Below are 461,373 nucleotides of genomic sequence, written 5' to 3'. Positions count from 1 at the left end.
ACGCGCCGGTGTTCGACGGCCTGGAGGCCGCGGTGGGCAGGCCCTTCGTCGACCTCCTGCCGGAGAGGGACGTACCGACGGTCACCCGACGGCTGCGGCAGGTGGTGGACAGCGGTGAGGCGCACGTCGCCCGCATCCAGCGGCTGCGGCGCGGTGACGGGTCCGAGCTGGTGGTCTCGATGAGCATCCTGCCCGCCGCGGCGTCCGAGGAGGGCCTGACCGTCTCCGTGATCGCCATGGCCAGGAGGCTGCACCTGTACGCCGCCGAGACCGCGATCGGCACCTCGCTGGACATCGGCGAGACCGCGCAGTCACTGGCGCAGTCCCTGCTGGCCTGGGGAGACGTCGCCGCCGTCGACCTCGACTTCGCGGTCTGGACGGGCGAGGGGGTCGCCGGGCAGCCGCAGGGGCGCATCCGGCTGCGGCGGGCGGCCCTGGTGCCCGACCGGGCGTGGCCCGAGGGGTACGTGACCCCGGGCGAGGACCTGCCCGGTGACGCCAGTCGCCTGCTGGCGCAGGCGGTGCTGCGGGACGACACCCCGCAGACCGTCGTCATCCCCGACCGGGAGGCGGTCGAGCGGGTCCTCGGCAGTCCCCGGACCGTGCGCGCCCTGGTGCCCGGGGACCGGTCGGCCGGTGTCGCCTGCATCCCGCTGGTCCTGGACGGCGCGCCGCCCGTGGTCCTGGGCGTGGCGGAGGTCTGGCGGCGCTCGGACCACCCGTTCCGCGACAGCGAGCTGTTCGACCTCCAGGAGCTGGTAGCGCGGACCGCCCACCACGTCGACCTGGCGCGGCAGCACCAGCGCGAGCACACCCAGGTGCTGGCCCTGCAGCGCCGGCTGCTGCCCCGCGCGGGCGGCGACACCATCGAGATCGCCAGCGTCTACCAGCCCGCGACCCCCGACAGCGCGGGTGTCGGCGGCGACTGGGTGAACAGCTTCCCGCTGCCGGACGGCCGCACCGCGCTGGTCGTCGGTGACGTCGTCGGGCACGGCCTGGGAGCCGCGGCGACCATGGGGCAGCTCAGCATGGAGGCCCGCGCCCTGCTGTCCGCGGGGCTGGCGCCCGACGAAGTGCTGGAGCACCTGGACGAGACCGTGACGCTGCTGGACGACACCGAGTCCGGGCTGACGGCCGGCTACAGCGCCCTCGGGTCGACCTGCTGCATCGCCCTCTACGACCCGGTCAGCCACCAGGTGACCCTGTCCAGCGCCGGCCACCTCCCGCCGGTCCTGGTCACCCCGGACGGGCACGCGGGCCCGCTCTCCGTCCGCCCGCACCCCGGCCTGGGCGCCGAGTTCGCGCTGCGCGAACCGTACGACGTGCTCACGTTCAGCGCACCCCCGGGGTCGGTGCTCGCCCTGTACACGGACGGCCTGGTGGAGGACCCCGCCGTGCCGATCGACGAGGGCATCGCCGGGCTGGCGGGCGCCGTGTCCACGGTGCACCCCTGGGACGCCCTGCAGCAGGCCGCACGGCACGTCGTGTCCGCCGTGGCCCCCGTGCCCCAGCGCGACGACGTGACCCTGCTGCTGGCCCGCATGATCGGCTACCGGAAGGGGGACACCGCGACCTGGCGGCTGCCCGCCCGCTACGACGCCCCGGCCCGGGCGCGTGTCCAGGTGTCGGCGCTGCTGCGGCGGTGGCAGATCAGGGACGACACCCGGGACAATGTGCTGCTGCTGGTCAGCGAGCTGGTCACGAACGCGGTGCGCTTCGCGTCGGGGCCCATCACGGTACGGCTGATCAGGACCGGGCGCGGCCTGCTGTGCGAGGTCGGCGACGCCGGCAACGGCAGGCCGCGTCTGCGGCGCGGGCACCTCTTCGACGACGGCGGGCGTGGCCTGCGCATCCTGCACAAGCTCACCACCCGGTGGGGGGTGCGGTGGACGGACACCGGGAAGGTGGTCTGGGCGGAGGTCGCGAGGTGACCGGCGCCGCCGTGTCCTAGAGCCACTCCCCGTCCAGGGCGGTGGCGGTGAGGCCCGGCGCCGCCGCGTACAGCACGGCCCGGTTCCCGGCCTTCTGCTGCCCGGCGTCGTGCGCCCGCCGCAGGATGTCGAACACGGCGGCGCCGCCGCGGTTGCCGCTGGTGTAGCTGTCCCGGCTGTAGTCCAGCAGCCCGGACGGCCACTCCTCGGGCATCGTCTGCTCCATGTACTCCAGCACCCGCGTCCCGCCGGGGTGCGCGAGCAGCACGTCGGGGTGCCACGCACCGGGGTGGTCCTGGTAACGGACGCGCAGCCACTCCCACATCGCGGTGACGGTCTCCTGCACGGCACGCGGCCCCCGCCGGTCCATCACGAAGTGGGTGCCGTCCGCCCGCGTCTCCAGCCGGTGCAGGTCCTGGGTCCCGGGCAGGGTGTGGTGCCAGGCGGCGTCCAGTCGCAGCACGGACTCGCGCCGCTGGCGGCCGGTGACCACGGCGGCCACCGCGGTGTCCGCGAACAGCAGCCGGACGATCAGGGACTCGAGGGTGTCGTCGGCGGGCTGGTAGGTCGTGCTCAGCGCCTCGGCGATGACGACCAGGACCACCCGGTCGGGGTCCGCGGCCACCAGATCCGCCGCCAGCGCCAGGGAGCGGGTACCCGCGATGCAGGCCCACTGCGTGGCCGGCAGCAGCAGCACGTCGCTTCGGAGCGGGAGCCTGTTGGCCAGGGCCACGTCCAGACCGGGCAGCGCCGGGGTGGTGGAGTGACTGGTGATCAGGCAGTCGACGTCCGAGGCGTCGAGGCCGGCCGCCTGGAGGGCCCCGCGGGCCGCGCGCTCCCCGTACGACTGCACGGCCTCCCAGGCCGGCGCGGTGCGCTCTTGCACGGTCTGCGGGGCGGGCACGGTCTCCAGGGCGGCGATCACGCGGTCCACGTCCTGCCGGCTGAACCCCTCGCGGGCCAGCGCCTCTTGGGCGGGCTCGACGCCGACGTCCCGCAGTCCGTTGCCGCTGCCGGGGGCGACGGCCGTCTCCAGGGGCAGCATCCAGCCACGGCTGTCGATGCCCGTGCTGGCCGCGATGCCGTCGATCCGCGGCGCCCAGGCCGCATGCGGGTGGCGGTCGCGCACCTCCGCCACGATCTGACTGGTCTTCACGGTGTGCTCGCCGTGTATGACGGCAGGGGCAGATAGGTAAGCGGCCATTGTGCGGCACCTTCCCGGAGGGATCGGGGCGAACGGAGGAACGGGGGACGGGGAGCGTCATGGATGCTGTGCCATGGGTCACTGTCGGACCGGGTGCCCAAAAGAAGGCCCACAGGCTCCACTTCGGGAGCGGGCAACCACATCGAGAATGACCCATAAAGGGACATTCACGCTGTGATGCACACAACTCCATTGCAAATTGATGCGCGTGACACGGCACACACCGCCCCGGACTCGGCCCTTGGGGACGCGGACACCGCGGGGAGCGGCTGACACGCCGTCAGCAGGAAGACCGCGCATCGACGGCGTGCGAACGCGGGCGGGCGGGCCGGCCCGGTCAGTGTGTCTGGCCGGGCCGGCCCGGCCAGACACACTGACCGGGCCGACACCCGGGCCAAGGTCAGTCAGCGCCTCGATCGCGCCCTTGCCGGCGGCGTACGCGGCGTAGCTCGGGAAGGCCGGCCCCGCCGCGGGCGGGGAGAAACGTCACGAGCGCAGCACCGGGGCGCACCCGACGGGCGGCCCGCCGGCGACGACGGACGTGCCACGGATGTTGGTGCGGTGCAGGCCGTCCAGGACGGCCAGGTCCAGCTCGGCGACCGGAGTCAGGTGCATTGCGGTCGGCGATCCGGTAGCGCAACGTGGGTGCGTACATCGACACCGCCGAGTCCGGCAGCACCGCCTACGACAAGCTGACCGTGACCGCCGGCTCGAAGACCTGGCGACGTACTCGAATGCCGACGCCGCCTCGGTTACAGCCAACAGTCAATCGACCTGTCCTCGCGACGGGCCAGACGGTCACCCTGACGTTCACCGGCGTCGAGGACGACTACCTCGCAACCGACTTCGTCGTGGACGACACCGCCCTGACAACCGGCTGAGCACCCCCACCACCTCGGTCCCGCACCCCGTTCCCCGGGTGCGGGACCACGCCGTTTCAGGACTGCTCCCCAGCGCGGCCGCCACCACCCCTTCGCCGGCGGTTACCGGATCCCCGACCGCCTGCCCCGCGACCAGGGTGCTCATCCTCGACATGCCAGCCGGCACCCCCTCCGCCGCGATGATCCACTCGCACCAGCACGGACGAGGGCGAGGCTGGCCCACACGGCATAATGATCACCTCATCGCCAGCTTCCAGGGGGGACCATGGGTTTCATCAACAACGCCAAGGCCAACGAGGCAACAAGAGCAGCCGAACAGGCATACACCGAAGGCCGACAGGTACTGACTTTCAAGATCATCGAAGCGAACTCCTCGAGCCGCCACACCGGCGTCATGACCGGCGTCGGCGAGCAGATCGAAGCCATCGAAGCCCAAGGCTGGGCACTGACCAACATGGCCGCAGCAGAAAGCAAGGCACTGAGCGGCGAACGCACCGCCCTCATCTGCCTGTTCCGCCGACGTTGACCCGTCTCCCACCCGTATGGACAGCGCTCCTGGAGCACGCCGCCGGGTGGGCGTGCGCCCCGGACGTTGGTGGGACATCTCGTCAGCAGCTCTCGCCCACCAACACCGCCCCGAAGCGGACGACATGACCATTGAGCAGGAAGCCGGGCGAGGGCTGCTGGGTGCAAATCTTCCAATCGCCCTCGTCGTCAATGCTGCGGTCCTGCCCGCTGCTGTCGGTGACTCTCACGTCAGCCTCCGGACCGAGTTGCATGAGTGCTCCCTTGACGTTCCCGCCCACGAAGTCGGGCATGGGCCCGATGCCCGCGTCCGTCTGCGGAGTGGCCCGCGAGTGTGCGGTGGGTGGCGAGGGGGCGCTGTCCGTGGGCTTCGTCTGCTCGGGTGAAGTCCCGCAGGCGGTGAGCCCGGTGAGCAGCACGAGGGCAAGTACGGACATGCTGGTATAACGGCGCATGTTCTCCCCAGAAAGATGTGAGTGATGATCATCATCCGCGGAGCGACGGAGTAACGGAACACTTGGAGGTCTGCGCGCAGGCGCTCAGTTCTCATCGATACATAGCGGGGTACAGCAACCACTTCATCTGGGCGGAGCGTCCACGCCAACGCCGGCGTCCGCCCCTTGCTCGCTCACTCCAGTCCGCCGAGGCGGAGGGCATCCTTCATCTCGCTGAGCTTCGCGGCTGCCGTCGCGGTCCATTCCTGTGGCTGTCCAGCAAGGCGGAGGGCGTCCTCGATCTCCCTGAGCTTCGCGGAGGACAGCACGCCAGCCCGCTCGACCAGGTCGTCCCGGGACACGGTGGTCAGCCAGGTGCAAGGGGTGAAGTTCGGACGCGGGAACGCGAGCCGTAGCACGCCGTCGAAGGGCAGTCCTTCCGTGGCGCCCACGGCCACTTCGATGCCCAGACCGCTGATGTCGACGCCCGCCGGAGCGACGACCTGCATCGCCCGAAGCCCGGACGCCTCGTCTCCCGGCAGCAGCACGACCGGCCGTCGCTCATCGAATTCGACCCACCAGACTTCGCCGTGTTGCATGTGTCCTCCTGGCACGATCTGTGGTGAGGGGCTGTGAGAACGGGTGCGCCCACCGTTGAACGTCGGTGGGTGAAGACCGAAGAGCGCTGCGGTGGGGGCGGGTCACAGAGTAGACCGCGCTGCTCTCGGACCTGCTGCGCAGGAACTTCTGGACCATGGCCGAGCACATCGGGGACACCACCCCCTCACCTACACCTCCCGGCCCGAAGGTCGGCGTTTCGGCCATCAGGCCGCCGGGCGTGTGCCCCCGTACGACAAGGGCCGGCGCATACGCATGCTCGGAATCGCCCCAAGCCCCAGGGTCCGCAATCCGTCCGAAAGCGCAGGTGTTCGAAACCGTTGCGGCGTCGTTGAGCACGGTGACACCACGGTCACGCCGTCCCGCCCACGGGGAGGAACTGGTCAACGATCGACGTGGAAGCCTCGGTTGGCCCCAGTGGCACCCAGCAGCTACCACCACAGAACAACAAGATGACCAGCGCGAGTTCCACAGTCCGGCCCTCAAAAACCTCCCCTGCCGAAGGCGAGGCGACGCCCGTGCCCCCCAACTCTTCCGCGATCCGCGAGGCCGTCGAGGCATACCTCGGCCGTCATCCTGAAAAGAACGACGCCTTAGCCGGACTGCTCGCCTCGATCGAGGACTCAGCTGACGCGACCGCCTGTACGACGCTACCCGGTCACATCACCTGCAGCGCGGTGGTCACCGACCGCGACCGGCGGGTGCTCCACATCGGTCATCGGAAGGCCTGGCGATCGGCGCACCCGGCTGCGGATGCTGGATGCGCGCGGGGCCGGAGGACCACCAGCGCTGGAAGTCACTGTCCGAGGGCCGCGGGACATCTGGTGAGAGACCCAAGACCTCGCCGCACGGTGGCGGGCCGCCTCCTCCCCCGACCGTTGCCGCCTCCACTTCGACGCGGACGGCGGACAGCGCGCCGCCTCCAAATGCAGACGCTTGTCCTGGCGACTACCCCCCCAGATGAGGGAGCCGGGGCGGTGATGGGCGTCCGCAGCCGTCGACAGACCTGCCCTGACACCGCCTTCCACGCACCAGGAGCGACTTGTGGCATACACCCCGACTGACTGGTCCGAGCACTACAACGCCGGGCGGGGCTTCCGGCGGCTCGGAAGCCAAGAGAAGGGCCTGCTCGTCGAGCACGTCCCGGCTCCCCAGGGCGGCCGCGCGCTGGACATCGGCTGTGGTACGGGCGAGTTGTCCGTCTACCTCGCCTCGCTCGGCTACACCGTCGACGGCGCGGACTTCGCCGCGGGCGCGCTTGAGCGGGCCCGTGCGGAGCACGCCGAGGTGGAGGCGGTGCGCTGGCTCTACCTGGATGTGGAGAGCGACGACCTGGCCCGACTCGCCGAGGACGGCTACGACCTGATCGTCCTGCGGCTGTCCATCGCCTTCATCCGCGACCGAGCCCGTGTCCTTCGCGCTATGGGCGCACGGCTGCGCGAGGGTGGAGCGCTCGTCATCATCACACCGACCGTGGACAACACCCCGGAGAAACGGCGCCACATCGCCCTGGACGAGGGCGAACTCGGCGCGCTCACCGACGGGTTCGCGCACGTCGAGCAGTACGACGCGGCAGGCCTGGCGATGCTGGTCCTGCGTGGAACGGCCGGATCGTTCAGCGCGGAGGAGAAGGGGCGGCCCGAGCCGCAGGCCGTCTTCGGCGCTGCGGTGGTGGTCACCGACGCCTTGGGCCGGGTCCTGCTGGGCCGCTCCACGCAGGGCATGTGGGAGCTGCCCGGCGGCCGCATCGAAACAGGCGAGGCCGCACCAGCGGCCGCCGTGCGGGAGCTGGAAGAGGAGACCGGGCTGACCGCGCACGTGGACGATGCTCACGTCATCACCGTGCTGCACGACGACCGCCTCGACGTACGCCGCGTCACTGCTGTGGTCCGCGTCTCCCGCTGGGACGGTGAACTCGCCCTGCCCGAGCCGCACCACTTCGTACGCTGGGAGTTCCATGACGTGAACACCTTGGCAACCCTCGGGAAGATCTTCGCGCCCAGCGCCGCCGCCCTGACCGCGATGTGGCCCGGGGTACTGGCGGGCCTGCCGCCGATCCACTCCTACCCCTGCTCGGTCACTTGCCCGGCCCGGAACCGGCCGACCGCATGACGGAGATCTTCATCCGCGGTCGCCCGCCAACGGCAACTGGCCGGCATGCCCGCCAATCCCTACGGCCGGGCGTAAGGCCGCGTCATGATCTCCATGTTGTGGCCGTCCGGGTCGTCGAAGTAGGCGCCGCGACCACCGAACAGGTCGTTCACCCGGCCGGGGTCGGTGTGGGCGGGGTCCGCGTAGTAGGTGACCCCGACCGCCTCCAGACGAGCGATCACGGCGTCGAACTGGCCGTCGGGCACGAGGAAGGCGTAGTGCTGCGACTGGATCGGCTCGTCCCGCTTCTCGCAGTAGTCGAGCGTCACGCCGTTGCCGAGGTCGACCGGCAGGAACGGCCCGAACGGCGCGCCGACCCGCAGGCCCAGGATCGCGGCGATGAACTCGGCGGACAGGTAGCGGTCGCTCGCGTGGACAGCCGTGTGGTTCAGCTGGACGCCGGCAGGTGAGTACGGCTGGTGGGAGGACATCAGTGGTGGGTCTCCGGTCTTGGGATCCGTGCGGAAGACGCCCTGTGCGGGCGCCGAGGGCAAAGACGCGGAGAAGGGGCGGGCCTCTGGCCCGCCTCGGGCTCACGCCGAGGCCGGGGAACCCACTCGTGCGTGGCCCAAGGCCGACCCGGCAGTCACGCGACCGACCTTAGTGATCACCGCGGGCGAGGGCAACACCGCACATCGAGCTCCAGGCGCTGCCCGCGCTCGCCGCTACTGCGCGCTGGCGGCCGGGCGCACCACGAGTTCGTTCACGTCGACCTCGGCGGGCTGGGAGATGGCGAAGGCGATGGCGTCGGCGATCGCGGACGCCGGGACGGCCACCGAGCGGTAGGTCTTCATGTCCTCGCGCGCACGCGGGTCGGAGATGGAGTCGGCGAGCTCGGACTCGGTGACGCCCGGGGAGACCACGGTGACCCGGATGTCCCCGGCCGACTCCTGGCGCAGCCCCTCGGACAGGGCGCGCACGGCGAACTTGGTGGCGCAGTAGACGGCGGCGGTCGGCACCACCTCGTACGCGCCGACCGAAGCGACGTTGACGATGTGGCCGCCGCCCTGTTCCCGCATGACCGGCAGGGCGGCCGCGATGCCGTGCAGCACCCCGCGGACGTTCACGTCGAGCATCCGGTCCCACTCGTCCACCCTCAGTTCCGACAGGGGCGAGAGCGGCATCACTCCGGCGTTGTTGACCATCACGTCCACGCGTCCCCAGCGCTCGATCGCGGCCGACACGAAGGCCCGTACGTCGGCCGCGTCGGTGACGTCGAGCCGCCGGAAGCCGGCCGTGCCCCCGTCGGCGGCGATCCGCCCGGCCAGCTTCTCCAGGCGCTCGGTGCGGCGGGCGCCCAGGAACACCCGGTGGCCGTCGGCGGCCAGGCGCAGGGCCGTCGCCTCACCGATGCCGCTGCTCGCGCCGGTCACCAGGACGACCTTGGTGGTCTGCGTCATGACGATGTCCTTCCGGTGGATGGAGTTCCGCAGTCGGCTGACTGCGCCACCGAGTCTGTGCGGGGCGGCCGGCCCCGGACCAGGACGCTCGTTGCCTGGGTACGGCACACCCAGGCAACACGACGGACGGCCGCCTAGCCTGGACCGCATGGACGAGAACCACTTGGGGGCCTTCCTGCGCGCCCGCCGGGCCGGCCTCACGCCACGGGACGTGGACATGGTCAGCCACGGGACGCGCCGGGTCGCCGGGCTGCGCCGGGAGGAGGTCGCGGTCCTCGCCGGGGTGAACGCCGACTACTACACCCGCCTGGAACAGGGCCGCGAACGCAACCCCTCCCCCCAGGTCCTGGACGCCCTCGCCCGCGCCCTGCGGCTGGACGGCGACGCGCGCACGCACCTGTTCCGCCTGGCCGGCGGCGCACCCGGGCCGGAACGCTCCGTCCACACGGCGGCCGGGGTGAGTCCGGCGCTGCGCCAGTTGATGGACGGCTACCCGCACACCCCGGCGTTCGTCCTGGGCCGTACCCTGGACGTCCTCGCGACCAACGCCCTGGCTGACGCGCTCTTCACCCCGTTCGACCCGGCGGACAACCTGGCCCGCATGATCTTCCTCGACCCCGCGGGCCGGCACTTCTACGCGGACTGGGAGCGGGCGGCCCAGGCCGCCGTGGCCAATCTGCGGGAGGGCGCCGGCCTCGACCCGGACAGCCCGCAACTGCGTCGGCTGGTCGCCGAACTCACCGCGGGCAGCCCGGAGTTCGACCGCCTGCGGAACGCCCACGGCGTGCGCGGCAAGAGCCGGGACGCCAAAGACCTGAACCACCCCGAGGTGGGTCCGCTCGCCCTCACCTACCAGGCCTTCGACGTGCGCGACGCCCCAGGTCAGCAACTCGTCATCTACCACGCCGAACCGGGCGGCCCGAGCGCCCGGGCCCTCGGCCTCCTCGGCTCCCTGCACGCCACCCGACGCCGCGCGGACGCCGGACCGCCCACCCACGCGTAGTCCGTCGGCTCCGGCGGAGGCGTTGCCGCACCGCGAGGGGCGCCCGGATGTGCAGTCCGTCAGGAAGACCCCGGCACCGCGCGGGAGTCGGCGGGCCGGGGTGGTGGTGTCCTGGTCAGACCGTGCACGGGGTGCCGTTCAGGGTGAACGACGTGGGGGCCGAGGTGGTGCCGGTGTGGGTGGCCTGGAAGCCGATGCCGACGGACGCGCCGGGGGCCAGGAGCGCGTTGTGCGGGGCGTTGCGGGCCGTCACCCGGCCGGAGGCGGGTGCGTAGGTGGCGTTCCAACCGGAGGTGATGGTCTGGCCGCCGGGGAGGTCGAAGACCAGGGACCAGCCGTCGACGGGAGTGGTGCCGGTGTTGGTGACGGTGATGTTCGAGGTCAGGCCGGTGTTCCAGGCACTGATGGTGTCGGAGACCCGGCAGGTCGACGTCTGCGGCGGCGGGTCGGAGGTCTGGAACTGCGTGAAGAACGTCCACACCACCTGCGGCACCCAGGTCCTGCCGCTGTCACCCGGGGCTCCGTCCTGGGGGGCGGCGATGTGCCCCTCGTCGAACGCGGCCCAGGCGACCGGGTGCCCCGCCGAGCAGCCCGAGTAGGAGGTGACCCGGTGGGTCAGGCTGCCCTGCGCCGGTTCCGGCGGGTTCTGGGGCGTGCAGCCGTTGTTCCTGACGAACCTGTCGCGCATCGCCCGTCCGCCGGAGATGCCGAGGACGTTGTCCCGCAGGCCGTGCACCCCGAGGTAGGCGATGGGCTGGCTGCCGCCGCTGCAGCCGCTGAGCTCGCCGCCGCTCTGGACGGCGACCGCGCGGAACACGGTCGCGCGGGAGCAGGCCAGCGCGTACGACATGGCGGCGCCGTAGCTGAAGCCGAGGGCGAAGCGCTGGGTGGTGTCGACGCACAGGTCGGCCTCGATGCGCCGGAGCAGGTCGTCGACGAAGGTGAGGTCCTCGCCGCCGGTGTTGGCCCAGCCGTTGTCGAGGCCCTGGGGCGCCACGAAGATCGTGCTGTTGCCGGCCAGCCGCTGGAGGCCGTAGTAGGCCCAGGTGCCGGTCTCCACGGTGCGGCCGGTGGCGACGTCGGTGGAGGTGCCGCCCCACCAGTGGAACCCGAGGACCAGCCGGTGGGCGTGATCGCGGTCGTAACCGTCCGGGATCCGCAGGATGAAGGTGCGGTTCTTGCCGCTGCTCTGGATGGTCTGCGTGCCGCTCGTCAGCGTGGGGGCCTTGCCGCACCCGGAACTCGCGGCCGCGAGGGAGGCGGGCGCCGCCGTGGTGGAGGCGGGCGCGAGCGCCGCCGTGGTGCGGGCGGCGGTCGGGGGCGGGCTGGCAGTCCGGTCTTGGCCCAGCGCCGTGCCGCCCATGCTCAGGACGACCAGCACCGCGACCAGGGCGGGCCATAAGAGGCGTCGTGGCCTTGTCATCGCACGTCCCTTCGGAAGGGTGGGGGGTCAGGTGGTGGCGCGGGTGAACTGCCACCAGTCGATGTTGAGCAGGTAGCCGCTGCCGCCGGCGAACCGCAGGTACAGGTCCTGGGTGCCGGTCGCCCCGCTGACCGGGCAGGTCACCGTCGTCCAGCTCTGCCACCCGCCGGTGCCCGGCACGGTGCAACGGCCCACGAGCGTCCCGGTCGGGGAGCCCAGGCGCAGTTCCACGGTGCCGCCGGCGCTGCCCGAGGCCACGCGCGCGGTGAAGGAGGAGGCGCCCGTGCCGAAGGCGACGCCCTTGACCTTGACGTGGTCGCCGTTGTCGATCCAGCCGACGTCCCTGCCGCCTTCGCTCGCCGGTTCGGTCTCGATCCCGGACTCCCAGGCCATCGTCTCGGCCTCCTGGCGGACGTACGGGTCGAGCGTGCCGACCTGGGGGGCGCCGCTGCTCGTCATGGTGATCAGCGGGAGCGTGCCGTCGGCGTTGTAGGAGAACCTCTCCACCGCCACCGAGCGGGTGAAGCCGCCGCCGCCCGGCAGGGCGCCGTTGTGGTAGAAGAAGTAGGAACCGCCCTTGAAGTCGACGACTCCGGGGTGGTTGGTGAAGCTGCTGCCCTGGGTGGGCATGACGGTGCCGCGGTAGGTCCAGGGGCCGGTCGGTCCGGGTGCCGTGGAGTAGGCGATGAACTCCGAGCAGCACTTGGCCGCGAACTCCATGTAGTAGAGGCCGTTGCGCTTGTGGACCCAGGGGCCTTCCTCGTACAGCGTGGGGCGGTTGGGGTCGCCGGTGCGGGTGCCGAACCCCGCCGTGGTGAGCGGGATCCGGTTGACGCCGCCCGAGTAGGAGGTCATGTCGGTGTTCAGCCGGACGTACGACAGGTTCGGGTTGCCCCAGTACAGGTAGGCCTGCCCGTCGTCGTCGATGAAGACCGTCGGGTCGATCTCGCCGTTCTCCACCAGCGGGTGGCCGAGGGCGTCACGGAACGGGCCGGTGGGGCTGTCCGACACGGCCACGCCGATGGCCATCCGGCCGGTGGCGCGGTTCTTCACCGGCACGTACCAGTAGAACCGGCCGCCGCGCTGCACGGCCTGTCCGGCCCAGGCGTCGGCGGACGCCCAGCTGAAGGTGGCCAGGCTCAACGGTGAGCCGTGGTCGGTCCAGTTGACCATGTCGGCGGACGACCAGACCCGCCAGTCCTTCATGGTGAAGTAGGTGGAGCCGTCCTCGTCGTGCCCGGTGTAGAGGTAGACCCGTCCGTCGTACACCAGCGGGGCGGGGTCGGCGGTGTAGACGTGCTGCACGACGGGGTTGTCCGCCCGGGCCGCGGTGGGGTGCAGCGCGGCGGGCACCACGGCGAACGCCAGCAGCAGGCCGAGGGTCCAGGCGAGCGTGCGGCGCGCGCGCCTCATGCCCGGGTCCACTTCTGGCTCGTCTGGCCGGTGCAGGACCACAGGACCAGCGGGGTGCCGTTCGCGGTGCCGGCGCCGTCGACGTCCAGGCACAGGCCGGCGTGGACGTTGCGCACCGACCCGTCGGAGCCGATGGTCCACTTCTGGTTGGCCTGGCCGTTGCAGGGCCAGGTGATGACGCGGGTGCCGTTGGTGGTCCCCTGGTTGTAGGCGTCCAGGCACTTGTCGCCGAACACGCGGATCTCACCGCCGGCCCAGGTGGTCCACAGCTGGTTGGCGGCCGTGTGGCAGTCCCAGAGCAGGACGGTGGCCCCGGCCGCGGTGGAGGCCTTGTCCACGTCCGTGCAGCGGCCGGACGCGGTGCCGCGCAGCCGTGACGTGGTCGCGGCCAGCGGGCTGCCGCCGCTCATCCGGAACACGGCCACGCCGTGTGCGGGCACGCTCGCCGAGACCTGCCCGGACGTGCTCGACGTGGCGCCGGACCACAGGTCGGTGAGGGTGAAGGGCCCGCCGGACAGGCCGACCTGGGCGGCCGTGGCGGTGACCGTGGCGGTACTCCCCCCGCGGTTGAACAGGCCCACCGCGACCGAGCCGTCGGACAGCGGCTTGGCGAACACCTCGGTGCTGCCGTCGTCGCGGACCCTGCGCCCGCCCGCCCCGAGGGAGTCCTGGTCCACCGCCAGCAGGCGCGGGTTGCGCAGGATGGCGCTGACGTCGGCGGACATGGTGCGGATGTCGTTGCCGGCCATGAGCGGCGCGCCCAGCAGCGCCCACAGGGCGAAGTGGGAGCGGGACTCGGTGAGCGTCAGGCCGGGGCGGCCGACGACCAGCATGTCGGGGTCGTTCCAGTGTCCGGGGCCCGACTGGGCGGCCAGGGGGGCGGTGACGTCCAGGACGTTGCCGACGCCCATCGGGTAGCTGTTGGTGTTGCCGTTCTGCCAGATGTCGAGCAGGTCCTCGGTCGTCCGCCACAGGTCGGCGACCTCGCCCCAGTTGTAGTCGGCGCCGGTGATGGCGTGGAAGCTGTTGGGGTTGATGCTGTAGACGATGGGCCGGCCGGTGGCGCGCAGGGCGTCGCGCATCAGCGTGAACCGCGCGACCTGCTCGTCACGGGTGCCGCTGGAGGAACACCAGTCGTACTTCAGGTAGTCGACGCCCCAGGAGGCGAACGTGGCGGCGTCCTGGGCCTCGTGGCCCCTGCTGCCCGTCGAGCCGGGGTAGGCGCCGCTGCCCTGCGCGCAGGTGCGGTCGCCCGGCACCTGGTAGATGCCGAACTTCAGGCCCTTGCCGTGGATGTAGTCGCCGAGCGCCTTCATCCCGCTCGGGAACTTGGTCGCGTTGGCCCGCAGGGCGCCGGACGCGTCGCGCTGCGGGTCGAACCAGCAGTCGTCGACCACCACGTACCGGTAGCCGGCGTCCCGCATCCCCGAGGACACCATCGCGTCGGCGGCCGCCCGCACCTGCGCCTCGGTGACCCCGCAGCCGAAGCTGTTCCAGCTGTTCCAGCCGAGCGGCGGGGTGAGGGCCGGGCTGCCGGGGGCGGCGGTCGCGGTGGAGTGGACGGCGGCCGTGAGCGACGCGGCGACCGTCAGCGCGGCGGTCGCCAGGACGTGGAGGAGTCGTCTGCCTGATCGTCGGTGCACCGGGGCTCCTAGGGCTGCTCGAAAGTTTCGTTCGTGATACCGAACACTGTTCGCATTGCCGGGCCCCACGGATGATTGGGGAGGAGGATGAACATGTCAACACTGTCGTCCGGACGCGTTCCCCAACGCGTGGCCGGAGACCGGCTCGCCGCTCAGCGGGCGATCGAGATCGCGAACGGCACGAAGCCGCTCGCCCGGATCACGTGCGGCACGAACAGGATCGCGGCCTCCGTGGCGCGCGCGGTCCGGATGCCGCCGAGGTCGGTGATCCACTCGTCCCGCCACCCGAGGCCGACCAGCAGGTCGCGGACGGTCCGCTTGGCCTGCGGGTCGTCGCCGGACAGGAAGGCGTCGGGCGCGCGGGTGAGCGCGGCCGGGGCGGTCATCACCGGGAAGAGCATGGTGTTGAGCGTCTTGACCACGGCCGTGCCGGGCAGCGCCTCCTGCAGGTGCTCGGCGAGGCTGGAGCCCGGGTAGACGAGGTCGGCGGGCAGGCCGTCCGGTCCGTCGACGGTGGCGTTGGAGACGTCGACGAGGATCTTGCCGCGCAGGTCCTCGCGCAGGGCGGTGAGCCGGATCAGCGAGTCGGCGCCCGGGGTGGCGTTGATGACGATCCGCGCGGTGCGGGCGGCCTCCGCGGCGGCGCCCGGCGTGCGGTCGGCCACCCGCACCTCGTGGCCCGCCCGGGTGAGGGCGGCGGCGAGGTTGCCGCCGACGCGGCCGTTTCCGAGTACGGCGATCGTGGTCATGGTGTTCTGGTCCCTCCGGGGGTGCGGGTCGTGGTGCGGGGTCAGCGGGAAAGGGTGGCGACGGCCTGGGCGTGGACGCCGGGCGCGGCGGCCAGGAAGCCCTCGCTCAGGGGCGTCCAGGGGCGGCCCTCGGCGTCGGAGATCCGTCCGCCGGCCTCCGTGACGAGCAGCGCCCCGGGCAGCAGGTCGGCGCGGGCGCCGGCGAACTGCCAGAAGGCGTCGATCCGCCCGGCGGCGACGTCGACCAGGTGCAGGGTCGCGGGCACGGCGGTGCGGACGACGAGTGCGTCGAAGAGCATCGCGGTGATCGAGGAGCCGACGCGCCGTACGACGTCCTGGTCCTCGTCCGGTCGGGCCTGGCTGGTGGCCACGATGGCCAGGGCCAGGTCGGCGGTCGGGGCGACGTGCAACGGGCGGCCGTCGAGGTGGGCGCCGGCGCCGCTGACCGCCGTGTAGGTCTCGCCGGTCAGCGGCACGTGGACCGCGGTGAGGACCGGCTGGTTGTCCCGCACGAGGGTGGCGGTCACCGCCCACTCCGGCAGGCCGTGCAGGTGGTTGACGTTGCCCTCGGCCGGGTCCACGACCCACCACTCGCCGGGCGGGAGCGCCCCGCCGTCCAGCTCGTCCTCCACCCAGCGGGCGTCGGGGCGCAGCCGCGTGAGGCGGGGGCGCAGGATGTCGAGGGCCGTGTCGTCGTTGGCGGCGAGGGCGCGCATCAGCTCGTCGCGGGTCCCGTGGCTGACCACCTCGCCGAAGCGCTCGCGCAGTGCCGCGCCGGCCTCGCGCACGGCGCTCACCGTCCCGTCGAGCAGGGCGGTGTCCCCGGCGGCGACGTCAGGGGTGTGCAGTGTTCCGGGCATGGCGAACTCCCGCTCGTGTAGGGGGTGGTGTGGCCGTTCCGGCCGGTCCGAGGGCTCCGTCCGGCGCCTCGTGAACGACGCTACCGAGCCCCTTGATTGACTTCAAATGCATGTCAGGCACGTCTAGGATGACTCTCGTGCAACTGGATCTGAACCTGCTGGCCGCGCTCGACGCGCTCCTGGAGGAGGGCAGCGTGGCGGGAGCGGCCGCACGGCTGCACGTCACCGCGCCGGCCATGAGCCGCAGCCTGGGCCGCATCCGGCGCACCACCGGGGACCAGATCCTCGTGCGCACCGGCCGCACGATGACGCCGACGCCGTACGCGCTCGCCGTCCGCGAGCAGGTGCACGAGCTGCTGCAGCAGGTCCAGGGGGTGCTGGCGCCGAGCCGTGAGCTGGACCTGGCCACGCTGGAGCGCACCTTCACGCTCCGCTGGCACGACTCCCTGGTCGCCCTGAGCGGCCCCGCCCTGCTCGCGGCGGTCCGGGAACGGGCGCCGGGCGTGCGCCTGCGCTTCGTCGCGGAAGCGAGCGTCGACACGCCGGAGCTGCGGCGCGGCGAGGTGGACCTGGAGGCGAACGCCAACCACCCGGGAGCCCGGGACGTGCGCGCCGAGCAGGTCGGCGCGTCCCCCCTCGTCGTCGTCGTACGGCAGGGGCACCCCCTCACCCGCGGCTCGACCGTCACCGCGGAGCAGTACGCCGCCGCCGAGCACGTCACCGTCTCGCGACGGGGCAACGTCGGCAACGCCCTCGACGAGGTCCTGGCCCGCCTCGGACTGACCCGCCGCGTGGTGGCCACCGTGCCCACGCAGGCGGCCGCGCTGGAGTTCGTGCGCGGCTCCGACCTCCTGATCAGCGTCCCCGAGGCGACGGCGCGCGCCGCGGCCGCGGACCTCGGGCTGGCCGTGCTGCCCCTGCCGCTCGACCTCCCCCTGGCCCCGGTGTACCTGTCGTGGCACCAGCGCTACGACACCGACCCGGCGCACCGGTGGCTGCGGGGACTGGCGCGCAGCGCACTGGCCCTGGGCGGGGACACCTGATCGGAATCAGATGTCGAATCGGGGGAATGGGATGCGTAGGACGGGGTAAGCGCGCTTCGTCGGCTCGTGAGAGTCGGCACCGCTCAAAGGGAGGGACGCATCATGGTGGCACTGACGGCAGCCAAGACGGACACGGGGATATCCGCACTGCCGGAGGTCACGGACCCGTCCCGTCTCGCGCCGAAGGACGCGCGCGAACTGTCGCGCCTGTTCTTCGACCAGCTCGCAGTGCTGGAGGAGGGCACGCCCGAGTACGCGTACGCCCGCAACACGCTGATCGAGATGAACATGTCCCTCGTCCGCTACGCGGCCGGCCGCTTCCGCAGCCGTGGCCCGGAGGAGATGGAGGACATCGTCCAGGTCGGCATGATCGGCCTGATCAAGGCGATCGACCGGTTCGAGCTGACCCGCGAAGTGGAGTTCACCTCCTTCGCCATCCCCTACATCGTCGGTGAGATCAAGCGGTTCTTCCGTGACACCACCTGGGCCGTGCACGTGCCCCGGCGCCTCCAGGAGGCCCGCGTCCAGCTGGCCCGCGCCACCGAGGAACTCCGCAGCCGCCTGGGCCGCACCCCGACGGTCAAGGAACTGTCGGAGCTGATGAGCCTGCCCGAGGACGAGGTGCGCGAGGCGCGCCTGGCCGCCAACGGCTACAACTCCTCGTCCCTGGACGCCACGATCAACAACAGCGAGGACGGCGAGGCCGCGCTCCAGGACTTCATCGGCACCGAGGACGCGGCGCTGCAGCTCGTGGAGGACTTCCACTCGCTGGCCCCGCTGATCGCCGACCTGGACGAGCGTGACCGCCAGATCATCCACATGCGCTTCGTGGAGGAGCTGACCCAGGCCCAGATCGGCGAGCGCCTCGGCGTCTCGCAGATGCACGTCTCCCGCCTGCTGTCGCGCACCCTGGCCCGTCTGCGGGCCGGCCTGCTGACCAACGACTGACGGCTGCGTCGTCACCCCGGTTCCACGGACGGGCGCCTGCTCCGGCAGGCGCCCGTTTCTCATGTCGCCGCGCTGCTCGGTGCCCCCTCGGGCGTGACGGCGCGCTGGAGGGTGAAGGCGTGGGGCGCGGTGCCGTGGGTGTGCAGGTGCTCCAGCCGGCGCACCCCGTCCTTCCAGATGGGGACCGTGCCGTCGGTGACCCACCAGCACACGTGGGTCGGGTGTCCGGCCCGCTCGAACCAGTCGTGGCGCCTGGCGAGGGCCGCGCGGTGGTGGCCGGTGTAGACGCCGTCGACGGCGGACCGCAGGTCGGTCCAGAGGGACAGGGTCGCGGCCAAGGCGGCGGTCTGCGGGGTGCGGCCCCGGTCGTACCAGGCCGGCACCACGAACTCCCCCCACGCACCCCAGTCGAGGTCGAAGAGTGTGGTGCCGGCCCGCCCCGCGTCCGTGGGTTCGGCGCGGGCGAGATAGCCCGGGTGCCGGGCGATCTGCGGGTAGACGTCCGCCCCGGTGGCGTGGAACGCGCGCACCAGCGGGGCGGGGTCGGTGAGGGGTGCCTTCAGGACGCCGAAGGTGTACAGGGCGAGGTGGGCCATGCGTCTCCCGGGTCGGGGCGGGGAGCCGGGGCGCTCCCGGCTCGGCCGGCGCAAGCCCTCCACGAGGGTGGGGCGCCGCCGGACGTCAGGGGACGATAGCCGTCTGCGCCGACCCTGTCGACGTTGCGTTTTCCCTGCTCATGTGGCTTCCAAGGCGGGGCTCGGTGGCTTCCGGGGGGTGCTCAGGTGGCTTCCGGGGCGGTGTACTCCTCGTCGGTGACGGGCCGCAGCCAGTGCACGACGGCGTGGTCGGCGTCGCCCTCGTTGATGGCCACGTGGACCATCAGGCGGTTCGGCGCGGCGCCGTGCCAGTGCTCCTCGTCGGCCTCGAACAGGACGCGGTCGCCGGGCCGGATGACCTCCACCGGTCCGCCGCGCCGCTGGCACAGGCCGACGCCCTCGGTGACGAAGACGGTCTGGCCGAGCGGGTGGCGGTGCCAGTGGGTGCGGGCGCCCGGCATGAAGTGGACCAGGTTCGCGGTGACGCGGGACGGGGCGAGGGCCGCGGCGACGGCGTCGATGTAGACGTCGCCGGTGAACCAGTCGGCCGGTCCCTTGACGGTGTCGACCGAGCTGCGGGTGATCTGCACGGGGGTGCTCCTTGTGGCGGGAAGAGGGCAGGGTCAGGGGGTGAGCAGGGCCTTGATGGCGCGGCGCTCGTCCATCGCCCGGTAGCCCTCCGCGACCTGGTCGAGGGGCAGGGTGAGGTCGAAGACCTTGCCGGGGTCGATCCGGCCGTCGAGGACGCGGTCGATCAGGTCGGGCAGGTAGCGGCGCACGGGGGCGGGCCCGCCCCGGAGGCCGACGTGGGAGAAGAACAGCTCCTGCCCGTCGACGGCGACGTCGTGCGGGACACCGACGAAGCCGACGTTGCCGCCGGGGCGGGCGCAGTGCAGGGCCTGCCGCATGGCCTCGGCGGTGCCGACGCACTCCAGCACGCTGTCGGCCCCGATGCCACCGGTCAGTTCCCTGATCCGGGCGACGCCCTCGTCGCCGCGTTCGGTGACGATGTCGGTGGCGCCGAACTCGCGGGCGAGCCGCTGGCGGGACGCGTGCCGGGACATGGCGATGATCCGCTCCGCGCCCAGCTCCTTGGCGGCGATGACCGCGCACAGGCCGACCGCCCCGTCACCGACGACCACGGCGGTGGAGCCGGGCCTGACCTGGGCGGCGTCCGCGGCCCACCAGCCGGTGCCCATGACGTCGGAGACGGCCAGCAGGCTCGGCCACAGCTCCTCGGCCGGGTGCTCCTCGGTGGCGACCAGGGTGCCCTGGGCGTTGGGGATGCGGACGTGGTCGGCCTGGCAGGTGGACATGAACTCACGGTGCAGGCAGTTCGACTGGAAGCCGTTCCGGCAGTTCGCGCAGGTGTTGTCCGAGGTGGCGAAGGAACCGACGACGAACTGGCCCGGCCGGACCGAGGTGACCTCGGAGCCGACCTCCTCGACGAAGCCGACGTACTCGTGGCCCATCGGGTGCGGGTCGCCGATCGGCTCCGCGCCGCGGTAGGGCCACAGGTCGGAGCCGCACACGCAGGTCACGGCCGTACGGATGATCGCGTCGGTCGGGTGGAGGAGCCGGGGGTCGTCGAGGGTCTCGAAGCGGATGTCGCCGGGGGCGTGGATCACTGCGCCGCGCATGGGGGGTTTCCTTCGGTGCCGTGGCGTGCGGCTGCCGGGGGTCCGGGGCCGTCGCCGGGTGCAGGGCCGGGTGCCGGCCCGCCGCGCCGGGCGGGTGGCACCACACCCTCCAGGTAACCCCTTGTCGGCCCGGGGAACGAGGCACCGTCGAGAGGTGTACTGCCAGTACATCCCTTTGGACGCGGGCGGGACGTACCGTCGGAGGGGTGGACAACCAGGCAGAGGTCCGCGAGTTCCTCACCTCGCGGCGCGCGAAGATCACCCCCGAGCGGGCGGGCCTGCCCGCCGGCAGCCGCCGGCGTGTGCCCGGCCTGCGCCGCAGCGAGGTCGCCGCGCTGGCGGACGTGAGCGTGGAGTACTACGCCAAGCTGGAGCGCGGCAACCTCGCCGGCGCCTCACCGGCCGTCCTGGAGTCCGTCGCCCGCGCCCTCCAGCTGGACGACGCCGAACGGGCGCACCTGCTGAACCTGGCGCAGGCCGCGGACGGCTCCGACGTCCTGACCCGGCCCCGTCGGCGCACCGCCCGGTCCTGGACGCCGCACCGGAGCCTGCAGTGGGTCCTGGACGCCGTCACGGCCGGGCCCGCGTTCGTCCGCAACGGCCGCATGGACGTCCTCGCCGCCAACCGGCTCGCCCGGGCCTTCTACGCGGACCTGTACGCCACGGCCGGGAACCAGGCCAACCTGGCCCGCTTCCAGTTCCTCGACCCCGCCTCCCGTCGCTTCTACCCCGACTGGGACCAGGCCGCCGACATGGCCGTGGCCATCCTGCGCACCGAGGCCGGCCGCAGCCCCCACGACAAGGACCTGCACGACCTGGTGGGCGAGCTGTCCACCCGCAGCGACGCGTTCCGCACCCGCTGGGGCGCGCACAACGTCCGCCACCACGGCACCGGCACCAAGCGCTTCCACCACCACGGCGTCGGCGACCTCACGCTCGCCTACGAAGGGCTGGAGATGGCAGCCGAACCGGGTCTCACCGTGACCGTCTACACGGCTGAACCGGGCTCCCCCTCCGAGGAGGGCCTGCGGCTGCTCGCCTCGTGGGCGGCCACCCAGGAGGCCGGCCCACCCGTGTCGGTGCGGCGGGGAGCCGGCTGAGGGGCGCACCGGACCGGTCAGGCCTGGGTCAGGCGGACCTGGTCGACCACCCAGTACCAGTTGTTGCCGCCGGTGTAGCGGAAGCGGATCCGGGCGGTGCGGGCGCCGGCCGGGACCTGGAGGGTGAGGGTCTCGGTGCGGGAGGGGACGTCGGCGGTGTAGGTCTTCACGGTCAGGGGCGTGCCGTCGTCGTAGGCGACCAGGACCTCGCCCTTCTGCGGGGCCTCGTGGCGGTAGTAGGTGGTGTAGGTGAGGGTGGCGGTCCTGCCCCCGGTGACCGTCCGGGCGGGGCTGACGAGGGTGGAGTCGAAGGTGCCGGTGAAGCCCTTGTCCTGCCACTCGTCGCCGTCGGCCACGGCGAAGACGCCCCGGGCGCGGACGTTGGACTCGCGGGACTGGTCGCGCTGGGCCTGGGTCCAGAACTCGTCGGTGGTGAAGGTCCAGCCGCGCCATTCGGTGACCCCGCCGGTGCCCATCGCGGAGTTGTCGACCGTCCACCCGGTGGGCGGGGTGTGGGTGTAGCCGAGGACGGCGGCCGGGATGCCGGTCTCGTCGGTGCGGGCGGTGAGCTGCGGGCGCAGGGCGTCGAAGTCGTCGGGTGCGGGCTGCTGGACGGGGCGGCCGTCCAGGCCCCAGGCCGGGTCGAGGGGAATGCCGAGGTGGGCGAGGGCGGAGGCGGCGACGTCCGGCATCTTCACGTCGTGGCGGACGGAGCCGGGGGTGAGCGTGGGGCCGGTGGCGATGAGGAAGGTGGAGCGTTCGGCGAGGGTGGAGCCGCCGTGGCCGCCGGCGTCGGTGTGGCCGTGGTCGGCGGTGACCATGATCAGCCAGTCCTCGGAGGCGTAGGTGGGGCGGCCCCGCACCGCGGCGACGAGCCGGCCGACCTGGGTGTCGGCGGTGTGGATGGCGTCGGTGTACTGGGTGCTGGCCGCGCCGTAGGTGTGTCCGGCGTGGTCGATGTTGTCGAGCTGGACGAAGACCGCGGCCGGGTCGCCGTCGCGGAGCCGGGCGACGGCCCGGGAGGTGGTGCCGGTGTCGTACTCGGCGCTCGGGGTGGAGATCCGGGTGTCGACCTTCGGTGAGAAGACGGTGTCGGTGATCGGGGCCCAGGAGGAGACGGCGCAGGTGGTGAGGGCCGGCTTCGCCGTCTCGACGCGGGTGAGGAAGTCGGGGTACTGGGCGAACCTGTGCCCGGTGAAGGCGTTGTCCTTCACGTTGTGCTTGTCGGGCCAGACGCCGGTGATCAGGGTGGACCAGCCGGGGCCGGACATGGTCGGCGCGAGCGGGTCGGCGTAGATGCTGCTCGGCGCGGTCAGGCCGGCCGCCATCAGGGCGTCGAGGTGCGGCGCGTCGGCGTCCTTGATCCAGGTGAGCAGGGCGCCGTCGAGGCCGATGACCAGGGCCTTGGGGGTCCTGGCGGCGGCCCGGGCGAGGCCGGCGAGGGGGCCGGCGGTGGCCGTGAGGGCGGCGGCGGACAGCAGCAGGGAGCGGCGGGACATGCGGTACGACACGTGGTCCTCCGGGAGGGACGGGTGAGGGCGTGCGGGCATGGCACCGCCCCCGGGTGGTGCCAGGGGGCGGTGCGGGGGTGGGGCGCGGTCAGCTGCCGGTGGCTTCCTTCCAGGCGTCGACGTACGAGGCCAGGTTCTCCTCGACGTCGGCCCAGTCGGGTGCGAAGACCTCGACGCCGTCCATCAGGCGTGCCAGGGCGCGGGCGTTGTCGTCGGTGGCGTGGACGTCCTTGCGGACGGTGAAGCCGCCGCCGATCGCGCTGACCTGTTCCTGGGCCCTGCGGTCCAGCAGGAAGTCGAGGAGTTTCCGGCCGTTCTCGGTGTGCGGGGCCTGGGTGACCAGACCGGCGGCGTACGGCAGGGCGAAGGTGGTGGGCCTGCCGCCCTCGGGTGCCGGGAACCAGATGCCGAGGTTCGGCATCGTCTTCGCCTGGGCGTGATTCATCTGGACGTCGCCGTTGGCGACGAGAAGTTCGCCCTTGTCGACCTTGGGGGCGAGCTTGCCGGTCGAGGCGGACGGGCCGACGTTGTTGGCCTGGAGCTCCTTCAGGTAGGCCATGGCCGGCTGCTCGCCGCCGAAGTCGTGCACGGCCTTGATCACGACGGCGGTGCCGTCGCCGGCGACGCCGGGGGTGGAGTACTGGAGCTTGTCGTCGTACCGGTCGTCGAGGAGTTCCTGCCAGGTGGTGGGGGCCTGCTCCAGTTCCTTCTTGTTGTGGACGAACCCGAAGTAGTTGTTGACGACGGCGGTCCAGGTGCCGTCCGCCGCCTTGTCGGCGCCGCCGATCTGGTCGGAGCCCTTCGGGGTGTACTTCTGCAACAGTCCCTCGGCGTCGGCCTGCTGGATGAACGGCGGGAGGGTGACGACGACGTCGGCCTGCGGGTTGTTCTTCTCGCGGACCGCGCGCTGCACCATCTCGCCGGAACCTCCCTCGACGTACTCGACCTTGATCCCGGTCTCCTTCCGGAAGTCCGCGAAGACCTGGTCGTACCAGCCGTCGCCGTTCTCGCCCTTGAGGCCGTCGGCGCTGTAGACGGTGACCACCTTCTCGTCGGCGGCGTCCGAGGTGCCGCCGCAGGCGGTGAGCGGCAGGACGAGCAGGCAGAGGGCGGTGACCGGGAGGAAGGGCTTTCTGGGCATGGCGAGGTGAACTCCTTGCGTGCGTTGGGGGTTTGAAGGTGGATGGGCAGGTGCGCCCTAGCGGTACGAGGCCCTGGTGCGGAGCCGCGACACGGCGAGCAGGACCAGCAGGGTGGCCGTCATCAGGACCACGGCGACCGCCGAGCCGGCGAACAGGGCGCCCCGGTCGGTGGAGGCGTGGACGAGGACCGGCAGCGGGGTCCAGTCGGGCGGGTAGAGCATCATCGTGGCGCTCAATTCGCCCATGGACAGGGCGAAACAGAGGCCGGCCGCGGCGGTCAGGGAGGGCAGCAGCAGCGGCAGTCGCACCGTCCACAGCACACGGGCGGGACGTGCGCCGAGGGAGGCGGCGGCCTGTTCGTACGCCGGGTCCAGGCGGGCGGCCGCCGCGGAAACGGACTGGTGGGCGAAGGCGGTGACCAGGACGGTGTGGGCGGTGATCACGATCCAGCGGGTGCCGTTGAGCAGGAACGGCGGCTGGGAGAAGGCGACCAGGGTGGCGAGGCCGACGACCACCGAGGGCACGGCGACGGGCAGGACGAACAGCGCGTCCAGCACCCTGCGGCAGCGGCCCTTCAGCGCCGCGGCGGCGAGCGCGGCCCAGGTGCCGGCGGCCAGCGCGAGGACGCTGGCGGTCAGCGCCGTGACCAGACTGGTGGTGAGGGCCTGGAGGGCTTCGCCGCGGGTCGCGGCCCGGTAGTGGGCGACGGTGGGGCCGGATGGCAGGACGCCGGACCAGTGGGTGGCGAAGGAGGCGGCGAGGACGACGAGGAGGGGCAGGGCGAACAGGGGCAGGAAGAGGACGAGGAAGACGGCCCACACGGCCCGTCCGGCCCCGCGGCTATGCACCAGCACGGCGGCTCACCACCCGGTACAGACCGTACAGGCCCACGCTGATCAGGACGTTGACGACGGCCACCACACAGGCTCCGGGGTAGTCGGACTCCAGGATCGCCTTGCCGTAGACGAGCATCGGCAGCGTGGTGACGTCCTTGGCGCCGGTGAACAGGACGATGCCGAACTCGTTCAGGCAGAGGACCAGGACCAGGCTGCCGCCGGCCGCGAGGGCGGGCAGCGCCTCGGGCAGGATGATCCGCCGCACGATCATCGGGGCGCGGGCACCCAGCGAACCGGCCACCTCGACCTGGGCGGTGTCGAGTTGCGAGAACGCGGCGAGCAGGGGGCGCATCACGAACGGCGTGAAGTAGGTGATCTCCGCGAGCAGGACGCCCCAGGGGGTGGTGAGGAACCGGAAGGGTCCCTCGGCGGCGCCGGTCAGGTCCGTCCACAGTCCGTTGGCCAGGCCGGCCGTGCCGTAGACGAACACCAGGGCCAGCGTGATCAGGAAGGACGGGAAGGAGAGGAAGACGTCGACGAACCGGGAGACAGCGCGGGCGCCGGGGAACGGCACGAACGCGATGACCAGCGCCAGCAGGAACCCGAGAACCAGGCACCCGGCGGTCGACGCCAGCGCCAGCCACACGGTCGTCCACAGCGCCTGCCGGAACGCCTCCGACGCGAGGACGTCGGCGTACGGCTGGAGGGAGGTGCCCCCGGTGTCGGGGTGGACGGACTGCCGGACGACGAGGGCGAGGGGGTAGAGGAAGACGACCGCGAGCAGGGCCGTGGGCGGCAGCGCCCACAGCAGCGCCGTGCGGGGGCGCGGGAGGCCGCGGGGCCGGCCGCGGCGGGGCCGCACGGCGGCGACCGCCTCACTCATCCCCCACCCCCGCGGGCAGCAGTACGGCGTCCTCGGGCGCGAAGTGCAGGGTCACGGCGTCCCCGAGGTGCGGTGGCTCCCGCAGTTCGCGCACGTCGGCCATCACCTGGTGGCCGCCCACGTCGACGTACAGCCGGTGGGTGGCGCCGCGCCACTGGATCTCCGCCAGGGTGCCGGTGAGCCGGTTGGGGCCGTCGCCGACGCCGACCAGGTGCGGCCGGACGCAGAGGGTGGCCCGCGCGCCGGCAGCCGCGGCGGCGGTGTCCAGCTCGACGTGGGTCCCGGCGAACCGGGCGCCCTTGCCGTCGACCGTGACCGGCAGCAGGTTGGCCCCGCCCACGAACGACGCGGTGAACGCGTCGCCCGGCGCCCGGTACAGCTCCCGCGGTGTCCCGCACGCCTGGAGGCGGGCCCGGTCCATCACCGCGATGCGGTCGGCGAGGGTCAGCGCCTCCACCTGGTCGTGGGTGACGTACAGCATGGTCACGTCGGGCAGTCCGCGGTGCAGCCGGGCGAGTTCCGTGAGCATCCCGGAGCGCAGCCGGGCGTCGAGCGCGGAGAGCGGTTCGTCGAGGAGGAGGACGTCGGGGCGGACGGCCAGTGCGCGGGCGATGGCGACGCGCTGCTGCTGGCCGCCGGACAGCTCGCGCGGGTACCGGCGGGCGTGGGCGGCCATGCCGGTGAGGTCCAGGGCCTCGGCGACCCGGGTGCGGATCCGGTCCCGGGGGACCTTGCGGGCCTTCAGGCCGAAGGCGACGTTGTCCTCGACCCGCAGGTGCGGGAAGAGGGCGTAGCTCTGCACGACCATGCCGATCCCCCGTCGGTGCGGGGGCAGATCGGTGACGTCGCGGTCGCCGAGGAAGACGCGCCCGGAGGCGGGCCGGACGAACCCGGCGACCGCCCGCAGCGCGGTGGTCTTGCCGGATCCGGACGGCCCGAGCAGCGCCATGACCTCGCCCGCGGCGACGGTGAGGTCGAGGGCGTCCAGGACGACGGTCCCGTCGTAGGCGACGGTGACGCCGTCGAAGCGGATCCCCATCAGTCCGCTCCCCGCAGCAGGGCCGGCAGGTCGGCGACCGAGTCCAGGACGTGCCCGGCACCGGCCGCGCGCAGGGTCTCGGCGTCGTGCGCCCCGGTGCGGACACCGGCCACTAGGCCGACGCCGGCCCGCAGGCCGCTGAGCACGTCGTAGGAGGTGTCGCCGACGACGGCCACCTGGGCCGTGCCGTCCGCGGCCTTGGTGCGCAGGAACGCCTCCAGCACCATGTCCGGGTACGGCCGGCCGCGGCCGCCCGCGTCCGCGGGGCACAGGGTGACGGGCGCAAGGTCGCGCCAGCCGAGGGCGTCCAGCAGGGCGTCCTGCGTCACGCGGGCGAACCCGGTGGTCAGGACGACGGTCCGGCCGTCGGCGTGAAGTGCCTCGACGGCTTCGCGGGCGCCGGGGACGGGGGCGACCAGGCCGTCGGCGACGAGTGCGCCGTACGCCTCCTCGAAGGCGGTGTTGGCGCGCCGGGCGCGGTCCTCCTCGCCGAACAGGTGCCGGAAGACGGAGATCTTGGACTCGCCCATGGTGGCGCGGACGTGGGCGAGCTTGTCGGCGTGGTCCGGGCTGCCGGGCTCGACGCCGAGTGCGCGGGCGGCGCTGTCGAAGGCTCGCTCGACCAGGCCGCCGTCGGCGACGGTGGTGCCGGCCATGTCGAGGACGACGAGGCGGATGGCGGGGGTGGGGCGGAGGTCGGGGGTGGGGCGGAGGTCGGGGGTGGGGCGGAGGTCGGGGGCGGGGGTCGTCATGGTGTTCACCAACCCAGTTCGTTCGCGGTGGTCTCGGCTATCGCGGGTGAGCAGGTCATGCCGCGCCCGCCGGGCCCGGTGACGAGCCAGACGCCCTCGCGCACGCGCTGCCGGTGCACCACGCGGGTGGTGTCCGTGCACTGCGCGTACACGCCCGCCCAGCGACGGCGGACCGCGGGCAGCGGGCGGCCCAGGAGGGACTCGACGACGCCGGTGAGGTGCTCGTAGGGCTCCTCGACGGTGTCGAAGGCGAAGGGGTGCTCGTACTCGTGGGTGTCGCCGATGGTCAGGCCGCCGTCGGCGCGCTGGACCATCAGCAGCTGCATGCGGTGGTCCGCGGCCGTGGCGGGCTGCGGCCGGCGGGCGTTCAGATCGTCCAGTGCGGCCGAGGCGTACGCCGGGTAGTAGCGGAAGCTGTCGGCGTCTGCGACCGAGGTGGTCAGCGTCTCGCCGAGCGGCGCGGTCTGCATCATCTGCAGGCGCACCCTGCGCACCGGCAGGTCGGGGCCGGCGAGTTCGCGGACCAGGCCGCCCAGCCAGGCGCCGGTGCACAGGACCACGGCGTCGCCGGTGTGCGTCTCGCCGTGGTCGTCGCGCACGGCGTGCTCGCCGACCACGTCGCGCACCTCGCGGCCGGGCAGAAAGGTGTAGCGCGGGGACTTGGCCAGCCCGGCCCGCAGGGCGAGTTGCGCGGTGCGGGGCTCGACGGCCGCGTCCCGCTCGCAGTACAGGGCGGCGTCGAACTCCCCCCGCAGCGCCGGGTTGACGGCCCGGGCCGCGGCGGGGGTGAGCAGCTCGTACCCGCGGGCGGCGGCGTCCGGGCGGGCGACCGCGGCCTCGGCGACGGCCAGCTCCAGCTCGCCGCGGACGGGGGTCAGCGAGCCGTTGGGCCGGAAGCCCAGGGCGGGGATCCGGGCACCGATCTCCTCCCACAGCTCCCGTGCGCGCAGCGCGGTGTCCAGTTCCTCGCCCCCCGCGCGGCCGCTCACCCAGATCTGGCCGAAGTTGCGCAGCGAGGCGCCGCGGGCCTCCGTCTCGCGCTCGATCTGTACGACCTCGTGGCCGCGATTCATTGCGTGCCAGGCGTGCATGGTTCCCACCACGCCGGCTCCGACGACTATCACTCTCACGTCCGTCACACTCTTCGCCCTCGGGGAACCGGAGGAATCCGGTCTTCAACGAGAGCGTGAACTGGCCATCACTTTTGGGCTAGACCCGTTATCTTTTCGTGATCAAGCCGGCCCGGTGAAAGGTGCCGAATCGGCGCTTTTCAGCCGTCGAGGCGGACGGTGAACGAGAAGCGGTCACCCCGGTACAGCGTCCGCACCCGCTCCAGCGGACGGCCCTCCGTGTCCCGCGAGACGCGGTGGATGAGCAGCATCGGCAGGGCCGGCGGGGTCCCGACGAGCAGCGCCTCGCGCGGGGTGGCGAGCACGGTCTCGATGCGTTCGTCGGCGGAGCCGAAGGCGATGCCCTGCCGGGCCAGGTAGGCGTAGAACGACGAGTCCGGGTCGAACTCCCCGTCCAGGCGCGGCACTCGGTCCACCGCGACGTACGTGCTCTCCAGGCCGACCCGCTCGTCGTCGGCGAGCAGTACGCGCTCCAGGTGCCAGACGGGCTCGCCGCGCCCCAGGCCCGTCTCGGCGGCCAGCGCCTCGGGGCAGGGGAAGCGGTCGAGGGTGACGAGGGTACGGCCGGGGGTGCGGCCCTGGCGGCGCACGCCCTCGGTGTAGCTGGCCAGGGACAGCGGCTGCTCCAGCTTGGGGCCGGCGACCACCGTGCCCCGGCCCTGCCGGCGCAGCTTGCCCTCAAGGACCAGTTCGCGCAGGGCCTGCCGCACGGTCTCGCGGGCCACCTCGTAGCGCTCGGACAGGTCGCGTTCGGTCGGGATCGGCGTTCCTTCGCCCAGCTCGTCCACGAGTCGGTCGATCCGCGCCTTCACCGCGTAGTACTTGGGCACGCGGCCGTGCTCCGGGATGCCGGAGCGGACGGGCGCGCCGGGGGCCTGGTCGTTCGGGTAGTCCACACCCGGGATGGTCGCAGACCCGGCCGGCGCCCTCGGTACCGCGTCCGGTGTGCGGCGCCGTAGACCGCGGCCATGACGACCTTGCCCGGCTCCAGGTCGTGCGCCGCGGACGGTCGCAGCGGTCCGCCGACGGTGGCCGCCGGCCCGTTTGGGCGGCCCCCGGCGCGGGACTCGGTGTGACGTCCGAGGCGGCGCCGCACGCGAGGTGCCACGCGCGGCGACCGTGAGCGCATCCGGTGGAGCTCCTGCGCCACCGCCTGGGACAACTCGAGCACGGGGCACAGCCGTCGGGGGGCTCCCCGCTGGCACCCGCGCCGGAGCAGGCACCCGCGCCCGACGCCACACCGGCGGTCTCCCCCGCCACGTCGGGTCCGGCGATGAACCCGCCGTCCCACGGCACACCGGAGAACCCGGCCCAGCCCCGGACCACGGGCTGACCCGGACCGCACCCGCACCGGAAGGGCACCGACATGGCCGACCAGGAAGAGCAGCGCGACGACCACGGCGCGGACCACGCCCGGGCCCGGGACCCCGAGGAGCCCGGTGCGCACTCGGGAGCGGAGAGCCAGGCCCAGGACCGGTCCGTGCCGGGCACAGCGAGCAGCAAGGAGGGGTACCAGCCGGACCACGGCACCACGGCGGGCCGCCCGCTCGAGGGCGTCGAGGTGCCGGAGGGCACCGCCGGCGCGGCCGCGGAGGCGCCCGACGGCGAGGACGACGGCGGGTCCACGGGCCGCGGTTGACCCGCCGACGGGGCACGCCGTCCCGTACCCCGCAAAAACACCGTCGCCGATCCGCGCATCGAGGTGTAAAGGCCGCATAAGGAGTTACCCGGCCCAGCGAGGACACCACAACGGCTTGGGGCCGCAGTGAGAGGTGAGCAGTTCACCGGCGGCGCGGGCCAGAGAGAAAGAAGCAAGAGCCATGTCCACTTCCGCTTCACGGCCTTCCATGGAGACCCACCCGGACATCATCGACATGCGTCAGCGCCACGAGGTGGCCGAGCGCGCGACCAGCACGCCCCAGGGACAGGCCCTCGGGACACTGGCCTTCCTCACCGGCATCTACCTGGCGGCTTCTCCGTGGATCGCCGGGTTCAACGGACTGTCACGGCTCGCCGTCACCAATCTGCTCGTGGGGCTGGCCTATGCGCTGCTCATGAGCGGAGGGTTCGGCCGGGCCTACGAGCGCACCCACAGCATGGCGTGGGGCGCGTGCGCCCTGGGTCTGTGGACGATCGTCGCGCCGTGGGTGGTGGCGGGCGACGTCAGCACCACCAGGACCATCGTCAACAACGTCATCACCGGGGCGCTCGCCGCCCTGCTGGCCATGGCCGCGAGCGCCGCGACCCGCGCCGCCGAGTCCGGCAAGGCGCCCGCCGGCATGGGGGCGGGGCACCCGGAGCGCTGACCGTCACCACGGGCGAGGGCCGGCCGGACATCGGTGTCCGGCCGGCCCTCGCGCGTGCTCCCGCTGGGCGCTTCAGTGCGCGGCGGCGATCAGTGCCTGGGGGGCGGCCTGCTTGATCCGGGTGTTGAGCCACTTCAGCTGGCGCTGGGTGTCGGTCTTGCAGGACTCCACCACGTCCAGCAGCTCGTGGTCACGCGTTCCCTGGGCGGCCTGGCCGAGGACGGTCCAGGTGATGTCCACGAAGGAGGCCAGGGTGTACAGGTCCTGGAGGTCGCGCAGCAGGCCGACGCCGCCGGAACGGGTGTCGGACAGCCCGTCGGCGTGCAGGCGCTCGGGCTCCTCCTCGTCCTGTTCGCCGTACCGCTCGGCGACGGGCGCGAGCCGTTCGACGTGGGCGTCGCACATCCGGGCGAGGGTGTGGCAGAGGCTGTGCACGTCCGGTTCGTCCGCGTGGCCGTCGGCGACCTGGCGGAAGGAGTCGGCGAGCGTGCGGGACGCGGTGTGCTGCAGACCGACGTAGGTGGAGAGGTGCATGCGGGTCAGTCCTTCGGGCCGGTGGCGGACGTCGTGGTCCCTCCGGAGCCGGGCTGCTCGCCCGAGGTCTCCGGCTGCCGCGCGGGCTGCGGGGGTTCGGCGGCGTACGGCTGTTCCCGTACGTCGGCCTCCGGGCCGCCGACGGTGGGCGGGACGCCCTCCGGGTCGGCGGGGGCGGACGCGGCGGTGGTGGGCGCGGGTGAGGGACCGGTGCCGTCGGCGATCTTGGTGACCTTCACCGCCGCGGTCTTGAACATCGGCTGCTTGGACACCGGGTCCCATTCGGTGAGCGTCAGCTCGTTCGCCGCACCCGGGGCGTCGCCGGGTGCCGCCCCGTCGGTGCCGGGCTGGTCCCAGTAGCCGTAGTGGAACGGGACGAACACCACGCCGTCCCGGCCGCGGCCGATCCGCACGGGCCCCTGCATGGCTCCCCGGCGCGACTCCACCCGTACGACGTCGCCCTCCCCCACGGCGAGCCGTGCCGCGTCACCGGCCGACAGCTCCACCCACACGCCGGGGGCCGCGCGGCGCAGCGGGCGGGAGCGGCCCGTCTTGGTGCGGGTGTGGAAGTGGTAGACGGTACGGCCGGTGGAGAGGACGAACGGGTACTCCTCCCCGGGTCCCTCCGGCGGCGGGACGTAGGCGGCCGCCTTGAGGAACGCCCGCCCGTCGGGGCGCAGGGCGCGGTACTCCTGCTCGCTCAGCGCGCCCCCGGTGAGCAGGTCGTGGCCGTAGGTCTCGCACACGTCGGGGTGGGTGGCGAACTGCGCGTCGGAGTAGAGGCGGTCGGTGCCCTCGGGGGCCTTCTCGTTCACGGGCCAGGGGATGCCGGTGCCGCCGCGCAGCTTGTCGTACGACAGGCCGGTGTAGTCCACGAGGCGGCCGCGGGTGCACTCCTTCCACGCCTCGAACGCCCCTTCCGGGTCCGACCACTTGATCAGCGGGGCGCCGTCACGGTCGCGGAAGTCCATGCGGCGGGCGTAGTCCAGCCAGATGTCCAGGTCGCTGCGGGCCTCGCCGGGCGGTTCGATCGCCTGGTCCGACAGGTGCACGGTGCGGTTGACGTTGGTGAACGTGCCCTGCTTCTCGCCCCACAGGGCGGCCGGCAGGACGACGTCGGCGTAGCGGGCGGTCTCGGTGAGGAAGCCGTCCTGGACGACCGTGAAGAGGGAGTCCTGCTGGAGGATCCGGCGGATGCGGGGCAGGTCGGGCATGGACACCGCGGGGTTGGTGCCGGAGATCCACAGCAGTCCGATCGAGCCCTGTTCGCAGTAGCGCCAGATCTGCAGGGCGTGGGTGGGCGGCGACCAGTGCGGGATGGTCAGCGGGTCGACGTTCCACAGCTCGGCCAGTTCCCGCACGTGGTCGGGGTTGTCCCAGTTGCGGAAGGCCGGGAGGTCCCCGTCGGCGCCGCACTCGCGGTTGTTCTGGGCGGTGGGCTGGCCGTTCATCTGCAGGATGCCGCAGCCGGGGCGGCCCAGCATCCCGCGCAGCAGGTGCAGGTTGTTCACCGCGCAGGAGGCGGCGGTCGCCTGGTGCGACTGGTAGAAGCCCTGCAGCACCGTGGACAGCACCCGCTCGCTGGTGCCGAAGATCTCCGCGGCGCGGCGGATGTCGTCGGCGGGGACCCGGCAGATCCCGGCGGCGTGCTCCGGGGTGTACGGCTCGACGGTGCTCCTGAGGTCGTCGAAGCCGAGGGTGTGCGCGTCGACGTACTCCTCGTCCAGCCAGCCCTGGTGGATCACCTCCCGGACCAGCGCGTTCATCAGCGCCTGGTTGGTGCCCGGGAGCGGCGCCAGGTGCACCCCGCCGGTGGCCCGCGCCGCCTCGGCCACGGGCGTGTCGCGCGGGTCGACCGCGACGATCCTCGGCGGGTTCGGTCCGTGGACGCGGTCCAGGACGCGCATCCACAGGACGGTCTGGGTCTCGGCCATGTTGTGCCCGTACAGGAACACCGCGTCGGTGGCCTCGATGTCGCTGTAGCTGCCCGGCTGTCCGTCCGAGCCGAAGCTCTCCTTCATCGCGGCGGCGGCGGTCGCGGTGCACAGCCGGGTGTTGCCGTCCATGTGCGGCGTGCCCAGCCCGGCCTTCCCGATCACGCCGAGGGTGTAGTACTCCTCCAGGAAGAGCTGCCCCGAGGTGTAGAAGCCGTGGCTGAGCGCTCCCGCGTCGGTGGCCAGCAGCCGGCGCGACCGCTCGACGATGCGGCTCATCGCCGTGTCCCAGTCGGTCTCGACCAGGTTCCCGCCGGCGTCGCGGACCAGGGGGCGGGTCAGCCGGTCGGTGCGGCTCCACTGCCAGGAGCCGTAGAGTCCCTTGGGACCCAGGCGGCCGTGGCTGACGGTGTCCGCCGCGCGGCCGCGGACGCCGACCATGCGCCCGTCCTTGACGGCGATGTCGCAGCCGCAGCCGTTGCTGCACAGCACGCACGCCGACTGCACCCACCGGTCCACGTCCTGCTCGGTCACGGAGGGGTCGAGGTGGCTGTCGACGCGCACCGGCCAGGGCGTGTCCTTCTCGTGCGGGGTACGGGTGCCCCAGATGTCGGCGATCCGGTCGGACACGGCAGCCTCTTCCCAGGGGGTGAACACTTTGGCTGACCACCAGTACCCGCCCGGTGGCGACCGTTATCCCTCGGGGACGCAAAGCCACCGCGGGTGGCTCACCGAGTTGTGGGTACCGTCGGTTCGGGACCGTCACCGGAGGGTGACGACGGGACCACCCGGTAGGGCGCCGACCAGCCGTGGTCTACCGTGGCCCGCATGGTTCCACCGTCGCCGAGCGCGGCACACAGCACGGCGCCCCGGGGCGCGCGGTTCGACGTGTCCGCCTTCGACCTCGCCGAAGCCGCCACCGCCGGCACGCACCTGCGGCAGGCCGTCGTGGGCGCCGGGTCGGCGCATGCCGCGGCCCAGCGTCTCGCGGACTTCTTCCGCACCGGCCTGGTCGACCGGCACGGTCACCGTGCGTGCGCTGAGGTGCGCGTGTTCCTCGCCCGCTCGACAGCCGGGCTCGGCGACCGTACGGATCCCGATGCGTCGACGGACGGCGGGCGGCTCGTGGTGCGGGAGTTCACCGCCGGCGACGACGGTTCCCGGGCTGCCGAGGTGGACGCACCGGCAGCCGTCCGTCGCTCCGAACCGGTCGCCGGCCCGTCCGGCTCCTCGTCCCTGCTGCGGCTGCTGCGGGGTGCGGGACTGTGGCCCGCTGACGGTGACGACGCCCTGCCCGGCGAGATCGACGTCGTCCTGCTCGACCACCCGGCCGGGAAGCCGGCCGAACAGCCGGACCAGGCGTCCGCACCGTCCGCGGCGTCCGCGCCGTCCGCGGCGTCCGCGCCGGAGGGGGCGGGACGCCTCCTGGCCTTCGGCGGCCCCGTGCGCGCCGGCCAGTGGTTCGCGGTGACCCTCCTCGTCGACCAGGAACTGCCGCCCGGCATCACCGAGTTCTTCCGCCCCGTCGCCCACAGCGCGCGCCTCGCGCTGCTGTCGGCCGACGAGCCGTCCGCCGAGGCCCGGCTGGAGGCGTCCGGTGCGCTGACCGCCAGCATGGAGGCCCTGGTGGCGTGGCGCGCCGCCCAGCTCCAGTCGGCCGTCGAGGACCTGCGTTCCACCAGCGCGCGGTTGCGGCGCTCCGAGGACGAGCTGCGGCGACGCGAGAGCGAACTGCGGGAGGAGGCGGCGGTCGTCGAGCTGCTGCAGGAGGTCGGCAGCGCGCTGGCCGCCGAGCTCGACCTCGACGCCCTGGTCCAGCACGCCTCCGATGCCGCCACCCGCCTGTCGGGAGCCGCCTTCGGCGCCTTCTTCTACAACGTCCTCGGGGACACCGGCGAGTCGTACCTGCTGTACGTCATCTCGGGGGTGGACCGCTCGGAGTTCGACAAGTTCCCCATGCCGCGCAACACCCAGGTGTTCGAGTACACGTTCCGCGGGCTGGGGGTGGTGCGCTCGGACGACATCACCGCCGACCCGCGCTACGGGCACAACGCCCCGCACCACGGGATGCCGGCAGGGCACCTGCCCGTGCGCAGCTACCTCGCCGTACCGGTGATCTCCCACGGCACCGTGCTCGGCGGGTTCTTCTTCGGCCACCCGGAGCCCGGCCGGTTCACGGAGCGGCACGAGCGGCTGGTCACCGGGGTCGCCTCGCAGACCGCCGTCGCCCTGCAGAACGCCCAGACGTACCGCCGGGAGCGGGAAGCCGCCATGGAGCTGCAGCGGCGGCTGCTGCCGAGGCTGCCCAAGGTCGACGGGATCGTCACCACCTCGCGCTACCTGCCCGCGGCCCGCAGCCGCGGCGCCGGCGGCGACTGGATGGACCTCATACCGCTGCGCGACGGCGAGGTCGCCCTCGTCGTCGGTGACGTCATGGGCAAGGGCGTCCGGGCGGCGGCGATCATGGGCCAGATCCGTACCGCGTGCCGGGCCTACGCCCAGCTGGGCCTCGCCCCGTCGGAGGTGCTGGAGCAGCTGAGCGTCATCGTCGACGACATCGCACCGGGCTGCATCACCACCTGCGCCTACGCGGTGCTGGACAGGCACCGCGCCCGGCTGCGCCTCGCGGTGGCGGGCCACCTGCCGCCGGTCCTGCGCGACGAGCAGGGCGGCGTGCGCTTCCTGGACGAGGAGATCGGGCCGCCCCTCGGGGTGGGGCGCCGCGCCTACCCGGAGCAGGAGGCGCAGCTGGCGCCGGGGGCTCGGCTGCTGTTGTACACCGACGGCCTGGTCGAGCGCCGGTCCCGGCCCATCGACGAGGGCCTGCACCAGCTGCGGAAGCTGCTGGCCGGCCCGGTCGGCGAGATCGAGGCCGACTGCGACTCCTGGCTGGACGCCCTGGCCGGCGGGCAGCACGACGACGACATCGCGATGCTGTACGTGTACCGGCCCGAGGACTCCGCCCGCCGGACGCTCGCCGTGACCCGCGAGTACCCGCCGGTCTCCGGTGCCGTCCCCGACGCCCGTGACCTCGTCTCGCGCACCCTGCGCGCATGGGGGCTGGCCCACCTGGCGAACGACCTCATGCTGGTGACCGACGAGATAGTGGCCAACGCCGTGCGCCACGCCCGGACGCCCCTGCGCGTCGAGCTGCGGCGCAGCGCGGACCGTGTGGTCCTGGAGGTCACCGACAGCAGTACGCGCCGGCCCCGCCTCATCGTCTCGCGGCCCGAGGAGTTCGGGCACCGGGGCATCTTCCTCGTCGACGCGATCGCGACGCGGTGGGGCACCCGCATGATCGACGGCGGGAAGGTCGTGTGGGCGGAGGTCAGCACCTCATGAGGGCCCGCACCGAGCGGCCCCCGGCCGCACGACACCGCACACCCCGCCCCCCTCGGACCCACGGGAGCTGAGCCCTCATGACCCTGCCCCACGACCACGAGGCCGCGCAGCCCCAGGGCAGCGCCCCGGCCGACGGCGCCCTCCTGCCCACTCCCACCGGTCCGACGCTCTCCCTCGTCTCGCGCCGCGGCGCGCGCCACGCCGTCGTCGTCGTGGAGGGACCCATCGACTACCACACCACCCCGCAGCTCCTGGGACACCTGACCAGCAAGGAGATGCAGGAGGTCCCGCTGCTCGTGCTCGACCTGAGCAAGGTCGACTTCTGCGACTCCAGCGCCCTCGGGGCCTTCGTGGACCTCCACCGCCGCCGTACGCAGGCGGGGCGCGGCTTCGGGCTAGCCGGGACGCAGCCGGAGGTGCACCGCATCCTGGAGCTCACCCGGCTGACCACCGTCCTGCCCCTGTACGCCACCACGCAGCAGGCGCTCGCCGAGTCGTCGTAGTTCCAGCCGGCGCCGTGACCGGAGCCGTCGAGGCCGGTTCAGGCCGGGGCGGCGAAGTAGTAGCGGCGGTAGCCGCGCAGCATGCTGTCGTCGGTCAGGGTGAACCAGTCCACGAACTCCAGGTCACGGACCGTACCGTCAGGGCGGGAGGCGCTCACGGGGGTCAGGCGTCCCGTCACCACCACGCTGTGGCCCTGCGCGACGATCTCCTCGATGTGGTGGGTGCCGGGTGGCACCAGGGCGTCCTGGTGGAGGCTCAGCACCTCGTCCCGGCCGGCCCGCAGCGGGGCGTCGGGGCGCACCACCCGGATGTCGTCGGCGAGGAGCGAGCCGTAGCCGTCGATGTCGCCGGTGTCCAGGTAGTGGTAGGAGAGCCGCACGTGGTCGATGCCGGCCGCCGTCACGGCGCCGCTGACCGAACCAGCGGCCATGTCGCGCGTGGTCATGTGCACACTTCCTTTCCCGGGCCCGGCCGCGAGCCCTGGGCCACCCTCCCGCACCAGCGCATCGGGAAGCTATCGCGTCACTATCACGCACTGTCACCGCTTCACCGGATCTCCTCCGTCCCCGCTCATGCACCATGCAGTCCCCGCTCATGCACCATGCAACAAGTTGCTGTTGAGGGAGGCCCGGGCTCCATGGACAAGCCGCTGTCCGGTCAGTGACACTGTGGTCCGTCGCGGTGACCCGTCGAAGTCGGACATGGGTGCCATGACTGACGTCTGCACACGGCTGCATCCCGCGCGGGCCGCATCTGAGCTGGGAGACACATGATCGATGCGTTGGACGCGGACCGGTCCGGACTCCAGCGGACGGTGTTCAACATCCTGGGCCCGGTCGAGGTGCGGGGACCCGGTGGTCACGTGCGGATCCCCCCCGGCCGCCAGGAGATCGTCCTGGCCGCGCTGCTGCTGGAGTCCAACCGCGTCGTCGGGACGGACCAGCTGGTCGACCTGATCTGGGGGGACGACCCGCCGGGCACGGCCCGCACCCAGGTGCAGATCTGCGTGTCGCGGCTGCGCCGGACCATCACCGACGCCGGGGTGGAGGCGCCCATCACGACCCGTGCGCCCGGCTACGTCCTGAACGCGCCGGACGAGCTCCTGGACGTACGCCTCTTCGGGTCCCGGGTCACCGAGGCGCGCGGCATGGTGCGTACGGGCCGCTGCGCCGAGGCCGCCGACCTGCTGCGCTCGGCGGTGTCCCTGTGGCGCGGCCCCTGTCTGGACGGGGTGCTCAGCGAGGCGCTGCGCGGCCGCGCGCTGCAGCTGGACGAAGAGCGCCTGACCGCTGTGGAAACGTATCTGCAACTGGAGCTGGACCTCGGCCGCCACCATCAACTGGTGGGCGAGATCAGCCGCCTGGTCCATGAGAACCCGCTGCGCGAGCGGCTGCGCGGGCACCTGATGCTCGCCCTGTACCGGTCGGGGCGGCAGGCCGAGGCGCTGGAGGCCTACCGCACGGCGCGGGCCCTGCTGCTGGAGGAGCTGGGTCTCGAGCCCGGCGAGGAGCTGAAGCGGCTGGAGTCGGCGATCCTCACCGGCGACGCGTCGCTCAGCGCGGGCGCCGAGACCGCCGAGGCCGCGCGAAGACCCGCCGGTCCGTCCCGGCCGGAGGGCCGGGAACCCCAGGAGGAGGCGGAGTCCGGCGCGGACGCCGCCTCCGCCGCTCCGTCCCGCGACCGCGTGCCGCACCAACTTCCGGCCGACACCGCCGACTTCGTCGGCGACGAGGGGCTGATCGGGACCGTCACCTCGCTGCTCGCCGAGGGCGGCACGCGCAGCGCGGTCGGGATCGCGGTGATCATCGGCAAGCCCGGCATCGGCAAGAGCACCTTCGCCACGCACGTGGCGCACCGGCTCAGCGCGGAACACTTCCCCGACGGCCAGCTCTACTGCGACCTGCGGGGCACCGGCCTGGTCCCGGTCTCGGCGCAGGACGTGCTCGGCCGCTTCCTGCGCGCGCTCGGCATCCCCGGCCCGGTGCTGCCCGACTCCCTCGACGAGCGGGCGGAGATGTACCGGACCCTCCTCGCCACCCGCCGGGTGCTGGTGGTCCTCGACGACGCGGCGAGCGAGAGCCAGATCCGCCCGCTGCTGCCCGGCACCAGCACCTGCGCGGTGATCGTCACGAGCCGCACCCGGATCACCGGGGTGCCCGGGGCCCGCCGTATCGAACTCGACGTCCTCGACGCCGGCCAGGCACAGGACCTCCTCGGGCGGATCATCGGGCCCGAGCGGGTCGCGGCCGAGGGCGAGGCGGCCCAGGCGCTGGTGCGCACGGTGGGCGGACTGCCGCTGGCCCTGCGGATCGTCGCCGCCCGGCTGGCGGCGCGCCCGCACTGGTCGCTGGCCTCGATGGTGCACCGGCTGGCCAACGAGCGGAACCGGCTGGACGAGCTCACGCACGGTGAGATGACCATGCGCGCCAGCCTGTCCCTCACCCACGACGGGCTCGGCGCCACCGAACAGCGCCTGCTGCGCCTGCTGTCCCTCGCCCACGGCCCGGCGCTGCCCGGGTGGCTGGCGGGCGCGCTGCTCGACGACCGCCGTCCCTACCCGTCGGACCTGCTGGAACCCCTCGTCGACGTGCAGATGCTCGACGTGGTGGGCGTGGAGCACACCGGGGAGTTCCGCTACCGCTTCCACGAGATCATCCGGGTCTTCGCCCGGGACCTGCTCGTCGCGCACGGCGACGAGCAGGAGCGCACGGCAGCCGTCGAACGCATGCTGGGCGGCTGGCTGGCGCTGGCGGAACTGGCGCACAGCAAGGTCTACGGCGGTGACTACACGGTGCTGCACGGCCGCGCGCGCCGCTGGCACCCGCCCGCCGCGTACGTCGACGCGCTGCTCGCGGACCCGCTGGAGTGGATGGACCAGGAGCAGGCCAACCTGTGCCACGCCGTGGAGCACGCCGCCCAGGAGGGGCTGGACGAGCTGGCCTGGGACCTGGCGACCACACTGGTGACCCTGTTCGAGGCCCGCGGCTACCTCGACCAGTGGGAGCGCACGCACACCCTGGCGCTGGAGGCGGTGCGCCGCGCGGGGAACCTGCGCGGCACCGCGGCGCTGCTCACCTCGATGGGCACCCTCTACCTGAGCCGCCGTCAGGCCACGCAGAGCCGCGCCTCGTTGACGTCGGCGCTGGACCTCTTCGACCGGCTGGGGGACGCGAGCGGCCGGGCGCTGTGCCGCCGGGACCTGGCGCTGCTCGCCCGCTTCCAGGGCGACGACGACCAGGCCCTCGACCTGTACGCGCACGCGCTGCGTGACTTCGAGCGCGGCGGCGACGTGGTGGGGCGGGCCATCGTCCTGACCCAGCGCGCCCACATCTGGATGCGCCGGGGCCGCACCGCGGAGGCACACGTCCAACTGGAGGAGGCACTGGAGGTGTTCCGCTCGGTCGGCTACACCGGCGGCCAGGCCCGCGCCTTACGCCGGGTCGGCCAGGTGCTGGTCCAGCGGGGCGAGCACGAGCGGGCCGCGCAGACCTTCAGCGAGGTCCTGCACATGGTGCGGGAGAGTGGGGACGTCATCGGCGAGGGGCACCTGCTGCGGGACCTCGGCGACGCACACGTACGGATGGGCCGTCTGGGCCAGGCGCGGGAGCTGCTGCAACGGGCCCTCGCGGTGCGGGAGCAGATCATGGACGCCGGCGGCGCGGCCGTCGTCCGGCTGGACCTGGCGCGCCTCGGCGACGGCTCGGACGGCCCGGGCGCCATCGCGGAACTGCTGGAGGCAGCCGTGGCGACCTTCCGGGACCGGGGGATGTCCCGCGAACTGCGGGAGGCGGAAGCGCTGTTGGCTCCGGGCGAGCGGGGGGTGAGTGGGGTGCCGGCCCCGCGGCACCGGGCGGACCTCGCGACCAGCACACCGGCCGCGCGCCTCACGCCCCAGGACTTCACCACGCCCGCACCGGCGTTGCCGCTGCCGGCCGGACCGTACGGTCAGGGGTCTTCGCTGCTTCCGGGGGACGGGGCAGTGTGACGAGGGGGCCGGAGTCGTCGCGCTCCGGGAGAGGGTAGGACGCCGGGCGCCGCTCTGACGGTGGCCCAGGTAGATGGCGGCCGCAAAACCGGTAGTTGGCGGGCGTCGGCCTGACGGTGACCGGAGGTCGGTCGGAGCCGGCTGGCTCCTGGCCCGACAGCGGGCCGCGGCAACGGCGGCCGGGGGGCGGTCGGTCGGTGGGTGCCGGTCCGGTGGCCGGGTCAGTCCCAGGGGTTGTTGCCCGTGGTGGCCGTGGGCGAGGGGGTGGCGACGGAGTCGGCGGTGCCGCCGGTGCCCGGGGTGGTGACCGAGACGCCCGTGTGTGTCGGCGTGGCCGGGTCGTCGGCGTGGGCGATCTGCGCGCCCAGCAGCAGCGTGCCGGCCAGGGCGGTGGTGGCGACGGTGATCCGGAGAGCCTGGGCGATGCGCATGGGAGGTGTCCCTTCATCGGTCCTCGGGGGGCTTCGCAGTTCCGTTCGCTGCGATGACTTCAACTTAGGAACCAGCGGAATTCCGGCACCGTCCCCGCTCCTATCCCGGCGCTATCACCGGCCGCTATCACGGCCCCCCGCGCTAACTCCGGCCCGTCCGCACGGTGATGTCGGCTGGATAGCGCCCCCCGAATGATTAGTGAGGAGACCGAACGGCCACCGGCACGGCGGTCGTCCGCCGGCCTCGCACGACGAACCAGAGGGGACAGGGACCGAGACATGACCACGAGCGCCGCACCCGGAACCGCCGACGTTCCGCCGCAGTTCGGAAGCCTCATGCGCCGCCACCGCCTGCGGATCGGTCTGACCCAGCGCGAGCTGGCCGACCTGTCGACGATCAGCGTCCGGGCGATCCGGGACCTGGAGCAGGGGCGCGCCACCCGGCCGCGCACCGACACCGTACGGCTGATAGCCGACGGTCTGCGGCTGGGGCCCAGGGCCCGGGCGGACCTGGAGTCGGCGGCGCACCAGGGCCGCCGCTCGGCCGCTTTGCACGAGCGGTTCGTGACCGCGCCGCCCGCTCCCCCGGTCGCGACGCACCCGCTGTTCGGACGGGACGCCGAGGCGCGGGTGCTCACCGACGAACTGGCCTCCGGTACCGAACGCCTCGTCACGATGGTCGGGTTGAGCGGTGTGGGCAAGACGCGGCTGGCCCTGGAGGTCGCGGCCCGGCTGCACCGGGAGGCGCAGCTGCCCGTGCTCTGGCACGCCGTGCCCGGAACCGGCGGCGAGTACCGGTCCGACCCGGACGGGGAGGAGTTCGCCGGGGCCGTGCGCGCGCTCGTGGAGCACCTGCCGGCCACCGGGGACACCGATCCCGCGCCCTTCCTGGAGCTGGTCGGCGACCACCCGACGGTGCTGGTGATCGACGGCGCGCCCGACCGGCCCCACGCGGACCGGCTGACCCGCCTGCTGCGGGAATGCCCGCAGCTGCGGGTGCTGATCACCTCGGACCACCCGTCGGACGTCCCGGGCGAGCGGGTGTTCCTGCTGGCCCCGCTCAGCACGCCGGACGACGTCGGCGAGAGCGCGTCGGCCGGCGCCGAGGAACTGACGGGGATGACCGCCGTGCAACTCTTCCTGTCCCAAGTGCGCCGGGTGCAGCCGGAATTCGTCCTGGACGGGCGTACCGCGGGCGCGGTCGCCGACATCTGCCGCCGCCTCGACGGGCTGCCGCTGGCGCTGCGCGCGGCCGCCGACTGGCTGGTCGTCTACGACATGGAGACCCTGCGCGAGTGCCTGGCGAGCGATCCCGGCGCCCTGCTCGACCACCTCACGGACGCCCGGGAGGGCGCCCGGCTGCGCGCCTGCCTGGAACGGGGCCTGCGCGGGCTGGACCCCGGCCGGCACGACCTGCTGGACGCGGTGTGCGCCGGGGACGGCGAGTTCGGCCTCGAGGACGTGATGGCGCTCACCGGGCGCACGCTGCCCGAGTGCGGCCGGCTGGTGCGCGACCTGCTGCTGCGGGGCGTCGTGCGGCCCAGTCACCGGCCGGGCCGGTCCCGCTTCCAGGTCCTCCAGCTGGTGCGGGCGGTGTGGCGGGACGGGGTGGCGCGGCCCGCCGCCACAGCTGCTGCCGGAGTGCCGGAAGAACTGCCGCTGGGGGCGGCGGCGCCGGTATTCGATGGGCTTCCTCGGTCTTCGGCCCACTGACGGCAACGCGTCGGGCCCGGCCGCAAGAACGCCTCAGGCCCAAGGAGGACCCTTGTCCCAAGACATGCGCTCCGGCACGGGCGGCGTCACGGCCGTCATCGCCGGCATCGGAGCCGTCACGGCCGACCGCCTGGTCAAGAACGACGAACTGGCCCGGCGCCTGGACGTCACCCCCGACTGGATCCGCGTCCGCACCGGGATCGAGCAGCGGTACGTGCTGGCGCCCGGCGAAGCCACCTCCGACCTGGCCGTCCGGGCCGGGCGGCGGGCACTGGCCGCGTACGGCGACCCGGCCGTCGACTTCGTCATCCTGTCGACCTGCACCCCCGACCACACGTTCCCCTCCACCGCCCCGTCGGTGGCGACCCGGCTGGGCCTCGGCACCGTCACCGCCTTCGACCTCAACGCGGCGTGCTCGGGCTTCGTCTACGGTCTGTCGGCGGGCACCGGGCTCATCGCCTCGGGCGCCTTCCGCACCGGCCTGGTCATCGGCGCCGACGCCATCTCCACCATCGTCGACCACGACGACCCGGTCACGGCCCCGATCTTCGGCGACGGCGCCGGCGCGGTCGTGCTGCGCGCCGGGTCACCGGACGAACCCGGCGGGCTGCTCGCGCAGACCACCGGCAGCGACGGGTCGCTCCTCGACACCCTGATCACCCCGTCCGGCGGCTCGCGCCAGCGGGCCGCGGGGGTGGCGCCGGACCCGGTCGCGAGCTACCTGCACATGGAGGGCCGGCTCGTCTTCCGGCACGCGGTGCAGCGGATGGCGCAGGCCGCCCGGGACGTCGTCGCTCGCACCGGCTGGACCGTGGACGACGTGGACCTGCTGGTGGCGCACCAGGCCAACGAGCGGATTCTCACCGCGACCGCGAACGAGGTGGGCCTGCCGCCCGAGAAGGCGTTCAGCAACGTCGACCGGGTCGCCAACACCTCGGCCGCGTCCATTCCCCTCGCACTCGTCGACGCACTGCAGTCCGGTGCGCTGCGGCCCGGCGCCAAGGTGGTCCTGGCCGGCTTCGGCGGCGGGGCGACCTGGGGCGCGACGACCCTGGTCTGGCCCGACATCGCGGTGGGCACGGAGACCGCTGCCTGAACCGGCGCCCACACCCAAGCCCGCCCGGTGTCCGCCCGTACGGCTGTCGGACACCCCTGCCCGCCGACCGGGCCCTTCTGACCCCGCTCCTCCCTTCTGACCTCGTCCCTCCCGGCCGCCGCACGCACCGCACCCGCAGCGCGCCGACGCCCCTCCCGCTCGACCCCGTCCACGCACCCCTCCCCCGCCGGGCGACCCGCCCGGCGACCGATGACAGGAGAACCCCATGACCACCGCCGAAGCCCCCGCCCCCGGCACCTCCGCCGTCCTCGAGCAGATCAGCGCGACGATCCGGGACGCGGTCGCCGAGACCGACGCCCCCATCACCCTGGACGCCGCCCTCGGCGCCGACCTCGGCATCGACTCGATGTCCGTCGTGGAGATCCTCGTCCAGATCGAGAAGCGCTTCGGCTTCCAGCTCCAGGACGCCGAGGTCACCGGCATCACCACGGTGCGGGACATCCTCGACGCCGTCCTGCGGCGGCAGTGACCCGGGCCCATCCACCGAAGCACAGGGAGAACTCCTATGTCCGCTCCGGCAGCCGGAGTACGACGGCCGCTCAGTCCCGCCCAGGCGGGCGTGTGGTACGCCCAGCGCCTCGATCCGGCCAACCCCGTGTTCCACATGGGCGGTTACCTGGACATCCTGGGTCCCGCCGACCCGGACCTGCTCCGGGCGACGGTCGCGGCCCTGGTCGCGGAGGACGAGACCACCCGGCTGCGGTTCACCGAGGCCGACGGCGTTCCGCAGCAGTACTTCGCCGCCGAGGCGGACTTCACCCCGCACCTGTACGACGTCAGCGGTGACCCCGATCCCGCGGCGGCGGCGATGCGCGCCATGCGGGCCGACCTCGAATCCCCGCCGGACCTCGAACACGGCCCGCTCTTCACCCACTTGCTCTTCCGCCTCGGCGACGAGCACTTCATCTGGTACCACCGCGTGCACCACCTGGTGCACGACGGGTACAGCGCCTCGATCCAGCGCCGGCGGGCCGCCGAGATCTACACGGCCCTGGTCACCGGCGGCGATCCGGGCACGCCGTACGGGTCGTACGCCGTGCTGCTCGACGAACAGGCGGCGTACGCGGGTTCGGCGGCCCAGCGGCGCGACCGCGCCTACTGGGCCCGCCTCATGGAGGGCGCCGAACCGCCCGTCGGACCGGCGGGGTCCGCGACCCCGGCGGACGCCGCAGCGCACGGTTCGACGCCGGACGGGACCGCCCCGCGGGGCCCGGCCGCCGGGATCGTGCGTGACGTCTCGGAGGTGGACCGCAGTCTGCGGGACGCCCTCGACGGCTTCGCGGAACGGTCCCGAGTGACCTGGCAACAGGCCCTACTGGCGGTGGCGGTGCTGCACCGCGGCCTCTGGGCGGGCGGCTCCGACGTGCTGCTGGGGCTCCCGGTACCGGGCCGGGTCACGCCGGGGTCGCACCGCACCCCGGGCATGGCGGCCAACACCGTGCCACTGCGCTGCGGGATCGACCCACGGGAGTCGTGCGAGGACCTGGCCGCCCGCGTGGCGGCCCAGAGCCTGCGCGCGCAGTGGCACCAGCGGTACGCCGACACCGACCTGCTGCGTGACCTCGGCTGGCCGGTGCGGGGCCGCAGCCGGTTCGGCCCGGTGGTCAACATCGTGCCGTTGGACGAACGGACCACGTTCGCCGGCCTGCCCGCGGTGAGCCACCTGCTGTCCACCGGGGGCACGGCGGACGACCTGACGCTGTCCGTGACCATCGGCGACGGCGGAGGACTGCGCTTCGACGTCACGCTGGACGCCGCACAGGCCGGGTCCGTGGACCTGGCCGCCTACAGCAGGTCGTTCGCGCAGCTGCTCTCCTCCGTGGTGACGGGACCTGCGGGACGGACGGTGGCGGAGCTGGACGTGTGCGATCCGCAGGATCGGGCGCGGGTGGTGGAGCGGTGGAACGACACCGCGGCCCCTCCCGAACACCGTTCTGTACCTACCGTGTTCACCGCCCAGGTGGCCCGCACGCCCGACGCCACCGCGGTCATCGACGGCGACGAACACCTCACCTACCAAGACCTCGACACCCGCGCCAACCAACTCGCCCACCACCTGACGGCCACCGGCACCCGCCGCGGCGACATCGTCGGCGTCCTCCTCGAACGCGGCACCCACCTCGCCACCGCCCTCCTCGCCACCCTCAAAGCCGGCGCCGCCTACGCCGTCCTCGACCCCGACTTCCCCGACGAACGCCTCACCACCACCACGAGCGACGCCGCCATCACCACCGTCATCACCACCACCCAGCACCGGGACCGGCTCCGTGAGCACATCACCGCTCACACCCTCGACACCCTCAACCTCGCTCACCAGCGCGCCACTTCACCGGCCGTCACCACTACCGGTCTAGACGCCGCCTGCCTCATGTTCACCAGCGGCTCCACCGGCCGACCCAAAGCCATCCTCACCCCCCACCACGCCATCACCGGCACCCTCCACCACCAGACCTACACCCCCCTAGGACCCACCCACACCACCCTGCAGTGCTCCCCCACCAGCTGGGACGCCTTCAGCCTCGAATTCTGGGGAGCCCTCCTCCACGGCGCCACCACCGTCCTGCACCCCGGACAACGCCCCGAACCCGACACCATCCACCACCTCACCCACACCCACCCCATCACCACCCTCCAGACCAGCTCCACCCTCTTCAACTACCTCGTCGACCACCACCCCACCACCTTCCAGCACCTCCACACCGCATTCACCGGCGGCGAGCCCGCCTCCAGCACCCACATCGCGCGCATCCAGGAGCGCTGTCCCGCGCTGCGGGTCGTGAACGGCTACGGTCCGGCGGAGTCGATGGGCTTCACCACCACGTACGAGATCCCGCGCGGCGGGACGACCGGTTCCAGCGTGCCCATCGGGCGGCCGATCGTGAACAAGCAGGCCTACGTCCTGGACACCGCCCTGCGCCCCGTACCCCCCGGCGTCACCGGCGAGCTCTACCTCACCGGCACCGGCCTCGCCCACGGCTACCACAACCAACCCACCCTCACCGCAACCCGCTTCGTCCCCAACCCCTACGGACCACCCGGCACCCGCCTCTACCGCACCGGCGACCTCGCCCACTGGACCACCCACGGACACCTGAACTACGACGGCCGCACCGACACCCAGATCAAGATCCGCGGCTTCCGCATCGAACCCACCGACATCGAACACACCCTCCTGAAACACCCCCACATCACCCAAGCCGCCCTCACCCCCACCACCAACCCCACCGGCGAACCCTGCCTCGCCGCCTACCTCACCACCCCACCCGGAACCGACCTCGACGCCTCCGACGTCAAGCGGTGGCTGCGCGAGCGGATGCCCGACCACATGGTCCCGGCCGCGGTCACGGTCCTGGACCAGTTGCCGTTCACGCCGAACGGCAAGCTCGACCACCGGGCGCTCCCCGCACCGGCGTTCGCGGTGAAGGAGCAGGGCCGTCCGCCACGGACGCCCGAGGAGGTCGCTCTGTGCGAGCTGTTCGGGGAGGTGCTCAACAGCGGCCGGCCCGTCACCCTCGACGACGACTTCTTCGACCTCGGCGGCCACTCCCTCCTCGCCGCCCGCCTCACCCACCGCGCCAACCACACCCTCGGCACCCACCTCACCATCCGCGACGTCTTCCAGGCACCCACCGTCGCCGACCTCACCACCCGCATCACCGGTCAGGAGACCGGGGGGCGGACCGGACCCACCTTCGTCGGCGGGTCCGGCCGGCCCGCGCGGGTCCCGCTGTCGGAGGCACAGCGACGGCTGTGGCTCCAGGCGTCGGTGGACGGTCCGGGGACCGCGTACAACGTGCCGCTGTTCGTGCGGCTGGACGGTGCAGTAAACCAGGAGGCGCTGCGTGCCGCCGTCCGGGACGTGGTGCGGCGCCACGAGGTGCTGCGTACGGTGATCGCCCAGGAGGAGGGGGACGCGGAGCCCTGGCAGCGGGTCCTGGACGCCGACGGACCGGACGCGCTCGCGTTCGAGGTGGCGGTCTCCTCCGAGGAGCGGATCGAGGAGGACCTGCGGGCCGCCGCGGCCCACGTCTTCGAGCTGACCCGCCGGCCGCCAATGCGGGTGACGCTGTTCGAACTGGCCGCCGGGGAGCGGTACGTGCTGTCGCTGGTCCTGCACCACATCGCGACCGACGGTCAGTCCGTACGGCCCCTCTTCGACGACCTCACCGAGGCCTACCGGGCCCGCCGTGCGGGCGAGGCCCCGGCGTGGCGTCCGCTGCCCGCGCAGTACGCGGACTGGGCGCACTGGCAGCGGCACACCCTGGCGGAGTCGGGCGTGCTGGAGGACGACCTGGCGTACTGGAAGGAGGCCCTGGCCGACCTGCCGGAGGAGTTGGGGCTCCAGCTGGACCGGCCACGACCGGCCCGGGCGGGTCACCTCGGTGGTGCGGTGCCGGTGGAGTTCGGGCGTGACCTCATGGACGGCGTGCGGGAGTTGGCGCGCCGGGAGCGCTGCACGCCCTTCATGGTGCTGCACGCGGCGCTGGTCGCGACGCTCACCCGGATGGGTGCGGGCACGGACCTGCCCATCGGCTCACCGGTGGCCGGCCGCTCGGCGGAGGAACTGCGCGGCCTGGTCGGCTTCTTCGTGAACACGCTCGTCCTGCGCGTCGACGCGTCGGGCGACCCGTCGTTCCGGGAGCTGCTCGGCCGGGTGCGCGGAGCCGACCTGGACGCCTTCGCCCACCAGGACGCGCCGTTCGACCGGGTCCTGGAGGCGGTCAACCCGGTGCGGTCGCTCTCGCGGCACCCGCTGTTCCAGGTGTGCCTGGCGCTGGAGGACGGCACGGACTGCGCCGTCGAACTGCCGGGCACCGCACGGACGTACGCGCGGGTGGTGGACACCCCGACAGCCAAGTACGACTGGGAGTTCCTGCTGCGGGACGACCCGGTGGCCGGTCTGGCGGGTGCGGTCCTGTTCAGCGCGGAGATCTTCGAGCCGGCGACGGCACAGCGGATGGTCCGGGCGTTCCGGACGGTCCTGGAGCGCGTACTCGCCGAGCCGGACGGGGCGTTGAGCGCGGTGGACGTGCTCGACGCGGAGGAGCGGGTGCGGGTGGTGGAGCGGTGGAACGACACCGCGGCCCCTCCCGAACACCGTTCCGTGCCCGCCGTGTTCGCCGCCCAGGTGGCCCGCACGCCCGACGCCACCGCGGTCATCGACGGCGACGAACACCTCACCTACCAAGACCTCGACACCCGCGCCAACCAACTCGCCCACCACCTGACGGCCACCGGCACCCGCCGCGGCGACATCGTCGGCGTCCTCCTCGAACGCGGCACCCACCTCGCCACCGCCCTCCTCGCCACCCTCAAAGCCGGCGCCGCCTACGCCGTCCTCGACCCCGACTTCCCCGACGAACGCCTCACCACGACCACAACCGACGCCGCCATCACCACCGTCATCACCACCACCCAGCACCGGGACCGGCTCCGTGAGCACATCACCGCTCACACCCTCGACACCCTCAACCTCACCCACCAGCGCGCCACTTCACCGGCCGTCACCACCACCGGTCTAGACGCCGCCTGCCTCATGTTCACCAGCGGCTCCACCGGCCGGCCCAAAGCCATCCTCACCCCCCACCACGCCATCACCGGCACCCTCCACCAGCAGACCTACACCCCCCTCGGACCCACCCACACCACCCTCCAATGCTCCCCCACCAGCTGGGATGCCTTCAGCCTCGAATTCTGGGGAGCCCTCCTCCACGGCGCCACCACCGTCCTGCACCCCGGACAACGCCCCGAACCCGACACCATCCACCACCTCACCCACACCCACCCCATCACCACCCTCCAGACCAGCTCCACCCTCTTCAACTACCTCGTCGACCACCACCCCACCACCTTCCAGCACCTCCACACCGCATTCACCGGCGGGGAACCGGCGTCGCCCTCGCACGTGGCGCGCATCATGCGGCGCTATCCGGACCTGCGGGTGGTCAACGGGTACGGTCCCGCCGAGTCCATGGGCTTCACGACGGTGCACCCGGTGACGAGCCCGGAGGAGGCCGCGGGCAGTGCCCTGCCGATCGGGCGGCCGATCGTGAACAAGCAGGCCTACGTCCTGGACACCGCCCTGCGCCCCGTACCCCCCGGCGTCACCGGCGAGCTCTACCTCACCGGCACCGGCCTCGCCCACGGCTACCACAACCAACCCACCCTCACCGCAACCCGCTTCGTCCCCAACCCCTACGGACCACCCGGCACCCGCCTCTACCGCACCGGCGACCTCGCCCACTGGACCACCCACGGACACCTGAACTACGACGGCCGCACCGACACCCAGATCAAGATCCGCGGCTTCCGCATCGAACCCACCGACATCGAACACACCCTCCTGAAACACCCCCACATCACCCAAGCCGCCCTCACCCCTACCACCAACCCCACCGGCGAACCCTGCCTCGCCGCCTACCTCACCACCCCACCCGGCACCGAGCTGGACACACGGGAGGTGCGGTCGTGGCTGCGGGACCGGCTGCCGCACTACATGGTCCCGGCCGCCTTCACGGTGCTGGAGCGGCTGCCGTTCACGCCGAACGGCAAGCTCGACGTGCGGGCGCTGCCGGCACCGCGGTTCGCGGTCGGTGAGCAGGGCCGGGCGCCGCGCACCGACCATGAGCGGCTGTTGTGCGAGCTGTTCGGGGAGGTGCTCAACACCGGCCGGCCCGTCACCCTCGACGACGACTTCTTCGACCTCGGCGGCCACTCCCTCCTCGCCGCCCGCCTCACCCACCGCGCCAACCACACCCTCGGCACCCACCTCACCATCCGCGACGTCTTTCAGGCACCCACCGTCGCCGACCTCACCACCCGCATCGACGCGATGCGGGCCGGTCCGGACGGCGGACCGGGCGGCCGGCGTGCCCGGCCGACCTTGCGCCGGCGGACGTCGGCGGGCGCGCTGCTCCCGCAGTCCTGACACCCCGCCCGTCCCGCTCGTCCCTGCTTGCGCTTCCCTCCCCCGCTCATCCCTGCGTACCCCCCGTCCGTCCCCGTGTTCCACCGTGTCCATCCCCTGTGTGAACGGAGTCCGAGATGAGTCATGCCCTGCCCGCGCCGTGCCCGGACGAGGACGTCGTCTGGCGCCTGCCCGAGACGGGCTCCGGGCACCGGCTGTCCCTGCTGGTCCTGCCCCACGCCGGCGGCAACGCCCACGCCTACGCCCCGTGGCGGGACGCCCTGTCGGCCGAGGTGCGGCTGCTGATCGGCCAGTACCCGGGACGCGGCGCGCGGTTCGCCGAGCCGCTGCCCACCACCATGGCGGACCTCGCCGGGCCCGTCGTGCACGCCCTGCCGGCGGACGCCGACGACCTGGTGATCCTCGGGCACAGCATGGGGTCGCTGGTGGCGTTCGAGGTGGCCCGGGCGCTGACGGCGGCCGGCCGGCCGCCGCGGGCCCTCGTCGTGTCCGCCTGCCGGGCGCCGTTCCTGCCCAACCCGGCGAAGGTGTACCCGGACCGACTCACCGACGACGAACTGGTCGCCGCGATCAAGGAGCGCGGCGGCACCGAGGACGGCGTCCTGGACGAGCCCGAGCTGCGGGAGATCGTCCTGCCGTCCCTGCGGGCGGACTTCGCCCTGGACGACGACTACCGCCACGAGGGACCCGCCCGGTCCCTGTCCTGCCCGGTGACGGTGATCGGCGGCCGGGAGGACCCGATCGTGCCGGTGTCCGCGCTCGGCCGCTGGTCCGAGGTGACCGACGGGCCCTGCTCGACCGCGACGCTGCCCGGCGGCCACTTCTACTTCCAGCAGCAGGGCGAGCGCTTCTTCGCGCTCCTGGAGGACGTCCTCGACCGGGCGTCCGCCGCCGACCGGGGCGCACTGGTCTGACACCGCGCCGTCCCCCACCCGCCCCGTACACCACACCCGCGTCACCGCTCCGACACCTGAGGAGATGTCATGCCCACCGCCCCCACCGGCTCCGTAGTGGACCTCGACCTGGTTCGCACCCCCGGCGCGCCCGTCGTCCTGCGTGCGCCCGAGCTGTCCGACCTGGACGGCGCCCTCGACTGGCTGCGCGCCCACCGGACGGCCGTCAAGGAGGAACTGCTGCGCTCCGGAGCCCTGTTGGTGCGCGGCCTGCCGGTCCGGTCGGCCGCCGACTTCGCCGCGGCCCGCGACGTGCTGATCGAGCAGCGGGCCGGTTACAAGGAGAAGGCCACCCCCCGGACCGACTTCGGCGAGGGGGTCTTCTCCTCGACCGACCTCCCTGCCGTGCAGCCGATCCGGCTGCACAACGAGAACAGCTACACGCTCGACTTCCCCGGCACCCTCCTGTTCTGCTGCCTCACCGCGCCCGAGGAGGGCGGCGCCACGACCGTGGGCGACATGCGGGAGGCGCTGCGGCAGCTGCCGCCGGAGCTCAGGGAGCGCTTCGAGGCGGCCGGCTGGCTGCTGGTGCGCAACTTCTCCGAGCTGGCCGGACTGCCCTGGCACAAGAGCTTCGCGACCGACGACGAGGCGGAGGTCGAGGAGTACTGCCGCCAGAACACGATCGGGCACGAGTGGCTGGAGGACGGCGCGCTGCGCACCCGTCAGGTCCGCTCGGCGGTCGTCACGCACCCGGTGACGGGCGAGCGCGTCTGGTTCAACCACTTCGCCTTCTGGAACCAGTGGACGCTCGACGAGGACATCCGCGAGGTGCTCACCGAGACGTACGGCCCGGACGGCCTGCCGTTCGCCACCTACCTGGGGGACGGCTCGCCGCTGACCCGTGAGGAGGTGGACGCGGTGAACGCGGTGTACGACCGCGTCACGGTCCGCGAGACCTGGCAGCCGGGCGATCTGATGCTGGTGGACAACATCCTGTGCGCGCACGGCCGGGAGGCCTTCCGGGGCGACCGCAAGATCCTCGTCGCGATGGGCGACCCGGTGTCGCTGGACGCGTGCCGCCCGACGGTGTCCCCGGCGACGGGCACGCCGGCCGGTTCCCGCACGACGAGCGGGCGGTGACGGCGATGACGGTCATGACCGCCGTGCGGCCCCGGCAGGCCCTCGCCGACGACGACCTGATCGCGCGCCTGGCGCGCGTCCCCGCGGACCGGATCGCCGTCGTGGCGGCCGACCGCACCCTCACCTTCGGCGCGCTGCGTGCCGAGGCCGGCCGGATCGCCCGCCGCCTGGCGGCGCGGGGCGTCGGCCGGGAGAGCGTGGTGGCGCTGGGCCTGCCGCGCGGCGCGGACCTGGTGAGCGCGCTGATCGGCACGCTCACCGCGGGCGCGGCCTACCTGCCGGTCGACCCCCGGCTCCCGGCCGAGCGCCGCCGGCAACTCGTGGCGGACGCGGCCGCCGACCTGGTCGTCGGCGGGTCCGGCGAGGGGGCGGCCGCGCAGGTGTCGTTCGCCGAACTGGCCGCGGCGGACGGCCTCGACGAGGACCCCACGGGTCCAGGTCCGGTGCCGGTGCCCGGTGACACGCTCGCGTACGTCATCTTCACCTCCGGCTCGACCGGCCGTCCCAAGGGCGTGGAGATCACCCGGGCCGCCGCGGCGGCCCTGCTCACGGAGCTGGAGTCGCCGGCCACGGGCGTCGTGCGGCCCGGTCCGGGGCGGGTGGGCTGGAACGCCTCGCCGTCCTTCGACGCCTCGGTGCAGCAGTGGGTGCGGCTGTGCCGCGGCGACACCCTGGTGATGATCGACGAGGAGACCCGCGCCGATCCCGACCTGCTCGTGCGCTGCGTCGGGGAGCAGCGGCTGACGGACCTCGACATCACCCCCTCGCACGCGGACCCGGTGATCGACCGGCTGGCGGCGTCCACCGCACAGGCCGCAGAAGGCGAGGGCGGGCCGCTGACGCTGCTCATCGGCGGCGAGGCGATCAGTCCCGCCCTGTGGCGCCGCATCGCCGGGCACGCCGACGCGGGCCGGCTGCGCGCCGTGAACCTGTACGGCCCGACGGAGTGCACGGTCGACGCCACGGCCGGCTGGATCGGCACGGACGCGGCGCCGCACATCGGCCGCCCGCTGCCCGGACTGCGCGCCCGCCTGCTGGACGAGCGGCTGCGGCCGGTCCCCGACGGCACCCCCGGCGAGCTGTACCTGGCGGGTCCGCGGGTGGGCCGCGGCTACCGGAACCGCCCCGGGCTGACCGCCGAGCGCTTCATCGCGGACCCGGCGGGCGGGGCCGGGGAGCGGATGTACCGCACGGGCGACCGGTGCGTGCGGCGGCCCGACGGGCGGCTGGAGTACCTGGGCCGCGGTGACGGGCAGGTCAAGCTGCGCGGCCACCGGATCGAGCTCGACGAGATCCGCGCCCAGCTCGCCGCCCACCCGGCGGTGGCGGAGGCCGTGGTGGTCCTCGTGGACGACCTGCACGGCGCCCCGGGCCTGGTGGCGTACTACCGGGCCGGCGCACCGCTCACCGCCGACGCGCTGCGCGAGCACCTGGCCGCGCGCCTGCCCGCGTACATGGTGCCGTCCGCGCTGGTCGCCCTGGACCGCTTCCCGACCACCCCCAACGGCAAGCTGGACCGGGCCGCCCTGCCGCTGCCGGAGCCGCCCGAGGAGACCCGCGAGTCCGCCGCCGACCTGCCCGCCGGGCAGGCCGAGGAGCTGATCGCGCGGGTGTGGTCGTCCGTGCTGGGCGTGCGCACGCTCACCGCCGACAGCAACTTCTTCAAGCTGGGCGGCCATTCGCTCCTCGCGATCAAACTGGTGTCCCGCGTGAAAGCCGAACTCGGCGTGAGCCTGCCCGTGAAGACGGTCTACGCCCACCCCCGGCTGCGGGACCTGGCCGCGCGGATCGAGGGCGCGCTGGCCGAGGGCGCGGCCGAAGGAGCGGGGGTGCGCACATGATCCCACTGTCGTACGCGCAGCGGCGGCTGTGGTTCCTGAACCGCCTCCAGGGACCGTCGGCGGCGTACAACGCGCCGGTGGTGCTCCGCCTGGACGGCGTGCCGGACCCGGTGGTCCTGGAGGCGGCCGTCCGGGACGTGGTGGCGCGCCACGAGACCCTGCGCACCACCCTGCCGGCCGGCCCGGACGGCGAGCCGTACCAGCGGATCGCGCCCGCCGGCGACCCTGTCGACGTCGCCGTGGTGGACTGCGGCGGCGACGGTGTGGACGCGGCGGTGCGGGCCTTCGTGCACGAGCCGTTCGACATCTCCCGCGACCTCCCGCTGCGGGTACGGCTGTTCACCGATCCGGATGCCCACGGGTCGACGCTGGTGCTGCTGGTGCACCACGTCGCCACCGACGGCTGGTCCGTGCGCCCGCTCCTGCGCGACCTGACGGAGGCCTGCGCCGCCCGTACGGCGGGACGCGCACCCGGCTGGGAGCCCCTGCCGGTCCAGTACGCCGACTACTCGCTGTGGCAGCACGACATGCTCGGCGACCCCCAGGACCCGACGAGCGTGGCCGCCGAACAACTCGTGCACTGGAAGGACGCGTTGGCGGGGGCGCCCGCGGTGCTGGACCTGCCGTGCGACCGTCCGCGCCCGGCCGAGCCCAGCGGGCGGGGCGCGACGGTCACCGCACGGCTGGACCGGGACACGCACCGGCGGCTCGCCGCCGTGGCCCGCGGCCGGGGCGCGAGCCCGTTCATGGCGGTGCAGGCGGCGCTGGCGGTCGCGCTCGGCGCGGCGGCCGGCACCGAGGACGTCGCCGTCGGCACCGCCGTCGCGGGACGGCCCGAGGAGGACCTGGCCGACCTGGTCGGCTTCTTCGTCAACACCCTCGTCCTGCGCACCGACCTGTCCGGCGCCCCCTCCTTCACCGACCTCCTCACCCGGGTCCGCGACACCGACCTCGCCGCCTACGCCCACGACGACCTGCCCTTCGACCTCCTCGTCGAACACCTCAACCCCGAACGCTCCCTCGCCCACCACCCCTTCTTCCAGGTGATGCTCACCCTCCAGACGGCCCCCGAGGAGGGGCCGGAGCCGTCGCTGGGCGGTCTCACAGCGCGCGTCGAACCGGTGGAGCTGCGGACCACCAAGTTCGACCTGACGTTCTTCTGCGCGGAGCTGCCGTCCGCCGAAGGGCAGCAGGGCGGCCTCGACATCTGGCTGCAGTACGCGACGGACCTGTTCGAGGAGTCCACGGCCCGGCTGCTGCTCGACCTGTTCGTGCGCACGCTCACGGCCCTGGCCGACGACCCCTCGGCCCCGGCCGCCGCGCCCCTGGGCCCGCGGGAGCAGCGCGCCCTGCGGGAGCTGCCCGCCCGTACGGGGAGCGCGCCCGCCGGTACGGCGGCACCGGGGACGGACGGCGCGGCCGGGGCGGGGGACCCGGTGGATCCCCGGGTGGAGATCCTGTGCGGGCTCTTCGCCGACCTGCTGGGCCGCGACCGGGTCGGTCCGCACGACAACTTCTTCCGCAGCGGCGGCCATTCGCTGCTGGGCATCCGCCTCACCCACCGCATCCGCACCGTGCTCGGCGTGTCCCTGACGATCCGCGACCTGTTCCTCGCGCCCACCCCGCACGCCCTCGGCCGGCGGCTGTCCGGGCCCGACGGTGCCACGGTCCCGCCGCTGACGCCGTACCGGCCGCGCCCGGCGGTGCTGCCGCTGTCGCACGCCCAGCGCCGCCTGTGGCTCGTCGACCAGCTCCAGGGCTCGGGGCCCGCCTACAACGTGCCGGTGGTGCTCACCCTGCGCCGGCCGCTGGACCCCGATGCGCTGCACGCCGCACTGGGGGACGTGGTGGGCCGCCACGAGATCCTGCGGACCACCTACGCGGCGTCCGGCGGACGCCCGCAACAGACCGTGCACGCGGACCCGGTCGTCGTCCGGCACCGTCATGTGCGCACCACCGCCGAAGAGTTGACGGAGCAGATCCACCTCGACACCCGGCACACCTTCGACCTGGCCGCCGAACCGCCGCTGCTCTCCCGCCTCTACACGGACGAGCACGGCTCCCAGACGCTGGTGCTGGTGCTGCACCACATCGCCGCCGACGGCTGGTCCCTGGACCGGCTCCTCGACGACCTCGACACCGCCTACCGGGCGCGGGCCGAGGGCCACGCCCCGGGGTGGGCGCCGCTGCCGGTGCAGTACGCCGACTACGCCCTCTGGCAGCACGAGATCCTCGGCGACGGCGCCGACCCCGACAGCCTCCTGTCCCGCGAGACCGCCCACTGGAAGCAGGAGCTCGACGGCGCGCCCCAGCTGCTCGACCTGCCCACCGACCGGCCCCGGCCGGCCCGGCCGACGCAGCGCGGAGCCCTCGCCCCGGTGGCCCTCGGGCCGTCGGCGCACGAGGCACTGGTCCGCGTCAGCACGCAGAACGACGCCACGCTGTTCATGACGGTGCACGCCCTGCTGGCGGTCACCCTCACCCGGCTCGGCGCCGGGCACGACCTGCCCATCGGCACCGTGACGGCCGGGCGGAGCGATCCCCAGCTGGACCGATTGGTCGGCTTCTTCGTCAACACCTCGGTGCTGCGCACCCGTACGGACGGTGATCCGACCTTCCGTGACCTCCTCGCCCGGGTCCGCACCACCGACCTCACGGCCTACGCGCACGACACCCTGCCCTTCGACCTGCTGGTCGAGCACCTCAACCCGCACCGCACCACCAGCCACCACCCCCTCACCCAGGTCGTCCTCCAGCTGCACCCCGCCCCGGCGGGCGCCACCGCCGGGCCGAGGCCGCTGGACGGCACCCCCGTTCCCGTGGACACCGGCCGGGCCAAGCTCGACCTGACGCTGGCCCTGCACGACCGGCGCGACGCCGACGGCAGTCCGGCCGGCCTGGACGGCGTACTGGAGTACGCCACCGACCTCTTCGACGCCGGCACCGCCCGCCTGATCGTCGAGCGGTTCGTGAGCATCGCCGAGGAGGTCGCGGCCGATCCCGACCGGCGCGTGGCGGACCTGGGGCTCACCGGCCCCGGGACGGACAGGGGCGACACGAGCACCGGGGGCGGCAGGGCGTACGACCGCCCCGTGCCGTCGCTGACCGACCTGTTCGACGCCCGCGCGGCCGCCGGGCCGGACGAGGTCGCCTTCCCCGCCGGTCATGACGGGGCGCCGGTGACCCGTGGCGAACTGGCCGCCCGCTCCGTCCGGTTGGCCGAACGGCTGCGGCGGCGCGGAGTGCGGCCCGGCGCGCTGGTGGGCCTGCGCATGGCTCCCGGGGAGCCGCTGGCCGTGGCCGTGCTCGCGGTGCTGCGCTGCGGGGCCGGGTACGTCCTCGGCGACGCGGCCGTGGCGCGGGACGCCGGGGCCCGCCCGGTGCTGACCGAGACCGACGTCGTGACGGAGTCCGGGATACCGGTCCTGGAGGATTTCGCCTCGCACGCCGGACGGGCGCGCGGTGACGACGTCGCCTGCGTCCACCACGTCACCGGGCCCGACGGCGCCCCGGCACCCGTGCTCGTCACGCACCGGGCGCTGGCCGCCGCCGTGGGCCGGGGCGGGAGCGGAGCGGCCGACGCACCCGTCACCTCGGCCGCCTTCTCCCTCGCCCTGTGGTCCGCGCTGCTCGGCGGCCCCGCCGGGACGGCGGACGGCGACGAGCGGGCGGACCGGGTGACCCGTACGACGGACGGCGACGGCCCGGTGCGGCTGCTCGACACCCGTCTGCGGCCCGTGCCCGACGGGGTGCCGGGAGAGGTGTACGTACCGGCGTCGGGGAGCGTGTACGGCGTTCCGGGCCGAGCCGGCACCACCGCCGTCACCGTCGTGGCCGATCCGCTGGGCGCGCCCGGTGCGACCTTGCTGCGGACCGGGCGGTGGGCGCGGCGCACCGCCGACGGGACACTGCGGTTCCTCGGCTGTCCCGGTGAGCGGGTCCGGGTCTCCGGGCTGCCCGTGGACACCGACGCGGTGCGGGCGGCCCTGCTCGGTCTACCGGGCGTGGCGGACGCCGTGGTGACCGTCCGTCCGGGCGGGTCCGGCGTGACGGCGTACGTCGTCGGCGTCCGGGCCGCGCAGCCGGGGGCGGGCGTGGACGAGGCCACCGTACGGGCGACCCTGGCGCGCGAGGTGCCGGAGTACGCGGTGCCGTCGGCGGTCGTCACGATGCCCGCGCTGCCGCGCGCACCGGACGGCCGGGTGGACCTCTCGGCGCTGCCCGCCCCCGGGTCCGCCGCGCGGTCCTCGGACGGTGCCGGTGACGATCCGCGGACCGAGGTGCTGCGCGGGCTGTTCTCCGAGGTGCTGGGTGGCCGGCCGGTGGCGGCCGGGGACAACTTCTTCCGCGTCGGCGGCCAGTCCCTGCTCGCGGTACGGCTGGTCAACCGGGTCAGCTCGGTGCTGGGGGTCCGGCTGAGCCTGCGCGACGTGTTCCAGGCCCCGACTCCCGCCCGGCTGGCGGAACACCTCCGCACGGCCGGCGCCACCGAGGCCGCTCCGCCGCCGCTGCGGCGACGCGCCCGCGCCGGTGCCGGCCGGTAGGCGGCGTCACGCACCACGCCGACGGGGAGGCGGACCCATTGCCGGGTCCGCCTCCCCGCGCGTGGGGGCGCCGGGGCGGCACCGGTGGGCCGACTGCCGCCCCTGTACCTGCCGCTGCTCCTGCCGTTCCGGGTCCGCCGCCGTACCTAGCCTCGTCACAGCGGCAGCCGTCGCCCGTCGAACCGTCAGGAGGAAGCGCGATGCCCCCATCCGGCACCACGGTGACCACGACCGCCGGCGCGCCCGGCCGGGCCGCGCCGCGGCCGTCCGCCGTCGTGGACGGCGGCGCCCCGGCCGTGCGGCCCCGCCCCGTGCTCGACCTGATCGCGGCGCACGCCGAGGCCATGCCGGACCGCACCGCCGTGGTCGACGCCTCTCGCCCCGGGGTGCGGCTGACGTACGGCGAACTCGCCGACGCGGTCGCCCGCAAGGCGGAGCGGCTGCGGGAGCAGGGGGCAGGACCCGGCCGGCTGGTGGCCGTCCGCCGGCCGCGGGGCATCGAAGCCGTCACCGCGATCCTCGCGACCCTGCACACCGGCGCCGCGTACCTGCCGCTCGACGTGAACGCCCCCGCGGCCCGCACCGCCGCGATCCTCGCCGACGTGTGCGCGGCCGGGGCCGACGGGCTCCCGGACCCGTGCGACACCCTGACCGGCGAGCCGACCGAGCCGGTGGTCGCCCGTCCCGGCGAGACCGTGCTCCCCGGCCACCCGGTGCCCCCCGGTACCGCCTACGTCATGTACACCTCGGGCTCGACCGGGACGCCGAACGGGGTGCCGGTGGGCCGCACCGCCCTCGACCACTTCGCCACGGTCGCGGCGCGGGCCTACAGCATCGGCGCCGACGACCGGGTCCTGCAGTTCGCCCCGCTGCACTTCGACGCCAGCGTCGAGGAGATCTTCGTGACGCTGTGCGCCGGCGGCACCCTGGTGCTGCGCGGCGAGGACATGCTGGACGTGCCGGCCCTGACCGCCGGGTGCGCCGCGCACGGCATCACCGTGCTGGACCTGCCCACCGCGTACTGGCGGCAGCTGACCGAGGTGCTGGCGGACGGCACGGCCGCGCTGCCGGAGTCGGTGCGCACCGTCCTGATCGGCGGCGAGGCCGCCCTGCCCCAGCACGTCACCCGCTGGTGCCGTGCCGTGGGCGACGGGGTCCGGCTGCTGAACACGTACGGGCCGACGGAGACCACGGTGGTCGCCACGGTCGCCGACCTGACGGGCCACCCGGGCGGCCCGGTGCCGATCGGGCGGCCGCTGCCGGGCGTCCGGGCCGCCGTCGTCGAAGGCGAACTCTGGCTCCAGGGGCCCACGTTGGCCGACGGCTACCTCGGGCGTCCCGCGCTCACCGCCGAGCGCTTCACCACGCTCGACGGCGCGCCCGCCTACCGCACCGGGGACCTCGCCGGGCTGGCCGCGGACGGGCAGCTGCTGCACCGCGGACGCCGGGACGACGAGGTGAAGATCAGCGGGCACCGCATCGACCCGGCGGCCGTGGAGACGGTGCTGTCCGAGCACCCGGCGGTGCGGGAGGCGGCCGTGGTCGCCCCGCTGCTGCCGGGCGGGGACCGCGCCCTGGTCGCCTTCGTCGTGCCGTCGACCCGCGCGGCCTGCGTCCCGGCCCCCACGGCGACCCCGGCGCCGCTGCCCGCGGACCTGACCGAGGACCTCCGCGCCCACCTGGCCGACCGGCTGCCGCCGCAGGCCGTGCCCGGCACGCTGCACGGGATCGCCGCGCTGCCGCGCACCAGCACCGGCAAGACCGACCGCGCGCTGCTGCGCCAGGTGCGGGTGAACGCCACTCCCCCGGCACCGGGCCCGTCCGCCGACGAACTCTCCCCGGCGGACACCGACCTGGACTCCGACGACGAGCGCGTCCCGCTGTCGTACGCCCAGCGGCGGCTGTGGTTCCTGAACCGGCTGGAGGGGCCCTCGGACACCTACAGCGTGCCCGTGGTGATCCGTCTGGACCGGGTGCCGGACCCGGTGGCGCTGGAGGCGGCCGTGCGGGACGTGGTGGCGCGCCACGAGACCCTGCGCACCACCCTGCCGGCCGGCCCCGACGGCGAGCCGTACCAGCGGATCGCGCCGGCCGACGCGCCCGTGGACTTCGCCGTCGTGGCGTGCGGGCGGGACGCGGCCGGTCGGGACGCGCGGGTCGAGGAGTTCACCGCCGAGCCGTTCGACATCACCCGCGATCTGCCGCTGCGGGTACGGCTGTTCACCGGCACGGGCACCGACACCGGCACCGGCACCGACGGGTCGGACGCCCCCGACTCCGTCCTCGTGCTGCTGCTGCACCACGTCGCCACCGACGGCTGGTCCCTGCGCCCCCTCCTGCGCGACCTCGTCGACGCGTACACGGCCCGCACGGAAGGACGCGCGCCCGCCTGGGAGCCCCTGCCGGTCCAGTACGCCGACTACACCCTCTGGCAGTACGACATGCTCGGCGACCCCCACGACCCCGCCGGTGTCCTGGCGCGACGCCTCGACTTCTGGCGCGGCACGCTGGAGGGGCTGCCGGACGTCACCGACCTCCCGGCGGACCGGCCGCGGCCCGCCGAACCCACCTTCCGCGGCGCCACGTCGGGCGCACGGCTGGACGCGGCGACGCACGCCCGGCTGCTCCAGGTGTGCGCCGCACAGGGGGCGAGCCTGTTCATGGCCGTCCACACGGCGCTGGCGGTCGCCCTCGCGGCGGCCGGGTGCGGCGAGGACGTCGCCGTCGGCACGCCGGTCGCGGGCCGCTCCGACGAGGCGCTGGACGACGTGGTGGGCTTCTTCGTCAACACCCTCGTCCTGCGCACCGACCTGTCCGGCGCCCCCTCCTTCATCGACCTCCTCACCCGGGTCCGCGACACCGACCTCGCCGCCTACGCCCACGACGACCTGCCCTTCGACCTCCTCGTCGAACACCTCAACCCCGAACGCTCCCTCGCCCACCACCCCTTCTTCCAGGTGATGCTCACCGTCCAGACGGCGTCCGGCGCCCAGGACGGGGTGCGGCTCGGCGCGGCCGAGGGCGAGGTGCTGCCGGCCGGGACGGAGACGGCGAAGTTCGACCTCAGCGCCTCCTGCGTGGAGGTGCGGGGCGCCGACGGCACCGCGCAGGGCGTGGAGGTGTGGCTGCAGTACGCGTCCGACCTGTTCGAGGAGTCCACGGCACGGCTGCTGCTCGACCTGCTGGTCCGCGCCCTGACGGCCCTCGCCGACGACCCGTCGGGTCCCGCGGCCGCGCCGCTGTCCGAGGACGAGGCGCGTGGGCTGCGCGAGCGGCGCGAACGGCTCGCCGAGGCCGCCTCCCGGGGCCGCGACACCGCCTCCGCCGCGCCGGGCGGCACGGACTGCCGTACGCCCGGCGAGGAGATCCTGTGCGGCTTGTTCGCCGACGTCCTCGGGCGTGAACAGGTCGGCCCGCAGGACAACTTCTTCCGGATCGGCGGCCACTCGCTGCTCGGCATCCGGCTGATCCACCGCGTGCGCACGGTGCTGGGTGCCTCCCTCACCGTCCGCGACCTGTTCCTCGCCCCGACGCCCCGCGCGCTCGCCCGGCGGGTCGACGGCGACAGCGGTACCCGGCTGCCGTCACTGACGCCCTCCGTGCCGCGCCCGGCGGTGCTGCCGCTCTCCCACGCCCAGCGACGGCTGTGGTTCATCGACCAGCTCCAGGGTCCCGGTCCCGGCTACACCATCCCCCTGGTGCTGCGCCTCGACCGGCCGCTGGACCCCGCCGTCCTCGCCTCGGCCCTGGACGACCTGACCGGACGGCACGAGACGCTGCGCACCACGTACACCGCCACCGACGGCCGTCCCGCCCAGCAGGTGCACGCGCACCTCGTGCCGGACTACGCCCACCGTGCCGTCCGCGCCGATGAGTTGGCGGAGCTGATCCACCGGGACACCCGCCACACCTTCGACCTGGCCGCCGAACCGCCCCTGCGCTCGCGCCTCTACACCGACGAGCACGGCGCCCAGACCCTGGTGCTGGTCCTGCACCACATCGCCGCCGACGGCTGGTCCCTGGACCGGCTCCTCGACGACCTCGCCAGCGCCTGCGAGGCCCGCGCCGCGGGGCGGGAACCCGGCTGGGAGCCGCTGCCGGTGCAGTACGCCGACTACGCCCTCTGGCAGCACGACGTCCTCGGCGACAGCGCCGACCCGGGCAGTCTGCCGGCCCGCGAGACCGCCCACTGGCGGGCGGTGCTCGACGGCGCGCCGGACGTCCTCCAGCTGCCCGCCGACCGGCCCCGGCCGGCCGAGCCCAGCGGTCGTGGCGCGGTGCTGCCGCTCGCGCTGGACGCGGACACCCACCGGGCGCTGGCCCGCGTCGCCGCCCGGCACGACGCCACGCTGTTCATGACGCTGCACGCGCTGTTCGCCGTCACCCTGAGCCGGCTGGGCGCCGGGCAGGACCTGCCCATCGGCACCGTCACCGCCGGGCGCGCCGACCCGCAACTCGACGGGCTGGTGGGCTTCTTCGTCAACACGCTGGTGCTGCGCACGGACGTGTCGGGCGGGCCGCGCTTCTCCGAGCTGCTCGAGCGGGTGCGCACCACCGACCTCGCGGCCTACGCCCACGACACGCTGCCCTTCGACCTGCTCGTCGAGCACCTCAACCCGCAGCGCACCACCGCTCACCACCCCCTCACCCAGGTCCTGCTCCAGCTGCACCCGGCACCGGCCGGCACCGCCGCCGATCCGCGGCCGCTGGACGGCACGCCCGTGCCGTTCGCCACGGAGTTCACCAAGTTCGACCTGACGCTGGCGCTGCACGACCGGCGCGACACCGACGGGCGGCCCGCCGGTCTGGACGGTGTGCTGGAGTACGCCACCGACCTCTTCGACGCCGCGACGGCCCAAGTGGTGACCGAGGTGTTCACGCACCTCGCCGCCCAGGTCGCGGCCGACCCCGAGCGGCGCGTCGACGAGCTCGACGCACTGACGCCCGCGCGGCGCCGGATGCTGGTCGAGTCGTACAACGACACGGCGGTGCTGGGCCTGCCGGAGCGCTGCGCGCACGAGCTGTTCGAGGAGCGGGTCCGTCGCACGCCCGACGCGCCGGCCGTCGTGTACGGGGACACCGAGCTGACGTACGCCGAGCTGAACCGGCGCGCCAACCGGCTCGCGCACCGCCTGCTGGCCGCCGGTGTCGGCGAGGGTGCCGCGGACGGCGACGCGGCGGTGGGCGTCCTGATGGACCGCACCGACCACCTGGTGGTGGCGACGCTGGCGGTACTGAAGGCGGGCGCGGCGTACGTGCCGGTCGACCCGAAGCTGCCGTCCGCCCGCGTGCGCATGATCATGACGGAGACCGGGGCCCGCGTCCTGCTCACCGACACGGTCCTGGCCGACGGCGACGCGGTGAGCGCGGAGGCGGCGGCCGGCACCACGGTGCTCGTCACCGAGCGTCCCGCACCGCACGAGCCCGAGGGGCCCGACACCGACCCCGGGCTGCCGGTGTCCGTGGAGTCCCTGATGTACGTCATGTTCACCTCGGGCTCCACGGGCCGCCCCAAGGGGGTCGGCGTCACCCACCGCAACGTGGTCCAGCTGGTCCTGGACCGCTGCTGGGACACGGACCACCACCGTCGCATGCTGGTCCACTCGGCGTACGGATTCGACGCCTCCACCTACGAGTTGTGGGTGCCGCTGCTGCACGGCGGCTGCCTGGTGGTGGCGCCCGGCGACGGCGCGGACGTCGCCGAGCTCGCCCGCACGGTGGAGCGGCACCGGGTCACCGCGGCCTACTTCACCATGGGCCTGTTCCACATCATGGCCGACGAGGGCCTGGACACGCTGGCCCGGCTGCGCGAGGTGTGGACGGGCGGCGACGTGGCCTCCCCGGTCGCCCTGCAGCGGGTCCTGACGCACTGCCCGGACACCGTCGTCGTGCACTCGTACGGGCCGACGGAGGCCACGTTCGCCTCCCACCACCAGCGGTTCGCGACGACCGGCGGCGACCGCGAGCTGCCCGGCGTGTTCCTCGGCCGGGCCATGGACAACACCCGCGTGTACGTGCTGGACGAGCGCCTGCGGCCGGTGCCGCCCGGTGCCACCGGCGAGATGTACCTGGCCGGCTCCCACCTGGCGCGCGGCTACCTGCAGCGCTCGGCGCTGACGTCGGAGCGGTTCGTCGCCGACCCGTTCGACCCGGACGGCGGGGGGCGCATGTACCGCACCGGTGACCTGGTGTCGTGGACGGCCGACGGTGAGCTGCGCTTCCTGGGGCGGGCCGACGGGCAGGTCAAGCTGCGCGGGTTCCGCATCGAACCCGGGGAGATCGAAGCCGCGTTCGCCGCGCACCCGGCGGTCGGACAGGCCGCGGTCCTGGTCCGCGAGGACCGGCCCGGCGACAAGCGGCTCGTGGCCTACGTCGTCGCCCAGCAGGGCGCGGCGCTGGACGAGACCGAGCTGCGCGCGGCGGTCGCCCGGGCGCTGCCCGCGCACATGGTGCCGTCCGCGGTGCTGGTCCTGGACCGGCTGCCGCTGACCGTCAACGGCAAACTGGACCGGGCCGCGCTGCCCGCCCCGATCCGGATCGCGGCGGCGGACGGCCGCACCGCGCGCAACGCCCGCGAGGAGGTGCTGTGCGGCCTCTTCGCGGAGGTGCTCGGCATCGACCGGGTCGGCATCGACGACAACTTCTTCGACCTGGGCGGCCACTCGCTGCTGGGGGTGCGCCTGATGAGCCGGGCCCGGGCCGTCCTCGGCGTCGACCTGACCGTGCGCGACCTGTTCCGGGCGCCGACCGTGGCGGGACTGCTCGACGACGGCGCCGGCGACGACAGTCTGGAGGTGCTGCTGCCGCTGCGCGAGGCGAAGACGGGCTCGGCGCTGCGCCCGCTGTTCTGCGTGCACCCCGGCTCCGGCATGGGCTGGCCCTACGCGGGCCTGGCCCGGCACCTGCGCGGCGGCCGTCCCCTGTACGCGTTGCAGACGCGGGCGCTCAGCCGCCCCGACTACCGGGCCGCGAGCATCGAGGAGATGGCCGCGGACTACCTGGAGCACGTCCGCCGGGTGCAGCCGGAGGGCCCCTACAGCTTCCTCGGCTGGTCGTTCGGCGGGTACGTCGCCCACGCGATGGCCACCCGGCTCCAGGACGCCGGCGAGCGGGTCGAGGTGCTGGCGCTGATGGACGTCTACCCGATGCCCCCCGAGGACGTGGGCCGGCCCCTCACCGACCGGGAGATCCTGCAGATCCTGGTCGGCGTCGACGAGGACGCGAGGGACGAGGACCTGCGCTTCGACCCCGCCGAGACGGCCCGGCTGCTGCAGGAGCGCGACCCGGTGCTGGCCGGGTTCAGCCACGCCGAGGTGACCCGCCTGGTCGGCACCTCCGTCAACCACGCCCACCTGATGCGCCACCACCGGCTGCGCCGCTTCGACGGGGACCTGCTGTTCTTCACGGCCGACCGGCACCGCGACACCACGTCCTTCACCGCCGAGCAATGGACCCCTTACATCGGGGGCCCGATAGAGAACCACCGGATCGATTCCGCCCATCTGCGGATGGCCGAACCGGAATCCCTGGAACACATCGGCCGCGTGCTCGACGAAAGACTTTCCCGCACCTCGTCCACCGTTTCCCACACACAGCAGAGGAACTGAACCATGACGAATCCGTTCGACGACAACGACGGCACGTTCCTGGTCGTGGTCAACCACGAGGACCAGCACTCCCTGTGGCCCTCCTTCGCCGCCGTGCCCGCCGGCTGGACCGTCGTTCAGGGCGAGAGCAGCAGGCAGGAGGCGTTGGACTACGTGGAGGCGCACTGGCGGGACATCCGCCCGAAGAGCCTCCTCGCGCAGTACTGAGACCCCTTCCCGGCCGGCGGCCGGCGGTGCCCCCACGGCACCGCCGGCCGCCTTTTTCTTTTCCGGACCAGCTTTCCCTGTTCCCCGACTCCCTTTCCCCGACGGCACTTTCCCACTGCCGCACTCCTGCCGCTGCAACTACCGTTCCGGAACCTGGCCAACTCCTATATTCAAAGGGCGAGATGAGAGATCACCCCGTCCCCCGGAGAGAGCATTCCATGGTTCATTCGCAGCACGGCCTCCACGTTCTGGTGTGCGGCGGCGCTTCCGACGCGCACACCTGGAACCTGGTCTGCCTCCAGCTCCTGCTCGAGGAGGCGGGGCACCGGGTGAGCAACCTGGGTCCCTGCGTCCCGGAGGAGCTGCTCGCCCGGGAGTGCCTGACGCGCGTTCCGGACGCCGTGGTGATCGGCAGCGTCAACGGACACGGGTACCAGGACGGTCTGCGGGCGGTGCGCCGCCTGCGGCGCGAGCCGTCGCTGACGGCCGTCCCGGTGGCCCTCGGCGGCAAGCTGGGCGTGGCGGGGGTGCGCGACGCCGCGGCCGCCGACGCGCTGCGCGCCGCGGGCTGCACCGCCGTGTTCGACGACGGGGACCTGGACGCGTTCCGCGCCTGGGTCGACGACCTCGCCGGCCACGGCGCACGCACCCCTGCCACCGCCGACCGCGCCGCCCGAGCCGGTGCCACGGCCGACCGCGGTGCCCGGAGCGGTGCCACCACCGACCGCGGTGCCCGGACCCGTGCCACCGCCGGCGCGCCGACCGGGAGGAGCCGCGCATGACCGCCGATCCCTCCCCCGCCGCCGTACCGGCCTCGCCGTTCGGACGGTTCGTCGCCGAGGCGGCCGCCGACGGACGCCTGGTGGTGCAGCCCCGCATGGGGTTCGGCGACCCGGCCCGCATGCGCCACGGCCTGGAGCGCACGCGGTTCGCCGCGGCGACCACCGTGGGCACCCTGACCCTGGACAGCTACACCCGGCTCGGCGACCACGCCGCGGTGCGCCGCGCCCTGCGCGCGGGGCTCCCGCTGAACGGCTACCCGCTGGTGGACCTGCCCGCCGGGCGGACCCGCCGGCTGCTCGACGGACTGCTCGGCCCGGACTTCCCCGTCCAGGTCCGGCACGGCTCCGCCCGCCCCACGGCCATCGTGAAGGCGATGACGCGGGCCGGGCTGGACGCCACCGAGGGCGGCCCGGTGTCGTACTGCCTGCCCTACGGCCGCACACCGCTGCGCGAGTCGGTGGACCACTGGGCGCGCGCCTGCGAGCTGCTGACCCGGCTCGTCCCGGCGCCGCGCCTGCCCCACCTGGAGACCTTCGGCGGCTGCCTGCTGGGCCAGCTGTGCCCGCCCGCCCTGCTGGTCGCGGTGAGCGTGCTGGAGGCGCTGTTCTTCACCCAGCACGGCATCCGCAGCGTCTCGCTCAGCTACGCGCAGCAGACCCACCCCGGACAGGACGAGGACGCCCTGCTGGCGCTGCGTGGGCTGGCCGCGCGCTTCCTGCCGCCCGGCACCGACTGGCACCTGGTCCTCTACACGTACATGGGGGTGTTCCCGCGCACCGGCCCGGGATCCCGGCGGCTGCTGGAGGACTCCGCGCGCCTGGCGGTGCGTACGGGCGTGGAGCGGCTGGTGGTGAAGACCGCGGCCGAGGCGCACCGCATCCCCTCGGTCGCCGAGAACGTCGGCGCGCTGGAGTCGGCGGGCACCGCGGCCGAACTCGCCGCCGCCCGACTGCGAGACGCACGGGCCCCCCGGCCCGTGCCGCGGGCCGACTCCGAGGTCCACGCCGACGCGCGGGCCCTGGTGGAAGCGGTGCTCAGCCTCTCCCCCGACGTCGGCCTGGCCCTGCGCACCGCGTTCGCGCACGGCCTGCTGGACGTCCCCTACTGCCTGCACCCCGACAACGCGGGCCGCGCACGCAGCGTCGTCGACGCCTCCGGCCGGCTGCGCTGGTCGTCCGTGGGCGCGATGCCCCTCACCGCCGACGGCCCGCCGGGCGGCCACGAGGTCATGACCTCGGCAGGGCTGCTGACCGCCCTGAACAGCGTGGCACTCCGATACGACCGATGAGACCGGGAGTCAAGATGAACCACACGGCCGTCATGCACGGTCCGGCCCCCGCCGGCCCCCACACCGGCGCGGACACCGAGGTGCGCACGGGGGTGTCCACCACCGGCGCCGCCGACGGGCCCGCCGGCCCGCCCGCCCCCGCGCGGCACCTGGCCTCGCCCCGGCTGCGGTCGGCGATGCTGGTGCAGCAGGAGGCGCTGGCCGCGGCGCGGGACCACCTGCGCGGCCTCGGCTTCGTCGAACTGCTGCCGCCGCTGCTGGGCCCCGTCACCGACCCGGGCGGCCGCGGGGCGAAGGCCCTCGACGTCGACTACTACGGCCGCCGCTACAAGCTGATGACCAGCGCCATCCTCTACAAGCAGGCGTCTCTGCACGGCTTTCCCAAGCTGTTCTACGTGGCGCCCAACGTCCGGGTCGAGCCGCCCGAGACGGCCGGCACCGGGCGGCACCTGGTGGAGTTCCACCAGATCGACGTGGAGATCGCGGGCGCCTCCCGCGAGGACGCCATGGACACCGCGGCCGGGCTGCTGCGCCACGTCGTCGAGCAGGTCGTCGAGCGGGTGCCGGACGAGCTGGCCGCCCTGGGCCGCGACCCCGGTTTCTTCTCCGCCCTGCGTTCCGCGCCGTTCGACCGGCTGCCGCACGCCGAGGCGGTGGCGCGGCTGTGGGACGACGGCCGTACCCAGAACCCGGACGCGGAGATCGACTGGGCGGGCGAGGAGGCCCTGTCGCGGGCGGCCGACCGGCCGTTCTTCATCACCGACTACCCCAAGGGCTCCCGCGGGTTCTACGACCGCGAGGACCCCGAACGCCCGGGCTCCCTGCGCAACTTCGACCTCATCGCGCACGGCGGGTTCGGCGAACTGGTCAGCGGGAGCGAGCGCGAGGCCGACTACGCCACGATCGTCACGCGGATGCGCGAGAGCGGGGAGAACCCCGCCAAGTACGCCTGGTATCTGGACGCCGCCCGCGAAGGGCTGCCCGCCAGCGCCGGGTTCGGCATGGGGCTGCAGCGGCTGGTCCGCTTCCTCACGGGCCTGGACGCCCTGTGGCAGGTCAGCGCCTACCCGAAGCTGCCGGGGGTGATCGCGCCGTGACCGCCACCCACCGGGCGGGCGCCGGCCCGGACTCCCTGGGGGCCGCCGGGTTCCCCGAGGACGAGGTCCGCGCCCGGGCCCGCGCCGGCACGGCCGCGGTCTTCCCGCCGGTGGACGCCTACGGCAGCGCGCTGTTCGGCGCCGGGAGCGGGTCCTCGAGGGCCTGCGCCCCGTCCGCCGATGCGCTGGACCGCGCCCGTCTGGTGCCGCCGGTGTTGATGCCGCAGCGGCTGGAGAAACTCGTCGAGCTCGGCCGTGAACCGGTGTACGACGACGTCGACCTGCGCACCCGCGTCGGCGGGTTCACCTCCTCGCTGCCGCTGTTCCTGTCGGCGTTCGGCTCGACCCGGGCCGGCAGCGGGGACCTGGCCCTGGCGGCGAGCGTCCAGGCGGGGCGGCTCGGCATCCCGATGGTGCTGGGCGAGAACATGGTCCCGGTGCACGGCTGGGCCGGTCCCGCCGACGGCACCCTCCCGGCGCTGGCGGCCCGCATCCGGGCCTACGCGGAGGCCTCGGACGGCACGTCGGGCGGTGTGGTCGTCCAGCAGAGCACCGAGGACGCCGACGCGGAGGTGTGGAACCTCCTCTACAGCGACCCCGCGCTGCGGCCGCTGGTGGACTCCGGGCGGCTCGGCTTCGAGTTGAAGATCGGCCAAGGCGCCAAGCCCGGCCTCGGCGGGATGACCGTCGTGGACCGGGAGGCGGCGGACCGGCTGTCCGACGCCTTCACCGTCCGCGACGTCTTCGGCGCCCCGGCGGCCGCCCGGCTGCGCTGCGCGACGCCCGGCACGTTCACCGAGGAGATCGTGCGCCAGCAGATCCGCTTCATGCGCAACAACTTCCCGCGCGCCCGGGTGTGGGTGAAGCTGCCGCCGGGCCGCGACATCGCCCTGGCCGCGCGCACCGCGTGGCAGGCCGGCGCGGACGCCGTCACCGTCGACGGAGCCGAGGGCGGCACCGGCTGGGCGCCGCGCGCCTTCCTGGACCAGGTGGGCCTGCCGCTCGCCGAGTGCCTGCGCCGGATCGGCCCGCCCGAGGGCTGCCTGCTCGTCACCGGGCGCTTCCACGAGGGCGGCCGCACCGTGCGGGCCCTCGCCCTCGGCGCCCGGGCCGCCGGCCTGGGCCGGGCCGCGCTGCTGGCCGTCGACGAGGACCCCGAGCACGGCCTGCTCCGGCTCGCGGAGAGCATCGCCCTGGAGTGCCGACTGCTGATCAGCGCCCTCGGCAAGTACGCACCGTCCGCGCTCACCGCGGAGGACGTGTGGTGGCCGGAGGCTCCGGCCGACACGGCGTACGCGCCCGCCACGGGCACCGCCGCCGCCCCGTACGCGCCCGCCACGGGCACCACCCCCACCCCGGCCGGTGCGGCCCCCGCCCGCCCGTCCGTCCCCCACCGAGTCGGAGGCTCCGCATGACCGCCCTCGTCGAAGTCGGCTGCCACCTGCCCGGCTCCTCCGTCCCGGTCGACGTCGTCGGCGCAGAGGCGGGCGCCGAGGAACGGCAGATGTGGACCTTCCGCCGGTTCTACGGCCTGCGGGAGGTGCGACGGGCACCCGACCAGGGCCTGCGCGACACCCTCGGCGCCGCCGTCGCCTCCCTGACCACCCTGCCGGGCAACGAACACCGGGTGACCCACGTGCTGTACGCCCGTACGGTCTCCCAGGTCGCCCCGGCGGGCGAGGCACCGCTGGAGGACGTGTGCGCGGCGGCCGGGCTGAGCCGGGCGGTGGCGTTCACGCTGACCCAGCACGGCTGCGCCACCGGCCTGCTCGCCCTGGACCTGGCCGGCCGGCTGCTCGACGCCGACGGCGACCCCGACGCCCTGGCGATCGTGCTGACCGGGGAGAAGACGTTCGGCGCCGCGCTGCAACTCATCCCGGAGAGCACGGTGATGGGCGAGGCGACCGCCGCCGCCCTGGTCGCCCCGCACGGCCCGCGCGACGAACTGCTGGGGTACGCCTGCCGCACCGAGGGCCGCTACGCGGAGGACTTCCCGCCGCACGCGCTGAACCCCTCGTTCCTGAAGGACCACAACACCCTGCTGGCCGCCACCGTGCGGGAGGCCGTCGAGGCGGCCGGCGTCACCCTCGACGACCTGGCGCTGGTGCTGCCGCACAACGTGAACCGGCTGTCGTGGTCCTGGACCTGCCGCGAGCTGGGCCTGCCCCTGGAGCGGGTCTACCTCGACAACATCCCCGTCACCGGGCACTGCTTCACCGCCGACCCGTTCGTCAACCACGTGCACGCCCGCGCCGCCGGCCTGCTGCGCCCCGGCGACCTGTACCTGATGGCGGCCGTCGGTCTGGGCGCCACGTTCTCGGCGGCGGTCCTGCGCCACTGACCGCCCCCCTCCCCCGGCGCCGCCCCGCTCCTCCCCTGCCCCCGTCCCTCTCCTGCCCTCCGTCCCCTTGCGAAAGGACAGCCCATGTCCCCGCCCCTGGTGTCGCCCGTACGACACGCCGCCCCCGCCCCGCCCGCCGCCGGTTTCCTCGACGGGGCGCGCCGGGCCCTGACCGGCACCGCCGGCACCCCGCTGGTCCTGCTCGGCAACTTCGAGGTGGAGGACGAGTGGGCCAAGGGCGAGTCGGGGCTGCCCATGCTCGCGGGCCGCAACTCGGCCGCCATCGTCAACCGGATGGACGAGTTCGCCCTGTTGCTGGCGGGCCCGGACGACCACGTCGTCCTCAAGTCGGCGCCCGACGCCGACTACCTCGACCACCTGGCGTCGCTGGGCGTCGAGTTGCCCACCGTGCTCGTCACCGACGTTCAGGACCCGGCCCACTCGGTCACCGTCGACGCGCTGCGCTCCCCGCGCCTGCTGGCCGCGCTCCGTGAACTCGCCACCCGGGGCGCCCGGTTGCTGCCGCACGGCCAGTCGGCCCTGGAGGACGAGCTGTGCGAGCGGACCGGCCTCGCGTCCGCGCTGCCGCCCTCCCCACTGGTGAAGTCCGTCAACAGCAAGATCTACAGCCGGCGCCTCGCCACCGAGCTGGGACTGCCGCTGGCCCGCGGCTGGGAGTGCGAGACGGTCGGCGCCTTCGAGGAGGCCGCCGAGGAAGCGGTCGCGCTGTGCGTGGACCAGGGCCGCCGGGTCGGTGTGAAGGACGCCTACGGGGTCTCCGGCAAGGGCATCGCCGTCATCGACGACAGCCGTCGGCTGCGCCAGCTGGTGCGCATGGTGGCGCGGGGCGCAGCCAAGCGCGGCGACGACCGGATCGCGCTGGTCATCGAGGAGTGGGCGGACAAGACCACCGACCTGAACTACCACTTCACGGTGGGCCGCGACGGCTCGGTGCGCTTCGACTTCGTCAAGGAGGCCCTGACCGAGAACGGCGTCCACAAGGGCCACCGGTTCCCCGCGCAGCTGGACCCCGGGCACGTCGCCGCGGTCCGGGACGCGTCGGCCCGGATCGGGGCGCGCCTGGCTGCCGACGGGTTCCACGGAGTGGTCGGCGTCGACGCGATGCTCACCCGGGACCGGGGCCTGCTGCCGCTCCTGGAGATCAACGCCCGCAACAACATGTCGACCTACCAGACGTCCCTGCAGGAGCGGTTCATGCGCCCGGGCACCACGGCCCTCGCGCGCCAGTACGAGCTGTCGCCGACGGCCCGGGTGTCCTTCGCCCGGCTCCGGGACCGGCTCGGTGACCTGCTGCTGGACCCGGCGACCGGCCGCGGGCTGATCATCAACAACTTCGCCACGGTCAACGCCGCCGCCCCCGCCGACCCGGACGGCCGTCCGTGGACCGGCCGCCTCTACGGCCTGCTGCTGGCCGGATCGACCACCGAGCTCAACGCCCTCGACCGCGCCGTCGCCGAGGCCGTCCGGAAGGAGACCAACCCCGATGACTGACACCCCGACCACCGACGCCCCGACGACGGAGGAACTCGCCGTCCAGGGCATCGCGTTCAGCGAGCTCGCCGAACGCTTCGGCACCCCGCTGTACGTGTACGACGGCGACGAGATCGCCGCCCGGCTGCGCGGCCTGCTCGACCGGCTGCACCCCGGCGTGGAGGTCTTCTACTCGCTCAAGGCCAACCCCAACGTCAGCGTCTGCGCGCTGCTGCACTCGCTGGGCGCCCGCGCCGAGGTGTCCTCCCTGACGGAGCTGATCACGGCGCAGCGCGCGGGAGTCCCGGCCGAGCACATCATGTTCCTGGGCCCCGGCAAGAGCCGCGCCGAGGTCACCGCCTGCGTCAAGGACGACGTCCTGCTGATCTGCGAGTCGTTCGGCGAACTCGCCCTGATCGACGAGGTCGCCGCCGGACTCGGCACCACCGCCCGGGTCGTGCTGCGCGTCAACCCCGCATTCGCCGTCAAGGGCAGCGGCCTCACCATGGGCGGCAAGCCCCGCCAGTTCGGCATCGACGAGGAGGCCCTGCTGGCGGACCCGGAGCTGGCCGGCCGGCACCCCGCGGTACGGCTCAGCGGCTTCCAGGTCTACATGGGCACCCGCATCCTGACCGAGGAGGTCGTCGCCGAGAACACCGGCCGCATCCTCGACCTCGCCGAGCGCCTGTCCGCGCGGCTCGGGGTGCCCCTGGACCTGGTGGACGTGGGCGGCGGCCTCGGCGTGGCCTACTTCGCCGGCGAGCGCGACCTCGACCCCGAGCGGACCGTCGAGCTGCTCAACCCGCACTTCGAGGACTTCGCCGCACGGCACCCGGGGACCCGGCTGGTGATGGAGCTCGGCCGCTACCTGGTCGGCCACAGCGGCACCTACGCCGTACGGGTGCGCTACGTGAAGGAGTCCCGCGGCGAGCAGTTCGCCATCGCCGACGGCGGCACCAACCACCACATGGCCGCGGTGGGCATCGGCTCCTTCGTCAAGCGGAACTTCCCCATGCGGCTGCTGAACCGCGCCGGCTCCGACGAGCTCCGCAAGTGGAACGTCACCGGCCCGCTGTGCACGCCGAACGACACCCTCGGCAAGGCGGTCGAGCTGCCGGCCGACCTGGAGCCCGGCGACCTGGTCGGCGTGGACCGCTCCGGCGCCTACGGGCCGACCGCGTCCCCCGTCCACTTCCTCAGCCACGGCTACCCCGCCGAGGTGCTGGTCCACCGGGGCCGGGCCCGGCTGATCCGGTCGCGGGACGACGCCGAGGAGATGCTCGCCCGCCAGATCCTGCACGACTTCACCACCGACGAGGACTGACCCGCGCGGCCACGGCCCGTCCACGCGCTCCCGCACCTCAGAACTTCCGCTGCACAACCCGTTCCGCCGTTCTTCCTCCCTTCTCGCTCCTGAGCGACCCACAGACAAGGACCCGTCATGACCACCGTCGCCCACACCTCCGCCACCACCGCCGACGCCGTCTCCGCCGACCCGCAGATCGTCGCCGCCATCGTCACCGCCCTCTGCGACGTCCTGGGGCAGCAGCTGACCGACATCACCGCCGAGACCCGGCTGTTCGACGACCTGAGCCTGGACTCCACCGCCGTCCTGGGCCTGCTGATGGCCCTGGAGGACGCCCTGGACATGGAGGTCGACCCGGAGAGCCTGCAGCAGCACCACCTGGAGAGCGTCGGCGCGCTGGCCGGCTTCATCGCCGAGAGCCGGTGACCCCGTGCCCGCCATCCGCACCGTCCGGCGGACACCCGCCCCGGCCGAACCGGCCGGGCCCCGCCTGGAACACGTCGTCCCCTTCCGCTTCTCCGCCGCCGACCGCGACCCCGCGCCCGGCGACCCGCAGCCGTACGTCGACCACCTGCGCGCCCTGCACTCGGCCGCGGGCACCGCGGACCCCACCGTCGAGCTGGACTGGCTGACCGGCGGCGCCCGGGTGAGCTACCACGACATGGTCCGCGTGGTCGTGGAACGGCTGGGCGCGGAACTCGCCGGTGTCGACCTGGTCGTCACCGTCGACGCGAGCCCCGACTGCCGCCACCAGAGTTTCCCGGCCTGTCTGCTCGCCGCGGCACTGCCCGGCGACCCGCTGGTCCTCGGCATCTCGGAACAGGGGGTCGCGGGTCCCTTCACCGCCCTGCGCCTCGCCCACGACCAGCTGCGCGCGGGACTGCGCCGCCGTGCGCTCGTCCTCGTCGTCGAGCAGAGCACCCTGCCGCAGGGCTCCTTCGCCGGACCCGTGGAGGACGTGGCCGTGGCGCTGCTCCTCGACGCCGGCCCCGGACCCGGTCCGCGCCTGGAACGCCCCGAGGTGGGCATCACGGGCCGCGGCCCCGGGGCCGTCCCGGCCGCGCCGGCAGCCGTTCCGGGTCACCCGTGCGCCGGGGCGTGGCTCACGCTCGCCGACCAGCTGGCCGGCCCCGGCGGTCCGCCGTACGGCCCGGACGGACGGCTGGTGATCGCCGACCGCGACCCGGTCCTGCCGTACGCGTGCCGGGCCGCCCTCACCCGGCCGGCTCCGGCGCCCCAGCCCGCCGTGCTGACGGAGGTCGCCGTCCGGCCCGTACTGGAGCCGGTCGCATGAGCCTGACGATCCCCGCGGCCCGCGCCGACGCGGACAACGCACCCGGCCGCGGCTGCTCCCCCGCCCTCGCGCGGCGGGTCCGTGCCGCCGCCCGGGAACACGGGGCCGCGCACGCCCTCGCGCTGCTGCACGCGGCCACCCTGCCCGGCGTGCTGCCGGCCGGTCCGGGCGGGCACGTCCTGGTCCCGGAGGCCGTGGCGGAGGAAGGCTCGCGGTACGACACCCCCGCGGGGCCGCGTCCCCGCCGGCCCGGCACGGGCGAGCACCTCCTGGCCCGGCTGCCCCTGCCCGACGGCGAGGTTCTGGTGGCGCTGCGCGTCCCGGGCGCCGGTCCGGGCCCGGACGGCGGCGCCTGGGCCCACGGACTCGTGGCAGTGCGGCTCGGCCTGGCCGAGCGGGCGCTGCGGGAGGCCACCGACCGCCTGAAGGACCGTACGGTCCAGGGCACCGTCATGCTCCACCTGCCCCTGGTCCGCGCCCTGGTCGCGGACGCCGCGTGCGGCCTGGCCGAGGCGGGGGCGCTGACCTCCGCGGCCGCCGGTGACCCGGGCCCCGCCGAGCTGCGCCGGGCCCACCGGGCGCTGGACGAGTCGGGCCGCGCCTGTCTGCACCTGCTCGGGGCCGCGGGCTTCGCCACCGGGGGCACGGGGGACCTCGTGCGCGCCTCCGAGCTGCTCGCCGCCACCTACGCCCCGCCTCCCCCGGTACCGGAAGGAGACCGCCCATGACCACCCACACCGAGGCCTTCCTCGGCGAACTGAGGTCCCAGGGCCGGGAGTTCGCCGACCTGGTCCGCACCACCTCGCTCGACCTCGACCGGGCGCCCACGCGCGCCGCCGAACTGCTGCTGCACGGACCGCTGCCCTGGCGGCAGTTGATGGGCCTGCCCGCCGACTTCGCCGACGACCCGCTGCGGATCGCGGGCCGGCCGGTCCTGCTGGACCGCTGCGTGGAACAGGTCGTCGTCTTCGAGGAGCTGGCCCGCGGGGACGCCGCCGCGGTGCTGGCGCTGCCCGGCCCGTCGATGTCCGGGCAGGTGGTGGCCGAACTGGCCGACGCGGACCAGCGCGAGCGCTACTACCGGCGCCTCGCCCAGAGCCCGACCTGGACCTTCTTCGGCATGACCGAACCGGCCCACGGGTCCGACCCGGCGGGCATGGCCACCGTCCTGCGGCCCCGCGACGACGGCACCGGACTCGTCCTCGACGGCACCAAGCGGTTCGTGGGCAACGGGGCCCGCGCCGGCCTGGGCGTCGTCTTCGCCCGCCGCAACGCCGGACCGCTGGGCGTCACCGCCGTGCTGGTGGACACCGACCGTCCCGGGTTCACCGCGACCCCGCTGGAGACGTCGGGCCTGCGCGGCCTCCAGCTGAGCCAACTCGACTTGAGCGCCGTGCCGGTGACCGAGCGGGACGTCCTGGGACTCGGACGCCGCGCCACCCGGCAGGGCATGTGGGCGGCGACCCGGACCTTCAACCGCTTCCGTCCGGTGGTGGCGTGCTTCGCCCTGGGCGTGGCGCAGGCCGCGTACGACTACGTCCTCGCGCACCGGCGGCGGCTGCGGGCCGACGAGTCCTGGACGATGGAGCGGTTCGCCGAACGCCTCATAGGCGTCAGGGCGTTGGTGCTGGAGGCCGCCCGGTCGGCGGACCGGGACCCGGGGGACGGCACCCTGGCCTCGGCCGCGAAGATCCGGGCGACCCGGCTGGCCGAGGAGCTGACGCTCGCGGCGGTGGACCGCTTCGGGCCGGGCGCCCGGTGGGACCACCCGCTGCTGGACAAGTGGGTGCGTGACGCGCGCGCCTTCGAGTTCATGGAGGGTACCGGCAACATCCAGCGCCTGGGCGTGGCCCAGGGGTACCTGCACGGGCGGCTGTCCGATGACCGCGCGGCCTGAGCCGGCGCCGCTCCGGCGCGGCCCCGAGGCGGACGTGTGGCGGATCCGGCTGGACGGCGGCGACCGTACGGTGCGGCAGGCGGTGCGGCTGCTGGACGCGCGCGAGCGGCAGCGGGCGGACCGGTTCCGCGACGCGCTGGCCGCCGACCGCTTCGTCCTCGCCCACGCGGCGGCGCGCAGCATCCTCGGCCGCTACCTCGGGGTGTCCGGAGCGGCGGTGCACTGGTCCGTCGGACCGCACGGCAAGCCGTACTTCACGGGCCCGTGGGGGGCGTGGCAGTGGAGCCTGAGCCGGGCGGACGGGCTCGCGCTGCTCGCGGTGTGCACGACGGCCCCCGTCGGGGTGGACCTGGAGCGGGTGGGCGCGCAGACCCAGGCGCTCGCGCTGGCCCGGCGGTTCCTGCCCGCCCTGGAGGCGGCCGACGTGGGACGGCTGAGCGGTGCGACCGGTCCCGACCCCGACGGGGCGGACCCGGACCCGGACGGCCCGGCCGCGCGCGTCGCCTACCACCGGCTGCTGTCCCGCAAGGAGGCCTGCGTCAAGGCCAGCGGCGGACGGCTGCTGGACGGTCTGCGGCTGGACGTCCTCACCCCGGGAGCGGTGCTGGGCGACGGGGCGTTCGCCGGGCAGCGCTGGTTCCTGCGGGACCTGCCCGCACCCCCCGGATTCGTGGCGGCGCTGGCCACGCTGGGCGACGCGGAGCCCGGGCTGCGGCTGTTCGACTGGGAGTGGGCCACGGGCCCGCCGGCCGACGGCCCCGCGGACTCCCGGCTGCTCCTCCCGCCCGGCGCCCGGGGGCCACGGACGGCCGACCCCGCCGAGGTCCCCGAGCCGGTCGGCGGTGGGGTCCGGTGAACGGCCGCCCCGGCCCCGCCGGCCGGCCGGACCCGACGCCGCTGCCATCGACGTCACGGTCGCCGTCGCCGTCGCCGTCGCCGTCGCCGTACGAGCGTCCGCCGTACGCCCGGTTCGTGCCGTCGGACCTCCCCGTCCTGACGTCCACCCCGGCCCGCGCCGATCACGCGGTGCGGGCCGCGGGGCGGGCGCTCGCCCGGCTCGGCCGGTCCGACCTGGGCGGCCACGTCGTCCTCACGGAGGGACACGGTCCGTCCGGCGACCTGGCCGCGCAGGAACGGGCGGTCGCCCGGGCCGTGGAGCGCGCACTGCGCCACCGCCCGCCCCGGCTGCCACTCGCCCCGCCCGCTCCTCCCGGCTGACCCCGGGCGAGGGAACGCCCTCGTCCCCCGCTCCCTCCCCCTCCCTCCCCTCGCTTCCCCTCTCCTCCTCCGCAGACCACACGGAACAGGTCACTCCATGGACTCCCAGAACGAACCCACCCCCTCGCACGACAGCGGCAGCACCGCCGCGCCCGAGCGCCCGGTGCAGTGGAGCAAGGTCATCGCCCTGGTGGGCGGCCAGGGCGTGTCGCTGGGCGGCGGATACGTCCTGCTCATCGCCATGAACTGGACGGCGATCCGGCTCGGCGGCTCCTCGGCCGTCACCGCCCTGATGCTCGCCGCGACCGTGCCGCGCGCGGTGATGCTGGTGTTCGGTGGCGCCGTCGCCGACCTGCTCGGTCCCCGTTTCGTGCTGCTGCGCACCACCTCGGCCCGGATCACGGTGCTCGCCGCGGGTGCCGCCGTGGTGGCCACCGCCCAGTCGCTGTGGCCGCTGATGGTGATCGCCGTGCTGGACGGGATGCTGTTCGGACTGTCCAGCCCGTCGACCGGGTCGATCATCCCCAACCTCGCCCGGCGCACCCACCTGGCGCGGGCCAACTCGCTGTACGCGATGGTGCTGCGGGTGGCCCCGATCGTGGGCTCCCCGGTCGGCGCCTGGCTGATCGCGGTGGGCCGGCTGTGGCAGGCGCTGCTGGTGACCGCGCTGACCAGCGCCGTGTGGCTGGCCTGCCTGGTGTACGTCACCCGGGGGCTGCCGCGGCCGGCCCGGGGGCGCCGGGACGGCGGGCTGGTCCGGCACTCCGCGGACGGCCTGCGGCTGCTGGCCGCGCACGGTCGGCTGCGCTGGATGTTCGTCGCCTCGCTCTGCCTGGACATGGCGTTCGGCTGGCCGATCGACGTGGCGCTGCCGCTCCTGGTGTCGGACCGGGGCTGGGGCGTCGGCGCGGTCGGTGTGATCATCGCGTCGTTCAGCGGCGGCGCGCTGTGCGCGAGCGCGGTGGGTGCCGTCCTGGCGCACCGCATCCCGGTGATGGTCCGGCTGGTGGTGTCGGGCGCGGGCATCGGCGCGGGGATCGGGGTGATGGCCCTGATGCCGTCGGTGACCGGCCTCGCGGTGGTCGCCGCCGGGGTGGGAGTGATGTCCGGGTTCAACGGCCCCGCCATCGTGACGGTGTACCAGCAGGCCGCGCCCGCCTCCCGGATGGGCGCCGCGATGTCGACCCTGGCCCTGGCGAGCATCGGCACGGGCCCGGTGTCCATCGCCCTGTTCAGCTCCCTGTCGGCGGGACTGGGCCTGCGCACGACGTGGCTGCTGTGCGCGGTGCTGGCCCTGGTGGCGCCGGCGGCCGTCCTCCTGGCGCTGCGTCACCCGGAGTCGGTCGAGGCCGAGGCCGAGGACGAGGACGCGGGAGCCGAGCGGACGACGACCGGGATCGCCGTCGAGGCGGCCCGTCCCGACACGGTGGGCGCGCCCACCCGGGAGGCGGCCCGTCCGGAGCCGGCCCCGCAGCCCGCCTCGACACCGGCGTGAACGACGCGGGGACACCCGTGCCGGGAAGGCCGGCCTCCACCGCCGGTCCCCGCCGCGCGCACCGCGGCGGGGACCGGCGGTGTGGCGTGCCGCTCGACCACAATGGTCGGCGTGGAAGCACACCAGTCGCCGGAGAAGACGCCCGACGGGCACTTCGTGGTGATCAAGGGCAGGAAGTGGCGGGCGACCGATCCGCTCGTCCCGGACGACGTGGGCGCCCGCCTTCGGCAGCACCTGATGTCGGCCCGTCGCGCGGTGCGTTCCGCGACGAGCGCGGGTGACGCGTCGGCCGAGCGGGCGGCGCGGGCCCGCGTGCAGCGGGCGAAGGTCGCACTGGGCGAGCGGGGCACCCCCTGGTGGGAGCAGTCCGACGGGGAGCGCCGTCGGCGCTGGGAGGAGGGACTCGCGGGCCTCGACGCCGGGGAGCACGGCTGAGGCCCGCAGGGGACGGCCGGCGGGGGCCGCCGGTCAGCCGAACGTGTCGCACTGGGCCATGTCGCCCGTGCGGTAGCCGCGCTGGAACCACTGCTGGCGCTGGGCGGCCGAGCCGTGGGTCCAGGTGTCGGGGGTCACCCGGCCCTGGAACTCCTGCTGGATGCGGTCGTCGCCGACGGCCGCGGCCGCGTCCAGCCCGTCACGGATGTCGGCGTCCGTGAGGCTCGTGATGAGGGGCCGGCCCGTGGTCTCGTCCTTGACGGTCGTGGCGTGGTGCGCCCACACGCCCGCGTAGCAGTCGGCCTGCAGTTCCGTCTTCACCGAGTCGCTGTCGGCGCCGGTGGCCCCGCTGCGGTGCTCGGACAGCGTGCCCTCGATGTCCTGCACGTGGTGGCCGTACTCGTGGGCCACCACGTACGCCTGGGCGAACGGGCCGCCCTGCGCCCCGAACTTGGTGCGCAGCTCGTCGAAGAAGCCGAGGTCGAGGTAGACGCGCTTGTCGCCGGGGCAGTAGAAGGGGCCCACCTCGGAGGTGGCGGCCCCGCACGCCGTACTCGTGCGCCCGCTGAACAGCACGGTGGGCGCCTCGGAGTAGGTGATCCGGTGGCGGCCGGACTCCTGCGACCAGTAGTCCTGGACACTGTTGACCACCGCGACGATCCGGCACTCGTCCTTGGTGTTGGCGTCCTGTCCCGTACGGCACTCCTGCTGGACCTGGCCCGCGGAGGACGAGGTCGGCGCCGGCGCGTCACCCCCGGACGACAGGCCCAGGTGGTCGGGGCTGATGCCGAGGAAGAGGCCCACGACCAGGACGACGAGGCCCACGATGCCGCCGCCGATGGTCGCGCCGCCGCCGGGGAGGCGGCTGCCCCTTTGGTCCTGCACCTCGGAGGTGTCCAGAGGGGCGTCGTCGTCGAACTGCATGGGGACCCGCCTTAGCCGCACGTCGTTGCCTGGATGTCGCTGCTCCTTGTACCCCCTCCGCGGTGTCTCGCGCCTGCGGGCTCGCGCCCGCTCCCCCGGGTGCGCGCACGCCGTCGCCCGCCCCGACGAGGACGGGACGGGCGACGGCCAGGGCGGTGGGTCGGGCGGTGGCTACTTGGTGAGCGGCGCCAGCTTGGGGTCGTTGGCGTAGGCCTGGGCGGCGTTCTGCTTCGTGACGATCACGGGCGGCAGGAGGTAGGCCGGCACGACCTTGACGCCGTTGTCGTACGACTTGGTGTCGTTGATGGTCGGCTTGTCGCCCTTCTGCAGGGCCTTGACCATGCCGACGGTCTCCGCGACGAGCTTGCGGGTGTCCTTGTTGATGGTCGAGTACTGCTCCCCCGCCATGATCGACTTGACCGACTCGACCTCGGAGTCCTGGCCGGTGACGACCGGGACGGGCTTCCCGGCGCCCTTGACCGAGGTGAGGATGGCGCGGGCCAGCGTGTCGTTCGGGGACAGCACGCCGTCCAGGGTCTTCTTGCCGCCGTAGGCGGACGTCAGCAGGGAGTCCATGCGCTGCTGCGCGTTCTCGGCCTTCCAGCCCTGGATCGCGGTCTGCTTGATGTCGGTCTGGCCCGAGCCGACAACGATGTCGCCCTTGTCGATGAGGGGCTTGAGCACCTGCATCGCGCCGTCGAAGAACACCTTGGAGTTGTTGTCGTCCGGCGAGCCGGAGAACAGCTCGATCGTCCACGGCCCCTTCGGCTTCTTGGCCTTCATGCCGTCGACGAGGGCCTGGCCCTGGAGCTGGCCGACCTTGAAGTTGTCGAAGGCGATGTAGTAGTCGACGTCCGGGGTGTTGGTGATGAGCCGGTCGTAGGCGATGACGACGGCGCCCTCGTCCTTGGCCTGCTTGACCTGGGTGGCGAGCTGGGAGGCGTCGGTGGCGCCGATGACGATGACCTTGGCGCCCTTGGTGACCATGGAGGAGATCTGCGCCTGCTGGTCGGCGACCGTGGTCGAGGCCCCCGCGTACTGGACGTCCGCCTTGAACCCGGCGTCCTTGAGGCCGTTGGTGAACAGGTCGCCGGCGAGCACCCAGTTCTCCGAGGTCTTGGAGGGCAGGGCGACCCCGATCAGGGAGTCCTTGGCGAAGCCCTTTCCGTCGGCGCCGTCGCTGCCGGCGGCGCCCTCGCGTTCGTTGGAGCAGGCCGTGCCCAGGGTGAGCAGGGCGGCGGCGCCGACGGCGGCGACGGTTCTGATGAGGGAGGTGCGCATGGTGGTGGAGAACCCTTCGTGCGTGCTGGGGGAAACCTGGTCGCGGGGGGATGAGCCGGTCACCCGGCTGTCAGGGGGCCGGGTGACCGGCCGTCGGGGGCAAGCGGGGGCGGGCCGTGGTGGGGCGCGCCGGCACCGCTCGGAGTACGGCCGGCGGGTCAGCCGGCCACCTTGGCCGTGTCGGCGTCCGGGGCCTGGGCCGGCACGGTCGCCGTCCCGGACGGGTCGTCCCGCCGGAAGGGCCGCATCAGTGTTCCCGTGACGGAGAAACGCCCGCGGCTCTTGTTGTAGACGTCGAGGGCGACGGCCAGCAGCAGGACGAGGCCCTTGATGATCTGCACCATGTCCGAGCCGACGCCCTCGAGTTGGAGGCCGTTGTTGAGCAGGGCCATCACCAGGCCGCCGACGATGGAGCCGCTGACGGTGCCCAGGCCGCCGGACACCGCCGCGCCGCCGATGAACACGGCCGCGATGGCGTCGAGTTCCCAGCTGAGGCCGTCCTGCGGGCCGGAGGCGGAGGACCGCGCCACGAAGATCATGCCGGCCAGCGCGGCCAGCACCGACATGTTCATCATGACGAAGAAGTTGACCCGCTTCAGCTTCACGCCGGACAGTTCGGCCGCCCGCGCGTTGCCGCCGACCGCGTAGATGTGGCGGCCCCCGATGGTGTTGCGGGTGTAGTGCGAGTAGGCCAGGACGAGGACGATCAGGATGATGCCGGAGATGGGCAGGCTGGTCCCGACCCGGCCGCCGGCGAACCGCAGCGTGGCGAAGACGATGACGGCGAGCATGACGGCCAGGCGGACGCCCGCGACCCACAGGGGGGCCGTGTCGGCCTTCATCTCCAGCCGGGTCCGGCGCGCCTGCCACTCGCGCCACACCACGGCCGCGCAGGCGGCGGCCCCGAGCAGCAGCGTGAGGTTGTTGTAGCCGGTGTCGGGGCCCACCTCGGGGAGGAAGCCCGCCCCGATCTTGCGGAAGCCCTCGGGCACGGGGACGGTGTCGGCGTTGCCGATGTACTGGTTTCCGCCGCGGAACAGCAGCATCCCGGCGAGGGTGACGATGAACGCCGGTACGCCGATGTAGGCGACCCAGAAGCCCTGCCAGGCGCCGATGGCCGCGCCGACGAGCAGGCCGAGCAGGATGCCAAGTGGCCAGGGCACGTCGTGCTCCTGCATGGCCTTGGCGACGACGATGCCGGTGAAGGCCGCGACCGAGCCGACCGACAGGTCGATGTGCCCGGCGACGATCACCATCAGCATGCCGATGGCCAGGATCAGGATGTAGGAGTACTGGCTGACCACGGCGATGAGGTTGCCGGAGGTCAGCGTCAGCCCGCCGGTCCAGATCTGGAACAGCAGGACGATGGCCACCAGGGTGAAGATCATGCCGAACTGGCGGGCGTTGGAGGTCGTGCCTCCGAAGAGGTTCTTCTGCAGGTCGGTGATGCGGCTCATGGCGTTCGGCTCTTCTTCGTCGCGGTCATCTTCTTCATGAGGACTTCGGGGTCGGCGTCGGCGCGGGCCACCTCGCCGGTGACGGCGCCCTCGAACACCGTGTAGATGCGGTCGCACAGGCCGATCAGCTCGGGCAGTTCGGAGGAGATGACGATCACGCCTTTGCCCTGGGCGACGAGCTGCTGGATGATCCGGTAGATCTCGAACTTGGCCCCGACGTCGATGCCCCGGGTCGGCTCGTCGAGGATCAGCAGGTCCGGGTCGGTGAACATCCACTTCGCCAGGACGACCTTCTGCTGGTTGCCACCGGAGAGCTTGACGACGCCCTCGTCGACGCTGGGCGTCTTGATGCGCAGGCTCTGGCGGTACTCCTCGGCCACCCGGTGTTCGCGCACCGGGTCGATCATCCGGCGCCGGGTGATCTTCGACAGTTTCGCGGACACCATCGAGGTCTTGATGTCGTCCAGCAGGTTGAGGCCGATGGACTTGCGGTCCTCGCTGACGTAGGCCAGTCCGTGGCGGATGGCGTCCGCGACGGTCTTCAGCCGGATCTCCGTGCCGTCCTTGACGACCCGCCCGGACAGCCAAGTGCCGTAGGAGCGGCCGAACAGGCTCATGGCGAGCTCGGTGCGGCCGGCGCCCATGAGCCCGGCGAAGCCGACGATCTCCCCGCGGCGGACGTGGAACGACGAGCCCTTGCACACCATGCGTTCGTCCGAGGCGGGGTGCCGCACCGTCCAGTCGCGCACCTCGAAGAAGACCTCGCCGATGTCGGGCGTGCGGTCGGGGAAGCGGCTGGCGAGCTCGCGGCCCACCATGCCGCGCACGATGCGGTCCTCGTCGACGCCGTCGCCGTGCACGTCGAGGCTCTCGATGGTGCGGCCGTCGCGCAGGATGGTGATGGTGTCGGCGACGGCCTCGATCTCGTTCAGCTTGTGCGAGATCATGATCGAGGTGATGCCCCGCTCCCGGAAGCCGCGCAGCAGGTCGAGCAGGTGCCGGGAGTCGTCCTCGTTGAGGGCCGCGGTGGGCTCGTCGAGGATGAGGAGCTTGACGTCCTTGGCGAACGCCTTGGCGATCTCCACGAGTTGCTGCTTGCCGACACCGATGTCCTTGATCAGGGTGTCGGGGTCCTCGCGGAGTCCGACCTGGTCCATCAGCTGAAGCGCCCGGCGCTGGGCCGTCTTCCAGTCGATGGCACCGCGCCGGCGCGGCTCGTTGCCGAGGAAGAGGTTCTCGGTGATCGACATCCCGGGCACCAGGGCCAGCTCCTGGTGGATGATGACGATGCCGGCCTGTTCGCTGGCCCGGATGTCGTGGAAGCGGACCTGTTCGCCCCGGTAGACGATGTCGCCGGAGTAACTGCCGTACGGGTGGACCCCGCTGAGCACCTTCATCAGCGTGGACTTGCCGGCGCCGTTCTCCCCGCAGATCGCGTGGATCTCGCCCTCCCGCACGACGAGGTTGACGTCGGCGAGCGCGGTGACGCCGGGGAACGTCTTGGTGATCGACCGCATCTCCAGCAGGTTCGGGCGGGTGGGCGTCATGGGCGGCGCTCCGCACCGCCCGGAACGCGCACCGGCGTCCCCGGACCTCCGGTCCTGCGGCATTGCATGGACATCAACTTGCCTCCGATGACACGGCCCCGGAGGGGCGTGTCCGAGATTTCGTCTGCTGCGGCACCGGACACTAAATCCATTTGTTTTACTAAGTCAATGGCCTGGTGGAGATAGGTTGGTGGGGGGCAACGAGAGAGGACCGCAGGTGCGGCAGGCAGGAACGAACCTTCCCAGGGTCGGGCGCTACAACAGGGCCGTCGTGCTCGACCAGATCCAGCTCGCCGACGGCATCAGCCGGGTCGAGATCGCCGAGCACACCGGCCTCACGCCGCAGACGGTGTCGGGCATCGTGCGCCGGCTGCTGGATGAGGGCATCGTCCGCGAGGACGGCGCGAGCAGGGTGGCCAGCGGCGGCAAGCCCCGCACCACGCTGCGCATCAACGCCGAGGCGGGCAGCGCCGTGGGCCTGCACTTCGACCCCGTGCAGCTCAGCTGCACCGTGGTGGACCTGCTGGGCCGTCCGCTGCTCGTCAAGAAGCGGCCCACGCACCCGGACGCCGACCCGCCCGAGGTCGTGAAGGCCATGGCCGAACTGGTCGCCGACGTCCTGGCCGAGACGGGCGTGGACCGCGACAAGATCCTCGGCCTCGGACTGGCCACGCCCGGGCCGATCGACCTCGAGCAGGGCGCGATCGTCGGCGCCCCGCAGCTGACCCGCTGGACCCGGGTCCCCGTGCAGCACATGCTCAGCGAGGCGACGGGACTGCCGGTGACGCTCGACAACGACGCCACCGCGGCCGCGGTCGGTGAGCGCTGGTCGGGGGCGGGCCGGGGCGTGGCGGACTTCGCCTACTTCTTCTTCGGCACCGGCGTCGGCGGCGGCCTCATCCTCAACCACCAGGTGTACCGGGGCGGTTCACTGAACGCGGGCGAGTTCGGGCACTCCTCGGTGCTGCCCGACGGCCCGGAGTGCTACTGCGGGAACCGGGGCTGTCTGGAGCGTCTGGTCAACCCCACGGCCATCGTGGCCGAGGTGCACCGCAGGCTCGCCGCCGGAGCCCACCCGGACAGCGCCCTCGCGCGCGCCTTCGCGCAGGACCCCGAGGCCGTCGACCACCCCGCCATCGGTCTGGCCGCGGCCGCGGGCGACCCGGTCGCCGCCGCGGTCGTCGACGAGAGCGCCGAGCACGTGGCCTCGGTGGCGGTCGACATCGCCAACTTCCTCGACGTGGACCTGATCGTCCTGGGGGGCCACGGCATCCAGCACGTCGAGTCGCGCTACGTGGAGGTCGTCGCCGCCACGCTCGCCCAGCGGCCCCTGTCGCGGCACGTGCGGGTCGTCGACGTCGAGGCGTCCTGGCTCGGGGTGGACGCGGCGGTCGTCGGGAGCGCGGCGCTCGTGCTGCACGCCACCTACTCCCCCCAGCTGTCGGCCCTGCTGGGCACGGGGACGCCGCCGGCGAGAAGGGCGGGCGGCCGCTGAGCACCCGGCCCCTCGCGGGAGCCGCCCGGGGCCGCCACCGATGAGTTTCCGATGACCCCGCCGTCTACCTCCTCGACGGAAGGAGCGCACCATGCGCAAGGTCATCGTTTGCACGTTCCTCACGCTCGACGGCGTCATGCAGGCACCGGGCGGCCCGGACGAGGACGCCACCAGCGGGTTCGAGCACGGCGGCTGGCAGAAGCCGGTGTCCGACGACGAGGTCGGCAACGCCATCGCCGGCTGGTACGAGCCCGCCGACGCGATGCTGCTCGGCCGCAAGACATACGAGATCTTCGCGTCGTACTGGCCGACCGCGGACCCCGGCAACCCGTTCACCGAGCGGATGAACGCCATGCACAAGTACGTGGCCTCCCGGACCCTGACGTCCGTCGACTGGCAGAACTCCAGCCTGCTGGAGGGCGACGTCGCCGACGCCGTCCGCGCGCTGAAGGCGTCCGACGGCGGCGACATCAACGTCGTCGGCAGCGGCGACCTCGCCCAGACCCTCATGCGGAACGGCCTGGTCGACGAGTACCGGCTGACCATCCACCCGGTGATCATCGGCAGCGGCAAGCGACTGTTCGCCGAGGGGGCGGTCCCCACCGCGCTGGAGCCGGTCAGCGTCACGACGACGAAGAGCGGCACGGTCCTCGCCGTCTACCGGCCGACGGGCGAGCCGAGCCACGACAGCTACTAGGGTCCCGCCACCGCTGGCCGCCCTGCAGATTTTCTCCCCGATCGCGAATCAAACGGACGTATCACGTCACTCGTCACCAAAGGGTCATGAACGGCATGCACCGGTGGTGAGGAGAGCGGCATGAGTCAGTCCGTACCGGAGAACAGCGGAAGGCTGCAGCAGGTCGGGGAGTCGGTCCGGGCGGAGACGACCGCCACGGCCGGCCAGACCCGCGAGGCAGCGGGCCAGGTCGCGAGCACGGCCGCGCAGCAGGCGAAGACCGTCGCCGACGAGGTGCGGAACCAGGCCGGCTCGGTCGTCGGGGACCTGCGGGGCCGCGTCATGGACGAGGCCGAGGGGCAGACCAGACGGGCCGCCGGGGTGCTGCGCCAGTGGGCGCACGACCTCTCCGAGCTGGCGGACAACGCCCCCGGGGACACCCCCGCGCGCGGTCTCACCGCGCAGCTGGCCGACCGCGGGCACCGCGCGGCCGACTACGTGGACCAGCACGGCGTCGAGGGCATCGTCGGGGACGTCCAGCGCTTCGCCCGACGGCGCCCGGGACTGTTCCTGGGCGGCGCGCTGGTGGCCGGTCTTGTCGCGGGGCGCCTGGGAAAGTCGGCGAGCAGGGCCGCGCAGTCGTCCGGCGGGGGGCAGGAGCAGGCCGCGGCAGCACTGCCGGCCGCGGGCACGGTCGAGCCGGACGGACCGACGCCCGCCCCGGGCTCGGGGCAGTGGACGCCGGCCCAGCCGGCCGAGGGCACTCCCCCGCCGGCCGTGCCGCCCGTCCCCGCGGCACCGCCGCCCGTCCCGCCCGCCACCGCCGGCCCCGCCGGCCTGACGCCTCCGCACCCGGGGGTGTGACATGGCGTCGTCCCCCCAGCCGGACCGCGCGGTCCCCTACGGCGAGGAGCCCTCGGTGGGCGTCCTGCTGTCGCGGGTGACCTCGGACGTCCAGACCCTGTTCCGCCAGGAGGTGGAACTGGCGAAGGCCGAGGTCAAGCAGGAGGCCACCAAGGCGGGCAAGGCGGCGGGCATGTACGGGGGCGCCGGGTTCGCCGGCTACATGGTCCTGCTGTTCCTGTCCCTCGCCGCCGTCCTGGGCCTGTCCAACGTGATGGACGGTGGCTGGGCGGCCCTGATCGTCACCGCCGTCTGGGCCGTGGTCGCGGGCGTGCTCTACGCCCAGGGCCGCTCCCGTATGCGCACCGTCTCCCCCACTCCCGAGCGGACCGTCGAAACGATGAAGGAGAACACCCGATGGGCACGTCACCCGACCAAATGAGGGCGGAGATCAACGCCACCCGCGACCGTCTGTCCGACGACGTCAGCCGGCTCGCCGACCACGCCAGCCCCCGGCACATCGTGCGCCGCCGCACCGACCGCGTGCGCGGCACCTTCACCGGCTTCAAGGAGCAGATCATGGGTTCCGCCTCCGACACCGCGCACGGCCTCGCGGGCGGTGCCCGCTCGGCGGCGGGCTCCCTGCAGGACGGCGCCGGGCAGGTCACGGACACGACGCGCGACACCGCCCAGCAGGCGGGCGAGATGCTCAGCCAGGCACCCGAGCAGGCCCGGCGGCAGACGCAGGGACATCCGCTGGCCGCCGGCCTGATCGCCTTCGGCGTCGGGGTCCTGGCCTCCTCGCTCCTGCCCACGACGGAGACGGAGGAGCAGGCCGCCTCCTCGCTGGTCGAACAGGGCAAGGAGTCCCTGGAACCCGTCAAGCAGGCCGCCCTCGACTCCGCGCAACACCTCAAGGAGCACGCCAGGGACGCGGCGCAGTCCGCGGCCGAGGAGGTCAAGGGCACCGCACAGGACGCCCTGCGCACCACCCAGGACGAGGCCCGCGACCAGGCCGGCACGGTCGCCGAACAGGCCCGAGGCTCCGCACAGCAGGTCACGGAGGACACCAAGCAGGGGTGAGGCGAGGGGCGGGCCTGGTCGCACGGCCCGCCCCAGGGCTCAGGAGGGCAGGGCCCATTTCTGGTTGGGGCCGGTGTGGCAGGTCCACAGGTGGACCGGGGTGCCGTCGTTCCAGGTGCCACCGGAGGCGTCGAGGCACTTGCCCGACTGCGGATTGCGGACCGTGCCGTCCGGCTGCGGCGCCCACTTCTGGGCTCCCGTGCCGTTGCACGTCCACAGCTGGACCTTCGTGCCGTCGGCAGCGCCACCACCGGAGACGTCCAGGCACTTGCCCAACGCCCGCACGGTGCCGTCCGTGCCCACCGTCCACGTCTGGGCGGCCGTGCCGTTGCACGTCCACAACTGGACCTGCGTACCGTCACCCGTGGCGCCGCCCGCCACGTCCAGGCACTTGCCGTTGACCCCCCGCACCGCACCCGGGACGGGGACGGGCGGGGTGGTGCCGCCGTCCGCGTCGATCCGGATGTTGCGGAAGGACACGTCGTCACCGTCGCCGTGGTTCTGGATGCCGATGTAGCCCTGTTGGAGGCTGCGGGCGGGGTCGGTGTTGGTGAAGTCGTTGATCTTGCGGCCGTTGAGGAAGACCTCCAGTCGTTCGCCGGTGACCCTCAGTTCGTACGTGTTCCACTCCCCCGGCGGATTGAGCGCCGCGTCACGCGCCGCCAGGTCGGCGGACCGGAACCCGTACACGGCGCCCGTCGTCCGGTCGGGGGTGTCGGTGGCGTCGATCTGGATCTCGTACCCGTTGTTCACCGCCGACCAGGGGTCGTCGGAGGCGGGGAAACCGAGGAAGACACCGGAGTTGTCGTCGCCGGCGGCCTTCCAGTCGAGCTTCAGGGAGTACGAGCCGGTGAACTCCTTGGCCGCGTACCAGAGCAGGCCCAGTCCGCCGTAGGAGGAGAGGCTGCCGTCGGTGAGGGTGAAGCCCCCGGGACCCGCCTGCCGCCAGCCGCTGGTGGAGGAGCCGTCGAACAGAGCGGTGTAGCCGTTCTCGGGGCGGCAGTCCGCCTCGGTCATGCCCGCGGCCCAGCGGATGCCACCCAGGAGGTGGCGCCGGAAGGCGGTGTCACCGTACGACTCCTCGGTGTGACCGCCCCCGGTGTAGAAGGCCCTGCCTCCCTGGTAGTCCTTGCACCAGGCGATCGGGTGGTCGCCGGACATGTTCCCGCCCGAGTAGCTCGACTCGTCGAGGGAGGCGAGGACGTGGGCGGTGGTGCGGGGGTTCGTGCGGTAGTTGTACCACTCGTCCGTGCGCTGCCAGGTGGCGCCGAGGTGGGCGGTGGCGTCGTGGGCCCGGTCCTCGACCCGGACGGTGGCCGACTGGACGGCGGGGTGGGAGTGGAACAGGGCGCCGGCCAGGCCTTCGTAGAAGGGCCAGTTGTACTCGGTGTCGGCGGCCGCGTGGATGCCGACGTATCCGCCGCCGCCGTTGATGTACTGCTGGAAGGCGGTCTGCTGGGCGTCGCCGAGGACGTCCCCGGTCGTGGAGAGGAAGACGACGGCCTTGTACTGGCCGAGGTTGCCGGTGGTGAAGACCTGGGGGTCCTCGGAGGCGTCCACGGTGAAGTTGTTCGCCGAGCCGAGGGCGCGGAGTGCCGAGATGCCCTCGTCGATGGACGAGTGCCGGAAGCCGGCGGTCCGGGAGAACACGAGGATCTTGTACGCCGGGTCGGCCGCCGCCGGCTTCGCGGCGGGGACCTCCGGTGCCGTCCGGCGGACCGTGTCGGTGGGCTGGTGCGCCGGTTCGGGCGCTGCGGTGGCTTGCGGAGTCAGGCAGAGCAGGAGGCCGGTGAACAGGCCGATGGCCGCTCGGAGTCGCGTACGCATGTCAAGCCGCCTCCTTCCTAAGGCAGGGTCCATTTCTGGTTGGGGCCGGTGTGGCAGGTCCACAGGTGGACGGGCGTGCCGTCGTTCCAGGTGCCGCCCGAGGCGTCGAGGCACTTGCCCGACTGCGGATTGCGGACCGTGCCGTCCGTCTGCGGCGCCCACCTCTGGGCTCCCGTGCCGTTGCACGTCCACAACTGGACCTTCGTCCCGTCGGCAGCGCCACCACCGGAGACGTCCAGGCACTTGCCCAACGCCCGCACGGTGCCGTCCGTGCCCACCGTCCACGTCTGGGCGGCCGTCCCGTTGCACGTCCACAACTGGACCTTCGTCCCGTCGGCAGCGCCACCACCGGAGACGTCCAGGCACTTGCCCAACGCCCGCACGGTGCCGTCCGTGCCCACCGTCCACGTCTGGGCGGCCGTCCCGTTGCACGTCCACAACTGGACCTGCGTACCGTCACCCGTCGCGCCGCCCGCCACGTCCAGGCACTTGCCGTTCACCCCCCGCACCGCACCCGGCACGGATCCGCCGCCGGAGGTGGTGAAGGAGAACTCGTCGATGTCGAACAGGGCGCCGCTGCCGCCCTTGAAGACGAGGTACAGCCGCGTGGACCCGCCGGGCTGGTCGTGGAGCGCGGCGGTCACGTCCTGGAAGGTCTCCCAGCCGCCGGTGACCGGGACGGTCGCCGTGCCGAGGAGGGTGCCGGTCGGCGAGCCGGCGCGGACCTCGATGGTTCCGCCCGCACCCGCGGAGGAGACCCGGGCCGTGAAAGTACCGGTGCCGGCGAGGGCGTACGGCGTGAAGGAGATCCAGTCGCCGTTGTCGACGTTGCCGACGGTCTTGCCCCCGTGGGCCGGGGCGTGGGTGATGACGTCGACGCCGGAGGAACTGCCGAAGTGCTCGGCCTGGCGGTGCGAGGGCTGGGTGATGTGCTGGTCGTGTGCGGTCAGGGCGGGCTGGCCGCCCGCGCCCTTGTCGGTGTACTCGGCGTCGATGACACCGAAGATGTTGGCGTTGGGGTCGTGTTCGCCGTCGGCCAGGGTCTGCAGGGTGCCGGTGCATCCGGTCGCCGAGGTCTGCGGGTGGCCGTGACTGTCGTGTCCGACGATGAACGAGACCTTCACCTTGGCGCAGTCGATGGTGCCGTCCTCCGGATCGGTCACCGTCACCCGGAACGGGATGGCGTCGCCGAAGTCATGGATGCTGCCGTCGGCCGGCAGGTCGAGCCGTACGGTGGGGGCGGTGTTGCCGACCGTGATCTGCACGGACGCGGTCGCTGTCTTCCCGGTCGGGTCGGTCACCTTCAGCGTGGCCGTGTACTGGCCGTTGGTGGTGTAGGTGTGGGAGGGGTCGGCGGCGGTGGAGGTCGCTCCGTCGCCGAAGGTCCAGGCGTGGGTGAGGGCGCCGCCGTCCGGATCGAAGCTGCCGGCGGAGGAGAAGGAGACGGTCAGGGGTGCCCGGCCGGAGGTGATGTCGGCCCTGGCCTGCGCGGTCGGTGCGAGTCCGCCGGTGACGTGCTCGATCCGGTACAGGGCGGAGTTCGCATCACCGTTGAAGTAACCGGTGCCGTAGTCCAGGACGTAGAGGGCGCCGTCGGGGCCGAAGGCCATGTCCATCACCTGGGTCCCGCTCCAGGGGACGGAGTTGATGGAGTGCACGGTGCCGTCGGTCCCGGCCTCGATGCGCTTGATCCAGCGGCGCCCGAACTCGCCCGCGAAGAAGTCGCCGTCGTACTCCTGCGGGAACTTGACCTCGGAGGTCGACGCGGCGTCGTAGCGGTAGACGGGACCGCCCATCGGCGACTCCGAGCCACCGCCGAACTCCGGCACGGAGGTGCCGTTGTAGGGGATCCAGGCCGGCTGTGCCGGCGGCAGGTCGGTGAGACCGGTGTTGCGCGGTGAGGTGTTCCTGGGCGCGGCGCAGTTGAAGGTCGTGCCCGAGCTGCCGGTGGCGAAGTCGTAGTCGACGTAGGCGTCGTTCTTGCCGGTGCAGTACGGCCAGCCGTAGTTGCCCGCCCGGGTGATGCGGTTGAACTCGACCTGCCCCTCGGGTCCTCGACCGGGTGAGGCGGTTCCGGAGTCGGGACCGTAGTCGCCGAGGTAGACGATGCCGGTCGCCTTGTCGACGCTCATCCGGAACGGATTGCGGAAGCCCATCGCATAGATCTCGGGACGGGTCCTGGCGGTGCCGGGCGCGAAGAGGTTGCCGCTCGGGACGGAGTACGACCCGTCGGCGTCGACCTTGATGCGCAGCACCTTTCCGCGCAGGTCGTTGGTGTTGCCCGCGGAACGCTGGGCGTCGTAGGCGGGGTTGCGGGAGGGGCGCTCGTCGATGGGCGTGAAGCCGTCCGAGGCGAACGGGTTGCTGTCGTCGCCGGTCGACAGGTAGAGGTTGCCGGCCGCGTCGAAGTCGATGTCCCCGCCCACGTGGCAGCAGATGCCGCGGGAGGCCGGAACGTCGAGGATCTTCTTCTCGCTGGCCGGGTCCAGGGTGCCGTCGGTCTTCAGCACGAACCGCGAGAGCCTGTTGACCCCGTCGAACGGGGTGAAGTCCGAGGCCGAGCCGTCGGAGGGGGCGTCCCCGCCCGGTGTGCTCAGCTGAGGGGCGTAGTAGAGGTAGACGTAGCGGTTGGAGGCGAAGCCCGGGTCGGCCGCGATGCCTTGCAGGCCTTCCTCGTCGTGGCTGTAGACGCTGAGCCTGCCCGCCACGGAGGTGTTGCCGGCCGCGTCGGTGAGCCGGACGGTGCCATCGCGCGAGGTGTGCAGTACCGATCGGTCCGGCAGGACCGTCAGGGTCATGGGCTCGCCCATCTCGGCCACGCCCTTGGCGAGCGTGACCTGCTGGAACACCGGGTCCGCCGCGCTCGCGGCGGCCGTCCGGTCCGGCGCCGCGGCGGCCGCGGTGCCGGGGATGAGGCAACCGACGGCACAGGTCACCGTCAGCGCCAGCGTGCGGAGGAGCCCGGGTCTGGGCAGTTCTGTGCGCACAGAGTCTCCCGAGGGGTGGGGGTGTCCGCCGGGACACGAAACGTCCCGACGGGGGGAGAACAGGCGCGCGCCGTCGCGCCGTTGGGCCGGCCACCAGTGCATGGCCGGTTCGTTTCAAGGAAGTTAGCGGCCTTGGTCCCGAGGCGTAACCCCTTTCGCACGCGATCCTTCGACTTTTTCCTTGATCAGGACAAAGCCTGTCGCCCCGCCACAGCCACCGGTGGCGCGTCCAGCCGGTGCTGCGGACCATCGGCCGGCCCTCGCACGCGGCCCCGTGCCCCTGATCCGCGAGCCGGGCACACCTCTTTGCGAACGGAATCGCGATGTCGCACTCAGGGGGCGCACCCCTTAGGGGTTACCGTCGGTCACTCGGCAACTTCGCGTGAGGTCAATGCGCTTGGCCGGCTGCGGCCCGTCGGCGAATTGCTGTCCGGTTGGGCGTGTCGGACAGCAAACGCAGGTTGCGCAGTAAGTCGATGGGTCTCGGGAAAGGTCCGTCGACGAAACCGGGGAAAGCTTCGGAGGACAGCGACATTTCGACCGCTGCTTTCATGATCCGCCGGTGACTTCGGGGGACGTGTCGGGGGCGCCGTTTTCTTGAGATGTTCCACGGAGTGTTGACGCCGTCCTCGCGGGGGCTACACAATCCTCCCCGGTGGACGCGGGTAGCGGTGCCCCACCGTCGGCGCATGATCCTGCGAGGGGACGATATGCGAACGGTTGACGATGCACCTCTGGCAGACTTAAGACCTCGGCTACGCAATGACGTGGTATTCCTTCGCGTAGACACCGGCATTTATCTCAGGAGTTCGGATACTTCCTGCGTCCTGAAAGGCGCGGGTGCGTATGAGTGGATGTCCGTCCTCGGACCTCGGATGACCGGCGAACACACCGTCGCGGAATTATGTGAAGGGCTGGACGACACTCGACGCGAAACAGCCGTCGGACTCATGCGAACACTTCTCCGCCGAGGCTTCGCGCGGGCCGTCGAGCCCCCTGACGTGCGGACGCTTCCTCCTGGCGTGTTAGATCTGTTCGCGCCGCAGATAAACTTCGTAGAGCATTTCATGCACGGGGACCGACGGACGCCGCAGGAGCTTTTCGCCCGGTTCCGATCCTCCCGGGTGCTGGTCAGTGGTCCACCGGAGGACGTCGCAGCAGCGGCGGTGCACGGACTGCTGCGCAACGGCCTCGCCGAGGTGTCACTCGACGACGCCGCGTGGGGGCGGGAGTTCGACCGTGAGACCGCACGGCTCACGGACGCGGGCGCACCGGCGCAGGTCGTCCTGCTGCCGCCGACCCAGGTGGATCCGACCGCGTTCGACACAGTGGTCGCCGTGGCCGGCGGGTCGGGCAGCGGCAGGCTCCTCGAATTGACCAGACGACTGCACGGTGCCGTGCGAGGCCCACGGCTGATCCCGGTGGTGGCCGACGGCAAGCGTATGGTCCTGGGTCCGGTCTCCGGGCCCGCCGAGCAACCGTGCTGGGTGTGCGCGCAACTTCGCCTGTCCGCCAACTCCGATCCCCGGCTCACGGCGGACTTCTGGCGGAAGCTGGCGGTCGGCCCGGTCGGCCTCGAGGCCCCGGACGGCAGCGCGGTGGCGCGGTCCATGGTGGGCAACGCCCTGGCGTTCGAGATCTTCAGGCTGCGTACCGCCCAGTTGCAACCGGACGACGAGCGGCACGCCGTGATCCAGGATCTGACCACGCTCGAGTCCCGGCGTGAACGCGTGCTGCCCCACCCCGGATGCCCGATGCCCCACCGGCAGGTGCCGCCCGACGACGACATGCGACCGCCCACGGACCACAGCGAGGCATACGGACGCGCGGCTGCCCTGATCTCCCCGGACGTGGGCCTGATGTCGGGATGGACCGATGACTCGATCCGCCAGATACCGCTCAAGACGGGCCGGGTGCGGCTGGGACCGGCCGGGGCCCTGACGGACGGTGCACGCGAGATCGTCGCGTTCGACATTGACACGGTGCTGGTCGCCCGCACCCGTTCGGTGCAGGCGGCCGTATCCGGTTACGTGGGTCGGCTCGGCCCCGTCGGGCCGCCGGCCGAGGCGCCTTGGGCGGGCGCCGCAGTGATGCCGGCCGAGCGGCTCGCCCTGTACAGCGGCGTGGCCGCCCCCGGTGAGCGGACGGCGGACCCGCTGATGTGCGCGGTGTCACTCCACGACGGAAGCCGATGGCAGGTTCCGGCTGCGGCCGTCTACCCGCTGTCGTCGGCCAACTCCCGGTTGACGTTCGAGCCGAGCGCCGCCGGGGCGGCCGCCGACTGGACCGTGGCGGGCGTACAGGAGAGAGGGCTGTGCTCGGCGCTGGCCCATCGCGGGCTCGTTCGTGCGACCACCGGCGACGACCCGGTCCTCCCACTCGCCGACGGCTGGCTGAGCGGTGACGACGAGACGGCCTTCGCGCTGGGCAGCTTGCGGCCCATCGGCCGACGCGGCCGGGTGTACGCGTTGCCCGGTGCTGCACCGTCGTTCGCCGTTCTCGCCGTCGTCGAGGACATCGGCGGCGAGGTGATCGACTGGGCGATCGGCTCGGCGTTGTCGGTGCGCGCCGCGGTGCGCGAGGCGGTGCGGGACGCCGTCGGACTGGCGGTCGGCCGGCACTACGAGGGCGCACCCATGGACCCCGGCGACCCGCTGATGGCGGACTTCGACCCGAGGACGCTGGCAGAGGGCGACGCGCAAGCCGAGTGGTCCTTCGACCACCCGGGGGTGCTCATGCCTGAAGTGCTCGAACTGCTGGACGCCGACGGCACGCGCACCCTCTTCGTCGACACGACCACGATCGATCTGCGCGCCATCCGCGGAATGGTCACGGGCACGATCCTGCTCGCTGCGACCTAGCCGAGCAGTGGGCCGGTCCGCGCCGGCCGAGGCGCGCCACGGTTCTCGGAACAGCCGTTCCGGGTGCACATCCAGCACATTCCACTCACGAGAGGGTCGCCATGTCCGTTGACCTGAAGGACGAACTCAGCGCTCTGGAGAGCGCGACGTTCGAGATCGAGGAAATGACGGACGAGTCGGTCGAGTTGGCTTGGTCCAGCTCCTCCTGCTCCTGCTCGAGCTGCTGCTCGTGTTCCACGAGCAGCTGCTGCTCCTGCTCCTCCAGCACCAGCTGACGCCGTAGCCGACCGGGCCGGTGCCCAGGTGCCCCGGCCCGGCACTCCGGCTGACCCGTGCGGCTGCCTGGCAGGACGGTCTCCGCCGACGTGACAGGCAGCCGCACACCCCCATCTTCGGAGCGACTGGGTGAACGCATGAATGTGGTGTCGAGCACGATGACCACCGCGACGGTCCCGGACGACCAGCGGGTGACCGACGTCGTCCGCGAGTACCTGGCCGGGCACGCCGGAGCCGGCGTCACGGTCGACGTCGGGGTGCTCGGCCGACCCGTGCGGTCCGGGCCGGGCGTGGCGCGGGAGGCCGGTCGTCTGGTCTACCCGGTGCGCCTCTACGGCGGGTACGTGCTGATGGGCCCACTGCACCGGGCCGACGGCACCAGTCAGCCGTGCGGACGCTGCCTGGAACGCCGCTGGCTGGCGCTGCGTCCGGTCGAGGAACGCCGGCCGATCGAGGACGGCGCGGACGTGTGGGTCGCGGGCGACGAGCTCTCGCTCACCTCCTTCGCCCTGGAACAGGTCGCACACATCGTGCGGGCTGAGACGGCCGACGCCGGACCGGCCCCCGGAGAACGGCGGATCGGGCGGATCGTGGAACTGCGGACCCGTGACCTGACGGTCAACCGGCACACCCTGATCGCCGACTCCGAGTGCGAGCGATGCGCCACGCCGGCACCCGACACCGCCGAGGAGGCGATCCTGTCGCTGAGCCCGCGACCCAAGGCTCGTCCGACCAGCTACCGGGGCGCGTCGGCGGCGGATCTCAACCTGCCGATCACTGGTCTCGTCAACGAGGTGTGCGGGGCTCTGGCAAGCTCCGCCCGCCGCGTGTACCAGTGCAGCGCGACACTGCCGGTCAGCGGATACTTCCGGGTGCGCAGCAAGTACGACTACCACGAGATGTGGTGGAGCGGACAGTCGCAGAGCTCGGCGAGCAGCGAGCGCTACGGCATCCTGGAGGGCCTGGAACGCTACGCCGGACAGTATCCGCGGGCCAAGCGGCCCGACGTGTACGCCAGTTATCGCGAACTCGCCCCGGACGCCCTCGACCCGGCGACGACGGGGGCCTACCGTCCGGAGTTCTACATCGGGCACAACGACTACTACCAGCCGTACCACCCCGACACTCCGACCCACTGGGTGTGGGGTTACTCCTTCGGCGAGCAGCGGCCCCTGCTCGTACCCGAGCAGCTCGTCTTCTACCTGGACCGCCGTCCGGACCGGAAGTTCGTCCAGGAGTGCTCCAACGGCTGTGCCAGCGGCAGCGGCGTGGAGGAGGCCCTCCTGCACGGCATGCTCGAGCTCATCGAGCGCGACGCGTTCCTGCTGTGCTGGTACGGCGGGGCCAGGCTGCCGGAGATCGACCCGGAGACCTGTGACGACGAGGAGGTTCACTTCGTACTGGACCGGGTGGCAAGGTTGGGCTACCGGATGCGGCTGTTCGACATGCGGGTGGACATCCCGGTCCCCGCCGTGATGGCGGTGGCCGAACGGCTGGACGGTGGGCTGGGCAGGCTGTGCTTCGCCGCGGGCGCGAGTCTCGACCCCGTGCAGGCAGTGCGCGCAGCCATCGCCGAGACGGCTTCCTACATCCCGGGCATGGACGAACGGGTGGAAGCGAAACTCCCTGCCCTGCGCGCGATGGTCACCGACTACGGCCGGGTGCACGAACTCACCGACCACGCGCTGCTGTACGGCCTGCCGGAGATGGCGCCGACCGCTGACTTCCTGCTGGACGCGCCGCCGCGCCGGTCGATGGACGAGCTGTACGGCCCGTGGCTCGCGCGGCGCCCCGGAACGCTGGACCTGGCCGACGACGCGCGGTTCGTGATGGACCGGCTGCACGACGTCGGCAGCGATGTCATAGCGGTGGACCAGACCTGCCCCGAGCAGGACGGCACCGGCATTCGCACGCTGTGCGTGCTGGCCCCGGGACTGGTGCCGATCGACTTCGGCTGGGAGCGGCAGCGTGTCCTGGACCACCCGCGGCTGCGGGCCTACCTCGACGGCGCCCTGACCGAGATCCACTCGCGTACAGAGGGGTTCGGTCCCACGGGACCGAACCGCAGTCCCCACCCGTTCCCGTAACCGTTCCCGCCGGCATCGGGCCCGGCGTGCATCGCGCCGGAGATGCCCGCCCACCCCGGCCGAAGAAGGAGAGCACGTGTCCGAGGACCGAACGCAGGTCGTGAGCGACTACGTGGAGTCGGTGTTCCGGCGCGGCCGGGAGCCGATGGAGCCGGTCGGCTTCAGCCCCGACTGGGCGGACCAGCCGTCCCGGCACAAGACCTACCTGGGGGTGCGGCGCTTCCCGCTGCCGCCCGGCACCGGTCAGCCGTTGGCCGGTGCTGCGGACGTCCTCTTCGGCGAGCCGCGCGCCGACCAGGGCCCGTTGTGGACCACCGACTCACTCGCGGCGCTGCTGCGGCTGTCCTACGGCGTTCTGGACCGCCGGCTGCGGGTGAGCTGGAACCAGGACAGCCACGTGCGGGTGCTGTATCCGGAGGCGCTGTGGGGGCGCGGTACCGCTTCGGGAGGAGGCATGTACCCGCTGGAGATCTACTGGGTGGCGGGTCGGGGCGGTCCGCTGACCCCCGGTGTCTACCACTACTCGACGGCGCACCACGGCCTCGAGCGACTGCTGGCGGGGGACCTCACCGACGAGGTGCGCGCGGCGTGCGGGTCCGCGACCGGGAGTGGGACGGCGGACGGCTTCCTGGTGGTGACCGTGCGCTTCTGGAAGAACTCCTTCAAGTACAACAGCTTCTGCTACCACGTGGTGACCCAGGACGTCGGCGCCCTGCTGGGCAACTGGGAGCTGATCGCGCGGGGGACGGGCCGGCGCCTCACCCGCGTGCTGTGGTTCGACGACGAGCGACTGAACCGGCTGCTGGGGCTCCCGAGCGACGAGGAGAGCGCGCTGGCCGTGGTGCCGCTGTCGTTCGGCCCGCCCGCCGGCCGCGCTTCCTCCTCGGTGCACCGAGGCGCCCTGATCGACCGGCCGAGCTTCGAGAGGTCGGCTCGCACCCGCACCTTCGAGCAGGTCGCGCAGGTGCACCAGGCCGTCCTGGCGGACCGGCGCGAGCGCCCGGCACCCGCGACGGCACGGCGTCTCGTGCCGCTTCCTCGTGACGAGGGCGAGGAGGTCGCGCTGCCCGGGCCGCTGACCGACCGGCTGGGCCGCGACATCGGCGAGACGCTGCGCCTCCGGCGCACCAGTTTCGGCTCCTTCACCCGCTCCCGGCCCCTGCACCTCGACGAACTGGCGACCGTGCTGGCGGGCACGGTCTCCGGTCAGAGGTACGCCTCGGACGTGGTGCCCGACGATGTCGGGCTCACGGGCCTGTACCTACTCGCGAACCGCGTCACCGGGCTGCCGAGCGGCACCTACCGCTACGACGCCCACGAACACCGGCTACGGGCAGTCCGCCGGACGTCGCTCGCCGAAAAACTGCAACGTGCTTACTACCTGAGCAACTACAACCTGGAGCAGGTCGGCGCCGTACTGGCGATCTCGGGCCGGTGGCGGAGCACGCTGGAGGCCTACGGCAGCCGCGGCTACCGGGTGCTCAACTCCGAGGTCGGAGCGTTGGCACAGACGGCCTGCACCGCCGCTGCCGCGCTGGGCATCGGGTGCGGGGCGGTGCTCGGGTTCGACAACCTGGCCGTCGACGAAGCGGTCGGCCTCGACGACGGCGACGAGCGAACCTTCCTCTACGTGCTGCTCGGCCACGAACGCGCGGACAGCGCGGACTTCGACTACCGGCTGGTTTGAGAGGGCTGATCCGTGACATCCAGCGCGCTGCCATCGTCGACGGCTCCCGCGGCGCCGGGCGCGCCCCCGCCCGGACACATCAGCGGGGAACACGTGACATGGCACCTGATGCCGAGGTTCATGCTGCGAGTCGGCGGTCTCCCCTTCGACACCGCCGCCGCGCTGGCCACTCCGGCCGGCGCCACATGGGCCGACGCCGTGATCGACGCGCGTCTTCGACTGCGTGAGCGAGGGGCCCGGCTCGCGGACGCGCTCCAGGAACGGGTGGCCCTGAATCTCGACGACCAGACGGCCCGCCGGAGGCTGATCAACCTGCGCCGTGACGTCTTCAACGCTCGTGCTCCGCGGGGTCTCGCAGCGGCCGAGCGGCTGCTGCCGGCGGAGGAACTCGCCGAGCTGCGCGAGTGGTCGGCCGACCGGCAACGGCACGAGGCACTGCTGCGCACCGGCCGCGACGTCCTGGCGGAGGAGGTCGCCGCCGCCCGACGGGAGCTGCGACGTGTGGCGACCGAGACAGACCTGCGCTGCGGCATCCAGCTGTCGTCCCCGTCCCTCGACCAGTACCTCGACGACTACCTGCGGTGCGGCGACGGCCCGCTCAGCAAACGGCAGCGACGGATCGAACGGTCGCTGCTGGAGTACCTGCTGCGCACCGCGTGCAAGACCAGCCCGTTCAGCACGCTGACGGCCATCACCGCGGGTGAGTTGGCAGAGGCCGACGGCCGGACACTCACCGCGTCCGTCAACGGGTGGGTCAAGCGGGGCAGCACCCGGCTGAACATCGCCGTGCTCGCCAGGCTCTCGGAACTGCTCACCGTGGACCCCCAGGTCCGCCGTGATCTCCCCGTCCGGGCCACCAGCGGACTCCAGGTGCACCGCGATCAGGTGCGCTACCTGCGCAAGCTGCGCGGAGCCAACGGCGACGCGGACGCGGCGGTCACGCTGGACGCCGTGCACGAGACCCTGTTCTTCCTGTCCGGCGGAACGGCCCTCGCCGACGTGCTCACCGTGTTCGGTGACGGCACGACGCTCAGGTTCGCCGACGCCGTGCGGCGACTGTGCGCGATGGACGCCGAGCGACCCCAGGAGGAAGCGGAGCGTTATCTCGCGCAGTTGCTCGGACTGGGTCTGCTCGTGGTGCCGGATCTGCACATCGACATCCACGACGCGGACCCGGTCGGCAGCTACAGCAACGGCTTGCGCCGACTGGGAGCGGGCTGGGCCCACGACATCGCGGATCTCGTCGAGCACATCGGCGCGGACGTCGGGCGATTCGCCGACGCGGATGTGCGTCGCAGACGTGAACTGCTCGCACGGGTGAGGGAGTCGGTGGCCCGAACCTATCGCCTCGTCGGCCGCGACGACACACCGGTCCTGCGTACGCTCGTCTACGAGGACACCACTCTGCCGGGGGTGTCGGTGACCGGGGACGCCGTCGCCTGGAACCGGTGGCTCACCCCCGGCCTGGGCCGACTGGCCCGACTCCTGCCCGCCTTCGACGGGAACCTGGTACGCAGGCTCGTCACCAAGGGCTTCTTCCGGGTGCGCTACGGGGAAGGCGGTCGCTGCGAGGACTTCCTGTCCTTCGCGCACCAGTTCAACGAGGACTTCTACAACAACTTCAACCAGCGACTCATGCGCCACCAGCGCTTCGACGGCACTGTCGTCCACGGGTACGACAACTGGTTCCGGCAGGAGGAGATCGAGCGCATCGACCGCGCCCGTGCCGCCGTGGCACAGGAGATGCGCCTGCGGTACCGCAGCGCCCGCGCGACCGGAGCCGACATCGAACTGGACGAGAGCTTCGTGACCGGCGTGGAAAGCCTGCTGCCCCGGCCGGAGCGTCTGCGCTCAGTGTCGTTCTTCCTCCAACTGGCCGAGAACGGCACCGAGGACCCCCTGGTGGCCGTCAACCGCATCTACTCGGGACTCACCCTGCTCTTCTCCCGGTTCGCGCACTGCTTCGACGACGACCTCACCGCGTCGCTGAGCCGGTCGTTGAACGACGTGGTGCCGCCGGGAGCCGTGTTCGCCGAACTCAAGGGCGGCTACGACACGACCAACCTGAACCTGCATCCCGTCGTCACGCCCTACGAGGTGGTCTGTCCCGGAGAAACCAGTTTCCGGCCGTCGCACGAGCAGATCCCGGTGGAGGACCTGGTCGTCGAGCACGACCCGGTGACCGACCGACTGCGCCTGCGTTCACGCCGGCTCGGCGTGGAGGTGATCCCCGTCTACCTCGGCTTCCTGCTGCCGATGGCGCTGCCTGAGGTACAGCAGGTGCTGCTGAACTTCTCCTGCACCACCATGGTGCAGCTCGACCTGTGGGAGGGCACCGGCATCCCGGAGGGCGGCAGCGGCGTCCTGCCCCGCGTCCGGCTGGGCAACCTGGTGCTGCAACGCAGATCGTGGCGGTTCGGCGCCGACCAGGTGCCGCCGGCCGTGCCCGGACAGTCCGACCAGGAGTGCTACCTGGCCTGGCGGGAATGGCAAAGGGCGGCCGGACTGCCCCGCCACGTGTTCGCCGGCCTGGGCGGGGAGCGCAAACCGCAGTACGTCGACTTCGACTCGTACGCGTGCGTCCGGCTGCTGGAGACCGCGGTCCGCAGGAGTGCCTCGGCGGTGGTGCTCACCGAGATGCTGCCCGGGCCCGACCACCTGTGGCTGCGCGACGGCCGGCACCGGTACGTCACCGAACTCACGGTCGAACTCAACGGACTCGACGGATCGGGAACGGAGCGGTGATGGGTGCCGAGCAGGGAGGAAGCGACAGCGTGGCCATCGAGGCCGAGCCGGACGGCGGCTGGGTCAGCCTGCACGTCTTCTACGCCGCGAACGCCAACCCGGTGCTGGTGCACTGTGTGCGGCCACTGGTGTCGCGCTTGCGTGAACGGGGCCTGGTGCGCTCGTGGTTCTTCATCCGTTACTGGATGGAGGGCCCACACGTCCGGCTGCGTCTGCTCCCGGCCGACGCGTCAGTGGCGGCCGAGGTCACCGTGACCGCACGGGAAGCACTCGAGGGATACCTGCGTGAGCGCCCCGCGCTCTACGAGGAGGACCGCAACGCCAGCGGCGACCTGTACAAGAACATGTTCCTCGCCGAATACAGCGAGGAACGCTGGAACGAGCTGTACGGCGCCGACGGCACGATGCCGTTCCGGGACAACAACAGCGTCGCCCTCATCCCGTACGAACGCGAGCTGGACCGGTACGGCGGTCCGGCCGGCATGGAACTGGCCGAGTGGCACTTCCAGGAATCCAGCGAGACGGTGATGGCCCTCCTCGGCACGACGAACGTACACGTGCGGACCGTACTGCTGGGCCAGGCGGCGCAGTTGACCGCAGGGCTGTGTCTCACTTTCCTGCGGGACGAGGAAGCGGTGGCGCGGTTCCTCGTCCGCTACCGCACGATGTGGGAGACCTCGTACCAGGAGCCGAGCGAGAGCCAGCACGAGCGTTTCGACCGCAGCTACGAGCGGATGAAGGGGCGACTGGTGTCCCGGTTGCGGCACGTGCGGGACAGCGCCCGGGGTGACTCGTCCGCCTCGCCCACCCCGCTTGAGCGGTCCTGGCTCGCGCACTGTGCCGAACTCCGCGACAAAGCACAGGCCTTGGCCGACAGCGGGAACCTGACGTTCCGTGACGGCCCGGTCCGAGACCCACGGGCCGCGCTGGCCATCGTGCTCAGCTCCTACGTCCACATGACCAACAACCGGCTCGGGGTGAGCATCCTCGACGAGATATACCTGTCGTATGTCATCGGCAAGGCGCTGCCCGACCTGTCACCCGAGGGGGCGCTGCGGTGACCGACACGACGTACGACCGGCCCCGCCTGCGATCCGAGGTGGTACTCGGCCCTGCCCTGCGCTCCGGTCCGAGGACCGTCCACCACGTCAAGGACGCACGCACCGGCGGCTATTACCGCGTCGGCCCCCGTGAGCACTTCCTCATGGGGCTGATGGACGGCCGACACACTCTCGCGGACATCGGTCGCAGGTACACCGAGGTCTACGACCGCCGACTCGGGCCCGAACACTGGCAGCAGGTGTTCACCCTGCTCGGCCGCTACCAGCTGCTGGACGGACACGCCGACGACGCGGGCCTGGACCAGCTCAAGCAGGCGTACGAGGGCAAACAGTCGGCGCAGCAGGGCTGGCTGCGACGCCGCTGGGTGCTGCTGAGTCCCGACCCCCTGTGCGCCACCCTAGCGAGACGCCTGGCGTTCGCGTTCCACGCGGCGTTCCTCGTACCGGCCTTCGTCCTCGTGGTCGCTGTCCAGGTGTTCGTCTGGACGCATGTCGCCACCCTGACCCACGAGGCCACCCATCAGAAGTCCCGGGCGATCACCCTGCTGCTGTCGGCGCTGGTGTTGTGGGGAATCACCGTGCTGCACGAGTTCGCCCACGGGGTGACCTGCCGCCACTTCGGCGGCACCGTCACCGAAATCGGGCTCAGCTGGCGGTTTCCCCTGCTGACACCCTACTGCCGCACGGATGACATCGTGCTGTTCCAGCGACGCAGGGACCGGGTGGGCACGGCGTTCGCCGGTGTCTTCGTCAGTCTGCTGGCGCTGGCTCCGGTGGTGGTCTGGTGGTGGCTTTCCGGTGACGGGGTGCTCGGGCGCCCGCTCGCCGCCGGCCTCCTGCTGTTCGGCAGCGGTGCCGCCGTGATGAACCTGCTGCCGATCCTGCGATCGGATGGTTACGTGATGCTCACCCACGCGCTGAACATCGCCGATCTGCGCCGCGAGTCCTACCGGTTCTGGCAGCTGAAACTGCGCCGGCGTGACCCTGCGGCCCGGGAACGGCTGAGCGGCTATCCGCCCAGGGACATCCGCGCCTACGCCGTCTACGGAGTCGTGTCGCTCCTGCTCCTCCTGTCCGCCTACGGTGCGTTGATGTGGGTCTGGTTCAGCAGCCTGCAGCACTGGGTGGGGCCGGTGTGGGCGGTGACCATCCTCGGCGCGGAGACGGCGGCGGTGGCCGGGATTCTGTCACTGGCCGCTCGCGGCCGCTCCGGCCGACGGCGGGCCGCCGATGGGTGACGACGGCGACATCGCGGTCCGCTGCGAGGGGCTCACCAAACGGTTCGGGCCGGGAACCGGCGTGTTCGGCCTCGACCTGTCGATCCGCCGCGGCGAGGTCTACGGACTGCTCGGTCCGAACGGGGCCGGGAAGAGCACCGCCCTGCGGATGCTGGTCGGGCTGATCCGGCCGGCCTCGGGAACCGCCACGGTACTCGGTCACCCGGCCGGGACCCGGAGCAGCCTACGCGGCGTGGGAGCCCTGATCGAAGCCCCGGCCCTGTATCCACACCTGTGCGGCCGGGACAACCTGCGCGTCCTCGCCGGTTACGCGTCCGTGCCGGCCGCTCGCGTCGACAGGGTGCTCGAAGCCGTGGGGATGACCGCCAAGGCACACGTCGCGTTCCGCGCGTACTCGCTCGGCATGAAGCAACGCCTCGCGGTGGCCGCAGCGCTGCTGAAGGACCCGGCTCTCCTCATCCTCGACGAGCCGACCAACGGTCTCGACCCGGAAGGAGTGGTGGGCATGCGCGACCTGATCGCGGGCCTTCGCCGCGACAACCGCACCGTGCTGCTGTCGAGCCATCTGCTGTCCGAGGTGGAGCACGCGTGCGACCGGGTGGGAGTGATTCGCAGGGGCCGCCTGATCGCCGAGGGTACGGTGGCCGAACTGCGCGGCGGCGTGGACGGGGGCGGGCTGTCGGTGACGGTGGACTCGCCCGAACGCGCCGCCGGGCTGGTGAGGCAGTTGTCTGCCGTCCGCTCGGTGAGCGTCGTCGGCGGCGAACTGCGTGTGGCCGTCGACCCGCACGAGGCGGCCGCCGTCAACCGGCTGCTGGTGATGAACGGACTGGCCGTCAGCGGACTGCGCAGACGCGTCCCGTCCCTGGAGGACGTGTTCTTCGACCTGGTCGAGGACCATCGGGCCACTGGACCGGAATCCGTGGAGGTGGTCAACCGGTGATCGGCGTCCTTCGAGCAGAACTGCTGTCGGCATGCAAGCGCCCCGGCGTGTGGGTCGTGGGCGGCGCCTGGACCGGTCTGGCGGTGGCCTTCGGCACGGTGGTGCCGTACGTCGTCTGGCTGGCGATCAGGAACCGGCGGGCCGGAGCGTCGGGTGATCCGGAGAAGCTGATCGAAGGCCTGCTGCCGGACAGGTTCCTGGCAGGTACCGTCGACCTCTACCCGATGTTCGGCAGCGCCCTGATGCTGATCCTCGGCGCCGTCCTCGTCGGCGGGGAATACCGGTGGGGAACCTGGGGCACGCTGCTGGTCCAAGGTCCCGGTCGGACCTCGGCGGTGCTCGGCAAGGCAGTGGCGGCAGCGGCGGCGGTCCTGTGCGTCTCGGTGCTGGTGCTGGTTGTCAGCGCGGGGGCGAGCGCGCTGGTCGCAGGGCTCACCGGCCGATCCGCGCAGTGGCCGGACGCGGCGACACTGCTGGCCGGAGTCGGTGCCGTCTGGCTGATCAGTATGGCCGCGGCGAGCCTCGGCATCGTCCTGTCCGTCCTGCTGCGGAGCACCGGGGCCGCGATCGGAGTCGGGCTGCTCTGGCTGCTGGCGGTGGAGAACCTGGTGTCCGGACTGGCCGGGCCGTTGAGTGCGCTGAAGACGCTGCAAGAGGTACTGATCGGCCCGAGCGCGGGGTCGCTCGCCGCGGCCCTCGACCCGACCGGCCGACCGAGCGCCTCGGTTCCGGGGGTCGTCTCGGTGTCCGGTCCCCTGGCCGCGAGCACGGTGCTGGCAGCGTACGTGGTGGTGTGCCTCGGCCTTTCCTCCATGCTCGTCTCGCGTCGCGATGTGGCATGATCACGTCGCCCTGACCGGTCCTCGGCCGCTGGCGGCCCGAGCGGTGGATGCCGGCCGACGCCCGGCCGGCCGGCGCCGAGATGACGCCGGCTCACCGGACGCGCCGGGAACGACCGTCGAGCAGACCGAGGGGGCCGGGCGCGCCTCGCTGCGCCTGGGCCACCGGTGAGGGAGCACCGGGGACCGTCGGTGTCGGCCTCGGAGAGGGCTAAGTGGCCCTAACAAAGCCTTTGGACGTGTCGGTGGGTGATCAGGCAGACGGCAAGGCCGAGGAAGGCCTCGTGGATGTCGTCGCGTCGTTCCCAGCGGATGCGCAGGCGGCGGAAGCCGTGCAGCCAGGAGATGGTCCGCTCGACGACCCACCGGAAGGTCCCAAGGCCGGTGCCGTGAGGCTGGCCTCGTTCGGCGATCACTGGCCGGATGCCCCGCTTGCGAAGGAGCCGGCGGTACTTGTCGTGGTCGTAGCCGCGGTCGGCGAAGAGCATGTCCGGGCGGCGTCGGGGCCGGCCGACGACTCCCGCGACCGCTGGGATCTTGTCAAGCAGGGGAAGGAGCTGGGTGACGTCGTTGCGGTTGCCGCCGGTCAGCGACACCGCGAGCGGGATGCCCTGGCCGTCGGTGAGGATGTGGTGCTTGCTGCCCGGCCGTGCGCGGTCGACCGGGCTGGGTCCGCTTTTGGGCCTCGCCGAGCCGCTCTGATATGCGAGGAGTCGATCACCGCCCGCGACCAGTCCAGCTGGTTCTTCGACCGCAGCTTGTTCAGCAGCAGCTGGTGCAGCTGGTCCCAGACGCCGGCCTCGTTCCAGGCCGCCAGACGCCGCCAGCACGTCATGCCCGAGCCGAAGCCCAGCTCCTGGGGCAAGTACTCCCACTGAATGCCGGTGTGCAGGACGAACAGGATGCCGCACAGGGCCTGCCGGTCAGGCACCCGCGGCCGTCCCTCAACCTGCTTCGGCGGCGGCTCGGGCAGCAACGGCTCGATCAGCGACCACAGTTCGTCCGACACGATCCACGGCCGCGACTGACGCTTCCCCATGCCCGCATCAACGAACGATCAAGCCGACAGTCACATGATCACGCGCTTTTGTTAGAGCCAGTAAGGCCTCCTCAGCCACACCGCTGTGTCCCGCGGCAGTCTGCCGTCCGTCGTCAAACGCCCGCTGGCCAGGAGTACGTGGTCGTGGGGCGGCAGGTCCACCGGGGCCGCGGAGAGGTTGACCACGCAGAGCAGGCCGGACGGGCGGGTGAAGGCCAGGACGTCGGCCGGTGCGGGGAGCCAGGTCAGCGGGCCGTCGCCGAAGCCCGGTTCGGCGCGGCGCAGGGCCAGCGCCGTGCGGTACAGGGAGAGCATCGAGTCGGGGTCCTGGCTCTGCCGGTCCACCGCGTAGCCGGCCCAGCCCTCGGGCTGCGGCAGCCAGGGCTCGTCGCGTGAGCCGAAGCCGGCGTGCGGGGCGTCCGCCTCCCAGGGCAGCGGGATGCGGCAGCCGTCCCGGCCCGGGTCGGTGCCTCCGGAGCGGAAGTGCATGGGGTCCTGGATGCGGTCGAGCGGCACCTCGGCCTCGGGCAGGCCCAGTTCCTCGCCCTGGTAGAGGTAGACGGAGCCGGGCAGGGCCAGGGTCAGCAGGGCGGCGGCCCGGGCGCGCCGGGTGCCCAGCTCCAGGTCGGTGGGGGTGCCGAACGCCTTGGTGGCGAAGTCGAACGCGGTGTCCTCGCGGCCGTAGCGGGTGACCGTGCGGGTCACGTCGTGGTTGCACAGCACCCAGGTGGCGGGGGCACCCACGGGCGCGTGCTCGGCGAGGGTGTCGTCGATCGCGCGGCGCAGCCGGCCCGCGTCCCAGGGACAGGTCAGGAAGGTGAAGTTGAAGGCGGTGTGCAGCTCGTCGGGGCGCAGGTAGCGGGCGAAGCGCTCGGCGTCCGGGAGCCAGACCTCGCCGACGAACACGGCGCCGTACTCGTCGGCGATCGCCCGCCAGGAGCGGTAGACGTCGTGCAGCCCGTCCTGGTCGATGTACGGGTGCGGGTCGACGCCCTCGGTGAAGTCGGCGAGCGCCGGGTCCTTCACGAGCAGCGCGGCGGAGTCGATGCGCACCCCGGCCACCCCGCGTTCGAACCAGAACCTGAGGATGTCCTCGTGTTCGCGGCGCACGGCCGGGTGGGCCCAGTTGAGGTCCGGCTGCTCGGGCGTGAACAGGTGCAGGTACCACTCGCCGTCGGGGACCCGGGTCCAGGTGGGGCCGGCGAACTGCGACGGCCAGTCGTTGGGCGGGAGTTCACCGTCGGCGCCGCGGCCGGGGCGGAAGTGGAACAGCTCCCGCTCCGGGCTGCCCGGCCCGGCCTCCAGCGCCGCGCGGAACCAGGCGTGCTGGTCGGAGACGTGGTTGGGGACGATGTCGACGATCACCCGGATGCCCATCTCGGCGGCCTGGGCGATCAGTTTCTCCGCCTCCTGAAGGGTGCCGAAGGCCGGGTCGACGGCGCGGTAGTCGGCGACGTCGTACCCCCCGTCGACCATCGGTGAGGCGTACCAGGGGGTGAACCACACGGCGTCCACGCCGAGTTCGGCGAGGTGGGGCAGTCTCGCCCGGGCGCCCGCGAGGTCCCCGGTGCCGTCGCCGTCTCCGTCGGCGAAGCTGCGCGGGTAGATCTGGTAGATGACGGCGTCTCGCCACCAGGCGTCGGTGCGGGGCGGGTGCGGGGCTGCCACGTGAAACGGTCCTTTCGGGCAGGGGTGGTGCTTCGCCGCCGGCCCGGAGGCTGCGGGGCGTCGGACGGACCGGCGGCGAAGGCATGGGTGGGGGTGCGCGGTACGGGGCCTGGGGCAGGGGTGCGAGGTCGTACGGCCGCGCCGGCACCGGGGTGCGGGGGCCGGGGCCCGCCGGAGCGGCGGGCGTCAGCCCTTGAGGCCGCCGGCGGTGAGCCCGCTCATGATGTTGCGCTGGAACACCAGGAACAGCAGCAGCGTCGGAATCGAGGCGATGGTGAGCGCCGCGATGAGGACGTTCACGGGCACGCCGTTGGACAGCGAGTAGATGCCGACGTTGAGGGTCTGTTTGGATGGGTCGGGCAGGGTCAGCATCGGCCACAGGAAGTCCTTCCAGATGCCGACGACCGCGAAGATCGACACCACCCCGAGGACGGGCCGGGAGATGGGCAGCACGATGGACCACAGCACGCGCATCGGGGACGCGCCGTCCATGGCGGCCGCGTCGAGCAGTTCCTGCGGGATGGAGTCGAAGAACCGCTTCAGCAGGAAGATGTTGAAGGCGTTGGTGACGGACGGCAGCCAGATCGCCCACGGCGAGTTGAGCAGGTTGCGCTGCACGAGCGGCACGTCGAGCACGGTGAGGTACTGCGGCACGACCAGCACCGTCGCCGGGATCATGAGCGTGGCGAGCATCATCCCGAGGATGGCCTTGCCGAACACCGGCCGCAGCCTGGACAGCGAGTAGGCGGCGGCGACGTCCAGCACGAGCTGGAAGGCGAGCGCGCCGAAGGCGTAGTACAGCGTGTTGAGCAGCAGCGTGGAGAGGTCCATGACCTCCCAGGCGTGCGAGTAGTTGCCGGGGGTGAACGACTTCGGCACCCAGGTCGGGGGTGTCTGGACCACTTCCTGGCTGTCCTTGAAACCACTGGAGATCATCCAGTACAGCGGGCCCAGGAAGACCAGCGTGAAGCCGGTGACGACCACCGCGAACACCGTCCAGTAGACGATCTTCCCGCGGGGCCTGGCGAGTTGGGCCGGTGAGATGAGGGTGCGTGTGGACATGGCGGTCTCCCCCGGGTCACTCGTCGTCGGCGCGGCTGAGCCTGGCGTACGCCCCCGAGAAACCGGCGAGCAGGACGAGCAGGAGCAGACCGAGCGCGGCCGCGGCGCCGTAGTTGTTGAAGTTGAAGGCGTACTGGTAGATGAGGTAGACGACGGTGGTGGTCGAGCCCTCGGGTCCGGCGCCCCCGGTGAGCAGGAACGGCTCGACGAAGACCTGCATCGTGGCGACGATCTGCATGAGCAGCATCAGCGACAGGATCAGCCGGGTCTGCGGGATGGTGACGTACCAGATCTTGCGGAGCAGGCCGGCGCCGTCGAGTTCGGCCGCCTCGTACAGCTCGCCGGGGATGTTCTGCAGCGCGGCCAGGTAGATCAGTGCGGCGCCGCCCATGTTCATCCAGGTCGCGGCGATCACGACGGACAGCATGGAGAGGTCCGCGTCCTGCAGCCACTGCTGCTCGGGCAGGTGCAGGAACCGCAGCACCTCGTTGAGCAGGCCGTACCCGGGGTCGTAGAGGTACTTGAACAGCAGCACCGAGGCGACGGGGGGCAGCATCACCGGCAGGTACACGAGCAGCCTCAGGTAGGCCTGGCCGTGGCGGAACTCGTTGATGACGAGGGCGGCGACGAACGGCGCCGCGAAGCCGAACACCAGGGCCAGCACGGTGAACAGCGCGGTGTTGCGCCAGGCCTGCCAGAACGCCGGGTCGTTGACGACCGTGGTGAGGTTGTCCAGGCCGACCCAGCGGGTGTGGCCCGACTCGGTCTTCTGGAAGGCGAGGCCGAACTCGCGGACCATCGGGTACCAGGAGAAGACCGCGAAGCACACCACGGCGCCGATGAGGAAGGCGTGCGCGGTGAGGTTGCGGCGCAGGCTCCTGGTGAACCGGTCCCGGCTCGGCGGGGGGCCCGCCCGGCGGGGCAGGGTGCGGCGGGCCGGGTCGGTCTTGGTCGGGGTGAGGCTGGGGGCCGACATCGTCGCTCCTCGGTGCGTGCTGGTCGGCGGGGGCGGACCGCTCGGGGCCCGCCCCCGCCGGGGGCGGTCACTGGTTGGCGAGGACCTGGTCGACCTGTGACTCGGCCGTGGACAGCAGCTTGTCGATGTCGGCGTCCTTGTCGGTGAGGATGCCGGACATGACGTTGTCGAGGACCTTGTAGATCTCCTGCGCCTTCGGCGGCTCCGCCTTGCCGGCCACCGGGTTGTCCATGAAGGTCTTGAAGTTGGCGACCGGCATGGTGGCGTTGGCCGCCCGGGCGGCGTCGTCCTGCTTCTTCGACTCCCCCAGCCAGAAGTTGGGCTGCGGAACGCCGACGGGCAGCTTGTCCGCCTTGGTGCGCGCCCAGTCGAACTGGCCCTTGCCGACGGTGAGGTTCTTGTAGTTCAGCCAGGCGATCGCGGCCTTGACCTTGTCGCCGGAGATGCCCTTCTTGATCATGTAGTTGTTGCCGCCGGCCAGCGTGTTCTTGCCGCCGGGTATCGGGCCCATGCCGAAGTTCTCGTACGTGGCGCCCAGTTGCTGGACCATGTAGGCGATGTCGTCCGGGGCGGCGAGGAACATGCCGAGCTTGTCGGTGGCGATCTGCTTCTGCAGGTCGCCCCACTTCAGCAGCTGGGTCTTGCCCATGCTGTCGTCCTCCCAGCGCATCGCGTGGAGGTTCTGCGCGACCTGCTTGCCGATGGCGTCGTTGAAGGCGGCCTTCTTGCCACTGGAGTCCACGACGTCGCCGCCGAGGCTGTACACCGCCGCCGTGAAGTGCCAGCCGCCGGTGTTGGCCGCGCTGTAGTCGCCGTAGCCGGCGATGCCCTTGCCGAGCCCGGCGATCTTCTTGGCCGCGGCGCGGACGTCGTCCCAGGTGCGCGGCGGGTTGTCGGGGTCGAGCCCGGCCTGCCGGAACAGCTTGCGGTTGATGAGCAGGCCCATCGTGTAGTTGCTGGTGGGCAGGCCGTACAGCTTGCCGTCCTGCTTGAGCGAGCCGAGCACGTTCGGGTCGATGTCCTTGAGGGCGGGCACCGTCTTGTCGTTGACGTAGGCGGTGATGTCCTCGGCGCCGTCGTTGTCGAGCACCTGCGGCAGGTCGGTGAAGTACGTGTAGAACACGTCCGGCTGCGACTTGGCCTTGAGCATCGCGGTGAACCGCGGCGGCTCCAGGCACTGGCCGGGGGTGGAGCGGCCCTCGATCGTGACGTTCGGGTAGGTCTTGTTGAACGCCGCGACGTCCTCCTTCCACTCCTTCAGCTCGGCCGCCTTCGCCGCCGGCGGCATGCAGTCGATGGTGATCGTCACCTTGGTCTTCGGGTCCAGCGGCGCGGCCGGGTCCGAGGACCCGCTGCCGGAGTTGCCGCTGTCGTCGCTGCTGCTGCTCGTGCCGCAGGCGGCCAGAGCGCTGAGCGCGAGGGCGGAGACGACGACGACCGCGCCGGTGCGGCGGGTACGGCGGAGCCGGGCTGTTCTCATGGGTGGTTCCCCTTCGGCAGGAACGATGAGGTGGCCCCGTCGCCGATGCGTGGTGGGGCGTCGCACACTCAACCACCGCCAGCAAAGGAACGCAATATCTCGCGCAGATTTCGTAAATCCTCGACAGAACATGGAAGGGGGTGCTCCGTGGGGCGCCCCCGCACCGGCCCACGCGGACGGGCCGGCGCAAGCCCCCACGGAGCTCGCACCGGCCCTCCGGTGTACGCGGCGGCGCCTGCGGGGCGCCCGCCGTCAGGGGTTGATGTTGATCTTGAAGGTGGAGGTGGTGTTGCGGACGTCGACGGCGTTGTTGCTCATCTCCAGCCCGTTGAACGTCACTTCGCCGACCGCCGGGCCCTGGCCCGGCTCGGGCATCTCGTTGGCCCACAGACCGAAGCCGGACTTGGCGTCGAAGGCGTCACCGCTCTTGCGGGCACCCGTGACGGAGACGTCCGTGAAGACGGTGTCCTTGATCGGGTTCACCGGCTGGCCGTTGAGGTACTGCGTCTGGAACATGATCCCGCTGTAGGTGGGATCGACGATGTCGACGTGATTCACCCGGATCCCCTGGAACACCTTCGAGGCCGAGAACAGCCAGATGCCCGGGAAGGTCTGCTGGCCCCAGAAATGACCGCCGGCCCGCACCACGGAGATGTTCTCGAAGGTCGTCGGATCGCTCCCGAAGCCGTTCATCGGATAGCCGAAGTCCAGCGACGAGATGGTGATCCCGGAGTAGACCAGCGTGTCGGCGATGTGGATGTTCCGGAAGGTGTTGTGGTACCCGCCGTACACGGCCACACCCGCGGCACGCCAGGTCAGGGTGGTGCTCAGGTTCTCGAAGACGTTGTTCTTCTCGTCCGCGCCGCCCGCGTCGATCGCCGAGAACAGCGCGAAGCTGTCGTCGCCGGTGGCGCGCGCGTCGTTGTTGGTGACGAGGTTGTCGGTGGAACCGTTGGTCATGTTGACGCCGTCGGCGAACAGGTCCCGGATCCGCGAGTTCTTGATGGTCATCCGGTCGGTGTTCGCACCCCAGTACAGGCACACCATGTGCTCGTTCCAGACGTCGTCGATGACGATGTCCGACACGTTGGAGAAGTCGAACACCTTCCCCGGTCCGTCGATGCGCGAGGTGTAGTTGCCGAAGTAGGCGAAGCCCTTGAACACCGACCCCTTGGCCGACGCCTCCGCGCGGAAGCCGATGTCCGTGTTCTCCTGCGACGCCGGGGCGTGGAAGGTGGTGAACCAGGGGCCGGCGCCGACCACCTGCACCGCCTTGCCGTACACCTGGAACTTGCTCGACGTCTCGTAGTCGCCGGGCGGCAGGTAGACGCCGACGAGCTTGCCCGTGGTGTCCATGCGCACCTTGTCCAGGGCGTCCTGCACCGCCTGGTGCGTGAAGCCGGTGGGCACGACGTACGTGGCCGGGTCGGGGTTGGCGGCCGGGATGGCCTGCTCCAGGTTGACGAAGTCGATCGCGTAGGTCGAGGTGTTGGCGGCGTCCTTCTGCAGCCGGATGCGGCTGCCCTTGGGCACGGTCTCGCCGAGCAGGACGTGCGCCTCGTCGTAGATGTGCCGCGGAGCCCCGGCGCTCGGCGAGTTGCCGGGTGAGGCCTCGGCCCCGTACAGCCAGGCGTACTTGGAGGTCAGCGGGAGGGCCTTCTTGAACACCCCGTCGACGTAGACGTCGATCGTCGAGTCGATGCCCCCGCCGCCCGGCGCGTCCGGGATGGAGAAGCGGGTCACCAGCGTGTTGGTCGCCGCCCGGGTGGTGAACTCCACGTACTCGCCGGTCGCGTCGAGACTGACCGCCTTGCGGCCGGAGGCCTCACCGGCGACGTCCCCGATGGTCCGGTTGGGGCCCACGACGGTGGCCCCGCCGCCGGCCGTGCCGTCCTCCGCCTCGTACATGTCGTACGGCATGTGGGCGCCGCGGCCGACGAAGAGGGGCTGGCTCGCGGTGTTGTTCTGGCGCTTGACCGGCAGCTCGTTCGCGTCGTCGGCGATCACCGTGCGCACCGTGTACGACCCGTTGGCGGCGGTCCAGGGACCGAGCTCCACGTCCGCCGAGGCGCCGGCGGCCAGCGTGCCGCTGTACGCGCCGCTCAGGGTCTTGACCGTGCCGCCCTGGGCGTCGGCGAGGGTGAGCGTGACGCCGTGGCTGCCCGCGGCGCTCGCCTTGTTGCCCTGGTTCTTCAGCGTGACCTTGAAGGTGACGGTGTCCCCTGCCGCCGGGCTGGACGGCGTGGTGGTGACGGACGACGCCACCAGGTCGGCGCTCTCGACCGGTTTGACGACCAGGGAGGTGGGGCTGGTGTAGGTGTTGTTGGTCTCGTTCTGCTCGATCACCGCGTTGGACTCGTCGGCGACGGCGCTGAGCTGATAGGTGCCGGCCTCACGCTGTCCCAGGGACGCGGTGACGGTGGTCTGCGCGCCGGCCGCCAGCGGGCCGACCTGCGCGGTGGCGACCTTGCTGCCGCCCAGGCGCACGGCCAGGGAGCTCGCCGGGGCGTCGGCCGGGCCGGAGTTGCGCACGGTGGCCGAGACGGTCAGGGCGTCCGACTCCACGGGCGCCGCGGGCGACACGGTCAGCCCGGTGACCTCCAGGTCGGGGTTGGGTGCCGGAACGCCGATCACCTGGAACTCGGCGAGTTGCCCGGCGGACGAGCCGGAGTTGGCCGTGAACTTCAGCTGGACGTCGGCCACGCGGGCCGCGACGGGCACCGTGACGCTGTTGCCGTCGGCCGGGTCGAAGGTGTAGCTCCTGGCGGCCACCAGGGAGGTGAAGCCGTCGGCCTTCTGCTCCCGGCCGAGGACCTCGACCGTCTGGGTGCGCCGGGACCAGGCGGCGTCCGGGTTGAGCTTGAGCACCAGGTGGTCGAGGTCGGCGTTGGCGCCGAGCTTGACGGTGAGGGTGTTCGGGTAGCTGCCGCCCGCGCCCTCCCAGTAGGTGCTGAGGTTGTTGTCGTCCGCGTTCTCCGCGACGTAGGTGTACACCACGGAGGAGGCGCTGATCGGCTTGCCGACGGCCAGGTTGGAGCCGCCACCGCCGGTGCCGTTGCGGGTGACGCTGTTGCTCGGCGCCGACTGGTTGCCGGCCGCGTCCCTCGCCCGCACCGCGTAGGTGACGGTGCTCGTCGCGGGCTGGGTGTCGGTGTACGTGGTGACGTCGCCCGTGACCGTGGCCCGCAGGCTGTTGTTGGCGTAGATCTCGTACTTCGCCACGCCGACGTTGTCCGTGGAGGCGGTCCAGGTCAGCTTGATCTTTCCGTCGCCGGGTTCGGTGAGGGCTAGGTTGCCGGGCGTGGTCGGCGCCTGGGTGTCGCCGGTGTCTCCCTTGCGGGTGACGGTGGTGCTGTTGGCGGACTGGTTGCCCGCCGCGTCCCTCGCCCGTACGTAGTAGGAGACGGTCTCGGCGGCGGGGCGGGTGTCGGTGAAGGTCGTGACGTTCCCGCCGACGCTGCTGAGCAGGGAGCCGTTCGCGTAGATGTCGTAGCCGGTCACCCCGACGTTGTCGGTGGCGGCGTTCCAGGTGAGGCGGATCTGGCCGGTGGCCGGCTCGGTCAGGGCGAGGCCGGCCGGGGCGCTGGGGGCCTGGGTGTCTCCGCCCTCCGGGCCGTAGATCTCCAGCTCGGAGATCTGGGCGGCGGGCTGGACCGTGTTGGCCGTGACCAGCACGCGCACGTAGCGGGTGGTGGTGGCGTCGAAGGAGATCGTGGCCGCGTTGCCGCTCGCGGGGTCGAAGCCGTAGGCCCTGGAGGCCGTGAGGTCGGTGAAGTCGCTGCCGTTGGTGCTGCCCTGGATCTTCAGGGTCTGGCTGCGGGTCTCCCAGGCGGCGGGCAGCTTCAGCACGACGCGGTCGACCCGCACGGAGGAGCCGAGGTCGGCCTGGAGCCACTGCGGCAGGGCGTTGTTGGTGCTCTCCCAGTAGGTGGCCCGGTTGCCGTCGTTGGCGTTGCCCGCGGCGTAGACCTGCGTGGTGCTGCTCGCGGTCAGGGTGCGGCCGGCGGCGAGGTTGGCCGACGACCCGGTGGCGGCGTGCACCTCCAGCTCGGACAGCTGCGCCGCCCGCCAGCCGGTGTTGGCGGTGACGGCGATCCGCACGAACCGGGTCTGCGTGGCCGGGAAGGCGACCGTCACGGTGTTGGCGGAGGCGGGGCTGAAGGTGTACGTGGCGCTGGTCTTGAGGGTGCTGTAGCTGGTCCCGTCGGCGCTGCCCTGCACGGAGAGGGTCTGGTCGCGGCTCTCCCAGCCCGCGGGCAGCTTCAGGACGACCTCGTCGACGCGCTCGGTGGCGCCCAGGTCGGTCTGCACCCACTGCGGGAGCCCGGAGCCCGCGCTCTCCCAGTACGTGCCCTGGTTGCCGTCGGTGATGTTCGGTGCCGCGTACGCGCTCTGGGCGCTGCTCGCCGACGCGGTGTCGCCGAGCGCGATGTTGGGTCCCCCGGCGGCCCGGGCGGCGAGCACGGGGCCGCCCAGGGTCAGGAGGCTGGTCACGATCACGGTGCTCAGGGCCCGTGATCTCCATCGGTGGAATGTCATCGGTCCTCGATCTCTCCCCGCCGCGGTGGGCGGCGGGGAGGCGCAGGTGGTGTGGTGCGCGGGCAGGTCAGGTGCCGCGGCCGTCAGCCGCTGCGGTTGATGACGAACTGCGAGCCGGGCTCGACCAGCACGTCCCCCTGGGCGGAGTTCGTGATGGTGACGCCGGTCAGCGTCGCGCTGCCGCGTGCCCCGCCCATGGCGAGGATCCCGGAGCCGTTCAGCGACTTGTCGATGGTGACGTCGCGGATCTGCACGCCGGGTGTCGCGCCGCCGCCCGTCTTGAACTGGATGCCGTCGTAGGTGGAGTCGTGGATGTCGGTGTCGCGGATCGTGACGCCCGGGATGTCCTGTCCCTGGGCGAACAGGGTGATGGCGCCGAACTCCTGCGCCTCACCCCAGAAGGCGCCGCCCGTGCGGTACAGGCCGTTGTTCGCGATGAGCGTCTGGCCGGAGAAGGGCAGCGGGTCGTGGTCGGTGGCCAGCATGATCCCCGGGTAGTTCATGGTGTCGGAGACCAGGTTGTTCTCGATCGTGTTGCCGTAACCGCCGTAGACGGCGATCCCGTTGGCCCGCCAGGGAAGCTGGACGGTGTTGTTGCGGAAGTGGTTGTCGTGGCCGACGTCGACGGCGGGGTCCTTCACGTACTTGTTGGCCCACACGGCGAGCGCGTCGTCGCCGGTGTTGCGGAACGAGGAGTTGTGGACGGTCGAATTGCGGGTGCCGTTGGTGAAGTTGACGCCGTCCGCGTAGGTGTCACGGATGCGGACGCCGCTGAACTCGAGGCCGTCGCCGGGACCCCACAGCTCGGGGATGTTGGAGTAGTCGCGGCCGACCCAGGCGCCGACGTTGGCGTGCTCGATCCACACGTTGGTGATCCTGGTGTTCTTGCCGAAGCGGCCGTTGAGCGCGACCCCGCCCTCGGCTCCGCCGTCGCCGCCGCGGATGGTGCCGGACCCGAAGATCGCGATGTCGGAGATCCTGGTGTTGTCGTCGATGTCGAAGCCGAAGTTGCCCTCGTGCGGGTGGTTGATGCCGCCCGCGTCCTGGGGCGGGATGAGCGAGTAGAGCTGGGAGTGCCACATCCCGGCGCCGCGGACGGTGACGTCCCGGATGCCCACCTGGTTGTACTGGCCCCGGTTGAGCGGGTCGTCGGTGAGGATCTTCTTCTCCTGGCGCCACTGTCCGGCGGGGATCCAGACGCAGGGCACCTGCCCGTTCTGGTCCGCGGTGACCGCGCGCTGGAGGGCGTCGGAGTCGTCGATGCCGTCGTTGGGCACCGCGCCGTAGTCCGTGATGGAGGCGCACTCGGCGGGCTTGGCGGCCGGGGGTGCCACCTGCTCCAGGTCGACGAGGTCGACGACGTAGTACGCGGCGCCGTCGCCGGCGTCCCGCTGGAGGCGGAACCGGGTGCCGGCCGGGTAGGTGTCGGTGAGCAGGGCGTGGGACTCGTCGAAGAGCCGCCGGGCGTCTCCGCCGGGCCGGTTGGTCAGTCCCTCGGGGTCGTCGGTGGTGCCGTAGAGCCAGCTGTGCTTGGAGGACAGGGTCAGCTTGCGCACGAACGTCCCGTCCGCGTACAGGCTGAGGGTCGCCTCCTGTCCCCCGCCGCCCGGCGCGTCCGGGATCGAGTTGCGCACGACCACGGAGTTCGCGGGTGTGGTGGAGGTGAACTCCACGTACTGGCCGGTGGAGGTGAGCCGCACGGACCTGCGGCCCGAGGACTCGGTGGCGAAGTTGGTGTGCCCGAAGGTGCGTTTGGCGTCGGTGGTCAGCAGGGTGCCGTCGTAGCGGCCGTCCTCCGCCTCGTACTCCGTGTACGGCAGGGCGGCGCCGCGTCCGACGACGAGGGTGCGGGCGAAGGTGTTGTTGCCCTCGTCGGTCTCCTTGACCACGTCGGTGGCGTCGGCCGTGGCGGCGAGCGTCGCTCCGCCGTCGGTGGCCGTCCAGGTGCCGGGGACGGCGACAGCGACGGATCCGCCCGCAGCGACGGCGCCGGTGGTGGCGTCGAGCGTGGTACCGCCGGCGGTGAGCCGGGTGACGGTGCCCGCCGGCGCGGTGGTGGTGCCGCGGTTGTGGACGGTGACGGTGAAGGACACCTTGGCACCGGCGGCCGGGGCGGTGGGGTCGGTGGCGATGCCCGTGACGGTCAGGTCGGGGCCCGGGCTCCGGGCGACGACCAGCTTCGTCGCCGCGGTCCGGCTGTTGTTGGTGTCGTCCTGCTCGGGGACGGTGCCGCGTGGGTCCACGACCGCGGAGACGGTGTACGAGCCGGTCGGCCGCTTGCCCACGGTCACGGCGACGGTCGCCGAGGCGCCGGCCGCGAGCGGGCCGACGGCGGCGGAACCGGCGACGGTGCCTTCGAGGCTGACGTCGACGGTGGTGGCGGGCGCGGGTGCGGTGCCGGCGTTGCGCACGGTGGCGTTCACCGTGACGGGGTCGGCCTCGGTGGGTGCGGCCGGGGTCCAGTCGAGACCGGTGAGGGTGAGGTCCGGGTTGGGGGCCGCCGCACCGACCACCTGGAGTTCGGCGACCTGTCCGCCGGGGGCGCCGGTGTTGGAGAAGAAGGTGAGGCGGACGTCGGCGTAGCGCCCGGTGACCGGGACGGTGACGGTGTTCTGCCCGGCGGACGGGCTGAAGGCGTAGTCCGTGCGGGCCTTGAGCTGGACGAAGTCGGTCGCCGACTGCTCCCGCCCGAGGACCTGGAAGGACTGGGTGCGCGGTCCCCAGGCCGGGTCGGGGTTGAGCTTGACCACGACCGCCTGGAGGTCGGCGTTCGCCCCGAGCTTGACGGTCAGGCCGGCGGGGAATCCGGACGACTCCCAGTAGGTGCCCGTGCTGTCGTCGACGGCGTTGGCCGCGACGTAGGTCTGGGTGGTCGAGGTGGCCTCGACCGGCTTGCCGCGCGCGAGGTTCGAGCCGGTGGCCGGCGGTGGATCGGTCGGGTCCTGCCCTTGCCCGTACACCTCCAGTTCGGACAACTGGGCGGCGTTCCAGCCGGTGTTGGCGCTCACCTGGACGCGGACGTAGCGCGCGGTGGCGGCGCCGGCGTCGACGCTGACCGTGTTCGCCCGGTCCGGGGTGAAGGCCCGGGCGGTGGAGGCGGCGAGCGGGGTGAAGGCGCCGCCGTCGGTGCTGCCCAGCACGGCGAGCGTCTGGGTGCGTGCCTCCCAGGCCGCGGGCAGCTTGAGCACCACCCGGTCGACGCGGACGGCGCCGCCCAGGTCGACCTGCACCCAGGCGGGGTACGACCCGGCCGGGCCCTCCCAGTAGGACTGCTGGGTGCCGTCGGTGACCTGGCCGGCCGGGTAGCCGTCGTGCGCGCCGCTTGCGGTCGCCCGCTTGCCCAGGGCCAGGTTCACCTCGGCGGCCGCGCCCGCGGGCGCGGCGTACGCGCCGGCGGGCAGCAGCGCTAGGGCGAGCAGTGCTGCGATCAGGGCGCCGACGGTGGTCCGCAGGCGCGCGTGTCTCCCTCTCATCATGGCCTCTCCGTGATCCGGCCGCGGTGCATGACCAGTGGTGGACTGCGACGCATGAATGAGGTTTTGAGTGAATTCGTCAAATATTTGCGTCGCTGACGAGACAGGTTTCTAGCAGATGAAGACTTTGTCAACGGCCGTCACAGCACGGGCCATTCGGGGGCGCACGGCGCACGGTCGCCGCGCGGGCCGGGTCGGCCGCTGCCGGAAACGCGGCCGGCGCCGGCACCCGGGGAACGTTCCGGGTGCCGGCGCCGGCCGGTGCGACGGGGGGTGGGGTCAGCTCACGGGGGCCTGCGCGGTCGAGCCGCGGACCACCAGTTCCGGCTCGAACAGCAGCTCGCCGGGGTGGGCCTGGGTGCCCTGGATCTGTGCGCACAGCAGCTCCACCACGGCCCGTCCCATCGCCTCGATGGGCTGGCGGACGGTGGACAGGGGTGGCTCGGTGCAGCTCATGAACGCGGAGTCGTCGAAGCCGACGACCGAGACGTCCCCCGGCACGGACAGCCCCCGGCGACGCACCGCCCGGATGGCGCCCAGGGCAAGGGGGTCGCTCGCGCACACGATGCCGGTCACGCCACGATCCAGCAGGCGCGCGGCGGCCGCCTGTCCGCCTTCGAGCGAGAAGATCGAGCGGACCACGAAGTCGTCCGGCAGCACGCCCCCGGCCGCCTGGACCACGGCCCGGGCGGCCTGCAGCTTGCGGCCCGAGGGCACGTGGTCGACGGGGCCGAGGACCAGGCCGATCCGCTCGTGCCCGAGCGAGGCCAGGTGGCGCCAGGCCTGCTCGACGGCGACCGCGTCGTCGCACGAGACGCACGGGAAGTCCAGCCCCTCGATGGAGGCGTTGATCAGGACGACCGGGATGTTGCGCTCGGCGAGCTGCCGGTAGTGCTCGTGCGGCGCGTCGGCCTGCGCGAAGAGACCGCCGGCGAACACCACGCCGGACACCTGCTGCTGCAGCAGCAGTTCGACGTAGTCGGCTTCGGAGACCCCGCCCTGGGTCTGCGTGCACAGCACCGGCGTCAGGCCCTGCTGCGCCAGGGCGCCCCCGATGACTTCGGCGAACGCCGGGAAGATGGGGTTCTGCAGCTCGGGCAGCACCAGGCCGACCAGCCGGGCGCGTTCGCCGCGCAGCTGCGTGGGCCGCTCGTAGCCGAGGACGTCCAGCGCCGTCAGCACGGCCTGCCGTGTCGATTCGGAGACACCGGGCTTCCCGTTGAGGACACGGCTCACCGTGGCCTCGCTGACCCCCACCTTCTTGGCCACCTGAGCAAGTCGTCGCGTCATGCCTGCAAGGCTAGCGCAAGAAGCGCAAACAGTTTACGTGTCCGCCGGGACTCCCGGGTCGGACGAACGCAAGCCTGTTGCAAGGCCGGGCGGTGGCCACCGTACCCGTCGCTCCGCCGTTCGCCCACGGCCGGACGATGGTCAGTGACGGCGCGTGGTGGGACCGTATGAGGGCACCGCGGCCGGCTCCGGAGCCTTCCGGTTCCCGCAGTCGTGGTGCGTCGCATAGGGAGGGACCCTGATGTTCTCGCCGTTACCCGACCGTCCGCCGCGGGGCGTGGTGCGCCGCCGCCTCGCCGCCCTGGTGACGGCCGTGGCGCTCCTGAGCGCCGGGGTGGCCGCTGCGGCCCCCGCCGACGCGGCCGTCCTGCCCGGTCCGTTCGCCTACGTCGCCGACAGCGGCGCGGGCACCGTCTCCGTCGTGGACGGCGGCAGCACCACCGTCACGTCCACCGTCCCGGTCGGCGGGACACCGAGCGGGGTGGCGGTCAGCCCGGACGGCAGCCGGGCGTACGTCACGCAGTCCGCCGGCAACACCGTCGCGGTGATCAGCACCGCCACCCGGGCCGTGACCGCGACCGTCCCGGTCGGCGCCTCGCCCTACGCCGTGGCCGTCACCCCGGACGGCAGCCAGGTGTACGTCACGAACCCGGGCGACAACACCGTCTCGGTCATCGACGCCGCCACCGGCACCGTCTCCGCCACCATCGGTGTGGGCGTGCGTCCCGTCGGCGTGGCCGTCGACCCGTCCGGTGCCCAGGTCTACGTCACCAACGACAGCGACACCAACACCCTGTGGGTGATCAGCACCGCCACGCACGCCGTCACGGCGACGGTGCCGCTGCCCGCCCACGCGTACGGGGTGGCGTTCGCCCCGGACGGCACGCGCGCCTACGTCGCCCTGGTCAACGGCCGCTCCCTCGCGGTGGTCGACACCGCCACCCGCACGGTGACCTCCACCGTCCCCACCGGCACCGCCCCCCACGGCGTGGCCGTCTCCCCCGACGGCTCGCTCGTGTACGTGGCCAATCACGACGGCAACAGCGTCTCGGTCGTCGATGCCGCCACCGGCGCCAGGACCGCCACGGTCCCGGCCGGTGCGGGCCCCGAGGCCGTCGCCTTCCACCCCTCCGGCACGCGGGCGTACGTCACGGACGGCAACGCCGGCACGGTGACGGTGCTCGACACCGCCACCGCCACCGTCGCCTCCACGATCACCGTCGGCAGTCGTCCGCTCGGCGTCGCCTTCGCCCCGCCCACGGCGGACCTGGGCGTGGCCCTGACGGCGACCGGTGTCCCCGGTCTGCCGGCCGGCCGCATCACCTACACGGTGACGCTCACCGACAACGGTCCCTCACCGCTGACGTCGGGCACCGTCACCGCGACGCTGCCCGCCGGGACGGCCGCCGCCAGCAGCTCCTGCACGCCCGTCGGCGGCCGCGTCACCTGCACCGTCGGGGCCCTGGCGCCCGGTGCCACCATCACGCGCACGTTCACCGTCCCCCTCGGCGCACTCACCGTGGGCCTGCCCTACACCGTCACCGTCAAGCGCACCACGAGTTCCCCCACCGACCCCGACCCCGCCGACGACACCGCCTCCCGCACCTGCACCGTGATCACGTCGCTGATCATCAACTGCGGCTGACACCCGGCGCACGTCAACGGGGCTGGAAGGCCTGGAAGACGTCCAGGCCCGGCTGGATGACGCCGCAGCTGTTCTCCGGGACCTCCTTCCAGGCGCCCGGCAGGTCGCCCAGCGGCTCCGACACCACCAGCCGGGTGTCCTCCGACACCTGCTGGAGGAAGTCGACGTCCGGGTGCAGCGCCCGCAGCGCGTCCACCTCGGCGCTGACGAACAGGGACCGTGAGGCGCGCTCGCTCGAGTAGCGGAAGACCCACAGGCGTTCGCCGTCGGCGACCGCGACGGTCATCTGCAGGGGGTGCCGGACACCGTGCCGGTGTCCGGTCTCCTCCACGAGCCCGGCCATGCGGGCCACGGCGGTGGGCGGGTCGTCGTCCAGCCCGAAGGTGAGGGCCAGGTAGAACATCAGCTCCGAGTCGGTGGACCCCTCGATCTCGGCGTAGAGGGCGGGGTCGACGGCCAGCGCGAGGTCGCGCCGGAGCAGGCCGTACTCGCTGATCGCGCCGTTGTGCATCCACAGCCAGCGGTCCTTGCGGAACGGATGGCAGTTCGTCTGCTGCACCGCCGTCCCTGTCGTGGCCCTGATGTGGGCGAAGAACATGCCGGAGCGGACGTGGTGCGCCACGTCGTGGAGGTTGCGGTCGTTCCACGCCGGGCCGGTGTCGCGCAGTACGGCGGGGGTGGCCACGTCGGGCACGTACCAGCCGATCCCGAAGCCGTCGCCGTTGGTCGTCTCCACCCCGAGGCGCGAGTGCAGGCTCTGGTCGATCAGGCTGTGCCGGGTGTCGAACAGGACCCTGCTGAGGAAGATGGGCGTACCCGAGTAGGCGATCCAGCGGCACATGTCCGGGCCTCCTCCGTGGGGGGACGGACGGCGTCCGCCCGGGTCCCTCCCAGGGTAAGGAGGTCTCCCCCGGCCGCGCCTGCGGGAGCCGGGGTCACGGTGGCCGCTCGTCCCAGCGCCGGTCGGTCTCCAGCACCTCCTCCAGGTCGCCGAGCCGGTCCAGGCCCTGCACCGCCCGGGAGGTGCGCCGGTTCCCGGCGAGCAGGGCGCGGTGGCGGTGGCTGAAGGCCCAGTACCCGGTGGTGAAGGGGCAGGCCCGGTGCCCGACGCGGTCGCCCGGCCGGTAGGCGCAGCCGCCGCACAGGTCGCTCATGCGGTGGATGTAGGCCCCGCCCGAGGTGTACGGCTTGGTGGTCATCAGGCCGCCGTCGGCGTACTGGGACATGCCGGTGACGTTGGGCAGCATGACCCAGTCGTAGCCGTCGACGAAGCAGCGGTGGAACCAGTCGGTGACCGCCCGCGGGTCCCAGCCGCGCTGGAGGGCGTGGCTGCCGAGCACCATCAGGCGCGGGATGTGGTGCGTCCAGCCGGTGTCGCGCACCTGGGCGAGGACGGTGGCGAGGCAGCGGGCGGTGACGGCGTCGGCGTCCAGCTCCAGGAACCACGGGGGCAGCGGGGCGTGGTGGCCGAGGGCGTTGCGCCGGCGGTAGTCGTCCCCGAAGTACCAGTAGAGCTGCCACACGTACTCGCGCCAGCCGGCGACCTGCCGGACGAACCCCTCGACGCTGTTCACCGGGACCTTCCCGGCCCGCCAGGCCTCCTCGGCCGCGGTGACGACCTCCAGCGGGTCGAGCAGGCCCAGGTTGAGGGAGGACGACAGCAGGCTGTGGCTCATCACGGGGTCGCCGGCGAGCACGGCGTCCTCGTGCGGGCCGAACCCGGCGAGCCGGTGGTCGACGAAGCGCCGCAGGGCCGCGAGCGCCTCGCGCCGGGTGGCGGGGAAGAGCCGGGGCCCGTCGCGGCCGACGAAGCGGACGCCGTGGTCGCGTTCGAGGCGGTCGAGGTCGGCGCGGACCTCCGCGTCGACGTCGTCCTCGCGGGGCCGGTAGGGCCGGGGCGCGCCGAGGGTGCGGGCGCCTCTCGGCGGGGGCTCGCGGTTGTCGTGGTCGTGGTTGAACCGGCCGCCGGCCGGGGCGCCGCCGTCCATGAGGAGGTCGTGTGCGCGGCGCACCCAGTGGTAGAAGTCCTCCTGCCGCAGCCGGCCGGTGTGCCCGTCCGCCCAGGCGAGGAAGGCGTCCTGCGGCATCAGGAACCCGCGGGCCGGCAGCACCCGCACCTGCTCCAGCGAGCGCACGAGGCGCAGCGCCGCCCAGGAGGTGGGGTGGTGCACGGTGACGGGGGCCCCGCCGACGGCCTCGCGCAGGCCCTCCCGGTAGGTCTCGGCGCGGACGTAGCGCACCCGGTCGCCCAGCTCGGCGGCCCGGTGCCGCATCGCGGACAGCACCAGGTGGGCCTTGGCCCGGTGGAAGCGGCGCCGCCGCAGCACCGAGCGGGCCTCGATCATCACCACGGGCGCGCCGTGCGCGGGGCCGTCCCCGCCCGGGGCGAGGAAATGCGGACCGAGCTGGTCGCCGAACAGCCAGTGCGCGACGGCGTCGTCCGCCCTGCCGGCACCGGTGAGGTCGTTCGCCACCGTGACCGTCCCCTCTCCTCGGGTCTCCTCGGGTCTTCTCGCGTCTCCTCGCGTCTCCTCGCGGCCGTCGGGCGCGGGCCCGGTCGCGCGTCCGCCTGGGTCCACCGTGCGCAGCGGCACCCGGGTCGCGCCGCGCGGGTCAGCCGTTCGGGTGACCCGCGCGCACACGGAATGAACGGCGCGCACGGTGGTTGTAGCAGGCATGAAAAAGATCGGGTTCCTGTCCTTCGGGCACTGGACGCCCTCTCCCCACTCCCGGACCCGCTCCGCGGCGGACTCGCTGCTCCAGGCGATCGACCTGGCGGTCGCGGCGGAGGAGCTGGGGGCCGACGGCGCCTACTTCCGGGTCCACCACTTCGCGCGGCAGCACGCCTCCCCGTTCCCCCTGCTCGCGGCGATCGGCGCCCGCACCGAGCGCATCGAGATCGGCACGGGGGTGATCGACATGCGCTACGAGAACCCCCTGTACATGGCCGAGGACGCGGGGGCCGCGGACCTGATCTCCGGCGGCCGCCTGCAGCTGGGCATCAGCAGGGGCTCCCCGGAGCAGGCGCTCGACGGCTGGCGGCACTTCGGCCACCGGCCACCGGAGGGCGGCACCGACGCCGACCTGGCCCGGGCGCACGCCGAGCGGCTGCTGGAGGTGCTGGAGGGCGAGGGGATCGCGGAGCCCCACCCCAGTCCCATGTTCGCGAACCCGCCGGGGATGCTCCGCCTCGAGCCGTACTCCGAGGGCCTGCGGGAGCGGATCTGGTGGGGATCCAGCTCCAACGCGACCGCGGTGTGGGCGGCCGGGCTGGGGATGAACCTGCAGAGCTCGACGCTCAAGGACGACGAGAGCGGCGAACCGCTGCACGTCCAGCAGCGCAAGCAGATCGAGGCGTACCGGGAGGCCTGGCGGGCCGCGGGCCACACCCGTGAGCCGCGGGTGTCGGTCAGCCGCAGCATCTTCGCCCTCGTCGACGACCGGGACCGCGCCTACTTCGGGCGGGAGCGGAACTCGCAGGACCAGATCGGCTACATCGACCCGACCACCCGCGCCGTCTTCGGCCGGTCCTACGCCGCCGAGCCCGACGTGCTCGTCGAGCAGCTGGCCCGGGACGAGGCGGTCGCCGCGGCCGACACCCTGTTGCTCACCGTGCCGAACCAGCTGGGTGTCGACTACAACGCGCACGTGATCGGCAGCATCCTGGAGCACGTGGCGCCGGGACTCGGCTGGCGCTGACCGGGCGACGGGCGACGGCTGTGCCACCCGGGGCGGGTGGCACAGCCGTCGTGCCCGTCAGGCGTCGGGACTGAGGGGTTGGGGCTGAGGGGTCAGGCCAAGGGGGAGGTCACGACCCAGCTCGTGTCGTCGGCCCAGGAGGTGGCGCTGTCCCAGGCGTGGGTGCCGCCGTGCGAGGCCACGTAGGCGGCGTAGGAGTAGTGGCGGACGAAGTCGGCGGGGTAGTTGGCGGACCGCAGTGAGACGCCCTGGCCGTTGTGGGCGGCCTGCGGGCAGAAGGTGGCGTCCAGCCGGGCCAGCGCGGTGTCCACGGTGTCGACCCGCAGCCGGAAGTCGTAGTGGCGCAGGTACTGGCCCGGCTTGTCGGCGGACTCGAACGACACGCAGGAGGCGTCGCCCAGCCCCGCCCGCACGGTCCAGGTGGCGGCGGCCCGGTCGGCGGCCGGACTGGACGAGGACGTCGCCGCGATGACGGCGTTGCTGTCGGCGGTGTTGTGCCGCAGGTAGTCGGCGGTGCAGCAGGAGGTGGTGGCCCGCAGGGAGACGCGCGAGCCGACGGTGGGCGCGCCCGCCACGGGGGACGGGGCGTAGCCGGCCGCGTTGATGTTGGACTGGACGGCGTTCTCGGTGGCGTCGGTGGGGAAGCCGGAGGTCAGAACGCCTTCGTAGAAGGTGCCGGCCGATCCGTTGCTGTTGTCGCCGCCGATGCCGAGGATGATCGCCCCTTCCTTCTTCATCGGGTTGTAGCCGGTGGCGTTGGGGCGCGGTCCATCGTAGGCGGTGGCGAGGCCGCCCGACTGGGCGTTGCCGGAGCGGATGGCCCAGTGGTTCGGGCCGCCCTTGACGGCGGCGGTCAGGAAGCGGTGGCTGACGCTGGGATTGCCCGCGTTGTAGCCGCGGTTGACGCCGGAGAACAGGCCGTTCTCGAGGTCGGCCATGACCCAGGGGCCGTTGCCGGAGCCGTAGCCCCAGGTCTTGCTGTTGCCGAAGTAGATGGTCTCCATGGTGCCGTTGCCGTTGTCGCGGCTGTTGGTCTCGGCGTTGCCGTAGTCGAAGCAGCAGCCGCCGTTGTAGTGGGTGCCGTCGAGGACGGCGTACATGCCCTCGGGCTGGTCACCGGTCGCGATGCCGTTGGTGCTGTTGTCGCGGTACCCGGTGCCGGGCGCGACGAAGACGCCGTAGGCCTTGTGGCCGCCCACGGTCACGGGTGCGGCGGAGGCCTCGGCGAGGTTGTCGTAGCCTCCGGCGGCCGGGCCCTGGAAGCCTCCGGGCGGGGCCTGGGTGAGGTGGTTGCCGCGGCCGGACTGGTCGTAGATGACGGTGATCAGACAGCCGGTGCCGGCGCAGAACGCGTCCTGTGCGGCGGCGTCGGCGTAGCCGCCCGCGCTGAGCACGCCGATGTCCCGGGTGGCGCCGTCGGAGGCGCGTTTCACCTGGTACAGGCGGCTGTTGTACGCCGAGTACAGGGCGCGGGTGGTGCTGTGCGCGGCGACGCAGGGGGTGCCGCCCGCGGCGTACAGGTCGCAGGGCTGCGAGCCGGCGGCTGCGGCGCTGGTGCTCGCGGAGGTCTGGGCGGCGAGCACGGCGCTGACCAGGGCCAGCGCGAGGGCGAGCAGGACGAGCGGCCTGTCCCGCCAGGTGGGGGGCGTTGTCACCGACATGGGGCGGTCTCCTGGGGGTCGGGGGTGGAGTCCGTTGGGTGTGGTCGATATACCGAACGCTGTTCGTGAATTCGTCCAGGACCTTAGGGAGACCGTGACGGGCAGTCAATACACCGGTACGCAAAGCATGGTGCGGCGGCCTGGCCCATAGCCGAGTACGCGGAGCTTCCGACTAAATAGAGCGTTCGTACTAGAACTGTGCTACGTTCTTCCTGCGCCGTTAGAGCGCTCGTTCCAGCAGCGATGCCAGCAGACCAACGGAGGTCCTCCGACCATGAGCAGCAACCAGTCCGTCACCGTCATCGGGCTCGGCCCCATGGGACAGGCGATGGCCGACGCCTTCCTCGACAACGGACATGAGGTCACCCTCTGGAACCGCACCGCTTCCCGGGCCGACGCCCTGGTGGCCCGTGGCGCTGTTCTGGCCAAGAGCGTCGAGGACGCCGTCCAGGCCAACGAGCTGGTGGTCCTCAGCCTGACCGACTACGACGCCATGTACGCCGTCCTGGAGCCGGCGGCCGACGTGCTGAAGGGCCACGTGTTCGTGAACCTCAGCTCCGACACCCCGGAGAAGACGCGGGCCGGCTCCCGCTGGATCACCGAGCGCGGTGGCGTGCACCTCACCGGTGGAGTGACCGTTCCGCCCGCGGGCATCGGCAAGCCCGAGTCGAAGACGTTCTACAGTGGCCCCCGTGCCGCCTTCGACCGGCACCGCGGCAGCCTGGAGGTGCTCACCGGCACCGACTTCCGCGGCGAGGAGCCGGGGCTCGCGGCCCTCATGTACCAGATCGGCATGGCCATGTTCTGGCCGTCCATGCTCAGCTACTGGCAGGCGATCGCCCTGGCCGAGGCGAACGGGCTGAAGGCGGCGGACATCCTGTCCCACGCCAACGACACGATGCTCGCCATGCCGCACTTCCTCGGCTTCTACGCCGAGCGGATCGACGCCGGCAACCACGAGGGCGACGTGGACCGGCTGGCGATGGGCCTGGCGAGCGTCGAGCACGTCAAGCACACCATCGGGGACGCCGGTGTGGACACCTCGTTCCAGTCCGCGGTGGTGGACCTGTTCCGCCGCGCGATGGACGCCGGGCACGCGGCCGACAGCTTCTCGAGCATCGTCGAGCTGCTGAGGAAGTCCGCGTGACGTCCCAGGCGTCCGCCTGACTTCCGCGGCAACGGGCCCTCCTGGCCCGGGTGACGGCCACAGCGCCGGCGTCCGGGCCAGGAGGGCCTTGGCGTTGACCGAGGACGGTGAACGGCCGTCGCGGAAGGACCCGCCGGTGTCGAGGGATGACGGGTGGGCCTCGCAGAGCCGGAAAGGACGCGGTGGGTGACGGACGGTCAGCAGGCGGGGGCCGGCCGGGCCTGCCGAGGGACGCGCAAGGGCGCCGTAAGCGTCGCCGTGGTGTGCCGGCGGTGCGTACGGCGCCTCTCGCGGCGCGTGGAGCCGTGCGGCTACGGCGCCCCCACCTCCCGCTCGGACGCGTCGGACCGGGTGAGCCGGACCGCTTCCGTCGGACAGACGTCCAGGACGCCGGTCGCGGCCTCGATGTCCTGAGGATCCGTCAGTTCCGTTCGGCTCACCACCGCGTGGCCCTCGGGTCCGACCCGGAACAGGTCCGGGTGCATCGCCTCGCAGGTTCCCGCTCCGGTGCACACCGTCGCGTCGATCGACAGGAGCAGGGGTGCGCCCCGCCCCTCGGTCCCGCGCGGACCGGACACGCCCGGCCCCGGCCCGCTCACAGTGTCACCGGCAGGGACGGCAGGCTGCGCAGCAGCCAGTTCTCCTCGAAGAGGACCTTCTCGCGGGGCACCGCCAGCCGCATCCTGGGGAACCGCTCCAGCAGCGCCGGGACCGCGACGCCGGTCTCCATGCGGGCCAGCGCCGCGCCCATGCAGTTGTGCAGTCCGTGGCCCAGGGCCAGGTGCCGCTGTCCGGTGCGGGTGATGTCCAGGCGCCGGGGATCGGCGTACTTCTCCGGGTCGTTGTTGGCCGACTGGAGGCCGGCCACGACGGGGGTCCCGGCGGGTACCGGCACTCCCCCGATCTCCAGGTCCTCCTTCGCCAGCCGGAACAGGCCGACGCAGAAGGCGCCGTCGTAGCGCAGGAACTCCTCGACCGCCGTCGGCGTGTGCTCGGGGTGCCCGCGCAGCAGTCCCAGCTGGTCGGGGTGGTCCAGCAGGGCGAGGACCGCCGAGCCGATCAGATTACGGGTGGTGTCGATCCCCGCCATGATCATCACGGCCACCAGCGAGACCAGCTCGTCCTCCGTCAGCTGGTCCTCCCCGTCCCTGGCGTGGACGAAGTGGGAGGTGAGGTCGTCGCCGGGGTTGCGGCGCTTCTCGACGATCAGCTCACGGCCGTAGTCCACGAGTTCCTCGAACGCGGCGGCCACCACGGCCTCGTGGTCGGGGTTGTCGGGGTCGGCGTGGAACGCGCGCTCGATGGCGTCGAGCATCTCGCCGAACCGCTTGAGCGGGAACCCGAGGATCTCGCCCGTGACATCGGCGGGAATGCGGCCGGCGTAGTCCATGACGTCGGGGCTGTCGGACTTCTCCAGACGTGCCAGGCACTCGCCGACGATCCGGTCCACCGGCTCCTTCCAGGCCGCCACCCGGCGCGGGGTGAACGCGCCCATCGCCAGCCGTCGCACCCGGGTGTGGTCGGGCGGGTCGAGCACGGTGAGGATACGGCCGATCAGCGTCCCGGCGCCGAAGATCATGCCGGAGCGGCGGAAGTCCTCGCTGCCGTACGCCTCCCCGTCATTGCTGAAGCGCTGATCGCTGAGGAGAGCCTTGACGTCGTCGTAGCGGGACAGGAACACCATCGGCACGTCACCGACGGGAAACCGGAAGCGATGGACCGGGTCGTGCACGCGCAGCCAGTCGTACACCGCGTACGGATCGCGGTAGTACGCGGAGTCGAACAGCGCGGGAGCCTCAGAGATGGTGCCCATTGTCGGCCTCCAGGGGACGGCTCAGATGTAGTCGGTACCGGGTTCGAGGGCGAGCAGGACACGACCGTGTGCTTCGAGGGAGCTGGTGGGGGTCAGCAGTCCGTGCAGGGACAGCGCCGAGATGTCGCGGAACGCGCGCTGGAAATGGTTGCTGCGCAGGATGGTGGAGGCCGAGCTGATGTCGAACAGCATCTGCACCGCGTCCTTGGTGGCCTCGACGACGTAGCCGACCTGTCCGCGTAGCGTCGCCTTCTCCGCGACGGTCAGCTGCTCGCCGCGGTCGGCGCGCTCCTGCACGACCCGCAGCCAGTCCTGGGACAGCGCCTCGCAGGCGGCGATCTGGTTCGCCGCGCGCGCCACCGTGATCTGGGTGTAGGGGTGTTCCCGCTGGTCGGCCCAGTTGGTGTAGGTGATGGGCTTGCCGGCGACCCGCTCGAGGAACAGGTCGAGGGCGGAGCGGGCGATGCCCAGGTACACCGGGGCGCAGGTGGCCAGGACGTAGCTGAGCAGGCTGTAGTTGCGGCCCTTGGCCTCCGCGTTCCAGCGGTCGCCGGTGGCGGCGTCGTAGACGGAGGCGTCGACCACGCGGTGCGCCGGGACGAACGCGTCCTTCACCGTGGAGGTGGCGCTGCCGGTGCCCGAGGCACCGAACACGTCCCAGTCGTCCGCGATCGTGACGTCCTCGGCGGGCACCAGCGCGAAGAGCTCCTCCTGCCGGCCGTCCGCGTGCTCGACCATGGCGGCGGCGATGTTCCACTGCGCCCCGGGGACACCGGTGTTGAACCGCCAGCTGCCGCTGAGCCGGTAGCCGCCCTCCACCGGGGTGAGCGTGCCGGTCGGGGTGAAGCCGCCGGAGACGCGTACCGAGCCGCCCGCGAAGACCTCCTCCTGGGCGCGGTCGGGGTAGAGGCTGACGATCCAGGCGCTGGAGATCCACACCATGGACACCCAGCCCGTCGAGCCGCAGCCCCGTGAGATCGCGTGGAGGATCTCCGCCTGTTCGGCCACGGGCAGGTCCAGCCCGCCGAACCGCTCGGGAACCGCGGTGCGGAAAACGCCGGCCTTCTCCAGCAGCTCGATGTTCTCGTCGACGAGCCAGCGCTGCTTTTCGGTTTCCATTCCGTTCCGGCGCAGCGTGGGCACCGCTTCCTGCACCGCCTCGAGGACGTGCCGTGCTTCCGTGCCGAGCGGGCTCATTCTGCCTCCATAGCGAGTTCTTTTTTCCGCGGGCGGGAAATCGCCCCTTCGCGGAGCGGATTCACCCTATTCCGGGGGTGGAATCGGCCGTCCATTCCGCGGCAACGGGCCGCCCACCCGCGCGGTGCGGGGCCGCGGCCGGGCGTGCGATGCCCCCGGCCCAGGGGGGATCCGGGCCGGGGGCGGTGTGCGCGGGGACGGTCAGTCGGCGACCAGTCCCCCGTCGACGGGCCGGTCGACGGCCATGAGCCACCTGCCGTCCTCGACCCGGCGCAGTACGTCCGTGCAGGTGCCCTCGAGGTGCATCGGCCGGCCGTCGGCGTCGGTGCCGTCGATGACGAAGCGCACGCCGATCAGCGCCACGTCGCCGGCCACCCAGGAGTGGGTGACCTCGGCCTGCAGCTTGGGCTTGGTGGCGAGGAAGTCCTTGAAGAACTGCTTCCGGGCCTCGCCGGTGAGGGGCTCGCCCGAGAAGTTCGAGATGGCGTCCGGGCGGTAGAGCCGGTCGAACAGTTCTCCGTCGCCCGAGTTGAACACCTGCAGGAAGATCTCGTTCTGCGTGTCGGTGTCGTCGGTGAGGTCCGGCTTGTCGAAGTCGATGTCGACGGTGAACGTCATGGCTGGGGAACCTCCGGTTGCGTTGACGGGTCGATGTGCCGGGCGGTACGGCTCACTTCTGCTGGCCGTAGGGGTCGTCGATGGCGTACCGCCAGTTGCCGTCCGCTCCGCGGCGCAGCACGTCCAGGCCCACGCCCTCGAGGTGCTCGGGGTTGCCGTCGTCGCCGGTGGTGTCGATGGACCAGTCCACGACCAGCAGGGCGGTGTCCTCCGTGACGAACGACTGCCGCGGCACGGCCGTCATCCGCGGTCCGCGGGCGAGGAACTCCCGGACCGAGTCGATACGGGCCTGGCCGGTCAGCGGCGTCCCCGGTTCCCAGACGGCGACGGCCTCTTCGGTGTACATGGCATTGACTGCGTCCGCGTCACCGGCATTGAACGCCTCGACGTAGAGAGCGGTGTGCTTTTCCACGTCCTGCGTGAGTTGCGCCATGTTCGCTGTCTCCTTCTTTCCCGCGATGGCCGGGCTCCGTCTGATTCCGCTGCTCCCGCCGAACGCTAACGAGAGGCTGACAACCGGACGTCCACTGTCAGGTAATCGACGCCCGTCCGTCCTCATGTCCCGTGGAATTACCGGCGCGTGATCGGACGATCATTAGGATCGGCAGCCGGTCCGCCACAAAAGACGTACGCGGACCGGCGCACGGATTGTCGTGTGCGACGGCACGAGCGGCCGGGAAATGCGATCCGGCTTCCTTTCGAACGGCGCTGGAACACTCACTTCACCTCGGGGAGCTGAACACCATGGCGGGCGAGGAAAGACTCCGCGACTACCTCAAGCGAGCCATCGTGGAGGCCAGTGAGGCCCGTGAGCGGTTGCGCGAGGTCGAGGACAGACAGCGGGAGCCGATCGCCGTCGTCTCGATGGCGTGCCGTTACCCGGGCGACGTCGCCTCTCCCGCCGACCTGTGGCGGCTGGTCACCGAGGGCGTGGACGCGGTGACGCCGTTCCCGGACAACCGGGGCTGGGACCTGGAGACGCTCCATGACCCGGATCCCGGGCGGCTGGGCACCAGTTACAGCCGTGAGGGCGGGTTCCTGCACGACGCGGACCGTTTCGACCCCGCCTTCTTCGACATGTCGCCCCGCGAGGCGCTGACGACCGATCCGCAGCAGCGCCTGCTGCTGCAGACGGCGTGGGAGGCGCTGGAGCGGGCCGGTATCGCCCCGCGCGACCTCCACGGCAGCGCCACGGCCGTGTTCACGGGAGTGATGTACAACGACTACGGCTCCCGGCCCGGCCTGCCGGCGCGGAACACGGAGGGGTACCTGTTCAGCGGGAGCGCCGGCAGTATCGCCGCGGGCCGTCTGTCGTACACGTTCGGCTTCGAGGGGCCGGCCGTCTCCGTGGACACCGCCTGCTCCTCCTCCCTGGTGGCGATGCACCTGGCCGCACGGGCACTGCGCGCGGGTGAGTGCACGCTGGCTCTGGCCGGCGGTGCGACCGTGATGGCGACACCCGTGGCGTTCACCGAGTTCTCCCGGTTGCGGGGGCTGGCGCCGGACGGACGCATCAAGTCCTTCGCCGCCGCAGCCGACGGCACCTCCTGGTCCGAGGGCGTCGGCCTCCTCGTACTGGAACGCCTCAGCGACGCACGGCGCAACGGCCACCCCGTCCTCGCCCTCCTGCGCGGCTCCGCCGTCAACCAGGACGGCGCCAGCAACGGCCTGACCGCACCCAACGGACCCGCCCAGGAACGCGTCATCCGCCAAGCACTCACCGACGCCGGACTCACACCCGACGACATCGACGCCGTCGAAGCCCACGGCACCGGAACCCGCCTCGGCGACCCCATCGAAGCCCAGGCCCTCCTCAACACCTACGGACAGCACCGCCCCACCGGCCGGCCCCTCCACCTCGGCTCGCTCAAGTCCAACATCGGACACGCGCAGGCCGCCGCGGGTGTGGGCGGTGTCATCAAGATGGTCGAGGCGATGCGCCACGGCGTGCTCCCCCGCACCCTGCACGTCGACCGCCCCACCCCCATGGTCGACTGGGACTCCGGCGCCGTGCGGCTGCTGACCGAGCCCCGCGACTGGCCCGACACCCAACGCCCGCGCCGCGCCGCCGTGTCCTCCTTCGGCTTCGGCGGGACCAACGCACACGTGATCCTGGAACAGGCACCCGCCGACGAGAGCGGGCCCGGCGCGGTGCGGGAGCCGGCGTCCACGACGACGGCCGTCACCGCGGCCCCGAGGCCCGCGCCTCCCGTCCTGCCCTGGCTGCTGTCCGCCAAGACCGAGACCGCCCTGCGCGGCCAGGCCGAACGCCTCCTCGCACATGTCCAGGACCACCCTGCCCGCGACCTCGACCTCGCCCACTCGCTCGCCACCACCCGCACCGTCTTCCGGCACCGGGCGGTGGTGCTGGCGGCGGACCGCGACGCCCTGGTGGCGGGTGCGCGGGCGCTGGCGGCGGGCGGCACGGCGCCCGGTGTCAGCCGGGCCGAGGCGGCCCCCGGCCGCACCGCCCTCCTCTTCACCGGTCAGGGCGCGCAGCGCGTCGGCATGGGCCGGGAGTTGCACGAGACCTTCCCCGTCTACGCCCGCGCCTTCGACGCCGTGGCGGCCGCGTTCGAACCGCACCTGGGTCACTCGCTGAGCGAGGCCCTGCGCACCGGAGACCGCCTCGACGAGACGGCGATCACCCAGCCCGCGCTGTTCGCGGTCGAGGTCGCCCTCCACCGTCTGCTGGAGTCGTTCGGCGTGGCCCCCGACTTCGTGGCCGGCCACTCCATCGGCGAACTCGCCGCCGCCCATGTCGCAGGGGTCCTCGACCTCGCCGACGCCGCGGCCCTGGTCGCCGCCCGGGGCCGGCTCATGCAGAGCGCCCCCGCCGGCGGCGCGATGATCGCCGTACAGGCGAGCGAGGAGGAGGTCGCCGCCCTCGTCGCGGAGCACGAGGACCACCTCGCCGTCGCCGCCGTGAACGGGCCGCGTGCCGTCGTCCTGGCCGGGGACGCCGACGCCGCCGGCCAGGTGGCGCGACGGCTCGGCGCGGCCGGTCACCGGACCACTCGGCTGACCGTCAGTCATGCCTTCCACTCGCCGCACATGGACGGCGTCCTGGACGACTTCCGCCGGGTCGCCGCCGGGCTGACCTACCGGGAGCCGGACATCGCGGCCGTCTCCACGGTGAGCGGACAGGCCGTCGCCCCGGGGCAGTGGTCGTCGCCCGAGTACTGGGTGGAGCAGATCAGCCGGCCCGTGCGCTTCCTGGACGCGGTGCGCACGCTGGAGTCGGCGGGCGTCACCTCCTTCTTGGAGGTGGGACCGGACAACGTCTGCGCCGCCATGGCGGCCGACTGCCTGAGCGAGCGCGAGGGCAGGGCGACGGCGGCCTCGCTGCGCCGGGGCCGGCCCGAGACGCAGACCCTGCTGTCCGCGCTGGCCGAGCTGTACGTCCGGGGGGCCGCCGTGGACTGGGCGGCCGTGTTCGACGGCACCGGGGCGCGGACGGTGGACCTGCCGACGTACGCCTTCGACGGTGAACGGCACTGGCTGGAGCCGGTGTCCGGCGCCGGGCCCGCCGCGGTGGGGCCGGGTCACCCGCTGCTGGGGCCGGCGACCGCCGTCGCCGGGCACGACGAGGTGCTGTACACCCGGCGGATCTCGGCGGGCGCGAGCCCGTCGCCGTACCGGCACGAGGTGTTCGGCGCGGACGTCGTCGCCGCCACCGCACTGGTCGAGCTGGCTCTGCGCGTCGCCGACGAGACGGGCTGCGCCGGCATCGGCGAGCTGAGCCTGCGCTCACCCCTCGTGCTGCCGGCCCAGGGAGCGGTGGAGGTCCAGGTGCGGGCCGGCCGGCCGGGGCGGGACGGCGGACGCGGTCTGACCGTGCACTCCCGCCCGGCGGCCGCCGCGACGGACGACACGCCGTGGACCCTGCACGCCGAGGGGGTCCTGCTGCCGGACGCGCCTGCAGCCGCACCCCGGGCCGACGCGCCCGGCGGGCGGGAGATCCTGCTGCCCGACGACCGGGCCGAGGAGGCCGAGTGGTACGGCATCCATCCGTACCTGCTCGACGCCGCCCTGCGGTCCGTGCCGCAGCAGTCCGCCCCGGACCGGGTCGCGGCGCCGGTCGCCTGGCAGGGCGTGCGGCTGCACGCCGCACGGGCAACCGCCGTACGTGCTCGAGCCGTTGTGGAGGAGACGGGCGCAGTCTCCCTCCGGCTCACCGATCCCACGGGCGCGCTCGTGGCATCGGTGGACGCGGTCCGCTACGACGACGTACCGGCCGAGGAGTTCCGCGCCCCGCTGGGGACGTCACCGCTGCGGTCCGCGGCGGACCCGGACCGTCCGGTACGGCCGCCGGCCGCCCCCGGCGCCGCTCGGCAGGCGGGCGGCGGTCTGGCCGCGCTGCCGGAAGCGGAGCGCGAGCGGGTGGCGCTGGACCTGGTCCGCACCGAGGTGGCCGCAGTGCTCGGTCATGCGTCGGTGGAGGGCGTCTCACCGGAACGGCCGTTCCAGGAGCTGGGGTTCGACTCGGTCACGGCGGTCGAGCTGCGCGACCGGCTCAGCGCCACGGCCGGGATCCCGCTGCCGGCCACCACCGTCTTCGACCGCCCGACGCCGGCCGCGCTCGCCGCCCGGCTGCTGGAACTGACGGCGGCACAGGACGACGGCGCGGCCGTGGCGCTGGAGGCCGGCTTGGACCACCTGGAGTCGCTGCTGGCCGCGCCGCCCGGGGAAGCCCCGCGGCGGGTGGAGATCGCCGAACGCCTGAGGGCCCTCGCTGCCTCACTGGACGCCTCCGCGGGCAGCCGGGCCGGCGCCGGAAGCTCCCGTCATGACGGAACCGCGGCCGCCCCCGCGGACCACCCGGCTGACGCCCCGCAGGCCGGGGCGGCGATCGAGACGGCCTCCGCCGACGAGCTCTTCTCCTTCATCGACTCCCAGCTCGGCCGGTCCGCGCACTGACCGCGTCCCGAGCCCGCCCCCCACGTCCGCCGAGAAGAATCGATCACGCATGTCCCACGAGCCCAGTGAACAGAAACTCGTCGACTATCTCAGGTGGGTCACCGCCGACCTGCAAAAGGCCCGCCGGCGCATCGCCGAACTGGAGGCGGACGCGGGTGAACCCGTCGCCATCGTCGGGATGGCCTGCCGCTTCCCCGGCGGCGTCGCCTCCCCGGCCGACCTGTGGCGGCTGGTCGCCGACGGCGTGGACGGCATCTCGCCGTTTCCCCCCGACCGGGGCTGGGACCTGGACCGCCTCTGGGACCCCGACCCCGACCGGCCCGGCACCACGTACACCAAGGAAGCGGGCTTCCTGCACGACGCGGCCCTGTTCGACGCGCCCTTCTTCGGTGTCTCGCCCCGTGAGGCCCAGGCCATGGACCCGCAGCAGCGCCTGCTGCTGGAGACGGCCTGGGAGGCGCTGGAGGACGCCGGCATCGATGCGGCGACCCTGCAGGGCAGCCCCACCGGCGTGTTCGCCGGCGTGATCGAGCAGAGCTACCTGGGGCTCGAGGGCCCGCAGGAGCTGGAGGGCCATCTGCTCACGGGCAAGCTGTCCAGCGTCGCGTCCGGCCGGGTGGCGTACACGTTCGGCTTCGAGGGGCCGGCCGTCTCCGTGGACACCGCCTGCTCCTCCTCCCTGGTGGCGATGCACCTGGCCGTACGCTCGCTGCGGTCCGGGGAGTGCACGCTGGCCCTGGCCGGCGGAGCGACGGTCACGGCGACCCCGAGCGGGTTCGTCGACTTCTCCCGGTTGCGGGGGCTGGCGCCCGACGGACGCATCAAGTCCTTCGCCGCCGCAGCCGACGGCACCTCCTGGTCCGAGGGCGTCGGCCTCCTCGTACTGGAACGCCTCAGCGACGCACGACGCAACGGCCACCCCGTCCTCGCCCTCCTGCGCGGCTCCGCCGTCAACCAGGACGGCGCCAGCAACGGCCTGACCGCACCCAACGGACCCGCCCAGGAACGCGTCATCCGCCAAGCACTCACCGACGCCGGACTCACACCCGACGACATCGACGCCGTCGAAGCCCACGGCACCGGAACCCGCCTCGGCGACCCCATCGAAGCCCAGGCCCTCCTCAACACCTACGGACAGCACCGCCCCGCCGGCCGGCCCCTCCACCTCGGCTCGCTCAAGTCCAACATCGGGCACACGGTCGCGGCCGCGGGTGTCGGCGGTGTCATCAAGATGGTCGAGGCGATGCGCCACGGCGTGCTCCCGCGCACCCTGCACATCGACCGCCCCACCCCCATGGTCGACTGGGACTCCGGCGCCGTGCGGCTGCTGACCGAGCCCCGCGACTGGCCCGACACCCAACGTCCGCGCCGCGCCGCGGTATCGGCGTTCGGGGTGAGCGGGACCAACGCGCACGTGATCCTGGAACAGGCACCCGACTCGCCCACGACCGCGGCCGGTGACGACGACACCGGGGCGAGCGCGCCGCCGGTCCTGCCCTGGCTGGTGTCCGCCAAGACCGAGACCGCCCTGCGCGCCCAGGCCGAACGCCTCCTCGCGCACCTTGGGGACCACCCCGCCCGCGACCTCGACCTCGCCCACTCGCTCGCCACCACCCGCACCGCGCACGACCACCGCGCGGCGGTCGTCGGGGCCGGGCGTGAGGACCTGGTGGCCGGACTCACCGCGCTGGCGTCGGGCGGTCAGGACCCACGCCTCCTGCGCGGCAGCCGGGACCACGGCCGGCTGGCCTACGTCTTCACCGGGCAGGGAGCCCAACGTGCGGGCATGGGCCGGGAGCTGTACGCCGCCTTCCCCGCCTACGCCGCCGCGTTCGACGAGGTGGCCGCCGCCCTGGACCCGCATCTCGCGCAGCCGGTGGCGGAGTCGATACGCGACGGCCGGGGACTGACGGACACCGTCAACGCCCAGCCCGCCCTGTTCGCGGTCGAGGTGGCCCTGTACCGGCTGCTGGAGTCGTTCGGCGTCCGGCCCGACCTGGTGGCGGGGCACTCGGTGGGCGAACTGGCCGCCGCCCATGTCGCGGGCGTCCTCGACCTGGCGGACGCCGCGACGCTGGTCGCGGCCCGCGGCAGGCTGATGCAGTCCGCGCCGCGCGGCGGGGTCATGGTGGCGGTGCAGGCCGAGGAGACGGAGGTCGCCGAACTCCTCGCCGGGCGGCCGGGGCTGGCGCTCGCGGCGGTCAACGCTCCCGGCTCGGTCGTGATCGCCGGGGACGCGGACGCCGCCGCCGAGGTGCGCGCCGTACTGGCCGCAGCCGGCCGGCGCACCCGCGTCCTGGACGTCAGCCACGCCTTCCACTCCCCCCACATGGACGCCGTCCTGGACGACTTCCACGAGGCTGCCGCCCGCGTGACCTACCACGCCCCGCGCATCCCGGTGGTCTCCACGCTCACCGGTGCGGCGGCCCGCGGTGACGAACTGCGTGAGCCCGGCTACTGGACGGCGCAGTTGCGCGGTACGGTCCGGTACGCCGACGCGGTGAGCGCGCTGCGCGCCGAGGGAGCCGCCACCGTGGTCGAACTGGGGCCCGACGCGGTGCTCGCGCCGCTCGCCGCGCAGACCGACGACGGCCTGACCGCGCTGGCGCTGCTGCGGCACGAGCACGGCGAGGCGGAGACCCTGACCGCGGGCCTGGCCCGGCTCCACGTCCGGGGCGTACCGGTGGACTGGGCGGCCTTCTTCGCCGGCACCGGCGCGCGACGGATGCCGCTGCCGACGTACGCCTTCGAGCGCCGCCGCTACTGGGTGGAGCCGCAGAAGCAGAGCGGGCAGGACCCGGCCGGTCTGGGGCTGCGCCCCGGCGAGCACCCGCTCCTGGGCGCCGCGGTGCACCCGGCGGGCTCCGACGAGGTGCTGTTCACCGGCCGGCTCTCGCCGCACGTGCGGCCGTGGCCGGCGCGGCACACCGTGGACGGCCTGGCCGTGCTGCCGTCGTCAGTGCTGGTGGAGCTTGCGGTACGCGCCGGTGACGAGCTGGGCTGCACCGTCCTGGAGGAGCTGGAGACGGGGCCGCCGCTGGTGCTCCCCGAGCGGGCCGGACTGCAGGTCCAGGTCCGGGTGGGCAGCGAGCGGCCCGGGGGACGTGCCGTCACCGTGCACGCCCGGCCCGACGGCTCGGACGCGCCGTGGACGCGGTACGCCCACGGCCGGCTCGGCGCCGCACCGCTCGGCCCGGGCGACGGCCCGGCGCCGTGGCCGCCGGCCGGCACGGAACGGGTCGACCCCACGGACGCGCGGGCCCTGCTGGCGCCCGGTGACGGGTGGTACGGCCCGGTGTTCCAGGAGGTGAGCGCGGTCTGGCGGGGCAACGACGCGGTGTACGCCGAGGCCGCGCTGCCGGCGGCCACGGCGGCACAGGCCGCGGAGTACCTGCTGCACCCGGCGCTGCTCGACGCCGCCGTGCACGCCGGGCACGCCGTCGTGCACGGCGGTGCGGAGGGTGTGCCGCAGACCGTGACCCGGTGGCGGGGGGTGCGGCTCCTGGCGCGCGGGGCGGCCGCCGTACGGGCACGGCTGGCCGTGGCCGGTGACGGCGCGCTGTCCTTGGCGCTGACCGACCGCGCCGGGCTGCCCGTCGCCTCGATCGACGCCGTCACGCTCCGCCCGCTGACGCCGGGCGAGATCACCGAGGCGGCGGAGCGGCCCGCCGACAGCCTGTTCCAGGTCGACTGGAGCGTCCCGACCGGTACACCGCGCCGCCGGCCGGTGCGGTGCGGGGTGCTCGGTACGGCGCCCGCGGACGTGCACGGCCCCCGGTTCGCCGGTGCCGAGGACGCGGCGACCGCGCTCGCCGGTGCGCCGCTGGACGCGCTGGTGCTGGTGCACCGGCCGCCGCGCGCCGACGACATGGCGGCGGTGCACCGTGCGACGGCCGAGGTGCTGGAGACAGTACGGCGCCACCTGGCCGAGGAACGGCTCTCCGACGTCCCGTTGGTGGTCGTGACGCGCGACGCGGTCCGGGTACGGCCCGAGGACGCGTGCGATCCCGCCGCCCGCGCGGTCTGGGGCCTGCTGCGGTCGGCGCAGTCGGAGGCGCCGGGCCGGATCCTGCTGGTCGACACCGACGACGCCGATCCGACGGCGGCCGTGGAGACGGTAACGGCCTCGGGCGAGCCGCAGGCGGCGGTGCGTGAGGGACGGCTGTACCTGCCCCGGTTGCGGCCCGCCCCGGCCGTTGCGACCGCCACGGCGCCGGGGCTCGGCCCGAACGGCACGGTGCTGATCACCGGCGGCACCGGAGCCCTGGGCGCCCTGTTCGCCCGGCACCTGGTCCACCGGCACCGTGTGCAGCAGTTGCTGCTGGTCAGCCGGCGCGGTGAGCAGGCGCCCGGCGCGGGCGAACTGACCGCCGAACTCAAGGAACTGGGGGCGCAGGTCACCATCGCGGTGTGCGATGTGGGAGACCGGGACCAGGTGGCCGCGCTGCTGGCGGGCATACCGGAGGAGCACCCGCTGACCGGTGTGATCCATCTGGCCGGTATGCGCGACGACGGCCTGGTCGGGGCCCAGACGCCGGAGCGGATGGCGGCCGTGCTGCGGCCGAAGGCCGACGCGGCCTGGCACCTGCACGAACTGACCGCCGGCCTGGACCTCGCGGCGTTCGTGCTGTTCTCCTCGGTCGCGGGCGTCGTCGGCGGCCCCGGTCAGTCCACGTACGCGGCGGCCAACTCCTTCCTCGACGGGCTGGCCGAGCTGCGGGCGGCCCGCGGGCTGCCCGCCACCTCGATCGCGTGGGGTCTGTGGGCCCAGGACGGCGGCATGTCCGCCGATCTGAGCGAGACGGACCTGCGGCGCATCGCCCGCAGCGGCTTCCGTCCGGTGACCGACGCGTCCGGCACGGCCGTCCTCGACCTGGCGCTGGGCCTCGGCAGGCCGACGCTGGTGGCCTCGCCGCTGGACGTGGCCGCGGTGCGCGAACAAGCCGAGGTCCCGCACCTGTTCCGGGCGCTGGTCCCCGGAACCCGCCGCCGTGCCGCCCAGGACACCGAGGCGGACGAGCCGCTCGCGGCGCGACTTGCCGGACTCACGGCGGAGGACCGGCTGCGGATCGTCACCGAGGCCGTGAAGGCGGAGGTCGCCGGTGTGCTCGGGCACGTCGACGCCGAGGGCGTCGCGGCCGACCGCCCCTTCCAGCAGCTGGGGTTCGACTCGCTCACCGCCGTGGAACTGCGCAACCGCGTCGGTGCTCTCGCCGGCGTACGCCTGCCCGCCACCCTGGTCTTCGACCATCCCACCCCGGCGGCGCTCGCCGGATTTCTGCTGACCACGCTGACGGGGGACGGGGCCGGCGCGGCGGCCGGGCCGGGCGCCGTCGACTTCGCGAAGGAGACGGAGCTCGCGCAGGACGTGCGCCCGGCGCGTGAGGTGGTGCGGTGCGCGACCGATCCGCAGCGGGTACTGCTGACGGGGGCGACCGGGTTCCTCGGCGCGTTCCTGCTGCGGGATCTGATGCGCACCACCAGGGCCACGGTGCACTGCCTGGTGCGGGCGGCCGACGAGGCCGCGGCGCTGGAGCGACTGCGGGAGAACCTGGTCCGGTACGCGGTGTGGGAGGACGTCGACCCCGGCCGGCTCGCGGTGGTGGTCGGTGATCTCGGACAGCCCCGACTGGGGCTGTCCGAGGAGGACTTCGACGCGCTGGCCGCCACCATGGACGCGGTCTACCACAACGGCGCCCGGGTCCACTGGCTGCACCCCTACGAGACGTTGCGCGCGGCCAACGTGCGGGGCACCGAGGAAGTGCTGAGGCTGGCCGCGCGCCATCGCAGCGTGCCCGTCCACTACGTGTCGACCGTCGGGGTGTTCGCCGACGGGGCCGAGGACGGCCGGCCGCTCCGGGTGACCGATCCGACCGGTCCGGCGCAGCGGCTGCCCAGCGGCTATGTGCAGAGCAAGTGGGTCGCCGAGCAGTTGACCACCGAGGCCGCCGCACGTGGCCTGCCGGTCTCCGTCTACCGGGTCGACGTCGTCTCCGGCGACCAGGTCAACGGGGCCTGCCAGACGAACGACTTCGTGTGGCTGAGCATGAAGGGACTGATCCAGGCGGGTGTGGTGCCCGCGGACGTGGACGGCAGGTTCCACCTGCTTCCGGTGGACTACGTGAGCGCCGCGATCGTCCGCGTGTCGGGACAGCCGGGGTCCGCGGGCGGCACCTTCCACCTGTTCAACGACAGCTCGGTGAGTCTGCGCGAGTGCGTCCGGCGGCTGCGGGCGCTGGGCTACGCGCTGGAGGAGACGGACTGGGAGGACTGGCGACGGCGGGTCCAGGAGGACCGCGGCAACGCGCTGCTGCCGCTGCTGCACGCCTTCGAGATGATGACCGGCGACACGGACCGGTTCTACCCGCCGATGGACACCACGGAGACCGAGGCGGCGTTGACGGGCAGCGGCATCGTCTGCCCGCCGGTCGACGAGGAGTTGTTCGCCCGCTACGTGCGGTACTTCGTGCGGACGGGGCATTTCCCAGCCCCCTGATCCGCGCGACGTGTTCGACCCGGCCGGCGCCCTCGGGGCGCCGGCCGGCGTGTTGCAGGGGCCGGTCCGTGTGTCTCAGCGGGCCGGCCCGCGTGTTGCGGCGGGGCCGGCCGTGGGGGTGCCGGAAGGGAAGCGTCCATGCCCCACCGGGGACGGAGGTAAACCATCCAATTACCGCCGGGTGACCGGTTTCGGCCACCCATCCGGTTAGCTGGTCCTGGCCGAAACAAGCCACCTCCCGCTGCTGCACGAGCGGTCGATCTGTATGAAAAGAGAAGGTTCGCCGATGAGTTCACGTCCGATTCCCGCACCTCGGCACGCCGCCGCGTCGCCCGGACGCCGTCTGTTCCTCAAGGCGGCGGGCACGACCGCGCTGGCCGGTGCGGTCGGCACACTTCCGTACACCGGCTCCACCGCACACGCCTTGACGGAGACGTCCACCGACGTGGTCGTGATCGGCGCGGGGTACGCCGGCGGCACCGCCGCCCGTGAACTGGCCGCCCGGGGACTGAGGGTGACGGTCCTGGAGGCCCGCAACCGCATCGGCGGGCGCATATGGACCGACACCATGTCCGGGGCGCGGATCGAACTGGGCGGTGGCTGGCTGAGCCCCGACCACCAGCTCGTCGCCCAGGAGATGCAGCGCTACGGGCTGACCAACGTCGGCGACGTGGTCCCGACGCAGTCGCTCATGCCGGCCTCCAACGGCTTCCAGGCGCTGAGCCCGACGGACGCCAACGCCCAGCTGGGCGGCCTCTTCGAGCAGTTCTACGACGGCTCGCAGCAGTACTTCGCCCACCCGTACGACCCGCTGTACCGGGCGGACCTCCTGCAGCAGCAGGACCAGCTGTCCTTCACCGACCGCATCGCGCAGCTGTCGATGTCCTCGCTCGACAAGCAGTGGCTCGCCGGGTACTTCACGGCCTACACCGGCAACGAGAACAACGCCCGTGCCATGACGTCGATGGCGCAGTGGTGGGCCCTCGGCGGCTGGACCATGGAGGGCTGGGAGAAGCAGACCGCCTTCAAGCCCGCCGGCGGAATGACCGAACTGCTGCAGAAGATGCTGGCCACCCCCGGCATCAACCTGCAGCTGTCCTCGCCGGTCTCCGCGGTGAGCAGCACGTCGACCGGCGTCCAGGTGCGGCTGACCAGCGGCCAGGTGGTGAAGGCGCGCACCGTGGTGGTGGCGACGCCGGTGAACGTCTGGAAGACCATCCAGTTCAGCCCGGGCCTGCCGGCCGCGCACACGGCCGCGACCACGGAGGGCGTGGGCGTCTCCCTGGCCACCAAGCTCTGGATCCACCTGAGCGGGGACGTGGACGCCGTCTACGCGCAGGGCACCGAGAACTCCGCCCTGCCGCTGATGATCCCGCAGCAGCAGCTGCCCGGTGGCGGCCGGTTGATGATCGGGTTCGCCGGGTCGTCCCTGAACGTGACGGACAAGGCGGCGGTCCAGGCCGCGGTGCGCACGTACATACCGGGCGCCACCATCGTCACGTACCGCGCACAGCAGTGGGGCGCCGACCGCTGGTCCCGCGGCGGGTGGGGCCTGCGCCGTCCGACCCAGCTGCTGCGCCAGCTGCCGGCGCTGCAACAGCCGTACGGCCGGGTGCTGTTCGCCGGTGCCGACATCGCCTCCGGGTGGAACGGGGCCTTCATCGAGGGCGCGGTGGAGACGGGGCTGCGTGCCGCGCAGCAGGCGGTCGCACTGGTCTGAGCGGGCGGGCCGTGCCGGAGGTTCCCGGCGGCGCGGCTGTCGACCGGCCGGAAGTTGCCCCTGACTGAAAAGAACGCTCTACTGGTAGGATGGGGAAGGTGAAGATGAAGCCACCGGACGACCCCAATCGATCGGCAGCCGCCCCGGAGTCCCTGCCCGCGACGCGCGAGCGCATCATCCGGGCGGCGTCACTTCTCATGCAGCGACAGGGTTACGACGGCACGGGCATCAAGCAGATCTCGCAGGAGGCCCAGGCCACCCTCGGTTCTGTGTATCACTTCTTCCCGGGCGGCAAGCAGGAGCTTGCTCTCGCGGCCATCAGCCGCGGGGACCAGGAATTCGTGGAGCAGCTACGGGCCGCACTGTACAGCGACCCGGACCCGGCCCGCGCGATCGTGGTGCTCTGCCGGAGCATGGCCGACAGCCTGCGGCTGTCCGACTGGCTCGACGGCTGTCCGATCACGACCACCGCCCTGGGCACCGTCGGCCGCCTGCCCGACATCCAGTCCGCCGCGGCGGACGCCTTCGCCCGCTGGCGCGGCGTGGTGTTCGACCGGCTCCTGCAGTGCGGTGTCCGTGAGAGCGACGCCCGTGACCTCGCCCACACGGTGATCAGCACGCTGGAGGGCGCCGAACTGGCCGCCCAGGTCTCCCGCAGCAGCCGGCCGCTGGAGGTGGCCGGGATCCATCTCTCCCGGCTGATCGCGTCGTACCGCTAGGGGGTGTCTTGTCGATCGGGCCGGATCAGGGAGCGGCGTCTGGTGCCGTGCATCGCAAGGCGGAGGAGGGAGTCGATGCGGCGCATCGGCGACTGACGACAACGCGGCGAGGCGCGGTGCCAGACGCCGCGAGCCCGGCCTGATCGGCAAGACACCCCCTAGGCGCGCCGGCCCTGACCGTAGCCGTGGGCCGGTCGTGCGGAGCCGAACAGCTCCGCACGACCGGCCCCACGGCTTTTCCGTACTGGCGGCCGTACTGGCGGCCAGCGCCGTCCCGCTCGCCGCCGCGCACGGGACGGTTCCGCGTCGTCAGGCAGCGCGGGGGGCGTGGCGGGCCGTTCGCGTCGAGCGGCCCAGTTCCCTCACCAGGTCGGCCGGCGGCACCGTCCCCGCCGGGAAGCGCTTCTTGTCGCACACCGTCAGCGCCGCGCACTCCAGCAGCAGGGTGCGCACCAGCGACTCGTGCGCCGAGGCCAGCTCGCTCGGCTCCTCCGGCAGGGGCGGACGCCGGGCCGGCTGCCGGGCGGCGGCCAGCGCGCCGGTCACGATCTGCCGCCCCCGTCGCCGCATCGCCGCCTGCAGGGCGGCGTCCCGGCGGTCCCGGGGGGCGAGCGCGGAGGGCAGCGCCGCGTCGAAGGAGACCAGGACCGCGGTCGCGAACGGATCGGCGGGCAACCGGGCGGCGGCCGTGGGCCCGGCGGTGCCGACGGGAACCCGCGACGCCGCCCTCGCCCTGGCGAGCCCCGCGTTGAGCGCCTCGACGAACAGGCGCCCGACCACGGTGTCCGCGCTCACGGCTTCCCCTCCCCCGCCCATCACGCCCCCTCCGGCTCGACCGAGGACTCGATCGAGCGGAAAGCGCCCTCGAAGAACAGGAGGCCTGATCCCCCCTCGGCGCGCGTGGCACCGACCACATCACCGACGAAGATCGAGTGGTCCCCGGAGTCGTGGGAGTCGGACAGCTCGCACTCCAGCCAGGCCGTCGCCCCCTGCAGCAGCGGCGCCTCGGTGACGGGACCCGCGGTCCACTCGAGGCCGTCGAACTGCTCCGGTCCCAGCGGCCGCTTCTTGTCGGCGAAGTACCGGGCCAGCGCCTCCTGACCGGCCCCGAGCACCGAGACACCGAAGTGTCCCGCGGAGCGGATGGCCCGGTGCATGACCGCGTCGTGCGCGACGCAGCACAGCACCGTCGGCGGGTCGAGCGAGACGGAGCTGAAGGCGTTGGCGGTCATACCGTGGATGTGCTCGCCGCCGACGCTGAGCACGACCACCCCGGTGGCGAAGCGGGCCATCACCTCCCGCAGCGGGAACGGCGCGGGCGCCCGGCCGGTGGATTCCTGGACGGACAGGGACTGCACGGACAAGGACTGCATGGCGAACCCTTCGGGTGTCAGGAGGGGAACGGACGCGGGCCGCGCGGGGACCGCGTCCGTCGGGTCGTACTGTCTGAAGGGCCGGCCGCCACGCTCGCGGCCGGCCGTGGGTGGTCAGTCGAGTCCCTCGACCAGGGCGAACAGCTCCTCGTCGGTGGCGGCGTCCAGGTGGGCCGTCTCGAGCGGGGCCACCGCCTCGCGGCCGGGGTCATCCGGCGCGGCGGCGTCCACCAGGGACAGCAGTGCGTGCAACCGGAGCGAGATCCGCTCGCGTGCGTCGTCGTCCGCCGCCAGCGTCCCGAGCGCCGAGCCCACCCGGTCGAGTTCGGCGAGCACCTCGTCGCCGCTCGTGCTCGACTCGCGTTCCACCAGCTCGGCGAGGTACTCGGCCAGGGAGGTGGGGCTGGGGTGGTCGAAGACGAGGGTGGTGGGCAGCCGCAGGCCCATGGCCGCCCCGAGCTGGTTGCGCAGTTCCACCGCGGTGAGCGAGTCGAAGCCGAGGTCCGAGAAGGGCAGTTCGGCGCCGACGGACGAGGGATCGGCGTGCCCGAGCACCGCGGCGACCTGGCCGCGCACCAGTTCCAGCAGGGCGCTGACGCGGTCCGGCCCGCTCAGCCCGGCAAGCTGCGCGAGCGGCGAGAACGTCCCGCCCGGGGCGCCGTCGGCCCCGGCGGCCGCCCTGCGCCCGGCGGGCCGCGGTGCCAGGGCGCGCAGCACCGGCACGGCCCGTTCCCCCTGCCGGCGCAGCACGTCCAGGTCGACGCCGGTCAGGGCCACCACCGGCCGGGATCCGGACAGGGCGAGGTCGAACAGCGCGGTGCCCTCGTCGTCGGACAGCGGTCGCAGCCCGATCCGGGCCAGTCGCCGCAGGTCCGTCTCGCCGAGGCCGGAGCTGATCGTGCTGGTGCCGGCCCACAGCCCCCAGGCCAGCGATGTGGCGGGCAGTCCCAGTGCGCTGCGGTGCTGGGCCAGCGCGTCGAGGAAGGTGTTGGCGGCGGCGTAGTTGGCCTGTCCCGCGGTGCCCAGCAGACCGGCCACGGAGGAGTACAGCACGAACGCGGACAGCTTGGCGTCGCGGGTCAGCTCGTGCAGGTTCCACGCCGCGTCGATCTTCGGGCGCAGCACGGCGTCGAGCCGGTCGGGCGTCAGCTCGCCGATGACGGTGTCGTCCACCACGCCCGCGGTGTGCACGACGGCACGCAGCGGGAAGTCCGGGGAGACGGCCGCGAGTACGTCGGCGAGCGCCGCGCGGTCGGCAGCGTCGCAGGCCGCGAAGGTCACTTCGGCGCCCCGCTCCTCCAGGTCGGCCCGCAGTTCCGCGGCCCCGGGAGCGTGCTCGCCGCGCCGCGAGAGCAGCAGCAGCCGCCGTGCTCCGTGCACGGTGACCAGGTGCCGGGCCAGTACGCCGCCCAGCGTGCCCGTGGCCCCGGTGAGGAGCACGGTGCCGTCGTCCCAGCGGGGTGCCTCGGCCGAGGGCTCCGCGGCGGCGGTCCTGGTGAGCCGCGGCGCCAGCAGCCGGCCGCCCCGGACCGCGATCTGCGGCTCGCCCGTGGCGACCGCGGCCCGCAGGGCGGTGTCGTCGCAGCCGTCAGCGCCGATGTCCACGACGGCGACCCGGTCGGGGTGCTCGGTCTGGGCGACCCTCAGCAGTCCCCACAGTCCGGCCCGCTCCAGGTCGTGGACCGGTTCGCCGGGTTCGACGGCGGTCGCGCCCCGGGTGAGGACCACGAGCCGCGTGTCGGCGAACCGGTCGTCGGCGAGGAAGGAGCGAAGGAGGGTGAGGACGCCGTTGAGCTGGGCGCGGGCCCGCTCGGGCAGGTCACCGTTGTCTTCGGTGGTCGGCGGTTCCCACAGCAGGGTGGTGGGCCGCGCGTCGCCCGCCGCCGCCAGGTCGGGGCACGCAGCGACCGACACCAGGGGCGAGGTGCCGAGGCCGAGCCAGCCGTCCGCGGCCACGGCGGCGTCCGGTTCCGGCAGGGGCGTCCACAGCAGCGGGAGCAGACTCTCGCGGTGCGCGTCGGCCGCCCGCACGGCGTCGGTGGACAGCGGGCGCAGGGCCAGCGAGCCCACGAAGGCCACGGGCAGGCCGGATCCGTCGGCCACCGTCAGTTCCGCCTCCAGGGTGTCGGCGGCGGTGTCCTGCGGCAGGCGGAGCCGGACGCGCAGCGCGGAGGCGCCGGTGCTGTGCACGGTCGCGTCGGTCCAGGCGAACGGCAGCCGGGCCGGGGCCGAGTCGTCGGCGACGCCGGGCAGCAGCGGGTGCAGGGCCGCGTCCAGGAGCGCGGGGTGGAGCCCGAACCGTGACGCGTCGTCCTGGATCTCCTCGGGCAGGTCCACCTCGGCGAACAGTTCTCCCTCGCCGCGCCACAGCCGCCGCAGGCCGCGGAAGGCGGGCCCGTAGGCGTACCCGTGCCCGGCGAGCGTGTCGTAGGCGCCGTGCAGGCCGATCTCCTCGGCGCCCGTCGGGGGCCACACCAGCAGCCCCTCGGCCGGGCCCGCGCCGGACGCCAGCGTGCCCCGGGCGTGCAGCGTCCACGCGTCGCCGTCGGCGCTGCCGTGGATGTCGAGCGGGCGTTCGCCGTTCGCGTCGGGTGCGCCCACGGCCACCTGGAGGTGGACGCCGTGGTGCTCGGGCAGGACGAGCGGCGTGGCGAGGTTCAGTTCGGCGACCCGGTCGCAGCCCACCTGGCCGGCGGCGCGGACGGCGAGCTCCAGCAGGGCGGTGGCCGGCAGCAGCACCGAGCCGGCCACCGCGTGGTCGGCGAGCCAGGGGTGCGTGCGCAGGGAGAGCCTGCCGGTGAACAGCGCCTCGTCCCGGCCGGCCGGGCGCACCGACGCGCCGAGCAGCGGATGGTCCACGGCCTCCAGGCCGAGCACCGCCGGATCGCCCGCCGGGCCGGCCGGTGCGTCGAGCCAGTAGCGCCGGCGCTGGAAGGCGTAGGAGGGCAGGGTCACTCGGCGGGCGCCGGGCAGCAGGCGGGAGAAGTCGGGCTCGGCGCCCTGCAGTCGCAGGAGCGCGAGCACCGCGACGACGCTCTCGCGCTCCGGCCTGCCCCGGCGCAGGGCGGGGGCCAGCACGCCGGGCTGTTCGGTCAGCCCGTCGCCGGTGAGGGCCGTCAGGACGCCGTCCGGGCCCAGTTCGACGAAGCGGGTGACGCCCTCGTCCTGCAGGCACCGCACGCCGTCGTGGAAGCGCACGGTCTCGCGGATGTGCCGGGCCCAGTAGTCCGGTGAGGTCAGCTGCTCGTCGGTGGCCAGGTCGCCGGTGACGTCGGAGACGACGGGGATGGCCGGCGGCCGGAAGGTAAGCCGCCCGGCGACGGCCCGGAACTCGTCGAGGACGTCGTCCATGTGCGGGGAGTGGAAGGCGTGGCTGACCGTCAGCCGCCGGGTGCGCAGGCCCTTCGCGGACCAGTGGGCGGTGAGTGCCTCGACGGCTTCGGCGTCGCCGGAGACGACCACCGCACGCGGCCCGTTCACGGCGGCGACGGCGACGGTTCCCGCGGCGTCGCCGCCACGCTCCGCCAGGTCCCGGCGGACCTCCTCCTCGGTGGCCTCGACCGCGGCCATCGCTCCGCCGGGGCGGGCCGACCGCATGAGCCGGCCACGCTCGGCCACCAGCGTCGCGGCGTCGGCCAGGTCGAGGACGCCCGCCACGTGCGCGGCGGCCAGCTCGCCGACCGAGTGGCCGAGGACGATGTCGGGCCGCACACCGTGGTGCTCGAACCAGCGGAACAGTGCCACTTCCACGGCGAACAGGGCCGCCTGGGTGAAGTCGGTGCGGTCCAGCAGCGCGGCCTCGGGGGTGCCCTGCGCGGCGAACAGCACGTCCTTGCAGGGGCGTTCCAGGAGGCCGTCGAGGTGTGCGCACACCTCGTCCAGGGCGTGGGCGAACACGGGCGAGGACGCGTACAGTTCCCGTCCCGTGCCCAGCCGCTGGCTGCCCTGCCCGGTGAACAGGAAGGCCGTCCGGCCGGACCGCTTCGCCCGGCCGCGCACCACCGCCGGGGAGGGCCGGTCCTGGGCGAGGGCCCGCAGGCCGTCGAGGAGGGCGTCGCGGTCGCCGCCGACGACGGCGGCACCGTCTTCCAGGACGGACCGTCCGGTCGCCAGGGTCAGGGCGACATCGGCGGGCTGCAGCTCCGGGTGGTCGCCCAGGTGGTCGAGCAGACGGGCCGCCTGCGCCCGCAGGGCGTCCTCACCTCGGGCGCTGAGGATCCAGGGGACGACGCCGTCCGTGGCCGGGGCGGGCGGGGCGGGCGGGGCGGGCGGCTGCTCGATGACGACGTGGGCGTTGGTGCCGCTGATGCCGAAGGAGGAGATGCCCGCCCGGCGCGGCCCGCCCTCGCTCGGCCACTCCCTGGCCTCGGTGAGCAGCTCCACCGCCCCGGATTCCCAGTCGACGTGCGGGGTGGGTTCATCGAGGTGCAGGGACTTGGGCAGTACGCCGTGTTCCATGGCCTTGATCATCTTGATCAGTCCGCCGACACCCGCCGCCGCCTGGGCGTGCCCGATGTTCGACTTGAGCGAGCCGAGCCACAGGGGGCGGCCGTCCGCCGGCCGCTCCTGGCCGTAGGTGTTGAGCAGGGCCGTCGCCTCGATCGGGTCGCCCAGGGTGGTGCCGGTGCCGTGCGCCTCGACGGCGTCGACGTCCGCGGGCGTGAGGCCCGCGTCGGCCAGGGCCTGACGGATGACGCGCTCCTGGGAGGGGCCGTTCGGCGCCGTCAGGCCGTTGCTCGCGCCGTCCTGGTTGACCGCCGAACCACGGACCAGTGCCAGGACGCGGTGGCCGCGACGGCGGGCGTCGGAGAGCCGTTCCAGGACGAGCACGCCGACGCCCTCGGACCAGCCGGTTCCGTCGGCGTCCGCGGCGAAGGACTTGCAGCGGCCGTCGGGGGCCAGTCCGCGCTGCCGGGAGAACTCCACGAACGTGGTCGGCTGTGCCATGACGGTCACGCCGCCGGCCAGGGCCAGGTCGCACTCGCCGCCGCGCAGTGCCCCCGCCGCCAGGTGCAGCGCCACCAGGGAGGAGGAGCAGGCGGTGTCGACGGTGACGGCCGGGCCTTCCAGGCCGTAGGTGTAGGCGACCCGGCCGGACAGGACGCTGGAGAGGTTCCCGGCGAGCAGGAAGCCCTCGAACTCGCCCGCCGCGGCAGCCGCCCGGGCGCCGTAGTCGTCGTACATGGCGCCCGCGAACACACCGGCCTGCGTGGACCGCAGGGACGCCGGGTCGATGCCGGCGCTCTCGAAAGCCTCCCAGGCGGCCTCCAGCAGCAGCCGCTGCTGGGGGTCGGTGGCCGTCGCCTCGCGCGGCGGCATCCCGAAGAAGCCGGCGTCGAAGAGGTCGGCGTCGTGCAGGAAGCCGCCGTGCCGGGTGTAGCTCGTGCCGCCCTGTTCCGGGTCGGGGTCGTACAGGGCCGCGAGATCCCAGCCCCGGTTGGCGGGGAACTCGCTCACCGCGTCGACCCCGTCGGCGACCAGCCGCCACAGGTCGTCCGGGGAGGCCACGCCGCCGGGGTAGCGGCACGCCATGCCGACGATCGCGATCGGCTCGTCGGCGGTCGTCCGGCCGCGGGCGGGCGCGGTCGCCGCGGGCCGGCCCGTCGCCGTCACCAGGGTCAGCAGGCGGTCGGCGACGGCCTGGGGCGTGGGGTGGTCGAAGACCAGGGTGGTGGGCAGTCGGGTCCCCGTGGCCCGGCCGAGCTGGTTGCGCAGCTCCACGGCGGCCATCGAGTCGAACCCGATGTCCTTGAAGGCGCGTTCGGGTGCGACGGCGCGCGCTCCGCTGTGCCCGAGGACGCCCGCGACCGTGCCGCGGACCAGGTCGAGCACCGCTTCGGCCCGCTTGTCCTCGGCCAGCGCGGCGATCCGCCGCGTCCAGTCGGAGCTGCCCCCGGCGCCGCCCGCGCCTGTCGCAGCGGTGCGCCGGAGGGCGCGGGCGGGCTGCAGTGCGCGCAGCAGGGGGTGGGGCGGGCCGGTCTCGGCGGGCCGTATCGTGACGGCGGCGAGCAGCGGACCGCCGGTCACGAGTGCCGTGTCGAACAGTGCCAGGCCGGCTTCGGCGGTGAGCGGCGGCAGACCGGCCCTCCGCCAGCGGACGCGTTCGGCGTCCGTGAGGGTGGCGCCCATGCCGCTGCCGGTGTCCCACAGGCCCCACGCCAGGGACAGGGCGGGCAGCCCGCGGGCGTGGCGGTGCTGTGCGAGCGCGTCCAGGGAGGTGTTGGCGGCCGCGTAGTTGCCCTGGCCTGCCGTGCCGAGGAGGCCGGACACCGAGGAGAACAGGACGAAGGCGGCCAGGTCCGCCCCGGCGGTCAGTTCGTGCAGGTGCCAGGCGGCGTCGGCCTTGGGGGCGAGGACGGCGGCCAGGCGCTCGGGGGTGAGCGAGAGCGCGGTGGCGTCGTCGAGCACACCGGCGGCGTGCACGACGGCTGTCAGGGGGTGTGCGTCGGGCACGGAGGCGATCAGCGCGGCGAGGGAGTCGCGGTCGGCGACGTCCACCGGGGCCACGGTCACCGAGACGCCCAGGGCGCGCAGTTCGTCGGTGAGTTCCGCGGCGCCCGGCGCGTCGGGGCCGCGGCGCCCGGCGAGCAGCAGGTGCCGTACGCCGTGCCGGGTGGCCAGGTGGCGGGCGAAGAGCGCGCCGAGTCCGCCGGTGCCGCCGGTGACGAGGACTGTGCCGTGCGGGTCCAGTGCGGGCGGTGCGGCGGCCGGCTCCGGTCGGGCCGGAACCAGTCGCGGGATGCGCACCTGCCCCGTACGGACGGCGGTCTCGGGCTCCCCGGCGGCCAGCGCGGCCTCCAGGGCCCGCGCGCCGGTGTCGGCGGGATCGAGGTCGACGAGCAGCAGCCGGTCCGGGTGCTCGGAGCGCGCGGAGCGGACCAGACCCCAGACGGCCGCGGCGGCGGGGTCGGCGACGTCCTCGCCGGGCAGGACGGACAGGGCGCCGTGGGTGACCACGGCCAGCCGGCTGTCGCCGTACCGCTCGTCGGACAGGAACGCCTGGAGGGCGCCGAGCACCCGGGCGATCCTCGTGTGTCCGGAGCCGGCGCCCGCGGCCGCCCGCAGGACGACGACCTCGGCCGGTTCGGTGGCCGCGAGGTCGTCACCGGCCTCGGTCCACCGGGGAGCCCGGTCGGCCGGCGGGTCGGTGACGGCCTGCCAGTCGAGCCGGTACAGGGAGCCGGCCGCGGGTGCGACGAGCCGCTTCTTCTCCACCCGGCGCAGGGTCAGCGACTCGATCTCGGCGACCGGCGCGCCGGCCGGGTCGGTCAGTGACACGCTGACCGTGTCCTGACCGGCAGGGCTGATCCGGGCGCGCAGCCCGGTGGCCCCGCCGGCGTGGACGGTGACGCCCGACCAGGCGAAGGGCAGCCGGATGGTGTCGTCGTCCGACGGCGTCGCGGCCGCCAGGACCAGCGGATGGAGCACGGCGTCCAGGAGGGCCGGGTGCAGCGCGAACCGGCCGGCCGACTCGCGCAGTTCCTCTGGCAGCCGCACCTCGACGTACACGTCCGCTCGCTCGTGCCGTACCGACACCAGGTTCCGGAAGGAGGGGCCGTAGGAGTAGCCGAGGGCGTCGAGGCGGGCGTAGGCGTCGTCCGGCAGGGATGCTCCGGTGGCGGGCTCCGGCGGGTCTTCCGCCGGAGCTTCCGCCGGGTGGGCGGCGGGTGGCGGCGCGGTGAGCGTACCGGAGGCGTGCCGGGTCCATGACCGTACGGGCGTGTCGTCGCCGTCGGGCGCGGAGTGCACCGTGAACCCCCGTCGGCCCGTCTCGTCGGGCGCGCCGACGCCGACCTGGAGGCGTACCGCCCCGGTGGCGGGCAGCGGCAGGGGCGCTTCCAGCGCCAGGTCCTCCACGTGCGGGGCACCCAACTGGTCGCCGGCGGTGATGGCCAGTTCGAGGAAGGCCGTGGCGGGCAGCAGCGCGGTCCCGGCGATGACGTGGTCGGCCAGCCAGGGCTCGGTGCTCACGGAGACACGGCTGGTCAGCACAGCGTCCCCGCGTTCGGCCAGGTCCACGACCGTGCTGAGCAGGGGGTGGCCTGCGGGGTCGAGGCCGAGCCCCCGGGCGCCCGCGGCGGACTGCGGCGCGAGCCAGAAGTGCTGTCGCTGGAAGGGGTAGGTGGGCAGGTCGACCGGGGCACCGCCGGGGAAGAAGGTGGCCGGGGCGAGCGGTGCACCGACGGTGTGGGCGCGGGCGATGCCGTCGGCGACGGTCTCGGCCTCGGGGCGGCCGGCCCGCATGAGCGGTACGGCGGTGAACGGCTCGTCGTCCGCGGCGAGCCGCGCGAGCGGGGCGAGGACGGCGTCGGGGCCCACCTCGACGGCCACGGTGCATCCCTGCCGCCTCAGCTCCCGGGCGGCGTCCAGGAATCTGACGGTGGCGCGGATCTGCCCGGTCCAGTAGTCCGGCGAGGTCAGCTCGCCGGATGTGGCGAGGGCGCCGGTGACGGTGGAGACGAGGGGCAGGACCGGCGGACGGTAGGTCAGCCCGGCGGCCACCGCGCGGAACTCGTCGAGGATGCCGTCCATGTGCGGGGAGTGGAAGGCGTGGCTGACCGCCAGTCGGGTCGTCTTGCGACCGCGGTCCCGGAACACGGCGGCGATCTCCTCGACGGCCGGGGCGTCCCCGGACAGCACCACGGACCGGGGGCCGTTGACGGCGGCGAGCGCCACCTCGTGCTCGCGGCCCGCCAGGTCGGCCAGGATCTCCTCCTCCGTGGCCTGTACCGAGATCATCGCGCCGCCGGCGGTGGCGGTCTGCATCAGCCGGGCGCGGGCAGCCACCAGGGCGGCCGCGTCAGCCAGGCTGAGAACGCCCGCCGCGTGGGCCGCCGCGACCTCGCCGACGGAGTGCCCGGCCAGCAGGTGCGGCGTCATGCCGTGGTGCTGGAGGAGGCGGAACAGCGCGGTCTCGACGGTGAACAGTGCGGGCTGGGTGTAGCGGGTCTCGTCGAGCGCCGCGGCGGCCTCGCTGCCCGGCTCGGCGAACATCACCTCGCGCAGCGGCCTCGGAAGCAGATCGTCGAAGGCGGCGCAGACCTCGTCGAAGGCGGCGGCGAAGACGGGATGCGCCTCGTACAGGGCACGGCCCATGCCGGGGCGCTGGGCGCCCTGACCGGTGAAGAGGAACGCGGTGCGGCCCGCCGCGGCGGCGTCGCCCGTGACGAGGCGCGGATGCTGTGGTGTGTCCTGGTCGGCGAGCGCGGACAGCGCGTCCAGGCGCTCGGACAGGTCTCCCCCGACGACCACGGCCCGTCGCTCGAACGCGGTACGGGTGGCGGCGAGGGACCAGCCGACATCGGTGACGCCGGCGTCGGGTCCGAGGTGACGGCGCAGCCGGTCCGCCTGGGCACGCAGCGCCGCGGTGTCGCGTGCGGACAGCACCCAGGGGGTGGCGAACCGCGCGCCGTCCACCGTGCTGCCCGCCGTGTCCGAGCCCGCGGTGGGCAGCGCTCCGGGCTCGCCCGGCATCGCCGCGTCGGCGTGCGTGGCGGGCGCCTGCCCGGTGGTGCCGGAGGGGGTCGCGGGCACCGGCGCATCGGTGGGGGCCGACTCCAGGATCAGGTGGGCGTTGGTGCCGCTGATGCCGAAGGAGGAGACCGCCGCGCGGCGCGGCCGGCCCGTCGCGGGCCAGCTCCTGGCCTCGGTGAGCAGTCCGACGGTCCCCGGGGACCAGTCGACGTGCGGGGTCGGCCGGTCCACGTGCAGGGTCCGGGGCAGGACGCCGTGCCGCATGGCCTGCACCATCTTGATGACGCCGCCCACCCCGGCGGCTGCCTGGGCGTGGCCGATGTTGGACTTCAGCGAGCCCAGGTACACCGGTTCGCGGTCCGCCCGGTCGCTGCCGTAGGTGGCGATGATCGCCTCGGCCTCGATGGGATCGCCCAGCGTGGTGCCGGTGCCGTGCGCCTCGACGGCGTCGACGTCCCCGGGGCCCAGACCCGCGTCGGCGAGGGCCTGGCGGATGACCTGCTGCTGGGCCAGTCCGCTCGGTGCGGTCAGCCCGTTGCTCGCGCCGTCCTGGTTGACCGCCGAGCCGCGGATGACCGCCAGCACCGGGTGGCCGTTCCTCAGCGCGTCGGACAGCCGCTCGACGAGGAGCATGCCGACGCCCTCGCCCCAGCCGGTGCCGTCGGCGGACGCGGCGAACGACTTGCAGCGGCCGTCCGCGGCCAGTCCGCGCTGCCGGGAGAACTCCACGAACATGCCGGGCGACGACATCACGGCCGCGCCGCCCGCCAGCGCCATGCGGGTCTCGCCCGAGCGCAGCGAACGGATCGCCAGGTGCAGCGCGACCAGCGAGGACGAGCAGGCCGTGTCCGCGGTCACCGCGGGCCCGATCAGGCCGAGCTGGTAGGCGATGCGGCCGGACATGACGCTCGCCGTGCTGCCGGTCAGCACGTGTCCCTGCACGCTCTCGGGGGCGTCCTGCATGCGGGGCCCGTACTCGAGGGAGGTGGCGCCGACGAAGACGCCGACGCGGGTGCCGCGCAGCTCCTGCGGCAGCAGCCCGGCGCGCTCCACCGCCTCCCAGGAGGTCTCCAGCAGCAGCCGCTGCTGCGGGTCCATGGCGAGCGCCTCGCGCGGTGAGATGCCGAAGAAACCGGCGTCGAACTCGCCGGCTCCGGCGAGGAATCCGCCGTGCCGGACGGCGCTCTTGCCCTGCCGTTCCGGATTGGGGTCGTACAGGTCGTCGTCCCAGCCGCGGTCGCGCGGGAAGGCGGAGACGGCGTCGACGCCCTCGTGCACCACCCGCCACAGGTCCTCGGGTGAGGCGACACCGCCCGGGTAGCGGCACGCCATGCCGATGACGGCGATCGGTTCGTCACCGTCCGCTCCGGCCGGTGCCGGGGTGTCGGACCCCGCGGTCGCGCCGAGCAGCTCCGACTCGACGAACGCGGCCAGGGCGTGGGGCGTCGGGTGGTCGAAGACCAGGCCGGTGGGCAGTCGCAGCCCGGTGGCGCCGGCGAGCGCGGCACGCAGTTCCGTGGTCATCAGGGAGGTGAACCCCAGCTCGTGGAACGGCGTGTGCCGGTCGATCGGTTCGTCGCCCGTGTACGACAGCACGGCCGCGATGTGCTCGTCGACCAGCTCGGCCACGGCCTGCCGGCGCTCGGCCGCGGACAGCGCGCCCATCCGCTCGCCCAGCTCTCCGCGGGGTCGCGGGGCCGCCGCCGGTGCGGGCGCGTCACTCGCCGCGCCGGCCGCGGGGTCGTCGGGCACGGGCTGCGGGTACGGCGTGCCCGCAGCGGAGTCGTCCAGCCAGTGCCGGGTGCGCTGGAAGGCGTAGGTCGGCAGGTCGATACGGCGCCCGGCGACGCCCTGGAGGAACCGGCCCCAGTCGACGGTCGCGCCGTGGACGTGTGCGGTGGCCAGCGCGGTGGCGAAGGCGTCGGGCTCCGGGCGGTCCTGGCGCAGCAGGGGCACGGTGGTCAGTTCGTCCGCCGTCTGCCGGGCCAGCGGGGCCAGCACGGCGTCGGGGCCGATCTCGACGAGGGTGGCGACGCCCTGCGCGTGCAGCGTGCGCACCGCGTCGGCGAAACGGACGGTTCCGCGCAGCTGGTCGGCCCAGTAGTCAGCGGTGCGCAGCTCCTCGCCGTCGCACAGGTCCCCGGTGAGCGTGGAGACCACGGGAATACGAGGTGCCTGGTAGGTGAGGTGTCCGGCGGCGCGGCGGAAGTCGTCCAGGACCGAGTCCATGTGCGGCGAGTGGAAGGCGTGGCTGACCGCCAGCCTGCGGACCCGCCGCCCTCGGGCGCGCAGCACGTCGGCCACCTCGTCGGCCGCGCGAGCGGAACCGGCGATGACGGTGGCCTGCGGGGCGTTGACCGCGGCCAGCGCCAACTGCGGTCGTCCGGCGAGCAGTTCGGTCACCTCGGCCTCGTCCGCCTCTACGGCGATCATCGCACCGCCGCGGCGCGCGGACTGCATCAGGCGCGCCCGTGCGGCCACCAGCACAGCGGCGTCGGGCAGGTCGAGGACACCGGCGACATGGGCGGCGGCGAGTTCGCCGATGGAGTGACCGGCCACGAAGTCGGGCCGCAGGCCGAACGACTCGGCGAGCCGGTGCAGCGCGACCTCCACGGCGAACAGGGCCGGCTGCGTGTGAAGGGTGTCGTCGAGGCCCTCGCCGGTGCGGATCACTTCGGCCGGCGAGACGGGCAGGTGTTCGGCCAGCGCCGCGGCCACCTCGTCGAAGGCGGCGGCGTACACGGGGTGGGCCGCGTGCAGTCGCATGCCCATGCCGAGGCGCTGGGCGCCCTGGCCGGTGAAGACGAAGCCGAGCGGGCCGGGGCGGGCGGCCGCGGTCGTCACGGCCGGATGGGCGCGTCCCGCGGCGAGCGCCTCGGTCCCGGCGAGGAGCCCGTGGGCGTCCCGGGCCAGCACGACGGCGCGGTGCCGGAAGGTGGCGCGGGTGGTGGCGAGGGACCAGGCCACGTCCGCTGGCGAGGGCTCGGTGCCGGTGGCGAACGCGTGGAGCCGTTCGGCCTGGGCCCGCAGCGCGGACCGTCCCGCCCCGGAGACCACCCAGGGCAAGAGCCCCGGTTCGCCCTCGTCGCCGCCGGCCGTCGCGCCACCGTGGTCCGCTGCGGCGACGCTCCGCGCGACCGGCACGTCATCAGCCGTCGGCGACGTGCCCTGGACGGCTTCGGCGGTCCCAGGGGCCTGTGCGAGCACCACGTGACAGTTGGTGCCGCCCATGCCGAAGGAGCTGACGCCCGCGACCAACGGGCGGTCGGGGCGCGGCCAGGGCCCGGTCTCCGTGCGGACGGTCAGGCCCAGCTCGCGCAGCGGGATGGCAGGGTGGGGCGTGGCGAAGTTCAGGCTCGGCGGCAGCGTCCGGTGGTGGATGCTCAGCAGCGTCTTGATGAGGCCGGCGATGCCCGCCGCACCCTCCAGGTGACCGATGTTGGTCTTGACCGAGCCGACGTGCAGCGCGGTCCCGGGCGGGCGTCCCGCGCCCAGCTCCGCGCCGAGCGCCGCCGCCTCCACGGGGTCGCCGACCGGGGTGCCGGTGCCGTGCAGTTCCACGTACTGCACCTCGTCGGCGCGCACCCCGGCACGGGTGCGGGCGGCGCGCAGCACCTGCCGCTGCGCCTCCTGGCTGGGGACGGTCAGGCCGGGGGTGGCGCCGTCGTTGTTGGCGGCGCTGCCGAGGATGACGCCGTAGACGCGGTCCCCGTCCGCCACCGCCCGGCCCAGCGGCTTGAGGACGACCACGCCCGCGCCTTCGCCCGGTACGAACCCGTTGGCGCGGGCGTCGAAGACGTAGCTGACGCCGTCGGGCGACAGGGCGCCGAAGAGCTCCTCGGTCAGGGTGTGCTCGGCGAGCAGGTTGAGGTTGACGCCTGCGGCCAGGGCGGCGGTGGACTCGCCGGTGCGCAGGCTCTCACAGGCGAGGTGCACCGCGACCAGCGAGGAGGACTGCGCGGAGTCCACCGTGAGGCTCGGGCCGCGCAGTCCCAGGTGGTGGGAGACGCGGTTGGCGATGACACCCCGGTTGACACCGGTCATGGTGTGCTGGGTGACGGCCGCGCCGCCGCGCTGGTAGAGCAGGGACGTGTAGTCGTCGCGCAAGGTGCCGACGAACATGGCGGTACGGCTGTCACGCAGGGAGGCGGGGACGATGCCCGCGTCCTCCAGCGCCTCCCAGGACAGTTCCAGGACCAGCCGCTGCTGGGGGTCCATGGCGGCCGCCTCGCGCGGCGAGACGCCGAAGAAGGCCGCGTCGAAGGCGTCCACACCGTCCAGGAAGCCGCCGCGCCGCACAGCGGACCGGGGGGGTGGCGTGAAACGGTCGGCGGGCACGTCCGTGACGGCGCTGGATCCGCCGGTCAGCAGTTCCCAGAAGGCCGAGGGTCCGGCCGCTCCCGGCAGCCGGCAGGCGAGGCCCACCACGGCGATCGGTTCGGTACGGTGGTGGCCGGTCGTGACGCCCGCCGGAGCGTGCTCACTCATCATGACGTTTCGCTGCCCTTTCCTAGCTGAATTCCCGAGAAGGCGACGTGCGCGAGGGCACAGCGTGGCCGTGCGGGCGGGTTCCGTTCTCCGCCGGTCCGCTGTCCGCCGGTCCCTTTTCCGTTCTCCGCCGGTCCGTTTTCTGTTTCCCGGCCGGTCCTTTTTCTCCTTCCGGCCGACCGAGGCCGTTTATCCGTTCGAGGGCCGGGTTTTCGCCGGGCTCCGGTCCGGTGGCCTCAGGCCGGCACGGCGAGCCGTTCCGCGGCCTGGTCACGGACGATCCGGCACACGTCGGTCAACGCCCGTTCCAGGCGGGCGATCTCGTCGTCGGTGAGGAGGACGGACGGCTCGAACCGCAGCGTGTGCACGGCGCTCGCCGTCGGGAAGGTCCTGATGGCGTGGGCGTGCAGCAGGTGCCCGGCGACGACGTACCCGAACAGGCCCGAGCGGGCGGCCTCGGCGAGCCGCGGGCTGCGCGCCCCGCTCTGGTCGTGGAACTCGAAGCCCTGCATCAGGCCCCGGCCGCGCACCTCCTTGACCACGTCCGGGAAGGCGGCGGCGACCCGTCGGAGCATCGCGGCCAGGGCCTCCCCGCGCTCGGCCGCCTGCCGGTAGAGACGGCCGCCGTCCGCCTCCAGCAGTTCCAGCACCTTGAGCGCGATGTGACAGGAGAAGCTGTCCTTGGCGAAGGTCGAGCTGTGCACCAGCTCGAACTCCGGCCGGTAGCGGGCCTCCCGCACGAGCATCACGGAGGCCTTGGCCAGGCCGCCGCCGAGGGACTTGGCGAGGGCGTAGTAGTCGCCGCGCAGGCCCAGTGCGGCGCTGGCCAGCAGGGCGCCGGTGCGGCCCATACCGCTCTGCACCTCGTCGACGACGAGCGGACAGTCGGCCTGACGGCCGAACTCCTGGATGTCCTCGGCGAACTTGCGGGAGAGCGGCCGGATGCCCCCCTCTCCCTGGACGGGTTCGAGCAGGAACGCGCAGTAGGCGGGGTGCTCGCGCTCGGCCAGTTCCACGCGGCCAGCGCGGTGCCGGAGCTCGTACAGCGTGCCGCTCTCCTGCTCCAGCACCTCCTTCAGGACGTCGGGGCGGTCCATCGGCACGAACCGCGTCCGCACGCCGAGTGTCGCGAAGGGCGCCCGGTACCCCTCGTTGTGGGTGAGCTGGACGCTTCCCATCAGCTTGCCGTGGAAGCCGCCCTGCAGGGCGAGCAGCACCGGAGGCCGTCCGGCGACCTCGGCGTTGTGCCTGCTCGCCTCGGCGATCAGCAGGTCGATGCCGTCTTCGTCCCGCGCCGGACGCGGCACCCCGAGCCGCTCGTGGACGGGGGCGGCAACGGTCGCCCGGCCGGCCAGCACCGCGGCGCGCGTCTCCTCGGCGCTCGCGCGTGTCTCCGCCAGCAGGGCGGACAGCCGTGCGCCGCGGTCCAGTTCGGCGTGTTTCACGGCGGCCTCGATCGCCTCCGCGCCGCTGTTGGCGAACGTGGCGTAGTACGGCTCCTCGACGCCGGTCTCGCGGTGGATGATGCGGTTCAGCTCGGCGGCGAGGCGGTTGGCGTACGGGTGGGAGGAGAACTGGGCGTGCACCGGCGAGCGGGCGTCGAGCAGTTCCCGGGCCCGGGCGACGATCTCGGGGTGGTTGTGCCCGAGGATCAGGGAGCCGTAGCCGCCGGCGAAGTCGAGGACGGGGATCAGGGAGCCGTTCCCAGCGCGGTGGTGGAGTGTGTTGCCCTCTCCGGACACGTACTCGACGTCCAGTCCGGCGGTGCCCAGCAGACGGCGCAGATGGGGCTCGGCGAGTTCGGTTTCCGCGTATTCCGTATTCATGTCGCTCCTTGTCGTCACGCCATCCTGTGCTTGCGGAATCCAGTGCGCAGTCATGGGCAGGTCATCGGGAGAGCGGACACGCGATTACCGCGCGATGGGCCCCGGCCACCGGCACCCCGCTCGTCCGGGAAATGCGGTGCGCGACAACGCGAAAAGGCGACGCCCGCACCGGGGCATGCGGCGGCACGGGCCGACGAGAAGTGGGCCCGTGCCGGGAAGCGGAATGCACGCCGATGGGACGGATTACGAGAAGGGATGTGGTGGTGGGCAGCCGCACGTGTGGAGCGGGGCGCCTGGACGTCAGTTGCCGCAGCCGATGACCTCGCCCCACGGTCCGGTGCTCACCCGCTCGGGCGGGTCCAGGGTCACCGTGGTCGCGTGGTGCTTCCCGCCGCCCCACGACGGCCGGCGCAGCAGCAGTTCGGGGCCCGCGGCGGCGACGACGAACAATCGGCACGGCCCGGTCGACCCGGCGCAGGCCTCGACGGTCTCCAGTACCTGGTCGGAGGCGCGGTGAAGGTCGTCGACGGCGAGCACCACGGGGCGGCGGCGCGCGACCTGTTGGAAGAAGGTGCGCCAGGCATGGAGGGTGTCGGCCAGGCGGTCGTCCCCGCGGTAGGCGTCTCCCGGCCGCGCCGTGCTGCTGACGAGCGGCGCGAGCCGGGACACGATCCAGTCCGCCGTCCGCTCCGACGTGAACAGGTACCGCGTCTCGCGCTCCAGAACGGCCGTGCCGTCCTGAGCGGGGCGCAGCCCGCAGTAGGCGGCCAGTATCTCCGCCTGCGCCTGGAGGGGGTCGTCATCGGGTGCCGACGGCGTACGCCCGGTCAGGAACAGCACCGAGTCGCTCTGGCGCGCGCTCCAGCCGCGGAAGTCCTCCAGTAACTGGTTTCTGCCGCTCGCCTCTTCGCCCAGTACGGTGACCAGGTGCGGCACCGAGCGGAGCCAGGTCCGCCGTACCAGGCCGCTCAGCACGTCCAGTTCGCACGTCTGCCGGGCCCCCACCCCCTGCCCCGGGGCGGACTCCCGCCTTCCCGTCACCCGCCACAGCCGCGGTGCGTCCTCGACCTTGCTGTAGGAGATGGTGCTCGCGGTGGCCCGGCGCACCTCGTCACGCACCCACACCTCGTCGCCGGACACCTCGGTCAGCAGCGCGTGGGACTCGTCCAGGGCGGCGCCCACGACGGCGGGCGCGTCGTCGGACTCCCCGTGCCGCAGCAGTACGTCGCCCACGGTCACGGCGGCGCGTGCCGTCAGCCGGCCCGCCTCGTCGGCGACGACAAGGATGTCGCGGACGGCGAGCGCGGCGAGCACCGCCCGGCTCACGTCTTCCTCGGCGGGGTCCTGCAGGCCGAACAGCGCCAGGGACACCGACCCGATGGAGGCCGTGACCTTTCCTCCGAACCGCTCGATCTGTTCCCGGACCATCAGGGTCGTACCGGCCAGGAGGTCGTCCACGTCCTCCTGCGCGCCGCCGTCCGGGGCGGGAACGAGCCGGGTGGAGACGGACAGGATCGCCACCCTGCGGCGGGCGCCGTCGGTGAAGCGGGCCGGCGCCGGCCCGTCGTCGGGGGGCGGGGGCGCCGGGGCGGTGACCGTGGCCTCGGTGCGGACGATCCCGTAGGCGCCGCCGTCGCGCACCGGGGCGTCGCCGGTCCGGTCCGGCAGCGGTCCGCCGACGCCGGGGGAGAGCGAGATGTCCTGGGCGAGGATCGCCTGCTGCAGGGCCTGCAGTTCGCGGGCCGGCTCCAGTCCCAGGTTCTCCACGAGCTGGGCCCGCAGCCGACTGTAGGCGTTGAGGGCGTCGACCTGTCGGCCGCACCGGTACAGGGCGAGCATCAGCTGGCCGCACGAGCGTTCGCGCAGCGGCTCGGCCTGGACCATGGTCTCCAGTTCGGGCAGGACCTCGTAGTGGCGTGCGCAGGCCAGTTGGGCGTCGAAGTAGTCCTCCAGGACGTCCAGTCGCGTCTTCTCGAGTGCCGCGAGTTCGGGCCAGTCGATCCCGGCTTCCACCAGGTCGGCGAGGGCAGGGCCGCGCCACAGGCCGAGCGCCTCGCGCAGCAGCCCGGCCGCCCGTTCCGGCGCACCCTGGGCCCGCTGTTCCCGCCCCTGGGCGACCCTGCGGTGGAACAGGTGCACGTCCACGTGCTCGGGTATGACCCGCATCATGTAGCCGGCGGGCTGGGTGAGCAGGGTCGGACCCGTCTGCGCGTAGGTGTCGGGCTGCACGGAGTCGGCCCGGGGGCTGAGCAGTCCGCGTATGCCGTACACCGCGTTCTGCAGTATTTTGCGCGCTGTCGTGGGAGCTTCGTCGACGCCCCACAAGGCGTTGAGCAACTGGCTGACGGGCACGACTCGGTTCGGCTGGAGCAACAGGAACCCGAGGGTGGCACGCTGCTTGGTGCCGCGCAGCACCACCGGCCTGCCCTGGTCGAGTACCTCGAGTGGACCCAGTACGCGGAACTGCATTGCTTCCCCCTTGAATGCGGCATGTGTTTCCACACGACGGCTCGGTCCGTGGCGGGTGGTGGAGGGACAGCCGGACCCCTGCGAAGGGGATCCGGATGTCACCGTGGGCCGCCCCGGTCCGAGCCGGTACGAAGGACAGCCACAGCAGACGCCCAGGCGGTCGGCTGGGCGCCGCCGCCGTCTGCCGTCCCTCGTGTCCGCCGTTCCGTGGCGTCGTTGCCCCGGACGGCTTCCGCCGGCGACGGATGGCACACGTTCGTCAGGCGGCCCGGTGGTCCGGCCGGTCCAGGGCCGCGGTGGTGGCCGAATCCAGGATCTGCGCGTGCAGGCGTTTCAGTTCGGCCGAGGGCTCCAACCCCAGTTCGGTTCTGAGCAGGACGTAGAGGTTGTGGTAGGCCTGCAGGGCCTCGCCCCGTCGGCCCACCCGGTGCAGGGCTTGGATGAGCTGGTCGTGGAACCACTCGTGCAGGGGGTATTCCTCGACGAGGGCGCGCAGGTCGGGCAGCACGTGCCGGAACTGGCCGCGTGCCACCGCGATCTCGATGCGCAGTTCCAGGGCCCGCAGGTGCAGTTCCTCCAGGCGGGCGGTGCGGCTCGCGAGGACCGGGCCGACCGGCAGGTTGCTCAGGAGGGGTCCTCGCCACAGGGCGACGGCGCGGGTGACGTGGTGCGAGGCGGCGTCCGGCAGTCGCGCGTCCAGTTCCGTCTGGCTACGGCGGACGAGGTTTTCGAATGCGCGCACGTCGACGTCCTCGTCGGCCACCTCGAGCCGGTAGCCCGGCCCCTGGGTCACCAGCAACTCGCGGCCGGGTGGACAGGCCTGGAGGCCGGCCAGCATGCGCCGGGCGTGGTACACGTGGGTCTGCAGCGTGCGCAGGGCACCGGCCGGAGGGCTCTCGCCCCACAGTTCCCGGATCAGGGTGTCCGTGGCGACCGTCGTGCGCGGCCGGCATGCCAGGACGGCCAGGAGCCGGGAGACCTTGGGGGCTCTGGGGGCGTGGACGTGCCCGTCTTCGGTGACGATTTCAAAGGAACCGCTGAGCTTCAGTTCCACAACGCACGCTCCTGTTCCGGTGCGATCAGTGCTGGTTCAGGGGACTCTTCGAGCTGTCACGAGGCGGGAAGGCGCTGGGGTGCCGAGGGCGGCGGCGCGTTGCCGGGACGGGTCCCGAGGTCTCGTCCCGGGCCGCCGGCCGTGTCATGCGGTGCGTGGCTCGGGCGGGTGGTCCGCCATCGCGTGCACCACCGTGAGCAGCTGGGCGACGGAGACGAGGGTGAGGTGGTGGTGGCACCCCCGGTAGGACCGTCCGGCGTAGTCGCGCAGGCCCAGACGTTCCGAGACGCCGGTCATGTCGTGTCTGACGCGGCCGGGCAGCCGCGCCAGACGCATCAGCGCCGACAGGGGCAGGGTCCGAAGGTTCGTCAGCCAGAAGGAGCGGGGCTCTCGCCGGCTCTCCCACTCGCTGAGCAGCACCAGCTCGAAGGGGTCGTCGCGTGTCGACGGGCCGTCGAAGGCGACCGGGACGGCGGCCGCCGTGACCGCCGGGTCGCACGGGCCGAGGGGGCGTCGCAGTTCCGCCAGCGCGCCGGCGATCCGGGCCGCCGTGCTCGGGCGCGCGTCACAGCGCGGGAGCCGGGCCCGGTCGATCCGCAGGGGCGTTGCGGCCGTCACACGGACGACGAACTCGTCGCCGAGCGACCGGAGTCCGTGGACCACGTCGACCGCGTCGAGTCCGTCGGCGTCCACCACGACCGGGCCGCGCCGGCCGGGCAGCAGGCGGGCGGCGTCGGTCGCGCTCGCCAGGACATGGGCGCCCAGCGCGCCGGCCGTCGCAGTACGGTCACGGCTCCGGGTGCCGTGACCACTGCCGCTGCCTGGAGGGCCACCGGCGCCGGGGCGGCTGCCGGTCGCGCCGCCGAGTTGAGGCGACGGCAACAGGTGCCAGTCCACGGGAACGGACCCCGCCGCCGACACGAGCCAGGCACCCAGGGCCTGCGGGCCCGTCCCGGCCGGCGTCCGCCGGCGTAGTGCGCAGCGCTCGGTCCCGGCCGCACGGGGCACGGCCCCCAGGACGACGGCGGGCTCGACGACCAGGGCCTCGGGCGACAGCACCTGCTGCGCGTACCGGGCCAGGGAACGGCGCACCGGCCGCCAGTCCCACGGGGAGGCGGTGATGAAGTGGTGCACGCTCTGGCCGGCCGCGGCGCCGCCCCACTGCGCGCCGATGGACGTGAGCGTCTTGCGTCCCGGTACGTCGAGCAGGGCCCGTACGTACTGCTCGGCCTTGCGCCGGTACCCGCTGCGCGCCAGGGACGCGAAGACAGGGACGCTCGCTTCGGCGACCAGCGATGCCGGTACGGATGGCCCGTGCGCCGCACCCGCACACGGTCCTGCAGACCACATCGCGAAGCCCCCCACCGCGTCACGCAACGTCTGATTAGAACGAACGCCCTTTCTAGGGGGCGCTATCCACGCTCCAACACAACCATTGTGAACGGCGCTTTGTACAGCCCGAAGTGATCTTTATGGCGGTAGATAGAGGGGGAAACACGGACAAGTCGCCCCGACATATGCCCGGAAGGGAACCCCTCAGGGTCAAGATTCGGTCACGGAAACGGAGTGGATCGATCGAAATACTAGAGCGACCGTCCGTCTGGCTGAGGGCAGAGGGGTGAGAGCGCGATCAGCCGGTGCCGGTGATCTCCAGGACGGCGCAGCCGACGCCATGCCCGTCGCCGCCGACCAGCACGACGGTGCCCCCGTACCGGGGCCGGTCCTCCTCCAACAGCCGGGCCAGTGCCGCCACATGTCCACCGGATGTCCGAGCGCCGCCGTCCCCCGGGGCGAGGACGTAACAGCCGACGTCGTCCACGGTGCGCTCGCACTCCGCCAGCGCGAGCCGTACCGCCTCACCCTCGCGCCCACCGAGCCCGATGGCGTGTTCCGGCACGGCGATCGGTCGGGACGGGGTGCCGTGCACGGGCGCGGCGCACTCCGTGGCAGGGCGCCGACCGCGCCCCCTCACCCACGCCCATGTCCCGCGTTTCCCCGGTGTCCCCGGCGCGTTGCGGTGCGCGGGCACCTGCCACGGGAGATCCGTGCGCAGCAGGGCGCCGTACGGCGGATCGCCCAGCACGACGGTCGACAGCAGCCGGGCCCCGCCGGCCGCCGTCGTGAGGACCAGTCCGGCCGCCTCGCCCGTGCTCCCCCCGCCGGGTTGCTCCGGCCGGCCGTCCGGGTACGTCGACGCACCGTCCACGGCGGTGACCAGGGCGATCAACGGCGTCTCGGGCCGGCCCGAGACGTACTGCGCTGCCAGATGCAGGGCCAGCACGCCGCCGGCCACAGGCCGGCACACCTCCCAGGCGGTGGCCGCCGGACAGCCGAGCCCGCGCAGCACCGCAGCCGCCGTGCCGGCCCCGGCACCGGGGCCACCGGCCGTGGCGTGCAGGACGAGATCCACCCCGCCGTCCGGCGCCCCCGACCGACGCCGCGCGGTCAGCGCCGCACGCACCACCATGTCCGCCGGGTCGGTCCGCCCGGCGGGAGCCTGCCACGGCCTCCCCCGCAGTCCCCGGCGCGTCTCCCCCACGGCTGCGGAAGCGTCGTAGGACCGTTCCGCGGCAGTGGTGGTGGCGGCGCCGCCGATCCAGACGTCGGTCCAGCGGTTCACCTCCATGCGGAACCCGACCCTTCCGAGCCACCGCCCGAGGCCCCTGTTGCCACGCTCCGCGCACCGGCTCCGGCCTGCGTGGCGCCCCCGTCCACCGGACTGCGGTCCGGCTCGGCCAGGGCGGCGGTGACGATCCGGGCGACGGCGTCCAGGTTGGGGCCGTCGTTCAGGTAGAAGTGGGCGCCGGCGAACACCCGGCAGTCCGTGGGTGCGGTGGTGAAGGCCTCCCAGGCGGCGGCCTCGGCCACTGGGACCACCGGGTCCCGGTCCCCGATGAGCACGGTGAACGGAACGTGCAGCCGGGGACCGGGGGTGCGGGCGTACGAGCCGAGCGCCTTGTAGTCGGCCCGCAGCGCGGGCAGGACCATCTCCCGTACGTCCGGATCGTCGAGGAGATCGGCCGCCGTGCCGCCCAACCCGGCCGCGACGGCGAGCAGTTCCGCGTCCGTGCCGATCCGGTCGTGCACGCCGGGCTCGTCACCCGGTGCTCCCCGGCCGGACAGGAACAGCCGGACGGGGGCGCCGTGCCCGTGCAGCCGGCGGGCCGTCTCGTAGGCGACGACGGCGCCCATGCTGTGCCCGAAGAAGGCGTACGGCCCCCTCACGTGCCGCGTCACCTCCTCGGCGACGGCGTCCGCGAGGAGCCCGATGTCCGCGACCGGCGCCTGGTGCCGTCGGTCGTGGCGGCCCGGATACTGCACGCTCAGCACCTGGCAGCCCGGCGCCAGGAGCCGGGCGAGCCGGACGTAGGCGCTGGCCGCGCCGCCGGCATGCGGAAAGCAGACCAATTGCACGCCGGGACCGGCGCCGGGCCGCTTCTCGACCGGAGCGTACGTCCGGAACCACTCGCTGCTCACGTGCACTCTCCTGGCTCGCACCTCGACCTGACGGCCCGCAGGCCGGGACCATGATGCGGGCGGTGACTCAAAGTCCGGCCAAGAAGCACACAAAGCGACGGGGAGCCGACGGGAAAAGTGACATCGACGGCCATCGGGGTTTGCCTGCGGCGGCGACGACGGACGACGATCCTGGCGCCAGGGAGGGCCCGGCGCCGGGTTCCGGCGCAAGGCCCTCGTTCCTTCCCGGGTCGTTGTCGCGAGGGGTGTGTGCCGACGGAAACCCTCCCCGGGGGCCGGCCGGGCCGATGACCAGATCCCCCGCACCATCGACCCGGCCGGAGGCACGCACGCGTCGGGCATCAGGAGGCCGACGCACGGTCCTGCGGTTGCCGGTGACGGCGCTTCCACCACCCGCGGGCGAGGAGGAGAGCGAGGAACAGGGCGAGGGCGGGGAGCAGCAGGAGCTGGTAGCGCACGGCCTCGCGGTACAGGGGGCCGATGTTGGTGCCGGCGCCGTAGCCGAGCGCCGTCCACGCACCCGCCCATGCGGCGGCGCCGACCGCGTTGGCTGCGGAGAACGACGCATGGGGCAGGTGATTGGCGCCGGCGAGCAGGCCGTTGGTCTGGCGCAGCACGTCCACGAAGCGGGCGGCACAGACGATGCTCGTGCCGCGGCGCCGGTAGAAGGATTCCGCGCGCGCGTAGCGCTGCGGGGTGAGGCGGACGTAGTGGCCGTACCGGTTGATCAGCGCACTGCCCTGGCGGCACCCCAGCAGATAGGCCGCTTCCGCGGCGGCGGTGGCGGCCGCCCACGCGACCAGGACGACGGCGATGACGTTCATCCGGCCGGTCCCCGCATAGACGGCGGCCACGATCAACATCGTCTGCCCGGGGACGGGGATCAGCGCGTTGTCCAGGCCGACCAGCAGCGCCAGCGCCGCGTAGCCGCCCTTGTCCAGCAGCGGCTCGAGATGGGCCAGCGCGCCGGGCAGCCCCGGCCCCGCGCTCACCGCTGACTCCCGGGCACCGCGGGCATCACGGCCCACCGCAGCCGGCCGAACGGATACGCGTACGGGCACCACCTGGGGCCGGTCCGGGACACAGCTGCACCAGGGGCAGCCGTACTCGGCCGGCCCAGGTAAGTGATCTTCACGCCGGCAACTCCCAGGTTTCCCCGCGCACGTCCTGATGGATTCGCAGTACCCGTCCTGCGTCGCCCGATGCCGCTTCGGCATGCCGTCGTGATCCGGTCACGGAATCTTGCGGCGCAGTGCGCGCGCCGGACAGCCCGATGGGGCCGGTGCCCCCTGCCGGCGCGCGCGGACTACACCGTGGCGGCCGGTTCGGGGAGGACGGAGTGCTGCTGGGACCGGGCCGCAGGGAACTTCACCCCGGTGAGGTCTTCGGAGACGGCCCACAGCCGCTGCTGGACGGCCACCTCGTACGACTGCGGGCTGGAGGTGACCAGCCGGGGGTGGCCCTTGATCTCGTAGCTCCCGCCGGGACCGTAGTACTGGCCGCCGAGCGCGCCGGGGTCGGTGGCGGCGCGCAGGGTGGGCAGGGCGCCCATGGCCGGTGTCTGGGTGATCAGCGGCGCGAGCCAGGTGACGGGCATGCGCAGCGCGGCGGGCGCGTTGCGGACGAGTTCGGTGTTGGACACGCCGGGGTGGGCGGCCAGCGCGACCGTGGTGCCGTGCGCGGCGAGCCGGCGCTGCAGTTCGTAGGTGAACATCAGGTTGGCGAGTTTCGCCTGGCCGTAGGCGCCGATGCGGCTGTACGAGCGTTCCCACTGGAGGTCGTCGAAGTGGATGGCGGCCCGGATGCGGTGGCCGGTGCTGCTGACCGTCACGACGCGTGAGCCGGGCACGGGCAGGAGCCGGTCCAGCAGCAGGCCGGTCAGGGCGAAGTGGCCGAGGTGGTTGGTGCCGAACTGCGTCTCGAAGCCGTCGGCGGTGGTCTGCCTCGGGGTGTACATGACGCCGGCGTTGTTGATCAGCAGGTCGATCCGGTCGAACCGGGACCGCAGGGCCGCCGCCGCGGTCCGTACGGAGTCGAGCGAGGTCAGGTCCAGCGCCTGTACGGACACGTCGCCGGTCATGCGGGCCGCGGCCCGCTCGCCCTTCTCGACGTCGCGCACCGCGAGGACCACGGACGCCCCGCGCTCGGCGAGCGCCTTGGCGGTCTCGTACCCCAGTCCGGTGTTGGCCCCGGTCACCACGGCCACCCGCCCGCGCTGGTCCGGAATGTCAGCCGTCGTCCATTTACCACTCATGCCAGGCTCCCACTTCGTTAAGTACCGGAGGTATCTTGTGCCATCGACGTTAAAGTACTCCCGGTACGTTGTCAACGTACCGGAGGTACGTAAGTTAGGCTGGTGATCGTGACTTTCCAGCGGGCGCGGACCGAGGAGCAGCGGGAGCTCCGCCGACGGGCGATCCTCGACACGGCGTCGGCGATGCTCGACGAGATGCCGGTGGCCGCGGTCACCCTCAACGAGCTCAGCCGCCGGGTAGGCCTGGCGAAGCCGAACGTGCTGCGCTACTTCGAGTCGCGCGAGGCGGTGCTGCTGGAACTCCTGGACCGCTTCCTGCAGGAGTGGCTGACGGAACTGTCGGGAGAACTGGCCGCCGGCGTCGGCGCAGACCTCCCCATGCCCGGGCGGGCGGCAGCGGTGGCCGAGATCCTCAGCAGCTCGCTGTCCCGCCGGAAGGTGCTGTGCGAACTCTTCGGCGCCCAGGGAAGCGTCCTGGAACACAACGTCTCCGTCGAGGTCGTGGCCCGCTACAAGCGCGCCTCCCTGGAGCGCCTGACCACCATGACCGACCTGATCCGCGGGCACCTGCCGGAGCTGGGCGAGAACGCCACACTGTTCAGCCTGCAGACCATGGTCGTGGCCGGCGCGGTGTCGGCGTTCAGCACTCCCCCGCCAAGCCTGCGGGCGGCCTACGAGGCCGAACCCGACCTGGCCCGCTTCCACTTGGAGCTGAAGGACTACCTGGAGCAGGCCCTGACCGCGACCCTCCTGGGTGTGCTGCCCCGCGGCTGACCAGCGTGGCACCGAGCCCCTCCACGCGCGGAGCGCGAAGGCGGCACCCGTACGCGGAATTCCAGCCGCCGGCCCTGCTTCACCTGCGCCGGTTGACCGGGCATGGCTCATTCAGGATGTGACGACATGGTGGGCAGCGAACCGGGTGCTGAGCTGGGGCCGTTCTCGTCTGCAGGCGCGCAGGCCACGCCGTGGGCGTCGGTGGTGGGGCTGGGCGAGGCGGTGATCACAGGCGACCAGCTCGTTGATACCGGAGTCGAGACCGGCTCGCAGGTTGTCGTCCATCGCCGACGAGACGTCCACCACGCTCGGCTGGGCCGGTGGCGGCGGCAGCTACGTATATGCCGACACCTCCACCGGCATCTCCTTCGCGATGACCAAGACGCGTCCCACGCCCCACTTCCACATCGCACAACGCCTGGCAGACCTGACGACGGATCCTCCTCAGATGCCGCTCGCGTCCTCGAATACCACGCGGAGCTTCTCCCGGGCGGGGTCGTCCTGTGGGATGCCCGGGGGAAGTACGGGGGCGAGGACACGGAAGACCTGGCGCATGGCCCGGTCGTCGTACCCGGCGAGCGTCTCGGTCGCCTGTAGCAGCAGGCCGCCGCCCCGCAGTTCCCGTACGGCGTGGAAGGCGCCGGTCGCGGTGAGGCGTGGGGAGCCGCCGAGGCGGGCGGCGAGTTCGCCGGGCATGCCGGTGATCCAGGAGTAGCCGCGCAGGTGGGTGCGGGACTCCTGGAGGTACCTGCGGTGGGTCCGCCGCAGTGCGGCCTCCAGGTCGGGGGTGTCGTGGAAGTTCAGGTGGTCGACGCGGGCGAAGACGGGATTCGCGCCGTCGAGGGCGGCGGCCAGGAAGTCGACGAGGCGGGCGCAGAAGGCGGGGTCGGAGATCCGGTTTCCGACCAGGAGGGCCGCGGACAGTTCGGTGTGCGTACCGCCGCGGCCCCTGTGCTGGCTGCCGACGCGTCCGAAGTCGTCGACCCATTCCTCCTCGTCCACCGAGGGCTCGTGGAAGCCGGCATTGGCGTGGAAGGGGTTCGTACGCAAGGCTTCCGCGAGCGCCGGCCAGTTCGCCCGGAGGTCCTTGAGCCGGATCTCCTCATCACCGCTGATTGTCTGGGTGACGGCCGCGTAGGAGCCCATGGTCTCCTTCGCCTCGCCCAAAAAGAAGGTGTCGATCGCGGTGCGGAACCAGTGGACGACGAGGTCCCCGCGCGGTGCGGGCGCCCGCTCGTCCAGCGTGGCCCAGATGGTCACGTCCATGCTGGGTGCCTCTTCATCCATCGTGGCCTTCTCCTTCTCCCATCACTTCCGACCCTAGTGGGCGCCTGGTCAGGCGAAGGCTCCGCCCGTCAGACCGTTGAAGACGAACCCGACCGTGAACAGCACACCGGTGAAGATCATCACTCCCGCTCCGGCCTTCTGCGCGCCCGGCGACACTTCGAAGCCACCCGCGGCCCCACCTGCCGAGGCTACCCCGGTCGGGCCAGGCGCTGGTTCCAGAGCCGGGGCGTCGACCGTGCCCGGCGCGGGTTCCTCGACCGGAGCCGCGGTGCTCGCTGTGGGCTTGGGAATAGGACTGGGGCCGGGCCTGGGCGTGGGATTGTCGCGGTTCTTGCGGCCGTAGAAGCGCATGCCGGGGTACTCCGCCTTGGACCAGACGTTCACGATGCCCTCGCGTGACGCCGCCCGGCCGGAGAGCAGGCCGGGGCCGCGCTCCACGGTCCGGTCGTCGCCCTGGTCCTCCAGGTAGTCGGACATACCCTCGACATACCTGGTGAGGTCCTTCGGCCCGTCGGTCTTGCCGTACTCGTTGCCCGGCTTGACCTCCCAGATGTACACCTTGTCCTTCGTCCACAGGATGACATCCGCGGCGCCGTCGTTGCCGGTGCTGTTGCCGCTCGCGCCCGGAACGGTGTTGGCGGTGGTGCCGCCGTCGCCCACGTCCACTGTGACGTAGCCCTCGACCTTGTACTCCATGGCCCACACCTGCGCCGCGTACCCCGACTGGCAGACGGCCGCGTCATGGCCGCTCATGTGGAAGGTCAGGGCGCAGGCGGAGCCGACGTTGCTCTTGCCGCCGTGCCGGACGACCGTCTTGCCGCTGCTGCCCTTGCCGTTGCTGCCGGACCCGGGGGAGGGAGACTTCTTGTGGTGGGTGACTGGCATTCCGCCCCGGCACTCGATGAGGCCCTCGGCGCACTCCATGAGCTGCTCACCGCTCGGGTCGGAGAAGGAGACCGGGTTGTTGGCGGCGTAGGTGTAGCCATTGAGGGTCTGCGGCTTGTCGGTCTCCAGGAGCGGGTCGGCGCTGATGAAGCGGCCCGTGGACGGGTCGTACTCGCGGGCGCCGATATGGGTCAGCCCGGTGCTCGCGTCCGCCGTCTTGCCGAGGAAAGCCTTGTCGTCGGGCCAGCTGCCGGTTCCGCCGGAGCGGGTCGCGCCGAAGGGTGTGGTGTAGCGCTTGGTGACGGCCTGGGTCGACGAGTTGAGCGCGACGCTGGACGTGCCGTGCTGGTCGGCGGCGAGCCAGCACACGGTGTCGGTGCCGGTCTTGTTGCTGCGCAGGGCGACCGCGTTGCCGTCGAACCCGTAGTACCGCTGCCCCCAGTACCTGCCGGTGGCGTTGTTCAGGTGGACCTCGGTGGTGCCCAGGTAGAGGACGGTCTCGCCGGACGCGTTGCGACGGATGAGCAGGTTGCCGTCGGCGTCGTAGACGTAGCCGGTGCTGGCGGCGCCCTCCTTCAACTCGGCGAGCTTGCCCTCGGGCGACCAGGTGAGGGACTGGGTGGCGGTGCCGTCAGGGCGGCTGGTGGTGTTGCCCGCGGTGTCGTAGCCATAGAAGGGGATGACCCCGGTACAGGAGGCCGCCGTGGTGGTCGCGTTCAGGGCGTGAGGCTGGGTGGAGCTGTAGCAGTAGGTCTTCGTCATGGTGGCGGACGTGGTGTGGGTGGTCTCGGTGGCGCGCAGTCCCGGGTCCGTGTAGGTGTACGACGTCCAGTACGGGCTCGGCCCGCCCAGCCCTGACGTCGTGCGGGTCGGCGCCGGGAGACTATCGGACTGCCCCGTGCTGGTGGGTGCGTCGGGGTAGTCGTCGAGGATCCCGCCGAAGGCCTCGCGCAGCCGTCCGGAGAACTCGTCAGCGACTTCAGGGTTACACGCGATCTGACGGCCGATGGTACTGAAGCCCGGATCGTCGTCGGCCGGCGTGGATTTGTTCGCCAAAACGGGTTCTGGCTCACTTTCCGCGGAGCGGTTCCGGAGAGTCAGATCTTAGGGGCCGCCGATCACTTCGCGGCCTTCGGCGTCGTTGCCGAAGGTGTCGTCCAGGAAGCGGGTCCAGCGCGGAATGGGGGCGGGCCGGGGGACCGACGGTGGTGGAGCGGTCGAGCGGGGGCGCCCCGTCGCAGGGACGGAACGGAGCGCACCCGCTCACGTCCGGCTCAACTCCGCTCCCCCGCCTCCCGGGCCAGGCGGCTCGGCCACCACACCGTGCGGTCGATGTCCCGGACGAGGGCCGGCACCAGCAGCGAGCGGACGACGAGGGTGTCCAGCAGCACGCCGAAGGCCACGATGAAGGCGATCTGCGCGAGGAACGCGAGCGGGATGACGATGAGGGCCGCGAACGTCGCCGCCAGGACGACGCCGGCCGAGGTGATGACCCCTCCGGTGGCGATCAGTCCGCGGAGCACGCCCTGCCGGGTGCCGTGGCGCAGGGTCTCCTCCCGGACCCGGGACATCAGGAAGATGTTGTAGTCGACGCCCAGGGCGACCAGGAAGACGAACCCGTACAGCGGGACGGAGGCGTCCGTGCCGGAGAAGCCGAAGCCGTGCGTGAAGACCAGGCTCGCGATGCCCAGCGTCGCCAGGTAGTTGAGCGCCACGGTCGCCACCAGCAGTACCGGCAGCAGCAGGGAGCGCAGCAACAGCACCAGGATGACCAGGATGATCGCGAGGACGACGGGGATGATGACCGTGCGGTCGTGTGCCGCGGTGCGCTGGGTGTCGTACTGCTGGGCGGTGTAACCGCCGACCAGGGCACCGGCGTCGAGGGCGTCGAGCCGGTCCCGCAGCCGGCGCACGGTGTCCTTGGCCGCCCCGCTGTCCGGCGCGGCCGTGAGGGTCGCGTCGAGGCGGACCCGGCCGTCGACCACCAGCGGTGCCCCGCCCGGGGCGCCGGACGCGGTCACCGCGCGGACGTCCGCCACGCCCCGGGTGCCGGCGGCGGCCCGTGCCACCTCCGCCCGCTTCGACGCGTCGGCGATGATCACGGCCGGCTGGCCGGAGCCGCCGGGGAAGTGCTTGCCGAGGGCCTGCTGCGCGGCGACGGACGGGGCGTCGTTGATGAACAGTTCGTCCAGGGGCACGCCCTTCGACTCCAGGGTGGGGAAGAAGGCGGCCGCGCCCACGAGCAGGGCCGTCGTGCCCAGCCACAGCCGCCGGGGACCGCTGTCCACCCGGTGCGCGACCCGTCGCCAGATGCCGTGGCCGCCGGTGGCCGCGTCGGCCGACCGCGGCTTGGCCGGCCAGAAGGCGGCCCGGCCCAGCAGGGCGAGCACGGCGGGCAGGAACGTCAGCGTGGTGGCCACCGCGCACACGATGCCGATGGCGCCCACCGGGCCCAGCGCGCGGTTGTTGGTCAGGTCGCTGATCAGCAGGGCCAGCAGGCCCAGGGCGACGGTCGCGGCGCTGGCGGTGATCGCGCCGAGGGACCCGCGCAGGGCGGCGAGGGCGGCGGCCGCCTTGTCGTCCCGGTGCGACAGCTCCTCGCGGAAGCGCGCCGTCAGAAGCAGCGCGTAGTCGGTGGCCGCGCCGATCACCAGGATGGACAGGATGCCCTGCACCTGCCCGTCGACGCGTACGACGTCGTGGTCGGCGAGGACGTAGACGAGGGCGCAGGCCACGCCGAGCGCGAAGACGGCGCTGACGATGATCAGAAACGGGAGCAGCACGCTGCGGTAGACGAGCACCAGGATGACCAGCACGGCCGCCAGCGCCACGCCGAGGAGGATGCCGTCGATGCCGGCGAAGGCGTCGCCGAGGTCGCCCTGGGTGGCGGCGGGCCCGGCGATCTGCACCCGTGCGCCGGGGACGTCGCCCGCGCTCGCCCGGACCTGGTCGAGCACCTCGGGCAGCCGTTCGCCCAGGCTGGGGCTGAGCGGGACGACGCCTTGCAGCGCCTGGCCGTCCTGCGAGCGGAGCGCGGGCGAGGGCCTGCCCGCGACGCCGTCGACGTCGGCCAGGGAGGCCAGCCGCCGGGTGGCGTCGGCCTGCTGGGCGGCACTGACCTTCCCGCCGTCCCGCGCGGTCCACAGGACGACCGCGGGCAGCGTCTCCTCCTGGTGGAAGGCCTTCTGCTCCTCGATGACCCGGGTGGACTGGGCGTTGCGCGGCAGGAACGCCGCCTGGTCGTTGGTGGCCACCTCGCCGAGCTTGCCCGCGTAGGAACCGAAGGCTCCGCCCAGGCCGAGCCACACGAGGACGAGGACGAGGGGAACCAGCCGGCGGACCGGTCGGCGCAGGGCGCTCATGCACTTCCCAACGGGCGTGAGGGGGACGTCGACGGAAGGGTGCCTCGAACGAGGCGACTCAAACGTAAAGTATCTCAGCCGAAAAGTATCTCAATGATCGAGTGATCGTATCCTGAGGGGTATGGAACGCAGCAGCAGGGACAGCCGGCCCGCCACCTCCGACGAGAGCGCCACGGACGAGGCCGGCGCTCACGACCGCGCTCCCGACCTGCAGACCTACGCCGTCCTGCTGCGCACCCTGAACAGCGAATTCAACCGCCACGCCCACGCGTTCGCCCAGCGCCACGACCTGCACGCCACCGATGTCCACGCCCTGGCGGCCATCCTGGACTCCACGGCCCTGGAGGGCCGTCCGATGACCCCGTCGCGGCTCGCCGAGCGCCTGAACCTCACCTCCGGCGCGGTGACCGCCTGCCTGGACCGGCTGGAGCGGGCCGGGCACATCAGCCGGACCCGGGACAGCGCCGACCGGCGGGTCGTGCACCTGGTCTACAACCCCGGCGCCCGGGCGCTCGCCCGCCAGTACTTCAGCCCGCTGGCCCGCAGCACGGAGGCGACCATGCGGCAGTTCACGCCCGCGCAGCTGGCCACGGTCGCCGACTTCCTGCACACCCTGAACCAGGAGCTGACGGCGGAGGCGTCACCCGGCCGCACGGGCGGGTGAGCGGTCATGGACCGAGCGGGTAGGCGTGCGGGGAGACGACCGACGGGCCTGCAGGAGGCGCAGTGGACTGGCGTGGATTCGCCGAGCAGATGGCGACGATGGCGCGTGATCTCCTGGCACAGGACTCGGTCGATGCCACGCTGGAGCGCATCACCCGGTCCGCGACCGACCTGGTCGAGGGGTGCGACGCGGCCGGCGTGCTGATCCTGCACGGCGCGACCGTGGAGACCCTCGCACCCACCGATCAGCTGGTCCTCGACAGCGACCGGCTCCAGGAGCGCCTCCAGGAGGGCCCCTGCTTCGACGTGGCGCGCAGCCGCACCGAGCGCGTGTTCCGCATCGCGGACCTCACCACGCAGGAGCAGCGCTGGCCGGCCTACGCTCCCCCGGCGCGTGCGCTGGGCGTGGGCAGCATGATGGGCTTCCTGCTGTACACCGAGGACGAGGAACTCGGGGCGATGAACCTCTACGCCCGCCGCGCGGGCGCGTTCACCCCGGACAGCGAGACGGCGGGGTGGCTGCTGGCCTCGCACGCGGCCGTGGCCCTGTCGTCCGCCCGCACCCACGCGCAGTTGGGCGAGGCCATCGCCACCCGGCACACCATCGGCGAGGCGATGGGCATCCTCATGGGCGGTCACCGGCTCTCCGAGGGCCAGGCGTTCGACGTGCTGCGGCGCTACTCCCAGGAACGGAACGTCAAGCTGCGCGAAGTGGCCCGGCTGGTCTGCGAGCAGGGCGGTCTGGAGGCCTGAACGGGGCGACGGCGGCGCCCCTCCGTACGCCTCCCCGGGCTCCCGCCGCACGCCCGTACGCCCGTACGCCCGTACGCCCGTACGCCCTCACATGCTCCCGCCTGCATCCGCAAGGGGGCGGTCCGGCCAAGAGAACGCGTGGGCGGTCCGGCCGGGAGAAGCGCGTGGACCGTCCGGCCGAGAGAAACGCGTGGACGCCGGACCAATCCGCCGGCCGTCCGGCTCCGGATTCCACCGGACCATTGCGCAACCCCCGCGGGAGGAGCCTCGTGAAAGAGCCGGTCTTCATCGGCAGGAAACCCGTCGCCGAGCCGGACCTGGAAGAGCTGGTCGGCCGGGTGGCCCTCGGCGACCAGGAGGCGTTCGCGGCGGTGTACGACGTGGCCGCGGGCCCCGTCCTCGGCGTGGTGCGCAGCGTGCTGCGGGACCGGGCGCAGTCGGAGGAAGTGATGCAGGAGGTCCTGGTGGAGGTGTGGCGCACGGCGCCCCGCTACCGGTCGGACCGGGGCACGGCGATCAACTGGATCCTCACCCTCGCCCACCGGCGCGCGGTGGACCGGGTGCGGTCCGTGGAGGCCTCGGCGGCACGGGAGCACAAGGCGGCCCTGCTCGACCGGCTCCCGGAGTACGACGAGGTGACCGAGCAGGTGCAGACCCGTCTGGAGCGGGAGCAGGTGCGGCGCTGCCTGCGGACGCTGACGGAGTTGCAGCACCAGGCCGTGACGCTGGCCTACTACCGCGGGCTGACCTACCGCCAGGTCGCCGAGGCGCTGGCCCTGCCGCTGGGCACCGTGAAGACCCGCCTGCGCGACGGACTGATCCGGCTGCGCGACTGCCTGGGGGTGACCGCATGACCACGCGCGAGGACCTGCACGCGCTGACCGGCGCGTACGCGCTGCACGCACTCGACGAGGACGAGCGGACCGCGTTCCGGCGGCACCTGGACCACTGCGACTCCTGCGCGCAGGAGGTCGCCGAATTCTCGGCCACGGCCGCCCGGCTCGGCCTGGCCGCGGTCGACACACCGCGCGCCGTCCTGCGCGAACAGGTGCTGCGCCGCGTCACGACCGTACGGCAGGAGCCCCCGGGTGGGGCCGCGGCCGTACCCGCCCGGTGGCGGGGCACCCCGCGCAGGCGGCGCGCCGCACAGTGGGCGCTCGCGGCCTGCCTCGCGGGCGCCGTGGGCCTGGGCGGCGTCGCCGTGTGGCAGCACGACCGGGCCGAAGCGGCGCACGTCGCGGCCCGACGGGCCGAACAGCGGGTGAACGACATCAGCGCCGTCCTGTCCGCGCCGGACGCCCGCACGGCGAGGACCCGGTTCGACGGGGGCGCCGACGGCACGCTCGTCGTCTCGCGCGGTCTGGACCGGGCGGTGTTCGTCGCCGCCGGGATGGAGCGGCCGCCCGGCGGCAAGGTGTACCAGCTCTGGCTGAACGACCACGGCACCATGCGCCCGGCCGGGCTCATGGACCCCGACCGCGAGAGCGAGGCGGTGCTGCTGCGCGGCGACGTGGTGTCGGCGTCGGGTCTGGGCATCACGGTGGAACCGGCCGGCGGGTCGGACCGCCCGACGTCCGCGCCGATCGCGCTGGTGGCCTTCCCCGCGTGAGCGGGGGCGGGGGCGGGGGCAGGGGCGGGCCGTAGCGGCCGGGCGTGGACAGGGCGCCGGTGCGTACGGGAGCGGCGGGACGGGCGGCCCGCCGGAGGCCGGGGCGGCCGGGGGCGGCTGTCGCCGGGGGCGTAACAGGCGATACATTCGCACCGTGAGCAATCAGTTCCTGTACCGGCGCGCCGTCGACCGGCGGCCCCGCGCCCAGGCGTCCCGCCCGGGGTGTGCGGCATGAGCGGCACGCTGGCCGACGAGATCCGCGCCCGGCTCGGCGAACTCAGCCCCGCCGAGCGCAAGGTCGCCCGGGTCCTGCTCGCGGGGTACCCCGCCGCCGTGTTCGAGACCGTCGCCACGATCGCCGAGCGTGCGGCGGTGTCGACGCCGACCGTCCTGCGGTGCGCCACCCGGCTGGGGTACCGCGGCTTCCCCGACCTCCAGGCCGCCCTGCGCGCGGAGCTCGACGAACGCAATGCCTCACCGATCACCCTGTACGAGAGCGCCGCGGCCGCGCCCGAGCCGGACGGTACCGCCGACCCCTCCGGCGGGCCGGAGGAGGAGCCGCTGCTCGACCGGCAGTTGAGCACGGTCACCCACGCGGTGTCCCGGACGTTCCGTGAGGTGTCCCCCCATGACTTCGGCCACGCGGTCGAGTTGCTCGGCGACGAGCGGCGCCGCGTGCACCTGGCGGGCGGCCGGTTCACGCACCTGCTGGCGCAGTACCTCGGACTGCACCTGATGCAGTTCCGCGACCAGGTGTCCTTCCTGCCCGACCGCGACGTCGAACGGACCGCGTACCTGACCCAGTTGGGCCGGCGCGACGTCACCGTGGTCTTCGACTACCGGCGCTACGAGGAGGACAAGACGGTCGTCGCGGAGCTGGCGCGGGAGCACGGCGGCAAGGTGGTCGTGTTCACCGACCCGTGGCTGTCCCCCGCGGCTGCGCACGCCGACGTCGTCCTCACCAGCCACGTCACGTCCACCTCGCCCTACGACAGCCTCACGCCGACGCTCGCGCTGATCGAGTCGCTCGTCGCGGCGGTGCTCCACCGCATCGGGCCCGCCGCGCACCAGCGGATGAAGGACGCCGAGGGGGTCGCCCGGCGCATCGGCCTGCTGTGACGGCGGACGGGCCGGACGCCTCGCGGAGGTGCCCGGCCCGCCGGTGTCAACGCGGCGCGATGTCGACCCGCAGGCCGAGGAGCGTGCGGGCGTGGGTGCCGTCGGCGGTCCAGGCGGAGAACCCGCCCGCCTTGGTGAAGGTGACCCGGAAGCGCGGTCCGGACTCCCAGGTGGTGGCCGTGGCGGTCCGCTGCGCCCGGGTCTCGGCCAGGGCGCGGGCCGTCGCGCGGAACCCGTACGGCGTGCCGTCCGGATCGGCCGCCGAGTGGAACACGTCGGTGGCGACCGGGACCGGTTCCGTGCCGGCGGGCACGAGGCACCGCTTGTCCGGCGCCGGAAGGGCGCGCCAGGTGCGGGCCTCGTAGCGGTCGCCGTCCGTGAGGTAGCTGTACCGGGCGCCGGTGAGGCTCCAGCCGGACCCGGTCGTGCGGGTGCGGGCCTCGCGCAGGTCGAGGACGGAGACGCCCTGGGGTCCGAGCACCGTGATGCGCTCGTGCCGGGTGCCGGGGTGGTCGACGACGAGGGCGGTGTTCTCGTCCAGGGCGTAGACGCGGTCGTGCCCGGTGTCGGCGGCCAGCCGCAGCGCCCGGCCCTCCCGTCCGTACACCCCGGTGTGGGTGTCGAGGAGGCCGGAGCGCAGGAAGCCGAAGCCGCCCCGCGGGATGTACGCCAGGCGGGTGGCGTCGTCGAAGTAGCCCGGGCTGCTGCCGTCGCGCAGGCCCTCGTACGACTCGCCGCCGCTGACCATGTCGGGCCCGGAGGCGATCTGGGCGCCCGCGGACGAGCCGGCGACCACGGCGCCCCGCGCGAGCTTGGCCCGGATCGCGGCCAGCACCCGGGAGTCGGTGTGCCGCTCTCCGTTCAGCAGACAGGTGAGGTAGCGGTACTGGTCCCCGCCGCCGAAGAAGAAGCCGGTCATGGACTCGACCTGGGCGACCACCTCGTCGGCGTCGGCGGCGGGGACGTGGTCGAGGTCCACGGGGATCCACTGGGCGTCGGCCGCGCCGTGGCGCTCGAAGAGCCCGGCGTAATAGGCGCCGTTGCAGGCGGAGTTGCTGCACAGGACGGGGTCGGCCGCGTCGGGGTCCTGGCTCTCGGGCACGGAGGCCGCGGTGATGACGCCGATGCGCGCGGCCGCGCCGCCGGCACGCCGGACGATCTCGCCGTAGACCTGGGCGTTGTCGTCCTTGAGGCCGCCGCCGACGAGGACGAGGGACCCCGGGGTGGGTGTCGTCCCGGCCGGGACGGCCCGGGCGGCGGGTGCGGCGGACAGCAGGCCGAGGCCGAGGGTGGCGGCCCCGCCGGCCAGGACGGTGCGACGGGTCGTGCGGGGCGGGTCGGTACGCATGACGCCTCCAGGCGTGAACGGGGTGGTGTCGTGACCGCCCGTCGCCGTACGCCGGTTGCCCGGTCGGGTACGGCGGCGGTGGCGGTCTCCCGCCGGGTGGTGATGCGGCGGGTGTGGGGTGGTGCGGGCACGCGGGGCCTTCGCGTGGACTGCTGTGAGCGGGCCGGCCGTCAGTGCGCGAGACCGGCGTCCCCGGGCTCCGTGTGTGCGGGAACAGCGTCCCCCGGTGCCGTGTGCGCAGGACCGGCGTCCCCCAGTGCGGTGATCAGTGCCGCCAGCAGGGCGACGCGCGGCGCGACGCTGGAGGTGTCGAGCCACTCCTGCGGGGTGTGGTCGGCGCCGCCGACCGGGCCCAGCCCGTCCAGGACCGGGACACCCGCCCCGGCGATCAGGTTGGCGTCCCCCACCCCTCCGGTGGCGGCCGCCCCGAGCGTGATGCCGAGCGCGGCGGCGGCCCGCTGCGCCGTGTCGAGCATGCGCCGCGCCGCGGGGGTGTCCTCCATGGGCGGGCACAGGTCCAGTTGCTCGACCTCGACGGTGGTGCCGGGGACGGTCGGACGGCCGGCGACCTCGTGGATGGCCTTTCTGGCGTGCCGGATCCCCGCGACGGTCGTCGCGCGGACCTCCACGCGCAGCTCCGCCCGCGGACAGACGATGTTGGCGCGGGAACCCGCCCGTACGACACCGACGTTGACGGTGACCCCGTCCCACCTGCCGTTGAGGGACTGGATGCCGACGGTCAGGTGGGCGGCCTCCAGCGCGGCGTTGGCGCCGCGTTCGGGTTCGATGCCGGCGTGGGCGGCGCGCCCGGTGACGGTCAGCCGGAAGTCGGCGACGCCCTTGCGGGCGATGACGAGGTCACCGTTCTCCCGGGCGCACTCCAGGCCGAGTCCGTGGTGCACGCCGATGGCGGTCTCCTCGATGACGGCGCGGGCCGCGGGCGAGCCGATCTCCTCGTCCGGGGTGGCGAGGAACACCAGTTCCTGGTAGCCGTCGGCGCCGTGTTCGTCGAGGACCTCCAGTGCCGTGAGCCCCGCGAGGAGGCCGCCCTTGTCGTCGCTGACACCGGGACCGTGTGCCGTGCGGCCGTCGAGGGTGAAGGGCCGCGCGGCCGCGGTGCCCACTTCGAAGACGGTGTCCATGTGGCCGGCGAGGAGGATCCTGCGCCCGCCGTCGGACTCCCGCAGCGCCCCCCGCTTGCGGGCCACGAGGACGTCACCCGAGCCCCGTCCCCGGGCGGGGGCGGCGGGCCGGATCCGGTCGACGGCGAACCCGAGGCGGTGCAGGCGGCGTTGCACCCAGTCGGCCACCTCGTTCACGCCGTCGGCGTGGTAGGAACCGGAGTCGATGGAGACGAGTTCCGCGAGGTCGGTCAGGTACCGCGCATGGCGCGCGCGGGCCAGGGCCAGGAACTCCGCGGCCAGTTCCCGCCGGCGGGCCGGGGCGGTCACAGGACCTTGGACAGGAAGGCCCGCGTGCGTTCCTGTTCCGGTTCGACCAGGACCCGGCTCGGGTCACCCGCCTCGACGACGACGCCCTCGTCCATGAACACCGCCGTGTCGCCGACCTCGCGGGCGAAGCCGATCTCGTGCGTGACGACGACCATCGTCATGCCGTCGGCGGCCAGTCGTCGCATCACGTCGAGCACGTCACCGACGAGTTCGGGGTCGAGGGCGGACGTCGGCTCGTCGAACAGCATGACCTTGGGCCTCATCGCCAGGGCGCGGGCGATGGCGACGCGCTGCTGCTGGCCGCCGGAGAGCTGGGCCGGGTAGTGGTGGGCCCGGTCGCGCAGCCCCACCTCCTCCAGCAGCACCAGTCCCTGCTCCCGGGCGTCGGCCCGGGACGTTCCGCCGACCCGTACGGGCGCCTCGGTGATGTTCTCCAGGGCGGTCATGTGCGGGAAGAGGTTGAAGCGCTGGAAGACCATGCCGATGTCGCGGCGGCGCTCGGCGACCTCCCGCTCGCGCAGTTCGTGGAGACGGTCGCCGTGCCGGCGGTGGCCGACCGGTTCACCGTCGACGCAGAGCCTGCCGCCGTCGATCCTCTCCAGGTGGTTGATGCAGCGCAGGAAGGTGGACTTGCCCGAGCCGGAGGGGCCGAGGAGACAGCACACCTGTCCGCGCTCCACGGTCAGGTCGATGCCCTTGAGCACCTCCAGCCGGCCGAAGTGCTTGCGCACCCCTTCCGCCCGCACCATGGGGGTGCTCATCGGCCGCCCTCCTTGACCTCGTCGTTCGCGACGTTGTTGACGTTCCGCTGGGGGAACAGGCCGCCAGCGCCCGCGAACAGGCGGCGGAACGGCGAGACGTGCCCGCCCCGTGCGCTGCCGCGTCCGTAGCGGCGCTCCAGCCAGGCCTGGGGAACGCCCAGCACCGTGACGAGCGCCAGGTACCATGTGCTGGCGACCACCAGCATGGGGATGACCTGGTAGTTCTGGGCGTACACGTCCTGGATGTTGGACATCAGGTCGTGGGCGGAGATGACCGAGACGAGCGCGGTCATCTTCAGCATGTTGATGGTCTCGTTGCCCATCGGGGGGATGATGACGCGCATCGCCTGCGGCAGCACGATCCTGCGCAGGGTGAGGGCGGGGCGCATGCCGAGGGAGTGCGCGGCCTCGGTCTGTCCGGGGTCGACGGACTGGATGCCGGCCCGGACGATCTCGGAGGCGTAGGCGGCCTCGTTCAGACCGAGGGCGAGCAGCGCGGCGACGGCCGGGGTCAGCAGCGAGTTGGTCTCGGCCTGGAAGAACGTGACGTGGGTGAAGGGGATGCCGACCTTCACGTAGTGGTACAGCGCGGCGGCGTAGCCCCAGAAGATGATCTGCACGAGCAGCGGGGTGCCGCGGAAGACCCAGACGAAGCCGGTGGCGATGGCGTACAGCACCGGACTGGCGGACAGCCGCATGACGGCGATCAGTGTGCCGAGGCCGAGCCCGAGGGCCATGGCGGCGGCGGTCAGCCAGAGGGTGGTGGTCAGGCCGTCGAAGACGAGCGGGGCGAAGAGGTGGTCGCCGACGACGTCCCAGTGCACGTTGTCGTTGCGGGCGAGCGAGCCGACCAGTCCGACGAGGGCGGTCAGGGCGAGCACCGTGGCGATCCAGCGGCCGTAGCTGCGCACCGGTACGACCTCCAGGTCCGGTGTGCTCCGGTCGTCGGCGGGCAGGGTGCCGAGCGGGGGCTTGGTGTCGATCACTGCTGGTCCACCGCCGCGTTCTTGGTGGCTTCGCGCACCGCGATGGAGGCCACGCCGTACTTCTCGAAGATCTTGGTGACCGTGCCGTCGTCGATCAGCGCCTGGAGCGCCTTCTGGATCGCCGTGGTCAGCCCGGGCTGCTGCTTGCTGACGGCGATGCCGTTGGGCGTGGCGTCGTAGCCGCCGGGTGCCTGCGGGTCCTCGACCAGGTCGAAGGCCTTGCCGCCGTCCGCGGCCTTCGCGACCCAGCCGGCGGCGGGCTTGGTGAGCAGCTGGGCGACGACCTTGCCGGCCCGCAGGGCGAGCTGGGCGTCGGAGTCCTTCGGGAAGGTCTGGATGTCGATGCTGCCCCTGCCCGCCTTCGCGCAGGCGCTCTGCCGGGACTTGAGCAGGTCGAGCTGGTGCGTCGCGGCCTGCACGGCGACCTTCCGCCCGCACAGGTCGTCCAGGACGGCGATGTGCTCGGGGTTGCCGTCGGCGACGAGGACGGCGGAGCCGGACCGGGAGTAGTCGACGAAGTCGACGACCTGCTGCCGTTCCTCGTTGTCGGTGATCGCGGACATCGCGGCGTCGAACTTGCCCGCCTGGATGCCCGGGACGATCCCGTCGAACTTCTGCGGCGTGAACGCGAACGTCACCCCGAGCTTGGCCCCGAGTGCCTGTCCGAGGTCGTGGTCCAGGCCGGTGAGCGCGCTGTCGCCCTCCTTCACGTACATCTCGAAGGGCGGGTAGGGCACGTCGGTGGCGACCCTGACCCGGCCCGCCTCCTTCACCCGCTCCGGCAGCAGGTCGTGCAGCGTGCGGTCCTTACTGATCCGCACTCCGGCGACGGATGCGGGTCCGTCCGCCGCGGCGGGTTCGGGCGCATCGCTGTCCGAGCAGGCGGAGAGCACGGCAAGGGCCAGAGCCGCCGCGGCAGCGGCGGCCGCGGCGCGGGGGACGGAACGAGCGTTCATCGCGGTCGAACCTCTCGGGGGAGAACTGCCGACGGGATCCAGCCGTCGGCGACACAGCAAGGAAAGTACAGATGAAGCATGTCAGTGGCTAGATGTAACTCGCGTTACGTTCCCATAACGCGCGTCCAAGCGTCGACAAAGGCGGCACAACGTGGCCATAGCGCGCCGTCAACGCACAAGAGAGGCCCGGGCGATGACGGGTGACGTCATACATATTCTCGCCCACTGCTTCTCACTGTATGTTCCGCTACACCTCTTCCGCGACTCCGTGAGGAGCTCCGATGGCCCGTTCCCTTCCCCGCCGAGTGCCGCGTCGTGCTGCCGCCGCCGCTCTCGTCCTGACCGCCCTCACCGCCTCGCTCGTCTCCCAGCAGCCGGCCCACGCCGCCGCGCAGCGCGTCCGGCTCGGCAACGCCGGCGACGTCGACCGGGCCTCCTGGAGCGGGCCGGCGTTCACCATGAACGGCGCCGGAGCCGTCGTACCGGCCACCCTGTCCAGGGCCGTGGACGCCATCCGCGGCGGCACGGGCAGCCTCGACGTGGTGGTCCTCGCGGGCTCCGCGCCCACCTCGGGCAGCAGGACGCCCGAGTGCGACACGGCGATGACCGTGACCGGGGTGAACTCCTGCACCACCTGGACCCTCAGCACCGCCGCCGACGGCAACGACAGCCAGGTCGACTCCGACGTCCGCAAGGCCGAGTTCGTCTACTTCGCCGGCGGCGACCAGTGCCGGTACGCGGCGTGGAAGGGCACGGCCCTGGAGGCGTCCGTGGAATCCGTGGTCGCCAAGGGCGGCGGCTCCGGCGGCGGCAGCGCCGGTCACCACGTCAACAGCCCCGTGGTGTACGACGCCTGCAACGGCAGCGTCACCAGCGCCGAGGCGCTGGCCGACCCGTACGACAGGGCCATCACCTTCACGACCGGCCTGTTCCAGTGGCCGGACTACGCCGGCGTGATCAACGACTCGCACTTCGTGACCCGCGACCGCATGGGCCGCACCATGGCGTTCGTCGCCCGGGCGGTGAAGGACGGCCTCGTCACCGGCGGTGCCGCCTGGGGCGTCGGCGTGGAGGAGGGCGGCTCGCTGTTCATCGACCGCGACGGCACGGCCACCGAGTACGGCAAGGACGCCTACGTCGTCCTGGGCGACCACCAGCCGGAACAGGCCGCCCCGCGCCAGCCGTTGACCTACTCCGGCTTCAAGATCTGGCGCCTCGCGCCCGGCACCGCGTTCGACTTCAGGCACCGGCCGACCTGCGGCTACTACCTGCGCAGCGTGGTCGGCGGCGTGCTGGACGCGGACCCGTACAGCGGTACGCCGGTCACGGACTGCGGCTCCCCCACCGGCTCCGCCCTGACCGAGAGCGAGCCGAACGACACCCGGGACACCGCCGACGACGCCACCGCGCTGCCGTCCCCCAAGGTCCTCACCGGCACGATGAAGTCGGCGACCGACCGCGACCACTTCGCCGTCGGGCTCGCCTCCGGCCGGACGGCGGCCGTGAGCTGCGCCGTGCCGGCCGCCTACGACGCCGACCTGTACTGGCTGGACTCCGCCGGACGCACCGTCGCCCGCTCGGTGAACGACGGCGCCGGTGCGGACGAGGCCCTCAGCTTCACCCGGACCGCCTCCGGAACGGGCACCTACTACCTCGACGTGGAGGCCTACAGCGGGTACGGCACCGCCCCGTACTCGTGCACCGTGACCGATGCCTGACCTGATGGGGCATCAGAACGTTGACAGTGTGATCCGTTTGTCAGCGGCGGCAGGTCGCTGACAGGCTCGGGCTCCCCCCAAGGGTGCGTCTCCGCCTTCGCCGGGCGGCAGGCGGAGACGCGCCGCCCCGGGCGGCCGCCCCGTCCGGCGCCCCCGTGAGGACCGGATGCGAGGAGGGACATCGTGGAGGACGCGTCGTCCGCCCCGGCGGAGGGGCGCGCCGCGGCCGCCCTGCCGCCCCGTGCGGCCTGGCGGAGGAAGATGCGCGACGACGTCCTGGACGCGGCGCGCTCCATGGCCGCCGAGCGGGGCTGGGACTCCGTGAGCCTGTCCCAGGTGGCGGAGCGCGCCGAGGTGTCCCGGCCGTCGGTGTACAAGGAGTTCGGCAGCCGCGGCGGACTGAGCCGGGCGCTGGTGCAGCGGGAGGCCGAGCGCTTCCTCGGCGGCGTGGCGGCGGCCCTGCAACGGCCCGCCGCGACCGCGTCGGACGCCCTGTCCGCCGCCGTCCTGCACGCCCTGGGACAAGCGCGGGACAACACCCTCGTCGCCTCGGTGGTCCAGGCGGCCCGCGAGGGAAGCGACTCCCTGCTGCCCTACCTGACCACGCGCTCGGAGCCGGTGGTCACCGGGGCCCGGGAGTTGGTGCGGTCGTGGTACCAGGCGCACTACCGGCACCACGACGACGTGCGGACGGACCAGGCGGCCGACGTCATCGTGCGCCTCACCCTGTCCTGCATCGTGCTGCCTCCCCCCGCCCACACGCTGCATGAGACGGCCGAACTCATCACCGCCGCGGCCCTCGGGGTCCTGGAGCGGCGACCCCACCCGGCCGGTCCGGGCGAGGCACAGTGAACTGACGGTACGTCAGAACGTTGACAACGCGTCCCCGATTGTCAGCGGCGACCGGTGGTGCCACGCTCTGCCAGGCGTCCGGATCCCGGACCCGTACTCCCCGGGCACCCCCGGCGGCCGACGAGCCGCCCGGCGCCCCGCACCCACCGGCATCCGGCGGCGCACCGCGTCGCGGAGCCGTCGTCCCCCGAGGAGCGCAGCACGATGACAGCCCCGTCGACGACTCCCCCTCCCGCACCGGCCGTCCCGCCCTGGCGCGACCGCAAGCGCTACGCGTGGCTGCTCGGCCTCGCCGTCCCCACCCTGCCCTTCCAGGCCGCGGCGCTGGTCGCGGCCACCGACTGGGCGCCGCTGTGGTGGTGGGGGCCGTTCTTCGCCTTCGTGCTCATCCCACTGCTGGACACGGTGATCGGCCCGGACCGGGAGAACCCCCCGGACGAGGCGATCCCGCTGCTGGAGCAGGACCGCTACTACCGCTGGTGCACTTATCTGTACCTGCCGCTGCAGTACGCCGGTCTGGGCTACGCCTGTCTGCTCTGGTCGCGGGGCATGGCCGTGCCGGACGCGCTGGGGCTGGCGGTCACCGTGGGCGTCGTGGCGGGCGTCGCCATCAACACCGCCCATGAACTCGGCCACAAGCGGGAGACCGTCGAACGCCGCCTGGCCCGGCTGGCGTTGGCCCAGGCCGGTTACGGCCACTTCTACGTCGAGCACAACCACGGGCACCACGTGCGCGTGGCGACGCGCGAGGACCCGGCCAGTTCGCGGCTCGGCGAGAGCGTGTGGGCGTTCCTGCCGCGCACGGTCCTGGGGAGCCTTCGGTCCGCCTGGCGCCTGGAGGCCCGCCGCCTGGACCGCCGCCGGCAGCGCACCTGTTCGCGCCACAACGAGGTCCTCACCGCCTGGGGACTCACCGCCGCGCTCTACGCGGTGCTCGCCGTCTGCTTCGGAGCGGTGGTCCTGCCCTGCCTCCTGCTCCAGGCGGCGTGCGGCATCCTGCTGCTGGAGACGGTCAACTACCTGGAGCACTACGGCCTGTTGCGGGAGCGACGGCCCGACGGGCGGTACGAGCGGGTCGCCCCGCGCCACAGCTGGAACAGCAACAACACGACCAGCAACATCTTCCTGTACCAGCTCCAGCGGCACTCCGACCACCACGCCAACCCCCTGCGCCGCTACCAGACGCTGCGCCATTTCGACGAGGCACCGCAACTGCCGTCCGGCTACGCGTCCATGATCGTGCTGGCCTGGCTGACCCCGCTGTGGCGACGGGTGATGGACCCCAAGGTGCTGGCGCACTACGGCGGCGACGCCCAGCGGGCCAACCTGCACCACCGTCAATGGCGTTCACGCATCTGAACTTTATGCACATGGGTGTACCGGCTCCCCTCCCCTGTGTCACGCTCCTGACAACTTCCCGCCAGTCGTCACGAGTTGGGGGTCTCCCACGCATGGCCGTTTCCCGGCGCACAGTGCTCACCACGGCGGCCGCAGTCACCGCCGTCCAGGTCCCCGCCGCACCAGGCGCCCGAGCCGCGACGGTGGTGCCGGCGTCCGCGGAGGTGAGACGCACCCTGGAGTCCGCGGCGGAGTACGCCGTCGAGAAGGTACGGGCCGTCGCCCCGCAGGTCACCGGCTTCCCCGTCGGGACGAAGTTCGAGAAGTGGGTGTACTCGCAGAACGGCGACTGGGTCGGCGGCTTCTGGCCGGGCACCCTGTGGCTGGCACACCTGTACAGCGGCGACACCGCGCTGCGGACGGCGGCCCTCGACTGGGCCCGTCGGCTCGCTCCGCGCCAGTACGACACGACCACCCACGACCTCGGTTTCCTGTTCAGCCCCTCGTGGGTCACGGCCTGGCGGCTGACCGGCGACCCGTACTGGCGGGCGGGCGCCCTCCAGGCCGCCGACACCCTGGTCCGGCGCTTCCATCCCCGCGGACGCTTCCTGAGGGCCTGGGGGCGGCCGGACGAGGCCGCCAACGCGGGGCGCGTCATCATCGACACGATGATGAACCTGGACCTGCTGGCCTTCGCGAGCCAGGAGTCGGGGGACGGCCGGTACCTCGACATCGCCGTCCAGCACGCGACCACCACCCAGCGCCACTTCCCCCGGCCCGACGGCTCCACCCCGCACGTGTTCGACTTCGACCCGGACACCGGCGCCCCCGTCGGGCCCGGCACGGTCCAGGGCTACAGCCCCGCGTCCTGCTGGTCGCGGGGCCAGGCCTGGGGGATCTACGGCTTCACCACGATGCACCGCCGCACCGGCGACCCCGCGTTCCTGGCCACGGCGCGCCGACTGGCCGACTTCGCCGTGCACGCGCTGGGCAGTGATCACGTACCCGTGTGGGACTACCGGGCGCCGCAGCAGCCGTACGACGTCAAGGACGCCTCGGCGGGCGCTGTCATGGCCTGCGGGCTGTGGGACCTGTCCGCCGTGACGGGCGAGCGCGCCTACCGCGACGTGGCGCTGCGGCTGCTCACCGCGCTGTCCCGGACCTGTCTGACCCGTGCGTCGGCGCGCGCCGACGCGGTCGTCGCCCGGTGCACCCGCAACCGCCCGGCCGAGGACGGGGTGGAGATCTCGCTGCCCTACGCCGACTACTACCTGCTCGAAGGTCTCCTGCGCGTGCTGCGGCCCCGGGACGCCGACCGGGCCCTCGACCTGTCGGGCCACTGACCCGTCAGGACGTGCGAAGAGCCCCCGGGGAGCCGCCGGCCGGTGCTCCCGTGCCACCGGCCGGCGGCGCCCCACGCGAGAGAGCAGGAGACGCACGAGATGAACGGCAACGACACCGCAGGCACCCCGGGCATCAGCAGGCGCACGCTGCTCGGCGGTGCCGCCGTCGGCGCGCTCGGCGCCGTGACCGCCGCCGCGGTCCCCGCTGCGGCCGATCCCGGACAAGTACCGGATGTCTGGCGCGAGTTCACGCGCGACCCCTTCCGGCACCCCCAGATCCCGTTCGTCGGACGGGCCGGGTACGGCGGCGGGGCGCCCCGGCTGCCCCGGCCACCGGTCGTGGCCGACGTACGGGACTTCGGTGCCGTCGCGGACGGGCGGACGGACTGCGCCCCCGCCATCAACCGTGCGCTCGCGGCCGCGGGCGAGGCGGGCGGCGGCACGGTCACCGTCCCGGCCGGCACCTTCCGCATCGACGGCCTGATCCGCCTGGGCCACTCCCACGTCGTGCTGCGCGGCGCCGGCAGCGGCCGGACGACGCTGTACGCGACGAAGAACCTCACCGAACTGATCGGCCCGTACGGCTCCCGCTACGGCGGCGACAAGTCGTCGTGGTCCTGGGCGGGCGGCCTCATCTGGCTGGCGCCGCAGGCCCGTTGGGAGTCGCTGACCGAGGCGATCAGGGCCCGGCAGTGGCCGTTCGAGGGCTGGACCGGCAACCGGCGCGACGAGTGGCGTGCGCTCACCGCCGTCGCGCCCGCCCGCCGAGGCGACCGGACGGTGACGGTCGCCGACCCGGCGGGCCTGCGCCCCGGCGCCCTGGTCCTGCTGCGCCTCGCCGACGACGCCGGGCACACCCTGCTGCGGCACATGGCCGGGGACGGGCCCGGCCCCGCCGCCTACACCTGGTCCGACAAGTCCAAGCTGCTGTCGTACGTCCCCTACGAGTGGCCGGTCCGCGTCACCCGGATCCACGGCCACAGGGTCACCCTGGAGCGCCCCCTCCCCCTCGACGTGCGTCCCGAGTGGGAGCCCCGACTCACCACGCACGTACCCGAACTGACCGGGGCGGGCGTCGAGGGCCTCACGCTGGAGGCGGTGGAGACTCCGCAGCGCCCCCACCTGCTCGACCTCGGCCACAACGGCGTCGTCCTCCAATGCGCGTACGACTGCTGGGTCGACGACGTGACGGTCCGTCATACCGACAACGGCTTCGGCCTGGTCGCCGCCTCCGCGTGCACCCTGCGTCGCACCCGGGTCGCGGGACGCGGCTCCCACCACCCGTACTTCTGCCGGGAGGGCTCGCACGACAACCTGATCGAGGACTTCACCATCGAGGAGCGCACCTCCCCCGCGCCCGCCGGCACCCAACTGCACGGCATCAACGTCGAGGGACTGTCGTCGTACAACGTCTGGTCCCGGGGGGACATGCGCATGGGCACCTTCGACAGCCACCGCGGGCTGCCGTTCGCCGACGTCCGCACCGACATCACCGTGACCAACGACGGCCGCCACGGCGGCGACGCGAGCGCGGGCCCCCTGTTCGGCGCCCGCTTCACCCACTGGAACATCCGCGTCACCAACGGGCGCGCGGGCCTGATGAGGATCGACGGCCTGGCCCCGTACTCCGCGACCGTCGGCATCAACGAGGTCCGCGAGTTCGACCAGACCGACGTCCCCGACTTCGACGGCGACCTGCACAGCCGGCTCGAGCTGTACGGCACGAGCGGCGTGGTGCGCCCACGCAACCTGTACGAGGCCCAGCGGGCCCACACGAAGGGAGCCGGCCGATGAGGACCGCGCACCGCAGGGCCGCCGTCCTGGTCACCGCCATGGCCGCGTGCGCCGCGCTCGTCACCGGGGGCGCCTCACCCGCCGCCCCGGCACCGGCGGCGCCCGTCGCGCACGGCGTCCCCCGCACCGTCGTCCTCGACGGCGCCCGCCTGCACCGCACGAAGGTCCGCCTGGAGCACGGTGACGCCCGGCTGCGGCGGGCCGCCCGGGCCCTGACCGCGCGCGCCGACACCTGGCTCGGGCAGGGTCCCTGGACGGTCGTCGACAAGCCCCGCCCGGCACCCGGCGGCGACGTCCACGACTACCTCAGCCAGGCGCCCTACTGGTGGCCCTCCCGGCCGCCGGGACCCGACAACCCCTGGGGCTGCCCGTACGTGCAGCGCGACGGACAGCGCAACCCCGAGGTCGACACGGGCACCGACCGCCAGGACCTGGAGAAGGTCGTCGACTCCGCGTACGACCTCTCCCTCGCCTGGTACTACACCGGCGACGGCCGCTACGCCCGCAAGGCGTCCCAGGTGCTGCGCACCTGGTTCCTGGACCCGGCCACCCGCATGAACCCCCAGCTGGACCACGCCCAGTTCATCCCGTGCCGGTACGACGGCCGGGCCATCGGCATCATCGACTTCTCCCAGTCGTACACCGGCGTCCTCGACGCGATCGCCCTCCTGGACACCGGCGCCCCCGGCTGGTCCGCCGGGGACCGCGCCGCGATGGCCCGGTGGAACGAGGACTTCCTGCGCTGGCTGCGCGACAGCGACTTCGGCCACCAGGAGGGCGCCGCCACCAACAACCACGGCACCTTCTACGACCTGCTGCTCGCGGCCCTCGCCTGTGCGACCGGCGACGAGGACCTGGCACGGCGTACCGCCCGGCAGGCGGCGGCCACACGCGTCACCGCCCAGATCGCCGCCGACGGCAGCCAGCCCCAGGAGCTGGCCCGCACCCGGAGCTGGCACTACTCCGCCTTCACCCTGGTCGCCCACACCCGGCTGGCCGCGATCGGCCGGCACCTGGGCGTGGACCTGTGGGGCTACGAGGGTCCCGCCGGACAGAGCCTGTTCAAGGCCGTGGACTACCTGCTCCCCGCCGCGACCGGGGCCGCCGCCTGGCCGCACCCGGAACTGGAGTTCCACCGCTACGCCGCGACCGACGTCGTCCACGCGGCCGCCGACGCGGGAGACACCCGGGCCCGCAAGGCCCTGGCGTCCCTGGAGGCACCGCCGGGAGGCGACCTGTGGCTGCTGCGCCCGGCACCGGAGCAGCTGGACTCGATCGCGGGGTGAGCGTCCGGGCCCGCCCGGTGGCCGCTCCGGCCGTCGGCCCTCACCGGCTGCGCGCCACCACGCCGTCCAGCAGCGCGCGCAGGTCTCGCACCGGCCGTGCGGGAGCGCTGATCCGGTCGAGTTCCGCGAGCGCCGCCGCGCCGCACCGCCGCGCCACCGCGAGCGCCGCCGCGCGTCCGCCCGCTTCCTCGGCCAGCTCCGCCGCCCTGGCCACGTCCCCGTCCGCTTCGAGCAGGGCGGCGAGACGACGGGCGGCGGGGCGGTCGCTCTCCAGGGCGGACACCACCGGCAGGGTCTTCTTCCGCTCGCGCAGGTCCCCGTGGACGGGCTTGCCGGTGACGGCGGGGTCGCCCCACGTGCCCAGCACGTCGTCCGCGATCTGGAAGGCGACCCCCGCCTGCCGCCCGGCCCGGTCGAGGCCGGCCACCACCGTGGGGGACGCACCGCCGAGCAGCGCCCCCAAAGCCAGCGAACAGCCCAGCAGCGCACCGGTCTTGCCCTCGGCCATGGGCAGGTACTCCGCGCTCCGCACGCGGCGTGGACCGGTCCACGGGCGCCCGGCGAACAGCAGGTCGTCGGCCTGTCCGCGCACCAGGTCGCCCAGCGCCGCCGACAGCAGCCGTACGGCCCCGGCTCCGCCGGCGGACGTGGCGAGGGTGTCGACGGCCTGTGCGAAGAGGGCGTCGCCGGCGAGGACGGCGGGGCCGGTCCCGTACGCCCGCCAGACGGCGGGACGGCTGCGCCGCACCGGGTCGCCGTCCATGACGTCGTCGTGCAGGAGCGAGAAGGTGTGCACCAGTTCCACCGCGACGGCGGCGGGCACCCCCGCCTGCGGGGGCGCTCCGGCGATCTCCGCCCCGAGCACGGCCAGTGCCTGCCGCAGGCCCTTGCCACCGGGTGCGGTGACCGGTGCGCCGCCCACGTCGCACCAGCCGAAGGAGTAGGCGGCCATCTCACCGACCCAGGGGTGCAGCCGGCCGACGGCCTCGCGCAGCGCCGGCCGGGTCAACCGGGCGCACCGGTCGACGACTTCGGCCGGTGACGCCGGTGCGTCCGTGACCGTCACGCGGAGACCTCCCCGTCCGGGACGAACTCCGCCTGGGCCCGGGCGACCATCTCCCGGGCGTGCCGCAGTCCGATCCGCTCGGTCAGCCGGGCCAGTTCGGCGAGTTCGGCCGCCGTCCCGGCCCGGTCACGGCCCAGTCGGGCCAGTGCCTTGGCCAGCCCGAGCCGGGCCAGCGTCTCCCCGCGCGGCTCGGTCATCTCACGGAACTCCGACAGTGCCTCCCGGTACAGGTCACGGGCCTCGGCGTACCGCCCGGCGCGGTAGAGGACGTTGCCGCGCATCTTGAGGTTGTAGGCGAGGGCGCTCTTCAGCTTCATCTCCCGGCACGTCGCCTCGGCCTCCGACAGCAGGGACAGGGCCCGCTCGGTGTCGCCGTCCCGCACGGAGACGACGTCCGCGAGGCCGCGCAGGGCCCAGGCGTGCCCACGCCGGTCCTCGGCGCGGGCGGATATCTCGGCCGCCTCCGCGAACAGGGCGTGGGCGCTGTCGTACTGGCCGGTGTTGCGCCGCATCTGGGCGATGCCCTCCAGCGCCCAGACCGTGTGGCGGGCCTCGCCGCGCTTGCGGGCCTCGTCCAGCAGTTGCTCGTGCAGCCGGCCCACGGCCTCGTAGTCGCCCTGGATGCGGCCGGTCTCGGCGAGACCCGCCAGCGAATAGCCGCGGACGACGACGTCGCCCGCCCGTTCGCCGACTTCGGCGGCGAGTGCCAGGAGCCGACGGGCCAGCGGGAACGCGCCCCGCTGTCGGGCCAGGGTGCCGCCGCTCCAGAGCGCCCAGGCCATGCCCGCGGGGTCCCCGGCCTCCCGGGCCGTGCGGTAACTGGCCTTCCAGGCCCGCTCGGCCTCCCGTACGTGCCCGAGGCGCCGGTGCGCCTCGGCGACGGCCAGGCCCGTGCGCGCCGCCTCGGCGGTCCGTCCGGCCCGCACGGCCTCCTGCATCTGCTCGGTGCCGGCCGCGAGCACGTCCGCCAGCGGTGCGTTGACGGACAGGGTGGTGAGGGCGCCCTGGTACTCCGGGGCGAATGCCTTGCCGTACATCGAAGCCTTTCTGTTCGGTGTACCGGACCCGTGTGTATACACCCCACGTATACATGAGGTGTATAGTCCGGCGGCCGTGGGCCCTTCCGTGGAGGAGGGGGTGGGAGGGGCTGCGGCCCGTTCGTCGTCCGTCAAGACGGAGGATCGCGGTCCGGGGTTGCCTCCGGTGATCGAGGAAAGGCGCGGCACGCCCGGCGCACACCAGCCGGGCGGCGGGCCCCATGAAGAGGCCCACCGCCCGGCGTCCGCGTCAGCGGCTGCTCGTGGTCTGGATGTCGACGACGCGGTTGTAGCGCTCCAGCAGCACGAAGAGCTTGGTCGTGTGGGCCGTGGTCCCGCTGCCGAACGTCAGGGTGACCACGACCTCGTGGCCCATGCCCACGGCGCCGTTGTCGGTCACCGTCCAGCGCGTCGGGACGTTCTGGGCGCGCAGGACGCCGTCGGCACCGTTGGTGTTCTCCCAGGCCGCCAGCCGGGTGGCGAAGTCGGGCGTCAGGTAGTGCGCGCGCAGGGCCTTGGCCAGCGTGGCGTCCGGGTCCGCGTAGTCGCCCTTGGCGTCGATGTAGGCGCCGTAGAAGTCGGCGACCCGGGTGAGCGGTTGGCCCTGCGCGCCGGTCACCGGCTGCGGTGCGGCGGTGGCCGTCCTCGCCGGGGCGGGGACGGACGCCTGGGCCGACACCTGGGTGGACACGCCGAGTCCGACGGCGAGGGCCAGGGCGGTGGCGACGGCGGCGCGGCGGCCCGGGCGGTTCCGCCGGGAGGAGTGCGTGGTCATGTGGGTCTTCCTTCTCTGTGCGGGTTTCTTCGTGCAGGTCTTCTGTGCGGGTTTCTCTGTGCGCGGGATCGGCAGGTCGTCGTCAGCAGGCCGAACTGGTCGAGATCCGGATGCCCGTGACGCTGTAGGCGTTCGAGAAGACGGTCTCGCTGTTGGGCGGCAGGCAGATCGAGGACCCGTCCTGGAGCCGAAGGTGGGCGACGTCGTCGTTGCGGGTGTTGACGACGTGGTAGTGCGGGCGGGACCTGACCGTCTGGTAGGAGCTCGTCACGTCGCGGTACTTCGTGATCGGCGTGCCCGCGTCGTAGGCCTGCTCGTCCACGTAGAAGCAGACGTAGGGGTACGGGCAGCCATGGGTGGCCGGCTCCGCGTGGGCCGCCGGGACGCCGGTCAGGGACAGGGCCACTGCGGCCAGGCCCACGCCGGCCAGGCGTGCCGGCTTGCGGACGGAGTCCATCGAACCTCCAGGGAGAAATGGTGAATTGGCAGTACGAAGCCGTGCGGGCGGCGGTCGGTGCGCGCTCGCAGAACGGTCTCGGGGGCGGCACCGGCCGGTCTGGCGACCCGCGGCCGGTGCGACACCAAGAGCATCGGCGGCCACCCGGCCCCGGCGCAACGACCTCCGCCCCTTCCGGGACGCTGGAACCATCCCAGCCCGTCTGACGTGCAGGGACATGGGTGCCTGGGATGCGGGATCGCGGGCCGTGAGGGAGGAATGGTGTCGATGCCGGACGAGGTCGGGGAGTTCGCGGCGCTGCTGCGCACGCTGAAGGACCGTACGGACCGCAGCTACGGCTCACTGGCCCGGCGCGTCGGCATGAACACCTCGACCCTGCACCGGCATTGCACGGGCGAGGCCGTACCGCGCGACTTCGCGCCCGTCGAACGCCTCGCGGTCTTCTGCGCGGCGACGCCCCAGGAGCGGCTGCGGCTGCACCGGCTGTGGTTGTCGGCGCTGGCCGCCCGGCAGGGTCCGGACCCGGACGCGCCCACGGAGCCGGAGCCGCCGTCGCCTGCGGAGGAGGCGGAACCAACTCCGGCGGCACACGCGGAGGTTGCCGACGCGGACGCGTCACCTGCCCCGGAGCGCCACTCCGTCGGAACGTCCGAGGTTGCTCCGGCACCGGCCGAGCCCGTCTCCTCCCCCGCCGCCCGCCGTCGGTACCGCCGCCGAGCCGTGCTCGGCTCCGCCGCCGTCGCCTGCGCGTTGCTCGCGACCGTGCTGGGCACCTTCGACCTGTCCGGCGACCACCATCCCGAGGTGGGCGCCCCTCGTTCCCCTGCCCCTCGTTCCCCTGCCGCTCGTACGACCGCCACCCCCGGCGCGCCCCACGCGTCGGCCACGCCGTCGCCGGAGCACGCAGCCCCGAGCGCCACGCCGACCGTCACCCGCGGTGGGCCCACCACCGCGGCCAGGCCCGCCACCGTGCCGCCCCTGACCTGGACCACGGACTCCCTGGTCTGGGACAAGGGCTGCGACCACGACTACGTCATCGACAAGCCGCCCTCCGACGTGCCCCCGCCGCCGGTCGAGCAGGACGCCGGGCTGTGGGCGGCGACGCAGCAGGCGGTGCACGGGCGGCACACGCTGGTGCGGATCACGGTGCAGGGGCGGTCTGCCACGGCCGTGGTCCTCGAAGCGCTCCACGTCCGCGTCGCCGGCCGTGACGCCCCGGCCGCCGGCAACGCCTACGCCATGGGCCAGGGGTGCGGCGGGGACCTCGCGCCCCGCCGGTTCGCGGTGGACCTGGACGTCGACCGTCCCGTCGCCCGTCCGCAGGACGGCTCGGACGTCGGCCGGAGGCTGCCCGCGGTGCGCTTCCCGTACCGCGTCTCCGCCGCGGACCCCGAGGTGCTGCTGGTCGACGCGACGGCCCAGGCCCACGACACGCGCTGGTACCTCGAACTGGACTGGTCCTGCCAGGGCCGCACCGGCACGGTCCGCATCGACGACCACGGCCGCCCCTTCCGGACCACCGGCATCACCGGCCTCCCGCACTACTGGTACGGCACGAACGACGCGGGTGAGCGGGCGTGGGTCCCCGATCACCCGCAGCCCTGAGGACGCCGCTCCACCGACCGCGGCCCCGGACCCGCAGCAGCGCGGGGCCGGGGCCGCGGACAGGCGCGTCAGCCGCCGATGCCCGAGTCCTGTGCGGCCGCGACGATCGCCGTCGCGTCCTCCGGCAGCAGGTAGCCGGCGTCGACGGACCGCTGCGCGGCCGTGCGCACCTTGCCCACGTAGTCGGCGTGGGTCGGGTACAGGCGGCTGAGCACCGGTTCCGCGGTGGGCGGGAACGACGGGTCGGACGGGTCGCCGTCGTCGTGCCGGTCCCAGGCGTCGGCGTCGCCGTTCCAGGGGTCGCGGGCGCCGTACAGGCCGCAGAAGACGCCGCTGTCGGTGGTGTCGCGCAAGCCGGTCAGCGTGCGGGTGGGCACCGTGACGTCCGGCAGCCGGACCCCGCCGGTGGCCAGGCCGGTGGCCGGGTCGCGCAGCACCGTGCTGAGCGGCTGGCCGCTCGGCGGGCGCGGCCCGCCCCGCGCCCAGCCGGCCAAGTGGCGCAGGGCGGTGTTCATCGCCCAGTGGCCGGGTCCGTCGTTGAAGGGCGCCGAACCGGCGGCGCAGTCGGCCGAGGGCGCGGCCGAGCCCGCCGACTTCTCCACGGTGGGCTGACCGAGGTCGTAGGCCCACTGGTCGCCGTGGGCCGTGCCGGCCAGCTCCCAGTGCACGACGCTCGCGGTGTCCGGCTGCCGGGCGACCGCGGCGCCCGGCACGTCGGTCTCGGTGAGCACGACGAACGTCGGCACCGTCAGGTCGGTCCTGATCCGGGACGGGTTCGGCATGAGCAGGGTGTCGGCCAGGACGCCGGTGATCGGAGCGGCGACCGCGCTGTTGCTGTGCACCATGAAGCCGTCGTAGACCTTGGACACCGGCTGGACGGCGTTCGCGTACGTCGTCATGAAGCCGGCCGACTGGGACTCGCCGTCGGCGAGCAGGGTGCGCACGGGGAGGCCGCCGAGCGGGTCGGGTCCACTGGGGGCGCGCAGCGCCCGGCCCGCCTGGGAGAAGATGTCGTAGGCGAAGGCGTCGCCGGGGTGGACCAGGCTGCCGTACCGCGCCGGGTCCCAGCCCTTCAGGCCCTTGATCTCGCCGGCCCCGCCGTTGACGCCGACGGCCTGGGCCGAGACGCCGACCCAGGCGTAGCCCTGGCGCAGCAGCTCGTCGCGCTCGAACCAGTAGTCCGGGGAAAGGTCGATCTGGCCGCTGACGTTGAGCCATTCCACGACCACGGTGCCGTTGAACTTCGCGGGGTCGGCGGGGCGGCGCACCAGCAGACGGCTCTTGTACGCGGCGGTGCCGGACGCGCGGACGTTCCACCGGCCGTCCGACGTCCACAGTCCGGACTTGGCGTACGACGTGGCGGTGCCGGAGAAGAAGTACTCGCTCTCGGTGTAGCCGTACGAGCCGAGGTCCTCCGCCGCGGCGAGGAACGGGAAGCCGTGACTGCCGGCGGGCGGGACGGTGACCGTGGGACCGGCGGCCGCGGCGGTGGCGGCCGCGGCCGGGGTGGCCTGCGGAACGTGGAGCAGGGCGCCGCAGAGCAGCGCCCCCAGCGCGGTGGCGGTGACGGACCGCCGTGACAACAGGGCAGGCATGCGCACGAGGTGCCTCCGTGGGGGAAGGGGGTCTCCGGGGTTGCGCCCGCAGTCTCACCGGACGGCGGCTGCCCTGGCATCGGCGAATCCACCGGTGTCACCGGAGCAATGGCGGCCACCGGTGTCACGGGCGGCCGCGGCTCCCGGTGTCACGGCCGACCGGGGCTCCCGGTGCGCATCCGCGCCGCCTCAGGACGCCCGGGTGAGGGTGGTCCCCAGGGGTACCCGGTGGGCATGATCAAGCGCGCGCTGTGGCAGGGGCTGGTGGCCGGTACCGCCGGAGGTGTCGTGATGACCCTCGGCGAGAAGGCCGAGCAGGCCCTCACCGGCCGGCCCGACTCCCATGTGCCCGCGCGGGTCCTGGAGCGGCTGACCGGTCTGCCCGAACGCCCCGGCAGGCAGCCGCTGCCGGTCAACTGGGCCATGCACTTCGGCCAGGCGGCCCTCCTCGGCGTGCTGCGGTCGGTGATGGCCCAGGCCGGGCTGCGTGGACCGGTCGCCTCCGCGAAGTTCGCCGTCGTCCGCCTCACCAACGACCAGATCCTCGAGAACGCGACCGGTGTCGGCGCCCCGCCGTCCACTTGGCCCCGCAAGGAGCTGGTGGTGGACCTCCTGCACAAGGCCGTCTACGCCTTCGCCACCGGCGCCGTCGCCGACGCCCTGGCCGCGCGTGACGGCCTCGGCCCGGGACAACGCCACGCCGCCGCCCGCCCCGGCCGGCACAGCGACGTGGGCCCGCTGCCGCGCGGTGGCGCCGGGTCCTCCGCCCGGTGAGGAACCGCGCGGCCGCCGCCCCGCCCGGCGACTGACGACGGGGGGCCGGCGTGTGCGCGCCGGCCCCCTGCCGGGGTCACGCCGTGTGCAGGCGCAGGCCGTAGCGGTTCAGGATCTCGTTGATCGGCTGGAACCAGGTCTCCCCGCCGCTGCTGCAGTTGCCCCAGCCGCCGGAGGTGACGCCCTGTGCCTGGTCGCCGGAGATGAACGAGCCGCCGGAGTCACCCGGTTCGGCGCAGACGTTGGTCTTGGTGAGCTGGTGGACGGCGCCCTGGCTGTAGTTGACCGTCTCGTTCTGCGCGAGCACCGTTCCGCAGTGCCAGTGGGTCGTGGAACCGGAGCGGCAGATCGACGCCCCGACGGGGGCCACGTTGGACCCGCGCACCAACTGGTCGGGCACGGTGCCCCAGCCGAGGACCACCGGGACGGTCCACCAGCCGCTGCCCACGCTGACCCAGGAGTAGTCGTTGTCCGGGAAGGAGGAGCCCTGGAAGGTGCCGATGTAGCTGTGGTCCCAGCCGCTCACCCCGGCGCCGGGCTGTCCGCAGTGGCCGGCCGAGACGAACCCGCCCTGCACCGAGAAGCCGATGGAGCAGCGCACGTTGCCGGTGTAGTACGGGTCGCCGCCGACCGTTCCGGCCGCGAACGTGCGCGGGGCGGCCCGCACTTCGCGGACCTGCACCGGGCCGGACTTCAGGGCCTTGGCGACGAACGCCCTGACATCGTTGTCCGTCCGCTGGCCCGCCACGACGTCCACCACCACGCGGTTGGCCCGCGGGTCCACGCGCCAGGCGGCGACGCCCGGGGGCGCGGAGGCGGCGTCGAGGTGCTTCTTGGTGGCGTCCAACTGGGCGGCGGAGTAGTCGGCCCGGCGCACGTCGGCGCCCGCCGCCCGCAGTCCGCCGGTGAGGGACGGATCGGTGGAGGCGACGGTGATCCTGCCCGTCGACGCGTCGAACCAGCTGCCCGCGTAGGAGCTGCCGGCCAGGCTCCTGACGCGCTGGTCCAGGGCGGTCGCCCGCCGTTCGGCGAGCAGGCGGTGCTCGGCCTCGCCCTTGGTGAGGTGCAGGTCGCGCTGCATGGCCTGCAGCAGGCCGGGGGACGGTGCGGTGGCGGCCCGGGTGTCGGCGGGTGCGGCCGGGGCGGCCTGGGCGGTCGGGGAGAGGACGGCGGCGCCGGCTCCGAGGGCGATCAGCACGGCGGCGACGGCGCGCGGTCGTAGGGGACGCATGGAGTGCTTCCTTCCGTTCGCGTGGGGGGGCGCACGCCGGCCGGGGACGGCCGGCGCACTGACGGTGAGAGCGCTCTCAACTCCAGGCCGGAGGTTACGCCGACGGGGTCAACTGGTCCATACCTAGCGCGGGTTGACTCCTGGCCGGGCACACGGGGCGGCGCATTCAGGCCATGCCGTCGCGGCAGGCGCGGCGTAGGGTCGGGGCATGCCCGAACTGATGCCGTTGGCCGCCGGTCACGCCCCGGCGGTCCTCGCGTTCGAGCGCGCGAACCGCGCCTACTTCGCCGCGTCGGTCTCCGACCGCGGGGACGCCTGGTTCGACGCGTTCGCCGAGCGGTTCCGCGCGCTGCTGGCCGAACAGGAGGCCGGCGTCTGCGCCTTCTACCTGCTCCTCGACGAGAACGGTGCGGTCCTGGGCCGGTTCAACCTGTACGACCTCGAGGACGGCGGCGCCGACGTGGGCTACCGGGTCGCGCAGCACGTCGCCGGCCGCGGCGTGGCGACCGCGGCGGTGCGGGAGTTGTGCCGGCTGGCGGCCTCGCGGCACGGGCTGCGCAGGCTGCGGGCGGCCGTCGCCGACACGAACCCCGCGTCCCGGAGGGTGGTGGCCAAGGCCGGTCTCACCGCGGTGGGTCCGGCCGGCCCGGACGCACTCGGCGGCAGGACCGGCACCTGGTACGAGCGCGACCTGGCGTCCCCCTGACACCGGCCGCGCACCGGACGGCTCCCCCGCCCGCGGACGCCCGTCAGCCCCGGACGGTGATGCCGCTCAGCAGCAACTCCAGGGCCTGCTGGAGCTCTTGTTCGAGCCGGCCGTTGGGCTCGGCGTCCGCCTCACGGAACCAGCGGTACAGCGCGCCCAGGTAGATGTCCCGCAGCACGTTCCCCACCTGCTCCGGGAGGACGTCCTCGCGGAACTCCCCGCTGTCCCGGCCCTCTTCGATGACCTCCGCGAACAGCCCGGCGACGTACGGTTCCTCCATGAGCGGCCGGCCGGCCTTCACCCAGGCGATCAGCATCGCGGCGGCGCGCTCGTGCTCCTCCTCGTTGATCCGGCCCAGGATCGTGATGCAGCGGCGCAGCCGGTCCGCGGCACCGATCCGCTCGGGGAACGCGTCCGCCATGATGGCGACCAACCGCTCCCTGCGCCGCTCGCCCCAGGTGCTGATGAGGTCTTCCTTGCGCTGGAAGTGGTTGAAGAAGGTGCCGCGGGCCACGTCGGCGCGTTCGGCGATCTCGTCGACGGACGTCTGCTCGTACCCCCGCTCCGCGAAGAGTTCCAGTGCCGCGGTGTAGAGGCGCTCCTTTATCTTGATCTTGTTCCGCTCGCGGCGCCCCAGGGGCTGTGCCTGGTTCTCGGGTGGGGACGTGTCCATCTCTTCCTCCTGCACGCGCCGGATCAGTAACAGGACGGAGACGTGCGTCGCGGCCGAGTACAGCAGATGCGCGCCTGAGTCGGCAGTGACATGTCGGGTGGACTCCCCTGCGTTCTCGCACTCACCGGTCGCCGGCCGCTCGGGCCCCGGCCCTACACATTCTTATACCACAGTTCATTGATGGTTTACAGTCACCCTTTTATTGAACACCGCACGTGACAGGGCGGCCGACGGACCACGTCGGCGCGCCGGCCGCCCCGTCCCGCCCTGCGTCACGCCGCGGCGGAACCGGTCAGGAGGTCCGCGATCGGCAGCGGCGACAGGAGCCGCCCCACGGGGACGTCGATGCCGTGCTCGGCGAGCAGCCGCTGCCGCAGGTGCGCGGCCATCAGGGAATCCAGCCCGAGCGCGGTCAGCGGGCGGCGGACGTCCACCTGGGACGCGGGCAGCCCGAGGAGGTCGGCGGCGCGGTCGAGCAGCGCCTGCTGGGGTCCGGGCCCCGCGCCGGCCTCGGTCCGGTCCGTGCCTGCCGGCTGAGGAGGCTCCGCGACGGTGAAGGGGGTGGCTGCCGTCGAGGGGCGTTCCCCGGCCTCCGCCGGGTCGTCGTTCCGCGAAGAGACCGCGCCCAGCAGGGCGGAGCCGATGCCGTGCAGGGTCCGGGAGACCACGGGCGGCAGGAGCCGCTCGGTGAGCCAGCCCGCCACCGCCCCGGCGGAGGGCAGCGCGGGACTTGGCACCGGGACCGGGTCCGCGGGGAGCCGCCGCAGTCGTATGCCGGTGAAGGAGGCCAGCTCGCGCCCGTCCGGCGTGTACATCCGGACCTCGGCGAGGGCGGAGTCCGGGCCGTTCGGCGCGCAGGTGCCGACGCTCCAGAAGTTCTCGGGCAGGTCGCCGAGGACACGGACCTCGCCGAACGCCTCGGGGACGTAGAGGTGTCGGACTCGGGTGTCCGGCTCCGCGGCCCGGCGGGCGGAGCCGGAGCCGGGCGCCTCGGGCCAGGTGGAGAGGAGCGGGAGCAGTCCCGCTTCCCAGGCCGCCGGACCCGGCAGCGAGGGGCGCCGGACGCGCGCGACGAACTCGCCGTCCCCGCACCACAGTTGCTCCACCGACCTCAGAGCGGACCCGATGGTGAGGCCGTGCCGTGCGGCCAGTGCCTCGAAGCGGTGGCGCGGCAGGTACGTGGTGCAGCGGGCCAACGCCGCGTCCAGCAGGGCGAGCAGGGCGGTCGCGTCGGCGCCCTCGGCGGCGCCGCCCGTCGTGGCCCGGCCGTCGGCGTGCGGGACGGTCTCGCCCGCACGGGTGGAGGTGACCGACACCGGACGGGTGCCGTCGGGGCCGGGCGCGCCGACCTCGACCGTGAGCGCCGTGGCGGCGGCGTCGCGGGCGTCCAGGACGTGCGGGGACAGCCGTACGTCGCGCAGGACCGGAGTCGCGTCGCCGCAGGCGTCCCGTACCGCGTCGATCGCGGCCAGGAGGTGGACGACGGCCGGAACGGGCGTGCTCCCCCGCACGGTGAGGGCGTCACGCCAGCCGGCGACGGCCGCGCGGTCGGCGAGGGGGACGGTATGCGTGCGGACCTCGGACCCGGGTGCGGGAGGCCGGTGCGCCGAGGTGGCCGGGAGGTAGTCGCGCGTGTCCCAGACGTAGGTGGGCAGGCGCACGCCCGGGGTCGTCGCCCGGTCGAACCAGCGGGTCCAGTCCACGCTCGCGCCCGCCGCGTAGGCCTGTCCGACGGTGCGGGCCAGCGCCTCCGGCTCGTCCTGGCCCCGGCGCAGGGTCGGCACGACGGCACCGCTCGCTCCGTCGGCGCGGAGCGTGTCCCTGATGCCGCCCGACAGCAGGGGGTGCGGGCTGACCTCGACGAAGACGGTGTCGTCCGCCTTCGCCGCCGCCCTGACGGCGCGCGTGAAGTGCACGGGGCCGCACAGGTTCTCCGCCCAGTAGGCGGCGTCGGGTACGGAGCCGCCGTCGGTGCCGACCCGGTCGTGCCCGCGCACGGTGGAGATCATGGGCAGCCCGGGCCGTACGGGGCTGAGGTCGGCGAGCGAGTCCAGCAGGTCCTGGCGGACCTCCTCCATGACCGGCGAGTGGGAGGGCACGTCGACGCGGACCGGGTGGCAGACCACGCCCTGCCGTTCCCACACACCCGTCAGACGCGTCAGTTCCTCGGACGGGCCGGCCAGTACGGTCGACCGCGGCGCGTTCTCCGCCGCGACGCGGACGCCGGGGTGGGCGTCGGTGACGACCTGCTGGGCCTCTTCCGCGGACAGGCCGACGAGCAGCATGCCTCCGCGCCCGGCGACCCGGCTCATGAGCCGGCTGCGGCGGCAGATCACCGCTGCCGCGTCGCGCAGGGTGAGGGCGCCGCTGACGTGGGCGGCGGCCGCTTCCCCCATGCTGTGGCCGATGCACAGGTCGGGCGACAGCCCCGCCTCCCGCAGGGCGGCGGCGAGCGCCACCTCCACGGCCCACAGCAGGGGCTGCACCGTCTGTACGTCGTCGGGGAGCTCGGCGCGGTCGTCGGTCAGCAACTCCAGCGGGGACCAGCCCAGTTCCGCGTGCACGGCCTCCGCGCACCGGGCGAGCGCCTGGCGGAAGGCGGGGGACGCGGCCAGCAGACCGCGCCCCATGCCCTGCCACTGGGAGCCCTGGCCGGGGAACACCAGCGCGGTGCGCCGGTCCGCGCCGAAGCCCGCTTCCCCGGTGCCTCCGTCGGCGATCTCCTCACCTCGCGCCAGGGCCAGCAGCCGGTCGGCCAGCTCCTCGTGCGTCGCGGCCGTCACCCACAGGCGGAAGGGGTGGTGGTCCCGGCGCAGGGCGGCGGCCGCGCACAGGTCGGCCAGGGGGGTGCCGCGTCCCCGGTCGCGCAGGTGGGAGGCGTAGGCGCGGGCCAGGCCGCGCAGGGACGCGGGCGTGCGGGCGGACAGGACGAGCAGCGGCCGCCGCTCGGGGCGCTCGGTGGAGCCCGTGGACTCGGCCACCTCGGCGGCCTCGGCGAACCCGCGGCACGCGGCGACCCCGGTGAACTCGCCCACGATCGCATGGGCGTTGGTGCCGGACAGGCCGAGGGAGCTGACGCCGAGGTGGGCGCGGTCGCCGTTCCTGGTCAGGGGCTCGTTCTCGGTGACCAGCCGGAGCGGGAGCGCTCCCGTGGCGAGCAGCGGGTGGGGGTCGGCGCAGTGCAGGGACGCGGGGATGACGCCGTGCTCGGCCATCAGCACCGCCTTGATCAGCCCGGCCACCCCGGCGGCGGCCTCCGGGTGGCCGATGTTCGTCTTCACCGACCCGACGCGTAGCGGGCGGGCGGCGTCCCGGTCGTGGTTGACCGAGGCGAGCGCGGCCAGTTCGACACCGTCGCCGACCGGCGTGCCGGTGCCGTGCGCCTCCACGTAGTCGACCTGCGCGGGCGAGATGCCCGCCGCCGCGCAGGCCTCCTCGATCGCGGCGACCTGGCCGGACTCGGCGGGCTTGAGCAGCAGCCCGCTGCCCCTGCCGTCGTTGCCGACGGCGGTGCCCAGCAGGAGCGCGCGCACCGGGTCGCCGTCGCGCAGGGCGTCGGACAGCCGCTTGAGCACCACCAGGCCGACGCCCTCACTGCGGACGAAGCCGTCCCCCGAGGCGTCGCCGAACTTGCACCGCCCGTCCGCCGAGAGCATGCCGCTCTGCGAGTACACGAGGGCGTCCCGCGGCGAGAGGATGACGTTGACGCCGCCCGCGAGGGCCAGGTCGCTCTCCCCGGTGAGCAGGCTCTGCCGTGCGGCGTGGACGGCGACCAGGGACGACGAGCAGGCGGTGTCCAGGACGACGCTCGGGCCGCGGAGGTCGAGCGCGTAGGAGACGCGGCCCGCGGTGACGGCCCGTAACCTCCGGCCCGCGGCCCCCCGTACGGTGGTGCGTCCGTCGCGGGGCTGGTGGACCTCGTCGTAGTCGGCGGTGGCCTGGCCGACGAACACACCGGTGCGCGAGCCGGCGAGGGCCGACGGCCTCAGGCCCGCGTCCTCGAGCGACTCCCACGCGACCTGCAGCACCAGGCGCTGCTGGGGATCCATGTCGGCGGCCTCCGCGGGTGAGATGCCGAAGAAGCCGGCGTCGAACCCGTACGCGTCGGTGAGGAACCCACCGTGGCGGGAAACGGTCCGGCCCGGTTCCCGCCGGTCGACCGAGCAGTGCTCGGTGATGTCGAACCGGTCGGCCGGCACGACGGTCACGCTGTCGGTCCCGGACACGAGCCGGTCCCAGAACTCCTGCGGGCCGTTCGCTCCCGGGAATGCGCAGCCCATCCCCACCACGGCCACCGCGGTTCGTTCGGTCGTACGCGAAGCGCGCACGGCTTTCCCCCTTCTGTCGGGCATGGAGGAGACCGGCCTCCCCCGTGTCTGCGCAGCGGAGGGCGCGGCCCACTCGCTGCAGTCGGATACAAACATACACTCGGGACCAACTTTGTCTTCCGAGTTAAGTAAATCTTTGCCCACGTTCCCCGGGTGGGACTTTGATGCACTTGAGTACATGATTGAGGTTTGATCTAATCTTGGCTCAACATCCTCGTTTCGAGGCGGACGGGTCGGCACAACGCCCCCGGGGGACCGACCGGAAGGAGACCGCACCGTGGACGTCCAACGACTGGAAACGTTCGTGACCGTGGCCCGGAGCAACACACTCGCCGAGGCCGCGGACCGGCTCGGCTACGCGCGATCGACCGTCACCAGCCACTTACAGGGGCTCGAACGGGCCCTGGGTGCCTCACTGCTGGAGCGGGGGGCGGCCGTGAACCGGCTCACCAAGGCGGGCGCCCGCTTCCTCGAGTACGCCACCGACATCCTCGACAAACTGGCGCAGGCGCAGGCGGCGGTGGCCGCCGCGGCGGAGGACCGCCCCGGCAGCCTGAGCATCGGCGCGACGGCGTCGCTGTGCACCTACCGGCTGCCCGGCTTCCTGCGCACCCTGCGCCGGCTCATGCCCCACCTGGAGACGCAGGTGTTCGTCGGCTCGGTGGCCGAGCTGCGGGACCAAGTCGGCCGGGGCGAGCTGTCCGCCGCCCTCGTCAACTCGGCCACCGTTCCCCCGGCGCACCCGTCGACCGTGCCCCCGGCCGACCGGCCGGCCGGGGAGGGCGACCGCCGACACCTGTGGACCGACCAGGTCGTCGTGGTCGGCGCGCCCGAACAGGTGGCCCGTCCCCAGCGGCTGCTGGTCACCGCACCGGGCTGCGTCTACCGCGACATCGCCGAGCGGCAGGCTCTCCCCCGCCTGGGGCGCGTCCGGGTCCAGCAGGTGGGCAGCGTGGACGGGGTCAAGTCGTCGGTGCTGGGCGGCATGGGCGTGGGCGTGGTGCCGGCCGTCGCGGTCGGACCGCAGCTGCAGTCGGGGCAGTTGGTGGAGCTGCCGCTGCCGACGCTGTCCCCGGTGATGACCGAACTGATCTGGAACGCCGAGGTCACTCCCGCGCACGTGGTCCCGCACCTGCAACGGCTGCGCCCACCGCAGCCCCTGCCGCCCACCGCGCCGCGGGACCTCCCCTCCGCCCGGCCGCGTCCCGAGTACGTCACGACCGGTACCGTGAGTTGAGGCGGGAAACTTCCGGCGCGGACTCCCCCGACGCCGACTTCCTGGACGCGCAAGGCACCCTCGACGCCGACCCTTTGGACGCCCAGCCCCGCCGGTCCGGCGCCTCCGGCTGTCTCATGGTCGTCACCGCGTGTGTGCTCTTCGGCCTGAGCGGCACCGCCTCGCGCCACGTCATCGACCGGGGCGTCAGCGCGGTCACCGTGACCGAGTTCCGCATGCTGTTCGGTTTCCTGAGCCTGTTCGCCGGCCTGTGCCTCGCCCGCCGCGACCTGCTGCGCCTGCCGTGGCGCAGCCTGCCGCGGGTGGCGGTCTTCGGTCTGGCCCTGGCCGCGCTCATCTACTGCTACTCGATGGCGATAGCCCGGCTGCCGCTGGCCATCGCGCTGGTGCTGCAGTACAGCGCCGCCGCCTGGCTGACCGCCGCCGACGCCGTGCGCCGGCGCGGACGCCCGCCCACCAGCGTCCTGGTGGCCCTGCCCCTCACGCTCGGCGGTGTCGTCCTGATGGTCGGGGTGGGCGGTGCGCAGCTGAGCCACCTCGACCCCCTCGGTCTCGTCTTCGGGCTGGCCACCGCCGCCTCCTACATCCTGTACCTCGTGTGCGGGCGCTCCCTCGGCGGTGCCGTGCCGGCCGGCACCTCCACCCTGTACGGCTCGCTCGTCGCCGCCCTCGCGTGGTGCTGCGTGCAGCCTCCGTGGCGCATCGGGAGCAGCGCGTGGGAGCCGCGCGCCCTCGTGCCGCTCGTCCTGATCGGTGTCCTCGGCATGGCCGCTCCCTTCGCGCTCGTGCTGAGTGCGGTACGCGTCCTAGGGGGTGTCTTTCCGATCATCCGATCGTTGGGCTGGTCGTGAGGGATGGGGAGATGACTGACGCCGCGTGGGCGGTGATCGAGCCGTTGTTGCCGCCTGCGGGTCGTGCCCGGGGCAGGTGGCGGGATCACCGCCAGGTGCTGGAGGGCATTGTGTTCAAGTTCCGTACCGGGGTGCCCTGGAGGGATCTGCCGGAGCGGTTCGGGCCCTGGCAGACCGTGCACGGACGTTTCGCCCGCTGGGCTGCCGACGGAACCTTCGACCGGCTTCTGGCCGCGGCCCGGCAGCGGGCGGAGGTGGACTGGCTGGTCGCGCTGGACTCCACGATCGTGCGGGCCCATCAGCACACCGCGGCCAAAGGGGGCTCGAGGAACGCGGCCTCGGACGCTCCCGAGGCGGGCTGACCACCAAGATCCACCTGGCCTGCGACGGGCGGGGCCGCCCCCTGGCGTTCACGGTCACAGCCGGCACCCGCAACGACTGCACCCAGGCCGAGACGGTCATCGACAAGATCCGCGTCACCCGGCCCGGGCCGGGACGGCCTCGCGTCCGCCCGGAGCGGGTGGTTGCCGACAAGGGCTACTCGGCCCGGACCTTCCGCGCCTACCTGCGCAGACGCGGCATCAAAGCGACCATCCCCGAACGCGTCGACCAGCTCGCGGGCCGACGCCGTCGCCGCGAACGGCCCTGTGGCTTCGACCGAGCCGTCTACCGGCGCCGCAACGTCGTTGAGCGCTGCTTCCACCGCCTCAAGCAGTGGCGCGGCATCGCCACCCGCTACGAGAAACAGCCCGGCCGCTACCTCGCCGCCATCACCCTGGCCAGCACACTCATCTGGCTCCAGACGTGATCGACAAGACGCTGCCTAGGGCCGACGCGCGTGAGCATGCTCGGCACCTTCGAGATCGTCGCCACCAGCGTCGTCGCCTACCTGTGGCTCGGCCAGGCGCTGACGCTCCCGCAGTGCTGCGGCGCGCTGCTGGTCATCGCCGGTGTGGCCGTCTGCGGACGCCGCTCCCCCGACGGGGAACCGGCGGAGCCGTCGGCGCCGCCCCGGCCGGACACGCTCCGAGCCTAGTGCGCCGGACGGCCCGCGGACCGGGCCGGTACGGCATCCCCGAACCGCGGTTCACGACTGCCGAATCGGTCTGGGCCGCGACCCCGGAACCAGAGATCTTCGATGTGCCGCGGCAGACCGCGGACCCTCGACAGGAGGTCTTCCTCGTGCGTCCCATCCAGTCCAGAGCGAAACGCATCCTGCTCTCGACGGTCTCGTCCGACTCCCACACCTGGAACCTGGTGTTCCTCCAACTGCTGCTGGAAGAGCGCGGCTACGAGGTGGTCAACCTCGGCCCGTGCGTGCCCGACGCCGAACTGGTCGAGCAGGTACGCGTCCAGCGGCCCGACGCCGTCGTCATCTCCTCGGTGAACGGGCACGGCCACATCGACGGCCGCCGGCTCATCAGGACGCTGCGCGCGGACGGCGACCCGTCCCTGGCCTCGGTTCCGGTCATGATCGGCGGCAAGCTGGGCATCCAGGGGGCGGCCCAGCCCCACCTCGCCGACGAGCTGGTCGCGGAGGGCTTCGACGCCGTCTTCACGGACGGCGCGGACCCGGCCGAGTTCGGCACCGCGCTGCGGCGGATGACGGGACAGCGCCCCGGGATCACCGGAGTCGCCGCATGAGCGGCATACGCGCCCAGGGCGCCTCCGTGCCTTCCCAGGGCGTCCGCGCCGCGTCCGGCAGCGCCCCCGCCGCGTCCGCGGCCACCCCCGACATGCAGACCTACGTGGAACAGGCGGCTCGCACCGGCCAGTTGGTCGTACAGCCCCGGATGGGCATGTCGGACCCGCGGAGCATGGCCGACGGCCTGGCGGCCGTCGCGGCCGCCCGTGCCAGGACGCTCGCCACCCTCACCATCGACTCCTACACCCGGGTCGAGGACATCGCCGGCGCGGAGGCGGCCCTGGCGGCGGGCCGCGCGCTGAACGGGTTCCCGCTCGTCAACCACGGGCCGCGGCTGACCGCCGAGGTCGCCCGCGCCGCCGACGGCATCCCGGTCCAGGTGCGGCACGGCTCCGCGCGGCCCGCCCACATCTTCGACGCGATGGTGGCGGCGGGCCTGTCCGCCTCGGAGGGCGGCCCCGTCTCCTACTGCCTGCCCTACTCCCGGCTCCCGCTCGCCGAGGCGGTGCCCGCCTGGACCGACGCGACCCAGCAGCTCGCCGACCGGGCCGCCGACCAGGGTCTGCGGGCCCACCTGGAGACCTTCGGCGGCTGCATGCTCGGCCAGATGTGCCCGCCCTCGCTGCTGGTGGCGATCAGCGTGCTGGAGGCGATGTTCTTCGCCCGCAACGGGATCACCTCCGTCTCGCTGTCGTACGCCCAGCAGACCAACGCGGTCCAGGACGTCGAGGCGCTGGCCGCCCTGCACCACCTCGCGGAGCTCTTCCTGCCGACCCACGTCGCACGGCACGTCGTGCTGTACACCTACATGGGGGTCTACCCCGCCACCGAGGCCGGGGCGGAACTGCTCCTGGACTCCTCGGCGCAGCTCGCCGTGCGCGGCGGCGCACAGCGGCTGATCGTCAAGACGGTCGCCGAGGCCCACCGCATCCCCACCGTCGCCGAGAACATCGCGGCGCTGGAGCGGGCGGCCCGGGTGTCCCGCGAGGCCCTGCGCGACGACTGCCCCCTGCCGTGGGCCCGCCAGGCCGACTACGAGACGGTCTACAGCGAGGCGCTGCGGCTCATCACCGCCGTGCTCGACCACGGCTCCGACATCGGCACGGGCCTGCGCGCCGCCTTCGCCGACGGCACGCTCGACGTGCCGTTCTGCCTGCACCGCGACAACGCGGGCGCGGCACGGGGCGCGATCGGTGACGACGGCCGGCTCGTCTGGGCCGCCACCGGCGCCATGCCCCTGCCCGCCCCGAAGGGCACCCACCACGTGGTCACCTCCAGTCGGCTGCTGAGCATGCTGCGCTTCACCGCCGACGCCCACGACCGGTCGGCGGAGCTCCTCACCCGCACTCGCGCACGGGTCACCGCCCCGCACCGGGTCGCGGTCGTCGGCTCCGGCCCGCGCGGTCTCGCCGTCGTCGAACGCCTCGTGGCCCGGCTGCGGGACGAGGCACCGGACCGTGCGGTGGAGATCGTCCTCATCGACAAGGACGAGGTCGGCGCCGGCCGCGTCTGGCGCAGCGACCAGAACCCCGTCTTCCTGATGAACACCGCCTGCGGCGAGGTGACCATGTTCTCCGGTCCCGCCGACGACGGTCCCGCCCGGGCCGGGGCGGGCCCGACGCTGGCCCAGTGGTGGGCCGCCACCGAGGACCCCTGCTACCCGGGCCCCAACGCCTACGCGCCCCGCGCCCTGTACGGCGCGTACCTCGGGTTCTTCCTCCAGGCGGTGCAGGACTCCCTCCCCGCCGGTGCGACGCTGCGCCGGCACACCGGACACGTCACCGCGATGCAACGCAACGGCGCCGCATGGCAGTTGCGCTGCGCCGACGGTGAACTGATCGACGCCGACCGGGTCGTCCTGGCCACCGGCCACCCGCTGACCGAACTGTCGCCGGACCAGGCCCGCTTCGCGGACTTCGCCGCGCGCGACCCGCGACGGGAGTACGTCCGAGGCGACAGCGCCGCCGACATGCCGCTGGAGCGCATCGCGCCCGGCAGCCACGTGGCGGTGCTCGGCATGGGGCTGACGTTCTACGACGTCGTCGCCGCCCTGACCTCCGGGCGCGGCGGCCGGTTCCGCGAGGGCCAGGACGGCACGCTGCGGTACCTGCCCTCCGGCCTCGAACCCGTCCTGGTGGCCGGCTCACGGTCCGGGGTGCCGCTGCCTGCCCGTGGCCGCAACCAGAAGGGTCCGCTGTGGCGTTACCCGGCGCGGCTGTTCACCCCGCAGCGGATCGCGGCCCTGCGCGCCCCCGGCCGTCCCCTCGACTTCCGTACACAGGTCTGGCCGTGGCTGCACGCCGAGATGCACCTGGTCTACTACGGGACCGAGGTGCGCGCCCGGCTCGGGGACCGCGCGGAGCAGGAGTTCCTGGCCCGCGCCACCTCCCTGGTCGAGGCCGGGGCGGCCGAAGCGGCCGACGAGGTGGTCCGCACCGCGGCCGCGCGGCTCGGCGTCGACGGTCTGCCGCCGCTGGACGTCGACGCCCTGGCGCGTCCCTTCGCCGGCCGCGGTTTCGCCGGCCCGGCCGCGTTCCACGCCGCGCTGCGGGAGGTGATCGACGACGACCTGCGCCACGCCGGTCTGGGCAACCACGACGGGCCCCGCAAGGCGGCGCTGGACGTCCTGCGCGACGTCCGGGGCACCATCCGGCGCGCAGTCGACTTCGACGGGCTGACCGCCGCGTCGCACCGGGACGACTTCCTCGGCTGGTTCGCGCCGCTCAGCTCCTTCCTGGCCGCGGGTCCGCCCGCGCAGCGGCTGCGCCAGACCCGCGCCCTGCTCGACGCGGGCGTCCTGCGGGTCGTCGGCCCGTCGGCCGAGTTCGCCGCCGACGAGGAGGGCGGTCACTTCACCGTCCGCTCCCGTCAGGTCGACGGCTCCCTGCACCACTGCGAGGCCCTCGTCGACGCCCGCATCCCCGCACCCGACCTCGACCGCGACACGGCGCCGCTCACCCGGCACCTGCGCGCCACCGGCCTGTGGACACCCTGGACCAACCACCGGGGCGACGGCGGTCCGCTCACCGGGGGCGTGGCCACGACGACCGTGCCGTATAGGCCCGTGACCGCGGCGGGCACACCCGCCGACGGGGTGTACGTCCTGGGCATCCCCTCCGAGGGACAGCGCTGGTTCATGCAGGTGGGGTCCGCGCGGCCCGGTCCCTGGACCGACTTCACCGGCGACGCCGACGCCATCGCCCGGGACGCGCTCGCGGCGCTCCCCCGGCCGGCCACCGCCCGGACGCTGGAAGGAGCCCGCGCATGACGACGGCCCGAGACCACCGCGACCCGGCCCGCTCCGAGCACGGCCCCGCCGCTGCCCACTGGACCCACCGCCGTACCCCTGCCCACGCCGCGTTCCGGCGCGGCCGGGACCTCTTGCTGGACCTGCGCGCCGACCACGAGGCCGCCCGCCGGGCCTTCACCTGGCCCCGCATGACCCACTTCAACTGGGCGCTGGAGTGGTTCGACGTGATCGCCCGGGACAACCGGCGCACCGCCCTCGAACTGATCGGGCCCGACGGCCGGGACCAGCGCATCTCCTACCAGGACCTGGCCACCCGCTCCGACCAGCTCGCCCACTGGCTCACCCGCACCGGCGTCCGGCGCGGCGACCGCGTGCTCATCGTGCTCGGCGCCCAGGTCGAGCTGTGGGAGACGCTCCTCGCGTGCCTCAAGACCGGCGCCGTGGCCATCCCCACGTACACCTCCCTGACCCGCTCCGAAGCCGCCGACCGGATCGGGCGGGGCCGGGTCCGCCACGTGATCTGCCGCAGCGAGCTCGCGCCCCTCGTGCCCCCGCACGCACCCGGCCCGCACACCCCGCTGACGCGCATCGCGGTCGGCGCGCCCGTCGCCGGCTGGCACGCCTACGACGACTCCTACCAGGTCTCCGCCTCCTACCTGCCGACCGGCCCGACCCCCGCCTCGGACACGGCGTTCGCCTACTTCACCTCCGGCACCACCTCGGCGCCGAAGCTGGTCGTCCACACCCACGCGTCGTACCCGGTGGGACACCTGTCCTCGATGTACTTCAACGGCCTGATCCCCGGCGACCGGCACGTCAACGTCTCGGAGCCCGGCTGGGCCAAGCACTCCTGGTCCAGCTTCTTCGTGCCCTTCACCGCCGAGGCGACCCTGATCGTCCCGCCGGCCGAGCCCGTCGACTCCGGGCACCTGCCGCGGCTCCTCGAGGAACGCGGCATCACCAGCCTGTGCGCTCCCCCGGCCCAGTGGACGCGGCTCGCCGCGCACGCCTCGACCGCCCAGCCCCGGCTGCGCGAGGCCACCACCGCGGGCGAACCGCTCGCCCAGCACGTCAGCGAGGTCATCGCGGCCGAGTGGGGCGTGACCGTCCGCGAGGGGTACGGGCAGACCGAGACGACGGCGCTCGTCGGCACCACCCCGGGACTGCCGCACAAGCCGGGCTGGCTCGGAAAGCCGCTGCCCGGCTGGGACCTCAGCGTCCGCGACGAGCAGCTGTACGTCGAACTCGCCGACGCGCCCGTCGGGTTGATGGCCGGCTACGACGACGACCCCGGGCGCACCCGGCAGGTCCTCGGCACCGACCGGTACGCGACGGGCGACTCGGCCGTCCTCGCGTCCGACGGGTACGTACGGCTGTTGGGACGCAGCGACGACGTGTTCAAGTCGGGCGGGCACCGGGTGTCCCCGTACGAGCTCGAGGCGATCCTGCGCACCCACCCGGCCGTCCGTGCGGCCGCCGTGGTTCCCGTGCCGCACCCCACGCTGACGCTCGCCGCGCACGCCGTGGTCGAACGCGAGCCCGGCGCCGACGCCACGCAGGCGGACCTCCTGGACCACGTCGACCTCCACGTCACCCGCGCCCTGCGCGTGCACAGCGTCTCCTTCACCGACGTGCTGCCCCGCACCACGTCGGGCAAGATCCGCCGCTCGGAGGTCGGCGCGGACCTGCGCACCACCGGAGCAGGCCCCGCACCCGGCCGCCTCCACGCAGAACACGACGCTCCCTCACCGCACTTCGAGCACGCCCCGCACGCCGAGCAGCCCGAACCCTCCGCGCCCGCTGCGCTCTCTGCGCCCGCTGCGCCCTCCGAGCCGAAAGGCAGCCCCATGACCGTGACCGCCCCCACGCCCCGGCGCCGTGACGTCCTGGTCGTCCGCGACCTCCTGAACGGCACGGCCCTCGACCGGCTCACCTGGCAGGCCTACGTCCAGCCCGGCCGCCAGGCGGTCGACGTGCACTGGCTCTACACCGCGGAGGAGACCGGCCCCGACGGCGCCGAGGCCTACCTCGCGCGCTTCGGCGCCGGCGCGCACGGAGACCTCCACCGCCACCTCGGCTACGAGCTGATCGTCGTCGTGGACGGCGAACTGCGCAACGACAACGGGGACGTCTACGGCCCCGGCTGCCTCGTCCTGGAGAAGCCGGGCAGCGTGCACCGGGTCAGCAGCCAGCACGGCTGCACCCTGCTGGTGATCCGGGAGAAGCGCACCGAGCCCCTGCTGCCGGGCGAACTCCCCGACACCGGACTCGCCTTGGACGGCGCACCGGTCGCCACCTCCTGAGCCGCCCCTCGCGGGCCCCCGTTCCCCCCTCCGCACACCCTTGAGCAGAAAGCGCCCCAAGACCATGTCCCAGCAGATCACGACGGCACCGGTCGCCCGCGCGGCGGTCCCGCTCCCCGTCGGCAGGTCGGGCAAGACCCACTCCCCCCACTACAAGTGGGGCATCCTCGGCATCGGCATCATCGCCCAGGCGGCCTTCAGCGCGGCTTTCCAGGGGATCCCCATGGCCAGCGCGGTTCTCCAGTCCGACTACCACTACTCCACCGGCCAACTCGGCGTCGTCCTGGCCGCCTTGACCTGTGGGGCGGCGGTCACCGAGATCGTCTGGGGGCTGCTCACCGACCGGTTCGGCGAGCGGGCCGTGCTGGTCACCGGCCTGGCGGGCACCACCGTGAGCCTCGCCGCCGCCACCGCGTTCCTCGTGCCCACGGGTGGGTACACCCCGCCGTCCTGGCTGCTGTCCGCCGTCCTGCTGCTCGCCGGCGCGCTCGGCGGCTGCGTGAACAGCGCCTCCGGCCGGGCCGTCCTGGGCTGGTTCCCGCCGGGCAACCACGGCTTCGCCATCAGTCTGCGGGTCGCGGCCGTCCCCCTCGGCGGTGCGATCGGTGCGCTCGCCCTGCCCGCCCTCGCCCTGAGCGTCGGCTTCCGGGGCGTGTTCGGCTTCCTGACCGCGTTCGCGCTCGCCGCCACCGTCGCCATCGTGTGCTGGCTGGACGAGCCGCCGCTGCCGTCCGCGGGGCACCGGAACACCACCGTCAGCCCGCTGCGCCGCTGGAAGATCTGGCGGATCTCGCTGAGCGCCTTCCTGCTCGACTTCCCGCAGTTCACCGTCCTGTCGTTCGCCGCGATCTACCTGCACCGGGAGCACGGCATCGGCCTCACCGCCATCTCCGGCCTGCTGTTCGCCGTCCAGGCGCTGGGCGCCGTCTCCCGGGTGTGGAGCGGGCGTTGGACGGACAGCCGGGGCGGCCGGCACCGTCGTGGCATCGTCATCGTCTACAGCTGGGTCATCGCCGCCTGCTTCGTCGGACTCGCGCTGTGCGGGCCCGGGCCCGCGTGGATCGCGGCCGCGCTGATGGTGGTGGCCGGTCTGCTCTCCTGCGGGTGGCACGGCGTGCACTACGCCGAGATCGCGATCATGGCGGGCAAGGAGCGCTCCGGGACGGCCCTCGGGCTGGAGAACACGATGGTGTTCGCCGGTGCCTTCCTCACTCCGCTCGTCATCCCCGGGATCCTCGCGGCCACGTCCTGGTCCGTGGTCATGCTCCTGGTCGGGGCCGTGCCCGCCGTGCTGTCCGCGGTGGTCATGCCCCGCGAGGGCAGGTAACCGCGACAATCCGACGCCGGGTCCGCTTGCAAGAGGTGGACGACGCGAACACCGGCGCAGGGCCGCCACCTGGCTACATGCCAGAGGGCGGCCCTGCGGTGATTGCAATAGTTGAACAATGGCTTGGGCGCAGTGACCCGTCCGGAGACGAACCGCCCAGGCGGGAGCCCTCCCCTGCTGCAAGGACTGTTCTGTCCCGAACCGGCCGCCGTCCTTGCCGTGGATGCCGTACGCCTGCGAGGTTCACTTCTCGAACGCACGCCCCTTGCGTTCCGAAGTCAGCCGACGCCCCGACTGCGAGGTCATCCATGCTCACCCGGACGCACCGCATCCGCGCCCTCACGGCCGCTGCCTCCACCGTGGCCCTGTGCGGCCTCCCGCTCCTCTCCGCGGCCCCGGCCTCCGCCGCGCCCCTGCCCACGGCACCGCCGGCCCCCTCCTGCGTCGCCCTGTACGAGAGCTGGCGCTACGTCACCGCCTCCAACGACTGCGCCACCGCCCACCAGGTCCAGGTGGTCTACCAGGACGGCGCGACCGGCCTGTGCCACGCACTCGCCCCGGGGACCCAGACCACCGTCGGCGAGGGTTACTTCGGCCGGCACGGCCACGTCGACCACCTGGCCCTGTGCGAACCGTACGAGGCGCAGACCGGGCCGTGAGGCCGACAGGCGGTCGTACCACGACCGCCGCCGCACAATCTTGACATGTTCACTCCCTATCACGAAGCTGAGGACAAGCCTTTGCATCGATGTAAAGCGTGACGCCGACGGGACGGGACGATGAACGCATACCGATGTCTGCGGAGCACCGCGGCCCTGCTGCTGGCCGGTGTGCTCACCGCCGTGCTGGCCCTGACGTCCGCCGAGCCCGCCCGGGCCGGCCAGACCGGCCTGCGGGCCGCCGACCCGAGCGTGCTGCGGGTCGGCGGGACCTACGTCTCGGTGCAGTCCGTCGGCGACGGCATCGCCGTGCGGCAGGCGTCCTCGACGGACGGGCTTGCCTCCGCGGCCGCCCGCCGGGTCTGGTCGGACACGGGCAATCTCGGCGAGGTCTGGGCCCCGGAGATCGTGCGGGACGGCGGCCGTTACTACATCTACTTCACGGCCGGGCGCGGACCGGCCCACCGGATGTACGTCATCAGCTCCGTCGGCGCGGACAGCGGCTACACCGCCGCGAGCAGGCTGGCCCTGCCGGACGACAAGTGGGCCATCGACGGGTCCCTGTTCACCTTCAACGGGCAGCGCTGGTTCGTGTGGTCCGGCTGGGCCGGTGACACGAACGTCGAGCAGAACCTCTACATCGCGCGGATGAGCAGCCCCACGACCCCCACCGGAGCGCGGTACGTCATCTCGCAGCCGCGTGAGCCCTGGGAGCGCGTGGTCGGCAACCCGTACATCAACGAGGGCCCCGAACCCATCAGGGACCCCAATGGGCAATTGCACGTCGTGTACTCCGCCAACGGCAGCTGGAGCGACCAGTACTGCCTGGCCGACCTGCGGCTGCGGGCCGGCGGCGACCCGACGTACGTCTGGGACTGGTACAAGTCCAACGGCTGCCTCTTCGGCTCCCACCGCGCCACGATGATGGCGGGCTGGGACCCCACCCTGTACGTCGACGGGCCCGGCCACCACACCTTCGTCCTGCTCGACGGCGACATCGGCACCAGCCCGCCCGCGGGCCCGCGCTTCCCGCTGATGTACCACGCGGTGCCGAAGGGCACGCCGTACGCCTGGGAGAACCGGTACTGGTACACCGGCACGTTCGCCTGGTGGGGCGGGACCACCTACAGCCGCGCCAACGTGCCCGGAGCGAACACGAACACCGGCTGGAGCCTCAAGTTCTTCGAGTAGGGACCCGGCGTCCTCCGACAGCCCGGGGCGTCGTCACGCCACCCGCATGAGCCCACCGAGCGGGTGCCCCGCACGGCGTTGCGGCCCGTTCCCCGCTTCGATCGTGCATACGGTGCTCCGCGGGTGACCGGTCCCGCGGGGAACGAAAGAGGCGTACGGCGTGGTGGCGAAAACGAGTCGCGGGACGGCCGGCGGGGCACGCGGGCGCCGCGGGGGCGGCCGCACGGTGCCGGGCGGCCGCCCCGCGCACCCCGTACGGCTCCCGCCGCGCCGCCCAGCCCCCGCGGGCGACCGGACCGGGCCGTTCCTGCGTTCCGCCGCCGCCCACGCCTGGCGGCTGATCGTCGTCGGCATCGTCGTCTACGGCCTCTTCGTGGTCCTGGGCCGCTTCCAGACCATCGCCGTGGCCCTGTTCCTCGCCCTGGTCATCACGTCGGTCCTGCGCCCGGCCACCGACCTGCTGGCCCGCCTGGTGCCCCGGCCGCTCGCCGTCGCGCTCGCGCTCGTCGGCAGCATCGTCGTCCTGCTCGGGCTGCTCGCCCTGGTGGGCGACGCGGTGGCCAACGAGTCCTCGACGCTGGCGGACGAGTTCCGCAACGGCGTGCACCGCATCGAAGTGTGGCTCCAGCGCCCGCCGTTCCGGCTGAGCCGGCAGAAACTGTCCGACCTCCAGGACCAGATCGTCCACTACTTCTCCGCCCACCGGGCGGGACTCCTCAGCAGCGCCGTCAGCGGCCTCGGCCGCGCCGTGGAGTTCGTCACGGGGGGCGCGCTCGCCCTCTTCGCCTCGGTCTTCTTCCTGCACTCCGGCGAGCGGCTGTGGACCTGGTCGCGCGACGAGGTCGTGCCCGGCCGCGCACGGCCGGGCTGGGACCGGGCGGGCCGGGCGGCCTGGCGGGCCTTCGCCGGGTACACGCGGGGCATCATCATCGTGGCCTCCACCAATGCCGTGATCGTCGGCATCGCCCTGCTGGTCCTGGAGGTGCCGCTGGCGCTGCCGCTCGCCCTGCTGGAGTTCTTCGCCGCCTTCGTGCCACTCATCGGCTCGCCGGTCGCGCTCGGGGTCGCCACGGTGGTGGCGCTGGCCGGGCGGGGCCCCGCCATCGCGCTCGTCGTGCTGGCGCTCATCGTGATCGTCGGCCAGCTGGAGGGGCACGTGCTGCACCCCCTGGTGATGGGCTGGGCGGTCCGTCTGCACCCGCTCGTCGTGGCCGTGTCCGTCCTCGCGGGCGGCACCGTGGCGGGCGTGATCGGCGCGGTCGTCGCGGTGCCCTTCGTGTCGGTCGCCTGGGCGGTGTTCCGTGCCCTGCGGCCGGCGCCGACCTGACGTACCCGAGCCGGTGCCGTCGTCGAAGGGAAGCCGGGCGAAGGACGTTGCCCGGCACGCGAGGACGCCGCGCGACAGGCCGGGATCCGGTGGCACCGACTCCGGGGCCCGGGCCGGCGCCGACGCGGGCCTGCGGGACGGGCGTACGGAACCGGAACGCCTACGGCGCGGGTACCCGGGATGACCGCCGACCCGGCCGACACTGACCGTACGACGCGAGCCGGGAAGACCGGCCGACCCGCAGGGAGGACACCGTGTGCCGACTGTTCGGCCTCAGCAGCGCCCCGCACCGTACGCACGCCACCTTCTGGCTGCTCGACGCTCCCGACAGCCTCAGCCGGCAGAGTCGCCGTGACCCCGACGGCACGGGCCTCGGCTACTTCAGCGCCGACGGCACCCCGCGCACCGACAAGGCGCCCCTGGCGGCCTACCGCGACCAGGCCTTCGCCCGGGAGGCGCGCGAGGTGGAGTCGACCACCTTCGTCGCCCACGTGCGCTTCGCCTCCACCGGCAGCCTGGACACGCGCAACACCCACCCCTTCGAGCAGGACGGTCGGCTCTTCGCCCACAACGGGGTCGTCGAGGGACTCGACGAGCTCGACGACCACCTGGGCGAGGACCGGTCGCTGGTGCGCGGCGACACCGACTCCGAGCGGGTGTTCGCCCTGATCACCCGCGAGATCCGGCGCCATGACGGCGACATCGGCGCGGGCCTGCGCCAGGCCGTCGGCTGGATCGCGGCGAACCTGCCCGTCTTCGCCCTCAACCTGATCCTCACCACCCCCGACGAACTCTGGGCGCTGCGCTACCCCGACACCCACGAGCTGTACGTCCTCGACCGGCCGGCCGGCGGTGAGCACGGCAACCGGCACCTCGACCACAGTGGCAGTCACGGGCGTCTGCGCGTCCACTCCGCGAAGCTGACCGGTCAGCACGCCGTGGTCGTCGCCAGTGAGCGCATGGACGACAGCCCCCGCTGGAGCCCGCTGGAGCCCGGAGAACTGCTCACGGTCGGCCGTGACCTGCGCGTCAGCCGGCAGATCGTGCTGCCCGACCCTCCCGCACACCGGCTCACGCTGGACGACCTGCACCCGGAGGCGGCCGCCTCCCAGCGGGCGGCCTGAGGTCAGGCCGGGTCGAGGGGCAGGCAGCGAGGGCCGGGGCGACGGGGGCGGCCGCGCCGCGCTTCCCGGCTCTTCGGCCCTCCCCGGCCCCCGGTGGGGCCGTCGGGCGGGCGCGTCAGGTGCGGCGCGCGGCCCAGACGGTGCGTTCGGTGCGTACGACCAGGTCGTCGCGGCGCAGGATGCTGTGCGGGCCGTTGGTGTCCAGGAGTCGGTCGAGCGCTGTGAGGTCCTCGGGGTTGAGCGAGGTGGCGACGGCACCGCGGATGCGCCGCAGGCCGGCGAGGGCATAGGGGCCGACCGCTTCGCTTCCGGTGCCCTCGATGTCCACGGCGACGGTGCGCAGGCCCTCGACGGTGAAGCCCGCGGCCGTCAGCATCGGCCCCCAGTCGGCACCCCGGTGGGGCATGTGCTCCGTCTGGAGGCGGTCGACCACGGCGTGGCAGCGCTCCTCCAGTCCCGGCCGGCCGTCCGGGGCGCCCTCGGGGAGGAAGCGGGGGAAGCCGGCCAGCTCGACGACGGCGAACACACCACCGGGCGCCAGCAGTTCGCGGACGGCGCCCAGTGCGTGCTCGGGGTCGGCCAGGTGGTGCAGGGAGGCCGACGCCCACACCAGGTCCGGGGTACCGAGGTCGGGCCACGCGGTGGCGTCGAGGTCGGCCTGCACGGTGCGCACCCGCTCCTCCAGACCACGGGCGCACGCCTTCGCCCGCAGGCGTCGCAGATGTCCGGCGGACGCGTCCACGGCGGTGACGTAGGCGTCGGGGAAGCGGTCGAGGAGGGCGAAGGTGCCGGCGCCCGTGCCGCAGCCCAGGTCCACGACCTGGCGCGGGCCGGTCCGCAACGGCAGCCATGCGGCGATGGAGGCGGTGTGTCCGGCGAGGACCTCGGCGTCGAGGTCGAGGATCTCCGCCAGCCCGTCGGAGTCGTCGGGCTCGTGGTGGACGTGCTGGTGGGTGTGCGGGTGCGCTTGGCTCATGCCATCACGCTAGGACGCTCATGCGCGCTTGGCATGCCCCGTCCCGGTCTGCGCAAGGAGATCGGTGCCTGCGCTGCCCGATGCGCAAGGGGCCGCGCCGGCCGTGACCCGCGCCAGTCACCGCCGTGCCGCCCAGCAGGTCATCCACCGGCGCCCTGAGCGTTGCCGTCGTCGGCCCCTTGCTGGTGGCCACGGCGTGCGTCGCGGTCGAAGATGCCGAGGACGTCGCACGGGCCGCCCTCGGCGCCGATGGCGTGGGGCATCATCGTCGGGAACTCGGCGGCCTGGTTGGTCTCGACACGGAAGCGGCGGTGGCCGAGCAGCAGGACCGCGGTGCCGGACAGGACGACGAGCCACTCGCGTCCGGGGTGGGCGCGCATGCGCGACGGGTTGTCCGGCGGTGGCTCGGTCAGGCGCTGGCGCACCACGCTCATGCCCGGGTCGCCCTTCACCAGCCAGCGCATCGAACCGCGGGCGGCGTCGATCGTCGGGCTGATGATCACGTGGTCGGCGGCGGTCTCCACGAGCTGGTCCAGCGTGGTGTCCAGGGCACGGGCGAGGGTGACGAGCTGGTCCAGCGCGAGACGCCGCTGACCGTTCTCGATACGGCTCAGGGTGGACTGGCTGAGATGGGCGCGGGTGGCCAGCTCGTCGAGGGACCACCCCTGCGCCATCCGCAAGGCGCGGATCCGCTTGCGGACGAGACCGTCCAGATCACCTTCTTCTTGCGTCATGGGCAACAGGGTATGCCGGGGCGGCATGCGCAGCAGCTCCGCGGGGTGCGGTTCCCGCATCCTGAAGTGCTCACTCAGTCCATCGTGCAGGAACGGGCCACGGCGGCGGACCCGTCCGGACGGTGCGGGACGAAGGCCCCGGCCAGCAGGTCGAGCAGCGGGGCCGCGAGCGGGTGGACGTCCCGGTGCGGGGTGATCGTGTAGATGCCGCGGCTGGGCGGGTCCACGAGGCCCACGGTGGTGACGTCGGCCCGCAGCGCCCGCGTGAGGACGCCGGGGATCAGCGCGATGGCGTGGCCCGTGGCGACGAGGGCCAGTTTGCCGGGCAGGTCGGCGGCGGTGAGGTCGATGCGGGCGTCGACCCCGGCCCGGGCGGCGTGCCGGCGCAGGAGCGCCGCCGAACCGTCGTTGTCCTCGGCCCAGGTCTCGTCGGCCAGCGCCGCGACGGGCACCCGTCCGTCCCCGGCCCGGGCGTGGCCGAGGGGCAGGACGACGACCATCTCGTCCAGCCCGAGGAACCGGCGTTCGACCCTCGGGTCGGCGGGCAGCCCGGGTGGGGCGTCGGTGATGACGGCGAGGTCGAGGTCACCTGCGACCACCCGGCCGTGCAACGGGGCGCTCAACGCGGGGACCAGGCTCCAGCGGACGGGCCCTTCCCGCCGCAGCAGGTCGCGGACGGCTTCGGGAACGAGCCCCGCGGCCAGGGAGGGTGTCGCCCCGATGGCCAGGGGCCGGTCGCCCCGCCCGTCGCGCACGTCCCGTACGGCGCGAACGGCACGGTCGGCCTCGTTGAGCGTCGCCACCGCGTGGCGCCGGAACACCTCACCGGCCGCAGTGGGACGCACCCCGCGTGCGTGGCGCTCGACCAGGGACACTCCGAACTGCCGTTCCAGTCCGGCGATCTGGCGTGAGACGGCCGACTGGGTGTGGTGGAGCTCCGTGGCCGCCGCCGACAGCGAACCGAGTCGGCACACGGTCACGAACGTGCGCCACACCGTCAGATCCATGACCGCAGTATGCCCGGGCCATGCGAGGGTCGCAGAGCTGCCCTGCCACATGTGCGCTTGTCGCAGACGACGAGGTGTCCCACCGTTGCCCGCATGACCACACGAGATGCGATCGCCGTCCTCGGTCTGGGGCGCATGGGCGGTGCGCTGGCGAGGCGACTCGCCGCCCAGGGCTGGGACGTCGTCGGCTGGACACGCTCGGGGCGGGCACCGGGGGCCGTCACGGTGACCGGGAAGGCCCAGGATGCCGTGGCCCGGGCCGGCGTCGTCCTGCTGGCGCTGTTCGACGGCCCGGCGTGCCGGGAGGTTCTCGACGACACCCGTGACTCCTTGCGACCGGACACGATCGTCGTCAACACGAGCACCATCGGCCCCGCCGAAGCAGCAGGCCTCGCCGGGCAGTTCGGCCCGTCCTACGTCCACGCGCCCGTGCTCGGCTCGGTGTCGGCGGTCGCCGCGGGCACCCTCCGGATCCTCGCCGCGGGGGACCAGGACGTCCTCGCACGGGTCCGGCCGGTACTGGAAGCGCTGGGCACCGTCCGGGACGCGGAGGACGCCGCCACCACGGCGGCGCTCAAGCTCATCGCCAACAATGGCCTCGCGGGAGCCGTCCTGGCGCTGCGCGACGCGTTGCGGCAGGCCGACGCACTGGGCCTGCCCCGGGACCGGACGCTGGACGTCCTCGAACTCGGCGGGCTGGGCGGGCTGGTGGCCCGCAAGCGGCCCTTCCTCGTCGGCGGAACCTCCGCGGCGCCGGCCGAGTTCACGATCGGCGCGCTGGCCAAGGACATGGCGCTGCTGGCCGCGGCGTCGGACAGTCCGCTGCGCAGTGCGACGGGCGTGCTGGACGGACCTGTTGACCCGCAGGCCGACATCGCGGCAGCGGCGACGGTGCCGGCCGTCGGGGACGCCGTCCTGGCGCCCCTGCGGGCCTACCTCCGCGGACACGCCACCGGTGATCCCGCCCACTTCCGTGCGGCGTTCCTGCCGTCCGCCCACGTGGAGGGGGTGCGGGACGGCGAGTTCGTCTCCTGGAGCCTGGACGAGTACTGCGCCCGCTTCCCCGGCCGGCCGGCGCCGGACGAGCCGTACCGCTCCCGGCGCATCGACGCGATCGACATCCACGGGACGGTCGCGACCGCGACCATGACGCTCGCCCACGGCGCGGACACGTTCACCGACGTGTTCCTGCTGGTCCACGGTGAGGACGGCTGGCGCATCGCCAACAAGGCCTACCACCGGCACGCTTGAGGGGCAGCGACACCTCGCCGGGTCCGCAGCGTGGGCGAATCGTTCGCCTACTGGTAGCAGGGGGTTGCCGCACAGGACGGGGGTGCCGACATTCGTCTGGCAAGTGTGCGGTAGCCGCCGTGTTCCCGCGTCACACGCGGACCGCGTACACCTTCCTCAGCGTCTCGTGCACCGTCCACGTGGTGCGGTCGCCCTCCCGCAGTACGGCCATGTCACCGGGCTCGAGGTGCAGCGTCGGCCCGTCCTGCACCTCCACCGTCGCCGAACCGCTGACCACGACGAACATCTCGTCCGCCTCGGTGTCGGTGACCACTCCCGGTGTGATCTGCCAGATCCCTCCCAGTCGGCCGCTGTCCTCCGACCCCCACAGGACCTTCCCGGCCACCGTGGGGGTCCCGGACACGATCTGCTCCGGATCGAGGGGCTCTGCTTCGAGTTCGGCGTCGGGAACGTGGAGGGCGAGGGTCTGCGCGAGTGACATGCGGCGACCCTAACCAAGGGGCCCGCCGCCACGGGGGCGACAGGGTGTGCGGAGTTGCCCCGCCAGGCCAGACGTTGTGTCCCGGCGCAGCACCGCCGCGGGGCCGCGCCTACGGGTGCGTGTCCGTTTGCGCGATGACCTGGTCGAGGCGGTCCCGGGCGGCCTCCAGCTCGTCGATCCTGGCCTGGATGCGCTCGCGCTCGGCGCGCAGCATGGCGCGCTGGTCGGCGTCGGTGTGCCCGGCGTCCCAGCACGGCAGGAGTTCGGTGATCCTGCGGCTGGTCAGGCCGGCGGCGTACATCTGCTGGAAGAAGCGGACCCGGGCGATGGCGTCCTGCCGGTACAGGCGCTGTCCGGCGGGGCTGCGGTCCGCGGTGAGCAGCCCCTGCTGCTCGTAGTAGCGCACGGCGCGCACCGAGACGCCGGCGCCCCGCGCCACCTCGCCGATGCGCATCAGCCGCTCGGTCCCGTCCACCGCGACGGACATGGTGGCCCCTCTCACCCCGGTTCCGGCAGTCGGCGCTTGCCCCTGACGCCGACGTCAGGTTTCAGCGTACCGGGCATGGACATCGACCACTCCACCGCCCTTGTCACCGGAGCCAACCGCGGTGTGCGCCCGCCCGTAGCGACCTCCGTCCGGCGGAGGCCGGCCGCCGGGGCATGAAATGCCGAGGTCGAAGCATTCGGAGGGGCATGGAGTGCGCGATCTATCAGGAGCTGACGGATGAGTGGGAGCAGATCGACTGCCGGCAGGAGGACGGCGGGTGCAAGGCCACCCTGGCCCGCCTGGCGGACCTGAGGCCCGACGAGTTCGCCTGGATCCGCATGGACGAACCCGGGCAGGAGGAGCTCCGGCAACTGGCCGACCACCTGGGGCTGCACCGGCTCGCCGTGGAGGACGCGGTCCACGCCCACCAGCGGCCGAAGCAGGAACGCTACGGCGACGTGCTGGCCGTGGCGGTCAAGACCCTGTGGTTCGTCGAGCGGACGTCGGACGTCGAGACGGGTGAAGTGATGATCTTCCTCGGCCCGTCCTTCGCCCTGACCGTCCGGCACGGCGCGGCCGACCCCGCCGCCGAGGCCGCGCGGCGCCTCGCGCAGCAGCCCGACCTCGCGCGGCTCGGCCCGGTGAGCGTGCTGCACGCGGTGACCGACGTCGTCGTCGACGCCTACACGCAGGCCGCCGCCCAGGTGCGCACGGACCTGACCGAGCTGGAGCGGTGCGTGTTCTCCCCCGCCCGCGAGGACCTCACCGAGCAGATCTACTCCCTCAAGCGGGAGGTGGTGGAGTTCCGCGACGCCATTCAGCCCCTGGTGCCGGTCCTCCAGCCCTTCGCGACCGCACGGCAGGACTGGCCGCACGAGGTCGCGCCGTACTTCCGTGACGTCGCCGACCACCTCACCCGCGCCGACGCCGAGGTCCGCGCCATGGACGACCTGCTGTCCTCCGTCCTGGACGCCCACCTCGCGAAGGTCAGCACCTGGCAGAACGACGACATGCGGCGCATCAGCGCCTGGGCGGCCATCTTCGCCGTACCCACCATGGTGGCCGGCATCTACGGCATGAACTTCGCCCACATGCCCGAGCTCGACTGGCGCTACGGCTACCCGTGCGCGCTCGCCGTCATGGCACTCGGCGCTGGCTTCCTGTACCGGGCCTTCCGCCGCAACGGCTGGCTGTGAGGGAAACCGGGTCGACGGTGGTCGCCGCCGTACCCGATCATGCGGTCATGCCCTTGAGAGACACCCTTGCCCGGGTCGACGCGGACCTCGCCGCCGGCCGGGTCCCCCTTGCGCGCCAGCGCCTGCGCGGGCTCGTGTCGTCGTACCCCGACGACCTGACGCTCCGCCGGCGCCTGGCCGAGGTGTACCGCCTCTACGGCGACCGGGCGGAAGCGGGCCGCTGGTCGTACCTGGAGGAGGACCGGGAGGCGGCGGAGACCTCCGCCTTCGAGGCGCGCTACCCCACGGCCCCGCAGCGCATGCGGGCACTGGCGTGGAAGGGGCCGGAGTCGCTCGCCCCGACCGCCTTCGCCAGGGAACAACTCGCGGGCGTCCGGGCAGCCTGCTCCGACGCCATGGGACGCCCCGTCGACTGGGACGCGCTGCCCTCCGCCCAGGAGGCGGACGGCACGGGCAGCACCGTCACCGGCTTCCTGGCCGGGGCGGGATGCCTGGTGGCGGCGCTGGCGTTCCTCGCGATCTGGGTGAACGGACTCCTGGCCCTCTTCGACTGACGTCGACTGCCGGCCCGGCTCGGTAGCATCCCGCGCATGGCCATCACACTCGAGAACGTCGGCATCGCCGTTCGCGACATCGAAGCCGCGATCTCCTTCTTCACCGACCTCGGCCTCACGGTCCTCGGCCGTGACACGGTCCAGGGTGAGTGGACCGACACCGCCGTCGGCCTCGACGGCAACCACGCCAAGATCGCGATGCTCCAGACCCCGGACGGCCGCGGCCGCCTGGAGCTCTTCGAGTACATCCATCCCGACGCGATCGAGACGGAGCCCACGCGCCCCAACGAGATCGGCATGCACCGCGTCGCCTTCTCGGTCGACGACCTCGACGCGGCGCTCGCGACGGCCGCGCGGCACGGCTGCCGTCCGCTGCGCGGGGTGGCGACGTACGGGGACGTCTACCGGCTGACGTACCTGCGCGGTCCCAGCGGCATCCTGGTGATGCTCGCCGAGGAACTGAAGAAGCAGGACTGACAGCCGGGCCGGTGCCGCCGGCGCTTCACGCCGTCGGCGCCACCGGCCGGGCCCGGTCGGTGGGTTCGAGCTCCAGCGGGTACAACTGGCTCCAGTACAGGCGCAGGACGTCCTCCGGGATCCCGGCGGACGCCTTCACCCGGTCACGGAAGGCCAGGTGCAACTCCTCGACCCGGTCCCCCACTTCCCCGGCCGCCCGCGGCCCGGACCGCCCGCCGCGGCCGGCCCACCAGCGCGCGGCGCAGGCCGCTCCGGCGGCCGCCGCGGCGGTGACGGCCAGTACCTCGCGCGACGAGATCACCCGCATGACACTCCCCGACTCTCCCGACCAGGCGCCCATGCATAGGAGGTGTCCCGAGCGCGGCCGTTCATGCCACCCCTGCGGGGAGCGTTCGGGTCACGTGCCGCCGCGTACCGCCTCGGCCCGAGGAGTCAGACCCGGTCCAGGGGGCGGTGCGGGCCCTCCGGGAGGCGGACGTCGATCGTGTCGCCCGGGCGCACCACACCGCCCTCCTTCACCACGCTCATGATCCCGGCCTTGCGGACCACGTTGCCGTGCTCGTCGCGCCCGACGACCTGCTTCAGCAGCCCGTCCTGGAAGCGGTCGATCTGCCGGCAGGGATTGCGCAGGCCGGTGACCTCCAGGACCGCGGAGTCGCCGATGTGCAGCAGGGTGCCCACCGGCAGGCCGAGCAGGTCGAGGCCGCGCGTGGTGATGTTCTCGCCCAGCTCGCCGGGCGCCACCTCGAAGCCGTCCGCGCCGACCTCGGTGAAGAGCTCCTCGTGGATGAGGTGCACCTGGCGCAGGTTCGGCTGGGTGGGGTCCTGCGCCATGCGGGAGCGGTGCTTGACCGTCACGCCGGCGTGGACGTCCCCCTCGACGCCGAGTCCGGCCAGCACCCTGATGCTGTCCCGGTTCGGCTTGGTGAACGAGTACGCGCCGTTGCTGCTCACTGCCGTGACTACCCCGGTCATGCCCGACATCCCCTCGTCGTCCTGGTGATCAGTCACGAGCCTAGACCTGACGCCGCCCGCACACGCGGGGCCCCTCGGGCCCTCGGGCCCCCCACCGGGGAGGCCCCGGAAAATGCGTTGGCCGGCCGGGGCCGGCGCTGCTAGGTTTCCGGAGGCCGTGCGAGAGAACGAGGAGGTGGTACCCGTGAACACATCGACATGGGTGCTCCCCTCCGGGGTCACGGTCGGGCGATAGGTCGTCCGGGAGCGCCGTTCACGCGCACTCCCGAAAGGCACGACCGTGCACTTCACTTCCGAACAGCGTCTCGACGACGGCGTCCTCGCACGCGACTTCACCCTGGGCGAGATCCCCGGCACCCTGTGGACGCCCGCATCCGACGCCCCCGTCCCGCTGGTCCTGATGGCCCACAACAACGGCCTGCCCAAGGCGGACCCCCGGCTGGTGGCCCGGGCGCGCCACACCGCGGCGCGCGGCTACGCGGTGGCCACCATCGACGCCGCCGGGTGCGGCGACCGTCCGCGTTCCGCCGCCGCCGAACAGGCCCGCGCCGACCTCCGGCGGGCCGTGCAGGCCGGTCGGCCGGCCGACGAGCTCGACGAGATCTTCGAGTCCCTCGTCGGCCCGCTGGTCGCCGGCGCGGTGCCGGAATGGCGGGCGACCCTCGACGCCCTCCTCCGCCTCCCGGACATCGGCGGGCCGGTGGGGTACTCCGGTGGATGGGCCGCCCTCGGCATCCGGCTCGCTGTGGCCGAACCCCGCATCGTGGCCGCCGGTTTCTTCGCCGGGGGCTATGTGCCCCGCGCCCAGCGCGAGGAGGCCCGCCAGGTCACCGTCCCGCTGCTGTTCCTGCTGCAGTGGGACGACGAGGGCAATCCGCGGCGGCGGGCCCTGGACCTCTTCGACGCCTTCGGCAGCAAGGAGAAGACGCTGCACGCCAACCTGGGCGGCCACACGGGCACCCCGTCGTTCGAGCTGGAGGACAGCTGCCGGTTCCTGGACCGGCATCTGAAGTAGGACATGACGAAGGCGGCTGCCCGCCCCCTCGGGCGCGTCACCACCGCGCCCCGGGCGGGCAGCCGCCTCCGGTCGGGTCAGGTCGCTGCCGGGACCGCCGCGTCGAGGCCGCGGGCCGAGACGACCTGGGCGGTGCCGTCGGCCAGGCGGTAGCGCAGGCCCACCACCGCGGTCCGCCCGGCGGCGACCTTCTCGGCGAGGGACCGGGAGCGCTCGAGGAGCTGGTCGACGGTGCGCCGCACGTGCTCGGCGAGGATGTCGTCGGGCTCGGTCCGTCCGGCGGCCCGCGCCGCCAGCACGCTCGGGGTCACGCGCTCGACGACGTCGCCGACGTAGCCGCCCGGCGTCACGCCGTTCTCCAATGCGGCGCACGCGGCGCCGACCGCGCCGCACGAGTCGTGGCCCAGCACCACGACCAGCGGGCAGTTCAGCACCTCGACGCCGTACTCGACGCTGCCCAGCACTTCGCCGCCGGCCACGTGGCCCGCGGTGCGCACCACGAACAGGTCGCCCAGTCCGCGATCGAAGATGATCTCGGCGGCCAGCCGGGAGTCGGAACACCCGAACAGCACCGCGAAGGGCTGTTGGCCCGGCGCGGTCTCCGCGCGGCGGACGGCGTCCTGGTTCGGGTGCTCGGGCGTACCGGCGACGAAGCGCTGGTTGCCGGCCAGCAGCAGCTCGAAGGCTTCCTGGGGCGTCGGGGTCTCGATCTCGCTCATGGGGCGAAAGCCTAGAACCCCTGGCCAACGAACGCACGGCCTGGTCCCGCCTCGTCTCATCAGGTGGGAGACGCCCGCCCCGTGCGCGCACGCGGCGACGCCACCCGCATGGCCGTCCTGGGGGGCGTGGAGCGCCGTCCGGCATGCGCCCTGCCCGGTCACGGCGCACGCTGGTGCCATGCCCTCCATGCCACCTGTTGTCGTCTACCCGCCCGACGAGCGGGGCGGTCGCCGTGTGCGCATCGACAGCGAGATCTCCGGCATGGCGTACGGCGTCCGCGACGTGGCCGAGTTCCTGCGCCGCGCCGGCCTGGAGATCGAGCCGTCCGAGGTGACGCAGGCGGCGTGGATCGACTGGCGGGGTGGCGGCCCGGACGTGTGGACGCACTGATCCCGGCCCCCTGCCCCGCGGCCCCCGCTGCCCGGGCGATCTACCCAGCGTTTTCGCCGTGCCGTTACAGTGCACGCGTGAGTAGGCAGCCACCGACCCTGGAGGACGTCGCCCGAGCGGCGGGAGTGTCGCGGGCCACCGTTTCCCGGGTCGTGAACGGCGTGCGCAACGTCGATCCCGCCCTCCAGGAGATCGTGTTCCGGGCGATCGAGCTGACGGGGTACGCCCCGAACCGCGCTGCCCGCTCCCTGGTCATCCGGCGTGCCGAGACGGTCGCCCTGGTCATCTCCGGCGTCGGCGGCGCGGTGGACGACGAGGCACGGGAGGTGTTCGCCACGCGCGTGTTCACCGATCCGTTCTTCGGGCGGGTGGTCGGCGGCGTGATGAGCTTCCTGCGGCCGCGCTCGATGCACCCGGTGCTGATGCTGGCCGAGTCCGACGCCGACCGGCAGGAGGTGGTCTCCTTCCTGCGGCAGGGGCGGGCCGACGGCGCCCTGGTCGTCTCCACCCACCCGGACGACCCGCTGCCCGCGCTGCTCGCCGGGGCGAAACTGCCCGCCGTGCTGTTCGCCCGTCCCTCGCGGCCCGTTCCGCTGACCCACGTCGACCTGGACCATCGCACGGGCGGTGCGCTGGCCGCGCGGCACCTGCTGGCGCGCGGGTGCCGCAGACCGGCCACGGTGAGCGGGCCGCTCGACGTGCGGGCGAGCCGCGAGCGGCTGGCCGGCTTCCGCGAAGCCCTCGCGGACGGCGGGGTGACGGACGTGCCGCTCGCCGAGGGCGGTTTCACGCTCGCGAGCGGCATCGCGGGCATGGCCGAGCTGCTCGCCCGGCACCCCGACGTGGACGGAGTCTTCGCGGCCAACGACCTGATGGCACAGGGCGCTTGCCGGTTGCTGCGCGAGCGCGGGAAGCGGGTGCCGGACGACGTCGCCGTGGTCGGTTTCGACGACAGCGGAGTGGCCGTGACCTGTGAGCCCCCGCTCACCTCGGTCCGGCAGCCGGTGGAGCGGATGGCCGAGGAGATGGCCCGGCTCCTCGACAGCCAGGTGCGCGGCGAGTCGCAGGGCCCGACCGGTGTCGTCTTCGACCCCGAACTCGTCGTCCGCGCGTCCGCGTGAGCGCCGCGCGCAGGGTCGGCGGCCCCGGCCGCCCGCTCACGGCGCGCCCGTGACCGTGACCGGGCGTTCGCACCGGATGTCGCCCGCCGAGCGTCCGACCAGCAGCCGGTAGGTCCCCGGCTCGGTCCGCCACTCCTGGTCCCGCGTCGACCAGTGCCGCAGGGCGCGGGGCTCCACCACCACCTCCGCGGTCACCCGCTGTCCCGCCTCCGCGCCGACCGCCGCGTACCCGGCGAACCAGCGTCGCGGTCGTTCCACCGTGGAGCCGGGGCGCGCGAGGTAGACCTGGACCACTTCCCGTCCCGCCCGTGGACCCGTGTTGCGCAGGTGCACCCGGAGCGCGATCGGTGACCCCTCCGCCGCCAGGGGCGGCACGTCCACGGATTCGTACTCCCACCGGGTGTAGCCGAGTCCGTGGCCGAACCAGTACGCCGGTTCCCGGCCCGTCCGCAACCAGGCCCGGTACCCGACGTGCAGGCCCTCGTCGTACGGCAACTGCCCGCGTGTCGGGCGGGTTCCGGTGACGGGTGCGTCGGCGAGCCGTGCCGCCCAGGTGGTGGGCAGGCGGCCCCCGGGTTCGGCGCGGCCGAGGAGGACGTCGGCGATGCCGGCGCCGGCCTCCTGGCCGGGGAACCAGCTGAGCAGGAGGGCTGCGACCCGGTCCCGCCAGGGCAGTTCGACGGGGCCCCCGCTGTTGACGACCGCGATGGTGCGCGGGTTGGCCGCGGCCACGGCCCGCACCAGGTCGTCGTAACTGCCGTCCAGGGCCAGCGAGGTGCGGTCGTGGCCCTCGCCCTCGCTGTGTTCGGTGGTGCCGACGAAGACGATCGCGGCGTCCGCGCCGTCGGCCGCGGCCGCCGCCTCGGCCAGGGCGGCCCGCACGTCGGGGGCGGGCGGGCCGGCCGCGAGGACGGTGGCGCGCCCGTCGCCGGGCAGCAACTCCCGTCGCGCCACGACGTGGACGGGCCGCAGCGAGGTGAGGGGGGTACGGGCCGTTCGCAGCGGCGGGGTGACGTGCACGATCGCCGGATCGTCGGTCTGCCGGGGGAACGCGTCGTCGAGCAGGGTCCGGTCGTCCACCCGGAGGGTCATCCGGCCGAACCCGCCGACGCCGAACGTCCAGGTGCCGGTGGTGTGCGGGCGCAGCAGGGCGCTGATCTCCACGGTGTGCGCGCCCGCCACCAGGGTCGGTTCGGGCTGGCGTCCGGACAGCCGTCGTTCCGCGTGGAGTTCGCGGCCGTCGCCGTCCAGCAGCCGTACCAGCACGCCCGGGGCGCCCGAGCGCGGATCGGTGCAGTGGTCGGGGGTGACCGGGCCGGGCGGTACGTCGAGGGCGGGGCCCGGGGCGTGGACGACGCGGGCCCGGCCGCGCAGGGCGCTGCGCAGGGCGTCCAGCGGGGTGACCGTTCCCGTCGGGTGGACCTCGGCGCTGCCGCCCCCTTGGGTGCGGGGCGTGGCCGCGTGGGCGCCGATGACGGCGACGGTGGACAGGGCCGCGGGGTCCAGGGGAAGGACGTCGTCGTGGTTGCGGAGCAGGACGCTCGCCGCGGCGACGGTCCGGCGCAGCAGCGCCCGGTGGCCGCGGTGCCCGCGGGCGGGGACCGTCCGGGGGCGGTGCGGGCCGAGGGCGCCGACGCGTGCGGCCAGCCGCAGCAGGCGCCGTACCTTGTCGTCGACGGCCTGCTCCGGGACCTCGCCCGCGCGGACCGCGTCGGTCAGGGAGGTGGCCCACGGGCTGTCCGGGCCGGGCATGGCCAGGTCCAGTGCGGCGCGGGCGGTCTCCCGCGTGGTGCGCACGGCGGCCCAGTCGGAGACGACGACCCCGTCGAAGCCCCAGTGGGCCTTCAGGACCTCCGCGAGCAGCGGACTGGCGGTCATGGTGGTGCCGTTGACGCTGTTGTACGCGGCCATGACGAGCCACACGCCCGCCTCCACGGCTCGCTCGAACGGCGCCAGGTAGACCTCGCGCAGGACGCGGTCCGGGACCCGGACGTCGACGGTGAGGCGGTCGGTCTCGGAGTCGTTGGCGACGAAGTGCTTGGCCGTGGCCGCGACGCCCTGGGACTGGATGCCGCGGATCAGCGCGGCGCCGGTGCGGCCGGTCAGTTCCGGGTCCTCGGAGAAGCACTCGAAGTGCCGGCCACCGAGCGGGCTGCGGTGCAGGTTGAGGGTGGGCGCGAGGACGACGTGCACCCCTTTGCGGATCGCCTCGGCCGCGAGGAGGCGGCCCAGCTCGGTGAGGAGTTCCTCGTCCCACAGCGCGCCGAGGGCGGATGCCGAGGGCAGCAGCGCGGAGGTGCGCCGCTCGTCCCAGGACTCCCCGCGCACCCCGGCCGGCCCGTCGGAGCAGACCATCGCCCGCAGCCCCAGGTCCGGTTCGGCGGCGGTGCGCCAGGTGGTGGCGCCGGTGAGCAGGCGCACCTTCCGGTCGAGGCCCAGCTTGTCGACCAGCCGGTCGAGTTGTTCGTCGTTCATCCCACCCCTTGTCGGCGACGGAGGGCCCGGTCCCGCCGCCGCCGGGCGGCGGGGGGACCGGGCCGTGCGGCGGCGGCCGGTGCTCAGGGCAGCCGGTAGTCGCTGTTGAGCGTGGCACCCGCTTCCGGGTGCGTCTGGTCGTAGCCGCGCGCGTCGCACTGCAGGCCGCCCACGATGCAGTGGTCGACCAGCGCCTTGAGGGTGCGGTCCTCCCAGGCGTTGAAGAAGTCGTAGTGGAAGGAGTAGCCACGCCCGCTGGCCAGGCGGACCTGGGACATGTCGCCGTTGACCGGGAAGGCCATCTTGAACTCGATCATCGGCAGGGCGACGGGGTGGTCGGCGGGGCACATGTTGTCGTTGGTGCCGGGCTTGACCACCGGGTACGCCATGTGGCTCTTGTGGTCCGGGGTGTCCAGGTACTTTCCGTCCCAACAACTGGGCGCCTGGAAACGGATGTTGAGCTGGACGTCGGCCCGGCTCGGACAGCCGGCCGGGAAGTCGACGTTGAAGTAGCTGTCGCCGCACTCCCAGCCCTCGACGAAGCCGCGGTGGTGGCGGAACTCGTCGGCGCTCTGCATCGGGTTGCCCACCACGAAGCGCAGGCCCTTGGGGAAGGGCCGCACGCTGGTGTAGTCGGTGACGCCGGCCTTGTAGTAGATGGTCTGCGGGCCGACGGGCAGGATCTTGCGGTCGCCGTTGTACAGCGACGGCATCCAGTAGCCGGAGGCGTCGGCGGGCGCCTTGCAGGTGGTGGCGCCGCCGCTGAGGGAGGCGGTGGTGCTGTTGGCGTTGGTCGAGGTGTTGCCCATGAAGGTGTGGTCGTGGGACTTGCCGGGCTGGCCGGGGTAGACGATCGGGTCGTCGGGCGCGGTGTGGGTGACCGAGCAGTTGGCCTGGAACTCGTGGAAGTAGCGGGTCGGCGGGGTCGCCGTCGACGGGGTGACGCCGGTGACCTGGGGGACCGCCGGGATGTAGCCGTCGCCGTCCGGGTCGTCGCCGGACGCCTGGGTGGACACCGCCATGGTGTGCCCCAGGTGGGCGACGGAGGTGGCCGCGGTGGCGGCCCGGCCGGTGTGCGCCTCGGTGGTGGCGGAGGCGATGGTGCCGACGCCGAGGACCGTGGCGACGAGGGCGGTGCCGAGGAGGAGTGCGGGGAGCCGGCGTGGACTCGATCTCATGGGATCTCCTGCCCGTGAGGTGGGTGGAAGGGGGGTGGGGACCGCGTCGCGCCGGGGCGCCACGCGGCGGTGACGAGCGGTCCGGTGGCGCCGGGCCGGGTACGGGGCCCGCCGTCACCGGACGGGTGCGTCAGCCGTAGATGCCGATCTCGTGCAGGGAGTAGCCCCAGCCGGTGCCGCGCGCCGTGAGCTGGAGGCGGACGTAACGGGCCGTTCCCGCGAGGCCGATGGTGTCCACGTCGCCGTCCCCGGCGGTGGTGGCGTACGCCGAGCGCCAGGTGGTGCCGTCGTCCGAGAGCTGCACCGTGTACGCCTTGCCGTAGGCGGGGTCCCAGACCAGCTGGAGGGTGCGCAGCGCCTTGGCCGCGCCGAGGTCGACCTGGATCCACTGGGGGTCGCTCCAGTCGCTGGCCCAGCGGGTGTCGGCGCGTCCGTCGACAGCCAGTTGGGGCGTGCAGGGGCAGTCGCCGTAGGACTGCTGGGAGGAGGACGCGGTGGCCGGGCGGTTCAGCGCGAGGTTGGTGCCGCTGACCGGCGGGGCCACCACCCGCACGGACCTGGTCTCGATGCCGGCGTTGCCGTGGCCGTCCTCGGCCTGGACGTACACCTTCCACACGCCGAGCTTCTGCGGGGCGGTGACGGCGAAGGTGCCGTTGCCGGTGGACCGCCACTGCGCGGCCACGAGTCCCTTGTCGCCGTTCGCGTAGTTCCCGCTGAGGAAGATCTTGTACGTCACCGGGTCGCCGTCGGGGTCGCGCACGTCGGCGTGCACGGTGAACTCGCCGCCCGCCGGGGCGGAGGTGGCGGGGCTGACGGTCATGTTGCTGAGCACCGGGGGCGTGTTGCCGACGGCGGTCGTGCCGGTGTAGGCGCGCTTCACCGCGTAGTACGACAGCCGCTTCAGCCCGTCGGGCACGAGGTTGAACCAGACGCCGCCGAAGTCGTGTTCGGTGCCGTAGTGGAAGAGGGTGGCGCCCAGGGCCACGCCCTGGTGGCCGGTGACGCAGTTCCACGCCCTGGTGTAGCCGTCGGCCTTCTGCACGTCGGTCGGTTCGTCGGGGACGCCGTTGACGTCGTTCGGCACCTCCCACTCCCCCGCCGGGCCGGTCTCGGTGATGATGTACGGCTTGGTGTAGCCGCCGTCGATCCAGTCCTGGCGCACCTTGCAGACGTTGCTGTACGAGTTCATCGCGTACAGGTCCAGGTCGGGCGCGTTGCGCTTGTAGTACGGCCAGGCGCCGGTCCACGCGTCGGTGGAGGTCACCGGGTGGTCGGGGTCGATGCTGTGGATCTTCTTGGCGACGTCGTTGACGAAGCTGGTGTAGGCGTTGCGCTCCGCCTCCAACTGGGCGCCGCTGTAACAGTTCTGGAGTCCGAGGACGGACTCGTTGCCGACGTTCCACATCAGCGTCGCCGGGTGGCTCTTGTAGGTGTCCACCCACTTGGCGAACTCGGTGAGCGCGTTGGTCTTGTACGTGGTGTCCGTGACGTAGTCGACGCAGCCACCGGCGCCCGGGCCGCCGCCCGGCTGGAGCCAGAAGCCGTTGATGACCCGGATGCCGTTGGCGGCGGCGCTGTCCAGGAGCGGCTTGGTGGAGGCGTCGGTGCCCCAGGTGCGGATCGTGTTGGCGCCCATGGCCTTCACGTCGGGCAGGTAGGTCGGCCCGGCCGAGGCGGCGGGGCCCCAGGTCACGCCCTTGACGGTGTACGGCTGTCCGCCCACGGTGAGGCGCCAGTTGCCCTGGGTCCCCTCGACCTTGACGGCGCCGCCGGGCGGGGGCTGGGTGGTGCCGCCGCCGGCGGAGCCGTAGACCTGGAATTCCCACAGCGAGTAGCCGTATCCGCCGGCCCGGGCGATGCCCTGCATCCGGACGTAGCGTCCCGTGCCGGACAGGGCGAGGTCGTCGCTGCCGCCGTCGCCGCCGGTCACCGTCTTCAGGGTGCGCCAGTCGGTGCCGTTGTCGGACGCCTGGATCGCGTAGTCCTTGCCGTAGGCGGCCTCCCAGGTCAGGACGACCCGGCTGAGCGTGGCCTGTTGGCCGAGGTCGACCTGGATCCACTGCTGGTCGCTCCACTGGCTGGCCCAGCGGGTGCCGGTGAGGTTGCCGTCCACCGCAGCGGCGGGGGCGTACCCGTCGCCTTCCTGCGAAGAGGCGGTGGCGGGCCGGCCCTGGGAGAGCAGGGTGTCGGCGGCGTGGGCGGCCGGGGCGAGCGCGAGGGTGGTGAGCGAGGAGGCGAGGAGGAGCCCGGCCGCGAGGAGGGCTCCGCCGGTGCGGCGGCGGGCTGGGGGGTCGGTGAGGGAGGCTCTGGACACGCGTGCTCCTGGTTCGTTCGCCGTGCGGGGAGGCGGGGTGGGGGTGGCGGCGGGCGGGGCTGGGTGCTGCGTCGGCTCTCGGAACGCCGAGTGGGAGAGCGCTCTCCGACCATGCCGCGCGGTCCTGGAGCGGTCAAGAAGGTGGGCAGGTTTTTCTTCGACCTTGTTTCAAGCCTTGAAGTGAGGGGGGACCGCCTGTCGCCGCCGGGTCCACCGGCCGTCGCCGCGACGTCGCGGACAGGGACCGTCGGGGGCGCCGGCCGACCATGGCGTCGGCAATGGACGAGTGGGCCGATTCCCAGGATCAGGCAAAGAATGGCGCATGCTGTACGGTTCTCGGCCCGCATCGCGGTCGGCGACCAAGGCTCGATTCCGTCGCCGAATCGGCCGCCGGAGCGGAATCAAGAAATCCGACCGGCTCCGTCTGTTGCAGCTTTATGAACGCTGCCTTACAGCGCACCCCCACCCGGCCGGCGACAGCCGGAATATCGCACCCCGGGAATTCACGGCAGCAGAGAGTCGCCGGTGTGCGGGTGCGACAGACCGTGAGACCGACTCGCACCGCTTGTCCCCACGGCGGACGCCCTGGCGCGGTCCACAGGAAAGCCTGCACCCGTCATCCCGGTGACAAGAACCGGAGCAAAGCCGTTCACTTTGCAGCCAGAAAGACTCACGCCTGTACCGCCCGATCGGCGGAAGCCTGACGGCAAGCGGAACAAACCGGACGCGCCGGGCAGTTGTGTGGTCTCGCGTCGGCCACCGCCGTCGTGTACGTTCCGATCGATCACGCAAAGTACTGACCTGTTTTGGCCTGAACGGCGCCCTCCCACGGGAGTTGTACGGTTGGCGCAGGCACACCGGTTCGACAGGGGGAGGCGTACACGCATGTCTGCACCATGTCTTGAGTACGTGCAGAATCCCCGGGTCCGATGTACGGCGACGCCGGCGACGTTCTGAGGGCCGACTCCGCACCGCACGGCCCCAGCGGTTCCTTCCGGCGACCGATTCACTGAACGAGCGCCGCACCGACCTTTTCCCGGCTGCCTGACCGCGGCCGGAGCCCACCACACCGAACGCGCCTTTCGCCTGCCCCGATGCCGTGGCCGTGTTACGCGCGTCGACTCCACCTGCCCTAATTCAAGGCTCCAACGTGACGAATTCCAGGTTCGAAGGATGATGGCGAAACCAACGGGGTCCGGAGAATTGTCCCTGTCAGAAATGCTGCGCGCGGCCACCGCCGCCCAGCCCGACCGGACTGCCGTCTCCTGTGGCACGGAGCGGCTCTCCTTTCAGCAGCTCAGTGAGCGCAGTGAGGATGTGGGCGCCCACCTGCGGCAGCTCGGTGTGAGGGCGAACGAACCCGTCGGCATCTTCATGGAGCCGTCCGTCGACCTCATGGCGAGCGTCTGGGGCGTCCTGCACTCGGGCGCCGCGTACCTGCCGCTGTCGCCGGAGTACCCGGACGAGCGGGTGCGGTACATGGTCGCGGACTCGCGGACCGAGGTCGTCCTGACCGCGGAGTCCCTGGTGCCCCGGCTGACCGCGCTGACGCCGCCCGGGACGCGGATCGTCACCGTCGCCGACAGCCGGGTCCAAACGGAGGGGCCCGCCGACGGCGTGACCGCCGTGCCGACGGCGCTCGAACCCGCGCGGGGCGACTCCCTCGCGTACGTCATCTACACCTCGGGGAGCACCGGCAACCCGAAGGGCATCGGCATCGAACACCACAGCATCGTCAGCCAGATGCGGTGGCTGGCCGAGGAACAGGGCCTGGACGAGCGCAGGACGGTGCTGCAGAAGACGCCGCTGAGCTTCGACGCGGCCCAGTGGGAGATCCTCGCCCCGGCCTGCGGCAGCAGCGTGGTGATGAGTGAGCCGGGGATCTACGCCGACCCCGGTGGGCTCATCGACCTGATCGTGGCGCACCGGGTCACCACCCTGCAGGGGGTGCCGACGCTGCTGCAGGCGCTCGTCGACACCGGCCGGCTGTCCGACTGCGCCTCGCTCACCCACGTCTTCAGCGGCGGCGAGGCGCTCACCAGGACCCTGGCGGTCGAACTCCTCGACGCCCTCCCGCACGTCGACCTGGTGAACCTGTACGGACCGAGCGAGTGCACCATCAACGCGTCGGCCCACACCGTGGACCGCGACACCGTCCACGAGGGCCCCGACCACGTCACCATCGGCCGGCCGGTCCCGGGCATGAGCTTCCACATCCTCGACGCGGCCCGCCGACCGGTGGCGCCGGGCGAGTCGGGTGAACTCCACATCGCAGGACACCAGTTGGCACGCGGGTACCTCAACAACCCCGAGCTGACGGCACAACGCTTCATCGCCAACCCGTTCTCCTCGGACCCGGCGTCCGCCCGTCTGTACCGCACCGGCGACCTGGCCCGCTGGAACGACGACGGCACCGTGCAGTTCCTCGGCCGGACCGACAGCCAGGTCAAGCTGCGCGGCTTCCGGGTCGAGCTGGACGAGATCAAGGTGTCCATCGAGAAGCACGAGTGGGTGAAGCGGGCCGCCGTCCTGGTCCGGGACGACGCCCGGGTCGGCGCCAACCTGATCGCCTTCATCGAGCTCGACCCGCAGCGCGCCGCGCTGATGGACCAGGGCAACCATGGCAGCCACCACCAGTCGAAGCAGAGCAGGCTCCAGCTCAAGGCCCAGCTCGCCGACCTGGGGGTCCGTCAGGACGACGGCGGGTCCGTAGTCGAGCTGCCCGGCCGCGCGGCCACGGCAGAGCAGCGGCGCACGGTGTTCGCCCGCAAGACGTACCGGTTCTACGAGGGCGGCGAGGTCACCCGCGCCGACCTCCTGGCCCTGCTGGCCCGCCCGGAGGGGCAACCGGCCGCGCACCGGGACCCGGCCACCCTGGGGTTCTCCGAACTCGGCACGCTGCTGCGCTGGTTCGGTCAGTTCCCAAGCGGCGAACGGCTGCTGCCCAAGTACGGGTACGCCTCCCCCGGCTCGCTGTACGCCACCCAGCTGTACCTGGAGCTGTCCGGTGTCGCCGGCCTCGACCCGGGTTTCTACTACTACCACCCGGTCGAGCACCGGCTCGTGCTGATCGAGCCGGCCGCGGCCGGCGAGCCCAGGCTGCGGGTCCACTTCGTCGGACGCCGGTCGGCGATCGAGCCGGTCTACCGCAACAACATCCAGGAAGTCCTCCAGTTCGAAGCCGGCCACATGGTCGGCCTGTTCGACCACGTACTCCCCGAGTACGGGCTGCGCATCAACCCCGGCCCGGTCACGCCGGAGGTCAAGGACCACCTGCGCTGCCCGGACGAGGACTACTACCTCGCGACGTACGAGGTGGAGTCGGCCGCGGCGCCGGCCGTCCCCAGCCCGGTCGAGCTGTACGTGCAGGCCCACCCCGACCGCGTCGCGGACCTGCACGGCGGCCAGTACCGCTTCGACGGCGCCGAGTTGGTGCACGTGTCCGACGACCTGGTCCGCAAGCAGGACGTCATCGCCATCAACCAGGAGGTGTACGACCGGGCGAGCTTCGGCGTCAGTCTGATCGGCCGCGCCCCGGAGCCCTGGCAGCGCTACGTCGACCTCGGCCGGGAGCTGCAGCGCCTGCAGCTGAACGGTCTCGACGTGGGGCTGATGTCGTCCGGCTACAGCTCCGAGACCGGCAATCCCCTGCCGTCCGCCCGGCGCATCGCGGACATCGTCGACCTCGGCCCCGGCACGGCCTCCTACTTCGCCGTCGGCGGCCGCATCAGCGCCGAACAGCGGCTCAGCGAGGGGATGAAGGAGGACTCCGTCCACATGCGGGGGCCGGCCGAGATCGTCAAGGACAACCTCGCCGAGACGCTGCCCCCCTACATGGTGCCCAACCGGGTCACCGTGCTGGACGCCTTCCCGCTCACCCCGAACGGCAAGATCGACCACCAGGCGCTGCGCGAGCGCGACAAGGCGGCCGTCGACCACACCGAGGCACCGGTCGTCCCGCCCCGCACGCCCACCGAGGAGGCCATCGCCGCGCTCTGGGGGGCGGTGCTCCGCCAGGAGCGCGTCTCGATCCGGGACAACTTCTTCGCCGCCGGGGGCCACTCGCTGACCGCGGTCAACCTGGTCGGGCGGGTCAACCGGGAGCTCGGCAGCTCCCTGCCGCTCCAGGTGCTGTTCGACGCGCCGACCATCGCCGAGCTGGCCCGGCGCGTCGACCGGGAGCCCACGACCGCGCTCACCCGGCTGGTGCGGCTGCGCGCCGGGGACGGCGTCCGGCCGGTGTTCTGCTGGCCCGGGCTCGGCGGGTACCCGATGAGCCTGCGGCTGCTGGCCGGCCGGCTGGAGCTGGACCGGCCGTTCCTCGGGGTGCAGGCCCACGGCATCAACGAGGGCGAGGTGCCGTACCCGACGTTCGAGGAGATGGTCGCGAAGGACATCGAACTCGTCCGGCGGGTCCAGCCGGTCGGCCCGTACACCCTGTGGGGGTACTCCTTCGGTGCGCGGGTCGCCTTCGAGGTGGCCCACCAGCTGGAGCGCGCGGGCGAACAGGTCGACGAGCTGATCCTGATCGCGCCGGGCAAGCCGCCCGTGGAGGCCGGCGCCGAGCGGTCGGCGGGGGCGGCGGCCGGCTACGCGGACCCCACCTTCGTCTCGATCCTGTACTCGGTGTTCGCCGGGAACCTGGAGCGGTCGGCGGTCGAGGCGTGCCTGGCCGCGACCCGGGACGAGGACTCCTTCGTCGACTTCGTCTGCGGCCGGTTCGAGCACCTGGACCGTGACCTGGTGCGCCGCATCGTCGGCGTGGTGCGGACGACCTTCCCCTTCGAGTACGCCCCCGACGAGCTGGCCCGGCGCGGCGTCACCGCGCCGATCACCGTGCTCCGGGCCCGGGGCGACCAGGAGTCCTTCATCGACTCCGCCCCCGCACTGGCACGGACGTCCCTGCGGATCAGCCGGCTCCAGGCGGACCACTACGAACTGCTGCGCGCGCGGGGGATCGACGAACTCGTCTCCGCCCTGGACGCCGCGCGCCCCACCGGAAAGGCCATCGGAGTGCCCCACGTCAGCATCAAGCATTTCCCGAACAACCTCGCGGCCGACCAGATCTCCGCGCTCGTCGACGCGATCACCAGCGCCGTGCGCACCGCCTTCTCGGTCGACGAGGGCGCCGTGTCGATCGCCCTCGAACCGGTCGCCCAGGAGGCCTGGACCGAGCGGGTGTACATACCCGAGATCGTCCACGGCACGGCGAACCTGGTGAAGGCCCCCAACTACTGACGCCCGCCGCGGAATTCGACGTGCCACCGGGAAAGACCAGACATGACATTACGGAGCATCGCATGCGTAGCCTGATCGTCAGGGCGAGGGAGGACCTCTCCGTGATCGTCGCGCGGGACCCGTCGGTCCGCACCCGCGCGGAGGCGCTGCTGCACCCGGCCCTGCCGGCGCTGTGGACCCACCGGCTGGCGCACGCCCTCTACACCCGTGGGCACCGGCAGCTCGCCCGGCTCCTCGCCTACCTGGCGCGCGCGGTGACCGGCGGCATCGAGATCCATCCGGGCGCGAGGCTCGGCCGGCGCGTGTTCATCGACCACGGCGCCGCGGTGGTCATCGGGGAGACGGCCGAGGTCGGCGACGACGTCACGATCTTCCACCAGGTCACGCTGGGCTCGGTCGGCTGGTGGCGGGACGGGCGCCGGGCGGCCGGCGCGCGCCGGCACCCCGTGGTCGGCGACCGGGTGGTGCTCGGCACCAACGCGATCGTGCTCGGTCCGGTCACCGTGGGCGACGACGCGCTGGTCGGCGCGGGTTCGCTCGTCCTGGGCGACGTGCCCCCGGGCGCCCGTGTGATGGCCCCCCTGGGCGAGGTCACACCGCGCCTGTCGGCCGCGGACCGCGAGGAGGCGGACGAACTGCTGCGCGCGCTGGCCACCTCCGGGTGCTGGTGACGGCCGGCCCCGTCCCCCTCCCCGCACGTCGCCCGCCGTTCCAAGCCCCCCGACCACGCGTCGGCAGCCATCGGAGGCACACATGATTCACGTCGGTGTCGTGGAGAGCAATCTCTCCGGATCCGGCTTCGAGGGCCTGCAGATCATCAAGGAACTCGACTGCCGCGTCACCTTCTTCACCCGCGACCTGGACCGCTACCTGGCCGTGCCCGGCGGACCCGCCTACTTCGAGCAGTACGTCGACGAGATCGTCCACTGCGAGACGAACATCTACGAGGAGCTCCTGCCGCACGTGCACGCGGCCGGGGCGGAGCACCCCTTCGACGCGTTCCTCACCCTCGCCGAGTACGACGTGGTGGTGGCCGCCCAGGTGGCGGTCCACCTCGGGCTCCCCACGGTCAGCGTCGACGGCGTGGCGACCGCGCGCAACAAGGCGCTGATGCGCCGGCGCTGCGCCGAACTGGGCGTCGCCATCCCGGCGTTCCGCACCGTGCGCGACGCCGCCGAGGCGGAGGCGGCCGCGGCCGAGATCGGCCTGCCCTGCGTGGTCAAGCCGGCCGACGAGACCAGCAGCGCGGACGTACGGCTGGTCGACACCGCGGCGCAGGCCGCCGAGCACGTCGCGCTGATCCAGTCCCGCAGGGAGAACACCCGCGGCCAGGCGCGCTACCACGAGCTGATGGTCGAGGAGTACCTGAGCGGCCCCGAGGTCAGCGTGGAGGTGCTGGCCGACGGCGACCGCTACGAGGTCTTCGGCGTCACCGACAAGTCGGTCGTCGGCCAGGGCTACTTCGTCGAGCTGGCCCACACCTTCCCCTCCAGCCTGCCCGAGCCGCTGGTCCGCGCCTGCGGCGACCTGGCCGTCGAGGCGCTGCGCGCGGTCGGGTTCGACCTCGGCATGGCGCACGTCGAGATCAAGGTGACGCCGACCGGCCCCAAGCTCATCGAGATCAACCCCCGGCCCGCCGGCGGCAAGATCACCTACCTGGTCGACCGCGCCCTCGGCATCAAGTCCCTGGAGCTGGTGGCCCGGCAGTACCTGGGGCAGCCCCTGCCCGCCCGCGTCCTGCCCGAGCGGCCGGTCGGCGGCGCCGCCATCCGCTACCTGACGGCGCAGCCCGGCCGGGTCGTGTCGGTCGGCGGCCGGGAGCGGGCCGCCGCGCTGCCCGGCGTCGAGGAAGTGGTCGTCAAGCCCAAGCAGGGCTCCGTCATACGGGAGTTGCGCCGCAACGGCGACCGGGCCGGACACGTGCTCGTGGTGGCCGACACCGCCGAACTCGCGGCGCGCACCGCGGAGGCCGCCGCGCAGGAGATCAGCATCCGCACCGAGCCCGTCGTACGACGGCCCGTCGCGGACTCCCTGGTCGACCTGATCGGGGGCACCCCGCTGCTGCGGCTGCCGGTCCACCGCGTCGTGGACGGGGTCCCGGACGACGCCGAGGTGCTGGCCAAACTGGAGCTGTTCAACCCCTGGTCCAGCAGCAAGGACCGGGCCGCGCTGTCGATGCTGCGCGGCGCCGAGGAGCGCGGGCTGCTCACCCCGGGCGACGGCACCGTGATCGAGGCGACCTCGGGCAACACCGGCATCTCGCTGGCCGCGCTGGCCGCGGCCCGCGGCTACCGCTGCGTCATCGTGCTGCCGGACAACGCCACCCAGGAGCGGGTGGCCATCCTGCGCTCGCTCGGCGCCGAGGTCGTACGGACCCCGCACACGGGCGGCTACCAGGCGGCCGTCGACAAGGCGGAGGAACTGCACCGGCAGACCCCGGGGTCCTGGTTCTGCTGCCAGCACGACAACCCGGACAACACCCGCGCCCACTACGAGACGACCGGCCCGGAGATCTGGAGCGACGCCGACGGGCGGATCGACGTGTTCGTCTGCGGGGTGGGCACCGGCGGGACGCTCAGCGGCGCGGGACGCTACCTGCGCGAGGCCCACCCGGCGGTGCGCCTCGTGGCGGTGGAGCCGGCCGGCTCGCCGCTGCTGTCCGGCGGCGAGCCCGGCACGCACTCCATCCCGGGCTTCAACGGCGGCTTCATCGCGCCCACCACGGAACGCCACCTCATCGACGAGGTGATCGCGGTCTCCGACGCGGACGCCCTGGACACCACCCGGCGGCTGGCGGCGCGCGCCGGTCTGATGGTCGGGGTCTCGGCCGGGGCCGTCGTCCACGCGGCCGGGGTCCTGGCGGCCCGCCCGGAGTACCGGGGCCGGCGCATCGTGACCCTGCTGCCCGACACCGGCGAGCGCTACCTCAGCCTGCTGGGCCGCGAGGCCGAGGAGGCCGTGCCGGCCGGCGCCGCCGCTGTCGCTGCCGAGGCGGGCGGTGCCCGGTGACGACGCCCGCACCCGCCGACGGCCGGCCGCGCCTGCTGATGGTGATGCCGTACCGCCAGTTCGTGCGCAAGGCGCAGGCCGAGGGGTTCTGGGTCGGCGCGGTCTGGGACCCCCGGCTGGAGTCGCCCACGTACCTCGACGACGTCCGCGCCCTGGCCGACCTGTACGTGGAGACCGACTTCCAGGACCCGGAGCTGCTGCGCCGCACCCTGCGCGAGGTGGCCCGCGAGCACCGGGCCACGGTGATCTACCACATCGGCCGGGAGGAAACGATGGTCACCGCCCACGAGGTGGCCGAGGAGCTGCACGCCGAGCTCAACCCGGCCGCGGCGATCCGCTTCCTCGCCGACAAGCACGCGATGCGTGACCTGCTCGCCCGGCGCGGGCTGTCCCCGGTGTCCTTCGAGGCGGCGCCGACCCGGCGGGAGGTGCCGGGCGCGGTCGAGCGGATCGGCCGCCCCGCCGTCGTCAAGCCGGCCGCGCTCGCCGGCAGCCGGGGCGTGTTCCTGTGGCAGGAGCCGCAGGACCGGGCGACGTGGACGGCGCTCGTCGACGCGTACGGCTACGACGGGCCGTTCCTGGTCGAGGAGTACCTGCGGGGTCCCGAGTACAGCGTGGAGACGCTGAGCCGGGACGGCCGCCACCAGGTCGTCGGCATCACCGAGAAGCTGCTGGGGCCGCCGCCGCTGTTCGTGGAGGTGGGGCACGTCCATCCGGCGCCGCTCCCCGAGGACCGCAGGCGGGCCGTCGAGGACCTCACCACCGAGCTGCTCACGGCGTGCGGCTACCGGTTCGGGCCGGCCCACACCGAGGTCATCTGGACCGAGCGCGGCCCGCGGATCGTCGAGTCGCAGGCCCGTCTCGGCGGTGACCGCATCCCGCGGCTCGTCGAGCTGGCCACCGGGCTGGACATCGAGCAGGCGATCTTCACCGCCCTCGCGGACCGCCCGGTGGCGCTCTCCGGGGCGACGGCGACGGCGATCGTGCGGTTCTTCACCTTCCCGCCCGGCCGCATCGGCGAGATCCGCGGCCTGGAGACGGTCGCCGGCCTCCCCCACGTCGACGAGCTGAGCCTGCGGCTGAGTCCGGGCGACACGGTGCCGGAGGTCCGCGACTCCAAGAGCCGGCACGGGCACGTCATCGTGTCGGGCGCCACCGCCGAGGAGGCCCGGGCCCGCTCCGCGGAGGTGCTCGCCGCCCTCGAGGTCGTCATCGACGGCACGCCCGTCCGGGCGGACGGCCGCATCGGAGTCCTCGGGACGCCCGTATGAACGCCGTCGGTCACGAGTCCCCCCACGTTCGAAGAAAGGCAGTGACCATGCAGTGGTCCACACCCACCAGGAGGTCGCCATGACCAGCCCCGCCAGCGACGCACAGGTGGTGTTCGTCGGCTACAACGCGGCCTACCTGCGCGCCATCGACGGGAGCGTCCCCAGCGGGTCCGTCGTGGTGATCGAGGAACCTGACATCATCCGCAAGCGCGAACTGCACGACGCCGCCGACCGGTTCGACTGCCTGGACCGGATCGTCCCGGCGAGCTACCAGCAGTCGGCCGAGGCCCTGGACCTGGCCGCCGAGCTGACGGCCACGCGCCCGGTGGCCGCCGTCGTCCCCGGTCTGGAGTACGCGGTGCCCGCCACGGCCGCGCTCGCCGAGAAGCTGGGGCTGCCGGGGGCGACCGAGGCGGCCGCGCAGGCGCTGCGCGACAAGGTGCGGCTGCGCGAGGTCTCCGGGGCCGGCGGCGTCCGCAACCCGCGCTGGCGCGAGGTGCACGGCCCCGCGGACATCCTGGAGTTCGCCGGGGGCGGCCCGGTGGTGGTCAAGCCGGCGAACCGGCAGGCGAGCGTGGGCGTGCAGCTGCTGGACTCGGTCGACGAGACCGCCGCGGCCGAGGCGTGGGAGCGGACCTCGTCCGCCGCCGAGTACGAGCAGGTGCCCGACCGGGAACTGACCTGGCGCTTCCTCGCCGAGGAGCGGCTGCGCGGACCGGAGTTCAGCGTCGAGGCGCTGGTGCGCGAGGGCGAGGTCGTCTTCGAGAACGTCACCGCCAAGACCGTCGTCCCGGGGCCGTACCCGGTGGAGCAGGGCCACCTGCTGCCCGCTCCGCTCGACGCCGGCACGCAGGCCGCGTTCGGGACGGCGATCCGGAAGCTGGTCGCCGCCACCGGCTTCGGGACGGGCATCCTGCACGCCGAGTGGATCCTGACCGACGAGGGCCCGACGCTGGTCGAGTGCGCCGGCCGCTGCCCCGGTGACTACCTGATCGACCTGATCGACCTGGCCTACGGCACCCGCATCCGGCTGACCCTCATCGACCTGCTCGCCGGCCGTCCGGTCACGCTGCCCCGCTCCGCCGAGCGGACCTCGGCGATCCGGTTCCTGGCCGCCGAACCGGGCACCGTCACCGGGATCACCGGCCTGGACGAGGCGCAGCGGCTGCCCGGCGTGCACGTCGCGGAGGTGGACGTCGAGGCCGGCCAGGAGGTGCGCCCCTGGGCGTCGTCCTGGGACCGGGCCGGACACGTCATCGCGACCGGACCGGACGCGGACACCACCCGCCGACGTGTCCTGGACGCGGACGCCGCCATCCGCATCGCTACCGATTGAGGATCGACATGTCTGCTGTGTGGCAACGCGTCCGCGGGTGGCGCGGCTCCATGCCGGGAGGTTCGGTCGGTCTGCGGCTGGCCGTGATGGCGATGATCGACGCGGTCGGCACGGGCGCCTTCCTGGCCGTGTCCGTGCCGTTCATCACCCGCTCGGTCCACCTGTCGGAGGGCAACCTCGGCCTCGGCCTGACGCTGTCCGCCGCCGTCGCCCTCGCCACGGCCATCCCGATCGGCGTCCTGGCCGACCGGATCGGGCCGAAGAAGGTGCTGGTCGGGGTCAGCCTGTGGCGCTGTGCCTGCTTCGTGGTCTACCCGTTCGTGCAGAACCTGTGGCAGTTCCTGACCGTGGTGTGCCTGCTCGGCCTGGTCGACAAGGCGGCGGCACCGATGGAGCAGGCCCTGGTCGGACAGGCCACGGCGACCGAGGACCGGGTCAGGGTCGTCGCGATCCTCCGGTCGCTGCGCAACGTCGGCTTCACGGTGGGCGCCCTGCTCGGCGGGATCGGGCTGCTGATCGACACCCGCGCCGGGTACACCGCGATCCTGCTGGTCAACGCCGCCTCGTTCGCGGTGCTGGCGAGCCTGGCCGCGCGGCTGCCGGTGCTCAGCGCCCCGGCGAAGAGCCTGCGCCGGCGCTTCTCGGTCAGCGTGCTGCGGGACGGGTCGTTCCTGTCGTTCACCGGGATCAACGCCGTGCTCACCATGCACATGACGCTGCTGAGCATCGGCATCCCGCTGTGGATCGTCAAGCACACCGACGTCTCCTCGGCGCTGATCTCGCCGCTGGTGGCGGTCAACACCGTGCTCGCGGTCGCCCTCCAGGTGCGGGCCAGCCGCGGGACCGACACCATCGCGGGTGCCGCCCGGGCCCTGGTGTGGGCCGGCGTCTCGCTCGCGCTGTGCTGCCTGCTGCTCGTCGCGGCGCCGAAACTGCCGGTGGTCCTCGCCGTCGGCGTGCTGCTGCTGGCGATGGTCGCGCTGACCGGCGGTGAACTGTTCCAGTCCGCCGGCGGCTGGGGCGGCTCCTACCTGCTGGCCGCGCCCGGCCAGGAGGGTGTCTACCTCTCGGTCTTCTGGCTCGGCGTGGCCATCCAGCAGATCGCGGCGCCGGTCCTGGTCAGCCTGGTCGTCACGACCGGCACCTCGGGCTGGGTCGTCCTGGCCGCGCTGTTCGCCGTGTGTGGCCTCGCCGCGCCGGCCATCGGCCGCTGGGCGCAGGCCCGGGCCGACAGCAGGCCCCAGCCGGACCCGACCTTGGCCGAGGCCACGTAACCACCCCTGAACCGCCGGCCGCTCGACCGTGTCGGCACTGTGTGATCAACCATCTGAGGAGAGACATGTCCGTTCCGCTGTACGTTCCGTCGGGCGAAGGCGAGTTCGTCAACATCCGCGACACCAAGAGGACGTACCTCAAGCTCACCACGGCGGACTCCGACGGCGAGTTCGGCTTCTTCGAGCACCACATGGCGCCGGAGGCGAGCGGTGCCAGCCCGCACATCCACAAGCAGTCCACCGAGATGTTCTACGTGGTGAAGGGCGAGATCGAGTTCACCATCGGTGACCGCAAGGTGGTGGGTGAGCCCGGCGCGTTCGCCTACGTGCCCAAGGGCGAGCCGCACGGCTTCACCAACCGGGGCAACGAGGACGCCACGCTGCTGATCATGTTCTACCCGATCTACAACCGCGAGGACTACTTCCGCGGTCTGGGCCGACTGACGGCCAACGGGCGCAACCCCAGCCTGGAGGAGCTCCAGGAGCACATGGCGAAGTACGACCAGTTCATGGTCTGACCCGCCGACCGGCGGCACGGCCCGACGGGTCGGCCGGCGGCAGCGAACGGGGCCTGGCGGCATGTCGCCGCCAGGCCCCGGTGTGCGTGCCGCGTCAGTCGCCCGCGCTGTTCCTCTGTCGGAAGCGCCACTGCAACTCCCGTACCTGCTCCGCGAGTTCGGGCACCGGTCCGGCCACCTCCTGGCCGGGGACGACGTCCTGGACGGCCAGCGGGGCCAGGGGCGACGTCACGGGGACGCCCCACTCGGCCTTCCAGTCCCGGGCCTGCTGGGACGAGCTCGCGTACACGATGCGGCCGAGTCCGGCCCAGCCGTGGGCGGCCGCGCACATCGGGCAGTGCTCGCCCGAGGTGTACACGGTCGCGGTGGCCCGTTCCTCGGGGCCCAGGTGGGTCACGGCCCAGCGGACCAGCTCGAACTCGGGGTGCCGGGTCGGGTCGCCCGTGGTGGACTCGCGGTTGCGGTCCTCGGCGAGGATCTTGCCGTCGGCGTCGACGAGCACCGAGCCGAACGGCCAGTCGCCGGCGTCCACCGCCTCCGCGGCCAGCTCGATGCAGCGGCGCAGGTAGGGCAGTTCGGCCTCGCCGACGGTGCCGATGCCGTTCTGGGGAAGGTCGTGGTCGTTGGGGGCCACTGTCACTCCGTCTCTGTGTGGGGGGATCGGCTACGGCCGGTGCGCGGCCACGGTGGCCAGTGCCTGCCACGCCGTCTCGGGTCGCAAGGTCTCGTCCGGGTCACCGTGGTACGGGTCGAGCAGCACGGTTTCCGCTCCGGCCCGGCGCAGTTCCTCGATGTCCTCGAGAACCTGCTCCAGGGTTCCCTCGCCGGCCCGCCGGTCGGGGTCGTCGATCGGCTTTTCGGTCAGCCGGAGATAGATGCGCGGGGCCAACTCGGGAACCGGCGATTCGAGTTCGTCCGCGATATTCCGCAGCCGGGGCAGCGCCTCCCGGAACCACGACATGGTGAACCGCAGGGGGTGCCAGGGAGAACCGAAACGAACGGCCCGTCGTATTGCGGCGTCGCTGTTTCCGCCGACCCAGATCGGAATCCGCCCGCTGCCGTAGTCGGCCTCGTCGGCCCATGCGGTACGGAGCGTCCGCAGGAGTTCGTCGGTCAGTGCGCCGCGCCGGTTGAACGGGACGTCCAGCGCCGCGAACTCCTCGCGCGCCCAGCCGACCCCGACGCCGACGACCAGGCGCCCGCCACTGAGTTGATGCAGGTTGGCCGCCATGCGGGCGACCAGCAGGGGGTGCCGGTAGGGCGCGATGAGCACCGTCGTGCCCAGGTGGATCCTGGTCGTGATCCCGGCCAGCCAGGCCAGCGTGGTGACGGGTTCGTAAAAGGGAGCCGGATATTGTTTCGCCACATCCGATGTGATCGCCACATGATCGGAGAGCATCAACAGGTCGAAACCCAGACCCTCCGATGTCTTGGCCCAGCGGGCCAGGTTGTCCGGGGTGGCGCCCGGACCGAAGTTGGGAACATTCACGCCTATCCGCATGGCCCCACACTAGCAACTGCGCGACGGTGGCGTGCAGTTGTCCACCAGCCTTATGGCGGCGGAATCCACGGGGAAATGGCGCCGCACTTCATCCGCCGGGGGGAGCGTCGGATTTCCCCCCTTCCGGTTGCCGTGCCGAGCGGAGCGAGAAGGGCAGGAATACGGCCAGGACGGCCGCCGTGACCGGGAAGAGGGCGGGCGGGCCGCCGAGGGAGAGCAGCGGGCCGCCCAGGAGCGAGCCGACGCCGGTGCCGCCGTCGAAGGCGACGTTCCAGGCGACCCCGGCGAGCCCGAGACCGGCGGGGTGGTCGCCCGCGGCGTGCAGGGCCAGCACCAGCGTGGCGCTCTGGATCGCACCGAAGCCCGCTCCGAACAGGGCGGCGCCGGCCAGCAGCAGGGCCGGTCGGTGGGAGGCGGCACCCGCGGCGGTGCCGAGCGCGGTGACCAGCACGGCGGGGGCCAGCACCCGGCGGCCGCCGTAGCGGTCGACGAGCCACCCGGCGCCGAGCCGGGACGGCACGAGGGACAGCTGCGCCGCGAGCAGCGCCCCGGGTGCGGCCGGGGCGGTCAGCGGCAGGAAGGTGAAGACGACGCCGTACGCCATGGTGGAGGCGGCCTCCACCAGCAGGGGGCCGGTCATGGGGCGCAGGGCGCGGCCCGTGGCCCGGGGGCTCCCCCGGTGGCCGGATCCCGGCGTGGCCGCGGGGGCGGGCGTCGCGGTACGGGGGAAGCCGAACGCGCCGGCCACGACCAGCGCGGCCGTGAGCGCGGCCAGGGTGAACACGAGCGGGTAGGCCCTCTCCCGGGCCAGGGCGATGCCCGCCGGTGCCCCCAGCACGCCGGCGGCCCCGCCCACCGCGCCGTACCAGCCGATGGCCCTGCCCCGGGCGCCGGGCGGGAACAGCTCGGCGGTGAAGGTGACGCCGGCGACGACGAAGACGCCGAAGCCCAGCCCGCGCACGGCCGCCAGAGCGGTCAGGGCCCACAGCGCGGAGACGGTCGGCAGGAGCAGGCAGGGCAGTCCGAACAGGGCACCGCTCAGGGCGAGGGAGTGGCGGCGTCCGAGCCGGGCGAAGAGCCACGGGGTGGCGGGCTGGACGACCAGGGTGGCCGCCATCAGGGTCGCGGTGAGCGCTCCGGCGCCCGACGGTCCGGCGCCGGAGCGGACGGCGTACGCGGGCAGCGCGGAGAGCGTCAGGTTGAAGCTCGCGAAGCCGCCGAACGCGGCGATCAGGGCACCGGCCACCGCGACCCGCCTCCGGCCGGCGGTCGGTGCCGGGCGGAGGCCGGTCGTGGCGGAGGGGTCCGGCGGCGTCATCGGTCGGCGGCGGGTCAGCCGTTGTCGAGCGGCAGTCCGGGCGGGTTGACCTCGGCCTTGGTGACGGCCTCGTTGGAGAGGTGCCAGGCCGCCAGCCACTTGGCGTACTGCCCGTTCTGGATCAGGTAGTTGATCGCGTCCGCCACCGGCTCGGCCAGGCCGCTGCCCTTCTTGGCGGTGGCCGCGATCAGGCCCTGGAGCGAATCACCGGCGCCGGAGAAGGTGCCCGCGTTGGCCGTGGGCTTGGGCGACTTCGCGGTCTGGGTGATGTGGTACGAGATGGTGGGGTTGGGGCCGAAGTGGGCGTCGATCTCGCCGCTGCTGAGCGCCAGGTGGACGGCGTTGTTGTCCGGGTAGTGCTTGATGGTGAGCTTCTTGCCCTCGCCCTTGAGCTTCTTCTGCCACTCCAGGAGGATGCGCTCCTGGTTGGTGCCGGAGCCGACCTCGACGGTCCGGCCGGCCAGGTTCTCGTAGTTGCCGTCGAACTTCCAGGGGTTGGACTTCAGCACCTCGAAGGCGAGGTTGTCCTGCCGGTAGGAGGCGAACTCGTACTTCCGCTTGCGCTCCTCGGTGTCGGTGATGTTGGAGAAGCCCACGTCCACCTTGCCGCTGTCGATCCCGACGAACAGGTTGTCCCAGGTGAAGTTGCGGCTCACCGGCTCCAGTCCGAGGACCGCGGCGACCAGGCGGCCGATGTCGGCCTCGGAGCCGGTGAGGGTCTTCTGGTCCTCGCCGATGAACTCCAGCGGGGCGGAGCCGGACGGCAGGACGCCGTGGCCGATCACCAGCTTGCCGCTCTTCTTGACGTCGGCGGGCAGCTCAGCGCTGATCGACTTCACCTCGGACACCTTGAGGGTGGTCTCCGTGGCGGCGCCGTTCGAGAGCCGGCCGATGGTCACACTCCCGGAAGCGGCGTCGCCCGTCCCGGTGGCGGCGTCACTGTCACCGCCGCAGGCGGCCAGCCCGCCGGTGAGCGTGGCGAGGGCGGTGGCCGCGGTCAGGCCGCGGAGCAGACGGGGTCTGGAGGAGGAGTGGGTAGGCATGGCCGTTCCTTGTCGCTGAGGGAAGAAGGGCGGCGTGGGGGGACGGGGTGCGTGCGCGATGGGGCCTCGGTGGTGCGCCTCGTGAGCGCCGGGCGGTTTCCGGCCGCTCACGACCGCACGTCCTCATGTCTACCAGGCAGAACCGCGGTGGATCATTGCAGGCACATGAAGCTTCCGGCCAACTGTCGCCGTGGGCGGTGGTGTTGCCCGGTGGGTGTCGACACACGCCCCTTGGGGGCGGGTACGCCGTCCTTCTTCGGTACGGCCGAACGGCAGGGGCCGGCGCGGAGTTGCTGCGCCCCTGCTTCGAGCTGATGCGCCGCCGCCTGGACGGGGGCGGCGGCGCCGAGGGCCTCAGCGGCCTGGTGGACCTGCTGGCGCGCTGAGCGGGTCGTGGCGCGCCGGTCCCGTGCGGGCGGTCAGCAGTACAGGTTGGCGCCGGGGCTCACGCCGAGGATCTGGGTGAAGCGCTGGTAGGCGTCGACGCGGCTCTGGACCTGGGCCGGGTTGCGGCCGTCGCACTCCAGGGAGCCGTTGATGGAGCGGATGGTCTGGCCGAAGCCGGCGCTGTTGACCATGGCGTTGTGCGGGGTCACGGTGCCGGGCCCGGTCTGGGTGTTCCAGTACCACAGGCCGGTCCGCCAGGCCACGGAGGCGTCGTTCTGCACCAGCCAGGGGTTGTTGAGCAGGTCGATGCCCAGGGCGTCGCCGGCCGCCTTGTAGTTGAAGTTCCAGGAGAGCTGGATCGGGCCGCGGCCGTAGTAGGCGGCCTGCCCGGCCGGGCAGCCGTAGGACCGGCTCCAGTCGCAGTACGTCGGGTAGTTGGCCGTGTTCTGCTCGACGACGTACACCAGCCCGCCGGTCTCGTGGTTGACGTTGGCGAGGAACGCCGCCGCCTCCTGCTTCCTGACGGTGTCGGAGCCGGTGGTGGCGAAGCCGGGGTAGGCGGACAGGGCGGCGGTCAGCCCGCTGTAGGAGTAGAAGGAATTGCGGTTCGGGAACATCTGGTTGAACTGGGCCTCGCTGACGACGAAGCCCGAGGTGTTGCCGGTGCCGCCGCCGCTCGCGGGGGCGTTCCACTTCTGGTTGGCCGCGCCCGTGCAGGTCCAGATCTGCAGGCGGGTGCCGTTGGCGCTGGTGTTGTCGCGCACGTCGAGGCACTTGTTCGCGGCCGGGTTGACGATGTCGTGGGCGCCGGTGACCACCCACTGCTGGTTGGATCCGCCGGAACAGTCCCACAGTTGGACGGCGGCGCCGTCGGCGGTGGACCGGTCGACGACGTCCAGACACTTGCCGAGGGCGCGCAGGGTGCCGTCGCCCGGGTTGGACCACGCCTGGGCTCCGGTGCCGTTGCAGTCGTAGAGCTGTACGGCGGTGCCGTTGGCGCTGTTGGCACCGGCCACGTCGACGCACTTGCCGGCCAGGCCGGTGACGGCACCGGTGGCGGCGTGCGCCGGCACGGCGGTGAGCAGCGCGGCCAGCACGGCGGTGACGACGCCGGCGAGGGCCGTCCGGATCGCCGACCGGCGGCCGCGGGAGGTGCGTGGGGTGCGGGGGGTGGTGTGGGGGGTCATGTGCTCGCATCTCCTCGAGTGCGGGGCAATCGGCTGGCTCAACTGGGCGCGAGGGAGCGGAATTTGGGGTTCAGACGCTAATGGTCTGGACCAGCACGGTCAAGACGTGCGCATGCCAAGAGAGGGGGTGGCGCGCCCTGGGTGCAGGCCGGGAGGGACGAGGAGCTACCGCGGCACACATGCGTCAGGGCCCACCCCTACGGGTGGGCCCTGGCGTGAGGGAGTCAGTCCTGGTCCGGGTGTTTGCCGGGGACGCCGACGCCGGGTGACAGCGGTGTGGGGGAAAGCTGTGTGTCCTCCTCGCCCGGCTCCAGGAGGGTGTCGGCCGCGCCGACGACGAGTGGGTCGGGTGTGCCCACCGCCTCGGGGTCCTTGCTCGCGTAGTCGATGCGCGCCAGCAGGCTGCGCATGGTCTCCAGCCGGGCCCGCCGCTTGTCGTTGCTCTTGACCACGGTCCAGGGGGCGTGCGGGGTGTCCGTCGCGCGGAACATGTTGACCTTGGCCTCGGTGTAGGCGTCCCAGAGGTCCAGGGACGCCAGGTCGGTCGGCGAGAGCTTCCACTGGCGCACCGGGTCGACCTGCCGGATCGCGAAGCGCGTGCGCTGCTCCGAGCGGGACACCGAGAACCAGAACTTCACCAGCAGGATGCCGCTGTCGACCAGCATCCGCTCGAAGGTCGGGCACTGGTCGAGGAACAGCTCGTACTCCTCGTCGGAGCAAAAGCCCATCACCCGCTCCACACCGGCCCGGTTGTACCAGGAGCGGTCGAAGAACACGATCTCCCCGGCGGTCGGCAGCTGACCGACGTAGCGCTGGAAGTACCACTGCCCGGTCTCGCGTTCGGTGGGCTTGTCCAGGGCGACCACGCGGGCGCCCCGCGGGTTGAGGCGCTCGGTGAGCCGTTGGATCGTGCCGCCCTTGCCCGCCGCGTCACGCCCCTCGCACACCACGACGACCCGCGTGCCGGTCTCCTTGACCCAGCGCTGGAACTTCAGCAGCTCTATCTGCAGCACGCGCTTGGCGCGCTCGTACTCCTTGCGTCCCACCTTGTGGTCGTAGGGGTAGTTCTCCCTCCAGGTCCGGATGGGGCGCCCGTCGGCGTCGAGCACGATCGGCTGCTCACGCCGGCTGGCGTCCACGGTGAGCCCGTCCAGCAGCTTCTCGGCGTCTTGCGCGTTCATCAACTGGCATTCCGTTCGGCTGTCGCGGTCGGTCGGGGGACACCCGAGTGCCCCGTCCGCCCCCGTCCATGTGGTGGCGCCGCAGTGGACGACGGCGGCTGCCGCGGGGCCGACGGCCGGCCGGTGGCCGTCCCCGCGCCGTCCGTCGCAGCCGCTGGTCGCACACGGTGCCGGTGCCCGCACCCGGCGCTGTCCCCCGTGAGGACTACGGCGAGGTGTCCTCCGTGAGGTGACGATCGCCCGCCACTGTTTCCCTAGCGTTCCAGTCAGCCGCGGCGGATCCGCCGCGGACGGGCACGGAACCGGGAACGGGGCCGGGAGGGAGTCGTCGTGAAGCTGGTGTGGCAGGTGCTGGCCGTGGTCGCGGTCGGGGCGGCCGGGGGTCAGGCCGTCGGCGCCGTGCAGGGCGACCGGTGGCTGTCGCTCCTCCTGGGCGGTCTGACGGTCGTGCTCTCGGTGGTCGTCTACCGGTGGGTGGTGGGGCGCACCGAGCGGCGCCCGGTCACGGAGCCGGCCGGGGAGGGCGCCCGGGGCGCGGTCCTGCGCGGTGTGCTGCTCGGTGTCGCGATGTTCGTCTGCGTGATCGCGAACATCGCCTTTCTCGGGCCTCGACGAGTACGTCTACGAGGCACTGCGCGCCGGTGCCGCCGGCTTCCTTCTGAAGGACGCGCCCCCGGACCGGCTGCTGCACGGCATCCGCACCGTGGCCAGCGGCGCGGCCCTCCTCGATCCGGAGGTGACGCGCCAGCTGGTCGGCCGGTACGCCACCCGGATCCGGCCGGCCGAGGACACCTCCCGCCACGTCCCGCTCACCCCCCGGGAGCTGGAGGTGCTGCGCCTCATCGCGGACGGCCTGTCCAACGGCGAGATCGCCGCGGTCCTGGTCATCAGCCCGGAGACCGTCAAGACCCTCGTCTCGCGGATCCTGGCCAAGCTCCAGCTGCGCGACCGCGTCCAGGCCGTGGTGTACGCCTACCGACACGGCCTGGCGACCTGACGCCGCGGCCGGGTGGGCCGCGGCGCCGTGCGTCGGTTCACGGGCGGGGACGGTCCCGCCCGGTCCCTCGGGTCAGCAGGGGAAGGTCCCGCTGTACAGGGCGTGGCCGAAGGAGGAGGTGCCGGAACCGAAGCCGTAGCTGCCGTCGTCGCTCCAGACCGCTTCCCGGGCACCGTTGACGCAGGTGGAGGGGGGTGCGAGCGCGAAGCCCTCCAGGTTGTCGGTCGGCATGACGGCCGGGTTCGTGTAGGTGACGTCCGGGACGATGGCACCGGTGGTGCCGACCTTCAGGGAGGTGTGCGTCTCGCCGCAGGTGTTGTCGCAGGTGGCGACGATGCGCTGGGTGCCGGCGTCGAACAGCACGTCCATCACGGAGCCCTTGCCCGTGGCGACCGTGCCGAAGGTCGTGTACGTGCCGTCGGAGTTGAGGCCGTAGACGTGGAGCGTGCCGTCCCACTCCAGGCCGGCGAAGAACAGGCCCGATCCGTGCAGCGGGTAGGCGGCCGGGGCGTAGGCGGAACCGGTGCGGGGGTCGACCCAGCCGTTCGCGGTCAGCCAGCTGTCCGGCACGTAGGCGACCCCCTCGAAGCCGAGGTTGGCGTCGTCCTTGCTGCCCGTGTCCAGCTGCGGGAACTGCGCGGTCATGTCCCACTGGCGCAGGGGCGTCAGGGTCGTTCCGGTGGCCGCCGGGTCGAACTCCATGACCGTGTCCTTGGGCGCGGTGTTGCTGGTGTTGTCGCGCTCGGAGGTGACGTAGAGGTGACCGTTGCCGCCGACCGTCAGCCCCTCGGAGTCGGGCTGCCCGGTGCCGCCCGCGAAGCGGATCTGCTTGCCGGACGCGCTCCACGAGGGGTCCGGGACCCACTTGCCGTTGCTCTTGACCAGCTTGTACAGCCAGTTCTTGTTCTTCACGGCCCACAGCACCGACGGGTTCGCCGGGTCGAAGGCCAGACCGCTGAGGTCCCGGCCCTCGGGGCCGGTGGACGTGGTGAACGCGCACACGTCGTCCGCGATCGTGACGTCGAGGCCGCCGGGCCAGGCCGGGGTGCCCGCGGGTGCGGACCCCGTTCCCGAGGGTGCCTCCGGGGTGCAGCCGCTGGTGAGCGAGCCGCCACCGCCCAGCAGCCGACCGGTCTGGCCTCCTCCGCCACCGCCGCCGCTGCCCGAGCAGGAGTTGGCGCCGCCGGGTGTCGCGGTCGTCGCCGTGCGGAACCAGCCGGCGCCGTCGGCGCACCGCTCGTCCGACGGCTTGGCGCCGTCGGTCGCCCAGGTCACCGAGTCGACGCTGGTCCCGTTGGCGTCGAGGAGGAAGAGCGAGTCGTTGTCGCCCAGGCCCAGCGTGGAGTTGAAGGTGACGTACCCGCCCGCGGGGACGCTGGTCGCGCTCGGCGAGGAGGACGCGAGCGACACCGGGGTGTGGGCGGTGTCGCCGTCGACGTACTTCCACGACCCGACAGCGACCGCGCTCGTGCCGCCGTTGTACAGCTCCACAATGTCCGAGCCGTTCGAGGTGACCTCGTTGATCCGTATCCGGCTCGACGCCGGTGCCGGTGACGGGCAGCCGGGGGCATTGGCGGCGCCGAAGGTGGTCGCCGCGGTGGTGACCACCCACGCACCGGTGCCGTCGCCGCCGCACCGCGCGATGGCCGACTTCGCCGCGCCGGTGGCCCAGTCGACGCGGTCGACCACCGTCCCGTCGGAGGTGTACAGCACCAGCTTGTCCGAGTCACCCAGTCCCTTGGGCGAGTTGAAGGTGACGAAGCCGCCCGCCGCAATCGTGGCGGAGGACGGGGTGAAGGCCTGCGGCGAGAAGTTGTCGTCGGACGTCTTCCAGCCGCTGAGGCTCACCGCGGTGGGGCCGGTGTTGTAGAGCTCCACCGTGTCGTTGCCGGACGAGGTGACCTCGTTGATCCGGACGTTCTGGTAGCCGGCGGGGGTCGCGGCGGCCGCGGGCTGGGCCGCGACCGTCCCGGTGAGCAGTACGGAGAGCGTCAGGGCCGCGGCGCACGCGGTCGCCACGCCGGAACGCGGATGTGAGGTAGGCACGACGCCGAACTCTGGTGACACCATGCGGAAACCGTGTGAACGCCGTCTGAACGGGCCCTGTGGCGCGCCGGAACGCGCGAGGCCGGGCGGGTCGGGTCGGCCGGTTCACGACCTGGACGCGTGCCCTCAGCGCGACCCGCGCGGTGCGCCGCCGTCGGCGCTCGTCATGTGCGGGAGGCGCAGGTCCGCCAGGGTCTGGGCCAAGGTCTGCCAGACGTGCGCGGCCAGGTCCAGGTTACGGGACTCCGCTGCCTGACGGCCCAGCCCCTGCAGGACGGCGATGCCCTCCTCGACGCGCCCGGACAGAAGCGTCAGCCGACCGTCCAGGACCGACAGCCGTACCCGGTCCCGGTAGGGCAGCCGCAGGTCCTCCTCGGCCAGCAGCGCGGCGCTGATCGCGCGGGCCTCGTCCGGCCGGCCCTGGTGGAACGCCAGGTGGGCCCGCAGGGCGCGCAGCTCCTGGGTCTGCACGGGGGTGCCGATCAGGTCCACCACGGACGCGGCCTCGGCCAGCCAGCACTCGGCGGTGCCCACGTGGGGCGGGGTCATCTCCAGCGCGGCCGCGGTGGCGGCGAGCCGCAGCCGGGTCCACAGGGCCAGGTTGTCCGTGCTCCCGAGGAGGCGGAGCGCCGTGTCGAGTCTGGTCCGGGCGGCGGCGTGGTCGCCCCGGCGGCCGCAGACCGTGGCGGCGGTCCACCAGCCCTCCGCCGCCTGCGCCGGTGCGGCCGCCGGCAGCAGGTCCCGTTCCAGGTCGTCAGCGTGCCGCGCGGCCGCGTCCAGCCGGCCCAGGTCGGCCTCGATGTCGATCAGCACCGTCAGGGCGGCCAGGGTGTCGGGGACGGCCAGGTCCTCGGAGCGCGCGAGCCCCACCGCCCGCGCGGCCGCCGGTTCTGCCGTGCGCATGTCACCCAGGGCCCGGGTGCAGCGGGCGTACGCCACGAGTGAGCGCACCCGCAGTTCGGGCACCTCCAACGACTCGCCCAGCTCGACGAGCCGGTCCAGGTGCTCGCGTTCCTCCGCGTAGTCGCCGGCGCGGCGCGCACTGCGGCCGAGCAGCCACCGGGCCTGCCAGCGGGCGGCGGGATCGTCTCCCGCGTCCTCGTCGACCACCCGGCCGAGGGCGGCGAGGTCGCAGGTGCCGGACGGCGCCGACGACGCGACCGCCAGCTCGTACGTCAGGGGCCGTTGCGGCGGCGGCCCGGTCAGCACGGAGGCGTCGACGCCCAGCCGCTCGGCGAGGTACGCCGTCGCGCGCTCCGTGGGCCTGCGGTCGCCCGACTCGAGGCGCGACAGGTACCCGGTCGACATCCCCTCACCGACCAGTCCGGCCTGGCTCAAGCCCCGCTCCAGCCGGAGCCGCTTGAGCCGGCGGCCGAAGTACGGTTGCTCGAGCATCTCCCCACCTTCGCTCCCATGACGCACCGGACCTCCGCCCCGGGACACACCCCAGGCCCGTTCGACCGGACACCTGAGGTTGTCAACACTTTACGAAGCCCGGGAAAGGGGTTGCAAGGCAAATGACGATCAGCAACTCCCCTGCTCATTAAGCGTGTTGCGCTACCAGGGCCCGCTTCCGGCGCGCTCGAACGCTCCTCAACCCGGCCTGCACGCAGAGGAGTTGACACGTTGCCCAGGTCACCTGGCAAACACTTGCCAAGGGGGTTGCCGCACCTTAGCCTCGGAGTCGCCGACCTGACGCGACTCCCCCATTTCGTCTCATGGAGGTTTCCGTGCCACACCCTGCCCGCCAAGGGCCGAGCCCGATCTGCGCACCGCGATGGCCGTGACAACGTTTTCCGGCCGCAGGCCGATCCCCGCCGGGTGCATCCGCTCCCCGTGAGCCGCGGCCCGGGCCCGCCGTACGCATGCGTCCGGCCACCCCCCTGACGAACGACAGCCCGCGGCCACCGACTTGGTGGCACGCCTGCGCACCGGACCCCGGCCGGCACCCCGGCACCGACACACCGGTCCGTTGCGCACCCACCGCCCTCCACCCCCCATGCGCACCATAAGGACGGTACGTCCGTGGCGACCACGAGTTTCCCCGACGCCTCGCCCCGCAAGCACCACCGGGACACCCAGCCGGCTCTCCCAGCGCTCTCCGCCACCTTGAGGAACACTCCGCGTTCCGCCCCCGCCTCCAGAGCCGTCTGCACGGTCCGCTCCTTTCCCGACAACCTCGTCATCACGTCCGCGGAACCGGAATTCGCCCGGCCCTTCGGCCTCAGCAGCGGGGAGATATGCGGGTACGGGCTTCTCGAGCTCCTGCACGCGGCCGTTCCCGACCGGCTGCGGGAACAATTCGTCGCCCTCTCCTCGGGCCGTCAACCCCGATTCACCGAAAAGGTGACCGGAAAGGACGGTACCGGGGTGTCCTTCCACGCGGACATGACCGCCATCGCCGTACGGGGCCTGGCGGGTGGGACGTCCGGCGCCGTCGTCCTCCTGCACCACCCCGCAGCCGCCGCACCCGGACCCGCCGCTCCCGCCCCCGTGGCACCGCCGCCGGTCACCCGGCCGGTGGCCCACGACGGACCGCTCCTCAGCGCCCTCGACGCGCAGGTGCTGGAGGGCGTGGCGCGCGGCGAGTCCACGGTGCAGCTCGCCTCGCGCCTCTACCTGAGCCGCCAGGGCATCGAGTACCGCATCGGTCAGATGCTGCGCCGGTTCGACACCCCCAACCGGCCGGCGCTCGTCTCCCGCGCGCACGCGCTGGGCATGTTCGCCGACGGACAGTGGCCGCCACGCGTTCTGCCGGAGCGCGTCAAGCCGTAGGGGACGCCCGGGCGTCCGGGGGTCGGCGGGAGCCCGCCCCCGTGGGTGTCCGGACCCCCGGGCGGAGCGGGAGCCCGCCCCCGACGAGGGCCGTGGCCGTCAGGGACGACGCCACGGCCCTCGTCGTTGGGCCGCCCCTGGGTCGGCCGGGTTCAGGCCGCTGACGGCTGCCACGCCTCCTGGAAGCGCCGGCGGGCGCGGAAGAGACGGGAGCGCACGGTGCCCACGGGCAGTGCGAGCACCTCCGCCATCTCCTCCTCGTTGAGGCCGTAGGCGCGCAGGGTCAGCACCTGCCGGTGCGCCCGCGAGAGGCGGTCGAGGACGTCGGTGATGTGCACGGCGTCCAGCGGGTTGGCCTGGTGCTGCGACTCGACCTCGGAGCAGGTCTGTTCCGCACCGAAGCGCCTCGCGGTGCGCACGGCCTCGCGGACCGTCACCGCGCGCACCCACCCGTAGAACGCGACCGGTTCGCGCAGGGTGCCCAGTCCGCGGTAGATCGCGAGCAGGGCTTCCTGGGTGGCGTCGGCCGCGTCGTCGCGGGTGATGGAGCGGCAGATGCGGCTGACGTAGGGAGTGATGTGGTTCAGCAGGTGGTTCATCGCGTGCTCGTCGCCCGACTGGGCGCGCGGCACCAGGGTGAGCGGCGACGGGAGTTCGCTGACGGTGGACATGGCGGAGGAGCACTCCTTACGGCAACCGGGCGGCGTGGGCGGGGGCGGCCCTCGTTCGGGCGCGGGGGTGGTCGACCCGCTTGCGGGGAGACGGCGTTCAGCCGGCGTCCGCGGTGACGGGCTCGGGGTGTGCCTCGGACGCGAAGGCGAGGAGGCCGTCGAGCACCTCGTCGCGGAAGGCCCGCATGAAGGACGGGGTGAAGCAGGCGGTGTAGTGCGGGAACTCGATGGACAGGCGGCCCTCGAAGGAGACCACGCACGCCATGAGGGGGCTGCGCCCGGCCTGCGGGAAGTAGTTCTCGCGGCCCGGCACCAGGCGGACGTCGACGGCGTCCAGGCCGTCGGGCAGGCGGGGTCCGGGGACGACGCCCATGTTGGTGACGATCACGGTGGCCAGCTGGAGCGCGGGGTTGCGGGGGATCTCCGGGGTGATGCGCATCTCGTGGAAGTGACCGCCCCCGGCGATGAAGTCGGTCAGCCGCGCGTGGACGGTGCGCGCCAGGTCCAGCGGGTCGGACGTCTCGGAGACCTCCAGGGTCTGCAGGTGGGTGGTGACCGCCGGCACCATCACGGACGCCTCCAGCGGCGGCGTCAGCCGGGAGCGCAGGTCGACGGGTGACAGACAGCCCAGGGTGCGCGGGCCCTCGCCCCCGAGCTGCCGGCGGGCGGTGGCGAGCAGGGCGGCGGCGACGAGCGCGTGCACGGACACGCCCGCCCGCCGTGCCCTCTCGCGCAGGCGCGCGGTCCGGTCGGCGTCCAGGGTCAGCCGGCACACCTCGATGTGTCCCTCGCCGGCCGCCTCCCCCGGCGCACCGGCCGGCGTCACGTCGTAGCGCACCAGGTCGACCGGGTGGTCCTTGGCGTGCGCGGTGCGCGCGTCCAGGTACGCGGCGGTGTCCGCCTCGTCGGCGGGCGGCAGCAGCGCGCTCACGGGCTCCGGCCAGTCCGGGGTGTCCGGCAGGTCAGGGTCGGGCCCCTCGGTGCGCGGCCGCTCGCCGGTGACGAGGGCGCGGTAGTGGTCCCACAGCGCGTTGTGGAGGGCGATGCCGCTGTGCCCGTCGGTCACGGTGTGGTCCACCAGCAGGACGAAAAGGTGCTCCTCGCCGCCCGGCGCGCTGACCAGGGTCGCCCGCGACAGCGGACCGCCCACGGTGAGGGGCCGGTTCAGCTCCGTGGCGTAGGCCTCCTCCAGGTCTCCGGTGCGCGTCTCCAGGCGGGGCCGGGCGGTCTCGTCCAGCAGCACCAGCGCGGGGCCGGCGCCGTCCGTCACGATGCGGGAGCGCAGGGTCGGGTGGGCCTGCGTCACGGTCTGGAACGCGGCGGCCAGCGCCTCGACGTCGACGTGGCCGCGCAGGGTGCAGGACAGGACGGCCCTGCTGCGCTGGCCCACGTAGAGCGTCTCAACCGGACACAGCGGACGGTGCATGACGGCGGCCCTCTTCTCGGTCGTCCAACGGGGTGGCCCGGGCGTGGCCGGCCTGTCGCCGGAATTGCGGCCCGGGGCGTCGCAAGTCGCGTTCGAGAGTGCACCGCGCGCCGCCGCCGATTCCACCCGGGAGGGCGCCGGAAAGGGAAGTCGCGTGATTTCCCTAGAAGTTCGTGCCGTATGCACACTCCCCCGTCCGGCGTTCTCTGGGGAATTCCCTGAATTGCCGCGCGTGGGCCGGTGCCGCCTTGACCGTCCGGAGTGCGGTGGCGCACCGTGATGAGCCGTAGAACCGGGGCCGGGACGACGGGTGTTCACCGGATTCCCGGCGTGCGGCCTCCTTTTCCCGCTTCCTGGACCGGTCCGGCGCGCAGTCACACGCGAGGGCGGCACGAGGCGGTGGCCGCACCGCTCCTGTCCGGTCCGATCCGGTCGTGCCGTCGCCGGCCGGGACACTTCGGTTGCCACGTGAGGGTTGTGCTATGTCACTCCAGCAGGACGAGCGGCGTCCGCTGTCCGGGGCCCAGGAGGGTCTCTGGTACGCCGGGCGGCTCGCGTCGGACAGCGCCGCGTACAACACCGGCGAGGCGGTGGAGATCCACGGGCCGCTCGATGAGGGCCTGTTCGAGACCGCGCTGCGCCGCACGGTCGCCGAGGCGGACACCTTCGCCCTGCGGTTCACCGACACCGAGGACGGCCCCCGCTGCCATCGCGCCGCCGACCCGGACGACTGGCCCCTGCACCACGTCGACGTCCGGGACGCCGACGACCCCCAGGAGGCCGCGTGGGACTGGATCCGCGCCGACCTGGCCACCCCCGTGGATCTGGAGAAGGGCCCGCTGTTCTCGCACGCCCTGCTGGCGCTGGCGCCCGACCGGTACATCTGGCTGCTGAGGGCCCACCACATCCTGCTCGACGGCTACAGCTACAAGCTGCTGGGCCGACGGCTGGCCGAGGTGTACAACGCGCTCGCCGCCGGGCGCGAGCCGGACCCCTCCGGGTTCGCGCCGGCGGGCCGGCTCCAGGAGGAGGAGGCCGCCTACCGCACGGGCGACCGCCACACCCGCGACCGCGCCCACTGGGCCGAGCGCCTGGCCGCGCTGCCCGAACCGCCGCGCCTCACCTCCCGTACGGCCGCCCCGACCGCTCCCTTCCTGCGCCGCACCGCCGAGCTGACGCCGGCCGAGGTGGCCGCCCTTGACGCGGCGGCCTCGCGCCTTGGCGTCGCCCGCGCCGACCTGCTGGCCACGGCCACCGCCCTGTACCTGCACCGCATGACCGGCGCCGAGGACCTGGTGCTGGGCCTGGCCACGATGAGCCGCCTCGGCAGCGCCGCGCTGCGCACCCCGGGCACGGCCTCCGACGTGCTGCCGCTGCGGGTGCGCGCCACCCCGGGTGCGCCGCTCGCCGAGATCGCGCGGGGCGTCGCCGAGGAGCTGCGCGCGCTGCGCCGCCACCAGGCGTACCGGGGCGAGTACCTGCGCCGCGACCTCGGGCTGCTGGGTACCGGGCGCCGGCTGTACGGGCCGGTGCTGAACATCGTCCCCTTCGACGAGTCGCCCGTGTTCGACGGGCACCCCACCACCTGGCACCACCTGTCCGGCGGCGCCGTGGACGACCTGCAGATCTCGGTGCGGCCCGGCGCCGAGGACGGAGTGCTGTGGCTGGCCTTCGACGCCAACCCCGCCCTGTACGAGGAGGACGAACTCGCCCTGCACCGCGAGCGGTTCGTCACGATGCTGCGCCGGCTGGCCGAGGCCGGGCCGACCACCGCGCCGGCCGGGCTGGACCTCCTGCTGCCCGGCGAGCACCCCCGCGACACCCCGGTGCGCACGCATCCGGTGGAGCGCACCCTCACGGAGCTGTTCGAGGAGCAGGCGGCGACCGTGCCCGGGCGGACCGCCGTCACCTGCGGCGGCACCGGGCTGACGTACGCGGAGCTCAACGCCGAGGCCAACCGCATGGCCCGGCTGCTGACCGAGCGCGGCGCCGGTCCCGGCCGGGTGGTGGCGCTGGCGCTGGAGCGGGGGGTGCGGCTGCTGCCCGCGCTGCTCGCCGTCCTCAAGACCGGCGCCGCCTACCTGCCCCTGGACCCCGGCCACCCGGCCGAGCGACTGCGGCTGGTCGTCGAGGACGCCGCGCCGGTCGCCCTGGTCACCGAGCGGGCCCACGCCCACCTGGGCGGCGGGTCGGTGCCCACCGTGCTCCTGGACGACCCGTCGGTCACCGCGGACCTCGCCGCACGCCCCGCCGGCGACCTGACCGACGCCGACCGGAACGGGCCGACGAGCCCCGCCGACATCGCGTACATCATCCACACCTCGGGCTCCACCGGCCGCCCCAAGGGCGTCCCGGTGCCGCACGCCAACGTGGTGCGCCTGTTCGCGGCCGCCGCCGAGCACTTCGCCTTCGGCCCGGACGACGTGTGGACGCTGTTCCACTCCTACGCCTTCGACTTCTCGGTGTGGGAGATGTGGGGCGCGCTGCTGCACGGCGGACGCCTCGTCGTCGTCCCGTACGCCGTCAGCCGCTCCCCGCGGGACTTCCTGGACCTGCTGCACCGCGAGGGCGTCACCGTCCTCAACCAGACGCCGTCCGCCTTCGAGCAGTTGGCCGACGCCGACCTCGAACGCGGCGGGGACAGCGGGGCGTTGCGCTACGTCGTCTTCGGCGGTGAGGCCCTGCGCCCGGCGCGGCTGCGGCGCTGGGCCGACCGGCACGGGCTGGACCGGCCCGAGCTGGTCAACATGTACGGCATCACCGAGACGACCGTGCACGTCACCCACCACCGCCTGACCCGGGCCGACCTGGACGACCCGCGGCGCGGCAGCGTCATCGGCCGGCCCCTGTCGGACCTGCGCGTCCACCTCCTGGACGGTGCGGGCCGTCCCGTCCCGCCCGGTGCGAGCGGTGAGATGTACGTCTCCGGTGCCGGGGTCGCCGCCGGGTACCTGCACCGGCCCGAGCTGACCGCCGAGCGCTTCCTCGACGACCCGTTCGGCCCGCCCGGCGCCCGGATGTACCGCTCGGGCGACCTGGCGCGGCACCGTCCCGACGGCACCCTGGACTACCTGGGCCGTGCCGACGCGCAGGTGCAGATCCGCGGCTTCCGCGTGGAGCCGGGCGAGATCGAGGCCGTCCTCGCCGCCCACCCGCGGGTGGCCCGGGCCGCCGTCGTCGCCCGCCGCGCCGACAACGGCGCCCAGCACCTCGTCGCCTACGTCCTCACCGCCGGCGACACGCCCGCCGACCCGGCCGAGCTGCGGGCCCACGCCGCCGCCCGGCTGCCCGAGCACATGGTTCCGGCCGCCTGTGTCGCCGTGGACGCCCTGCCGCTGACCGCCAACGGCAAGCTCGACGTACGGGCGCTGCCCGCACCGGACTTCACCGCCGCCGCCTCCGGCACCCGGCCCGCCACCCCGCACCAGGCCCTGGTGTGCGCCCTGTTCGAGGACGTGCTGAAGCTGCCGCGCGACAGCGTCGGCATCGACGTCAACTTCTTCGACCTGGGCGGCGACTCGTTGCTCGCCACCCGTCTGCTGGCCCGGCTGCGGCACGACACCGGCGCGGAGGTCCCGATCACCGCCCTGTTCGAGACGCCCACCCCGGCCGCGCTCGCGGCCCGGCTGGCCGCCGACGCGGCCGACCCCTCCGACGCGCTGCCCCGGCCCGTCCTGGGCGCCGCCGTCCGTCCCGAGCGGGTGCCGCTGTCGTACGCCCAGGAGCGCATGTGGTTCCTGCACCGGCTCGGCGACCGGGCCGCCACCTACAACATCCCGCTCGTGGTGACCCCGCCCGCCGGTCTGGACGCCGACGCGCTGGAGGCCGCGCTCGGCGACCTGGCCGACCGCCACGAGAGCCTGCGGACCGTGGTCGCCGAGCACGACGGCACCCCCTACCAGCGCGTCCTGCCGCCCGGTGCGCTGCGGCCGCGGCTGCACCGGGTCGACTGCCCCGCCGCGGAGAGCGCCGCCCACGTCGACGCCGCCCTGCGCCACCGCTTCGACCTGGGCGCGGAGAGCCCCCTGGCCGCCTGGCTGCTGGGCCCGGCCGACGCGCGCACGCTGGTGCTCGTGCTGCACCACAGCGCCGCCGACGGCTGGTCGCTGCGGCCGTTCGCCGAGGACCTGGGCACCGCCTACGCGGCCCGTCGCGCAGGCCGGGCCCCCGCGTGGACGCCGCTGGAGGTGCAGTACGCCGACTACGCCCTGTGGCAGCGCGCCCTGCTGACGCCGGAGCCCGAGGGCACGGGCCGGCTGGAGCGGCTGACCGCGCACTGGCGCACGGCCCTGGCCGGCCTGCCCGAGGAGTGCGGCCTGCCCGGTGACCGGCCGCGCCCCGCGACACCGCGCGGGACCGGCGCCCACCTCGAGGCGACCGTGGACGCCGCCCTGCACCGCGACCTGCTCGCCCTGGCCGACCGTGAGGGCGCGAGCCTGTTCATGGTGCTGCACGCCGCCCTCAGCGCCCTGCTCACCCGCTGCGGCGCCGGGGAGGACGTCGTCCTGGGCACCCCGGTGGCCGGCCGCACCGAGCCCGCGCTCGACCCGCTGATCGGGCTGATCACCAACACGCTGGTGCTGCGCGCCGACACCTCCGGCGACCCGGCCTTCCGCGACCTGCTGGCCCGGCTGCGCTCCGCCGACCTGGCCGCCCTGGACCACCAGGACCTGCCCTTCGACCGGCTCGTCGACGAGCTCAACCCGCCCCGCCACCCCGGGCGGCACCCCGTGTTCCAGGTGATGCTGGCCCTGCAGAACAACGACCCGGCGGTCCTCGAACTCGACGGGCACCGCGCCCGGTTGCGGCCGACCGCCACCGGCACCGCCAAGTTCGACCTCTTCGTCGACGTCCTGGAACGGCACACCCCCGAGGGCGCCCCCGACGGCCTGACCCTGCACGTCGAGTACGCCACCGACCTCTACGACACCGCCACCGCCGAGGCGTTCGCCCGCGCCCTGCACGACGTCCTGCGCGCGGTGAGCGCCGATCCCGCCGTGCGGGTCGGGCAGTTGCCCGCGGTGCCGGAGCGCACGCCCGTCCCGGCCGGCCCCGCCGTCGGGGAGCTGGAGGCGGCCGCGCTGTCCGTGCCGGGCATCCGCGCCGCCCGCGCCCTGCCCGGCGCCGACGGCCACGCGCCGCGCCTGTACGTGGTGCCGGGGCGCGCCGACGCGGCGGAACGCGTCGAGGAGGTCCTGGACCGCGCGGGCCACACCGGCGTCCGGGTCACCGCCGTCAACGCCCTGCCCCACGACGAGGACGGGCTGCTCGACACCGACGCGCTGACCGCCCTGCCCGCCGTCGACCGCACCGCGGCCGCCGCCTGGCGCGACCGCCTGGCCCGCGTCCCCGGGGTGACCCACGCCGAGGTGACGGTCGAGGACACCCCGGAGGAACTGGACCGCCGCCACGCCGGGCTCGCCGACCGCGCCCCGGACACCACCGGCGCCGGGTCCGCCGCGGCCGGCGCCCCGGCGTCCGCCGTACCCGCGCTCAGCGAGGGCCCGGCGCTCGTCGAACCGTCCGTCGCGAGCTGGGCACAGGCCCTGCGCCGCGCCGCCGAGCGGGGGCGGGGCGACATCGTCCACGTGCACGCCGACGGCAGCGAGCACCGGCGCAGCTACGCCTCCCTCGTCCCCGAGGCGTCCCGGGTGCTGGCCGGACTGCGCCGGGCCGGGCTGCGCCCCGGCGACCAGGTGATCCTCCAGTGCGACGCCACCGAGGACTTCCTGGCCGTGCTGTGGGGCTGCATCCTGGGCGGTTTCGTCGCCGTTCCGCTGACCGTCCCCGCCTCCTACGACACGCCTTCGGCGGCGCTGACCAAGCTGGAGGGCATTTGGCGGATGCTCGGCCGGCCCTGGGTCGTGTGCTCCGCCGACCGCGAGGGCGGGCTGCGCGGCCTGGCCGCCCGCCAGAACTGGCCCGGCCTGCGTCTGGCCACGGCCGACGAGTTGTGGGAGGCCCCGGAGGACCACGACTGGTACGAGGCCCGGCCCGACGACCTCATCCTGATGCTGATGACCTCCGGCAGTACCGGCCTGCCCAAGGCGGTGCGGCTCACCCACCGCAACGTGCTGACCCGTTCGGCCGCGACCGAGCAGATGAACGGGCTCGACGCCTCGGACGTCTCCCTGAACTGGATCCCGCTCGACCACGTCACCGGCGTGGTGATGTTCCACCTGCGGGACGTGTACCTGGGCTGCCGCCAGGTCCACGCGCCCACCTCCTGGATCCTGCAGGACCCGCCGCGCTGGATGGACCTCGCCGACCGACACCGGGTCACCGTCACCTGGGCGCCCAACTTCGCGTTCGGTCTCCTCGCCGAGCAGGCCGACCGGTTCGCCGACCGCACGTGGGACCTGTCGCCGATGCGGCTGGTGATGAACGCCGGTGAGGTCGTGGTGGCCGCCGCGGCCCGCCGCTTCCTGCACGCCCTGGAGCCGTTCGGCCTGCCGCAGGACGTGATGCACCCCGGCTGGGGCATGTCCGAGACCTGCTCGGTGGTCACCGACGTCTCCCTGGCTCCGCGACCGGTCCCCGGCGAGGGCACGTTCGTGAGCTGCGGGCTGCCGTACCCCGGGTTCGCGATGCGCGTCGTGGACGACTCCGGCACGGTGCTCGCCGAGGGCGACGCCGGTCGCCTCCAGGTCCGCGGGACCTCCGTGACCGGCGGCTACCACGACAACCCCGGGGCGAACGCGGAGGCGTTCACCGAGGACGGCTGGTTCGACACCGGTGACCTGGCGTTCCTGCGCGCCGGTGAGCTCTACATCACCGGCCGCGCCAAGGACGTCATCATCGTCAACGGCGTCAACCACTACAGCCACGAGATCGAGGCGTGCGTCGAGGAACTGCCGCACGTGGTGCGGAGCTTCACCGCCGCCGTCGCGGTGCGCTCCGACCCCTCGGCGGCCACCGACGAACTCGCCCTGTTCCTCCACCTCTCCCCCGAGGCCGCCGACGGGGACACCGCCGCCGCCCTGCGGGAGATCGCCGGCAAGGTGACCCGCGAGATCGGCGTCAGCCCCGCCTTCCTCGTCCCGGTCGCGCAGGACGCCATCCCGAAGACGGAGATCGGCAAGATCCAGCGCACCAAGCTGCGCAAGGGCTTCGAGGCGGGCGCGTTCGACGAGCAGGTGCGCGCGACCCAGCTGCTGCTGGGCACCGCCGCGACCGTGCCCGACTGGTTCCTGCGGCCGGTCTGGCAGCGCGCTCGGACCCACGCCCCGCGGGAGGCCACGCCCGGCCGGCACACCCTGGTCCTCACGGGCGACGACGCCCGCTCGCTGCGGATCGCCGAGCGGATCGCCGACCTGCTGCGCACCACGGGCGAGCGCTGCACCGTAGCCTCCGACGGCACGTCCTACGCCCGCCTGGACGCGGCCCGTTACCGGGTCCGGCCCGGCGAGCAGGACGATCTCGCGGCGCTGTGGGACGAGTTGGAGCGCGACCAGCGGCCGGTCGACGCCGTCGTCCACCTCGCCGGCCTGCGCCACGGGGACGCCCCGGCGACGGACTCGTACGACGAGAGCGGCACGCTGTCCCTGCTCGCCCTCGCCCGGGCGCTCGTCTCCCGCACCGGACGGCAGCGCCCCGTCGACCTGGTGTACGCCACCGCGGGCGCCCAGCAGGTGCGCGCCGAGGACCGGCCCGACCCGGGGCACGCCATGGCGGGCGCCCTGCTCAAGTCCCTGGCGGAGGAGCTGGGTTGGCTGCGCGGCGCGCACGTCGACCTGCCGCCGGACGCCGGTGAGGACGCGGCGGAGCTGCTGCTCGCCGAGATACGCGTCGCCCCCGACGCCGCCGAGGTGGCGTACCGCGACGGCCACCGCCAGGTGCGCCGCCTCGCCCCGCTGCCGGAGGCGCCCCCGCGTCCCCGGCCGGCGCCCGCCGAGGGCTTCACCCTGGTCACCGGCGGTCTGGGCGGCGTCGGCAGCGAGGTCGCGGCACACCTGCTGGGCACGCCCGGCACCCGGCTGCTGGTCCTCGGCCGCACGCCCGAGGACGCCCTGGACGGCCCGGACGCCCCGGCCGACGGAGTGCGGCGCGGGCAGGTGCTGCGGCGCCTGCGCGAGCTGGGCGAGGTCCGTTACGCCTGCGCCGACGTCACCGACGAAGCGCGGGTGCGCGCCGCGGTGGACGCGGCCGCCGAGGCCTGGGGGGTGCCCCTGACCGCGGTGCTGCACCTGGCCGGGACGCTCGTGGAGCGCCCGGTGGGCGAGCTGGACGAGGACACCTGGCGGCGGGCGGTGGCGGCGAAGGCGGGCGGCGCGTGGACGCTGCACCGACTGACCGCCGACCACCCGGTGTCCTCCTTCGTCACGTTCTCCTCCGTCAACGGCTTCTTCGGCGGGGCGATGAACGCCGCCTACGCCGCGGCCAACGCCGCGCTGGACGCCCTCGCCCTGTACCGGCGGAGCCTCGGGCTGCCCGCGCAGTCTCTGGCCTGGAGCATGTGGCGCGAGCAGGGCGTCAGCCGCGGCTACCGGCTCGCCGCGCTCACCGAGGCCCGCGGCTACCGGCTGCTGGACGGGCCGGCCGCGCTGCGCTCCTTCGACCTGGCGCGCTCGCTGGACGTCCCGCACCTGCTGATCGGCGCCGACCGCACCGCCCCCTGGGTGCGCAGCCACGTGACGGCACCCGTGCGGCCGGTGCGGCGCCCGGCCGCCCGCGTCGGCCTGGCGGACGGCGCCGACCTGGGCGCCCTGTACCGCGCGGCGGGGGACGCCGCCCGTGCGGCGGGCCTGGCGGACGACTGGGTGCTGCGCTCGGCGGGCACCACCGGGGACCACCCCGAACAGGCCGACACCGGCGAGGACGCCCGCCGGCTGGAGGGCAGGCTCGCCGAGGTGTGGTGCGCGGTGCTGGGCCGCGACCGGGTGGGCCTGGACGAGAACTTCTTCGACCTGGGCGGCAACTCGCTGCTGCTGGTCACCGCGCAGTCCGCCGTCAACACCGCCTTCGACGCCGACGTGTCGGTGGTCGACCTGTTCGCCCACCCCACCGTCCGCGCCCTGGCCCGCCACCTGGCGACCACCGCCCGGCCCGCCGCCGCACAGCCGTCACCGGGGCCGGAGGGTCCCGGCGCCGGGGCGGACGGCCCGGCCGGGCACCGGTCCGCCGGGTCCGCGCCCAGCGGCCTGGACCGCGCCAAGGAACAAGCACAACGGCAGCGAGCGGCCCGCGCCCGCCGCACGGCACGCCACGGAAAGGACCGCGGCCATGCATGACACCCCCGCAGCGCACACCGAGGCGGCCGAGGAGGAGGTGCCCGCCGTCGCCGTCATCGGCATGGCGGGCCGTTTCCCGGGCGCCGACGACCTGGACGCCTTTTGGGACAACCTGGCGGCCGGCCGGGAGTCGATGCGGCCCGTCGGCGACGAGGAGTTCCTCGCCGCGGGCGGCAGCCCGAGCGACCTGGACGACCCCTCCCTGGTGCGCATGGTCTCCACCGTGGACGGCATCGACCGGTTCGACTCCGGCTTCTTCGGCTACAGCCCCGCCGAGGCCGCCGTCGTCGACCCGCAGCAGCGGCTGCTGCTGGAGACCGCCTACCACGCGCTGGAGGACGCCGGCTGCCTGGGCGAGGGCCGGGACACCGGGGCGTTCGGGGTGTACGCGGGCAGCGGCGACAGCCGCTACTACCCGGCCCACGTCCACCCGCGCTTCGCCGGACAGCCCGGCTCGGTGGCCCTCGTGCACGCGGCCACCGCCAACTCCCTGGGCACCCTCGCCACCCGCGTCTCCTACGAACTCGGCCTGACCGGCCCGAGCGTGTCGCTGCAGACGGCCTGCTCGACCGCGCTGGTCGCCGTGCACACCGCCTGCCAGGACCTGCTGGACTACCGGTGCGACACCGCGCTGGCGGCGGCGGTCTCCCTCAACCCGTCGGCCGCGCTGGGCTACCGGCACGTGCCCGACGGGCCGTTCTCCCCCGACGGGCACTGCCGCGCCTTCGCCGCGGATGCCGCCGGCACCTCCTCCGGCGACGGCGTGGGGGCCGTGGTCCTGAAGCGTCTGGAGGACGCCCTCGCCGACGGCGACCGCATCCGCGCCGTCATCCGCGGCAGCGCCGTGAACAACGACGGGCGCCGCAAGGTCGGCTTCAGCGCGCCGAGCGCCCCCGGGCAGACCGAGGTGATCCTCGCCGCGCAGGCCCAGGCGATGGTCGACGCGGGCACCATCGGGCTGATCGAGGCGCACGGCACCGCCACCAAGCTGGGCGACCCCATCGAGGTGGCGGCGCTCACCGAGGCGTTCCGGCACAGCACCGACGCCCGCGGCTTCTGCGCCCTGGGCTCGGTGAAGACCAACATCGGCCACCTGGGGGCGGCCGCCGGCATCGCCGGGCTCATCAAGGCCGTGCTGGCCCTGGAGCACCGGCAGATCCCGCCGAGCCTGCACTTCGACCGGCCCAACCCGCTGATCGACTTCGACTCGGGCCCGTTCCGGGTGCCGACCGCCCTGGAGGACTGGCCGCAGGGCGAGCACCCGCGCCGGGCTGCCGTCTCCGCGTTCGGCATCGGCGGCACCAACGCCCACGTCATCCTGGAGGAGGCCCCGGCGCCCGCCCCGGCCGCGCCGCGCCCGCCCGAGGACGGCCGGCGGCTGGTGCTGCCCCTGTCCGCCCGCACCGCCGGTGCCCTGCGCGGCCAGGCCGACGCCCTCGCCCGGCACCTGGAACGCCGTGACGGCCTGCGCCTGGACGACGTCGCGCACAGCCTGCGCACCGAACGGCCCGCGCTGCGCCACCGCCTCACCGTCACCGCCTCCTCCCCCGAGGAGGCCGTCGACGCCCTGCGCTCCGCCGCGCCGGTCACCCCGCCCGTGGGCGACGACCCGGCCCGGGTGGCGTTCCTGCTGCCCGGCGGCGGCACCCAGTACCCCGGCATGGGCGCGGAGCTGTACCGCGAGAACGCCGTGTACCGCGACACCGTCGACGAGTGCGCGCGCATCCTGCGGCCCGTCCTCGGCGGCGACCTGCGGGCCACGCTCGTCGAGCGCGGCCCGGGCGACGACACGGACGCCTTCCTCGGCCTGGTGGTCACCGAGTACGCCCTGGCCCGCACCCTGATGGAGGCGGGCGTCCGCCCGGACGCCCTCATCGGGCACTCGCTCGGCGAGTACACGGCGGCCTGCCTGGCGGGGGTGATCGACCTGGAGGAGATGCTGCCGCTGGTCACCGAGCGCATCCGGCTGATCAGCTCGGCGGGCGGCGCCACCACCGGGGTCGCCGCCCCGGTGGAGGACGTCCTGCCGCTGCTCGACGAGCAGTTGTCGCTCACGGCGGTCAACGGCCCCACCGCGTGCACCGTCGCCGGACACCTGGACGCCGTCGCCCGCTTCGAGGCCGAACTCGCCCGCCGGGACGTCCCGTTCCGCCGGCTGCGGATCCCCGTGGCCGCCCACTCCCACGTCCTGGACCCGGTCCTGCCCGCCTTCGAGCAGCACCTGCGCCAGGTCACGCTGCGCCCGCCGCGCATCCCCTACGTCACCAACGTCACCGGCGACTGGATCACCGACGACCGGGCCACCTCCGTGCAGCACTGGCTGGACCACACCCGGCACACCGTGCGGTTCGCCGACGGCATCGCCGCGCTGTGGGACCGCCTGCAGCCGGTGCTCGTGGAGATCGGCCCCGGCGACACCCTGACCAAGCTGGCCGGCAACCGGCTCGCCGACCGGGCGCCGGTCACGGTGACCACCATGCGGCACGCCAAGGCCCAGGCCGCCGACGGGTTCGTGCTCGCCGAGGCGCTCGGCCGGCTGTGGAGCGCGGGCGTCGAGGGCGCCCTGCCCCCGGCGCCGGACATCGCCCGGCGCGTGCCGCTGCCGCCGTACGCCTTCGAACGCCACCGGCACTGGATCGACGCGCCCGGCGCCCGCACGGACAGCACCGCGGGCGACGGCCCGGAGCAGTCGGCGGCGGGCGACGGCCTCGCGCCGCGGCCCCGCCTGACGACGCGTCACGTCCCGCCGCGCACCGACCGCGAGGAGGCCGTCACCCGGCTGTGGGAGGAAACCCTGGGCATCGGCGGCATCGGCGTCGACGACAACTTCTTCGACCTGGGCGGCGACTCCATGCGCGCCGTGCTCCTGGCGGGCCGGCTGCGCCAGGCGGGCGTCCTGGACGTGCCCGCGGCGAAACTGCTGGCCGCGCCCACCGTCGCCGGGCTCCTCGCCGAGGAACCGGAGGGCGCCCCGTCCGGCGCCCCTGCGGCCACCGCGCTCGGCCCGCTGCTGCCGCTGCGCGCGGAGGGCACCGCCGTCCCGCTGTTCTGCCTGCACCCCGGGGCGGGCGTGTCCTGGCGCTACACCGGCCTGCTCCCCCACCTCGGCGGCGACCAGCCCGTCTACGGCGTCCAGGCGCTCGGCCTGGACGGCACCCGGCCGCCCGCGCCGGACGCCGCCGCGATGGTCGAGGCGTACCTCGACGTGGTGCGCCAGGTGCAGCCACACGGCCCCTACCGGCTCCTCGGCTGGTCCTACGGCGGTTTCGTCGCCCACGCGATGGCCTGTGCCCTGCAGGAGGCCGGGGAGCGGGTGGACCTGCTGGCCATGCTGGACGCGCCCCAGCCGCACGGCTCCTCCTACGACCCGGAGACGGCCGAACGCCAGGTCGCGGCCCTGCTGTCCCGGGTGGCCGGCCTGCCGGCCGCACCGGGGGCCGGGGCGGCGGACGTGGAACGCGTGCTGGACCGCATCGACGCCGACGCGGACAGCGCGCCGATCACCCGGGCCGAGGGCGCCGCGATCGCCACGGTCATGCGCAACAACCTGCGCATCGCACCGCAGTTCGCGCCCGGCCGCTTCCGCGGGGACGTGCTGTTCTTCAGCGCGGCCGAGGAACCGGCCACGGGCTCCGCGGGGGACCTCGCCGTCCAGCCGGGCAAGGCCGACGCCTGGCGCCCGTACGTCGACGGCGCCCTGCACGACCACCAAGTCCCCTGCGGGCACTACGAGATGACCGAGCCCGAGCCGATCGCCCGCATCGGCGAGACGGTCGCCAAGGCCCTGCGCGCCCTCGGCGACTGAACCCCGGGGCGGCCGGGACCCCGCAGGTGCAGCGCACGCGCCGTCGAGGGCCGCCGGGGCCCGGCCGCCCGCCCGAGCACGCCCCGTCGGCCCGTCCGCGCACACCCCGTCGGCCCGTCCGTCCACCCGGGTGCGCCTCCGCACGCCCGTCCCCCCATCCGAGTACGCCCGACCGTTCAGGAGACCCCGCGTGACCGCGACCCAGGACCTCTACGAGCTCGGCGACGCGCCCGAGATCGGCACCGTCCCCCGCCGGATGTACGCCTCGCTCATCCGCCGCGAGCGCTACGGACAGCCCGTCGACGCCTTCCGCACCGAGGTGGTGGACGTACCGCCCGTCGGCCGCGGACAGGTCGCGGTGAAGGTGATGGCGGCCGGCATCAACTACAACAACGTCTGGGCGGCGCTGGGCGAACCGCTCGACGTGATCACCGCCCGGCAGAAGGCCGGTGCCACCGAGGACTTCCACATCGGCGGCTCGGACCTGTCGGGCATCGTGTGGGCGGTCGGCGAGGACGTGCGGGGCGTCGAACTCGGCGACGAGGTCGTGGTCCTCGCCAACCGCTGGGACGAGTCCGCCGAGGACATCCGCCTCGGTGCCGACCCGGCCTTCTCCTCCAGCCAGCGGGTGTGGGGCTACGAGGAGAACTACGGCTCGTTCGCCCAGTTCGCGGTCGTCGACGACTACATGCTCCACCCCAAGCCGGCCCGGCTGTCCTGGGCGGAGGCCGCCTGCTACATGGCGACCGCCGCCACCGCCTACCGCCAGCTCTTCGGCTGGCAGCCGCACACCGTGCGCCCGGGCGACCCGGTGCTGATCTGGGGCGGCGCGGGCGGGCTCGGCTCCATCGCCATCCAGCTCGTCCGCCACGTCGGCGGGATCCCGGTGGCGGTCGTCTCCAGCCCGGAGCGCGGCGAGTTCTGCCTCAAGCTCGGCGCCGAGGGCTACATCGACCGGCGCGAGTTCGACCACTGGGGACGGCTGCCGGACACCTCCGACGAGGAGGCCATGGCCCGCTGGCTGAGCGGGGTGCGCGCCTTCGGCCGGCGGTTCTGGGAGGTGCTCGGCGAGCGCCGCAGCCCGCGCATCGTGCTGGAGCACTCCGGCGCCGACACCGTGCCCACGTCGATGTACCTGTGCGACAACGGCGGCATGGTCGTCCTGTGCGGCGGCACCACCGGCTACAACGGCGACGTGGACCTGCGCTTCCTGTGGATGCGGCAGAAGCGGCTCCAGGGCTCGCACGTCGCCAGTGCCCGGGAGGCGCGCGAGGTGACGCGGCTGATCGCGCAGGGCGTCATCGACCCGTGCCTGTCGCGCACCTTCGCCTTCGACGAGATCGGCCTGGCCCACCAGCTCATCCACGAGAACCGCCACCCGGCGGGCAACATGGCGGCACTGGTCAACGCGCGCGCCTGAGCCCGGCCGACGAAGGGGACGAAGGCCCCGCGTCCGGTGCGTCACCGCCCGGGTGCGGGGCCTCGCGGTCCCCGGGCCCTCAGCGCTCGTTCAGGCGGCCGGCCAGCCGGGCGATCAGCGGGACGCACCGGCGCAGCTGCTCCTGCTCCCGGGCGCTGAGGGCGTCCTCGATGGCCGCGGTGAGCCAGTCGGCCCGCCGGTCACGCTCCCCGTCCAGACGCCGACGCCCGGTGTCGGTGAGGTGCAGCAGCAGCTTGCGGCCGTCGGTCGGGTGCGGTTCGGCGCGCACCAGCCCGGCGGCCTGGAGCTCCTTGACGGTCTTGGCGGCCGACTGGTGCGTCACGCCGCGCAGCTGGGCGAGTTCGGCGGTCGTGTACGGCCCGCCGCGGTCGAGGTGGCCGAGGACGGCCGCCTCCCCCGCGGGCATCGTGTCGACGGTGCGCGCGGCACGCACCAAGTCCCCCACGGCGCGCCGCAGGTCCTCGGCGAGAGTGTCGTCCATGGCACTCATCCTAACGACGCCACACAACCATGTTGTACAGTCTGGTTGTACAATCTAGTTGCATATTTTCACGGGAGGAGCCCGCCATGCGGCTCATCAAGCACGGTCACGCCTGCGTCGGCGTCGAGAAGGACGGCCGGCGCCTGGTCCTCGACCCCGGCGGCCTGACGGACCCGCGGGTGCTCGACGGGGCGGACGCCGTCCTGGTCACCCACGAGCACTTCGACCACTTCTCCGAGGAGAACCTGCGCCGGGCGGCGGAGGCGAATCCCGCGCTGCGGATCTGGACCGACGCGTCCGTGGCCGGCCGGCTCGACGGCCTCGGCGGGCGGGTCACGGCGGTCGGCCACGGCGAGGCGTTCGAGGCCGCCGGCTTCGGCGTCGAGGTGCACGGCACCTGGCACGAGATCCTCCACCCGGACATCCCGCGCGTGGGCAACGTCGGTTTCCTCGTCGACGGCACGCTCTTCCACCCCGGCGACGCCCTGACCGTCCCGGAGACCCCCGTGGACACCCTGCTGCTGCCGGTGCACGGCCCCTGGTCCACCACCGGCCGACTGATCGACTACGTCCGCGAGGTCGCGCCCCGCCACGTCTACGCCATCCACGACGGCGCCCTCAACGACACCGGCCTCGCCATGGTCGGCGGTCTCCTCGGCGCGGCCGGCCCCGGCACCGGCGCCCCCTACGACCGCCTCGCCGTCGGTTCGGGCGTCGACCTCCCGTCGGCGTCGGCCCAGCCGACCACGTAGCTGAACACGCCCGCGCCGACCGGCAGGACCCGCACCTGCACCCGCATGCGCACCCGCACTCCGTACGACTGCCCGGCACGCGAAGCGATGCGCGGACGGCTGCTCGGGGCGATGCGCGGGCCGACGTGCCGATCGATGCGTGGGCCGATGTGCAGAACGTCGCCGTACGGCTCGGCCCGCAGGTCGCGCAGGGTCCGCATCGACGCGGTGCCGGCCGGCCCCGGCACGAGGTGCAGCGCCTTCCAGGCGGCCTCCTTGGCGGAGAACAGGCCCGTCAGCGACCAGGGTCCGCCCCCGGCCGTCGCGGGTTCGCCGAGCAGCGACTCCTCGTCCGGAACCAGCACCAGCCGTGCCGCGTCGCACGGCAGTGGCCGCAGCTCCAGGTCACAGCCGAGCGGGGCGTGCTCACCCGGCGCGCGGGCGACGGCGACGGCGATCCCGGCGCTGTGCGTGATCGACGCCGACCGCCCGGGGGCGAACACCGGCAGCCGCCCCTCGCGGGGGATCTCACCGCAGTCCACGCCCACCGCGCGCAGGGCCCGGCGGGCGGCCTCGCGCCCGGCCAGGAACTCGCGGCGGCGGCCCGGTGTCATGGTCGCCGCCGCCGACGCCTCCGCCGGGCCGGCCGGGCACAGCCCGGGCTCGCCGACGTGGGCGAGGCCGAGACCGAGCCCTGCGGCGGCCAGGCAGGGCCGCAGCCGCGTGAGCGCGGCGACGGCCGCGGGCACTCCGGCTGTCACCTGGCCCCCGGCGGCATGCGCGTCCCGGACGGCCCGGTCGGAGCCGCCGGCGAGGCCCGCGCCCCTCACCGTCAGACCCGCAGCAGCTTCTTGATGATCTTCCCGGCGGGGTTGCGCGGCACCTGCTCGATGAACTCCACGCTCCGCGGGCGCTTGTACGGCGCGAGCAACCGGGCCACGTGGCCCAGCAGTTCCGCCGCGCTCGCGTCCGTGTCCGGCTCCAGGGCGACGTAGGCCAGCGGCACCTCGCCGTAGTCCTCGTCGGGCATGCCGACGACCGCCGCGTCGTGGACCGCCGGGTGGGTCATCAGGGCGCGTTCGATCTCCGAGGGGTAGACGTTCTGCCCGGCGCGGATGATGACGTCCTTGGTCCGGTCGACCAGGCTGATGCGGCCCTTGTCGTCGACGAACCCCAGGTCGCCCGTCCGCGTCCACCCGTCGAGAGTGATCTCACGGGTGGCGCCGGGGTCGTTCCAGTAGCCCTGCATGACGCCCGGCCCGCGCACCACGATCTCGCCGATCTCGCCGCGCGGCACCTCCCGGCCCTCCCGGTCGACGGCGCGCGCCGACATGCCCGGCACGACCCGCCCGCACGGGATGCGCGCGGTGACGTCGCCCGGTGCGGGGTGCTCGTCGGGGCCGAGGGTGACGAACGGGCCGCCGACCTCGGTCATGCCGTACACCTGGCGGAAGCCGCAGCCCAGCCGCTCCACCGCGTCCGCGTACACGTCGAGGGGCATCGGCGCGGCGCCGTAGAGGATCTCGCGCAGGGAGGTGAAGTCGGTGCGCTGCGAGGACTTGGCCTGGAGCATGAACCGCAGCATCTGCGGCACCATCCACATGTGCGTGGCCCGGTGGCGCTCCACCGCGGTCAGCGCCCGCTGCGGGGTGAAGCCGGGCAGCAGCACGACGGTGGCGCCGGCCGCCAGGTAGGTGAGCGAGACGACCATGCTGCCGTGGTACAGCGGGCAGCAGTTGACCATGACGATGTCGTCGGTGGGCCGGGCCATGACCAGCCAGCCCAGCGCGATCGCCCGGAACGAGGCGCTGTCGACGGTGACGCCCTTGGCCTGTCCGGTGGTCGCCGAGGTGTGCAGCACGGCGATCGGGTCCGTGTCGGCGACCACGGGCAGGTCCCGCTCGGGCGCCAGGGTGCCCAGGGTCGCGAAGGCGGGCTTGTCCAGCGCCAGCCGGAGCCGCACCGACTCCGGCAGCCGGGGGTGGCGGTCCAGCAGCTCCGACTCGCCGAGCACCGCCACCGCGCCGACGCGCTCGACGATGCCGGTCACCTCGGGCTCGGCCAGGCTGTGGTTCAGCGGCACGAACAGCGCGCCCAGGCGGGCGAGGGCGAAGTAGCTCTCCAGGACCTCGATGCGGTCCTTGGACAGGACGGCGACCCGCTCACCGCGCTCGATGCCCAGCTCGGCGAGCCCGCGGGCGAGTTCGGCGGTGCGGTCGTGGAACTCGGCCCAGGTGACGCTGCGTTGCTCATCGACGAGGGCGACCCGGTCGGGCCAGCACTGCCGGTTGCGCTCCAGCAGCTGGGTCAGCCACATCACGCACCGCCGGCGGCGCCGGCCACGGAGCGCTCGGCGACGAACCGCTCGTAGTCGGCGATCGTGTGCAGCTCCTCCATGTCCTCGGCGGTGATCTCCACGCCGAGCCGCTGCTCCACGAGCAGCACCAGGCGGACCAGGTCGCCGGAGTCGATGCCGCTGGCCGCGAGGTCGACGTCGTCGCCGACCTGGTCCGCGTACTCGGCGGTGCCGGTGAGTTCGACCAGCAACTCCCTGATGGTGCTCATGGTTTCCCCTTTCGCCGCGGCGCGCCGGCCGCCGTGCGGGCCTGGACTGTCACCCCCACAAGAGGCGGCTCGGGCCGTCCGCACTCCCCCGGCCCGCCCGTGACCTTTGTCACGCGCCCGAAAGGCGGCCGGCGGGGATAGCCGGGGCGGGCGCCCGGCCTCTGTACCGGAACGAAGACACCTGCTCCGCCCGGTCCGTCCCGCGCCGCGGGACGCGGGCGGGCCCCGAACCAGGGAGTGATGCGCGTGCCCAGGCAGCCGGTACGGGTCCGGTCCACGGCAGGACGGCCCGTGCGCCCCGAGTCCCCCGTGCGCCCCGCCGTCACGGCGGCCCCCGTCCCCCCGGGCGGTGCCGGGTGAACACGCCGACCGCCGTCGCCGACGGCACCGGGCCGGCCCCGGGCGCCGCGCAGGACGAACTCCTCGCCCACTTCGACGCGTTGATCGCCGGGGGTGAGACGATCGAGCCCCGCGACTGGATGCCCGACGGCTACCGCCGCATGCTGACCCGGCAAATCGCCCAGCACGCCCACTCCGAGATCATCGGCATGCAGCCCGAGGGCGCCTGGCTGACCCGCGCCCCGTCCCTGCACCGCAAGTCGGTGCTCATCGCCAAGGTCCAGGACGAGGCCGGCCACGGCCTGTACCTGTACTCCGCCGCCGAGACGCTGGGCGTGGACCGCGCCGACCTCCTCGACGCCCTGCACCACGGCCGCCAGCGCGCCTCCGCCACCTTCAACCACCCGGCGCTGACCTGGGCGGACACCGGCGCCATCGCCTGGCTGACGGACGGCGCCGCCGTCATCAACCAGGCCCCGCTGTGCCGCACGTCGTACGGGCCGTACGCGCGGGCCATGCGCCGCGTCTGCCAGGAGGAGGCCTTCCACGTGCGCCAGGGGTACGACCTGATGCGCGCCCTGTGCGAGGGCACACCCGAGCAGAAGGCGATGGCGCAGGACGCGGTGGACCGCTGGTGGCTGCCGGCCGTGGCGCTGATGTTCGGGCCGCCCGACACCCAGGCGGGCGGGTCCGACGCGCGCACCGCCGCGCTCGGCGCCGCGGTCTCGCGCCGCGCGATGGCCTGGGGCATCAAGCGGCACACCAACGACGAGCTCCGCCAGCGCTTCGTCGACCAATGCGTCCCGCAGGCCGAGCGCCTCGGTCTGACCCTGCCCGACCCGGCGATCCGCTGGAACGAGGAACGCGGGCACTACGACTTCACCCCGATCGACTGGGACACCTACCGCACGGCCCTGGGCGAGGAGACCCACTGGGCGCGCCGGCGCATCGACCACCGCAGGGCCGCCCACGAGGACGGCGCCTGGGTGCGGGAGGCCGCCGCCGCGTACGCGGCCCGCGAGGAGGCCGCCGGGGCACCGGCGGGCCCGGGCGCGGACGTCCCCCGGCAGACGCAGGAGGAGCGCGCATGAACCGTGACGACGAGGGCGCGCCCGCGTCCTGGGAGGTCTTCCTGCGGGCCCGCCGCGGACTCGCCCACCAGCACGTGGGCTCGGTGCGGGCCACCGGTCCCGACGCCGCGCTGGCCGTCGCCCGCGACCTGTACACGCGCCGCGGCGACCCGCTGTCGCTGTGGGTGGTGCGCTCGGACACCGTGCACACGGCGTCCCCGGACGAACGCGACCCGTACTTCGCGGGCGCCCGGCACAAGCCGTACCGCTACCCCGAGCACTTCCCGCCGCTCACCGAGAAGGGGCCCGAAGGTGACCACGTCCAGTGAGACCCGGGTGGACACCACCGGCGGCTCCTCCGCCGGTGCCGACCTCGCCACCTACCTGCTGCGCCTGGGCGACGACGCCCTGGTGCTCGGGCAGCGGCTGTGCGCGTGGATCACGCGGGCGCCCCTGATCGAGGAAGACCTGGCCCTGTCCAACATCGCCCTCGACCTCGTCGGCCACGCGCGGACGCTGCTCACCCTCGCCGGGCGGCTCGACGGCACCGGCCGCACCGAGGACGACCTCGCCTTCACGCGCCGCGAACGCGAGTTCACCAACGCCCTGCTGACGGAGCTGCCCAACGGCGACTTCGCGGTGACCGTCGCGCGCCAGCTCGCCCACACCCACTACGCGACGCTGCTCTACGAGGCCCTGGCCGGCTGCCCGGACCCCGAACTGGCCGCCTTCGGCGCCCGGGCGGCCAAGGAGGTCGCCTTCCACCGGCTGCACGCCGACCGCTGGGTCCGCCAACTGGGCCTCGGCACACCGCAGAGCGCGCGCCGGATGCAGCAGGGCCTGGAGCGGGTGTGGCCCTACACGGCCGAACTCTTCGACGAGGACGACGTCGTACGACGTCTTGCCGCCGCCGGCACGGTGCCCTCCCCGGCGCCGCTGCTCCCCGAGTGGGAGCGGCGCGTCACCGAGGTCGTCACCGGTGCGGGACTCACCGTGCCGACGCCCTCCTGGCAGGCCCGGGGCGGCCGCTCCGGCCTGCACACCGAGGAGTTCACCGACCTGATCGGCGAACTGCAGTCGGTGCACCGGCAGTTCCCCGGGGGGACCTGGTGAGCGCCGGGGTGAACGCCGAGGTGGGCGCCGTACGACACAGCGGGACGCCCCTGGGCGTGGCGGAGGTGCGCGGCCGGGTGGAGGCCCTGCCCGACCCCGAGCTGCCCGTGATCAGCCTCGGCGATCTGGGCGTGGTGGGCTCCGTCGGCCCCGGACCGGACGGGGTCCTGGAGGTCGAGATCACCCCCACCTACCTGGGCTGCCCCGCGCTGCCCGCGATCACCGCCGCCGTTCAGGAGGTGCTGGCCGCCTGCGGCCACCCCGACGGCCGGGTGCGGCAGGTGCTGTCGCCGCCCTGGACCACCGACCGCATCACTCCCGACGGGCGGCGTACGCTCGCCGCCCACGGCATCGCCCCGCCGCTGCCCGCCTCGGCCGGCGGCCCGGTCGCCGTGGAGCTGGGCGCGGTCGCCTGCCCGCACTGCGGTTCACGCGCCACCCGGCCGCACAGCCCCTTCGGGCCGTCCCGCTGCCAGTCGGTGCTGTGGTGCACGGCGTGCCGCGAACCCTTCCCCCACCTGACCGCGCTGTGAGGCCCACCGTGAACACCGCCGCCACCGCCGCCACCCCACCGGCCGTCCCGCGGCCGGACGCGTCCGCGGACCGGCCCGGGCCCGGGGGTACGCGCGCCCGCTGGCACCCCGTGACGGTCGCGGAGGTGTGCCCCCTCACCCCGGACGCCGTGGCCCTCACCCTGGAGGCGCCCGCCGCGCTGCGCGAGGTCTTCGCCGACCGTCCCGGCCGGCACGTCGTCGTCCGCCACCGGCGCCCCGACGGCGAACTGCGCCGTACCTACTCGCTGTGCCCGCCGCCGGACGACCCCACGGCCCTCCGCCTGGTGATCAAGCGCGGGGCACCGGACGGCTTCGGCGTCCTCGCCGCCCGGCTGGCCCCCGGCGATCACCTGGAACTCTCCTCCCCGACCGGCCACTTCGCGCTGCCCGACCTGCCCGGCGCCCACCACGTCCTGATCGCCGGCGGCTCCGGCATCACCCCGCTGGCCGCGCTGGCCGCCGACGTGCTGCGCCGGGACCCCGCGTGCCGGGTGTCCCTCGTCCACTCCGTGCCGACCGCCGCGCACGCCCTGCTCTCCGACGAACTGGCCGCCCTCAAGGACACGTTCCTCGACCGCTTCACCGTCCAGTACGTGCTCACCCGCGACGAGGGGGCCGCCGGGGGCGCCGCGTTCCGCGGCCGGATCGACGCCGGGCTGCTGTCCCGTCTGCTCACCGTCCTCGACGCCCGGCCCTCCGGCGACACCACGTTCGCCCTGTGCGGGCCCCCGGGCCTGATCGCCACCGTGCGGCGGTTCCTGGACGGCTGGGGCGCGGAACCCGGGCTCGTCCGCTGGGAGTTGTTCACCCCGGACGCGGCACCCACCGACCCGGCACCGGCCGCCGTCACCCAGAGCACCCCGCCGCCCCCGGCCGCCGACGCCGGCCACGTCACCGTCCTGCTCGACGGGCACCGCCGGCACGCCACCGTCGGGCCCCAGGACACGGTGATCCTCGACGCCCTGCTGCGCGCGCACCCGGACGTGCCCTACGCCTGCCGCGAGGGCGTGTGCGGGAGCTGCCGCGCCAAGGTGCTGTCCGGGCGGGTGCGGGCCGACCGGCAGCACGCCCTGGACGACCACGACCGCGCCGCGGGCTACACCCTCGTGTGCCGGGCCCGTCCGGAGACCCCCGAGGTCGTCCTGGACTTCGACGCATGACACCCCGCCGCGTGATCACCCCCGCCCCGGACCACCCCACCCCGCCCGCCCCCAGCGAAGGAGACGTACGTTGAGCAGCACCGCCCGCCTTGCAGGCAAGACCGCCCTGGTCACCGGCGGCAGCCGGGGAATCGGCCGGGCCATCAGCCGTCGCCTCGCCCACGAGGGCGCGCTGGTGGCCGTGCACTACGGCCACGACCTGACCGCCGCCGAGCGGACCGTCAAGGAGATCGAGGCCGACGGCGGCCGGGCGTTCGCCGTCCACGCCGAACTCGGCGTGCCCGGCGACGCCGACACCCTGTGGTCCGCCTTCGACCGGGCGCTCGCCGAACAGGGCGCGGACGGCGGCCTGGACATCCTGGTCAACAACGCGGGCATCACCGTCCCGCGCCCCCTCGCCGACGTCACCGAGGCCGACTACGACCGGGTGTTCGCGATCAACACCAAGGCGCCGTTCTTCATCATCCAGCGCGGCCTGGCCCGGCTGCGCGACGGCGGCCGGATCATCAACATCTCCTCCGTGGCCACCCGGGTCGCCTTCCCGGCGATCGTCTCGTACACCATGACCAAGGCCGCCCTCGACCACCTCACCCTGACCCTCGCCCAGGAGCTGGGCCCGCGGGGCATCACCGTCAACGCGGTGGCCCCCGGCTACACCGAGACCGAGATCAACCCCACGCTGGCGATCCCGGAGATCCGCCGCCGTTACTCCGAGGCGTCCACCTTCAACCGGCTCGGACAGCCCACGGACATCGCCGACGTGGTCGCCTTCGTCGCGAGCGACGACGCCCGCTGGGTGACCGGCCAGTGGATCGACGCCTCCGGCGGAGCCCACCTCGGCGTCTGACCCCCGGCCCCCGGCCTTCCCCCCACACCCGCCGCACCCTCACGCGGCCGTGGTCCGCACGACCGCAGCACCAGGAGATGCGATGAACAACCCCTCCACCGCGCTCGCCGACCCGATCGCGGACGACGCCCTGACCCGGCCCTTCACCGGTGCCAGCCCCTACGACAGCTACGTGCACGCCTCCGTGCTCAACTCGATGCAGCAGCCGCTCACCGACGCGCCGGACGAGATGGGCTTCCTCGTCACCACCCAGGTGATGGAACTCTGGTTCACCCTGATCGTCCACGAGTGGCGCACCGCGCGGGTGGCCTTCGCCAAGGACGACCTGCCGGCGGCGATGGACGCCCTCACCCGCAGCCGTCGCGCGCTGACCGCGCTCAACGGCGCCTGGGCGCCGATCGCCGCCCTGACGCCCGCCCAGTTCAACGGGTTCCGGGCCGCGTTCGGCAAGGCGTCGGGTTTCCAGTCGGCGATGTACCGCCACCTGGAGTTCCTCCTCGGCGACAAGTCCGCCGGACTGCTGCGCTCCCACCGGGGCGACCCCGCCGTCCACGAGGCGCTCAGCGAGACCTACCGCGAACCCTCCCTGTACGACGAGGTGCTGGGCTTCCTGCACCGCCAGGGCCTGCACGTGCCGATGCGCGTCCGCGAGCGGGACGTCACCGAGCCCTACGCCTCCGACCCGGGGGTGTTGGACGTGTGGCGGGAGATCTACGCCGGCCCGCAGCACCACCCCTACCTGGCGCTGGGCGAGTTGCTCACCGACATCGCCGAACTGGTCACCCGCTGGCGCTTCGAGCACGTCCTGGTGGTGCGCCGCGCCATGGGTTCCAAGCCGGGCAGCGCCGGCTCCTCGGGCCTGGCGTGGCTGGAGCAGCGCGCGGCCCGCCCGGTCTTCCCGGAGCTGTGGGAGGTGCGCGGTGACGTCTAGGGTCATCTCCGCCTTCGCCGCCGAGGAGGAGAAGCGCGTCCTCAGCCTGAAGCCGGTCCTGGCTCCGGTGCACGGCCGCTACGGCGACCACCCCCACCAGGTGTACGACGCCTGGCCCGCGGACGACCCCGACGCGCCGCGGGTGATCCTGCTGCACGGCGGCTACTGGCGCTACGACCGGATGCACCTGACCCCGTTCGCCGCCTACCTGGCCGGACAGGGCTTCGACGTCCTGCTGCCCGGCTTCCGCCGCTCGGGCGGGGCGGGCGGATACCCCGAGACCTTCGACGACGTGGCCCGCATCGTCGACACGCTCCCCGACGGGCGGCCGTACGTTCTGGCAGGGCACTGCTCGGGCGGGCACCTGGCCCTGTGGTGCGCCGCGCGCGGGCTGCTGCCGGCCGGCTCGCGCTGGCACACCCGCACCCTGCCGACGAGCGTCCTGGCCCTGGCGCCGCTCACCGACCTCGTCGCCACCCGCGACGACGACCTCAGCAACGGCGCGGCCCTGCAACTCCTCGGCGGGACCGAGCACTTCGCGGAGCGCCTGCCCCAGGTCGACCCGCTGACCCTGCTGCGCGGCGCGGGCACGACCGGCGTGCCGACCGTCCTGCTGCACGGCGCCGTGGACGAGGAGGTCCCGCTCACCCAGTTCGCCGACTACGCGGCCGTCCACCACGACCTGCGCACGGTCGTCCTGCCCGGCACCGGCCACTACACCCTCATCGAACCGGACGCGTCCGGCGCCCGGGCCGTCGCCGACACCCTCCGCGAGATGGCGGCCGCCTTCCCGGACCGCCGGCCGGAAAAGGCCCACGAGGAGGCCGCGCACCGATGACCGCCACGCCGACGCCCCCCGCACCGACCACCACTACGGCGACCGATCTGGCCGAGGCCGCCGCGCGCCTCGACGCCGACGACCCGCTGGCGCACGCGCGTGACCGCTTCCTGCTCCCGCCGGACGTCGTCTACCTCGACGGCAACTCCCTCGGTCCGCTGCCCGCCGCCGTCCCGCCGGTCCTCACCGACGTCGTGACCCGGCAGTGGGGCACCGACCTGATCGGCTCCTGGAACGACAACGGCTGGTGGGAGGCGCCGCTGCGGGTGGGCGACGCGATCGGCGCGATCGTCGGCGCCGCGCCGGGCCAGACCGTCGCGGGCGACTCCACCAGTGTGCAGCTGTACACCGCCCTGGACGCGGCCGTATCGCTCCGGCCGGACCGCACCCTGCTCGTCACCGACCCCGGCCACTTCCCCACCGACCGCTACGTGGCCGCCGCGGTCGCCGAGCGCCGGGGCCTCGAACTGCGACGGGTGCCCCCGGCCGAGCTGGCCGGCTTCCTGCGCTCGGAGGGCGAGCGGGTGGCCGTGGTCAGCTACTCGCCCGTCGACTTCCGCACCGGCGAACTGTTCGACGTGCGGGCCCTGACGCGGGCCGCGCACGACGCCGGCGCGCTCGTCGTGTGGGACCTGTGCCACGCGGCCGGCGCCCTGCCCGTCGAACTGGACGCCCTCGGCGTCGACTTCGCCGTGGGCTGCGGCTACAAGTTCCTCTCCGGCGGCCCCGGCGCACCCGCGTACCTGTACGTGGCCCACCGCCACCACCCGGGGCTGCGCACCCCGCTGCCCGGCTGGACGGGCCACGCCGACCCGTTCGGCCTCAGCAGGGACTACGCACCCGCCCCCGGCATCGCCCGGGCCCGCATCGGCACGCCCCCGGTCCTGTCCCTGCTCGCCCTCGAAGCGGCCCTGACCGCCTACGACGGCGTGAACCTCGCCGACGTCCGGGCCAAGAGCCTGTCGCTGACCGGGTTCTTCCTGCGCTGCGCCGACGAGCTGCTCGCCCCGTTCGGCTTCACCTCCGTCACCCCGGCCGACCCGGACCGCCGCGGCAGCCAGGTCTCCCTGCGCCACCCGCACGCCCACGCCCTGACGCGCGCGCTGGCCGAGCGGGGAGTGATCGCCGACATGCGCGCCCCCGACCTGCTGCGCTTCGGTGTCCACGGGCTCTACACCACCCACGGCGACCTGCTCACGGCGGCACGGTGCCTGCGCGACATCGTGGCCGAGGGCGCGTACGACCCGACGCCGCGGGTGACGGGACCGGTGACCTGAGGGGAGGAACGGGCGAACGACGTCCGGCCTCCGACGTCCGACGTCCGACGTCCGTGGGGGCGCGTCCGACGGAGGTCGGCCCGCTCACCGTTCCGGCCCGACCTCCATCAGGCGGCGCAGCTCGGGCAGCAGCGTGTCGAGGTCCTGTGCGCTGCGGAACGCGACGACGGTCGTGCCGCCGGAGCCCGACGGGGCGGGGCGCGCGGGGAAGAGGGCGAGGACCTCGTGCATGGCCTCGTCCACCTCGGCGACCGGGTCGGCCGACTCGCCGCGCAGCCAGCGCCGCAGCACGTGGTTGTGGGCGGAGACCACCGCCGCGGCCATCAGCTCGGCCCGCAGCGACGCCGACTTCGTCGGGTCCCCCATCCAGGCGGCGATGAACTCGCGGAACAGCCGCTGGTAGCGGGCCACGCTGGCGATCTCGCGGTCCCGCAGGGCGGCCACCTTGCTGGTGAGCGCGTACCGCCGCCGCGCCAGGTCCCCCTCGTCCAGGTAGTGCAGCAGCACCAGCCGTACCGCGTCGGACACGGCGACCAGGGCGGTGCTGTGGCTCGACGTGGCCAGCCGGTGGTCGATCAGCTCCAGGAGCCGGTCGTGGTCGGGGAAGATCACGTCTTCCTTGGACCGGTAGTGCCGGAAGAACGTCGTCCGTCCGACCCCTGCCCGCTCGGCGATGTCGTCGACGGTCGTCTGCTCGTAACCACGCTCGTCGAAGAGGGCGAACGCGGCGTCGGCCAGGCGGACCCGTGCAGGTGGCTTGCTCATGGACGGTCATCTTTCCCCCTCGTCCCGCGCGGCTGCCACTCGCCCCTCCTGGGCACCGGCCTTGACCTTGACACGGTGACAAGGCCTTCACTGCTCGCCGAGGAGGTGGTCCCCATGACGGTCACGGGGCAGGACACGGACGCGCGGCGAGCACACCGGGCGCTGGACGACGGCCGCTCGTCGGTGCGGCTGCGGGCGGCCCTCGCGGTCGGTACGGCACCGGACCCGCGGTACGTCGGCAAGCTGGTCGAGCGGTGCGCGGTCGAGCCCGAGTTCTTCGTCCGCGACATGCTGACCTGGGCGCTCACCCGGCACCCCGTGGCGGTGACGCTTCCCGCGCTGCTCCGCGAGGTCGGCTCGCAGCGGGCGCAGGCACGGAGCCAGGCCCTGCACACGCTGTCCAAGATCGGTGACCGGCGGGCGTGGCCGGCGATCACCCCGCGGCTCCTGGCCGACCCCGACGACGAGGTGGCGCGCAGCGCCTGGCGGGCCGCGGTCCTGCTCGTGCCGGAGGGCGAGGAGGCCGCGCTGGCGACGGCACTGACCGCCCAGCTCGGCCGCGGCGGGCGGGAGACGCGGCTCAGCCTCAGCCGCGCGCTGGTCGCCCTGGGCGAGGCGGCGGAACCGGCGCTGCGGGAAGCGGCGACGGCGCCCGATCCGGGGGTGCGCGCCCACGCGCTCGCCACGCACCGGCTGCTGCACGACCCGGACGCCGGCTTCGAGTCCGCCGTCGAGGAGGCGAAGCGGGTGGTGGCACTGGGCGGTGGGGCGGGGCGGGCGGCCGGGGGCGGGTCGGGGCGGCCGCCCGGCGACGAGCCGGAGCACGAGGGACAATGAGCCGTGTTGATCGGTGAGGTGGCGCGGCGGTCCGGGGTCAGTGCGCGCATGCTCCGGCACTACGAGTCGCTCGGCCTGGTGCGGCCCTCGGCGCGGACCGGGTCCGGCTACCGGGAGTACTCCGGGGAGGACATCCGGCGGATCTTCCACATCGAGAGCCTGCGGTCGCTGGGGCTGTCGCTGCGGGAGATCGGGCGGGCGCTGGACGACCCCGGGTTCACGCCCTCGGCGCTCGTCGGCGACCTCGTCCGACGGACGCGCGAACGCATCGCGGCGGAGACCGAGTTGCTCACGCGACTGCGCCGTATCGACGCCGCGGGCCCGTCCGGGTGGGAGGACGTCCTCCAGGTCGTCGCGCTGCTGCAGGCACTGGAGTCGGCGAGCCCCGCCGCCCGTCAGCGCGCGGCCCTGTCCTCGGCCGACGAGGTGCCGGCGGAGGCCCTGGCCGAGGCGGCGCTGAGCGAGACGGACCCGAACGTCGCCGGTGCCCTGCGCTGGGCGCTGGCCCGGGCGGGCGACGCGGGCCCCGCCCTGCTGGCGCGGGGCCTCGACTCCCCCGTGGCCGCCGTGCGCGAGCGTGCCGTCCAGTGCCTGGTCGAGATGCCCGGCGGCGAGGCCGGGACCCACCTGCGGGACGCCCTCGCGCACGCCGACCCGGTGGTCCGCGGGTACGCGGCCCTGGCCCTGGGGGCCCGCGGCGCGGCCGAAGCGCTCCCGACGCTCCTCGACATGGTCGTGGAGGGCAGGAACGACACGGACGCGGCCGACGCCCTGGGCGTGCTGGCGGGCGACCCCGCGACGGCGGACCGGCTCGTGCACGACATCGTCGAACGGCTCACCGACGCCACCACGACGGCCCCCGCCCGCGGACGGCTCACCCAGGCCCTGGCCGACATCCCGGGCACGGGGGCGTCCGCCGCCCTGGTGGAGCTGTCCCGGGACGCGGACCGGGCGGTGGCGCTGACGGCGACGTACCTGCTTCAGCTGCGCGAGGACCCCACGCGGTAGGTGAGGTGGGTGACCGAGGTCGCGGCGCGCGAGGCGACCTGTTCCAGGTCCAGCGGGGCCACCCCGTCGAAGAGCCGGGGTCCCGCGCCGAGCGTGAAGGGCACGACGTGCAGCCGCAGCTCGTCGACGAGTCCCGCGGCGAGGTACTGGTTCACGGTGGTCGCGCCGCCCTGGACGGAGACCGTGCCGTCCCCGGCCACCTCGCGGGCCCGGGCCAGCGCGGACCCGATGCCGTCGGTGACGAAGTGGAACGTGGTGCCGCCGTCCATCGAGAACGACGCCCGCGGGTGGTGGGTGAGCACGAACACCGGCGCGTGGAACGGGGGGACCTCCCCCCACCAGCCGTTCCACTCGCGGTCCCAGGCGCCCCGTACGGGCCCGAACATGTTGCGGCCCATGATGTACGCCGCGGCCCCCGTCGCCCGCTCGACCTCGGCCCGGTTCTCCTCCCGGCGCTCGAACATCCAGCCGTGCAGCCTGCCGCCCCAGCCGTCGCCGCCGTCGTCCCCGAACGGACGCTCCTCGCTCTGGTGCGGCCCGGCCGCGTACCCGTCCACGGAGACCGACAGGTCGCAGGTCACCTTCCCGGCACGTGAGGTCATGCCCCGGCCCTCCTCGTGGCGGCCTTCGCCGCCGTAGCCCACGGGACCTTCCGATCGGTCCGTAGAAGGGAGACCGGCCCCACGCCCCGAACTCATCGCCACGCCACGAGCGAACCGGCACGGGCAGGCACCGGGGGCCCGTGGGCGCGACGCACACCGGCCGCCGTACCGCGCTCCGGAACCGTCACGCCCCGGCCACGGTGGCGTGATGTCGCCCCACGGGCATATAAACCGCATTCAACTGATTGTCACTGCTTCGAGGTAAGTGCCTCGTCTCCCCGGCGGGTCCGGGCGGCCCCGGGGCTAGCTTTCCTGCAGGCGGCGGATCCGGGTGATCCTCCCCCTGCACCGCCCGCCCTCCCTGGCTCCCGTCCGGTGCGCCCGTGCGCGCCGGACACCCCGCCGTGCAAGGAGATCCTTCCCGCGATGACCGTCGACAGCGTCCCGGAGGCGCGGACCACACCCGACGTGCCCCGGCAGTCCCTCAGCACCGCCGCCGCGCGCAACCTCGCCCACACGACCAAGTCCGCCCCGCAGATGCAGGAGATCACCTCCCGCTGGCTGCTGCGGATGCTGCCCTGGGTCGAGGCCGAGGGCGGTGCCTACCGGGTCAACCGGCGCCTGCGCCACACCGTCGGCGACGGCCGCATCGGGTTCGTCCAGGAGGGCGCCACGGTCCGCGTGATCCCCGGCGAACTCGGCGAACTCGCCCTGCTGCGCGGCTTCGAGGACACCGACGTCCTCTCCGCCCTCGCGGACCGCTGCGTCCAGCGCGACGTCGCGGCCGGCGAGGTCGTCGTCGAGCGCGGCAGCCCCGGGGACCGGATCCACCTCGTCGCCCACGGTCGGCTCAGCCGGACCGCCGAGGGCCCGTACGGCGGGGAGATCGCCCTCGCGGTCCTCGCGGACGGCGACCACTTCGGTGAGGACGCGCTGCTGGACCCCGACGCCCGCCACGACGCCACGGTCACCGCCGAGACCTCCGGCACGCTGCTCACCCTCACCCGCGCCGACTTCGCCGCCGTCCAGAACTCCGCACCCGGCCTCCGGGCCCACCTCGACGCCTTCCGCTCCCACGCCCGGCAGCGTCAGAACAAGCACGGCGAGGCCGAGATCGCCGTGTCCGCCGGGCACGTCGGCGAGGCCGAACTGCCGCGCACCTTCGTCGACTACGAGCTCAACCCGCGCGAGTACGAGCTCTCCGTCGCACAGACCGTCCTCAGGGTCCACACCCGGGTCGCCGACCTCTACAACGGCCCGATGAACCAGACCGAGGAACAACTGCGGCTCACGATCGAGGCGTTGCGCGAGCGCCAGGAGCACGAACTGATCAACAACCGCGAGTTCGGGCTCCTGCACAACGCCGACTTCAAGCAGCGCATCCAGCCCCACTCGGGCCCGCCGACGCCGGACGACATGGACGAGCTGCTCTGCCGCCGGCGCGGCACCAAGCTGTTCCTCGCCCACCCCCGGACCATCGCCGCCATCGGGCGGGGCTTCAACGCCCACGGCCTGTACCCCGACCACGTCGACCTCGGCGGACAGTCCGTGCCCGCCTGGCGCGGGGTGCCCATCCTGCCCTGCAACAAGATCCCGATCAGCAAGGAGCAGACCAGCTCCGTCATCGCGATGCGTCTCGGCGAGGACAACCAGGGCGTCATCGGACTGCGCCGGACCGGACTGCCCGACGAGTACGAACCCGGCCTGTCCGTCCGGTTCATGGGCATCAACGACCAGGCCGTCATCTCCTACCTCGTCAGCACCTACTACTCCGCCGCGGTGCTCGTCCCGACGCGCTCGGCGTGCTGGAGAACGTGCAGATCGCCCGCAGGCCGCGCTGACACCCCGGACCGCCCGGCAGGCCCGCGCCGGCCGCCGTCGCCGTAGCCGTCGCCCAGGACGGAGCGCCCACCCCACCGCAGCAAGGAGCCGCCGATGCCCGACTCCGGGTCCCTCGGACCACCGACCTCCCTCCCCGAACAGCCGCCGGCGCCGCCCGCCACCGCGCCCGATGCGCCCGCCGCGACGGTCACGGACCGTCCGGTCACCTCGTCCGTCGCGCACTTCCTGGCCGGGCTGCACCCGCCGGTCACGCGGCCGTCGTCACCGCCCTCACCGTCGATGCCCCCGGCGTCCTCGAACCCGTCGTCACCGCCCTCGTCGTCGATGCCCCCTGCCTCCTGGGCGCCGCCGTCACCGTTGTCACCGCCTGCACCGTCGCTCCCGCCGACCTCGCCGCCCGCCACCGCACCGGAGACGTCCGCCGCGACCGGGTCCGACTCCGTCGTCCGGCGGGTGCCGGTCGGGCCGACGGGGCTGGGCACGACGGCGCTCTCGCTGGCCCGCCGGCAGGCTGCCGTGCCGCCCGACGCCGTGCCCGCGCCCTCCGGCCCGTCCGCCGAGGGACCGGTCGTGCCCGGCCTCTACCACCACCCGATCCCGGAGCCCGACCCCGTACGGGTCGCGGAGGTGAGCCGGCGGATCAAGCGGTGGGCCGAGGACGAGGTCCGGCTGTACCCGGAGGAGTGGGAGGGCCAGTTCGACGGCTTCTCCGTGGGCCGCTACATGGTCGCCTGCCACCCGGACGCCCCGACGGTCGACCACCTGATGCTCGCCACGCGGCTGATGGTTGCGGAGAACGCGGTGGACGACTGCTACTGCGAGGACCACGGCGGGTCGCCCGTCGGTCTCGGCGGCCGCCTCCTGCTCGCCCACACCGCGCTCGACCACCTGCACACCACCGCGGAGTACGCGCCGGAGTGGAGCGAGTCGCTCGGGTCGGACGCCCCGCGCCGGGCGTACCGCAGCGCGATGGACCACTTCGTGCGCGCCGCCACGCCCTCCCAGGCGGACCGCTATCGGCACGACATGGCGCGGCTGCACCTGGGCTACCTCGCCGAGGCGGCCTGGGCGGAGACCGGTCACGTGCCGGAGGTGTGGGAGTACCTGGCGATGCGCCAGTTCAACAACTTCCGCCCCTGCCCCACGATCACGGACACGGTCGGCGGCTACGAACTGCCCGCGGACCTGCACGCCCGGCCGGACATGCAGCGGGTCATCGCCCTCGCCGGCAACGCGACCACCATCGTCAACGACCTCTACTCGTACACCAAGGAACTGGACAGCCCGGGCCGGCACCTGAACCTGCCGGTGGTGATCGCGGAACGCGAGCACCTGTCCGACCGGGACGCCTACCTCAAGGCGGTCGAGGTCCACAACGAGCTCATGCACGCCTTCGAGGCCGCCGCGGCCGAGCTCGCGGCGGACTGTCCCGTGCCCGCCGTGCTGCGCTTCCTCAGGGGCGTGGCCGCCTGGGTCGACGGCAACCACGACTGGCACCGCACCAACACCTACCGCTACAGCCTGCCCGACTTCTGGTAAGGAAACGGAACACCCCTGTGACCACTGAAACGACCTCCAAGGCCATGGCCGCCGCGTCCGCTCCCGTCCCGGGCCCCGGGGGTGCGTCCTCGACCGCCCGGGGGAGGATCCCGGCCCCGGCGACGCCGTACCAGGAGGACATCGCCCGCTACTGGAACAACGAGGCGCGGCCGGTCAACCTCCGCCTCGGGGACGTGGACGGGCTCTACCACCACCACTACGGCATCGGTGCCGTGGACCACGCCGCGCTCGGCGACCCGGGGGACGGTGGGTACGAGGCGAGGCTCATCGCGGAGCTGCACCGGCTGGAGTCGGCGCAGGCGGAGTTCCTCCTGGACCACCTCGGGCCGGTCGGACCGGGCGACACGCTCGTCGACGCGGGCTGCGGGCGCGGCGGGTCGATGGTCATGGCCCACCAGCGCTTCGGGTGCAAGGTCGAGGGTGTCACCCTGTCCGCCGCGCAGGCGGAGTTCGGCAACCGGCGCGCGCGGGAGCTGGGCATCGACGACCACGTCCGCTCCCGTGTCTGCAACATGCTCGACACGCCCTTCGAGAAGGGCACCGTCGCCGCCTCGTGGAACAACGAGTCGAGCATGTACGTCGACCTGCACGACGTGTTCGCCGAGCACTCCCGGTTCCTGCGGGTGGGCGGCCGGTACGTGACCGTCACCGGCTGCTGGAACCCGCGGTACGGCCAGCCGTCGAAGTGGGTGTCGCAGATCAACGCGCACTTCGAGTGCAACATCCACTCCCGCCGGGAGTACCTGCGCGCGATGGCCGACAACCGCCTCGTGCCGCAGACCGTCGTGGACCTCACTCCCGAGACGCTCCCCTACTGGGAGCTGCGCGCCACGTCGTCCCTGGTCACCGGCATCGAGGAAGCGTTCATCGAGTCCTACCGGGACGGCTCGTTCCAGTACGTCCTGATCGCGGCCGACCGGGTGTAGGGCACGCCCGCGGAGGCAGCGGGCCGGGGGGTCGGGGGTCGGGGGCGCGTCACCGCCCCCGGCCCCCGGCCGCGCCCGTCCCCGCGCGCCCGCGTCGCTCACCACTCCCGCGGAGCGATCAACTCCTCCACGTCCGCGTCCGGGAACCCGTAGGCCGACGCCACGAACCAGAAGTCCTCGGCGATCTCCTCGCGGGCCACCGTCTCGATCTGGCTGCCCGCCGCCTCGAAGGCGTCCTCCAGGGAGTTGAACTCCTCGGTGGCCGCGTGGGTCAGCACGTACAGGCCCGCCAGATCCGACGGCTGCTCCGTCTCGATGCGCTCGCACAGCCGCAGGAGGACCGCCCTGCCCCGGTCCAGGACGTGGTCGGGGTAGTACGAGTCCGCGTAGAGCTGCCGCAGGAACGTACGCTCCGCCACTTGCTGGTTGGTGATCGACATGACCCGCCCCGCCTCCGTCACTCTGGAAGGAACAACGGACCGATCATGCACGCCACCACTGACAACGCGTCCCCCGCATGTCCTCACCGCCCGCCGCCCGCCCCGTCCCCCGCCCGTCGGGCCCGGATTGTTCCCCACCCCACCAACGCCCCCGCCAGCGCCGTGAGCGCGAAACCGGCCCAGGTGACGGCCTCGTCGAACTGGGCTGCCTGACCGGCGGTCCAGTGCCGTCCGGCCAGGTCGCCGGTGAAGACCGTGGCGAGGATCGTGCCGCTGACCGCGATCCCGATCCCCGTGGTGACCTCTCCCGCCGTGTCCACCAGTGCCGCTCCGACGGTCGTGCGGTGGGGCGGGAGACCGCGCATCACGTTCGTCCCGGCGACCACGCCCACCACGCGCATGCCGGCGGCGACGAGCACCAGCGCCAGGGCGACCCACGCGTATCCGAGCCGGCCCAGCAGGCCGTACACCGCGAGGCCGCACACGACCGCCACAGCACCGAGCCAGGCGGCCCTGCCGAGACCGACGCGGGTGACCAGCGGGCCGATCAGGGCGCCGCCCGCGATGAGCACGGCCACCTGGGGCAGCAGTCCCAGCGCCGCCCGGGCCGGCGTCCAGCCCCAGTCGAGCTGGAGTTGGAGGGTCACGAGGTAGCCGAGGCCGGCGGTCGCCAGGCTCGCGGCGCCCTTGAACGCCAGGCCGCTGGAGACCAGCGGGCGGGCGACGAGGGAGAGGTCGAGCAGGGGATGACGGGCCGAGCGCTCGCGCCGTACGAACAGGACGGCCAGCACGGCGGCGCCCACCGTGGCCAGCCACGGGAGCGGCGACGCCGTGCCCGCCTCCACGAACAGGGTCGGCGCCGTCAGCGTGAGCACGGTCGTGGCCGTGCCCAGCAGGGCGCCCGGACCGTCGATCGGGTCGCGGTGCAGCTCCTCGGGCCGGTCGGCGCGGATGCCCCGGCGAATGCCCAGGAACGCGAGCGCGGCGATCGGCACGTTGACCAGGAGCAGCACCTGCCACGGCGCCGTGGCGAGCACGAAGCCACCCGCCGTGGGGCCGATCGCTAGTCCGACCAGTCCCACCGTCGAGACGAGTGTCGTGGCCCGGACGCGGAGGCCGTCGTCGTCGAACAGGCGGAACGCCAGCGCCATGCTGCCCGGTGTCGTCATGGCGGCGGCGACCCCCATCGCCGCGCGGACCGCGATCAGTTGCTCCGCCGTGGTGACGAACGCGGTGGCCCCGCTCGCCCCCGCCAGCAGCACCAGCCCGGACAGCATCACGGTGCGGCGTCCGACCCGGTCGGCCAGCGCGCCCAGGACCGGCATCAGTCCGCCGAAGACGACCGCGTAGACGCCCGTGACCCATTGCAGCTCCGTGGTCGACGCGGACAGGTCGCGGCCGATGGTCGGCAGGGCGACGTTGAGGACCGAGTTGTCGAGCATCTCGAACAGGAACACCGCCGACAGCCCGGCGAGGGCGACCCACGCCTCGCGCAACGAGCGCGGCGGACGCGGGACCGGGGTTCCGGTGGGGGTGCCGGCGTTCTCGCCGGCCGTCCTGGCACTGCGACGGACGTTCACTGCGCACTCCTTCGAGGTGAAGAAGTGGCGGATCGTCCGAACCGCGTGTGCGCGCGTGCCCGGGCTGCCGAACACGCGTTTCTACTTCCAGTGGCGCCGATGCTACACCCGCCCCCGCAGGGGCGGTCCGACGCACCCGGCGTCGGTTCACCCCGCCCGCAGGGGTGCCGTGGCGAACTCCGCCATGCCGTCCGCAAAGGTCACCCGGGGCTTCCAGCCCAGTTCGTCGCGCAGGCGCTGCGAGGAGGCGGTGATGTGGCGGACGTCGCCCAGCCGGTACTCCCCCGTGACGACCGGCGCGGGTCCCCCGTGGGCCCGTGCCAGCGCGGCGGCCGTCTCCCCCACCGTGTGGGGGTCCCCACTGCCGACGTTGAAGGCACGCAGCGCGCCCCCGGGCAGGGTGTCCGTGCCGTACAGCGCCACGAGGTTGGCGTCGGCGACGTCCCGGACGTGGACGAAGTCCCGGCGCTGGCCGCCGTCCTCGAAGACCCGCGGTGCCTCGCCCCGGGCGAGCGCCGACCGGAACAGGGAGGCGACGCCCGCGTAGGGGGTGTCGCGTGGCATGCCCGGTCCGTAGACGTTGTGGTAGCGCAGGGCGGCGACGCGTCCGCCGGTGGCACGGGCCCAGGCGGCGGCCAGGTGTTCCTGGGCCAGCTTGGTGGCCGCGTACACGTTCCGCGGGTCGGCGGGGGCGTCCTCGCCGACCAGGCCCGAGGTCAGCGGGGCTGCGCAGTGCGGGCACGAGGGCTCGAAGCGCCCGGCGTCGAGGTCGGCGGGCCGGCGCGGTCCGGGCCGTACGACTCCGTGCCGGGCGCACGCGTACCGGCCCTCGCCGTAGACGACCATCGAGCTCGCCAGCACCAGGCGGCGCACGCCGGACCGGGCCATCGCGGCCAACAGCACGGCCGTGCCGAGGTCGTTGCAGCCCACGTAGTCGGGGGCGTCGGCGAAGTCCTTGCCCAGGCCGACCATCGCGGCCTGGTGGCAGACGGCGTCGACGCCGCGCAGCGCGTCGGCGACGGCCTCGGCGTCGCGGACGTCGGCGTGGCGCCAGTCGACTCCGTCGGGGACCGGCGGGGCCGTGCGGTGGGCGGCGGGCAGCAGCGCGTCGAGCACGCGCGGCTGGTGCCCGGCGCCGAGGAGGGCGGTGACGAGGTGCGAGCCGATGAAGCCCGCACCTCCGGTGACCAGGATCAACATGACATCGACCGTAGGGCCGTGCCCGCTCCCGCCGCGCGCCGACGACGTGGACGTCAGGGGTTCGTAAGGCCTCACGACACGGCCTGGCACGACGCGGCATGGCATGGCATGACACGGCACTCCGGAGTCCGTCACCGCCCCCGTCCACGCGTACGACGACGGCGTGCCGCCCCGCGGGACACCAGCACCCACGCCCCCGTCAGCGCGGCTACCGCCGCCAGCGCGATCAGCCAGTTGCGCGGGTAGTCCAGCGGCAGCACCGACGGGTTGGCCGTCCGGCCCGGGCGCAGCAGGACCGGCAGGGCCACCGCCGTCAGCGCGCCCGCGACCAGCAGGGCACCGCGGACCGGGCCGCGCGCCCCGCCCCGCACCAGGACCAGCCCCACCAGGAGCACCAGCGGGGCGATCAGCGCGTCGTGCAGGACGACCGCCCCGCCCAGCCACAGCAGCACGCCCGTGGGGTCGCGTACGTCGTCCAGCAGGGACACCCCGACGCCCATCAGCGCCAGCCCGGCCGCGGCGGCCGTCACCCGCAGGGCGTTCACGCCAGCACCTCCAGCCGGCCGACCCACTTGGTCTGGAGCACGCCGGGACGGTTCGGGGCGATGAGCCGCGCCGGGTAGCCGTGGTCGGGGACGAGTTCCCGGCCGTTGAGCCGCAGGGCGAGCAGCGTCAGCGGGTCGCGGACGTGCTCGTGGCCCATCTCCGAGACCCGGTAGCCGCCCCTCAGCTGGAGCGAGACCACCCGCACGCGCGCGTCCGCCGGAGCTCCCGCGCGCTCCACCAGGTCCCGGACGCGCACGCCCGTCCAGCGTGCCGACCTGCTCCACCCCTCGACGCAGGCGATCGGCAGGTCCACGTCGTGCTGGGGCAGGGCGCGCAGGTCGGCCAGGGTCAGGGTGTAGGGCCGCGGGCCGGTGACAACGAGGCGGTATTCCTCGGCGTCGATCCGGCCGACGCCCGCCGCGGCGGCGGTCCGGTTCACCGGGAGGGACTGCGGCCCCTCGTCGGGGTGCCGGGGTGCGAGCAGGAGGAGGTCCTTCAGCGGGGTGAGCGACTGCCCGACGGTCGTGAGGGTCACGGCGCCGACGGCGGCGCCCACCGCCGCGAGCAGCGACCGCCGGTCGGGGGCGTCCGGCGCGGGCAGGGCGAGGGTCCCCGGTGACCGCCGGGTCCAGTGCGCCCGGATGTCCGGCAGCTTGACGGCGACGTGCAGCAGGAGGGCGCCGACGACCAGCCAGCCGACCGCGTAGTGCACGGGCACGAAGGAGAACGGCCAGGGGTACCACTGGGCCGTGTTCAGCAGGCCGGTGGTGAGCTCAAAGACGGCACCGGCCACCAGGACGGCGACCGACAGCCGCTCCAGCGCGTGCCGGACCGACCGCAGCGGCGGCCACGCGAACAGCCGCGGGTACACCGTCCACAGCTTGGCCAGCAGCAGCGGGACCGCCGCGGTGCCGGACGCGACGTGCAGGCCCTGGGTGAGCCGGTACCCCCACACCGGACGGCTCGGGATCCGGTCGACCAGCCAGCCCGGCGGGTGCTGGAGCAGGTGGCTGACGAGTCCGGTGAGGAAGCACACGACGAACGCCGGGCCGAGCCACCGTCCGATCGCGGTCGCGGTGCGGGCGTCGTGCAGCCTGCCCCGGAACGCAGGGGGAAAGACACGCGGTTTCATGCCGTCCATCCCACTCGTCCGGGAGCGCCTCCGGAACGCCGGAACCCCTTACGGAACAGGGACGTCGGCCAACGGAGCAGGCATGACGACACGGAACGGGGACGTCACGACGGCCAGGCGCACGCGGACGGCGGAACGGGTCGCGAGCCGTGGGTCAGAGGGTGTGGTCACGGATGCGGGCGAGCAGGGTGCGGAGCTGTTCGCGGTCAGCCGCGTCCAGGGCGGCTGTGGCCTCGGCGAGGGCGAGGCGGTCGACCTCCTCCGCCTCACGGTGGCAGCGCACCCCCTCGTCCGTGAGCCGCAGCAGGAACGCGCGCCGGTCGTGGGGGTGGCGTACGCGTTCGACCAGGCCGTCGCGTTCGAGGCTGTCCACGATCGCCGTGGCGGTCCGTGCCGCGATGCCGGCCATGTCGCTCAAGTCGCGCATGCGCAGCGGCTGCCGGGCCCGGGCCAGCATGCGCAGGGCGCGCAGCCGGGCCACCGACGCGCCCTTCTCCCGCAGGCGTCCCTCCACGAACTGCCGCAGCCGGTTCGTCGTCTCGTACAACTCGTCGATGAGGACGTCGCTGCTTCCCTGTACGGCCATGGTGCCCAGTCTCTCCTGTCCCGTGACCTGGAAGCCATCTGGTGAGCAAGCACATAGTGAGTATGCTCAGCTTATGCCGCGTCGCCTCCCCGTGCTGTCCGCCCTGTCCGCTCGCCTCAGCCAGCGCCTGGTCGTTCCCGTCGTCTGCGTCAGCGTGACGTTCATCGCGATCGTCGACGGGGCGATCACGACCGTGGCCCTGCCCTCGATCGCCCGTCAGTTCCGGCTGACCACCGCCGCGCTGGACGGGGTGGTGGTCGTCTATCCGGTCTGCCTCGCCATGACCATCCCGGCCTCGGCCTGGCTGGTCGAACGCTTCGGCGGGAAAAGGGTGTTGCTGACCGCCCTGGGCGGCTTCCTCGGCTCGTCGCTGCTGTGCGGGGCGGCGACCGGGCTGGGCCAGCTCGTCGCCTACCGGGCCGCGCAGGGGGTCTCGGCGGGCGTCCTCTTCCCGGCCTCGACCGCGTTGCTGTTCGGCACGTTCAGCTCGGCGGAGCAGATCCGGATGTCCCGGTACATGATCATCCCGCAGCAGATCGCCCCCGCCGCGGCCCCCGTCCTGGGCGGCCTCATGGTGGACCACCTGTCCTGGCGCTGGGTCTTCTACGTGAACCTGCCCGTGGGGCTGCCGGCCGTGCTGTTCGGCGCGCTCTTCCTGGCCGGCGGCCGGGGGCGGCGGCCAGGACCGTTCGACCGGCCCGGCCTGCTGCTCAGCGCCGGGGCCCTGGGCAGCGGCATGTTCGGCCTCTGCGAGGGTCCCAACCGGGGCTGGTCCTCCCCCGCCGTCGTCTCCTCCCTGGGGCTGGGCGCGGTGCTGCTGGCCGCCACGGTCGCCGTGGAACTGCGCAGGGCACACCCGCTGTTGCGGCTGCGCCTGTTCTCCGACCGGCTGTTCAGGGACACCAACCTGATCAACCTGGTCGGCCTGGTCCCCATCATGGGCACCCTGTACCTCACCCCCCTCTTCCTCCAGCAGGCCCAGGGCCGCACCGCGCTGGAGTCGGGCCTGACCACGTTCCCCGAGGCGTTCGGCGTCCTGCTGACGGTCCAGGTCACCGGTGCCCTGTACGCCCGGGTCGGCCCGCGCGTCATCGTGGGCTCCGGCCTGGCCGCCGTGACCGCCGTGCTGCTGCTCCTCGCCACGTGCACGGCGGACACCGGGCTGTGGACCGTCCGCGCGTACATGTTCCTGTTCGGCGCCGCGATCGGCTGCTTCTTCGTGCCCACCACGGTCGCCTCGCTGGCCACTATCGACCGGACGGACCTGCCCCAGGCCACGATGCTGAACACCGTCGTGCGCCAGACCGGCGGGGCGCTCGCCCCCGCGGCGGTCACCACGGTCCTCGTCCTCGGCACCCCGCAGGCCGCAGCCGCGTCACCGCCCCTGCCCGCGTACCAGCACGCGTACGTCGCCCTCGCGGCGATCGCGGCGGCGACAGCGGCCTTCGCCTTCACGATGCAGGACCGCCCGGCCCGCAGCGCGGCCCGCACCACCCCGGACACCGACACGGTGGCCCGCGTCCCTCGACCGGGACGCCGCCGGGCCCGGGTCGACTCGTGAACCCCGGGCGCGCGCCCGGGCAGGGCCGCGCTCGCGGGCGCCTGCCGGACGGCCGGTCCGGTGCGCCTCGTCCTCGCGGCGGCCGGCTGCCAGGCACTCGTCGCCGCGCTCGGCGCCGTACTGCTCGGCGGCCCGGGCTCCCGCTTCCGCACCCCGCTGCTCGGCGGCCCGGCCCCCGCTTCCGCACCCCGCTGCTCGGCAGGCCGGCCTCCCGCTCCCGTGTCGTGCCGCTCAGCGGTCGGGTTTCCCGTTCCCGCGGCGGCTGACGTGGTGGCGGGCCGACCGCCAGCGGGAACGGGTCTGCTCGACCACCGTGTCCCACTGCCGGCGCACCTCGTGCTCGGAGGGGCGGAGCCCGCTGCGGATCCGGTCCAGCTCCAGCGTCACCTCCCGCCCCCACGCCGCCGACCCGACCAGCGCGAGCATGGCCGTGAAGAGCGCGGACAGCAGGGCGAACACGGCACCGACGATGCCGTAGCGCGACACGGAGGTGTTGAAGAGGTGCGGCAGGTAGAGGGCGGCGCCCCAGGAGTAGAGGGTCGTCATGACGGTCGCGGTGACGCCGAAGGGGATCAGCTCCCGCCAGGCGATGCGCTTCGCCGAGAGGATCCAGCCGGTCCAGACGAGGAACACGGCGGTCACCGGCGCCTGGACCACCCCGGTCAGCAGGCCGGACCGCGGTCCGCCGCCCACCAGGCCCGCCAGCCAGCCCTCGACCAGGCCGTAGGCCCCGAGGCCGAGGATCCACCACAGGCCGTTGCGGGAGTTGCGGACGCCGAGCGGCTTGAGCTCCCACGCCTGCTCGAACAGCCGCTGGGAGGCCCGCGCGAAGCTGAGGACCGAGATGACCAGGAACACCACGCCGAACACGCCGACGCCGGCGCTCGTGTCCCCGGCCGGGGAGAAGAGCCGGTCCACCGCGTCGGCGCCCGCGCCGGTGAGCCCGTAGCGCTCGACGAGGCGTTCGGCCACGTCCTGGTCGACCACGCTGCTCAACAGCGCGCCGACCAGGAGGACGAGCGGCACCAGGGCCGTCAGGGCGCTCGACGCCAGGGCCATCGCGCGGTCGAACCCGGCGATCCTCTGGAAGCGGTTGACGACGCGCAGGGCGAAGGCGGGACGCAGCCAGAAGGTCAGCGCCGCGACGACCCGGCGGCGCGCGCCCGACGGCCTACCGCCGGCCATGGGGGCCATGACCGGTGGGAGGCACGGCGGTCGTCACATGTCGCCACGCGACGGCCCGCTGCCGAAGGCGTCGTCGAAACTGTCCTTCCGGGCCACGCACAGCGCCCAGATGATGAACCCCGACATCGCGATCGCGACCACGGACCACACCGGGTAGTACGGCAGGGACAGGAAGTTGGCGATGATGACGAGTCCGGCGATGGCCACGCCCGCGACCCGGGCCCACGTCGCCGCCTGGAACAGCCCGATGCTGACGATCACCGCGACCACTCCGAGGATCAGGTGGATCCAGCCCCAGCCCGTCAGGTCGAACCTGAAGACGTACTGGCGGGTCGTGAGGAAGATGTCGTCCTCGGCGATGGCCGCGATGCCGCGGAAGATGTCGAGGATGCCCACGATGCTGAGCATGACGGCGGCGAAGGCCATCAGCCCCGCGGCCCACTGGTACTTCGCCGAGTGCGCCCTGGACGTGTGGGTGGCGGTCATCTGCGTACCTCGTTTCCTGGTCGGTGCTCAGTGGGGGGAGGACACGCCCGCGGTGGTCGCGGACGCCCCCGTCCCGCCGTCGCCGCGGCTGCCGCTCAGCACGAGTTCCTTGGCACGGCGGAACTCGTCGTCGGTGATGTCGCCCCGGGTGCGCATCTGCGACAGCTTGTCGAGTTCGGCGATGCTGCTCGGCCGGGCCTCGCCGGCCCTGTCCCGGATGTAGCTGTCGAAGGCCGTCTGCTGTGCCTGCGCGTGCTTGATCTCCCGGCCGCCCATGTCCTTGCCGCGGGCGATGAGGTAGACGAACACGCCGAGGAACGGCAGCACGATCACGAAGACCAGCCAGCCGGTCTTGCCCCAGCCGCTCAGGCTGTCGTCGCGGAAGATGTCCCCGATGATCCGGAAGAGCAGGACGAACCACATGATCCACAGGAAGAACCAGAGCATCGTCCAGAACATGCTCAGCAGCGGGTAGTCGTAGGCGAGGTACACGTGACTGCTCATTTCTTCCTCCGTTGCGGGGGCGGGTCCGACCGCTCGGTCCCGGTGGTCACAGCGTGTGCGGTCCTGGTGCGCGGCCGCCTCACCCGGGGCGGGTGAAAGTCCGTGGGTGCGCGGCCGGACGGTGCCGGTGTCGCGGCCCCGCGGTTCCTTCCGTCCGAGGTCATCCGCGCCGGACGTCGCCCGGCGCGGGACCGTCGTGCGGCGCGCGCAGGGCGGCCCGCAGGGCGAGGGCGAGGCACAGCTCGGCCAGGCCGAGCAGGAGCAGCCACAGGCCCAGCAAGCGGGTCAGGGCCCGGGCGGACTCGGTGGGCAGGGCGAGCACCACGATCCCGGCGACCACCACGAGCGCGGCGACGGCGAGGACGACGCCGCGGTGCGGCAGGTCGCGGGTGCCGAGGACGGTGAAGGCGGTCAGCAGGCCGGTCACCAGCCACACCGCGCCGGTGATCAGCGCCAGCGCGGCCACGGTCTGCAGCGGGTGGCGCAGGCAGAGCACGCCGGCCAGCACGTACAGCACCGCGATCAGCAGCCCCGCGAAGCGGTCGCCGTGCCGCGGGGCGATCGCGGCGACGAACCGGAAGGCGCCCGTCACGATGAGCGACAGCGCGATCAGCACGGCCAGCACGTGCAGGGTGGCGTCCGGCCAGACCAGGGCGAGGATGCCCGGGACCAGCGTGGCGATCGCCGGGCCCAGCAGCCACAGCCAGGAACGGCTGAGGCCGACGAGCTGTCCCTCCGCGTCACCGTTCGCGGCGGCCCCCGTGCCCGCCGGGGGCGCCGGTCCGTCCGCGGCGCCCGCGGTGGTCCGGGACGTGGGGCTGCCCGGGGGAACCGTCCCGTCGTCGGAAGGTTCGCGTCCGATGGGTGACCGTGGTCCACGCGGCACAGTCATGAGTCCTCCTCGCGGGACGCCGTCAGTCGGGAAGTTGCCGCATCTCCACCACGCGCAGGCCCAGCGACCTGAAGCGGGCGAGCAGGCCGTACAGGTGCGCCTCGTCGACCACCGGGCCGTAGAGCAGGGTCTGGCCGGAGACCATCACGTGGTCGAGTTCGGGGAAGACCTTGGCCAAGGTCTCCGACACCTGGCCCTCCACGCGGATCTCGTAGCGCATGAGCTGCTCCCGCCGGCTGTCGATGGCAACGTGGGGTGCGCTGTCCCTCCAGCCTCCCGACGGTCGGGTGCTCCGGGCATCACCCGGCGCAGGTGAACCCACCGGCCTCCCCGGCCTGAGGTCCTCAGTGCTTCCGGGGCTGAAGGTTTCAGGCCCTCAGGCCCTCAGTGCCTCAGTGCCTCAGGCCCTCAGTGCTTCAGGACGACCTTGAACGCGATGATCAGCAGGCCGAGGAGCAGGTTCACCATGGCGGTGAGGGCCGTGAGGCGCCAAGGGGCGCCGGCCCTGCGCGCCGCGGCCACCGACCACCCGACCTGCCCGGCGACAGCCACGGACACCGCCAGCCACAGGGTGCCCTCCAGGCCCAGTCCCAGCAGCGGACTGACGGCGACGGCCAGGGCCGGCGGGACGGCCGCCTTCACGATCGGCCACTCGTCGCGGCACACGTGCAGCACGGTCCGGCGGTCCAGGGCGTGCGCCGCGAGACGGGCGCCGAACAGCTGGGCGTGCACGTGGGCCACCCAGAAGACCACGCCGCTCACCAGCAGCAGCACGACCAGTTCGGCGCGCGGGAAGGAGCCCAGCGTCCCGGCGCCGACCACCACGGAGGCGGCGAGCAGCGAGCCGTAGACGCCACCGGTGTAGTCGGCGTGGGCCCGCCGCTCCGCGCGGCGCTCACGCCGGGACGCCGGGTGCACATCGAGCATGTCAGCCCCTCGGGTCGCTGGCCGCCCCCGCCGGACCCGAGCGGGTGCCGACGCCTTTCCACCGCCCCATCCGACCGCACCCGGCGCCCCGGCGCCTCACCCGCCACGGGCGAGCCGGGCCGGGCGCCGCACGGTCACAGCAGGCCCAGCTCGCGCGCCCGGCGCACCGCGTCGTGCCGCCGGTTGACCGCCAGCTTGCGGTAGACGCTCTTGACGTGGGTCTTCACCGTGTTCACCGACACGTACAGGTCCGCGGCGATCTCCTCGGTCGACATCAACTCCGCCAGCCGCGCCAGCACGTCCCGCTCGCGGCCGCTCAGCCGCTCCACGAGCACGGGTGCGGGCTCCGCCCGCCGGGCGGGCGCCTCGGCGTCGGGGAGCAGCCAGCCGGCGGCCAGGTGCCGCAAGGGGGGTGCCGCGAGGAGCGGCTCGACCCACGGCAGGGCCTCGGCGAAGGGCCGGCGCAGCCGGTCCCGGCGGGCGTCCTGCAGCGCGTCGGCCAGCAGGTGGCGCGCGGCGGCCCGGTCGCCCCCCACCTGAGCCGCGTGCGCCCGCGCCAGGGCGGCCCGTACGCGGACCGCCGGTCCGAGGCGCCGGTGCGCGGTCGCCCCGTCCAGGACGCGCAGGGCGGCCGACGGGTCGCCCGCGGCGACGTGCGCCCGCGCGGCGCCGATGGCGCACTCGGGGTCGTCGTCGGCGACCTCCCGCAGGACCTGCGCCGCCGCGTCCGGCCGGCCTTCGGCGAGGTGGGCCTCCGCGGCCACGAGGGTGGCCCGGCCCTCGGCCCAGGGTGACGTGACGACGGCCGGCACCGGCGCCCCGGCGGTCTCGGCCGCGGCCCGGGAACGGCCCCTGGCCAGGAGCAGGCGGGCGGTGACGATGGACCGCCCCACGGCCGCCACGGGGTCCTGTGCCGTCGTGTCGGGCGTCGGGTCGAGCAGTTCCTGCGCACGGCCGAGTTCGCCGCGGTCCACGGCGACACCGGCCAGGACGAGGCGTGCCAGGTCCGGGCCGACGGGTCGGTGGAGGCCGAAGCGTTCGGACTCGGACAGGGCGGCCCGCGCGTACCGTTCGGCCCGGCCCGGCCAGCCGTCCAGGTACTCGATCAGCGCCAGCCGTCCCAGGGACTCCACGCGCGGGAGCACGGTGGACGCGCCGTCCGGGCCGGCCAGCACCGCGGTCAGGGCCGCCCGGGCCGCCTCGAAGTGGCCTGCCCACAGCCGGGTGGAGCCGAGGTGGGTGAGCAGTTGCGCGGACAGTTCGGGGTGCCGGTCGAGCAGGTGGGCGGGCACGTCCGGCCGGACCTCCCGGGCGGCCCGCGCCGCCTGCTCGGCACGGCGCGGGGACCCGGACAGGCGGGCGGCGAGCGCTTCCAGCAGGGCACAGCTCAGCCGGGCCGCCGCGGCGTCGGCGCCGGAGGGCAGCTCCTCGTGGGCGTGGCGCAGGTGGGTCAGGCCGCGGTCGAGGTCGTGGCGCGCCAGGTCGCGGGCCGCGCGGACGAGGTCCGGGGCGGCGCCGCCGGTGCCGGGGTCGAGGTCGGCGAGCAGCCCGGCGAGGTCGTCGGAGCGCAGGCCGGTGAAGAGCTCCCCGATCGCGAGGTCGTCGACCAGGGCACGGGCCGTGGCGTCCCAGTCGCCCGCGGCGGCCCCGTGGGCGACCATCTCCGGGAGCGCCCCGTGCCGCCGCAGCCAGCGCGCCGCGCGCCGGTGCAGGTCCGGCTCCAGTCCCGGGCAGCGTTCGCGCAGGTGGACGCGGAGGATCTCGCGGAACAGCGGGTGCAGCCGGTACCAGCCGTGCCCGAGGTCCTCCACGAAGGCGTTGTCCCGGTGCAGAGCGGCCAGGACGGACTCGGCGTCGTCGCCGCCGACGAGCGCGTTGGCCAGGTCGGCGCAGAAGCGTTCCAGCACGCTGACCCGGAGCAGCAGGTCCTGGGTCCGCGGCGCCCGGCTGTTGAGCACCTCGGACAGCAGGAAGTCGGCCACGGCACTGTGACCGGCCTCGAACTCCTTGAGGTAGAGCGACGGATCCGGGCTCTCGCGGGCCGCGAGGGCACTCAGCCGCACGCCGGCCGCCCAGCCCCGGGTGCGCTCGACCAGCGCGTCGGCCGCCTGCACGGTCACCTGCACCCCGTGCAGGTCCAGCAGGGCGGCGGTCTCCTCCGCGGTGAAGGCCAGCTCGGCATCCCTGACCTCGGTGATCTCGCCGGCCGCGCGGTAGCGGTGCAGCGGCAGCAGGGGTTCGGTGCGGGTGACGAGGACCAGGCGCAGTCCCGGCCCCGCGTGGTGCAGGACGAACGCCAGCTGCTCGGAGACCTCCGCCGCCGCGTGGTCGTAGTCGTCCAGCACCAGGGTCACCGGCTGCTCCGTGCCGCCGAGCTGGGCGGCGAGCCTGCCGAGCGGGGACCGGCCGCTCCCGGCGCCGTCGACGACCGTGCCGGCGTCGGGCGACACCGGCACCCCGCCCGCGCGCAGGGCCTGCAGCACGTGGGCCCAGAACATGCCCGGCCCGCCGATCGCCGGGTCCAGGGTCAGCCAGGCGACCGGCTGCCGCAGCTGCGCGGCCCAGTCGGCGACCAGCAGCGTCTTGCCCGCGCCGGCGGTGCCGTTCACCATGAGCAGCGGCGTCACGGGCTCGCGGTCGAGGTGCTCGAGCAGGCGCGCGCGCCGCAGGAAGGTGGCCGGTCTCGTCGGCAGGGCGAACCGGGTCCGCAGGAACGGGTCCCCCAGGGGATCGACCTGCGTACCGGAATGGCTGTCGGGGCTGTCGTCCTTCGGTTCCACGGCTCTCACCGCCCGCCAGGTCGCGCTCTCCCCCCACCAGGTCGCGCCTCTCCCCCCACCACCATGACATCGCCGTGCCGTTCGCGCGCGGCAGAAGGACCATGGGTCCCGACCGGTGCCGCGCCGCATCTCACCCCCCGTGGGTGATGCCGTGATCCCGTCCGGCGCCGAGGCTGATGGTGGGCCGGCCGAACCGGCTCCGTGCCGCAGTGCGCGTCCTGCCGTCGGAGGTGTCCGTGAACAGCTATCCGCCCATTGCCGAGCACGGAATGATCGGCGATCTCCAGACCGCGGCCCTGGTGTCCTCCGCTGGGGTCGTGGACTGGTGGTGCACGCCGCGCTTCGACTCCCCCAGCGTGTTCGCCTCGCTGCTGGACGCCGAGCGCGGCGGCCACTGCAGTCTGGCCGCCGATGCCACCGGCGGCGGGGACATGACGATCCGTCAGCTGTACCTGTCGGACACCGCCGTCCTGGTCACCCGGTTCATGGCGCCCGACGGCGTCGGCGAGGTCGCCGACTTCATGGTGCCCCTGAACACCGGCGCGCCGCAGGCCCACCACCGTCTGATCAGGGTCGCCCGCGTGGTGCGGGGCACGGTGTCGTTCTCCCTCGCCTGCCGCCCCCGCTTCGACTACGGCCGTGCCTCCCACACCCTGACCGCCCCCGACGAACACCACGCGGTCTTCGAGGGGCCGGGCACGGAGCTGCACCTGCAGTCCACGGCCGGTGTCGCGCTGCGCGCCGACGGCCAGGACGTCACCGCGCGTTTCCGGCTGTCCCAGGGCCAGGCGGCAGCGGTGGTCCTCACCGGCACCACGGGCGGCGAGGGCGTCCCGCCCCACCCGTCACTGGACGAGGTCGTCGCGGACCTGGAGGCGTGCCGGACCTTCTGGCTGTCCTGGCTCAGGTCGTGCACCTACCGCGGCCGCTGGCAGGAGCAGGTGCACCGCTCGGCCATCACGCTGAAACTGCTCACCTACGCGCCGACCGGTGCCCCCATCGCCGCCGCCACCATGGGCCTGCCCGAGCAGGTCGGCGGCGAGCGCAACTGGGACTACCGCTACACCTGGGTCCGGGACGCCTCCCTGTCGGTGAAGGCGCTCATCGACCTGGGCTTCCACGAGGAGGCGTACGCCTTCCGCCGGTGGCTGCGCGACCGGATCGAGGCGCGGGACACGGCCACGGGCGATCCCCTGCAGATCATGTACCGGGTCGACGGCGACCCCCACCTGACGGAGGAGACCCTCGGCCACCTGGAGGGCTACCGGGGTTCGTACCCGGTGCGGGCGGGCAACGCGGCGGCGGACCAGCTCCAGCTCGACATCTACGGCGAGGCCTCCGACGCGCTGATCGTGGGCGGGGACATCGGTGCGATCAGGGGCTGGGACGCGCTCACGGAGGTCCTGGACTGGCTCAGCGACCACTGGGACCAGCCGGACGAGGGCATCTGGGAGACCCGCGGCGGCCGCAAGGACTTCACCTACAGCCGGCTGATGACCTGGGTCGCCTTCGACCGCGCCCTGCGGGCGTCCCAGGCCTTCTCGCGCCCGGCCGAGACCGAGCGCTGGACGCAGGCCCGCGACGCGGCGTTCCGGCAGATCGTCGAGCGCGGCTGGCACGACAAGCGCAAGGCCTTCGTCCAGCACTACGACTCCGACGTCCTGGACGCCTCCCTGCTGCTCATGCCGAAGGTCGGCTTCCTGTCCCCCCACGACCCCGACTGGCTGAGCACCCTGGACGCCATGGACGGGGAACTGGTCAGTGACAGCCTGGTGTACCGCTACGACCCCTCGGCATCCCCCGACGGACTGCGGGGCTCGGAAGGCACGTTCAACCTGTGCAGCTTCTTCTACGTCGAGGCCCTCGCCCGCAGCGGCAGGCTCAGCCAGGCCCGGTACGCCTTCGACAAGATGCTCACCTACGCCAACCACGTCGGCCTGTTCGCCGAGGAGATCGGGCCCTCCGGCGAGCAACTGGGCAACTTCCCGCAGGCGTTCACGCACCTCGCCCTCGTCACCGCCGCCATGGCGCTCGACGACGAACTGGCGAAGGCACGGACCCGCCCCGGCGCCGACGGCCACCTGCAGCCGGCCCGGCACGGGTTCACGGCCCCCGCCGAGGACGACACGGCGGACGACACCGGTGACTGACACCACCGCCCCACGGGGGACCCGGCACCACAACGCGCTGGCGGCGCTGGCGCTGGCGCAGTTCATCTGCAGCTTCGCCGGCTCCAACATGAACGTGATGATCAACGACATCAGCGAGGACCTGGACACCACCGTGCAGGGCGTCCAGGTGGCCATCACCGTCTTCCTGCTGGTGATGGCCGCGCTGATGGTCCCCGGCGGCAAGGTGACCGACCGCTACGGCCGCAAGCGGTGCTTCATCGCCGGCCTCGCCGTCTACGCCGTCGGCGCCCTGCTCAGCGCCGCCGCGCCGGGACTGGGCGTGCTCATCCTCGGCAACTCGATCCTGGAGGGCGTCGGCACCGCGTTGCTCATCCCGCCCGTCTACATCCTGACCACACTCCTCTACCGGGACGCGGTCTCCCGGGCCCGCGCCTTCGGGGTGGTGATGGCGCTGGGCGGCCTCGGTGCCGCCGCCGGACCCCTGATCGGCGGCCTGATCACCACTGCCATCAGCTGGCGTGCGGCCTTCGTCTTCCAGGCACTGGTCATCGTCGTGATCATCTGGCTGAGCCGCGGGATGGCCGATCCCCTGCCGCCCGACCCGAGCCGTTCCCTCGACAAGGTCGGCACCGTGCTGTCCGCCGTCGGCCTGGTCCTCGTGGTCATGGGCATCCTGGCCGCGGACAACAGCCTCTGGCTCATGTTCGGCCTGCTGGCGGCCGGCGCGCTCGTCCTCGCGCTGTTCTTCCGCTCCGTGCGGGCCAAGGAGGCGTCAGGCCGCGAGCCGCTGCTGTCCCTGGCCCTGTTCCGCAACCACACCTCCAACATCGGGCTGGTCACCCAGAACATCCAGTGGCTGATCCTGATGGGCACCTCCTTCACGGTGGCGGCCTACCTCCAGGTCGTGCGCCACTACGACGCGATCCGCACCGGCGTCGTCTTCACCGCGGCCACCCTGGGCCTGCTGCTGACCTCCCTGTCCGCGAAGCGCCTCGCCTCGCGGCACTCCCCGCGCACGCTCGTCATGGCCGGGTTCGCGGTGAGCGTCGCCGGGATCGTCCTGCTCGTCGCCATGGCCGCCGCCTTCTCGACGGCCTGGGCCTTCGTCCCCGGACTCGTGCTGATCGGGCTGGGCCTCGGCGCCATGCTGACGCCTTCCGTCACCGTCGTGCAGTCGAGCTTCCCCGAGGAGCAGCAGGGGGAGATCTCGGGGCTGTCGCGCTGCGTGTCCAACCTCGGCTCGTCCTTCGGTACGGCCATCGCCGGCACGATCCTGGTCTCCGGACTGACCAAGGGCGCCTACGCCACGGCGATGATCACGCTGGCCGTGGTGGGGGTGGGCGGGCTGGCGGCAGCGGCCCGCCTGCCGCGCGCACCCGGTGCCGAGGACCGACGAGCAGGACGGCCGGCCTGAGCGGACGCCGCCGGCCCCGCCACCGCACCCGCCGGGTCGGTGCCGGCCGGTGCTCAGGCACCGAAGTGCGGGTTGGCGGACGCGCCCTCGGTGCTCAGCAGCACCACCGCCGACGCCGGCCCCAGCCCCAGCGCCGCACGCCGTTCCCCGGCGCCCGCGCCGGTGAGCGCCGCGCGGAGCCCGGCGAGGGGCGCCGCCCCGCAGGGACCCGAGGAGACGCCGAGCGCGGCGAGGTCGGCCGCCGCGCGGGCGCCGTCGGCGTCCGTGACGGCGATCGCGGCGTCCAGGCCGGCGCGCAGGTGGGGCCAGGCGGTGCCGGACGGCGTGCCGCAGTTCAGGCCCGCCATGGGGGTCTCGCGGGTGGTGACGCTGACGGGTGCGCCCCGGGTGAGGCTCTCCAGGACGCACGGTGCGGCCTCGGGCTCCACCGCGAGCAGGGCCGGGGCGGGCACCGGGGCGGCCCGGCTGCGGTAGTGGGTGACCACGGCCTGGGCCAGGGCCCCCACGCCCACCGGTACGACGACGAGTCCGGGGCCCGTGCCGACCCCGGCGGCCCGCGCCTGCTCGTCGACCTCGGCGCAGAGGGTGGAGTACCCCTCGACGATCCAGCGCGGGATGCGCGTGCAGCCGGGCCCTCCGCTGTCCTGGACCAGCACCGAGTCCGGCGCGCGCGCCGCCTCGGCCGCCAGCCGTACGGCGTCGTCGTAGGCGCCCCGGACCTCGGTGACGCGCGCGCCTTCACCGGCGATCGCCGCCACGGCGCCCGGGTGCACGCCCCGGGGCACGAACACGTGGGCGAGCTGCCCCGAGCGGTGTGCCATCCGGGCGACCGCGCGGCCGTGGTTGCCGTCGGTCGCGGCGACCAGGGTGAGCGGGCCGCCGTGCCCCGCGCCGTCCGCCGCCCGCTCGGCGAGGATGCGGTGGACGGCCCAGGACGCCCCCAGCGCCTTGAAGGCGGGCAGCCCCAGCCGCCACGACTCATCCTTGACGAAGACCCGGCCGACCCCCAACTCCTCCGCGAGGGACGGCAGTTCGGTCAGCGGGGTGGGCGCGTACCCGGGCAGCGAGGAGTGGAACGCCCGGACGTCCCCGGGTGCCGGGGCACAGCGCCAGGTACGGGCGCCGGGACGCGCGTACCAGCGCGCAGGGGCGGGCACGGGCGGCCTCCTACCGGCGGACGCGGAACCGGAGCACGGTGACGCCGCCCGACGTGGTGCTGGTGAGCAGGTCCAGGTCCGTCCTCGTCAGGCCCGGCGGGGTGAGGCGGACGCCGTCGCCGAGCAGCACGGGCAGGACGTAGACGAGCAGCTCGTCGACGAGCCCGCGCCGCAGGCACTGGCCGGCCACGTCGGCGCCCAGGATCTCCAGGTCCTTGCCGCCCGCCGCGGCCCGCGCGGTGGTGACCGCCTCCGCGATGTCACCGGTCAGGAACGTGACGTGCGGGTCGGGCGGCTCCGGCGGCCGGTGGGTGAGGACGAAGGTGCGGCCGGAGACGGGGTAGTCACTGCTGCCCGGCCGGTCGGCCTCCATCCGCTTGCCCACGTCGTAGGTGCGCCGGCCGACGAGCAGGGCGCCGGCGGCCGCCGCGTTGCCCTCGAACATCTCCGGCGACACGATCTCGAAGATCCAGTCCATGGCGTCGCCGGGACCGGCGATGAAGCCGTCGAGCGACATCGCCCGGATCACGACGACCTTGCCGTGACCGCTGCTCGCTCCACTCAAGCCGCTCACCTTCCTGCTCCGGGCCCGCTCGGACGCGGCGCCGCGTGCGTGCCCTGGCATTGTCCTGGGGCGCGGGCGTGCGGGCCACTCCGCCACGCGACCGCGCGCCCCGTGTGAAAGGGTTCGTACGCCGAGCCGCGAGGGAAGGGACGTGCGGGATGGACAAGGTGACGTTGTCCGCGTGGCCGACGCCGATGGAGGCCGCGCCCCGGCTGGCCGCGGAGATCGGTCTGGCCCCGGACGACCTGTGGATCAAGCGTGACGACCTGACCGGCCTCGGCGGCGGTGGCAACAAGGTCCGCAAGCTGGAGTGGCTGGTCGCCGACGCCCTGCGGTGCGGCGCCGACACGCTGGTCACCACGGGCGGCCCGCAGAGCAACCACGCCCGGCTCACCGCGGCCGTGGGCGCCCGGGCCGGCCTGGACGTGGTGCTGGTGATGCCGGAGTCCGGCCGTCCCGAGCGGCCCGGAGGCAACCTGCTCCTGGACGCCGCCCTCGCCGCCCGGATCGTGTGGGCCGACGCCGCCGGACCCGCCGAGCTGACCGCGCACGCGGCGACGACGTGCGCCGAGCTGCGCGAGGAGGGCGCCGTGCCGTACCTGGTGCCGTTCGGCGGCTCCTCGGCCCTGGGGGCCCGTGGCTACCGCGAGGCGGGCGCGGAGATCCTCGCCCAGCAGCCCGGCGTACGGCACGTCGTCACCGCGCTGGGCTCGGGCGGCACGATGGCCGGCCTGGTCGCCGCGCTGGGGGCCGAACGCGTCCTGGGCGTCGACGTCGGCGCGCTCCCCGACCCCGCGACCGTCGCCGCCGCCTTCGCCTCCGAACTCACCGGCCGGGAAGTGACGGCGGGTCAGCTGCGCGTGCGGGGCGAGCAGGTGGGCACGGCGTACGGCGTCCTGCACGAACCCGTCCTCGCGGCCATCACCACCGTGGCGCGCACCGAGGGCGTCGTCCTGGACCCGGTGTACACCGGACGCGCCGCCGCGGGCCTGGTGGCCGCCGTGCGCGACGGCGGCATCCGGCCCGGCGAGCGCACCGTGCTGCTGCACTCCGGCGGCCTGCCGGGCCTCTTCGGCCACGCCGAGGCGGCGGACCGCCTCGGCCGGATGCTGCTCACCCGGCCCTGACCCCTCCGGGCACCCCCTCCGGGACCGTCCGGCCCGGCGTCAGGTGGACGCCTGGTCGCTGTCGCGGTGCGCGCCCCAGCCGTGCCAGCGCTCCACCTCGATCCAGGCGCTGAACCGGGTACGGACGCGGTCCGGGTACGGCTTGCCGGTGTAGTGGGTGGAGATGCGGTCGATGTCGCCCAGTCCCTCGTCCTCGTACGTCTCGACGACCCGGCCGATGAGCGTGACGTGGGTGTACCAGTCGTCCCCGTCCAGCACGGTCAGGGTCACCCGCGGGTCGCGGCGCAGGTGCTTCAGGCGGACCCGGCCCTCGTCGAGGCTCAGCAACACCCTGCCGTCCTCCCACACGTACCAGGTGGGGGTCGACACCGGGGCGCCGTCCGAGCGCAGGGTGGCCATCACGGCCGGGTTGGGGCGGCGCAGCAGCTCCTGGGCGTCGTCGGGGAGGGGCGGCTTGGACATGGGGTCTCCGTTTCCGTCGGGGTGGTACCGGTCGACCGGGTACACCCCTCGAGGGTGTCGCACACCCCGGTTCCCCGCCCGTCAGGATCCCGCGCACGACAGCGCTTTCGCGCCCGTCGGCGTGTCCCGGCCCGGCTCACGGCCTGACCATGCGGTCCTGCTCCACCAGCGGGCTCCCGCCGTACCAGGGCAAGACCTCGCCGAAGCGGACCAGTTGGCCGTACAGGGCCGGGTCGGCGCCCTCCGTGAAGACCAGGTCGAGGACCGCCTCGGCGGCCCGCGCGGGCGTCTGGGCCTGGCTGTAGTCGCTGAACCAGGGGCGCGAGGTGGCCGTGTCCACCATGCCCGGGCACACGGCCGCGACGAGCGTCCCGGTGGCGAGGTCCCGCGCACGGCGCTCCGCGGCGACCGCGCGGACGGCCGCGACCTGCGCCACCTTCGAGGGCACGTTCAGCCACACCGGCCAGCCGGCCCGGGTCGCGGTGCCCTCGTGGACGGCGGCGCGCCAGGACTCGACGGCCTGCTCGACCTGGTCGAGGCCCACGCCGTCGAACAGGGGGTGCAGCCGGGCGTCGAGGTGGCCGAGGGTGCCGAGGCCGCTGGCCACGACGAGCAGCCGTCCGCCCGGCCGCAGCACGGGTCCGAAGGCGCGCAGCACGGCGTGCGTGGCGGTGTTGGAGACGTCGATGAACTCGTCCGCGCGCTCCGCCTGCGACTCGTCCGGGAGCACCCGGGCGACCGCGTTGGAGAGGACGACGTCGACACCGCCGTGCCGTGCCTGAAGCTCGGCGGCGAGACGGGCGATGGCCGCGGTGTCGGTGACGTCCAGGACCCGGCCCTCGACCCGGGCGCGGGTGCCGGGCAGCCGGCCGACCTCGTCGGCGGCGAGCCCGACCCGCTCGGGGTCGCGGCCGGTCAGCAGGACCAGGTCGGCCGGGGTCATCCGGGCGGCCAGCCCTTCGACGAGGGCGCGGCCGAGTCCCTGGTTGGCGCCCGTGACGAGCGCGGTGCGAGAAGCGTTCATGCCTGCCACGCTAGGAACCGCGCGGCCATGCGTCCAACGAGAGTTCAGCACGGGTAGCATGCGGAAACGTCATGGACTTCACCGATGTCTCACTCACCGCGCTGCGCGTCTTCCGCGCCGTGGCCGACCGGGGGACCTTCACCGCGGCCGCCGCGTCCCTGGGCTACACCCAGTCCGCGGTCTCCCGGCAGATCGCCGCGATCGAACGCGCGGCGGGCGCGGAGCTGCTGGAGCGGCGGCGCGACGGGGTACGGCTGACCGCGGCCGGCCGGCTCGTGCTGCGGCGGGCCAAGGTCGTGCTCGACGAGATCGACGCGACCGCGCGGGAGCTGTCCGGCCTGCCCGGGCCGGCCGGCACCGTCCGGCTGGGCTGGTTCCCGAGTGCCGGGGCCGTGCTGGTGCCACGCACCCTCGCCGCCCTGCGCGCCACCGATCCCGCCTTGCACGTCGTCGGCCGGGAGGGCACCACGCCGGCGCTGGTACGCGCCCTGCGCGCCGGCAGTGTCGACCTGGCCCTGCTCGCGTCGGCCCCGCCGTTCCGGCCGCCCGACACCGAGTCGCCGGCGCTGGTCCTGACGACGCTCACCGAGCGCCCCCTGCACCTGGCCGTGCCCGCGCACCATCCGCTGGCCCGGGGGGAGTTCGTCGACGTGGCGGACCTGCGCGGGCAGCGCTGGATCGCCAGTTCCTCCTCGGGCGAGGACCGGCTCATGGGGGTGTGGCCCGGCCTGGACGAGCGGCCGGAGATCGTCCACACGGCGCGCGACTGGCTCACCAAGCTCCAGCTGGTCGCGGCGGGCTGCGGCCTGACCACGGTGCCCGCCGCCCTCGCCCCGGCCGCTCCCGGGGGCGTCCGTGTCCTGCCCGTGCGCGGCGGCCCCCAGGAGCAACGGCGCCTGCTGCTGGCCCGCCTCCCCCAGGAACCGGCCGAGCCGGTCACCCGCCTGGCGGCGGCCCTGCGCGCGACGGCCCTCGGCATGGAGACGCCGGCCGGCCCGTGAGGGGCCCGCTCTCACGCCGTCACGCCGTCGCCGCCCGTCCGTGACAGCTCCGCCCCCACCCGCTGGGCCGTCTCGCGCAGCCAGATGTGGGCCGCGTCGTGGGTGTGGACGGGGTGCCACCACAGCGCCTCGCGCAACGGCACGGCCTCGCTGGTGGCGCTGCGGGGTGGCGGTGTCGTCGGCCACGGAGGACGGGGTCCGGGTGAATCGCAGCCGGACGCCGGGGGCCTCCGCGTGCACGACGCGGGCCGGTTCGGCGTCGTCCGGCCCCACACGGCCCAAGGGCCGTGGCGGGGGAATTCCGCCACGGCCCTCCGGTCAGGTCCGGCCATGCTCGCGGCGGCCGGCCCGGGGCGTCCTCAGCGCGGCGCCGCCCCCTGTGCCACGGGTACCGGGACCCGGCGGGAGGCGCTGTCGCGGATGCCGAGCAGGGCCAGGCCGCCCGTCAGGCCACAGACCGCCATGAAGAAGTAGGCGGTGTGGAAGGCCCCCAGGTCCGGGCGGGCGCCCAGTACGGCCGCCACGACCGCCGCGCCCAGGGCGAGCCCGACCTGGCGGCACATCGACACCAGGGCGGTCCCGGTGGCGAACCGCTCCGGGGGCAGCGGCAGTGTGGCGGCGCCGGACAGGCTCGGCAGGGCCAGCCCGGCCCCGGCCCCGGCGATGAGGCCGGCCGGCAGGAACGCGCTCACGTAGGCCACGTCGGTGGCCGTGGCGGTCGCCCACAGCACACCGCCCACCGCGAACAGCAGACTCCCGGCGAAACCCACCACGTAGTTGCCGTACTTGGTGGCCAGCAGGCCGCCGGGCACGGCACAGACCGCCGCCATGAGCGGGCCCGGCGCGATCTCCAGGCCGGAACGCAGCACCGAGTGGTGCCACAGGCCGGTGAGGAACAGCACCGAGGCGAGGATCATGGCGCCGAAACCGGCGAAGAACAGGACCGTCGCCACGTTGGCCAGCGCCACGGCCCGGATGCGCAGGATCGCCGGTTCGATGACGGGGGCCGGGTGCCGGACGGCCCGTACCGCGCTGAACACCACGCCCAGCGTGCCCAGCGCGAACATGCAGAGGACCCGCCCGCTGGTCCACCCCCAGCTCTCCCCCTGCACGATGGCCGCCACGACGGCGCCCACGGTCACCGCGAGGACCAGGGCGCCGAGCACGTCGGGGGGCGTGCTGGACTCGTCGCGGATCTCGCGCAGCGCCCACACGCCGACCGCGCAGGCGGCCACGCCGATGGGCAGGTTGACGAGGAACACCCACTGCCAGCCCGCCTGGACGAGGAGACCGCCGACCGGCGGTCCGAGAGCGGCTGCCGCACCGCCCATCGCCGACCACAGGCCGACCGCCGCGCCCCGCTTGTGCGGCGGGAACAGCGGCAGCAGCAAGCCCAGCGAACTGGGCAGCATCAGGCCGCCACCGACGGCCTGGAGCGTGCGCGCGGCCACCAGCGCACCCAGCGACGGGGCTGCGGCGCAGGCAGCCGACGCCAGCGTGAACAGGACGAGGCCCGCGAGGTAGGCGCGCTTGCGCCCGGCCCTGTCCGCCCACCGTCCGGCCGGCGCGAGGAACGCCGCGAACGTGATCGCGTAGGCGCTCAGCACCCACGAGAGGTCGCTCAGGCCGGCCGACGGGAACGCCCTCTCCAGGTCGGGGAACGCGATGTTGACGATGAACAGGTCCAGCGAGGAGACGAAGACGCCGATGAGGACGACGGCGATGCTCCATCCCCTCCGGGGCGTCGTCCCGCTCAACGGTGGCGCCATACGCGGCAGCTCCTCTCGGTCACGGTGGTCACCGCGGGTCGGTACGGGGCTCGGCGCGCGGATGGTCGGCGACCGCCCGGGCCCACTGGCCGTAGCCGTGGGCCGACGGGTGGAACCCGTCCCGTGCGAAGAAGTCCCCCGTGATCTGCATGATGTCGGTCGAGTTGATCCAGGTCACCTGGGGCCGCTCGGCACAGATCAGCTCCGAGGTCCGGTCCAGGCCGGCCGCGCGCTCGGCGCAGTACCGCGCGAGCGCGCCGGGCAGCGACGGGAAGTCGGCGAACGGCGGGGTCCCCACCACCACGACGGACGCGGCGCGCCGCGTCAGGTCGTCGACGATCGCCGCGAGGTCCTCCCCCCACTGGTCGGGACTGCGCCGGCCGAGCACGTCGTTGGCGCCCGCGAGCAGCACCGCCAGATCGTAGCCCTCGCCCAGCTGCGGCAACAGCTGGTAGCGGATCCTGCGTCCGGTGGCGCCGTACCGGCCGACCACCTTCCAGGTGACGGGGCAGTCGTACGAGGCGGCGAGAGCCCGGGCGAGGCTGCCCGGGAAACCCTCGTCGTGCGTCGCGACGCCGCAGCCCGCCGCGGTGGACTCCCCGAGCACGGCGACGCGCATCGGCGGTCCGGGCGCCTGCTCCGCGACCGTCCCGGTGTCGGGGCCCGCGGCGGGCGGCAGCACCTCGGTCCTGGCGCGCACCCACAGCCCCTGCGCGGCGATGACGGGGAGCAGCAGGGGATTCACCCGCGGCCCTCCCCCACCAGGCTGGGCACGCGGCGGCGCAGCTCCACGCGCGCGAAGTCGGCCGGCACGTTCACCACGATCCGGCTGCGGGCCCGCTGCGGCTCGGGGTCCGACACGTGCAGCTCGCACTGGGTCAGCACCTCGCGGATCACCGCCTTCATCTCCAGCAGGGCGATCCGGTCGCCGAGGCAGCGGATACGCCCGCCGCCGAACGGGATCCACGAGTAGACACCGGGCTTGACGTCGAGGAACCGCTCGGGCCGGAACGCGTCCGGCTCCTCGTAGAGGTTCGGGTCGCGGTTGAGCAGGAAGGCACTCGCCCACAGGTGCTGGCCGGGCTCGTAGCGCACCCCGCCGATCTCGATCGGCTTCTTCACCTCGCGGACGATGATCTGCGGGATCGACGGACGCAGCCGCAGCACCTCGTTGATCACGGCCGTCAGGTAGGTGTCCTCACCACGCGCGATCTCCTCGCGCAGCCGCTCGGTGACCTCCTCGTGGCGGGCCAGGTACACGAACGACCAGGCGATCGCGGCCGCGGTGGTCTCCGTGCCGGCCAGGAAGATGGTCGTCATCTCGTCGCGGATCTCGCTGTCCGTCAGCGGCGAGCCGTCCGCGTGGGTGACACCCAGCAGGGTGGACAGCAGGTCGTCGCCGCGGTACCCGGACGCGCGGTGCTCCTCGATGGTCTCGTGGATCAGCGCGTCCGCCTGATCGCGCAGCTTCAGGAAGCGGTCGAGTCCCAGCGGCCGGATCGCCCGCAGCACCTTGAACAGCCGCGGCGGCATCTTGTGCAGCAGCATCGGGGAGACCGGCCCGTTGTTGAACCGCATCATCTCCAGCAGCAGCGCGTGCAGTTCGTCCCAGCGCTTGGGCACCTGCGGCCCGTAGATCACCTCACGGATCACGTGCATCGTGAAGCCGTGGATGTACGAGTGCAGCGGGACGGGCCTGTTGCGGGGCCAGGCGGCGACGTCCCGCTCCGCCATCTGCGGGATGGCCGTGGAGATCCGCTCCAGTGCCGCCCCGTGGTAGCTGGGCATCATGGCCTTGCGCCGCTTCTTGTGCGCGTCCTCGTCGAGCCAGGCCAGGCCGGACTGACCGGTGTACTTCTCGATCGTCGCCGAGCCGTTGCCGGTGTGCAGCACGTCGGCCGGCGCGGTGAACATGGCCTTGACGTCCTCGGGGGTGGTCAGCACGTACACGGCGCGCGGAGGGAGCCGGATGCTGACCTGGAACCGGGGGCCGTACTCCTTGCGGCACTCCTCGATGTACCGCTGGGGCCGCGTCCAGTAGTTGAACAGCTGGATCACCGCGTGCTTCTTCGACCCCGGCAGCGCGGTGGCGGGTATGACGGTGCCCGTCGCGCCGGCACCGCCGTGGTCGACGGGGCAACGAGCCGCCTGGCCCGCCTGAGAGTTGTCCATGTCCGCTCTGTCTCCGCTCTTCTTGTTCGGGTTCACTGGGTGTGCTCCGGGTCGGTGTGCCGCAGCCACTGACGGGTGACCTCGGCGGTTTCGGCGGCCTGCGCCTCGATCAGGGCGAAGTGGTCCGCGGCGACCTTCACGTCGGTGTCGGCGACGCCCCAGGCCGGCCAGGTGTTCCCGTCCAGCGACACGTCGGCGCGGATCATGAGGCTGCGGACGGTGACGGGGTCCGGTGTGTGCGCGGCCAGCAGACGCATGTAGGCGCCCATCGCCAGCCAGTCGGTGTCACTGATCGCTCCGGCCTGCGGCTCGCGGCCGAGGATCTGCGTCATCACCGACGTGAAGACGCTTTTGGTCTCCGCCTCGGTTTCCGGCATCGGCGTGTCGATCATGACCACACCGGCCGGCCGCGCCCCGGCCGCCTCGAACCGGGCAGCGAGGGAGTGCGCGAGGACACCGCCGGTCGAGTACCCGACCAGGACGAACGGTCCGTCGCCGACCGCACGGACGATCGACTCCGCCAGCACCTCGATCGCCGCGTCCCACGTGGCGGGCGCGGGCTCCGCGTCCCGGAACCCGGGCAACGTGCAGGCGAACACGTCCCGTTCGCCGTCGAAGGCGTCGGCGAACCGCATGAACTGGTGCGGGCTCGAACCGACCACGAAGGACGGCACGCAGACCACCTTCGTCCGCTCGCTGCCCGACGCCAGCTGCACCACGTACGCCTCACCGGCCAGCTCGGCGGCCGACGCGAACGTCGGCCGGAACCGTGCCGCCCCCGTGAGCAGCGGCACGGCCTCGGCCATGGCGCCCGCCGTGTGCGCGTGCCGCAGCAGTGCGCCGAGCGTACCGCTGTCCCGGGTGCTTTCCGCGGCAGCCGGAACGGCCTGTTCGTCACCGCCCACTTCGTCGAGCAGGAGGCGTGTGATGGCGGCGGGGGTGGGATGGTCGAAGACGAGGGTGGTGGGCAGTCGCAGGCCGGTGGCCTGGGTCAGCCGGTTGCGCAGCTCCACCGCGCCCAGCGAGTCGATCCCCAGCTCGCGGAACGCGCGCTCGGGATCCACCGCCGACGCCGAGGCATGCCCCAGCACCGCCGCGACCTGGGCCACGACGACACCGACCACCATCTGCTCACGCTCACCGTCCGGCACACCGGCCAGACGCTGCGCCAGCGAACCACCACCACCGCCGGCCTGCCGCGCTTGCGTGCGCACCAGTCCGCGGAAGAGCGGTGGAAGCAGCCCGGCCCGCGCCTGCGACCGCAACGCCCCCAGATCCAGCAGGACCGGCACCTGCACCGCCGCATCCACCAACCTGGCCCGGTCGAACAACTCCAGACCCAGTTCGGTCGGCAGCGCGGCGGTGCCCATGCGCTCCAGGCGGGCGATCTCCGCCTCACCCAGCTCACCGGCCATACCACCGGCCGTCGCCCACAATCCCCACGCCAACGACGTCGCCGGCAACCCCGCCGCCCGCCGCACAGCGGCCAACGCATCCAAAGCCGCATTCGCCGCCGCATAGTTGCCCTGCCCCGGACTGCCGATCAACGCCGACACCGACGAGAACAGCACGAACGCCGACAACTCCATGCCCGCGGTCAGTTCGTGCAGATGCAGTGCGGCGTCGACCTTCGGCCGCAGCACCCGCGTCAGTTGCTCGGATGTCAGGGACTCGATCACGCCGTCGTCCAGCACACCCGCCGCGTGCACCACCGCACCCAACGGCCGCTCCAACGACCCGAGCAGCCCGGCCAGTTCCGCACGGTCGGCCACGTCACACGCCTCGACCCGCACCCGGGCACCCGAGCCCTGCAACTCGGCGACCAACTCCGCGACACCCTGGGCCGCCACACCACGACGGCTCACCAGCAGCAGATCCCGCACCCCGTACTCACGCACGAAGTGCCGGGCGAACGACGCACCCAGACCACCGGTACCACCCGTGATCAACACCGTGTCTTCCGGGTCGATCGGAGCCGGGACCGTCAGCACGACCTTGCCGACGTTACGGCCCTCACGCAGGAACCGGAACGCCTCCGCCCCCCGACGCACATCCCACGTCCGCACCGGAGAATGCCCCAACGCACCCCGCTCGAAGAGGGACACCAGCTCGCGGAGCATCTGCTGGATCCGGTCGGGGCCGGCTTCCAGCAGGTCGAAGGAGACGTACCGGACGCCGGGGCGGCCACCGGCCACCCCTTCCGGGGTACGGATGTCGGCCTTGCCCATCTCCAGGAACCGGCCGCCGCGCGGCAGCAGGTCCAAGGACGCGTCGACGAACTCCCCCGCCAGGGCGTTCAGTACGACGTCCACCCCCTCGCCGCCGGTGACCTCCAGGAACTTCTCCCGGAACGACAGGTCCCGGGACGAGGCGATCCGGTCGTCCTGGACGCCCGAGGAGCGCACCGCGTCCTGCTTGGCCAGGCTCGCGGTGGCGTAGACCTCGACGCCCCAGTGCCGGGCCAGCTGTACCGCCGCCATGCCCACACCGCCGGCCGCCGCGTGCACGAGCAGCCGCTCACCGGGCCGCACGCCGGCCAGTTCGGACAGCGCGTAGTAGGCGGTCAGGAAGACGAGCGGCATGGCCGCCCCCTGGGTGAAGGACCAGCCGGTCGGCATCGGCACGATCATCCGGTGATCGGTGATCCCGACCGGGCCGAACGGGTCCATGAGCAGACCCATGACCCGGTCGCCGGGCGCCAGATCGGTCACTTCGGCGCCGACCTCGAGGACGACGCCCGCGGCTTCGCTGCCCAGCGGCGCCTCGCCCGGGTACGTCCCGAGCGCGATCAGCACGTCCCGGAAATTCAGGCCCGCGGCCCGGATACCGACCCGCACTTCACGCGCGCCCAGGGGGCGGTCGCCGTCGGACGGCAGGAGCGCCAAGCCGTCCAGCGAACCCTTCCGTTCGATGCCCAGCCGCCAGGCACGGCCCGTCGGCTGCGCGGGGGTCCGCGCCAGCCGGGGCACGAGCAGGTCGCCACCGCGCAGGGCGACTTGCGGCTCGTCCAGGGAGGCGAGGACGTCCCAGTCGGGCTGTTCCTCGTCGCCCAGGTCGAGGAGTGTGATCCGGCCCGGGTGCTCGGACTGGGCGCTGCGCACCAACCCCCAGACCGGAGCCTGCGCCAGGTCCGGCGCCTGCTCACCCACGGCGACCGCGTTACGGGTCACCACGACCAGTCGGGACTCCCGCAGCACCTCACCGGCCAGCCACCGCTGCAACAACTCCAGCGTGCCCTGCGTGACTTCCCGTACGGCCCGTGCGGCATCCGACCCCGACGGCGAGTCGATCCCGACGGCCACCAGGTCGGGCACGTTGCCGCCTTCGGTCACCGCGCGCTCGAGGGCAGCGAGGTCCGGGTAACGCTCACCCGCGGCCGGCAACAGCCCGCCCAGCACCGCCACCGACACCGCCGACGGCACGGACGAATCCACCGCCGACACGTCCGTCACCGGCACCCACTCCAGCCCGAACAACGCGTTGTGCCCACCACCCTGCACCGCACCGGCCAACTGCGCCTGATCCACCGGCCGCACCGACAGCGACTCCACCGCCACCACCGGCACACCCCGCCCGTCCACGACATCCACCCGCATCGCAGACCCACCGGACCGCCCGATACGCACCCGCACCCGCGACCCCGCACCACCATGGCCCAACCGCACACCCGACCACGCGAACGGCAACTCCACACCCGCACCCGCATCCCGCTCCACCAACGCCGCATGCAACACCGCGTCGAACAGAGCCGGATGCACACCGAAGCCCGCACCCGTCACCCCCTCGGCGAGCTCCACCTCCGCATACACGTCCTCACCCGCACGCCACGCCGACCGCAACCCCTGGAACACCGGCCCGTACTCATAACCCGCCGCAGCCAACCGCGGATACAACGCATCCACAGCCACGGGAACCGCCCCGGCGGGGGGCCAGGCCGTGGGGAACGGCGCCGACGTCTCCGCCACCGTCGTCAGCCACCCACGTGCATGACAGACCGCCGCCTCCTCGGCCGCCTCGGGCCGGGAGAACAGCATGACCTCGCGACGGCCGGCCTCGTCCGGCGCACCGACCGTCACCTGCACCTGCCGGGCGGCGTCCTCGGCGAGGACCAGCGGCGCTTCGAGCACCAGCTCCTCCACGACCGGACTGCCGGCCAGCCGGCCCGCGCTCAGGGCCAGTTCGACCAGTGCGGTACCCGGCACGATGACCATGCCCAGCACCACGTGGTCCCGCACCCACGGCGCGGTGTCCTGGGACAGGCGGCCGGTGAAGACCCACTCGTCCCGGTCACCGACCGGCACGGCCGCGCTCAGGATCGGGTGCTCGATGCGCCCGAGACCAGCCGCTGCGGGGTCTCCGGACCCCGGGCTCTGGGAGACCCAGTAGCGGTCGCGTTGGAAGGCGTAGGTGGGCAGTTCGACGCGCTGGGCGCCGGTGCCGTTGTAGAAGGCGTCCCAGTCGACCGGGAGCCCGGCGACGTGGACGCGACCGAGGAAGGCCGCGAACGCCTCCGCCTCCGGGACTCGTGCGTTGAGCGCCGGTATGAACACCGCATTCTCGGCGTCCAGGGTTTGCTGGGCGAGGGCGGTGAGCACGGCGTCCGGGCCCACCTCGACGAAGCGGGTCACCCCTTCTTCCGCGAGCGCACGCACACCATCGGCGAAGCGGACCGCCTCGCGGACGTGGGAAACCCAGTACGTCGGGTCCGTCAGCTCGCTGGACACGAGCGTGCCGGTCACGTTCGACACGACCGGAATCCGGGGCTCGTGGAACGTCAACTCCTGTGCGATGGCCTGGAATTCTTCCAGCATCGGTTCCATGAGCGGCGAGTGGAAAGCGTGGCTGACCTTCAGACGTGTCGTCTTACGGCCGGCCTGCTGCCACTGCGGCAGCCACTCCTCCAATGCGCCGAGCTCACCGGACACCACGACGGCTGTCGGCCCGTTCACCGCAGCCACCGACACACGGCCCTCGAACCCGTTCAACGACTCGACCACTTCGGCCTCGGTCGCCTGGACCGCGACCATGCCGCCGCCAGCGGGCAACGCGCCCATCAGGCGGCCGCGTGCGGCGACCAGCGTGCACGCGTCCTCCAGGGACAGCACTCCGGACACGTGGGCACAGGCCAACTCGCCGACCGAGTGTCCGATGAGTACGTCCGGGCGAATGCCCAGCGACTGCAGCAGCCGGAACAGCGCCACCTCGACGGCGAACAGCGCCGCCTGCGTGAACTCCGTACGATCCAGCAGCCCCGCCTCCGGCGAACCCTCAGCCGCGAACAACAAGTCCCTCAGTGAACGCCCCAGCAGACCGTCCAGCCGACCACAGATCTCATCCAGCGCGTCCGCGAACACCGGGTAGGTCGCAGCCAGTTCCGCTCCCATCCCTGCGCGCTGGGCGCCCTGCCCGGTGAACAGGAAACCGGTCTTGCCGGACACCGGCCGACCCGTGACGACACCCGCGGCAGGCTGCCCAGCCGCGAGAGACGCCAGTCCTGCCAGCAGTCCGTCCCGGTTCGCGGCGGTCACTACGGCGCGCTCGTCGAACTGCGCTCGCGACATCACCGCCGAGAACGCCACGTCCACGACGTCCAGCTCGGCACGGTTCGCCACGTGCGACCGCAGCCGCTCCGCCTGGCCGGCCAGGGCGTCCGCGCTCTTGCCCGACACCACCACCGGCACCACCGGCGGACGGATCACAGGCACCTCGGCGGCCGGTTCCTTGACCGCCGGTGCCTCCTCGATGATCACGTGAGCGTTGGTCCCGCTGATTCCGAAGGAGGAAACACCCGCGCGACGCGGTCGTTCCGTCTCCGCAGGCCATTCATGCGGCTCGGTGAGCAGGGCGACGTCACCCGCATCCCAGTCGATGTGCGGCGAGGGCTCGTCGACGTTGAGTGTGCGGGGCAGCACACCGTGCTGCATCGCCTTCACCATCTTGATCACGCCCGCCACACCCGCCGCAGCAGACGTGTGGCCGATGTTCGACTTGATCGAGCCCAGCCGCAGCGGACCATTCACCCGCTCCTGACCGTAAGTGGCCAGCAGCGCCTGCGCCTCGATCGGATCGCCGAGCCGGGTGCCCGTGCCGTGACCCTCCACCGCATCCACGTCAGCAGGACTCAGCCCGGCGTTGGCGAGGGCCTGGTGGATCACCCGCTCCTGCGACGGCCCGTTCGGCGCGGTGAGCCCGTTACTCGCGCCGTCCTGGTTGATGGCGCTCCCGCGGATCACGGCGAGCACGCGATGACCGTTGCGCTGGGCGTCCGACAGCCTTTCGACCACCAGCAGGCCGAGCCCGTCCGAGAAGCCGGTGCCGTTCGCACCCGCCGCGTACGACTTGCAGCGCCCGTCGGGGGCGAGACCGCGCTGACGGCTGAACTCGACCAGCAGGTACGGTCCGGCCATCACCGTCACGCCACCGACCAGCGCCATCGAGCACTCACCGGAACGCAGCGCCTGGGACGCCATGTGCAGGGCGACCAACGACGACGAGCAGGCCGTGTCGACCGACACCGCAGGGCCTTCCAGCCCCAGGCTGTAGGCGATCCGGCCGGAGACCACGCTCGCGGTGGTACCGGTGAGCCGGAAGCCCTCCAGGTCGGGGGTCATCGAGCCGCCGTAGTCGGAGGAGACGACACCGCAGAAGACGCCGGTGTCGCTGCCGCGCACCGAGGCCGCGTCGAGGCCGGCGTTCTCCAGGGCCTCCCAGGACGCCTCCAGCAGCAGTCGCTGCTGCGGGTCCATGGCCAGGGCCTCGCGCGGGCTGATGCCGAAGAAGTCCGCGTCGAAGTCGCCGACGTTCTCCAGGAAGCCACCGCCGCGTGTGGTGAGCGTCCCGGTCTGCTCGGGGTCGGGGTCGTAGAGGCGTTCCAGGTCCCAGCCCCGGTCGGTGGGCAGGGGTGAGATCGCGTCCCGGCCCTCTGCCACCAGGCGCCACAGGTCCTCTGGGGACGTCACCCCTCCCGGGTAGCGGCACGCCATGCCCACGATCGCCAACGGCTCGTCCGCCGTGGGACGACGGCGTTTGGAACGCACCGGCGCAGCGGCCGGCTCCACGCCGCCCACTTCGTTGAGCAGGAGGCGTGTGATGGCGGCGGGGGTGGGATGGTCGAAGACGAGGGTGGTGGGCAGTCGCAGGCCGGTGGCCTGGGTCAGCCGGTTGCGCAGCTCCACCGCGCCCAGCGAGTCGATCCCCAGCTCGCGGAACGCGCGCTCGGGATCCACCGCCGACGCCGAGGCATGCCCCAGCACCGCCGCGACCTGGGCCACGACGACACCGACCACCATCTGCTCACGCTCACCGTCCGGCACACCGGCCAGACGCTGCGCCAGCGAACCACCACCACCGCCGGCCTGCCGCGCTTGCGTGCGCACCAGTCCGCGGAAGAGCGGTGGAAGCAGCCCGGCCCGCGCCTGCGACCGCAACGCCCCCAGATCCAGCAGGACCGGCACCTGCACCGCCGCATCCACCAACCTGGCCCGGTCGAACAACTCCAGACCCAGTTCAGTCGGCAGCGCGGCGGTGCCCATGCGCTCCAGGCGGGCGATCTCCGCCTCACCCAGCTCACCGGCCATACCACCGGCCGTCGCCCACAACCCCCACGCCAACGACGTCGCCGGCAACCCCGCCGCCCGCCGCACAGCAGCCAACGCATCCAAAGCCGCATTCGCCGCCGCATAATTGCCCTGCCCCGGACTGCCGATCAACGCCGACACCGACGAGAACAGCACGAACGCCGACAACTCCATGCCCGCGGTCAGTTCGTGCAGATGCAGTGCGGCGTCGACCTTCGGCCGCAGCACCCGCGTCAGTTGCTCGGATGTCAGGGACTCGATCACACCGTCGTCCAGCACACCCGCCGCGTGCACCACCGCACCCAACGGCCGCTCCAACGACCCGAGCAGCCCGGCCAGTTCCGCACGGTCGGCCACGTCACACGCCTCGACCCGCACCCGGGCACCCGAGGCCTCCAGCTCGGCGACCAACTCCGCGACACCCTCGGCCACGGCACCACGACGGCTCACCAGCAGCAGATCCCGCACCCCGTACTCACGCACGAAGTGCCGGGCGAACGACGCACCCAGACCACCGGTACCACCCGTGATCAACACCGTGTCTTCCGGGTCGATCGGAGCCGGGACCGTCAGCACGACCTTGCCGACGTTACGGCCCTCACGCAGGAACCGGAACGCCTCCGCCCCCCGACGCACATCCCATGTCAGCACCGGAGAATGGCTCAACACACCCCGCTCGAACAGCGAGACGACCTCGCGAAGCATCTCCTGCAGGCGCTCGGGGCCGGCGTCGAACAGGTCGTACGCCTGGTACTGGACGCCGTTGCGTGTCCGCCCCATCTCGTCGGCGTCACGGATGTCGGCCTTGCCCATCTCCAGGAACCGGCCGCCGCGCGGCAGCAGGTCCAAGGACGCGTCGACGAACTCCCCCGCCAGGGCGTTCAGTACGACGTCCACCCCCGCACCGCCGGTGACCTCCAGGAACTTCTCCCGGAACGACAGGTCCCGGGACGAGGCGATCCGCTCCCCGGCCATGCCGCGTTCGGTCAGCGCGTTCCACTTCGAGGGACTCGCGGTCGTGAAGACCTCCGCACCCAGGTGCCGCGCCAGCTGCACGGCGGCCATGCCGACACCGCCGGCCGCCGCGTGCACCAACAGGCTTTCGCCGCGCTGCAGTCCGGCCAGGTCGACCAGTCCGTAGTACGCGGTCAGGAAGACCACCGGGACCGAGGCGGCCTGCGAGAACGACCACCCTGACGGCATGGGCACGATCATCCGCCGGTCCGCGACGGTCACTGGGCCGAAGGCGTCGGCCATGAGGCCCACGACCCGCTGGCCCGGAGCCAGGTCGGTCACCTCGGGACCGACTTCGAGGACCACACCGGCCGCCTCCGTACCGAGCGGCACCTCGCCCGGGTAGAGGCCCAGCGCGATCAGTACGTCCCGGAAGTTCAGGCCCGCGGCCCGGACTCCGATGCGCACCTCACCGGCGCGGAGCGTGCGGTTCCCGTCGGAACGGACGAGGGTGAGGCTGTCGAGCGAGCCCTTGCGCTCCGTGCCCAGTTGCCAGAGGTCCGGCACCAGAGCATTCGCCGCATGCCCGAGGCGGGGCGCGAGCAGGTCATCGCCACGCAGGGCGAGCTGCGGCTCGTCCAGGGAGACGACGAGATCCCAGTCGGGCTGTTCCTCGTCGCCGAGGTCGAGGAGCGTGATCCGGCCGGGGTGCTCGGACTGGGCACTGCGTACCAGACCCCACACCGGAGCCTGCGCCAGGTCCGGCGCCTGCTCACCGACAGCGACCGCGTTACGGGTCACCACGACGAGCCGGGACTCCCGCAGCACCTCAATGGCCAGCCACCGCTGCAACAACTCCAGCGTGCCCTGCGTGACCGCATGTACGACCGACGCCACGTCGGTGCCTTCGTCCGGCTCGACTCCGACCAGGACGACGTCCGGGGCGGCAGCCCCCTCGGTCACCGCGCGCTCCAGCGCCGCGAGGTCCGGGTAACGCTCACCCGCCGCCGAGAGCAGCCCGCCGAGCACCGCCAGCCGGGCGGACCCGGTCGGCTCCCCCGTCACCGGGGTCCACTCGACCTGGTACAGAGAGCCGTCGCTCGCCTTCGTGCCCTGGAGCTGTGTCCGGTCGACGGGCCGGAAGGCCAACTTGGCCACGCTCGCCACCGGTACACCGTCCTCACCGGCGATGTCGAGGCGCAGCGCCGAAGCTCCGGCCGATCCGATCCGCACCCGGACCCGGGCCGCACCACGCTGCCCGAAGCGGACGCCGGACCACGAGAACGGCAGGCTCGCCGACGTGCCGTCGCCGGTGTCCAGCCAGTCCAGGCCACCGTGCAGCGACGCGTCGAACAGCGCCGGGTGGATGGCGAAGCCCGCCGCCGCGTCCACCTCGTCGTCCGGGAGCGCCACCTCGGCGTACACCGTGTCCTCGTCGCGCCAGGCGGCACGGACCCCCTGGAAGGCAGGTCCGTAGTCGAATCCGATGTCGCTGACCCGGGCGTAGAGCGCGTCCACGGCGACCGGTTCCGCGTCGGCCGGCGGCCACTGCGCCGACCAGTCGACAGCCGCGTCGTCCGCCGTGACCAGGGTGCCACGGGCGTGGCAGACCGCCTGCCGTCCGGCTTCGCCCTCGCCCTGGCCCTCGGGACGGGAGTAGAGGCCGACTTCGCGTCGGCCGTCCTCGTCCGCTTCACCCAGCTTGACCTGGAGGTGGACCGAGGTGTCCACGTCCAGGATGAGCGGCGCTTCGAGCACCAGCTCCTCGACCACCGGGCTGCCCGCTTCCCGGCCGGCCGCACCGGCCAGTTCGACCAGGGCCGTGCCCGGCACGATGACCATGCCCAGCACCACGTGGTCCCGCACCCACGGCGCGGTGTCCTGGGACAGGCGGCCGGTGAAGACCCACTCGTCCCGGTCACCGACCGGCACGGCTGCGCTCAGGATCGGGTGCTCGATGCGCCCGAGGCCGGCGGCGGTCGGGTCGCCCGCTCCGGCGCCCGGCGCCACCCAGTAGCGCTCGCGCTGGAAGGCGTAGGTGGGCAGTTCGACGCGCTGCGCGCCCGAACCGTTGTAGAAAGCGTCCCAGTCGACCGGGAGCCCGGCGACATGGGCACGCCCGAGGAACGTCGCGAACGCCTCCGCCTCCGGGACACGAGCCTTCAGCACGGGTGCGAACACCGCGTCCTCGGCGTCCAGCGTCTGCTGGGCGAGGGCGGTGAGTACGGCGTCCGGGCCCACCTCGACGAAGCGGGTGACGCCCTCTTCCGCGAGCGCACGCACGCCGTCGGCGAACCGGACCGCCTCGCGGACGTGGGAAACCCAGTACATCGGGTCCGTCAGCTCGCTGGAGACCAGACCGCCGGTCACGTTCGACACGACCGGAATCCGAGGTTCGTGGAACGTCAACTCCCGCGCGATGGCTCGGAACTCATCCAGCATCGGTTCCATGAGCGGTGAGTGGAAAGCGTGGCTGACCTTCAGACGTGTCGTCTTACGGCCGGCCTGCTGCCACTGGGGCAGCCATTCCTCCAAGGCGCCCAGTTCACCGGACACCACGACGGCTGTCGGGCCGTTCACCGCGGCCACCGACACACGGCCCTCGAACCCGGCCAGTGACTCGACCACTTCGGCCTCGGTCGCCTGCACGGCGACCATGCCGCCGCCTGCGGGCAATGCGCCCATCAGGCGGCCGCGTGCCGCGACCAGCGTGCAGGCGTCCTCCAGGGACAGCACACCCGCCACATGGGCACACGCCAACTCGCCCACCGAGTGACCGACCAGTACGTCCGGGCGAATGCCCAGCGACTCCAGCAGCCGGAACAGCGCCACTTCTACGGCGAACAACGCCGCCTGCGTGAACTCCGTACGATCCAGCAGCCCCGCCTCCGGCGAACCTTCCGCCGCGAACAACAGCTCCTTCAGCGAACGCCCCAGCCGCACATCCAACTCGGCACAGATCTCATCCAGAGCGTGGGCGAACACCGGATACGCAGAGGCGAGTTCCGCTCCCATTCCCGCCCGTTGGGCGCCCTGTCCGGTGAACAGGAAACCGGTCTTGCCGGACACCGGCCGATCCGTGACGACACCCGCACCAGGCTGCCGACCCGCGAGAGACGCCAGACCCGCCAGCAGACCGTCCCGGTCCGCGGCCGTCACCACCGCGCGCTCGTCGAACTGCGCCCGCGACGTCACCGCCGAGAACGCCACGTCCACGACGTCCAGCTCGGCACGGTTCGCCAGGTGCGACCGGAGCCGCTCCGCCTGACCGGACAACGCAGCCGCGCTCTTGGCGGAGAGGACCACCGGCACCACCGGCGGACGCCGCACCACGGCCACCTCAGCGACCGGCTCCTCGACCGCCGGTGCCTCCTCCAGGATCAAGTGCGCGTTCGTCCCGCTCACACCGAACGACGACACACCCGCCCTACGAGGCCGCTCAGCCCGCACAGGCCACTCATGCGGCTCGGTCAGCAGCGTGACGTCACCCGCATCCCAGTCGATGTGCGGCGACGGCTCATCCACATTCAGCGTGCGCGGCAGCACCCCGTGCTGCATCGCCTTCACCATCTTGATCACACCCGCCACGCCCGCCGCAGCAGACGTGTGGCCGATGTTCGACTTGATCGAACCCAGCCGCAGCGGACCGCTCACCCGCTCCTGACCGTACGTCGCCAGCAGCGCCTGCGCCTCGATCGGGTCACCCAGGCGAGTGCCCGTGCCGTGGCCCTCTACCGCATCCACGTCAGCAGGGCTCAGGCCGGCGTTCGCCAGCGCCTGGCGGATCACCCGCTCCTGCGACGGCCCGTTCGGCGCCGTGAGCCCATTGCTCGCACCGTCCTGGTTGACCGCACTGCCCCGTACGACACCGAGAATCCGGTGACCATTGCGCTGCGCATCCGACACGCGCTCCAGGACGATCAGGCCCAGGCCATCGGAGAAGCCGGTGCCGTCGGCGCCAGCCGCGTAAGACTTGCAGCGCCCGTCGGGGGCGAGACCGCGCTGACGGCTGAACTCCATGAGCAGGGTCGGTCCGGCCATCACCGTCACGCCGCCGACCAGGGCCATCGAGCACTCGCCGGAGCGCAGGGCCTGGGACGCCATGTGCATCGCGACCAGGGACGACGAGCAGGCCGTGTCGATCGACACCGCGGGGCCTTCAAGCCCCAGGCTGTAGGCGACCCGGCCCGAAACGACGCTGGTAGTGCCGCCGGTCAGTCGGAATCCTTCGAGTTCCGGCAGGGAGCCCGCCGGGGTCGCCGCGTAGTCGGAGGGACCCACACCGCAGAAGACGCCGGTGTCGGTGCCGCGCAACGAGACCGGGTCCAGTCCGGCGTCCTCGATGGCTTCCCACGCGGCTTCCAGGAGGAGCCGCTGCTGCGGGTCCATCGCCGTCGCCTCACGCGGACTGATCCCGAAGAACCCCGCGTCGAAGTGACCGGCGTCCTCCAGGAAACCGCCACCACGCGTGGTCACCGTCCCGGCATGATCCGGGTCGGGATCGTAAAGGCGTTCCAGGTCCCAGCCCCGGTCGGTCGGCAGACCCGAGACCGCGTCCCGGCCCTCCGCCACCAGCCGCCACAACTCCTCCGGGGACGTCACCCCACCCGGATAACGGCACGCCATACCCACAATCGCCAACGGCTCGTCCACCACAGCACGACGACGCTTCGCACGCACCGGCGCAGCAGCCGACTCCACACCCCCCACCTCAGCCACCAGCAACCGCGCCACCGCCGACGACGTCGGATGATCGAACACCAACGTCGACGGCAACCGCACACCACTGACCTGCGACAACCGGTTACGCAACTCCACCGCACCCAGCGAATCGAACCCCAGATCCCGGAACGCCCGATCCGCATCGATCACCGAACCCGACGCATGACCCAACACGGCAGCCACCTGCCCCCGCACCAGATCAAGAACAACCCGCTCCCACTCACCCCGCGCAACACCCGCCAACTGCCGCGCCAGCGAACCACCCCCACCAGCACGCCGCACCGGCATCCGCACCAACCCACGGAACAACGCCGGCAACAACCCCGCACGCGCCTGCGACCGCAACACCCCCAGATCCAGCACCACGGGCGCAACCAACGCCTCACCCGACCCCAACCCCCGGTCGAACAACTCCAGACCCAGTTCAGTCGGCAACGCTGCGGTGCCCATGCGCTCCAAGCGGGCGATCTCCGCCTCACCCAGCTCACCAGCCATACCACCGGCCGTCGCCCACAACCCCCACGCCAACGACGTCGCCGGCAACCCCGCCGCCCGCCGCACAGCAGCCAACGCATCCAAAGCCGCATTCGCCGCCGCATAATTGCCCTGCCCCGGACTGCCGATCAACGCCGACACCGACGAGAACAGCACGAACGCCGACAACTCCATGCCCGCGGTCAACTCGTGCAAATGCAACGCGGCATCGACCTTCGGCCGCAGCACCCGCTCCAGTTGCTCGGACGTCAGGGACTCGATCACACCGTCGTCCAGCACACCCGCCGCGTGCACCACCGCACCCAACGGCCGCTCCAACGACCCGAGCAGCCCGGCCAGTTCCGCACGGTCGGCCACGTCACACGCCTCGACCCGCACCCGCGCACCCGAGCCCTCCAGCTCGGCGACCAACTCCGCCACACCCTCGGCCGCCACACCACGACGGCTCACCAGCAGCAGATCCCGCACCCCGTACTCACGCACGAAGTGCCGGGCGAACGACGCACCCAGACCACCGGTACCACCCGTGATCAACACCGTGCCCTCGGCATCCCATGGCGAACGCTCGGCGACGCCGGACAGGGCGGCCCTGACCAGGCGCGGCGCGAGCATCCGACCGGCACGGACGGCCAGCTGCGGTTCACCGGTCGCCAGGACCGTTCCCCAGTCGGGCAGGTCCTCGCCGTCGACATCGAGCAGCAGGAACCGGTCCGGGTGCTCGGACTGCGCACTGCGCACCAAGCCCCACACCGGGGCCTGCGCGAGGTCCGGCGCCCCTTCACCTACGGCGACGGCGTTGCGGGTCACCACGGCGAGCCGGGTCCCGGAGAGCCGCTCGTCGGCAAGCCACCGCTGGAGCAGACGCAGGGTGTTCTCGGTGACCTCGTGCATGGCTGCCGCGTCGGCCCGCGCCGAGCCGTCGACCACCGCGACGACCATGTCCGGCGCGGCCGCGCCCTCGGCCAGCGCCTGCTCCAGGGCGTCGTCGAGGACGGAGACCCGGGGAGCCTCGACGCCGGCCTCGATCACGACCTCGGTCCAGTCGACGCGGAACAACGCGTCACCGTGCTCCCCTCGCGTGTCCTTCAGCTGCGACGGCTCGACCGTGCGGAACGCCAACTTGGTCACCAGGGCGACCAGTTCGCCTTCTTCGGAGGCGATGTCGACGCGCAAGGAGGAATCACCTGCCGAGCTGATCCGCACCCGGACCCGGGCGGGGCCGCCCTGTCCGAAGCGGACACCGGACCATGAGAACGGCAGTCGCGCGGACCCGTCACCCAGATCGAGCCAGTCGAGTCCGCCGTGCAGCGATGCGTCGAACAGGGCCGGGTGGATGCCGAAGCCCTTGGCCGACTCGATGTCCTCTTCGGGCAGCGCCACCTCGGCGAGGACCTGGTCGCCGTCGCGCCACGCGGCCTGCAGGCCCTGGAAGACAGGGCCGTAGTCGAAGCCCAGCTCGGCGAGCCGTGCGTAGAGCCCGTCCACACCGATCGGCTCAGCGTCGACGGGAGGCCACTGGGCCGGCACCCACGACGGGTCCGCCGGGGTCTCGTCCTGCGTGAGGAGGCCACGCGCGTGGCAGGTCCCCTCGCCCTGCCCTCCCTCGGGCTGCGAGTAGATCGCGACCGGGCGACGGTCGTCCTCGTCCGGCTCTCCGACCGTCACCTGCACACGGACGGCCGTGTCGGAGTCCAGGATCAGCGGTGCCTCGAGGACCAGTTCGTCGAGCAGCGGGCTGCCCGCTTCCCGGCCGGCCGCACCGGCCAGCTCGACCAACGCCGTGCCGGGCACGACGATCATGCCGAGGACGCCGTGGTCCTGCGTCCACGGCGCGGATCCCTGCGACAGGCGGCCGGTGAACAGCCACTCGTCCCGGTCACCGACCCGCACCCCGGCTGCCAGCACGGGGTGGCTGATGCGTCCGAGGCCTGCGGCGGCCGGGTCGCCCGCTCCAGCGCCCGGCGCCACCCAGTAGCGCTCGCGCTGGAAGGCGTAGGTGGGCAGTTCGACGCGCTGGGCGCCCGAACCGTCGTAGAAAGCGTCCCAGTCGACCGGGAGCCCGGCGACATGGGCACGCCCGAGGAAGGCCGCGAACGCCTCCGCCTCCGGGACACGAGCCTTCAGCGCCGGTATGAACACCGCGTCCTCGATGTCCAGGGTTTGCTGGGCGAGGGCGGTGAGCACCGCGTCCGGACCCACCTCGACGAACCGGGTCACACCCTCTTCCGCGAGCGCACGCACGCCGTCGGCGAAACGGACCGCCTCACGGACGTGGGAAACCCAGTAGCCCGGGTCCGTCAGCTCGCTGGACACCAGCGTGCCGGTCACGTTCGACACGACCGCTATCTGCGGCTCGCTATACGTGAGTCCTTCCGCCACCGCACGGAACTCGTCCAGCATCGGTTCCATGAGCGGCGAGTGGAAAGCGTGGCTGACCTTCAGACGCGTCGTCTTACGCCCGGCCTGCTGCCACTGCGGCAGCCACTCCTCCAACGCGCCCAGCTCACCGGACACCACGATCGCCGTCGGCCCATTCACCGCAGCCACCGACACACGACCCTCAAAGCCGACCAGCGACTCGACCACTTCGGCCTCAGTCGCCTGCACCGCGACCATGCCACCACCGGCTGGCAACGCGCCCATCAGACGGCCCCGGGCCGCGACCAGGGTGCAGGCATCCTCCAGGGACAGCACACCCGCAACATGGGCACACGCCAACTCGCCCACCGAGTGCCCCACCAGTACGTCCGGGCGCACTCCGAGCGACTCCAGCAGCCGGAACAGGGCCACCTCGACCGCGAACAACGCCGCCTGCGTGAACTCCGTACGATCCAGCAGCCCCGCCTCCGGCGAACCCTCGGCCGCGAACAACAACCCCCTCAGCGAACGGCCGAGCGGCGCATCCAGCTGGGCGCAGACCTCGTCGAGTGCTTCGGCAAACGCCGGGTGAGCAGCAGCCAGCTCCGCTCCCATCCCCGCCCGCTGCGCACCCTGTCCGGTGAACAGGAAGCCGGTCTTGCCGGACACCGGCCGACCCGTGACGACAGCCGCGGCAGGCTGCCCAGCCGCGAGAGCCGCCAGACCCGCCAGCAGTCCGTCCAGGTCCTTCGCGGTCACCACCGCGCGCTCCTCGAACTGCGCCCGCGACACCACCGCCGAGAACGCCACATCGACAACATCCAGCTCGGCACGGTTCGCCAGGTGCGACCGGAGCCGCTCCGCCTGACCGGACAACGCAGCCGCGCTCTTGGCGGAGAGGACCACCGGCACCACCGGCGGACGCCGCACCACGACCACCTGAGCGGCCGGCACCTCCGCCTGCGGCGCCTCCTCGATGATCACGTGAGCGTTGGTGCCACTGACGCCGAACGACGACACACCTGCCCGACGCGGGCGTTGCCCGTCTGCGGTCCACTGCGTGGCCTCGGTCAGCAGCTCCAGCTCACCGGCCGACCAGTCGACGTGCGGCGAGGGTTCGTCGACGTTGAGTGTGCGGGGCAGCATCCCGTGCTGCATCGCCTTCACCATCTTGATCACACCCGCCACACCCGCCGCGGCGGACGTGTGGCCGATGTTCGACTTGATCGAGCCCAGCCGCAGCGGACCATTCACCCGCTCCTGACCGTAAGTGGCCAGCAGCGCCTGGGCTTCGATCGGATCACCGAGGCGGGTGCCCGTGCCGTGGCCCTCCACCGCATCCACGTCAGCAGGGCTCAGGCCGGCGTTGGCGAGGGCCTGGCGGATCACCCGCTCCTGCGACGGCCCGTTCGGCGCCGTCAACCCATTGCTCGCACCATCCTGGTTGACCGCACTGCCCCGGATGACCGCCAGCACGCGATGGCCGTTGCGCTGGGCATCCGACAGCCGCTCCACCACCAGCAGGCCGAGCCCGTCCGAGAATCCCGTCCCGTCCGCCCCGGCCGCGTACGACTTGCAGCGCCCGTCCGGCGACAGGCCGCGCTGGCGGCTGAACTCCTGCAACAGGAACGGCCCGGTCAGGACTGTCACTCCGCCGACGAGGGCCATCGAGCATTCGCCAGACCGCAGCGCCTGCGCAGCCATGTGCATCGCGACCAGCGACGACGAGCAGGCCGTGTCCACCGACACCGCTGGGCCTTCCAGCCCCAGGCTGTACGCGATACGTCCCGAGACGACACTCGACGTGGTACCCGTCAGCCGGAAGCCCTCCAGCTCGGGCGGCGTCGACGCGCCGTAGTCGGAGGTCACCACACCGGTGAACACGCCGGTGTCCGAGCCGTGGAGCGACGTCGGGTCGATGCCGGCGTCCTCGATGGCTTCCCACGCGGCTTCCAGCAGCAGCCGCTGCTGCGGGTCCATCGCCGTCGCCTCACGCGGACTGATCCCGAAGAACCCCGCGTCGAAGTGACCGGCGTCCTCCAGGAAACCGCCACCACGCGTGGTCACCGTCCCGGCATGATCCGGGTCGGGATCGTAAAGGCGTTCCAGGTCCCAGCCCCGGTCGGTCGGCAGACCCGAGACCGCGTCCCGGCCCTCCGCCACCAGCCGCCACAACTCCTCCGGGGACGTCACCCCACCCGGATAACGGCACGCCATACCCACGATCGCCAACGGCTCGTCCACCACAGCACGACGACGCTTCGCACGCACCGGCGCAGCAGCCGACTCCACACCCCCCACCTCAGCCACCAGCAACCGCGCCACCGCCGACGACGTCGGATGATCGAACACCAACGTCGACGGCAACCGCACACCACTGACCTGCGACAACCGGTTACGCAACTCCACCGCACCCAGCGAATCGAACCCCAGATCCCGGAACGCCCGATCCGCATCGATCACCGAACCCGACGCATGACCCAACACGGCAGCCACCTGCCCCCGCACCAGATCAAGAACAACCCGCTCCCACTCACCCCGCGCAACACCCGCCAACTGCCGCGCCAGCGAACCATCTCCACCAGCACGCCGCACCGGCATCCGCACCAACCCACGGAACAACGCCGGCAACAACCCCGCACGCGCCTGCGACCGCAACGCGCCCGCATCCAGCACCACGGGCGCAACCAACGCCTCACCCGACCCCAACCCCCGGTCGAACAACTCCAGACCGAGGGAGACCGGCAGGGCTCCGACGCCCTGCCGGGCAAGACGGGCCAGCTCGTTTTCGTCCAGGGTGCCGGTCATTCCCGTTGCGTTGGCCCAGAGGCCCCACGCCAGCGAGGTAGCGGGCAGCCCGTCGGCCCGGCGGGCGGCGGCGAGGGCGTCCAGGAACGCGTTGGCGGCAGCGTAGTTGGCCTGGCCGGAGCTGCCGACCAGCGCCGCGACGGAGGAGAACAGCACGAACGCCGACAGCTCCATGTCCGCGGTCAGCTCGTGCAGGTGCACCGCCGCGTCGAGCTTCGGCCGCAGCACCCGCGCCAGTTGCTCCGACGTCAGCGACTCGATCACACCGTCGTCCAGCACACCGGCCGCGTGCACCACCGCACGGAGCGGGCGCTCCAGCGAGCCGATCAGCCCGGCGAGTTGCTCCCGGTCGCCCGCGTCGCATGCCTCGACGCGTACCTGGGCCCCTGACGCCTGGAGTTCGGCGACCAGTTCACCGGCGCCGGCGGCCGCCATTCCGCGACGGCTGACCAGCAGCAGGCTGCGCGCCTGGTGCGCGTCGACGAGATGCCGTGCGACCAGGGCGCCCAGCCCGCCGGTACCGCCGGTGACCAGGACCGTGCCGTCGGAGAGCGGTGCGCCGGAGGGCGCTGCACCCACCCGGGCCAGTCGCGGGGCGAGCAGCCGGCCGTCGCGCACCGCGAGCTGCGGTTCGTCGGCGGCAGCCAGGGCGGCCCACCGCGGCGCGTCGCCTCGGGACGTGAAGTCGAAGGCGGCGACGGAGGCGGGCTCGGACTCGGACTCGAAGTCGAAGTCGGCCAGGAGGAACCGGCCCGGGTGCTCGGACTGCGCGCTGCGCACGAGCCCCCAGACGGGTGCGACGGTCAGATCCGGTGCCTCGTCACCGACCGCGACGGCGCCTCGGGTCGCCACCACCAGGCGCGCGCCCGCGAGGGTGGCATCAGCCAGCCATTCCTGCACCAGCCGCAGGGTGCGCTCGGAAACAGCGCGTGCGGCGGTCGCCACCGGCCCGGCGGCCGAGCCGTCGATCAGGGCGACGACGAGGTCCGGGACCGCTGCGCCGTCCGCGACGGCACGGCTCAGCGCGGCGAGGTCGGCGTGCCCGTCCGGGCGGCCGAGCACCTCGACGGCCACCGGCTCGGGGGTGGTCTCGGTGGGGACCTCCGCCCAGTCGACGCGGAACAGGGCGTTGGTGGTCCCCCGCTGAGCGCCGGCCAGTTGCTCCTGGTCGACTGGGCGTACGGCGATGGACTCGACAGAGACCACTTCGGTGCCGGATTCGTCCACGGCGTCGAGCCGCAGCGCGGAGTCGCCGGTCGCGACCGTGCGCACGCGCAGCCGGGTCGCTCCGCGCTTAGCGAGCCGCGCACCGGACCAGCTGAACGGCATCTTGCGTGCGCCGTTCTCACCCTCCAGCAACAGGACGGCGGCGCCGCTCTGCAGGGCGGCGTCGAACAGGGCGGGGTGGATACCGAAGCCCGCGGCGGCCGCCCCGTCGGGCAGCTCCACCTCGGCGTACACGTCGGCGCCGTCGCGCCACAGCGCGCGCAGGCCCTGGAAGACGGGACCGTAGTCGTAGCCGATGTCGGAGAGGCGTGCGTACGCGTCCTCGACCGAAACGGCCTCGGCTTCACCCGGCGGCCATTCGGCAGGCCAGTCCGCCACCCGCTCGGTGTCGGCGGCGAGCGTGCCCCGGGCGTGGCAGATCGCTTCGTGCCCGGTCGCGTCCCCGGCTTCGGGCCGGGAGTAGATCGCGACGGGCCGACGGCCTTCCTCATCGGGCTCGCCGACCGTGACCTGGACCTGGACCGGCTGGTCGTCCTGCAGGATCAGTGGCGCTTCGAGGACCAGTTCCTCGACGACCGGACTGCCGGCCTGACGTCCTGCGGCCAGGGCCAGTTCTATGTGTGAGGTGCCGGGAACCACCATGTTGCCCAGCAGCACGTGCTCGGCCGTCCACGGCTGCGTCTCGGTGGACAGGCGACCGTTGAACAGCCACTCGTCCCGGTCACCCACCCGCACCCCGGCCGCGAGCACGGGATGGTCCACCCGTGCCAGGCCGGCGGCGGCCGGGTCGACCGCTCCAGCCGTCCCGGACGGCAGCCAGTAGCGTTCGCGTTGGAAGGCGTAGGTGGGCAGTTCGACGCGCTGCGCGCCCGAACCGTTGTAGAAGGCGTCCCAGTCGACCGGGAGCCCGGCGACATGGGCACGCCCGAGGAACGTCGCGAACGCCTCCGCCTCCGGAACACGAGCCTTCAGCACGGGCGCGAACTCCGCGTCCTCGACGTCCAGCGTCTGCTGGGCGAGGGCGGTGAGCACGGCGTCCGGACCCACCTCGACGAACCGGGTCACGCCCTCGTCCGCGAGCGCACGCACACCATCGGCGAAACGGACCGCCTCACGGACGTGAGAGACCCAGTAACCCGGGTCCATCAGCTCGCTGGACACCAGCGAGCCGGTCACATTCGACACGACCGGGATCCGGGGCTCGTGGAACGTCAGCCCCTGCGCCACCGCACGGAACTCCTCCAGCATCGGTTCCATGAGCGGCGAGTGGAAGGCGTGGCTGACCTTCAGACGTGTCGTCTTACGGCCGGTCTGCTGCCACTGCGGCAGCCACTCCTCCAACGCGCCCAACTCACCCGAAACGACCACCGCGCTCGGCCCGTTCACCGCAGCCACCGACACCCGGCCCTCGAACCCGGCCAGCGACTCGACCACTTCGGCCTCGGTCGCCTGCACCGCGACCATGCCACCACCGGCAGGCAACGCACCCATCAACCGACCACGCGCCGCAACCAGCGTGCAGGCATCCTCCAGGGACAGCACACCCGCCACATGGGCACACGCCAACTCGCCCACCGAGTGCCCGACCAGTACGTCCGGGCGCACACCGAGGGACTCCAGCAGCCGGAACAAGGCCACCTCGACCGCGAACAACGCCGCCTGCGTGAACTCCGTACGATCCAGCAGCCCCGCCTCCGGCGAGCCCTCCGCCGCGAACAACAGCTCCTTCAGCGAACGCCCCAGCCGCACATCCAACTCGGCACAGATCTCATCCAGAGCGTCGGCGAACACCGGATACACCGAAGCGAGTTCCGCTCCCATGCCCGCCCGCTGGGCGCCCTGCCCGGTGAACAGGAACCCCGTTCTGCCGGACACCGGCCGGCCCGTCACGACACCCCCACCAGGCTGCCCAGCCGCAAGAGCCGCCAGGCCCGCCAGCAGACCGTCCCGGTCCGCAGCGGTCACCACCGCACGCTCGTCGAACTGCGCCCGCGACACCACCGCCGAGAACGCCACGTCCACGACGTCCAGCTCGGCACGGTTCGCCACGTGTGACCGCAGTCCCTCCGCCTGCCCCGCCAACGCGTCCGCGCCCTTGCCCGACACCACCACCGGCACCACCGGCGGACGCAGCACCACGGCCACCTCAGCGGCCGGCTCCTCGACCGCCGGCGCCTCCTCCAGGATCAGGTGCGCGTTCGTCCCGCTGATGCCGAACGACGACACACCCGCCCGACGCGGGCGTTCGGCCTCCGAGGGCCACTGCACCGGCTCGGTCAGCAGCTGCACGTCGCCGGCCGACCAGTCGATGTGCGGTGACGGCTCGTCCACGTTCAGCGTCCGCGGCAGCACCCCGTGCTGCATCGCCTTCACCATCTTGATCACACCCGCCACGCCCGCCGCAGCGGAGGTGTGGCCGATGTTCGACTTGATCGAGCCCAGCCGCAGCGGACCGCTCACCCGGTCCTGGCCGTACGTGGCCAGCAGCGCGTGCGCCTCGATCGGGTCGCCGAGCCGGGTGCCCGTCCCGTGACCCTCCACCGCGTCCACATCGGCAGGGCTCAGGCCGGCGTTCGCCAGCGCCTGGCGGATCACCCGCTCCTGCGACGGCCCGTTCGGCGCCGTGAGCCCGTTGCTCGCGCCGTCCTGGTTGACGGCGCTGCCCCGGATCACGGCCAGCACGCGGTGGCCGTTGCGCCGCGCGTCCGACAGCCGCTCCATGACGACCAGGCCGACGCCGTCGGAGAAGCCGGTACCGTCCGCGGACGCGGCGTAGGGCTTGCACCGTCCGTCGGGGGCAAGACCGCGCTGACGGCTGAACTCCTGCAGCAGGAACGGGCCGGCCAGGACCGTCACGCCGCCGACGAGGGCCAGCGAGCACTCGCCGGAGCGCAGTGCCTGCGCAGCCATGTGCATCGCGACCAGCGACGACGAGCAGGCGGTGTCCACCGTCACGGCCGGACCCTCGAAGCCGAAGCTGTAGGCCACCCGGCCGGACACCACGCTGGACGCGGTGCCGGCCAGGCGGAAGCCCTCCAGCTCGGGCTGGACAGTGCCGCCGTAGTCGGACATGACCGCGCCGGCGAAGACGCCGGTGTCGCTGCCCCGCAGCGAGGCCGCGTCGAGGCCGGCGTCCTCCAGGGCTTCCCAGGACGCCTCCAGCAGCAACCGCTGGATCGGGTCCATGGCAGTCGCCTCGCGCGGGCTGATCCCGAAGAACCCGGCGTCGAAGTCGCCGACGCGGTCGAGGAAGCCGCCCCCGCTCGCGTAGACCTTGCCGGCCTGGTCGGGGTCGGGGTCGTAGAGCCGTTCCACGTCCCAGCCACGGTCGGCCGGCAGGGGGGAGACCGCGTCGCGGCCCTCCGCCACCAGCCGCCACAGCTCCTCCGGCGAGTCCGCGCCGCCGGCGTAGCGGCAGCTCATGCCCACGATCGCGATGGGTTCGGTGGCCTGGGCCAGCAGCCGGCGGTTCTGCTGCCGCAGGCGCTCGGTCTCCTTCAGGGACTTGCGGAGCGCTTCGACCAGCTCGTTCTGGTTGGCGGGCATCGCCTTGGTTCCCCCGTCCGGTCGCGTTCCCGCGGCCGTGTTCGCAACTGACTTCTTCTCGGGCGTGGGTGGAGCGTCTGTCATTCCACGTCGTCCTGGGTCATCCGGATCAGTGCCGCGACGTCCATCTCGTCGATCGACACGGCGTCGCCGTCCGCGTCGTCGGACCGGGTGTCGGCGGGTTCGCCGTTGGCCAGGTCGAGCAGTGCGTCGAGCAGCCCGGACTGGCGCAGGCGGCCGATCGGGATGGTGACGAGCAGGTCGCGGATCTCCTCTTCCTCCGAGCGCCGTCCGGTGTCGGCCGGTGCCGAGTCGGGCAGGGCGGCGGGGATCAGGTAGCGGGCCACCGCGAGCGGGTTCGGGTGGTCGAAGACGAGGGTGGTCGGCAGCCGCAAGCCGGTGGCCGACGTGAGCCGGTTGCGCAGCTCGACCGCGGCGAGCGAGTCGAAGCCCAGCTCCTTGAAGGCGCGGTCGGGGTCGACGGCCTCGGCCGAGGCGTGCCCGAGCACGGAGGCCACCTGGGCGCGTACCAGGTCCAGGGTCACGCCCTCCCACTCCGAGGGTTCGACGGCGGCCAGCCGGTCGGCGAGGGAGCCGCCGACGGTCTCCGTGCGCCGTGCCGGTGCCCGGACGAGTCCTCGCAGCAGCGCGGGCAGCCGGCCCGCTTGCGCCTGTGCGCGCAGCGCCGCCTGGTCGAGGCGTGCGGGGACGAGGAGGGCCTCGCCGTGCCATTGGGCGGCGTCGAAGAGCTGGAGGCCCAGCTCGTTGGGGAGTGCGGCGACGCCCATGCGTTCGAGGCGGGCGAGTCCGGCTTCGCCGAGTTCGCCGGTCATGCCGGTGGCGTCACCCCACAGGCCCCACGCCAGTGAGCCGGCGGGCAGCCCCTGGGCGCGCCGGACGGCGGCGAGTGCGTCGAGGGTGGCGTTGGCTGCCGCGTAGTTCGCCTGGCCGGGGCTGCCGATCAGTGCCGCGAGGGAGGAGAAGAGGACGAACGCCGACAGGTCCATGTCCGCGGTCAGTTCGTGCAGGTGGAGGGCGGCGTCGACCTTGGGCCGCATCACCCGCTCGACCTGTTCCGGGGTGAGTGACTCGACCACGCCGTCGTCGAGCACACCGGCCGAGTGGATCACCGCGCGCAGCGGGTGTTCCAGTTGGTCGAGCAGCCGTCCGAGTTGGTCGCGGTCGGAGACGTCACACGCCGCCGCGCGTGCCTCGGCGCCGAGTTCGGCGAGTTCGGCGAGGAGTTCGGGGACGCCGTCGGCGGCGGGCCCGCGCCGGCTGACCAGCAGCAGGTGCTTGACGCCGTACCGCCGGGCGAGGTGTTTGGCGAAGAGTGCGCCGAGGCCGCCGGTGCCTCCGGTGATCAGGACGGTGCCGTCCTGGTCCAACGGTGCGGGCACGGTCAGGACGACCTTGCCGGTGTTGCGGCCCTCGCGCAGGAACCGGAACGCCTCCGCGCCGCGGCGCACGTCCCAGGTGCGGACCGGCGCGTGCTCCAGCACCCCCTGCTCGAACAGCGACACGATCTCGGACAGCATCTCCTGGATACGGTCCGGGCCCGCCTCGACGAGGTCGTAGGACCGGTAACGCACCCCCTGGTGGTCGGCGGCGACGATGTCCGGGTCGCGCAGGTCGGCCTTGCCCATCTCGACGAACCGGCCGCCGCGCGGCAACAGGTCCAGCGACGCGTCGATGAACTCCCCGGCCAGGGCGTTCAGTACGACATCCACCCCCGCCCCGTCGGTGACGTCGAGGAACTTCTCCCGGAACGACAGGTCGCGCGACGATCCGATCCGCTCCCCGGCGACACCCAGCGCACGCACCGCGTCCCACTTCGGCTCGCTCGCCGTGGCGAGCACCTCCACGCCCCAGTGCCGGGCCAGTTGCACCGCGGCCATGCCCACGCCGCCGGCGGCCGCGTGCACCAGGAGCCGTTCACCGCGCCGCAGTCCGGCCAGGTCCACCAGGCCGTAGTAGGCGGTCAGGTAGACCACGGGCAGGGCCGCCGCCTGGACGAACGAGAAGCTGTCCGGCATCGGGACGATGGTGCGCCGGTCGGCGACGGCCACCGGTCCGAAGGCCTCCAGCACGAGGCCGAACACCCTGTCGCCGGGCGCGAGGTCGGTCACTTCGGCACCGACCTCGAGGACGACGCCGGCGGCCTCACTGCCCAGCGGCGCCTCACCGGGGTACGTCCCCAGGGCGATCAGCACGTCCCGGAAGTTCAGGCCCGCGGCCCGGATGCCGATCCGGACCTCGTGGACACCGAGCGGCCGGTCGGCGTTCGAGGGCAGGATCGCGAGGTCCTCCAGCGATCCCCGCCGCTTGCTTCCGAGGTGCCAGGCGCCGTCGACCGGGGCCGTCTCCGTCCGCGCCAGCCGGGGGACCAACAGGGTGCCGCCGCGGACCGCGATCTGCGGCTCCTCGGCACCGAGCGCGGAGAGCGCGGCCCAGTCCCGGTCACCGTGACGGTCACCGTCGCCATCGCCAGCGCCATCGACATCGACATCGGCATCGACATCGACATCGACATCGACGAGCGTGAACCGGCCCGGGTGCTCGGACTGGGCGCTGCGCACCAACCCCCAGATCGGAGCCTGCGCCAGGTCCGGCGCCTGCTCACCCACGGCGACCGCGTTACGGGTCACCACGACGAGGCGGGACTCCCGCAGCACCTCACCGGCCAGCCACCGCTGCACCAATTCCAGCGTGCTCGCGGTGGCCGCGCGGGCGGCCGACGCGACGTCGGTCGTCCGGTCCGGCTCGACACCCACCAGGACGACGTCCGGGGCGGCGGCACCTTCGGTCACCGCGCGCTCGAGGGCCGCGAGGTCCGGGTAACGCTCACCAGCCGCCGGCAACAGACCGCCCAGCACCGCCACCGACACCGCCGACGGCACGGACGAATCCACCGCCGACACGTCCGTCACCGGCACCCACTCCAGCCCGAACAACGCATTGTGCCCACCACCCTGCACCGCACCGGCCAACTGCGCCTGATCCACCGGCCGCACCGACAGCGACTCCACCGCCACCACCGGCACACCACGCCCGTCCACGACATCCACCCGCATCGCAGACCCACCGGACCGCCCGATACGCACCCGCACCCGCGACCCCGCACCACCATGGCCCAACCGCACACCCGACCACGCGAACGGCAACTCCACACCCGCACCCGCATCCCGCTCCACCAACGCCGCATGCAACACCGCGTCGAACAGAGCCGGATGCACACCGAAGCCCGCACCCGTCACCCCCTCGGCGAGCTCCACCTCCGCATACACGTCCTCACCCGCACGCCACGCCGACCGCAACCCCTGGAACACCGGCCCGTACTCATAACCCGCCGCAGCCAACCGCGGATACAACGCATCGACGCCAATGGCCTGGGCGCCGGACGGAGGCCACTGGGTGCCGAACGGGCGCGCCGGCTCCGCGTCGGTGCCGAGCCAGCCCCGCGCGTGACAGACCGCCGTCTCGGCCGTCTCCGCCGCCTCGGGTCGGGAATACACCGCGATCTCCCGGCGACCGTCCTCGTCCGGCGCACCGACCGTCACCTGCAGCTGCCGGGCGGCGTCCTCGGCGAGGACGAGCGGTGCCTGGAGCACCAGCTCCTCCACGACCGGGCACCCGACGTCGGCCCCGACGGTCAGGGCCAGTTCGACGAGGGCGGCGCCGGGCAGGAGCACGGTGCCGAGGACGGCGTGATCCTGTGTCCACGGTTGGGCGTCCTGGGACACGCGTCCGGTGAAGAGCCACTCGTCCCGGTCCCCGACCCTTACCGAGGCGGTGAGCAGGGGGTGTTCGAAGCGGGCCAGCCCGGCGGCCGCCGGGTCGCCGACCGAGCCCGGCATCATCCAGTACCGCTCGCGCTGGAAGGCGTACGTGGGCAGCGGAACGTGGCGGGCGCCGCTGTCGGCGTAGAAGCGGGCCCAGTCGACGGCCGTGCCGAGGGTGTGTGCCTCGGCCAGTGACGTGGCGAAGCGTTCGAAGCCGCCCTCCCCGCGGCGCAGCGAGCCGAGCACGGTGGCACGGTCCCCGGCGTCCAGCGCCTGGACGGCCTCCTCCACCGGAACCTTCAGCACCGGGTGCGGCGACACCTCGATGAAGCAGTTCATGCCGTTGTCGATCAGTGCGCGCACGCCCGACTCGAAACGGACCTGGCCGCGCAGGTTCTGGTACCAGTAGGACGCGTCGAGTTCGGTGGTGTCCACGAACCGGTCCCGCAGGGTGGAGTAGAACGGGATCCGGCCGGTTCGGGGCGTGATGGGTCCGAGCACGTCGAGCAGCTCGGCCTCGATCTCCTCGACCTGCGCCGAGTGCGAGGCGTAGTCCACCGACACGCGGTGGAAGCGGATCTCCGCTCGCCCGCAGTCGGCGGCCAGTTCGTCCAGGGCCTCCGGCGCACCGGAGACGACCACGGCCGCCGGGCCGTTGACCGCCGCGACCGAGACCCGGCCGCCGTACGGCTCGATGAGTTCCTCGACCCGGTCCACCGGCAGCGCCACGGACGCCATGCCGCCCTTGCCCGCGAGGTGTTCCCGGATGGCGCGGCTGCGCAGCGCGACGACCCGGGCGGCGTCGTCCAGGGACAGGGCCCCGGCCACGCAGGCGGCGGCGATCTCCCCCTGGGAGTGCCCGAGCACCGCCTCCGGCACCACGCCGTACGACTGCCACAGCGCCGCCAGTGACACCATCACGGCGAACAGCGCGGGCTGCACGACGTCGACGCGCTCCAGTGTGGGCGCGCCGGGCGTCCCGCGCAGTACGTCCTCCAGCTGCCAGTCGACGTACGCGGCAAGTGCCTTGCCGCAGGCGGCCAGTTCGGTGGCGAAGACCGGCGAGGAGTCCAGCAGGTCCACCGCCATCCGCTCCCACTGGGCGCCCTGGCCGGGGAAGACGAACACGGCCCGGTTCCCGGTGACGCGGCCTTCCAGGACGTGCGCGGCGGGTTCGGCGGCGGAGAGCGCCTTGAGTCCGGACAGCAGGGCGCCGCGGTCGGTGGCCACCACGGCCGCCCGCCGGTCCAGGTGGGCCCGCAGGGTCGACGACGACAGGCCGAGGTCGAGGACCGACAGCCCCGGCCGGGCGATCATCAACGCGCGCAGCCGGTCCGCCTGCGCCCGGAGCGCCGCGTCGCTGCGCGCGGACAGCAGCACCGGGACGGCCTGCGGGGGCGCGCCGCCGGCGTCGGGCGTCTCGGTGGACGCCTCCGCGTTGCCGAGGGGCGCGGCCGCCTGTCCGGCGGGCTGCGCCTGCTCGGCGGGCGCCTCCTCGAGGATGACGTGTGCGTTGGTGCCGCCGACGCCGAAGGAGGACACGCCCGCGCGGCGCGGCCGCTCCCCGGACGGCCAGGGCTGCGCCTCGGTCAGCAGACTGACCTCGCCGGCCGTCCAGTCGACGTTGGGCGACGGGGCGTCGACGTGGAGGGTGCGCGGCAGCGTCCCGTTGCGCAGGGCCATGATCATCTTGATCACGCCGGCCACGCCGGCGGCGGCCTGGGTGTGACCGATGTTGGACTTGACCGAGCCCAGCCGCAGCGGGCCGTTCTCACGTTCGCGCCCGTACGTCGCCAGCAGCGCCTTGGCCTCGATCGGGTCGCCGAGCGGGGTTCCGGTGCCGTGGCCCTCGACCGCGTCGACGTCCGCGGGACGGAGGCCCGCGTCCGCGAGCGCCTGCCGGATCACCCGTTCCTGCGAGGGGCCGTTGGGGGCCGTCAGGCCGTTGCTGGCGCCGTCCTGGTTGACGGCGCTGCCCCGCAGGACGGCCAGCACCTGGTGGCCGTTGCGGCGGGCGTCGGACAGCCGCTCCAGTACCAGCAGCCCGGCGCCCTCGGCCCAGCCGACGCCGTCCGCGGCGGCCGCGTACGCCTTGCAGCGGCCGTCCGGTGAGACTCCGCGCTGCCGGCTGAATTCGACGAACACGTTGGGGCGCGCCAGTACCGTCACGCCTCCGACCAGCGCGAGCGAGCACTCGCGTGCGCGCAGCGCCTGGGCGGCCAGGTGCACCGCCACGAGCGAGGACGAGCAGGCCGTGTCCACGGTGACCGCGGGGCCGGTGAAGCCGAAGGTGTAACTGACCCGCCCGGAGGCGACGCTGCCGGCCGACGCGATCGACAGGTAGCCCTCGACCTCGGGCCGCCGGTCGCTGGTTCCGGCGACGAACCCGTAGTCGGAGTACATGACCCCGCAGAACACCCCGGTGTCGCTGCCGCGCAGACGGGTGATGTCCATACCGGCGTCCTCGAACGCCTCCCAGGCCGACTCCAGCAGCAGCCGCTGCTGCGGGTCCATGACCAGGGCCTCGCGCGGGCTGATCTCGAAGAAGTCCGCGTCGAAGTCGGCGGCCGCGTCCAGGAATCCGCCGCCGCGGGTGTAGGACGTGCCGGGGTGGTCAGGGTCCGGGTGGTAGAGGTTCTCGACGTCCCAGCCGCGGTCCGCCGGGAACTCGTCCGCGGTGCCGATGCGGCCCTCCGCGACGAGCTGCCACAGCTCCTCCGGCGAGGTGACTCCGCCCGGGTAGCGGCAGCTCATCCCGACGACGGCCAGTGGCTCGTGCGCGCGGTCCTCGTACTCCTTGAGCCGTGCCCGGGTGGCGTCGAGATCGGTGGCCAGTCGCTTGACGTAGCGGACGAGCTTCTCCTGCTGCTGGACGTCGTTCACTTCAGTGCATCCCCCGTGTGTCCTGTTCGGTCCACCGTGCGTCGGGCGTCTGGCGGTGGGCATTGGGCGTCGCGGTCGGGCATGGTGCGTGGACTGTCGTGCGCCGGCGGCCGTGCGCTGTACGCCGGGACCCGCACCTCGTGCAGGGGGCGCCGGGCATCGACGGTGACGCTCGGCGCGCGCGCTGCTGCGGTTCGTGCTCGTGGGTGGTGCCAGTGGTAGTGCCGTTGGTGGTAGTGCTGGTGCTAGTGCTAGTGCTAGTGCTGGTGCTGGTGCTGGTGACGGGAAGGTGTCAGGCGTCGCCGAACTCGGCGTCGAGGAGCTCCAGGACCTCGTCCATGGTGTTGGCCGCCTCGATGCGGTCACCGGTGCGCCCCGGACCGTGGTCGGTGATGGTGCCGAGCAGCAGCCTCAGCCGCCCGGCCACGTGTGCCTTCTCGGCGTCCTCCAAGCCGCTGACCAGCGCCTCGAACGCGTCGAGCTGCTGGTCGACGGACGACTCCCCGCCCGTGTCACCGTCCAGTTCGGACAGCAGCAGTTCGGTGACCGCCGCAGCCGTCGGGTGGTCGAAGACCATGGTCGGCGCGAGCCGCACCCCGCTGGCCTGGATCAGCCGGTTGCGCAAGTCGACCGCGGAGAGGGAGTCGAAACCGAGGTCCTTGAACGCACGCGTCGGACTGATGCTGCCGGGCGAGGAGTGCCCCAGCACCGCCGCGACCTGCTGTTGCACGAGTTCGAGCACGGTCCGTTCCCGGTCGGCCGCCGGAATACCGGAGAACCGCTGGGCGAGCGGAACGCCCGTGACCCCGCTGCGTCGCGGCGGCACGGGAGCCAGCGCGCGCAGCAGCGTCGGCAGCGTACCCGCGCGCGCCCCCGCCCTCAGCGCACCGAGGTCGAGCAGCACCGGAGCGAGCAGGGCCGCGTCGAACTGCGCCGACCTGTCGAAGAGTTCCAGACCGAGGCCGGTGGGCAGCGGTCGCACGCCGGTCCGGGCCAGCCGCGCGCGACCGGTGTCGCTGAGCTCACCGCCCATGCCGGCCGACTCGGCCCACAGGCCCCAGGCAAGGGAGACCGCGGGCAGCCCGTGGGTGCGGCGCGTGGCGGCGAGGGCGTCCAAGAATGCGTTGGCCGCAGCGTAGTTCGCCTGCCCGGGCGTACCGATCAGGGCGGTGATCGACGAGAAGAGCACGAACGCCGACAGCTCCGTGTCCGCGGTCAGCTCGTGCAGGTGCACGGCCGCGTCTATCTTCGGCCGCATCACCCGCTTCAACTGCCCCGGTGTCATCGACGCGACCACTCCGTCGTCCAGGACGCCGGCGGCGTGCACGACCGCTGTCAATGGCTGCTCCAGCGAGCCGAGGAGCTGCGCGAGCTGCTCGCGATCGGCGACGTCGCACGCCTCGATCCGTACCTGCGCACCCAACGACTCCAGCCTGGCCGCCAGTTCGGCGGCGCCTTCGGCCGCCGGGCCGCGCCGACTGACCAGGGTGAGGTGCCGAGCGCCGTACTGCTTGACGACGTGCTCGGCGAGCACCGCGCCGAGACCACCCGTACCGCCGGTGATGACGACCGTTCCGTCGGGATTCCACGGGCACTCCGCTCCGCCGGACGCGAGTGGCCGACCGTCCGCGTCCGGAGCACCGGCCCGGACCAGGCGTGGCGCGAGCACCCGTCCCGCACGGACCGCGAGCTGGGGCTCGTCCAGTCCGGCGAGCGCGCTCCAGTCCGGCTGTTCACCGGCGTCGAGGTCGAGCAGCAGGAACCGGTCCGGGTGCTCGGACTGCGCACTGCGCAGCAGGCCCCACACCGGCGCCACCACCGGCTCCGCGTCCTCGTCACCGACCGCGACCGCACGGCGGGTGACCACCACGAGCCGGCCGGCCGCCAACGGCTCGGACGCCAGCCACTTCTGCACCAGTGCGAGCGTGTCCCGGGCGACGGCATGGGCTGCGGCAACGGTCGGCCCCGCCGGCGTGTCGAGCCGTACGACCACGAGGTCCGGCACTGCTGTTCCGCCGGCCACCGACCGCTCCAGTTGGTCGAGTTCGGTGCCGTACGCCGCCCCGAGGGTGACGACTCGCGCGGAATGCCCGCCGTCCCGGCCGACCGGCGTGACGGGCACCCAGTCGATCCGGAAGAGAGCGTCGCCCTGGTCACGCCGGGCGGCCTCCAGCTGCCCCGGCTCGACGGAACGGAACGCCAACTCCCTTACTTTTGCTATGTGTTCACCTGCCTCGGAGGCGATGTCGATCCGCAGGGCGGCGTCACCGACCGAGCGGATCCGCACCCGGACGCACCCCGTGGCCCGTCCTCCCACGTGGACGCCCGACCAGGAGAACGGGAGCCGCGCCGAGCCGTCGCCCGCGTCCAGCCAGTCCAGGCCGCCGTGCAGGGACGCGTCGAGCAGCGCCGGGTGAATGACGAACTCCTCTGCCGCATCGGCCTCTTCCTCGCGCAGCACCACCTCGGACCAGACGCTGTCCCCGTCTCGCCAGGCGGCACGAACGCCCTGGAAGGCCGGTCCGTAGTCGAAGCCCAGGTCGGCGAAGCGGGAGTAGACCTCGTCCACGGCGACGGGCTCCGCCCCGGCCGGGGGCCACTGGGCCGGCCAGTCGGGGAGCACCTCCGCCTCCGCGGCACCGAGGGTGCCGCGGCCATGGCAGACCGCCTGCTGCACGGCGTCACCCTCGCCCTGCGGGCGCGAGTAGACCGCGACCTCCCGTCGCCCGTCCTCGTCGACCTCCCCCAGCTTGACCTGGAGGTGCGCCGAGGTGTCCACGTCCAGGACCAGCGGCGCTTCGAGCACCAGCTCCTCGACCACCGGGCTGCCCACCTGGCGTCCGGCGACAACCGCGAGCTCGACCAGCGCCGTTCCCGGGAGCAGCACCGTACCGAGGACGGCGTGGTCCCGGACCCAGGGTGCGCTGTTGAGCGAGATACGTCCGGTGAACAGCCACTCGTCCCGGTCGCCCACGGGTGCGGCAGCACTGAGGATGGGGTGCTCGACCGGCTGAAGGCCCGCGGCGGTCAGGTCGGTGGAGCCGGCGTTCGACGGCAGCCAGTAACGCTCGCGTTGGAAGGCGTAGGTGGGCAGTTCGACGCGCTGCGCGCCCGAACCGTCGTAGAAAGCGTCCCAGTCGACCGGGAGCCCGGCGACATGGGCACGCCCGAGGAAGACCGCGAACGCCTCCGCCTCCGGAACACGACCCTTTAGCACGGGTGCGAACACCGCGTCCTCGGCGTCCAGGGTTTGCTGGGCGAGGGCGGTGAGCACGGTGTCCGGGCCCACCTCGACGAACCGGGTCACACCCTCTTCCGCGAGCGCACGCACGCCGTCGGCGAAACGGACCGCCTCACGGACGTGGGAAACCCAGTAGCCCGGGTCCGTCAGCTCGCTGGACACCAGCGTGCCGGTCACGTTCGACACGACCGCTATCTGCGGCTCGCTATACGTGAGTCCTTCCGCCACCGCACGGAACTCGTCCAGCATCGGTTCCATGAGCGGTGAGTGGAAAGCGTGGCTGACCTTCAGACGTGTCGTCTTGCGGCCGGCCTGCTGCCACCGCGGCAGCCACTCCTCCAACGCGCCCAGTTCACCGGAGACTACGACGGCCGTCGGCCCGTTCACCGCGGCAACCGACAAACGACCTTCGAAGCCGACCAGCGACTCGATCACTTCAGTCTCAGTCGCCTGGACCGCGACCATGCCACCACCAGCGGGCAACGCGCCCATCAGCCGACCACGCGCCGCGACCAGCGTGCACGCGTCCTCCAGGGACAGCACACCCGCCACATGAGCACACGCCAACTCGCCCACCGAGTGCCCGACCAATACGTCCGGGCGCACTCCGAGGGACTCCAACAGCCGGAACAGCGCCACCTCGACGGCGAACAACGCCGCCTGCGTGAACTCCGTACGATCCAGCAGCCCCGCCTCCGGCGAACCCTCCGCCGCGAACAACAACTCCCTCAGCGAACGGCCGAGCGGCGCATCCAACTCGGTGCAGACCAAGTCAAGGGCGTCTGCGAACACCGGATACACAGAAGCCAGTTCCCCACCCATCCCCGCCCGCTGCGCACCCTGCCCGGTGAACAGGAAACCGGTCTTGCCTGACACCGGCCGACCCGTGACGACACCCGCACCAGGCTGCCGACCCGCGAGCGCCGCCAGACCCGCCAGCAGTCCGTCCCGGTCGGCGGCGATCACCACCGCACGCTCATCGAACTGCGCCCGCGACGTCACCGCCGAGAACGCCACGTCCCGGACATCGAGTTCGCCCCGAGACAGCAGGTGCGACCGCAGTCCCTCCGCCTGCCCCGCCAACGCGTCCGCGCTCTTGCCCGACACCACCACCGGCACCACCGGCGGACGCCGCACCACGACCGTCTCAGCGGCCGGCACCTCGACCGCCGGCGCCTCCTCCAGGATCAAGTGCGCGTTCGTCCCGCTCACACCGAACGACGACACGCCCGCCCTGCGAGGACGCTCAACCCGCACGGGCCACTCATGCGGCTCGGTGAGCAGGGCGACGTCACCGGCCGACCAGTCGATGTGCGGTGACGGCTCGTCCACGTTCAGCGTCCGCGGCAGCACCCCGTGCTGCATCGCCTTCACCATCTTGATCACACCCGCCACGCCCGCCGCAGCCGACGTGTGGCCGATGTTCGACTTGATCGAGCCCAGCCGCAGCGGACCGTTCACCCGCTCCTGACCGTACGTGGCCAGCAGAGCCTGCGCCTCGATCGGGTCGCCCAGCCGGGTGCCCGTCCCGTGACCCTCCACCGCATCCACATCGGCAGGACTCAGACCAGCGTTGGCAAGGGCCTGGCGGATCACCCGCTCCTGCGACGGCCCGTTCGGCGCCGTGAGCCCATTGCTCGCACCGTCCTGGTTGACGGCGCTCCCGCGGATCACGGCGAGGACGCGATGGCCGTTGCGCCGGGCGTCCGACAGCCGTTCGACCACCAGCAGGCCGAGCCCGTCCGAGAACCCCGTCCCATCCGCACCCGCCGCATACGACTTGCAGCGCCCATCCGGCGCAAGACCACGCTGACGGCTGAACTCCTGCAACAGGAACGGCCCCGCCATCACCGTCACACCACCCACCAGCGCCAGCGAGCACTCCCCCGACCGCAACGCCTGCGCAGCCATGTGCACCGCCACCAACGACGACGAACACGCCGTATCCACCGTCACAGCCGGACCCTCGAACCCCAAGCTGTACGCGATGCGCCCCGAGACGACACTCGACGTCGTACCCGTCAGCCGGAAGCCTTCCAGCTCGGGCGGCATCGTCAAGCTGTAGTCCATGGGGACGACACCGGCGAAGACGCCCGTGTCGCTGCCCCGCAGCGACACCGGGTCGATGCCGGCGTCCTCCAACGCCTCCCACGCGGCCTCCAGCAGCAGCCGCTGCTGCGGGTCCATCGCCGTCGCCTCACGCGGACTGATCCCGAAGAACCCCGCGTCGAAGTGACCGGCGTCCTCCAGGAAACCGCCACCACGCGTGGTCACCGTCCCGGCATGATCCGGGTCGGGATCGTAAAGGCGTTCCAGGTCCCAGCCCCGGTCGGTCGGCAGACCCGAGACCGCGTCCCGGCCCTCCGCCACCAGCCGCCACAACTCCTCCGGGGACGTCACCCCACCCGGATAACGGCACGCCATACCCACAATCGCCAACGGCTCGACGTCGCGCTGCTCCAGGTCGCGAATCCGCCGGTTGGCCGTGCGCAGTTCGCCAGTCACCTTCCGTAGATACAGTCGGAGCTTCTGCTCGTCCGTGCTCGAGCCGCTCCCCGTACGGTCCCCCGCGGCCTGGTTCATGCCAATCCGATCTCTTTGTCGATCAACTCGAATATCTCGTCGTCGGAGACCCCTTCGAGGTCGTCGACGTCTTCGACCAGCGTGTCGTCGCGGCCGCCGCCCGTGCCGCCCATGGCGCCGAGGACCGACCGGAGACGGTTGCCCAGGGAGCGCAGACGCAGCTCGAACGCGGCGAGTTCGCTCTCGTCACCGGAGGCGAGCAGCGCTTCCATCTGCCTGAGTGCCTCGTCCATCGGGGAGGGGCGGTCGTCCTGGCGGCCGCCGACCCGGTCGTGGAGGAGTCCGGCTACGGCGGCCGGGGTCGGGTGGTCGAAGACCAGGGTGGTGGGCAGTCGCAGACCGGTCGCCTTGGTGAGCCGGTTGCGCAGTTCCACCGCGGCCAGTGAGTCCAGCCCCAGTTCCTTGAAGGAGCTGTCAGTGTCGATCATGGACGCCGCCGCATGGCCGAGCACGGCCGCGACGTGCGTCCGGACCAGTTCGCGGACGACTTGCGTCCGGTCGGCCTCGGGGACCCTTACGAGTTGCTCCGCCAGTGTGCCGCCGCCGGTCGGCTCGGTGCGCTGCCGGGCGGGTTCGCGGACGAGGCCGCGCAGCAGCGCAGGCAGTGTTCCGGCGCGTGAAGAGTCGCGCAGGGCAGCCGAGTTCAGCCGTACGGGGACCTGGACTGCCATGTCCAGCAGCTGCGCGGCGTCGTACAGCTCCACGCCCAAGTCGTTGGACAGGGGCTCGATGCCCATCCGGGCCCACCGGGCCCGGCTTCCTTCGTCGAGCGTGCCGCCCATGCTGCGGGCCTCGGACCACAGGCCCCAGGCCAGTGAGGTGCCCGGCAGGCCCATGGCCCGGCGCTGCGCGGCGAGTGCGTCGAGGGTGGCGTTGGCTGCCGCGTAGTTCGCCTGGCCGGGGCTGCCGATCAGTGCGGCGACCGAGGAGAACAGGACGAAGGCCGACAGTTCCATGTCCGCGGTCAGTTCGTGCAGGTGGAGGGCGGCGTCGAGCTTCGGCCGCATCACCCGCTCGATCTGCTCGGGGGTCAGGGACTCGATCACCCCGTCGTCCAGCACGCCGGCCGTGTGGACGACGACGGTCAGCGGCTGTTCCAGCGTACGGATCAGCTGACCGAGCTGGTCGCGGTCGGCGACGTCACAGGACTCCACCCGGACCTTCGCGCCCAACGCGCCCAGTCGGGCGAGCAGTTCGCCCGCGCCGTCGGCGGCGGGGCCGCGTCGGCTGACCAGCAGCAGGTGCTTGACGCCGTATCGCCGGACCAGGTGTTCGGCGAACACCGCGCCCAGGCCGCCGGTGCCTCCGGTGATCAGGACGGTGCCGTCCTGGTCCAACGGTGCCGGGACGGTCAGGACGACCTTGCCGGTGTTGCGGCCCTCGCGCAGGAACCGGAACGCCTCCGCGCCCCGGCGCACGTCCCAGGTGCGGACCGGCGCGTGCTCCAGCACCCCCTGCTCGAACAGCGACACGATCTCGGACAGCATCTCCTGGATACGGTCCGGCCCCGCCTCGAACAGGTCGTAGGACCGGTAGTGGACACCTGGGCGGTCCTGGGCCACCTGCTGCGCGTCGCGCAGGTCGGCCTTGCCCATCTCGACGAACCGGCCGCCGCGCGGCAGCAGGTCCAGCGACGCGTCGATGAACTCCCCGGCCAGGGCGTTCAGTACGACGTCCACCCCAGCCCCGCCGGTGACGTCGAGGAACTTCTCCCGGAACGACAGGTCGCGCGACGATCCGATCCGCTCCCCGGCGACACCCAGCGCACGCACTGCGTCCCACTTCGGCTCGCTCGCCGTGGCGAGCACCTCCACGCCCCAGTGCCGGGCCAGTTGTACGGCCGCCATGCCCACGCCGCCGGCGGCCGCGTGCACGAGCAGCCGCTCGCCGCGCCGCAGTCCGGCCAGGTCCACCAGGCCGTAGTAGGCCGTGAGGAACACCAGGGGCACCGACGCCGCTTCGGTGAACGACCAGTGTCCGGGCATCGGCACGACCATCCGGCTGTCCGTGATGGCGACCGAGCCGAAGCCGTCGGGCACCAGGCCCATCACCCGGTCGCCCGGACGCAGGCCGTACGTCTCGTCCCCGACCTCCAGGACGACGCCGGCGGCCTCACTGCCCAGCGGCGCCTCACCGGGGTACGTCCCCAGCGCGATCAGCACGTCCCGGAAGTTCAGGCCCGCGGCCCGTACCCCGATCCGCACCTCGCCCGGCAACAGGGCGCGGTCGGCGGCCGAGGGGACGATCTCCAAACCGTCGAGCGACCCGGGCCGTTCGATCGACAGCCGCCACGCACCCTCGGGGAGGGCCGCGGTCTGCCGGCCGCGCACGAGACGTGGCACGAGGACCCGCCCCCCACGGACCGCCACCTCACTCTCCCCGGAGGACAGAACGGCACTCCACTCGGCCTCGCCGACGGTGTCGTCGACGTCCACGAGGATGAAGCGTTCCGGGTGTTCGGACTGGGCGCAGCGCACCAGACCCCACACCGGTGCCAGAGCCGGTTCGGGAGCGTCGTCGCCGACCGCGACACCGCCGCGCGTCACGATCACCAGGCGCGAGTCCTCCAGCCAGGTGCTCGCCAGCCAGCGCTGGACCAGGGCCAGCGTGTCAGCGACCACGGTGCGGGCGGCCGAGCAGGTGTCGGCGGTCTCCGCACCGTGGACCTGGACGACGACGGCATCGGGTACCGCGGCACCGCCGGCCACGGCGTGCTCCAGCGCGTCGAGGGAGGCGAACCGCGGTACGGCGAGCGGGAGGTCCCCGAGGGCCACGATGCGGTGCCCGCCCGGGTCCAGGGTGCCGGTGACGGCGCTCCATTCGATCTGGAACAGCGAGTCGTGCGCCGGCGAGCGTCGGCCGCGCAGCTTCGCCCGCTCGGCGGGACGGAAGGCCAGCCGTTCCACGCCGCCGACTGCTGCACCGTGATCGTCCACGAGGTCGATGCGCAGAGCGCCGGCGTCCACCGGCGTGATGCGGACCCGGACGCGGGAGCCACCGGACGCCGTGAGCCGGACGCCGGACCAGGAGAAGGGGAGCTGGGTGACCGCCTCGTCCCCACCGGCCAACCCCTCGAGGCCGCCGTGCAGCGCCGCGTCGAACAAGGCCGGGTGGATACCGAAGCCCCGCCCGTGCTCGACGAGTTCGTCCGGGAGAGCGATCTCCGTGTAGACCACGTCCCCGTCACGCCAAGCGGCCTCGACCCCTTGGAATGCCGGTCCGTAGGCGTAGCCGAGGTCGGCGAGCCGGACGTACAGGTCATCAGTGGCGAGTCGCCGCGCACCGGCCGGGGGCCACTGCTCCGGCCACTCCACGACGGCCTCCGTGCCTTCCCCGAGCCCGAGCCCGAGGGCGCCACGGGCGTGGCAGACCACCTGCTCCAGGCTGTCGCCGTCGCCTGCGGGGCGGGAGTAGACCGCCACCTCGCGACGACCCTCGTCGTCGCCCGCGCCCACGGTCACCTGCACACGGACCGCCGTACCCTCGTCCAGGACCAGCGGCGCCTCGAGCACCAGCTCCTCGACCACCGGGCTGCCCACCTGGCGCCCGGCCGCAGCGGCCAGTTCGACCAGCGCCGTCCCCGGGAGCAGCACCGCACCGAACACGACATGGTCGCGCACCCAAGGCGCACCGTCCTCGGATATTCGCCCGGTGAAGACCCACTCGTCCCGGTCACCGACCGGCACGGCCGCGCTCAGGATCGGGTGCTCGACCGGCTGGAGACCCGCGGCGGCAGGGTCCGCGGAGCCGGCGTTCGGGGACAGCCAGTAACGCTCGCGTTGGAAGGCGTAGGTGGGCAGTTCGACGCGCTGGGCGCCGGTGTCGGCGTAGAAGGCGTCCCAGTCGACCGGGAGCCCCGCGACATGGGCACGCCCGAGGAAGGCCGCGAACGCCTCCGCCTCCGAAACACGGGCCTTCAGCACGGGTGCGAACACCGCGTCCTCGGCGTCCAGCGTCTGCTGGGCGAGGGCGGTGAGCACGGCGTCCGGGCCCACCTCGACGAAGCAGGTCACGCCCTCGTCCGCGAGCGCACGGACACCGTCGGCGAAGCGCACCGCTTCACGGACGTGAGAGACCCAGTAACCCGGGTCCGTCAGCTCGCTGGAGACCAGACTGCCGGTCACGTTCGACACGACTGCTATCCGCGGCTCGCTGTACGTCAGCCCTTCCGCCACCGCACGGAACTCGTCCAGCATCGGTTCCATGAGCGGCGAGTGGAAAGCGTGGCTGACCTTCAGACGCGTCGTCTTACGGCCGACCTGCTGCCACCGCGGCAGCCACTCCTCCAAAGCGCCCAGCTCACCCGAAACGACCACCGCGCTCGGCCCGTTCACCGCAGCCACCGACACCCGGCCCTCGAACCCGGCCAGCGATACGACCACTTCGGCCTCGGTCGCCTGCACCGCGACCATGCCACCACCGGCAGGCAACGCACCCATCAACCGACCACGCGCCGCGACCAGCGCGCAGGCATCCTCCAGCGACAGCACACCCGCCACATGAGCACACGCCAACTCGCCCACCGAGTGCCCGACCAGTACGTCCGGGCGAATGCCCAGCGACTCCAACAGCCGGAACAGCGCCACCTCGACCGCGAACAACGCCGCCTGCGTGAACTCCGTACGATCCAGCAGCCCCGCCTCCGGCGAACCCTCCGCCGCGAACAACAACTCCCTCAGCGAACGCCCCAGCCGCACATCCAACTCGGCACAGACCTCATCCAGAGCGTGGGCGAACACCGGGTACGCAGAGGCGAGTTCCGCTCCCATCCCGGCCCGCTGGGCGCCCTGTCCGGTGAACAGGAAACCGGTCTTGCCGGACACCGGGCGACCTGACAGCACTCCTGCCGCAGGCTGCCGGGCCGCCACCGCAGCAAGTCCTGCCAGCAGACCGTCCAGGTCCTTCGCGGTCACCACAGCCCGCTCGTCGAACTGCGCCCGCGACGCCAACGCCGAGAACGCCACGTCCACGACATCCAGCTCACCGCGAGCCAACAGATGCGACCGCAGCCGCTCCGCCTGGCCGGCCAACGCGTCCGCGCTCTTGCCCGACACCACCACCGGCACCACCGGCGGACGGATCACGGCCACCTCGGCGGCCGGCACCTCCGCCTCCGGGGCCTCCTCCAGGATCAAGTGCGCGTTCGTCCCGCTCACACCGAACGACGACACACCCGCCCTGCGAGGACGCTCAACCCGCACGGGCCACTCATGCGGCTCGGTGAGCAGGGCGACATCACCGGCCGACCAGTCGATGTGCGGTGACGGCTCGTCCACGTTCAGCGTCCGCGGCAGCACCCCGTGCTGCATCGCCTTCACCATCTTGATCACACCCGCCACGCCCGCCGCAGCAGACGTGTGACCGATGTTCGACTTGATCGAACCCAGCCGCAGCGGACCGTTCACCCGCTCCTGACCGTACGTGGCCAGCAGAGCCTGCGCCTCGATCGGGTCACCCAGCCGGGTGCCCGTCCCGTGACCCTCCACCGCATCCACATCAGCAGGACTCAGACCAGCGTTGGCAAGGGCCTGGCGGATCACCCGCTCCTGCGACGGCCCGTTCGGCGCCGTGAGCCCATTGCTCGCACCGTCCTGGTTGACGGCGCTCCCGCGGATCACGGCGAGGACGCGATGACCGTTGCGCCGGGCGTCCGACAGCCGTTCGACCACCAGCAGGCCGAGCCCGTCCGAGAACCCCGTCCCATCCGCACCCGCCGCATACGACTTGCAGCGCCCATCCGGCGCAAGACCACGCTGACGGCTGAACTCCTGCAACAGGAACGGCCCAGCCATCACCGTCACGCCGCCGACCAGCGCCAGCGAGCACTCCCCCGACCGCAACGCCTGCGTAGCCATGTGCACCGCCACCAACGACGACGAACACGCCGTATCCACCGTCACAGCCGGACCCTCGAACCCCAAGCTGTACGCGATGCGGCCCGACACCACACTCGACGTCGTACCCGTCAGCCGGAGACCCTCGGCCTCCGGGGGCATCGAGCCGCCGAAGTCAGGTGAAGTGCCGTAATCCATCGGCATCACGCCGGCGAAGACGCCCGTGTCGGTGCCCCGCAGCGACGTCGGGTCGATCCCGGCGTTCTCCAGCGCCTCCCACGCGGCCTCCAGCAGCAGCCGCTGCTGCGGGTCCATCGCCGTCGCCTCACGAGGGCTGATCCCGAAGAACCCCGCGTCGAACTCGCCGATGCCGTTCAGGAAGCTGCCGCCGCGCATGTATATGGTGCCGACTCGCTCGGGGTCGGGGTCGTACAGGCGTTCAAGATCCCAGCCCCGGTCGGTCGGCAGACCCGAGACCGCGTCCCGGCCCTCCGCCACCAACCGCCACAACTCCTCCGGCGACGCCACCCCACCCGGATAACGGCACGCCATACCCACGATCGCCAACGGCTCATCGGCGTGCGCCCGTTGTGACCTCGGTCCGGGCTTGGCCGCACGGTCGGACCCTTCGACCTCCGCGAGCAGCAAGCGGGCGATCGCGGCGGAGGTCGGGTGGTCGAAGACCAGCGAGGTCGGCAGGTGGAGACCCGTGGCCTCCTTCAGCCGGTCGCACAGTTCCACGCCCGCGAGGGAGTCGAAACCAAGGTTCTTGAAGACCCGGGAAGGGTCGATTCCCGCCCCGGACGGCTTGCCGATGACCGCGGCCACCTGTGCGAGGACCAGGTCGAGCACGGCCTGCTCACGCTCGGCCTCGGGCACACCGGCCAGCCGCTGCTCCAGCGCACTGGCCCCGGGCCCGGTCCCCGTGGTTTCCGACTCCGCCGGTTCCGCCCGAACGGCGACCGGATCGGCGGCTTCCCCACTCTCGGACAGCCAGTACCGCTGGCGCTGGAAGGCGTAGGTCGGCAACTCCACGCGCCGCGCGCCCGAACCGGCGTAGAAATCCGCCCAGTTGACCGCGATACCGGCGACATGGGCGTGCCCCAGGAAGCCCGCGTACGCCTCCGCCTCCGGGACACGAGCCTTCAGCACGGGCAGGAACACCGCGCTTCGGCCGTCGAGGGAGTCCAGGGTCTGACGGGCGGCCGGGGTCAGCACGGCGTCGGGGCCCACCTCGACGAAGCGGGTCACGCCCTCGTCCGCGAGAGTGCGCACACCGTCGGCGAAGCGGACCGCTGCCCGCACATGAGCGACCCAATATGACGGGTCCGTCAGCTCGCTGGAGACCAGACCGCCGGTCACGTTCGACACGACCGGAATCCGGGGCTCGTGGAACGTCAGTCCCTCCGCCACCGCACGGAACTCGTCCAGCATCGGTTCCATGAGCGGCGAGTGGAAAGCGTGGCTGACCTTCAGACGCGTCGTCTTACGCCCGACCTGCTGCCACTGCGGCAGCCACTCCTCCAACGCGTCCAGCTCACCCGAAACGACCACCGCGCTTGGCCCGTTCACCGCAGCCACCGACACACGACCCTCGAACCCGGCCAGCGATACGACCACTTCCGCCTCGGTCGCCTGCACCGCGACCATGCCACCACCAGCAGGCAACGCACCCATCAGCCGACCACGCGCCCCGACCAGCGCGCAGGCATCCTCCAGCGACAGCACACCCGCCACATGAGCACACGCCAACTCGCCCACCGAGTGCCCGACGACCACGTCCGGCCGAATGCCCAGCGACTCCAACAGCCGGAACAGCGCCACCTCAACGGCGAACAACGCCGCCTGCGTGAACTCCGTACGATCCAGCAGCCCCGCCTCCGGCGAACCCTCCGCCGCGAACAACAACTCCCTCAGCGAACGCCCCAGCCGCACATCCAACTCGGCACAGACCTCATCCAGAGCATGGGCGAACACCGGATACGCGGCAGCCAGTTCCGCTCCCATCCCCGCCCGCTGCGCCCCCTGCCCGGTGAACAGGAACCCCGTTCTGCCGGACACCGGCCGGCCCGTCACGACACCCCCACCAGGCTGTCCAGCCGCAAGAGCCGCCAGGCCCGCCAGCAGACCGTCCCGGTCCGCAGCGGTCACCACCGCACGCTCGTCGAACTGCGCCCGCGACACCACCGCCGAGAACGCCACGTCCACGACGTCCAGCTCGGGACGGTTCAGCAGGTGCGACCGCAGCTCCTCCGCCTGCCCCGCCAGCGCGTCCGCGCTCTTGCCGGACACCACCACCGGCACCACCGGCGGAGTGACCCGTGGCTCGGGACGTGGCGCATCCGCGGACGGGCCGGCGGTGAGTACCACGTGGCAGCAGTTGCCGCCGATGCCCAGGGACGTCACCCCGGCCGTGAGGGCGGACTCCGTGGTGGGCCACGGCTCGTTGTCCGTGACGACGCGGAGTCCCCACTCGTCCAGGGGGATCTGCGGGTTGGGGTGCTCGAAGTTGAGGCTGGGGACCAGTTCTCGTCGGTTGATGCAGAGGGCCGTCTTGATGAGGCCGGCGATGCCCGCGGCACCCTCCAGGTGGCCGATGTTGGTCTTGATCGAGCCGACGGCGAGCGGACTCGCGAGGGGGCGCGAGGAAGCGAACACGGAGGCCAGTGCCCGGGCCTCGATCGGATCGCCGACGCGGGTGCCCGTGCCGTGCAGTTCGACGTACTGCACCTGGGAGGGGTCGATCCGGGCGTTGTGCAGCGCCTCGGTGATGGTGCGCGTTTGCACGTCGGCGCTGGGGACCGTCAGCCCGCCGTCGCCGGAGCCCGTCGCGGTGGCGCTGCCCTCGATGACCGCGTAGACGTGGTCGCCGTCCGCGAGGGCCCGGTCGAGTGGCTTGAGTACGACCAGGCCGCCCCCTTCTCCTCGGACGTAGCCGTTGGCCCGCTCGTCGAAGACGTGGCACTTGCCGTCCGGTGACAGTGCGCCGGCCGCCTCGACGACGGCGCTGCTGAGGGGCGAGACGTTGAGGTGGATGCCACCGGCGAGCGCGACCTGGCTCTCGCCCCTGCGCAGGCTCTCGCACGCGAGGTGGACGGCGACGAGCGAGGACGACTGACCGGTGTCCACGGTGATGCTGGGGCCGTCCAGGCGGAGCCGGTGGGAGATCCGGTTGGCGACGATCGCGCGCGCCGTACCCGTCAGGGTGTGGCGGGAGATGCCCGGTGCGCCCGCCATCGCCACGAGGTCCGCGTAGTCGGCGGCCATGACTCCGAGGAAGACGCCCATTCCGGTCGATGCGTGGGGCGGGAGGACGATGCCCGCGTCCTCCAGGCCGTGCCAGGCCAGTTCGAGCGCCAGTCTCTGCTGGGGGTCCATGGCGGCTGCTTCGCGTGGCGTGATGTCGAAGAATTCCGGATCGAACTCGTCCACGCCGGCGACGAAACCGCCCCGCTCCGGGCCGAAAGGACGGTGGGTGGCGCGTGGCCGGGTGGCGTCGGCCCCGTCACGCAACAGGGTCCAGAGTTCCTGAGGTCCCGTGGAATCCGGGAAACGGGCCGCGATTCCAATGATCGCAACCTGATGACGACACACTTCAGTCAAGACATTCCCCCGTGTCACTGACAGCCCCCGTTGACCATGCACAAACTCGCGAATTTCCCGTACACCGGATCACGAGGTCATGGCCCGCAGGACGCTAGCAGTCACGAGAGGCAAAATCTCGCCATGTGATCCAAATCACACCTGAATTAACTTGCCAGTAACCTCAGGACCGCTCTCGCATTCCGTCGCTCCAACCGGTTTTTGCGCGTCACCAGCCGTCCGCACTGTGGCGTAAAACCGATTGGCTTCCCGAGGGAATGCACGTATTCGGCCACGGGGCTACGCGCACCAGGCACGTGGCAATGACTTCGCGCGCCGGTGCGCCCTCCGCCCAGGTCAACGGGTCACGACGGCCTCGCCCTCGCCCCGGACCCCCGCGCGGTCCGGGGGTCGCGTCCATGTCCCCGTGGCCGACGACTTCTGGCCACCGCGTGGTGACAGTGCGTGGTGACAGTGCGTGGAGGAGTCTGCCCCCGGTGCCCCGCCGATCCGTTCGGCGGCGGCGCACGGCGGGCGCGGGGGCGGCTCCTCTCGGACAACTGGTGGAGGGCCGCTGGGACACGGGTGGAGGCCGACTCGCGTCGTGGCCGGGCTCGGTGGCGGGCGCTCTGGGACCCTGGGGGCGCCCGACCCGACCGCACCGTGGAGGACGAAGCATCCGTATGGAACCGACCGACCCGACGTCCGGCCTCCCCTTCATCGACGAGCACCAGGTACGTGTGGCGGCGCCCGCGCCGAGGACCTGGGACGCCCTGACCGCCTGGATCGCCCACACACACCTCGGGGTCAGCAGCGGATTTGCACACCTCGTGGGCACCGAGCCACGAGGCGCCGCCGGCACACTGCCGCAGCCGGGTTCGACGATTCCCGGGTTCGCGGTGGCCGAAAGCGTGCACGGAAAACGCCTCACCCTCGTGGGAAGACACCGTTTCTCGCGCTACGCGCTCATTTTCTCGCTGGCGGAGCACTCCGACGAAACGCTGCTCAGCGCACGTTCACACGCCGTGTTTCCGAAATTGCCCGGGGCGCTTTACCGAGGGCTCGTCATCAGTTCCGGCGGCCACCGCGTCATCGTCCGCCGAATGCTCCGCGATATCGGCCGGAGCGCGGAACGCCGATAAGCACGCCCCCACATAGTTGAGAGACGTACGGTTTGCTCGTGCGAGGCGGGGAACTGCGAGGGGGCGTCGTGGCGGAAATGACATCGATGTCTCGCACCTACGGCGCTCTTTCAACTGAGAGATCCCCGCCGCTCCACGAGCGCGGGGACCTTCCACAGCAGGCGCTTGCCCGGCGCCCCACTCACTGCCCCCCGAGCCCCGTGGTGGCCACCGACTTCACGATCTGGCGTTGGAAGAAGAGGAAGACCACGACCAGGGGCAGGGCGGCCAGGACCGCCGAGGCCATCGTCTGCGCGTACTGGATGCCGTACGCGTCCTTCACGGACGTGATGCCGACCGGGAGGGTCATCAGGGCGGGGTCGGACGTGGAGACGAAGGGCCACAGGAAGTTGTTCCAGGCGCCGATGAACACGAAGATCGCGACGGCGGCGAGCATGGGGCGGGACAGCGGGAGCAGGACCGACCAGAAGATGCGCCAGTGGCCGGCGCCGTCGATGCGGGCCGCCTCCTCCAGTTCGCGGGGCAGCGAGTCGAAGTGCTTCTTCAGGATGAACACCATCACCGGCGCCACCGTCTGCGGCAGGATGACCGCCGCGTAGGTGTCAACCAGGTGCAGCGTGAGCATCTGCCGGAACCACGGCACGATGAGGATCTGCGGCGGCACCAGCACCGCGGCCACGGTCAGCGCGAACAGCACCCGCCGCCCCGCGAACAGCGTGCGGGAGAAGGCGTACCCGGCCATGGCGGACACCAGCACGGTGACCACGGTGACGGCCGCGGCGATCAGGAAGCTGTTCAGCATCCACAGCGGCAGGTCGCCCCGCTCCCACACGGTGCTGAACCCCTTGAGCGTCAGCCCGTGCCGCGGCCACAGCCAGTGGTCCGGGTCGCTGGCGTCCTGCTCGGACTTGAAGGCGGTCAGTACGGCCCACAGCATCGGCACCAGCCAGACCAGCGCCAGGACCGCGAGGACGGCGAGCGCCAGGACGCGCGCGAGGCGGCTGTCGCCGAGGACGTGGTGGTTGCCGCGCAGCCGGCTGCGCGCCGGCGTCGTCCGGGCGGCCCGTGGGGCGCGGGAGGCGGAGGGCGTGCGGACGGACAGGTCGGTGGACGTCATGTCACTTCTCCCGGCGGCGGAGGGCGGCGTACTGGGCCGCGGAGGCGAGCAGGACGAGGGCGAAGAAGATGTAGCTGATGGCGGAGGCGTAGCCGAGCCGGTAGCCGGTGAAGCCGACGTCGTAGACGTACTCGACGACCGGGCGGGTGGAGCCGTTCGGGCCGCCCTTGGTGAGCAGATAGATCTGGTCGAACACCTTCAGCGAGGCGAGGACCTGGAGCACCGTCACGACCACGGTGATCCGGCTGAGCTGGGGCAGGGTGATCGACCACAGCCGCCGCCAGGCGCCGGCCCCGTCGATGGCGGCCGCCTCGTACAGGTGGTCCGGCACGGCCTGCAGGGCGGCCAGGTAGAGCAGGAAGTTGAAGCCGACCGTCCACCACAGGGTGGTCAGGGCGATCGCCCACATCGTCACCGACTCGTCGCTGAGCCAGCCGACGGATCCGATCCCGACGGCGTCGAGGAGGTGGTTGAGCAGGCCCAGGTCGGGCTGGTACAGCCAGATCCACAGCAGGCTGACCACGCCGACGGGCAGCAGGTAGGGCGCGAAGAAGGCGAGCCGCCACACCCACTGGCCGGGCAGCCCGGTGTGCACGAGCAGGGCCATGCCGAGGGCGAAGACGACCAGCGGGACCGTCGACAGCACGGTGAACCAGACGGTGTGCCCGAGGGCACGCCACATCTCGGCGTCCTGGAAGGCCTCGGTGAAGTTGTCAAGGCCGACGAAGCCGGGGGTGTGGGCCGACAGCGAGGTGTCGGTCAGGCTCATCCACAGGCCCTGGGCCAGCGGCCAGACCATGAAGAGGGCGAACAGGACGAGGAAGGGGAGCGCGAACAGCAGACCCGGGGGGAGCAGCCGGCGCACCGACGGGGCCCCGGAGCGGGGCGAGGCGTGGGGAGAGGACATCGTCGTTCCTCCTGCGCGGAAGGTCGTGGCCGGGTCAGGCCGGGCTGGGCTGGGACAGGAAGGTGTTCAGGCGCCGCACCATCGCGCGCGCCGCACGGTCGGGCGGGAGCCCGTCGAGGAGGGCCTGCTGGAGGACCTGGGACATGGAGTTCTGGAAGTCGGAGCCCGCGCCGGCGAACCACACCGCCGGGTCCAGGACGACGTGCTGCTGGGCCTGGGCGTAGTGCGACTGCGGCTGGAGCGCGGCGTAGGCCTTGGTGCGGGTGACCGGGCCGTAGGCGGGGATGTGCCCGGCGGTGGCCCAGATCTGGCCCGCCTTCAGGAGCGCGGCGACGGCCTGGTGAGTGCGGCGGCGGCGCCCGGGGTCGGGGTCGGGGTGGTGCGGCAGGACGAAGGAGTGCGAGTCGGCGTAGACGGCGGGGGTGCCGAACACGGTCGGGAAGGGTGCGGCGCCGACCTTGGGGTCGGCCGTGCGGAAGGTGCCCAGTTCCCACTCGCCGGAGAGGATCATCGCGGTCTGCCGGTTGGCGAAGGCCGCGATCGCGGCCGGGTAGTCGAGACGCCGGGGGTTGACCCGCCCGTCGACGATCTTCGCCATGAAGCCGATCACCTCGGCCATGCGGTCGACGTCGACCTCGGCGGGGCCGCCCTCCGGCAGGTCGAAGCGGCCGCCGGTCTGCCGGTAGAGGCCGTAGAACAGCCGCCAGCCCTGCGCGGTGTCGGTGACGTAGCCGAAGGCGATGCCCTGCTTGCCGGAGGCCTTGGCCAGTTCCCGACCGGCTGCGAGGAAGGCGTCCGGGGAGGAGAAGGCGTCGGTGTCGAGGCTGCCGTCGGCCTTCAAAAGTCCGGCCTTGCGGGCCGGTTCGGGGTGGTAGAAGACGATGAACGGGTGGGTGTCCAGCGGCACGGCGTAGGTCTTGCCTCGGTACTGGGTGCGGTCCCGGACGGGCCGGGTGAAGGCGTCCTCGGTGATGCCGTACTCGGCAAGCACGTCGAGGTCCCAGGGGTCGAGCAGCCCGGTGGGGGCGTAGCCGGCGAGGCGGGACATGTGCGCGACGGCCACGTCGGGGCCGCGCCCGCCGGCCGATGCCATGGCGAGCTTGGTGTAGTAGGGGGTGCCCCACTCCAGGACCGTGCGCTCGATGCGGCTGCCCCGCATGTCGGGCCGGGCGGCCTCGACCATGTCGTTGAGCAGGCCGCCGTCGGCGCCGCTGAAGAGGTCCCACAGGCGGACGGTCGAGGTGTCCGCGGCCTGGGCTGAGCCGCAGCCGCTGAGTGCTCCGCCGCCGAGGACCACCGCCCCGGAGGCGAGTCCGGCGGCGAGCAGCCGGCGGCGTGTCGGGCCCCGGTTCTCCCTGGTGTCCGGCCGGTCGGTCATACGGCTCCTTCCCTGACCCGGGGGTGCGGTCCGGGCGCGTTCCCGCGCCGCCCGTGACCGGACCACCCTCTCATTTACATCGTTGTAATTCGTGCCTGGAAGTGTCTGGAAGCGTGCGGTCCGGACCCGGGGGGCCGGACGGGTGCGGTGGTGCCCGGAGGTGTCAGCCCCTCTCGTAGGCCGCCGGGCGGGTCTGGGCGCGCCGGATCCGCTCGACGTCGAGCTTCTCGGAGCGGTCGAACCGGTAGAGCCCGTTCTGCTCCTGGAAGACGTCGGTGAGCTGCGTGTAGCAGTACCCGAACATGTCCGGGTCGTCGAGCAGCACCCCGGTCAGCCCTTCGAAGCGGGTGAGGAACTCCTCCTCGGTGCGCGGCCGTTCGCCGTAGCCCCAGGAGGCGTCCGCCTCGTTGCCGGACGCCCGGGCGGCCTCCTGCGGGTCCCACCAGATGCCGCCGAACTCGCTGCAGAAGTACGGCTGTCCGCGGTACGGCACCGACCAGGGGCGCCCGTCGGGGGCCGCGTTCACGTAAGGCCTGCCCTCGGCGACGCCGGACATCGTCTTGGCGAAGGCGGCCGGGTCCTGCTCGTAGCAGTGGGAGTCGTACACGTCCGTCTCCGGGACGCGGTGCGCGTAGCCGGAGGCGTCGATGACGGGCCGGGTGGGGTCGGCCTGCTTGGTGGCCAGGAACATCGCCCGGGTGACGTCGTCGAGCTGGGTGATGCGGTCGTGCAGGTGCTGGTAGGTCTCGTTGAGCGGGCACCAGCCGACGATCGAGGGGTGCGAGTAGTCGCGCTCCACCGCCTCCAGCCACTCGGCGACGTAACTGGCGTCCGGGCGCTGGTTGTCGTCCCGCTCCCCCGTCTCGCAGCCCCAGTCCCCGAACTCGCCCCAGACCAGGTAGCCGAGGCGGTCCGCGTGGTAGAGGTAGCGCTCCTCGAACACCTTCTGGTGCAGGCGGGCGCCGTTGAACCCGGCGGCCAGCCCGAGTTCGATGTCCCGCACCAGGGCCTCGTCGCTCGGGGCGGTCATCAGGCTCTCGGGCCAGTAGCCCTGGTCCAGCACCAGGCGCTGGAAGACCGGGCGTCCGTTGATCAGGACGCGCCTGCCCCGGACCGCCACCGAGCGCAGGCCGGCGTAGGAGTCGGCCGCGTCGACGACCGTGCCGTCGGCGTCCAGGACTTCCAGGCGCAGCCCGTACAGGTGCGGGTCCTCCGGCGCCCAGAGGCGCACGCGCTCCTCGGGCACGGTGAGGACGAGCCGGGGCGCCAGGTCGAGGTCGGCGCGGGTCCCGGCGGCGGTGACCTCCCCCGACGCGTCGCTGAGCACGGCGCGCACCCGGTGGCCGGGCAGGTTGACGGTGAGGGGGATCTCCAGGAAGAAGCTGCCCGAGGCGACGTCGGGGGTGATGCGGGGCCGCTTCAGGGCGACGGAGCGGGGGACGGGCTCCATCCACACCGTCTGCCAGATGCCGGTGGTCCGGGTGTAGTGGCAGTGCGAGTTGGCGTACCAGGTGGCCTGCTTGCCGCGCGCCTGCGGGCCGTGCCGGGTGTCGCGGGCGCGAACCACGACCGTCGCCTCGGCGCCGGGTTCGGCGACGCCGTCGAGGTCGGCGGTGAAGGGGGTGAAGCCCCCGCGGTGCCGGGCGACCTCGACGCCGTTCACCCAGACCGTGGTGTCGTGGTCCACGGCCCCGAAGTGCAGCAGGACGCGGGAGCCGGCCCACTCGGCGGGCACCGTCACGGTGCGCCGGTACCAGACCGCCTCCAGGAAGTCCGTGTCCCCGATGCCCGACAGGGCCGACTCGGGACAGAAGGGCACGATGATGGTGTCCGCGAGCGCGCGCCCGGTCAGCCCGCGCTCCAGACCGCTGTCGGAGCGGTCGGTTTCGAACTGCCAGGTGCCGTTCAGATTGAGCCACGCGTCGCGGACGAACTGGGGCCGGGGGTACTCGGGGCGCGGCAGGTCCGACGGGTGCGGGACGGGCATGGGGCTCCTCGTGTTGCCTGGTGCGTTGCGGTGCGGGCCTATGGCACCACGCCGATTACATCGATGTAAATATGTCGGTGAGGGGGAGGATCCGGCCGCAACCTTTTCGTGACAGTCGATAGGATCACGCCAGCTGCGAGAACGAGGAGGAGCGTGGCCCCCCGACCCCGGATCAAGGACGTCGCCGAGTACGCGGGCGTCTCACCGAAGACCGTCTCGAACGTCATCAACGACTACGAGCACGTCTCGGAGAAGACCAGGAGCGCCGTGCGCGAGGCCATCGAGGCCCTCGGCTACCGCGTCAACATCGCCGGGCGCCAGCTCCGCAAGGGCCGCACCGGGATGATCACGCTCGCGGTCCCCGAGCTGGACGTGGCGTACTTCGCGGAGCTGGCCAAGCACGTGATGGCGGCGGCGGACCGGCGCGGCCTGACCGTGCTGCTGCACCAGACCGGTGGGGTGCGCGAGCGGGAACTGGCCGCGCTGCACGGCTTCGACGCGCAGTTCACCGACGGGACGATCCTCAGCCCGCTGTCCCTGCTGCCGCGCGACCTCGCCACGCGGGACACGCGCCTGCCGGTCGTCCTGCTGGGCGAGCGCTCCCAGCCGGGCTCCGCCGACCACGTGGGCATCGACAACGTGGCGGCCGCCCGGGAGGCCACCGAGCACCTGCTGGCCCGCGGCCGGCGCTCCATCGCCGTCGTCGGCGGGGCGCTGACCGGCCGGCAGGGCACCGACCGGCTGCGCACCCGCGGCTACCGCGACGCGCTGCGCGCGGCCCGCGTCCCCTTCGACGCGGACCTGGTCGTACCGGTCGACGCGTTCCACTGGCAGGACGGCGCCCGGGCGGTGGGCGCGGTGCTGCGCAGGGACGCGCGCCCCGACGCGCTGCTGTGCCTCAACGACCACCTGGCCCTGGGCGCCCTGCGCGCCCTGCACGAGGCGGGGCTCGCCGCCCCGCGGGACCTGGACGTGGTGGGGTTCGACGACATCGAGGCGGGCCGCTTCAGCGTGCCCAGCCTGACGACGGTCGCCCCCGACAAGGCGGCCATCGCCGACTCCGCGGTCTCCCTCCTGCTCGACCGCGTCGAGGGGCACGGCACCGAGGGCGCCACCGACCACGTCGTCGAGCACCGGCTCGTGGTGCGGGAGAGCAGCGGGGGGTGAACGGGCGGTGGCGGCAGGCGGGTCGAGTGGATCACGGACCGCGCCGCCGACTGCTGCGGCGACCCTTTACACCGTCCTTGCAACGATGTAAAACCGGGGTCGGATCGACGCTTCCAGCCGCCGCGCAGCACCCCTGCTCCTCCGCGCGGCGGCCTCCTCGGCGTCCCGTCCGCCATGCCTTGTCTTGTCTGTCATGTACCTGCCAGCGCACCCGTCAGCGCTCCGCCCCCACCGCCCCCGAGGAGCAGCCCATGGGCTCGTCACCGCAGCCGGACCCGCACACCGCCCGCCCCCGCACCCTGCGCTCCACCGCGGCGGCCCTGTTCACCGCCCTGACCCTGCTGTGCGTGGCCGCGCTGACCTCGGCCGGCACCGCCGCGGCGCAGGCGGCCGCCTGGACCCCGAAGCCCTCCCCCATGACGACGCCCTGGACCGCCCAGGTCCCCGTCGACCACCCCTTGCCCGAGTACCCACGCCCCCAGCTCACCCGCTCCGACTGGCTGAACCTCAACGGCCTCTGGGACTTCGCGGTCACCGCTGCGGACGCGGGCCAGCCGACGGCCTGGCCGCAGCAGATCCGCGTGCCGTTCGTCGCCGAGTCCGCCCTCTCGGGCGTCCAGCGCAAGATCACCCAGGACGACAGGCTGTGGTACCGGCGCACGGTCACCGTCCCGGCCGGCTGGAGCGGCCGCCGGGTCCAGCTGAACTTCGGCGCGAGCGACTGGCGCACCACGGTCTGGGTCAACGGACGGCAGGCCGGCACGCCCCACAGCGGCGGCTACGACGCGTTCTCCTACGACATCACCGACCTGCTGACCTCCGGCACCAACACCCTGGTCGTCTCGGTCTGGGACCCCACCCAGAACGGCGACCAGGCCATCGGCAAGCAGCGCATCAACGACGTCACCCCGCACTCCGGGGGCGGCATCTTCTACACCGCCGCCTCCGGTATCTGGCAGACCGTGTGGCTGGAGCCCACCCCGGCGGCGCACATCACGCGCCTGGACCTGGTGCCCGACCTGACGAACAACCTCCTCCGGGTCACCGTCCTCGGTGCCGGGGTGAACGGGCACACCGCACGGGTGACGGTCTCGGCGGGCGGCAGCGTCGTGGGCACCGCCACCGGACCGGTCGGCAGCACCTTCACCGTGCCCGTGCCCGGCCCGCACCTGTGGACACCCGACGACCCGTACCTCTACGACGTCCGGGCCGACCTGCTCGCCGGCGCCGCGACCGTGGACTCCGTGGGCAGTTACACCGGCATGCGCTCCATCGCCCTCGCGAAGGTCGACGGCGTGCTGCGCCCCGTCCTGAACGGCCGGTTCGTCTTCCAGACGGGCACCCTCGACCAGGGCTACTGGCCCGACGGCATCTACACCGCGCCCACCGACGACGCCCTGAAGTACGACCTGCAGAAACACAAGGACCTCGGCTTCAACATGGTCCGCAAGCACATCAAGGTCGAACCGCAGCGCTGGTTCTACTGGGCCGACCGGCTCGGACTGCTGGTGTGGCAGGACATGCCCGCCATGGACCTGCGCACCCCGAACGCCGCCGCCCGCACCCAGTGGGAGAGCGAGTTCCACCGCGTCGTCGACCAGCACCGCAGCTCCCCCGCGCTCGTGCTGTGGGTCGACCAGAACGAGGGCTGGGGCCAGTACGACCAGGCCCGCATCGCCTCCGACATCAAGGCGTACGACCCCTCGCGGCTGGTGGACAACATGAGCGGCGTCAACTGCTGCGGCGCCGTGGACGGCGGCAACGGCGACGTCGTCGACCACCACGTGTACGTCGGCCCGGGCGTGACCTCGCCGACCGCGACCCGCGCGGCCGTCCTCGGCGAGTACGGCGGCCTCGGCTACCGGGTGGCCGGCCACGAGTGGTACCCCGGCGGCGGGTTCAGCTACGAGGACCAGGCCACCACCGCCCGGCTGAACGACCGCCTGACCGGCCTTCTGGACGCCCTGCGGCTCCAGCAGATGCCGGCCGGCCTGTCGGCGTCCGTCTACACGGAGATCACGGACGTCGAGAACGAGGCCAACGGCCTGCTGACGTACGACCGTCAGGTGGTCAAGGTCGACCAGGCCCGGGTCAGGGCGGCCAACCAGGCCCTGATCGACGCCTCACGCTCCCCCGCGGCGCGGGTCACCCTGCCGACCGGCGCCTACAAGTCGCTGCGCGTCACCACCCCCGGCTTCACCGACCGCTACGCCCGCCACCGGGACGGCCTCGGCTACACCGAGGTGGTGAACGCCTCCAGCGCCGACCTGCTGAAGCAGGACGCCACCTGGAGGATCGTGCCCGGGCTCGCCGACTCCTCCTGCTACTCCTTCGAGTCGCGCAACTACCCCGGCGAGTACCTGCGCCACCGCGACTTCCGCGTCCGCAAGGACCCGAGCGACGGCTCGGACCTGTTCCGGGCCGACGCCACCTGGTGCGCGGTGCCGGGCAGCGGCGGCGTGCGGCTGATGGCGTCGAACTTCCCGGGCCAGTACCTGCGCCACATCAATGCCGAACTGTGGCTGGCCACCCCGGGCGGCGCCCACGCCTGGGACAACCCGGTGTCCTTCACCGAGGACACCACCTGGGCCGTGGAGAATCCCTGGGCCCCGTGACCCCGTGCCCCTGTGACCCTGTGAGCAGGGACCTTTGACAAAGCGGAACGTCGCTCCGGATACTTCCGGAACGACGTTCCGCTTCGAAGGGATCTCCTCGCCATGAGCGCACCCACCATCCACTCCGCCGTCCCCGGCACCCCCTCCCGGCCCGTGCTGTCGTACAGCCCGGTGGTGCTGCCCGTGCCCGGGCGGCCCGTGGACCTCGAGGTCCGGGTCACCGTGCCGGTCACCGGGACCGCCCTGCCCGTCGTCCTGCTCTCGCACGGGCACGGCGGTTCGCACCACCTCTCCTCCCTGAACGGGTACGCGCCCCTCGCCCAGCTCTGGGCCGCGGCCGGGTTCGCCGTCCTCCAGCCCACCCACCTCAGCTCCCGCACCCTGGGCCACCGGCTCGCCGGCGCCCCCGGCGCGCCGTTCTTCTGGCGCTCCCGCGCGCGGGACATGAGCCACCTGTTGGACCGGCTGGACGAGATCGAGAAGACCGTGCCCCAGCTCGCCGGGCGCGTCGACCACGACCGGGTGGCGGTCGCCGGGCACTCGCTCGGCGGTCACACCGCGAGCCTGCTGCTGGGCGCCCGGACCACCGACCCGGACACCGGCGAGGTGGTGGACCTGACCGAGCCCCGCATCGGCGCGGGCGTGCTGCTCGCCGCGCCGGGCAGGGGCGGCGACGTCCTCACCGGGCCGATGGCCGAAGCGGTGCCGTTCTTCCGCTCCACCGACTTCTCCACGATGACCACACCCGCCCTGGTCGTCGCCGGTGACGAGGACGACTCCCGGCACTTCACCGACGTGGGGCCCGACTGGCACGCCGACCCCTACCGGCTCGCCCCCGCACCGAAGACGCTGCTCACCCTCTTCGGCGCCGGTCACCTGCTCGGCGGGATCTCCGGGTACGACGCCGCCGAGACCACCGACGAGGACCCCGCGCGGGTCGCCGCCCTCGGCCGCCTGACCTCGGCCTGGCTGCGCAGCCGGCTCCAGCCGGGTGACCCCGCCTGGCGGACCGTGAGCGAGGAGCTGACGACCGGGGACGGCGCGGTGGGACGGGTCGAGTCGAAGTAGGCCGCGGCTCCCCGGGAACCCGGGGGTCCGGAACCACATACGACCGCGACCCATGGGGAGCCACATGCGTTACCGCACACTGGGCAGCTCGGACCTCGAGGTCTCCGAGATCTCGCTGGGGTCCTGGCTCACCTACTCCGGCGGCATCGAGGCCGACCGGACCCGGGCCTGCACCGAAGCGGCGTTCGACGCGGGCATCACCTTCTTCGACACCGCCAACGCCTACGGGCGGGGCGCCGCCGAGACCGCGTGGGGCGAGATCCTCTCGGCCCACCCCCGCGACTCCTACGTCCTCGCCACCAAGGTGTACTTCCCGATGTCGGACGACCCGGCCGACCAGGGCCTGGCCCCGGCGCAGCTGGCGAAACAGATCGACGCGTCCCTCACCCGGCTCAGGACCGACCACGTCGACCTGTACCAGGCGCACCGCTTCGACCCCGGCGTCCCGGTCGAGGACGTGGTCGAGGCGTTCCAGAAGGTCGTGGACCAGGGCAAGGCCCGCTACATCGGGTTCAGCGAGTGGACGCCCGAGCAGATCCGGGCCGCCCTCGACGTCGCCGGACCGGACCTGTTCGTCTCCTCCCAGCCGCAGTACTCGATGCTGTGGCAGGCACCGGAGGCCGAGGTCTTCGAACTGTGCACGTCCCACGGCATCTCGCAGGTGGTCTGGTCCCCGCTCGCCCAGGGCGTCCTCACCGGGAAGTACAAGCCGGGGCAGCCCGTGCCGGAGGGCAGCCGGTTCGCCAGCGCGGACATGGCGGTGTCGCAGGACCTCGTCTACAGCGACGCCACGCTGGAGGCCGTCCAGCGCCTGGTGCCGCTCGCCGAGGAGGCGGGGATGAGCATGCCCACCCTGGCGCTGGCCTGGGTACTGCGCCGCAGCGAGGTCGCCTCGGCCATCACCGGCGCTTCCCGGCCCGAGCAGGTGCACGCCAACGCCGCCGCCTCCGGGGTGGAGTTGTCCGACGACCTGCTCGCGGCCGTGGACCGGGCCCTGGGCGACGTCCCCGTGACCGAGCCCACCCTGGCCCCGGGCGCCCGGCCGGGCGTCAAGCACCGCTGACCGGCGGCGGGCGCGGGGGACGAGCAGCGCGGAGCCCGCGCCGGGAGGCCGGCGCGGGCTCCGCGCGAGCGCCGTGAAAGGGCCGTGAGGAGGGCCGTGAGGGGGCCGAACCGCCGAGGACGGCCGACCGGCACGCTCGGTCGACGCGGTCAGTCGGTGAGCGCCCCGCTCACGCAGGTGAGGTACTGCTCGCTGATGTTGACGCCCGGCCCGGCCCACGGGGCGGGGCACGGCACCAGCGCTTCGACCAGCGGTTCGCCGACCGCCCCGACCGCCCCGGCCACGGGCTCGCCGACCACCGGCGCGGCGATGCCGGCGAGGCCGCTCGTCGCGGCGTCCGCCGACTGCGGGGCCGCCGTGGCCGTCGTACCGCCGCCCAGCATCGCGGCGCCGGCCAGCAACGTGACCGCTCCCAGCTTCGTCCCACGCATCAAGATCGCTCCGTTCGTCTCGTGTCGGCGCCGGAGGTGGCGCCGCTGGGAGAACGCCCACGGCCCGGCCCGGGTAACGGCGGTCCGCCACGGGCCACGCTCCTGCCCACCGAGCGGGGCGTACGATCGTACGCCCGGAGTGTACGATCGTACGCATGGCGACCGACCACTTCGCGGGTGATCCGCGCACGAACCTCGAACGCATGCGGGCGGGCGACCTGTACATCGCCGACGACCCCGAGATCGCCCGCAGGCAGCAGCAGGCCGTACGGCTGGCCGCGCGCTACCAGGCGGCCTACGCCGAGGACGCGGACGCCGCCCGGCCCCTCCTGGCCGAACTGCTCGGCGCCCTCGGCGAGGAGGCGCAGGTGCGGCCCCCGCTGTACGTCGACTACGGCAGCAACATCCGCATCGGCGCCCGCACCTTCGTCAACTACAACCTGACCGCGCTGGACGTCGCCGACATCGTCATCGGCGCCGACTGCCAGATCGGCCCGAACGTCCAACTGCTGACCCCCACGCATCCGTTGGAGCCCGGGCCGCGGCGCGACAAGCTGGAGGCCGCCCGGCCGATCACGATCGGCGACAACGTCTGGCTCGGCGGCGGCGCCATCGTGCTGCCCGGTGTCACGATCGGCGACAACGCCGTCATCGGCGCGGGCGCCGTCGTCACCAAGGACGTGCCCGCGAACGTCGTCGCCGTCGGCAACCCCGCCCGGCCGGTGCGGAGCCTGTAGCCCGCCGCGATGACCACCGGACACACCGACCCACGGCGTCGTGAGCGCATCCTCGACGCCACCCTCGACCTCATCGCCGACGAGGGCATCGCCCGTGTCTCCCACCGCAGGATCGCCGCGCGGGCCGGTGTTCCCCTGGGTTCGATGACGTACCACTTCGACGGCATCGACGACCTGCTGCGCGAGGCGTTCGGCCGCTTCACCGATCACATCGCCGCCGTGTTCGACGCCCACCTCGCGGGCCCGGCCGATCCCGACCAGGCCCGCCGGGCCGTGGCCGACCTCGTGCACGCGCTGTCCGGGGGCAGTCGGCGCGACCTCGTCCTCGCCCAGGAGCTGTACACCCTGGCGGCTCGCCGGCCCGCGTACCGGGAGCTGACGCAGGCCTGGATGCACCGCAGCCGCGTCCACCTCGAGCGGCACTTCGACCCGGACACGGCGCGTCAGCTCGACGCCCTCGTCGAGGGCCTGACCCTCCACCGCGCCCTGACCACCGACCCCCACGACCGCGCCCTGACCCTGGAGGCCGTCACCCGCATCACCACGACCGGCCCGCACGCGCCACGCCGTACCGCCGAGCCCGCCACGGACGACTCCACACCGTGAGGCGATACAGTTGTCCCGCGACAACTATCTGACGTCCGACCGGCCGTCAGGCGACGACGTGGGAGAGGCAAGTGGCGCTGCTCGCGCTCGAGTTCCCCTCGGCGGCGAGTCGACGCGCCCAGGCGCACCGCCCCGCCCGCACGAGTACGGCTGCCCGCTCGCTGACGAGGCGGGTGACGCATGACTGAGGGGGCGTGGGAGAGCGAGGTTCCCCCGCACCTCGTGCCGCCGACGGCGGCCGGCAGGGCGGCGGCCGCCGACACGGAGGCGGCCCGGATCGAGGCCGTGCGCCGCTACGACATCCTCGACACCCCGCCCGACGGGGCCTTCGACCGCATCGCCGCGCTCGCCGCGCGTCTGTTCGACGTGCCACTGGCGACGGTGACGATCGTCGACGTGGACCGCGTCTGGTTCAAGGCCGCGCACGGCCTGGAGGGCGTCCGCGAGGTCGGCCGTGACCCGGGTCTGTGCGCGTCGGCGGTGCTGAAGGACGGCACCCTGGTCATACCCGACACCCTCCTGGACGACGTCGCGCGGGGCAATCCGCTCGTCACCGGGTCGCTCGGGATCCGCTTCTACGCGGCGGCCCCCCTGGTGACGCGGGACGGGCACCGGCTGGGCACCCTCGACATCCTCGACACCGTGCCGCGTTCGATCAGTCCGCAGGACACCGCGCTGCTGACCGAGCTCGCCGACATCGTCATGGACGAGCTCGAACTCCGCTTGTCCGCCCTGCGGGCCGTGCGGGAGGAGCGGGAACGGACGGCCGTGCAGGAGCAGTTGGCGGAGGTGGAGCGCGAGGCGCGGATCCGCGCGGAGCGGGACGCATCGTCCATCGCCGCGTTCGCCTCCGCCCTGCAGCGCACCCTGCTGCCGCCCGCCCTGCCGACGGTGCCGGGCCTCGAGCTGGCCTGCCACTACCACACCGCCTCCGCCCACGAGGTCGGCGGCGACTTCTACGACCTCTTCGCGCTGCGGGACGGCGAGTGGGCCTTCTTCCTCGGCGACGTGTGCGGCAAGGGCCCCGAGGCCGCCGCCCTCACCTCGCTGGTGCGGCACACCCTGCGGGTCGCCGCCCAGCACACCGCCGACCCCGTCGCGGTCCTGGACGTGCTCAACAAGGCGCTCCTGGAGGACGTCACGGCCGGCAGCCGCTTCTGCACGGCCGTGGTCGGCACCCTGACCGCACGGGACGACGGTGGGTTCGACGTCCGGCTCGCCACCGGCGGGCACCCCCCGGCCTACCGGCTGCGCCCCGCCGACAGCGCCGAGGACACCGGCACGCCCACCGTCGTCGAGGCGGTGCGGCCGGCCGGCGGCATGCTCGTCGGGGCGTTCCCGCAGGCCCGGTTCGCGGCGACCGCCCTGCGCCTGGACCCCGGCGACACCCTGTTGCTCTACACCGACGGGCTGCCCGAGGTCCGCACCGGCACCGACCGGTGGCTCGGCTGGGAGGGGCTGGAGGCGTTCCTCGCGGCCCGTCCGGCGGCCGGCGGAGCGGCGGACCTGGTGGACGACACCGTCGAGCTGCTGCGGACCCAGACGCTGGAAGGGGCCGAGGACGACGTGGCGCTCCTGGCGATGTCCGTGCGCGGGGGTCCGGCTGGTCCCCCGCACCGGGTGGCTGCCGCCACGACGACCTCAGCCGGGGCCGCCGCGGCGGGCGGCTGACGGGGGGTCAGTCAAGGCCCACGTGCAGGCGGACCGTCGTCGCCTCCCGGTCGGTGTGCACTTCCAGCAGGTCGCAGAGGGCGCGGACGGCCCACATGCCGTGGCCACGCGGCTGCCGGGGGTCGGGGGGAAGGTAGCCGAGGTACCAGGCGGCCTGTGCCTCGCCGGTGTTGACGACGTCGGCGACGATGCGCGGGCCGCACCGCCGCAGGACCAGCCGTCCGGTGCCGCCGCCGTGCTGGACGGCGTTGGTGGCGACCTCGTTCACCGCGAAGACCAGCGTCTGCGTCTTGTGCGGCGCCAGCCCCAGAGCCGTGGCGGTGTCCGCGACGAAGGTCCGTACGTCGGTGAGGTCGGCTCCGAAGGACAGCACGGCTTCCTCCCCCTCTGCCCGGACGGGCGCGAGCGGCCGGTTCCAGACGCCGTCGGCGTCCACCGGGTCCGCGTAGTGGTCACTGACGAGGGCGGCTCCGGCCGTCGCCAGCTCGGGGTGGGTGCGGCGGGCGTCCGCGACCACGCCGGACGGCAGGACCCGGGTGTCGTAGGGGCAGATGATCCAGGCGGGGCAGTCGGCGAAGGCGACGTTGATGGCGGACTCGTAGCGGGTCCACTCGGTGCTCTCCAGCGCGTCCCGGCCGTGCCACACGGGCTCGCCGATCACCCGGACCCGCTGGTGGGTGCCGGTGGCCGTACATCGGTCGACGTAGCGGTGGTACGCGCCGAGCGTCGCGCCGGGGTGGCGGTACCAGTCCTGCGCGTCGACGTACTCGACCTGGCCGCTCACGTCGGCGAGGGCGTGGCGCAGCAGTCCGATGTTGGTGCCGGTGGTCACCGCCAGCACGGCGTCGCCGCGGGTGAGCCCCTCCCGGCAGAAGGGGACCGTGGCGGCGAGGAACTCCTCGTCGCTGCCGTAGACCAGGCCCTGGTGCGTCAGTCCCTCGTGGGGACGGTGCAGGACGGGAGCCGTCACGCGGTGGCCTCCGCGGTGTCGACGCTCAGCGCGGGGATCCCGTCGAAGCCGACCAGGCGCACCACCTGGGCCATCAGGGGAGCCAGGTGGACGACGTGCAGGCGCCGGCCGGCGGCCATGCGGTCGGCGGCGTGCGCGAGGGCCCGGACCCCGGCCAGGTCGATGAACTCCAGCTCCCCCATGTCCACGTACAGGTCGCCGGGCCGGCCCAGGAGGGTCTGCAGCGCGGCCGCCAGGGTGGCGGTGCCCTGGTGGTCGACCGTGCCGATGACCCGCAGGGCGTGGTGGCCGGAGCGGAAGGCGGGCACCAGGCGCAGCCGGGCGTCCTGGTACAGGGGGCGCAGTTCCGCGGCCGAGGGGTGGCACCGGTCGAAGCCGTGCAGCTCGTCGGGACCGAAGAGGCGGGCGTCGTACTGGCAGACCGCCGAGGACCGGCCCTCCGCGAACACGGCGTTGACCTTGGTCTCGTACTCGGCCAGCCGGTCGGCGCCGGGCACCTCGCGCAGCGCCCAGCCCATCTCCCCGCTCACGCGGAACCCGGTGTAGCCCGCCGCGAGGGACGCGGCGACCTCCTGGCGCAGCACCGCCACCATGGCGTCGGGGTCGAAGGTGCCCGACGCCAGGTAGCTGTCGTCCGCGGTGGTGACCGCCAGCTGCCCGCGGGATATCAGGGGGCCGGGGTCGATGCCGACCGCCGGGAGCCAGCCCAGCACCTCGTCGGGGGCGTTCCGGTCGGCGAAGTACAGCACCCGCTCGCCCTGCCGCAGGCCGTCGGCCAGGTACTGCGACAGGACGTGCCGCTGTTCGGCGTCGTCGGCGAAGGCCAGGCAGACGTGGTCGCCCCGCCCGATGTCCTGGACCGGTAGGTCCCTGCACGTGTCCGTGGCCACCTCAGCCCCAACGCTCCCCGCCTCTGGGGCGGCCGACCTCGGCCCACCGCCCGGAGGGTCGATCCTACCGGCGTGCCGACGCGCCCCGCCAGGCCGCCCCCCTCAGGCCTGCGTACGGTCCAGCACCTCGTCGACGGTGGTGTGCAGGGGGATGACCAGGTCGATGCCCGCGATCTTGAACACCCGGGTGAGATCGGGGTTCAGGCCCACGATGCTCAGCGTGGTGTCCGCCGCGGTGGCCAGGTGGTAGCTCGTGATGAGCACCGTCAGCCCGGTGGAGTCGCAGTACTCCAGACCCGACAGGTCCATGATCACGGGGGTGTCCGCGCTGAAGGACGTCTCCGCCAGCGCGTGACGCAGCTCGGGCGCGGTGTGGTGGTCCAGTTCCCCGTCCACGCGCACCACGAGTGCTCCGCGCGGATCGGACTGCTGCGTGATGGTCAGAGTGCGCTCTGTCTCGGTCACCGATCGTTCTCCTGTGGGGGGCGGTTGCGGGCCTGGGCACGTCCACGGTACGTACCCCTGCGCCGCGGCTGCTGCTCTTCGTCGACGAGGCCGGACCACATGCCCCGCCCTGCCGCCGCACGGCGACCGGGGCTGCACCGGTCCCGCGCCCGCGCAGGTCGGGTACCCGGATCAGCTGGATTATCCTACGGAGTCGTACGGCCTCGCAGGAGCCGGTGCTGCGGGCCGAGGGCGTCGCAGCCGGTCCGACCAGTACGAGCGGCAGGAGAGCACAGTGACCCGCGTGGACGGGAGGACGTGGCGTGATGTACTCGGGGAAAGCTGAGCACGAGGGGCCGGCAGCCGGGACCGACGGATTCACCGACGGGACCGAGGTGTTCGCCGCCGACCGGGAGATCGGCCGGGACCTGGCCCTCGTGGACTGGGCGTCCACTCCGCTCGGACCGCCCGCGAGCTGGCCGCAGAGCCTGCGCACCGCGGTGAGCATCCTGCTGTCGTCCCGGTTCCCGATGTGGATGGCCTGGGGTCCGGAGCTGACCTTCTTCTGCAACGCGGCCTACCGGCGCGACACGCTGGGCCGCAAGTACCCCTGGGCGCTCGGCCGGCCCGCCAGTGAGGTGTGGGCGGAGATCTGGGGCGACATCGGTCCCCGCATCGACCGGGTGCTGGCCACCGGGGAGGCGACCTGGGACGAGGCCCTGCTGCTGTTCCTGGAGCGCTCCGGCTACACCGAGGAGAGCTACCACACCTTCTCCTACAGCCCGCTGCGCGACGACGACGACACCGTGGTCGGCATGCTCTGCGTGGTCAGCGAGGACACCGAGCGGGTCATCGGCGAGCGGCGCATGGCCACCCTGCGCGACCTCGGCTCCGACCCGAGCGTGATCCGCACCGAGCAGGAGGTGCTGGAGTTCGCCGGCCGGCAGCTCGCCCGCAACGACAGGGACCTGCCCTTCACGCTGACCTACCTGTTCCGCGAGGACGGCTCGTCCCGGCTGGCCGGCTCCACGGGCCTGCCCGAGGGCCACCCGCTCGGCGTCCCGGTCCTGCGCACCGAGGACGCGGACGCCCTGTGGCCCGCCGCGGAGCTGGCCGGGGGCGGGACGGCGGTCGTGGACCTGGAGGGCGGGCGGTTCACCGGCCTGCCCGACCTGCCGGAGGGGGGCTGGGAACTGCCGCCGCGGCAGGCGCTGGTCGTCCCGCTGCTGCAGCAGGGCAATGCCCCCTACGGCTTCCTGGTGGCCGGCCTCAACCGCTACCGGGCCCTGGACGACGGCTACCGCGGCTTCGTCGAGCTGACCGCCGGGCACCTGGCGTCCGGCGTCGGCTCCGCCCGCAGCTACGAGACCCAGCAGCAGCGCGCCGAGGAACTCGCCGAGCTGGACCGCGCCAAGACGACGTTCTTCTCCAACATCAGCCACGAGTTCCGCACCCCGCTGACCCTGATCATGGGTCCCCTGGCGGAGCTGCGCGGGCGGCTGGCGGACGACCCGTGGGCCCGCAGCGAGCTGGACATCATCCACCGCAACGGGCTGCGGCTGAGCAAGCTCGTCAACACGCTGCTGGACTTCTCCCGCATCGAGGCCGGCCGCATGCAGGCCCGCTACGAGCCCGTCGACCTGGCCGCCGTCACCGCCGAACTCGCCAGCGTCTTCCGCTCCGCCATGGACAAGGCCGGCCTCGCGTTCCGCGTCGAGTGCCGCCCCCTGGGCCGTCCGGTCCACGTCGACCGCGACATGTGGGAGAAGGTGATCCTGAACCTCCTCAGCAACGCCCTGAAGTTCACCTTCGACGGCTCGGTGGGCGTCACGGTGGGCGAGGAGGACGGCCGGGCGGTGGTCACCGTCGAGGACACCGGCGTCGGTGTGCCGGCCGCGGAGGTGCCGAGGCTGTTCGAGCGGTTCCACCGCATCGAGAACGCCCGCTCCCGGTCCAACGAGGGCAGTGGCATCGGTTTGGCCCTGGTGCAGGAGCTCGTCACGCTGCACGGGGGCATGATCACCGCCCGGTCCGCCGAGGGCCGGGGCACCTCCTTCACCATCCACCTGCCGTTCGGCAGCGCCCACCTGCCTGCGGACGCCGTCACCCCCGCGGCCGGGGCCGGCGTGCCGGCCGGGGTGAGCAGCGCGGACCCCTACCTCCAGGAGGCCCTGCGCTGGCTGCCCCAGGGCACGGCGGACCGGCCGGCCGACGCACCCCAGGAGCAGATCCTCCCCGACGGTGTCGCGGCCGGGCGTCCCGCCGACGTGGGTGCGCCCGCCCGGGTGCTGATCGCCGACGACAACGCCGACATGCGCGAGTACCTCGGCCGCCTGCTGGCCGGCGCCGGCTACCACGTCGAGGCGGTCACCGACGGCCGGGAAGCCCTGGAGGCCGTCCGGCGCGACACCCCCGACCTGCTGGTCAGCGACGTGATGATGCCCCGCATGGACGGCCTGGAGCTGGTGGCCGCGCTGCGCGGCGACAGCCGCACCGCTTCCCTGCCGGTGCTGCTGCTGTCCGCACGCGCCGGGCAGGAGGCCTCCATCGAGGGGCTGCAGGCCGGCGCCGACGACTACCTCGTCAAGCCGTTCGCCGCGGCCGAACTGCTGGCCCGCGTCGAGGCCAACGTGAAGCTCGCCCGGCTGCGCACCCACCACGCCCGCTGGCGCAACGCCCTCGTGGACTCCCTCCAGGAGGCGTTCTTCGTCTGCGACGAGCAGGGCGCCGTCATCGAGATCAACGCCGCGTTCACCGGCATCCTCGGCTACGGGCCGGAGGGCCTGCCGTACGCGCCGGTCCACCCCTGGTGGCCGGACGAGCAGAGCGACCCGGAGGCGCACCGGGCGGTCAGCGAGGCGTTCGACCAGCTCCTGGGCGACCCCCGCGGCTCGTACACCATCCCCGTCACGCACCGCGACGGCCACCGGTTGTGGGTCACCGCCAGCTTCGCGCACGCCCAGGATCCCGACTCGGGGCGCCGGGTCACCGTCGGCACCTTCCGTGACGTCACCGCGGAGCACTACGCGATCCAGCGCGAGAGCGCCCTGGCGTCGCTGAGCACCCGGCTGTCGCGGGCCACCAGCCTGCCCGAGGCACTCTCCGGCGCGCTGGAGGAGCTCCAGGCCCTGTGGCGCGCCCGGTCCGCCCTGGCCGCCGTGTTCGACGGCGGCGCGGAGCCGTCCCTCACCACCACCGACACCTCGGCCTGGCAGGACCTCCCGGCCGAGCAGCGCAAGGCGATCAGCGAGGTGCGCCGACAGCCGGCGCTCACCTCCGTGCCGCAGCCGACCGGGGCCGGCATCACCGTCGAACACCCCACCGGGCCCATGGTGGTGTGGATCGACCTCGGCGAGCAGCGGCCGTTCACCGAGGAGGACCAGCTCCTGCTGACGCTGCTGGCCGGTCACCTGGCGCAGGGGCTGACCCGGGCGCACCAGATCGACCAGCAGCGCGAGACCGCCATCGCCCTGCAGCGGGCCATCCTCGGCCCGTCCAACCTGCCCGAGGGCTTCGCCGTCCGCTACGAGCCCGCCACCCAGCCGCTCGAGGTCGGCGGCGACTGGTACGACACCATCGCGCTGCCCGACGGGCGGATCGGCATCGTCGTCGGCGACTGCGTCGGGCGCGGCCTCGAAGCGGCCACCGTGATGGGGCAGTTGCGCAGTGCCTGCCGGGCGCTGCTGCTGCAGGACGCCAACCCCGCGCAGACGCTGATGGCACTCGACTACTTCGCGGCCACCGTGCCCGGGGCGCTGTGCACCACCGTGTTCTGCGGCGTCCTCGACCCGGACTCCGGCCGGCTGACCTACTCCAGCGCCGGTCATCCCCCGGGCATCCTCGCCCACGCGGACGGCACCACCCACCTGCTGGAGGAGGGGCGTTCGCTGCCCCTCGCGGTGCGGCCGGGCAGGGAGCGTCCCGAGGCCGAGTACGTCATGCCGGCCCGCGGCACGCTGCTGCTGTACACGGACGGCCTGGTCGAACGCCGGCGCCGTCCGCTGACCGCGGGCATCGACCAGGCCAGCGAGGCGGTCCAGGACGGCCGGGACACGGCCGTCGACGACCTGGCGACCCGCATCATGACGCGGCTGGCGCCGGCCGGGGGCTACGACGACGACGTCGCGCTGCTGCTGTACCGCCACCCCGCGCCCCTGGACATGGCCTTCCCCGCCGAGTCGGCCCAACTCGCCCCGGTGCGCAAGGCGTTGCGCAGCTGGCTGGACCAGTGCCAGCTGCCGCCGCACACCGTGCAGAACGTCCTGGTCGCGGCCGGCGAGGCGTGTGCCAACGCCATCGAGCACGGCCACCGGGACGCCCCCGGGGAAACGGTGCGGCTGCGCGCCGAGGCCTTCGTGCAGGACCTGCGCGTGACCGTCACCGACACCGGCCGCTGGAAGGCCCCGCAGCCCGAACTCAACGCCCACCGCGGCCGGGGCCTCACCCTGATGCGTTCTTTGATGCAGCAGGTCACCGTCACCCCCGGCGCCGCCGGCACCACCGTCCACCTGCACACGAGGATCGCCTGATGACCACCCCGCTCACGCTCGTCCCCGGCCGGCGACCGGACGGCACGCACCACCTGGCCGTCTCGGGAGAGATCGACATGAGCAACATCGACGCGCTCGCCGACGCCCTGTCCACCACCCCGGGCCCGCTCGTCCTGGACCTGACGGACGTCGAGTACCTCGACAGCGCGGGCCTGAGCGTGCTGTTCGCCCACGCCGACCGGCTGGAGCTGATCGCCACTCCCCTGCTGGCGCCGGTCCTGAGGGTGTCGGGCCTCAGCGACCTGACCACGGTGCACGGCCTCGACTGAGGGCTCGCGCGCTCTTCCGGTGACCTCCTGGCGCACCCCGTCGGGGCCTGCGCCGTACAGGACTTGACGAACGCTTGACATGAGACGGCTCCGGAGGGGCATTCGGGTGTCAAGTCAAGAGCAAGGAGAGTGCGGCCCGTTCGGTCCGTGCCATCGGCAACCGGGAGTATTCCATGACGAGTTACGGCAGCTCTTCTGCCGCGTCCTCCGGATCGCGCACGAACGGTCTGGCGATCGCAAGCCTGTGCTGCGGCATCGTCGGCCTGTTCCTCCTGAACATCGTCCTCGGCCCGCTGGCGATCGTCTTCGGTGTGATCGCCCGGCGTCAGGCGAGTGTGAAGAACGGCGGCGGCATGGCGACGGCCGGCATCGTCCTCGGTGTCATCGACGTCGTCCTGTGGCTCGTCCTCCTGGCGGTCGCGGCCAGCAACGGCGGCATGAGCTGGTACGTGGGCGGCTGACGCCCCCCGTCCCCCGACACGTGCGGGTGTGCATCCCGGAACCACCGGGTGCACACCCGCACGTGTCGTTCCACCGGACCGGCCGGTGGTGTCAGCCGCGCGGCGGGACGGCGACGAACGCCTCGCGCGGGGAGTCGGTCGGCGTGTAGCGGGTGACGCCCGGCGTGGTCGGCACCAGGGCCTTGTGGACCGCCTTGGCCACGTTCTGGATCGTGGTGACCCCGTAGTCCATGGTGCTGTTGTCCTGGGTCAGCACACTGATCATGTAGTCGTGGCCGGCACCGTTGAAGGTGCCCAGGCTGTGCACCCGCCAGCCGTGCGTGGAGCGCTGCAGCCAGCCGTTCTTCACGTGCACGGCGACGGACGAAGGCGCTCCCGCCGGCGTGCCCCAGCGCTGGTCCGCGATGACCTGGCCCATCAACTTCAGCATGTAGGCGCGGGAGTTGTCGCTCAGGACGGTGTTCTTGGCGGTGATGAGCTTGAGCAGCTTCTGCTCGTCCTCGACGTTCTCCTGGGTCAGGCCCCAGTAACCGTCCGCGCCCGGCACGGTCTTCGTCATGCCGGCCGCGGTCAGGAAGCCCTGGATCTTCGCCACGCCCAACTGCTTCCACAGCGTGCTCGTCGCGTCGTTGTCCGACGCGGTGATCATCGCCTTGGTGAGGTCGGCCTCGGTGTCGGTCAAGTACCGGTTGGTCTTCTTCGCGTCCCACAGCAGCGTGGCGAGCACGGTGACCTTCACGGTGCTGGCCGAGTCGAAGGCCGTGGTGCTGTTGAGGCTGCACGTGGTGCCGGTGGAGCGGTCGTACACGCCGAGGGCGACGGTGCCCTGACGGTTCGCGAGGGCCGCCGTGATGTCCTTCGTCAGCTTCTCGGCGAGGCCGGCGGTGGCGGACGTGCAGTGGACGGCGGCCGTCGGTGCCGCCGCGGCCGGGAGGGCGGTGGCACCGACGAGCACCGCCGCACCGAGGGTGGTGGTGAGGGCCCCGGTTCGGCGGGATATCCGGTGGGTCATGAAAGGTTCCCCCTGTGACGTTGGACGGACGTCCTGTGGGTACGCATGTTCGCAGTACGGCAGTTGACCCGATCATGCGGGGTCGGCCACCGGAGCCGACGGCCCGTCGACTGCCCGCACGGCCCTCGTCGCGTTCACCCGGGAACGAGATCTACGCGCGTTGCATAAAGGCCGGTTAAAGACCTCTGCCTTAAAGGAAGAGAAACGCTCGAGAAACAGTGCGGCGTGACTCTTCCGTGCAATCACCCGGGGTCACCCGGGTCGTCCCCAGGGCTGGGAAGAGGGAATGCCGTGACGGAGATCATCGACCGGGAAGCACCGCCGGCGACCACGGGCGGACGGACGTACAACAACTGGGCCCAGAACGACACGTTGGAGGACTACTCGCTGCGTTACGCGCCGAAGTCCTTCCGCCGCTGGTCCCCTTACGTGGTGGCCACCACGGCGCTCGGGGGCATCGCCTACCTCGCGGACTTCGCCATCGGCGGCTCCATCGCCATCTCCCACGGCTTCTCCAGCGCCCTGGTCGCGATCCTGGCCGCGGCGGTGGTCATCTTCCTGACCGGCATCCCGATCTCGTACTACTCGGCGAAGTACTCCATCGACATGGACCTGCTGACGCGAGGCGCGGGCTTCGGCTACCTCGGGTCCACGCTCACCTCGGTCATCTACGCCAGCTTCACCTTCATCTTCTTCGCCCTCGAGGGCTCCATCATGGCGCAGGCCCTGGAGTTGGGGCTGCACATCCCGCTCGCCGTCGGCTACCTGGTCTGCTCGCTGATCATCCTGCCGTTGGTGATCTACGGCATGACGGCGCTGTCGACGATGCAGGTGTGGACGCAGCCGGTGTGGCTGGTGCTCATGGTCGCGCCATTCGTGTCCATCGCCGTCCAGGAGCCGGAGAAGTTCTCGCAGTTCACGCACTTCGCCGGCAACTCCCCCACCGGCTCGGGCATCAGCATGCTCGGGATCGGCGCGGGCGCCGGCGTAGCCCTCTCGCTGATCGCCCAGATCGGCGAGCAGGTCGACTACCTGCGCTTCATGCCCGACAAGACGTCGCAGAACAGCAGGCAGTGGTGGGGCGCGGTGCTCTCCGCGGGCCCGGGCTGGGTGGTGCTCGGCGCGGCCAAGCAGATCGGCGGGGCCTTCCTCGCCTTCTACATCGCCGGCAGCGTGGGACTGGCCAAGGCCAACGAGCCCATCCAGCAGTACGTCCACGGGTTCAAGACCTTCGCCGCGCCGGTCGCGCTGGGCCTGGCCACGTTCTTCGTGATCCTCTCCCAGGTGAAGATCAACTCGACGAACGCGTACTCCGGTTCACTGTCCTGGTCGAACTTCTTCTCCCGGCTCACCCACCGCCACCCCGGCCGCGTCGTCTACATCTTCCTCAACGTAGGCATCGCGCTGGCCCTGATGGAGGGCGGCGTCTTCGGCTTCCTCAACACCGTCCTCGGCTTCTACTCCAACGTGGCGATCGCCTGGATCGGCGCGGTCGTCGCCGACCTCGTCATCAACAAGCCGCTGGGGCTCAGCCCCTCGTACATCGAGTTCAAGCGCGCCCACCTGCACCACTTCAACCCGGTCGGCTTCGGCTCGATGCTCATCGCCTCGGCCGTCTCCATCGCGGCCTACTTCGAGGTGTTCGGCGACTACGGCAAGGCGTACTCCCCCTTCATCGCCCTGTTCCTCGCGATGGTCCTCTCACCGCTGTTCGCGGTGCTCACGAAGGGCAGGTACTACATCGCCCGGGTGGACGACTTGGAGGAGCCGCTGCTCGCCGCGGACGGCCTGCCCTCCGCGGCCCTGCTGACCTGCACCGTGTGCACGACCGACTTCGAGCGTCCGGACGTGGCGAACTGCCCCTTCCACGCCGGGGCGATCTGCTCACTGTGCTGCAGCCTGGAGAAGGACTGCCACGACTCCTGCAAGAGCGGGAGCGGATCCGGCCCGGGACCGGTCGCCCTCGCCCCGCCCACCATACGGTCCGCGGACTGAGGGTCACGACGTGATCGGGATGATGCCCAGCGGCTTGGTGGTCGGCTGCTTCGAGCCGCTCGCCGGCTCGAGCGTGATGCCCACCGCCACCGCCTCGTCCGGAGGGCCCTCCAGCACGTGGGCGGCGTGGCGCGCATTCCCGGGGACCAGGCCCGCAGGGCGCAGGTCGCCGCTGCCGTAGGCGTACCAGAGCTCGTAGGTCTTGCCGCTGCCCGGTGCCGGGAGGCCCTGGGCGGCGAAGACCGCCTTGCGTCCGCCCCGGGACACGGCGACCGCTCCTCTGGCCCCGTCGGCGAGCTCGGCGGTGTACACGGTGACGTCCGGTGCCACGAGGAGGTCCGTGAGCGCCTGGCTCGAGGAGCGGGCCTGGGCCGCCTGGGTGCGGGCGTGCTCGGCCTCGGTGTACTGCCACGCCGTGGTCCCGGCCAGGAGGACGGCCGCCGCGATGCTCGCGGCGAGCAGGAGAGCCGGCTTCCGGCGTCCCGTCGTGCGGGTCGCCCGGACGGCGCCTTCCTGCTGCACGCGGGTGATGGCCTCCAGCGTGGCGGCGCGCAGGTGCTCGGGTACCGGGGCGCTCTCGGCGGCGGCCAGCTCGGCGACGACCTCGCGGAGCGCGGGGAGTTCCGCACGGCAGGTGGCGCAGCCGGCGAGGTGGGTCTCGAACGCGGCCTCCTCGGCCGGTGGCAGGGCGTGCAGCACGAAGGCGGCGAGCGCCTCGTGCGGGTCTTCGTCGGCTGTCACCTGCCGGCCTCCATGCAGGCCCGCAGCTGCCGCAGGGCGGCTCGCATGCGGGATTTCATCGTGCCCACCGGTGTGGAGAGGGCGTGGGCCACCTCCAGGTAGGTCAGACCCTGGTAGTAGGCGAGCACCAGGGGGACGCGCTGACTGCGGGACAGCGAAGCAAGGCAGCGGTAGACGCGGCGCTGTTCGTCATGGTGTTCGGCGGTCTCCGCCACCACGTCGAAGGCGCCCTCGGGCAGCAACGCACGGGCGCGTTGTTCGCGCTCGCTGCCGGCGTGGGCGGCGCGCACGCGGTCCACGGCCCGCCGGTGCGCCAGCGTGAGCACCCAGGCCTTGGCGGACCCCCGCTCGGGGACGTAACGGTCCGCCGTGCGCCAGACCTCGATCATGACGTCCTGGGTCACCTCCTCGGCCTGCGCCGGATCCCGAAGGATTCTGCACGCCAGGCCCATGACCGCGCGGGAGAAGGCGTCGTAGACCCCGGCGAACGCGTCCTTGTCGCCGCGGGCCACGCGGACCAGCAGATCCTCGGCCCTGTCCTGCGGTCCGGACCTGTGCAGCACGCCCACTCCCGTCATGCTGTGCGCCGCGGTCCGGCGGGACCCGCGACGCGTGACGAGCCCGACTCTTCCATCCTCGGCCGCGCGGTGCAGGGCGGCCGTGGCACGGGGGTGACGGGCACGGTGTCACTCGCTCCGCCGGGCGTCGGGCCCGGGGCGCAAGGGCAGGACGACGTGCACCGTCTTGCCGCCGAGCCCGGGGACCACGGTCATGTCGCCCCCGAGCTGTTCGATGATGTTCATGCCGAAGCCGCCGCCGTGCGCCGTGCGGCCCGCGTGCCGGTCGATCTCGGGCAGGTCTTCGCTGTGGTCCGCGACGGCGATGTCCAGGCGGCCGTTCTGCAGGCTGAGCGCGAGCCGGCAGGACGCTCCGGTGTGGCGGACGGCATTGGTCACCAGCTCGGACACGATCAGGACCGCGTCGTCGAGGCGGTGGGTCTGGTCGGCCGTCTCGAGCCAGCGTTGGGTGATGTGACGGGCGACGGCCGGTGTGTGCAGGCCCCGGGGCAGGTCGACGGCATGGCGCGGGGCGGTGGGGGACGGTGCTGTGGCCGGCATGACGGCTCCCTCGGGTACTGCCGTTCGGGCGGATGGGGGCACAGGGGATTCGGAGCCGAGGTGTCGGCGGATGGGGGCCGTGACGCACGTGAGGGCGGAGTTTCTCCGTCCCGCCGTCATCCGTCGCGGCGCCCGCTTCGAATACCTCGCATCCGGCCCGTGAGCCGGGGATGCATTCGACCACCGCCTAGGAGACAGAGTGATGCGTACATCCATACGAGTGCGGCAGCTGCTGGCCGGAGCGGCCACGACGGGCCTCCTGGCCGGCGGTGCCGCTGTCGGCCTCGCGGGCACCGCGAGCGCCTCTCCCGCGCCGGCATCCGTCGTCAGCGGTACCCAGCACCACGCCACGTGCCAGTGGCACAAGGGCCACTGGGAGAAGAAGTGGGTGAAGGCCCACTGGGAGAAGAAGCCGGTCCACCACAAGACCTGGCATCCCGGCCACTACGACCACCACGGCACGTGGCACAAGGGCTACTGGGAGGACAACTACTCCTACACGTGGGTCTACGTGCCCGCCCACTGGGAGCACCACTGGGTCAAGGGTCACTGGGACTGCCGGCACCGGTGACCGCGCGGGCATCACGGGGGGCCGCGGTGGCCCGGGTCACCGCGGCGGCCGGCCCGCGGATCAGCTCCGGCGCGGCAGCCGGGGGAAGAAGCCGCTGGTGCGGGCGGCGTGCGCATCCCAGCCGGGGCGCGCGGCCATGTGCCGTTCCAGGAGCCGTTTGCCGCTTCCCCCGATCAGGAGGACGCTCATCACCAACGGCGGGACGAGGGACACCGCCGCCGCCTGCCGACCGCCGTCGCAGGCGATGAGGAACAGTCCCCACCAGACAGTGACCAGCCACCGCCTGCCCGGGTCGCCGTGGCCCTGGGAGAGGCCGAAGGTCACCACGGCCACGGCGGCGAAGGCGGCACCCCCGGCGACGTCGACCACCCGGTGCACGTCCAGGTTGAGGGCGAGGGCGAAGGTACCGAGCATCACCATCAGCGCGGTCGCCGCCGTCCAGCCGAGGCCGGCGGCGAAGGCGTCCCAGGCGAGCGCCGCACTCACCGCTCCAGGTGCCGATGCCAGCCGGCCGCTTCCGTCCCGGTCATGCCACTGTCACCAGTGGCGCCCGGACGCACGGCGAGGAACTGGTCCGCCCCCATGCGCCCTTCCGCGAAGGCCAGGGCACCGCCGACCAGGTACAGCCGCCACACCCGGGCCGTCTCCTCCCCCACCATGCGGACGAATCGCGCCCAGTGTTCCTCCTGCGTGCGGTGCCAGGCGTCGATGGTGCGCACGTGTCGGCGAGCCGGTGCGCGGCACCGGAACGGGCGGGGGCGCGGACGGTGGTCATCGGGCCGGGTCCTCCTTGGTGGTGTCTCCCTCCCCTGACACGTGAACGGCATGCTCAGAGGGCTGGTCGGCGTGCCGTGGGGTCCGCCGACCAGCCCTCTGGCGAGGGGCATCCGTCAGGCCCTACCGGTAGGGCCTGACGGATGCCCCGCTGGAAGGACGCACGCCGCCCGGGCCGCTCCCGTCACGGCGGCCGGGTGGGGCGTGCGTCCTCCGGTCCCGGTGGTGTCAGCTCTGGGGCATCAGGACCGTGTCGATGATGTAGACGTTGGCGTTGGCGGTCTTGACGTTGCCGCAGACGACCTTGGCGGAGTCGTTCACTGTGTAGGACTCGCCCGAACCGGCCGTCGTGACCTTCGACTTCTCCAGCGTGTCGAAGGAGCCGTTCTCCAGGTCCTTCGGAGTGAGCTTCTGGCCCACGACGTGGTAGGTGAGGATCTTCGTCAGCTGCGCCTTGTCGTTCAGGACCTTGTCGAGGGTCGCCTTCGGGATCTTGGCGAAGGCGTCGTTGGTCGGCGCGAACACGGTGATGTCCTGCGCGTTGTTGAGGGTGTCGACCAGGCCGGCCTTCTGCACGGCGGTCACCAGCGTGGACAGGGCCGGGTTGTGGGAGGCCGCGGTGGCGACCGGGTCCTTGGCCATGCCGTCGAAGGAGCCGGCGCCGTCCTTCGGCACGGCGGAACACGCGGGGCCGAACGGCTGGTCCATACTCGCGGAGGCCGTCGAGCCGCCCATGTCGTCGCTGCCCCGGGTGGCGGACGCCGACGCCTTGCTCGACGAGCCGGACGCGTCGGAGTCCTTGCTGTCGCTGGAGCACGCGGTCAGGGCCAGGGGCAGCACGGCGGCCGCGGCGACGAGACCGGCGGTACGACGGATACGGGTGTTCATCATGATCTCCTGTGGGAAGTGCAGCCCGATACGGCTGCGTCGGGGGTGTTGCGGACAGGTGGTTCCGCGGGCGCGAGGGCCCTTGGGAGGGGGAAGTTCAGTCCACGGTCACGACGACGGAGTGCCATCCACTGGCCCCGTCGGGGACGGTGCGGGCGCGTCTGTCGGTCTGCACCGCACCGGTGCGGTCGGTGGCGCGGACGGTGAGGGTGTGGCCGCCCTTGGTGGACCGCCAGGGGAACGACCACTGGCGCCAGGTGTCGCGCGTGTCCTCGGCGGCCAGGTCGGCTTCCTGCCACGGGCCGTCGTCGACGCGGACCTCGACCTTGTCGATGCCCCGGTGCTGGGCCCAGGCGACCCCGGCGATCATCACCGTGCCCGTCCTGGGACGGGCGAACGGCTTGGGGGTGTCGATCCGGGCAGCCGTCTTGACCGGGGCCCTGCGGGCCCAGCCGCGCTTGACCCAGTAGGGGTCGTAGGAGTCGAACGTGGTCAGCTCGATGTCCTTGATCCACTTGCAGGCCGAGACGAACCCGTACAGGCCCGGGACGACCATGCGGACCGGGAAGCCGTGGTCGAAGGGCAGCGGCTCGCCGTTCATGCCGAGGGCCAGCAGGGCGTCGCGGCCATCCATGACGTCCTCGACGGGGCTGCCGATCGTCATGCCGTCCACCGACCTGGACACCAGCTGATCGGCCGGCCCGCCACGGGACGGGGGCTTCACCCCGCACTCGGCGAGCAGGTCGGCCAGCCGTACGCCGGTCCATCGGGCCGTGCCCACGTACGGGCCACCGACCTCGTTGGAGACGCACGTCAGGGTGATGTCCCGCTCGACCAGCTCCCTGCGCAGCAGGTCGTCGAAGGAGTAACTACTGGGCCGTTGCACGCCCTTGCCGTGGATCCGCAGCCGCCAGGCGGTGGCGTCCACCCGGGGCACCACCAGCGCGGTGTCCACCCGGTAGAACTCCGCGTTGGGGGTGACGAAGGGGCTGAGGCCGGGGATGCGGAGCCCCGCCCCGCCGGGGAGCGGCCGCGCCGGTGACCTGGGCGACGGCAGCACGATGTTCTCGCGGGAAGCGATCGCGTCCTGGCCGCGCGAGGTGGTGAGGGTCCGACCGACCGTGCCCACCGCGGCGGAGGCCGCTGCCGCGGAGGCGGCCGCGAGGACGAACCCCCGCCGGTCCCAGCCCGCGGGGACGGACAGCCCGTCCCCCGTCTCCTCGGCGGAGTCGGATGCCGGCGTCGCCGACCGCCCCGCCGCGGTCAGGCGCCCCACCAGCACGTACAGGAGCAGCGCCCCCGCCACGGCGCCCACGACGGAGGGCAGCGCGTCGACGGGGCCGGTGGAGTCCGGCCGGCTGACGGCGGCTGCCGCCCCGACGGCTCCGAAGAGGAGGACCCCGGCGGCTCCGACCCGCCGGTACCGCAGCGCCAGTACGCCCAACGCCAGGGCCAGCAGCGCCAGCACGGCGAGGATGCCGAGCTGCAGGACGAGTTTGTCGTCGGTGCCGAAGTGGCGGATCGCCCAGTCCTTGACCGCGGCGGGCGTCGCGTCGATGGACGCCCCGCCCACCGCGATGACCGGACCGGACTGCGGACGCACCGCCGCAGCCACCGGTTCGGCCACCGCCAGCGCGGTGAAGCCGGCCAGCACCCCGCTCAGCGCAGCCAGCGCCGGACGGGGCCACCCTGGCCGTACTCGCCGGTCCTTCTCTTCGTTCCTCACGCGGGGAATCCGGTTCTGCCCGCGCGGCGGATTGGTCGCAGACCTGATCGGGTGGAAAAAGATCGCAGACCAATCCGCCCGGTGTTCCGCCTCGGATCACCCAGTTGGCCACGGATGGTCGCCGTGTCGGCCGGTGAGGCGGCGGAACGGGCACACGGAAGTCCGGTGTTGGCGCGCACCGGGCCGTTCAGCCGTGATGCAAGCCGCTGACCTGGGGTACCGGCAGTACATGAGACTGTTGGACCAAGTACGCGACACCGACCGGAAGCTGACCAAGCGGGCGGCTTCCCGTGTCCCGGCCGGGCCGGCGAAGGTGCTGTCGGCGGTCGAGGAGGCCGCGGAGAGATCGAAGTTGTGGTGCGCTGCGGCCGGGGTGATGGCCTGGCGGGGCGGCCCGCGGGGTCGCAGGGCGGCAGCCGCCGGCATCGCCGCGGTCGTGGTGGCGCAACTGGTGTCCAACGGCGTGTGCAAGCAGGTGACCGGCCGGCGCCGGCCGCCCAAGGAGTGGATCCCGCACGACGAGGTCGAGGACCGCCCGGACTCCTCGTCCTTCCCCTCCGGACACACCGCGGCCGCCGTGGCGTTCACCGGGGCCGTCGCACCGGCGTGGCCGGTGGCCGGTGCCCTGTGCGCGGTGCCGGCGGCAGCGGTCGCCGTCGAGCGGGTGCAGAGCGGCGCTCACTACCCCAGCGACGTCGTGGCCGGCGCCGCCATCGGCCTGGCCACCGCCTGGCTGGTCCACCGTGCTCCGCACCTGCTGCGCCGCCGGCTCCTCAACGGGCTCTGACGACCCCGCGACTCCAGCGGGTGGGGCCGCCGCGGCCTCACATCCGGGATCTCAGCGCGTCGACCTCACAGCCCGGCGCGAAGGGGTCGAAGCCCTGCTCGATCAGCGGGCGGACTGCCAGCAGGCTCCGCAGCGACGACCACCCGTGGATCACGTCGAGGTCGACCCCGGTGCCGTAGCCGGCGAGGACGTCGCCGAGGTGTTCCTCGTGGCCGAGGACGAAGGTGGCGAGGTCGTACAGGGCGTCCCCCCGGCCCGCCTCTGACCAGTCGATGATGCCGGTGACCTCGTCGCCGTCGAGGAAGACGTGCGCGATCTGCAGGTCGCCGTGCGTGAACGCGGGAGGGAACGGCCGCAGCGCGGCCTCGGCGACCTGGCGATTGCGGGTGACCAGGTCGGCCGGCAGGACGCCGTTCGTCACGAGCAGCTCGCACTCGTCGGCCAGCTCCTTCGCCCACGCGTCGATGCTCCGGCCCGCCCGGCCGGGCCACGGCGGCGGCGGAGCGTCGTGCAGCTTCCGGAGGGCGGCGCCCGCCGCGGCCCACGCCGTCGGCGACCCGGTCACCGGCCCGCCGAGGCGCCCGAGCGTCGTCCCCGGGAGTGCGGCGGTCGCGAGCACGGGCGGCTTGCGCCACAGGACCTCCGGGGTCGGCACCGGCGCGAGGGACATCGCCTCGACCTCGACGTCGAGGCGCGCCTGATCGGCGTCCACCTTCAAGAACACGTCACCGACGCGCAGCGTCGCACGCTCGGCATGGGCCACGACGACCTCGACCTCGTCCATGGGCGACCAGTATCCCGAGGACGATCGCCGACGTCGCCCCGTTTGTCGCGTGCGATCAGGCAGCTGACCGTTTCTCGCCGTCTCGCCGTCTCGCCGTCTCGCCGTCCCGGCGGCCTCGGTGCCGCCGGGGCAGGCCTACCGGCGGTCCACCACCGTTCGGGCGGCCCGACGCGCGGGGGCGCGGCGCGGGTGCGAGCGTGGAGGGACACAGGCACCCGCGCCGGCAGCGGGGCGGACACGGCACACCCGCGGCCGGGCGGGCGGACAGGACGGAGCGGCGGCATGGCTCGGGCGATCTGGACAGGTGTCATCACGTTCGGACTCGTCACCGTGCCCGTCGGCCTGTACACCGCCACCCAGGACCACGCGGTCCACTTCCACCAGCTCCAGCGCGGCACCTCGGACCGCGTCCGCAACAAGCGGGTCAACGAACGCACCGGCGACGAGGTCGACTCAAAGGACGTCGTCAAGGGCTACGAGATCGACGACGGCCAGTACGTCGTGGTCGAGCCCGACGAGCTGGACGAGATCGCCCCGGGCCGCTCGAAGACCATCGACATCAGTGACTTCGTCGACCTGGACCGCATCGAGCCGGTGTACTTCGACCGCACGTACTACATCGCGCCGCGCGGCAAGGAGTACACCGAGGTCTACGAGCTGCTGCGGGCCGCGCTGGCCGAGGCGGACAAGGTCGGCATCGCCACCTTCGTCATGCGCAACAAGCAGTACCTGACCGCCCTGCGCGCCGAGGACTCGGTACTGGTGCTGCAGACCCTGCACTGGGCGGACGAGGTCCGCGACCCGGGACAGGAGCTGCCCGAGCTGCCCACGTCGCGGGCCGGACGCGGCAAGCAGATGGACATGGCGCTCCAGCTGGTCGACGCCCTGAGCACCGACTGGGAGCCATCCCGCTACCGGGACACCTACCAGGAGAAGGTGCGCGAGCTGGTCAGGGCCAAGGCGGAGGGCGAGGAGATCACCGGTGGGGAGGAGCCGCCGCAGGCCACCAACGTCATCGACCTGATGCAGGTGCTGGAGGGCAGCCTCGAGTCCGCCCGGTCGGGCCGTGCCGGACGGTCCGACCGGGCCGAGCGCGCCGGGAACGGCGAGCGCGACACGTGTGACGACCGCGGCGACCGCGGCGGGCGGGAGTCGGCCCGCGACGAGGGCGGGAAGAGCGGCGGGCGCACGGCCGGCCGGGCGTCGTCCGGCACGAAGAAGAAAGCGCCGGCGAAGGCCCCCGCGCGCCGCCAGGCCCCGCCCCGCACAGCCGGTGCCGCCTCGGCACGGGCCCGCGGCCGCACCCCCGGCACCAAGAGCGAGCTGCGCAAGCTCAGCAAGGCCGAGCTGTACGAACGCGCCACCGAGCAGAACGTCGCGGGCCGGTCGAAGATGAGCCGCGACGAGCTCGTCGACGCCCTCGCCCGCGGCGGCACCCGCCGTAAGAAAACCGCCGCCTGACCCGGGTCCTCACGTTCCGGCGCCGTCCGCCGCGTCGGGGGTTGCCCGGCGCCGCCGCACGAGCAGCTCCGCCGCGGACAGCCAGGCGATGGACGCGGTGATCAGCCAGACCTGGCGGACGGCCGACTCGGAGTCGGCGGTGGCGGCCACCACGGCGCACAGGGCCAGTGCGGGCAGCACGCCGACCAGCAGCCACCTCCCGGCCCGGGGCGCCGTACGGGCCCGTACCGAGGCCGCGATGACGACGTACACGCCCGCGCCGGCCGCCATGACCCAGCTGCTCTGCTCGTGCAGCGGCCCGTCGAGGCCGGCGACGACACCGCCCAGACCCGCGGCCAGCGCCGCCAGGGATGCCGCGGTGCAGCAGTGCAGGGCCAGGACGGCGGCGGAGACCGGAGTGCCGGGGGGCAGAAAGGGCACGCCATCGTGGCCGCGGCGCAGGCACAGCGACCACAGGAGGGTGAGCGTGAGGAAGGCCGCGGGCGCGGTGAGGTGCAGGTCCCGGTCCCAGGGCGTGTCGGAGGCCTCGACGAGCTGGTAGACCCCCTCGCCCAGGACGATGAGGATGAACAGCCCGAGCCGTTCGGCGAGGTGTTCGTTGTCGAGGTGGGCCGTGGTCACGGGAACGGGACCCGCGGCGCCGTGGTGCTGCCGGGACGGCGGACGCCGAGGCGCGGGAACGACGTGCCGGATCCTCCGGCCGACCGGGACCGCCAGCGAGATCACGAGGTCCAGCAGCAGGCCCACGGTCCACAGCCACAGGCGCGCGCGTTCCTCGACGGCCCACAGGGAAGCGATCCACGGTGCCACGCCGACGGTCAGACGGGCGGCGGGCCAGCCCTCCACCCGCTGGTGCCGCTGCTGCCAGACCCGGTTGGCGAAGAGCCGAGCGACGACGTAGGCGAGGGCGAACGCCCGGGCGTGCTCCCCCTCCTGCACGCCGTGCACCGCCGCGGCCATCACGGTCAGCCCGAACATGCCGAGCAGCAGCGTGCGGGTCCTGGTCTTCTCGGCGGCGACGTCGCCGTAGAGGGTGTTGGAGATCCACGCGGTCCAGAAGGCGGCGAAGAGGACGGCGTAGACGGCCACGTCCTGTGCGTCGGGTCCGCCCCGCAGCAGCCGGGCCAGCTGGGCGACCCCGGCGACCGCGACGAGGTCGAAGAACAACTCGAGCCACGAGGCGTGTCGGGCACCGGCCGGCGGCACCAGGGGGAGGGACGACGTCCGTTGCATGGCCCGACGGTAGTTCCTGGGGCGGTACCGTCCGGGGCGGCGCGACACCGGCCTGCGCGGTTCGGCGCGCCGTGTCGGCCGGTCCCTCTCCTGGCGCGGTCAGCCGCTTCCCGATGGCGGACGCACGCCGCCGCACGTTGGACACATGCCCCGCACCTCGGACGCACGCCGCCGCACATCAGACGCACGCCGCGCACGTCACGCGCAGCCCGCCGCGCGTCAGGCGCTCTCCGCGTCCGTCGTGCGCGGTGCGGGCCGGCCTGGCCGCTGCGGGGTGTCGCGGAGCCGGCGGGCGTGGGCGACGGCTTCGTCGAGGGTCACGGTGATCAGCAGGACCGAGTCGAGACCCAGGATGCCCATGCGCCAGCGCAGGTGCTCGTCGGGCACGGCCAGCACCAGCGCGCCCCCGATGTCGTTCAGGCGGTGCCAGAAGGTGAGCAGCACGGTGAGGCCGCTGGAGTCGACGTAACACTCCGGCGAGGCGGCGAGGACCAGGTAGCGGCAGCCCGCGTCCAGCAGGCGGTCGCCGGCGGCACGGACGTCGGAGCTGGTGAACAGGTCGACGTCGTCGGGCAGCGCCGCGACGACGAGGTCGTCGCTGCGGTCGATCAGGCGAAGTTCCACCAATCCTCCTCTCGTGCTCGGTCCGCCCCACCCTAACCACCGTTGCGGCTGCGGCGGCCACGGTGTCCGCGGTCGGGCACCGCGGCTTCTCATTCTGGCGGATACCCGGCACCTCGCCCGTTGCACCCGGTACAGTGAAGCTTCTCAGCTCCAGGGATCGAGGGCGTGCTTGCCGCGGGTGCGGCCCGCCGCGAGGAGCCGCAGCACCTCCGGCCCCTCGGCCAGGGGGTGGACCTGGGGGGTGCCGGGCGGGTAGACGCCCCGGGCGATGAGCCGGGTGAGGTCGTCGAGCAGGGACCGGTGGAGGGCGGGGGCCGCCGTCGCCAGCGCGCCGATGTGCAGGCCCTTGATCTGCACCTGATGCGTGAAGACGAGGTCGTGCGTGCTGACGGTGACGTCGCCGGACGCGGCGCCGAACACCACCACGCGCCCGGTGAACGGCTTCGTGACCGCCAGACTGGCCTGGAACGTGGCGCGTCCCACCGACTCCAGGACCAGGTCGACGCCGCCGGTCCGGCGGAGGATCTCCTCGGCCAGGTCGGGCCGCGCGCCGTCCAGCACCTCGTCGGCGCCGAGCGCCCGGACGGTGTCGTGCTTGGCCGGTGACGCCGTGGCGACCACGCGGGCGCCGTAGTGCCGGGCGAGGCGGACAGCCGCCTGTCCCACGCCGCCGGCCGCGGCGTGGACGAGCACCACGTCGCCGGCCCGCACCTCGCCCAGCGGCTTCAACGCGGCCAGCGCGGTGGCCCAGTTGAGCACGAGACCGAGCGCGGCGGCGTCGCTCCAGCCCGCGGGGACGGGGAACACGCCCTCGGCCGGCATCGTCATGTACTGCGCGAAGGCACCCGGCCCGGTCCCGACGACGTGGGTGCCGAGCGGCAGGGCCCCGCCGATGTCCGGGCCGGCCCCCACGATCTCACCGGCGGCCTCGAAGCCCGCGACGTACGGCGCCCGCGGGCCGGACCCGTAGGTGCCGTGACTCTGCATGACGTCCGCGAAGTTGACCCCGGCGGCGCCCACCCGGACCAGGTACTCGCCGGGTCCCGCCGTGGGACGCGGCAGTCCGGTCCTCAGCGCCAGGTCCTGCGGTCCCCGGTGCGAGTGCTGGACCAGGGCCCGTACGGTCTGCTCGGCGGCCTGCCGCCGCTCATCGTTCTCCATGCGCCGCACCGTAGGACCCTGACATCCGCGTGAAGGTCAAGTCGGCCCCGCGGCCGGGTGCTTCACGGCTGTGGCGCCGCCCTCCGCACCTCGCGCAGGTAGGCGTCGAGGGCCGCGCGCTGCTCCTCGAGTCCGGCGATGCGCGCGGCCAGACCGTCGCGGTAGCGCTCCACCTCCCGCACGAACTCCGCGCACACCGCGGCCGGTTGCCCGACGGCCAGGTGCGGCAGTACGTCCCGCACCAGCCGCAGGGGCAGCCCGGACTCCAGCAGCGAGCGGATGACGCGGACCCGGTCGAGGGTGGACCGGCAGTAGTCGCGGTACCCGTTGCCGCGGCGGCCCGGGACGATCAGCCCCTCGTCCTCGTAGTACCGCAACGACCTGGCGCTCACGCCGCTGACCCGGGACGCCTCACCGATCCTCATGCTGGGCACAACACCCGTGCGCCGCGGGGTCTTCCGGCTCCGGGACGCGGGCGGCGGGCGGCCCGGAAATTGGCGGGTCGCCCTTCCAGCTCCCCTGCTACGGTGCCCCCATGGCAGCGATCAAGAAGGTCCAGGTCACCTTCGACTGTGCGGAGCCCGAGCGCGTCGGCCGCTTCTGGTGCGAGGTCCTGGGATACGTCCCGCCGTCACCGCCGGAGGGGTTCGCGACCTGGGACGAGTACAACGCCTCGCTGCCGCCCGAGGAGCGGGGTGCGTCGTTCTCGTGCAGTGACCCCACGGGGGTGGGCTCGCGGCTGTACTTCCAGCGGGTGCCCGAGGGGAAGGTCGTCAAGAACCGGGTGCACCTCGACGTGCGGGTCGGCACGGGCCTGGTCGGCGACGAGCGCGTGGCCGCGCTGGAGGCCGAGTGCGCCCGCCTGGTCGCCCTCGGCGCCACCCGCTTCCAGCTCCTCCTGGCCGACGAGAACAACGAGTCCTGCCTCGTGATGCAGGACGTCGAGGGCAATGAGTTCTGCCTGGACTGAGCTGTCTGGCATGAGCCCCGCACCCTCACCGGACCGGGCGTCGCGCGCTCGCGGCGCCCGGTCGGCCGTTGCTTGCCTCAGCCGCGGTCCAGCCCCCACGTCTGCAGGGCGAACGGCCGGCCCTTCTCCTCGCCCGTGATCAGCGGTACGTCCAGCAGCCGGAAGCCCGCCTTGGTGGCGACCGCGACGCTCGCCGCGTTCTCCGCCTCCAGCTCCAGGACGACCCGCTCCGCGCCCAGTTCCTCGAAGGCGTACGCCGCCATGACGCGCACCGCCCGGACCGCCAGGGCCTGGCCGCGGTGCGCCGGGCCGATCGCGTAGCCGAGCTCCGTGCCCTCCGAGGCGCGCCGCAGCATCACCTCGCCGAGGGGCGCCCCGCCGTCGACGGTGACCGCGAGCAGCATGGCCGTGCCGTCCGCGCGCAGTCTCCGGTCCCGGTCCAGACGGGCCCACGCGGCCTCCTCGTCGAACGGGGAGACGATCGGGGTCCAGTACGCGATGTCGGGGTGGTCGAACAGCGCGGGCATCGCCGGCACGTCCGCCTCCGTCCAGTCCCGCAGGACGAGGCCCTCCCCCGTGAGCCGGATCCGCTCGGGGAACGGGGACGCGGTGCTGCTCATGCTGGGGGACCTCCCTGGCCGGTGTGAACGAGGCAGGATAACCGGGGGGCGGGTGGGGGGCCGCCGCCCGGTCCGCGGCTCCGGCCGCGGTCAGCTCCCCGGCGCCCGCACCGGCGACGCCTCGGCGCCCTGCCGCGCGCCGCCCTCGATCTTGTGCAGCAGCCCCAGCAGTGCCTCCCGCTCAGCTGCCGTGAGCGGTTCGAAGCACTCCGCGAGCACCGCGTCCGCGACCTCGTGGCCGTCCCTCAGGCGCCGTTCGCCTTCGGGGGTGAGGTGGTGCGCGATGCGGCGACCGTGTCCGGCGCGGCGGTCCACGAGCCCCTGGGCCACCAGTCGTCCGGCGAGCGTGCCGAACGCCTGCTCGCTCTGGAACGTGGCCGCGGCCAGCTCCCGCGCGCTGGCACCCGGCGCCCGGCTGATCGCGCGCAGCGCGTCCCACTGGGCGAGCGTGCTGCCGACGGACGCGAGACGGCTGTCCAGCGCCCGGTGCTGGCGGTACTGGACGGCCTTCACGGCCCGTCCGAGGATCTGCAGTTCAACGGCCATGGAGTCAGGCTAACACTCCGACTAAACTTGCTTAATTAAATATGCTTAGTTACTGTCGCCGACATGACTCCACTGACGCTCACCTCCCACGGCCCCGCCACCGGCCGCCCCGTCCTGGTCCTGCACGGCGGGGGTGGCCCCACCACCGTCGCCCCGCTGGCCGAGCACTTCGCGGCCACCGCGCAGGTACTGCTCCCCACCCACCCGGGCTGGAACGGCACGCCCCGGCCCGGCCACTTCCTCCGCGTCGCCGACCTGGCCGCCGCCTACCTCGACCTCCTGCGGGAGCGGGACCTGTCCGACGTCCTGGTCATCGGCTCCTCGCTCGGCGGATGGATCGCCGCCGAGATGGCGACCGCGGACACCGGGAGCCGGATCAGCGGGATCGCCCTGGTCGACGCGGTCGGCATCGACGTCGACGAGGCACCGGCCCAGGACTTCTTCGCCCTGGACGCGCGAGGGGTGGCCGAGCACGCCTACCACGATCCGGACCGCTTCTACCGGGACCCGGCGACCGTGCCCGCCGAACAACGCGCCGTCATCCAGGGCAACATGGCGAGCCTGCGCCTCTACTCCGGCGGCCCCGCCATGAGCGACCCCACACTCCGGGCCCGCCTCGGGGCCGTGACCGTCCCCACGCTCGCCCTGTGGGGAGAGAGCGACCGCATCGTGACGCCGACCTACGGCAGGGCGTACGCCGCGTCGTTCCCGGAGGCCCGGTTCGAACTCGTCGCCGAGGCGGGCCACTTGCCCCACCTCGAACAGCCGGAGCGCACGTTCGCGCTCCTCGACGCGTTCGCCGCGCGGTCAGCCCTGCTCCACCCCTGATCCGCCGGACGCGACCCGGCCCACGCCCCCGACACCCACCAGCACCGCCCCCGCCACCACGTCGAAGAGGCGGTCGGCCCTGGGCGCGAGCGACGGCTGGTCGCCCAGCCACGCCAGCATGGCGATCAGCGCGAACAGGTCGTCGCCGTCGAGGTCGTCGCGCGCCAAGCCCGCGGCCTGGGCGCGGTGCAGCAGCCGGGCGCCGGCCGCGCGCAGGGTGACGCACGAGGCGTGGAGCGCGGAGTCGGGGTCCTCGATGGCGGCGGCCATCAGCACGGTCGCGCCCCGGTATTCCGTCGTCCACGCCACGCAGTCCCGCACCCACGAGACGAGGGCGTCCTCGGGCGAGGCCGACGCCTCCAACTCCCCCGCTTTCGCGGTCATCCCCTCGAAGCTGGTGCGCAGCAGCGCGTCGAGCAGCGCCTCGCGTGACGGGAAGTGGCGCAGCAGGGTCGCGAGGCCGACGTCGGCGCGGCGCGCGATGTCCCGCAGTGACACCTCCACGCCCTGCTCAGCGATGGCGCCGGCCGCCACGGCGAGCAGGTGGTCGCGGTTCTTCCTGGCGTCGGCACGCATCGTTCCCCCAGTCCTCTCGATCCCTCTTGCTGTCCGGATCAGTGGTCCATATATTCGGATCAGTGGTTCACTTATGTGGACCGCCGATCCGGATGAGCGTATCCCCGTATCCCGTGCAGGAGGAAACCATGTCGAAGTCCACCATGAAGGCCGTCCGGCTCCACGCCCACGGCGGTCCCGAGGTGCTGCGGTACGAGGACGTGCCGATCCCTGAGCCCGCGCCGGGCGAGGTGCTGGTTCGAGTGCACGCGGTGGGCGTCAATCCCCCGGACCGGTACCTGCGCGACGGACTGACCAGCGTGCCCGGTTCGGACGCGACGGTCACCCTGCCCGTGATCCCCGGGACCGATGTGTCGGGCGTCGTGGAGGCCGTGGCCGCGGACGTGGACGGCCTCGCCGTGGGCGACGAGGTGTTCGGACTGCTGCGCTTCCCCGGCTTCGGGGGCAGCGCGTACGCCGAGTACGTGGCCGCGCCCGCCGCGCACCTGGCGCGCAAGCCGGCCGGCGTCGACCACGTGCACGCCGCCGGGGCGCCCATGGCCGGGCTGACGGCGTGGCAGTTCCTGATCGAGGGCCACGACCGTCCCTCCCCCTTCCAGGACGCACCGCACCGCCCGGCGCGGCTCGACGCGGGCACGACCGTGCTCGTCAACGGCGCCGCGGGCGGTGTGGGGCACATCGCCGTACAGCTGGCGAAGTGGCAGGGGTCCCGGGTCGTCGCCGTGGCGTCGGGCGGCCACGCGTCGTTCCTGCGCGAGCTCGGCGCCGACCGGTTCGTCGACTACACCGAGGAGCGCGCCGAGGACGTCGTCCACGACGTGGACCTCGTGCTCGACACGGTCGGCGGCCCCGGCAGCCGGCGGTTCCTGCGCACGCTCCGGCGCGGCGGCTCCCTGTTCCCCGTCCTGCCCGGGGTCTTCGACGAGGCGGAGGTCGACGGGCTCGGCGTGACGGTCTCCAGCGCCCAGGTCCGCTCGGACGGCGCCCAACTCGCCGAGCTGGGGCGGCTGCTGGACGCGGGGACGGTCCGGGTGGCGATCGACAGCACGTACGCGCTCGCGGACGCCCGGGCGGCACACGAGCGCGCCGACCGGGGTCACCTCCGGGGCAAGATCGTCCTCACGATCGCCTGAACGCCCCGGACCTGCTCCCCCGCCGGACCTACGCCTCCTCCGCTCCGGCGCCTCCGGCCGCGCTCCCCGTGCCCCCCGACGGCAACCGCTCCCGGATCTCGTCCATCACCGAGGAGTCCGTGAGGGTCGTGACGTCGCCGAGGGCGCGGTTCTCGGCCACGTCCCGCAGCAGACGGCGCATGATCTTGCCGGAGCGCGTCTTGGGGAGCTCCGCGACCAGCAGGATCTGGCGCGGCCTGGCGATCGGACCGATCTCCCGGGCGACGTGGGAGCGCAGTTCGGCGGCCACTTCGTCCGCGCCGGCCGAGCCGTCGGTGCCCGGAGCTGCCCCGTCGCCGCGCAGGATGACGAAGGCCACGACGCCCTGCCCGGTCGTCGGGTCGGCCGCGCCGACCACGGCCGCCTCCGCGACCCGGGGGTGGGAGACGAGCGCCGACTCGACCTCCGTGGTGGAGATGCGGTGCCCGGAGACGTTCATGACGTCGTCGACCCGGCCCAGCAGCCAGATGTCGCCGTCCTCGTCCTTCTTGGCGCCGTCCCCGGCGAAGTACAACCCGGGGAAGCGGGACCAGTACGTGTCGACGTACCGCTGTTCGTCGCCCCAGATGGTGCGTAGCATCCCCGGCCACGGCTCGGTCAGGACCAGGTAGCCGCCGGCGCCGTCGGGCACCGGTGTGCCGGTGTCGTCGACGACGTCGGCCGCGATGCCGGGCAGGGGGCGCAGGGCCGAGCCCGGCTTGCACACGCTCACCCCGGGCAGCGGGCTGATCATCTGGGCGCCGGTCTCGGTCTGCCACCAGGTGTCCACGACCGGACAGCGTTCGGAGCCGATGTAGCGGCGGTACCAGACCCACGCCTCCGGGTTGATCGGTTCCCCGACCGAGCCGAGCAGGCGCAGCGACGACAGGTCGAACTGGGCCGGCACGTCGGCGCCCCACTTCATGAAGGTGCGGATCGCGGTCGGGGCGCAGTAGAGGATCGACACGCGGTACTTCTCGACCAGCTCCCACCAGCGGCCCTGGTGCGGGGTGTCCGGTGTCCCCTCGTACATCACGGAGGTGACGCCGTTGGCCAGCGGGCCGTAGACGATGTACGAGTGGCCGGTGACCCAGCCGATGTCGGCCGCCGTCCAGAACACGTCCCGGTCGGGCTTGACGTCGAACACCGCCCAGTGCGACCAGGCGACCTGGGTGAGGTAGCCGCCGGTGGTGTGCAGGATGCCCTTGGGACGGGCGGTCGTACCGGAGGTGTACATGATGTACAGCGGGTGCTCGCTGTCGAACGCCTCGGCCTCGTGCTCGGCGGGCTGGGCGTCCACCAGGTCGTGCCACCACACGTCCCGGCCGTCGGTCCAGTCGACCTCCTGCCCGGTGCGGCGGACGACGAGCACGCTGCGTACGTCGGGGCACTCCCGCACCGCCTCGTCCACGGCGGGTTTCAGCGCGGAGGGCTTGCCCCTGCGGTAGCCGCCGTCGGCGGTGATCACCACGTGGGCGTCGCAGTCGAGGATGCGGCCGCGCAGCGCGTCGGCGGAGAAGCCGCCGAACACCACGGTGTGCGGGGCGCCGATGCGGGCGCAGGCCAGCATCGCCACCACCGTCTCGGGGATCATCGGCATGTAGACGGCCACCCGGTCGCCGGTGCGCACGCCGAGTGCGCGCAGCGCGTTGGCCGCCCGGCAGACCTCGGCCGTCAGCTCCGCGTAGGTGATCGTGCGGGTGTCGCCGGGCTCGCCCTCCCAGTGGAAGGCGACCCGCTCCCCGAGGCCGGCCGCCACGTGCCGGTCCAGGCAGTTGTACGCCGCGTTCAGGCGCCCGCCGGTGAACCAGCGGGCGAACGGGGCACGGCTCCAGTCGAGCACCTCGTCGAAGGGCCGCGCCCACTCCAGCCGGCCGGCCGCCTCGGCCCAGAAGGCCAGGCGGTCGGCGTCGGCGCGCGCGTAGTCCGCCGCGGTGGCGTTCGCCGCGTCGGCCAGCTCCGGGGGCGGCGGGAACCGCCGCTCCTCGTGGAGCAGGTTGGAGAGCGTCTCGCCACCGGAGCCGGTCATGCGTGGGCTCCGAAGGGTCCGTGGTGGCGCGTGCGTCGGGAGCGCAGGAGGTCACCGAGGTTCGGGAAGACCGGCAGGACGGCACGCCGGTACGTGGAGTTGGTGACGCCCGCGAAGGAGGCGTACCAGGCGCACACGGCCGTGATCAGACCGAGCCAGCCGCCGGCCTTCACCGTGTTGGGCGACTGCGCGAACTCGGCGACGCACAGCACGACGAACGTCGCGGACAGCATGACGAACACCGCGAGGATCGCCCCGGTCGTGCGGGTCGCGGCGACGGTCATGTAGACCGTGAAGACGGCCCACACCAGCAGGAACAGCCCCGTCGCCTGGTGCGCGGTGGACACCGGCAGGCCGGGCGCGACGAACTTCGCGTAGGCGGCGTACGACAGCCAGAAGGCGCCGAAGGAGCCGAACGCGGTGGCGCCGAAGGTGTTGCCCTTGCGGAACTCCCACATGGCGGCGAGGAGTTGGGCGAGTCCGCCGTAGAAGAGCGCCAGCGGCAGGACGACGGCCACCAGCCGCTGGTCGGTGATGAGGTGCGCGTTGAACGTGCTGAGGACGAACGTCGTCGCGGCGAAGGCGGCGAGACCCAGAGGGCCGGGGTCGCCGATGGTTCCTTGGTCGGTGGTCGGGGTGCCCATGACACCTCCTCCTGTGATCCACGTCACAAGACGATCGATTCCATTGTAGGCACCACCCAGCCGTGCCGATCCCTCCCGCAGGCCCGCTCATCAGGCCCGGACCGCGGGTCGGGCGGACGCGCCGGGCGATCGTCTCGGACAGAGGTGCGACGGGTGAAGTGTCACCGGTCGGGCCGGCTGTTCCCACCGGCGCTGGCACCCTGGGGGAAGTGGCCGCAGCAGGGCGGTGAGCTGCGGTGTCGTCGTCATGGGGGGGCGGTCATGAGTGTGCGCAGGACGCCTCGGCACGTCGCCTGTGTGATGGACGGCAACGGGCGGTGGGCCGCGCAGCGGTCCTTGCCCCGGACGTCGGGGCACCGCGCGGCCGAGGCCGCGGTCATCGACGTGATCGAGGCGGCCCGCTCGGCCGGCGTCGGATGGCTCAGCCTGTACGCGTTCTCCACCGAGAACTGGAGCCGTCCCAGCACGGAGGTCGGCTTCCTCATGCAGCTGGTGCGCCGCGTCGTCCGCAAGCACGCGGCGCTGTTGCACGCGCGCGGCATCCGCTGCCGCTTCCTCGGGGTCGGCGACCCGCGCGTGCCCGAGCCTCTGGCACGGGACTTCGCCGACCTGATGACCCTCACGCGGAACAACCGGGGCATGACGCTGACCGTCGCCTTCGACCACGGCGGGCGCCGGGACATCGTGGCGGCCGCGCGGTCCCTGATCCGCAGCGGAGTCCCCGCCGACGCCGTGACCGAGGAGAGCTTCGCCGCACACCTGCCCTTCCCCGACACCCCCGACGTCGACCTGGTCATCAGGACCTCCGGCGAACAGCGCATCTCCAACTTCATGCTCTGGCAGGTCGCCTACGCCGAGTGGGTCTTCCCGCAGGTGCTGTGGCCGGACTTCCGCGCCGGGCACTTCCTCGACTGCCTGCACACCTACCAGCGGCGCGAGCGTCGCTTCGGCGGCGTCCTCCCCGCGCAGGGCCATGGCCCGGGGGAGGGATCGAGGCGGGACGGGGGCCAGGGCCCCGGCCGCGGCCAGCCACCGGGCCCCGCCCCGGACCAGCCCCCCTACCAGCACCAGAACGGAGCAGACCGAACGTGACCCACGCAGACGACGGTTCCCCCGACAGCCCCGGTGCCGACACGACGGACCACGACCGCGGACCGTCGGGCCCCGGCGCCGGGGAGGCGACGCACCCGCTGTTCGGACCCGGTTCGGAGTTCCACGAGTTCTTCCACGATCCGCGCTGGGCCCTGGCCATGATCCGGGCGACCGTCCTGGAGGCCGCCCACCCGCAGGTCGGCGCCGCCCTGATCGACAACTCGACGTTCGTCGCGCACCCCTGGCGGCGGCTGCGCAACACCCTCGTGAGCCTCCAGCGCATGTGGGGCGCGGACGAGCAGGCCCGCCAGCGGGAGGCGGCACGGCTCAACCGCCTGCACGCCCGCATGAGCGGCGCCGACGACCGGCACCGCCCGTACGACGCGATGGACCCCGCCGCACGCGCGTGGGTGGTCGCCACCCTGTTCGAGAGCACCGTGACGATGTGCCGGCTCAGCGGCCAGCCCCTCGAACAGGACGTGATGGAGCGCCTGTACCGGGAGTTCCGCGGGTTCCTCGCCGCGCTGGAGGGCCACGCCGACCACCTCCCCGCCTCGCTGACCGACTTCTGGCGCTACTACGACCGGATCGTCGAGGAGGAGCTCGAGAACACGGAGGCGATGCGCATCGTCCTGTACAAGCTGTTCGACCACCTCCCGGCCCCCGCCCTGCTGAACGGACTGCCCACCCTGTGGGCGGCGGGCCGTGCCGTGGTCGGCCCGGTCGTCGGAGCGGTCACCGTGGCGTCGCTGCCCGAACCCTTCCGCCGACGCGCCGGGCTGCCCGAACTCCCCGGCGCCCCGACCCTGATGCAGGGCGCCTACCTGGCCGCCGGCCTGGCCCGCGTACTGCCCGAGAGCTGGCGCAAGCCCGAGGCCATCACCGATCTGCTCGCCCTCTCCCCCGGCAGCGACGACCCGCGCGCCCGCACGGTCGGCGCCCTGCGCGACGCGATGAACCGGGCCGGTGCCCTCATCCGGCTCATCAGCCCCCTGCCCCCCGACCCGGAGCCGACGGCGGCGGACGGCGGACAGCGGCGCGGCGCGGAGGAGTTCTTCGCCGAGGTGCTGGACCAGACCGGCAACGGCTACCTCGACTGGCCCGACCTCGCCGCCATGGCCCGCGAGCTGTCCACCCGCCTGGACCTGGACGAGCCCGAGGAGAACCGGCTCTACGACGCCTTCGCCGCGTGGTGGCGGGAACTCCAGGCCGCCCTCGACACCGACGGCGACGGCCGGGTGAGCGCCCAGGAGTACGCGGCCGCCGTACCGTCCCTCGCGGGGCCGGCGCTGATCAAGGTGGCCGAGGTCCTCTTCGACGTCACCGACAAGGACGGCAACCAGACCATCGACGCGGAGGAGTACCGCGCCCTGTTCCGCACCGCCTTCCACCGCGACACGGCCGCCTCCGGGACGACGTACACGCGCAGCGCCTTCGTCAAGGACTTCGTGTCCTTCATGACCGGCCGCCGCCACTCGTCACCGTACGACCCGCTGCTCGCCCAGGCGTGAGGCACCCGACGGGACCGGTCCGGGCGTGAGATGCGGCGCGGCCGGTCCCGTCGGACGCCCCCGGCCGGGCCGGGCCGTCAGTACTCGGCGGCCCGGACGCCGGCCACCTGCCGCACCTGGACGCCGGCGGGGGCGGCCGGCCGCAGGCGGGCGGCGGCGTACCGGTGCAGGGTGGCACGCAGGCGCCGGTACTCCCGCAGGGTCGTGACCTCCACGGCGCTGGGCCCCTCGCTGTCCCGCACCCTGAGGTGCACTCCGCCGGTGCAGCGGGAGGCGAGGTTGTAGAAGTACGCGGCGGCGGTGGCCAGGGCCGTCCCGAGGACCACCTCGACCATGAGGGTGACGGCGAGGAAGGTCAGCCCCCAGACGGGCGAAGGCCCCGCCTCCGGCTTGGGGTTCAGGAAGTCGATCACCACCCAGGTGAGAGAAGCCGCCACCGCCAGGCACACGCCCAGGGCGAGACAGACCAGGGCGCTGGTGGCCGCCACCGACCACAGGTCGAGCTGCGTCAGCTGCCGGCCGGACCGGGAGGGGTGGGCGGTCGTCCCGCTCGGGGGCGCGAGGGGCAGGGCCGGGTCCCGCACGGGGAACGAGTCGGCCGCAGGAGCGGAGTCGGGAGCCACCACCCGTACGGCCGGGGCGACGTGCGCCGACCGGGCCACCTGAGCCGGAGGGGTGACCCGGGGAGCCGGTGCGGCCGGGGCTGCCGTACCGGGCGGCCGTGGGCCGCCGTGGGGTTCGGGCCGGGCGCCGGATCCTTTCGGCTGCCTGCGCGTGTTCCTACCGCGGGCGCTCTTGGCGCGGCCCATGCCGGTCTCCTCCCGTGTCGACGCCCCAGCCCGACCTCTTCACCGGCGGGACGGTTCGACGGTAGGTGCGGGCGCCGGGTCCCGCATCCCGGCCCACGGCTCCGCCGGCCCCTGGGTCCACCGTGTGGGTCAGCCCGGGGCGCCTGCCCGTGCTCCCCTGCCCGCCCAGGGGCGGTTCAGGTCGTGGAACCGGGCCCCGGCGGCAGGTGGACCGTCATGACGAGGTGACAGGTCCGATCGCCCGCACCGCGGTACGTGTGGGACGTACTTCCGTCGAAGGTGGCGGTCTGTCCCGCTTCCACGGCGTGCTCCGTGCCGTCGACGAGCAAGGTCATCCGGCCGGCGGTCACACTGACGGTCTCCACCACCCCGGCCTGGTGCGGGTGGCTCGGGTACTCCTCCCCCGGTTCCAGCCGCCAGCGCCACACCTCGACCGGGGCCGGCCCCGAGGTGGTGAGCATCAGCCGTGCCTCGCTCCCCCGCTCCCCCGTCCACAGCGGCGCCACGGCGTCCGCGGCCACCACCCGGACGCGTCCCTCGGGAGGCCCCTGCATGAGGGCGGACACCGAGATCCCGAGGGTGTCGGCCAGCCGGACCAGGGTGGCCAGGTTGGGGTTGCCCTGGGCCTTCTCCAGCGCCACCAGCGCGCCCTTGCTGACCTGGGCCCGCCGGCCGAGTTCCTCCAGCGACAGGCCCGCCCGGGTGCGCGCCGCCCGGACGTTGTGCGCGACCGTCCGCAGCGTCGCGGCCGTCTCCGCCACCTGGTCACCCCTCCTCGGTCCTGCATGTGTGCGGACCATTCCACTGCACCGCCCGGTCGTTCGATTGTCAGGCGGCGGTCGTTCTGTTGTACGGTCTGGTCGTTCGGATGGATCGTACGGGATGGACGGCAGGGAGGAGCGCGGCATGCTGGTTCACCCCTGGGACGCGAGCCTGGACGACGGCGAGTGGCAGCGCTGGATCGCCGACGGCCACGACTTCGGGCTGCTCGTCGTCAACGGGACGCCCGGCCGGCCGCCGCACACCGTCCCCACCCACTTCGCCTGCGACGGACCGCGGCTCCTCGTGCATCTCGCCCGCCCCCACCCCGTCTGGGAGGCGATCGAGCACGACCCGGACGTCGTCCTCACGGTCATCGGCGACTACGCCTTCGTGCCCGGCCCCTGGCGCGCCCCGGCGGACACCCCGCCGGCCGACGGCGTGCCGACCAGCTACTACTCGGCCGTCCGGTTCACCTGCCGCGCCCACGTCGTCGACGACCCGGAGGACAAGGCCGACCTGCTGCGCCGCCAGCTCGCGCACTTCCAGCCGGACGGCGACCACGCCCCCGTCGCCGTGGACCGGCCCCCGTACGGCCGGATGCTGTCCGGCATCCGCGGGCTGCGACTGGACGTCATCGACGTGCTGGCCAAGTTCAAGTACGACGACCACAAGCCCGTCGAGCACCGCACCGCCGTCGCCGACCACCTCACCGCCCGCGGCCAAGGCCTGGACGTACCCGCCGCCCGCCGGCAGCGCCGCCGCCTGGACCGCATCGGCCGCTGGACGTCCTGAACCGCCCCGCGACACCCGCGACCTGCCCCCCTGCTCGGACTCCCGCACCCCTCCGACCCGCACGGAAACGGAACGCCCCCATGCCCGCCTTCCGCCTCGGCACCGCCGTCGCCGACGCCTTCCCCGGCACCCTCATCGCCCTCGTCACCGCCACCGGCCTGCGCGGCCGGGAAACCCTGGCCCCTGACCGCCGCCGCCGTCGAGGAACTGGAACAGGGCCTGGCCGACGGCTCCTGGGCCCCCGCCGACGAGACCGACCCCCGCATCGAGGCCTGGCACACCGCCTACCGTTCCTTCGGCACCAACCCCCGGCGCGTGAGGCCCAGCGTCGACGCGCTCGGCCGCCGTCTCGCCAAGAAGGGGTCGCTGCCCCGGATCAACCCGGCCGTCGACTCCTACAACGCCGTCTCCGTGCGGCACGGCCTGCCCGCCGGCGCGTTCGACCTCGACCGGGTCCAGGGCGACGTCGTCATCCGCCCGGCGGACGGCACCGAGACCTTCACCCCGCTCGGTGAACCCGACACCGTGGAACACCCCGGGCCCGGCGAGGTCGTCTACGTCGACGCGGCCGGTGTCCTCACCCGCCACTGGAACCACCGCGACGCCCACCGCACCCGGGTGACCGAGGACTCCACCCACGTGGTCTTCGCCCTGGAGACCCTGCACGCCGAGCGCGACGGCGGCCTCCTGCGGGCCGCGGCCGAGGAGTTGCGGGCCCTGCTCGCCCCGCACGCCGGCACGACGGCCGTGCACCACCTCGACCCGGCCCGCCCGGAGGCCGTCGTCTGACTCCGGCCCTCCGGGCGCGCGGACGACCGACCTCCCCTGGTCGAAGGGCTGCGGCGACGCTCGGTTACGCTCCCGGTGCCGAAGACGCCGGCGTCGCGTCGTCGCGGTACAGGGGCACCGGGGAACAGGGGGCGGCGGCGTGGGCGAGTGGGAGACCGTGCGGCCGTACCTGCGCGGGTACGCGGAGATGCTGACCGGGGTCTCCGCCACCGGGCGCCGTCCCACCCGGGAGGAGCTCGACGAGCGGCGCGCCCTCGGCGAGCGGGCAGCGGAGGACGGGCACAGCCTACGCGCCCTCGTACGGCACCACCTCGCGGCCACCCGGGCCGCCTGGCGCACGGCCCCCGACTCGGCCGACCGCGTCCTGGCCGCCGTCGAGCAGGCCGTCGACGCCTTCGCCGAGGGGTACGAGCGGGCGCAGCGCATGGCCGTGCGCGAAGAAGAGGCCGCCAGGCGGGAGTTCATCGACGACCTGCTCTACGGACGCAGCGACCTGGGCCGCCTCGCCGAACGCGCGGAACGCTTCGGCCTCGTCCTGTCCCGGGCGCACGCGGTCGCGGTCGCGGAGGGACCCGAGGCGTACGACGACACCGCACCGGTGACCCGCCACGTCGAGGCGGCCCTGCGGGCGCGCTTCGGTGACCGGCACATCCTGCTCGCCACCAAGAACGGGCGGCTGATCTGCGTCGCGCCGGGCGACCAGGACGACGTGCTGGCCCACTTCGCCAAGCAGGCCCACGCCGCCACCGACGGCAGCCGGGTGGCCGTCGGGCGCCCCCAGCCGGGCGCGGGCGGGGTCGTGCAGTCGTACGAAGAGGCGCTGAGCGCCCTGGAACTCGCCGGGCGGCTGGGGCTGGAGGAGCCCGTGGTGCGCGCCGCCGACCTGCTGGTCTACCCCGTCCTGGCCCGTGACCGGCAGGCCATGGCCGACCTGGTGCGCAGCGCGCTGGGTCCGCTGCGCGGTGCGCGGGGCGGCCCGGAGCCGCTGCTGCGGACGCTGGAGGTGTACTTCGCGTCGGGCTGCACGGCGGCGGAGGCGGCCCGCCGCCTCGCGCTGAGCGTGCGGGCCCTCACCTACCGGCTGGAGCGCATCCACCGGCTGACGGGCGCCGACCCGGGCGATCCCACGCACCGCTACACCCTCCAGACGGCCGTCATCGGGGCGCGCCTGCTGGACTGGCCCGCGCAGGAGCTCTGACGCGGGCCGGTCCGGCGGGAAGGCCCCGGTCCACCGGCCCGTCAGCCGGTGATCTCCACCTTCCCGTTGAGCGGCGCCGTCCGCTACCGCCACCGGGGGTGCCGACCCGCTGCGTCACGCCCTTGAGCAGTTCCGCGAGGTCGACCCCCGTGGTGGAGCCCAGCAGTTCCAGCCCCTGGGCGACGTTGTCGGCCACCGCACGCGGGATGCGGCTCGCCCCGTCGGTGGAGATGATCGTCATCTTCTCCACCGCGCTCAGCGGCTCGGACGCCTTGGCCACGACCTGCGGCAGCACCTCGACGAGCATCTGCAGGATGGCCGCGTCGCCGTACTGCCCGAACGCGTCGGCCTTCTTGCGCATGGCGTCCGCCTCGGCGGCGCCCTTCGCGCCGATCGCCGACGCCTCGGCCTCGCCCTCCAGCCGCACCGCCTCCGCGATCGCCGCGCGCCGGGCGCGCTCCGCCTCACCCTGCTTCAGGCCCTCGACGGCCCCGGCCTCGGCGAGGGCGCTGCGGCGCTGCTTCTCGCCCTCACCGGTCAGCCGGGCCCGCTCGGCCTCAGCCTGGGCGGCGGCGATCGCGGCCGCCCGCTCGGCCTCGGCCTGCTTGACGCGGGCCACGCGCTTGGCCTCGGCCTCCTGCTCGGCCGCGTACCGCTGGGCGTCGGCCGGCTTGCGGACCTGGGTGTCGAGCTGGCGGTCCGTCAGGGCGGCCTGGCGTTCGGCGACCTTCTCCTGCTGGGCCAGGATCTCCTGCTGCCGTGCCGCCTCCGCCAGCGGGCCGGCGGCCGCCGCGCGGGCCGCCGCCTCGTCGGTCTCGGCCTTGATCTCGGCCTGCTTCAGGTAGAAGGTCCGCTGGGCGACCGCGATCTCCTCCTCGGCCTTCAGCCGGGCCTGCTCGGCCGCGCGTCGCGCCACCGCCTCGGCGATGTCGGCCTCCTGCTTGGCACGGGCGGCCTCGGGACGGCCCAGGTCCTCCAGGTAGGAGCCCTCGGTGGTGATGTCCTGGATCTGGAAGGCGTCCAGCACCAGGCCCTGCCCGGACAGGCTCGCCTCGGCCTCCTCGGCCACCTGTCCGGCGAACGCGGCACGGTCGCGGATCACGTCCTCGACCGACATCCGCCCGACGATGGCGCGCAGCGCGCCGGACAGCACCTCCTGGGTGAAGCCGACGATGCCGTCCTGCTGCATCAGGAACCGCTGGGCCGCCGCCCGGATCGAGTCCTCGGTGCCGCCGACCTTGACGATGGCAACCCCGTCCAGGTTGGCCTTCACCCCCCGCAGGGTGACCGCGCCGCGCACCGCGACGGGGATGTGCCGGGAGGACAGGTCGAGGGTGAACTTCTGCTGCACGAACGGCACGACGAACACGCCGCCGCCGACCACGACCTTCTGACCGCTGTTGTCGGTGAACACCCGGCCGGTCTCCGGGTCGGTGGCCTTCTTGCCGCGCCGCCCCGTGACGATGAACGCCTCACTGGGGCCCGCGACCTTGTAGCGGGTGATGACGACGAGTGCCAGCAGCACGAGGAGTACGACGACCCCCGCGACCGCGACGACGACAGGACTCATGACGATGCCCCCGAATCGACCTAGGACTGGAGAAGAGGAACACAGAGGGAAGGAGAAGAAGGAGTGACGGTCCGGGGCGGCTCAGCGGTCCCGTTCCACCGGGCGGACCACGACCGAGGTCGCCGACGGGGCCGCCTCCACCCACACCTCGGCGCCCCGGGCCACCGGCACCGCGCTGCGAGCCGCCCGTTTCACCGGCTGGCCCGCGAGTGTGAGCAGCACCTCGCCGAAGCCGTTCGCCGGGATGGCGGTCACCACGTTGCCCGAGGTGCCCACGAGGTCGTCGCCCCGCGGGGTGACGGCGGTCCCGCCGTCCATCAGGGCCCGGCTGAAGCGGTACGTCAGCCAGGCCGTGACCAGGCCGCAGACGGCTCCGGCCGCGGTGGCGGCGACGGGGCCGGCGTCCGCCGCGCCGGTGGCGATCGCGCCGCCGAAGCCGGTCATGGCCGTGAACCCGGCCGCGACCGGCAACGACAACCACCCGTCCAGGACGCCGTCCAGCGCACCGTCGAGCACGCCCTCCAGCACCCCGTCGAAGGCCAGCGACAGGGCGAGCAGCACGACCCCCGTGATGCCGATTCCGAGAAACCAGGCCATGCGTGCGTCCCCCTCCCGCCCGTCGCCGACCTCCGACGTGCCGAGATCCTGGCATGCGGGGAGGCGTCGTTTCATTGCCGTGTTCCGGCAATCTTCACGCCGTTCCGGTGCCGCGTTCGCTCACCCGGCCCGGCCGCCCGTCCGGCCCCCTCCGGCCGGCCGTGCGGCGCCCGTGCCCGCCCCGGCGCCGGTCATGACGGTCAGCAGTGGGGCCCTCGGCGGCCCAGGGTGTCGACCGGGGTCGCGCCGGGGCGGGTCCACTGGGGTACCGGGCGGCTGGTCGGGCCCCAGGTGGGGTTGCCGTCGGCGTCCGACCGCCAGTACCAGCACGGCTCGTGGCCCTGCGACCGGCCCTCGGGGTGGTCCTCCCACGCCTCGCCGCGGCCGTACGGCGTCATGTCGAGCAGGCCGAAGGTCGCGTTGAACGCCTCGTTGCCGCGGCCCGTCGTGGAGTAGGTGAGGAACGTGCGGTCGCCGTCGCGCAGGAAGCAGGAGACGTACCCCATGTCGCCGCCGACCGGCGGGGGCACGTCGCGCACCGAGTACCAGGGCTGGGTGTACCCCATGAACGCGACGAACGGCTCCACCTCCTCCCAGCGGCCGGTGGTCAGGATGGCGAACGACACCCCGCGGGCGTTGAGGTAGACGGCGTCCTTGAGGTGCCAGGCCGCGTTGGTGCAGCCTTCGCACTGGCCTTGGTGCGGGGCGCCGTCGTGCCACATGTGCTGGTAGACCACCAGCTCGTCCCGCCCCTGGAACAGGTCGAGGAACGGCACGGGCCCGTCGGCCCCGACGACCTCGACGCTGCCGTCGAACTCCACCATCGGCAGCCGCCGCCGGGCCGCGGCGATGGCGTCCCCCTCCCGGGTGTGTGCCTTCTCCCGCACCAGCAGCTCCGCCCGCGCGGCCCGCCAGGTGGCGATGTCGACGATGGGCGGAGAGCCGGGCAGTGCGCTGGTCGAGGGGTCCGGGGTGCTCGTCATGGTGTCCTCCGGTGTCGGCTGCGGGCAGCGGCGTACGCCGTGCCTACGACGGTCACGGATGGGGACTGCCGAGTCGACCGGAACTCATCGCCGCCGGGCGGGCCGACGGCGCCTCAGGTGCGCGCGACCCCGTCGAAGAGGTTGCCGACCAGGGCGACGACGAAGTCGTCCGTCACCGGTTCGTCGGGGATCAGCAGGCGGTGGTAGACCGCGCCCCACAGCTGGTCGACCAGGACCTGGACGTCGACGTCCGCCCTGATCTGCCCCAGTTCCCTGGCCCTGGCCAGGCGTTCGCCCGCGAGGCGCCGGCGTTCGGAGGAGTAGAGGGTGCGGAAGGCGGTGGCCAGGTCCTCGTCGGTCTGGGACTGGCCGACCAGCTCGGTCACCACGCGGCCGGCCGGGGTCGTGGTCATGATCCGCACGAAGGAGCGCAGCTGGTGGAGGAGGTCGGCGCGGATGTCGCCGGTGTCCTCGAAGGCCAGGGTCTGTTCGACGGCGTGGAAGTAGCCGTCGAGCGCCAGGGCGCCCTTGGAGGGCCACCACTTGTAGAGCGTGGTCTTGCTGACACCGGACAGACGGGCCACCCGCTCGAACGTCAGACCGGCGATCCCCTCGGTGAGGAGCACCTCGCCGACCGCGCGGAACACGTCCGCGCGGACCTCGTCGGCCGGGCGGCGCCCCCGCCCGCGGGCCGGGCGCTCGTCGGCGCCCTCGGCCTGCTTCGTCACGGTGTCCTCCTCGCTCGGTGCCGGAACCGGATCAGTCTAGGAAGCCCTACGGCGTCCCCTGGGCCGGGGCGGTCCTGACGTGGAGGAGCTCACCGAAGCCGAGCCGGGTGACGAAGTCCTCCTGGGCGCGGCGCAGGACCTCGTTGACCTCCTCGACACCGGCCTGGCTGAAGTCCACGACCGTGCGGAAGGGCCGGGTGCCGGCCGGGAGGGCCAGGACGCGGACGATCTCCTCGGCGACGGCACGCGGGTGCGCGTCGACACCGGGCGGGAACAGCCCTTCCGTGGCCTCCTCGTTGCGGGCCACCATCGGGTCCAGGGCGGCGTAGGCGCGGGTGCGTTCGTCGTCGTGGGCGCGGCCGGCGTTGGGGAAGTGCTCGGTCCCCTGGGTGAAGGGGCCCGGCATCACGACGGTGGTCTCGATGCCGAGCTGCCCGACCTCGTACGCGGTGACCTGGGCCAGCGCGTCCGCGGCGAACTTGGAGGCCACGTACGGGCCGAGGAACGGCGGTACGACGACCGAGGTCGTGCTGCCGACGTAGACGAGGGTGCCGGAGCCGCGTGAGCGCAGGTGCGGCAGGGCGGCGCGGTTGACGCGCTGGATGCCGAGGACGTTGATGTCGAGGAGGCGCTGGATGTCCTCGGGGGTGAACGCCTCGACGTAACCGACGTAGAGGTGACCGGCGTTGTGGACGACGGTGTCGAGCCGGCCGGCCTCCCCCAGGACGGTCGCGACGGCGGCCTCGGCCGACGCCTCGGACTGCACGTCGAGTTCCACGACCCGCAGGTCGTGGCCCTCGCGCCGACCGAGCGCGAGCAGTTCCTCCGCGCGGGCGGCGTTGCGGCCGCGCACGTCGCGCATGCTGGCGTAGACGGTGTGGCCGGCCGCGGCGAGGGCGCGGGCGGTGAGGTTGCCGATGCCGGTGGCGGCGCCGGTGATGAGGACGACGGATGACATGGGGGTCCCTCCAGGGGAACGGGCGCGGGTGCGGGCGGTGGGGTCAGGCGAGGCCGCCGTTGGTGAACAGGACCTGGCCGTTGACCCAGCGGGCGGGGCCGGCCAGGAAGGCCACCGACTCGGCCACGTCCCGGGGCTCGCCCAGGCGCTCCAGCGGTGCGGCCTTGCTGAAACGGGTGACGGTGGCCTCGTCCTTGCCCTCGAGGAACAGCGGGGTGGCGATCGGCCCGGGCGCGACGGTGTTGACGGTGACGTCCCGGCCGCGCAGCTCCCGCGCGAGGATCAGCGTGAGGCCCTCGACGGCGGCCTTGCTCGCGACGTAGCCGCCGTAGGTGGGCAGCTGGGTGCGGGTGACGGAGGTGGAGACGTTGATGATCGCGCCGCCGTCGCGCAGCCGGCGGGCGGCCTGCTGGGAGACGACGAAGGTGCCGCGGACGTTGGTGCGGATCATCCGGTCCAGGTCGTCGAGGTCCAGGGTCGCGACCGGCGACAGGACCATGATCCCGGCGGTGTTCACCACCACGTCGATCCCGCCGAACGTCGCCTCGACGGCGTCGAACGCGGCCTCCATCGCGTGCTCGTCGGCCACGTCGCCGCTCACCGCGACAGCCCGGCCGCCGGCGGCGGTGATCTCCTCGACGAGGGCCTCGGCCCCGTTCTTGTTCCCGGCGTAGTGCACGGCGACGGCGAAGCCGTCCGCGGCGAGCCGCTCGACGACGGCCCGGCCGATGCCGCCGGAACCACCGGTGACGAGGGCGACGCGGCGGGTGGTGCTGGGTGCGGTGGTCATGGGGGTTCCCTTCCGGAGCCGTAAATGAACTCTGAGTTCATTTAAGCAGAATATGAACGCTGCGTCCATATCGCTCGGGACGACGATCCGGATCCGTTTTCTCCCGCACCCGATCTGCCCCTTCCCGCACCCGCCCGGAACCGGACGGGCCCCGCGCGGCATCATGACCACCGGACACACCGGACGCCCACGGGGGAATCATGGACAGCCGCACCACCGCCATCGCGCTCACCGCCGCCGCGCTCCTCGCGCTGACCGCCTGCTCGTCCTCCGACGACGACGCGGCGCCGGCCAGCGACAGCGGCACGCCCGTGGCGGAGCCCACGGTGAGCGTGCCGGCCGAGCACGAGAACGACGACCTCCAGGCCGCGATCGCCGTCTACACCGCGTCGTACTTCTCCGGCGACGCCGACACGGCCTACGGCATGCTGTCCAAGCGCTGCCAGGGGACGACGACGCCCGCGTCCTACAAGGCGGTCGTGGCGAAGGCCGCCGCCGACTACGGCCCGGACCACCAGGCGACGGACGTCCACGCGAAGGTCTCGGGCACGCGGGCGCAGGTCGGCTACAAGGTGAGCGGCCTGCCGAAGTTCGACCAGCAGGGCCAGCCGTGGACCCTGGAGGGCGACGCCTGGCGTTACGACGCCTGCTGACCCTCACTCCCGTGCCGGTCGCGGTCGCCCTCCCGGGGTGCCGACGACCCGGGTCGCGAGGCGGTACGCCACGGTGACGTCGTCGTAGTCCCGGCCCGGCTCGACCGGGCGGGGCAGGCGCGACCGCTCGCTGTGGCTCGTCGAGTCCCGCTCCCCGGTGCCGGGGAAGCGGACGTCCGTCGACGGTTCCTCCTCGAAGCGCAGCCGGTCGGCGTGGACCGTCGACTCGAACGCGATGTCCCAGGCCGCCGGCTCCGGCTGCCGGGCCGCGGCGTCCGTCGTTCAGGGCGGCTCTTCGGCCTCCCCGGTGGTCCGGCGGCGGCGTGGGCGCGGAGGGAGTTTGCCGTCCTGGGTGCGCTTGCGGCGCGGGCGCGGGGCCGGCTCAGCCTCCGCCTCCGCCTCCGCCTCCGCCTCCGCGGGGACGGCCTCGTCCGGTGGCTCGTCCGCGGCCCTGGCGGCCGCCGCCTTCGAGGCCGTTCGCCGGCCGGTGAGTTCGGAGCGGCGGCGCGCGGGGCCGCCCGCCGCCTTGCGGGCCACCTTGCCGGCGGTGCCGGTGGTCTCCTCGCCGACCGTCCCGACAGCGGCCGTGGAGGCGACGTCCCCGACCGCCTGCCCGGCCTCGCCGCCGAGGTCCGCGACCGTCTGCTGCGCAGTTCCGCCGACGCCCTCGACGGCTCGTCCCGCGCCTCCGCCGACCTCCTCCACGGTCCGCCCGACGCCGCTGCCGACGTCCCCGATGGCCCGTCCCGCGCCACCGCCGACGTCCTGCACGGCCGCTCCGGCGCCGCCGCCCACGTCCTCGACCGCGCGCCCCGCGCCTCGGCCGACGTCCTGCACGGCCGCTCCGGCCCCCCGGCCTACGTCCTGGACGGCGGCCCCGGCGCCCCGGCCCACGTCCTGCACCGCCGCCCCGGCGCCCGTGCCCAGCTCGCCGACCGCGACACGGGCTCCGCTGCCCACGTCCTGCACCGCGGAGCCCACCCCGCGGGCCAGTTCGTGCAGGATCTCGGGGTTGCGGTCGAGCGTGGTGAGCACGCGGTTGATGATCGTGGCGACGTTGTCGAGGCGGACCCTGAGCTGGGCCTGCGCCTCCACGCCCGAGATGCCGAGGTGGACGCGGCCCAGCGAGACGTCGGCGCCCACGTTGAGCCTGAGCAGGTCCAGTACCTCGGCCTGGAGGGAGACGTGGGCGCGCAGGTCCTCGACGTCCAGGTCGATCTCGTCGACCTTCAGCAGGGGGACGTCGAGGAAGACGTCGGGGTCCGCCCGGAGGGCCGCGGCGTCCCCCGCGTCGGCGTCGGCGTCGTCGTACACGTCCTCGCCCTCGTCGTACCCGGGATCGGCTTCCTCGTCGTACGGGTCGGGCTCCGCGGGCTCTTCCGCTGCGCTCTCGGTGTTGTCGTGCATCACCGCACCCTTGCGATCGAACGGGACCTTTCGCGTCATTCTGGTGCGGATCGCGGATCGGTGCTCGTCCACAGCCCCGCCGCCAGTACCGCGACCGGGCGGGAGAGCGCGGCCAGGTCGGTGAACGGGTCCCCGCCCACCAGCAGCAGATCCGCGTCGAACCCCCGCCGCACGCGGCCCTTGCGGTCGGCGAGGCCGCACGCGTCCGCCGCCAGGGACGTGGCGGTGGCGAGCGCCGCGTCCGCCGGAACGCCGCCCTCGGCCAACTGGGCGACGGCGGCGGGCAGGACGCCGTGCGGCTTGCCGGAATTGATGCCGCTGTCCGCGCCGGAGACCAGCCGGACGCCCGCCCGGTGCATCCGGGCGGCGTGCTGCTGCCGTTGCCCGAGGCCGAATCCGAAGCGTTCCATGACCGCCCGTACGTTCGGCGGCGGTACGGCCTGCGGGGTCGTGCCGAGCGTGGGGCAGACCCGTACGCCCTGCCGTACGAGGCGCTCCACCAGGCCGTCGGTGATCACCACGCCTTCGGCGGTGAGGCAGGTGCAGTGCTCGATGCCGTCGGCGCCCGCGTCCAGGGCCTGTTCGACGGCCGCGAGGGCGTGCGCGTGCACGGTGACCGGCAGGCCGGCGGCATGCGCGGCGTCGACCACCACGCGCAGCTCGTCCAGGGTGAACTGGCAGCGCGCGACGTCGGTGCCGGGCGTGTGCACGCCGCCGCTGCCCATCACCTTGACCACGTCGACGCCCCGCTCGGCCCGTTCCCGCACCGCCGCACGCAGTTCCCGCTCCCCCCTCGCCGCGCCGCTCATGAAGGCGCAGTGCCCGTCGGGGGTGGTGATCGGCGGACCGGCGGCGACGATCGTGGGGGACGGCGGCCCGGCCGTTCCGGTGGACCGGGCCCGGTCGCGGCGCCGGACGACCGTCCAGTCCCGGTCACCGAGGTCGCGCACCGTGGTCACTCCGGCGGCGAGCTGGCGGCCAAGGGAGTCGTCGATGACCACTTCCAGCCGGGCCGCTTCGTCCGTGGCCATCCGCTCCAGGGCCCCGTCGTGGCTGTCGGCGCCCAGGTGGCCGTGCATGTCGACGAGGCCGGGCAGCAGCGTGGCGCCGGGGAAGTCCCGCACCTGCCAGCCCTCGGGGGCCGGGGCCCGGCCGGGTTCCGTACCGGTGATCCGCCCGTCCTCGACGAACACGGTCAGCCCGCCGGGCAGCGGACGTACCCCGTCGAAGGCCCGGTCGGCCCGGATCGCCTGGCGCGTCGGCTGCATGGAACCTCCCGCGGAGTCGGTGCCGGTGAGCGTAGCCACCGCGGTCCCGGTCCAGAAGGGCCGACACGGCCGCACACGCGGAGGCCGCGCCGGAGGGAATCCCCCGACGCGGCCTCGGCGAGCGGTGCGCGGTTACGCCGCCAGCGTCTCTTCCTCCTGGGTGACGGCGCTGCGGCGGTTGACGCAGTAGCGGTCCAGCAGCGCGTCGGCCGCGGCCAGGGCGTCGTCGGCCGTACGGGCACCCGTCATCACACACAGCGTGTAGGTCGCGTCCTCCAGCACACGGCTCGTGTCACCCGTGGGACGCCGGTCGTGCTCGATTCGCGCCTGGGCGAACCGAGCCAGCGCAGCACGGAGTTCCTTCTCGGCCGGAAGCAGCATGACCATCCCTCTCCCCTGCAAACACCTCGCCCGCCGGCCCTGAACTCCCACCAGGAGCAGGCCGTAGCAGTGGACTTCAGCGGCCACCGCGTTGGCGCCGAACTACGCCGGGCACACACCTACGCCTGCCCGCGGTTCACAGTCGTATACCGAATACTTTTGGCCTTTCGCCGATCATTCTCGGCCGCGGAGGCCGAGCGGGGGCGATCGAGGGCCGGCCGGGGACCCGCCGGCCGGCTCCGGCCTGCCCGACGCGACGGTGGGCGTGCCGTCGAGGTCGGGGAGAGATTCACGTCGGCGAAACCGCCGGGGGGCGGGATCGCCGGACGGAAGGGTTCAGCGGTGGCCCAGTACGTTGACCACTCGGCCGTTCGGGTCGCGGACGAAGAAGCGGCGCACTCCCCACTCCTCGTCCTGCAGCGGGTGCACGATCTCCGCGCCCGTCTCCCGCACGGCCGCGTAGGCCGCGTCCACGTCGTCCACCTCGACGCTCATGTCCGGCACCACCGGCGCCGTCTTGTCGTACGCCATGAAGCTCACCTGCGCCGCCGGCTGGGACGGGGACGCGAGCGTGGTGATCCAGCCGAGGTCCATGACCTCCTCGAAACCCAGCAGGCCGTAGAAGGCGCGGGTCTCCTGCGCGGCGTCGGACGAGATGTTGGGCACGACACGGCGAACGACCACGGACGGCTCCTCCGGACGACGGCTACGGCAACGTTCTCATGTCGGTCTTCCGGTCCGCCGGCGCCTCACAGCACCCGCAGGACCCCGACCACCTTGCCCAGGATGCGCGCCTCGTCGCCCGGGATCGGGTCGTACGCCGGGTTGCGGGGCATCAGCCAGACCCGTCCCTCCTGGCGGCGCAGCACCTTGACCGTGGCCTCGTCCTCCAGCAGGGCCGCGACGATGTCACCCTGGTCGGCGCTGTCCTGGCGTCGTACGGTCACGATGTCGCCGTCACAGATCGCCGCCTCGATCATGCTGTCGCCGGAGACGGTCAGCGCGAAGAGCTCGCCCTCGCCGACGAGTTGGCGGGGCAGCGGGTAGACGTCCTCGACCATCTCCTCGGCGAGCAGCGGCACACCGGCGGCGATCCGGCCCACCAGGGGCACGTCCACGGCCGACGTCCTGCTCGGCTGCTCGACCGCACGCACGGCGGGCTCGGACAGGCCGGGGAGCTCCGACAGCCCCGCCAGTTCGGCGAGTTCCGCCTCGCGGACGCGGTAGGCGCGCGGGCGGTGCGGGTCGCGGTACAGGACTTCCTTGCGTTCGAGCACCATCAACTGGTGGGCGACGGAGGAGGTGCTGGCCAGGCCCACCGCCTGGCCGATCTCGCGCATCGACGGCGGGTACCCCTGCCGCTGCACCGTGGCCGTGATGAACCGGACGATGTCCTGCTGCCGAGCGGTCAGCCGACCCTCGACAGGCCGGATGCCCGGCGGCCGCCCACGGCGTACCGGCGTGTTGTTCTCCATTTCGGGCACCTCCATACAAGATCTCGCCGAGTGTGACCTTAGCCTGCCTCCCTCCACAAATGGAACACCGATTCGACCGGAGGGACCGGGTTCGGGCTCGCCCGGGCCCAGGGGGCGTCCGCGGGGCCGCCGTTGACGTCGAGGGGGGAAGCCGTTCCCGGTCGGACCCTCAGCGGTGTCCCTGGGTGCGCCAGGCCGGTCGGCGGTGTTCCCGGGTGCGCCGAACAGGTCGGCGGGCGCTGCCCCGCCGCTCGGCGGCCCACGCCGTGCCGCGCCGTACGCCCGTCGCCGTCGCGCGGCGCAGCCTCGTGCGCAGGGACGGCCGGGCCGGGGGCAGGGGCAGCCGCTTCCGGCGCGCGTGGGTCTGCCAGTCCTCGTAGAGGCCGGGTGCGAACACCGCGGCGAGCAGGAGCAGGGGGATCACGACAGCGGATATCAAGGCAGCTCGTCCTTCCCGGTCGCTCGTGTCAGGAGTGGTCGACGCGGGGCCGGCCCCCGTCCGCGGCAAGCGTCTGTTCCCTCATATAAACCGCACGCGAGGGGGGCGGCCACCTCAGGGTTCCCGCGCTCCCCGCCGCGACCGCGGGTGTGTGCCGCTGCCCTGTGGGGGAACCTGGTGGCCGGGTCCAAGCCGGTGGGAGGAGCGAGTGTGAGCACGTCGACGGCATCCGGGGGCGGTGGGCAGCCCGGCGCTCGGAACGACGGCTACGAGCCGGACCCGCACCGGTGGCGGGCCCTGTGGGTCACCCTGGTGGCGGGGTTCATGAGCCTGCTCGACGTGACGATCGTGGCGGTCGCCCTGCCCACCGTCCAGCGTGAGCTGCACGCCTCCCCCGCACAGGTGCAATGGGTGGTGTCCGGGTACGCCCTGAGCTTCGCCCTCGCGCTGGTCACCGCGGGACGCCTCGGCGACGCCCTGGACCGGCGCCGCATCTTCCTGCTCGCGCTGAGCGGGTTCGTGCTGTTCAGCGCGGCCTGCGGAGCCGCCCCCAGCATCACGCTGCTCGTGGTGGCCCGCCTGGCCCAGGGTCTCGCGGCCGGTTTCATGGCCCCACAGAACTCGGCACTCATCCAGCAGATGTTCCGCGGCGCCGAACGCGGCCGCGCCTTCGGCTTCTTCGGCGCCACCGTCGGCGTCTCCTCCGCCGTGGGCCCCCTGGCCGGCGGCGCCATCCTGGCCCTCGCCTCGGGCCCCCAGGGCTGGCGGTGGATCTTCTACGTCAACGTCCCGATCGGCATCCTCGCCGTGCTGCTCGGCCGCCGTCTGCTGCCCCGCACGAAGCGCTCGGGACGGGGACACGTGGACGTGCCCGGCATCCTCCTGCTGGGCCTCGGCGTGCTCGCCCTGATGTACCCGCTGGTGCAGGCCGACTCCGGTGGCCTCCGCGGCCTGTGGTGGCTGTTCCCCGTCGGCGCCGGACTCCTCGCCGCCTTCGTGTGGTGGCAGCGCCGCCTGGTCGCCCGGGACACCCAGCCGCTGCTCGACCCGAGGCTGTTCACCACCGTGCGCGGTTACGCCGTCGGGGCGGGCGTCGGCACCTTGTACTTCATCGGCTTCAGCGGCGTCTGGCTGGTCTTCGCGCTCTTCTACCAGCACGGCCTCGGCTTCTCGCCGCTGCGCTCCGGTCTCGCGGTGACCCCCTTCGCCCTCGGTTCGGCGTGTGCCGCGGTGATCTCGGGCCGACTGGTCGACCGGTTCGGCCGGCTGCTGACCGTGTGCGGGCTGTCCGGGGTGATCCTCGGTCTGGGCGGCACCGCCGTACTGCTCCGCCTCGCGCCGCTGGACACCGCCCCCTGGATCGCCGCCCCGGTCCTGTTCGTCGGGGGGCTGGGCAGTGGCTGCGTGGTCTCGCCCAACATCACCATGACCCTGCGCGACGTCCCCGTCCGCATGGCGGGCGCGGCGGGCGGCGCCCTGCAGACCGGCCAGCGGCTCGGTGCGGCCGTCGGCACCGCCGCGCTGCCCGGCCTCTTCTACGTCGTCCTGGGACGCGGCCACGACTACCGCGGGGCCCTCGTCACCGCGTTGAGCGCCGCCCTCGTCGGCATGGCGGCCTCGCTGGCGCTCGCGACGCACGACTGGCTGCACGACCGGCGCGCGCGGTCCTCCCGCGGCGCCTGCCCGGACGAGGTCGCGCACAGTCCGGTGCACGCCCGCCACTCCTGACGCCGCCCCCTCGGCACACCGCGCCGGCACCGATGACCAGGCGGTGTGCCGGTGCCGGGCCGCCGCAGGTGCTGAACGCGCGTCCGGGCAATCGGCGTCATGACCGGGGTACTCCCGCGACTCCCGGGTACGCGTGGAGGAACGCCCCCCTCCCCTTGGGCGCCGTCCGACGCCACCCCCCCGTGACGCAGTAGGAGATGACATGAGGCTCCGCCAGTCCGCCTGGTGTTCCGAGCGAGTACTGGGGGGACGGTATCGCCTGGACGCGCTCATCGGCTCGGGCGGCGCCGCCGACGTCCACCGCGCTTTCGACGACCGGCTGAAGCGGCCGGTGGCCGTCAAGATCTTCCGCACCGGCACCGACCTCGACATGGAGGAGCGGTTCCACAACGAGGCGGTCATCCTGGCCCGGCTGCACCACCCGGGCCTGGTCACCGTCTACGACGCGGGACGCCACCAGGGCACCGCCTTCCTGGTGATGCAGCTGATAGAGGGCCCCACCCTCAAGGACCGGATAGCCGCCGGCCCCCTCTCCCCCGCCGAGACCGCGACGCTCGGCGCCGGCCTCGCGCACGCCCTGGACCACGCGCACGCCGCCGGGATCGTGCACCGCGACGTCAAGCCCTCGAACATCATCCTGGACCGCTCGGGCCGTCCCCACCTCACCGACTTCGGCATCTCCCGGCTCCTCGACTCCACCTCCCGCACGGCGACCGGCGCGCTCATCGGCACCGCCGCCTACCTCGCCCCCGAGCAGGTGCTGGGACGCCCGGTGGGCCCCGCGGCCGACGTGTACGCCCTCGGACTGGTCCTCCTCGAGTGCCTGACGAGCCGTCTGGAGTACGACGGCGTCCCCCTGGAGTCGGCGATCGCGCGCCTGCACCGGGAGCCGGTGCTCCCCGACGGCCTGCCGGACGAACTCGCCTCCCTGATCCGGGAGACGACCGACCTGGACGAGTGCAACCGCCCGTCGGCCCACGCGTGCGCACGACGGCTGGCCGCCCTGGCCGACACCCTCGGCCCCGCGGCCGCCCCGCTCCCGGCCGGCCTGACGAGCGTGGTCCCCCGGGGCACGCAGGAGGCGGACCCCCGCCCCACCCACCACGACGTACCGCCGGCCCCCGAGCGGGTCGTGGCGGCAGTCGCGGCGGGCGCGTCGACACCCGCGGGAGCGACCACCGGCGGGCGCACGCGACGGCGTCTCCTGACCGTCGGCGGAACGGCCGCGGTCGCCACCGTCATGGCCGCCACGCTCGCCGTCACCGCCGGTTCCTCGGACCAGGCGTCCGGCGACCGGGCGTCCCGCACGGACAGCCGTTCGGCCACCGGCACCGACGCCCCGGCCACCCCCGGGGCGAAGACCGGGACGGCCCGCACCGCGCCGAGTGCCCCGGCCACCGCCCAGGCCGCCGGCTCCTCCCGCGCCTCCGGGTCCTCCGGGTCCTTCGACTCGTCCGGCTCCGGCACCCAGCTCCGCGACGCCCGCCTCGCCCAGCAGCCCGGTGCCCCGGCCGCCCGGCCGAGCCACGACCACGTTCCCGGCCAAGGCGCCACCCACGGGAAGGGCAAGCCGTCGACGACCCCCGGCCGGGGCCCGGCCCGCGGCGCGTCGCACCCCCCGGCCACCGGCGCCCCCGAACCGACCACGCCCAGCGCGTCCGCCACCACCGAGTCGCAGTCCCCGGACCCGACGCCCGACACACCGGACGCATCCGAGCAGGCCCAGGACGTCACCCGGGCGGAGAAAGACAAGTAACTCGCGTGCTGCCACACAACTCGCCCGACTTCTGGGCTGGTTGATGCTTCCGCCTGCCCATCCCGCGAGGTCGGACCCCTTGAAAGGGAACCAACTACTCCGCCGATGCGTACTATCGCTTCCCACGGCACACGGCACCCGTCAGGTCGCCCTTCGCCGCAACGAGAGCCACGAGACGCCCAACGCCTCGTCGGCCCACCGAGTTTTCAGCGGTCCGGACGGACACTGCCGGCCGAGGCCGCGGAGAGGTCAGCGCCATGTCCGAGAACACCACGGCCACCACCCGACTCGCATCCCAGTACGCCTCGCAGGTGACCACCGACCTCGAGCGCAACGTCGAGGAACAGGCCCGCCTCAGCGCCGAGATCGCCGCGCTCCAGGAGCAGTTGACCACGCTCCAGCACGACCACACCGTGCTCGTGAACCTGCAGCAGGCCCTCGGCCTCGCCCCGTCCGCCCCCGCCGGACCGACCACCACGCCCACGGTGCCCGCGCCCCGCAAGAAGGCGGCCGGCCGCGCGAAGGGCACCAAGTCCCCGGCGCCCGAGGCTGCTTCGTCCACCGCGGCCAAGGCGACCAGGGTGACCAAGGCGGTGAAGCCTCCGGCCTCCACGGCTTCCGCCGCGTCCACCGCGTCCACCGCCTCCGCAGACAAGAGCGCCAAGTCCGCCGCACCCGCCGCGGGCAAGGCCGCCAAGGCCGCCAAGTCCCCGGCGTCCGCCGCATCCACGGCGGGCAGGAGCGCCAAGTCCCCCGCGTCCGCGCCCGCCAAGAGCCGCAAGGCAGCCGCCGCTCCCGCGGACCGGCCGACGCTGGTCGACCTGGTCCGGGAACACCTCGCGGAGCAGTCCGAGCCGCGCTCCGCGGCGGAGATCGCCACCACCCTCGGCCGCGCCCACACCGACCGTGGCGTCAAGCCCACCGTCGTGCGCACCACGCTGGAAGCGCTCGTCGCCAAGGGCCAGGCGCAGCGCACCCGTCAGGGCCGCTCGGTCTTCTACACCACGCCCGACGCCCCCGAGCAGCAGACCGGCCGGGCCGCACAGGCCGACCGGACCGACCCGACCCCGGCGGCCTCCGAGTCCCGTTCCGAGGACGCCGCCTGACGACGGGCGGGTGTCGGCTCAGGACGCCCGCGCCGCCGTACGACCGCGCAGGAACCGCTCGGTGAGTGCGCAGCAGTCCTCTTCGCCGAGTGCTTCAGCCGCGCTCGGCCACGTACAGGCTCTGCGTACCGCGGCCGAGCGGCCCCTTGGTGTCGTGCAGGGCGGACTCGGCGAGGCCGACGCCCCCGCCGTCCACCATGGTCCGGGCGTCCAGGCACACCCAGTCGCCCTCGGGGTGGCGGTGCAGGCTCACGGTGAGGTCGGCGTTGACGAAGACGTAGCGGTGGAAGTCGAGGGCGGCGCTCACGCCGTTGCCGGAGTCGGCCGCGGTCAACACCCGGCTGAGCGGGGTGATCCCCTCCCCCGCGACCAGGGGCACGCGCATCCGCATCCAGGCGGTGGCCGGGCCGGTCTCCAGGAAGGAGCCCGCCGCGAAGCGCACCTCCATGGCGGTGTGGTAGCCCTGCTCCCACGGCACCGGGAAGAACTTCGCCGCGGAGGCGTCCTCGGGTCCGGGCACCTCGGGGGCCGGTGACACGTCCGGCACCGAGCCGGGCACGGCGCGCATCGACAGGGCCGTCGCCCGCATGACCTCGTCGCCGCCGTCGGGGGTCAGCGCGACCTCCACCAGCTCGACGCTGCGCCCGGAGCGCAGCACCCGGCGGGACACGGTCAGCGGCCGCAGCGGAACCGGCCGCATGATCTCGTACGTCAGCCGGGCGACCCGCATCCCCGGCCGCGGCGCGACGGCCAGACCGAGCAGCGCGGCGGGCGGCCCGGCGTGCTGCGCGTCGGCGTCCCAGGGACCCCGGGCGTACCCGGTGGGCAGGAACCTGGTGTCGTCGGCACGCTCGTAGAACGCCTCGACGTCCGACACCGGCATGGTGGGCCCTCCTCGCGGCAGATGCACGTGGAGGTCATGTTACTGAGCGCTTGCTCATCCGTCGCGGCAGTTGTCGTACCGGACCGGTCGCCCCGACGGCCGCTAGCGGTCCGCCAGCGCGATGCGCACGGTGATCCGCTTGCCGACCGGCTCGCGCTGCACGTCGAACCCCTCGGCGACGGCCAGCACGATCTCCAGGCCGTGCTGCCCGACGCGCCCGACGTCGGCGGCACGGGCCACCGGCAGCACCGGATCGGAGTCCCACACCATGATCTCGACGGTGTCCCCGGCGAGCCGCAGGTCCAGCAGGACCGGCCCGGGCGCGTACTTCCGGGCGTTGGTGACCAGCTCGCTGACCACCAGCTGCGACACGTCCATGGCTCGCTGCGAGACCGGCACCCCGTGTTCGTCCCGCATCCGGGAGAGGAAGTCCGCGGCCAGGTGGCGGGACTGCGCGATGCAGCTCCCGTCGCCCTCCAGGACCAACGTGGTCTGTTTCGTCGTCACGTACGGCGCCGCATCGTCCCCGCCCATGGGCGCGGGTTCCACTGTGGTCGCCTCAGTTACCCCGTTCACACCGGTCGTTTACCCGCGATCCCACGGAGCAGGCCTACGAGTTCCCGGACCCCTCCCGAACACCGGGTCGATCCGGGGGATCGCCCGTCCGGACCATGCAGGACCAGGCCGTTTGCGGGTAGAGGGACGGCGTTGGATCGACCAGAACTTCTCCCGTGAGGAACCGAGGAATGACCGATGACGCCTACCTCGCCCTGCTGACCGGTCCGGGCGCGACGCTCGGCGTGCCGCCGGCGGCCGTCGGCGAGCTGGCCTTCATGGACACGCCCGCGGTACGGGCGTGGCTCGACGCGCAGGGGGTCACCCCGGCGTCCCCCGAGCTGCGCCTGCTGCCCCCGGAGCAGACCGCCGCGCTGCCGGAGGACGCCGAGCGGCTGCCCGTGCCCCTCGGCGACGAGGAGTTGAGCCGTCTGCGCCATGAGACGGCCCCGCAGGACGTGGCCCGGCTGGAGGAGGAGCTGCTGGCCTACCGTGACTGCGCGGACGGCCGTGAGGCGCTGCTGGCCCGTGCCGTCTCCGCCGGCGTGCCGCCGTACCGCATCGCGGAGCTGACCGGCGAGGACCTGGCCGCGGTGGAGGCCGTGGCTGGCTGACGCCCCGCGGGTCCCCGCCACGGGGGCCCGCCACGTCCCTTCCCGCTCCCGCGCCCCCGTCAGGCGGGCTGCCGTTCCTGCGGCCGCCGCACGACCAGGTTCTCCACCGTGTACGACAGCTCGGTGGCGGAGGCGTCGGGAGGCGGGTGGTAACGGCCCGCGCAGACCGACAGGTTGACGATGAGGTGGGCGTGCCAGTCGCGTCCCACGCCGCGTCCGTCGGAGAAGACCGCCGCGCCGTTCAGTGTCCAGACCACGTCGCGCCGGCCGAACGTGACGCCGAGGTCGACGAGGCCGCCGGGGCGGACCGCCTCGTCCCGCACGTACTCGCCCGCCTGCCGCACGTGGTTGGTGAGTTCGAGCAGGTCGGGGTTGTCCGGGTGGTACTCGAACAGGTCGACCTCGTTGTCGCCGTCCCGCCAGGTCCAGATCGCCGGCCAGGCGCCGAGGCCGACGGGCAGGCGCACCCGGGCCTCCAGCCGGTCCCCGGTGCGGACCTCGAAGCCCTCGGCGCTGCCCTCCGTGGTGAGCAGGCCGGTGTCCCACAGGCCGTCGGCGCGGCGCGTGGCGCGGAACGTCCCGGTGCGGCTGTGGTCGGGGGCGTCGGTCAGGTGGTCGAGCTTGTTGTCGCCCGGGTTGGTGGGGCCGCCGTCGGGATAGGCCCAGGACCGCCCGGCGACCCACTGGTGCTCCGACGCGAAGTCGGCGGTGAAGACGACCTGCCACACCGCGGCCCCCTGGCTCGACGGGAACGTCATCGGACAGGGCGGTTCTCCCCGCGGGCGCCCGGTCCATGCGGCGGGCCACGGGATGGCGGTCGTCCTTCACGCGTGTGAGTGAGCCTGTCACGCGTGTGAGTGAGTCGCCCGTCACGCGTGTGAGTGAAGGGCGGAGGGGCCGGGCCCCGGGTCAGCCCTCCGAGTCGATGCCGGTGACCGCCGCCGGTCCCAGGGGTGCGCGCGACTCGTCCAGGCCCACGGCGCTCAGCGCGGAGGCGGCGATGCGCTTGGCCTCCCGTTCGGCCTCGGGGCCACTGCCGGCGTCCACCGTCAGGCGCAGGGTGAAGGTGTCGTCGTCGTTGACGGTGAGGACGTCGAGGTCCTCCTCGGTCCCCAGGTGGGTGCGGTGCGGGTCCTCCGGGCGCAGGGCCCGGGCCAGCTCGGTCCGCGTGTCCGGCCCGGCTCCGCCCGTGAAGGTCCCGGGCACCGAGATGACGTACGTCGTCATGGCATTCCTCCCTCGGTCTCCACGCGCCTACCCCGCACCGGCCACAAGATCCCGGGAAACCCGGGACGTTACGACCGTTCGGCGGGTGCGCTCGCGGCGGCGGCCGCGACAGTCGCGGTGCCCGCGGCCGTGCGGCGTGCCGTGGCCTCCCACAGGCACCAGGTGGACCAGAGCAGCAGGACGAGGAAGGCGGCCAGCAGGACGAGCAGGACCACCGTCTGCCGGGCCGATCCCTCGCCCCAGACGCTGCTCAGCAGCAGACTGAGGGTCCAGGCGAGCACCCCGCCGGCGTACACGGCCCTGAGCTGTCGCAACTGAGTCACCGAACGCATCGTCACCCCTCCGAGCACATCTGCCACGCGTCCCTCTGCCCGTACCCCCGCGGGGCCGCTTCACCGCACCACATTCCGGACGGATTCCGCGCGGGATCCGGCCACCCGCCCCGACGCGGCGGCCCGGTGCTCCGATCGCATGGCGTGCCCGGGGGCCGGACCATGGCAGGAGGAGGCACAGCCGGCGTCCCCGTACCGAGCCGGCGTCATCCGTACGCCGAACCGGGAGGTGGCCCCCGTGCTGGCCCTGCTCTCCGTCGTCTTCGCCCTCGGGGCGGCCTTCAGCAATGCCCTGGCGACGGTGCTCCAGCGCAAGGCCGCGCTGACGGTGCCGCGGTCCCAGGGGCTGCGCGTGGGGCTGTTGTTCGACCTGCTGCGGCGGCCCGTCTGGCTGGGCGGGATGCTCGCGGTGGTCGGCGCCGCCGTCTGCCAGGCCGTGGCGCTGGCGACCGGGCCGCTGACCGTCGTGCAGCCGCTGTTCGTGCTGGAGCTGCCGCTCGCGCTGATGATCGCCACCGTCGTGCTGCACCGGCGCCTGCCGCCGCGGGGCTGGCTGACGGTGACGGCGGTGGTGGCCGGCCTCGCCGTCGCGCTCGCCGCGGCGTCCCCCCACGGCAACCTCACCCAGGTGGCCCCGCACCGCTGGATCCTGGCGCTCGCCGTGTCCGTGGGCGCGGTGGTGGCCCTGTCCCTGGCGGCCCTGCGGCGGCCCGAGGGGCGCGCGCGGGCCGCCTGTCTGGGAGCGGCGACCGCGATCTGCTACGCGGTGACCGCGGCCCTGATGAAGGCGTCCACGCACACCCTCGACAAGGACGGGATCGTCGCGTTCTTCACCGCCTGGGAGACGTACGCGTTCGCCGCGGCCGGGGTGTGCGCGCTGTTCCTGCTGGAGAACGCCATGCAGGCCGGGCCGCTGGTCGCCTCCCAGCCGGCGCTCACCCTCGGCGACGCGGCGGTGAGCCTCGCCCTCGGCATCACGCTGTACGAGGAGGAGGTCCGCTCCGGCTGGTGGCTGCTGCCCCAGCTGTTCGGAGTGGTCCTGATCGCAGCCGGCGTCCTCGCGCTGTCCCGCATTCCGCTCACGCAGTCGCTCGTGGCACCGGACGAGTCGGAGCGCGGGACGCGCGTGCCGCCCGACGACGCAGGACGCTGACGGACGGGAGACCGGATCCGGTCACATCCTGGTGCCGAAGTCCTGGGTCCAGTACGGGCCGCCGTCGCCCTGGTGGACGCCCACGCCGAGGTTCTTGAAGGCGCAGTTGAGGATGTTGGCGCGGTGGCCGGGGCTGTTCATCCACGACGTCATCACCGACCGGGCCGTCTGCTGGCCCTTGGCTATGTTCTCGCCGTAGGTCGACCAGCGGTACCCGGCGGCGGTGATGCGGCGGCCGGGGTCGGTGCCGTCCGGGTTGACGTGGTCGAAGAAGTCGCGGGCCGCCATGTCGTCGGAGTGGGCCTGCGCGGCGTCGCGGAGGCGGTCGTTCGACGTGAGCGGGGCGCAGCCCGCCGTCGTGCGCTCCTGGTTGACCAGGGCGAGCACCTGGGTGGCGACGTCCGAGGAGGCCGGCGGCGCCGCCGCGCGCGGACTGGCGGCGGCGGTCTTCGGCGCGACCGGCCGTGGGGCGGGAGTGGGGCTGGTGGTCCGGGCGCTCGGGGTGGGGCTCGCGCTGGGGGACGGCGATGCCGAGCGGGAGGGACGGGCGGACGGCGAGGGGGACGGCGGGGCGTCGGAGCCGGGGGCGGGGGTCGGCGGCAGTGCCGCCGGGGATATCTCCGCGCCGCGCGCGGCGGTCGGCTCCTCCGTCCCCTCCCCCGGCTGGGTGATGACGTAGGTCAGACCGCCGCCCGCCAGACAGGCCGCCACGACCGCCCCGCCGACCGCCCGTCGGCGGGTCCGGCGCCTGCGCCGGGCCGCGCCGCGCGACAGGCCCCGGTCCGCGGCGGCGTGCGCGCCCGGCCGCGAGGACACCAGGTGTTCGGCGCCGTCGGCCGGCGGGACGACGGATCCGGCGGCCACCAGGGTGTCCGTGGCCGTGCGGACGCGCTCCAGGAGCAGGGGCGAGGCCGCGACCAGCGCGAGGCCCGCCAGGAGCCCCTCCGCGGGCACCAGCCCGCTCCACAGGCCCGAGCAGCGGGCGCAGTCGCGGGCGTGCCGGGCGATGCGCTTGCGCCACAGCGCGGAGGGAAGGCCGTCCCACCCGGCGAGCGTGGTGCGCAGGTCGGGGCACGGGGGCTGGGCGTCCAGGGCGCGCACGACCACCCGTGCGGCCTCCAGCTGGGCCTTCATCCGCTGGACGCGGACCGCCGTGTGCTCGGGGGTGAGTTCGAGGGCCGCGGCGACCTCGGCGCGGGTGAGTTCGCCGGCGGTCTCCAGCCACCACAGCGACAGCAGCGCCCGGTCGGCGGGCTCCAGCCAGCGCGTGGCGCGTGCCGTCTCCTGCCGCTGGCCGGACAGGTGCAGCCGCACGATGGTCAGGTCGACGAAGTCGGCTCCCGGGTCGGCGACGTCCCAGGCGTCCTCCACGGGTCCCCCGGCGGGGGTGCGGCCCTGCCAGTGGGCGCGCACCTGGTTCATCACGATGGCCACCAGCCAGGGACGGAAGCTCTCGGGCGCGCGCAGGGTGTCCAGGGACCCGAGGGCGCGGAGCATGCTCTCCTGCACGACGTCGTCGACGTCCACCGAGCCGTTGAGCGCCCGGCCCACGATGTTGTAGACGAGCGGGAGGTACGCGCCGACGAGCGCGTCCTGGGCCGCCTGGTCGCCCGCTCGCGCGGCGTTCACCAGTGCCGCCGTGTCCGTGGTGCTCGTCTGCGCTGACCTCATGTGCCGTTTCCCTGTCGTCGACGCCGAATGCTGCTTGTCCGTCGTAGGGGAGATCCCTGGGGGAGCACCGCATAACGGTTTTCGGCTGAGCGTTCGACGACAGGGGAACCGCATCGGCGTCCCGCGCGCAAGGAGGGGGATCACACCGGGGGCCGTCCGGTGGACGCGCGCGGGCTGCTCGCGTCCGTTCGAGTGGGGTCGGGGCCGGGACAGAAGCGGGGTGGGCGGGGCGGGCGTTGAGGTGTCGTTGGGCACGACCATCCACCGCTGTCGGAAGGACCACCACGATGCGACGTACCGCTCTGCTCGCCCTCTGCGCCCTCATCTCCGCCGGAGCGACCGGCTTCTTCGCCACCAGCGCGCTGCGCAACCGCTGAGAGGGCCGCCCGCCGCCCGCGGACCGACCACCCCTCGCCGGCTGCTGTCCGGTCAGCCGGCGAGGGGGGGACGGCGGGGCGGCCGCGTTACGGCAGCGGAGTCCCGCCCGTGGCGTTGAGGACCTCGGCCGTCACGAAGCTCGCCTCCTGCGAGGCGAGGTACACGTAGGCGGGGGCCAGTTCGGCCGGCTGGGCCGGGCGGCCGAGGGGGCTCTGCTTGCCGAACTCCGACGTGTCGGGCATGGTCGCCGGGATCAGGGGCGTCCACACCGGGCCGGGCGCCACCGCGTTGACGCGGATGCCGCGCTCGGCGACCATCTGGGCCATGCCCTGGGTGAAGGTGACGATCGCGCCCTTGGTCATCGCGTAGTCGAGCAGGTGGGGGCTGGGCTTGTACGCCTGCACCGACGTGGTGTTGATGACGCTGCCGCCCTCGGGGATGTGCGGCAGGGCGAACTTGGTCAGCCAGAACATGCCGTACAGGTTGGTCCGCAGGACGCGGTCGAACTGCTCGGTGGTGATGGCCTCGATGCCGTCCGGCTGGGACATCTGGTAGGCCGCGTTGTTCACCAGGACGTCGATGTGCCCGAACTCCTCGACCGCCCGGTCGATGAGGGCGCGGCAGTTGGCCTCCTCCCGGATGTCGCAGGAGACGGCGACCGCCTTGCGCCCGGCCTCCTGCACCAACCGGGTCGTCTCCTGGGCGTCCTCCACCTCCTCGTCGAGGTGGGTGAAGAGGACGTCGGCGCCCTCGCGGGCGAAGGCCAGGGCGACGGCGCGGCCGATGCCGGAGTCGCCGCCGGTGATGACCGTCTTGCGGCCCTCCAGCCGGCCCGAGCCACGGTAGGAGTCCTCCCCGTGGTCCGGCGGCGGGTCCATGGGCCCGGTCCAGCCCGGGTGCGGCTGGTCCTGGGACGCGAAGTCCGGCTGGGGGTGCTGTGTCGTCGGGTCCTGCTGAGCGTGCTGCTCGTCGCCCACGTCGGCCTCCTGGTCTGGTCGTGCGGTGTGCCGCTCGACGGGTTCCCTGATCACCCCGGTCGAAAGCCCCCGTCACCCGCACGGACCGCCCCGGCGCCAGGGGGCGTTCAGGGGCGCACCTCGCCGTCCGTCTCCGGGTCCGGCACGGGACGGAACTCCACGGCCACCACGCCGTCGACGGCCCCGCACAGCTCCTCCAGCTCGGTCACCGACACCCCCGGGGACAGGCGGCCGCTGAGGACCACCTGGCCGTTCGTGACGTCCACCTGAACGGCCGAGGGTGCCTCGCCGAGCGTCTTGACCAGCACCTCCTCGACGATCTCGGTGCGGAGCGCCTGGTCGGTACGCAGGAAGATGCGCAGCAGGTCGCTCCTGCTGACCACGCCGATCAGCCGCTGTTCCTCGTCGACGACCAGCAGCCGCTTCACGCCGTGCCCGGCCATGACCCGCGCGGCGTCGACCACGCTCCAGTCCTCGTACGCGCACACGGGCGGGGAGGTCATCAGTCCGGCGGCGTCGGTGGCCGACGTCTTCGCGGGCGGCGGTGCGGCGCCCGTCGCGCCCGCCTCCTGCCGGCCCCACATCTTGTGCAGCAGGTCGGCCTCGGAGACGACGCCCACGGGACGGTCCCCGGCGTCCACCACGGGCACCGCCGTGATGTCGTACTCCAGCAGCAGGTGGGCGATCTCCTTGAACGGGGTGCCGGCCTGGACCCGGACGACCGCGCTGCTCATCACGTCGCGCACCGTCTGGTGGTTCATCACAGGGCTGCCTCTCTGCTCACCGGCCACGACCGGTCGGCCGCGCACACCGCCGCCCTCGCCCTCACCAACGAACGGGCACCCCGGAAGTGCGCCCGGCGTCGCCGCCCGGCCGGCCGACCCGTCAGTTTCGGAGAAGCCGCCGCCCGCCGCCTCCCCCTAGGCTCGGAACAGCCCCGACGGGGGGACGGTCCGGCGAGCGGGAGACGTGTGATGGGTGAGACGGGGTTCACGGCGGAGGAGCGCACCGCCATGAAGGAGCGGGCCCGGGAGACGCGCGGAGCCCGTCGCGGGGGCGGGAAGGCGGACGCGGAGAAGGAGGTGCTGGCGAAGATCGCCGAGATGGAGGACGGCGACCGGGCGCTGGCCGAGCGGGTGCACGCCCTGGTCACCGCGGCCGCTCCGCAGCTCGCACCGAAGCTCTGGTACGGGATGCCGGCGTACGCCAGGGACGGCAAGGTCGTCTGTTTCTTCCAGTGCTCCGGGAAGTTCAAGGCCCGCTACTCCACGCTCGGCTTCAACGACGCGGCACGCCTCGACGACGGCGCCCTGTGGCCGACCGCGTTCGCGGTGACCGCCGACCTGACGGCCGACGACGAGGAGTTCATCTCCCAGCTGGTGCGCCGCGCGGCGGGCTGACGACGACCGGCCTGCGGGGTGCCGTTCACGGGATCTCCTGCTCGGCCCAGATGACCTTCCCGGTGGCGGTGTAGCGCGCCCCCCAGCGGTGGGCCAGCTGGGCCACCAGGAACAGGCCCCGGCCGCCCTCGTCGGTGGAGCGGGCGTGCCGCAGGCGGGGTGCGGTGCTGCTCGCGTCGGACACCTCGCAGGTCAGGCGGGAGTCACGCAACAGGCGCAGCCGCACGGGGGGTTCGGCGTAGCGGATGGCGTTGGTGACCAGTTCGCTGACGATGAGCTCGGTGGTCATGACCAGCTCGCCCAGCCCCCAGTCCGCCACCTGACGGGTCGCCCGAGCGCGCAGGTCGGCGACGGCGGCCGGGTCGGCGGGCACGTCCCAGGAGGCGACGTGGTCGGCGCCCAGCGCGTGCGTGCGGGCCAGCAGCAGGGCGACGTCGTCGGGCTGCGGATCGGGCAGCAGCCGCCGTACCGCGGACGTGCACAGCTTGCGCAGGTCGGGCTCCGGGCGGGACAGGGCCTCCGCGAGGCGGGCCATGCCGTGCTCCATGTCCCGGTCGCCGCCCTCGACCAGGCCGTCGGTGTACAGGCCGAGCAGGCTGTTCTCGGCCAGTTCGATGGTGGCGGCCTCGAAGGCCATGCCGCCCAGGCCCAGCGGAGGGCCCGCGGGGGGCTCGGGGAAGGAGACCTGTCCGTCGGGGGCGACCACGACCGGCGGCGGGTGCCCGGCGCGGGCCATGGTGCAGGACCGGCTGACGGGGTCGTAGACGGCGTAGAGGCAGGTGGCGCCGAGGAAGGCCGCGGAGCTCTGCCGGGCCGCCTCGTCGTCGGTCATCTCCTCGCTCAGCCGGAGCACCAGGTCGTCGAGGTGGGCGAGGAGTTCGTCGGGCGGCAGTTCCATGTCGGCGAGGGTCTGCACCGCGGTGCGCAGCCGGCCCATGGTGGCCGCCGCCGTGATGCCGTGGCCGACGACGTCCCCCACGACCAAGCCGACGCGGGCCCCGGACAGCGGGATCACGTCGAACCAGTCGCCGCCGACGCCGCCGCGGGGGTCGGCCGGCAGGTAGGAGGACGCCACGTCCAGGGCCGTGCCGCCCTTGAGGGCCTGCGGCAGCAGGCTGCGCTGGAGGGTGACGGCGGCACTGTGTTCACGGGTGTAGCGGCGGGCGTTGTCGACGCACAGCGCGGCCCGCGCCACCAGCTCCCGGGCCGGCAGGACGTCGTCGGGCTGGAACGACATGGGGTTGACCGACCGCATGAAGGTGGTCAGGCCCAGGACGGTGTTGCGGGCGCGCATCGGCACGCAGATCAACGAGTGCAGGCCGAACGCCCGCAGCCGCCGCGCCCGCTCCGGCTGCTGGGTGACCCACAGTTCGTCCGCGGGGTCGAGGACCGGCAGGAGGACCGGTTCGCCGTCGATGAGGAGCCGGGCGTCGTGCGGCGGCGGGAGGAAGTCCACCGTGTCCCCGAGCCGCGCCACGGCCTCCGGGCAGCCCTCGCGGACCGAGCGCAGACCGGCGCGCCGCATCACGGCCCGGGCCGGTGCCGGTCCGGCGTCGGTCAGCCACGTGCCGTGCCCCTCGGTGCT

At 73.2% G+C, this 461,373-nt stretch carries 321 protein-coding genes and 12 pseudogenes (2 of these 333 running past the window's edge); 155 read left to right on the top strand and 178 right to left on the bottom strand.

All coding sequences use genetic code 11. The annotated features are described in order from the left end of the window. On the top strand, window positions 1-1,931 hold the 3' portion of the coding sequence (locus tag E4U91_RS34980) for an ATP-binding SpoIIE family protein phosphatase (protein ID WP_137310515.1). The gene continues 259 nt to the left of window position 1, outside the view; the window shows 1,931 of its 2,190 coding nt (coding positions 260-2,190); the start codon falls outside the window, past its left edge; it ends in the stop codon at window positions 1,929-1,931. A 16-nt stretch (window positions 1,932-1,947) separates the two neighbouring features. On the opposite strand, the gene E4U91_RS34975 is transcribed toward E4U91_RS34980, so the two are convergent. Together E4U91_RS34975 and E4U91_RS39965 are read right to left on the bottom strand one after the other, a co-directional pair. After that, entirely contained in the window at window positions 1,948-3,135 is a 1,188-nt protein-coding gene (locus E4U91_RS34975) for a beta-ketoacyl-[acyl-carrier-protein] synthase family protein (RefSeq protein WP_137310514.1), read from the bottom strand. 402 nt (window positions 3,136-3,537) lie between these two features. Next, window positions 3,538-3,747: pseudogene (locus tag E4U91_RS39965) on the bottom strand (SDR family oxidoreductase); the annotation flags it as partial. Between the two features lie 38 nt (window positions 3,748-3,785). Here E4U91_RS39965 and E4U91_RS34965 point away from each other — a divergent pair. Continuing rightward, a pseudogene (locus tag E4U91_RS34965) lies at window positions 3,786-4,016 on the top strand (hypothetical protein); the annotation flags it as partial. A 265-nt stretch (window positions 4,017-4,281) separates the two neighbouring features. Next, window positions 4,282-4,542 (top strand): hypothetical protein, encoded by a 261-nt coding sequence (locus E4U91_RS34960; RefSeq protein ID WP_137310513.1) that lies wholly within the window; start codon window positions 4,282-4,284, stop codon window positions 4,540-4,542. A gap of 82 nt (window positions 4,543-4,624) precedes the next feature. Here E4U91_RS34960 and E4U91_RS34955 read toward each other — a convergent pair whose 3' ends face one another. Then, entirely contained in the window at window positions 4,625-4,978 is a 354-nt protein-coding gene (locus E4U91_RS34955; protein ID WP_137310512.1) for a hypothetical protein, read from the bottom strand. Window positions 4,979-5,169: 191 nt separating this feature from the next. Continuing rightward, entirely contained in the window at window positions 5,170-5,574 is a 405-nt protein-coding gene (locus E4U91_RS34950; RefSeq protein ID WP_137310511.1) for a type II toxin-antitoxin system PemK/MazF family toxin, read from the bottom strand. Between the two features lie 1,063 nt (window positions 5,575-6,637). On the opposite strand from E4U91_RS34950, the gene E4U91_RS34940 reads away from it, so the two are divergent. Then, window positions 6,638-7,705, top strand: coding sequence for a bifunctional class I SAM-dependent methyltransferase/NUDIX hydrolase (locus tag E4U91_RS34940; protein ID WP_137310510.1), 1,068 nt, complete (start codon window positions 6,638-6,640; stop codon window positions 7,703-7,705). Between the two features lie 59 nt (window positions 7,706-7,764). Here E4U91_RS34940 and E4U91_RS34935 read toward each other — a convergent pair whose 3' ends face one another. Next, the gene (locus E4U91_RS34935) at window positions 7,765-8,175 is read right to left on the bottom strand and encodes a VOC family protein (protein ID WP_137310509.1); all 411 of its coding nucleotides are present in this window, start codon (window positions 8,173-8,175) and stop codon (window positions 7,765-7,767) included. A gap of 234 nt (window positions 8,176-8,409) precedes the next feature. Continuing rightward, window positions 8,410-9,144 (bottom strand): SDR family oxidoreductase, encoded by a 735-nt coding sequence (locus E4U91_RS34930; protein ID WP_137310508.1) that lies wholly within the window; start codon window positions 9,142-9,144, stop codon window positions 8,410-8,412. Window positions 9,145-9,292: 148 nt separating this feature from the next. On the opposite strand from E4U91_RS34930, the gene E4U91_RS34925 reads away from it, so the two are divergent. Continuing rightward, window positions 9,293-10,147 (top strand): helix-turn-helix transcriptional regulator, encoded by an 855-nt coding sequence (locus E4U91_RS34925; protein ID WP_137310507.1) that lies wholly within the window; start codon window positions 9,293-9,295, stop codon window positions 10,145-10,147. A gap of 115 nt (window positions 10,148-10,262) precedes the next feature. On the opposite strand, the gene E4U91_RS34920 is transcribed toward E4U91_RS34925, so the two are convergent. The 5 genes from E4U91_RS34920 to E4U91_RS34900 all read right to left on the bottom strand — a co-directional run bounded on the left by E4U91_RS34920 (window position 10,263) and on the right by E4U91_RS34900 (window position 16,235). Beyond that, window positions 10,263-11,528, bottom strand: coding sequence for a CE1 family esterase (locus tag E4U91_RS34920; protein ID WP_241678795.1), 1,266 nt, complete (start codon window positions 11,526-11,528; stop codon window positions 10,263-10,265). A 69-nt stretch (window positions 11,529-11,597) separates the two neighbouring features. Continuing rightward, complete coding sequence (locus E4U91_RS34915) at window positions 11,598-12,983, bottom strand: glycoside hydrolase family 43 protein (protein WP_137310505.1); 1,386 nt, start codon at window positions 12,981-12,983, stop codon at window positions 11,598-11,600. Continuing rightward, entirely contained in the window at window positions 12,980-14,626 is a 1,647-nt protein-coding gene (locus E4U91_RS34910) for a glycoside hydrolase family 27 protein (protein WP_137310504.1), read from the bottom strand. The genes E4U91_RS34915 and E4U91_RS34910 overlap by 4 nt, the downstream gene beginning before the upstream one ends. A gap of 152 nt (window positions 14,627-14,778) precedes the next feature. Continuing rightward, window positions 14,779-15,375, bottom strand: coding sequence for an NADPH-dependent F420 reductase (locus E4U91_RS34905; RefSeq protein WP_137310503.1), 597 nt, complete (start codon window positions 15,373-15,375; stop codon window positions 14,779-14,781). A gap of 41 nt (window positions 15,376-15,416) precedes the next feature. Beyond that, the gene (locus E4U91_RS34900) at window positions 15,417-16,235 is read right to left on the bottom strand and encodes an inositol monophosphatase family protein (RefSeq protein WP_137310502.1); all 819 of its coding nucleotides are present in this window, start codon (window positions 16,233-16,235) and stop codon (window positions 15,417-15,419) included. A gap of 137 nt (window positions 16,236-16,372) precedes the next feature. Between E4U91_RS34900 and E4U91_RS34895 the strand changes: the two genes are divergently transcribed. After that, a complete protein-coding gene (locus tag E4U91_RS34895) occupies window positions 16,373-17,278 on the top strand; it encodes a LysR family transcriptional regulator (protein ID WP_137310501.1) in 906 nt (301 codons plus the stop codon). Between the two features lie 102 nt (window positions 17,279-17,380). After that, window positions 17,381-18,226: an RNA polymerase sigma factor SigF gene (locus E4U91_RS34890; protein ID WP_137310500.1), complete on the top strand. Its 846-nt coding sequence runs from the start codon at window positions 17,381-17,383 to the stop codon at window positions 18,224-18,226. A 59-nt stretch (window positions 18,227-18,285) separates the two neighbouring features. Here E4U91_RS34890 and E4U91_RS34885 read toward each other — a convergent pair whose 3' ends face one another. The 3 genes from E4U91_RS34885 to E4U91_RS34875 form a co-directional block, all read right to left on the bottom strand. Continuing rightward, the gene (locus tag E4U91_RS34885; protein ID WP_137310499.1) at window positions 18,286-18,822 is read right to left on the bottom strand and encodes a DUF3291 domain-containing protein; all 537 of its coding nucleotides are present in this window, start codon (window positions 18,820-18,822) and stop codon (window positions 18,286-18,288) included. Between the two features lie 182 nt (window positions 18,823-19,004). Next, the gene (locus tag E4U91_RS34880; protein ID WP_137310498.1) at window positions 19,005-19,412 is read right to left on the bottom strand and encodes a (R)-mandelonitrile lyase; all 408 of its coding nucleotides are present in this window, start codon (window positions 19,410-19,412) and stop codon (window positions 19,005-19,007) included. A gap of 33 nt (window positions 19,413-19,445) precedes the next feature. Next, window positions 19,446-20,462: a zinc-dependent alcohol dehydrogenase family protein gene (locus E4U91_RS34875; protein WP_137310497.1), complete on the bottom strand. Its 1,017-nt coding sequence runs from the start codon at window positions 20,460-20,462 to the stop codon at window positions 19,446-19,448. A 206-nt stretch (window positions 20,463-20,668) separates the two neighbouring features. On the opposite strand from E4U91_RS34875, the gene E4U91_RS34870 reads away from it, so the two are divergent. Next, complete coding sequence (locus tag E4U91_RS34870) at window positions 20,669-21,562, top strand: helix-turn-helix domain-containing protein (RefSeq protein ID WP_137310496.1); 894 nt, start codon at window positions 20,669-20,671, stop codon at window positions 21,560-21,562. A gap of 17 nt (window positions 21,563-21,579) precedes the next feature. Here the strand turns inward: E4U91_RS34870 and E4U91_RS34865 are convergent, their stop codons facing one another. The 8 genes from E4U91_RS34865 to E4U91_RS34830 all read right to left on the bottom strand — a co-directional run bounded on the left by E4U91_RS34865 (window position 21,580) and on the right by E4U91_RS34830 (window position 29,751). Then, a complete protein-coding gene (locus E4U91_RS34865; RefSeq protein WP_174867905.1) occupies window positions 21,580-23,112 on the bottom strand; it encodes an alkaline phosphatase family protein in 1,533 nt (510 codons plus the stop codon). A gap of 49 nt (window positions 23,113-23,161) precedes the next feature. Continuing rightward, window positions 23,162-24,214: a 2-aminoethylphosphonate ABC transporter substrate-binding protein gene (locus E4U91_RS34860; protein WP_137310495.1), complete on the bottom strand. Its 1,053-nt coding sequence runs from the start codon at window positions 24,212-24,214 to the stop codon at window positions 23,162-23,164. 57 nt (window positions 24,215-24,271) lie between these two features. Beyond that, a complete protein-coding gene (locus tag E4U91_RS34855) occupies window positions 24,272-25,069 on the bottom strand; it encodes an ABC transporter permease (RefSeq protein ID WP_174867904.1) in 798 nt (265 codons plus the stop codon). Further along, entirely contained in the window at window positions 25,056-25,934 is an 879-nt protein-coding gene (locus E4U91_RS34850) for a 2-aminoethylphosphonate ABC transporter permease subunit (RefSeq protein WP_241678794.1), read from the bottom strand. Before E4U91_RS34850 ends, E4U91_RS34855 begins: the two co-directional genes overlap by 14 nt. Continuing rightward, window positions 25,927-26,973 (bottom strand): ABC transporter ATP-binding protein, encoded by a 1,047-nt coding sequence (locus tag E4U91_RS34845; RefSeq protein WP_137310494.1) that lies wholly within the window; start codon window positions 26,971-26,973, stop codon window positions 25,927-25,929. Before E4U91_RS34845 ends, E4U91_RS34850 begins: the two co-directional genes overlap by 8 nt. Beyond that, window positions 26,973-27,629 carry an HAD family hydrolase gene (locus E4U91_RS34840; protein WP_241678931.1) on the bottom strand — a complete coding sequence of 219 codons (657 nt, stop codon included), beginning with the start codon at window positions 27,627-27,629 and terminating at the stop codon, window positions 26,973-26,975. The genes E4U91_RS34845 and E4U91_RS34840 overlap by 1 nt, the downstream gene beginning before the upstream one ends. 101 nt (window positions 27,630-27,730) lie before the next feature. Next, complete coding sequence (locus E4U91_RS34835) at window positions 27,731-28,855, bottom strand: TIGR03364 family FAD-dependent oxidoreductase (RefSeq protein WP_137310492.1); 1,125 nt, start codon at window positions 28,853-28,855, stop codon at window positions 27,731-27,733. Window positions 28,856-28,995: 140 nt separating this feature from the next. Further along, entirely contained in the window at window positions 28,996-29,751 is a 756-nt protein-coding gene (locus tag E4U91_RS34830) for a GntR family transcriptional regulator (protein ID WP_137310491.1), read from the bottom strand. Window positions 29,752-30,221: 470 nt separating this feature from the next. Between E4U91_RS34830 and E4U91_RS34825 the strand changes: the two genes are divergently transcribed. Together E4U91_RS34825 and E4U91_RS34820 are read left to right on the top strand one after the other, a co-directional pair. Next, entirely contained in the window at window positions 30,222-30,494 is a 273-nt protein-coding gene (locus E4U91_RS34825) for a hypothetical protein (protein ID WP_137310490.1), read from the top strand. 208 nt (window positions 30,495-30,702) lie between these two features. Further along, window positions 30,703-31,161, top strand: coding sequence for an SPW repeat protein (locus tag E4U91_RS34820; RefSeq protein ID WP_137311167.1), 459 nt, complete (start codon window positions 30,703-30,705; stop codon window positions 31,159-31,161). A gap of 72 nt (window positions 31,162-31,233) precedes the next feature. Here E4U91_RS34820 and E4U91_RS34815 read toward each other — a convergent pair whose 3' ends face one another. Both E4U91_RS34815 and E4U91_RS34810 read right to left on the bottom strand, forming a co-directional pair. Then, window positions 31,234-31,695 carry a hypothetical protein gene (locus E4U91_RS34815; protein ID WP_137310489.1) on the bottom strand — a complete coding sequence of 154 codons (462 nt, stop codon included), beginning with the start codon at window positions 31,693-31,695 and terminating at the stop codon, window positions 31,234-31,236. Between the two features lie 5 nt (window positions 31,696-31,700). Beyond that, window positions 31,701-34,259: a molybdopterin oxidoreductase family protein gene (locus E4U91_RS34810; protein ID WP_137310488.1), complete on the bottom strand. Its 2,559-nt coding sequence runs from the start codon at window positions 34,257-34,259 to the stop codon at window positions 31,701-31,703. Between the two features lie 198 nt (window positions 34,260-34,457). Here E4U91_RS34810 and E4U91_RS34805 point away from each other — a divergent pair, with 198 nt between their 5' ends. Then, complete coding sequence (locus tag E4U91_RS34805; RefSeq protein WP_137310487.1) at window positions 34,458-36,971, top strand: ATP-binding SpoIIE family protein phosphatase; 2,514 nt, start codon at window positions 34,458-34,460, stop codon at window positions 36,969-36,971. Between the two features lie 77 nt (window positions 36,972-37,048). Further along, window positions 37,049-37,474 (top strand): STAS domain-containing protein, encoded by a 426-nt coding sequence (locus E4U91_RS34800; RefSeq protein ID WP_137310486.1) that lies wholly within the window; start codon window positions 37,049-37,051, stop codon window positions 37,472-37,474. Window positions 37,475-37,512: 38 nt separating this feature from the next. On the opposite strand, the gene E4U91_RS34795 is transcribed toward E4U91_RS34800, so the two are convergent. After that, a complete protein-coding gene (locus E4U91_RS34795) occupies window positions 37,513-37,920 on the bottom strand; it encodes a nuclear transport factor 2 family protein (RefSeq protein ID WP_137310485.1) in 408 nt (135 codons plus the stop codon). Window positions 37,921-38,244: 324 nt separating this feature from the next. On the opposite strand from E4U91_RS34795, the gene E4U91_RS34790 reads away from it, so the two are divergent. Next, on the top strand, window positions 38,245-41,460 hold the full coding sequence (locus E4U91_RS34790) for an AfsR/SARP family transcriptional regulator (protein ID WP_137310484.1): 3,216 nt from the start codon (window positions 38,245-38,247) through the stop codon (window positions 41,458-41,460). A gap of 221 nt (window positions 41,461-41,681) precedes the next feature. On the opposite strand, the gene E4U91_RS34785 is transcribed toward E4U91_RS34790, so the two are convergent. Further along, the gene (locus tag E4U91_RS34785) at window positions 41,682-41,891 is read right to left on the bottom strand and encodes a hypothetical protein (protein WP_137310483.1); all 210 of its coding nucleotides are present in this window, start codon (window positions 41,889-41,891) and stop codon (window positions 41,682-41,684) included. A 279-nt stretch (window positions 41,892-42,170) separates the two neighbouring features. On the opposite strand from E4U91_RS34785, the gene E4U91_RS34780 reads away from it, so the two are divergent. The 25 genes from E4U91_RS34780 (at window position 42,171) to E4U91_RS34660 (ending at window position 82,529) form a co-directional block, all read left to right on the top strand. Then, the gene (locus E4U91_RS34780) at window positions 42,171-43,604 is read left to right on the top strand and encodes a helix-turn-helix domain-containing protein (protein WP_137310482.1); all 1,434 of its coding nucleotides are present in this window, start codon (window positions 42,171-42,173) and stop codon (window positions 43,602-43,604) included. A 52-nt stretch (window positions 43,605-43,656) separates the two neighbouring features. Then, complete coding sequence (locus tag E4U91_RS34775) at window positions 43,657-44,700, top strand: beta-ketoacyl-ACP synthase III (RefSeq protein WP_338326702.1); 1,044 nt, start codon at window positions 43,657-43,659, stop codon at window positions 44,698-44,700. Window positions 44,701-44,926: 226 nt separating this feature from the next. Continuing rightward, the gene (locus E4U91_RS34770; protein ID WP_137310481.1) at window positions 44,927-45,190 is read left to right on the top strand and encodes an acyl carrier protein; all 264 of its coding nucleotides are present in this window, start codon (window positions 44,927-44,929) and stop codon (window positions 45,188-45,190) included. A gap of 36 nt (window positions 45,191-45,226) precedes the next feature. Then, window positions 45,227-51,649 carry a non-ribosomal peptide synthetase gene (locus tag E4U91_RS34765; RefSeq protein WP_137310480.1) on the top strand — a complete coding sequence of 2,141 codons (6,423 nt, stop codon included), beginning with the start codon at window positions 45,227-45,229 and terminating at the stop codon, window positions 51,647-51,649. Window positions 51,650-51,765: 116 nt separating this feature from the next. Beyond that, window positions 51,766-52,563 (top strand): thioesterase II family protein, encoded by a 798-nt coding sequence (locus tag E4U91_RS34760; protein WP_137310479.1) that lies wholly within the window; start codon window positions 51,766-51,768, stop codon window positions 52,561-52,563. A gap of 69 nt (window positions 52,564-52,632) precedes the next feature. Further along, window positions 52,633-53,685, top strand: coding sequence for a TauD/TfdA family dioxygenase (locus E4U91_RS34755; RefSeq protein WP_137310478.1), 1,053 nt, complete (start codon window positions 52,633-52,635; stop codon window positions 53,683-53,685). Beyond that, window positions 53,619-55,526 carry a non-ribosomal peptide synthetase gene (locus E4U91_RS34750; protein ID WP_241678793.1) on the top strand — a complete coding sequence of 636 codons (1,908 nt, stop codon included), beginning with the start codon at window positions 53,619-53,621 and terminating at the stop codon, window positions 55,524-55,526. The genes E4U91_RS34755 and E4U91_RS34750 overlap by 67 nt, the downstream gene beginning before the upstream one ends. Further along, on the top strand, window positions 55,523-60,070 hold the full coding sequence (locus E4U91_RS34745) for a condensation domain-containing protein (protein ID WP_137310477.1): 4,548 nt from the start codon (window positions 55,523-55,525) through the stop codon (window positions 60,068-60,070). Before E4U91_RS34750 ends, E4U91_RS34745 begins: the two co-directional genes overlap by 4 nt. Window positions 60,071-60,270: 200 nt before the next feature. Then, the gene (locus tag E4U91_RS34740; protein WP_241678792.1) at window positions 60,271-67,677 is read left to right on the top strand and encodes a non-ribosomal peptide synthetase; all 7,407 of its coding nucleotides are present in this window, start codon (window positions 60,271-60,273) and stop codon (window positions 67,675-67,677) included. 3 nt (window positions 67,678-67,680) lie between these two features. Then, entirely contained in the window at window positions 67,681-67,884 is a 204-nt protein-coding gene (locus E4U91_RS34735; protein WP_067238060.1) for an MbtH family protein, read from the top strand. A 218-nt stretch (window positions 67,885-68,102) separates the two neighbouring features. After that, window positions 68,103-68,666: a cobalamin-dependent protein gene (locus E4U91_RS34730; RefSeq protein WP_174867903.1), complete on the top strand. Its 564-nt coding sequence runs from the start codon at window positions 68,103-68,105 to the stop codon at window positions 68,664-68,666. Then, complete coding sequence (locus E4U91_RS34725) at window positions 68,663-69,955, top strand: methylaspartate mutase (protein WP_137310476.1); 1,293 nt, start codon at window positions 68,663-68,665, stop codon at window positions 69,953-69,955. Before E4U91_RS34730 ends, E4U91_RS34725 begins: the two co-directional genes overlap by 4 nt. A 176-nt stretch (window positions 69,956-70,131) precedes the next feature. After that, window positions 70,132-71,052 carry an asparagine synthetase A gene (locus E4U91_RS34720; RefSeq protein WP_174867967.1) on the top strand — a complete coding sequence of 307 codons (921 nt, stop codon included), beginning with the start codon at window positions 70,132-70,134 and terminating at the stop codon, window positions 71,050-71,052. Then, entirely contained in the window at window positions 71,049-72,467 is a 1,419-nt protein-coding gene (locus tag E4U91_RS34715) for a glutamate synthase-related protein (RefSeq protein WP_206666920.1), read from the top strand. Before E4U91_RS34720 ends, E4U91_RS34715 begins: the two co-directional genes overlap by 4 nt. Continuing rightward, on the top strand, window positions 72,464-73,393 hold the full coding sequence (locus tag E4U91_RS34710; RefSeq protein WP_137310475.1) for a 3-oxoacyl-[acyl-carrier-protein] synthase III C-terminal domain-containing protein: 930 nt from the start codon (window positions 72,464-72,466) through the stop codon (window positions 73,391-73,393). Before E4U91_RS34715 ends, E4U91_RS34710 begins: the two co-directional genes overlap by 4 nt. An 84-nt stretch (window positions 73,394-73,477) precedes the next feature. Beyond that, a complete protein-coding gene (locus E4U91_RS34705) occupies window positions 73,478-74,905 on the top strand; it encodes a preATP grasp domain-containing protein (protein WP_137310474.1) in 1,428 nt (475 codons plus the stop codon). Next, a complete protein-coding gene (locus tag E4U91_RS34700; RefSeq protein ID WP_137310473.1) occupies window positions 74,898-76,208 on the top strand; it encodes a type III PLP-dependent enzyme in 1,311 nt (436 codons plus the stop codon). The genes E4U91_RS34705 and E4U91_RS34700 overlap by 8 nt, the downstream gene beginning before the upstream one ends. A 117-nt stretch (window positions 76,209-76,325) precedes the next feature. Next, window positions 76,326-76,616, top strand: coding sequence for an acyl carrier protein (locus E4U91_RS34695; RefSeq protein WP_137310472.1), 291 nt, complete (start codon window positions 76,326-76,328; stop codon window positions 76,614-76,616). Window positions 76,617-76,620: 4 nt separating this feature from the next. Continuing rightward, the gene (locus E4U91_RS34690; protein ID WP_137310471.1) at window positions 76,621-77,484 is read left to right on the top strand and encodes a beta-ketoacyl-[acyl-carrier-protein] synthase family protein; all 864 of its coding nucleotides are present in this window, start codon (window positions 76,621-76,623) and stop codon (window positions 77,482-77,484) included. Further along, window positions 77,481-78,212, top strand: coding sequence for an acyl-CoA dehydrogenase family protein (locus E4U91_RS34685; RefSeq protein ID WP_137310470.1), 732 nt, complete (start codon window positions 77,481-77,483; stop codon window positions 78,210-78,212). Before E4U91_RS34690 ends, E4U91_RS34685 begins: the two co-directional genes overlap by 4 nt. After that, complete coding sequence (locus E4U91_RS34680) at window positions 78,209-79,381, top strand: acyl-CoA dehydrogenase family protein (RefSeq protein WP_137310469.1); 1,173 nt, start codon at window positions 78,209-78,211, stop codon at window positions 79,379-79,381. The genes E4U91_RS34685 and E4U91_RS34680 overlap by 4 nt, the downstream gene beginning before the upstream one ends. Next, window positions 79,365-80,237 carry a 4'-phosphopantetheinyl transferase family protein gene (locus tag E4U91_RS34675; protein WP_137310468.1) on the top strand — a complete coding sequence of 291 codons (873 nt, stop codon included), beginning with the start codon at window positions 79,365-79,367 and terminating at the stop codon, window positions 80,235-80,237. The genes E4U91_RS34680 and E4U91_RS34675 overlap by 17 nt, the downstream gene beginning before the upstream one ends. Before the next feature lie 116 nt (window positions 80,238-80,353). Beyond that, window positions 80,354-80,599: a hypothetical protein gene (locus E4U91_RS34670; protein ID WP_137310467.1), complete on the top strand. Its 246-nt coding sequence runs from the start codon at window positions 80,354-80,356 to the stop codon at window positions 80,597-80,599. 97 nt (window positions 80,600-80,696) lie between these two features. Next, a complete protein-coding gene (locus tag E4U91_RS34665) occupies window positions 80,697-82,094 on the top strand; it encodes an MFS transporter (RefSeq protein ID WP_137310466.1) in 1,398 nt (465 codons plus the stop codon). A gap of 102 nt (window positions 82,095-82,196) precedes the next feature. Further along, window positions 82,197-82,529 (top strand): hypothetical protein, encoded by a 333-nt coding sequence (locus tag E4U91_RS34660; RefSeq protein WP_371554239.1) that lies wholly within the window; start codon window positions 82,197-82,199, stop codon window positions 82,527-82,529. Window positions 82,530-82,562: 33 nt separating this feature from the next. Here E4U91_RS34660 and ypfJ read toward each other — a convergent pair whose 3' ends face one another. The 4 genes from ypfJ to mmsA form a co-directional block, all read right to left on the bottom strand. Continuing rightward, window positions 82,563-83,453: a KPN_02809 family neutral zinc metallopeptidase gene (gene ypfJ / locus E4U91_RS34655; protein ID WP_137310464.1), complete on the bottom strand. Its 891-nt coding sequence runs from the start codon at window positions 83,451-83,453 to the stop codon at window positions 82,563-82,565. Between the two features lie 171 nt (window positions 83,454-83,624). Beyond that, a complete protein-coding gene (locus tag E4U91_RS34650; RefSeq protein ID WP_137310463.1) occupies window positions 83,625-84,734 on the bottom strand; it encodes a substrate-binding domain-containing protein in 1,110 nt (369 codons plus the stop codon). A gap of 158 nt (window positions 84,735-84,892) precedes the next feature. Further along, a complete protein-coding gene (mmsB, locus tag E4U91_RS34645; protein WP_137310462.1) occupies window positions 84,893-86,191 on the bottom strand; it encodes a multiple monosaccharide ABC transporter permease in 1,299 nt (432 codons plus the stop codon). After that, window positions 86,188-87,738 (bottom strand): multiple monosaccharide ABC transporter ATP-binding protein, encoded by a 1,551-nt coding sequence (gene mmsA / locus E4U91_RS34640; protein ID WP_137310461.1) that lies wholly within the window; start codon window positions 87,736-87,738, stop codon window positions 86,188-86,190. The genes mmsB and mmsA overlap by 4 nt, the downstream gene beginning before the upstream one ends. 271 nt (window positions 87,739-88,009) lie before the next feature. On the opposite strand from mmsA, the gene E4U91_RS34635 reads away from it, so the two are divergent. The 5 genes from E4U91_RS34635 (at window position 88,010) to E4U91_RS34615 (ending at window position 91,835) form a co-directional block, all read left to right on the top strand. Continuing rightward, window positions 88,010-89,233, top strand: coding sequence for an ROK family transcriptional regulator (locus tag E4U91_RS34635; RefSeq protein WP_241678790.1), 1,224 nt, complete (start codon window positions 88,010-88,012; stop codon window positions 89,231-89,233). A gap of 91 nt (window positions 89,234-89,324) precedes the next feature. After that, window positions 89,325-89,930, top strand: coding sequence for a dihydrofolate reductase family protein (locus E4U91_RS34630; protein ID WP_137310459.1), 606 nt, complete (start codon window positions 89,325-89,327; stop codon window positions 89,928-89,930). Between the two features lie 120 nt (window positions 89,931-90,050). Then, window positions 90,051-90,773 (top strand): hypothetical protein, encoded by a 723-nt coding sequence (locus tag E4U91_RS34625; protein WP_137310458.1) that lies wholly within the window; start codon window positions 90,051-90,053, stop codon window positions 90,771-90,773. 1 nt (window position 90,774) lies between these two features. Then, on the top strand, window positions 90,775-91,194 hold the full coding sequence (locus E4U91_RS34620; RefSeq protein WP_137310457.1) for a phage holin family protein: 420 nt from the start codon (window positions 90,775-90,777) through the stop codon (window positions 91,192-91,194). Then, window positions 91,170-91,835 (top strand): DUF3618 domain-containing protein, encoded by a 666-nt coding sequence (locus E4U91_RS34615; RefSeq protein WP_137310456.1) that lies wholly within the window; start codon window positions 91,170-91,172, stop codon window positions 91,833-91,835. Before E4U91_RS34620 ends, E4U91_RS34615 begins: the two co-directional genes overlap by 25 nt. 39 nt (window positions 91,836-91,874) lie before the next feature. Here E4U91_RS34615 and E4U91_RS34610 read toward each other — a convergent pair whose 3' ends face one another. Further along, window positions 91,875-93,662, bottom strand: a complete 1,788-nt coding sequence (locus tag E4U91_RS34610) for a lectin (protein WP_137310455.1) — start codon at window positions 93,660-93,662, stop codon at window positions 91,875-91,877. Window positions 93,663-93,679: 17 nt separating this feature from the next. Continuing rightward, window positions 93,680-96,472, bottom strand: a complete 2,793-nt coding sequence (locus E4U91_RS34605) for a ricin-type beta-trefoil lectin domain protein (RefSeq protein WP_174867966.1) — start codon at window positions 96,470-96,472, stop codon at window positions 93,680-93,682. Between the two features lie 1,199 nt (window positions 96,473-97,671). Here E4U91_RS34605 and E4U91_RS34600 point away from each other — a divergent pair. From E4U91_RS34600 to E4U91_RS34565, 8 genes are all read left to right on the top strand, one after another. Beyond that, a complete protein-coding gene (locus E4U91_RS34600) occupies window positions 97,672-99,510 on the top strand; it encodes a TOMM precursor leader peptide-binding protein (RefSeq protein WP_168218225.1) in 1,839 nt (612 codons plus the stop codon). Window positions 99,511-99,944: 434 nt separating this feature from the next. After that, window positions 99,945-101,873, top strand: coding sequence for a TOMM precursor leader peptide-binding protein (locus tag E4U91_RS34595; RefSeq protein WP_168218224.1), 1,929 nt, complete (start codon window positions 99,945-99,947; stop codon window positions 101,871-101,873). A 76-nt stretch (window positions 101,874-101,949) separates the two neighbouring features. Continuing rightward, complete coding sequence (locus tag E4U91_RS34590) at window positions 101,950-103,560, top strand: SagB family peptide dehydrogenase (RefSeq protein ID WP_137310451.1); 1,611 nt, start codon at window positions 101,950-101,952, stop codon at window positions 103,558-103,560. A 120-nt stretch (window positions 103,561-103,680) separates the two neighbouring features. Further along, on the top strand, window positions 103,681-106,305 hold the full coding sequence (locus E4U91_RS34585; RefSeq protein ID WP_168218223.1) for a lantibiotic dehydratase: 2,625 nt from the start codon (window positions 103,681-103,683) through the stop codon (window positions 106,303-106,305). Beyond that, window positions 106,305-107,366: a thiopeptide-type bacteriocin biosynthesis protein gene (locus E4U91_RS34580; RefSeq protein ID WP_137310449.1), complete on the top strand. Its 1,062-nt coding sequence runs from the start codon at window positions 106,305-106,307 to the stop codon at window positions 107,364-107,366. The genes E4U91_RS34585 and E4U91_RS34580 overlap by 1 nt, the downstream gene beginning before the upstream one ends. Then, the gene (locus E4U91_RS34575; protein WP_137310448.1) at window positions 107,363-108,604 is read left to right on the top strand and encodes a M50 family metallopeptidase; all 1,242 of its coding nucleotides are present in this window, start codon (window positions 107,363-107,365) and stop codon (window positions 108,602-108,604) included. The genes E4U91_RS34580 and E4U91_RS34575 overlap by 4 nt, the downstream gene beginning before the upstream one ends. Then, the gene (locus E4U91_RS34570; protein WP_137310447.1) at window positions 108,597-109,547 is read left to right on the top strand and encodes an ABC transporter ATP-binding protein; all 951 of its coding nucleotides are present in this window, start codon (window positions 108,597-108,599) and stop codon (window positions 109,545-109,547) included. Before E4U91_RS34575 ends, E4U91_RS34570 begins: the two co-directional genes overlap by 8 nt. Further along, a complete protein-coding gene (locus E4U91_RS34565; protein WP_137310446.1) occupies window positions 109,544-110,389 on the top strand; it encodes an ABC transporter permease subunit in 846 nt (281 codons plus the stop codon). Before E4U91_RS34570 ends, E4U91_RS34565 begins: the two co-directional genes overlap by 4 nt. Before the next feature lie 218 nt (window positions 110,390-110,607). On the opposite strand, the gene E4U91_RS34560 is transcribed toward E4U91_RS34565, so the two are convergent. From E4U91_RS34560 to E4U91_RS34525, 8 genes are all read right to left on the bottom strand, one after another. Continuing rightward, window positions 110,608-111,425 (bottom strand): IS5 family transposase gene (locus E4U91_RS34560; RefSeq protein ID WP_422070927.1). Its coding sequence is split into 2 segments (ribosomal slippage): window positions 110,608-111,087 and window positions 111,090-111,425, totalling 816 coding nucleotides; the frame shifts between segments, so codons are not numbered across the junction. Window positions 111,426-111,476: 51 nt separating this feature from the next. Continuing rightward, entirely contained in the window at window positions 111,477-113,093 is a 1,617-nt protein-coding gene (locus tag E4U91_RS34555) for a glycoside hydrolase family 13 protein (protein ID WP_137310445.1), read from the bottom strand. Between the two features lie 186 nt (window positions 113,094-113,279). After that, window positions 113,280-114,155, bottom strand: coding sequence for a carbohydrate ABC transporter permease (locus tag E4U91_RS34550; RefSeq protein WP_137310444.1), 876 nt, complete (start codon window positions 114,153-114,155; stop codon window positions 113,280-113,282). 16 nt (window positions 114,156-114,171) lie between these two features. Then, complete coding sequence (locus tag E4U91_RS34545) at window positions 114,172-115,131, bottom strand: carbohydrate ABC transporter permease (RefSeq protein ID WP_137310443.1); 960 nt, start codon at window positions 115,129-115,131, stop codon at window positions 114,172-114,174. 67 nt (window positions 115,132-115,198) lie between these two features. Continuing rightward, window positions 115,199-116,611 carry an extracellular solute-binding protein gene (locus E4U91_RS34540; RefSeq protein ID WP_137310442.1) on the bottom strand — a complete coding sequence of 471 codons (1,413 nt, stop codon included), beginning with the start codon at window positions 116,609-116,611 and terminating at the stop codon, window positions 115,199-115,201. Between the two features lie 252 nt (window positions 116,612-116,863). Further along, window positions 116,864-121,150 carry a discoidin domain-containing protein gene (locus E4U91_RS34535; protein WP_137310441.1) on the bottom strand — a complete coding sequence of 1,429 codons (4,287 nt, stop codon included), beginning with the start codon at window positions 121,148-121,150 and terminating at the stop codon, window positions 116,864-116,866. Window positions 121,151-121,233: 83 nt separating this feature from the next. Continuing rightward, entirely contained in the window at window positions 121,234-124,623 is a 3,390-nt protein-coding gene (locus E4U91_RS34530) for a CARDB domain-containing protein (protein ID WP_137311161.1), read from the bottom strand. Between the two features lie 279 nt (window positions 124,624-124,902). Further along, window positions 124,903-125,913 carry a LacI family DNA-binding transcriptional regulator gene (locus E4U91_RS34525; RefSeq protein WP_137310440.1) on the bottom strand — a complete coding sequence of 337 codons (1,011 nt, stop codon included), beginning with the start codon at window positions 125,911-125,913 and terminating at the stop codon, window positions 124,903-124,905. A 241-nt stretch (window positions 125,914-126,154) separates the two neighbouring features. Here E4U91_RS34525 and E4U91_RS34520 point away from each other — a divergent pair, with 241 nt between their 5' ends. After that, the gene (locus tag E4U91_RS34520; RefSeq protein WP_137310439.1) at window positions 126,155-127,558 is read left to right on the top strand and encodes a YVTN family beta-propeller repeat protein; all 1,404 of its coding nucleotides are present in this window, start codon (window positions 126,155-126,157) and stop codon (window positions 127,556-127,558) included. Between the two features lie 13 nt (window positions 127,559-127,571). Here the strand turns inward: E4U91_RS34520 and E4U91_RS34515 are convergent, their stop codons facing one another. Both E4U91_RS34515 and E4U91_RS34510 read right to left on the bottom strand, forming a co-directional pair. Further along, on the bottom strand, window positions 127,572-128,399 hold the full coding sequence (locus E4U91_RS34515) for a class II glutamine amidotransferase (protein ID WP_137310438.1): 828 nt from the start codon (window positions 128,397-128,399) through the stop codon (window positions 127,572-127,574). A 94-nt stretch (window positions 128,400-128,493) separates the two neighbouring features. Next, window positions 128,494-130,236, bottom strand: coding sequence for a cryptochrome/photolyase family protein (locus E4U91_RS34510; protein ID WP_241678789.1), 1,743 nt, complete (start codon window positions 130,234-130,236; stop codon window positions 128,494-128,496). Between E4U91_RS34510 and E4U91_RS34505 the strand changes: the two genes are divergently transcribed. Beyond that, window positions 130,235-131,257: an LLM class flavin-dependent oxidoreductase gene (locus E4U91_RS34505; protein ID WP_137310436.1), complete on the top strand. Its 1,023-nt coding sequence runs from the start codon at window positions 130,235-130,237 to the stop codon at window positions 131,255-131,257. The genes E4U91_RS34510 and E4U91_RS34505 overlap by 2 nt on opposite strands. 92 nt (window positions 131,258-131,349) lie before the next feature. Here E4U91_RS34505 and E4U91_RS34500 read toward each other — a convergent pair whose 3' ends face one another. Further along, window positions 131,350-132,918 carry an alpha-L-arabinofuranosidase B gene (locus E4U91_RS34500; RefSeq protein ID WP_137310435.1) on the bottom strand — a complete coding sequence of 523 codons (1,569 nt, stop codon included), beginning with the start codon at window positions 132,916-132,918 and terminating at the stop codon, window positions 131,350-131,352. A gap of 274 nt (window positions 132,919-133,192) precedes the next feature. Here E4U91_RS34500 and E4U91_RS34495 point away from each other — a divergent pair, with 274 nt between their 5' ends. Further along, window positions 133,193-134,065 carry an NAD(P)-dependent oxidoreductase gene (locus E4U91_RS34495; RefSeq protein WP_137310434.1) on the top strand — a complete coding sequence of 291 codons (873 nt, stop codon included), beginning with the start codon at window positions 133,193-133,195 and terminating at the stop codon, window positions 134,063-134,065. Between the two features lie 311 nt (window positions 134,066-134,376). Here the strand turns inward: E4U91_RS34495 and E4U91_RS34490 are convergent, their stop codons facing one another. From E4U91_RS34490 to E4U91_RS34470, 5 genes are all read right to left on the bottom strand, one after another. Further along, a complete protein-coding gene (locus E4U91_RS34490; protein WP_137310433.1) occupies window positions 134,377-134,643 on the bottom strand; it encodes a ferredoxin in 267 nt (88 codons plus the stop codon). Window positions 134,644-134,660: 17 nt separating this feature from the next. Next, window positions 134,661-135,878 (bottom strand): cytochrome P450 family protein, encoded by a 1,218-nt coding sequence (locus E4U91_RS34485; RefSeq protein WP_137310432.1) that lies wholly within the window; start codon window positions 135,876-135,878, stop codon window positions 134,661-134,663. A 21-nt stretch (window positions 135,879-135,899) separates the two neighbouring features. Further along, window positions 135,900-137,075, bottom strand: coding sequence for an acyl-CoA dehydrogenase family protein (locus E4U91_RS34480; RefSeq protein ID WP_137310431.1), 1,176 nt, complete (start codon window positions 137,073-137,075; stop codon window positions 135,900-135,902). A 201-nt stretch (window positions 137,076-137,276) separates the two neighbouring features. Next, the gene (locus E4U91_RS34475) at window positions 137,277-137,693 is read right to left on the bottom strand and encodes a YybH family protein (protein WP_137310430.1); all 417 of its coding nucleotides are present in this window, start codon (window positions 137,691-137,693) and stop codon (window positions 137,277-137,279) included. Window positions 137,694-137,745: 52 nt separating this feature from the next. Then, on the bottom strand, window positions 137,746-138,126 hold the full coding sequence (locus E4U91_RS34470) for a YybH family protein (protein WP_137310429.1): 381 nt from the start codon (window positions 138,124-138,126) through the stop codon (window positions 137,746-137,748). A gap of 311 nt (window positions 138,127-138,437) precedes the next feature. Here E4U91_RS34470 and E4U91_RS34465 point away from each other — a divergent pair. From E4U91_RS34465 to E4U91_RS34450, 4 genes and pseudogenes are all read left to right on the top strand, one after another. Next, a pseudogene (locus tag E4U91_RS34465) lies at window positions 138,438-142,613 on the top strand (type I polyketide synthase); the annotation flags it as partial. A 49-nt stretch (window positions 142,614-142,662) separates the two neighbouring features. Next, complete coding sequence (locus tag E4U91_RS34460) at window positions 142,663-149,109, top strand: type I polyketide synthase (protein ID WP_137310427.1); 6,447 nt, start codon at window positions 142,663-142,665, stop codon at window positions 149,107-149,109. Window positions 149,110-149,395: 286 nt separating this feature from the next. Continuing rightward, window positions 149,396-150,829, top strand: a complete 1,434-nt coding sequence (locus E4U91_RS34455) for a flavin monoamine oxidase family protein (protein ID WP_137310426.1) — start codon at window positions 149,396-149,398, stop codon at window positions 150,827-150,829. 104 nt (window positions 150,830-150,933) lie between these two features. Then, the gene (locus E4U91_RS34450; RefSeq protein WP_137311160.1) at window positions 150,934-151,548 is read left to right on the top strand and encodes a TetR/AcrR family transcriptional regulator; all 615 of its coding nucleotides are present in this window, start codon (window positions 150,934-150,936) and stop codon (window positions 151,546-151,548) included. A 309-nt stretch (window positions 151,549-151,857) separates the two neighbouring features. Here the strand turns inward: E4U91_RS34450 and E4U91_RS34445 are convergent, their stop codons facing one another. From E4U91_RS34445 to E4U91_RS34395, 11 genes are all read right to left on the bottom strand, one after another. Further along, on the bottom strand, window positions 151,858-152,343 hold the full coding sequence (locus tag E4U91_RS34445; protein WP_137310425.1) for a hypothetical protein: 486 nt from the start codon (window positions 152,341-152,343) through the stop codon (window positions 151,858-151,860). 20 nt (window positions 152,344-152,363) lie between these two features. Then, on the bottom strand, window positions 152,364-152,921 hold the full coding sequence (locus E4U91_RS34440) for a flavin reductase family protein (RefSeq protein WP_241678788.1): 558 nt from the start codon (window positions 152,919-152,921) through the stop codon (window positions 152,364-152,366). A gap of 114 nt (window positions 152,922-153,035) precedes the next feature. Next, on the bottom strand, window positions 153,036-166,886 hold the full coding sequence (locus E4U91_RS34435) for a type I polyketide synthase (RefSeq protein ID WP_179959690.1): 13,851 nt from the start codon (window positions 166,884-166,886) through the stop codon (window positions 153,036-153,038). A gap of 233 nt (window positions 166,887-167,119) precedes the next feature. Next, window positions 167,120-168,709, bottom strand: coding sequence for an aspartate aminotransferase family protein (locus E4U91_RS34430; protein WP_137310424.1), 1,590 nt, complete (start codon window positions 168,707-168,709; stop codon window positions 167,120-167,122). Window positions 168,710-169,009: 300 nt separating this feature from the next. Continuing rightward, the gene (locus tag E4U91_RS38700; protein WP_206666919.1) at window positions 169,010-171,178 is read right to left on the bottom strand and encodes an ATP-binding protein; all 2,169 of its coding nucleotides are present in this window, start codon (window positions 171,176-171,178) and stop codon (window positions 169,010-169,012) included. Window positions 171,179-171,437: 259 nt separating this feature from the next. Next, on the bottom strand, window positions 171,438-172,232 hold the full coding sequence (locus E4U91_RS34420) for an AfsR/SARP family transcriptional regulator (protein WP_137310423.1): 795 nt from the start codon (window positions 172,230-172,232) through the stop codon (window positions 171,438-171,440). 144 nt (window positions 172,233-172,376) lie between these two features. Then, a complete protein-coding gene (locus tag E4U91_RS34415) occupies window positions 172,377-173,582 on the bottom strand; it encodes an IS701 family transposase (protein ID WP_137310422.1) in 1,206 nt (401 codons plus the stop codon). Window positions 173,583-173,862: 280 nt separating this feature from the next. Further along, a complete protein-coding gene (locus E4U91_RS34410; protein WP_137310421.1) occupies window positions 173,863-174,858 on the bottom strand; it encodes a beta-ketoacyl-[acyl-carrier-protein] synthase family protein in 996 nt (331 codons plus the stop codon). Continuing rightward, the gene (locus E4U91_RS34405; protein ID WP_241678787.1) at window positions 174,849-175,709 is read right to left on the bottom strand and encodes a thioesterase II family protein; all 861 of its coding nucleotides are present in this window, start codon (window positions 175,707-175,709) and stop codon (window positions 174,849-174,851) included. The genes E4U91_RS34410 and E4U91_RS34405 overlap by 10 nt, the downstream gene beginning before the upstream one ends. 341 nt (window positions 175,710-176,050) lie before the next feature. After that, window positions 176,051-176,701 carry a DedA family protein gene (locus E4U91_RS34400; protein ID WP_137310419.1) on the bottom strand — a complete coding sequence of 217 codons (651 nt, stop codon included), beginning with the start codon at window positions 176,699-176,701 and terminating at the stop codon, window positions 176,051-176,053. Between the two features lie 314 nt (window positions 176,702-177,015). After that, complete coding sequence (locus E4U91_RS34395) at window positions 177,016-177,963, bottom strand: SDR family NAD(P)-dependent oxidoreductase (RefSeq protein WP_137310418.1); 948 nt, start codon at window positions 177,961-177,963, stop codon at window positions 177,016-177,018. A gap of 108 nt (window positions 177,964-178,071) precedes the next feature. On the opposite strand from E4U91_RS34395, the gene E4U91_RS34390 reads away from it, so the two are divergent. Beyond that, window positions 178,072-178,737, top strand: a complete 666-nt coding sequence (locus E4U91_RS34390) for a TetR/AcrR family transcriptional regulator (RefSeq protein ID WP_137310417.1) — start codon at window positions 178,072-178,074, stop codon at window positions 178,735-178,737. A gap of 444 nt (window positions 178,738-179,181) precedes the next feature. Here E4U91_RS34390 and E4U91_RS34380 read toward each other — a convergent pair whose 3' ends face one another. The 3 genes from E4U91_RS34380 to E4U91_RS34370 form a co-directional block, all read right to left on the bottom strand. Next, complete coding sequence (locus E4U91_RS34380; RefSeq protein ID WP_137310416.1) at window positions 179,182-180,024, bottom strand: DUF3396 domain-containing protein; 843 nt, start codon at window positions 180,022-180,024, stop codon at window positions 179,182-179,184. Between the two features lie 48 nt (window positions 180,025-180,072). Continuing rightward, entirely contained in the window at window positions 180,073-181,965 is a 1,893-nt protein-coding gene (locus tag E4U91_RS39835) for an RHS repeat-associated core domain-containing protein (RefSeq protein WP_338326700.1), read from the bottom strand. Window positions 181,966-182,183: 218 nt separating this feature from the next. Next, window positions 182,184-184,271, bottom strand: a complete 2,088-nt coding sequence (locus tag E4U91_RS34370) for an MMPL family transporter (protein WP_137310414.1) — start codon at window positions 184,269-184,271, stop codon at window positions 182,184-182,186. A 121-nt stretch (window positions 184,272-184,392) separates the two neighbouring features. Here E4U91_RS34370 and E4U91_RS34365 point away from each other — a divergent pair, with 121 nt between their 5' ends. The 5 genes from E4U91_RS34365 (at window position 184,393) to E4U91_RS34345 (ending at window position 188,415) form a co-directional block, all read left to right on the top strand. Beyond that, window positions 184,393-184,935, top strand: a complete 543-nt coding sequence (locus E4U91_RS34365) for a MarR family winged helix-turn-helix transcriptional regulator (protein ID WP_137310413.1) — start codon at window positions 184,393-184,395, stop codon at window positions 184,933-184,935. A 62-nt stretch (window positions 184,936-184,997) separates the two neighbouring features. Further along, window positions 184,998-185,687 (top strand): GAF and ANTAR domain-containing protein, encoded by a 690-nt coding sequence (locus tag E4U91_RS34360; protein ID WP_241678786.1) that lies wholly within the window; start codon window positions 184,998-185,000, stop codon window positions 185,685-185,687. Between the two features lie 269 nt (window positions 185,688-185,956). Then, window positions 185,957-186,541, top strand: coding sequence for a sigma-70 family RNA polymerase sigma factor (locus E4U91_RS34355; RefSeq protein WP_137310412.1), 585 nt, complete (start codon window positions 185,957-185,959; stop codon window positions 186,539-186,541). Further along, window positions 186,538-187,296 (top strand): anti-sigma factor, encoded by a 759-nt coding sequence (locus tag E4U91_RS34350; RefSeq protein WP_137310411.1) that lies wholly within the window; start codon window positions 186,538-186,540, stop codon window positions 187,294-187,296. The genes E4U91_RS34355 and E4U91_RS34350 overlap by 4 nt, the downstream gene beginning before the upstream one ends. A gap of 231 nt (window positions 187,297-187,527) precedes the next feature. Then, window positions 187,528-188,415, top strand: a complete 888-nt coding sequence (locus E4U91_RS34345) for a MurR/RpiR family transcriptional regulator (protein ID WP_137310410.1) — start codon at window positions 187,528-187,530, stop codon at window positions 188,413-188,415. Window positions 188,416-188,461: 46 nt separating this feature from the next. Here E4U91_RS34345 and E4U91_RS34340 read toward each other — a convergent pair whose 3' ends face one another. The 5 genes from E4U91_RS34340 to E4U91_RS34320 all read right to left on the bottom strand — a co-directional run bounded on the left by E4U91_RS34340 (window position 188,462) and on the right by E4U91_RS34320 (window position 193,917). Further along, the gene (locus E4U91_RS34340) at window positions 188,462-189,763 is read right to left on the bottom strand and encodes a cyanophycinase (RefSeq protein ID WP_137310409.1); all 1,302 of its coding nucleotides are present in this window, start codon (window positions 189,761-189,763) and stop codon (window positions 188,462-188,464) included. A gap of 170 nt (window positions 189,764-189,933) precedes the next feature. Beyond that, on the bottom strand, window positions 189,934-191,214 hold the full coding sequence (locus E4U91_RS34335) for a M20 family metallopeptidase (protein WP_137310408.1): 1,281 nt from the start codon (window positions 191,212-191,214) through the stop codon (window positions 189,934-189,936). Then, window positions 191,211-191,963, bottom strand: a complete 753-nt coding sequence (locus E4U91_RS34330) for an amino acid ABC transporter ATP-binding protein (RefSeq protein WP_137311156.1) — start codon at window positions 191,961-191,963, stop codon at window positions 191,211-191,213. The genes E4U91_RS34335 and E4U91_RS34330 overlap by 4 nt, the downstream gene beginning before the upstream one ends. Before the next feature lie 8 nt (window positions 191,964-191,971). After that, the gene (locus E4U91_RS34325; RefSeq protein WP_241678785.1) at window positions 191,972-192,961 is read right to left on the bottom strand and encodes an amino acid ABC transporter permease; all 990 of its coding nucleotides are present in this window, start codon (window positions 192,959-192,961) and stop codon (window positions 191,972-191,974) included. Then, window positions 192,958-193,917: an ABC transporter substrate-binding protein gene (locus E4U91_RS34320; protein WP_137310407.1), complete on the bottom strand. Its 960-nt coding sequence runs from the start codon at window positions 193,915-193,917 to the stop codon at window positions 192,958-192,960. The genes E4U91_RS34325 and E4U91_RS34320 overlap by 4 nt, the downstream gene beginning before the upstream one ends. 281 nt (window positions 193,918-194,198) lie before the next feature. On the opposite strand from E4U91_RS34320, the gene E4U91_RS34315 reads away from it, so the two are divergent. From E4U91_RS34315 to E4U91_RS34290, 6 genes are all read left to right on the top strand, one after another. Beyond that, window positions 194,199-195,635, top strand: coding sequence for a hypothetical protein (locus tag E4U91_RS34315; RefSeq protein ID WP_241678784.1), 1,437 nt, complete (start codon window positions 194,199-194,201; stop codon window positions 195,633-195,635). A 183-nt stretch (window positions 195,636-195,818) separates the two neighbouring features. Continuing rightward, entirely contained in the window at window positions 195,819-196,487 is a 669-nt protein-coding gene (locus E4U91_RS34310; protein ID WP_137310406.1) for a TetR/AcrR family transcriptional regulator, read from the top strand. Window positions 196,488-196,691: 204 nt separating this feature from the next. Beyond that, window positions 196,692-197,846, top strand: coding sequence for an alkane 1-monooxygenase (locus tag E4U91_RS34305; RefSeq protein WP_137310405.1), 1,155 nt, complete (start codon window positions 196,692-196,694; stop codon window positions 197,844-197,846). 92 nt (window positions 197,847-197,938) lie between these two features. After that, on the top strand, window positions 197,939-199,168 hold the full coding sequence (locus tag E4U91_RS34300; RefSeq protein ID WP_137310404.1) for a glycoside hydrolase family 88 protein: 1,230 nt from the start codon (window positions 197,939-197,941) through the stop codon (window positions 199,166-199,168). 99 nt (window positions 199,169-199,267) lie between these two features. Then, on the top strand, window positions 199,268-200,962 hold the full coding sequence (locus E4U91_RS34295) for a glycosyl hydrolase family 28-related protein (protein WP_137310403.1): 1,695 nt from the start codon (window positions 199,268-199,270) through the stop codon (window positions 200,960-200,962). Beyond that, window positions 200,959-202,248, top strand: coding sequence for an alginate lyase family protein (locus E4U91_RS34290; RefSeq protein WP_137310402.1), 1,290 nt, complete (start codon window positions 200,959-200,961; stop codon window positions 202,246-202,248). Before E4U91_RS34295 ends, E4U91_RS34290 begins: the two co-directional genes overlap by 4 nt. Window positions 202,249-202,288: 40 nt before the next feature. Here the strand turns inward: E4U91_RS34290 and E4U91_RS34285 are convergent, their stop codons facing one another. From E4U91_RS34285 to E4U91_RS34270, 4 genes are all read right to left on the bottom strand, one after another. Beyond that, window positions 202,289-203,314 (bottom strand): polyprenyl synthetase family protein, encoded by a 1,026-nt coding sequence (locus E4U91_RS34285; RefSeq protein WP_241678783.1) that lies wholly within the window; start codon window positions 203,312-203,314, stop codon window positions 202,289-202,291. Beyond that, window positions 203,311-204,351, bottom strand: a complete 1,041-nt coding sequence (locus E4U91_RS34280; protein ID WP_137310401.1) for a tetratricopeptide repeat protein — start codon at window positions 204,349-204,351, stop codon at window positions 203,311-203,313. The genes E4U91_RS34285 and E4U91_RS34280 overlap by 4 nt, the downstream gene beginning before the upstream one ends. 250 nt (window positions 204,352-204,601) lie before the next feature. Continuing rightward, window positions 204,602-205,126: a hypothetical protein gene (locus E4U91_RS34275; RefSeq protein WP_137310400.1), complete on the bottom strand. Its 525-nt coding sequence runs from the start codon at window positions 205,124-205,126 to the stop codon at window positions 204,602-204,604. An 82-nt stretch (window positions 205,127-205,208) separates the two neighbouring features. Beyond that, complete coding sequence (locus E4U91_RS34270) at window positions 205,209-205,583, bottom strand: hypothetical protein (RefSeq protein WP_137310399.1); 375 nt, start codon at window positions 205,581-205,583, stop codon at window positions 205,209-205,211. A 267-nt stretch (window positions 205,584-205,850) separates the two neighbouring features. Here E4U91_RS34270 and E4U91_RS34265 point away from each other — a divergent pair, with 267 nt between their 5' ends. Further along, window positions 205,851-207,188: a helix-turn-helix domain-containing protein gene (locus E4U91_RS34265; protein WP_338326699.1), complete on the top strand. Its 1,338-nt coding sequence runs from the start codon at window positions 205,851-205,853 to the stop codon at window positions 207,186-207,188. 68 nt (window positions 207,189-207,256) lie between these two features. Here E4U91_RS34265 and E4U91_RS34260 read toward each other — a convergent pair whose 3' ends face one another. Then, the gene (locus E4U91_RS34260; RefSeq protein WP_241678929.1) at window positions 207,257-208,783 is read right to left on the bottom strand and encodes an alpha/beta hydrolase domain-containing protein; all 1,527 of its coding nucleotides are present in this window, start codon (window positions 208,781-208,783) and stop codon (window positions 207,257-207,259) included. A gap of 234 nt (window positions 208,784-209,017) precedes the next feature. On the opposite strand from E4U91_RS34260, the gene E4U91_RS34255 reads away from it, so the two are divergent. Further along, entirely contained in the window at window positions 209,018-209,557 is a 540-nt protein-coding gene (locus E4U91_RS34255) for a hypothetical protein (protein WP_137310396.1), read from the top strand. A gap of 76 nt (window positions 209,558-209,633) precedes the next feature. Here the strand turns inward: E4U91_RS34255 and E4U91_RS34250 are convergent, their stop codons facing one another. Further along, window positions 209,634-210,788, bottom strand: coding sequence for a S1 family peptidase (locus tag E4U91_RS34250; RefSeq protein ID WP_137310395.1), 1,155 nt, complete (start codon window positions 210,786-210,788; stop codon window positions 209,634-209,636). A gap of 208 nt (window positions 210,789-210,996) precedes the next feature. Here E4U91_RS34250 and E4U91_RS34245 point away from each other — a divergent pair, with 208 nt between their 5' ends. Further along, window positions 210,997-211,494: a GNAT family N-acetyltransferase gene (locus E4U91_RS34245; RefSeq protein ID WP_137310394.1), complete on the top strand. Its 498-nt coding sequence runs from the start codon at window positions 210,997-210,999 to the stop codon at window positions 211,492-211,494. A gap of 43 nt (window positions 211,495-211,537) precedes the next feature. Here E4U91_RS34245 and E4U91_RS34240 read toward each other — a convergent pair whose 3' ends face one another. Both E4U91_RS34240 and E4U91_RS34235 read right to left on the bottom strand, forming a co-directional pair. Beyond that, window positions 211,538-212,167, bottom strand: coding sequence for a TetR/AcrR family transcriptional regulator (locus E4U91_RS34240; protein ID WP_137310393.1), 630 nt, complete (start codon window positions 212,165-212,167; stop codon window positions 211,538-211,540). 272 nt (window positions 212,168-212,439) lie between these two features. Continuing rightward, entirely contained in the window at window positions 212,440-216,495 is a 4,056-nt protein-coding gene (locus E4U91_RS34235) for a type I polyketide synthase (RefSeq protein ID WP_168218222.1), read from the bottom strand. A 277-nt stretch (window positions 216,496-216,772) separates the two neighbouring features. On the opposite strand from E4U91_RS34235, the gene E4U91_RS34230 reads away from it, so the two are divergent. The 12 genes and pseudogenes from E4U91_RS34230 to E4U91_RS34175 all read left to right on the top strand — a co-directional run bounded on the left by E4U91_RS34230 (window position 216,773) and on the right by E4U91_RS34175 (window position 231,409). Then, window positions 216,773-217,732 carry a LysR family transcriptional regulator gene (locus tag E4U91_RS34230; RefSeq protein WP_137310391.1) on the top strand — a complete coding sequence of 320 codons (960 nt, stop codon included), beginning with the start codon at window positions 216,773-216,775 and terminating at the stop codon, window positions 217,730-217,732. After that, window positions 217,729-218,583, top strand: a complete 855-nt coding sequence (locus tag E4U91_RS34225; RefSeq protein ID WP_137310390.1) for an EamA family transporter — start codon at window positions 217,729-217,731, stop codon at window positions 218,581-218,583. Before E4U91_RS34230 ends, E4U91_RS34225 begins: the two co-directional genes overlap by 4 nt. A gap of 11 nt (window positions 218,584-218,594) precedes the next feature. Then, window positions 218,595-219,391, top strand: a pseudogene (locus E4U91_RS34220) (IS5 family transposase). Window positions 219,392-219,421: 30 nt separating this feature from the next. Beyond that, entirely contained in the window at window positions 219,422-219,619 is a 198-nt protein-coding gene (locus tag E4U91_RS34215) for a hypothetical protein (RefSeq protein ID WP_137310389.1), read from the top strand. Between the two features lie 146 nt (window positions 219,620-219,765). Continuing rightward, entirely contained in the window at window positions 219,766-220,227 is a 462-nt protein-coding gene (locus E4U91_RS34210; protein ID WP_137310388.1) for a cobalamin B12-binding domain-containing protein, read from the top strand. Then, window positions 220,224-223,496: an FAD/NAD(P)-binding protein gene (locus tag E4U91_RS34205; protein WP_241678782.1), complete on the top strand. Its 3,273-nt coding sequence runs from the start codon at window positions 220,224-220,226 to the stop codon at window positions 223,494-223,496. Before E4U91_RS34210 ends, E4U91_RS34205 begins: the two co-directional genes overlap by 4 nt. Next, window positions 223,493-225,781 (top strand): AMP-binding protein, encoded by a 2,289-nt coding sequence (locus E4U91_RS34200; RefSeq protein WP_137310387.1) that lies wholly within the window; start codon window positions 223,493-223,495, stop codon window positions 225,779-225,781. The genes E4U91_RS34205 and E4U91_RS34200 overlap by 4 nt, the downstream gene beginning before the upstream one ends. A gap of 64 nt (window positions 225,782-225,845) precedes the next feature. Next, entirely contained in the window at window positions 225,846-227,108 is a 1,263-nt protein-coding gene (locus E4U91_RS34195; RefSeq protein WP_137310386.1) for an MFS transporter, read from the top strand. 308 nt (window positions 227,109-227,416) lie between these two features. After that, window positions 227,417-227,767: a hypothetical protein gene (locus E4U91_RS38295; protein WP_168218221.1), complete on the top strand. Its 351-nt coding sequence runs from the start codon at window positions 227,417-227,419 to the stop codon at window positions 227,765-227,767. 120 nt (window positions 227,768-227,887) lie between these two features. Then, complete coding sequence (locus E4U91_RS34185) at window positions 227,888-228,958, top strand: glycoside hydrolase family 43 protein (protein WP_137310384.1); 1,071 nt, start codon at window positions 227,888-227,890, stop codon at window positions 228,956-228,958. A gap of 163 nt (window positions 228,959-229,121) precedes the next feature. Then, window positions 229,122-230,285 (top strand): AI-2E family transporter, encoded by a 1,164-nt coding sequence (locus E4U91_RS34180; protein ID WP_174867902.1) that lies wholly within the window; start codon window positions 229,122-229,124, stop codon window positions 230,283-230,285. 254 nt (window positions 230,286-230,539) lie between these two features. Continuing rightward, window positions 230,540-231,409: a class II glutamine amidotransferase gene (locus tag E4U91_RS34175; protein ID WP_137310382.1), complete on the top strand. Its 870-nt coding sequence runs from the start codon at window positions 230,540-230,542 to the stop codon at window positions 231,407-231,409. A 115-nt stretch (window positions 231,410-231,524) separates the two neighbouring features. On the opposite strand, the gene E4U91_RS34170 is transcribed toward E4U91_RS34175, so the two are convergent. From E4U91_RS34170 to E4U91_RS34160, 3 genes are all read right to left on the bottom strand, one after another. Beyond that, window positions 231,525-232,385 carry a class I SAM-dependent methyltransferase gene (locus E4U91_RS34170; RefSeq protein WP_137310381.1) on the bottom strand — a complete coding sequence of 287 codons (861 nt, stop codon included), beginning with the start codon at window positions 232,383-232,385 and terminating at the stop codon, window positions 231,525-231,527. Window positions 232,386-232,525: 140 nt separating this feature from the next. Then, complete coding sequence (locus tag E4U91_RS34165) at window positions 232,526-233,119, bottom strand: XRE family transcriptional regulator (RefSeq protein WP_137310380.1); 594 nt, start codon at window positions 233,117-233,119, stop codon at window positions 232,526-232,528. Window positions 233,120-233,193: 74 nt separating this feature from the next. Then, a complete protein-coding gene (locus E4U91_RS34160; protein ID WP_137310379.1) occupies window positions 233,194-234,126 on the bottom strand; it encodes a LysR family transcriptional regulator in 933 nt (310 codons plus the stop codon). A 93-nt stretch (window positions 234,127-234,219) separates the two neighbouring features. On the opposite strand from E4U91_RS34160, the gene E4U91_RS34155 reads away from it, so the two are divergent. Further along, a complete protein-coding gene (locus E4U91_RS34155) occupies window positions 234,220-235,377 on the top strand; it encodes a nuclear transport factor 2 family protein (protein ID WP_137310378.1) in 1,158 nt (385 codons plus the stop codon). Between the two features lie 130 nt (window positions 235,378-235,507). Here the strand turns inward: E4U91_RS34155 and E4U91_RS34150 are convergent, their stop codons facing one another. Beyond that, on the bottom strand, window positions 235,508-235,858 hold the full coding sequence (locus E4U91_RS34150; RefSeq protein ID WP_137310377.1) for a cupin domain-containing protein: 351 nt from the start codon (window positions 235,856-235,858) through the stop codon (window positions 235,508-235,510). A 109-nt stretch (window positions 235,859-235,967) separates the two neighbouring features. Further along, window positions 235,968-236,345, bottom strand: a complete 378-nt coding sequence (locus tag E4U91_RS34145; RefSeq protein WP_137310376.1) for a MerR family transcriptional regulator — start codon at window positions 236,343-236,345, stop codon at window positions 235,968-235,970. 206 nt (window positions 236,346-236,551) lie between these two features. Between E4U91_RS34145 and E4U91_RS34140 the strand changes: the two genes are divergently transcribed. Genes E4U91_RS34140 through E4U91_RS34130 form a run of 3 tightly spaced genes read left to right on the top strand, consistent with a single transcriptional unit; the run spans window position 236,552 to window position 238,572 of the window. After that, window positions 236,552-237,541 carry a magnesium and cobalt transport protein CorA gene (locus E4U91_RS34140; protein ID WP_137310375.1) on the top strand — a complete coding sequence of 330 codons (990 nt, stop codon included), beginning with the start codon at window positions 236,552-236,554 and terminating at the stop codon, window positions 237,539-237,541. A gap of 47 nt (window positions 237,542-237,588) precedes the next feature. Further along, window positions 237,589-238,095: a DUF6584 family protein gene (locus E4U91_RS34135; RefSeq protein WP_137310374.1), complete on the top strand. Its 507-nt coding sequence runs from the start codon at window positions 237,589-237,591 to the stop codon at window positions 238,093-238,095. 36 nt (window positions 238,096-238,131) lie between these two features. Then, window positions 238,132-238,572 (top strand): VOC family protein, encoded by a 441-nt coding sequence (locus E4U91_RS34130; protein ID WP_137310373.1) that lies wholly within the window; start codon window positions 238,132-238,134, stop codon window positions 238,570-238,572. Window positions 238,573-238,597: 25 nt separating this feature from the next. On the opposite strand, the gene E4U91_RS34125 is transcribed toward E4U91_RS34130, so the two are convergent. Further along, window positions 238,598-238,879, bottom strand: a complete 282-nt coding sequence (locus E4U91_RS34125; protein ID WP_137310372.1) for a hypothetical protein — start codon at window positions 238,877-238,879, stop codon at window positions 238,598-238,600. 125 nt (window positions 238,880-239,004) lie between these two features. Then, window positions 239,005-239,547, bottom strand: a complete 543-nt coding sequence (locus tag E4U91_RS34120; RefSeq protein WP_137311151.1) for an MOSC domain-containing protein — start codon at window positions 239,545-239,547, stop codon at window positions 239,005-239,007. A 280-nt stretch (window positions 239,548-239,827) separates the two neighbouring features. Between E4U91_RS34120 and E4U91_RS34115 the strand changes: the two genes are divergently transcribed. Continuing rightward, window positions 239,828-240,562 carry a dienelactone hydrolase family protein gene (locus E4U91_RS34115; protein ID WP_137310371.1) on the top strand — a complete coding sequence of 245 codons (735 nt, stop codon included), beginning with the start codon at window positions 239,828-239,830 and terminating at the stop codon, window positions 240,560-240,562. 77 nt (window positions 240,563-240,639) lie between these two features. Here E4U91_RS34115 and E4U91_RS34110 read toward each other — a convergent pair whose 3' ends face one another. Then, the gene (locus tag E4U91_RS34110; RefSeq protein WP_137310370.1) at window positions 240,640-241,281 is read right to left on the bottom strand and encodes a carbonic anhydrase; all 642 of its coding nucleotides are present in this window, start codon (window positions 241,279-241,281) and stop codon (window positions 240,640-240,642) included. 178 nt (window positions 241,282-241,459) lie between these two features. On the opposite strand from E4U91_RS34110, the gene E4U91_RS34105 reads away from it, so the two are divergent. Continuing rightward, complete coding sequence (locus E4U91_RS34105) at window positions 241,460-241,672, top strand: hypothetical protein (protein WP_137310369.1); 213 nt, start codon at window positions 241,460-241,462, stop codon at window positions 241,670-241,672. Window positions 241,673-241,749: 77 nt separating this feature from the next. Continuing rightward, window positions 241,750-242,793 carry a LacI family DNA-binding transcriptional regulator gene (locus E4U91_RS34100; protein WP_137310368.1) on the top strand — a complete coding sequence of 348 codons (1,044 nt, stop codon included), beginning with the start codon at window positions 241,750-241,752 and terminating at the stop codon, window positions 242,791-242,793. 36 nt (window positions 242,794-242,829) lie between these two features. Here E4U91_RS34100 and E4U91_RS34095 read toward each other — a convergent pair whose 3' ends face one another. From E4U91_RS34095 to E4U91_RS34085, 3 genes are all read right to left on the bottom strand, one after another. Next, the gene (locus E4U91_RS34095) at window positions 242,830-245,268 is read right to left on the bottom strand and encodes a beta-glucosidase family protein (protein WP_137310367.1); all 2,439 of its coding nucleotides are present in this window, start codon (window positions 245,266-245,268) and stop codon (window positions 242,830-242,832) included. An 83-nt stretch (window positions 245,269-245,351) separates the two neighbouring features. Next, window positions 245,352-246,446 (bottom strand): DUF1996 domain-containing protein, encoded by a 1,095-nt coding sequence (locus E4U91_RS34090; protein WP_137310366.1) that lies wholly within the window; start codon window positions 246,444-246,446, stop codon window positions 245,352-245,354. Window positions 246,447-246,576: 130 nt separating this feature from the next. Continuing rightward, entirely contained in the window at window positions 246,577-248,760 is a 2,184-nt protein-coding gene (locus tag E4U91_RS34085) for a discoidin domain-containing protein (protein ID WP_137310365.1), read from the bottom strand. A 1,203-nt stretch (window positions 248,761-249,963) separates the two neighbouring features. Here E4U91_RS34085 and E4U91_RS34080 point away from each other — a divergent pair. From E4U91_RS34080 to E4U91_RS34050, 8 genes and pseudogenes are all read left to right on the top strand, one after another. Continuing rightward, the gene (locus tag E4U91_RS34080; RefSeq protein ID WP_241678781.1) at window positions 249,964-253,998 is read left to right on the top strand and encodes an amino acid adenylation domain-containing protein; all 4,035 of its coding nucleotides are present in this window, start codon (window positions 249,964-249,966) and stop codon (window positions 253,996-253,998) included. Window positions 253,999-254,060: 62 nt separating this feature from the next. Continuing rightward, complete coding sequence (gene epsC, locus E4U91_RS34075; RefSeq protein ID WP_137310363.1) at window positions 254,061-254,669, top strand: serine O-acetyltransferase EpsC; 609 nt, start codon at window positions 254,061-254,063, stop codon at window positions 254,667-254,669. Window positions 254,670-254,751: 82 nt separating this feature from the next. Beyond that, window positions 254,752-255,636: pseudogene (locus E4U91_RS39330) on the top strand (ATP-grasp domain-containing protein); the annotation flags it as partial. Between the two features lie 57 nt (window positions 255,637-255,693). After that, window positions 255,694-257,007, top strand: a complete 1,314-nt coding sequence (locus E4U91_RS39325) for a cysteine synthase (protein WP_371558013.1) — start codon at window positions 255,694-255,696, stop codon at window positions 257,005-257,007. Next, window positions 257,004-258,278 (top strand): ATP-grasp domain-containing protein, encoded by a 1,275-nt coding sequence (locus E4U91_RS34065; protein WP_137310362.1) that lies wholly within the window; start codon window positions 257,004-257,006, stop codon window positions 258,276-258,278. The genes E4U91_RS39325 and E4U91_RS34065 overlap by 4 nt, the downstream gene beginning before the upstream one ends. 79 nt (window positions 258,279-258,357) lie before the next feature. Next, window positions 258,358-259,614: an ATP-grasp domain-containing protein gene (locus tag E4U91_RS34060; RefSeq protein WP_137310361.1), complete on the top strand. Its 1,257-nt coding sequence runs from the start codon at window positions 258,358-258,360 to the stop codon at window positions 259,612-259,614. Between the two features lie 8 nt (window positions 259,615-259,622). After that, window positions 259,623-260,888: an MFS transporter gene (locus E4U91_RS34055; protein ID WP_137310360.1), complete on the top strand. Its 1,266-nt coding sequence runs from the start codon at window positions 259,623-259,625 to the stop codon at window positions 260,886-260,888. Between the two features lie 65 nt (window positions 260,889-260,953). Next, on the top strand, window positions 260,954-261,406 hold the full coding sequence (locus tag E4U91_RS34050) for a cupin domain-containing protein (RefSeq protein WP_067238279.1): 453 nt from the start codon (window positions 260,954-260,956) through the stop codon (window positions 261,404-261,406). A 94-nt stretch (window positions 261,407-261,500) separates the two neighbouring features. On the opposite strand, the gene E4U91_RS34045 is transcribed toward E4U91_RS34050, so the two are convergent. From E4U91_RS34045 to E4U91_RS39830, 7 genes are all read right to left on the bottom strand, one after another. Next, window positions 261,501-262,040 carry a nucleoside deaminase gene (locus E4U91_RS34045; protein WP_241678780.1) on the bottom strand — a complete coding sequence of 180 codons (540 nt, stop codon included), beginning with the start codon at window positions 262,038-262,040 and terminating at the stop codon, window positions 261,501-261,503. Between the two features lie 30 nt (window positions 262,041-262,070). Further along, window positions 262,071-262,907 carry an LLM class flavin-dependent oxidoreductase gene (locus E4U91_RS34040; protein ID WP_137310359.1) on the bottom strand — a complete coding sequence of 279 codons (837 nt, stop codon included), beginning with the start codon at window positions 262,905-262,907 and terminating at the stop codon, window positions 262,071-262,073. Between the two features lie 88 nt (window positions 262,908-262,995). After that, window positions 262,996-264,153, bottom strand: a complete 1,158-nt coding sequence (locus tag E4U91_RS34035) for an MFS transporter (RefSeq protein ID WP_168218220.1) — start codon at window positions 264,151-264,153, stop codon at window positions 262,996-262,998. 86 nt (window positions 264,154-264,239) lie between these two features. Next, window positions 264,240-265,268, bottom strand: a complete 1,029-nt coding sequence (locus tag E4U91_RS34030; protein ID WP_137310357.1) for a transporter substrate-binding domain-containing protein — start codon at window positions 265,266-265,268, stop codon at window positions 264,240-264,242. Between the two features lie 419 nt (window positions 265,269-265,687). Then, window positions 265,688-266,842 carry a chitinase gene (locus E4U91_RS34020; RefSeq protein WP_137310356.1) on the bottom strand — a complete coding sequence of 385 codons (1,155 nt, stop codon included), beginning with the start codon at window positions 266,840-266,842 and terminating at the stop codon, window positions 265,688-265,690. Window positions 266,843-267,066: 224 nt separating this feature from the next. After that, window positions 267,067-268,023 carry a polyphosphate kinase 2 gene (ppk2, locus tag E4U91_RS34015; RefSeq protein WP_137310355.1) on the bottom strand — a complete coding sequence of 319 codons (957 nt, stop codon included), beginning with the start codon at window positions 268,021-268,023 and terminating at the stop codon, window positions 267,067-267,069. Between the two features lie 464 nt (window positions 268,024-268,487). Further along, a complete protein-coding gene (locus E4U91_RS39830) occupies window positions 268,488-268,616 on the bottom strand; it encodes a hypothetical protein (protein ID WP_338326698.1) in 129 nt (42 codons plus the stop codon). Between the two features lie 14 nt (window positions 268,617-268,630). Here E4U91_RS39830 and E4U91_RS34005 point away from each other — a divergent pair. Then, window positions 268,631-269,020 (top strand): annotated as a pseudogene (locus E4U91_RS34005) (helix-turn-helix domain-containing protein); the annotation flags it as partial. A gap of 72 nt (window positions 269,021-269,092) precedes the next feature. Here the strand turns inward: E4U91_RS34005 and E4U91_RS34000 are convergent. After that, complete coding sequence (locus E4U91_RS34000; protein ID WP_206666917.1) at window positions 269,093-271,090, bottom strand: lamin tail domain-containing protein; 1,998 nt, start codon at window positions 271,088-271,090, stop codon at window positions 269,093-269,095. Window positions 271,091-271,192: 102 nt separating this feature from the next. Beyond that, the gene (locus E4U91_RS33995) at window positions 271,193-272,461 is read right to left on the bottom strand and encodes a helix-turn-helix domain-containing protein (RefSeq protein ID WP_137310354.1); all 1,269 of its coding nucleotides are present in this window, start codon (window positions 272,459-272,461) and stop codon (window positions 271,193-271,195) included. A 951-nt stretch (window positions 272,462-273,412) separates the two neighbouring features. Here E4U91_RS33995 and E4U91_RS39315 point away from each other — a divergent pair. Continuing rightward, complete coding sequence (locus tag E4U91_RS39315) at window positions 273,413-273,841, top strand: LuxR C-terminal-related transcriptional regulator (RefSeq protein WP_241678779.1); 429 nt, start codon at window positions 273,413-273,415, stop codon at window positions 273,839-273,841. Between the two features lie 152 nt (window positions 273,842-273,993). Here E4U91_RS39315 and E4U91_RS33985 read toward each other — a convergent pair whose 3' ends face one another. Next, the gene (locus E4U91_RS33985) at window positions 273,994-274,512 is read right to left on the bottom strand and encodes an RNA polymerase sigma factor (protein WP_137310352.1); all 519 of its coding nucleotides are present in this window, start codon (window positions 274,510-274,512) and stop codon (window positions 273,994-273,996) included. 97 nt (window positions 274,513-274,609) lie between these two features. Continuing rightward, window positions 274,610-275,938: a phthiocerol/phthiodiolone dimycocerosyl transferase family protein gene (locus tag E4U91_RS33980; protein WP_137310351.1), complete on the bottom strand. Its 1,329-nt coding sequence runs from the start codon at window positions 275,936-275,938 to the stop codon at window positions 274,610-274,612. A 482-nt stretch (window positions 275,939-276,420) separates the two neighbouring features. Here E4U91_RS33980 and E4U91_RS33975 point away from each other — a divergent pair, with 482 nt between their 5' ends. The 3 genes from E4U91_RS33975 to ccrA all read left to right on the top strand — a co-directional run bounded on the left by E4U91_RS33975 (window position 276,421) and on the right by ccrA (window position 290,393). Next, window positions 276,421-285,168 (top strand): non-ribosomal peptide synthetase, encoded by an 8,748-nt coding sequence (locus tag E4U91_RS33975; protein ID WP_137310350.1) that lies wholly within the window; start codon window positions 276,421-276,423, stop codon window positions 285,166-285,168. After that, the gene (locus E4U91_RS33970; protein WP_137310349.1) at window positions 285,161-288,973 is read left to right on the top strand and encodes a type I polyketide synthase; all 3,813 of its coding nucleotides are present in this window, start codon (window positions 285,161-285,163) and stop codon (window positions 288,971-288,973) included. Before E4U91_RS33975 ends, E4U91_RS33970 begins: the two co-directional genes overlap by 8 nt. A gap of 190 nt (window positions 288,974-289,163) precedes the next feature. Beyond that, complete coding sequence (gene ccrA / locus E4U91_RS33965) at window positions 289,164-290,393, top strand: crotonyl-CoA carboxylase/reductase (RefSeq protein WP_137310348.1); 1,230 nt, start codon at window positions 289,164-289,166, stop codon at window positions 290,391-290,393. A 79-nt stretch (window positions 290,394-290,472) separates the two neighbouring features. On the opposite strand, the gene E4U91_RS33960 is transcribed toward ccrA, so the two are convergent. Beyond that, a complete protein-coding gene (locus E4U91_RS33960) occupies window positions 290,473-290,895 on the bottom strand; it encodes a MarR family winged helix-turn-helix transcriptional regulator (protein ID WP_137310347.1) in 423 nt (140 codons plus the stop codon). A gap of 86 nt (window positions 290,896-290,981) precedes the next feature. Here E4U91_RS33960 and E4U91_RS33955 point away from each other — a divergent pair, with 86 nt between their 5' ends. Continuing rightward, window positions 290,982-291,647, top strand: a complete 666-nt coding sequence (locus E4U91_RS33955; RefSeq protein WP_137310346.1) for an MBL fold metallo-hydrolase — start codon at window positions 290,982-290,984, stop codon at window positions 291,645-291,647. On the opposite strand, the gene E4U91_RS33950 is transcribed toward E4U91_RS33955, so the two are convergent. The 3 genes from E4U91_RS33950 to E4U91_RS33940 all read right to left on the bottom strand — a co-directional run bounded on the left by E4U91_RS33950 (window position 291,581) and on the right by E4U91_RS33940 (window position 294,191). Next, window positions 291,581-292,375 carry an enterobactin synthetase gene (locus tag E4U91_RS33950; RefSeq protein ID WP_137311148.1) on the bottom strand — a complete coding sequence of 265 codons (795 nt, stop codon included), beginning with the start codon at window positions 292,373-292,375 and terminating at the stop codon, window positions 291,581-291,583. The genes E4U91_RS33955 and E4U91_RS33950 overlap by 67 nt on opposite strands. An 83-nt stretch (window positions 292,376-292,458) precedes the next feature. Next, window positions 292,459-293,943: a class I adenylate-forming enzyme family protein gene (locus E4U91_RS33945; protein ID WP_137310345.1), complete on the bottom strand. Its 1,485-nt coding sequence runs from the start codon at window positions 293,941-293,943 to the stop codon at window positions 292,459-292,461. After that, entirely contained in the window at window positions 293,943-294,191 is a 249-nt protein-coding gene (locus tag E4U91_RS33940; RefSeq protein ID WP_067238345.1) for an acyl carrier protein, read from the bottom strand. Before E4U91_RS33940 ends, E4U91_RS33945 begins: the two co-directional genes overlap by 1 nt. A gap of 356 nt (window positions 294,192-294,547) precedes the next feature. On the opposite strand from E4U91_RS33940, the gene paaA reads away from it, so the two are divergent. The 9 genes from paaA (at window position 294,548) to kynU (ending at window position 302,320) form a co-directional block, all read left to right on the top strand. Next, window positions 294,548-295,621 (top strand): 1,2-phenylacetyl-CoA epoxidase subunit PaaA, encoded by a 1,074-nt coding sequence (gene paaA, locus E4U91_RS33930; protein ID WP_137310344.1) that lies wholly within the window; start codon window positions 294,548-294,550, stop codon window positions 295,619-295,621. Further along, window positions 295,618-295,929 (top strand): 1,2-phenylacetyl-CoA epoxidase subunit B, encoded by a 312-nt coding sequence (locus E4U91_RS33925; protein ID WP_137310343.1) that lies wholly within the window; start codon window positions 295,618-295,620, stop codon window positions 295,927-295,929. Before paaA ends, E4U91_RS33925 begins: the two co-directional genes overlap by 4 nt. After that, on the top strand, window positions 295,913-296,713 hold the full coding sequence (gene paaC, locus E4U91_RS33920) for a 1,2-phenylacetyl-CoA epoxidase subunit PaaC (RefSeq protein WP_422070926.1): 801 nt from the start codon (window positions 295,913-295,915) through the stop codon (window positions 296,711-296,713). The genes E4U91_RS33925 and paaC overlap by 17 nt, the downstream gene beginning before the upstream one ends. After that, on the top strand, window positions 296,710-297,246 hold the full coding sequence (gene paaD / locus E4U91_RS33915) for a 1,2-phenylacetyl-CoA epoxidase subunit PaaD (RefSeq protein ID WP_437112867.1): 537 nt from the start codon (window positions 296,710-296,712) through the stop codon (window positions 297,244-297,246). The genes paaC and paaD overlap by 4 nt, the downstream gene beginning before the upstream one ends. Window positions 297,247-297,254: 8 nt before the next feature. Then, the gene (locus E4U91_RS33910) at window positions 297,255-298,427 is read left to right on the top strand and encodes a 2Fe-2S iron-sulfur cluster-binding protein (RefSeq protein ID WP_137310342.1); all 1,173 of its coding nucleotides are present in this window, start codon (window positions 297,255-297,257) and stop codon (window positions 298,425-298,427) included. Between the two features lie 70 nt (window positions 298,428-298,497). After that, window positions 298,498-299,274, top strand: coding sequence for a glucose 1-dehydrogenase (locus tag E4U91_RS33905; protein WP_137310341.1), 777 nt, complete (start codon window positions 298,498-298,500; stop codon window positions 299,272-299,274). An 82-nt stretch (window positions 299,275-299,356) separates the two neighbouring features. Continuing rightward, window positions 299,357-300,205, top strand: a complete 849-nt coding sequence (locus E4U91_RS33900; protein ID WP_137310340.1) for a tryptophan 2,3-dioxygenase — start codon at window positions 299,357-299,359, stop codon at window positions 300,203-300,205. Next, complete coding sequence (locus E4U91_RS33895; protein ID WP_137310339.1) at window positions 300,195-301,043, top strand: alpha/beta hydrolase; 849 nt, start codon at window positions 300,195-300,197, stop codon at window positions 301,041-301,043. The genes E4U91_RS33900 and E4U91_RS33895 overlap by 11 nt, the downstream gene beginning before the upstream one ends. After that, on the top strand, window positions 301,040-302,320 hold the full coding sequence (gene kynU / locus E4U91_RS33890) for a kynureninase (protein ID WP_137310338.1): 1,281 nt from the start codon (window positions 301,040-301,042) through the stop codon (window positions 302,318-302,320). The genes E4U91_RS33895 and kynU overlap by 4 nt, the downstream gene beginning before the upstream one ends. Window positions 302,321-302,404: 84 nt before the next feature. On the opposite strand, the gene E4U91_RS33885 is transcribed toward kynU, so the two are convergent. Next, window positions 302,405-303,085, bottom strand: coding sequence for a TetR/AcrR family transcriptional regulator (locus E4U91_RS33885; RefSeq protein WP_137310337.1), 681 nt, complete (start codon window positions 303,083-303,085; stop codon window positions 302,405-302,407). Window positions 303,086-303,199: 114 nt separating this feature from the next. Here E4U91_RS33885 and E4U91_RS33880 point away from each other — a divergent pair, with 114 nt between their 5' ends. Together E4U91_RS33880 and E4U91_RS33875 are read left to right on the top strand one after the other, a co-directional pair. Further along, the gene (locus E4U91_RS33880) at window positions 303,200-303,922 is read left to right on the top strand and encodes a HEAT repeat domain-containing protein (RefSeq protein WP_241678925.1); all 723 of its coding nucleotides are present in this window, start codon (window positions 303,200-303,202) and stop codon (window positions 303,920-303,922) included. A gap of 3 nt (window positions 303,923-303,925) precedes the next feature. Further along, window positions 303,926-304,930 (top strand): MerR family transcriptional regulator, encoded by a 1,005-nt coding sequence (locus E4U91_RS33875; RefSeq protein WP_137310335.1) that lies wholly within the window; start codon window positions 303,926-303,928, stop codon window positions 304,928-304,930. Here the strand turns inward: E4U91_RS33875 and E4U91_RS33870 are convergent. Beyond that, entirely contained in the window at window positions 304,903-305,532 is a 630-nt protein-coding gene (locus E4U91_RS33870; RefSeq protein ID WP_137310334.1) for a dihydrofolate reductase family protein, read from the bottom strand. The genes E4U91_RS33875 and E4U91_RS33870 overlap by 28 nt on opposite strands. Window positions 305,533-305,958: 426 nt before the next feature. On the opposite strand from E4U91_RS33870, the pseudogene E4U91_RS33865 reads away from it, so the two are divergent. The 3 genes and pseudogenes from E4U91_RS33865 (at window position 305,959) to E4U91_RS33855 (ending at window position 309,860) form a co-directional block, all read left to right on the top strand. Next, window positions 305,959-307,373: pseudogene (locus tag E4U91_RS33865) on the top strand (family 2B encapsulin nanocompartment shell protein). 94 nt (window positions 307,374-307,467) lie between these two features. Continuing rightward, window positions 307,468-308,913 (top strand): family 2 encapsulin nanocompartment cargo protein terpene cyclase, encoded by a 1,446-nt coding sequence (locus tag E4U91_RS33860; protein WP_137310333.1) that lies wholly within the window; start codon window positions 307,468-307,470, stop codon window positions 308,911-308,913. A gap of 44 nt (window positions 308,914-308,957) precedes the next feature. Beyond that, window positions 308,958-309,860: a geranyl diphosphate 2-C-methyltransferase gene (locus E4U91_RS33855; RefSeq protein WP_032492608.1), complete on the top strand. Its 903-nt coding sequence runs from the start codon at window positions 308,958-308,960 to the stop codon at window positions 309,858-309,860. 98 nt (window positions 309,861-309,958) lie between these two features. Here the strand turns inward: E4U91_RS33855 and E4U91_RS33850 are convergent, their stop codons facing one another. From E4U91_RS33850 to E4U91_RS33825, 6 genes are all read right to left on the bottom strand, one after another. After that, window positions 309,959-310,300: a DUF5713 family protein gene (locus E4U91_RS33850; protein ID WP_137310332.1), complete on the bottom strand. Its 342-nt coding sequence runs from the start codon at window positions 310,298-310,300 to the stop codon at window positions 309,959-309,961. A gap of 83 nt (window positions 310,301-310,383) precedes the next feature. Next, window positions 310,384-311,880: an MFS transporter gene (locus tag E4U91_RS33845; RefSeq protein WP_241678778.1), complete on the bottom strand. Its 1,497-nt coding sequence runs from the start codon at window positions 311,878-311,880 to the stop codon at window positions 310,384-310,386. A 147-nt stretch (window positions 311,881-312,027) separates the two neighbouring features. Next, the gene (locus tag E4U91_RS33840; RefSeq protein WP_137310331.1) at window positions 312,028-313,080 is read right to left on the bottom strand and encodes an NAD-dependent epimerase/dehydratase family protein; all 1,053 of its coding nucleotides are present in this window, start codon (window positions 313,078-313,080) and stop codon (window positions 312,028-312,030) included. Window positions 313,081-313,211: 131 nt separating this feature from the next. Beyond that, window positions 313,212-313,625: a hypothetical protein gene (locus E4U91_RS33835; protein WP_241678777.1), complete on the bottom strand. Its 414-nt coding sequence runs from the start codon at window positions 313,623-313,625 to the stop codon at window positions 313,212-313,214. Further along, window positions 313,622-314,767 (bottom strand): molybdopterin-dependent oxidoreductase, encoded by a 1,146-nt coding sequence (locus E4U91_RS33830; RefSeq protein ID WP_137310330.1) that lies wholly within the window; start codon window positions 314,765-314,767, stop codon window positions 313,622-313,624. The genes E4U91_RS33835 and E4U91_RS33830 overlap by 4 nt, the downstream gene beginning before the upstream one ends. A 145-nt stretch (window positions 314,768-314,912) precedes the next feature. After that, window positions 314,913-315,344: a MarR family winged helix-turn-helix transcriptional regulator gene (locus E4U91_RS33825; protein WP_137310329.1), complete on the bottom strand. Its 432-nt coding sequence runs from the start codon at window positions 315,342-315,344 to the stop codon at window positions 314,913-314,915. Window positions 315,345-315,417: 73 nt separating this feature from the next. Between E4U91_RS33825 and E4U91_RS33820 the strand changes: the two genes are divergently transcribed. Continuing rightward, entirely contained in the window at window positions 315,418-316,905 is a 1,488-nt protein-coding gene (locus tag E4U91_RS33820; RefSeq protein WP_174867901.1) for a DHA2 family efflux MFS transporter permease subunit, read from the top strand. A 231-nt stretch (window positions 316,906-317,136) separates the two neighbouring features. Here the strand turns inward: E4U91_RS33820 and E4U91_RS33815 are convergent, their stop codons facing one another. The 7 genes from E4U91_RS33815 to E4U91_RS33785 form a co-directional block, all read right to left on the bottom strand. Then, the gene (locus E4U91_RS33815; RefSeq protein WP_137310328.1) at window positions 317,137-318,090 is read right to left on the bottom strand and encodes a YhjD/YihY/BrkB family envelope integrity protein; all 954 of its coding nucleotides are present in this window, start codon (window positions 318,088-318,090) and stop codon (window positions 317,137-317,139) included. A gap of 33 nt (window positions 318,091-318,123) precedes the next feature. Continuing rightward, entirely contained in the window at window positions 318,124-318,576 is a 453-nt protein-coding gene (locus tag E4U91_RS33810) for a DUF7144 family membrane protein (protein ID WP_137310327.1), read from the bottom strand. Between the two features lie 27 nt (window positions 318,577-318,603). Continuing rightward, complete coding sequence (locus tag E4U91_RS33805; RefSeq protein WP_137310326.1) at window positions 318,604-319,080, bottom strand: SHOCT domain-containing protein; 477 nt, start codon at window positions 319,078-319,080, stop codon at window positions 318,604-318,606. Window positions 319,081-319,240: 160 nt separating this feature from the next. Next, a complete protein-coding gene (locus tag E4U91_RS33800) occupies window positions 319,241-319,972 on the bottom strand; it encodes an HdeD family acid-resistance protein (RefSeq protein WP_137310325.1) in 732 nt (243 codons plus the stop codon). Window positions 319,973-319,994: 22 nt separating this feature from the next. Continuing rightward, window positions 319,995-320,192, bottom strand: a complete 198-nt coding sequence (locus E4U91_RS33795) for a hypothetical protein (protein ID WP_067238403.1) — start codon at window positions 320,190-320,192, stop codon at window positions 319,995-319,997. Between the two features lie 188 nt (window positions 320,193-320,380). Next, window positions 320,381-320,899, bottom strand: coding sequence for a hypothetical protein (locus E4U91_RS33790; RefSeq protein WP_137310324.1), 519 nt, complete (start codon window positions 320,897-320,899; stop codon window positions 320,381-320,383). 134 nt (window positions 320,900-321,033) lie between these two features. After that, on the bottom strand, window positions 321,034-323,679 hold the full coding sequence (locus E4U91_RS33785; protein ID WP_241678776.1) for a winged helix-turn-helix domain-containing protein: 2,646 nt from the start codon (window positions 323,677-323,679) through the stop codon (window positions 321,034-321,036). Between the two features lie 236 nt (window positions 323,680-323,915). Here E4U91_RS33785 and E4U91_RS33780 point away from each other — a divergent pair, with 236 nt between their 5' ends. Both E4U91_RS33780 and E4U91_RS33775 read left to right on the top strand, forming a co-directional pair. Then, window positions 323,916-325,829 (top strand): glycoside hydrolase family 15 protein, encoded by a 1,914-nt coding sequence (locus tag E4U91_RS33780; RefSeq protein WP_137310322.1) that lies wholly within the window; start codon window positions 323,916-323,918, stop codon window positions 325,827-325,829. Further along, window positions 325,822-327,225: an MFS transporter gene (locus tag E4U91_RS33775; RefSeq protein ID WP_277755358.1), complete on the top strand. Its 1,404-nt coding sequence runs from the start codon at window positions 325,822-325,824 to the stop codon at window positions 327,223-327,225. The genes E4U91_RS33780 and E4U91_RS33775 overlap by 8 nt, the downstream gene beginning before the upstream one ends. A gap of 53 nt (window positions 327,226-327,278) precedes the next feature. Here E4U91_RS33775 and E4U91_RS33770 read toward each other — a convergent pair whose 3' ends face one another. Together E4U91_RS33770 and E4U91_RS33765 are read right to left on the bottom strand one after the other, a co-directional pair. Next, the gene (locus tag E4U91_RS33770) at window positions 327,279-328,382 is read right to left on the bottom strand and encodes a diaminopropionate ammonia-lyase (protein WP_137310321.1); all 1,104 of its coding nucleotides are present in this window, start codon (window positions 328,380-328,382) and stop codon (window positions 327,279-327,281) included. Between the two features lie 10 nt (window positions 328,383-328,392). Continuing rightward, the gene (locus E4U91_RS33765) at window positions 328,393-328,956 is read right to left on the bottom strand and encodes a dihydrofolate reductase family protein (RefSeq protein WP_241678775.1); all 564 of its coding nucleotides are present in this window, start codon (window positions 328,954-328,956) and stop codon (window positions 328,393-328,395) included. A 149-nt stretch (window positions 328,957-329,105) separates the two neighbouring features. Here E4U91_RS33765 and E4U91_RS33760 point away from each other — a divergent pair, with 149 nt between their 5' ends. Beyond that, window positions 329,106-330,074 carry a pyridoxal-phosphate dependent enzyme gene (locus E4U91_RS33760; protein ID WP_137310319.1) on the top strand — a complete coding sequence of 323 codons (969 nt, stop codon included), beginning with the start codon at window positions 329,106-329,108 and terminating at the stop codon, window positions 330,072-330,074. A 39-nt stretch (window positions 330,075-330,113) separates the two neighbouring features. On the opposite strand, the gene E4U91_RS33755 is transcribed toward E4U91_RS33760, so the two are convergent. Next, window positions 330,114-330,536, bottom strand: coding sequence for a PPOX class F420-dependent oxidoreductase (locus tag E4U91_RS33755; RefSeq protein ID WP_137310318.1), 423 nt, complete (start codon window positions 330,534-330,536; stop codon window positions 330,114-330,116). 136 nt (window positions 330,537-330,672) lie between these two features. Further along, complete coding sequence (locus tag E4U91_RS33750) at window positions 330,673-331,560, bottom strand: SDR family NAD(P)-dependent oxidoreductase (protein ID WP_137310317.1); 888 nt, start codon at window positions 331,558-331,560, stop codon at window positions 330,673-330,675. Window positions 331,561-331,631: 71 nt separating this feature from the next. On the opposite strand from E4U91_RS33750, the gene E4U91_RS33745 reads away from it, so the two are divergent. After that, window positions 331,632-332,561 carry a LysR family transcriptional regulator gene (locus E4U91_RS33745; protein WP_137310316.1) on the top strand — a complete coding sequence of 310 codons (930 nt, stop codon included), beginning with the start codon at window positions 331,632-331,634 and terminating at the stop codon, window positions 332,559-332,561. Window positions 332,562-332,572: 11 nt separating this feature from the next. Here the strand turns inward: E4U91_RS33745 and E4U91_RS39310 are convergent. The 9 genes and pseudogenes from E4U91_RS39310 to E4U91_RS33625 all read right to left on the bottom strand — a co-directional run. Further along, window positions 332,573-332,710 (bottom strand): annotated as a pseudogene (locus tag E4U91_RS39310) (LysR family transcriptional regulator); the annotation flags it as partial. A 210-nt stretch (window positions 332,711-332,920) separates the two neighbouring features. After that, complete coding sequence (locus tag E4U91_RS33740; protein WP_137310315.1) at window positions 332,921-334,330, bottom strand: MFS transporter; 1,410 nt, start codon at window positions 334,328-334,330, stop codon at window positions 332,921-332,923. Between the two features lie 28 nt (window positions 334,331-334,358). Continuing rightward, window positions 334,359-335,075 carry an SGNH/GDSL hydrolase family protein gene (locus E4U91_RS33735; protein WP_137310314.1) on the bottom strand — a complete coding sequence of 239 codons (717 nt, stop codon included), beginning with the start codon at window positions 335,073-335,075 and terminating at the stop codon, window positions 334,359-334,361. Then, window positions 335,072-336,502, bottom strand: coding sequence for a cytochrome P450 (locus E4U91_RS33730; RefSeq protein WP_137310313.1), 1,431 nt, complete (start codon window positions 336,500-336,502; stop codon window positions 335,072-335,074). Before E4U91_RS33730 ends, E4U91_RS33735 begins: the two co-directional genes overlap by 4 nt. 32 nt (window positions 336,503-336,534) lie before the next feature. Then, window positions 336,535-337,176 (bottom strand): annotated as a pseudogene (locus E4U91_RS40130) (alpha/beta fold hydrolase); the annotation flags it as partial. A 228-nt stretch (window positions 337,177-337,404) separates the two neighbouring features. Further along, window positions 337,405-360,189, bottom strand: a pseudogene (locus E4U91_RS39305) (SDR family NAD(P)-dependent oxidoreductase); the annotation flags it as partial. An 80-nt stretch (window positions 360,190-360,269) separates the two neighbouring features. After that, window positions 360,270-366,854, bottom strand: a complete 6,585-nt coding sequence (locus E4U91_RS39300; RefSeq protein ID WP_241678773.1) for a type I polyketide synthase — start codon at window positions 366,852-366,854, stop codon at window positions 360,270-360,272. Between the two features lie 292 nt (window positions 366,855-367,146). After that, entirely contained in the window at window positions 367,147-372,678 is a 5,532-nt protein-coding gene (locus tag E4U91_RS33630) for a type I polyketide synthase (protein WP_137310311.1), read from the bottom strand. Then, window positions 372,675-382,106 carry a type I polyketide synthase gene (locus tag E4U91_RS33625; protein ID WP_241678923.1) on the bottom strand — a complete coding sequence of 3,144 codons (9,432 nt, stop codon included), beginning with the start codon at window positions 382,104-382,106 and terminating at the stop codon, window positions 372,675-372,677. The genes E4U91_RS33630 and E4U91_RS33625 overlap by 4 nt, the downstream gene beginning before the upstream one ends. 671 nt (window positions 382,107-382,777) lie before the next feature. Between E4U91_RS33625 and E4U91_RS33620 the strand changes: the two genes are divergently transcribed. Further along, window positions 382,778-383,236 carry a hypothetical protein gene (locus E4U91_RS33620; RefSeq protein ID WP_168218219.1) on the top strand — a complete coding sequence of 153 codons (459 nt, stop codon included), beginning with the start codon at window positions 382,778-382,780 and terminating at the stop codon, window positions 383,234-383,236. 181 nt (window positions 383,237-383,417) lie between these two features. Here E4U91_RS33620 and E4U91_RS33615 read toward each other — a convergent pair whose 3' ends face one another. The 4 genes from E4U91_RS33615 to E4U91_RS33600 form a co-directional block, all read right to left on the bottom strand. After that, entirely contained in the window at window positions 383,418-384,353 is a 936-nt protein-coding gene (locus E4U91_RS33615; protein ID WP_137310309.1) for a carbohydrate ABC transporter permease, read from the bottom strand. Window position 384,354: 1 nt separating this feature from the next. After that, on the bottom strand, window positions 384,355-385,260 hold the full coding sequence (locus E4U91_RS33610; RefSeq protein ID WP_137310308.1) for a carbohydrate ABC transporter permease: 906 nt from the start codon (window positions 385,258-385,260) through the stop codon (window positions 384,355-384,357). A 34-nt stretch (window positions 385,261-385,294) separates the two neighbouring features. After that, window positions 385,295-386,638 carry an ABC transporter substrate-binding protein gene (locus tag E4U91_RS33605; RefSeq protein ID WP_137310307.1) on the bottom strand — a complete coding sequence of 448 codons (1,344 nt, stop codon included), beginning with the start codon at window positions 386,636-386,638 and terminating at the stop codon, window positions 385,295-385,297. Between the two features lie 163 nt (window positions 386,639-386,801). Further along, window positions 386,802-388,625, bottom strand: coding sequence for a glycoside hydrolase family 2 protein (locus E4U91_RS33600; protein ID WP_137310306.1), 1,824 nt, complete (start codon window positions 388,623-388,625; stop codon window positions 386,802-386,804). 153 nt (window positions 388,626-388,778) lie between these two features. Between E4U91_RS33600 and E4U91_RS33595 the strand changes: the two genes are divergently transcribed. The 4 genes from E4U91_RS33595 (at window position 388,779) to E4U91_RS33580 (ending at window position 394,538) form a co-directional block, all read left to right on the top strand. Further along, on the top strand, window positions 388,779-389,792 hold the full coding sequence (locus E4U91_RS33595) for a LacI family DNA-binding transcriptional regulator (protein WP_137310305.1): 1,014 nt from the start codon (window positions 388,779-388,781) through the stop codon (window positions 389,790-389,792). 251 nt (window positions 389,793-390,043) lie between these two features. Then, the gene (locus tag E4U91_RS33590; RefSeq protein ID WP_137310304.1) at window positions 390,044-392,407 is read left to right on the top strand and encodes an AbfB domain-containing protein; all 2,364 of its coding nucleotides are present in this window, start codon (window positions 390,044-390,046) and stop codon (window positions 392,405-392,407) included. Window positions 392,408-392,509: 102 nt separating this feature from the next. Then, window positions 392,510-393,475: an alpha/beta hydrolase family protein gene (locus E4U91_RS33585; protein ID WP_137310303.1), complete on the top strand. Its 966-nt coding sequence runs from the start codon at window positions 392,510-392,512 to the stop codon at window positions 393,473-393,475. A gap of 64 nt (window positions 393,476-393,539) precedes the next feature. Beyond that, window positions 393,540-394,538 (top strand): aldo/keto reductase family protein, encoded by a 999-nt coding sequence (locus tag E4U91_RS33580; RefSeq protein WP_137310302.1) that lies wholly within the window; start codon window positions 393,540-393,542, stop codon window positions 394,536-394,538. 149 nt (window positions 394,539-394,687) lie between these two features. Here the strand turns inward: E4U91_RS33580 and E4U91_RS33575 are convergent, their stop codons facing one another. Next, window positions 394,688-394,969: a hypothetical protein gene (locus E4U91_RS33575; RefSeq protein WP_137310301.1), complete on the bottom strand. Its 282-nt coding sequence runs from the start codon at window positions 394,967-394,969 to the stop codon at window positions 394,688-394,690. Between the two features lie 155 nt (window positions 394,970-395,124). Here E4U91_RS33575 and E4U91_RS33570 point away from each other — a divergent pair, with 155 nt between their 5' ends. The 3 genes from E4U91_RS33570 (at window position 395,125) to E4U91_RS33560 (ending at window position 397,983) form a co-directional block, all read left to right on the top strand. Then, window positions 395,125-395,706 (top strand): sugar O-acetyltransferase, encoded by a 582-nt coding sequence (locus tag E4U91_RS33570; protein ID WP_137310300.1) that lies wholly within the window; start codon window positions 395,125-395,127, stop codon window positions 395,704-395,706. A gap of 9 nt (window positions 395,707-395,715) precedes the next feature. Further along, window positions 395,716-396,312 carry a TetR/AcrR family transcriptional regulator gene (locus tag E4U91_RS33565; RefSeq protein ID WP_137310299.1) on the top strand — a complete coding sequence of 199 codons (597 nt, stop codon included), beginning with the start codon at window positions 395,716-395,718 and terminating at the stop codon, window positions 396,310-396,312. 180 nt (window positions 396,313-396,492) lie between these two features. After that, complete coding sequence (locus E4U91_RS33560; RefSeq protein WP_137310298.1) at window positions 396,493-397,983, top strand: PP2C family protein-serine/threonine phosphatase; 1,491 nt, start codon at window positions 396,493-396,495, stop codon at window positions 397,981-397,983. A gap of 7 nt (window positions 397,984-397,990) precedes the next feature. Here E4U91_RS33560 and E4U91_RS33555 read toward each other — a convergent pair whose 3' ends face one another. The 3 genes from E4U91_RS33555 to E4U91_RS33545 form a co-directional block, all read right to left on the bottom strand. Beyond that, a complete protein-coding gene (locus tag E4U91_RS33555; RefSeq protein ID WP_137310297.1) occupies window positions 397,991-398,953 on the bottom strand; it encodes a sensor histidine kinase in 963 nt (320 codons plus the stop codon). Next, the gene (locus tag E4U91_RS33550; RefSeq protein ID WP_137310296.1) at window positions 398,950-399,843 is read right to left on the bottom strand and encodes an MEDS domain-containing protein; all 894 of its coding nucleotides are present in this window, start codon (window positions 399,841-399,843) and stop codon (window positions 398,950-398,952) included. Before E4U91_RS33550 ends, E4U91_RS33555 begins: the two co-directional genes overlap by 4 nt. Before the next feature lie 102 nt (window positions 399,844-399,945). After that, window positions 399,946-400,308 (bottom strand): STAS domain-containing protein, encoded by a 363-nt coding sequence (locus E4U91_RS33545; RefSeq protein WP_137310295.1) that lies wholly within the window; start codon window positions 400,306-400,308, stop codon window positions 399,946-399,948. Window positions 400,309-400,613: 305 nt separating this feature from the next. On the opposite strand from E4U91_RS33545, the gene E4U91_RS33540 reads away from it, so the two are divergent. From E4U91_RS33540 to E4U91_RS33530, 3 genes are all read left to right on the top strand, one after another. Beyond that, a complete protein-coding gene (locus E4U91_RS33540; protein WP_137310294.1) occupies window positions 400,614-404,816 on the top strand; it encodes a SpoIIE family protein phosphatase in 4,203 nt (1,400 codons plus the stop codon). Then, window positions 404,816-405,106: an STAS domain-containing protein gene (locus tag E4U91_RS33535; protein WP_137310293.1), complete on the top strand. Its 291-nt coding sequence runs from the start codon at window positions 404,816-404,818 to the stop codon at window positions 405,104-405,106. Before E4U91_RS33540 ends, E4U91_RS33535 begins: the two co-directional genes overlap by 1 nt. A 173-nt stretch (window positions 405,107-405,279) precedes the next feature. Next, window positions 405,280-405,567, top strand: a complete 288-nt coding sequence (locus tag E4U91_RS33530) for a DUF4190 domain-containing protein (RefSeq protein WP_137310292.1) — start codon at window positions 405,280-405,282, stop codon at window positions 405,565-405,567. A gap of 91 nt (window positions 405,568-405,658) precedes the next feature. Here E4U91_RS33530 and E4U91_RS33525 read toward each other — a convergent pair whose 3' ends face one another. Next, the gene (locus E4U91_RS33525) at window positions 405,659-406,579 is read right to left on the bottom strand and encodes a serine hydrolase (RefSeq protein WP_137310291.1); all 921 of its coding nucleotides are present in this window, start codon (window positions 406,577-406,579) and stop codon (window positions 405,659-405,661) included. 291 nt (window positions 406,580-406,870) lie between these two features. Between E4U91_RS33525 and E4U91_RS33520 the strand changes: the two genes are divergently transcribed. Continuing rightward, window positions 406,871-408,574, top strand: coding sequence for a purine-cytosine permease family protein (locus E4U91_RS33520; protein ID WP_137310290.1), 1,704 nt, complete (start codon window positions 406,871-406,873; stop codon window positions 408,572-408,574). Between the two features lie 3 nt (window positions 408,575-408,577). Here E4U91_RS33520 and E4U91_RS33515 read toward each other — a convergent pair whose 3' ends face one another. The 3 genes from E4U91_RS33515 to E4U91_RS38280 form a co-directional block, all read right to left on the bottom strand. Continuing rightward, complete coding sequence (locus tag E4U91_RS33515; RefSeq protein WP_137310289.1) at window positions 408,578-409,315, bottom strand: anti-sigma factor; 738 nt, start codon at window positions 409,313-409,315, stop codon at window positions 408,578-408,580. Further along, window positions 409,312-409,893: an ECF RNA polymerase sigma factor SigK gene (sigK, locus tag E4U91_RS33510; RefSeq protein WP_137310288.1), complete on the bottom strand. Its 582-nt coding sequence runs from the start codon at window positions 409,891-409,893 to the stop codon at window positions 409,312-409,314. The genes E4U91_RS33515 and sigK overlap by 4 nt, the downstream gene beginning before the upstream one ends. A gap of 108 nt (window positions 409,894-410,001) precedes the next feature. Further along, window positions 410,002-410,433: an ATP-binding protein gene (locus tag E4U91_RS38280; protein WP_168218218.1), complete on the bottom strand. Its 432-nt coding sequence runs from the start codon at window positions 410,431-410,433 to the stop codon at window positions 410,002-410,004. A 202-nt stretch (window positions 410,434-410,635) separates the two neighbouring features. Between E4U91_RS38280 and E4U91_RS33500 the strand changes: the two genes are divergently transcribed. After that, window positions 410,636-411,004, top strand: a complete 369-nt coding sequence (locus E4U91_RS33500; RefSeq protein ID WP_137310286.1) for a hypothetical protein — start codon at window positions 410,636-410,638, stop codon at window positions 411,002-411,004. A 60-nt stretch (window positions 411,005-411,064) separates the two neighbouring features. Here the strand turns inward: E4U91_RS33500 and E4U91_RS33495 are convergent, their stop codons facing one another. The 4 genes and pseudogenes from E4U91_RS33495 to E4U91_RS33480 form a co-directional block, all read right to left on the bottom strand. Beyond that, entirely contained in the window at window positions 411,065-411,424 is a 360-nt protein-coding gene (locus E4U91_RS33495; protein WP_137311139.1) for a DUF1295 domain-containing protein, read from the bottom strand. A 62-nt stretch (window positions 411,425-411,486) separates the two neighbouring features. Beyond that, window positions 411,487-411,726, bottom strand: a pseudogene (locus tag E4U91_RS39295) (SAM-dependent methyltransferase); the annotation flags it as partial. Between the two features lie 280 nt (window positions 411,727-412,006). Continuing rightward, complete coding sequence (locus E4U91_RS33485; RefSeq protein ID WP_137311138.1) at window positions 412,007-412,666, bottom strand: fasciclin domain-containing protein; 660 nt, start codon at window positions 412,664-412,666, stop codon at window positions 412,007-412,009. 97 nt (window positions 412,667-412,763) lie between these two features. After that, window positions 412,764-414,392 (bottom strand): sulfite oxidase, encoded by a 1,629-nt coding sequence (locus tag E4U91_RS33480; RefSeq protein ID WP_137310284.1) that lies wholly within the window; start codon window positions 414,390-414,392, stop codon window positions 412,764-412,766. Window positions 414,393-414,621: 229 nt separating this feature from the next. Between E4U91_RS33480 and E4U91_RS33475 the strand changes: the two genes are divergently transcribed. Then, on the top strand, window positions 414,622-415,179 hold the full coding sequence (locus E4U91_RS33475) for a phosphatase PAP2 family protein (RefSeq protein ID WP_137310283.1): 558 nt from the start codon (window positions 414,622-414,624) through the stop codon (window positions 415,177-415,179). Window positions 415,180-415,216: 37 nt separating this feature from the next. On the opposite strand, the gene E4U91_RS33470 is transcribed toward E4U91_RS33475, so the two are convergent. Then, window positions 415,217-415,963: a phosphotransferase family protein gene (locus E4U91_RS33470; protein ID WP_137310282.1), complete on the bottom strand. Its 747-nt coding sequence runs from the start codon at window positions 415,961-415,963 to the stop codon at window positions 415,217-415,219. A gap of 282 nt (window positions 415,964-416,245) precedes the next feature. Here E4U91_RS33470 and ku point away from each other — a divergent pair, with 282 nt between their 5' ends. Further along, window positions 416,246-417,424: a non-homologous end joining protein Ku gene (ku, locus tag E4U91_RS33465; RefSeq protein WP_137310281.1), complete on the top strand. Its 1,179-nt coding sequence runs from the start codon at window positions 416,246-416,248 to the stop codon at window positions 417,422-417,424. Window positions 417,425-417,433: 9 nt separating this feature from the next. Here the strand turns inward: ku and E4U91_RS33460 are convergent, their stop codons facing one another. From E4U91_RS33460 to E4U91_RS33445, 4 genes are all read right to left on the bottom strand, one after another. Beyond that, window positions 417,434-418,657 carry a low temperature requirement protein A gene (locus E4U91_RS33460; protein WP_137310280.1) on the bottom strand — a complete coding sequence of 408 codons (1,224 nt, stop codon included), beginning with the start codon at window positions 418,655-418,657 and terminating at the stop codon, window positions 417,434-417,436. A gap of 219 nt (window positions 418,658-418,876) precedes the next feature. Continuing rightward, a complete protein-coding gene (locus tag E4U91_RS33455; protein ID WP_168218217.1) occupies window positions 418,877-419,281 on the bottom strand; it encodes an STAS domain-containing protein in 405 nt (134 codons plus the stop codon). A gap of 144 nt (window positions 419,282-419,425) precedes the next feature. After that, the gene (locus tag E4U91_RS33450; RefSeq protein WP_137310278.1) at window positions 419,426-420,442 is read right to left on the bottom strand and encodes a zinc-binding dehydrogenase; all 1,017 of its coding nucleotides are present in this window, start codon (window positions 420,440-420,442) and stop codon (window positions 419,426-419,428) included. 62 nt (window positions 420,443-420,504) lie between these two features. Next, on the bottom strand, window positions 420,505-420,867 hold the full coding sequence (locus E4U91_RS33445) for a MerR family transcriptional regulator (protein ID WP_137310277.1): 363 nt from the start codon (window positions 420,865-420,867) through the stop codon (window positions 420,505-420,507). 110 nt (window positions 420,868-420,977) lie between these two features. Between E4U91_RS33445 and E4U91_RS33440 the strand changes: the two genes are divergently transcribed. Next, on the top strand, window positions 420,978-421,412 hold the full coding sequence (locus E4U91_RS33440; protein ID WP_137310276.1) for a VOC family protein: 435 nt from the start codon (window positions 420,978-420,980) through the stop codon (window positions 421,410-421,412). A gap of 77 nt (window positions 421,413-421,489) precedes the next feature. Here E4U91_RS33440 and E4U91_RS33435 read toward each other — a convergent pair whose 3' ends face one another. Continuing rightward, entirely contained in the window at window positions 421,490-422,032 is a 543-nt protein-coding gene (locus tag E4U91_RS33435; RefSeq protein WP_137310275.1) for a GNAT family N-acetyltransferase, read from the bottom strand. Window positions 422,033-422,122: 90 nt separating this feature from the next. Beyond that, window positions 422,123-422,578, bottom strand: coding sequence for a MarR family winged helix-turn-helix transcriptional regulator (locus tag E4U91_RS33430; RefSeq protein WP_137310274.1), 456 nt, complete (start codon window positions 422,576-422,578; stop codon window positions 422,123-422,125). 63 nt (window positions 422,579-422,641) lie between these two features. Between E4U91_RS33430 and E4U91_RS33425 the strand changes: the two genes are divergently transcribed. Then, window positions 422,642-423,406, top strand: a complete 765-nt coding sequence (locus E4U91_RS33425; protein WP_137310273.1) for an alpha/beta fold hydrolase — start codon at window positions 422,642-422,644, stop codon at window positions 423,404-423,406. On the opposite strand, the gene E4U91_RS33420 is transcribed toward E4U91_RS33425, so the two are convergent. Further along, window positions 423,386-423,982: a TetR/AcrR family transcriptional regulator gene (locus E4U91_RS33420; RefSeq protein ID WP_137310272.1), complete on the bottom strand. Its 597-nt coding sequence runs from the start codon at window positions 423,980-423,982 to the stop codon at window positions 423,386-423,388. The genes E4U91_RS33425 and E4U91_RS33420 overlap by 21 nt on opposite strands. A gap of 128 nt (window positions 423,983-424,110) precedes the next feature. Here E4U91_RS33420 and E4U91_RS33415 point away from each other — a divergent pair, with 128 nt between their 5' ends. Beyond that, the gene (locus tag E4U91_RS33415; protein ID WP_174867900.1) at window positions 424,111-425,115 is read left to right on the top strand and encodes an NADP-dependent oxidoreductase; all 1,005 of its coding nucleotides are present in this window, start codon (window positions 424,111-424,113) and stop codon (window positions 425,113-425,115) included. Between the two features lie 28 nt (window positions 425,116-425,143). Here the strand turns inward: E4U91_RS33415 and acs are convergent, their stop codons facing one another. Together acs and E4U91_RS33405 are read right to left on the bottom strand one after the other, a co-directional pair. Continuing rightward, window positions 425,144-427,162, bottom strand: coding sequence for an acetate--CoA ligase (acs, locus tag E4U91_RS33410; RefSeq protein ID WP_137310271.1), 2,019 nt, complete (start codon window positions 427,160-427,162; stop codon window positions 425,144-425,146). Beyond that, window positions 427,159-427,806, bottom strand: a complete 648-nt coding sequence (locus tag E4U91_RS33405) for an acetate uptake transporter (RefSeq protein WP_137310270.1) — start codon at window positions 427,804-427,806, stop codon at window positions 427,159-427,161. The genes acs and E4U91_RS33405 overlap by 4 nt, the downstream gene beginning before the upstream one ends. Before the next feature lie 261 nt (window positions 427,807-428,067). Here E4U91_RS33405 and uppS point away from each other — a divergent pair, with 261 nt between their 5' ends. Next, complete coding sequence (gene uppS / locus E4U91_RS33400; RefSeq protein ID WP_137310269.1) at window positions 428,068-428,898, top strand: polyprenyl diphosphate synthase; 831 nt, start codon at window positions 428,068-428,070, stop codon at window positions 428,896-428,898. A gap of 98 nt (window positions 428,899-428,996) precedes the next feature. Further along, window positions 428,997-430,409 (top strand): oxygenase MpaB family protein, encoded by a 1,413-nt coding sequence (locus tag E4U91_RS33395; protein ID WP_241678922.1) that lies wholly within the window; start codon window positions 428,997-428,999, stop codon window positions 430,407-430,409. A gap of 77 nt (window positions 430,410-430,486) precedes the next feature. Here E4U91_RS33395 and E4U91_RS33390 read toward each other — a convergent pair whose 3' ends face one another. Both E4U91_RS33390 and E4U91_RS33385 read right to left on the bottom strand, forming a co-directional pair. Further along, window positions 430,487-431,032 carry a DUF3566 domain-containing protein gene (locus tag E4U91_RS33390; RefSeq protein ID WP_168218216.1) on the bottom strand — a complete coding sequence of 182 codons (546 nt, stop codon included), beginning with the start codon at window positions 431,030-431,032 and terminating at the stop codon, window positions 430,487-430,489. A gap of 362 nt (window positions 431,033-431,394) precedes the next feature. Then, window positions 431,395-431,979 carry a helix-turn-helix domain-containing protein gene (locus E4U91_RS33385; RefSeq protein WP_174867899.1) on the bottom strand — a complete coding sequence of 195 codons (585 nt, stop codon included), beginning with the start codon at window positions 431,977-431,979 and terminating at the stop codon, window positions 431,395-431,397. 145 nt (window positions 431,980-432,124) lie between these two features. Between E4U91_RS33385 and E4U91_RS33380 the strand changes: the two genes are divergently transcribed. The 3 genes and pseudogenes from E4U91_RS33380 (at window position 432,125) to E4U91_RS33370 (ending at window position 434,759) form a co-directional block, all read left to right on the top strand. Beyond that, entirely contained in the window at window positions 432,125-432,772 is a 648-nt protein-coding gene (locus E4U91_RS33380; RefSeq protein ID WP_137310265.1) for an FMN-binding negative transcriptional regulator, read from the top strand. 80 nt (window positions 432,773-432,852) lie between these two features. After that, a pseudogene (locus E4U91_RS33375) lies at window positions 432,853-433,561 on the top strand (B3/B4 domain-containing protein). A gap of 187 nt (window positions 433,562-433,748) precedes the next feature. Continuing rightward, complete coding sequence (locus tag E4U91_RS33370; protein ID WP_137311136.1) at window positions 433,749-434,759, top strand: PucR family transcriptional regulator; 1,011 nt, start codon at window positions 433,749-433,751, stop codon at window positions 434,757-434,759. Here E4U91_RS33370 and E4U91_RS33365 read toward each other — a convergent pair. The 6 genes from E4U91_RS33365 to E4U91_RS33340 form a co-directional block, all read right to left on the bottom strand. Next, window positions 434,716-436,329: a flotillin family protein gene (locus E4U91_RS33365; RefSeq protein WP_241678770.1), complete on the bottom strand. Its 1,614-nt coding sequence runs from the start codon at window positions 436,327-436,329 to the stop codon at window positions 434,716-434,718. The genes E4U91_RS33370 and E4U91_RS33365 overlap by 44 nt on opposite strands. A gap of 81 nt (window positions 436,330-436,410) precedes the next feature. Next, entirely contained in the window at window positions 436,411-436,926 is a 516-nt protein-coding gene (locus E4U91_RS33360; protein WP_137310264.1) for a hypothetical protein, read from the bottom strand. 200 nt (window positions 436,927-437,126) lie between these two features. Then, window positions 437,127-437,909: a DUF899 family protein gene (locus E4U91_RS33355; RefSeq protein WP_137310263.1), complete on the bottom strand. Its 783-nt coding sequence runs from the start codon at window positions 437,907-437,909 to the stop codon at window positions 437,127-437,129. A 113-nt stretch (window positions 437,910-438,022) separates the two neighbouring features. Then, on the bottom strand, window positions 438,023-438,637 hold the full coding sequence (locus E4U91_RS33350) for a TetR/AcrR family transcriptional regulator (protein ID WP_137310262.1): 615 nt from the start codon (window positions 438,635-438,637) through the stop codon (window positions 438,023-438,025). A gap of 46 nt (window positions 438,638-438,683) precedes the next feature. After that, the gene (locus E4U91_RS33345) at window positions 438,684-439,595 is read right to left on the bottom strand and encodes an SDR family NAD(P)-dependent oxidoreductase (RefSeq protein WP_137310261.1); all 912 of its coding nucleotides are present in this window, start codon (window positions 439,593-439,595) and stop codon (window positions 438,684-438,686) included. Between the two features lie 43 nt (window positions 439,596-439,638). After that, window positions 439,639-440,385, bottom strand: coding sequence for an SDR family oxidoreductase (locus tag E4U91_RS33340; RefSeq protein WP_137310260.1), 747 nt, complete (start codon window positions 440,383-440,385; stop codon window positions 439,639-439,641). Window positions 440,386-440,585: 200 nt separating this feature from the next. Here E4U91_RS33340 and E4U91_RS33335 point away from each other — a divergent pair, with 200 nt between their 5' ends. Next, entirely contained in the window at window positions 440,586-441,038 is a 453-nt protein-coding gene (locus E4U91_RS33335; protein WP_137310259.1) for a hypothetical protein, read from the top strand. 282 nt (window positions 441,039-441,320) lie between these two features. On the opposite strand, the gene E4U91_RS33325 is transcribed toward E4U91_RS33335, so the two are convergent. The 6 genes from E4U91_RS33325 to E4U91_RS33300 form a co-directional block, all read right to left on the bottom strand. Continuing rightward, window positions 441,321-442,445 (bottom strand): TrbL/VirB6 family protein, encoded by a 1,125-nt coding sequence (locus E4U91_RS33325; protein WP_137310258.1) that lies wholly within the window; start codon window positions 442,443-442,445, stop codon window positions 441,321-441,323. A gap of 35 nt (window positions 442,446-442,480) precedes the next feature. Then, window positions 442,481-443,713 (bottom strand): amidohydrolase family protein, encoded by a 1,233-nt coding sequence (locus tag E4U91_RS33320; RefSeq protein ID WP_137310257.1) that lies wholly within the window; start codon window positions 443,711-443,713, stop codon window positions 442,481-442,483. A 132-nt stretch (window positions 443,714-443,845) separates the two neighbouring features. Continuing rightward, a complete protein-coding gene (locus tag E4U91_RS33315) occupies window positions 443,846-444,094 on the bottom strand; it encodes a DUF5133 domain-containing protein (protein WP_067238715.1) in 249 nt (82 codons plus the stop codon). A gap of 336 nt (window positions 444,095-444,430) precedes the next feature. Continuing rightward, window positions 444,431-444,778, bottom strand: a complete 348-nt coding sequence (locus E4U91_RS33310; RefSeq protein ID WP_137310256.1) for a VOC family protein — start codon at window positions 444,776-444,778, stop codon at window positions 444,431-444,433. 65 nt (window positions 444,779-444,843) lie between these two features. Then, window positions 444,844-445,569: a transcriptional repressor LexA gene (gene lexA / locus E4U91_RS33305; protein WP_174867898.1), complete on the bottom strand. Its 726-nt coding sequence runs from the start codon at window positions 445,567-445,569 to the stop codon at window positions 444,844-444,846. Window positions 445,570-445,738: 169 nt separating this feature from the next. After that, the gene (locus E4U91_RS33300) at window positions 445,739-446,008 is read right to left on the bottom strand and encodes a hypothetical protein (RefSeq protein WP_137310254.1); all 270 of its coding nucleotides are present in this window, start codon (window positions 446,006-446,008) and stop codon (window positions 445,739-445,741) included. A gap of 210 nt (window positions 446,009-446,218) precedes the next feature. Between E4U91_RS33300 and E4U91_RS33295 the strand changes: the two genes are divergently transcribed. From E4U91_RS33295 to E4U91_RS33285, 3 genes are all read left to right on the top strand, one after another. Then, window positions 446,219-447,736 carry an MFS transporter gene (locus tag E4U91_RS33295; protein WP_137310253.1) on the top strand — a complete coding sequence of 506 codons (1,518 nt, stop codon included), beginning with the start codon at window positions 446,219-446,221 and terminating at the stop codon, window positions 447,734-447,736. 202 nt (window positions 447,737-447,938) lie between these two features. Further along, the gene (locus tag E4U91_RS33290; protein WP_137310252.1) at window positions 447,939-449,492 is read left to right on the top strand and encodes a serine/threonine-protein kinase; all 1,554 of its coding nucleotides are present in this window, start codon (window positions 447,939-447,941) and stop codon (window positions 449,490-449,492) included. A gap of 257 nt (window positions 449,493-449,749) precedes the next feature. Next, window positions 449,750-450,598, top strand: coding sequence for a hypothetical protein (locus E4U91_RS33285; protein ID WP_137310251.1), 849 nt, complete (start codon window positions 449,750-449,752; stop codon window positions 450,596-450,598). 94 nt (window positions 450,599-450,692) lie between these two features. Here the strand turns inward: E4U91_RS33285 and E4U91_RS33280 are convergent, their stop codons facing one another. Next, entirely contained in the window at window positions 450,693-451,481 is a 789-nt protein-coding gene (locus E4U91_RS33280) for a thioesterase family protein (RefSeq protein ID WP_174867897.1), read from the bottom strand. A 102-nt stretch (window positions 451,482-451,583) separates the two neighbouring features. Continuing rightward, the gene (locus E4U91_RS33275; protein ID WP_137310250.1) at window positions 451,584-452,015 is read right to left on the bottom strand and encodes an ATP-binding protein; all 432 of its coding nucleotides are present in this window, start codon (window positions 452,013-452,015) and stop codon (window positions 451,584-451,586) included. Window positions 452,016-452,227: 212 nt separating this feature from the next. On the opposite strand from E4U91_RS33275, the gene E4U91_RS33270 reads away from it, so the two are divergent. Continuing rightward, window positions 452,228-452,650 carry a DUF6003 family protein gene (locus E4U91_RS33270; protein ID WP_137310249.1) on the top strand — a complete coding sequence of 141 codons (423 nt, stop codon included), beginning with the start codon at window positions 452,228-452,230 and terminating at the stop codon, window positions 452,648-452,650. A gap of 59 nt (window positions 452,651-452,709) precedes the next feature. Here the strand turns inward: E4U91_RS33270 and E4U91_RS33265 are convergent, their stop codons facing one another. From E4U91_RS33265 to E4U91_RS33255, 3 genes are all read right to left on the bottom strand, one after another. After that, window positions 452,710-453,408 (bottom strand): LamG domain-containing protein, encoded by a 699-nt coding sequence (locus E4U91_RS33265; RefSeq protein WP_137310248.1) that lies wholly within the window; start codon window positions 453,406-453,408, stop codon window positions 452,710-452,712. Between the two features lie 151 nt (window positions 453,409-453,559). Continuing rightward, a complete protein-coding gene (locus tag E4U91_RS33260) occupies window positions 453,560-453,877 on the bottom strand; it encodes a hypothetical protein (RefSeq protein ID WP_137310247.1) in 318 nt (105 codons plus the stop codon). Window positions 453,878-453,945: 68 nt separating this feature from the next. Next, window positions 453,946-454,200, bottom strand: coding sequence for a hypothetical protein (locus E4U91_RS33255; protein ID WP_137310246.1), 255 nt, complete (start codon window positions 454,198-454,200; stop codon window positions 453,946-453,948). A gap of 247 nt (window positions 454,201-454,447) precedes the next feature. On the opposite strand from E4U91_RS33255, the gene E4U91_RS33250 reads away from it, so the two are divergent. Continuing rightward, window positions 454,448-455,362: a DMT family transporter gene (locus tag E4U91_RS33250; protein WP_137310245.1), complete on the top strand. Its 915-nt coding sequence runs from the start codon at window positions 454,448-454,450 to the stop codon at window positions 455,360-455,362. Window positions 455,363-455,383: 21 nt separating this feature from the next. Here the strand turns inward: E4U91_RS33250 and E4U91_RS33245 are convergent, their stop codons facing one another. The 3 genes from E4U91_RS33245 to E4U91_RS33235 form a co-directional block, all read right to left on the bottom strand. Further along, window positions 455,384-457,033, bottom strand: coding sequence for a sigma-70 family RNA polymerase sigma factor (locus tag E4U91_RS33245; RefSeq protein ID WP_137310244.1), 1,650 nt, complete (start codon window positions 457,031-457,033; stop codon window positions 455,384-455,386). 464 nt (window positions 457,034-457,497) lie between these two features. Further along, a complete protein-coding gene (locus tag E4U91_RS33240; RefSeq protein ID WP_137310243.1) occupies window positions 457,498-458,388 on the bottom strand; it encodes an SDR family oxidoreductase in 891 nt (296 codons plus the stop codon). Between the two features lie 107 nt (window positions 458,389-458,495). Beyond that, entirely contained in the window at window positions 458,496-459,149 is a 654-nt protein-coding gene (locus tag E4U91_RS33235; protein WP_137310242.1) for a CBS domain-containing protein, read from the bottom strand. A 213-nt stretch (window positions 459,150-459,362) separates the two neighbouring features. Here E4U91_RS33235 and E4U91_RS33230 point away from each other — a divergent pair, with 213 nt between their 5' ends. Further along, window positions 459,363-459,788, top strand: a complete 426-nt coding sequence (locus tag E4U91_RS33230; protein ID WP_137310241.1) for an iron chaperone — start codon at window positions 459,363-459,365, stop codon at window positions 459,786-459,788. A gap of 25 nt (window positions 459,789-459,813) precedes the next feature. Here E4U91_RS33230 and E4U91_RS33225 read toward each other — a convergent pair whose 3' ends face one another. Then, window positions 459,814-461,373, bottom strand: partial view of a SpoIIE family protein phosphatase gene (locus tag E4U91_RS33225; RefSeq protein ID WP_137310240.1) — the 3' portion only. Its footprint extends 903 nt past the window's final position; only the last 1,560 of its 2,463 coding nucleotides appear in the window; its start codon lies beyond the right edge, outside the window; it ends in the stop codon at window positions 459,814-459,816.

The sequence above is a fragment of the Streptomyces lasalocidi genome, from assembly GCF_005280215.1.
GTDB classification, from domain to species: domain Bacteria; phylum Actinomycetota; class Actinomycetes; order Streptomycetales; family Streptomycetaceae; genus Streptomyces; species Streptomyces longwoodensis.
The sequence above is the reverse complement of the archived record's forward strand: the minus strand, read 5'-3'. Positions and strand labels throughout refer to the sequence as shown.

Coding starts and splice junctions, on each gene's coding strand:
- E4U91_RS33740 (WP_137310315.1), bottom strand. CDS start 334,330: ATGGCGCCACCGTTGAGCGGGACGACGCCCCGGAGGGGATGGAGCATC.
- E4U91_RS34365 (WP_137310413.1), top strand. CDS start 184,393: ATGGAACGCAGCAGCAGGGACAGCCGGCCCGCCACCTCCGACGAGAGC.
- E4U91_RS33230 (WP_137310241.1), top strand. CDS start 459,363: ATGGGTGAGACGGGGTTCACGGCGGAGGAGCGCACCGCCATGAAGGAG.
- E4U91_RS34505 (WP_137310436.1), top strand. CDS start 130,235: ATGAAAAAGATCGGGTTCCTGTCCTTCGGGCACTGGACGCCCTCTCCC.
- E4U91_RS33975 (WP_137310350.1), top strand. CDS start 276,421: ATGTCACTCCAGCAGGACGAGCGGCGTCCGCTGTCCGGGGCCCAGGAG.
- E4U91_RS34520 (WP_137310439.1), top strand. CDS start 126,155: ATGTTCTCGCCGTTACCCGACCGTCCGCCGCGGGGCGTGGTGCGCCGC.
- E4U91_RS33380 (WP_137310265.1), top strand. CDS start 432,125: ATGCTGGTTCACCCCTGGGACGCGAGCCTGGACGACGGCGAGTGGCAG.
- E4U91_RS38295 (WP_168218221.1), top strand. CDS start 227,417: ATGCTCACCCGGACGCACCGCATCCGCGCCCTCACGGCCGCTGCCTCC.
- E4U91_RS34780 (WP_137310482.1), top strand. CDS start 42,171: ATGACCACGAGCGCCGCACCCGGAACCGCCGACGTTCCGCCGCAGTTC.
- E4U91_RS33925 (WP_137310343.1), top strand. CDS start 295,618: ATGAACCGTGACGACGAGGGCGCGCCCGCGTCCTGGGAGGTCTTCCTG.
- E4U91_RS33850 (WP_137310332.1), bottom strand. CDS start 310,300: ATGTCGATCACCAACCAGCAAGTGGCGGAGCGTACGTTCCTGCGGCAG.
- E4U91_RS33825 (WP_137310329.1), bottom strand. CDS start 315,344: ATGGCCGTACAGGGAAGCAGCGACGTCCTCATCGACGAGTTGTACGAG.
- E4U91_RS38280 (WP_168218218.1), bottom strand. CDS start 410,433: ATGCCGGCCACAGCACCGTCCCCCACCGCCCCGCGCCATGCCGTCGAC.
- E4U91_RS33365 (WP_241678770.1), bottom strand. CDS start 436,329: ATGAGTCCTGTCGTCGTCGCGGTCGCGGGGGTCGTCGTACTCCTCGTG.
- E4U91_RS34305 (WP_137310405.1), top strand. CDS start 196,692: ATGACAGCCCCGTCGACGACTCCCCCTCCCGCACCGGCCGTCCCGCCC.
- E4U91_RS33565 (WP_137310299.1), top strand. CDS start 395,716: ATGACCACCGGACACACCGACCCACGGCGTCGTGAGCGCATCCTCGAC.
- E4U91_RS34550 (WP_137310444.1), bottom strand. CDS start 114,155: ATGTCCACACGCACCCTCATCTCACCGGCCCAACTCGCCAGGCCCCGC.
- E4U91_RS33730 (WP_137310313.1), bottom strand. CDS start 336,502: ATGGACAACTCTCAGGCGGGCCAGGCGGCTCGTTGCCCCGTCGACCAC.
- E4U91_RS34370 (WP_137310414.1), bottom strand. CDS start 184,271: ATGAGCGCCCTGCGCCGACCGGTCCGCCGGCTGGTTCCCCTCGTCCTC.
- E4U91_RS34875 (WP_137310497.1), bottom strand. CDS start 20,462: ATGCGCGGCGCAGTGATCCACGCCCCCGGCGACATCCGCTTCGAGACC.
- E4U91_RS34905 (WP_137310503.1), bottom strand. CDS start 15,375: ATGACCACGATCGCCGTACTCGGAAACGGCCGCGTCGGCGGCAACCTC.
- E4U91_RS34300 (WP_137310404.1), top strand. CDS start 197,939: ATGGCCGTTTCCCGGCGCACAGTGCTCACCACGGCGGCCGCAGTCACC.
- E4U91_RS34095 (WP_137310367.1), bottom strand. CDS start 245,268: ATGAACGACGAACAACTCGACCGGCTGGTCGACAAGCTGGGCCTCGAC.
- E4U91_RS33840 (WP_137310331.1), bottom strand. CDS start 313,080: ATGTTGATCCTGGTCACCGGAGGTGCGGGCTTCATCGGCTCGCACCTC.
- E4U91_RS33815 (WP_137310328.1), bottom strand. CDS start 318,090: ATGGCCGGCGGTAGGCCGTCGGGCGCGCGCCGCCGGGTCGTCGCGGCG.
- E4U91_RS34380 (WP_137310416.1), bottom strand. CDS start 180,024: ATGGATGAAGAGGCACCCAGCATGGACGTGACCATCTGGGCCACGCTG.
- E4U91_RS33290 (WP_137310252.1), top strand. CDS start 447,939: ATGAGGCTCCGCCAGTCCGCCTGGTGTTCCGAGCGAGTACTGGGGGGA.
- E4U91_RS33265 (WP_137310248.1), bottom strand. CDS start 453,408: ATGACGTTCCCGTCGAGCCAGGGGGCCGCGGTGTGGCAGGTCGTCTTC.
- E4U91_RS34525 (WP_137310440.1), bottom strand. CDS start 125,913: ATGACGCGACGACTTGCTCAGGTGGCCAAGAAGGTGGGGGTCAGCGAG.
- E4U91_RS34495 (WP_137310434.1), top strand. CDS start 133,193: ATGAGCAGCAACCAGTCCGTCACCGTCATCGGGCTCGGCCCCATGGGA.
- E4U91_RS34410 (WP_137310421.1), bottom strand. CDS start 174,858: ATGGAGGTGAACCGCTGGACCGACGTCTGGATCGGCGGCGCCGCCACC.
- E4U91_RS34480 (WP_137310431.1), bottom strand. CDS start 137,075: ATGAGCCCGCTCGGCACGGAAGCACGGCACGTCCTCGAGGCGGTGCAG.
- E4U91_RS33995 (WP_137310354.1), bottom strand. CDS start 272,461: ATGCTCGAGCAACCGTACTTCGGCCGCCGGCTCAAGCGGCTCCGGCTG.
- E4U91_RS34315 (WP_241678784.1), top strand. CDS start 194,199: ATGGCCCGTTCCCTTCCCCGCCGAGTGCCGCGTCGTGCTGCCGCCGCC.
- E4U91_RS34260 (WP_241678929.1), bottom strand. CDS start 208,783: ATGCCTGCCCTGTTGTCACGGCGGTCCGTCACCGCCACCGCGCTGGGG.
- E4U91_RS34240 (WP_137310393.1), bottom strand. CDS start 212,167: ATGGACACGTCCCCACCCGAGAACCAGGCACAGCCCCTGGGGCGCCGC.
- mmsA (WP_137310461.1), bottom strand. CDS start 87,738: ATGACGCCCACCCGCCCGAACCTGCTGGAGATGCGGTCGATCACCAAG.
- E4U91_RS33900 (WP_137310340.1), top strand. CDS start 299,357: ATGAACAACCCCTCCACCGCGCTCGCCGACCCGATCGCGGACGACGCC.
- E4U91_RS34840 (WP_241678931.1), bottom strand. CDS start 27,629: ATGGCCGGCACCACCGTCGCCGACGGCGGCCTGGTCGAGCGAGCCTTC.
- E4U91_RS34695 (WP_137310472.1), top strand. CDS start 76,326: ATGACCACCGTCGCCCACACCTCCGCCACCACCGCCGACGCCGTCTCC.
- E4U91_RS34440 (WP_241678788.1), bottom strand. CDS start 152,921: ATGCAGTCCTTGTCCGTGCAGTCCCTGTCCGTCCAGGAATCCACCGGC.
- E4U91_RS33415 (WP_174867900.1), top strand. CDS start 424,111: ATGTCGAAGTCCACCATGAAGGCCGTCCGGCTCCACGCCCACGGCGGT.
- E4U91_RS34930 (WP_137310508.1), bottom strand. CDS start 9,144: ATGACGCAGACCACCAAGGTCGTCCTGGTGACCGGCGCGAGCAGCGGC.
- E4U91_RS34595 (WP_168218224.1), top strand. CDS start 99,945: ATGACCACCGCGACGGTCCCGGACGACCAGCGGGTGACCGACGTCGTC.
- E4U91_RS34050 (WP_067238279.1), top strand. CDS start 260,954: ATGTCCGTTCCGCTGTACGTTCCGTCGGGCGAAGGCGAGTTCGTCAAC.
- E4U91_RS34660 (WP_371554239.1), top strand. CDS start 82,197: ATGGTCGGCGTGGAAGCACACCAGTCGCCGGAGAAGACGCCCGACGGG.
- E4U91_RS34665 (WP_137310466.1), top strand. CDS start 80,697: ATGGACTCCCAGAACGAACCCACCCCCTCGCACGACAGCGGCAGCACC.
- E4U91_RS33830 (WP_137310330.1), bottom strand. CDS start 314,767: ATGGACGGCATGAAACCGCGTGTCTTTCCCCCTGCGTTCCGGGGCAGG.
- E4U91_RS33630 (WP_137310311.1), bottom strand. CDS start 372,678: ATGAACCAGGCCGCGGGGGACCGTACGGGGAGCGGCTCGAGCACGGAC.
- E4U91_RS34290 (WP_137310402.1), top strand. CDS start 200,959: ATGAGGACCGCGCACCGCAGGGCCGCCGTCCTGGTCACCGCCATGGCC.
- E4U91_RS34860 (WP_137310495.1), bottom strand. CDS start 24,214: ATGCCCAGAAAGCCCTTCCTCCCGGTCACCGCCCTCTGCCTGCTCGTC.
- E4U91_RS34345 (WP_137310410.1), top strand. CDS start 187,528: ATGAGCGGCACGCTGGCCGACGAGATCCGCGCCCGGCTCGGCGAACTC.
- E4U91_RS34245 (WP_137310394.1), top strand. CDS start 210,997: ATGCCCGAACTGATGCCGTTGGCCGCCGGTCACGCCCCGGCGGTCCTC.
- E4U91_RS33435 (WP_137310275.1), bottom strand. CDS start 422,032: ATGAGCAGCACCGCGTCCCCGTTCCCCGAGCGGATCCGGCTCACGGGG.
- E4U91_RS34935 (WP_137310509.1), bottom strand. CDS start 8,175: ATGTCCTCCCACCAGCCGTACTCACCTGCCGGCGTCCAGCTGAACCAC.
- E4U91_RS33750 (WP_137310317.1), bottom strand. CDS start 331,560: ATGAACGCTTCTCGCACCGCGCTCGTCACGGGCGCCAACCAGGGACTC.
- E4U91_RS34730 (WP_174867903.1), top strand. CDS start 68,103: ATGGTTCATTCGCAGCACGGCCTCCACGTTCTGGTGTGCGGCGGCGCT.
- E4U91_RS34960 (WP_137310513.1), top strand. CDS start 4,282: ATGGGTTTCATCAACAACGCCAAGGCCAACGAGGCAACAAGAGCAGCC.
- E4U91_RS33820 (WP_174867901.1), top strand. CDS start 315,418: ATGCCGCGTCGCCTCCCCGTGCTGTCCGCCCTGTCCGCTCGCCTCAGC.
- acs (WP_137310271.1), bottom strand. CDS start 427,162: ATGACCGGCTCCGGTGGCGAGACGCTCTCCAACCTGCTCCACGAGGAG.
- E4U91_RS33540 (WP_137310294.1), top strand. CDS start 400,614: ATGTACTCGGGGAAAGCTGAGCACGAGGGGCCGGCAGCCGGGACCGAC.
- E4U91_RS34120 (WP_137311151.1), bottom strand. CDS start 239,547: ATGACCGGGGTAGTCACGGCAGTGAGCAGCAACGGCGCGTACTCGTTC.
- E4U91_RS34280 (WP_137310401.1), bottom strand. CDS start 204,351: ATGTACGGCAAGGCATTCGCCCCGGAGTACCAGGGCGCCCTCACCACC.
- E4U91_RS33430 (WP_137310274.1), bottom strand. CDS start 422,578: ATGGCCGTTGAACTGCAGATCCTCGGACGGGCCGTGAAGGCCGTCCAG.
- E4U91_RS34535 (WP_137310441.1), bottom strand. CDS start 121,150: ATGACATTCCACCGATGGAGATCACGGGCCCTGAGCACCGTGATCGTG.
- sigK (WP_137310288.1), bottom strand. CDS start 409,893: ATGACGGGAGTGGGCGTGCTGCACAGGTCCGGACCGCAGGACAGGGCC.
- E4U91_RS33590 (WP_137310304.1), top strand. CDS start 390,044: ATGGGCTCGTCACCGCAGCCGGACCCGCACACCGCCCGCCCCCGCACC.
- E4U91_RS34415 (WP_137310422.1), bottom strand. CDS start 173,582: ATGTGGTCTGCAGGACCGTGTGCGGGTGCGGCGCACGGGCCATCCGTA.
- E4U91_RS34890 (WP_137310500.1), top strand. CDS start 17,381: ATGGTGGCACTGACGGCAGCCAAGACGGACACGGGGATATCCGCACTG.
- E4U91_RS33885 (WP_137310337.1), bottom strand. CDS start 303,085: ATGAGCAAGCCACCTGCACGGGTCCGCCTGGCCGACGCCGCGTTCGCC.
- E4U91_RS34530 (WP_137311161.1), bottom strand. CDS start 124,623: ATGAGAGGGAGACACGCGCGCCTGCGGACCACCGTCGGCGCCCTGATC.
- E4U91_RS34540 (WP_137310442.1), bottom strand. CDS start 116,611: ATGAGAACAGCCCGGCTCCGCCGTACCCGCCGCACCGGCGCGGTCGTC.
- E4U91_RS34680 (WP_137310469.1), top strand. CDS start 78,209: ATGACCACCCACACCGAGGCCTTCCTCGGCGAACTGAGGTCCCAGGGC.
- E4U91_RS34000 (WP_206666917.1), bottom strand. CDS start 271,090: ATGGTGTCACCAGAGTTCGGCGTCGTGCCTACCTCACATCCGCGTTCC.
- E4U91_RS33790 (WP_137310324.1), bottom strand. CDS start 320,899: ATGCTCGATGTGCACCCGGCGTCCCGGCGTGAGCGCCGCGCGGAGCGG.
- E4U91_RS38700 (WP_206666919.1), bottom strand. CDS start 171,178: ATGCAGTTCCGCGTACTGGGTCCACTCGAGGTACTCGACCAGGGCAGG.
- E4U91_RS33285 (WP_137310251.1), top strand. CDS start 449,750: ATGTCCGAGAACACCACGGCCACCACCCGACTCGCATCCCAGTACGCC.
- E4U91_RS33535 (WP_137310293.1), top strand. CDS start 404,816: ATGACCACCCCGCTCACGCTCGTCCCCGGCCGGCGACCGGACGGCACG.
- E4U91_RS34430 (WP_137310424.1), bottom strand. CDS start 168,709: ATGAATACGGAATACGCGGAAACCGAACTCGCCGAGCCCCATCTGCGC.
- E4U91_RS33495 (WP_137311139.1), bottom strand. CDS start 411,424: ATGGTGATGCTCGGTACCTTCGCCCTCGCCCTCAACCTGGACGTGCAC.
- E4U91_RS33585 (WP_137310303.1), top strand. CDS start 392,510: ATGAGCGCACCCACCATCCACTCCGCCGTCCCCGGCACCCCCTCCCGG.
- E4U91_RS34295 (WP_137310403.1), top strand. CDS start 199,268: ATGAACGGCAACGACACCGCAGGCACCCCGGGCATCAGCAGGCGCACG.
- E4U91_RS34570 (WP_137310447.1), top strand. CDS start 108,597: ATGGGTGACGACGGCGACATCGCGGTCCGCTGCGAGGGGCTCACCAAA.
- E4U91_RS33570 (WP_137310300.1), top strand. CDS start 395,125: ATGGCGACCGACCACTTCGCGGGTGATCCGCGCACGAACCTCGAACGC.
- E4U91_RS34650 (WP_137310463.1), bottom strand. CDS start 84,734: ATGCGCACCTCCCTCATCAGAACCGTCGCCGCCGTCGGCGCCGCCGCC.
- E4U91_RS34720 (WP_174867967.1), top strand. CDS start 70,132: ATGCTGGTGCAGCAGGAGGCGCTGGCCGCGGCGCGGGACCACCTGCGC.
- E4U91_RS34825 (WP_137310490.1), top strand. CDS start 30,222: ATGGCCGACCAGGAAGAGCAGCGCGACGACCACGGCGCGGACCACGCC.
- E4U91_RS34845 (WP_137310494.1), bottom strand. CDS start 26,973: ATGGGGATCCGCTTCGACGGCGTCACCGTCGCCTACGACGGGACCGTC.
- E4U91_RS34975 (WP_137310514.1), bottom strand. CDS start 3,135: ATGGCCGCTTACCTATCTGCCCCTGCCGTCATACACGGCGAGCACACC.
- E4U91_RS33870 (WP_137310334.1), bottom strand. CDS start 305,532: ATGACCTCACGTGCCGGGAAGGTGACCTGCGACCTGTCGGTCTCCGTG.
- E4U91_RS34615 (WP_137310456.1), top strand. CDS start 91,170: ATGGGCACGTCACCCGACCAAATGAGGGCGGAGATCAACGCCACCCGC.
- E4U91_RS33945 (WP_137310345.1), bottom strand. CDS start 293,943: ATGTGGCTGACCCAGCTGCTGGAGCGCAACCGGCAGTGCTGGCCCGAC.
- E4U91_RS33450 (WP_137310278.1), bottom strand. CDS start 420,442: ATGGAGAACGATGAGCGGCGGCAGGCCGCCGAGCAGACCGTACGGGCC.
- E4U91_RS33610 (WP_137310308.1), bottom strand. CDS start 385,260: ATGTCCTCTCCCCACGCCTCGCCCCGCTCCGGGGCCCCGTCGGTGCGC.
- E4U91_RS33530 (WP_137310292.1), top strand. CDS start 405,280: ATGACGAGTTACGGCAGCTCTTCTGCCGCGTCCTCCGGATCGCGCACG.
- E4U91_RS33985 (WP_137310352.1), bottom strand. CDS start 274,512: ATGTCCACCGTCAGCGAACTCCCGTCGCCGCTCACCCTGGTGCCGCGC.
- E4U91_RS33880 (WP_241678925.1), top strand. CDS start 303,200: ATGACGGTCACGGGGCAGGACACGGACGCGCGGCGAGCACACCGGGCG.
- E4U91_RS33320 (WP_137310257.1), bottom strand. CDS start 443,713: ATGCAGCCGACGCGCCAGGCGATCCGGGCCGACCGGGCCTTCGACGGG.
- E4U91_RS33475 (WP_137310283.1), top strand. CDS start 414,622: ATGAGACTGTTGGACCAAGTACGCGACACCGACCGGAAGCTGACCAAG.
- E4U91_RS33795 (WP_067238403.1), bottom strand. CDS start 320,192: ATGCGCTACGAGATCCGCGTGGAGGGCCAGGTGTCGGAGACCTTGGCC.
- E4U91_RS33340 (WP_137310260.1), bottom strand. CDS start 440,385: ATGACCACCGCACCCAGCACCACCCGCCGCGTCGCCCTCGTCACCGGT.
- E4U91_RS33800 (WP_137310325.1), bottom strand. CDS start 319,972: ATGACTGTGCCGCGTGGACCACGGTCACCCATCGGACGCGAACCTTCC.
- E4U91_RS34200 (WP_137310387.1), top strand. CDS start 223,493: ATGACGACGGCCCGAGACCACCGCGACCCGGCCCGCTCCGAGCACGGC.
- E4U91_RS34740 (WP_241678792.1), top strand. CDS start 60,271: ATGCCCCCATCCGGCACCACGGTGACCACGACCGCCGGCGCGCCCGGC.
- E4U91_RS34125 (WP_137310372.1), bottom strand. CDS start 238,879: ATGCGGGTGATCTCGTCGCGCGAGGTACTGGCCGTCACCGCCGCGGCG.
- E4U91_RS33355 (WP_137310263.1), bottom strand. CDS start 437,909: ATGACGAGCACCCCGGACCCCTCGACCAGCGCACTGCCCGGCTCTCCG.
- E4U91_RS34130 (WP_137310373.1), top strand. CDS start 238,132: ATGGCCATCACACTCGAGAACGTCGGCATCGCCGTTCGCGACATCGAA.
- E4U91_RS34470 (WP_137310429.1), bottom strand. CDS start 138,126: ATGGCGCAACTCACGCAGGACGTGGAAAAGCACACCGCTCTCTACGTC.
- E4U91_RS33560 (WP_137310298.1), top strand. CDS start 396,493: ATGACTGAGGGGGCGTGGGAGAGCGAGGTTCCCCCGCACCTCGTGCCG.
- E4U91_RS34475 (WP_137310430.1), bottom strand. CDS start 137,693: ATGACGTTCACCGTCGACATCGACTTCGACAAGCCGGACCTCACCGAC.
- E4U91_RS34160 (WP_137310379.1), bottom strand. CDS start 234,126: ATGGATCTGACGGTGTGGCGCACGTTCGTGACCGTGTGCCGACTCGGT.
- ppk2 (WP_137310355.1), bottom strand. CDS start 268,023: ATGAACGCGCAAGACGCCGAGAAGCTGCTGGACGGGCTCACCGTGGAC.
- E4U91_RS34140 (WP_137310375.1), top strand. CDS start 236,552: ATGGAGTGCGCGATCTATCAGGAGCTGACGGATGAGTGGGAGCAGATC.
- E4U91_RS33940 (WP_067238345.1), bottom strand. CDS start 294,191: ATGAGCACCATCAGGGAGTTGCTGGTCGAACTCACCGGCACCGCCGAG.
- E4U91_RS34515 (WP_137310438.1), bottom strand. CDS start 128,399: ATGTGCCGCTGGATCGCCTACTCGGGTACGCCCATCTTCCTCAGCAGG.
- E4U91_RS34165 (WP_137310380.1), bottom strand. CDS start 233,119: ATGACGCAAGAAGAAGGTGATCTGGACGGTCTCGTCCGCAAGCGGATC.
- lexA (WP_174867898.1), bottom strand. CDS start 445,569: ATGGAGAACAACACGCCGGTACGCCGTGGGCGGCCGCCGGGCATCCGG.
- E4U91_RS34610 (WP_137310455.1), bottom strand. CDS start 93,662: ATGCGTACGCGACTCCGAGCGGCCATCGGCCTGTTCACCGGCCTCCTG.
- E4U91_RS34145 (WP_137310376.1), bottom strand. CDS start 236,345: ATGTCCGTCGCGGTGGACGGGACCGAGCGGCTGATGCGCATCGGCGAG.
- E4U91_RS34685 (WP_137310470.1), top strand. CDS start 77,481: ATGAGCCTGACGATCCCCGCGGCCCGCGCCGACGCGGACAACGCACCC.
- E4U91_RS34800 (WP_137310486.1), top strand. CDS start 37,049: ATGACCCTGCCCCACGACCACGAGGCCGCGCAGCCCCAGGGCAGCGCC.
- E4U91_RS34675 (WP_137310468.1), top strand. CDS start 79,365: ATGACCGCGCGGCCTGAGCCGGCGCCGCTCCGGCGCGGCCCCGAGGCG.
- E4U91_RS34770 (WP_137310481.1), top strand. CDS start 44,927: ATGACCACCGCCGAAGCCCCCGCCCCCGGCACCTCCGCCGTCCTCGAG.
- E4U91_RS34865 (WP_174867905.1), bottom strand. CDS start 23,112: ATGCCCGCACGCCCTCACCCGTCCCTCCCGGAGGACCACGTGTCGTAC.
- E4U91_RS33235 (WP_137310242.1), bottom strand. CDS start 459,149: ATGAACCACCAGACGGTGCGCGACGTGATGAGCAGCGCGGTCGTCCGG.
- E4U91_RS34955 (WP_137310512.1), bottom strand. CDS start 4,978: ATGTCCGTACTTGCCCTCGTGCTGCTCACCGGGCTCACCGCCTGCGGG.
- E4U91_RS33260 (WP_137310247.1), bottom strand. CDS start 453,877: ATGACGACGTACGTCATCTCGGTGCCCGGGACCTTCACGGGCGGAGCC.
- E4U91_RS34275 (WP_137310400.1), bottom strand. CDS start 205,126: ATGACCACGCACTCCTCCCGGCGGAACCGCCCGGGCCGCCGCGCCGCC.
- E4U91_RS33760 (WP_137310319.1), top strand. CDS start 329,106: ATGGACAAGGTGACGTTGTCCGCGTGGCCGACGCCGATGGAGGCCGCG.
- E4U91_RS34485 (WP_137310432.1), bottom strand. CDS start 135,878: ATGGGCACCATCTCTGAGGCTCCCGCGCTGTTCGACTCCGCGTACTAC.
- E4U91_RS34925 (WP_137310507.1), top strand. CDS start 9,293: ATGGACGAGAACCACTTGGGGGCCTTCCTGCGCGCCCGCCGGGCCGGC.
- E4U91_RS33335 (WP_137310259.1), top strand. CDS start 440,586: ATGGACAGCCGCACCACCGCCATCGCGCTCACCGCCGCCGCGCTCCTC.
- E4U91_RS34055 (WP_137310360.1), top strand. CDS start 259,623: ATGTCTGCTGTGTGGCAACGCGTCCGCGGGTGGCGCGGCTCCATGCCG.
- E4U91_RS33275 (WP_137310250.1), bottom strand. CDS start 452,015: ATGGGCGGGGACGATGCGGCGCCGTACGTGACGACGAAACAGACCACG.
- epsC (WP_137310363.1), top strand. CDS start 254,061: ATGCGTAGCCTGATCGTCAGGGCGAGGGAGGACCTCTCCGTGATCGTC.
- E4U91_RS34820 (WP_137311167.1), top strand. CDS start 30,703: ATGGAGACCCACCCGGACATCATCGACATGCGTCAGCGCCACGAGGTG.
- E4U91_RS34705 (WP_137310474.1), top strand. CDS start 73,478: ATGTCCCCGCCCCTGGTGTCGCCCGTACGACACGCCGCCCCCGCCCCG.
- E4U91_RS34545 (WP_137310443.1), bottom strand. CDS start 115,131: ATGTCGGCCCCCAGCCTCACCCCGACCAAGACCGACCCGGCCCGCCGC.
- E4U91_RS33955 (WP_137310346.1), top strand. CDS start 290,982: ATGCGGCTCATCAAGCACGGTCACGCCTGCGTCGGCGTCGAGAAGGAC.
- E4U91_RS34500 (WP_137310435.1), bottom strand. CDS start 132,918: ATGTCGGTGACAACGCCCCCCACCTGGCGGGACAGGCCGCTCGTCCTG.
- E4U91_RS33575 (WP_137310301.1), bottom strand. CDS start 394,969: ATGCGTGGGACGAAGCTGGGAGCGGTCACGTTGCTGGCCGGCGCCGCG.
- E4U91_RS33860 (WP_137310333.1), top strand. CDS start 307,468: ATGCCCGACTCCGGGTCCCTCGGACCACCGACCTCCCTCCCCGAACAG.
- E4U91_RS33405 (WP_137310270.1), bottom strand. CDS start 427,806: ATGGGCACCCCGACCACCGACCAAGGAACCATCGGCGACCCCGGCCCT.
- E4U91_RS34805 (WP_137310487.1), top strand. CDS start 34,458: ATGGTTCCACCGTCGCCGAGCGCGGCACACAGCACGGCGCCCCGGGGC.
- ypfJ (WP_137310464.1), bottom strand. CDS start 83,453: ATGCAGTTCGACGACGACGCCCCTCTGGACACCTCCGAGGTGCAGGAC.
- kynU (WP_137310338.1), top strand. CDS start 301,040: ATGACCGCCACGCCGACGCCCCCCGCACCGACCACCACTACGGCGACC.
- E4U91_RS34170 (WP_137310381.1), bottom strand. CDS start 232,385: ATGAGCCAAGCGCACCCGCACACCCACCAGCACGTCCACCACGAGCCC.
- E4U91_RS34350 (WP_137310411.1), top strand. CDS start 186,538: ATGACCACGCGCGAGGACCTGCACGCGCTGACCGGCGCGTACGCGCTG.
- E4U91_RS34510 (WP_241678789.1), bottom strand. CDS start 130,236: ATGCCTGCTACAACCACCGTGCGCGCCGTTCATTCCGTGTGCGCGCGG.
- E4U91_RS34255 (WP_137310396.1), top strand. CDS start 209,018: ATGATCAAGCGCGCGCTGTGGCAGGGGCTGGTGGCCGGTACCGCCGGA.
- E4U91_RS33270 (WP_137310249.1), top strand. CDS start 452,228: ATGACCGATGACGCCTACCTCGCCCTGCTGACCGGTCCGGGCGCGACG.
- E4U91_RS34815 (WP_137310489.1), bottom strand. CDS start 31,695: ATGCACCTCTCCACCTACGTCGGTCTGCAGCACACCGCGTCCCGCACG.
- E4U91_RS33745 (WP_137310316.1), top strand. CDS start 331,632: ATGGACTTCACCGATGTCTCACTCACCGCGCTGCGCGTCTTCCGCGCC.
- E4U91_RS34735 (WP_067238060.1), top strand. CDS start 67,681: ATGACGAATCCGTTCGACGACAACGACGGCACGTTCCTGGTCGTGGTC.
- uppS (WP_137310269.1), top strand. CDS start 428,068: ATGAGTGTGCGCAGGACGCCTCGGCACGTCGCCTGTGTGATGGACGGC.
- E4U91_RS33315 (WP_067238715.1), bottom strand. CDS start 444,094: ATGCTGCTTCCGGCCGAGAAGGAACTCCGTGCTGCGCTGGCTCGGTTC.
- E4U91_RS34435 (WP_179959690.1), bottom strand. CDS start 166,886: ATGATGAGTGAGCACGCTCCGGCGGGCGTCACGACCGGCCACCACCGT.
- E4U91_RS33345 (WP_137310261.1), bottom strand. CDS start 439,595: ATGTCATCCGTCGTCCTCATCACCGGCGCCGCCACCGGCATCGGCAAC.
- E4U91_RS34320 (WP_137310407.1), bottom strand. CDS start 193,917: ATGAACGCTCGTTCCGTCCCCCGCGCCGCGGCCGCCGCTGCCGCGGCG.
- E4U91_RS33440 (WP_137310276.1), top strand. CDS start 420,978: ATGGCAGCGATCAAGAAGGTCCAGGTCACCTTCGACTGTGCGGAGCCC.
- E4U91_RS34950 (WP_137310511.1), bottom strand. CDS start 5,574: ATGCAACACGGCGAAGTCTGGTGGGTCGAATTCGATGAGCGACGGCCG.
- E4U91_RS33805 (WP_137310326.1), bottom strand. CDS start 319,080: ATGAGCAGTCACGTGTACCTCGCCTACGACTACCCGCTGCTGAGCATG.
- E4U91_RS34620 (WP_137310457.1), top strand. CDS start 90,775: ATGGCGTCGTCCCCCCAGCCGGACCGCGCGGTCCCCTACGGCGAGGAG.
- E4U91_RS33620 (WP_168218219.1), top strand. CDS start 382,778: ATGGAACCGACCGACCCGACGTCCGGCCTCCCCTTCATCGACGAGCAC.
- E4U91_RS34020 (WP_137310356.1), bottom strand. CDS start 266,842: ATGACCCCCCACACCACCCCCCGCACCCCACGCACCTCCCGCGGCCGC.
- E4U91_RS34605 (WP_174867966.1), bottom strand. CDS start 96,472: ATGGGCGAGCCCATGACCCTGACGGTCCTGCCGGACCGATCGGTACTG.
- E4U91_RS33445 (WP_137310277.1), bottom strand. CDS start 420,867: ATGAGGATCGGTGAGGCGTCCCGGGTCAGCGGCGTGAGCGCCAGGTCG.
- E4U91_RS34040 (WP_137310359.1), bottom strand. CDS start 262,907: ATGCGGATAGGCGTGAATGTTCCCAACTTCGGTCCGGGCGCCACCCCG.
- E4U91_RS33420 (WP_137310272.1), bottom strand. CDS start 423,982: ATGCGTGCCGACGCCAGGAAGAACCGCGACCACCTGCTCGCCGTGGCG.
- E4U91_RS34630 (WP_137310459.1), top strand. CDS start 89,325: ATGCGCAAGGTCATCGTTTGCACGTTCCTCACGCTCGACGGCGTCATG.
- E4U91_RS33615 (WP_137310309.1), bottom strand. CDS start 384,353: ATGACGTCCACCGACCTGTCCGTCCGCACGCCCTCCGCCTCCCGCGCC.
- E4U91_RS34265 (WP_338326699.1), top strand. CDS start 205,851: ATGCCGGACGAGGTCGGGGAGTTCGCGGCGCTGCTGCGCACGCTGAAG.
- E4U91_RS34105 (WP_137310369.1), top strand. CDS start 241,460: ATGCCCTCCATGCCACCTGTTGTCGTCTACCCGCCCGACGAGCGGGGC.
- E4U91_RS33470 (WP_137310282.1), bottom strand. CDS start 415,963: ATGGACGAGGTCGAGGTCGTCGTGGCCCATGCCGAGCGTGCGACGCTG.
- E4U91_RS34795 (WP_137310485.1), bottom strand. CDS start 37,920: ATGACCACGCGCGACATGGCCGCTGGTTCGGTCAGCGGCGCCGTGACG.
- E4U91_RS34340 (WP_137310409.1), bottom strand. CDS start 189,763: ATGCGTACCGACCCGCCCCGCACGACCCGTCGCACCGTCCTGGCCGGC.
- E4U91_RS34030 (WP_137310357.1), bottom strand. CDS start 265,268: ATGCCTACCCACTCCTCCTCCAGACCCCGTCTGCTCCGCGGCCTGACC.
- E4U91_RS34330 (WP_137311156.1), bottom strand. CDS start 191,963: ATGGTGCGGGCGGAAGGGGTGCGCAAGCACTTCGGCCGGCTGGAGGTG.
- E4U91_RS34585 (WP_168218223.1), top strand. CDS start 103,681: ATGCTGCGAGTCGGCGGTCTCCCCTTCGACACCGCCGCCGCGCTGGCC.
- E4U91_RS33810 (WP_137310327.1), bottom strand. CDS start 318,576: ATGACCGCCACCCACACGTCCAGGGCGCACTCGGCGAAGTACCAGTGG.
- E4U91_RS33600 (WP_137310306.1), bottom strand. CDS start 388,625: ATGCCCGTCCCGCACCCGTCGGACCTGCCGCGCCCCGAGTACCCCCGG.
- E4U91_RS33370 (WP_137311136.1), top strand. CDS start 433,749: ATGCTGACCGGGGTCTCCGCCACCGGGCGCCGTCCCACCCGGGAGGAG.
- E4U91_RS34760 (WP_137310479.1), top strand. CDS start 51,766: ATGAGTCATGCCCTGCCCGCGCCGTGCCCGGACGAGGACGTCGTCTGG.
- E4U91_RS34700 (WP_137310473.1), top strand. CDS start 74,898: ATGACTGACACCCCGACCACCGACGCCCCGACGACGGAGGAACTCGCC.
- E4U91_RS34110 (WP_137310370.1), bottom strand. CDS start 241,281: ATGAGCGAGATCGAGACCCCGACGCCCCAGGAAGCCTTCGAGCTGCTG.
- E4U91_RS33245 (WP_137310244.1), bottom strand. CDS start 457,033: ATGAGGTCAGCGCAGACGAGCACCACGGACACGGCGGCACTGGTGAAC.
- E4U91_RS34150 (WP_137310377.1), bottom strand. CDS start 235,858: ATGTCACTCGCGCAGACCCTCGCCCTCCACGTTCCCGACGCCGAACTC.
- E4U91_RS34725 (WP_137310476.1), top strand. CDS start 68,663: ATGACCGCCGATCCCTCCCCCGCCGCCGTACCGGCCTCGCCGTTCGGA.
- E4U91_RS34790 (WP_137310484.1), top strand. CDS start 38,245: ATGATCGATGCGTTGGACGCGGACCGGTCCGGACTCCAGCGGACGGTG.
- E4U91_RS34450 (WP_137311160.1), top strand. CDS start 150,934: ATGAAGCCACCGGACGACCCCAATCGATCGGCAGCCGCCCCGGAGTCC.
- E4U91_RS33755 (WP_137310318.1), bottom strand. CDS start 330,536: ATGTCCAAGCCGCCCCTCCCCGACGACGCCCAGGAGCTGCTGCGCCGC.
- E4U91_RS34155 (WP_137310378.1), top strand. CDS start 234,220: ATGACCACACGAGATGCGATCGCCGTCCTCGGTCTGGGGCGCATGGGC.
- E4U91_RS33325 (WP_137310258.1), bottom strand. CDS start 442,445: ATGCACGACAACACCGAGAGCGCAGCGGAAGAGCCCGCGGAGCCCGAC.
- E4U91_RS34915 (WP_137310505.1), bottom strand. CDS start 12,983: ATGAGGCGCGCGCGCCGCACGCTCGCCTGGACCCTCGGCCTGCTGCTG.
- ku (WP_137310281.1), top strand. CDS start 416,246: ATGGCTCGGGCGATCTGGACAGGTGTCATCACGTTCGGACTCGTCACC.
- E4U91_RS34270 (WP_137310399.1), bottom strand. CDS start 205,583: ATGGACTCCGTCCGCAAGCCGGCACGCCTGGCCGGCGTGGGCCTGGCC.
- E4U91_RS34785 (WP_137310483.1), bottom strand. CDS start 41,891: ATGCGCATCGCCCAGGCTCTCCGGATCACCGTCGCCACCACCGCCCTG.
- E4U91_RS34395 (WP_137310418.1), bottom strand. CDS start 177,963: ATGAGTGGTAAATGGACGACGGCTGACATTCCGGACCAGCGCGGGCGG.
- E4U91_RS33525 (WP_137310291.1), bottom strand. CDS start 406,579: ATGACCCACCGGATATCCCGCCGAACCGGGGCCCTCACCACCACCCTC.
- E4U91_RS34745 (WP_137310477.1), top strand. CDS start 55,523: ATGATCCCACTGTCGTACGCGCAGCGGCGGCTGTGGTTCCTGAACCGC.
- E4U91_RS33500 (WP_137310286.1), top strand. CDS start 410,636: ATGCGTACATCCATACGAGTGCGGCAGCTGCTGGCCGGAGCGGCCACG.
- E4U91_RS34250 (WP_137310395.1), bottom strand. CDS start 210,788: ATGCGTCCCCTACGACCGCGCGCCGTCGCCGCCGTGCTGATCGCCCTC.
- E4U91_RS33580 (WP_137310302.1), top strand. CDS start 393,540: ATGCGTTACCGCACACTGGGCAGCTCGGACCTCGAGGTCTCCGAGATC.
- E4U91_RS33980 (WP_137310351.1), bottom strand. CDS start 275,938: ATGCACCGTCCGCTGTGTCCGGTTGAGACGCTCTACGTGGGCCAGCGC.
- E4U91_RS33485 (WP_137311138.1), bottom strand. CDS start 412,666: ATGAACACCCGTATCCGTCGTACCGCCGGTCTCGTCGCCGCGGCCGCC.
- mmsB (WP_137310462.1), bottom strand. CDS start 86,191: ATGAGCCGCATCACCGACCTGCAGAAGAACCTCTTCGGAGGCACGACC.
- E4U91_RS33360 (WP_137310264.1), bottom strand. CDS start 436,926: ATGGCCTGGTTTCTCGGAATCGGCATCACGGGGGTCGTGCTGCTCGCC.
- E4U91_RS34090 (WP_137310366.1), bottom strand. CDS start 246,446: ATGAGATCGAGTCCACGCCGGCTCCCCGCACTCCTCCTCGGCACCGCC.
- E4U91_RS33855 (WP_032492608.1), top strand. CDS start 308,958: ATGGCCGCCGCGTCCGCTCCCGTCCCGGGCCCCGGGGGTGCGTCCTCG.
- E4U91_RS34765 (WP_137310480.1), top strand. CDS start 45,227: ATGTCCGCTCCGGCAGCCGGAGTACGACGGCCGCTCAGTCCCGCCCAG.
- E4U91_RS34460 (WP_137310427.1), top strand. CDS start 142,663: ATGTCCCACGAGCCCAGTGAACAGAAACTCGTCGACTATCTCAGGTGG.
- E4U91_RS34710 (WP_137310475.1), top strand. CDS start 72,464: ATGACCGCCCTCGTCGAAGTCGGCTGCCACCTGCCCGGCTCCTCCGTC.
- E4U91_RS34755 (WP_137310478.1), top strand. CDS start 52,633: ATGCCCACCGCCCCCACCGGCTCCGTAGTGGACCTCGACCTGGTTCGC.
- E4U91_RS33425 (WP_137310273.1), top strand. CDS start 422,642: ATGACTCCACTGACGCTCACCTCCCACGGCCCCGCCACCGGCCGCCCC.
- E4U91_RS34625 (WP_137310458.1), top strand. CDS start 90,051: ATGAGTCAGTCCGTACCGGAGAACAGCGGAAGGCTGCAGCAGGTCGGG.
- E4U91_RS33960 (WP_137310347.1), bottom strand. CDS start 290,895: ATGGACGACACTCTCGCCGAGGACCTGCGGCGCGCCGTGGGGGACTTG.
- E4U91_RS34185 (WP_137310384.1), top strand. CDS start 227,888: ATGAACGCATACCGATGTCTGCGGAGCACCGCGGCCCTGCTGCTGGCC.
- E4U91_RS33460 (WP_137310280.1), bottom strand. CDS start 418,657: ATGCAACGGACGTCGTCCCTCCCCCTGGTGCCGCCGGCCGGTGCCCGA.
- E4U91_RS34195 (WP_137310386.1), top strand. CDS start 225,846: ATGTCCCAGCAGATCACGACGGCACCGGTCGCCCGCGCGGCGGTCCCG.
- E4U91_RS34455 (WP_137310426.1), top strand. CDS start 149,396: ATGAGTTCACGTCCGATTCCCGCACCTCGGCACGCCGCCGCGTCGCCC.
- E4U91_RS33280 (WP_174867897.1), bottom strand. CDS start 451,481: ATGCCGGTGTCGGACGTCGAGGCGTTCTACGAGCGTGCCGACGACACC.
- E4U91_RS34850 (WP_241678794.1), bottom strand. CDS start 25,934: ATGAGTGAGGCGGTCGCCGCCGTGCGGCCCCGCCGCGGCCGGCCCCGC.
- E4U91_RS34580 (WP_137310449.1), top strand. CDS start 106,305: ATGGGTGCCGAGCAGGGAGGAAGCGACAGCGTGGCCATCGAGGCCGAG.
- E4U91_RS39830 (WP_338326698.1), bottom strand. CDS start 268,616: ATGTTCGCGATCACGCAGACGAACATCGCGACACCGAGCAGCACACCG.
- E4U91_RS34060 (WP_137310361.1), top strand. CDS start 258,358: ATGACCAGCCCCGCCAGCGACGCACAGGTGGTGTTCGTCGGCTACAAC.
- E4U91_RS33970 (WP_137310349.1), top strand. CDS start 285,161: ATGCATGACACCCCCGCAGCGCACACCGAGGCGGCCGAGGAGGAGGTG.
- E4U91_RS34135 (WP_137310374.1), top strand. CDS start 237,589: ATGCCCTTGAGAGACACCCTTGCCCGGGTCGACGCGGACCTCGCCGCC.
- E4U91_RS34885 (WP_137310499.1), bottom strand. CDS start 18,822: ATGGCCCACCTCGCCCTGTACACCTTCGGCGTCCTGAAGGCACCCCTC.
- E4U91_RS34205 (WP_241678782.1), top strand. CDS start 220,224: ATGAGCGGCATACGCGCCCAGGGCGCCTCCGTGCCTTCCCAGGGCGTC.
- E4U91_RS33605 (WP_137310307.1), bottom strand. CDS start 386,638: ATGACCGACCGGCCGGACACCAGGGAGAACCGGGGCCCGACACGCCGC.
- E4U91_RS34900 (WP_137310502.1), bottom strand. CDS start 16,235: ATGCCCGGAACACTGCACACCCCTGACGTCGCCGCCGGGGACACCGCC.